Genomic DNA, 395,495 nt, shown 5'->3' on the forward strand with positions numbered 1-395,495 from the left:
TAAAAAATCAGACTACGCGTCAGCAGCAAAGTACTATGAAATGTACCTTGGCATCGGCGCCAAAAGTAAGACAGCTACCTACGACCCGTATGCCGGCAACACCCAAGGCAAAACAGGCACAAAAGCAGCCGGCGGCGATACCCACCAGCAGGCCGTGTACGGCGCAGCAGAAAGCTACCGCCAGCTAAACAACTATGCCAAAGCAGAGAACTTCTACCAGGAAGCATCCGGCTACAGTGCAGAGCAATACCCACTGGCTAAGTACCAATATGCCGTAACCCTGAGAAGCCTTGGCAAATACGAAGACGCCCAAAAAGCATTCACCGATTTTCTGAGTGCTTACAAAACAGAAGACGCTTATACCAAAGCTGCCAAAAGAGAAATTGAAAACCTTCAGTTTATCCAACAGCAGTTGCACAAAAAAGACTTGTCGCTGTACACGGTAAAAAAACAAGACACGGTAAATGTGAACACACCCGGCGCCAACTACGCACCTGTGCTCACAGGCAACAATACCATGATCTTTACTTCTACAAGAATTGAAGGCGACAATAAATCTGCCTACATCAACCACTTGTATGAAGCAACAGGAAACAGCGACGCGGCAACAGTAAGCAAGATCGACATTGCACAACCGGAGGGAACGCACCAAGGTGTTGCAGCAATTACCCCTGATGGCAAAACGATCTACCTGACAAGATGGACGATGAGCAAAGAAGGCAAGAAAACCGCTTCTTTGTATCAAACAACCAAAACAGAGGCTGGCAGCTGGAGCGAACCAACGGCACTGGAAGCCATTAATGCAGTAGGCGGCAACAACCAACAACCATTTGTAACAGCAGACGGTAAGTACCTTTTATTTTCCAGCGACCGCGCTGGCGGACAAGGTGGCTTTGACATTTGGTTTGCACCAATCGCTGACGGTAAAGTGGGCGAGCCAGTAAACATGGGGGCTGCCATCAATACGCCTGCAGACGAGCAGGCACCATACTATCACGCTGCTTCTCAAACATTCGTGTTTGCGAGCAACGGCAGAGTAGGCATGGGCGGCTTTGATTTGTACCAAACAAAAGGCAGCATTGCTGGCACTTGGGGTGCAGTTAAAAACCTTGGCTATCCTGTAAACTCAGAGAAAGACGATATTTATTTTGCCAGCAAGGGCACAACAAAAAACATGTTGTCTGATGTTGTGTTCAGCTCCGACAGGGCATCTGAATGTTGCCTTGACATGTTTAGCTTGCAAAAACAAATGCCTGCTAAAAAGATCGCCGGTAAAGTAATTGCCTGTGATGGCAACACACCACTGGCAGGTGCTAAAGTACAGGTATTGGCAGACAACAAAGTGATAGCCGATCTTTCAACAGGAGCAGATGGTAGCTATAGCTTCACTATGGATGAGTACCAACCAGTGAAAGTAAACGCGAACAGTGAAGGATATCAAAATAATTCATTAAGTGTAAATGCCCCACAAGATGAGGACTTGGACGAGTTGAATGCTCCTGCCATTTGTCTTGCAAAAATTCCTGCCGTAAATGAGCCAGTTGTCGTAGAAAATATGTATTATGCTATCAATAAGTCGGTGATACTTGACGAATCAAAACCTGCGCTTGACCAGCTTGCAGCGATGATGGCAAGCAATCCTACGGTAACAGTGGAAATCAGCGGACATACAGACAACACCGGAACTAAAGAACTTAACCAAAAACTCTCTACTGCACGTGCAAAGAACGTAGTGGATTATTTAGTGTCTAAAGGCATCGACGCAAAACGTTTGCAATACAAAGGTTATGCTGATACAATGCCTGTCGATACTAATGATACAGAAGAAGGCAGAACGAAAAACAGAAGAACAGAATTTAAAATTTTGGGCAAATAGGTGAACAAAAATTGCGGGCAGTAAAAACAAGACTTTCTAAATTAAACCAGACTATAGTGATGAAGAAGCTTATGACATTGTGTGTACTTGGCGTAGCGGCGGCGTTGAACGTAACTGCCCAGCAAAAACCTCAGTATACACAGTACATCCTAAACCAGTACATTATCAATCCGGCCTTAACGGGAATTGAAAATTATACCGATGTAAAACTGAGCCACAGGCGCCAGTGGGTTGGCGTAGACGGTGCGCCTGTTACCACCTATTTCACCATTCAGGGCCCTATCAACAAAAAAGATTACCGCACAACGGCTACTTCATTTGACGTGCCGGGCGAAAATCCAAGAGGAACCGCCTATTGGCAAAACTACACCGCTGCTGAGCCGCACCACGGCGTTGGCTTGCAGGTAGTGAATGACAAAGCAGGTCCCATCAATCGTTTTTCTGCCATGGCCACTTACGCCTACCACATAGGATTAAGTCCAAGAACAAGCCTGGCGGCGGGTTTCGCGGCAGGTGTTACCAACACAAGATTGAACACATCAATGCTTGATTTTGGCAACACACAAATAGATCCTGCAGTAGCAAACGGAGGCAACATCAACAGCATCAAACCAGATTTCAGCGCAGGTTTGTATTTGTATTCAGGAGAATATTTTGTTGGTTTGTCTGCACAGCAGATCATTCCGCAGGACCTTACTTTCTCCGACAATGTGATCAGGAAAGAAACAGGTAAATCGGTGCCGCATATTTTTGCGACAGCAGGTTACCGCTTCCTCATCGGCGAAGATTTCAACCTGATCCCGTCTATAATGGTGAAGTATGTAAAACCATCTCCAGTGCAGTTTGATGTAAATGCCAAACTGCAATACCAGGATCGTGCATGGATCGGCGCCAGCTATAGAAACGGCGATGGCTATGCGGGAATGGTGGGCATCAATGTCTCTAACTTCTTCAACGTTGGTTACTCATACGATCACACCACATCCGGCCTCAGCACAGTAAGCAAAGGCTCACACGAAATCATCATCGGCTTCCTGTTGGGCAACAAGTATGACGATAGCTGTCCGAAGAATGTGTGGTAGGAGATAGTCTGATAAGATTTTAAAAAGGCTTCGATAAACTCACGCTGACTGCACTGTCAGGCTGAGCTTGTCGAAGCCTTTTGGTTTGTCTGTATCAGAAAATAACTTGAGTTAGTATGTTGTGAATGTTTGTTTTGTAGTGTCGCTAATGCCTGGCCCGCCAACTACCCAATTGCTTGTTACAAGGACTGAATCATTGACAGAGTATACCCTAAAATGGTGCCCATCCAAACTCAATGAATCTTTTCCTACGGTGTTCCATTTTAACGTGTCGGTGAAATATTTGTAAGGGGGCACTATCCAGTAACAATGAATTAGGAAAGCCGTATCCTTGGGTTTTAAAATGAGAGTGACCAACTGCGGGTCTAACTTGCCGCCCCAATACCAGCTTTTATTTATCAGTTTGGCTGAGTCATAGCTGTGATCGTTGTTTGTGGTAGTGTTGTTAATTTCCTTGTTGCAAGCGAAAAGCAAAAGAAGCGGTAATGCTAGAATAGGTATTTTTTTCATGGGTTCGTTTTTGTTCAAAATGACTTTCTAAAGATAATTATTTTGAACAATTGCCGCGCTATTTCTGGAGACTATTACAACCAGACATCATGCTTTCTTTCATTGTTAGTGTTCCTGAGTCGATGTTGTTGGCATGTCGGTATAGGTCTCTATATCTGCCCCTTATTCTCATGTTTCCCCCATCCTCAAAATTCCCGACCAACAAAAATTGCCAAATAAACGAGCTGGCGCCGATATGCAGCTTAGCTATGCGCGTGGCGTATCTGTGCCATAGCTTTCAACCACCTTGCGAAAACGAATCTATTTGCTTACTTTGATATACCTCTAATTATAAAAGCGCAATGCGCCTCGTTACTTCCTTCTGATTCCCAAAAAGGTTATTTAATGTGTGTTTGAAATAGTGGATGAATGCTGTTCATGTATTCGACAACTATAAAACCCCTTATATGCTTAAGCAAACTATTGCATTGTTGGTAGTGGTTATTGCTGCGTGCATTTTTATTACCTGCAAGCAGGCAAACGGACATCACACAGAAAGTCATGTACTTGTTTCAAAATATGCAAGACCATTAACCAATATTCATTTTGATTATTCAGCAGAAAGAATGCAACGCGGAAAATACCTTGTCAACGGCGTACTAAGATGTTTTCATTGCCATGCCGAAGCAGATACAACAAAAGCCGGCTGGCCGCCAATGGAAGATAGACTCGGTAGCGGCCGGCTTCTTTTTAAAACCGACAGCACTCACCTCTACGCGCCCAACATTTCTCCCGATAAAGAAACCGGTGCAGGCAACTGGACAGACGACATGTTTGCAAGAGCTTTAAGAAATGGCATTGGTCATGATGGACGTGCACTTATAGCAATGCCGTGGTGGATCTATACAGATTTGTCTAATGAAGATCTCGCCTCTGTTGTGGTTTACCTGCGCTCCATTCCCGCCATAAAAAATACAATTCCACCGCGTTTGTTGTCCGTTCAGGAAGAAAAGGCATTGCAGAATGAACCACGCGATACCAACGTGAAATCAGTGCCTCAACCCGACACATCAACAGTGCTTGCCAAGGGCCGTTACCTCGTTACCATTGGTGAATGCGAAGGTTGTCATACGGCATGGTACAAACGCAACCCTGGTTTTTTTGGCGGTGGAAATGTCATAGCTAACGACGATACCGATTCTGTAATTGTAAGCGCAAATATTTCTCCGGATATAACAGGTATTGGTGCGTGGGACGATGAAACATTTATACGGATAATGAGAAAAGGAAAAGGCGGCATACTTCACCATTCTATGCCGTGGCGGGAGTTTGGCAATATCTCCGACAGTGACCTTAAAGCAATTCTGGCCGCACTGAAAACGCTAACACCGGTGGAACATCGTATAGCAAACGGACTGAAACCAACCCTTTGCCCGATATGTGGAGAAAAGCACGGCTACGGCGATCAGAATAAAAGAAAGCCACTTGTTCCAGTTGCTTTCAATGCAAATTTATATCCCCGCTATGTTGGTAGTTACGACGATCCAAAACACGACGCAACAATGATCATCTCCACAAAAGACAAAAAGCTATGGATAAGCGTTAAAGAACTTGAAGGATCTCCAGCCATGGAGCTGATCCCAATTGCCGACGATAAGTTTAAGGCAGACTCGTTTCCCTCCGCTGTAAAGTTTGTAAAAAATAACTCCGGCAAAGCCACCGCCTTAATAATGTATGATCTCACAACCGATACGCTTTTAAGAACAAATTAGAGCCCTGTTCGGGATGTTCGGCAGGACATCGCTCAGCGTGCGTATGAGACCAACAGCGGCAAAAAAACAAGCTGGCGCAGATATGCGGCATAGCCATGAGCGTTGCGTATCTGCGCCCTTATTTTAACTTGTTAAAGCTGTTCTCAACATCGCATACACTGCCTGAATAGTAGTTAAAGGACGTGTAAAATCTTCGCCGCTTTGCGTGCCCCTCGCTTTCCTATGACCTTGCTCATAAAACTTCTCCACACTTACTCGTTAATTCGCCCCCTATTCGATGATTGCCATTCAAATATTCAATTTCCTAATCTTGAAGTTATGACTGATAAAAATCAGATGCACACATTTCACATCCCTGTAATGGGTTTGGCGTTTACCATAGATAGCCCGATCAAAGTGGCTGCGCTTGGTATTTCATCGGTGGTGTCTATTGTGGACGACGAGTTGATTGAAAAAATGCGTGCTTTCTATAGCCAAAAATTCACATTGCCTTATAATGAGATCACGAAGAAAATTAGAGATTACAGGGCAAGCAGAATTACCGCGTATCTCAACATGATGGATGAGATTGTAACAAGCAAGTTCAATGCATTTAAATCGGAGATCATCAACAGCAAAGCGGAGTTGGAAAAATACATTTCCACACTGCCCAATGCTTCTGAGTTTAAAAAGAATATTCAACGCTTTATAGACGAGGGAACCGAAAGCATCAAAAACTATATCGAAGAAAATCTTTGTCCCGGCAAGATCGACGTAAACATCATGACCAAGCTGGATAAGGACAACTTTGAAAAAGATGAGCAATTGCCAATCATGTACAACGATGCACATGCAGCATTGCGCGGGTTTGCCAATAGCACACTCAATTCATCGGTAGTGCTTTCTGCAGGCATGAATCCTCGCTTGTACAGTTACATGGAAAATTTCACAGACTTCTATCCTGATGCACTCGGGCAAATAAAAAAGAAGATCATCATAAAAGTAAGCGACTACAGATCGGCAATGGTTCAGGGTAGCTTTTTAGCAAAGAAAGGAATTTGGGTTTCTGAGTTTCGCATTGAATCTGGCCTTAACTGTGGTGGGCACGCATTTGCAACAGATGGCTTTTTGATGGGGCCGGTGTTGGAGGAATTTAAAGAAAAGAAATCGCAATTGATACAAACCATGCACGAACTGATTGTAAAAGCATGGAATGATAAAAATATTACAGTTCCAGCTGCACCGTTAAGCATAAAAGTCACCGCGCAGGGCGGCGTAGGTACAGCAGAAGAACATGGTTTTTTACTGGATCATTATCAATTGGATTCTGTTGGTTGGGGATCCCCTTTTTTGTTGGTCCCTGAAGCAACTACTGTAGATGCGTCAACCAGGATGTTGTTGGCAAAAGCAAAGGAAGAAGATTTTTACCTCAGCAATATTTCTCCGTTGGGTGTTCCGTTCAACACCGTAAAAGGGACTAGTAATGATCATTGGAAACAAGTAAGGATAGATGCGCAGGTGGCAGGCAGCTCATGCCCCAAAAAACATTTGGCCCTTAGCAAAGAGTACGACAAGCAGGGTGTTTGCACCGCATCAAAAAAATACCAGGATATAAAATTAGCAGAACTGAATGCAGTGAGTGGAGATATTTCTGTGCCGGAGTACGAAGAAAGAAAGACCGCCATTACAGAAAAATCCTGTCTTTGTGTGGGCCTTGCTAATTCGGCATACATGGAAAATGACGTGCCGGTAAAAGGGCAGCAACAAGGCGTAGTCATTTGCCCCGGCCCCAACCTTGCCTATTTCGACAAAGAAGTTTCTTTAAGTGCAATGACAAAACATATTTACGGCAATGAAAATGTTTTGCCCGATGCAGACAGACCACATATGTTTTTGAAAGAGCTTAAGATGTACATTGATAATTTGAAAAAAGAAATGGCATCGTCGCTAAAGAGCACTACAGAATTGCAGATAAAAAAATGGAAGGCTTATAAAACCAATCTCGAAGCAGGGATTGCTTATTATGAAAATTTGTTTACAACTTCAATACATTTTGCAACGGCCAAGAAAAAGCTGTTAGTGCAACTCAAAGAGAGCAAGGCGCTGTTAGCAGAAATAGAAACCGGAGTTACAATACCGGTATGATGAAATAGCGAACCCCTGGAGACTCAAAGACTCAACACTAAGGCACTAAGAACACTAAGCCTCACTAAGGATAACTTCAAATTAGATCTCTCTTAGTGAAATTTAATGTTCTTAGTGCCTTAGTGGTAAAAGCTCGGGAATTGCCCTTTATTTTGCCAGCAAACATTCTCCTTCGAACTTCACTCCATTCCAACCATTCAGCATAAACTGCCTGATGTTTTGGTGATCGGTGCCATTCAAATTGTTTAAAACAGACAGGTAATGTTCTGCAAACAAGTACAGTGTATCTTCTTTGCTAAGATTATTTAATTGTGCAAATGCAAACACTTTTGCGCTGCCTTGGTTTTGCGTTGCTTCATTATGGGCATCGCCATTTTTAAAAGCAGTAGGAGTATGTTGATAATAAGATTCTATAAACTCAAGCACCTCTTTGAAGGAAACTTTATTGTCTTTTAAGTTTTTAATTAGCGTAGTTAATTGCTCTGTCATGCTGTGATGTTATGTAGTTAAATTAGTTTGCAAGCTAGGTAAATAAAAAGTCAAAATTAAAAAGTCAAAAGGTTGAACACCCTAACATTTTTTGATTTTTTAATTTTGACTTTTGCGTCTTCGACTCCACATCAGGCTCGCTTCGATAAAGTCGTCAAAAGATTTTCAAGGTTGCTCATGCTCACAGAGAATCCTTCTTTAAAGCCCATTTCAATCATCTTCTCCATACGGGCAAGAGATTCATTATAAATAGTAATACGAACTGTTGTCTTTCCGTTCTGTTCGCTAAAAGTGTAATCCCAATCAGAACCCGGTAATTCAGGATTTTCATCTTTGTCCGCAAAGGCATTAAACATTTTGAAATTGGTTTTTGGGCTAATTGAAATGTATTTCTGAATTGCCCAACGCTCTTGTCCTTCCGGGCTTACCATTGCGTAAAATCTTCTTCCGCCCACCTTGAAGTCCATAAACTTTGTTTTTGAAATAAAAGGTTTAGGTGCTACCCATTGGTCAAGGATTTCCGCTTTGGTAAATGCGTCCCATACCAGCGATTGGTCAGCGTCAAATTCTCTCGTTATAAATACCGTTTTCGCTGCTTTGTCAACGGTAAAATCAAATAGTAAGTTCATTTTTTCTTATTTTTTATGGTGAACAATACTTCATCGAGTTGTTTGAAACTTTCTTCCATAATCTTCCTGAACTGATCGAGCCAGATATCGATCTCTTTCATTTTATCGATTTTCAGTTCATAGAAGATCTCCCTGCCTTCTTGCCTTGGAGCCAGGAGGTCGCATTCGGATAGGATGCGCAAATGTTTGGATATTGACTGCCTTCTGATGTCAAAATGCTCTGCAATGGCATTGGGGGTCATTGCCTGCACAGCAAGCAGAACGAGGATCGCTCGTCGGGTGGGGTCTGCAATTGCTTGAAAAATGTCACGTCTCATGAATAAAAATAATTATGAAGCCATTCGGTTGCAAATATACGTGCAACCGATCGGCTGCGCAAATTTTTTTATTTTGCTGTCCAAAAACAGAAAAGCTTGCCTAGGCGACCTGCTAAATGTTGGTTATTTGTTCCCCTTTGATGAAGCTGTAATACAAGCATTTTAAAATCAAACCTGGAGTTGCTTCGGTATGCCAATAAATTAATCGGGCCGAAAAAACAGCTACTTGAATTAAAAAAAGTTAAGGATGTAACGTTTATGTATATGCGAAAAATTCGCTTCAAATAATTATGAGTATGATGGAATTGCGCCGGGGTGATAAAATGAAAAAAGGGTTTCAATTTCTTGAAACCCTTTTTCTTTTCGCTCCCCCTGTTGGACTTGAACCAACGACCCTCTGATTAACAGCAGTGCGGGTTTGAGAAGTTAAGTTCATATTTTCCACCTTTTTAGTAACCTTTGTTTATGTTATTAATATTTTAGAGATTTTCCTCCATTCGCTTCCGCTTAAAGAACTGTTGCGAGGTTTCATAGTGTTCCATTCTTCAGTAGTAAGGGAAGATATTTTCGTTCTAATTTGTGAAAAACTATAGGTTTTAATGTTTTGATCGATTATTTGTGCCATTGAAAAAGCTAAAGGACGTGGTAAGCCTACCATTCTTAAGGCCAAGGCTTGTTCATTATCTACTCCATAGTAGACAAGGGATGGTATAAACGAGTCATTAATGTCTTCTTGGTTACCTTTGACAATGCCCTCCAAGGCACTTAACCCCCAAGATGCTTTAAATCTAATGTCGTTCATTTTAGTGATAAATTCGTTTATTCTTTTATTTGGATCCTGCACATTAGAATAAGTTGGATGAATCTTTGATAAGGCGTCGAACTTAGCACCTTTTACCCATCCAACAAGAATATTGGCAATGTGTGCAGGTTCAAACGGAGCTTGATTTGAGTCTGACCCCATTCTGGTTTCTCTTAGTGCGGCAATGACCCTTACTTTTTCAGTTAGGTTATTGATATTGGCTGAATTAAAAAGCTCATTTGGTTCCCAACTTTTGATATTTGAAATGCTTGAACTTTTAGATTTTTCGCTCATTACAGATATTACTGATGGAACAGAAAATCCGGTTTTATCAGCGAAGGACAAGACATTCTTGCTTTTTGCATATCTAATTTCGATATGGTTATATAACTCTCTGCATATATTTATAAACTTGTCTTTCTTTTCTTTGGTGTCAAGGATGTGATATTCAAGGGTATCCTTAAATAGATCTTCAATTTGTACTGCATAGTTTTCATTTCCACTTACAGTAATTAGGTGAACGAAGTATTGTATTAAGGGGAACAAAGAATCTCCAAAGTCATTTAGCAAGTTCCCCAAGCTGAAATTAGCCCTTTGTAGTTTATCCAAGATAATATCGGCATTTGAAAACAACTCAGATAGAACACTTACTAGCTCGTAAGACGACCTATTAAGCAGGCTTCGTGCTGTGTTTATATTAGTTGGGCTTGTAAATGGCAAAATGATTTTGCCGTAATTATCTACAAGTGTTCTGCCGGCTCTTCCAGCAATATTCCAGAAGTCGTTTTCATCAATGGGGTCGTCGCCCTTGCGATATGAATCGAAGAAAACTGTAGAAACAGGAAAGTTAACGCCTTCAGCAACTGTAGTGGTTGAGCAAACATATTTGATAAGTCCCTTCCTAATCAAATATTCAACTAAAATCTTTGATTCATCTGATAATCCGGCGTGATGTACCGCAATTCTCTTGGATAATACTTTTGAAAGAACGGTTTCTCTGCCAACCTCATCGATTATATATTTGATAACCAACTCCAACTCTTCATTTGGCTCCTCATTTGGAAGGATATCATATAGCAAGTCTGCCCTAGCGTCGGCAGTACCCTTTCCTCTACAAAGAAATAATATGGTTTTGTTCTTTTCTGAGAACTGTTTAGCCGTGTATTCAAATATTCTGTTCTTTGTTTGACTAGCGGTAGAAATTAAATCATGATTATTAATGACTTCAAAACTAAACTCTCTCGTGTGACTACTATACGGAGAGGGTAATATTGTATAATCAAACATACCCTGACTAAGTCTTCCTCTACTTGGTTTTAACCCAATTATCAACTTTTCTGATGGTCGCCAATCGATTGAAATAGAGTTGCCCCCTCCAAGCCACTCGCCTAAAACTGTTGCAGAGCTACCTATAAATGGTGATAATAGCATAAACTTTGCAAAAGGACGCTCCCTTTTCAATATAGACAATAACAGTTCTAACTTCGCTCCTCGTTGGCCGTTTTGTATTGTGTGTGCTTCGTCGACAATAAAAAGAGAAACATCAGCAACTGAACTATGATTTCTTCTGATTAGCAAATCTAGCTTTTCCGGTGTAGAGACGAGGATATCTATGTTATCCTCTAATAAAGTGTTTTCACCAGGATCAATTTCGATAGCTGAAGACGTTTTTTCTACAGTCAAACCCAACCCCCCTAAATCATTCTTTAAATCGAAGAATACTTGATTTACTAATGCCCTCGATGGAACTATATATACAATCTTTGCATCTTGCTTTAAAGCCTTTGTAACTAAAATATTAAATTCTGCAAGGAGAGTTTTTCCAGCACTAGTGGGCATTTGGAGGACTGTAACATTTGATGCAACGTCAAGAAGGTTACTTCCCAAAGCGTCTCTTTGAGACGGTAGAAGGTCAATCATTCCATTGTCACTTTTTAATTTACAAAGCCTCTTCACTGTGTCATTGAAATTAGTCTTAGACCAAATTGAATTTTTCTGAATTAAAATTAGATTTTCCTTTAGTATTGTTGCAACACTCTGATATCTGGGTTCAGACACAAAGAACTTTATCGCCGCCTCAATATGAGTGCGTATTACATTTTCTAGCCTTTCTTTGTAAGAGTATCCTTCTATTAAATAAGTTGCAGTTTCAACAATCGTTTTTGAGAGATGATAAAATCCTAAAAGTTCTAAAGCCTCATTGACCTCATCTCTGATGTCTATTTTATCTAAATATTGTTTTTCGAATCTCTCTTGGCTTTTTTGAAGATCATGTATAATAGCTATTGATTCTCTTATGTCATCGAATCCATTCGACTTTCTAACGAGTAAAATAAACGCTTCTAAAGTCTTATTTAGAACTTTAATTTTCCAGTTAACATTGGCATCGAGAGTGCTCAAGTTAAAGGACGTTAAATCTAAGCGAATGCTAATTGATTTATCTGCCTTTAATGCAATGGATGAGAGAAGAAAGTAATATAAAGTTTCAGGCCTTAAATCCTTAACGCCAATTATGCTTTCGAAAGCAGATTTGTCTTCTGTTGAATTTATATTTATACTTTTTAATATGCTATATGTATTTGAAAGAAGATCGTTGATTTCAAGGTTTAATCTCTCTTCACTGTATATAGCATTGAGGAACAAGAAAGCTAAACGAATTCGTTCTTGGACATCAGTTAGGTCTAACGTAATTGCATTAAATTGTGATAACAAGACCCGATCCTCACTATCTCTTATGATAGTTTGAATACTTTCCTCAGATAATATAAGGTTTAGGAAGTCCTTCATTATGCTACTGCTAGTTCTTTCACTTTTGAATAAAATAAATCAACTGTTTCCGCGATAGTTTTTCCTGTGAATGAAATTAATGCAAATAAAACTGAATGATTACCAAATTGTGAAACATCTGTTTTCAACTTGCCATAATCATTGGTTTCATTTACACATACGTAGTCTCGTATCAAAGTGCATCCAAAATTAATGGTGTGATTATTTAAATCTTTTTCAATGCTTAAAATTGCAAGCGCCATTATCATGGCATCGTTTGAGTTAAGCCGTCTAGCATAGTCGCTTAGTTTCTGAACGATAGCTTTTTTATCGGATACTCTATTGAGTTGGGTTTTAAACATTGAATCTTCGGATCTATCTACAACTGAGGGTGGGCTTTGAGATGAAGAGGATACTTTAGCTTCGCCTAATAACAAATGAATTGTAACCCCTTCAACTCTATATCCTATCGCGTCTAACCCTCTTCCCGGTAGGTGGCTTAATTCTCTAAACGTTATATTTTTCAATGGAATAATAAACTTCTTTTCGTCTTCGATATCATGTTCAAAGTATTTTGTCATTAATAATTCGCCTAAATCACTTCTATAGATGTCATTTAAAATAGCTGGATTTGTCCCGCCATCTCTCTGCGCATCTTCTGCAATTACATTTCTAACTATTATTTTTCTTAAATCCTCTGTATTAAATCCAGTAGTCGTAAATAAAAAGGTTGACATATTGCTGATAGCTGTAACGCATTGGGTTCTTTGTGAGACATACATTTGCGCACAGTCATTAATGAATCCATCATTGACAATGATGTCTTTTCGGGTAAATTGATGCTGCATACGGTTTAGGAGCGGTTTATATCAAAAAGGGTTAAGAATTGACAATATATGAATTTACAATAAATTACGGAAAGGTAATTAAAACAACTTTATTTAAAACGATACCTGTATTTCAAAATGAGAATAGTTATAGTTTTTTCCCAGAATATAATATGTTAGGTCGTCCTGATTGGTCTGAGATACTTGGTCTACCCATACCCACATTCCGTCTTTTAAACTACCAGCTTGCCTTTTGCAACGAACTCTAAACGGGCAGTATAATTTCCTTAATTTCCCCGTGCTGTTAATAAGCAAAATGCTGTTGGAATCACAATACTTTGGAGATAATCTTTTTTTCATACGAAAGAAGAGGCTGGCTTAGTGCCAGCCCTTTTAGTGTAAAAACCAATTTGTTTCTTTTTTATCCAGCGCAGTTTTCAACTGCTCGACAAAGCTGAACGTGTTTACTGATCGGTCAAGGAATGTATCGATGTAGCTGGATTTGTTCGTTCCTGTAAATAGGTTATACAGCCGCCATAGATTGATATTACCATCTAATGATTTGCAAAACGAATTATCATTGTAATAGTCCTTTACTACAACGTTTAATTGTGTATCACTAAGTAGCAAAGGTGTAATATCGTTTTTGATAGGGTTGGGCAAATGATTGTACATTCTGCTTCTTCCTATTAGTGTGGCAAATTGATGTTCGGTCAGGCTGTAATTTGTCAAACAACGTAAGGCGTGAATATGATAGCTGGCATTGTAGTTGTCAAACAGCGTTCTTATACAGGCTTTTAATTGCCCAATGCTTTTTACCCGTAAATCGCTTTGAAAGCCATCAGTCCAAACGCAAAGATTAGTGCAAACCTTGTTTTGGAATCCAATAAACACTTTGAAGTGTTCGTCCGCACCTTTCTTGTTGTACAGATTGTCAAGACTGTAAGACTTAACACCACCGACCGTTAATGACAGTTGATTTCCATCTATTTCGTCAAATATTGTAGGTATCTCTACAACGAATGCCATCCTTTCAAAATAAAGTGTCTTTTCGTGCTCTAGGAGCTCGCTGGCTTGCTTAAACTTTGCCTCCGGAACCCTTCCTTTAATTGGGTGCGACAATCTAATGGACGGCTCTAAAAGACGCTCAGCCGGATAAATGCTTGCAGCAACTTCCATCATACTTTCGATAAAATCTGCATGGGAAATAACAGGTTCATTATCCTTTATGAAAACCGGTATGACATGATTCCTTTTGATTTCCCTCAATGAACTTTCCATTGTATTAGCCTGAATAAATGGCTTATTGGTTGATTCGACTTCAAGATATGGCTGCTCAATAATGCCCAGCTCTTCGTGATTAAATAATTGCTCCATTTGAAATGTTTTGATTTGAATAATTCGTTGTAGGAATAGGAGATGATGGTTGCAATTCTTTCTTTCGTCTTGCAAAGTGATTAAAATATGTCTGCTGGTGTTGAGGATGCAAAATGTATAGTCGTCCAAGTTCTGCGATGCTATTGCAGCAATCAATCCGGTTTGCGAAATCATCGGCATCTTGATTCGTCAAATTGACACCATAATCGCACCACTCTACAATGAGCTTACCCGTTTGCTGGCTGATTTTAAACTCTGGCTTGTCCATAAAAAGACCTGTTCTGTCTTTGGATGCGACAACGTTATGTCTAATATCAATATCCAAAACAATAGTAAACTCGTAATCCATCCCTTCTCTTGTTATTCCTTTTAGACCTACCTTCTCAGGAACTTGTTTTCCATTCTTTTCATGGAGAACATATTCCTGTTTACTGCGGATCGTTCCTATTATGTGAGCGCCACTCTGCAAAATTGCTTGCACAAAAGCGTTATGCCTTGGCGTTATTTTGCCCCAATTGGTAAATGAGTTGCCAGACATTCCGGAATGAATACTTAAGGCACCCCCAGCTCCTTCCCACTCGTGTGATATGCTGTCGATTATAATGACTTCCATACCGGCTTCCTCACACAAATGGATAGCCTCAATATATTTTTCAGGAGAATATGGTGCGCCAATGTTGACTACAGAGAATGAACCCAAATGAGAATATAGGGAAGCGGAATAGTTTTCAGTATCAATGACAGCTATTTTATTCCAATTCCCGCAAAGACCATGAGCAATTAGTAGTGCTCCCATTGTTTTGCCGCTTCCTGAGCAGCCCTGAAGACCTAGCTTCATCTTGGCTTGTTTGCGTTGAGATAATTCAAGTTTCATATTGTTAGTATTGAATGAATAAATTGAAAAAGGAGGCTTGCGCCCCCTTAATGCTTAAATAGTTGAAGTTTTACTGAATGATTTTTGTTCTGTGTTTATAGGGTTGTCATCTGGGACATAAGTGTATGAGTGAGTCAGTAGCTTAACCTCTCCTGTTTCTTTTACGGTATATTCGTAAGGTTCGCACTCTACTCTTTCTATCCGCCCAGGCATTTGCTTTCCAATAATTGTTTTGGCAACTTCTTCAGGGAATGTTGAAGGAATTTGACACTTCTTAGCTGTTGCATAGAATCGCCCTGTAATACTCGACTGTATTAATTCTATGTCACCTGTTAATTCTAATGAGACAAAGGATTTTCCTTCGGAGTTTTGACGAACGCTGTAGTTAGTGATAGTAACCATAAATAGATTTTTAAAATGATTTAATAGCCTGCCGTATCGGTTTTTGATTTATTCGGAGGTATGGGAGTGATAGGCGGCGTCGAAGTAAGAGGGGGAGCTGTCAGTCCTGAGTACTGTGTGTGTTACACATATATTGTTTTGGGTAGGAAATGCTATAGTATTAACCACAGGAAAAGACCTTCACCAACAAGTTATCCAATTAGGAAAATATCCATAGAAATGGCAGGGCTTCTATAAGCTTGAGATGAATTAAACGTAGATAGGTATTTCAGTTACGGGACAATAACCTTTTGAGGTTATTTCAATTATTAAAATAAGCATTTCCGAATATTCTTAAATGTCGAAAATGCTTATTAAGAGAAGGTTAAATGGACGGCAGAAAGATTTACTGTTTAATCATAACGCAATCCCAAGTGCCGGTATGATTTAGCACGTTTTTTAAATATATCTTTTGAACAAAATGAACTGTTAGTTTATTGCCAGCAAGAACACCCGTTGCGCTTTCTTTCGTTGTCATGTCGTTAACTGAGGCTGCAAGCGTTTCTGGAATTTCAAAGCCGTCTTTAGTTGTGTTCGCAATTTGTGTTAGAATGATGTCAGAGTTTACGATAACTTTAGATGAAGTTGAGCCTTTGCTAATTGTTATAGTTCTATTGGTGTAGTTAAAGTTTGTTGTACTGCCATCTGCCAATGTGATAGTCGATGTAGGATTACCCAAATAAGTGCCAACGAGGTTGTTCGGAGTATTTTGATCGGACGTGGCTGAGTTGTTCTTGCTACAACTACTGAATATTATAATGACAGCTATTGCCATTATTACTACTGTGTTAATGATATTTGAGTCTTTTAAAGAGATTGTTTTCATAATGATTTTTGGCTTAGATGATTGGTTTATTATTACTCTTCAAATCTGACTGCCTTAACTCCCATGCAGAATCTATTCACTCCGACATTGGTGGTTATAGTTTGTGCTGGCGAAGAGTTTTTAGGTTGAATATTTATCGGAAATAATTGGCTCTGCTCAATAACCTTTCCATCACTTGTTAAAAACTCAAAGACAATCCGATGCTTTTTCTGTTCTTGGTAATAGAATGCTGTTTTCCCAATATTGGTTACAATATATTGAGCTCTACACCCATTATTCATATAGCCTTGTTCAGACAGACTATACTCAATGTCAACAGATAGGACAATTCCGTTTTCGGTTGTTAATGAGTAAGTGTTTTTAATTGGACGAATCTTAGAAGCAGTCCCAATGGGCTTTTTCGTTTGAGATGACGGGGTGCAATGCTGGAAACTAACTGCAATTAATAATAAAAGACAAACTTGAAGTGATTTTTTCATTGTGTATTTATTGTTGTGTAACTATGTTTACTGGTATCTGAATTATTTATAGTCGTAACTCATAAACGGTGTTTTATCTACAAAGACCTTGGTAATGTAGCCCTCTGCATTATATTCATAACTAATATTATGTGTCATGCTTACTCCGCTTGGCAAGGAGGTTACTTTAAGTGTAGACAGGCATTTGCTGCTATAATATAGGTTTATAGGATATCCCCATCCAATTTTGGCGTCAAAGGAATTCGAATAGCAGAATGGGTCAACCAATTGAAAGTCCTTGTAGATTTCTTTGAATTTGTTGGGTTTCGAGCTGTACGTTACATTAATCAAACAGCCATTATTAAGCTCTACATCGTTAGAAACCTGATGATATGTTAAATAGATTACATCTCCGTCATCGTCAAGCGTCGCCACAATACGGCTCGTTACCCTGTTGTAGCTTATATAGTCTACAGTTTTCGTACTTCCATTGATTACGGCACTTGTAATATTCGTGGTGGTTAAAGGATTTGTGTATGTGCTTGTCCAAACGAGATTATGATTTGAGTCGTCATAAGCACAACTGTCTAAAGTTTGGATATTACTTGTATGCGTTCTTAAGAGTTGATGAGGGTTGCCATTTTGATCAACGTCTTTATATTTAAGTGCATATTCATCTGACCATTTACCTATAAATCCTGAAATCCTATCGTGTTCATATTGGACACTGTAATATGTTGACGAGTCAGAGAAGTTTCCAAAATAGTTGGTTGTGACTTTGGTTAAATGAAGCCTCTTCGATGAAGATTGTGTTTCATCCTTCTTACAGGAGAGTAGACAAAGTGCGCAAAGAGTGATAAGAAGCCTCCTTTTTGTGTTCATACGATTAGAGTTTAGTTTATACAAATAAAAAAGCCCGAGACCTTAGAATCTCCCGTCTTCGAGGCTCTGGAAAAGCCCACCAACGAAGAGAAACAAGGCTCAGGCATAACCTGAGCACCTGCTCTACTTCCCTCGTTGGTCTTGTTAATTTTCCAGATTTCGAAGACAAGGAATGTATAGCGTTTGCTAGTACTATCTTATATGTCGTTTGTTATTTCGCTAAAGTTGTTTTTGATGCTCGAAAGTAACGATTCTGATTGTGAATTATTGTATTTCGTCAAGACAAGAGAATGATGTTCTACTGGTAGGTTGAATTGTTTGTAATAACACACATAGATAAACGAATATTCTCGCAAATCCTTTCTGGGCCTTCGGTTTGCTGTGGTTGATTTGGAAAATTGATCAAAATTGCTTATATTCGTATACGTTATTCAGCAAGTTGTAGGAGCTCGAACATCTCTTCATAAATAAGGATATCCCTTCTTTAGTTTATCTAACGGTTTAAGTATCGTTCACGAGGTCGTCTCAATTTCAAATTCCCGTTGCGTAATGAAATGAGTTGGTAGGGTAATCAACAATCATTATAAGATATTCTAATGCGGATAAATTACTTTAAAACAATTTCTGTATTATAGGTAACTGAAAACCATTAAATATTTGGAAAATTGCTAACTTTTTCGTACCTTCGTGGACGCTAACGCGCAACCAACTGAAGCTACTGTTCGTCGTCGCAACGCGCATAAAGTAAGATAGAAACAGTAAGTATATCGTTCTTTTCGTTGTAGGGATGGATAATGATTGATTAAACTACAATTTCCTCTACAACGAACCCAATCTGAAGTAATATCTCTTCATTCTTAGATCACAAGTAAAGTGTTTTGTAAATGGATGAAATATGGAGAGATGTTACAGGTTTTGAGAAATATTACCAGATTAGCAATAAGGGTAACGTTCAAAGCCTAGATCGAATTGTTTATACCAATAAGGGTAATGCACGCCTAGTCAAAGGAAAACTACTGACTTCCCGAATCAACAACTTTGGATATTTGTCTGTAAGGCTGAGCTACAAAGGAATTACTAGAACTTTGTTTATGCACAGGCTAATAGCTCAAGAATTTATTGATAATCCTGAGAATAAGCCTTTCGTAAATCACATCGATGGTAATAAGACCAATAACTCTATCGAGAATCTTGAATGGGTTAGTCATTCAGAGAATATTAGTCATGCTTACCGGAGCGGTTTACTGAACAACAACAGGGGAGCAAACCATCATGAATCGCGTATAGTGGTATCGGTGCACACGGGGCAGGCATTTTACACGATTAAAGAAGCGGCTAATAATGCCCAGATGAATTACAACACCTTTAGGAACCTTTTGAATTCAAATGGAAACACATCTTATTTTAAAGCTTAAATATTCCAAAGATTATAAAGTTGTAAGCAAGGCGGTGAGCTCTTTCATGCCGTGCCTACAACGAATCTACATAACAGGCTATTGCTATTTGCTTACTAGTCTGTGGTTTTATCTCCTAGCTTACGGCGTAGTTCTTCCATATCCAGAGACAGTTTTATGTCGTTTACAACTGCGTATTGAGAAGTGATTCTAGTATTTGAATGACCTAGTATCTTACTTATTGTTTCTAAGCCTACGCCATTTGCTAGTGCTATAGTTGTAGCAAAAGTTCTGCGGCCTACATGGGATGTCAAGTTCTTATTAATACTGCATAATTCAGCAATTTCGTGGAGGTAGGAATTGAACTTTTGAATACTGTAGAAAGGGAAAATGGGTGTGTTAGAATCAGCGCAACTTGTATTGTACCTTGCTAATAGTTCCTGGGCTTGATTTAGTAAAGGGATAGCTGCCCTGACATTTGTTTTCCTTCTTCTTGTAATTATCCACTTTCTTCCATCAATCCCATCTGTTATGTTGTTGTGCACTAGTTTTGACATATCAACATAGGATAAACCGGTGTAGCATTGAAATAGAAATATGTCTCGAATCAATGAAAGTCTTTCTTGTTTAAATGTTTTCTGCCTAATGATTTCTAGCTCAACCTGCGTAAGATAAATCCTGTCTACGTCTTTATAAGGAGATTTAAATGCTTCAAAAGGGTTGTCATCCAACCAGCCTTTGATAACGGCTGTATTGACGATTTTCTTGAGGTTCTTCAGATACTTAGTAGCAGTGTTATGCTCATTTTTATCATGGCTCTTTAAATAGAAATCGAAGTCCATTATAAACTGATGAGTCAGATCACGTAACCGGATGTCTTTCTTTTGATATTTATATGGGATAAACGCTTTTAGTTTCTTTTGAAGTATATCATATTTTTCAAAGGTTGATCGAGCGTAATCAATATCAATTCGCGACTCAAAATCTTTGTTGTGCAATTCTACCAGTTCCAACAATGAAATATCACTAACGTCCTTTCCAAAGAAACGCTCAATTAATTTGTCAAGATTTATATCTTGCTCCTTAAGCATTTCATTGAACAACTCCATTAACCTCGCTTTGGTCTGCGAAATATAACCGTTGATTTGAACGGCATCTTCTTTCAATCCTTTTACCACTCCCTTTGTGCCATCCCATCTGCTGGGTGCTACATTGAATCCAGTTGAAATATTCTTTCGCTCCGAATTATAAGTAATGCGTAAATAGATTGGTGCTTCACCTTTTCTGTTTTGTTTAGATTTATGAATCCAGAAAAGGATTTTAATATTATTGCCTGCCATAATTGTGTGAATTGAGATTTAAGTAAATCGGGAGATGTAAATGCGAGCAAAAGCGAGATGCTTGTTTGTATTGGGTTCTAGCGGAAATATTGTCCACCTTTTCATAAAACCCTTTCCACCTTTTTGCCCACCTCTTGTGAAGATTTTAATACTATTATGGAGGTCTTGCGCATGAAAAAAGCCTACAAAATATACATTCTGTAGGCTTCTCTGCTCCCCCTGTTGGACTTGAACCAACGACCCTCTGATTAACAGTCAGATGCTCTAACCAACTGAGCTAAGGAGGAATTTCCCGTGTTGGGGTTGCAAAAATAGGGATTTCTGCATTTCAACAAATAATTCGAGAAGATTTTTTTAAAAGTTTTTTACAGCCACTTTAAGAAGCTCTTTTCTTCAAAGCCCACATATACTTTTTCATCCTCAATGCGTACTGGCCAATGCTTTAAATAATAACCTTCGCCGCTCACATTACGTCCGTTTGTAATGCAAAACTTGTAGCGATGCAGCGGGCAAATAACATTTCCTAATGCATCTATGAAGCCATCGGCCATTATACCGCTCGCATGAGGACACTTGTATGCAAAAGCAAATAATTCATCTTTATATTTCGCTACGCAAATTGTTTTACCATCCGCCTCAGTAACAGCAATATTATTTTCACCGAAATATATTTCTTCAACAGCATCAGCTATTTTGTGCCACTTGTAATTTGCCATCAGGTTTTTTATGCTAGAGATTTAACCACCGAGATAACAGAGGTTTTTTTCACAGAGGAAAGGAGGGTGTTCTATTGAAAAATAAATTTTTCTCTACTTAAAGAATGCAAAAGAAACTTTGAAACTGCCGCCGCATCAAATGAATGATAGGACTACAACCCGTCTCCTCCTTTCCTTTGTGAAAAAAACTCCTTCACTCTGTGGTTGAAAAAACTTTGATTTAATAGATCAATACAAATACTCTGTCTTATATGGATATCTTATTCGATACAGTTCCTTCACTTTTGTAAGGATCGTATTGCGCAGGCCATCAATATTTTTTCTTTCAATGGCAGACACAAACACGCAATTGCCCTGTGTTTCATTCTCCCAGCGCTCTTTCAGTTCTATTAAAAGTTGCTCCCTTACATCATCTTCCAGCCATTCGTCAAAGGTATTTTTTTCGTACTGGTCCATTTTGTTGAAAATAGTAATCACCGGTTTGTCGTAAGCCTTCAGTTCCTGCAATGTTTTATTTACCACCGCCAGTTGATCTTCGTATTGCGGATGCGAGATATCTACCACGTGCAACAATATATCTGCTTCGCGCACCTCGTCCAGTGTGCTTTTAAAGCTTTCAACGAGATGGTGCGGCAACTTGCGAATAAATCCTACAGTATCACTCAACAAAAAAGGAGTTGTTTCAAAAACCACTTTCCGCGTTGTTGTGTCAAGCGTTGCAAACAATTTATTTTCTGCAAAAACTTCACTCTTGCTTATAAGGTTCATGAGGGTAGATTTACCTACGTTGGTATAGCCTACCAATGCCACGCGGATAAATTCTCCGCGTTCTTTTCTTTGCGTGAAAGACTGCTTGTCAATTTCTGCAAGACGCTTTTTCAGCAACGTGATTTTATCTTTAACGATACGACGGTCCGTTTCAATTTCCGTTTCACCGGGACCACGGGTACCAATACCACCACCCTGGCGCTCAAGGTGACTCCACATGCCTTTCAGGCGGGGCAACAGATATTGATATTGCGCCAGTTCCACCTGCGTTTTCGCCTGCGCGGTTTTCGCACGACGGGCAAAAATGTCAAGAATAAGATCCGAACGGTCAATGGTTTTAACCTTCAGCTCTTTTTCAATATTTGTAATCTGCGAACCGGTTAATTCATCATCAAAAATGGCAAGCGTAACGCCTCTGCTGGCGATATAATCCTTTATTTCCTCCAGTTTTCCCTTGCCCACAAAAGTGCGGCTGTCGGGATGCGCCAGCTTTTGTGTAAATCGCTTAACTGCAATGGCTCCGGCCGTTTCAGCCAAAAAAGCCAATTCGTCCAGGTATTCCTGCACCTGGAACTCTGTTTGTTCTTTGTAAACCAATCCAACGAGCACGGCTCTTTCTTCTTGCTGAACAATGTTTTTCTTATCAATCACTCTTATAAAAAATTAATGGGCAAAAATAGAAAAATAAAAAGCGAACGGCGTATTTGCACCGTTCGCTTTTCAAATTATATTATAAAAATCGCATGTCGATAGTTGTCAGGCTGTACTTGTCAACTGTCAGGCTGAGCTTGTCGAAGCCCTACAAACCGCTTACAACCAAACCGATTGAGTAAGGGTTGATAGCTGGTCCCATACCATCTTTTACCGCGCTTGTGATCTGGTAGTCGAAGTGAATACCAAGGAAACCATAGCCAAGTCTTGCAGTAGCGGCGATCTTGGTTGTGTTGAAATATCTTTTAGAAGATTCTTTCTCTATGTAGTTATTAATCGTTTGTCCGTCAGAGTTTTGCAGGTTCTTTCCTTTTGTGTGTGCGTTTACAAGGAAACCAACTTTGATACCTGCAGCTGCTTTAAAGCTCTTGTTAGTATTCTCCGGGTTGCTCACGTAGCGCAATTCCAAAGGCACTTCAATATAGTTGGTAGAAAGTTTGAATTTTTTGAAGTGGTCAGATTGCGATTTATCAGGAAAAGGCAATTGTTGCGTAAGAGCAGTGATGGCAACTTCCTGTTTATTAAAGAAAATATTGCTGCTACCTACACCCAAACCGGCTCCAATGCTAAAGCGTGGGTCGGTTTTGAAAGGCATGTCGTACATGAAATACATATTGAAGTGACGGCTGAAGCCTTTTGTGTGGATACTATCCGGTGCAGCGGCCCATCCATCATAACCGAATTGCATCATAAAATGGTCGTTGGCGCGATTGCCAAGGTTTACTTTGCTCCAATCCTTTTTTGTGGAAGTCTTGGTTGTGGTCGTCGATGGTGTTCCGGTTTGCGCAGTTGCCATGTTTACAAGGGTAAAAGCCAAAGCTGCCAGTACAAATTTTTTCATATTAGTATTAAAGTAGGCAAATGTATTTTTTTTTGCGCTTGAAAGCGTTAACGCTACTTGTTAAAAAGTTTAAAAAAAGGTCTGTAACTAAAAAAGGTTCCAGTTTTTTAATCCTGAAACCTTTGTGGGCCCACCTGGGCTCGAACCAGGGACCACCTGATTATGAGTCAGGTGCTCTAACCGACTGAGCTATAGGCCCTCAGAGCGGCGCTCTAAATGAGCGGCAAAAATATAAAAAAAACCAACCCGTCCAAGAAATAGTTTGCTTTTTTAGAAATCTCCACGGGAAGGCTACCACGCAATTGTCAATTAATAATTAATAATTAAAAATTAATAAGGTTGCAGCCATTACACCGTGTGCCATGTCTTAAATCAAAGTTTTGCTGCTGTGAAACGAGGGCCGGTCAAAGTTTAGGAGTGGCGATGTATTAATTATTAATTGTTAATTATTAATTACATATAAACTTGATTAGTTTTGTATCGCTTATGACTCACGACAGGCTGCACATACGAGAATTGGTAGAAAGAATTGCCGTTCATAATGACCAGCAGGCATACAAGCAGTTTTTTTGCATGTTTCAAAGTCGTCTCCGTCAGTTTGCCTACTCTGTTATCAAATCACACGAAATCGCAGAAGAAATTACCTCAGATGTTTTTATCAAGATCTGGAACAAAAGAGTGTCCTTATTAAAGATTGACAACATCGTTCTATACTTATATGTAAGCGTCAAAAACCAGTCGCTGAACTATCTCTCTCAAAAATCAAAAGAGAATGTCTTCTTTTCAGATGAAATACTGGTGGAAATGAAAAGCATTTATTTTGATCCCGAGCAATTGATGATCACGGCAGAAATGATGCGTCGCGTGCAAATGGCCATTTCCACCCTGCCCCCAAAATGCCGCCAGATTTTTAAACTCGTTAAAGAAGATGGCCTTCGTTACAAAGAAGTAGCTGAACTTTTGGGTATTTCATTAAAAACAGTGGAAGCACAGATGTCCATTGCCCTCCGCAGAGTGGCGCAAAGTATTCACTTTGATATTAATACCTCGGTTTCTTCTTATCTGGGTAAATAGACCTCACCCCGGCCCTCTCCAAAGGAGAGGGAGTAGTCTCCGCTATTGGGACGAGGGTTACAAATATCGGGGGCCATCTCCCTCTCCTTTGGAGAGGGCCGGGGTGAGGTAAAAAAACTTCAAAACCTTTTAGGGGTAAAACATATAACCTCCTGTCCTTCTACAAAAAGGCAACACCTCCATTCATGTCACACGAAAGATTTTGGGAACTTATTGCAAAGAAGTTATCCGGCGAGGCAACGCAGGATGAGCAACATGAATTGGAGCTGCTTATGCGCAATAATCCCGAATGGCAATACGCCATGCAAAACATGCAGGATATCTGGAACCTGCAACCGAAGGAAGTGTACAACAGTGACATTGCATTTGAACATCATTTGCAGAAAATGAATGCGGCGGGAATTGAAATGGACAACTTTACGGAAGACCTGCCTGAAGAAGTTGAATCTGTACGACGCTTTTCATCAAGAAAATTATGGCTCGCGATTTCTGTGGCAGCGACGTTTGTCGTTGCAGCATTATTAATTTTCAAGCCACTCCAACGCAATTCAGATAAAAATCTCGCTTCAACAGCAGCGTCTAACCTTAGCGAAGTGTCTACCAAAATAGGATCAAAGTCAAAGCTGGTTTTACCGGACGGCACAACTGTGTGGTTAAATGCCGGCAGTAAACTTACTTACAATAAAGATTATGATGTAGAGTTGAGAGAAGTAAATCTTTCTGGCGAAGCTTTCTTTGATGTTGTAAAAAGTGCCGACAAGCCTTTTATTATTCATACAGAAAGAATTGATATCCGAGTGCTTGGCACATCTTTTAATGTAAAATCCTACCCGGGAGAACAAACAACCGAAACCAGTCTCATAAAGGGAAAAGTAGAAATTTCTATTCGTAGCAGGCCATCTGAAAAAATTATTTTACAACCTAATGAAAAATTAATTGTAAATAATCAGGACACTCTCCATAAACACAGTAACTCTGGTAAAACAACTCCCCTGGTAGCCGTAGAAAACGTCACTCGTTTGGAAGACGACAGTACCATTGTGGAAACGTCATGGGTTGACAATAAACTGGTATTCAGCGACACGGATTTTGAAGAGATCGTAAGGCAAATGCAAAGGTGGTATGGGATTTCGATAGAGCTAAAAAATGAACCCTTAAAAAGAATGCGTTTCTCCGGTACGTTCACGCATGAAACCATCACTCAGGCATTAGATGCGATGAAGATCACCACTGCATTTCATTATACCATTATTGATAACAACTCGATTGTTATAACGCCATAAATTAAACATGCTATATGAAAACACTCCAGAATTCTTCTTAAAACAATAAACATAAAAAACGGGAAATGTTGCAGCATTCCCCGGCAAAAGGCTCAGACATTTCAGCGACGAAAAAGCAAACCTCGTTGATGCGGCTTGCTATTGACTTAACCTTTCAAACGGAAAGTAATGAAAAAAAAACAACACCCAAATGTTTTTTGGGAAAATTGCGCCTACTCCAAGATTACCCGTGTTATGAAATTAACGATTGCAATAATGCTATTTGCCTGCCTGCATGTTTCTGCAGGAGGTTTTTCGCAGGAAAAAGTATCGCTCGACCTGCAGTCAGTCTCATTAAAAAAAGTGCTTAGCACCATTGAAAAAAAGAGCAGTTTCAGGTTTCTCTACAACGAAAACGTGGTGGCCAATCAGCGTGTAGTAAGCATTGTAGCAGCAAACGAAGACGTGAAATCTGTATTGCATAAAATATTCGCCAACACACACATCGACTACAAAATACTCGATAACAATCTTATAGTATTGAAAGAAGGCACAGGCGCTGAAGTGGCAGCAGATATTTCTTCTCCTAACATAAAAATAACCGGAACTGTAACCTCTGCGCAGGGCTCGCCTTTGATTGGCGTTTCTGTTGCGGTAAAAGGTAAAGGCACCGGAACGGCTACCGACGCAAACGGAAATTTTACACTTAATAATGTACTGGAAACAGATGTGCTGGTGTTCAGCTCTGTTGGTTTTGAAACACAGGAAGTTGCTGTTGCAGGGCAAGCTACTTTAAATGTAGTGATGCAACCATCTAACCGCGAACTTGACCAGGTGGTAGTGGTTGGTTATGGTACAGCAAGAAAAAGAGATCTTACCGGTGCGGTTGCCAGCATAAAGGGGGCAGATCTTGCAAGCCAACCGGTACTTACAGCAACACAGGCTTTGCAAGGTAAAGCGGCCGGTGTGCAAATCATCAGTTCGGGCGCGCCGAACTCAAACCCTGCAGTGCGCATAAGAGGTACAGGTTCCATGTTGGCAGGTGCCAATCCGCTGTATGTTGTGGATGGTGTTATTACAGATGATATTACCAACATCAATAACGCAGACATTGTGACAATGGATGTTTTGAAGGATGCATCTTCAACTGCTATTTATGGTGTGCGTGCCGCAAACGGTGTAATAATCATAACAACCAAGAAAGGGCGTGCAGGCAAAATGCAGATCAACTATGATGGAACTGTGGGCGTAAAAGAAGCTGCGCATTTAGTAAACATGGCAGGTTCAAAGCAATACACCGGTTATATTAATGAAGCCAGCAGATATTATGGAAGCACCGATGATCTTGTGGATACAACATTGTTGAACAATGGCTACAACACAGACTGGTTCGATGCTATCTTACGCCAGGCATTGCAGCAAAACAATAATTTATCCATATCTGGTGGTGGTGATAAGATCAACTATTTTTTAAGTGCGGGTTATTTAATTGATAACGGTATTATAAAGAATAACAACTTTAAGAGATTTACACTTCGTTCAAATAATGAATACAAGATCAGCAGCAATTTAAAAGTAACAACGCTAATATCTTTCAGCAATGGCATACTGGATGATGTTGATCTGTCTTCCGCTTCCGGTAATGCATACAGAGCTACACCGCTTATTCCTCCTACGGTGAACGGCAAGTATGGAAATACATCTGCCTTCCAAAACGTGGGTAACCCAGTGCTTGATATAGACAAAAACTATAACCGCGGAAACGACAGCCGCTTCCAGGGCGCAGCTACGTTGGAATATAAGATCACAAAATGGTTGACATTTAACACAAACCTCGGTGTGGATCTTGACTTTTATAAAAACACACAATACAAATACCAATATTTTGCAGACAGTACCATCTTCATTCAAAGTGGCGGTAACCAACAACAACCAGTAAGCACACTCGCTGTAACTAAGAATGATGCCAACAGATGGATATGGGACAACACGCTGACTGCATCCAGAAAATATGGCGATCACAGCTTCCGACTAATGGTAGGTACCACAGCAGAAAAATTCAACTTCAATCGTTTGTATGGCTATAGGCAAGGAGTTGCTGCGGCACAAAACCAGTGGTATCTAAATACAGGATTGGACAGCACACAAAAGAACAACGGATCGGGAGACAAATGGTCACGTAACTCTTACATCGGAAGGTTGAATTATGATTACAAAGACAAATACCTTATCACTGCTACATTGCGTGCAGATGGTAGCTCGCGTTTTCCTTCCAATAACAGATGGGGATATTTCCCTTCAGTAGGTGTGGGTTGGAACATTTCTTCAGAAGACTTTATGAAGGATCAAAAGACATTTGATTACTTAAAGCTAAGAGCAAGCTGGGGTAAAGTGGGAAATGACAATATCCCGTCAGGTGCATTTCTTAACCTTGCTACGTCTAATCTTCAATATGGATATCTTGGTAATGGTATTGCATTCCTGGAGACTGTAGATCCTAATCTTACATGGGAAAAAACAGAAGAGATTGATGTGGGTGTCGATTTTTCACTTTTGGATAGAAAACTAACTGGTACGATTGATTTGTACCATAAGAAAGTGAATGACGCGCTTATTAACATCGTTCCAAATGCTATACTTGGCGACCAAAGCAAATCGATACTTACCAATGCCGCATCAATACTGAATAAAGGTGTAGAAATAGGGTTGAACTGGGCAGATAAGGCTGGAAAAGACTGGAGCTATTTTATAAATACCAATATTTCCTTTAACCATAATGAAGTAGCTGGCCTTGGTAGTGGACAGCCTTTATCAGATGGAGATATCGCAGGTCAGGGATTTGTAACATTGTCACCAAACGGCCAACCGATTGGAAGCTACAATGTATTGCAAGTGATGGGCGTGTTCCAGAGCCAGGCAGAAATTGATGGTTACAAAAACAAAGACGGGTTAGTCATTCAGCCTAACGCGGTGCCGGGTGATTTTAAGTACCAGGACACAAACGGTGACGGAACCATTAGTGCTGCTGACCGGGTGCTGGTAGGTTCTTATCAACCTAAAATACTTTACGGCATCAATGGCGGTGTAACATATAAAAACTTCGATTTAAGCATAGGCACCTACGGAACATCGGGAGGTAAGATCTACAATGCTAAAAAAGCATTAAGAGACAACGCGAACCAGTTGGAAAATATGGAATCGGATGTTGTGACAGGCAGATGGACGGTTGACAACAAAACAAACTCCGAGCCGCGTGCCTCAATTAATCAATTACCAGCCTCCAGCTATTTTGTTGAAAAGGGTAGTTTCTTTAGAATCAATAACCTTACAATAGGATATACTTTGCCTGCTAAAAGTTTAGAAAAAATCAAGGTCACAAAACTTCGTGTATATGTTGCGGCGCAAAACCTGGCGACATTCACTAAGTACAAAGGATTTACGCCTGAATTTTCTTCTGTAACTGCTCAGGCAAGTTCATTAAAAGGCGATCCGTTGAGCTCAACAAATCAATCAAATCTTGGAATCACAAATGCGGGGGTGGATGTGAATACATATCCAACAGTACGCACATGGGTGTTTGGCCTTAACCTTGGTTTTTAACTGATCACTTTAAACTTATTGTCATGAAGACTAAAAATATTTTTCTCATTTTAATAGTAACGGTTGCCGGCATAGCCAGTATAATAGCGGGCTGTGGCAAAAACTTTTTGGAAGTGCCTGCGCAGGGTCAGCAAACGCCGGAAGAAGTTAAGAAAGATCCCAACGCGGCATCTAACCTTGTATTAGGTGCATACAATGCCCTTTACTTAGGTGGTTTTGGTAATACAACTGTGGGGCTTGAAATGAACCTAACCGTTGACGTTGCATCTGATGATGCAGATAAAGGAAGCTCTCCTTCTGACCAGCAACAAACCGCAGGTAAGATGGATAATTTTACAGTTGATGCCAATGTTTCATATCTAAATGATTTGTGGGTTGGACACTATGCGGCTATAAAACGCACAAACGATGCATTAGGTGTGTTGAATGAAGCTACTTTCGATGAAACAGTAAAGAACAGATTGACTGGCGAAGCAAGATTCTTGCGTGGCTATTTTTATTTCAATCTTGTGAGATTATTTGGCGGTGTTCCTTTAATATTAAGGTCTCCAACAATTGCAGATCAAAACAACCCTGAGTTTGTTACGAAGAAATCTGTTGATAGTGTGTATGCAGCAATCATCGCCGATTTTCAATTTGCCGTTGACCATCTTCCTTTGCGCGGAGACGCTGGTTCAACAGAGGGACGTGTAAACAAAGGCACTGCTGAAGCTTATCTTGCAAAGGTTTACCTCTATCAGAAGAATTATCAAAAAGCATATGATATCACAAAAGACATCATGACCTCCGGTAGGTTTTCATTGGTGCCATTTCCTTACTATCCACAGGTATTCAGAGAAAAGCCAGTAAACGGCGTAGGAGGAAATAACAACAGTGAATCGATGTTTGAAGTACAGGCCGCGAAGAACAACGGATGCGATGCCATCAGCAAATTATATAGCAACGGACAGGGACCAAGAGCTACGAAGGGTTGGATAAATGTGTTTGGCAACTACACATACAACGGAGACTTAGGATTTGGTTTGAACAACCCTTCTGCTGACCTCGCAAACGCCTATGAAACAGGCGACACACGCAGAGATGGAACTATCATTTTTGTACAACCAACAGGCGGTGCAAATGCCGGAACTTTCCTTTGGGATGGCTTTAGAATACCTACCCAGGACTCAGTTCAAAACCCACGCTACAATTACAAAGCGTACCACAGCCCTGTTGCAGAAACTGTAGCATGTAACGGCCCCGACGATAAAGATGACAAGCCGAAAAACATTCGCCTCATGCGCTTCGCCGATGTTTTACTGATCAACGCAGAAGCCGCCGTGCGCTTGGGCAATACTGCTGATGCACAAGTAGCACTCGATTCCATCAGGCATAGAGCTGGTTTAGCATCTGTTCCTGCAACGATCGACAATATCTGGAAAGAACGTCGTGTAGAACTTGCAATGGAGTGTGACAGATTTTTCGATGTTGTGCGCCAGGGTCGCGGAGTACAGGTGTTCGGTCCGCTTGGGTTTACGGCTAATAAAAATGAAGTGTTCCCGATCCCGCAAAATCAAATTGACTTGAGCGGTGGAAAATTGATACAAAACCAGGGTTACAACTAACAGTTTTTATTCGTGCACTTTAAAAAAGAATTATCATGAAAAGTAGAAGCATATTCAAAATATTTGTGTCACCTCTTGCAACAGTTTTGCTGTTTGCAACCATATTTTTTGCAGCCTGCACAAAGGCTGATTACGGCGATGATTTCAAACCTTCGCCACCACCGCCAATTGGCGATTATAACTCATCAAATGATGTGGCCAAAGATGCTATCATAGCCAAGTGGAGCTTTGAAGGCGTATTAAAGGACAGCATAGCAAACATTGCATCAACAAAAGACACAGCCATCGGATACGCAACGGGAAGACAGGGATTTGGACAAGCATATCAAGGCAAAGATGGTGCTTATGCGGTGTATGGAAGTCCTGGCGCAGCCATACTCGGACTGGCATCCTATTCCATTTCAATGTGGGTAAAAGCCGGTCCTACAAATACGCAGGCTCGCGGAATTCTCTCCATTAACAGACAAGATGATTTCTGGGGCAACCTCGATATCTACCAGGAAAATTATGGCGCAGATCAAACTACCATGTATTTTAAAGTGCACATGAACAACGATAATGCGCCGGTTTGGAAAGGTCAGTTTACCGAAACCAAAATTGCAAATGCAATTGGAAAATGGGTGCATGTAGCTATAACTTACGATGGTGCGACTTCTGCATACAGGATATATGCCAACAACCAGTTGCAGGTAATAAGCTCTGCCGGTAATCAGCCCACTACAACGCCAACATTGCATGGAGATGATCCGGCAACCAATCCCAATGCAGCATATGGCCCGCTTAAATTTTTGAATGCAAACAAGATGGTTATAGGAACATGGCAGTTTCAAACCAATCCATCACTTACAGATGGCGCCGGAGGCCAGTCATGGGCGGGAAGTTTCCTGGGAGCAATAGATGAATTAAGAATTTTTAACAGAGCGCTCACTGCCAAGGAAGTAACAGCATTATTCAAACTTGAGAAATTAGGCTTATAAAGATCTTGCTTTGTATAAAATCAAAGCTGGCCCTCGTTTTACACACATGAGAAAAAAGAGCTAAAGACATATTGGTTGTTTCCGGAAACAGAGACGCCAGTATGTCGAAGGCTTTGGGGTGAAAAGGTGCTAGGAATTAGGAATTAGAAATTAGGAGTGCTTGTAAGCCTAACAACTAATAACTAACAACTTGTAACCTGTGGCTATTTAATTCAAAAGACTGATTTATTCATCTTGAGTAAAGCATCCAACCTTGTCCATATTATGTCGGCTAAAGCTTATACGGGCTTGTTTATATTGTTGTGCAGCTTATTCTGTTGCTCAAAAAGCAATGATTCAACGCCTCCTCCAGAACCACCGAAGCCAGAGGTTTTTCATCTTAACAGCGTAACGGTAGATGGCCAGCATGCCAACTATAACTTTAAATGCAAGAATGTGAAAACGACGCCCACCATAATGCTTGTTTTCAGCGCTCCTGTAAATATGACCTCTGCGGCGAGCAACATTTACATTCGCGATAAAAACAATGCGACGGTTGCTCTAACATACAATAACCCAACGCCGACTGACAGTAACATTGTGGAGCTACATGTTAAAAATCCATTGCAAAATATAGCGCTCTATCAACTAACAGTTGACCCCGCTCTTACATCCCAAAAGGGAACAAAGATCGATACAACAGTCAACGTCGGCATCCTAACTGTCATAGACAGCACCGATAAATTTCCAAGAATCTCTGACAGCGCCTTACTCGATCTTGTACAAAAACAAACATTCAAATATTTCTGGGATTTTGCTCATCCGGTAAGTGGCATGGCAAGGGATAGAAATACATCCGGAGATGTGGTGACCACAGGAGGAACAGGCTTTGGCATAATGGCTACAATTGCTGCGGTCAATAGAAATTTCGTCTCAAGAACTGATGCTTTATCACAAACACAAAAAATTGTATCCTTTCTCAAAACTGCAGATCGTTTTCACGGCGCATTTCCGCACTGGCTAAACGGCGCAACGGGAAAGGTGCAGCCCTTTGGGGGCAAAGATAACGGAACAGACCTGGTAGAAACTTCCTTCTTAATGCAAGGCTTGTTAACTGCCCGGCAATATTTTAGTCAATCATCCGCTACCGAAATTCAACTACGAAAAGACATTGATAGTTTGTGGAACGCAGTAGATTGGACCTGGTTCAGGAAAGACGTGGGCAATGGCCCTGAAAATGTATTGTACTGGCACTGGAGCCCAAACTATAACTGGGATATCGGCTTAAGAGTTGCCGGCTGGAACGAAGCTTTAATGACCTATGTGCTCGCCGCTTCCTCACCTACACACAGCGTTCCAAAACTTGTATATGACAACGGCTGGGCGCAAAATGGCGGTATGAGAAATGGGAAAACATTTTTGGGATATCAATTACCGTTAGGTCCCGACTATGGCGGCCCATTATTTTTTGCCCATTATTCATTCTTAGGCATCAATCCAAACGGACTCACGGATGCTTATGCCAATTATCAAACACAAAACATCAATCACACGCTCATCAACAATAAATATTGCGTAACCAATATTACCAATCACTTTGGTTATAGTACCGAATGCTGGGGACTTACGGCCAGTGACGATGGAAAGCAAGGCTATCTTGCACACAGTCCCACCAATGACAACGGTACTATTTCGCCGACGGCAGCCGTTTCTTCACTGCCTTATGCGCCAGATCAATCCATGAGCGCGATCAGATATTTCTATTACACACTTGGCGATAAATTATGGAAAGACTACGGTTTTGTTGATGCTTTTAATTTGGAAGATGCCTGGTTCGCAGGCTCCTTTTTGGCCATAGACCAGGGCCCACAAATTGTAATGATAGAAAATTACAGAAGTGGATTGCTATGGAACTTATTCATGAGTTGCCCCGAAATAAAAACAGGAATGATATCGTTGGGTTTTCAAAGCCCACATTTATAACCAGGAATTATGAACTAGAAATTAGGAATTAGAGTGCTCTCCAACATATTATATTATGAGACAAAACAATATTTTAAAACACGCGGTTTGCCTAAGTTTTCTATTGATAGCATTTGGCTGCGCTGCTACTTTTGCGCAAAAGAAACAAAAGGAAAATACGACCGGCGTTTTTGATCCAACAAAAAGACCAAAGAATTTATCAGACTCAGCACTGCTTGATCTCGTGCAAAAACAAACGTTTCGGTATTTCTGGGACTTTGGTCATCCGGTGAGTGGCCTTGCAAGAGAACGCAGCAATCGTTCTTATGATTATGGTGATGAAGTGGTAACAACCGGCGGAAGCGGCTTTGGCATCATGTCAATCATCGTCGCCGCAAATCGCAAATGGATCACACGCGAACAAGCGGCGGAGCGAATGAACAAGATCGTAAAATTTTTGTGGAAAGCAGATGCCTATCACGGCGTGTTCCCGCACTGGCTGGATGGGGCAACAGGTAAAACAATACGTTTTGGAAGAAAAGATGACGGAGCTGATTTAGTTGAAACCTCTTTCCTTTTTGAAGGACTTTTGTGCGCACGTCAATATTTCGACAAAGACAATCAAACAGAACGTGAGATCCGCGACCGCATCAACTGGATGTGGAGCGAAATAGAATGGAACTGGTTCACCCGCGAAGGACAGGATGTGCTTTACTGGCATTGGAGCCCAAACAATGGCTGGGTAATGAATTTTCCTTTACGTGGTTTTAATGAATGCATGGTCGTTTATGTATTGGCTGCTTCTTCAGATCGTTATCCGGTAACATCCGCCGTGTATGATCGTGGATGGGCACAAAGTGATTTCTTTAAGAACGGCAAGGAATTTTACGGCATCAAGTTGCCACTTGGGTTTGATTACGGCGGCCCTTTGTTCTTTTCGCATTATTCATTTGTGGGCCTCGATCCTCGCGGATTGAAAGATAAATATGCAGACTACTGGGAGCAAAATAGAAATCACACTTTGATCAATCGCGAACACTGCGTGCGCAATCCAAATAGTTTCAAAGGTTACGGTGCTAACTGCTGGGGACTGACCGCCAGCGACACATATAATGGTTACGACGCAAGCTCGCCAACAAACGATCACGGTACCATTGCACCAACCGCAGCGCTTTCCGCATTTCCATACACACCGGAATATTCCATGCAGGCATTAAAACATTTCTATTATGACCTTGGCGACAAAATATGGAGCGAGTACGGTTTTGTAGATGCATTTAACGAAAGTGAAAGTTGGTATGCAACATCGCACCTTGCCATCGATCAAGGGCCTATCATTGTAATGATAGAAAACTACAGATCCGGCTTACTATGGAAACTGTTCATGAGCTGCCCCGAAATACAACGAGGGTTGAAGAAGCTGGGCATCGAAACCCCCGCGGTGAAATAATTTGAAAATTTGGTGATTTGAAAATTTGAAAATGCCGTAGGGGCGAATCGCATTCGCCCTGATGAAAATTCAAAATAATTTGACTACCTATTTCGAAACAACACAGAAAAACCGTGTAAATCAGTATAATCCGTGTCATCAGTGTGCCCACTGCCCTACGTCAATTCAACGTCAAAGCGTAAATCCGCGCGATCCAAATATCAATTTCAATAACTTAGCGAACTACCAAAAGACAGCACAATGAAAAAAACAGCAGCTCTAGTCACGGCGTTTTTATTTTGCACAATAAGTTTGTTTGCCCAACAAAAGCCTTTCTGGAACGACATACAGGCATTTAAAAAACAAGACAGCATAAATCCACCACCACAACAGGCCATTCTGTTAATCGGCAGCTCCTCCTTTACTAAATGGCACGACGTTCAAAATTATTTTCCCAACTACACCATCGTCAATCGCGCCTTTGGCGGCAGCACATTGCCGGATGTAATAGGCTACGTAAACGACATCGTTTTCCCGTATCATCCGAAACAAGTGGTCGTGTTTTGCGGAGACAATGACCTTGCATCTTCAGATACCATTACAGCTTCAACGGTAATTAACAGATTCAAAAACCTGTTTCAAATAATTCGTGCACAATTGCCAAATACTTCAATCGTATACGTTTCCATCAAGCCAAGCCCGAGCAGACAAAAGCTAATGCCTAAACAACAGGAAGCGAATAACGAGATTAAGAAGTTTTTGAAAAAGCAAGGAAACACAGCATTCGTTGATGTGTATCATAAAATGCTCAATACAGATGGCAGCATCATGAGCGACATTTTTTTAGAAGATCAGCTGCACATGAATGCAAAGGGTTACACCATTTGGCAGAAAGAAATACAACCGGTGTTAAAAAAATAATGAATTCGTAGAGACGGATGATAATCCGTCTCCGACATAGATAAACGATAATCCGTCTCCGAAATAGACGGATTATAATCCGTTTCTACCATAGATGAACGATAATCCGTCTCCGACATAGACGGATAACTATCCGTCTGTACACAATAAATATCACACAAGATGAAGAAACTTTTGATGATTGGTGCCTGTTCAATTGCATTGCACATTTCACAGGCTCAAACAAAAACAAATACGCAGGATGCAAAGATGAATGCATTCGTAAGCAGTCTCATGCAAAAAATGACTGTAGAAGAAAAGATTGGACAGCTAAATCTTGTAACGCCTGGTGGAACGGTTACCGGTTCCGTTGTGAGCAAAGATGTAGATAGTAAGATCCGCAATGGACAGGTAGGATCATTGTTTGGAATCACAGGTCCGGATAAAATTAGAAAGGCCCAGGAAATAGCCGTCAACAATTCAAGGCTTCACATCCCGCTCATCTTTGGTCTCGATGTTATTCACGGCCACAGAACCATTTTCCCCATTCCTCTTGGATTGTCCTGTTCCTGGAACATGGACATGATAGAAAAAAGTGCAGAAATTGCAGCCTCCGAAGCAACAGCCGACGGCCTGAGCTGGGTATATTCCCCAATGGTAGACATCGCCCGCGACCCACGCTGGGGCCGCGTATCCGAAGGCTCCGGTGAAGATACATACCTTGGTTGCCAGGTGGCAAAAGCAATGGTGAAAGGATACCAGGGCAGCAGCTATTCAGACCCTACAAAAGTGATGGCTTGCGTAAAGCACTTTGCATTATACGGAGCCGCAGAAGCCGGTCGTGACTACAACACAACCGACATGAGCCGCATCAAAATGTATGAATACTATTTACCTCCTTACAAAGCAGCAGTGGATGCAGGTGTGGGAAGCGTCATGTCATCCTTCAATGAAGTAGACGGCGTTCCTGCTACCGCAAATAAATGGTTGATGACGGATCTGTTGCGCAAGCAATGGGGCTTCAAGGGTTTTGTGGTGACTGACTACACGGCCATCAACGAGATGATAGATCACGGTTTGGGCGACTTGCAACGCGTATCTGCAGAAGCATTGAAAGCCGGCATCGATATGGACATGGTGGGAGAAGGATTTTTAACTACCCTTCAAAAATCTTTGAAAGAAGGAAAAGTAACAGTAGCGCAAATCAACGCAGCATGTAAACGGGTGTTAGAAGCAAAATACAAACTCGGCTTGTTTGATGATCCATACCGGTACTGCAATGAACAAAGATTCAACAACGCTATTCTTACAGACGCCAACCGCGCAGCTGCACGTGAGTTCGCGGCAAAATCAATGGTTTTGCTGAAAAACAACAACAACGTTTTGCCATTGCAAAAAGGAAAGACCATCGCATTGGTAGGGCCGTTGGCAGATAATAAACGCAACATGCTCGGCACCTGGAGCGTTTCCGGCGATCCTGAAAAAAGCATAACCGTTTTGCAAGGTTTAAAAAATGTTGCCGGAAGCGATGCAAACATTATTTATGCAAGAGGCTGCAATATTTCTGACGATACAGCATTTGCAAAAAAGGTAAATGCATTTGGAAAAGAAATAGAAATCGATACCCGCTCCCCTCAGCAAATGATAGACGAAGCTGTAGTGGCAGCCAGCAAAGCAGATGTGATTGTGGCAGTGCTGGGCGAAGCAGCAGACATGACCGGCGAATCATCCAGTATGTCTGACATTGGCTTACAAAAAAGCCAAAAAGCCTTGCTGGATGAATTGAAAAGAACAGGAAAGCCAATCGTAATAGTTCTATTGAATGGAAGACCGATGACATTAACATGGGAAGATCAAAATGCGGATGCAATTCTTGATGCATGGTTCTCCGGAACTGAAGCCGGTAACGCCATTGCAGATGTATTGTTCGGCAACTACAACCCTTCCGGTAAATTGACAATGAGTTTTCCAAGAAACGTTGGACAAATTCCTATTTACTACAATCACAAAAACACCGGACGTCCATACAGTGGAGTAGGCGCAGGTAAATTCAGATCGAATTATCTCGACGTATCAAATGATCCGCTGTATCCTTTTGGATTTGGATTGAGTTATACTTCGTTTACATACAGCAATGTCACTGTTAGTTCACCTACTATCAAACAAGGCCAGAAAATAACTGCTTCAGTAACAGTAACCAATAGTGGAAAATTTGATGGAACAGAAACTGTGCAGTTGTACATCCGCGACCTGGTAGGAACAGTGACAAGACCTGTTAAAGAATTGAAAGGCTACCAACAAATAACATTGAAAGCCGGCGAATCAAGAAAAGTTGACTTCACCATCAGTGTAGATGATCTTAAATTCTACAACACCGATTTAAAACGGGTTGCAGAACCCGGCGACTTCAAAGTCTTCATCGGTACCAATAGCCGCGACGTGAAAGAAGCAGACTTCAAACTCGTGCAGTAAGTGGGCACACGGATGACACGGATTGGATGGATTTACACAGATTTTTAGTAATTGAATGACTGGATAATTGAGTAGTCGAGGTTAAAGAACTTTGTCAAACATAAGAGTTCAGTTATTCAGTCATTCAGTTATTCAATTATTTAAAAAATCAGTGCAAATCTGTTAAATCAGCGTCATCTGCGTGCAAACAAAAAGATCAGTTTAAATCCCTCTAATCCGTGTCATCTGTGTGCCTATCTTTGCCCGCAAACAGCACGGCATGGCAATCAAAAACATCATCTTCGATCTCGGCGGGGTATTATTGAATCTCGATTTTGGTAAAACAGCAAAAGCCTTCCAGGACCTTGGCGTCAACAATTTCAACGATTATTTTACGCAAACCCATGCCAATCCTTTATTCAAAACATTGGAAACAGGTGATGTGCCAAGTGAAGTTTTCTACGATGAATTCAGAGCCACCACAGGATTGCGCGTAACCAACGAAGCCATTGCCGGAGCGTGGAATGCCATGTTGCTCGATTTTCCAAAAGAAAGAATTGAGCTGCTACAGGAACTAAAAAAGAAGTACAGATTATTTTTATTTAGCAATACAAATGCTATTCACTACGATTCCTTCCAGGAAACATTCGTAAAAGAGTTCGCCCATCAATTTGATTCACTTTTTGAAAAAGCATATTACTCTCACATTATTGGCCACAGAAAGCCCAACGTATCAGCATTTGAATACCTTCTCATTGATGCAGGAATTACCGCTGAAGAAAGCGTCTTTATTGATGACACACTGCCAAATGTAGAAGCAGCAAGAAAAGCAGGTATAGATGGCTGGCATTTGCAGGCTCCCGAAACAGTGGTTGAACTGGTGGAAAGATATAAACTGTAGAGACAAGGCATTGCCTTGTCTCTACTTCACTTCCTCAAAGTCAATATAATCTTCCTTGTCACCACTTGGTTTGGAATGGCGCTCATTGACAGAAAATCCGGAATGGTTTTCTGAAGCTTGATTTCCGTTCGTCTGATTGTAATACTCGTTAAAACCGCCTCCCTGGCCGTTCATTTGCTCCTGCATTGTTCTGAATTGCTTGCGCACCGTCTGGGTAGTACGTGCTACAGGAATGATGAAATCAAAAACTAGTTTATATAGTATGTATAGGCCAATTGCCCAAAATATAAATTCGATAATCATAATGTGTAAAGGTAAGATTCTCTCAAATTTCGCCTGTTAACGATTATGTAAAAGTAATGCCATAAAGGCTGAATGCCAAACGCCAAACGCTTAACGCGGGTTGCAGCAAGCGTTCAGCGTTAAGCATTAGGCGTTCAGCCTTTAGCATTTATATATTATTTGGAATTAAGACTCTCCCTCCTTACATTTGCATTCGGAAAAAGAATCAAATGAAGGGAACGGACACCGTTCCCTTCTTCTTTACAGTATGGCAAACGAAGAAAAATTAAATCCCATCACGCAGATGATGGAAGGACTGTTACAAGAGGATCCAAGCGTTTTTTTAGTGGAGGTGCGTATCAAACCAACCAATAACATAAAAGTGTTTTTGGATGCAGATGCGGGCATTTCAATAGAAAGATGTGTGTTCTTCAATCGTAAATTGTACAAACTCATTGAAGAAGCAGCGCTTTTCCCAGAAGGCGATTTTTCCCTCGAAGTATCTTCACCCGGCCTTGATGAACCTTTGAAATTGCGTCGCCAGTATCAAAAAAACATTGGCAGACAGGTGGAAGTTACTTTTAACGACGGAACAAAGCTGGAAGGTAAATTGCTGGCAGTGAATGAGAACGATCTGCTGTTGGAAGAAACCAAAGGAAAAAACAAGAAAAAAGAGCAGGTAATTCATGCTCTTGCATTTAACAACATTAAAACAACAAAAATTCAAGTAGTTTTTTAAATCGCTAATGGACTGACCATTAGGAAACTTAAATTTTCAAAGCTATGGCAAGTATAAATTTAATTGAAGCGTTCCAGGATTTTAAAGATGCAGAGAGCATTGATCGTCCTACAATGATGAAAGTCGTTGAAGATGTATTCAAGACCCTTCTTCGTAAAAAATATGGCAGCGATGAGAACTTTGACGTAATTGTAAACGCTGACAAGGGTGACCTTGAAATTGTACGCCGCAGGATGATCATGGAAGATGATGATGTGAATGATCCTAACGAAGAAGTTTCACACAGTTATGCCTTGAAAATATCTCCCGACTATGAAGTAGGTGAAGAGCTTTACGAAGAAGTGGAAATATTGGACTTCGGTCGTCGTGCTATCCTGGCCGCTAAACAAACACTTGCAAGCCGTATCGGTGATCTTAAGAAAAACGCACTGGTAAAAAAATACAACGACAGAGTAGGCGAAATTATCAGCGCAGAAGTTTATCAGGTTTGGAAAAAAGAAATCTTGCTTTTGGATGAAGATGGCAGTGAGCTAATCCTTCCAAAAAGCGAACAAATACCGCAGGATTATTTCAAAAAAGGCGAAAATATCCGCGCAGTAGTAAAAAGAGTTGACCTTAAAAATAACACTCCGGTAATCATACTTTCCCGCACCAGCCCATCATTTTTGGCTAAATTGCTGGAAATAGAAGTTCCCGAAATTTTTGATGGCCTGATTGTTATTAAGAAGATCGTACGCGAACCAGGCGAGCGTGCAAAAGTAGCTGTAGAAAGCTATGATGACAGAATTGACCCTGTAGGCGCCTGCGTTGGTATGAAAGGTAGCCGTATCCACGGTATCGTAAGAGAATTAAAGAATGAAAACATAGATGTAATCAACTGGACAAGTAACCTGCAGTTGCTGGTACAGCGTTCCTTAACGCCTGCCAAGATAACTAACATGGAAATTGACCAGGATAAAAATCAGGCAAACGTTTATTTAAAACCTGATCAGGTTTCTCTTGCAATCGGTCGTAAAGGTGTAAACATCAAGCTCGCACAGGAGTTGACAGGTTTGTCAATTGACGTGTACAGGGATAATGAAGGTGAAGTAGAAGAGTTTGATATCGACCTGAGCGAATTCTCTGATGAAATAGAAACTTGGATCATTGACGAGCTGAAACGCATAGGCTGTGATACCGCACGTAGCGTTTTAGACCTCACAGTAGATGAACTTGAAAGAAGAACTGACCTGGAAAGAGAAACTATTGAAGAAGTGAAGAAGGTTTTGGAATCAGAATTTGAAAAAGAATAATCATATGAAGATTTATTAAAACTTCTGTTTCTTTGCATTCTTAGATTCCTTCTGCATTAGTTCCGGGGAAATATTTTAATCAATATTCTACAACAAAAAAACGAACTTTACAAATTGTCAGCCAAAAAGTGCGGCAATGGACAATAAAAAATACGAATGGCAGAAACATTAACACCAAGATTGATGGCGGCGGCTAAAGAGTTTAACATCGGTAAGGATACCCTTGTGGAATTTTTGGCTGGAAAAGGATTTGACCGTGATGATTTAAAACCAACTTCCAAATTAACGGAAGATATGTATCGCTCGCTCCAGCAGGAGTTTCAGGGCGATAAAGTTGCCAAAATTAAGAGTGATCAGATTGACCTTCCCAAAGGAAATACTGATGCAAAAAGGAAGAAGGAAGAAGAAGAAATAGCATTCAAAAAAGAAGTTAAGAAAGTAGCACCAGCTACTGTTTCGCAACCTCCCGTTGCCGAACAGCCCCCAGCTGAGCAGCCAAAAATAATAGAACCAGTCGAAGCTCCCCCTGCTCCTGTAGTGGTAGAGCATCACGAACCGGCTCCTCCTGCGCCCGCACCTGCACCAGTAGTTGCTGAGCAGCAACCGGAGAAAAAAGAGCAGCCCGACGTAGTGAAGGTGAATGCTCCTGAAATTGGAGGACCTAAGGTTCTCGCAAAAATCGATCTTTCCGCAATCGATTCTTCTACACGACCTAAGAAGGTTGTTAAAAAGAAAGAAGAAGAAGAGCCAGAAGCTGAACCAGTGGTAGCAAAAGCTCAGCCTCAGGTGTCAGAACCGGAAGTTGTAAAACAACCGGAAGTAACTCCGCGAAAAGAAGAGCCGAAAGTAGAAGAAAAAGCTCCGGAAGTAAAACCTGCAAAAGAAGAAGCGAAACCTGCTCCGGTTGCAGAACCTGTTCAGGAGAAAGCTCCGGCACCTGCTCCGGTGGAAGAACAAAAACCGGTAGTTGAAGATGATGGTGGATCTGAAGCAGGACCGGTAATAGAAAACATCAAAGCCGATAAATTGGAAGGCCCTAAAGTATTAGGTAAAATTCAATTACCAATAGACAGCAATACACGTCCTAAACCTAACGATGAGAAACGTAAAAGAAAACGTATTCCTATCGATAAGAAAGGCGATCAGCCACAGCAGCGACCTCCGCATCAAGGTGGACATCCAGGTCAGCAGCATGGCGGTGGTCATCACCAGGGTGGCCAGGGTCAGGGTCAGTTCAACAGACCAAGACCTCAGTTTGGCGGGCCTAACCAACAGCAAGGTGGTCCCGGTAACAGACAAGGTGGCCAGCAAGGTGGTCAGGGCGGTGGATTCCGTGGAAACGACAGAAGAGGTCCGGGCGGTCCTGGTCAACACCCACAAAGAGGTGGTAATCAGCAAAGACCACCGATCAGAAGAGAAGATAAAGAAATAAACCAGAAAGAAATTCAGGATAAGATCCGTCAGACCCAGGCAAAACTTGCCGGTTCAAGTGGACGTGGTAAGAGCCTGAAAGCAAAATACCGTCGTGAAAAACGCCAGGAACAAGCTGAAATGTCCGGTGCAGAAAACATGCAGGATAACAAACTGCAGGTTACCGAGTTTATCAGTGTAAGTGAATTGGCAAGTTTGATGGACGTTAGCTATGCAGAAGTAATCGGAAAATGTATGGGACTTGGTATGATGGTGTCCATCAACCAGCGTCTGGATGCAGAGGTTATTGAGCTTGTAGCAAGCGAATTCGGATACGACGTAGAATTTATAGGTATTGACGATGCGGCTGAAATGGAAGAGGAAGAGGTAGTAGACTCTGCGGAGGAACTGCAACCGCGCTCTCCAATCGTTACCATCATGGGTCACGTTGACCACGGTAAAACATCTTTGCTTGACTACATCCGTAGCGCAAACGTGGTTGCCGGTGAGTCCGGTGGTATCACCCAGCACATTGGTGCATACCAGGTAGATTTGCCGAATGGTAAACAAATTACTTTCCTTGATACACCAGGTCACGAAGCGTTTACAGCGATGCGTGCCCGTGGTGCGAAAGCTACCGATATCGCGGTTATCGTAATTGCTGCGGACGATGCGGTGATGCCTCAAACAAAAGAGGCCATCAGCCACGCGCAAGCTGCAGGTGTACCGATGATCTTTGCGATCAACAAAATCGATAAAGACGGAGCCAATTCGCAAAAAATATATGAGCAACTGGCGGGCATGAACTTGCTGGTAGAATCATGGGGTGGTAAATATCAAAGCCAGGAGCTGAGTGCCAAAAAAGGTCTGAACGTAGACCAGCTGTTGGAAAAAATCCTTCTTGAAGCAGAATTGCTTGAATTGAAGGCTAATCCAAACAGGGAAGCTACAGGTACGATTATCGAGGCTACTTTGGACAAAGGCCGTGGATATGTTGCCACAGTGCTGGTACACAACGGTACCTTAAGACAAGGCGATCTTGTTGTATCAGGACAGAACTATGGTCGCGTAAAAGCAATGTTCAACGAACGTAACAAACGTGAAGACGTTGCTCCGCCTTCAACACCAGTATTGATCTTAGGTTTGAACGGTGCGCCACAAGCTGGTGAAAAATTCAAAGTGTTTGAAGACGAAAGTGAAGCAAAAGAGGTAGCAACACGCAGAGCGCAGATATTACGTGAACAAGGTATCAGAACCAAGAAACATATTACGCTGGATGAAATCGGTCGTCGTTTGGCTCTTGGTAACTTTAAAGAACTTAACCTCATCATCAAAGGTGACGTGGATGGTTCGGTAGAAGCGTTGAGTGATTCATTACAAAAACTTTCTACAGAAGAGGTTGCGGTAAGAGTGGTACACAAAGCGGTAGGTCAGATCACAGAAAGCGATGTATTGCTGGCAACAGCTTCCGATGCGATCGTGGTGGGCTTTAACGTTCGTGCATCTTCACAGGCATCCAGACTGGCAGAAAACGAAGGTGTGGAAATCAAAACATACTCTATCATCTATAACATCATCGATGAAGTTAAGAGTGCGATGGAAGGTATGCTTGAACCGAAGATCCAGGAGAAAGAGGTTGCCACCGTTGAAGTACGCGAAGTGTACAAATTTGACAAGGCCACAGTTGCGGGTTGTTTGGTTACCGATGGTAAAATCAAACGCGACAGTAAGATCCGCCTGTTCCGCGATGGTGTATTGATCTACCCAAGACAGGAAGGTGGATTTGCAGAACTCGGAAGCTTGAAACGTTACAAAGACGACGTGAAAGATGTTGCAAACAATACCGAGTGCGGTCTTACAGTTAAAGGCTTCGCTGATATCCAGGTGGGCGATACCATCGTAGCAATCGAAGTAGAAGAAGTTAAACGTACATTATAAGATCTTATACATTCAAAAGTCAAAATTTAAAAGTCAAAAAGGAAGGAACTCCGCCGGTTGTCTAAAAAGCAACACATTTTGACTTTTGAATTTTGACTTTTTTCTTTTTACAATAAACATTTGTTAAAAGAGAAAATAACAGCATTACGAAATATTTCAATAGATACTTTTGAAGTAGTTACTATATCATTGTAAGGGATAGAGTAAAACAAATACCAGATGAAAAAAGCTTTTCTTATAACAGGGCTGGCATGCATCGGAGGTTTAGGCTTCGTGCAGGCACAAAACCATAAAGTTGTTGCTGACCAAATCGTTGGGATCGTTGGTGACAAGATCGTTCTCCAATCTGACGTTACCAACTCTATACTTGACGCCAAAAGAAGAGGGCAACAATTGCCAGACAATGCAGAGTGTATTTTGATGCAGCAGATTCTTGCTCAAAAAGCAATGGTTTTGCAGGCAGAGAAAGACTCTATCGTTGTTTCTGATGAAGACATCGATGCTAAACTTGAAAACCAGATCCGTGAGTTTATCGCGCAATATGGTTCAAAAGAAGCGCTGGAGCAAATTGCAGGCAGAACCGTTTACCAGATCAAAGATGATTTCCGCCAATCATTTAAGGAGAAAGAATTAGCAAGAAAAATGCGCGATAAAATCGTAGAGTCTATCAAGATTACTCCGGTTGAAGTAAAAGCATTTTACGATAAAATTCCAAAGGACCAACTTCCATTCTACGAAACAGAAGTTGAAGTAGGTGAAATTGTAAAATATCCAAAAGCAAACCGCGACCTGGAGAAATATGCAATGGAAGAATTGAACGACTACAAGAAACAAGTAGAAAACGGACAAAAGAAGTTTGAAAATTTGGCGAGCCTCTATACAGATGATAAAGCTACAGGGGCAGGTACTTTGAATCTTAACAGGAATGAAAAAACCTGGGATCCCTCTTTCCTGAACCAGGCATTCCGTTTGAAAGACGGCCAGATATCTCCGGTTTTTAAATCAAAATTCGGTTACCATATCATTCAAATGGTAAGCAGAAACGGCGATGATGCTGTTGTTCGTCACATCCTGAAAATTCCTCAAATTACCGACGATGAATTAAATGATGCAATAAAGTTGTTGGATTCTATCCGCACCCAACTTGTAACCGGCAAGGTTGGCTTTGGTGAAGCGGTTTCCAGATATACGGACGACGAAAATGCCAAATTCACTGCGGGTATGCATTTGGGTCAGGATAACAGCACTTTCTTAACCATTGATCAGCTGGATAAAGGTGTTGTGGTGGAGCTTAAGAACCTGAAAGCAGGTGAGTACTCCAAGCCGATCGTTACTACAGATCCAACCGGTAAAAAGGTAGTAAGACTTATTTACCTGAAAACTCGCACTGAACCACACAGAGCCAATTTGAAAGACGATTACAACAAAATGGCAGACAGGGCAATCGAAGAAAAGAAAGATGATGCCATGGAAAAATGGTTCAATAGCAAATTGCCTACTTTTTACATAATGCTTGACGACCAATATAAAAATTGCCAGGAATTGCAGCCTTGGTATAAAAACGCAACCGCAGATAAATAAGTAAAAACACTTAATAAAAATAAATATTTGTGTGCCTTGAAGTTTCAAGGCACTTTTTTTTAATATTTGTAGTTATAAGAGTTTTCAAACCATTACCAAATCTTTTGTGAAAATAGAAATCCAGAAGATTTGGCAACCAACATGACCTCAACAGAGCCTAAATCGGGAGCTAACATGCTTAATGAGCTGTTTATCAGCAACCCATTGCCTATGTTCATACTGGCAAAGGACGATTTGTCTATTCTTGAGGCAAACAATGCAGCTATCTCCAGCTATGAATTCAACAGAACAGAATTACTTGAACGTTCCCTCTACGATATTGATCTGAATTTTGCCTCATTTTACCAGGAATTCAAAATTTTTACCGCTAACTCAAGCGAAAAGGTTACCCGCACACACCGCAAAAAGAATGGCCTGCTGATCGACGTCACGTTTGTTATTTCCCACATCACCTTTCATGAAAAGATATGTTTGTTGATGACGGTTACAGACAGCAAAGACATCAAGTTGGTGTATGCAGATAAGGAGGTCTGTACAACTATCAGTCGTGAGGTAAAAAAAGAATACGACTTTAGAACGCTCGCTGATAATGCCCCGAGCATCATTCAGCGTATCAATCGGGATCTCGACTACACATATATAAATAGAACGTTTGAAAAAGTTCTTAAAAAAAGTGTTAGCGATCTCATCGGGAAAAATGTGATTGATATTAACAAACACAACAGAGATTTGCCTTTGTTCCTCGAAACGGCCAACAAGGTTTTCAACGAAGGAACTACCGAAACCATCACGATCTCGATCCCCACTCCCGACCAAACCCTGCACTTTCTCACAGTTCTCGCACCGGAATACGACGAGAATGGAATAATAGAATCGATCATTGTTATCAGTAATGATATTACCGCTATAAAGATTGCCGAAAAAGAAGTACGTAAAAAAGAAGCAGAGCTGATAAGATCAAACCAACGCTTTAAGTTGGCAGCAAAGGCAACAAAGAGCGCCATTTGGGACTATGATTTTAAAACCCAGGTTTTGTATTGGGGCGATGGCTTTTATTCCCAGTTCGGCTATACCCAGGGTTATATAGAAAGCAGATTCGATTTTTGGGAGTCGCACATTCATCCGGCGGAAAAAGATAAAGTAACACAAAGCCTCGATGCATTTATAGAATTAGGCTCCAAAGAGCTTTGGAGAGAAGAATATCGTTTCAAAAGAAGCGATGGCAAATTCGTTTCAGTAGTAGATAAAGGCTATATCATTTTTGATGAAAACAAGAAAGCCATGCGAATGGTGGGCAGCATGGAAGATATAACTGAGCAGAAAAGACGTCAGAAAAAAATAATTAAAGAAGAGCTCGATAAACAAAAACTGGTGGCGCAGGCTGTAGTGGGCGCGCAGGAAAAAGAGAGAGCTGAAATTGGTAAAGAGCTGCACGACAACATTAACCAGATACTTTCCACGGCCAAACTTTTCCTTGAAGTAGCAAAGGTCAATGAACAGGAGAGAATGCTGCTGATTAAAAAAAGCGCCGACCATATTCATCACGCGATTAATGAAATAAGAAGTATTTCCAGATCGCTTGTTCCTCCAAGCATTGGTGATTTGGGCCTTTCCGAATCTATCAACGACCTTGTTTCAAACATTAAAATGTCTGGCAAGATCAATGCAATTTTTAACGCAGAAAAAGATCTTGATGCGCAGATACCGGAAAACCAGCAATTGATGCTCTTCCGCATCGTGCAGGAGCAGGTAAACAACGTGATGCGGCATGCCGAAGCAAAGAACCTTGCAGTCGTTTTCTCGAAAGAAGACAATCATTTTCAGTTGCAGATAACGGACGACGGAAAAGGTTTCAGCAAAGAAAATATTAAGAAAGGTGTTGGCTTATCAAACATTATCAGCCGCGCCGAAATTTTTAACGGAACTGTACAAATCGATTCTTCACCCGGTGAAGGGTGTACCCTTGTAGTAACTATACCTCTAAACAATTAACTACCCTATGACTAAACTGACGATTTTAATTGCAGACGACCACAAACTGATCAGGGAGACCTGGAGTTATATTCTGAACAGTGACACCCGTTTTGAAGTGGTGGCAGAATGTGGCGATGCGTTGAGCGCCGTGGAAATGGCTAAGCTGAAAAGGCCGAACATCGTTTTAATGGACATCAACATGATGCCGTTTACCGGATTTGAAGCAACAGAAAAGATCAGAAAATTATCACCCGCTTCTAAGATCATTGGCGTATCCATGCACTCGCAGCCGGCCTATGCGAAAAAGATGTTGCAGGTAGGCGCTACCGGTTACGTGACCAAAAACTCTTCAAGAGAAGAAATGTTTAAAGCCATCATAGAAGTATATAAAGGCAACAAATACATCTGCGATGAAATAAAGAATATCATTTCCCATCAAATGCTTGATGAAAAGAACGAAGAGCCGAATATCCATTCACTCACGGAGCGTGAGGTTCAGATAATAAATTTTATTAAGCAGGGAGATTCTTCGAAAGAAATTGCAGATACGCTTGACATCTCTTTAAAAACAGTTGAAGTACACAGGCATAATATTTTAAAGAAGCTGAGGCTAAAAAATACCGCTGCTTTGGTGAATTTTATCAACAATACGGGGAATTATATGAATTAAAATTCACAATCGATTGCAAAAAACGTAAGGGTTTACCCTTAGTTGAGTGTGAATAATACAATTAAACGTATGAATTTGTTTGTGAATGAGTTGCAAAAGTTAGAATAAACTAGCAATTTCACCTCGAAATCCTAATTATAATAAAAGTCCAAAGATCCAACGATTATGAAAAACGTGTCCATTATCCTTTAAAAGTCCAAATCCAAGGTCCATATCCGAAAAATCCTTTTCAGTAATCCTGTTGGAACACCCCCCAAGCCTATGAAGACTACGGGGGTTTTTTATTTTAATAGCATATCACTATACAACCGGCTGTCTATGATAGCCGGTTTTTTGTTTACTATATTTATACTGATATTTTTCACGCGCCACAAATCCGCAACAATTAAGCCAAAGTCTTGCAAATTAGTAGAGTAAACAAAATAACAGATTACTTTTTCAACCTGTCGTCACCGTTAGGGTTACCCGAAGATGTGGCTGTGCTATTTCCTCACCAATTACCTGAGGTAAAAAAAATAATTAAAATATTTTTTACCCGATACTTTAATGACAATGAACAAAGACATTTTATCGTGGGCATTAATCCGGGCAGATTTGGTGCCGGAGTGACGGGCATTAATTTCACCGCACCAAAGCAGTTGACAGAAAATTGTCACATCGCCAATTCCTTTAAAATGCAAACGGAGCTATCTGCAGAGTTTGTATATGAAGTAATAGATGCCTATGGAGGTTGTGAAGCATTTTATAAAAGATTTTATCTCGCCTCCGTTTCGCCACTTGGCTTTGTAAAAAATGGCATTAACCTCAACTACTATGATGATGTGGAACTGAAAGAAGCCATTAAACCGTTTGCAATTGACAATATGCAGAAGCAAATAAAAATGCTGCAGACAAACCGTAACAAATGCATTTGCCTTGGCGAAAAGAACTTTGCTTTTTTCAACGACTTAAATAATGAACATCATTTTTTCAAGGAAATAATAAAACTGCCGCATCCAAGATTCATCATGCAATACAAACGAAAAACAAAAACAGAGTTTATACAGAAATACCTGGATGCGCTTGCGCAACTTGGGAGTTAATTACCTTTCATTCTAAACGAAATTCTATGAGCTTCTTTAAAACTTGTTTGATCGCTGCACTCGCAATTTTTGCCATGGCATGCAACTCTTCAAAAAAATCGACAAATTATAACTACGTATACAAACCGCAATCACAAGCGCTGTTTGACACCATAGCACATTTAGACAGTGTTTTTTTCAGTGCTTATAACAGGTGCGATATCGATGTGCAGGCGGCAATGTTTAGTGACACTATCGAGTTTTACCACGACAAGGGCGGCTTGATGACAGACAAAGCACAAATTCTTTCGGATACCAAAAAGTACGTTTGCGGTAACAAGGTTAGTCGCGAACTGGTAAAAGGAAGCATAGAAGTGTATTCAATCAACAATTACGGCGTGGTAGAAATGGGCTTGCATAAATTTCACAATGGCATTGAAAACTCCACATCAGAGCCGTCTAAGTTTATTATTTTTTGGCAAAACGTTAATAACAAATGGTTGATAAAGCGTGTGGTGAGCCTGCACTAAAAATCGATCAGGTATAAGCGTTGCCACAAACTTTCTTATCTTTCCTAAAACTCTATCTACATGGCTACATTACCTCCTGAGAAAGTAAAACAGTTTTTTTTTATTGGTGTGTTGGTTGTTCTGGGCTGGATACTTTTCAGGGAATTACAGAGTTTTATTCCGGCGTTTTTGGGAGCACTCACTTTTTATGTACTGCTACGCAAATGGATGTTTCGTCTTTGTAAAAGAGGCTGGAAAAAAGGCTTGGCGGCAGCCGTATTGATGTTGTTATCTTTCCTCATCATCATGTTACCCATTTACTTCATGGTAAATATGTTGTCATCGAAAGTGATTTATTTAATACAGCACTCCGATGAAATAACCCAGTCGTTGAAAACATTTATAAATGAACTTGAGAAGAGATTAGGCTATGAAATTCTTAACGATGAGAACATTCAAAAACTAAGCGACCTGATAATGAAAGAGCTTCCGGCTCTGCTCGGCGCCACCTTCAGCACGCTTACCACTATAATAATGATGTATTTCATTCTCTACTTTATGCTGGTGAGCGGCGATAAAATGGAAAAATGGATCAACGAGTTTTTCCCGTTGAAACCCGCCAATATTCAATTGCTGCGTAAAGAGATCCATAATATGGTAGTAAGTAATGCAGTAGGGATACCTTTAATTGCCTTGCTGCAGGGTTCTGTGGCGCTAATCGGTTATTTGATCTTAGGGGTAAACGAGCCATTCCTATGGTTTGGAATCACCTGTTTTACGGCTATGATACCGGTTTTAGGAGCCGCGCTCGCCTATGTTCCCTTGTCCATAATCTTTTTTGCCAATGGGGAAACCTGGCGCGGAGTGGCATTGCTGATCTTTGGCTTTGGCTTCATTGGCACCGTGGACAATATTTTTCGTTTCTGGCTACAGCGCAAAATTGGGGACGTTCACCCCCTTATAACCGTATTTGGAGTGCTGATTGGGGTGCCGTTATTCGGGTTTATTGGGTTAATTTTTGGTCCATTGCTCATTTCAATGTTCCTTTTACTGATAAAAATTTATGGTGTAGAATTCAATTTGGTTGATTCTCAGGAGATTAAAAATTAGCTGATAAAGCTACAGATCGGTTTTTATGATTATATAAACAGTTTCTTAATATAATAATCGGGAACTTTGCGCGTTATAAAAATCCATTAGTGGAAAACCGATCAATATGCGAAAAAGTAAAAGAAACTTGACTGTGTGTGCCGGGCTAATATTGATGCTCACTGTTCCTGCTTTGATTTCAGGTAAAACACGCAAAATCCGTAAATATTCCAAGCCTGCCGTAGTCGCAGCGCCTGCAACCTATGCAGCTATTTCAAGCAGCACAATGGCGATGGCGGATCAAATATATGATTCTCTGGAACTTGCAACCTCAGGCTTGAGCGAACAGGCGTTCGAATTTGCCTGGAAAGGGTATCAAAAACTACGTGCAAAAGGAATGCTGGCGAAAGATGGCATCCTGTCTATCTGCGACTTCAGTCAGTCATCACGCAATAAAAGATTATATGTAATTGATCTGGTAGGCATGAAGTTGCTTATCAATACGTATGTTGCTCATGGCAGAAATACCGGCGGCGAATATGCAAAATCATTCTCTAATAATCCCAACAGCCATAAAAGTAGTCTTGGATTTTATGTTACAAGATCCACTTACTCTGGTTCCCATGGCTTATCTTTGAAAATAGATGGCGTTGAAAGAGGTTTTAACGACAAAGCCCTGAAAAGGAATATTGTTGTTCATGGCTCAGAATATGTGGGCACATCTTTCATCGACAGAAACCCATTTTCCGGAAGAAGCTACGGTTGTCCAGCTGTGCCGGATGATGAATCTGCAGAAGTTATTAATTCCATTAAAGACGGAAGCTGTCTTTTTATCTATTACCCCAATAAAACCTACATTTCAAAGTCTCAGCTTTTAAAAGGCTAATGCTGTTTAAAATTTGAACCATTCTTCGCAATAGTTGTTTGTTAGAAGGATTGTGATTTGGAATAGTACATTATATAAATGCGTTTGGCACAAGAACGGAATCGACACTAAAAAAGAATTGTTTTGAATTTTAACGAATTAAACCTTCATCCTGATCTGCTCGAAGGCATACAGGCCTCCGGTTACGAAAATGCTACACCTGTTCAGGCACAGGTGATCCCCCTTATTTTATCAGGTAAAGACATTATTGCATCTGCCCAAACGGGAACCGGTAAAACGGCTGCGTTTCTTTTGCCGGTGATCAACAAATTATTACAACATAGAAACGACAACCAGGTAAGTGCCTTAGTGCTTGTTCCTACAAGGGAGCTAGCCATTCAAATAGGCCAGCACCTGGAGGGGCTTTCTTATTTCACCAATATTAGTTCCATTGCTATTTACGGCGGTAACGACGGGAATAACTTTGTGGTAGAGAAACAGGCCCTGCGCATGGGAGTGGACATCGTTGTGTGTACACCCGGCCGCATGATCGCTCACTTAAACATGGGCTATGTGCCACTAAAAGGCTTGCAGTTCCTTGTTTTGGATGAAGCCGACCGTATGCTCGACATGGGCTTCCAGGAAGACATCAGGAAAATAACTTCTTTCCTTCCCGCTAAAAGACAGACCTTACTTTTTTCTGCAACAATGCCGGAAAAAATAAGAACCCTGGCAAAGCAAATCTTACAAAATCCTTCAGAGGTAAACATATCCATCTCCAAACCACCGGAGAAAATTCAACAACAGGCGTATGCTGTTTTTGAACACCAGAAACTGCCGTTGGTGAAAAGCGTTTTGCAAAGCACCACCTTCAAAAGCGCACTTGTATTTTGCAGCAGCAAGCAAAGTGTAAAAAAATTGGTGGCTGAATTAAGGCAAGGTGGACTTACCATTGGTGAAATGCACAGCGATCTTGAGCAGTCAAGCCGTGAAGACGTATTGCTGAAATTCAACAGTGGACGAATTCCCGTATTGGTAGCGACAGACATTCTTTCAAGAGGTATTGATATTGATACGATAGATCTTGTAATCAACTACGATGTGCCGCACGATGGTGAAGACTATGTGCACCGTATCGGAAGAACGGCAAGGGCAGAAGCGGAAGGTGTTGCGATCACGTTGATCAGCGAGAGAGAGCATGGCCGCTTTGCACGCATTGAAAAATTGATTGGTAAAGCAGTAGATAAATTACCTGTTCCTGAAGCACTGGGAGAAGCCCCGGTGTATAACCCTTCAATAAGAAACAGCAACGGCAGTGGCGGCGGTAAAAGAAAATTTTACAAGCCCAAGTCACAAGGCAACCGCAACAAGAAATTTGTATAACATTTTCGCGTGGTAGGGGCGAATCGTATTCGCCCTCTAACACCCCGAATGTGCACCACCCAAGTTTCGCATTCCGTTATTATCCAAAAACATTCAGCGCCATTTGCGTAAATTGCCTGTTTCAAAAACCTGCAATTGAAATCCAGCAAAGAACAATTATCAGCCGGCGACAAAAAGCTGATTGACTTCTTCAATAGAAAAGTGGAAGAATATAACGTTCCCGCTTTTATACCTGATGATCCCATTAGCATTCCGCATAAATTTTCTAAAAAACAAGACCTAGAAATAGCAGGTTTTTTCGCCGCCATCCTCGCATGGGGCAACAGAAAGACGATCATCAACTCCTGCACAAAGCTGTTCAACCTGATGGATAATGCACCTCATCAGTTTGTGACATCATTTGAAGAAACAGACCTGATTCCTTTCATCGATTTTGTGCACCGCACATTCAATGCAACAGATCTTTTTCACTCGCTCAAATTTTTACAGCATCACTATAAAGAAAACGCATCATTGGAAACCGCGTTCTCAAAATGGATGCAACCCGATGATGAGAATATAGAAAGTGCACTCAACGGGTTTCATCACTACTTTTTTGCTTTTGATGAATTTCCTGAACGCACGAGAAAACATATTGCTGCACCGTTTAAGAAGTCTGCCTGCAAAAGGCTAAACATGTATTTGCGCTGGATGGTACGAAACGATAACAAAAAAGTCGATTTTGGCATCTGGAAAAAAATAAAACCTTCGCAATTGATCTGTCCGATGGATGTACATGTTGCACGAGTGGCAAAACGGTTTAATTTGCTGGAAAGAAAACAAGTCGACTGGCAAGCAGCTGTTGAATTGACAGCCTATCTTTCGAAGCTGGATAAAAGCGACCCGGTGAAATATGATTTTGCATTATTCGGCCTGGGCGTAATTGAAAAATACTAAAGCATTAATGGACACTAACGAAAAACTCATATACAATTTACAAAATGAATTTGCGGTATCGATTCCGCCAACGGTATCGTTTGATCAAATGATTGCCATGATTGCCGTTCCGGTAAATGAGTTGATACAAAAGGATTTTCAAAGGCTAGTTGGCATCCTTTATCGATTAGATGTAAGTGAACCAAAACTTCGGTACATGCTGAAAATGCATAACGAAGAAGACGCGGGAAAAATAATAGCCACATTGATCGTAGAACGCGAATTACAAAAAATAAAAACAAGACAAGAGTTTAGAAAGAACGATGACGAGATTGATGAAGAAGAGCGGTGGTGAGACGCTGAACGCCAAACGCTTAATGCTTAACGCAAGATGCGGCATTCTGCGTTTAGTGTTAGGCGTTCAGCATTAAGCGTTATCTTTGAGAAACTACCTATCTCCCAATACTGCACAAACACTTATTCTCATGCAGTATACAATTCATCTCTGGAAACAAGCGCCGTTTTTACGCTTGCTGCTCCCTTTTATTATCGGACTTCTTTTGCAATATCATTTTGCATTTGTTTTAAACGCTTGGTTGGCAATTGCCGCGATTGCATGCCTTGTGTTTGTCGTTTTTCTATTGCTGCCGCTCAAACGAAAATTTAGTCAGTCATGGATAAGCGGCGTTGCGATAAATGCAACGTTGATTTGTTTAGGTGGCATATTGTTTTATGAAAACACCGGAACCAATGATGCATGGTGCATTAAGAATAACTATGCTTCGCAAAAATTACTGCTAACGCTGCAGGAGCCGTTGACGGAAAAAGAAAGGTCTTTCAAAGCAAAGGCAACTGTAGAGTTGATGGGAGATGACAGCACATGCAAATCTGCCACCGGCAACATCATCGTGTATTTGCAAAAAGACAGCCTAAAGCCTGCACTTACATATGGCTCGCAAATCGTTATTGACAAACCTTTACAACTTATTCGCAACTCCGGCAACCCTGCTTGTTTTGACTATGAACAATACTGCGCCTTCCAGCATATTTATTACCAGGTTTTTCTGAAACCAAGTGAATATGTAGTGTTGAAAGAAAAGAAAACAAACTTCGCGAAGCAATTTCTTTTCAATGCAAATGATGCCATTACCACCATTTTGCAAAAAAATATTACCGGCACAAAAGAGCTTGGACTTGCTGAAGCATTGTTGATTGGTTATAAAGAAGATCTTGATAAAACGTTGGTGCAATCATATTCAAACACCGGCGTAGTACATATTATCGCTATTTCCGGATTGCACCTTGGCGTCATTTATTTTCTATTGTTGCTCTTGTTGAAACCACTAAGCGACAAAAGAAAGCTCAATAGAATTTTGAAACCGGTGATAGTAATTGCATTCCTTTGGTTGTTTAGCATTATGTCAGGCGCCTCGCCATCTGTATTGCGATCTGCGGTAATGTTTACTTGCATTGTGATCGGGAACAGTATTTCCAAACAATCATCAGTCTACAATACGTTAAGCGTTTCTGCACTTTTACTGCTGTGCTATAATCCTTTCTGGTTGTGGGATGTAGGGTTTCAGCTATCCTACGCAGCGCTTTTAAGTATTGTTATTTTCATGAAGCCAGTTTACCATTGCATTTACATCACGAATAAATTGCTCGATAAAATATGGCAGGCTGCTGCCGTAACGCTTGCAGCACAAGTATTGACCACACCAATAAGTATTTATTATTTCCATCAGTTCCCTGTTTTCTTTTTGATGACAAATCTGTTGGCAGTACCTATTTCGACGATAATATTGATTGGAGAAATCGTATTGTGCTGTGTTTCCTTTATAGCGCCCGTTGCGGCTTTTGTTGGGAAAATATTAACCTCGCTTTTGTGGTTGATGAATACGATAGTTGAACGCATAGAAGCCATTCCATTTAACATGTGGGGCGGCTTGCAGATTAGCATCCTGCAAAATTTAGTACTGTATATTTTTATTGCTTCGGTTGCGTTGTGGTTGTTAGAAAAATATAAGCATTACATGTATGTTAGCTTGCTTTCTCTTTTGTTGTTCGTAAGCCTTCGCACTTACTCATTTTACAAAGCTTCAAAGCAGGAAAGAATAATCGTATACAACATTCCGCAAAGGCAGGCAATAGACATAATCAATGGCAGAAACTATCAATTCATTGGAGATAAAGAATTACGACAAGATGGCTTCCTGCAAAGCTTTCATTTAAAGCCGTCACGCATTTTACAGAGGATAAAATCTGATACTGCGAATACAGAAAACATCATTCTATGGAAAGGCAAGCGAATTGTTATTTTAAATGAATCGATGGGATATGAAAAGACAGGGGAAAAAATAAATGCCGATGTGATAATCATTTCTCATAGCCCTATGCTAAACATCTGCGACATCACAAACGTCTTTGATTTCAAGACAATAGTATTCGACGGATCAAATGCAGATTGGAAAATTTCTAAATGGAAAGAGGAGTGCAAACAACTCAATCAACAATATTTCTCAGTAAAAGACGGCGGCGCATTCATAATGGATTTTTAATTCATCGTGAAAAAATCAGTGCAAATCCGTCTAATCCGTGCCATCCGTGTGCCAAAAAACAAAAATCCCCATATTGCTATGGGGAAATGAATAGGCAATTAGTCGGACAAAGAGTTATTAACCAAGAGGCAGAACGGTTCTGCCGTAAACTTCATTTAAAACCTGGGCAACGCCAGTATAAAAAGCACTAAGGCCACAAAAAATACCTTCATAACCTGCAAAGGTTCTCATTGACGTATTTCCCGTAAAATCGCTTATGGCAAGCAAAAAGAACAGAACAGTAAGCGTAGCAAAAACAACCTGCAATGCACGGCTAAGTCTTAAGGTGCCAATAAACATAAACAATGTAAAGAGTCCCCACATCAGCAGGTAATAACCCACACCGGTGGCGCTTGATTTATACGACGCGCCAAAGGAAGTATTGGGTACCAGCCAGAGACAAACCAGCGTGAGCCAGAAAACGCCATAGGAAGTAAAGGCTGTAGCGCCAAATGTGTTGTTCTTTTTCCATTCCTGGATTCCGGCAACAATTTGCGCAAATCCGCCCATGAATATGCCCATGCCAATGATCATGGAGTTCAATTCAAAAAAGCCGGCGTTATGAATATTTAGTAAAACGGTGGTCATTCCAAAACCGAGTAGACCTAAGGGAGCGGGGTTGGCCGTATTGTCTTTTACGGCAACGATCGTTTCAGTCGACATAAATTTTTTACATATGGGTTAAAGTGAACAAATGCAATCGGTTAAATTTACTATTCTTTCAAACAAAACGATCAATCGTTAAATATTTTTTAGAAAATGTGGAGAAAGTTTTTAACCGCAATTTTTGCCACTGAGACACAGAAACACAGAGAAAGTTGATAATAAGACAATAGATTTTCCGTACTTCTGTGTCTCTGTGGCAGATTCCTCTAACGTCGCAAATCTTCGTTTTCTTTGCGCCAACTTTGCGCGCTTTGCGGTTAGAGCGAATAAGATGCTGATTGCCATGTATTTGAGCGCGATATGTCAATAAATCGCCTGTCATATTAATTTCTTGTGCTAAATTTGCGCCTCTTAATAGAAATTCCCATATCCGGTTACATTCTTTACAACCGTCAATTAGTACTATTAATATGAACAAAAAAATTCAATCAGCATTGATCTCCGTTTTTTATAAAGACGGACTGGAACCAATTGTTAAAACACTTTCCGATCTTGGCGTTACCATTTACAGCACAGGCGGAACACAACAGTTTATCGAAAAATTGGGTATCAAATGCGTACCGGTTGAAGATGTAACTTCTTATCCTTCCATTTTGGGCGGTCGTGTTAAAACGCTTCACCCGAAAGTATTTGGTGGAATCCTGGGAAGAAGAGGTAATGAACAGGATGTTCAGGAAATGAAACAATATGAAATTCCTGAGTTGGATCTCGTGATTGTTGACTTGTATCCTTTCGAGGAAACAGTTGCTTCTACAAGCGAAGAAAAACTGATCATCGAAAAAATTGATATCGGCGGTCCATCTATGATTCGTGGTGCTGCGAAAAATTTCAGCGACGTTGTGGTAGTGGCTTCTAAACAAGACTATGCTTTACTGAATCAGATCATAACAGATCAAAAAGGTGAAACTACGATCGATCAGCGTAAAGCATTTGCTGCAAAAGCATTTGAAGTGTGTGCGCATTACGATGTAGCCATCTCTAAATATTTTACTCCGGCTAACGGCAACTATTTCTTTGAATCAGTTCCGGAAGCAAAAATTATGCGTTACGGTGAAAACCCGCATCAACAAGGCGTTTTCTATGGCAAGCTGGATGAGCTCTTCAACCAAATAAACGGTAAAGAACTTTCTTACAATAACCTGGTTGATGTCGATGCTGCGGCGCAATTGATCAAAGAATTTACCGATACTACTTTCGCTATTATCAAGCATACGAATGTTTGCGGTATTGCACAAAGACCTTCTGTAAAAGACGCATGGGATGCTGCTTTGGCAGGTGATCCTGAAAGTGCGTTTGGTGGCGTGTTGGTTTGCAATGGCACTATCGACAAGGCAACTGCAGATGCCATCAATGAAATTTTCTTCGAAGTATTGATTGCTCCTGCTTTCAACGAAGATGCGATGGAAGTGTTGAAATCTAAAAAGAACAGAATTCTTTTGCAAAGCAAAGCGCCTTTGAACGTAAAGACTCAATACAAATCTTTACTGAACGGTGTATTGGTGCAGCAAACTGACGAAGGCAATTTTGAAAAATGGGAAGAAGTAGGCGGCAGATCATCTTCTGAAGCTGAAAAGAGCGATTTGACTTTCGCTAACCTTGTTTGTAAACACCTTAAGAGTAACGCTATTGCTCTGGTTAAAAACAAACAGCTGATTGGTAAAGGTTGCGGACAAACAAGCCGTGTAGATGCTTTGCGTCATGCGATTGAAAAAGCGAAACAATTTAAATTCGATTTGAAAGGTGCGGTATTGGCGAGCGATGCGTTTTTCCCATTCAATGATTGCGTGCAAATGAGCCACGAAGAAGGAATGGAAGCATTCATTCAGCCAGGCGGTTCCATTCGCGATAAAGATTCTATTGAATATTGCAAGCAACACAACCTTGCAATGGTTATGACAGGAATGAGGCATTTTAGGCATTAGTCAAATAATTGAATAACTGAATGACTGAATAACTGAATGTTTATTTTCGATTTGGGTTTATAACAATCGAACATTCAGTTATTCAGTTAATCAGTTATTCAGTCATTGCTTCCAAACTCCCAATACACCACATCCCTCATAAACACTTCATGCACTTCTTTCCATCCTTTGAAAAAAGAATCTGTCCCAAAGGCCGTGTTGTGCCAGATAGTGATCATTAAGCCATTCACTTCTTTAACGGAACGGTAATATTGCATTAACTCCTCAAACGCTTGTGTGGGAGAAAGTTTTTCTTCATACAAACAATTCGCTTCCATGTAGCAGAAAGGAAATAGCTGGAGGCTTGTCGTCTGTTCATTTTCCAGGTCGTACCAATAAAAAGAAGAAGCAATAGATGCGCGGAAACCATTGATGCTGCCATAACCCATAGAAAAATCCTTCTCAATTCCTGCAGCGATTAATCTTCTGAAAGTTGTTGGCAGCGTAAACCTTATGTAATGTTGGCGGCTGTATTTTACGGCGTCATCTGTAATGAATTCGAGCCAGCCAATTTCCTGTTTTAATAGTTTATGATGATCCCCGCTTTGCCAGGACGGATGTATGCCCACCGTTCCCTTCTTTGACTGGTATTGAATAAGGCTTTGCAGCGCTTTTTTGGATGGATTGATATTTTTATCAACCCCCGTTTGCCTGTCTGCCAAAAGGAAAAAGTAGTATGGTCTTACCTTGCAGTAAAGATGCAGCGCATCCAGCCATTCATAAGAATCGTAAGGGTCTGTTTCTTTGCGTTGCAAAACCGTCACACGTTCGTGAAATTGACTCCAGTTGCCGCGAAGGATTGATTTAAGCAAAGCGCCCGTTGTTCTTACTAAACCTTTGTGTCTGTACTTCCAGGCAATGTCAATATCGTAAGTGGGAATGTATTTGAACTTTTGCTGCCTCCATGCAATGTCCGGAAATTTTTCCTGCAATGCCTTTTTCAAATCGATCAACCAATAGTTAACCAAAGGCTGGTTCAAAAAGCCCTCCTTAAAGGCAAGTGAATTGGTATGAGCAAACCGTCCGTACTCATCCAAAGTATGCGGCAAATATTCTTCGTAGCGACTTAACAAATAAAAAGACGCAGCCAGCACATCAAAAGGATGATCGCTATCTGCCTGCCAGAAAAAAGCTTTGTGGTGATTGTTTTGTACAACAATAATTTCCTGTGCGGAAATATCGTTTTCAAACAAAAGATTAGCGGGACGGATGTAATATTCATCGCTGCCTATTCGACTATCGGAGTAATTGATTTTTGGAACTTTTTGCGAAGCGAAAAAACCGCTGTTGCTTGTAATTTGTACAGGTTCCTGCAATAATTCGCTGCTGATAAAGCTTACAATATATTCAAGGCGCGGGGTGATATTGGACGAGTACAGCAACATGTGTCGAAAATAGAAAACAGAAAGCAGATTTTAGAGTTTTTTAATAACAGAATAACTGAATAATTGAATAACTGAATGTTTCTTTTCTATTTTGCTCTACGAAAATCGGACATTCAGTTATTCAATTATTCAGTTATTCTGTTATTGGTTCTATTCTCCCTTTTTCTCATTATACTTCTTCTCCGCATCCTTCGCTTTTTCAAAATCCAGCACCACTCCGTTTATACAATAGCGTAAGCCTGTTGGAGGAGGACCGTCTTCGAACACGTGGCCAAGGTGCGATTTACATCTGCCGCACTGCACTTCTGTTCTTTCCATTCCATGCGTATTGTCCGGTGTATAAATAATGGAAGTTTTGCTGATAGGCTCATAAAAGCTTGGCCAGCCGCAACCGCTTTCAAATTTGGTATCACTTTTAAATAATGGGTTACCACATACTGCGCAATAGTAAGTACCCACTTCCTTGGATTCCTCGTATTTGCTTGTCCATGGCCTTTCTGTACCCTTTTCACGGGCAATGTAATACACGTCCGAAGGCAGGATCTTTTTCCATTCTGAATCGCTCAGGTTCACCTTTTCTTTACTCTCTCTCGAGTAAACTTCATTTTTCTTGTGTGTTGTATCCATAGTTGAGTTTTTATTATTTGCTGTTTGGGAAAAACTGCACTGCTGCATTAAAACCGCTACTAAAATTATGCTAAGCAATTTCATAGTCGTTCTTCATTTGTTTAACAAATTTACGGAATACAAGTTGCGATGGATTTCCTCCAAATTGCTTGTATTCGCGATTTAACATATTCGATAAAGTGTCATATAGTGAAAAGTAACGTTATGTCTAAAAAAACACAAGGTTTGGTAATAAATCAATTAAATGGATGACTTTTAGTAGAAATTATCTAAGCACAGCCATTCAACTTTGCACATTCGTCATTTTTGCATAGGTTTGCTCACTCATCAAGGATTACAATACATGTTCAATTTAATTTTATTCGGACCTCCCGGAAGCGGAAAAGGTACCCAATCTGAAAAGCTTATTGAGAAATTCGGACTGAAACACCTTTCTACCGGTGATCTTCTTCGTGGTGAAATTGCTGCACAAACCGTCCTTGGTTTGGAAGCAAAAAAATTAATGGATCAGGGTCAATTGGTTCCTGATGAAGTGGTTGTTGGCATGATTAGGTCCGCACTGGAAAATAATCCACAGGCAAAAGGATTTTTATTTGATGGTTTTCCCCGCACAAAGGAACAATCTATTGCTCTGGATAAGTTATTATCAGAAAAAAGCGCTGCAATTAACGTAGTGCTGGCACTTGATGTAACCGAAGAAGAATTGATCAAACGTCTTTTGAATCGCGGATTAACCAGCGGCAGAACAGATGATGTGAATGAAGAAATAATTAAGAACCGCATTGCAGAATATCACAAGAAAACATCTGCTGTTGCAGATCACTACAAACAATTTGATAAAGTAGTGCACGTAAAAGGAGAAGGAACAGTTGATGATATCTTTGGAGCATTGAGCGGAGAGATAGAAAAAAGAAATAAATAATTGTAGAGACGCATGATAATGCGTCTGCTATCGATCATAATATGCGTCTATCGATAACACGATAATGTCTATCGATAAAAGAAAAACGTCTCGCAATTTGCGGGACGTTTTTTTATATATACGCATATACACGTAGCAAAATTTGAAACATAAACAGGTACAAATACGTAACCTGTATAAAAAGCAAAGCCCCGGTGTAGACACACAGGGACTTTTGGTTAAGGCTCTGATTAGTAGCTATTTTATATTCAGTATATATTGTTGATTTGAGTCAACAAATATAAAATACATTTTCAACAATCGCAATATTATCGCATACCCTAAACCGAGTATTTTTATTTTGATAACTTATTAATCTCGGTATTTACAAAGTCCATCAACTTCTTAATATATGCAGGAGACAAATTAAACTCGAGACCTGCTGCATCATACAGCTCAGGTAATGTTTTTGTTCCGCCCAAACTTAACGCCTTTGTATAGTTGCTAAGAGCTGCTTCTTTATTTTGTTTGTACTGCATCCATAAACCTATTGCACCCAATTGTGCAATGCCATACTCGATATAGTAAAATGGGACTTCAAATAAATGCAATTGTCTTTGCCATGCATATTTTCTATACTCTTCAAGACCACTGAAATCCATTTCACTGCTGGAAAACTCGTTTAAAATTTCATACCATTTTGTTGCTCTTTCTTCCAGCGTATGTTGAGGATTAAGATAAACCCAATGCTGGAATTTATCAATAGTGGCAATCCATGGAAATATAGTGATCACTCTTTCCAGCTGATGCTCTTTAGCCCTTTGCAAGTCTTCTTTGTTGTCAAAAAAACTTTCCCATTCATCCATGCTGAACAGTTCCATAGACATACTCGCTACTTCTGCAATTTCCATTGGGTATTCCTTGAAAGCGCTTAATTCCAGTGGATGTGCGAGGAATGAATGAATAGCGTGACCGCCTTCATGCACCATCGTTGTCACATCATGCATTTGCCCGGCAGCATTCATAAAAATAAACGGCGCACCACTTTCTGCAAGCGGACAGTTATAACCACCCGGCGCTTTTCCTTTGCGGCTATCTAAGTCAAGATGCCCAATTGATTTCATTTTTTTCAGACAATCTGCAAAGAACGGATTCAAGGAGTTGAAGCAGTCAATTGATTTTTCCAGCAACTCTTCGCCGGAATTGAACGGGTGCAATGGCTCTACATTTTCAGGCTCCGCATCCACATCCCACGGACGAAGAGTGTCCAGGCCAAGTTTCGCTTTTTTTCTTTTATAAATTTCATTCACCAGCGGCAACACATGCTGCTTAACTGCTTCGTGAAACTGAAAACAATCTTCAGGTTTGTAATCAAAGCGGCCAAGCTCTACAAACTTATAATCCCGGTAGTTTTTGAAATCTGCGTTCTCAGCTACCCGTTGTCTTTTTTCAACGAGCTTTGTATACAGGTCATTCAACGCCTCTTTATCCTGCAATCTTCTTTCCTGAATTTTTCTATACACTTCTTCACGCAGGTTGCGATCGTGATTCTCGAGGAATTTGTTTGCCTGTTGTAAAGTGTATTCTTTTCCATCAACCGTAACGGTCATTTTTCCTGCAATTACGCCATATTGCTGTTGCATAACACCCAGCTCAGCCTGCAAGGGAATATTTGCTTCGCGAAACAGGTCAATACTTTTCTTAACGCTTCTCAGGTAGGTAAAATATTTCTGCTGATCGAGGTCCTTGGTGAAAGGAGAAGCGATCAGTTTGCGATTCAATTGATCTGCATACGGTTGAATTTTCGGTTGAATTTCCATCACGAAATAAGTGAAAGCTTCTTCCAGCGCTTTATTCTCTGTATCGCAGGTCATTTTAATTTGCCTCCAACACGCATCTTCACTTACGATCGCTTCCAGTTCGCTGGAATCCTTCAGCCATTGCTCAAGATCCTTTACAGAAGCAATTTCTCTCTCCTGTAGATTTTTAAAATACGGCTCAAGGCTGTTCCAATCTGTAACAACAAAATCTTTTGGTAAAAAGTGACGTTCTACTTTTTTTATATCTGCACTATAGGTCATAATCTTAAAATGTGTTTTACCGATTAGTCAAACAATAAACCAATCGGCATTATAAAATAAAAAAGCTACAAGCTTTAAAGTTAAAAAACTCCAGGCTTGCAGCTTGTTTATAATTCATTAAATTATTACTCTTCTGTCTTCTTTTTGCGAGCAGCTTTTTTAGGTTTTTCCTCACCACCTTCTGCATCATCTTTCGCTGCAGTTTTTTTCGCTGCTGCTTTTTTCGCAGGTTTTTCTTCAGCACCTTCGCCTTCTGCATCAGCAGATTTCTTTGGCTTAGCAGCTTTTTTAGGCTTTTCCTCTGTAGCATCTGCTTCAGCAGGTTCTGCTTTAGCTTTAGCTTTCTTTTCTTCCTTTACAGGCTCTTCTACTTCTTCCGCTTCTTCAGCAGGAGCCTCAGAAAGTTTTATTTCGATGTTGTTATCTTTCAGTATAGAATACCATTTGATCATTTTCTTCATATCGCTGCTATACACTCTTTCGAAGTCCATATCAGGATATACTTTCTGAAAATACGCCTTTATTGCGTTTGCATCTTTTTCAGAAGGAAGAGCGCCGCCAATGCTTTGCATAGCTGTAAACACATCCACGAGATTTACGTTTTCGCGGACAGTATATACTTCAATGCTTTCCAGGTGCGAAAAGTTATGCACGCGGCTGGAAACAAATTTTGTGCTTTTATCTTCCAAAGAACGAACGATCGCTCCGTCAGCTTTACTGCTTAATAACTCAAACAATCCCGGCAATCCGGTTACGGCCATGATTCTGTTATATTCCATAATCACATTTTTAAAAAGGGACTGCAAGATAACAGAAAAAACTAAATACGCCTTCGAAGCACACCATTATTATGAAGAAGGAAGGAAATTGGCACACAGATGACACGGATTGGACGGATTAACACGGATTTTGAACTCGGCTAGTGCCGCCGACTCGTCTTGGCAGTGTGATTTTTTTACGTCAAAGTATTAAACACCAACTTAGTCCTAAATACTTCGCTTCCTTTGCGCAACCTTAGGTTCTTTGCGGTTAAGAAAAAAATCTGTGTAAATCCGTCTAATCTGTGTCATCCGTGTGCTCACTTCTACCTGAATTGTAAAAACGTCGGCATCTTAAGCGGAAACACGTCAAAGCGCAGGTCAGACACCGTTGTAGCCTCAAAAAAGAAACTGCCTACACCCGCGGGACGAACCGGATAGTAATATGCTCCCAGTTTCAGCGTGTTGATACTCAGGTTTTCGTTCCTGATCCTTGCTCCAAGCCCCAGCCCCGTGTATACCGGGCTCTGAAAAATAGATTCTTTATTGCCGGCTAACAGCGACAATTGAGCGCTGGCGAAGAAGTTAAACTTGAAGCCATAAATTTTCAACGGACTGTAGTAAACGGTTTCAGAACGCATGTTAAGTCGCTGGTAGCCATTAAGGGTGGTCCTCTTAAACCCCCATATTCCCTGTTCCCAGTTAATGTTCAACGGTTTATAGAAATAGTTGTTGGGACAAATGAGGAAATCAAAAAACGTCATTTGCCTGATGCGTTGTTTTTTCCAGTAAAAAAGTTTGCTGTAATAATTGGCAAAAGCATGTATAACCGCATCCTCCGAAGTGGTTTTTTGCCAGAAAGATCCAATGCCGATACCGGTGTTCAACAATCCGTCACGATGGGTTCTCTGCCAGCTTTGAACGCTCACATCGCTGTACCATCTGTAGCGGCTGATCCATTTCTCGCTACCCATAGTAGCCGTAATGGTATATCCCTGCGGAATATCCTCCGTTCTGCCAAAGCCGTTGTAATACTTACCCTTAAAATATTGTTGCTTAAAAATTACAAATTGCCCAAGGTAATATTGCCGCGTGTTATAGGTTGGGTCCAGCGCCAACTCCGGTTGTTTGGGGCGATCTATAAAATAGGCGCTGTATCGCCGCACCAGTAAGGCCAGGTTTGGTTTTTTGTTCAGAGATCCGTTTTTGCGAAAAGAATTTCTAAAATTATAACCGGCCCATATATCCAGTAGCCGGTAAGAGTAGCTTCTGTACATGCTGTCCGGATAATCGTGAATATTCATGGAGTGGTTGTCTGCCAGGGTAAGACCGCCAATGAACCGCGCCGACTGCCGGTAAAGCGGTCGCGTTATGCTCACGAAATACGAGTTTTCGTATACGCCTGTGTCCAGCGGATTATTGTTATTTAGCGTTGTATAACCCACAGTAAAATTGGCGAAGGAGCGGGCGAGATTATACTTGGTATAGCGAACCTCGGAGTTAAAAGGCGGCGTGTAGGCATTGTCCCACCGGAAGCCGAGTCTAAGACCCTGTCCCGCACCAAAAAGATCATTGCTGTATACGGCGGCCGCGATGGTGTTTGGCGGGCTGAAATTAGAAAGGTCTATACCATATTCAAATACATCCTTGGTTACGATCAATACATCCGCGGTATTGTCATCGTCATCTTCGTTGATCACGTACACGCGGGCATCCTGTATAAACGGTAATGTACGTATATAGCGCTCGTTATCGGCCAGCGTATATGCATTGATTGTGTCGTTCTCCTTGAAGAAAAGCGTTTGCCGGATGACCCACTGGCGCGAATCGTAATGCAGGCTGTTGGCAACCCTGATAAGTTTATTACGGCTAGCAAAAGTCGTATCATTAATATCACGCGGTCCAAATACGGCAATTCTTTTGAAATAGATATTCTGTATTCTTTTGCCAGAAGTAGGCAAAAACTTTCGTTCACTTTTCACCATCGTGCTGTCTTCCTTCGGTTCGGGTGCGTCTACCTTTGCTATTTTACCCAGCACAGAATCCCTGTAGCGCCGGTGCATCATGGAATCCCTATATTCCCTTATTTTCTGAAAAATAGATTTTTTGGGAACCGTATCATTATCGAAAGGTGAGCTAATATGCACAGTGGCGCCTGCCCGGGTCCCCATTAACCAAAGCATTGTGATCAATACAATATGTACGCATTTCTTGTTCACCTTAGGGTATGTAATACGGTTATTGGGGAATTGGTTTGAATTTTTAAAGGAAAGTAGATTATTATTGCCTATAAGCCAAGGGTGTTGTAAAAGTTAATCTGCCTGAAGGTACAAGGGCGAAGTGTAAAGGTTCTGACATATGGTTTATAGTTTGTTAAGTTAAGAAAATTTGTATGTTTTTACTGTATAAAAATTTGTTCCAGCGGGCAAAAAGCGACAAAAAACAAGGTTACAAATTGCAAATTGCTACACTAGTGTCTAATTGAATTACATTTGCGCATCACATAAAATTCATTTGATGTAATTCTCATTGTGAAACGTTGCATTTAAACGCAAGACTTTACAAGTTGGTTGCATCATACCAAAACAATAAAAATTTAGAGATGAAATGAGCTCCGCCTGCCAACGGCGCGGGGCGAATCCCATCTGGCCAAAATAAAATAAAAAATATACAGATGAAATTGTTGGAAAACAAAGTAGTTATTGTAACTGGTGCTGCAAGAGGAATTGGTGAAGGTATCGCTTTAAAACTTGCAGAACACGGAGCAAATATTGCATTTACCTATGTGAGTGAAGGTAGCGCCCCAAAAGCCCAGGCTCTTGAAGAAAAACTTACTGCCTTAGGAGTAAAAGCCAAAGCTTACAGAAGCAATGCTGCTATTTTTAACGACTGCGAAACATTTGTTAACGATGTAGTAAAAGAATTTGGTGCCTTAGATGTGTGCGTGAACAACGCCGGTATTTCAAAAGACAATTTATTGCTGCGCCTTACTGAAGAGCAATGGGATGAAACAATGGATGTGAACCTGAAAAGCATTTACAATATGACAAAGCAGGTTATCCGCCCAATGATGAAGGCAAAAAGCGGCAGCATTATCAATATGAGCTCCATCGTGGGTGTTCGCGGAAACGCAGGCCAGTCAAGCTATTCAGCCAGCAAGGCAGGCATCATTGGATTCACAAAATCAATTGCACTTGAACTGGGAAGCCGCAACATCCGTTGCAACGCAATCGCACCAGGCTTTGTAGAAACAGACATGACGCACTACCTGAAAGACGGTGCGGGTGCTGACCAATATTTGAAAGATATTCCGTTGAACCGCTTTGGTTCTACTGAAGAAATTGCAGACGTGACTTTATTCCTTGCCAGCAAAATGAGCAGCTACGTTACAGGGCAAGTGATTAGCGTTTGCGGCGGTTTGAATATCTAATAACCGAATAACTGATAACTGAATAATTGAAGGGTAGGCTTTGGCTTACCCTTTTTTTATTGGTGACCGTTAATGGTGTTGCTGTCAGAGCCTCGGTTCGTGTCCCACGAACCGAAATAACAACCTCGGAGATTCAGTGGTTCGTGAGGACACGAACCACGACAGGAGGGCTGTTCAAAAAATTAAAAGCATCTCGCTTGTCATGCCGACGAAGGAGGGATCTGGGTCTAACATTAACGAACGCTATGCGGAGACAATCACGCAGATCCCTCCTTCGTCGGGATGACAAGCGATCTTTTCCGACAGATCACAACCTTCATTCCGTTCGAAAAAAAATCGCTTAACTACGCGACATTTAATTCTTAATTTTTATGACGCCAGTTAACACCCCCATTGTTTCTCATCAGCTCTTCAGAAATTAATCCATCCTACTTTTCGGGTTCATTTAAGTGAACAAACACCCGATCTACATGACCATAACACCTGGTTCAATTCTTAGCAAGAAAGTACTAACATTTATACAATCGCAAACAGTCATCACGCTTTGCGTTTGCGATAACAATGTTCCATATACGGCAATGTGCTATTATGTGTATCTCCCCGAGGAAAATATAATTGTCTTTAAATCCAAGCAGGAAACCACTCACATGAATGTTGCCTTGAAAAACTCTTTGATAGCTGGCGCAGTGCGGCAGGACAAATTGTTAAGCACAAACGTAGTAGGAGTGCAGCTTACAGGTATGTTGCTGGCTAGCAATAACAATAGTTTGCTGTCTGTCGCCACCCGAAAGTACTACATGAAATATCCCTTTGCCGTTGCAGTCAGCGGCAACATCTGGATGATAAGACCAGACACAATAAAATATACCGAAAATAAGATGGGAATAATGGGAAAGGAAGAGTATCGATTAATAACTGAATAACTGAATGACTGAATAACTGAGTGGTTGAAAGTCATAGAGCAAAATCGAAAATAGACACTCAGTTATTCAGTTAATCAGTTATTCAGTTATTTGCCTCCACCAGCTGCACATTTACAAACAATCTCACATCGTCGCCCACCAAAAAACCGCCGGTTTCTGTTGTAGCGTTCCATGTAAGTTGGAAGTCTTTTCTGTTGATTTTTCCGGTAATTTCAAAGCCCGCTTTTACAACACCCCATGGATCTTTGGCAACACCGCCAAACTCTACTTTCAGCTCTACAGGTTTGGAAATACCCCTGATAGTTAGGTCGCCTTTCAAAGTAAATTCATCATCGGAAACTTTGTGCAACACGCCGTTCTTAAAATCAATAGTCGGGTGTTTTTCTGTTGCAAAAAAGTCATCCGAGCGTAAGTGATTGTCTCTGTCGGGAGTGTTTGTATCAATGCTTTTTGCATCGATGCTAAAGCTCGTTTCCGCGCCGTCAAAGTCATCTCCATTTGAATGTACTTCGCCATCGAAAACTTTAAAAGTTCCTGTAACGGTAGAAATAACCAGGTGCTTCACTTTGAATTGCACTTCAGTGTGGGCAGGATCGATCTTCCATAATTTTGTGTTTGCCATAAATGTTTATTTAAAACGTTGTGATGTATTTTATTCCATTAAATTTTCATTCCGCTTCATGGCTTTCACAAGTACGTAAGTTTCAATAAAATATACGAAAAATGCCGATCGCAACCGGCATTGGGTATATGATAAAAAAGAACAACAATGTTATAACATGCAGTTAAAGGAAAAGGTTTAGCGAGGAACGCAGATTCTCATGATTTTCATGATTTGTCAAGATTTTGATCGCACACGGATGACACGGATTGGACGGATTTACACGGATTTTTGTTTTTAACCGCAAAGAGCCTTTAGATAAATATTAATCCGTTTCCCTAGAATTACTAGAAACTAATTTCGATAGAACGTTCTTTGAATTATGGATAGCAGCCAACCGGCTTTCGGATATTTGTGGAAGGAGACGGGGTGAACTTTGCAAAGACATAGGTTCTATACCTACTTGGCGTATTAGTCCCCGCCTCCATTCCTGGTTGTCAAGGCCCATTTAGAATACGCGAAGGCTTCGCAAAGGAAACAAAGGTCTTTAGACGAAGAGTTGCTGTCAATTTTGTGAGATATTAATTAAAGAGAGAAACTATAAAATCTTTTAGGTTTAATCTTGTTTCTTTGTTAAGGTTGTAGTTTGAACCCTTCGCGTCCTTTGCGCAACCTTTGTGGCCTTTGCGGTTACAGATCCGTGTAAATCCGCCTAATCCGTGTCATCCGTGTGCCTCTCTCTATGCGAGTAGTGGCAACGTATCGAAATTGTGCAACAGAATCGATGACAACGCGTCCTTATCCACGCCCAGCCAGTCCTTTAGAATGGATGCGTACAAACTTCTAAAATCGTACTGCATTGCAACGTTGTCGTTCACTGTTGCACTGTCTGGAATGATAGGACTATGGCCGATTTGGCCGCCTTTTACTTTTTTACCAAAAACAATTACCGGAGCCGCCACGCCATGGTCGGTTCCCCCGCTGGCATTTGATTTTATTCTTCTCCCAAATTCAGAAAAGGTCATACCCATCACACGATCATCAACGCCCATCAGTTTAAGGTCATCCATAAAAGCTTCTATCGATTGCGATAAATTTTCCAGCAATTGCGCGTGCTTTCCTTTTGATGTATCTGTGTTTACAGTTTGACCGGCATGCGTGTCAAAGCCGCCAATATTTACCACATACACTTTCGTTTGCAATCCGCCACTGATAAGGCGTGCGACAATTTTAAGCTGTTCGCTTAAATTATTTTTTCCCTTATCCTCGTATTTTGCAGAAAGCGTTTTTGATTTCTTTGCAGCTTGTTTTATTACACCTGCATAGGCATCCGTTTTTTCGGAAAGTTGTCGCAAATAAGAAAGCTGATCGGCAACTCTGTCGCTATTAAAATGGTCGTCATTGCCATCCTGGTGGTCTTCGAGCATTTTATAAAAACTTTCAGGATTGCTGATGGCCATGCCCATTGGATAAGAATGGCCCTGCAGAGCCGGAGAAACTACCGAGCCAATCTGAATGGCAAATGGATCGGGCATTTGCGGGTTGGGATAATGCTCCGGGTAGCCGGGATATTGCTTCTCAAGATACCGGCCGAGCCAACCCGTTGTAATGTTCTCGCTTGAATCCTCACCCGTTAGCCAAATATCTGTTGCCTTGAAATGAGAAAAGTTTGGCGCCGGATAACTCACGCCCTGCACCAAAGATATTTTGCCGTCATTGTACAAATTTTGAATGCCGGTCATCGAAGGGTGCAAACCCGTGGTATCGTTGCCGGACAAACGAAGAATCTTATTTTCCTCAATCGCTATGTTTTTTCTGGCGTTGAAGTACTGGCTGTAATAATCAACAGGAATAACCATATTCAAACCGTCATTGCCACCTGCGAGCTGGATCAATACCAAAACATTTCCTTCGGTAGATGAATTGCTGTAAGCCTGCACCAGCGGGCTCGCGGCAAATGCCCGCAGGTTGAAGCCGCCGATAAAAACCGGTGCTACGATTGAAGGAACGGTATATTTAAAAAATGTTCTTCTTTTCATTTGGTGTCGTTTTTTGGTCACAGGTTGATTTGGTTTAACAATTTTCGATGCTGCACGTCATTGCGAGGTAATGCGCAGAGGCATCAAACAAACCTTCTACACAGAAGCCACGCAACGCTTATCTTACTCACTATCACAGAAAGCATTCTTAATTCCTAATTCTTAATTCTTAATTCGGCTCTTCCTCCAGCCTAGCACAGCTGATACTCCGGCAGTTCCATCAAATATTTATAAAGTTGTTTCAGTTTGGTTTCAACTATCGTTTTGTTTTCGTCTGTTGGATTTTGAGCATAACTCGTCCAGATGTTGGTCCAGTAATGATCAGCCATGTCTTGCAAATTGGAAAGCAGGATAGAGGTTTTAATAAACTGTTGCTGGTCCGTTGGAAGATCGGCGCCCAATAAATATTGCACGGAACCTTGAATCAGCATATCAGGATTTTCCGGTGATGGCAATGATTTGGCAAAGGCAATCAAATCTATACCAACAAAATCGCTCTGTTGTTTTGTTTTGTAACCAAACAACACCATTCTATCACTAAACTGATTTCGCTTTGGCAACGTATCCGAATTCACCCAAAGCTTATAAAAAGCCGGACTTTCATAATATGCCTGCCAGCCTGCAACATTTGGCGGATCGCCAATATTTTGCTGCATGTATGCGCTGCGCAAAAGCATGAATTCAAAAGCATCGTAGCGGCTGAGATAGTTTTGCTCCGAAGGAAAGGAAACATTGTATTCCCTGCACAAACTCACAATAAACTCAACCGGACTTTTGATAATGGTTCCGCGATTTGCCATATCAAAGAAATGTTTGCTCGCGAGCAATTTTTCAAGCACAGGTTTTATTTCATAATTGTGTTTCCTGAAAACATCTGCCAATGGTGAAATAATATTCTTTTCGATAGCTGGAGTAATGTTGCTGTACACGAAAAACACATACAGTTTCCTGCAGATGAACTTTGCCACTTCCTGTTGATCAAAAATCATGTTCAACAGATCATCCAGTTCATTTTCACCATCCTTGCCGCTTCTCCCTTTAATGATGGCATTTCCGTAAAATGCAGAAAATTGTTTGTCTCCGTCATCATGCCTTTGCGGATCAAAAGCTGTATCCTGCATTAAAGGCCTGATCTTGTAACCCGTAAGCACACGGGCCGCTGCTTTTACATCACCTTCAGTATAATGCGATCCCGGTCCTTTGCCAATCGTGAAAAGTTCCTGCAGCTCCCGGCCGTAGTTTTCATCCGGCGCTTTCTTGGTATTGGAAGCGCCATTAAGGTAGCGAAGCATAGCAGGGTCAATGGTAATGGCTTTCGTCATCTCCTTAAAATTGCCCAGCGCGTATTTGCGTAGTAATAAATTATGCTGATAAATGAATTGCGGATGCCTGACCGTTGCAGTTTGCGTAGCGAAATGGTTGTGCCAGAAGAGCACCATTTTTTCATGTATGCTGCGGTTCTGCGTTATCATTTGCATCATCCACCAGCTTTTGTAAGATCGTATGCGCCTTGCTGTTAGCATGCCACTGTTGTTGGTGGCGTTTACCCAGGTTTGTCCAAGAGGCACCTGTTCATCTGTTACCTTGTCATCGTTGTAATTGTTTATCGGAGGGGCGGCATTAACCGGAACTGTGTTGAGCAGTTCTTCCACTGCTTTTTTCGCAGAATACTTTTTAAAATATTCCACTTCCGCAACGGGCGCGCCAAATTGTGTTCTGCGAAGCAAATGCCGCACAGCACTTTCATCCCATGGCTTTTTGTAGGTTTCCAATCCGCTTTCAATATCCGGAAACGAAACATCCCGCCACTCGGGGGATTCGTTTTTAGGCAAAAAACTTCTGAAAATGTCTCGTCTGGTCATGGGGGAATAACTGAATAACTGAATAACTGAATAACTGAATAACTGAGTGGTTGATATTTGAAATCACTGATCTCCACTCTCCACTCTCCACTCTCCACTCTCCACTCTCCACTCTCCACTCTCCACTCCGCTAAGAAAGATATTACCGTTGAAAGTTTAACGAAGAGCAAATTAATTTTTCGTGATGCCCGAATTAAGCATTCAGCTTGATTGGCTGTAGACTTTTTTCACCACTAAGCCACTAAGAACACGAAGCTTCACTAAGAGAGATCCTAGATCTAAAATCACACTTAGTGGAACTTCGTGTTCTTAGTGGCTTAGTGGTAAACTCCGAGATGCGAAGCTTCTCTCCCTTCCATTTTCAACTTTCAACTTTCAATTTATCGAACAAGTCCCTTTTCTCAATTTTTAAGTCCTTTCTAGAAACTACCCTCACCCATGCTGCTTTTACCTTTGCTCCTCCAATTGAAAGATTGGGTTTCGCTGTACAGTCGACTATTAAACACCACCATACATTTTTAAACACCACCCTTGAATCCTAAGGTTTTTAACGGGATCAATTATCATTTAGTTAAATAAGACAATGAAAGGAGCAAAGCATTTATCCGGCTCCACCGCAGCATACTCACTCGCAGGTATGTTGCGAATTCGGATAAAAAACAAACACTTAGTATGAAAAGAAATTTATTCACAAAATGCATAGCATTATTCGTTCTCGTGCCGCTGCTGCTCTTATGCGCTTCGCAGCTAAAGGCACAGGCTGTTATTGATGCTAGTGGCAACTTTGGCAACTACGGAGATGGTCGCTTCAATTTTGCCAGCGGCACCGTCCAGCTGGATATTTACGGCAGCTTTACCAACGATAACGGCCCGGGCGGCAACTTTTATATTGATGGAGATGTGAACGTGAAAAGCGGAGCCGTCCTCAACAACTTTAGCGGCAACCTCTACATTTATGGCGACCTCACGCTCGATGCAGGCGCCGCACAATTTTTTAACAACGGTAACATTTACGTGTATGGCAATATTGTAAACAATATGGCCATGACGCTGAATGGTGCCGGCCTTGGTACTGGAACCCTTCACCTGGCCGGTAATGCCACCGAAACATTGGCTGCCACTTCTGTACAAACAATCAGCGGAAGCCAGCCATTTGTTACTTACAATCTTGAAATAAACAACACTTCCGGCAAGTTAGCAGCTGGCGATGTGGTGCTCAACCAATCGCTGTATGTAAACAACGTAGCCACTTTTACCAAAGGTATTGTGACTACTCCGGGCGATACTTATCCGCTGGTGTTTAACACTGCTGCAAAAAGCCCAACTACGCAAGCTACGGCAAGTCATGTAGCAGGTGTGGTGCGCACTTTTGCAACTACAGGAAGCTTCACCTTCCCTGTGGGAGATGGCAAACACTATCGTAAAATGGATGCGGCCATAACAGCCAACAGCGCCGGCCTCGATGTCAAATATATCGGCGCAGATGCTGGTAACGCAGCATTTACAGCGGGCGGTACCGGCTCAGGACTGCTGCAATCTTATTACAACCAGGAACATTGGTTGGCTAACGCACTCGCTCCGGCATCTACCTCAGCATCATTTGTGCTGTATTATGGCCCGGATGCAGACGATGCTGCATACCCGGCAGTAGCACCCGCCATCACTAACATAGCGAACGTTCGCGTGGCACATAAAACTACCAGCGGATGGTGGAACGAAGGTAATACTGCAACAGGCACTACAACCGCCGGTTCTGTAACCTCCAATGCTATCACAGGCGCACAATGGGCAGCTATCGGTAACTGGAGCCCGCTCACCATTTCTACAACAAGCGGCACAATCGTCGTAAGCGCAAAAGTATTGCTGCAAGGTGCAGTGAGTGGCACAACAATGACCACTACATTGAATACACTGGGCGTAATACCTACAACCCAACCATACAACAAAGCACCGTGGAACTATGCAGGTACAGAAAGCGTAGCAACAATACCAGCAGGAGTAACAGACTGGGTATTGGTAGAGCTGCATGATAAAACAACGCCAGCTACGGTAATAGCCACAAGAGCAGCGTTTGTAAAAAGCGACGGAACAGTGGTAGATCTTGACGGCACTTCGCCGGTAAGTTTCCAGCAAGCGCCAGACAATTATTATGTAGCAATTCGCCACCGTAACCACTTGGGCATACGCACAGCAACTGCACAAGCATTGAGCAGCACAGCCACTTTGTATGACTTTACAAACAATCAGGCACAGGCTTATCAAAATGGAGCCATTACAGCTAACACTGCAATGAAAGACTTAGGCAATGGCAAGTTTGCAATGTGGGGCGCTGATGGTACAAGCAATGGAGTGGTAAGATATACTGGTCCGGGCAACGATGAATTCTTTTTAAGTACAACCACATTGGGTGGATTAACAACCACTGTGTTATATCCGGTTTATAACAATGCTGACTTCAACATGAACGGTAAAGTTAGTTATACCGGTCCGGGCAATGATGAGTTTTTCCTTTCCACAACGGTATTGGGAGGTGTATCAACTGCCATAATCAGTCAACATTTATAAATTTCGATTCAGTGCATTTGCTTTTAATTAAGGAAAAATACTAACAGAAAAATTGGTAGCCTGCCTGGCCGACCAAGGCCGGGCAGGATCACCAACAAGGTTTTTGATCGTTGGATTGGGAAAGGTCGGGGCAATGACATTGTAAAAAAACCTATCAAAAATATTTTATGAAAAAATTTTTAGTAATCACATTTAGTTTATTGATCAGTTGCCTGGGTTATAGCCAGGTAACGGGATACAGCTACACAATAAAACTGGGGCCAGCAAACAACCAGGTAAGTGTATATGCCAAGCCTGTTGGTAGTGGTGCGGTAAAATGGACCCAAATTGAAGCTGTCGTTGGGTTTAAGACTTCGGCTGGAGTCCCGGCAGGAACATGGGCAACAGGTGTTGACCTAAACAGCATGTTTGGTGTTGGGTATCAAACAGTAATTGATAATAGCGGAACCAGTATCAGTCCAGCGGGTTATAGTTATCACGCTTATAGCATTAATCTGGCAGCTGGCGCAAGCCACACAGCGGACGTTACAAACGGTACCGAATATCTGTTAGGTACAATAACATATGGTTCGTTTGGAGGTAAATCCTTTACTCCTTATCTATTGGATTTTGCGGACTTTGGTTCTACAGGTGATGGTGCTACTTACATTGGAGATGCCGTAAACCAAGGGCCAAGTGCTCTATATCCTGGTATGTTTATACCTTCTGATATTCCTGCCAATGCCGGCTTTTACGGTGCGGTGAATGGTGGATATAATAACAGCGGTTCGGTGTTGGAGGGAATAGGAGCAGGTAACTCCGCCGCAACGCCTACCATTTCGTTACTGCCTTTAAAACTGCTGTCGTTCAACGCTAAGCAAAGCAACAGCACAGGTCTGTTAGACTGGAAAGTAAGCGAGCAGCAAAACACAGCCAACTTTATAGTAGAGCGCAGCACAGATGGCACTAACTACACAGCCATAGGTACTATTGCTGCAGCAGGTAACTATGCAGATGCAAAAACATACAGCTTTACAGATAAATCTCCCGCAAGTGGCCTTAATTACTATCGCCTTAAAATGGTAGATATCGACGGCAAATACACTTACAGCCCGGTAAAAACGCTACGGTTTGACGCAATAGCAGGTGGCCTGCATATATTGCCCAACCCAGTGCAAAGCTCCTTTTACATAAAAGGTCTTCTCGAGCCGGCAAACGTACGCATACTAGACGTGAATGGAAAAGTGGTGTTGGTGCAAAGTAATGTTACGGCTACTACTGCGCTCAACGCAGGATCACTGGCTCGCGCAGCGTACCTGGTGCAGATAATCCAGGGCAACGAGAGCAAGGCTGTATTGAAATTATTAAAAGAGTAGTTGTTAGTTGACAGTTGTTAGTTGTCAGACTTCAGTTTCGAAGAATCATCATTGATGCCTAACAACTAACAACCAACAACGAACAACTCAAAAAAAGTTTAAACCGAAAAGTGAAAAACGAATGAAAAAGAACTTCCCTACCCTTTTATTGGCAATTCTGTTGCTGGTGCTTGGCTTCGGCGTGCAGGCACAGGTAATGATAGGATCTGCCGGTAAACCCAAAAACTTCAGCGTGCTGGAGCTGACGTCGCAGTACAAAAGCGGCGTTTATGGCGGCCTGCGTTTACCGCAGATGACAACGGCACAGCGCAAAGCGATCTCCGATACGCTGAGCGCAAACAATGTGGCTGCAAACGGCCTCATGGTCTACAACACCGACAACAACTGTGTTGAATACTGGAACAATGCCAAATGGGTTGGCATGTGCGACAATACATTTACCAACACACTTGATCCCCGCACACCAATATCGTCTACCGGCGGGGGCGGACCAGGTACGGTTGGCGACCCAGCCTGTACCACGACTGGCAATTATACTTTTAACGTGATCAGCGGTGGCGACTTTGCTACGGTTAACGTAACCAACGCAGCGGCAGGCACGTTTACGCTTAACTTTTCGCCCAATCCCAATGCAAGCAAGCGCATTGCGGTTATAAATGTGGTGAGCCCTTGCGGCAAAGCCTCTGTTTTTGCATATACACAAAACGGTGATGCCAGCGGTTGTGGTACCACTACCGTTCCGGCTATCGTGTCCCAAAATGGCACTAACATTTGCAGTGGTGGCGCTGCTAATTTAACCCTGAGCGGAAATCCTGCCTCAGGCACTTTCATCTGGACACTGAACGGCCAACAGGTGGGCACCGGTAACAACTATACTGCCACACAGACAGGCAACTACATTGTGTATGGCGATAAAATTGGTTGCTCTTCTTCTCAAAGCATTACCATAACGCAGAGCGGTTCGGCTGCTCCTGCTCCCGTGAACCTTGTTGTAATAGGCAACAACGGCGTAGCATGTGGCGCGGGCGGCACCGTGCAGCTGACAGCGACAGCTCCTGCAGCTGGTACCGTGGTATGGTACCATGATGGCGTAAAAACGGCTAATACCGGCATTACGGTGCAAGCGGGTAAAGGCGTTTGGACCGCAGTAGTGGACAACGGAGGTTGCGTGTCTGCACCTTCTAACGCAGCTACTGTTACAGAAGATAACAGCGGTGGTAGCATTCCTACACCAACATTAAAAATTAACGGAGCTACCAGTGGCTTTACTTTCTGCCAGGGCGGCAGCGCCTTTTTGGAAGTAGGCAACTACGACGCTCAATATACTTATACCTGGTATGCTGACAATACACAAATTGGACAGGGCACGGGTATTTCTTATAACGTGCCATCTGGCAGCAGCGTGGTAATGCGCGTACGTGCCAGCGGCACTGGTTGCGCAAAGGAAGGTTCTGTAAACCAAACCATTTCTACCACTGCGGCGCCTGCAGTTCCACAGCTGGTAGGCAATGGCGCTTTGTGCGGTGGTACAAGTGCGCTTACGGCACAAACTTCGGCTTCTTCTCCGGTATATTCATGGTACAAGGACGGCAGCCAAATAGCAGGCGCTACAGCCAGCACCTACACTGCTACTCAAATAGGCAACTATGGCGTTACTGTTACAAGCAGTGGCTGTGCCAGCCAGATGAGCGCGCTTAAAAATGTGGTACTCTCTGACTTTACTAACCTTACCTGGGTGCAAAACCCTAACCCGGCAACCTTTGGCGATAGCAAAGTGTACGAAGTATCTGCAGTAAATGGCCCTTTAACTTATAATTGGACAGTGAGCGGCGGTGCTTCTATTACAACCGGCCAGGGAACCAGTACCGTGCGGGTGCAATTCCCTGCCAGCGGCATTAGCCCTGTAACAGTAGGGGTAACGGCCAGCAATAGCTGCGGCAACGCGCTTAACAACAGCGCTTTTAGCAGTAACCAGGTGACCGTAACTCCTGCCTGCCCTACACCTACTATACAATCGCCTACTTCGGCACAAACCATTAATACGGTTACAGGCCAGCTGGTGAACCTTAGCATAACAGCTGCCAACATTAGCGCCCCTGTATATGTGTGGAAAGATGGCAGTAACAACACAGTAGGTAATGCGGCTGCCATTAATATAACAGCTGCATTTGGTACCCAAACTTATACTTGTATCGTTACCAACGGTTGTGGTGGTGCAGGTGTTAGTTCTGTCGTCTTTACAGTAATAGGCGCTGCTAACCCGGCTACACTGCCTGTAGGTACAGGCACAATAAGTGGTAAGCTATCTTTTGACATTGCCCAAAGCAATGACAATCTCAACGGTTGTGGCACATTGAGCAGCCGTGCTTCGAGTGGCACCAATTTTAACAACACGAGCCCTGTACAGGACAACCTGGCCACAGGACCATTTACAGCAAGCCAGGTGTACACCTTTACACCTAACCAAACTGTAACTAATGTGCGCTTCCAATATGTAGAAAGCCTTAGTGGTAAAATAGTACAGTCCGTTACACCAAATGGCAGCTACATAGGTAGTGTTGCCAGCGGTACGGCTTGTAAAGCAACGGTATTGTACCAAAACAGCCTGATGGCTGATGCGAAAGGATTGACCACCTCCCAGGCGCTAAAAGTTGATATTTATGCAGTGTACACTTTTAGCGGCACGGATTACGCGGTAAAACTGACTGCGAAGATTGCAGACTGTGCAGGTTGCGGCGCTTATGTAGCTGCCGGACAGTGGAAAGAATTTATGTGTTACAACCTGGGTGCTACGGAAAATGGTGACCCTTTTACACCCGTGCAATCCATACATGGTAACTATTACCAATGGGGCCGTAGTACTGTAGTGGCCGACGCTTCTACTCAATCGGGAGCCATTACTGGCTGGAATACTACCAGTGCCGTTGATGGATCATGGGCCGATGCCAGCAAAACAGGCTTTGACCCCTGCCCTACAGGTTTTAAAATGCCTACAAAAGCGCAGTGGGATGGAGTTGTGAATGCCAGCTTAAATCCTGTAACGCGTACTGGTAGCTGGTCAAAGAGCGCCACAAATTATACTACAGGAATTAAATTTGGTAATCGTTTGTTTTTACCGACTGCTGGTTCTCGGCACTACGCCAATGGAGCTCTCAACGATCGTGGCAGCAATGCTGCCTACTGGAGCAGTTCCATCAATGGCACCAACGGGTATTATATGTCCTTCGACGCTGGCAGCGCCAACACCTACAACAACAGCCGCGCCTACGGTTTTAGCGTCCGTTGTGTTGCAGAATAATACGGTTATTTATCTAATAAGACTATTAATGGTTTTAAAAATAGACGAGCGTTTATTTGTTTCTTTTAAAGAGGCTGTTGCAAAACAGTCTCTTTAACAAGTTAGGAAATAAGAAATGAAAAGAAAGCTGCAGTACCTCAATAACTGAGCGATGAGCCAGCTCAAAACCAAAAACTCAAAAAAAGTTTAAACCAAAAAAATGAAAAAAAAATGAAAAAAAACTTCCCTACCCTTTTATTGGCAATTCTATTGCTGGTGCTTGGCTTCGGCGTGCAGGCACAGGTAATGATAGGATCTGCCGGTAAACCCAAAAACTTCAGCGTGCTGGAGCTGACGTCGCAGTACAAAAGCGGCGTTTATGGCGGCCTGCGTTTACCGCAGATGACAACGGCACAGCGCAAAGCGATCTCCGATACCCTCAGCGCGAACAATGTGGCTGCCAACGGCCTCATGGTCTATAACACCGACAACAACTGTGTTGAATACTGGAACAATGCCAAATGGGTTGGCATGTGCGACAACACATTTACCATTAACCCCGACCCTAAAACGCCCATACCGCCTATCGGCGCGGATTTGCCAGGTACCGTTGGTGACCCTTCTTGTACCACGACCGGCAATTATACTTTTAGCGTAATCAGCGGTGGCGACTTTGCTACGGTTAACGTAACCAACGCAGCGGCAGGCACGTTTACGCTTCACTTTGCGGCAAATCCCAATGCAAGCATCCGCACAGCGGTTGTAAATGTGGTGAGCCCATGCGGTAACGCAGCTGTTTTTGCATATACACAAGACGGCGATGCCAGTGGTTGCGGGACCACTACCGTTCCGGCTATCGTGTCGCAGAATGGCACTAACATTTGCAGTGGTGGCGCTGCTAATTTAACCCTGAGCGGAAACCCGATTTCAGGCGCTTTCATCTGGACGCTGAACGGCCAACAGGTAGGAACCGGCAACCACTACACTGCCACACAAGGAGGCAATTATGTGGTATATGGCGATAAAATTGGCTGCTCGAATTCTCAAAGCATTACAATAACGCAGAGCGGCTCTGCTGCCCCTGCTCCAGTGAACCTGGTTGTAATAGGCAACAACGGCGTAGCATGTGGCGCAGGTGGTACAGTGCTGCTAACAGCTACAGCTCCTGCAGCTGGTACAGTAGTATGGTACCATGACGGCGTAAAAACGGCTAACACCGGCATTACGGTGCAAGCGGGTAAAGGCGTTTGGACAGCAGTGGTGGACAACGGAGGTTGCGTATCTGCACCTTCTAACGCAGCTACCGTTACAGAAGATAACAGCGGTGGAAGCATTCCTACACCAACATTAAAAATTAACGGAGCTACCAGTGGCTTTACTTTTTGCCAGGGCGGTAGCGCCTTTTTGGAAGTAGGCAACTACGATGCTCAATATACTTATACCTGGTATGCTGACAATACACAAATTGGACAGGGCACGGGTATTTCTTACAACGTGCCATCTGGCAGCAGCGTGGTAATGCGCGTACGTGCCAGTGGCAACGGTTGCGCGAAAGAAAGCTCTGTGAACCAAACCATTTCTACAGGAACTGCAGCACCTGTAGCTCCCCAGCTGGTAGGCAATGGCGCTTTGTGCGGTGGTACAAGTGCGCTTACAGCACAAACTTCGGCTTCTTCTCCTGTGTATGCATGGTACAAGGACGGCAGCCAGATAGCTGGCGCTACAACCAACAACTACACTGCTACTCAAATAGGCAACTATGGCGTTACTGTTACAAGCAGTGGCTGTACCAGCCAGATGAGTGCGCTTAAAAATGTGGTACTCTCTGACTTTACTAACCTTACCTGGGTGCAAAACCCTACCCCGGTAAACTTTGGCGATAGTAAAGTGTACGAAGTATCTGCAACGAACGGCCCGGTAACGTATAACTGGACAGTGAGCGGTGGCGCTACCATTACCACCGGTCAGGGCACCAGCAAAGTACTGGTACAGTTCCCTGCCAGCGGCGCGAGCTCTATGACGGTAGGTGTTACAGGCAGCAATGCCTGCGGTGCCGCGCTGAACAACAGCAGTTTTAGTGGCAATCCGGTGACGGTAAACAGTGCTTGCCCTACACCGATCATAACAGCGCCTTCTACAGCACAAACCATTAATGCCATTGCCGGCCAGCAGGTGAACCTAAGCATAACAGCTGCCAATACCAGTGCCCCTGTGTATGTGTGGAAAGATGGCGGTGGCGCAACCGTTGGCAGTGCAGCAGCTATTAATATCACAGCGGCATCTGGTACTAAGACATACACTTGTACCGTTACCAACGGTTGCGGTGGCGCAGGTGTTAGTTCTGTAACCTTTACAGTAATAGGTGCTACTGACCCGGCTACAATACCTGCAGGGGCTGGCACTTTTAGCGGCCAAACCTGCTTTGATGTGGCAAAAGGTAACGATGGTGGTGGCTGCGGACAACTTAGTGCCCGTGCCAGCCAAAAAACCGACTTTAGCCTTAGCACCACACAGGACCCTGCTGCCGGTGCGGTAGCAGCACCTTACACTGCCAGCCAGGTATATACTTTTACAACAAGTGGCACCGTAAGCAATGTGCGCTTCCAGTATGTAGAAAGTGTGAGTGGTAAGATAGTGCAGAGCATTACGCCCGTGGGCAACTACTCCGGAAGCATAACCAGTGGTACTGCCTGCAAGGCAACTGTCCTATATAAAAGCAGCCTGAATGCTGATGCCGCTAATCTTACAGAGGCACAAGCGCTAACTGTAGATATTTATGCCGTGTACAACAATGGCGCGCAGGATGTGGCAGTAAAGCTTACAGCCAGAATAAAAGACTGCGCATGTTGTGGCGCTTATGTAGCTGCCGGCCAGTGGAAAACGTTTATGTGCTACAACTTGGGGGCTACAGACCAAACACAGGACCCATTCAACCCACCGCCAGCGGGCAACTCCGGTGTTAATGGTGACTATTACCAGTGGGGTAGAAAAAATGCCGTGGCTACTGCTACCACCCCTTCAGGTGCCATTGCCGGCTGGAACACTACCATTGCCCCCAACGGGGCATGGACCGATGGTTCCAAAACAGTAAATGATCCGTGCCCTGCTGGGTATAGAGTGCCTACCGCCGCACAGTTCCAAGGTGTTGTAAACGCCAGTTTAAACCCTAGAACAGCGGGGGGTACCTTTAATAATAACGCGACTAATTTTGGCGCCGGAGTGCGATTTGGACAACGCTTATACTTACCGGCCGCCGGAAGCCGATTATACTCCGATGGCTCGATTTACTACCGGGCCTTAAAGGGATTCTACATGACATCAACCGAACCAAATGTATATGCTAACACGCTAGAGTTCATGGACACAGGTGCAGCCATAAGTAATAGCTACCAAAAGACCTTTGGCTTTAGCGTTAGGTGTGTTGCAGAATAATTCGATTATTTGACTATTTGGCGCTCCAGTCATGTTAAATAGATACGCAAGTAAAAAAGCAGGGTAACCGCAGGTAACCCTTTAAAAAGACAAAGCACCCCCACAACTGTTGGGGGTGCTTTGTTTATATGCAACTTGTTACCTCACCCCAACCCCTCTCCAAAGGAGAGGGGCTTGTCGCCCTCCACTTATTTTGTGGCATGGGTAAGGCCTGAGTAACCGAATAACTGAGTGGTTGAAGTTTGTAGCCGCTGGTTGAGATGTCATTTTTCAACTTTCCCCGCCTGAATGCCAGCCCGACGACCCATCCGGCGAGACTTCAGTCGGCGGGAAATTTCAATTTTCAATTGGGTCAATTTTTAGCTCTTTTTTAAATTCAAATGTCCTTTATAGCTTTTGCACTGCTTGTATCAGATCTATATTTGCATCAGCATTTAGGGATTTGTTTTTACCGCACATTTTTAAACAACACCATTGAAATTAAACTGCCAATCAACACCAAAATCAACCAAACACCAATAGGAATGAGGGCGCCTATATCCAAAAATGCCCGCTGGAAGCGTTGTTAATTTTTCATTTAACTATCTCTTTCTTAGTATTTCATAATAAGGCAGGGTATTTTGATACCATGTCAGAATCAAAGCCTCCGCCATTCCTGGCAGAGGCTTTTTTTTTAATTGAAAATGGAAAGTTGAAAGTTGAAAATGGGAACGCAGATTCTCATGATTTTGATGATCATTTAAGGTGTAGTTCAAATCATAATAAATCTTGACAATCATGAGAATCTGCGTTCTTCCTCATTTTCAATTTTCAATTTTCAACTTTCAATTTGTCAAATCGTCCTTTTTTGCAATTCAAACGGCCTTTTCATAGGGTGTCCTCCCGGCACGGCTTCTACCTTTGCCTCTCCAAATGAGGAAAACTTGATATATGAATAACAGCATCTAAACCTTAAGCATTAAACCTTATCCTTATTCCAGGACCCCTAACCTTAAACCTTAAACCATGAACCAAAAACTCAGAACACAAAACTCAAAACTCAAAACTCAAAATCCATGAAAGCCATCGCAACAACCCTGGCAACTGCACTGCTGGCAACCGCAAGCCTCAGCCAGGCACAAACCATACAGCTGGATCTTCCGCACTTTGCGGGCAAGCAATACGTGTACCAGCTTTTCCAGGGCGATAAAAAAGACACCATTATGACCGGCGCACTGGATAAAAATGGTAAAACCACACTCGTAATACCTGCCCGCTTTAAGGGCTACGTGGGCATGTCGCAATTTGCCCTTGCAGAAGGCGGCGGACTGGACATAGTAGTGAACCACGAAAACTTTACCGTGCGCTGCACAGAAGCCGCACCCAACATAGATAATATCTTCTACATCGGCTCCGCAGAAAATAATTTTCTGATGCGCCAATACCAAAAACAGCAGGCGATAATGGACAAAGCAGGCGCCATGCAAATGAGCATGCAGGCATATGGCAACACCCAAAGTTCCGTGTACAGTGTCGCAGATACTGCCATGCACCGCGTTTTCGAGAATGAGTTCAGGCAACTCAGTGGCCAGTTTTCTGCGCTACAGGCGCAAACCCTCGCCAGTCCGCTGTATGCGGCCAAGTTTCGCACCATGAACGATGTATTAATGGGCATCGGCAGCCAGCTTAAACTAAGCGAAAGCGAAAAGGCAGAACAAACGCGCATCTATATGCGCAATACACTGGATTGGGATGCCGCCTACACCAGCGGCCACTGGTCATCACTCACGAGTAGCTGGATGCAGCTACAGGCAGAAGGTATTAAAAGTGATAGTACGCTGCTGTCAGATGCACAGCACATGCTTGCACGCACACGCTCCAACCTTGTATATACTGCCCTGGCAGAACAATTTGCCGGCCTGTTCAGCAAGTATAACAAAGACAGCCTGTTTCAATGCATGCGGATACCCATCCAGAAATCTGGCAGGTTAAGTTCGCCCTCAAAAAAGCTGCAAACAATGCTCAATTCACTACAGGCAGGTAGTATGGCTCCGCCCATTATAGGGCTGATAGACAGAGCGCCGGCAGAAAAAACGCTGCTCGTATTTTACGAATCGGGTTGCGGCAATTGCGAAAATGAACTTACTCAACTAACAGGCAACTACACTTTTTTACAGGGCAAGGGCGTACGGGTCATAACCGTTTCATCAGACGTCAATAAACTTGTTTTCGACTATAACGCCGCAAAAATGCCGTGGAGCGACAAACTTTGCGACTTCAACGGCTTTGAAGGTGTCAATTTTAAAAGCTACGGCGTCATAGGCACCCCCACCATGTTTGTAATAAACAAAGAAGGCAAAATAGAAGGTCGCTATGCAAGGCTTGCCGATACGGGGCTGATGAAGTGAATAATTGAATAACTGAATAACTGAATAACTGAGTAACTGAGTAACTGAATAACTGAGTGGTTGCTATTTGATTATGCCCCTCGGCGTTCGGACTTTCAGTTATTCAGTTATTCAGTTATTGAGTTATTTGCCCTGCATTATTTCCCCAAAATCTCAACTAAATGTCAGCATACAAGTTCCGGGACGATTTGAAACAGCGAACAAAATTATTCGCTATCAGGGTGGTTAATGTTTACAGGGCTTTACCAAAAACGGCAGATGCGCAGATTATAGGGAAGCAATTGTTGAGATCCGCAACGTCGGTTGCAGCCAATTACCGCGCTGCTTGCCGGGCGCGTTCGTTTGCTGAGTATCACAGTAAATTATCCATTGTTATAGAAGAGACTGACGAATCAATGTTCTGGTTAGAAATCTTGTGTGAAACTGGTATTGTCAAGAAAGAACTATTACAATCCTTATATGCAGAAAACGAAGAAATTTTAAAATCATGTCCGTGGCCCGGAGGAACTCAAAGAAAATAACTGAATAACAGAATAACTGACTAACTGAATGGTTGAGTAATTGAGTTTTTCTATTTCGTTAAGCCTCTCCGACGTTTAACCTTCAGTTATTCAGTTATTTGCCTCAAGCAAAGCCAGCATTCAATAACCCGCTCCGACTTTCAACTTTCAGTTACTCAGTTATTCAGTTACTCAGTTTATTCAATCAGCAACTTCATAAACTCAGACGAGTCTCCATTAAAAACATTAAAATCTACGCGGTTGGCAATGCCATTGATGTGGCCGCTTTCGCTGTGTTGCCAGAAGGTCCATTCGCGGGTAATGCGCGGCTTGTCTTTTTGCAGATAATGCGCTACCCACAACGGATAATCGTCGAAATCGTTTTTGAGATATTGATTGTAAAAATCGACATTGGTATAAATGATAGGCATTACGCCGTAGTATTCGTGAATGGTATCAAGAAACTCTTTTACGCGTTGCCTTACTTTATCGCCGCTTACGCCGTAAGCCTGCTCCACATCAAGAACGGGAGGCAAGTCGCCGGTTTCCAGTTGAACCGTATTGATGAAATTTTCGGCTTGCGCTTTGCCACTTTTTGTGGCTAGGAAGAAATGATAGGCGCCTCTTATTACTTCAGCTTTTTTGGCGTCTCGCCAGTTTTGCTTGAAATAACCATCGACATTTCCCAGACCTTCAGTGGCTTTTATGAAAGTGAAGCCAATTTGTATATTGTCGACGTTCATGGCTTTTACCTCTGCCCAATCGATATCGCGCTGGTACTTGGAAACATCAATGCCGTGAATGGTGAAATTGTAAGGAATATCGATGCCAAACTCAGGATAACGTGCAAACTTGGGAACATTTCTGTTGTAAAGCCACCAGGCTAACACTCCCAATACGGCTAAGATCAGTAAGGATAGAAGGGATCTTGCGGTAACTTTCGATTTCTTGGTTTGGGCCATGAGCAAAAATAACTGAATAACTGAATAATTGAATAACTGAGTGCCAGAATAACTGAGTAACTGAGTAACTGAATAACTGAATGGTTGATAGTTGATTATGCCCTTCGACTTTCGGACTTTCGGTTACTCAGTTACTCAGTTATTCAGTTATTTGCCTCGAGGAAAGTCCGCATTCAATAAACCCCTTCGACTTTAAATCACTCAGTTATTCAGTTATTCAGTTATTCTTACCTTTGCGCCTATGGGTCAATTCAATTGGAACGACAGTTTGAACCTTTTATCCCGGATGACGCCACGACGTGCATGGAACGGCATTAAAGTTTTGAGCAGTTATTACGTAAGCAAGTGGACGAAGAAGCCAATTCAATGGGGTTATCCTGTTTCCATTTCCTTTGAACCCACCACATCCTGCAATCTTCGCTGCCCCGAATGCCCCAGCGGCCTGAGAGCTTTTACAAGACCAACAGGAATGTTGAAGAACGATTTTTTTAAGCAAACCATTGATCAGCTGTACAAAGACCTTTTTTACCTGGTGTTTTACTTCCAGGGAGAGCCTTACCTGAATCCGGATTTTCTTGAAATGGTAAAATACGCCACGAAGAAAAAGATATATACGGCAACTTCTACCAACGCGCATTACTTAACGGATGAGAACGCCAAAAGAACCGTGGAAAGCGGGCTCGACAGGCTGATCATTTCCATTGATGGCACCACGCAAGACGTGTATCAGCAATACAGAGTAGGTGGTAAATTGGAGAAGGTGATCAAAGGAGCGGAGAATATTGTGAAGTGGAAAAAGGAATTGAATAGTAAAAAGCCATTCGTGATCTTTCAGTTTTTGGTAGTAAAACCAAATGAACACCAGATAGCAGATGTTAAGGCATTGGCTGAAAAAATAGGTGTAGATGATGTGTGGCTGAAAACAGCGCAGGTGTATGATTATGAAAATGATCCGCATCAACTGATACCAACTATTGAGAAATACAGCCGCTACAAAAAAAACGAGGAAGGTGTGGTTCAGTTTAAAAACAAGCTGGAAAATCACTGCTGGCGGCTCTGGCACGCGACTGTGATAAGTTGGGATGGACTGGTGGTGCCCTGCTGTTTTGATAAAGATGCTACGCACAAACTGGGTAGCCTGAAAGATAAAAGTTTCAAAGAGGTTTGGCAAAGTGATGAATATGTAAAATTCAGGAGAGATATTCTGCAAAGCCGCAAAAACATTGATATTTGCGCGAATTGCAGTGAGGGAACGACAGTGTGGAATTGAGGAGGGTGAATGGTGAATCGTGAATCGTGAATGAGACTCGCCGCACAGGACGGAACTTCAAAATAGTGCAGTTTCTCAATCTTTCGCGAACTATTCACGTTTCACCATTCACGATTAGCAAACTTGCCTAAACTTTTTTATTTTAGTAACCGAACATTTTTGTCACTATGGGTATCGAACAAGACATATATCAAACGACTTTTAGAAGTGAGCATCAGAAATCTGCGATAAATCTGATTTATACGTACAACTGGTTCATGGAAAAAGTTAAGAAAATACTAGAGAAGGAAGACATCACTTCTCAGCAATTTAACATTTTGCGTATACTTCGCGGGCAATGCGGACCGCTTTCCACCTTGCAGATCAGGCAGCGCATGCTTGATAAAATGAGCGATACCAGCCGCATCGTTGATCGGTTAATTGCTAAAGAACTTGTTAAAAAAGTGACTTGCGAAAATGACCGCAGGCTTGTGGACGTTACCATAACCCCTAAGGGTCTTGAGTTGCTATCAGAGCTTGATAAATACCAGGATGAGATGGATGGCTTGTTCAGCCGTTTGTCTGATGAGGAAGCAAAAACCTTGAATACACTTTTAGACAAAGTGAGAGGTGGATGCAACGCGGAATAGATTATTAATCTCTTTACCCATATGATAATGAAAAGTGCCCAAAGGCTTATTATAGGATTGTTTTGTTTTTTTCAGTTCGTCCCTTTATCCAAATCGGTTGCCCAGGAAGCGAAACCTGAATTCAGAGCTGCGTGGATAGCTACTGTTGATAATATCGACTGGCCAAACAAGGGTGAATACAATACGGCAAACCAACGCCAGCAATTTATTGATTTGCTGGAAATGCATAAGCGCAATGGCTTGAACGCAGTAGTTGTGCAAATAAGACCTTCGGCTGATGCGTTCTATCCTTCCTCATTTGAGCCCTGGAGCCAATGGCTCACCGGCACGCAGGGCAAACCGCCTGTTCCTTACTACGATCCGCTACAGTTTATGATTGCAGAAACGCACAAACGCGGAATGGCTTTTCATGCATGGTGCAATCCTTACAGAGCTGAGTTTTTAATTGGCAAATCTTCTATCGCGCAAACACACATCACCAAGGTTCATCCCGAGTGGTTTCTTCCTTATGGTGATAAACGTTATTTCGATCCAGGTAATAAAGAAGTTCAAAAATTTGTAACAGAAGTGATCAGAGATGTTGTGAGCCGCTACGCCGTAGATGGCATTCATTTCGACGATTATTTTTATCCATACAGAATTGCGGGAAAAGAATTTCCTGATAATGCGAGTTATGCGAAGTACGGTAACGGCATGTCAAAAGATGACTGGCGCAGATCCAACGTTGATTCCATTATTGTGAGCTTGAACAAAGCCATTAAAGAAACGAATCCTGCCTGCGTGTTTGGCATAAGCCCGTTTGGTGTTTGGAGAAACAAAGACAAAGATCCTGAAGGCAGTGAAACAAAGGCGGGTCAAACAAACTACGACGATTTGTACGCAGATATTTTACTGTGGTTAAAAGAAGGTTGGATCGATTATGTGGCACCACAGCTGTACTGGGAAATTGGTTTTAAAGTAGCCGATTATACCGTATTGCTGGATTGGTGGAGCAAACATACTTATGGCAAACATTGCTACATAGGTCTTGGGGTTTACAGAGCCAACACCAATGCTGCATGGCGAGATAAAACGCAATTACCGCGACAAATAGAAATGCTTCGCAACACCCCAAATGTTCAGGGTATGATCTTCTTCTCCAGCAAATCTTTTGTAAACAATCCAAACGGCTGGAGCGATAGTTTGCGATTGAACTACTTTAAAGACCCCGCGCCGTTGCCCACAATGGACTGGATCAAGTAGTGAGCAATAACTGAATAACTGAATAATTGAATAACTGAGGGCTTGAAAATCAAAAAGACTCTTCGATTATGAACATTCAGTTATTCAGTTACTCAGTTATTCAGTTATTATTTTTGCATCGTTGTGTAAATATTATTGTTTCCCGAATTTTCTTTCACTTCATTTACGCGCTGTAGATTTGCGGAAAACCAAACAGGATGAGATTTTTGGCGATCGCATTGGCTTTGCTCGGCGGAATTGTTGCGCAGGCTCAAACCACAAAAGACAGCACTCAACGAATCAACTTTCATTTCCAGACAACTTACATATACCAGTACAAACCTTCTTTTCATTCTCCCTATAGCGGAACAAACAGCTTGAAAGGGGAAGAAGAAAAACAAAACTCGCTTTCAGCCACATTGTATCTCGGTGCAAGATTATGGAAAGGTGCTGCCATTTTCATAAATCCCGAAATTGTTGGTGGTAGTGGCTTAACAGGCGCAGTGGGTATGGGCGCTTCATCGAACGGTGAAACCTTTCGCGTAGGTAACCCCGAGCCAACTTTATTTTTAGGCAGGGCATTTTTACAACAAACATTTGCGCTAAAAGGCGGTTACGAAGATGTAGATGATGCAGCAAACCAGCTTCGCGGGAAGGAGCCAAAAAACTTCGTTCGCGTACTCGCAGGAAAATTCGGTCTCGGAGATATTTTTGACAATAACGATTATAGCAACGCACCAAGAACGCAGTTCCTCAACTGGGCATTCATGAATAACGGTGCCTGGGATTATGCAGCTGATGTACGCGGCTATACCTATAGTGTTTCAGCGATGTTACAATTGGGCAACTGGGCGTTTAAAGCTGGCGCTGCAGCACTTCCAACTACAGCCAATGGCGATAAATTAAATACCAATTTATCTGAAGCCATCGCACTGAATGCGCAAATTGAAAGAGCTTTCACAATTAACAACAGACCGGGAAACATTAAGTTGCTCGGGTTTCACAACAGAGCCAACATGGGTAACTACGATTCAGCTATCAAAATGGTTGAACCTGACATAACAGCAACAAGGGAATTCGGCAGAACGAAATACGGGTTTGGCGTGAACTTTAGCCAGCAGACGGGAAAATACACCGGCCTGTTTGCACGGGCAGGATGGAATAATGGTAAAAATGAAACATGGTGCTTTACAGAGATAGATCAAAATTTATCTGCCGGTATTCTTATTAACGGCGGCAAATGGAAACGCGATGATGATGAACTTGGTATTGCCACAACATTAGGTGGTTTGTCAAAAGATCACCGTGAATATCTTAAGCTAGGGGGAAATGGTTTTATACTTGGTGATGGAACCATAAATTATGCTGTTGAAAACGTTACTGAGATCTACTATAAAGTAAAACCTTTCAAACAGTATCCCATCTGGTTTTCGGGCGATTACCAGTTCGTATTGAATCCGGGCTACAACAAAGATCGCGGTCCTGTGAGTATATTGTCTGCGAGATTCCATGTGGAGTTTTAGTGAGAGATAGCACACGGATGACACGGATTAGACGGATTTACGCTGATTTTTCAAGCTGAATAACTGAGTAACTGAATAACCGAATGTTCGAAGTTGAAAAGTTTGTTTGAATATTAGCATTCAGTTATTCAGTTACTCAGTTATTCAATCATTATAGACACACTCTATGTCATCATAGAAAAAATCAACTGCTTCTATGATCAATCTTCCATACTTTCGCGCCTCCATTAGGAAAAATAATTAAACAAGAATATGAGCAACAAAGTATTATCAATCGGAGCAGAGTTTCCAGAGTTCAACAAGAAGGCAGTAGTATCAATAGAAAAAGGAAAAGAGTTTTACGATATTTCTTCTGAAGAAATTAAGAACAGCGGCAAATGGATGGTGATGTTCTGGTGGCCAAAAGATTTCACTTTTGTATGCCCTACAGAAATCGCTGAGTTCAACAAGCATTACCAGGATTTCGCAGATCGTGATGCAATCTTAATCGGTGCTTCTACAGACAGCGAGTTTGTACACGTAGCATGGAGAAGAGATCACGAAGACCTGAAAGGCTTACAGTTCCCAATGTTGGCAGATACGTCAAAATCACTTGCTGAAGAATTAGGTATCCTTGAACCAAACGAAAAGATCGCTTACCGCGCTACTTTCGTTGTAGATCCTCAAGGTATTGTACGTTGGGTTTCTATGTACGACCTGAGTGTTGGCCGTAATGTAAAAGAAGTATTACGTGTATTGGATGCTCTGCAAACAGACGAACTTTGCCCTTGTAACTGGCAAAAAGGTGAAGCTACTTTAAACGCTTAAGAAATATAAAAAAGTCCGGTCACGTCACCGGACTTTTTCCCCTCTCTCCGGTATACTTTCATACCAATTACAACGATTCTTGTTCAAAATAATTTTTTAGTTATCAGTGCAGCATTGTGCTGATGCTTTTACATTCTTAAAATCGGGAAATATGTTTGGAACTACAAATACAACAGATAATGCAGTGGCGCTTTTGAAAGACCTTGGTCTTGGCGAAGAGCATGTGAGCGACAACCTGAAATTGCTGGCATCGACTGACAGCAAGTATCTGCGCGACCTTAAAATAAATGTTACAAATGCACTGACTGCAGAAACGCTTTCAAAAAAAGAAGCTTATTTGCTGGCATTGGCAGTTGCAACCAATGAAAAAAATGCACTCCTTCAAAATGCTTTTACGGTATTTGCAAAAGCAGAAGGTGCAAACGAAAAAGAAATAGCCGAAACAATAAGCTGCACAAGTTTGCTTACTGCAAACAATGTGTACTATCGTTTCCGTCACTTTATGCACGATGAATTTTACAACAATGCACAAGCCGGTATTCGCATGAGCATTATGGCCAATCCAATCTTGGGAAAGGAATTTTTCGAATTGCTAAGCCTTGCTGTTAGTGCTTTGAACGGTTGTGAATTGTGTGTAACATCTCACGAAAAAACATTGATCGGACATGGCACTGCTAAGCAACGTATACATGATGCAGTAAGACTTTCGGCGGTTATAAAAAGCCTTGTGGTTTTAATGTAGTCCGCATAGTGAACATGAGAGAAAGCAAAAGCCGGTTGTTATGCAACCGGCTTCTTTTTTAATTATCTGATGCCATGGTTCGTGAAGACACGAACCATGGCCCTAGGTTGTATTGTAAAGCGGCTTCTTTTTTAATTATCTGCTAAGTGCAAATATTGTTTTACTGAATAGAAATTGTTTTGATCAACCGATGCGTTTTGAATGCTGGAGGCAGGCGCAATAACAACCTTTAGTTTGGTAAATGTTACAGGCGTGGTATATATTGCTCCATCCATTTTTACTAAACGAACGGCCAATGTGTACACACTTGGGTTTGTAGATGTTTGATAAATGAAATAGCGTGTTTGGTACAGACTTCCACTACCGATACCTGGAATAGGGTACCAGGTTGTTTCCTGTTCTGTTGATGGATTGTAATAAACCAATACGAGACTGGAGTCTATTTTACCTCTTGAAATATTTAAGGTATAGTTTGCGGACCCTCCTGATATGGTTTGGCTTCCGAAATTATATACTTCCACATTGGCGTTTCCCGGAGGGCCGTGTTCGCCCTTCTTACAGCTGGTAATAAATGCAGAGCACGAAAGGGCAAAAAGCAGGAAAAACTTTTCGATTTTCATAATAGAGTGTTTTTAAGTTTAATGGATCGTAAAAGAAGAGAAAAAAACACTTTCGTACAACCATTTCCGTTATATAACTCTATTATTTATTGAAAAAATACCGTTTTAGCAGAGCAGCTTGTTCGAACTTATCATGAAATGACTTCTATAAAAGCATCTTTGCGCAGGAACTCAATGTAAATGCCTGTGCCATGATCCGGCTCACTTTTAATTTCCATGTGGCCATTAATGGCTTTTATTCTGTCCTGGATACTTTGCAGACCCATTCCTGATGAGGAAGAACGTCTTTCAGCGGGCATGCCGATACCATTGTCTTCAACAGTAAGATCAAGACCCTCTTCATGAAAGCAAATCTGTACCAGCGCCTCTGTGGCCTTGGAGTGTTTAAGAATATTATGCAAAAGTTCTTGTGTAATGCGATACAACAGCAACTCAAATTCCTTGTTGAATTTTTTTACCGTGCCGACTGTCTGGAAAGAAATATTGATCGAATTGTTTCCCGCCATTCTTTCACAAAAATATTTGACTGCTTCTACCAACCCTTTTTGTAAAAGTATTTCGGGCATAATGTTGTGTGCCGTTTTACGCAATTCAACAGAGGCTTCTTTCAGCAACTTTAATCCTTCAGAAAAATTGCCTTCATTTTCCAGGTAGAGATCATTTTTTACCTGTTCGAAATTAATGGTCGATATGGCAAGCAAACCGCCAATGCCATCATGCAGTTCCTGGGCAATTCGGATGCGTTCTCTTTCCTCACCATTGATGGTTGCATTCAGCCTTGTGATCTCCATTTGCTGGTCAAAGCTGTTGATCTTTTCCTGTTGCAGTTTTTGTTTGTGCAAACTGTTCTTCCTCCACAGGAAAAACATCACCGTAAGAAATATAGCCACGATGCTCATGCATCCCAGCAAAAGATTTCTCTTATGCACTTTGTTTTTGGTTTCTTCTATAGCCAATTTTTGCTTGGCCAGCTCCTTATCTTTTTCTGAAAGACGATATCGTATTTCCAGCTGGTTAACCATGTCCAGCTTATCTTTTTTCATTACACTGTCGTGCAACTTCAGGTAAAGATCTGCGTGCTGGTATGCTTTCTCGTATTCACCTTGTGCTTTGTACGATTCGGAGAGTATTTTATGTGCATCAATAATTTCGTTTCTTATCGGGCTTCCAGTTTCTTTTGCCCGCTGCAGATTCTCGTTAACAAGTGCTATTGTTTGAGGGAATTTCTTTTGCTGGTATAAAGCTTTCGCTTTTATAAGATTAGCAATGATGAGATAAAACGCATAGGACTCTCGGTATTTGGGAATCTTATCCAGATCCGTTACCTGATTTAAATATACTAATGCCTCTGCAGGTTTGTTTTCAATAAGATAGGCTTCAGATATATTTAGCAGCGTGGAAATTTTTCGCGGCAGATTAATGACTTTATCCTGCGTAATGAGATATTGCTTGAAGTAATTGCGCGACATCTCATATTGTTTGGCTGCATAGTAATACAGCCCTTGCAGAAAGTATAGTTTTGCGACAACGTTTGTCGTGTCCTGGATGCGTTTAACCGCAATCTTTGCTTTTTCAACGTACTGATGAGCCGTATATTCCATGTGTGCAAAGTCGTAGTCCATATTCAACCAGAAGGCAGTGAGTTTGATGTATACATCTATTTCAAACTCTGGTGCATTTATATTGCCGCTTGTTATCTCGTCGTTTAAGAGATAGTAGAAATAGGCAGATGAATCTTTTTTGCCCTTTTCGTCGTAGGCTTCTGCAAGCAAAACGTGTATGTCTGCCTTAAGCTTGGGGTTTGTGAGATTGTATTTTGAATATAGCGAGAGTGCAAGATTTCCCTGGTCAATAACTTTATCAATATTGGCTCCCGAAAACCATGTGCCAATGTTTACAAGAGTGTTTACTATGCCATTGCCATAATTGATGGTTTTGCTTTTTTCCAAAGCCTCATTTAACAGAGCAAGAGATTTTTCCGGTTGGGAGTTTCTTAACTTATGGCTTTCGGCCCAAAGTTTTTTGATTGTGGCAGTGTCTGCAGAAAACTGCTCATTGCTTTTGTTCTGTCCAAAAGAGTATGAACAAAACAACGCCAGCAGCACTTGCAGGTACGTGATTAAAAGCAGTTCTCGTTTAATAAAGGGGCATCGCATAGGCCGTTTTGGTTAACAGGTTCTATCGTTTTGTGATAACAAAAAATAAAACTTTCATAAAGCAATTGCAGTTGTAATAGAGTGTCGATGGTTTGTCTGTTGTTATAACTGTGCAGCGGATAACAGGCGTCCTCAGCAGTTAATAAGCCTTCATTAAGATCAGGCAATATAGTGGTTTCTACTCAATTTATTAAAGTATCGGTCGTCAATCCTAAAATTTTTCCTGCAAAACTTTTGTTCACGGCAGCGGCCACTGTTGGTAAGATATACCGTATCAACTAGTTAGAATATAAGAGCTTCAATTAATAATGGAGAATCTTGGAAAAAAACCCAAACGCGTTTTAACTGTCAACGGCATAAAACAAAACCGGCTCCATTTTTATCGGAGCCGGTGATGATCAAATTTATTTGACAGGTAAAATTATGCGTACATCGCTTCAATTACCGGCCGGTATTTTTCCATTACCACCTTTCTTTTCAAACTCAACTTAGGAGTAAGCTCACCGGAGTTTATTGACCAATCATTTGCCAGCAACTCAAATTTTTTCACTTGCTCTACATGATTGAAAAACTTGTTATACTCGTTGATGATCTCTTTGTAAAAAGTGATTACACGAGGCTCTTTGATAATCTCTTCATTGCTGGTAAATGGAATGTTTTGCTTTTTGCACCACTCTTTTAAATTAGAGAAAGAAGGTACAATAACCGCCGACACGAATTTTCTTTCCGAGCCTATTACCATTACCTGTTCTATGTACATTGATTCTTTTAATTTATTCTCAATAGGCAATGGCGCAACGTATTTACCGCCGCTGGTTTTGAACAATTCTTTTTTGCGATCAGTTATCTTCAAAAATTTGTCGTCTACCATTGTACCAATATCGCCGGTGTGGAACCAGCCATCGGTAATTTCATCTGCAGTAAGATCGGGGCGTTTGTAGTAGCCCATCATTATGTTGTCTCCCTTCACCAGCAACTCACCATCTTCTGCAAATTTTGCCTGCACCTGGTTGATCAACGGGCCGGTGGTTCCAAATTTTCTACCCTCTTCATCGAACCTGTTTACACTTATAACAGGCGATGTTTCTGTAAGGCCATAGCCTTCCATAATAGGAATGCCGGCTGCTGTAAAAATTCTTATAAGCCGTACCTGGCAAGCCGCTCCGCCTGTTACAATGCACTGCAATTGACCGCCAAGACCTTCACGCCACTTGCTGAAGATAAGTTTGTTGGCAATGGCCAATTGCATATTGTACCACATTCCCTGGTTTTGATTGATCTCAAATTTTGTCGCAAGTTCATGCGCCCAGAAAAATAATTTCTTTTTAACGCCAGTCAGGTCAGCGCCTTTTTGCATAATGCGTTCGTATACTTTTTCCAGCAAACGCGGCACGGTGGTGAACAAGGTTGGTTTTACCTCCTGTAAATTTTCACCAATGGTATCAAGGCTTTCCGCGTAGTAAATGGAAGCGCCTTTAAACATATAAATGTAGCTAACCATTCTTTCAAAAATGTGATTGAGTGGTAAAAAGCTCAACGCTCTGAATCTATTACCCGGCGGAAAACAAGGCATGCTGCTTTGCACGTTGCTCAGGATATTTTTGTGAGAAAGCATGACTCCTTTAGGAGTTCCCGTTGTTCCTGAAGTATATATGATGGTAGCGAGATCTTCGTACCCGATAGTCTTGGCAATTTCTTTTACTTTTTCAATAGCTTCCGGGGTAGACTTTTGAAAAACTTCTTTCCAATGCGCCGCATTGGGAACATGCTCAAAACTGAAAATATGCTGAAGGCTTGGCACCTTATGTTTGATGCTGAATATTTTTGTGTAGGTTTCCTCGTCGTTAACGAAGGCCATTTTTATTTGTGCATCATTCAAAATGAATTCTAGCTCATGCACATTAATAGTAGGGTAAACGGGAACGAGCACCGCGCCGGTTTGCTGAACTGCGAGATCGAGCATGATCCACTCCGGGCGATTTTTGGCGAGAATAACTACCTTGTCGCGATTTTCGAGGCTCATGTCATTGCCACTAATGCCTAAATTGAACAAACCTCCGCTTAATTTTTCGGTAGTGTCTTTTACTTCCTGCGTACTGTATTTTTTCCATTGTCCGTTTTCCTTTGCAGCAAGCATGTCTTCAATAGGGCTTCTTTCCAAATGATACTGAACACAATCAAAAAGTCTCGTTGGATTTGTAATCATAGTCAATCGTTAAACTTAATCTACCGCTTTGTTTACAGCCTCAATTTAATCAAATCCTTCTTAATTGAAAATTGAAAGTTGAAAATTGAAAGTGGAACGCAGATTTTCATGATTGTGATGATTAATCATGATTTGAAATTTGAATACTCCTAATCCCAAGACCCAATTTAAGAATCTTATCTAATCGTAATGATCATGAAAATCTGCGTTCTACAGCATTTTCAATTTTCAACTTTCAATTACGCCTTCAGTGTTTGCAAAGCCTTCACACAAGTCTGCACTTCTTCTTCTGAATTAAGAATGCACGGAGTTAATCTTACATAACTTACCCGGTATGGAGAGGAGCTTGCAATAATCTTTTTTTCGTGCAGCTTCGCAACCACCTTGTCGGGATCTTTAAAGCCCGCTACATCAAAACAATTGATCGCTGCTGATAGTGAAGGAGAGACGGGCGTGTGGAGCGTAATATTTTTCATTTCTTTCAAATTTTTTTTCAGCAGCGTACTTAGTTCATGGCTGCGCGATTCAATTTTGTCGCGGCCAATTTGAGTATGAAATTCGAAAGCTTTCGGCAGCGCCCATCTGTGCTCAAAGGAGTGAAAACCTCCCGGTGTGCACCAATCACCAAATGGAATTTTACCTTCCGGTACCATTCCCAGCCACATGCCATATGCATAATTGGAAAATGCAGGAATTGTTGGACTAAGTTGATTCCATGTGTCTTTCTTCGCCCATAGAATGCCCGTGCCACGAGGCCCGAATATCCATTTGTGTGTACTGGCAACAAAAAAATCACAGCCAAGATCTTTCATCGTAAAGTTTTCAATGCCGGTTCCATGAACACCATCAACAGCAAAATAGATGCGCCTTCCGTGTTTCGCACTCACCGCTTTCACAGCGTCTGTCATTGCTTTGATAGGGAGTTTTACACCAGTGCAAGAATGCACCCATGTAACAGCAACCAATTTTGTTCTTGGGGTTATGGCGTTTGTAAGTGCTGTTACTATTTCATCAACACTGACTTTTGCGGCATCTTCATAAAGGGTGATCCTTCTTATCGTTGCATTGCTTTTTGAAGCTGCGAACTCTAATGATTTTTCTGTGGCGTAGTGATCATGCACTGTGGTAAGCACTTCATCATTTTCTGTTAGTCTAAATCCGTTATACAACATGGCGAGTCCCATGGTAGTGCTGTCTGTCAACGCTATTTCTTTTGGATCCACATCAAAAAATTTACCGGCAGATTCCATTATGCTATCTTCCATAGTGGGATAACTGCTTTCCCAATATCCGCATGGGTTTGCATCGAGCATTTTGCGGTGATAGTCGATCGCATCTCTAACTGGTTTTGGATGCGAGGCGAGCAACATTAGTGCCATGTGAATGTAGTCGGTCTGCAGCAGAAATTGCTGACGCACGGAGGCCCATGAATCAACTTTGAAAGGAGCATTATGTAAAGATTCGGAATGAGATATTTTGGGCAATATAGATGCGCCTGTAAGCAACAAGCCTGCATCTTTTAGAAAACTTCTGCGTTGCATATAAGAGAGATTTAGCGGTTGTGAAAGATGTGAATACAATACACAGTGAAGCATTTCCCGGCTGGAGTCGTAAAACAATCGTTAGTGGATGTCCGATACAAAAGAAAACAAATAAGATGAGTTTTGCAATCTACCTGCTTACCGTCGGAGCAACGTGTTGTTTGCCACCGAGAACACAAAGGTTTTGATGCAGCTTGGCTTCTTCTGTGTTTTCTGTGGCAAATCAAAAACGAAAAAGCGTCGGCAAGTTTCAAACTCGCCGACGCTTTTCAATTATTAAATTCTTCTTCTAAAAAGATTGATTGCTAAACCTTACACCAATTGCATAAGGTGTTTGATTGATGCCATTTTTGAAAATGCTTTTAGATGCATAAGAACCATATAGCTTGATGAAGCCTAACTGCAGTTCCGCTATGTAAGACAACTTAAATTGTTCCAGGTCGAAGTTGTTGTGGATCTTGTTTTTCCCTTGCTCGTTAATGATTTTTTGGCGAGAAGAATACAAGTAACCCATGCTAACACCGGCGCTCAATCCAAAGCTTTCCCATGCCTTTTTTCCAGGTGTAAAGTTGAAGTTCAACATTACAGGTACGGCCAGGTAATCCGTCGCCAGTTTATTCTTCGAATAGTTTTGAGCGCGATCGAGGTAGTAGCTGTAACCATTTGTAGGGTCGGTATCAAAACGAACTGGTTGTGAATAGCGGAAGTTGTAAAGTTCCAAACCGAGGCCATATTTCAAGTTAAGAATGTGCTGAACCAAATTCAAACGCTGCATGAAAAACCAGATGTTTACGTTAACAGACTTTCCGTTGCGAAGATCGAACCAATCCTTATTGCCACTTCCCGCCGGAGAAAATAGTTGTTGTACTGCCGGCGAATTGTAATTTGTTTGATCGTTCATGTTGTTGAACCCAAAGTCAAACACGAGCCAGTTGGTGCTAAGGTTAGGATTGCGTTTTTTCTTTGGAAGATTTACGTAGAAATCTTTCTTATGGTGTTTTTCCGGTTCTTGCTGCTGGTCGCCCGGCGTTTTGATGATGATCATGCCGCCTACCACGATGGTATCATTCTTAGGTTTGGTTGTGTCAGCCTGAGGACGGGTGGTATCAGATTGTGCCATGCTGATGGTAGTGATACATAAGGCGGCTAGTAGTAAATACAGTTTGTGCATATACTTGTTGTTTAAAAGAATTAATGAATTTTGGAATAATGGTTTGGGCTGTTGTTGGGTCAATCGCTTTTGCCCGTGTTATTTTGTAGCGATTGCAAAATTGCCAATCATAATGCCTGGTCTTTCCTCGGGATCAACATTTGCATTACGTTCAATCACCCGGGTAGCTTTGCGGATGAAGCCTCTTAATCCGCTTTTTCTACCAACTGATGATTCGTTATTGGCAAGATCTGCATTGTCGGTTGTTTGCTCATTGCTTTCACTTGCAAGTGTGGCGCTCGTTATGTTGGGTTTAATGTGTTCGTTTATCTTTCCTACGTTTGGATCATTCACTGCAACATCGTTTATCAAAGGCTCTACTTTGGTAGATGTCAGTTTAGGATCATCATTTATCGCAATGGACGGATTTGTAGCTGCATTGTTTTTCACCTCATTGCCATTGGTTGCAGAAGGTGTTCCTGTATGCTGGCTATCTGTGCTCACTCGGCTTTTTACTTCACTTGTTGTTGTGATACCTACCGAAGATGGGTTCTTAATGCCATCAGGATTTTCCGTTTGCTGACCTGCCGGCGCAACATTTTCTGGCTGCGTAGTTGGTTGAATTTTGGTTGACGCCGGGTTGCTTTCAACCGCACCATTCTTTTGATTGCTACCAACCGATGCGATTGGGCGTTCAACTGATTTGCCGGTAAACAAATTGCTCTTATTGAACCATAACAATCCTGCGATCACAATTACTGCCGCTGCTGCAGACCATCTTAACCATGCGAAGTAAATCACCTTTTCGGTCTTCTCATGTTTATACAAAACCTCTTTGTTTTCAAATATTATTGCTTTATCTGCTTCCAGTCTTGCTTTTTGAATAAGTTCAAAATCAACTTTGTATTGCGGATGATCTTGCACAAATTCTTCCACCAGTTTTTCTTCGGAGGTCGTTAACTCGCCATCGTGATATAGTACGAAATATTCTTCGCGGTTATCGGCGGTTATAGTTACTGCGTTCTCCCTTTTAAAAAGACCTTCTATACCAGGGAAAACAATTTTTTCTTCTGGTAGAAAAAGGGATTGTTGCAGGGCATCCAATTCTGCGTGGAGGTCCGGATTTTGTTCCACAAATACATCAACGGCGTTCCTTTCCGCAACCGACAACTCATTGTCAATGTACAGTAGAAAATATTCTTCGTAATTATGGCGGTTTATTTCCATTTTCATTTCGTTGTTTGATAAGCCTTATAAAACATTTTCAGGACTTACCAAATAGTTTTTCAATAAAATACGTGCCCGGTGCAAATATACCTTCACCTGGCTTTCGCTGAGATTGGTGATTGCACCGATTTCTTCATAGGAATATCCTTCATAATCTTTCAGCAGGACAAGGCTTCGCTGTGTTTCGTTTAGCCGGGATAAGGCTTCTTCCAGTATTCGCTTAAGGTTATTGGTTGGTTTATTGCTAATGCTAGTTGATTCGTGAAATTCGTCTTTTAGGTGTATTCTTTTCACTTTTCGCAAATGATCGATCATTTGATGATATGCGATGGTAAAAAGGTATGATTTGCTTTTTTCTGCATCAATTTCCTCCCTGTTGCGCCACAATTTTTCAAAAGCCGTCTGCACCACGTCCCGCGCATCTTCTTCATGACGAAGATTCTTCACGATAAACCGGTATACATTATCGGCATAGTTTCTAACGCATTCGTTGTAGTCCTTTTCTGTCATAAACAGCAGCTCTAACGGTAATGTTGATGTTTAATTTAATAGTTATACGCTGGGAGGTACGGGAATGTTACAAAAAATCTGAAAATTACGTGAAACGTGAAAGGTTAATCGTGAATGCGTCTCTTTGCACAGTGCGAAAGTTCAAAATGCTGCTGGTTCTCAGGCGTTCAGCGTCCCATTCACGATTGACGATTGACTATTCACGCTCTTCACGTCGATAAAAAAACCAGCCGAAGCTGGTTATATTGAGTAGGGATGAAATTAATATTTTATCTGCAAGCTGTCAGGCGATCAACAATGGACTCAAGAATGATGAATTCGCTGTCTGCCTTTTTCTCGCAGCAACTTTTCTTTCCGCCTTCTGTGCAATCGTCGGTAGTAGCCTTTTCCTTATGATTGTAGGCATAAAGGAAAACACTCGCACCAAGGATGATCAATAAAAAAGCCAGCCTGTATAATGCTGTTGCTTTCATAATCGTTAAGTTTAGAAGTATGACGAAGGTACAGAAAAAAGGTTACACTTAAATTAGAGTTTTTTTACATGGTTAAAATTTGGTGTTTCAGGCTTCAACTTCCCTATTTTTGGTGCTCCAAATTAAACATGAATCAATGAATACCAAATTCGCAGAACGCATAGGCAAAGAACTGGGCGAGATAAAAGAGGCCGGTCTTTTTAAAACAGAACGTATCATTACCAGTGAACAAGGTCCTGAAATTCAGGTAAATGGAAAAACTGTATTGAATTTTTGTGCCAATAACTATCTCGGTTTGTCTGCACATCCAAAAGTAATTGAAGCGGCACATAAAGCCATCGATTCCCATGGTTATGGCATGAGCAGTGTGCGTTTTATTTGCGGTACGCAGGATATTCATAAAGAGCTTGAACAAAAAATTGCAAAATTCTTAGGTACAGAAGATACTATTTTATATGCAGCCGCTTTTGATGCAAATGGTGGTGTGTTTGAACCACTTTTCAGCGACCAGGATGCGATCATCAGCGATGAATTGAACCATGCTTCCATCATCGACGGCGTGCGTCTTTGTAAAGCTCAACGCTACAGGTACAAGCACAACAATATGGACGATTTGGAGGAGAAACTAAAAGAAACGCAGAACCTCCGCAGTCGTATCATCGTTACCGATGGTTCCTTCAGCATGGACGGTACAATAGCACAGCTTGATAAAATTTGCGATCTGGCAGATAAATATGACGCGATCGTAATGATCGACGAATGCCACTCTTCAGGCTTTTTGGGCAAAACCGGACGTGGTACGCACGAGTACAGAAATGTGATGGGAAGAATAGACATCATCACCGGTACTTTAGGTAAGGCGCTTGGCGGTGCCAGCGGCGGCTTTACCAGCGGAAAAAAAGAAGTGATCGAAATGCTTCGTCAGCGCAGCCGTCCTTACTTGTTTTCCAATACGGTTGCGCCTTCTATTGTTGGTGCTTCCATCGCAGTATTGGATCTGTTGACAGAAACAACAGAACTCCGCGATAAACTGGAATTCAACACAAAATATTTCCGTTCGAAAATGACGGAAGCAGGATTTGATATCAAACCCGGCGATCACCCGATCGTTCCGATCATGTTGTACGACGCAGTAATTGCACAACAATTTGCAGCAAAATTGCTGGAAGAAGATATTTATGTAATTGGGTTCTTCTTCCCTGTGGTAGCAAAAGGGCAGGCGCGCATTCGTGTACAGTTAAGCGCTGCGCACGAGCAAAAACATTTGGATAAAGCGATTGCCGGTTTTACAAAAGTGGGCAAGGAGTTGGGAGTACTGAAATAATTGAATAACTGAGTAACTGAATAACTGAAACGTCCCGAAATTTTCGGGACGTTTTTTTTGCCACAGAGAACACAGAATTGTCGAACGCTGTAGAGATGCGTTGAACGCGTCTCCTCTTGCACCCAAACGTTGCTACACAAAAAATCTGCTGCCATTTAGGTACAGCATACCTGATAAAAAAAGAGACGCGTTCAACGCGTCTCTATAGTTATTCAATTATTCAGTTATTCGGTCATTATAAAGCTGCGATCATGCTGATCTCTACGTTCACGCCTTTAGGCAAACCTTTCACAGCAACTGTTTCACGTGCAGGAAAATCTTTTTCAAAATATTTGCCGTACACTTCATTTACCTGTGCAAACAAATTCATGTCGCTTAAATAGATGTTTGTTTTCACAATGCTTGCAAATGTGGTCCCGGCTTCAGTTAGAATGGCCTTCAAATTTTCCATAACCTGTGTAGCTTCACCCTGGATGTCTGTTGCTTCAACATTTCCGGTCGCCGGGTTAATAGGAATTTGTCCTGAAATAAATAACATATTACCAGCTTGTACAGCCTGGCTGTATGGCCCAATAGGTGCCGGTGCTTTATCCGTAACGATGATTTTCTTGCTCATTGATTGATTATTTGGGAGTGTGAAAATAAGAAAGAACGCAGATTTTCAAGATTTTCATGATTCGTTATGATGAAAATTTATCTGCTTAAATCATGACAATCATGAAAATCAGTGTTCCCTTCTCTCTAGTAGACCGGAATATTTCTTCTGAACAAATCTGTAATATAATTTTCCATGTTGTACAATCCTGCGGCTTGCTCAATCAGCCATTTTGCGGCAAAGATGGCGCCCTGCCCAAACGCAGCGCGGCTAATACTTTCGTGAATGATACGGATTGTTTGGTTAGGTAAACCAAAGATCACTTCATGTTTGCCAACAATGCTGCCTACACGAATGGAATTGATATGCTTTTCTTTTTCGAGTCCAAGTGTTTCGGCGATTTTCAATGCAGTGCCGGATGTTTCATTTTTTTTGCGAAAATGTTCTTCAACAATTTCAATATCCGCATGTGGTGCAATCTTTTGTAGCACTTGTGAAGCGATCAATAAAAAATTTACGCCTAGTGTGATATTTGGAGAATGCAACGTTGCCGTTTTGTTTTTTAATTTTTCCAGCAGTGCCAAATCCTTTTCTTCATACTTAGAGATTGCTGAAATGATCTTAATGCCTTGTTCAGCAGCTGCTTCGTAGTATTGAATGCCGTCGGAACTTGAAAAATCTACCAATACATCTACGGGATTTTTTCTATAGAAATCCGGACAAATGTCCTTCACAGAAAAAATTTTTCCTGCCTTGAATTCATGTCCTAGCAAGTGACTCGCATATTTGCCATGATCAGTTTCGTTTCTTCGAACGACCCAAACCAACTCAAAATGCGCATCGTTTAGAAATTCACCAGCTACTTGTTTTCCGGTTTTGCCAAAGCCAAATAGTCCGATTCTAATTTTGGTCATGAGTTTGTTTTTTAAAGGTTAGAAAATTAGACCACACGGCAGGGCTGCAACTACTCAGTTGCGAAAGGGGAGACTTGCAATATAACACCCATTTTTAAGAAAGGTAAAAGCTTGTTGGGTATATATTTAATAAAAACTAATTGTTATATTTAAATACACTCAATTCGCAAACTTTAAAGCATTGAAACAATGGGAAAAAAGATTCTTTCGGCAGGCATATATTTTTCTTTGTTAATGATTGCCTTGCTGTTTCATAACAATAACTTAATAGCGCAAAAGTCAAAACAGGAAAAAAAACAAGCGGCTATTAAAGCACTCATCGACTCGCAGAATTATGTTTTCAAGGCGCAGTCTGCAATGCCAATGTCAGGCGCCACACGTCAACTTAATTATGATTACGACCTAAAAGTGAGTAAGGATACCATTAATTCTTACCTGCCATATTATGGCCGCGCATATACAGCACCGATGGATCCAACGCAAGGCGGCATACATTTTATTTCGAAAGATTTTGAATACACCGTAACGCCGGGCAAAAAGCAAGGTTGGGATATTGTAATCAAACCAAAAGATGTGCAAGACGTGCAGATGATGAGCTTAAGCGTGTCGTCAGACGGCTATGCGACGCTACAGGTTACCAGCACCAGCAAACAGCCTATTTCGTTTAATGGAATCATAGTGGAGAGGAAAACAAAGAAGAAGAAATAGTTGAGAATTGAGAATTGAGAATTGAGAATTGAGAATTGAGAATTGAGAATTGAGAATTGACATAAGTGTAAACGTTGAAGATACGACGTTTACACTTAAACATCCAGTGCTTGATTACAACGAACTCTCAACTCTCCATTCTCAACTCTCCTAGTCTTCCTTCGCTCCCTTTTCTCCAACAAACCATTGCTCCTTGTTCTTAAAAAGAACATTGAATGTAGTGAGGGAGCCGTAGATGCGTGTGATATATTGCTGCAGATTCACTTTGTCTTCATCACTTAAAGTCTTGTGACTATTGATCTGTTGCTCCATTACGCGGACCCTGTCGCGCAGCATTACTATTTTATGAAAGAAAGCCTCAATGGAAATTTCTTTAGGTTTTAATGAAGTGTCTTTTGGTTGAAGAACCATTGTGCCTCCCGTCCATCTGTCGCCCAAAGGAACTGGCTCTGTAACGTCGCCCCACAAACGAAGAATTTTCAACAACGACTTTTCCATTTCGGAAGTGGTTTCTACCTCAGTTGTTACATTTTCCGGAAGGATCTCATCCAAATGACTATCGGTTTTATCAATCTCTTTAATGCCGTGATGAATAAATGATATTATGTAGACGGCATATTTTACACCAACAATTACACCGGGTCCATATTGTGTATGTTGTAAACGCGTACCGATACCAAGAGTTAGTTGATCCATGTTGCGGTTTTTAATTATCGTAATCCTGATCGTAATAATCGTACATATAATCCTCTTTACGCAAAAGGTTATTATGTCGAACGCCTGCTTTGTATTCCTCGCCGGCTTTTTTTATGTAGTCATAAAAATCATAATCGCTTGTAGAAGCCGTGAACAAATAGCTTGGCCTGAAAACGATCATAAACGTATCCAGTGCCGTGCTATCGAGTTTTGTAAGCCTGCGAATGACCCCTCTTGAAAAACGGTGGTCGATAAATTTTTCATGCTCCTCCCAAATCAGCCTTTTCTGGAAAAGTTTCATGCGGCGGTTCTTTTGTACGTTGAACATACCGATGATCTGGTCGAGGTCGAGGCCAACACCCAGCGCACCTGTATTGGGTGCCGTTATACTAAGACCGGGCTTTTTATAATTAAAAACCTTCGCGTAGTCGATCCTGTTTTGTATGGAATCCATTCGGTAATTGCGTGGCAAAACTCTTATCTCTTTTAAATAAGCAACAGGAATACGGATGGCCACATTAAAAGCGTTGGGATCTGCAATGGCATTCACGGCAAATTTTGCCGTTGGTTTATTTAAATAAGAAAAGTAAATGGAATCAGTTTCTGGCAGGGTAATGGAGTATTTTCCGGACGAGTCGGTAGTAGTACCGCGCCCTGATTTTGACAATACACTCACTCCCGGAATGGGAAACGTATTGGTCTCATCCATTATCGTTCCCTTGATGGTGGCGTATTGCGCATTAGCTGCAATGGTGCAAAAACAAACAACGATTAGTAGTAAATATCTGATCAGATAAAATGCTTTTATTAAGTGTGATATTACATCGAAAAAATTTTATTCGATCAATAAAATTTCATTTTAACTTTTTAATTGTAAGATAACCTCTTCTGCCACTCTTGGAAAGTGTGCATGCTCCAATGCGTGAATTTTTTGAGCCAGTGTTTCCGGCGTATCATCAGGTGTTATTTCACAGGTAGCCTGGAAAATAGTAGAGCCGTGATCGTATTGCTCATCGACATAGTGAATGGTTATACCGCTTTCTTTTTCTGCCGCTTCGATTACTGCTGCATGCACAAATTGGCCGTACATACCTTTACCACCATATTTTGGTAAAAGAGCAGGATGTATATTAATAATGTGTCCGCGGAATGCTTCCACCAGGCCGCCGGGTATTTTCCAAAGAAATCCGGCAAGTATTATAAAGGAAATGTCATGAGCTTTTAATGCATGAACATAGTTGTCTCCCCTAAAGAATTGTTCCTTTTCAATAAGTAATGTTGGGATGTTTTCTTTCTCGGCAATCTGCAAAACGCCAGCACCGGGTTTATTGCAAACAATGAGACTGATCTTTACGGAAGAATGTTCTCTGAAGTGGTCAATTATCTTTTGTGCATTAGAACCAGCTCCGGAAGCAAAAATGGCTACTTTGATCATGTGATGGTGTGACGTTTTTTATTCGAGAAGCAAAAATAGGCCGTTTGATCACATTTGCCGAAGCAACTTTTTTGGACGACAATCTTCTAGAAATCGATCAAATAAATGAAACTGCAGAGGTGTTATCATTTTCAATGGTATTGGGGCGCAACTTCCTTCAACCTTAAAAAATATGATGTGTCAACAAAGAAAATTCCCTTACCCCATTCTTTTTAAGGATGTCGATAATGTTGTTCGTTGGTTCAATAATTCATTTTTCCGCAGTGCCACTTCTCACACCGGGAAATAGCTAGTAATCAAAAGTCAACAGTTAGTACGGCCCATTTTCTCACAATCAGGGGTTATCTGAACAGAGAGGACTCTTTCAGTTTTTTTGTTTAAAATGTTCAGTACATTAAAAATTAGAGGTTCGGTTGGGTACTGTAACGCATTAAATTTGGGTATTTTTAGAATATTACAATGTAATATTTAAAAAAATATTTTAGAAAGGGAAGATGCATTTTCCCAGAAAGGGAAGAGAAATAGGCAATTATGGCAACGCCCCTATGAAACTTGACGGGAATCATAGAATAAGATGATTCAGATAAATCCCCTGTTATTCACATTTTTGTATATATTAAAAATAGTTCTAAAGCTATCTTAAATTTTTGTCGGTACATTATGCATTTTTCATGTTAATCCTCTGAAACGCAAGCCCAGAGCGGAAAAAAAAAATATCGGCTTGTTTGCGTTTTGTCAATTGACTGTCATATTTTTGCACCCGATTCCGGATATTTTTTCCACATTATCCACAGATATTTTGAGAAATATGAATTATCAAAGCAGAATAGCCAAGACTAGTATATTCAGTATCCTTTTGCTCCTTGTAATTTCTTTCCAGAATTTGAAGGCTCAAGACGGTAAGGCTTTATTTCAGGCGAATTGCGCATCATGTCACGCCGTAAATAAAGTTTTGACCGGCCCGGCATTGGCAGGTATTGAAGAGCGCGTTCCAGACAAGAAATTATTGCACGACTGGATTCGCAACAACGCGAAGGTGTTGGCTAGTGGTAACAAGTATTTTAACGACTTGAAAGCTGCTTACAACAACACTCCGATGTCAACCTTTGAAGCCCTTTCAGATGCTGATATCGATGCGATCCTGAAATATGTAAGCACGCCGGTAAAAGAAGAGGCTAAAACTACTCCAACAGGTGGCGAAGGCGAAGAAAAAGGTTCTGACAACAGTCTCCTTTTCGGTATTCTTTCTCTGATCCTTGCAGTTATTACACTGATCTTATTGCAGGTTAACTCAAACCTGAAAAAACTTTCCGACGATAAAGAAGGTGTTCCAGCTTACGAGCCGGTTCCATTCTACAGAAATAAAACTTACATCACTTTGTTTATGTTGGTTTTGTTTGTGATCGGTGGTTACTATATTATACAAGGTGCTATCGGCCTGGGACGTAACAAAAACTACCAGCCTGAGCAACCAATTTTCTACTCTCACAAAGTACACGCCGGTACCAACCAGATCAACTGTTTGTATTGCCACGGTGGTGCGCAATTGGGCAAACAGGCAAATATTCCTTCTTTGAATATTTGTATGAACTGTCACATGGCTATCAACGAGTACAGCGATAAAAGTGAAAAACTGTACCGCGAAGACGGAACAGAGGTTAACGGAACTGCGGAAATTCAAAAACTTTACAGCTATACAGGTTGGGATCCTAAGCAAAGAAAATATGCAAACGAGCCAAAACCTATCGAATGGGTTCGTATCCACAACTTACCTGACCACGTATACTTCAACCACTCTCAACACGTAGTGGCTGGTAAACAAGCTTGTCAAACATGTCACGGTGAAATTCAAAAAGAAAACGAGGTTTACCAATTCGCTGACCTGAGCATGGGCTGGTGTATCAACTGTCACCGTGAAACAAAAGTTCAATTCACAAATAACAAGTTCTACAGCATATACGAGAAGTTCCACGAACAAATGAAAGATTCTATCAAAAATAAGGATGGCGAAATGGTCGCTAACCCTCATAAATTGGATAGCATCACTGTAGAAACAATCGGTGGTACAGAATGTCAAAAATGTCACTATTAATAAATAGTGCAAGGGCTCAAAACAAATAATTAAAAGGAAATTCACTGTCTGTAATTAAAACGGCAGTAACCAATAATCTTCGATCTAATATTAGTATGGCTAACAAAAAATACTGGCAAAGTTTCGGGGAGTTACACAACTCAGAAGCACATCAAGAGAATGTTCAGAACGAATTCCGTGAGGAATTACCATTTGAAGATCTGGAAGGGAAAGGACTATTGGACGCAAAAACCCCACGCAGGGACTTTCTTAAATACCTGGGTTTTAGCACCGCTGCGGCTGCTGTAGCTGCAAGCTGCGAAACACCGGTTAAAAAAGCTATTCCTTATTTAAATAAACCTGCTGAGATCACTCCTGGTGTAGCTAACTATTATGCTACAACATTTGTGTCCGGCGGAGAAGTTATACCTGTAGTTGCGAAAGTTCGCGACGGTCGTCCTATCAAAATTGAAGGAAACGATCTTTCTTCTATCACAAAAGGCGGAACTACTCCACGTGTTCAGGCTTCTGTTTTAGATCTTTATGATACTGCACGTCTTCGCTACCCGTTACATGACGGTAAAGAAGTAAGCTCTTTGGAAGCATTTGATAAAATGGTTTCTGAAGCATTAGCAGGTTTGGGTGGAGCTCCGGTTGTATTGCTTACAAGCACAATCACTTCCCCTTCTACAAAACAAATCATCACAGAATTTTTAGCGAAATATCCGGGCGGCCGTCACGTACAATACGATTCCATTTCTTACAGTGGATTGTTGTTGGCTAACGAAGCTGCTTACGGAAAAAGAGCTTTCCCTGCTTACCAGTTGGAAAAAGCAAAAGTGGTTGTAGGTCTTGGCGCTGATTTCCTTGGTACGTGGTTGAATCCACTTGAGCAACAAAAAGGGTACACTCAGGGAAGAAAGATCAATGAAGCAAATCCTGAAATGAGCAAGCATTACCAATTTGAGAGTATGCTTAGCATGACAGGTGCAAACGCTGACGAACGCTTTACTCACCGTCCTTCTGAAACAGGTGCAATTGCCTTGTCACTTTTGAACGCCGTAAACGGTCAGGGTGTATCAGTTAGCGATGCGAAACTGAAAGCAGGTATCGAAAAAGTTGCAAAAGATCTTTTGGCAAATAAAGGCGCTGCAGTTGTAATGTGCGGTAGCAACGACGTGAACATTCAGGTTGTTGTAAACGCAATCAACGAAGCGATTGGTGCAAACGGAACAGTTTTAAACTGGGCTGCTCCTTCTCAAACACGTCAGGGTGTAGACAGCGAGTTTGCTAAATTGGTTGACGACATGAACGCTGGTAGCGTTGGTGCTTTGTTGATATGGGATGCAAACCCTGCCTACGATTACGCAGACGCAGAGAAATTCATAGCGGCTGTTAAAAAAGTAAAAGTTTCTGTTTCATTCAACGAAAAAATGGATGAAACTACTGAGTTGTGCAAATACGTTTTGCCAGCTAATAACTACCTTGAAAGCTGGGGCGATGCTGAACCTAAAGCTGGTTATATCAGCTTGATGCAGCCTACAATCTCTCCGCTTTTCAAAACACGCCAGTTACAAGATACATTGTTAACCTGGACTGGTAACAAAACTGCTTATCACGATTATTTCAATACTTTCTGGGCTGCTAAAGTGGGCGGACAGGCTGCTTACCTGAAAGCTTTGCAAGATGGTGTTATTGAGCCTGCTGCTGCTGTAAGTGGTACAGCTTACAATGGAGCAAAAGTGGCAGAAGCTACTGCTGCGATCAACAGCACTAAAAAAGGCGGTAAGATCGAATTGGTATTGTATGAGAAAGTAAGCATGGGTGATGGTAAACAAGCCAACAACCCTTGGTTACAGGAGATGCCAGACCCAATCACCAGGATCACCTGGGATAACTACGCAATCATTTCCCCTTCTTTGGGTAAAGAGTTGTTCGGCATAGATGTACTTAATGCAACTGCGTCTGATACTTACGATGTAGAAATGACTAAGCCAATGGCTACAGTTAAAGTTGGTAATAAAGAAGTTACAATCCCAACTATCATCGTTCCTGGTATCCAGGCAAACACAATTGCGATCGCAGTTGGTTACGGCAGAAGCGAGAATATTGGCAAAGCCGTTAAACACTATGACGGTAGCAAATTGGGGCAAAATGTATTTGGATTTGCTACAGTAAATAACGGCAACGTTGTTTACGCTGCAAGCGATGTAACAATTACTGACGCTAAGAAAATATACAAACTTGCTCAAACACAAACTCACGCCAGCTATGAAGGTCGTCGTGAAGTGGTGAAAGAAGTTACTTTGGAATCTTTCAAAAAGAATCCAAAGCAAATCTGGGAAGCGAGAGATAAAGAACTTGCACCGTTTGGTGGTTTGGCTGAATACGAAAAACAAGGTACAATCTATCCTCACTACGACCGTCCGGGTATCAAATGGGGTATGAGTATCGACCTGAACAGCTGTTATGGTTGTGGTGCCTGCGTAGTAGCTTGTACTGCAGAAAATAACGTAGCAGTTGTAGGTAAAAGCGAAGTGTTGAGAGCTCATGAAATGCATTGGTTGCGTATCGACCGTTATTTCAGCGGTAACGCTGCAGATGCAGATAGCATTCAAACGCTTTTCCAACCAATGCTTTGTCAACATTGCGACAACGCACCTTGCGAAAACGTATGTCCGGTAGCCGCAACTAACCACAGCAGTGAAGGTTTGAACCAAATGACTTATAACCGTTGTATCGGTACAAGATATTGTGCTAACAACTGTCCTTATAAAGTACGTCGCTTCAACTGGGCTGACTATACAGGAGCCGATAGTTTCCCTGACAACCAAAAAAATACAGGTGGTCTTGGAGACGTTGGTCACCTCGATGGTTCGGTGTTGATGATGAACGACGAGCTTACACGTATGGTATTGAATCCAGACGTAACTGTTCGTAGCCGTGGTGTGATCGAAAAATGTTCATTCTGCGTTCAGCGTTTACAGGAAGGTAAACTGAAAGCGAAAAAAGAAAATCGCACATTGACTGACAATGATGCTAAAACAGCTTGTCAACAAGCATGTGCGGCTGATGCGATCGTTTTCGGTAACGCTAACAACACGGAAAGTCAGATTTCAAAAACAAGACAAGACAACAAAAACCGTATGTTCTTTACGCTTGAGCAATTGCACGTATTACCAAACGTGAACTACCTGGCTAAAGTGCGTAACACAGATGTTGTTTTGGGTGTGAAAGCAGAGGAAGAAGAAGGACACGAAGAGCACAAAGCAGAAAAGAAAGAAGCAGCACACAGCTAGTAGAGACAAGACAAGGCAATGCCTTGTCTGTAGATGGTGCTAAGCATTTTTTAATAGAGTTATTATTCACAAAAACTTTATAAGCTAGAAGTTAACAGCTGATAGCTAAAAGCATAGAATATGGGATTATTAAGATACGAATCGCAAACAAGAAACCCGCTGGTAACAGGTCATAAGACTTATCACCAGGTAACAGAAGACATTGTTCGCCCAATTGAAGCAAAGCCGTCAAAGCTTTGGAAAATAGGGTTTACTATTTCACTCTTCTTATTATCTTTTGGTGCTTACTCCGTATATCGTGACGTTGTTTACGGTATAGGCCAGTGGAACCTTAACAAAACAGTTGGTTGGGGTTGGGACATTACCAACTTCGTGTGGTGGGTTGGTATCGGTCACGCCGGTACGTTGATCTCCGCGATCTTGCTACTTTTCCGCCAGGGCTGGAGAACAGGTGTGAACCGTGCTGCGGAAGCGATGACGATCTTCGCCGTAATGTGCGCGGGTCAGTTCCCTATCTTCCACATGGGTCGTGTTTGGAACGCATTCTTCGTATTACCTTATCCAAATACAAGAGGTCCATTGTGGGTTAACTTTAACTCACCACTTCTTTGGGACGTATTTGCGATCTCTACATATTTCACAGTTTCGTTGTTGTTCTGGTACGCCGGTCTTCTTCCGGATCTGGCAACTGTGCGTGACCGTGCAAAAGAAAAATGGAGAAAAAGAATGTATGGTGTTCTGTCTTTCGGATGGACAGGTTCTACAAAACACTGGCAACGTCACGAGTCTTTGTCTCTTGTGTTGGCTGGTTTGAGTACACCACTTGTATTGTCTGTACACACTATCGTATCTTTTGACTTCGCTACGTCAGTAATTCCAGGATGGCACACTACCATCTTCCCGCCATATTTCGTTGCGGGTGCGATCTTCTCTGGATTCGCAATGGTACAAACACTGTTGTTAATCGTACGTAAAGTATTGAGCCTCGAAGATTACATTACACTTGAGCACATCGAGGTAATGAACAAGGTTATCGTGTTAACCGGTTCTATCGTAGGTATCGCCTATATAACTGAGTTGTTCATTTCATGGTATGGTCAGAATCCTTACGAGGCTGCTGCGTTCAGAAACAGATGGGATATTACAACTCCATTAGCATGGAGCTACTACCTGATGATGAGCTGTAACGTATTGTCTCCGCAGATCTTCTGGTTCCGCAAAATGAGAAGAAACATCACTGTTACTTTCTTCATGTCAATCATCGTAAACGTAGGTATGTGGTTCGAGCGTTTTGTGATCATCGTTACCTCTATATATCGTGACTATTTACCAAGTAGCTGGAGTACATACTACAGACCTACCATTTGGGAAGTTGGTTTCTATATGGGTACGTTTGGATTGTTCTTTACGTGTTTCTTCCTGTTCTCTAAATTCTTCCCTGTAATTGCTATCGCTGAGATCAAGCACATCTTGAAGAAAAGCGGTGAAAGCTACAAAGAAGGAGTTAGCGGAATTGAGACGCAAGCACCAGAAGAATTTGCTCACGAGCAAGCACATGCACACTAAATAATTGAGAGTTGAAAGTTGAGAGTTGAGAGTTGTTTTGATAACGAAACTCAAGTGTTCATTTTCAAATTTTCAAATTTTCAAATTCAGAATATTTTAAAAGATGTCTGTAAAAAAATTTGTAGTAGGTTGTTTTGATGATGAAGCTGTACTTTTTCCCGCGGTGAAAAAAGTACGCAAGGCGGGTTACAAGCTTCATGATATATACACTCCGTTTCCAATGCACGGTTTAGACCATGCTATGGGACTGCGTGATACAAGTCTTCATACAGCCGGTTTTATATATGCTATTACAGGAACCACTACAGCGTTAGGTGGCATTAGCTGGGTGTTTACCAAAGACTGGCCTTTAAACATTGGTGGTAAACCTCACTTTGCTTTGCCGGCATGGATTCCTATCACGTTCGAGTTAACAGTATTGTTCTCTGCCGTAGGTATGGTACTTACATTCTGCTACCTCTGCCAGTTAGCTCCGTTTTTGAAAAAGCACCACTTCCACCCACGCGCTACAGACGATCAGTTTGTAATGGTGATTGAGTGCACAGAGAAAACAAATGAAGATGAAGTAAAATCTTTCCTTGCGCAGACAGGGGCAAAAGAAATAAATGTGCAGAACGCTGAAACTGGCTGGTGGCTTGGTCGCTACGACAAAGACACAATGCCGTTCCAGGTTAGAAAAGAGAAAACTGCTTTCGAATAAAAATTGTAAGAAGAATCAACTCAAATAGAACTGAGATAAAAATTGGTTTTGTCTGAAAAAAAACAATAATAGCTCACAGATGAAAAAATTATCTGTCATATTTACCTTGTTAGCTGCAGTTGTAGTTGTAATAAGCTGTAGTGATGTAAAGCGTAAGCCATCAAGAAATTATATGCCGGATATGGCATATAGCCAGGCAGTGGAAACATATTCGGACCACAGCAAACTAAACGAAGACGGCATTAATTACAATGCAAAGAACGTTAGGGGCACTGTAAGCAGAAATGAGGACGTGATCTATCAAACACCTGCCGACACTACAGGTTTGTATGCAAGCGAAGCAGTAATGGTAAACCCGTTGCCTGCACTTGATTCAACTGGTAAAGTAGAAGCGGAAAGATTGTTTTTGATCAACTGCGGTATTTGTCATGGTGCGAAACTGGATGGTAACGGCCCTTTGTATAAAGGTGGTGATGGTCCTTTCCCTGCGAAACCTGCTGCATTTTTAGGTGATGCTAACTACGAAAAGATGAGCGAAGGAACAATGTTCCACGCGATTACATACGGTAAAAATTTGATGGGTTCTTATGCATCTCAGCTTACTCCAAAGCAAAGATGGATGGTGATCCACTATATTAAAGACAAACAAGCTGAAGCAAAAGGTGGTAGCGAAGCTGCTGCTTCAACTACTGCAGCTGCGCCTAAAGCAGATTCAACTGCAAAAAAGTAACTGAAGAATTTAAATTGATTCATTGAGCATAAATTTTTGAGAATGTCGTCATTTAAAGAGCAATTCGAGATTCCCGGCAGATTTAGAAACATTTCATTCGCACTGATGGCGGTGGGCATTGTTTCTGTAATAGTTGGATTTTTTATGTACGGTTCCCATGAGCCTGCAAGGTTTTGGGCTACTATGTTACATAACAGTGTGTTTTTTCTTTTGATTACCAATGCCAGCATGTTCTTTATATGTGCTACAACTCTTGCAATGGGTAGTTGGCAGTTGGCTTTCCGCCGTGTTCCGGAAGCTATTTCAAAATGTGTAATTCCTTTGGGCATCATCGCACTTATCGTTTTGTTATGTATTGTGTTGGGTGACCAACATCATATTTATCATTGGTTGGATAAGGATCACGTTCAGCATGATACTATTCTGAAAGGGAAAGCTGGCTTCTTGAATCCAACTTTCTTTATTGTGTGGACGCTCCTTTCAATTGGTTTGTGGATAGCTCTTGGACATAAAATGAGACAATTGAGCCGTTACCTCGACGAAAATCCTCTTGCTTCTGTTGCAGAAGGTAGAAAATACGTATTCAAAAGCACCATCTGGTCTGCATTGTTTATCGTATGGTTCGCTTTGACGGTGGCTTCAGTAACTCCTTGGTTGTGGTTGATGAGCATCGATGCACATTGGTATTCAACTATGTATAGCTGGTACACATTTGCAAGTTCATTTGTATCCGGCATGTCATTGATCGCATTATTTGTGATCTTCCTTAAAAACCGCGGATATCTTGAAGTGGTTACCGAAGAGCACTTGCATGACCTTGGTAAGTTCATGTTCGCGTTCTCAATTTTCTGGACTTATTTATGGTTCTCCCAATATATGTTGATCTGGTACGCTAACATTCCTGAAGAAACAGTTTACTTCAAACCTCGCGTGCAGGGTGTATACAAAGGGATTTTCTTCCTTAACCTGATAGTGAACTTCCTGGTTCCGCTGTTATTGTTAATGAGAAGAAGTGCAAAACGTAATTACACCAGCGTTGCGATACTGGCTGTATTGATCATCTTTGGTCACTGGGTTGACTTCTACCAAATGGTATTTGTTGGACCTTTCAAAGACCATGTCGATTTGAATCTCTTTGATTTTGGTGTTGCTGCCGGCTTTGTTGGCATCATAATGTTCTCTACAGGTAGAGCTTTAGCAAAAGCACCGTTATTAGCAAAGAATGACCCATTCTTCAAAGAAAGTGTTATCCACCACACCTAATTTGAAGAATAAAATAGAGTTATTTTTGATTTTAATATTTCGAAACTTAGTATAAATTTTATTAGACCATGAGCATGTCTGCCTTTTTTATAATAGCAGTCTTGTTATTAGGATTTCTAATTGTTTTCCAAATAGCCAAGGCAAGTGAATATGTAGCTGTACTAAAGGGTGAAAAGAAAACCTTTGAACAAAATAACCGCATAAACGGCTTCCTGCTGTTGGCATTTCTTATATTGGGCCTAGTAGGTGTGTACTGGTGTAACGCTTTGCTGAAACCAAAGATTTTGGGAGAAGCAGCTTCTGATCATGGTCAGAAGATTGACCAGATGCTGTACATTACTCTGATAATTACAGGTATTGTATTTGTTCTTACACAAGTATTGCTTTTCTGGTTTGCATTTAAATATCAGTATAAAGAGAATCGTAAAGCATTCTATTTCCCACACAATAACAAATTGGAGTTGATCTGGACAGTTATTCCTGCCATCACTCTTACCATTCTTGTAGGTTTTGGTTTGTACTACTGGTTCAAGATCACTGGTGATGCACCAAAAGATTCATTGGTTGTGGAAATTACAGGTAAACAATTTGCATGGGTCTATCGCTATCCAGGCAAAGACAACACATTTGGTAAAAAATACTATAAAAATATTAACGAAGCTCAGTCTAACCAATTAGGCTTGCTTTGGGACGATCCTGCTTCCCACGATGACATCGTAACTACAGAAGCATTGTATGTTGTAAAAGGTCAGCCGGTTAAATTGGTGATCAATTCAAGAGACGTTGTACACGACGTTGGTCTTTCTCACTTCCGTATGAAAATGGATGCTGTTCCGGGAACACCAACTACAATGTGGTTCACTCCTTTGTACACTACAGAGGAAATGAAGCAAAAAACGAACAATCCTAACTTTGAATATGAGATTTCTTGTGATCAAATGTGTGGTAAAGGACACTATTCGATGAAAGGAATTATTAAGGTTGTATCACAATCGGATTTCATACTTTGGAGAGCTAAACAAAAATCAAATTATGCACAGGCTTTCCCTGAGAAAGTTCCTTCAGCTGCCACTCCGGCGCCAGCTGCGGATTCTACAAAATCAGCAAAGCCTGCAGCTGACTCAGCTGCGACAGCAAAGAAATAAACTGTAATTCAGGATTAGAGTATAATAGTTATCTATTTAAAGAATTTTGACAATGAGTAACGAAGCTATCTTGCACGGATCTGAAGTATCTACCCACGAAGCGCATCATGACGGACATGGTGAACACCATCATCATGAGACGTTTATCAGCAAATATGTTTTCAGCATGGATCACAAGATGATTGCTAAACAATTCCTTATTACAGGGATTATCTGGGCGATTCTTGGTGGTTTGATGTCTGTTCTTTTCCGTTTGCAATTAGGTTTTCCTGATGCAACTTTCCCATGGTTGGAAAACATTCTTGGTCACTGGGCTAAGGGTGGTAAAATTCAGCCTGAATTTTATTATGCTCTTGTAACAATGCACGGTACCGTATTGGTATTCTTCGTATTGACTGCAGGTTTGAGCGGTACATTTGCAAACTTCCTTATTCCTCTTCAGATAGGTGCACGCGATATGGCGTCTCCTTTCATGAATATGTTGTCATACTGGTTCTTCTTTCTTTCCAGTGTGGTAATGGTTTCATCTTTGTTTATTCAAACAGGTCCTGCAAGTGGTGGTTGGACGTCTTATCCTCCTTTGAGTGCATTGGGCGACGCATCATTGGGTTCTAAAACCGGTATGGACCTTTGGTTGATCAGTATGGCATTGTTCGTAGTGTCTTCATTATTGGGTGGTTTGAACTATATCTCTACAATATTGAACATGCGTACGAAAGGTATGAGCATGACAAGACTGCCATTGACAATTTGGGCATTGTTCTTTACTGCTGTATTGGGCGTATTGTCTTTCCCTGTATTGTTGTCTGGTTTCATCCTGTTGTTGTTTGACCGTCATGCGGGTACAAGCTTCTACTTGTCAGACATCTTCCTGGCTTCTACACAAAAAGCATTGCCTAACGAAGGTGGTAGTGCAATTCTATATCAACACTTGTTCTGGTTCCTTGGTCACCCTGAGGTGTACATCATCCTGTTGCCTGCAATGGGTATGGTATCAGAAGTAATGAGTACCAACGCACGTAAACCTATCTTTGGTTACATGGCGATGGTGGGATCTATCTTCGCGATCACTATCCTGGCGTTCCTTGTATGGGCTCACCACATGTTCGTAACCGGTTTGAATCCGTTCTTAGGTTCATTCTTCGTATTGCTTACATTGTTGATTGCGGTACCTTCGGCTATCAAAGTATTTAACTGGTTAACTACTCTTTGGAGAGGTAATATCAGGTTTACACCTGCGATGTTGTTTGCAATTGGTTTTGTGAGCTTGTTCATCTCTGGTGGTTTGACTGGTATCTGGTTAGGTAACTCATCTTTGGATATTCACTTACACGATACATACTTTGTAATTGCTCACTTCCACATCGTAATGGGCGTTGCGTCATTCTTCGGTATGTTCTGCGGTGTGTACCACTGGTTCCCTAAAATGTATGGTCGCTATTTAAACAACACTATGGGTTATATCCACTTCTGGATTACAATCGTAGGTGCTTATTTGATCTTCTGGCCAATGCACTATGAAGGTCTGGCGGGTATGCCTCGTCGTTACCTCGATTACAGTGGCTGGGCATCTTTCAATCAGTTTGGTGGGTTGAACCATTTCATTTCAATCGTATCAATGATCGTATTTGCTGTACAATTGCTGTTTGTATTTAACTTCTTCTACTCCATTTTCAAAGGAAGAAGAGTGAAATCAGAAAATCCTTGGGGTTCAAACACACTGGAATGGACAACTCCAATTCATCCAGGTCACGGTAACTGGGTTGGTGAAATTCCAGAAGTTCACCGCTGGGCTTATGATTACGGTAAAGACGGAAGAGAATTCATTTCTCAGACTGAGCCGATAAGCGCGAATGAAAGTGAACATCACTAGGATTAACTGAGTAAGGGGTATAAAAACTAGAATTTTTAGAAATTCAATCGATATGAATGCCCCGATCTAAGTCGGGGTATTTTTTATAAAGATCAAAATAAGGTATCTGATACGGTGTTTTTCCGAATGACCTTACCAACTGGAGATGAAGCGTAGAAAGATTTATTTCTGGTTCTGATAACCTAGAGCCGGATCAAATTTTTTGAATAAAAAAAGTAGAACGTAATGTCGCAGGAAACCACATCGAAAAAAGCAAGCTCTTTTACATTAGGTCAAAAACTACAGGACTATAAGGCCCTTGTAAAATTTGCTTTGACCACGATGGTTGTATTTTCTGCGGTGATAAGTTATCTGCTTGCACCCAAAGTAGTTGAATACAACTGGTGGATGATAGCTTTATTTTTTATCGGCGGTTTTTTAGTTACTGGCAGCGCCAATACCATTAACCAGGTAGTAGAAAAGGACACTGATGCAAAAATGAAACGCACTGCAAGCAGACCGATTGCTTCAGGCAGAATGTCTGAAACAGAAGGTTGGATATTTGCAGCTGTGACGGGAGTGGCCGGTTGTTTCATTTTAGGTTTTTTCTTCAACTGGTTGTCGGCAGGACTCGCGGCGTTTAGCTTGTTTTTATATGCGTTTATTTATACGCCTTTAAAAAAGGTAAATGCGATTTCTGTTTTGGTTGGTGCAGTCCCTGGCGCATTGCCTTGTTTGATAGGCTGGACTGCGGGTAATGATAGCATAGGCCTGGGCGGCTGGGCGCTTTTCAGCATTCAGTTTTTCTGGCAGTTCCCGCATTTTTGGGCAATTGCCTGGATAGCGCATAAAGACTATAGCAATGCAGGATTTAAATTGCTTCCATCTGTAGAAGGACCAACGAAATACTCGGCAATACAGGCAATCATTTATTCTTTGCTTTTAATTCCGGTAGGAGTGTTGCCCTATTTCACACATGTAAGCGGTTTTGTTAGCATGTTTATCGTACTTGCAGCCAACATATTTATGGTGGTTCAAAGTATTAGATTATATAATGAAATGGAAGTAAAAGCTGCACGAAGAGTGATGTTTAGCAGCTACATTTATCTACCGATAGTGATGTTCGCGTTGCTGGCAGATAAGATGTAAAAAAGTTGTGAGTTATAAACAGCTCTCGACTCGAAACTTGAAAAAAATATTACAATGAATATAGCGATGAATGAACAAGTGGGCGAGCAGAAAAAAAGGATACACCCTCATAAATTTACTTTATGGGTAGGCTTGGCAAGCGTTATCATGATGTTTGCTGGTCTTACGAGTGCCTACATTGTAAAAAGAAGCGCACAAAGCTGGATAACAATTGAATTTCCTAAAACGTTTTGGTATTCAACAGTTGTTATGCTTGCGAGTAGTTTGACAATGCAAATGGCTCTTCGCGACTTTAAGCAGAGAGACATGGCAAAATATAGAAGGCTATTGACTTACACCGCTCTATTAGGCGTGTTGTTTATAGTTCTTCAGTTTGTTGGATTCTCAAATTTGTGGAAGAGTGGAACAACCTTCGAAGGTTCAGGAGAAGGGCAGTTTTTGTATATCATTGCAGGATTGCATATTTTACACGTGCTTGGCGGTGTGGTAGCATTGTTGATTATGTTCCTGAAAGCATTTAGCGCAAAGAAGAAGAACTACGATGCTATTCCGGTTGAAGTGATGAGCACTTACTGGCATTTTGTAGACATATTGTGGCTTTATCTTTTCGTGTTCTTTTTAGCAGTAGCATAATACAGCATGAATTAGAAAATAGAAATCAGGAATTAGATCTGTCTTGGAAAATGGCTTTAATAAAATGAGACAGAGTTGAGATATTAATTAAGAAAAATTCAATTGTTAACTAAGCGATCATTTACTTATCAAAAGGATGATGCGCTTATAATTTTAAAACTAACATGGCACAAGCAGTACCAGCAGTACAAAAATGGTGGAATGGTGGTAAAAGTCCATTCAACGTGGAGTATGGAAAAATCATGATGTGGTATTTTTTAATGAGTGATGCTTTCACATTCGGAGCTTTCCTTATTTCTTACGGTACCATTCGTTTTGCGACCAACAGTTGGCCTGATCCTAACCACGTGTTTAATTCATTCCCTGGATTAGGTGCCGGTTATCCATTACTGTTCGTGAGTTTGATGACATTTATCTTGATCATCAGTTCTGTAACAATGGTATTGGCAGTACAAGCTGGCCAGGATATGGACAGAAAGAGAGTGGCAAAATATCTTGTATTCACTATTCTTGGTGGTCTTGCTTTCTTAAGCTGCCAGGCTTGGGAGTGGACACACTTATACCATGAAGGCGCATGGTGGGGACACAATCCTTTTCCTAACCACAATGGTTCTGTTGCTACAACAAACTTCTCAAACTTCTTCTTTACAATCACAGGTTTCCACGGTTTCCACGTATTCTCTGGTGTGATTATCAATATCATTATGTTGATCATGACATTGCAAGGAAAATTCGACCAGCGCGGTCACTACCTTATGATTGAAAAAGCTGGTTTGTACTGGCACTTTGTAGACCTTGTTTGGGTATTTGTATTCACTTGTTTTTACTTAATCTAATCATATAAAAGTCAACATAAACTTATTTTAATGGAACAACATTCAACTACCGCAGTTTATCATCACGAGGAGCATGGACACGCTGGTGGCGGCACAAAAGAAGTTATTCGTATTACGGTCTACCTTACTGTTATTACATTGGTAGAACTTGCAATTGGCTTTTATATGTATAAAGCTGCTTTACCAGAAGGGTTTTTCAGACACTTCCTTAAAGGCCTTATCTGCGCTTTGATGCTGTGGAAAGCGTTCTACATCGTTGCTTACTTTATGCACCTTAAGCATGAAATAAGAAACCTTATCATGACCATCGTAGTGCCTTTATTCCTGTTTGTTTGGTTTATCATCGCGTTCCTTGCAGATGGTAACTCTTATAAAAACCTTCGTAACAAATACGATCCGTATCACATTGAGCAGAATGACAAAAAAGCTCCTGTTGAACACGAACATGGTGCTCAAAAGGAAGGAACTATCGAATAATTATTTGAAAGTATTTATAAACAAAACCATCGCCTCTAAGCGGTGGTTTTTTTATGCAGCCAACTGAAATGTGGAATAGTTGCTAACAGACTGTAAAATCGACTCTGGACGGTCAATTATTCAATAATTCAGTTATTCAAATACTTACCTTTGTGCCGGTTTTCAAGAACACCTCCGGCTTACCGATTTTTTAATTGAAAATTTTTGTTTTGAATAAAAGCGCTTTACTTGGCCTGTGCCTCGCAATATTATTACCCGTCGTTTGTTACTTTATAGTGGATCACTTCAGTGAAAACGCCGTTCCCATGCCGCCACGCTATTATCCCGATAGTGTAATCTCCAAAGTAGAAGGGGGAAAAGAAATTACCGATACTATCTGGCACAAAGCTGCTGACGTAAAGTTGGTAAATCAGTTGGGAGATTCAGTATCGTTAAGTGATTTAAAAGGCAAGGTGATCGTTGCAGATTTTTTCTTCACGCATTGCCCAAGCATTTGTCCTACGCTTACAAAGAACATGAAGAAGCTCCAGAGTTCGTTGAAGTTGAAAGACGATACAAAGATGATCGACACGACTTTTGTGCAATTTGTTTCCTTTACCGTTGATCCGCAGAGAGACTCCGCTGAGCAATTGAAGAGATACGCTGACCGTTTTGGCGTTAACCACGATGTATGGTGGATGCTTACAGGTAACAAAAAAACAATCTACGATTTTGCCTTAAACGAATTGAAACTCGGCTTGCAGGATGGAGAAGGCGTAGATTCAAACTTCATACATTCCCAAAAAATGGTGTTGCTGGATAAGGACCGCGTGGTTCGTGGCTATTACGATGGCCTCGATAGTGCTTCCATGGAAAAACTTGCTGAAGGCATCGTATTCCTGATGCTGGAAAAAGACAAGAAAAAGAAACGCAATTTGTTTAGGAAATAGCAGAACGCGGAGCGCACAAGGCTTAACGCAGAACGCGGGGTATTGAACCCGACCATTTTCAACTTTCAACTTTCAATTTTCAATTAATTCTATGTTACAACCTCTGATTAAAAAAAATGATGGAACAGCAAAATGGCTCATTGGTATTTTGTCGTTCGTAGTATTTGCTGCAGTAGTTATTTTATCAAGAGTAAAACTTGAAGTAAATCTTGGATTTAATGTGCACATTTTCGCGGCGATAAACGCGGTGATTAATTCTATCGTTTCTGTGCTCTTGATATTGGGGTTAGTAGCCGCGAAAAGTGGTAGATACGAAAGACACAAAGGGATAATGTTTGCGGCAATTGTTTTGTCAACGCTATTTCTTGTATCGTATATTGCTCACCATTTGCTAAGTGGAGATACCAAATTTGGTGGCGTTGGCGGCATCAGATATTTCTATTTTATTATTCTGATCACACACATCTTCCTGGCCGCGGTTATCCTTCCATTCATTCTTTATACCGCTTATCGAGCTTTGGTTGCTGAATGGCCCGCGCATAGAAAAATAGCTAAGATCACATGGCCCATTTGGCTCTATGTGTCTGTGACCGGGGTAATTGTTTATTTGATGATTAGCCCTTACTATAATTAAAAAAGTAGAAGTAAAAAGTCAAAAATCTGAGAACCACATTTTTGACTTTTTACTTTGAATTTTCACTTTGATGTATGCAAAACCAGTTTAAATCTCTACAGAAAAGTTTCACCGGCTTGTTGCTCGCTGAGATAGGCTTTGCCATTGTGGTGTTATCAATTGTTTTGATTGCAAAGAAAACGATCAACCAAGATGTTCAGCTCGACCGTGCCATGCAGTTGATTGCGGTATTGTTTGCGATCGGCGACTGCTTTATCGGATTTCGTTTGTACAAGAAAAAAGTATTGGAGTTAAGAGGCAGTGATCTTTCTGCCCAGGAAAAAATGAATGGCTATAGAGGAGCTTCTATCGTATTTTGGGCATTTCTCGCGGCACCGGCTTTGTTTTGTGGTATTTGCTATGTAGTCACTGGCAACTTTGCATTCATGATGTTGTATGCTTTTTTGTTATTTGCTTTTGGCGCACAAAATCCTTTCAAAAGTAAAGTGGCGCTCTTGCTCAAGCTTGATGCAAACGATGTCGCGGAGTTGGATGGAAGCGGCGTTAGTTGAGAGTTGAGAGTTGAGAGTTGAAAATTGAGAATGCTTTCTGTTATACACGCTGGATGTTTGATATGCTCGCGGCTATCAAAAAGGAAATCATAACAAATCATGACAATCTTGAAAATCAGCGTTCCTTCTCTTACAGCTCACTCGGATCCCAGAATTTTTTCTTGAAATCTACCACACGATTGTTTTCCACTTTCACGCCTTCTTTTTCCAGTAGTTGTTGCATGCGTTCGGGAGGAGAGAAGTGATGCATACCTGTAAGATCGCCGTTTCTGTTAACCACACGATGTGCCGGTACTTTGGGCTTTATGCTGCCCGCGCCGTTCATGGCATAACCCACCAGACGTGATGATGATTTTGCGCCAAGGCTGGCGGCAATGGCTCCGTACGATGTAACGCGGCCTTTGGGTATTTGCCTTACCACATCAAATACCTGTTGAAAAAAATTATCATCCCTTTTTCCCGAAGGTTGAACGGTTGATAACTTAGTTAACGGCGATGGTTTCTTGTTGCTGGCGCTCATGACTACGTTGTTCTAAAAGTTCCTGACGTTTGGGCTCAGGCACATTTTCATAATCATACGGGCAGTGCCTGCAACCGTTGCCACAGCAATGTCCTCGTTCCAGATGGTATTTTTCGGTTAGTACTATAAAGCCTTGATCATTGTAATAAAAATCAAGACCCTCAATTAGCTTCTTCTTCATTTGCTCTTACACGTTCAAGTAATTCTTTATCAAAGTTGGATAGAGGTTGTAATGGCAATTGAAATCGAATATAATGAATACGTTTGCTTTGTGCAATATCTAGTTTTTCGTAGTGCGTTTTTATCTGTAGCTCCTCTTTTACATTTTCCTTAGCGTACACATCATCATCTTTTTCCAGCAATGTAAGACCATACATCTCAATAACCAGCAAAGTGAACCTATATAGAACGGGAGAATCGGTTTTTAAGTGTATGATACCACCCGGTTTTAACACTTGTTGATAAAGTCTTAGAAAATTTGGGTGCGTTAGCCTCTTCTTGGCTCTTGAAATACGCAATTGCGGATCGGGGAAAGTGATCCATATTTCGCTTACTTCACCGTGAGCGAAGTAGTTGTTTATCTTGTCAATATGAGTGCGTAGAAACGCCGCATTCGTATATCCCTGCTCAATGCATTTTTTTGCACCAATGTATATTCTGTTGCCCTTCAGGTCAACGCCTATAAAATTGTGATTTGGATATAATGCGGAAAGCCCAACTACGTATTCTCCCTTGCCACAGGCCAATTCCAGTGTTAAAGGATTGTCGTTTTTGAAGAACTCACTCCATTTACCTTGCATTCCCTCGGGGTATTGTAATACATTAGGGAAGGATTTTATTGCTTCGAACCGCATCAACTTTTTCTGGCCCATAAGGGCGCAAAATTAGGAAAAGTTGCCTGAATTTAGGTGTCCGGGATATCGTAATTCAGATAAGACATATTATAAACTTAAATAGGCTTAGTCTACATAGCGGCATGGTTCTGGTAACCCATTTACATTTATTGCGCGAAACCTCATTAAAAATCAATGTTATGCAACCATATATTATCATAACACTCTATTAATTGCAGCGTTCAAATATTTTTATTAATATAACGAGTTTTTTAAATGCGATGCTGTAAAAAATAAATTTAAAATTGTAACAATTATGAGCTTGACTTTTAAACAAAAACTGCAGAATCTAATCTTCCCACTGGGCTCCATTCAAAAAATTAGAAGCGGTTATTTGAAAGGCTTTAAAATCAGATTATCAGAGAATTCATTATGGTCACCTTTGATTGGGAAATGGGAACCTGCTATGCAAAAGATAATGGTAAATGTGGTAAAACCAGGTGATGTTGTTTACGACCTGGGAGCTAATAATGGTTTACATGGCCTATTAATGGCTGGTTTAGTGCTTCCCGAAGGCAAAGTATTTAATTTTGAACCTTTTGAGGGAAACATCGAAGAGATAGTTGAAAATTTTTCACTAAATAATATTGGCAATTACATAAATGTTCAGGCTGCGGTTTTTGATAAAGAAGGAACCGAAACGTTTGATATAAGTAACCACCACAAACAGGGAGCAATTGTGCGTGAAGATCAAAAAAATGGGGCAACTATCACCGTGCCGGTCACATCTCTTGATGCTTTTATAGAAAAAGGAAACCCCGGCCCTGCGTTTATTAAAATAGATATTGAAGGTGCAGAAGGACCTGCGCTGTTTGGCTTTTCTAAAAACATAGAACGTTTTAATCCTTTAATGGTCATTGAATTGCATAACCCGGAACAAGACAGATTGGTTGGAAGCTTTTTAAAACAACACGGATATACAGCTTATCGTTTTGATGCTTTCGCAAATCTTGAGTTTACGCTTGTTAAGGATTTAACGAAAGGATATCCAGCTGCTGATGGAATTTGGGGTAGCGTATTTTGTTTACCTCCCGGCAAAAATCTGAGCGATTTTAATTTCAGCAAATAATTGACAATACAATAACTCAACTTTTTCACGACAATAGTGTCTATCGTTGGTCTTGGTTGAAGAGGCGCGACCAATAAATGAATAAGCCCGGCTAGTTTGCCGGGCTTATTTGTGTAAAGACTTCTATAAGTGCTATAGATTTTTCAATCCCTTCAATTGTTGTGCATCTGCAGCCTCAATCACGCTTATCGCGTAACCGCCCCCTGGAGCGCAATATTGGCTCAGTTTTGATTTGTTCGTTACAATTACCTTGCGGATAGTATAAGCCTGCGGATTCGTCTTATAATGCGCATTTTTTGCGTCTGCATAAATGGTTGCAATGTATTTTTTGCCCGCATCGAGATAGTCGAAAGAAATGTTTGATGTACGGCCATTTTCATCACAAGTGCTTCCAATGAACCAATTGTTGCTGCCTTTTGCTTTGCGTGCAAAAGTGATGTAATCGCCCGGCTCTGCTTCCAAAACTTTGGAATCATCCCAATCAACGGCAACATCTTTAATGAATTGGAAAGCGTCCAAAAATCTGTTATAGTTTTCCGGAAGGTCTGCGGCCATTTGCAACGGACTGTACATCGTAACATACAATGCCAACTGGCGGGCAAGTGTGCTGTTTACATGCGAATGATTGGAAGAACTAAGTTTGCTAAGATCCATTTCAAAAATACCAGGCGTGTAGTCCATTGGGCCGCCCATCAGTCTTGTAAATGGAAGGATGGTGGTGTGGTCCGGATTGTTTCCTCCGAAAGATTCGTATTCCGTACCACGTGCAGATTCATTGCCAATAAGGTTTGGATAAGTTCTGCACAGGCCTGTTGGGTGAACTGCTTCGTGTGCATTCACCATGATTTTATATTTCGCTGCTTGCGTGATAGCATACAAATAATGGTTGTTGATCCACTGGCCATAGTGATGCTCTCCCCGTGGAATGATGTCGCCTACGTAGCCGCTTTTTACAGCATTGTAACCGTTTGCCACCATGAATTTATAGGCAGTATCCATAAAGCGTTCATAGTTCCTCACAGAGCTTGATGTTTCATGGTGCATGATAATTTTAATGCCTTTGCTTTCGGCATAGCGATGAAGCTCCTGCACATCAAAATCCGGATATGGGGTAACGAAATCAAAAACAAAATCTTTCGTTTTGCCGAACCAGTCTTCCCAGCCAACGTTCCAACCTTCCACCAATACAGCATCGAAACCGTGTTTTGCAGCAAAATCAATATACTCTTTTACATGTTGAGTGTTAGCGCCATGTTTGCCATTTGGTTTTGCGTTTGCAAAGTCTGTAACGCCTAGTTTTACGCTTTCCAGATCTGTATACGACCATGTGCTTTTACCGGTGATCATTTCCCACCAAACGCCAACATATTTAACCGGTTTGATCCAATCTGTACTTGCATATTTTGTAGGATCGTTAAGATTTAAAATAAGCTTCGATTCGAGAATGTCTCCAGCCTTATCACCCACAACAATTGTGCGCCATGGTGACTGACACGGTGTTTGCATGTAACCTTTGTCTCCTCTTGCATCCGGAGTCAGGAACGATTCAAGAACAAAGTTTTTGTCGTCAAGATTAAGGTTCATGGCAGAGTAATCTATCAACGCGGCCTCGTGAATATTGATGTACAGACCATCCTGGCTTTTTAGCATTAAAGGTGTTTGCACGCCGGTAGGAGAGAATGTTGTTTGCGAAGCATTGCCAGTAACGGCATCTTTCATTTTGCCACGTACTTCGGAGAGATTAGAAGTTACGGTGCTGTATTCCTGTGTATCAAAATCGCCGGGAAGCCAGAACGCTTTCGCGTCGCCACTTAGAGCAAACTGTGTTTTTTCTTCTCTGATAACAAAATAGTTCAGATTTTTCTGCAAAGGAAATTCGTAGCGGAAACCAAGACCGTCATTGAAGATTCTGAATCTAACAACGATATATCTTTCTGTGGCAGCTTGTGTTAATGTAACTGCGAGTTCGTTGTAATTATTACGAATGTTTTTTACTTCGCCCCAAACCGGTTGCCAGGTTTCATCAAACTGTTTTGTTTCGGTTTTCGTAATTGCAAAGCCACCGGTCAGATCATTTGCATTGACATTTTGTTTGCCTTCGCCTGCATTTTCAAAAGTGATCTTCTTGTCTTCTTTTAACTGCAAACCAAGTTTACTTTCCTTTACGGCGGGTTTGTTTTTGTATAGAAGTGAATAAACGGGTACTCCATTTTTTACCGTAAAATCCAATTGTAAATTCCCGTTTGGAGATTTAATGGATTGCGCTTCGATAACTGTAACAAAGCTTACAAACCATATAACTACGAACAACAGTTTTCTCATGATAGTGATTTAATAGTCCACAAAACTTAAAGAGCAAAATTAAATAAACCGTAGTAAGGTTTGAGAAATGATTGTCAGGTGAACTCATGAAGTTTTACAGGGCCTGTCGCACCATCTTCGTATATTTATCCTTCCGTTTTACAACCAATAATAATTGCTGAAAAGCTTGACATGCTGATAGATAAATTTGGAAGAAATATTAATTATTTGAGAATTGCCGTTACCGACCGCTGTAATCTACGTTGCAATTATTGCATGCCGGAAAACCAGCAGTTCGTGGAGCGTGAGCAATTATTAACCTACGAGGAGATAATACGCCTGGTATCGTTATTAAGTGAGAATGGCGTCAATAAAGTTCGCGTGACAGGTGGTGAACCTTTTGTGCGGAAAGACATTTCTTCCTTATTGAAAAGCCTGGGGGGCATTGAAAATGTAAAACAATTATCAATCACTACAAATGGCGTCCTCACTTTCTCGCACATTGCAGATCTTATGGCTGCAGGGATAAAAAACGTGAACCTCAGCCTGGATACTCTTAAACGCGATAAGTTCCAGCAATTAACACACAGGGACGACTTTCTGAAAGTACTCAACTCCTTTCATGCATTACTGGCCAATGATTTCAACGTAAAACTGAACATGGTTGTAATGCGGAGTAATGTGAATGAAATAGTGGATTTTGTTGAGCTTACAAAGGCCTTACCACTGAGCGTACGGTTCATTGAAGAAATGCCTTTTAATGGTCAGGGCCATGCATACTCAGGCATTGAATGGAACTATACAAGGATCATCTCCCACATCGAAACAAAATACAAGCTACTTAAGGAACAAGATCCTGCTAATGCGATAGCGGTCCATTATAAACCGGAAGGTCATATGGGCAGCATAGCCGTTATTCCTGCCTTTTCACGCACTTTATGCGGCTCCTGCAACAGATTAAGAATTACAGCGACAGGTGGGTTGAGAACTTGTCTGTATGGCAATGAGGTTTTGAATGTAAGGGACTTAATGCGCAATGGTGCAAGCGACACAACGCTGATAGAAGAAATTCAAAATGCCGTTTACAACAAGCCGATGGATGGTTTTACTGCAGCGGCTTCTGCAAAAATAAAAGTACCGGAAAGTATGTCGCTGATAGGAGGGTAGCGGGGCAGGAATTAGAAATTAGGAGGTAGGAATTAGTTGGGCGTAGAAGTTCAACAGGAAATTACCACTCATCAAATTCCTAATTTCTAAACTCTAATTCCTGGAATAAAAAAACCCTTCCGTTTGGGAAGGGCTACTACTTTGTAGACACAAAGCGGTCCTAAATTAAACATGAGAAAAAGCAGCTGTAGGGGGAGGACTCGAACCTCCACGGGGACGTTAGCTGTAGCACAAAGTTTTAGTGGTCAACCCCGGTCGGCCATACGCGTGGTATCGTCGGCTCTATGCTATGTTTATCCGTGCTTCCCCACCCCCGAGACAAGAGGGTATGTCTGCCAAAAATTTCATCACCCCACAATATTTACCAAAGAATACAATAGATTTGCAATTTTTAAATAAAATTCAAATATTGGAATAGTTTCTTTGATATTTTAATGAGCTGTAGGAGAAGGACTCGAACCTCCACGAGGCAATTAGTCTAGCTGAAAGCGTTGATTTGTCTTGTTTTCCTCACCCCCGAGACAAGAGGGCATGTCTGCCGAAAATTTCATCATCCCACAGTGTGTTAAAGAACTTTCTGATGCAATATTAAATAAAAACCTCGATTTGATGTATAATATTTAATAAAAAATTTGAAACTTTAGATAAAATGTAATTATATTTGTAATAATTTGATATTATTTAATAAACATGTAGAAAATGGCAACTAAATTAAATCTTGATAAACTGGATTATCAGATAATTCAGGAAATGATGGAAAATGCGGAAATATCATACGCAGATCTCGGTAAAAAGTTTTTTGTGTCCGCGGGTACTATACACGTGCGCATCAAAAAATTACAGGAAGCAGGTGTAGTTAAAGGTACAAAATTGAATGTGGATTTAAAACAGCTCGGTTATGATGTGATTGCATTCATCGGTGTGTATCTTGAAAAGAGTTCTTTGTACGACATCGTTGCGGAGGAACTTCGTAAGATTCCTCAGATCGTTCGTTTGAATTACACAACCGGCAACTATTCTATGTTTGGTGAAGTAGTATGTAAAGACATTACAGAGCTTCGACAAATTCTTCACGATGATCTTCAAAAAATAAAAGGCATAGAAAGAACAGAAACATTTATCTCTCTTGATGAAAGCTTTGGCAGAAATGTACAGGTGTATAAAACTAAATAGTTAACCACCTACAACATTTTTCTGCATGCTATATTAACACGATTGCATTGCGAAAAAAGTAAAATGGCCGACGGTATGTCGGCCATTTTGTATTTGAGAGAATGGCACACAGATGACACGGATTAGACGGATTTACACTGATCTTTTTTCGAATTTTTAAAACTACTTTTCGGCAGCTCGAGGTGAAGATTTTTAAGGGCTGTTCAAGTTATTAACAAAAGATCCGTGTAAATCCGTCTAATCCGTGTCATCTGTGTGCCATTTCCCTCACTTCACGTTCAACGCATCTCTCAAGCCATTTCCGAGTAAGTTAAATGCCAGTACCAGCAGCATAATGGCAAAGCCCGGAGCCAATGCCAGCATCGGATTGTGGGTAATAATGAAGTTGTAGTTTTCTTTTATCATCAATCCCCAGCTTGGTTGTGGAGGTTGTACACCTACACCAAGAAAACTTAAACCCGCTTCGATAACTATTGCAGAGGCGAAATTCGATGCAGCAACAACCAGAATCGGCCCCCAGATATTTGGCAAAATGTGTTTAAAAATGATGCGCATGTTTGTAAAGCCTAAAGCTCTTCCTGCTTCCACATATTCCAGTTCACGAACACTCATCACCTGTCCGCGCACCATGCGTGCCACATTGATCCACATGGTTAACCCAACCGCAATAAATACCTGCCAGAACCCTTTTCCTAAAAGCAGTGTAATGGCAAATACCAGCAAAAGTGTGGGAATGCTCCAAAGAACATTCACAAACCACATTACAATATCATCTACCCATCCACGATAGTAGCCAGCAACAGCTCCCGCAACAATACCGATAGATAGTGAAATGATAACTGCAATCAATCCAACACCGAGGCTTACCCGTATGCCAATGATCAGACGGCTCAGTATGTCGCGACCGAATTTGTCTGTACCAAGCAGGAATTTTCTCGTCACAAAATTTGATTCAATGGGTTGGGACAGATTATTTTTTGCAACAGATATATCTTCCGATACGCCCTCATCTATGTATTTTTTATACACGATACTATCTGCATGTTCTGTGTAAGAAACTACAGGAACATAGTCGACATTATCTTCTTTACCAAAGAAGAAACGATCGAAAATGTTTTTCTTTTCAATGTATCGGTGATTGTTAAGCAGAATAAAGTTTTGTTTAAAACCAGGCTTTTGACCAGCAATTTCAACCACCATCCTATTGCCATAAGGGGAACTGTCAGGCGCAATTATATATGCGAAAATGGCAATGAATACAGCTGCCGCGATAATAACCAGTCCAAAAACAGCGCCTTTGTTTTTGCGCAGTCTTTTCCATGCAATGTTTTGTAAAGAGTCGTTTGCGGACATGCATTCAAGATAGGCAAAATAATAACTGAATAATTGAATTATTGAATAATTGATAAAAGTGGCGATTTCAATTATTCAGTTATTCAATGATTCAAGCATTTACTTCACTACTCTTCCCTTCCACTCATATTTGCCGAACTTGCCCAGAAATCCTGCAATTACAGTGTACACAATATGTACGGGCTGCAGCGGAAGAAAATAGAACATCAATTTATTTAGTGAAAAGAAATTTGCCACGTGGCTTACAAATGCATATTCGATAATTGTTTTGGTGAGGATCAGCAGTATAAAATAGGATAGAAACGCAATATTGAAAACAGTGTACAAAAGCGTAAGCAGTAAAAACAAGTTTAGAAAGTAAACAAGAAACAACACTTTCGTAATGCGTTTATCATCGTATTTATCGGCCTTGCTTGCCCATCGTATCCGTTGATTAAAAAACTCCTTCCATGATGTTGCAGGTTGTGTAGAAACAATTGCTTCCTGTGATTTCAGAAAAAAGAATTTGTCAGGATAAACCGTTACGATCTTATGCATCAACAACATGTCATCGCCGCTTGCAATATTGTCTACGTTTTTAAAACCATTTACTTCGTAAAATACACGCTTTAAATAGGCGAGGTTAGCACCGTTGCACATGGAGTGGAACCTGCGATGCACGGATGCCCCAGTAATTCCTTGCAGAATTAAAAAGTCCAGTGATTGAAAAAAAGAAAGCAAGCCGGTCTTTAATATGATCTTAACCGGCGCGGCAATCAATACAGCATCTGTTTTTGCCTGATAGGCGGCAATGCTTCGCAACCAGTTTGCACCGGCAAAACAATCGGCATCAGTCGTCACAATCAGATCGCCGGAAGACTGCGAAATGGCAACTTCAATCGCCTTTTTTTTGTAAGAATTCAAGCCTGCCTCTACGTGGTCCGCAAGGTTGATGAGCCTTACATTTTGATTGGAAAAACTTCGAATAATGTTTTCAGTGTTATCTGTTGAATGATCATTTACTACAATCACCTCAAAAAGTTGTGCGGGATAATTTTGCGCAATAATAGATTGAAGGCATAAGCCGATGTTTTGCTCTTCGTTTCTCGCCGGAATGATCACTGATATTTTTATAGAAGGGATGAAGCTCTCAACATCAGCCTCGCCAAAAGAAGGCAGCATTCTCCAGCCCTTATCATAAAAGGCGATGAGAAAAGCATAGAGTATCAGTAAAGCCAGACTTGCAAAAAACAATATCATGAGACAAATGTAAGAGCAATTGGGAATTAAGAATTAGGAATTAAGAATTAAGAATTCTTCAAGTGCTACGTTGTTGATTTTGTTTTAACATCATAATATTAACAATTTTAGTCTTTACATTTCGTCGGTTGGTATCACACAAAGCATTCTTAATTCCTAATTCTTAATTGTGCAGCTGCGCTGTCAAAGCCTCCACATACTGTTCGCGCAGCAAATGATGTCCGGAATTTATAACCGTTAGTTTGCAAAGGCTGCCCATCGATTGACAAAAAGTAGTAGCGTGCCTTTGTAAAATAAGATGATCAAATTTGCCAAATACAAGCCTTACAGGTATTTGATTATCGGTGGCATATTGAATGATCTTATTGAAATCAGGTCGTGACTTTCTGAAACAGGTCCAGCGGGCATATAATTGTTCTGCCAGTTCTTTTTCTTCCAGGTAATGCCTGGCTAGTTTCAATACACTGAGATTGATGATCCTGAAGGTGTACAGAAATTTCGCCAACTGCAATATCCACGCGGGATGGTGCACTGTAAAGCGAAACAGCCTGTTTCCTAAATATGTTTGCGTAGCCAGCCAATACCAAAAGTTGTTGGTGAACCCATCCGGGGCAAGCAAAATAAGTTTCTCAATTTTCTGCGGCATGTGTTCAAACAATGACAACGCAATTCTTCCTCCCATGCTATAGCCGAGCAACGTAAACCGTGTGGTGGATATATTTTCCTGTTGTAAAATGCGGGCAATTATTTCTTCCCAATCATTTCCCCCAATACCAGCAGTGGCAGATTCATTCCAGTTCGTTTTTCCATGAAACGGCATGTCGATGCAAACAGACGTGTAGTCATTAACGAGAGCTTTGCAAAAAATGTCAAACGTGTCAGCGTCCTCATCGTACCCATGCAGGCAGATCAATAACTTTTTGCCGCTGCCACTAATGGTATAATTGATTTGTGATGATAGGTATGATACGGTTTTTGAGAGCAAGTTTTGACTTATAAGTTATGAGTTATGAGTAATGGGTGCGAAACTCAGTGCATCCGTAATAACGCAGCAACTTACTACATATTACTTGAAAAGTAGGCGACAAAACTCAAAACTCATTAGTCCCGCCTGAATGACAAGTCGGGCAGGCAAAACTCATCGCTCAATTTCTGTTTTTCCCCATTTCCCTATTACTTTGCACAATGGCAGGATTATACAGAAATAAGATCATCATTATTACCGCGCCGTCTGGTGCGGGAAAAACTTCGATCACTCATTATTTGCTTCATAAATACCCTCAGCTGGCATTTTCAATATCAGCTGCGACACGTAGTGCCCGTGGACTGGAAAAAAATGGAGTTGATTATTATTTCCTGAAACTGGAAGATTTCCAACACAAGATCCGCCAGAATGAATTTGTAGAGTGGGAAATGGTGTATGAAGGAAAATACTATGGCACACTCAAAAGCGAACTGGAGCGCATTTGGGCAAATGACCAGATCCCCATGCTGGACATAGACGTAAAAGGAGCCATTCACGTGCAGCAACAATACCCGCAAACTTCACTATCGCTTTTTATAGAACCGCCGGGAGTGGCAGAGCTAAGGCGCCGCCTCGAAAGCCGCGGAACGGAAACGGAAGAAAGCCTGCAGGCAAGAGTTAACAAGGCTTCTTATGAAATTTCGTTCAAACATCATTTTAACCATGTGATTCTGAATGACAAACTGGAAAAAGCTTGCCACGAGGCCGCCGGAATCATTGAAAAATTTCTCGAAATACGATAATATAACATGATAAAGTTTAATTTTTATTACATTCGTAATGCATGATTAACCTGTACACCTTTATCTGGATCATAGTATCAATTTTACTCACTGGTTTTTTTGTGGGTATTAATATTGCCTTTGTAAATCTTAACAGGCTTTCAGTTGAGCTTAGAAAGAAGCAAGGGAAGACTGGCGGAAAAATAATCTCGGCCTATTTTGACCATCCCGTTCAATTTATTGGCGCTACGCTTATTGGTCTTAACATTTCCCTTGTTGTATACGGCGTTTTGATTGGTGAAATGCTTGATCCCTGGTGGAACATGCTTATCATTAAAGAGCATATTCCCGGCAACTACGTCAACTTTGTAAGATTGCTTTGCGAAACGTTGGTATCAACGATAATCATCGTTCTTTTGGGAAGCTTTCTTCCTTATGCAGTATGGAGATCAAAAAATGAAATGCTGCTTTCTGGCTTCGTGTCGCGGATCGTTCAATTTTTCTACTCTTTATTGAGTCCGCTTGTAAATTTCTTCATTTACATATCTGAGTGGATATTGAAATACCTCTTCAACATACGTGTAGATGAGCGAAAAGAAGCGTTTGTGCGTGCTGACCTCGATTATTTTTTCCAGCACAATGGCGAGCAGGACATGGAATCCACGGATCTAAATACGGAGCTTTTTGAGAATGCATTATCGCTGCCCAATATTAAAGTGCGTCAATGTTTAGTGCCGCGTAAAGAAATTGAAGGCGTGGATGCCAAGTTGTCCATTGGCGAGCTGAAAAAGAAATTCATATCCACCAAACTGAGCAAACTGGTAGTTTACGAAGAGAATATTGATCACATTGTCGGTTATGTACATCAGTTGGATCTTTTTAAAAAGCCGCAAGACATCAAATCTATTTTGCACCCAATACCTGCCGTTCCACAGAGCATGAGTGTAAGCGATCTCATTAATAAGTTTACGTTGGAGCGAAAAAGTATTGCCTGGGTGGTAGATGAGTTTGGCGGTACTGCCGGTATTGTTACCATGGAGGACTTGTTGGAAGAAATATTCGGCGACATTCGCGACGAGTATGATACAGAGGAATTTGAGGAAAAGAAACTCAGCGATGAAGAATATATTTTGTCTGGCAGACTGGAACTTGACTACCTCAACGAAAAATACGGGCTTGAATTTCCTGAGAAAGAATCTGAAACGCTTTCCGGATACATTATTCAGCAGCATGAAACCATTCCAAAAGCCAAGGATAGAATTATCATAGGCAACTATGAGTTCGACGTCATGTCTGTAAGCGACACCCGCATAGAGATGGTTAAAATGAAAGTTCTAAATAGTTGAAAATTGAAAGTTGAAAGTTGAAAATGAATGACTTACTGTCGGGTTCCTCAATTTTCAACTTTCAATTTTCAACTCTCAATTAACTCATTAACATCTCATTTTCAACTTTCAACTTTCAACTCTCAATTTTCAACTACTTTTGCCCCGCTTTCTGAAAACTTATGGCACTTAACTTTTTAAATAGGAATAACAGCGGCAGCAATGCGGAAATGTCATTTATTGACCACATTGAAGCTTTACGTGGGCATCTGTTCCGCGCATTGCTTGCTGTACTCATAGGCTCCGTAATTGCGTACTGGAAAATGGATTTCTTTTTTGACCAGATCATCATGGGGCCGGCACACAAGGAATTCATTACTTATCGCTGGCTCTGCGAAACCAGTCACGCGCTGCACATGGGTAATGCCATGTGTCTGGAAGACATCAACATAAAGCTTATTAGCACAGAAATGAGCAGCCAGTTTTTGATGAGCTTCACCATTGCATTCGTAATAGGTTTTGTGTTAGCGTTTCCATACATTTTTTGGGAGTTCTGGCGCTTTGTAAAACCTGCCCTTACTGAGAAAGAAGTAAGCAAAACAAGGGGTGTGGTGTTTTGGGTATCATTGCTTTTCTTCCTGGGCATTGCTTTCGGTTATTACTTAATGGCGCCATACAGCGTAAACTTTTTCGCTGCGTATACATTGAGCCCGTTGATTCAAAATACATTCATGATCAGCGACTACATAGATAATATCGTGTCGCTTGTATTGGGCTGTGGCATTGTGTTTCAGCTACCATTGGTGGTTTACTTTCTTGCGAAAGTGGGTATCGTTACGCCGTCTTTCCTGCGCACTTACCGTAAATATGCAGTAGTGGTTATCTTGTTGATTGCGGCTGTTATTACGCCTCCGGATATCGTGAGTATGACAATTGCTTCATTGCCATTGCTGTTCCTGTACGAAGTAAGTATTTGGATAGCCGCAAGAGTAATTAAAGAAAAGAAGAAGAAAGACGCGGAAGAGTGGGGATAGAGAAAGTTGTGAGTTATAAGTCAATGAAATTTCAAATTTCAAATCTAAAATTTCGAGTTGCTTATGTCATTTAATTTATCACTTCCAATAGCAATCGGCTGCGATCACGCCGGTTATGAATACAAAGCAGCCCTTGTTAAGTGGCTGGAAGAAAAAGGTTATTCCGTTAAAAACTTCGGTACAGATTCTCCGGATTCTGTTGACTATCCTGACTTCGCGCATCCTACAGCAAGCAGTGTAGAGAAAGGCGAAACCGCGTTTGGCATCTTGCTTTGCGGCAGTGCCAACGGAGTAGCGATCACCGCAAACAAACATCAAAACATTCGAGCGGGTTTATGCTGGGAAAATGAAGTGGCGAGCCTGGTGCGTAAACACAACGATGCAAACATGATTTGCATTCCTGCAAGATTTGTAGCCCTTGATCTTGCAAAAGAAATGATCGAAACATTTATCAATACTGAATTTGAAGGCGGCAGACACGCGAACAGAGTAGGCAAGATTGCATGCGCTTAAAATAGTTTTGCGAAAAATAGAAAGCCTGATAGATTTTATACTCTATCAGGCTTTTTTGTGTTTGTTAGTTTGTGAAGTATTAGAGAATAAAGCGAAAACCAACTCCGATATTGCTTAGGAACGTGTTGTTACTGAAAGCTGTTCCAATGGAAAAATCGTGGCCCTTCAGCTTTTTATCAGAAGATTCATAAGTTGTGTTCGAGGCCGAATAACTGGCATATACCAAATTATTCAGAGACAGCTCGACGAACATTTTTTTGAAAACTTTATATGCGATACCCGGAGCAATAGAAACGCCACCTCCATTTTGCACTACCTTATAGCTATCTGCTTTGTTGATATTGTAGTCATACTTCTGGTTCGAATAAGAATAGATTGCATTTGCCTGACCAAAGAAATAGAAATCCTTAGCTAGCTTTTTATAATCTCTATAAAAGAAGCCAATATTGTATCGATTGGTTTTTTGACTACTGGTATCATAGCCTGGATTTGCAGGGGTGGCAATCTGTTTTGAAGAACTAAAGCCAAGGCTGATTCCCACGACTTTATTTTCTTTAATTGCTTTTCCAAATGATAAAGAAATACCGCCGGCGTTATAACTATTGCTTGAATAGTTGGAGCTGTTTTTATAGTCGCCAAAGTTAACGTCTCCACCCAACAGAACAGAACCCTTATTAATTTGTGCATTTGCAGTAACGGCAAAAAGAGTCACAAGACACGAGAATAGAATTTTTGTCATAGAATTCACTTTTTAAAGGTTTGCGAAAATAATTTTCATCACCATTCAATGAATGAAAAGTTTATGAATGGTGTGATGAGAATCTAAGACCACTTGAAAATATTAATTGCTGCGTTCGAGTTGTTAAGATAACGCCAATGTATAGCTGTATTGCTTTTGAAGCGGAGCGGTTGGGTTGAAAAGAGTTCTATGAAACGTATTAATACTTATGACGTGGAAATGAAAATAGGTGTTTATCCGGTTTGAGACGTATGATGAACACATGATGTAAACGACAACAAAAAGTGTGGGTTTAAGAATTTGTAAGGCGTAAAGAGTCAACAATATCTTTGGAATTGTAAATTTCTGCTACGTCTGCCAAGTTGCCGATTTTAAAAATAAAAGGTTGGGCTAATTTTTGTTCAACATACAATCTGAATTCTTTTTGATATTCAAATTCTAGTGGTTTTTCGAATAGAGTAATTTCTCTATCAACCTTGTCTTTATCATAGTAGTTAACAAAATTATGGTTGAACTTGACTTTTAATTCTTTAAGTTTTTCCTCGATGAGAAATAAAAATTGGGGGTTGTCTTTGATTAATAAGCAATGGGAGCCAAATTTCTTAATTTTCTCGTCGATCTTAAAGTCATTTGGGTTCGCCCAGCCATGAGATGAAATACAATAGAGACTAAAGATGTTTCCTACAACTGTCTCATATGCTTCTCTAACTTGTAATGATAGATAATTCCCTTTAAAGTTTAAGGATTGAATTTCAAATTGTCCTGCGGGATAGTTTTTTATTCTTTTTATGCCTTCGTAGCTGTCACCTCTTAATCCGTCATCCTCTAATTTTCTAAAATATTCTATTGAATTCATAAAAATTGTTCCATTTTGATACAAGTCCCTAATGTGCTTTTCTTGTCCAAACTTTAAAAACATTTTTATTAAGTGGGTTGTCATTACGAAAAACTTTGGTTTTACTGTGTTCGAAAATTTGCAATTACCATTCTTGAATTGGAGATGTGATGGAAACCGTGTTAAGTCTGCAAAACAAATGTGCTGCATGAAAAACGAAGTACCCAACACTGCGTTGTGGGCTGTTATTTGTTCTCGTGAATCTTATGGCATTTCAGAATAGTTTCGAGAACTTCATATAGTGCTGATGAATTTATATATCCATTATAGGGTTTGTCATAATCTGTTTCCTGGCCATGCAAAACCAGGTCTCTGTTTTCTTTAAACCTACGCCTTAAAAAATCGAGTCTTGTTTTTAAATTAATGAATACCTCTTCAAATGGTTTCGGAAGGTCGACAAGTGGGTCATTGTAATTAATGCTTTTATAATGGCTTGTCAACAGTGCCAGTCTCGTTTTTGAAATTTTAATTTCCTCTTTCCAAGGAATTTTTCTTAGAAAAGCGTCAAGAGAATTGTATTTGTCTGAATGTACATTGACATCTAGATTTTGTTTAGAAACAAGATATTGGCCTAATTGACGGGTAAGTCCTTCAATGCTTGTTAAAAGTAAAAGATTAAAAGCTTTATTGATATTTTTGTCGTAGCATTTAAAAGCCTCATCAATAGTGTTTAGGTGTGACCTATATATCTGGAAAATCTTTGGATTGTTTTTTAAAAGTTGATTGATTTGTGATTTTTTTGATGGCGTTCTTTTTCCAAGTTCTTCAACTTTCAGGTTTCCTCCCGCAATTTGCATTGCCTCATAAATTGTCAAATCTGGAATCCAGTAAACATCGGTCAAAATTACTCCATAGTATGAGTTGAGCGTCAGTAAGGTTATATCGGGTTCAAAAACGTTTCGGCTGAATGGTAAAAATGAACTTGTAATTCTTCTGCAATAATTTTCAATTTTCTTTCTATCCAATTCATTAATTAATTCTTCGGTGTAATTGACTAAATTTTCGATACACTCTTTCGCTTTAGCCTTTTTCCAATGACTAATGTTCCTATGTGAGAGGCCTGGCATTTCGACTAATTGATGAACAATAATTCCACAAACATCTATGTAGTGCTTAAGCGAAGTTTCTCTTTCCAAGCATTTTCGTTGGAAATCGTTTTGAGGGCTTTTGTCAAAAATCTCAATCTTTAGTGCGTCAAGTAATTGTCCTACTGTAAGTGAATGCTGTGTCATTTCATAGTGGCTTCACATTGGCGATATGGCGACAACGGAATTGTTAAAGTTGAATAAAAGCATTAGATTGGAAAAACCAAAGATGCGTTGCATCAACCCTTTTCGCCAACGCCTTCACCCACAACGGATTTACATTCAAACGTCCATAATAATTTCTTTAACACCATTGCCTGTGTTGTGTGTATTAATATCCGCTCTGTTATTTAAACAACAATCTACATTCCTGAATTGCTAAAGTATCGGTTGCACCTAAAGTTGAAATGACATTTTCGTTAAACTCATTTTGCAGCATTCCGGTTGCCAGATAGTTCCCATTTGTTGGGTGTTTTACTATTTTATAAGCTAGCCAACAAAGTTCAAAGTTTGAATAATTTCCATAGCCTATTGATGTCGCATATTCGAAGCCGCTGGTTGGCATGCCTGGAGGACCCTTTACTTCTTGAGCAGGATGCTTCATTATGCTTCTCACTATGTTCCTCATTACGTTATCTGAATATGGAAAACCAATTTGTGATTTGAGAATAAATTGATCTCCAGATTTTGTAACATCGTACTTTACATAGTCCGAAGTGGAAAACATTGCGGTGTCACTGGATAAAAAATCGATATAGTCGGTATTAGGAGTTATCTGATTAGCGGCTATTATCTGAAAGTTTGAATTATCACCAATAAAGCTATTGATTACCGAAGAAGATTTTATCTCAGACTTGTTTGTAAATAAACGCACATTCTGTTTACTCGAAATTTCGGTTACGTAAAGCCTCTGTGGATAGTTAACTACTACTTCGGATTGTTTTTTACAAGAAAGCGATAAAATAACAATCGCGAAAACTATATATTTCATAATCGACGGGTTGGGTTATATGCTGTAGCACACAACGTTTACGAATGACGATGTGGCAACAATAGGGTTATTAAAGTTGAATAAAAGCACCGAAACTAAACTGAAAGAACTGGATGAGTGTGATCCACCCACTTCGCCAGCGCCTTCACCCACAGCGGATTTACATTCAGGCAAGGAATCATTGTAAACGACTCGCCACCAGCTTCCATGAAAATTTCTTTACCGCCCATGGCAATCTCTTCCAATGTTTCAAGACAATCGCTAACAAAGGCAGGACAAACAACGAGCACTTTTTTAATTCCTTCTTTGGGCAGCTCTGACAGACGCACTGCAGTGTAAGGTTTTAGCCATTCGCTTCTTCCCAGTCTCGATTGAAAAGACAAACTGAATTTATCTTTTGGCAAGCCTAATTTTTCTGCCACCAACTGAGTGGTGCGCGTGCACTGGTGTTTGTAACATTGTTTGTGTGCGGGAGAATCTACATTACAGCAATCTGCCACTTGAAGGCAATGGTGACCAGTGATGTCACCTTTTAAAATGTGTCTTTCAGGCACACCGTGATAGCTGAACAAGATCTGATCATAGTCTTGCTGCAGGAAAGGCTTCATACTTTCTGCAAGGGCATTGATATAATCTTCGTTGTTATAGTAAGGCGGAATGATCGTAAGCTTGAAAGGATATTTATGTTTCGCATGAATTTCCTTTGCATACTCAACAGCGGTTTCATAACTGCTCATGGCATAATGCGGATACAAAGGAACGGCAACCACTTCTTCAATATCTGGTATTTGCTTAAGCAAGCTATCGAATGCTGCTTTAGGTGAAGGATTGCCATAACGCATGGCAATTTCAACAGGTTCGTCAACCTGTTCCTGCAATGCTTCCTGCAAATGTTTGCTAATTACGATCAGGGGTGAACCTTCTTTCGTCCAAACTGTTTGATAAGCATGAGCAGATTTTGCGGCCCTGAAAGGAACGATCATACCACGTACCAACAGTAGCCTTAGCAGGTAAGGACTGTCGATCACTCTTTCATCCATCAAAAACTCGTTCAGGTATTTCTTTACATCTTTAACCTCAGTAGAGTCCGGAGAACCCAAATTCATTAGAACAATGCCGCGTTTGGTAGTTGCCTTCATAGTTTGCAAAATTAGAATCGCTTTTTCAGTTACCTAACAATTGTAAAAAATATTATTTCGCAAATTAGGTATTAAGAACTTTAAAAATATGACGAGCAATTCATACACGGAAAACTTCAATTAGTACACGCAGGTTGCATCCTGATTAAAATCATCTTTTAAAATGACACTACAATGACACGATAATTCTACATTTCGGGCACCCTCTGTTAATTTTGTCCCAACGTTCCTCTAAAGAATAAACTGTTCATGCAGGCACAAAGCACCAAAAGTATATCGGATTTTTATGTAATTGGCATCAATTACCGCAAAACAGATGCGGCAATTCGTGGCAATTTTGCAGTTAATACCGATCAATACTCCGAAATCCTTACAAAGGCCGGCGATTTTGCACTAGACGAGTTATTTGTTCTTTCCACTTGCAACAGAACTGAAATTTATGGTTTTGCTGGATGTGCCGATCAAATGATCGCCCTGTTGTGTACCGTTACCGCTGGAGACATCAGCACTTTCAAAAATCTTGCTTACATCAAGAACGGACAAACCGCTGTTGAGCACGTCTACAGCGTGGCTGCAGGGCTTGATTCACAAATTTTGGGCGACTATGAAATTGTTGGTCAGCTAAAAAATGCCGTGAAACATGCCCGTGAGAAAGGTTTTATCGGCTCTTTCCTGGAAAGAGTAGTGAACTCGGCCCTACAGGCTTCCAAAGGCATCAAGAATCAAACACAAATTAGCGGCGGCACTGTTTCTGTATCATTCGCTGCTATCCAATACATCAAGGAATTTTATCCATCAATCCTTGGTAAAAAAATATTATTGCTCGGAACAGGCAAAATAGGCAAAAACACCTGCAAAAACCTTATCGACTACCTGGATACGCACAACATTACGCTGATTAACAGAACGCAAGAGAAAGCTGATGCTCTTGCAAAAGAATTAGGATTGGCTTCTGCGCCATTGAGCGACTTGAAAGAAAACATTGAAGCGGCAGAAATCATTTTGGTAGCAACGAATTCTCCTAAGCCAACAATATTAAAATCGCATCTTGAAAATACAGGCGATAAACTGATCATCGATCTTTCTATCCCTTACAATGTTGAAGCAACCGCCGCCGAGCTGGAAAACGTTCAACTCGTGAATGTTGATGAACTTTCGAAACTGAAAGACGAAACGCTTCAAAAAAGAGAAGCGGAAGTACCAAGAGCGAAAGAGATCATCGCAGAACACATTGAAGAACTTATGGAATGGTACGCTTTAAGAAAACATGTTCCATTCCTGAAATCTTTGAAAACAAGATTGAAATCCATTCATTCATGCAATCTATATCTGCAAGCCGCACATGGTTATATCCCTGCAGAAACGGAGGACGATAGAATTCAAAAAGTTATCAATGGAATGGCTTTGAAAATGCGCCAGCAAAACCAATACGGTTGCCAGTACCTCGAAGCGCTTAACGATTACATGGAATACAGCAAGGCCAACTAAAATATCATGCACAGAACATTACGAATCGGAACAAGGGAAAGTCAGTTAGCAGTTTGGCAAGCTACACAAGTACAACAGCTACTACAGCAAAACGGTTACACCGCAGAACTGGTTTACATAAAAAGTGAAGGCGATATTGACCTTCAAACTCCACTGTATGCCATGGGCGTGCAGGGTGTTTTTACAAGAAGCCTCGACATTGCATTGCTCAGCAACAAAATAGATATAGCGGTTCACTCCATGAAAGACGTGCCGACACAATTACCTGAAGGCATCGTGCAATCAGCCGTTTTAAAACGTGCTTCTTACAAAGATCTGTTCGTGCACAAAGGAGATTTTGACGCAAAAATTTCCGATCCCCAATCACAAGTAATCATCGCAACGAGCAGCATTCGCAGAAAGGCGCAGTGGCTGCATCGTTATCCAACTCATACAATAGAAAACCTCCGCGGAAACGTAAACACACGTTTGCAAAAAGTGGCCGACAGCAACTGGACGGGCGCTATTTTCGCAGCGGCAGGTTTGGAAAGAATTAATCTTCGCCCGGAAAATTCATTTGAACTCGACTGGATGCTTCCTGCACCAGCACAAGGTGCCATCATGGTGGTTTGCCGCAACAACGACAGAGAATCATGGGAGGCTTGCAGAAATTTCAATGACGAGGACACAGCACTGTGCGTGAAGATTGAAAGAGATTTCCTGAAAACCTTAATGGGCGGTTGCTCCACACCAATCAGCGCGTTGGCACAAATTGAAAATGGCAAAGTTGTTTTCAAAGGAAATATTGTTGCCACCGATGGAAGCGCCAAAGTAGAAGTGGAAAAACAAGCAACTGTTGACAATGCTGACCTTGGCGTAACTGCTGCCGAAGAAATCCTGAAAAAAGGCGCGGCAGACATCGTTGCAAGGCTGGGAATCAGAAGTTAGAAATTAGAAAATAGAATTCGCGTGCAAACAGTCTTGAGGCCACACAGAATGAATTCTTAATTCCTGATTCTTAATTGAAACTCACCCTATAATTATTCATTATTAATTATTAATTGCTAAATAGTAATGTTACAAAACGACCTGATCATTAGAGCACTTCGCGGAGAAAAGACAGAAAGAACACCAGTTTGGATGATGCGCCAGGCAGGACGCTATTTGCCTGAATACATGGCACTGCGTGCAAAATATGGTTTCTTCGAACGTTGCCAAACTCCTGAACTGGCCGCCGAAATAACATTGCAACCGGTAGACATCGTGGGCGTTGATGCCGCTATTTTGTTTTCAGACATTCTTGTGGTACCACAAGCAATGGGCCTGGAAGTAGAATTGATCGAAAGCAAAGGTCCTAATTTGCCTGAGCCTATTAAAACTACTGCCGATCTTAAACGTGTTCGTGTACCGGAAGTGGAAGAAACGTTGGGCTATGTGTTTGATGCGATCAAACTGATCAAACAACAATTGAATGGCCGCGTTCCCTTGATTGGTTTTGCCGGTGCGCCGTGGACCTTGCTTTGCTACATGGTGCAGGGAAAAGGCTCCAAGACTTTTGATGAGGCAAAAATGTTCTGTTATACACAACCCGGACTTGCACATCAATTGTTGCAAATGATCACCGATACAACCATCGCTTACCTGAAAGGGCAAGTGAAAGCCGGTGCAGATGTTGTACAAATATTCGACAGCTGGGGTGGTTTGTTGAGCCCTGCAGACTTTGAAAACTTCTCTCTTAAATATATTCGCCAGATTGTAGCTGCATTGAAAGACGAAGTGCCTACCATCATCTTCGCAAAAGGTGCATGGCATTCACTGGAAGGTATGGCTGCTACAGGCGCACATGGTCTTGGTATTGACTGGTGCATTACACCGCAACTTGCCAGGCAAATGGCCGGCAACAACGTAACCCTGCAGGGAAATTTCGATCCCGCTAAATTAATGTCTCCTATTCCTGTAATCGAGAAAGAAGTAAAAGAGATGCTTAAAGGCTTTGGTCCGGGCAGACATATTGCTAACCTCGGTCACGGTATTTTGCCAAACATTCCGGTGGATCACGCGAGAGCGTTTGTGGATACGGTGAAAGGGTTCACTTGGTAGAAGAAAATAACTGAATAACTGAATAATTGAATAATTGAATGTTCATGTGCGAGAAGTCTTTCTGACTTTCAAGCACTCAGTTATTCAGTTATTCAGTTATTCAATTATTCAGCAGCTCCGCCGCCGGGCATGCCTTTAGTGTTCACCTCACTAAAATCAGCTACAATGGAAATGAAATTTTTGCGAGTACTTCTGGTTTTTGCATTTAGCATTACACTAGTTACTTCAAAGGCGCAATCTCCGGCAATTCCTGTGCTGGACACGATTTTGGCAAACTATGAGTATCCGTTTGCCGTACATTATATCTCGCTCGAAATTCAAAAAGAAAGGCTGCGAATGGCATACATGGACGTGCAGCCAGATAAGGCGAACGGACACGTTGTTGTGCTTTTGCATGGAAAAAATTTCAGCGGGGCTTACTGGAGAGAAACCGCCAAAGCATTAACAGCAAAGGGCTACAGAGTGATAATGCCGGATCAGATTGGATTTGGAAAATCTTCAAAACCCCATGCCATTCAATACACTTTTCAGTTGCTGGCGCAGAACACGAAAGCTATTTTAGATACGCTTGGCATTAAAAAAGTTTGTGTGCTCGGACATTCGATGGGTGGAATGGTAGCTACAAGATTTGCATTGATGTATCCGGAAATGGTGGAGAAATTTATACTGGAAGATCCTATTGGCCTGGAAGACTGGAAGGTAAAAGTGCCTTATCAATCTGTTGAAAAATGGTATGCGAATGAGATGAAGCAGAACTACGATTCGGTGAAAAAATACCAGATGCAAAGTTATTATCATGGCACGTGGAAACCGGAATATGACGAATGGGTTATTATTCCCGCCGGCTGGACGAAGAACCCCAATTATTCAATAGTAGCGTGGAATTCCGCCCTTACTTACGATATGATCTTCACTCAACCGGTTTGCTATGAATTTCAAAACATAAAGGCACCAACATTGCTGATCATTGGCTTGCTGGATAAAACCGCTTTAGGTAAAAATCTTGTGAGCGAGGACGTTAGAAAAACACTCGGCAACTACTCCGAACTTGGCAAAATAACCCAACAAAAGATATCAAGCTCGAAGCTCGTAGAACTCGAAGGTGTAGGACATTTACCGCATATCGAAGCGTTCGAGAGGTTTATCGAGCCGTTACTGGAGTTTTTGAAATGACTGAATAACTGAGTAACTGAATAACTGAATGTTCATATTCGGGAAGTCTTTTTGACTTTCAAACGCTCAGTTATTCAGTTACTCAGTTATTCAATTATTCAGTCTCTCTTCCGTCATTTTTTTGTCAGCGATTTGGAAACTGATGCAGATCAGTCGTAATCTTGCACATCAATTTCAGCTTTGTCTAAAACTCATATATGGCCACTTCAACAACAGTAACAGGACTTGCGGAAAATCAGGTGAAGGAAACCTGGATCAACTTTATCCATCAGCTGCAGGATCACATTTGCAAAGCATTGGAAGCGGTTGATGGCAAGGCTGTTTTTGTTGAAGACAAATGGGAAAGACCTGAAGGCGGTGGCGGCAGAACCCGCGTAATCGCCAATGGTAACGTGTTTGAAAAAGGCGGCGTGAACACCTCTGTTGTTTTTGGAGAAGTAACGGACATCATGCGCAAGCAATTGAGAATTGAAGGAGAGAAATGGTTTGCCTGCGGCCTTTCTTTGGTGATCCATCCAATTAGTCCATTTGTACCTACTGTTCATTGCAATTACAGAATGTTTGAGTTGTATGACAAAGACGACAATGTAGTTGACAGATGGTTTGGTGGCGGTACCGACCTTACTCCCTACTATTTATTCGAGGAAGACGCCAAGCATTTTCACAAAACATACAAAGATGTGTGCGACGACTATGACATACATTTTTACAAGAACTTCAAAAAAGAATGTGATGATTACTTTGTGAATTATCACCGCAATAATGAAAGAAGAGGCATTGGAGGCATCTTCTACGATCATCAAAAAGCATCAGCAGAAAAGGATGTAGCCTTCTGGGTGAACTTTGGAAAGAGTTGTGGTTATGCATTTACACAGGCATACATTCCAATCGTAGAAAAAAGAAAAGATCTTCCATATACTGCAGAGCAAAAGCACTGGCAGGAAATAAGAAGAGGGCGCTATGTAGAGTTCAATCTTGTGCATGACAGAGGCACCATCTTTGGCCTTAAAACAAATGGCCGCATAGAAAGCATTTTAATGAGCCTTCCGCCAACAGTTAGATTTGAATACAACTATCAACCAGTGGCCGGAAGCGAAGAAGATAAGTTGTTGCAAGCATGCTTGCAGCCCAGAGACTGGGTGTAGGCGAGATGCGCGAAGTTTGGCTCTGCAAGGCTTGTAGCCTTGCAGCACGATTGTCTCGCCTTTGGCGATAAAATGTTGCCGGAGGCAACAGAATATAGCTGCGAGGCTAGAAGCCTCGCAGAGCAAAAAACGAAATCAGAAAATTAGACCAATATGTATTTAGTCCGCAGAAACAGAATCTTAAGAACAAACGCATCGATCAGAAATTTAGTAGCGGAAACTACTTTGACGCCGAACGATTTTATTGCGCCACTTTTTGTAGATGAGGGAGAAGGAGTAGAAGTGGAAATTGCATCAATGTCAAACTACTACAGAAGAAGCATTGATCTTACAACTAAAGAAGTAAAAGAGCTTTGGAGCCTTGGTATAAAGAGCGTGTTGTTGTTCATCAAATGTAAAGATGAATTAAAAGATAACACTGGTAAAGAAGCATGGAACCCCGATGGTTTAATGCAAAGAACGATCAAAGCAATCAAGAATGCCATTCCTGAAATGATTGTAATGACAGATGTTGCGCTTGATCCATATTCTATCTACGGCCATGACGGTATTGTTGAAAATGGCGAGATCGTAAATGACCCAACCGTTGAGGCTTTGGCAAAAATGAGTCTTAGTCATGCTCAGGCAGGCGCAGATTTTGTAGCACCAAGTGACATGATGGATGGCCGCATTGGCATTATCAGAAAAATTCTGGAACATCATGACTACACTAAAACAGGCATCATGAGTTACAGTGCAAAATATGCTTCATGTTTCTATGGTCCCTTCCGCGATGCGCTGGACAGTGCGCCGGGATTTGGTGATAAGAAAACGTACCAAATGGATTACGCCAACAGAAAAGAAGCGATCAGAGAAACAATGATCGATATTGAAGAAGGCGCCGATATTGTAATGGTAAAACCGGCGATGGCCTATCTTGATATTATTCGCGAAATCAAAAATGCAGTTGACGTTCCGGTAAGCGCTTATCATGTAAGTGGTGAATACGCAATGATCAAAGCTGCGGCAGAACGCGGCTGGTTGAATGAAGAGAAAGCCATTCTGGAAAGCTTAACTTCTATCAAAAGAGCCGGTGCCGATTTGATCGCAACGTATTTTGCGAAAGACGCGGCGAAGCTGTTGAATAAGTAGTGAGTTTTGAGTTATGAGTGAAATGTAGGTCACCATTACTGATCAATGTCAGAAAACCAATTTTTGAAAACCATTACATTGCGTCAACTGTAATATAGAATCAGCTTTTTGAGTTGTAAACCCCAACTCAAAACTCCCGCCTGATGACAAGTCGGGCAAGCATTACTCAAAACTCAAAACTTTCTTTATGTTCATCATCGAATTAACTTACAACGTTCCGCCTGCTCAAATTGACGCCGCCTTAGCGCCACATATGGCTTACCTTGAAAAGTATTATGAATCGGGTCATTTTTTTGCCTCAGGCAGAAAGGAGCCTCGCGATGGTGGCGTTATACTGGCGCTCGCTTCTTCAAGAAAAGAGATCGAGAAGATCGTAGCAGAAGATCCGTTTTATCAAAATAAAATGGCCACGTATCGCATCATCGAATTCAAGGCAACAAGGAAAACGAAAAAGTTTGCTATGATTGATGCCGATGATTACCTGCATTAATTTTCAACTTGTGCTGCGGCGCCTGTTAATTATTCTTTATTAATTATTAATTGTTTTTCGGGAAGCTCAGCTCCTGAATTACATTTGGAACTAAATACTATAACTGATGTCTTATACTCGCAGCATAGAATTATTTGAGCGTGCACAACAATCAATTCCGGGAGGTGTAAACTCACCGGTTCGTGCATTCAAAAGCGTAGGCGGCACACCGCTGTTCATTAAGAATGCAAAAGGCGCTTACCTGTACGATGAAGACGGTAATCAATACATCGACTACATCGCATCATGGGGGCCGATGATTTTGGGACACGCTTATGAACCTGTGGTAAAAGCAATACAAGAGCAAGCCGTTTTTTCAACTTCTTACGGGGCACCTACAGAACTTGAAATAAAAATGGCAGAGCTTATAAAAGCGATGGTGCCAAACGTAGATCTGATACGCATGGTAAGCAGCGGCACGGAAGCGTGCATGAGTGCGATCCGCGTTGCGAGAGGCTATACTGGAAAAAACAAGATCATAAAATTTGAAGGATGTTATCATGGCCATGCAGACAGCTTTCTTGTGAAAGCAGGAAGCGGTGTTGCTACGTTCAACATACAAACAGTTCCCGGTGTAACAGCAGGTGTAACCAATGATACACTTACTTGTGCCTACAATGACTTGCAGGCAGTTGAAAGATTAGTTGCAGAAAATAAGAATGAAGTTGCCGCCATCATCATCGAGCCGGTTGCCGGAAACATGGGGTGCATTTTGCCAGAAAAAGGATTCATTGAAGGCCTACGCAAATTGTGCGATGCAGAAAATATCGTGTTGATCTTTGATGAAGTGATGAACGGATTTCGTCTCGCTCCCGGCGGAGCGCAGGAGAAGCTAGGCATTGCCGCAGATCTTGTAACCTACGGTAAAGTAATTGGTGCCGGAATGCCAGTGGGCGCATTTGGAGGCAAGAGACAAATCATGGAAGTGGTTGCTCCTCTTGGAAATGTTTACCAGGCAGGCACTTTAAGCGGTAACCCAATTGCAATGATCGCGGGTTATACTTTGTTGAATGAATTGAATACAAATCCTTCCATTTATAAAGAGCTGGATGAAAAAACAGTCTACTTACGTGATGGCTTAAACGAAGTATTGAAAGCCTGGGGCAAGCCTTATGTGATCAATCAGTTGGGCTCCATGATCAGCATACATTTCAGCGACAAGCCTGTAACTGATTTTGCAAGTGCTGCCGCTGCAAACAATGATCTTTTCAAAAAATATTTCCATGCAATGCTTAAACGCGGCGTCTATTTACCACCTTCCGCATTTGAAAGCTGGTTCCTGAACAACGCGTTGACGAAGGAAGATTTGGATAGAACTATCCAAGCCTCAAAAGAGAGTCTTAAAGAAATAACTGAATAACTGAATGACTGAATAACTGAGTGTTCCATTTTCGATTTTGCACTACAATCGTTGAACATTCAGTTATTCAGTTATTTGTCACCTCACCTGATTCCTCACCAGCAGTGCTGTCGTAAAAGCTATAATGGCTCCAATTAAAAATGTAAATACAAAAAGCAGGAAATAAGAAAGAAACGACCCGCCGGACATTAACTGCACTTCCTTCATTTTATCGGCAATAATAATAGGAGATGCTTTGATAGCAACCAGTTTGCTCCTTTCAAATTCCATGAGACTTGCCTGGTAACGCGGATTAATTACCTCTCCATACAAGGCAAACCAAAGTGTTGACAATGGGGCGTACACAACACAAACAATAAGGCCGGTTACAAATCCCTCTTTAAAGGAAATGGTATTTCTCTGGTTTCTTTTTTGACGCGCAATAGCAAACGCTATAAAAAAATAAAACACAAAAGCCGTTATCATTCTTGTATATTGACCCTTGGCATGATCAACAGTGTTGTAACCCATCTGGTGTTCAAATAAGGTCCACACAACTGTAACGAGAAAGGCAATTAAAGCATACCTGACTGCAATGTTCTTCATGCGCAAGGTTTGATACAGAAACAGCAAACTGCTGCCTGCTGTCAATAAGTAAAGAAAAACTCCTGAAGCTTACTTCGATCCTTAGTGACCGTAAGTGCCAGCATTAACAATATTCGTGACTTTTGAGCATTAAGATCGTCGGACACAATGAACCCATATTTGTCATCATCTACCTCATCATGCAAGGTAACGCGACCACTGTATGTGCGAGAGTCGCGGCAAACAATAATACCGCTTTTCGCCGCCGCTGCTAATGCATCAAGATTAGCTTTGTTCATGTTCCCATTTCCTACGCCGGCGAAAATGATTCCATCCACTTTGGCTTTCACGAATGCGTTCACCGCCGTTGCCGGAGCATCCGCATACATATATGCAATGTCGACACGCGGCAGCTTTGTTATTTTATCAATATCCCATGGTGCTGACGTGCCGGTTAGTCTTTCTGTTTTGCGATAGTATTCTACCATTCCATCGTACACCAAACCAATCGGGCCGAAGTCGGCAGATTGGAACGTAGAGGTGCTTGTTGAATTGCTCTTTGTAACATCTCTTCCTGAGAATACCATTTCGTTCATTGAAACCAACACGCCGCGACCTGCGCTTTTAGGCGATGCTGCCACCACAACCGCATCATAGAGATTCTTCGGTCCATCCGCGCTGATGGCAGTAGCGGGCCTCATAGAACCTGTAAGCACCACAGGTTTGTCGGACTTTACAGTAAGTCTTAAGAAATAGGAAGTTTCCTCCTGTGTATCTGTGCCGTGAGTAATTACAATGGCGTCAGCTTCGTTATTTTTGAAAATTTCGTTTATCCGCTTTGCTATTTTTAACCAGATGTCAATGCTCATATCCTGGCTGCCAATGCTGGCAATCTGTTCACCAGTAACTTTTGCAACTTTGTGAATGTCGGGAACAGCGCTTAACAATTGATCAATCGGCAGTTCGCCCGCTTTGTATGCGGCCCTCGTAGAAGACGCACCCGCTCCGGCAATTGTACCTCCGGTAGCAAGGATTTTCACACGTACGTTTTGCGCCATCGATTGAATAGCCAGGGAAACAAATAATAAAAGCAATAGCATCCGGAACTTGCTCATGGTTATTTTTTTTATTGGTAACAATAACAGCTTCCCCGCCCAGAAGTTCGGGTTCGGTTAGGCTTTACCGTAAAGCAGCGATGGTAATTACAACACTTTTTCCTTTTGCATTTTCTTGATCAGCATTTCAATGAGTTCTGTTGTGCCCGCATCCAATCCTTTTTTCATATTGGCGTCAATTGTTGCAAGCCATGCCGCACTGTTGGAACCCTGAACGTAATAGTTGGTTTCGATAATTAAATGCTCTTCTATTTTACCACTTCCTGAGATGGGAACCGGCGAACCATTAAAGCCATTGTAAAAACCGCCATAGCTACCGCCAAAGCCCGTAGTGGTGGCCATTTGCTTTGTGCTTTTTACTTCTGTTGCAGTCTTTAAAGGCCGCAGCGTTATAAGGGATGTAGCGTTCAATGATTGCGCTTTTTCCCTTAAAGCGTCCCGTTCTTTTAAATCATTGTCAGAAAAATTGCTGTGTGCTGCGATGGCATCATATCCCTTGCTTTTGAATATTTCCACCACTTTGTCTTCCACCTGGTTGCGAAAAACAGGTTCGCTAATTTTTGCATACACCACCAACTTTCCGGAAGGAGCAGCGGCAAACGATGGATTTTTCCATGTCGTGGTAATATGGGACTGGTTACTGCAAGCAACAGTAAACATCAATGCGAGAAGAAGGAAATAATACAATGATCTGTGTTTCATAGTGAATAACCGGGTATTTGCAAGGGCAAAAATGCACAGGCAACCCTACCTTGGACTAACATGATAAAGGCTTAAATGTTCAAATGAAACAGACTATTTTGAAGTTATTTGCCCGTGCCCAATTGATCGAAAATGTACGAAAGTGAAGAATATTCCAGCACAAGGCGTTGTGGTTTGTGATCCGTTTCTTTCCATTTCACCAGGCGTATTTCACCGTTTTCTATTTCAATACCAGTTATATCGCCATCGCTGAAACAGCAACAGCCGCTGTTGAAGTAAGACGGAATCACCATCGTTTTGTGAAACTGCTTACCTGCATATTCCTCCTTGCGCTTCGCCAGTTCGGCCTCCAGCTTTGTAACAAGTTCAACATTGCTGTCGGACTTTGCTTTTTCAAGCGCTGTATTTATTCTTTCGATGTGATCAAGCGAGGCAAAAACGGGCTTGTGAGTGTGGCCGGAGATAAATAGAAGATTCTTTTGCTGTGCCGACCATTCATACATCATGATGTTGTGCTTGTCGACCAATTCGAAACTATCGGAAAGTGTATTTGTTTTTATCTCGAGAAAGCGCTGAACCGGCGTCCAGATGGCGGCTACAAACCATTTGCTGAAAGCGTTGCCATCACTGCGTTGATCGCCCTGGTGGCCATGTGCCATAAAAACGGAGAACACCTCATTGTTATACTCCACATTTAACAACAGACCCTCGTAAATACGCAACTGTTTGCCATATCTTTTTTTGAGAAAAAGGGATTGCGGCACTTTAAAGCTCCATTCAAGATCATGATTGCCAAATATTTTTACAAACCTGTCGTCTTTAAGAAAGTTTAATTCCAGCAAGAGGTCCTCACGGTAACTTCTTAAAACGTCTATGGGTTTATTTTCCCAAAGTTCCTCGCAGTCGCCGAGGCCAACGAGCGTGAAATTGTTTTTGAAATAGTAGTCAAGCGCTGCCACGTAATTCTTCTCGCAGGGTAGAAAATCGTCCGCCGCATCTCTGGCCCCTTTGTGCTGGTCAGACAATACGATGTACTTTCCCGAGTTTAGGTCCGCACTTAGTCTAAGACCTTTCTGTGAGCTGCCTCCCCTTATTTCTTTTAGAAGAGCATCAAGCGATTGATTGATAGCGGTTTTGTCAGGCGATGATGAAAATTTATCCGCCATCCAGGTCACCGGTTTCTTAAACAGGAACTGGCAAAATCTTCTGATTATATTGATGATAAGGTTAAACAATGCCTGAATTGATTAACTGAAAACGGGGTTAGACCTTTACATAAATTTTCTTTTTATCCAGCCAAAAACCGATTAGCCAAAAGAACAGCACTATACAAATGGCAAACAATAGGGAACCGTTGTTGGGATTGGAAAACAAAGGCTCACAGATATGCGTATAAAACCAGTTTAGCGGCGACGAGTATTCAATGCTTCCGTCTTCCTCCACACCGTTTTTTACCCTTATGATCGCATCGGTTTTAGGCAATAATTGACTTAACACATAGATAAACAAAGGGTTTTTGCCAAAAACATCAAACAGCCTGGTAGCGAACCCCTTAGCTTTTCTTACTTCTATCATGTAGATCATTATTGAAATGACCAGCGTAGCAAGACCGGTGGTTAGCAAAACATAGCTGCTTGACCATATTTTCTTATTAATGGGGAAAACGCCACCCCAACATAAACCTGCGAAAAAAAGCACACAACCGATCACAAAAAGTTTGGTTAACAGCTCATAAAACGCTGACGGAGAGTTGTTTTCCTTGGTTTTCTGCTGGATAAAATGCCCAACCAGGTAGCCGAAGATAACCTGCGTAATAGCGGGGAGGGTGCTTGCAAGTCCTTCAGGATCAAAAGCAACGCCCTCGCCGTGGTACATATGTGAACTTCCCAAAATTGCCCGGTCGAGGTGAGTGCCCCAAAAGCCCTCCAGTGAGAAAGGATCAGCTCCGTGGCCCAGCAGCAGGCACAATGCCCAGTAAATTAACAATATCATCATACCCACCACAAAAGCGCCCTTTGGCTTGCAATAATAGACAATAAGGGATGCGAAAAAATAACACAATGCAATGCGTTGCAACACATTTAATATGCGAATGTCATGCAATGATTTAGCAATGAGATGCCCGTCCTGCCAGCGCACAAAGGGATACCAGTTCATTAGCAGGCCGATAATAAATATTAAAAATGTTCGTTTGAAGACTTTCTTTAGAAAAACGGCGTCGCCAGCGGCTTGCAATTTTGGCATTACAAAGGCCATTGCGTTGCCGACAGCAAAAAGGAAAAATGGGAAAACGAGGTCTGTGGGCGTGTAACCATGCCATGGAGCGTGTTCCAGCGGTTCATAGATATGTGACCAGCTGCCAGGGTTGTTTACAAGAATCATTAGGGCCACGGTGGCACCCCTGAAAACATCTAGGGAGTAGAATCGTTGGTTCAAGTTCGCTTGGTTTGATGACGAATATATAAGATAAAATGGACAATCTTTTGACTTTTTGCTAAACGGAGAGTCTCCAAATGCGAATAACTTGCGACGGTCCATAACGAAATTATTTATTGATTAATAAGAAGTTCGCGGCCCAAGAAGTGTATTCTTTGGGTTCTAAAATCACATATATTTGCAGCCATCAGCCTGTTTACAGGCGGTTGTTCGTTTATATTAAGCTTTTGAAAATGTTCGATTAACCGTTGTTGGCGATTTAATATTTTAAACAAGACGGGCCCTTAAACAATATATTCTGTGAGAAGTATACAATATTTTATTTGTTTTAATATTAAGGCATAGAAGACAACTATTGAGAATAGTCTTCTGTGCCTTTTTAATTTTGCAAAAAGATAGGAACGGTTATTGCATATTGGAAGCTGCAAAAAATCAATCAGTTATAAAAAAGTATTGTGACTGAGGTGGCGAAGCTGTGCCCCGCCGGAGTTTCAACGGATTAGATGTTTGTTACATTTGTAGTCAAGAAGTAACCATAATGCAGAATAAAGACTGGTTTGCACTTTATACAAAACCTCGCTGGGAAAAAAAAATAGATGCCCTTTTACATCAAAAAGGATTTGAAAGTTATTGTCCCTTGAACAAAGTGAAAAAGCAATGGAGCGATAGGGTTAAAGTAGTTGAAGAGCCGTTATTTAAATCTTATGTTTTTGTAAAAATTGCACAACAGGATTTGTCTAACATAAGAGGAGTGAACGGAGTTGTAAACTTTGTATATTGGTTAGGCAAACCTGCAGTCATCAGAGAGGCAGAAATTGAGAACATCAAAAAGTTTTTGAATGAATATGAAGATGTTCAAATTGCTCCTTTAAGTATGGAAATCGGTGACCAGGTATTGGTGACGACGGGGCCACTGATGGACAAATCTGGAACTATAAAAAAAGTACTGAAAAATAGAGTTGAATTAGTAATCGAGTGCTTGGGTTATAAGTTAACCGCCAACCTGCCGAAAACAAAACTAAAAAAACTTTAAAACAACCGTATACACTACATGAGATTATCATATACAGGACTCATTGCCTTGCTGGTTATAATTCTTGCATCTTGTGGTAACCCTAAAGAACTTCGATACTTCCAGGGAGAGTTTGACACGGCTAAACTTTCTCAAGTGAATTATAAGGAGCCTGTCATTCAAGCCGGTGATATCATCAGTATCAAGGTATACAGTGATGATAATGCGGCAGCAGATCCTTACAACATGATAAGTAACGCAATGGCCTCCACTACAGCGCCAAATACATCGATGGGGTATGAGGTAGACAATGCCGGAAACATACAAATGGCCGGATTGGGGACCTTAAAAGTGAGCGATCTAACCATTCTGCAACTTCAGGGCCTGCTTGATAAGAAATTTGAAAAGCTTTTATCGCATCCTTATTACAATATAAGATTTTTGAATTTTAAAGTAACAGTTTTAGGTGATGTGGGAAGACCCGGCACCTACACATTCCCCGTGCAAAAAGTAAGCATCCTGGACGTGCTTGGCATGGCCGGCGATCTTACCATATATGGCAAACGTGATAACATATTAATTGTAAGAGAAAAGGACGGGAAAAGAGAGTTTGGAAGATTAAATTTGAAATCTCCTGATATATTTAAAAGCGACTGGTTCTACCTCCAGCAGAATGACATGGTATATGTAGATATGTTAGATAAGAAAGCCATTGCAACGGACCAAACAATGAGGTGGATAGGAATATCAACAGCTGTTATATCTACAGCAGCAGTAATAACTACGCTAATAATTACCATAAGCAACAACCAATAATTACCATCACTAAATAATCATAATTTTTTTGAATGGCTGATAATTCATTTTCTCCTGAACTAATATCTGACACCCAGCAAAACAGCTTAAATATTAAGGATTTTATCCTGAAGTATTTAAAGTACCTGCCCTGGATATTGCTCTGCGGTATAATAGGATTGGCATTTGCATACACAAAATTAAGATACACCGTACCGTTATACAGCGCAAGATCCTCCATGCTTATTCAAAATAATCAACTGGGAGGGGGTTCTGCGAGTAGCGATAGCAAACTTGGGGCGCTGTTCATGAATCCGTCTGGTGGCATGAATTTGAACAATGAAATGCTCATCCTGCAGTCTAAACCCATGCTAAAACGCGTGGTGCAAAATCTTAATCTGCAAACACAATACTATTCTGTAGGTAATGTAAAATCAAGTCTTTTATACAAAAACAATCCTATAGAACTTGTGCCGCTTGATACGGCCTATGCAAATACTTCATTTGCTCTCGACGTTCAGGTTGTAGATAATAATTCGTTTACGATTAATAATGACCCCAAAAAACATGTATTTGGTGAAATCTTTCCTTTTGGATCATTTAATTATAAAATACTAAAAACCGGCGATCTTAGTCACGTAGGAAGTGAGGTTCCCCGCTTTTTAATCACGCACAATCCCGCTTCATCTGTGGCAGACGGATATAGGGGTGCCTTAAACGTATCCCATGCCGAAGGAACGGATGTTTTGAATCTTGCTGCAACAACTGAAAACAAAGACCTCTGCGCTGACATCCTCACGAATATTATGGCTGTATATGACAGCATGAATATAGAGGACAGGAACAGAATTGCACAGATAACGCTTCAGTTTATTGATGACCGACTAGACACCATAAAGAAGGATCTTTCCGGAGTAGAGAAAAATCTCCAGGATTTCATGGAAAAGAATTCGCTGTACGATGTGGACGCGCAGGCGAGTAATTATCTTGAGAGATATGACGATTATTTCAAGCAGCAGACAGAAAGCAATGTAAAACTGAGCATTATAAACTGGTTGTCGAGTTATTTGAGCAACAAAGGTAATTACGACAAAATTGTTCCCACTACCCTTGGAATTGAAGAGCCGGCATTAGCGGAGTATATATTAACTTATAACAAGTTGCAGCTTGAAAGAGCAGCTGCTTTAAAGACTGTTCCCGAAGGAAACCCGATTATTCAGAAAATGGATGCATCCCTCGACAAAATGCGGAGGGATATGATTGAAGTTTTAAGTAACATTAAATCATCTTATAGTCTTACTGCAAAAAATCTCAAAGCAAATACAGAAAGTGCTCAAAGCGAACTGCAGTCAATGCCAAATAAAACCAGGCAGTTGCTGGAAATAAAAAGACGCCAGCAGATCATGCAGGATCTCTTCTCTTTCCTGTTGCAGAAAAAAATTGAAGTGTCTATTTCCTCTGCATCTACCATCTCCGTTTCAAGAGTAGTAGAGCCTGCTGTTGCTTCGTACACTCCTGTGTCGCCCAATAAAAGAAGCGTTTACATGATGTTTCTTTTGATCGGTCTTGCCATACCGGTTGGCATAGCAGCTATTATAGAACTATTTAACGATAAAGTAAATAGCATCACAGACGTTGAAAATTTAACGCAAACGCCAATCATTGGGGAAATTGGGCACTCAGATTCCGAAGATCTTCCTTTGGTGATGAGAAACAACTCACGAAAGTTTATTGCAGAACAATTCAGAATCATTCGTACGAATCTGCAGTTCATTTTGAATAATGTAAACAAGCCTGTTATTATCGTAACCTCCACATTTAGTGGTGAGGGTAAATCTTTTGTCAGCACAAACCTTGGCGGTGTGATGGCGCTTGCCAAAAAGAAAACACTGGTAATGGAGTTTGACATTCGCAAGCCCAAAGTAGCGAGTGGCCTTGGTATTCATGTGCGAAAAGGAATTACCAACTTTATTGTCGGCAATGTTCCTCTTGATGAATTGATCATTCCGGTGGAAGAAGTTCCGGATTTGTATCTGTTGCCGTGCGGTCCCGTGCCTCCGAACCCCGCGGAGTTATTACTATCTCCCGCTATTAAAGAACTGTTTGAATATGCGCGGAAGAATTTTGACACGATTATAGTAGATACCGCACCTGTGGGAGTGGTTAGTGATGCATTGATATTGGGCGAACTGGCCGATGGAGCCGTGTATATCATCAGACAGGGATATACTTACAAAAAGCAGATCGCATTTATCGAAGATATGTACAGGCAAAAGAAATTGCCAAGACAATCCATCATCATAAATGATATCAAGCATGTGAGAGGATATGGTGGGTATTATGGATATGGCTACGGCTACGCGTCTGGCAAGAAGAGCCACTATTTCGATGAACAAAAGAAATCTCTTTTATCCGGTCTTTTCGGAAAGAAAAAAAGAAAGAAATAGAAAATGTACTTCGCTCATTCATCCAGTTATATTGACGAAGGTTGTGAAATCGGCGAGGGAACAAAGATTTGGCATTTCTCACACCTGATGCCGGGATGCATTTTGGGAAAGAATTGCAACATAGGGCAGAACGTTGTTATTATGCCTGATGTAGTGTTAGGAAATAATGTAAAAGTCCAAAACAATGTTTCGCTATATACTGGCGTTGTTTGCGAGGACGATGTGTTTTTAGGACCGTCCTGTGTTTTCACAAATGTGATAAACCCCAGAAGCGCCATTTCAAGAAAAGATGAGTTTCAAAAAACTATAGTTCGGAAAGGCGCGTCAATAGGCGCAAACGCTACTATCATTTGTGGAGTAGAAATAGGCCGGTATGCAATGATAGGAGCAGGCGCTGTAGTTACCAAAAATGTATCTGCATTCTCTTTGGTGGTCGGTAACCCCGGCAGGCATGCGGGATGGGTAAGTAAATGCGGACATAAACTTGATTTTAATAAAGGAAATGTAGCTGTGTGTATTGAAACCGGAGAAAAATATTACCTCAGCGACAATGCAGTTTCGACTGATAAATGAATTACCATTAGTATATGAGCACTTTGTACAAAGAGTTAGAACGTGAACAACCTATGACTGAAACGAATACCGACAAGGAACACTGGGACATGATTATCCAGCCTAAGACGTCGATGCTGGATCTGCAGTTAAAAGAAGTATGGCGTTACAGGGACCTGATCATGTTGTTTGTTAAAAGAGATTTTGCTGCCCAGGTAAAACAAACCGTATTAGGCCCGGTTTGGCACCTTATACAACCGATACTTACAACTATTATATTTTTAGTTTTATTTGGTGGCATTGCAGGAATTCAAACAGAAGGCGTTCCCCAGCCAATGTTTTACATGGCAGGCATAACGCTCTGGTATTATTTTTCATTGTCGCTAACAGCTACCGCCGGCACCTTTGTAACCAACGCTCCCATCTTTGGGAAGGTTTACTTTCCGCGCCTGGTTTTGCCCGTTTCCATAGTAATTTCAAATCTGATAAAACTTGCAATACAGTTTGGGCTGCTGGTTGTTATTATGTTCTATTATGGCATCAGCGGGAAATATGTATTTCACTTCAATATTTATTTACTGCTAGCACCTGTAGTCATTTTTATACTGGCTGGACTTAGCTTAGGATTGGGAATTATCATTTCATCTCTCACTACAAAATATCGCGACTTTACGCTCTTGCTTACATTTGCAGTTCAACTTGGAATGTATGTATCTCCTATAGGATATCCTTTATCTAAGCTGGAAGGCAGCAAATACCGGATACTGTTGGAGATTAATCCTATTACTCCTTTGGTCGAAGCATTTCGATATTCACTGTTTGGTAAAGGAACGTTTACAACAGGAACGCTGCTTTACAGTTTTGCGTTCATGATGGTGTCCTTGTTCTTCGGCATTATAATGTTTAACAAAGTAGAGAAAAGTTTTATGGACACCGTATAGTACCAGGTGTTCGAATGCAGGATTGTGTAATCATTTCAAATTTTTAATTTTTCAAATTGGCATAATGAGCAATACGGTTATTAAAGTAGAAAATCTTTCCAAGCAATATAGGTTAGGACAAATTGGGACCGGTTCATTGGCGCATGACATCAACAGATGGTGGCACAAAGTAAGAGGTAACGAGGACCCTTACTTAAAGGTAGGTGAGGCGAACGACAGAGCCAGCAAGGGAGACAGCGAATATGTATGGAGCCTCCGCGATGTGAACTTTGAAATAAAGCAAGGTGATGCGGTAGGTATAATAGGCAGAAACGGGGCAGGTAAGTCTACCCTGTTAAAAATTTTAAGCAGAACAACTGCTCCAACAATTGGCAATATAAAAATCAAAGGAAGGGTAGCGAGTTTACTGGAAGTGGGTACAGGTTTTCACCCTGAGTTATCCGGAAGGGAAAATATTTTTTTGAATGGCGCCATTCTTGGAATGACCAAAGCTGAAATCAAAAAGAAGTTCGATGAAATAGTTGATTTCGCGGGCGTTGAAAGATATATTGATACACCTGTAAAAAGGTATTCATCCGGAATGTATGTAAGGCTGGCCTTTGGTGTAGCGGCCCATCTTGAACCCGAAATTTTGATCGTGGATGAGGTGCTTGCAGTTGGTGATGCGGAGTTTCAAAAGAAAGCCCTTGGCAAGATGCAAGATGTTTCAAAAGGTCAGGGAAGAACGGTTTTGTTTGTCAGCCACAACATGGGCGTTGTAACTCAATTGTGCAATTCTGCTATACTATTGAATAAAGGCTCCGTTGCTTATACAGGAACATCAGATATAGTAGTTCAAAAATATTTGAACCTTAACTTAAGCGGCGAGACTTATGAAGCTCCGGAAGAAAAAGAGTTCTATATTAAAAAGGTGCAAGTGGTGGACGAACAGGGAAAAGTTTGCAGCACATTTGGTACGAGCAACAAAATTTATTTACAGTTTACCATTGCGAAAAATATTAAGAAAGCTTCTGCGCAGCTGTCATGTACCATTCAAAACAAGACTGGCGATTACCTGACGACTTTTGTGGAAGATCTGGACAAATGGTTTAATGATGCAAACGGAACCAATGAGCACACTTTTCAGGTTTTGTATCCTGGAGACTTGTTAGTGCCTAACTATTATGCATTCAGACTTGCAATATTTTCCGGAAGAGCAGTTTATGATTTGGTTGAAATGATATGTCCTTTTTCAGTGATCGACGAAGGTTCCGCAATGGCAATGTATGAAGGTGCCGGTTATGGTTATTTCTCCACGAACCATCAGTTTAAACAAATACTATGACCGTAAAAGGGATAATTAAGCGTTTAATTGGATATAAGCCGAAGAATGTACCTGTAGATAAACTGGCAATTCTCCGTGAATCAGGGAATCTTGTGTATGGCGACAACTGCAAATTTGAAGGATTTAGTGTTGCTTCCGTTGGTTATAAAAAAGGCTATCCCAACGTTAAAATCGGCAATAACTGTTATTTGTGCTGCAACATAATGTTGCAAGACGATGCGGCGCAGGTTATCATTGGAGATGGTACATATATAGGTCCCGGAACACTTATATTTTGTAAAGAAAAAATCACTTTCGACAACGATATAATGGTATCATGGGATTGTACTTTCATAGATACCAACGCACATTCTCTGCATTCAAAAGAAAGAGCTTCAGATGTAGCAGACTCAATGAAGGGACCCTTACATAAAAACTGGGCGGTTGTAAAAAATGCACCGGTACATATTAAAAGCAAATCCTGGATCGGATTCAATTCAATCATACTTAAAGGAGTGACGCTGGAAGAGGGTACTATAATCGGAGCGGGAAGCGTAGTTTCAAAGTCCACTGAAGATTACGGGATCTATGCAGGTAATCCGGCAGTTTTAGTAAAAAAGACGGACTAGAAGTTTTAAAATCCAATAAAATACAAATAGGCTAAATGGAAACGAAATATTTTAAGCAGCTAGATGGATTTAGATTTTTATCTATCGTGGCTGTTATGTTAGCGCACTTTGCAGATTTCGAGGTAATCTACAGAATACCTTTTGGCTTTGGCGTTATGTTTTTCTTTGTTTTAAGTAGTTTTTTAATAACCAGGATTTTACTTACTTCTAAAAACATCAATGAAACCACAGGCGGAAATAATTTTTATAGCATCAAGCAGTTTTACATCAGACGCTTTTTAAGGATATTCCCCATTTATTATTTACTGATATTTGCCGCGTTCATAATTAATTGGTATCCATGCCGGGAAATCATTGTATCGTTGCTAACATATACAACTAACTTCAAAATTGCGGCAGGAGCAAAAGCTGGCGACTTTACGCATTTATGGTCATTGGCAGTGGAAGAGCAGTTTTATATATTTTTCCCATTCCTGGTATACTTTCTTAATTCGAAAAATGTTCTTAAAATCTCCATTGCATTTATTGTTTTGGGATTATTAGGTCGCATGTCGCTATATCTGTATAATAGTGAGTCGGCACCATTTTCAGCGTATAATACAATTAGTTGTCTCGATTCTTTAGGGATTGGAAGTGTATTGGCCTACTTAAGTCTTTATAAGGTTGACTTCTTGAAAAATGTAATAGGAAATAAGAAGCTTTTTTGGGGTTCGATTGTCGTGTTTTTAGGTTTCATGATTTTCTCTTACAGCATCTTTCCTGCTAAAGAAGGAACCAATTTTACCAGTGTTGTTTTTATGCGCTTTTTCTTTAATGTAATGAGCTTTTGGATATTAGGATGGGCGGCACTATTTGGGTACACCGGAGTAATGAAATTGTTCCTGGAGAATCGGATTGTTATTTATTTAGGAAGAATAAGTTACGGCATGTATCTCTATCACTTTTTTGTGCCGGGACTCCTTTATAGGCTTTTTTCTTTCCTGAAGATTAACACGGATATCTTACCTTCTGGAACCTGGACTTCTTCGATTGGAGGAATTTTATTGTATGTTATTGTTACAATAATTGTGTCTTCAATAAGCTGGTATGTTATTGAAAAACCAATGAATGGTCTGAAAAAGTATTTTGACTATAATAAAAAAGTAGTCAGTAATTACTCTAAAAAAACAATTAATATATAGAAATGGATACTGGAAAGCCCGAATTGATAATTGTTAGCCAGAATTTATTAGGAGGAGGAACAAGCTTTACAAACAATCTGCTTGCGAATTTTCCGCGGGATTTTTTTGATATTAAATGCATTTATCTCGATCCAATTAATTGGCATGGCGCTAAGGCTCTCGATATTAAAATGGGGAAAAATGATGTTGTATTTCCATACGGTTCAGAATCCAGAAGAATAAGGTCGAGGGGACTTAACAAGTTAATTTCAAACAAAGAAGGAGCAATCCTTTCAAGTCTTGAAGATGAACTCATCTGTTTGGATATGTATTCCAAACACAACAAAACTGTTTATTTCGTTTGTCACGATGCAGGATTTCTACCCATAGCTATAAAATATCAATCACTGATTAGTGTCTTCATCGCACATAACATTACTGTTTTCGAAGAACTAAAAAGAATGCTTGAAGGAAGGGAGAAGGATATTTATTTTATAGAGCATGGAGTTAAAGTGCCTTCCTTTGTTAAGGAATACTCTACAAACAGAAAGCTCAAAATCGTATTTCTTGCGAGGCATCATAAGTTTAAAGGCTTATTCGATCTTCCTGTAATTAATGATTTGCTGGTTGAAAAAGGAATTGAAGTCGAGTGGATGGTGCTTGGCGATGGACCGGAGAGACAAGAAATTATTAAAAGGACTGAGAATTATCCGAATTTTCAGTTTCAGATTCCTGTAACTGCAGATGATGTGTTAACGATACTAAAAGAACAGGATGTTTTCATTCTTCCATCAAGAGCCGATGGACTTCCTGTTGCTTTACTGGAGTCGATGAGTGCCGGATGCGTTCCGGTTATTGCAAATTTTAGCGAGGGAATAAAAAAGGTTGTGTCAGATGATATCGGATTTGTAGTACCCGTTGGAGATAACGAGGCATTTGCAGAAAAACTGGCTTTTTTGTCAAACAACAGAAGTGTGCTACAAAAACTGAGCGGCAACTGCATTCAAAAAATAAAGGAAGACTTCAACATCGAAAACCAGGCATTAAAGTACTATCAGCTATTTACACAATATAAACAGTTAAAAACAAAATCTTCGGTAACAATTAGCGATCTGTATAGAAAGGCGCAGTACAATGAAAATGTTGCCAGGGTAATAAGATTGGCAAACCGTTTTTTGGTGTCAAAAAAGAAAGATAAAAACAAGTGATTTTTAAATTGGATTCGGAAAAAATAAACGAATGAAAATAGCTTTTGTCGATAATTTACATGTAGCAGGAGGGCTTTCAAGATTTTCTTTGTTATTGTGTAAAAACCTGGTGGCGAACAATGATGTCACCATTGATTATTTTGTACATAGTGGAAATCTTCCCAGTATTCCCGAAATACATAGCATAAGCGAGAAAGTTACTGTAAAGGTTATTAAAGCAAGTATGCCAAGAACAAGCCTGCTAAACAAGGTTACAGACAAAATATTTAAAGGCAATGGCAACGATAGCATTCTGAAGGAAATAGAGAAAGAGGTAGATGAAAAATATGACATAGCCTATTTCCCTTCAGCACACATGATGAAGCGCCCCAATCTTAGAATTCCCATTGTTGGAACACTTCATGATTTTAACTGGAAGTATTTTTTTGGCAAACAAATTTTCTCCCTGTCATTTGTAAAAATGATGGACGTTGAAATTTTGAAATGGATGGAAACGCCTTACAATGTTTGCTCCGCGCAGGATGTTGTAGATGAAGCGCAAAAACTATATCCTAATGCTAAACATTTTCCAACAGTTGTTCATATTGGACCTGTCGTGGTAAATCAGGAAATTGACGACGCGAAATCTAAAGAGACATTAAAAAAGGTAGGCATAGATTTTCCATACATCATTTTCCCTGGAAATTTTTTCCCTCATAAGAATCACCTTAATCTTTTTACCGCATTTTATTTATTGCGACAAAGACCCGGATTTGAAAATTATAAATTGATACTAACCGGCAAGAACTCAGAAAGCATTCCGAAAGGAATTGCGGAATACAGAGGTGTTCAATTATTGACCTCCAATAGTCCTCAAACTTTTTATGATGTAAGAGGCATGGGTTATCAACCAAACGAAGTTTTGGATGCGCTTATAAAGAATGCCAAACTTTTGGTATCTCCATCTATTTACGAGGCAATTTGCACTCCGGCAATGGATGCCTGGAATTTCGGCACGCCTACAGCAATATCAGATATTCCGCCATTTAGAGAACATGAAAAAGCGTGGGGAATTCGCTCCGCATTTTTCGATCCGATGAACCCCGAAAAAATTGCAGATGTGCTGGAAGCATATCTAAAAGATTACGACAGGGCAATCGAAGATGGCAAAACGTCAAAGGAAAATATGAGCAAGTATAGCTGGAAACATGTTTCGAAAGGCTATATGGAAGTTTTTGAAAAAGCAATCGCAAAGAAATGAAAATATTGGTACTCGGATCCCAGGGATTTATAGGTAGTCACCTGGTGGCCTCTTTTATTGATGGTGGTCACACCGTGACCGGATGTGACCTTATAGAAGCAAGCGTAAGTAAATATCGCTATCAGAAAATGTCCATACTATCAGCGGATTTCGATACGCTATTTTCCGATGGAAAGTTTGATGTGTGTGTAAATGCATCTGGTAGTGGCAACGTTGCCTACTCAATGTCTCATCCGATTTTTGACTTCGAGGCAAATACATATGCCGTGGCAAAAGTTTTGGATACGATTAGAAAACATCAGCCTCTTTGCAAGTATGTGCACATTTCAAGCGCTGCAGTTTATGGCAACCCCAATCAGTTGCCCATTAAAGAAGATGACATTCTTTCGCCAGTATCTGCTTACGGCTATCATAAGGTAATGAGTGAGCAAATATGTAAAGAGTATTCCAATTTGTATAATATTCCGGTTGCTATCATTCGCCCGTTTTCCGTTTATGGAAAGGGCTTGAGAAAGCAATTGCTTTGGGATGTTTGCACAAAGTTGGCAGCGGCCGATGGGATTAAACTATGGGGTACAGGCAATGAATCGAGAGACTTTATTCACATAAATGACATGGTTGCGTTGATTAACATTATCATCGAAAAATGCAACTTTAAATGTAATGTTTACAATGCCGCTACCGGCACTGAAACTACAATAAGGGAGGTTGCTGACATATTTGAGAAATATTATAATGGCAGCAAGACAATAGGCTTTTCAGGCGAAGAGAAAAAGGGAGATCCTATCAACTGGCGTGCGTCTGTTGACAACGCCATCGCATTGGGATTTGCTCCAAAAATTACAATGGAGAACGCCGTTACTGATTATATATCGTGGTACCATCAATTGACCAATGAACAATAAGTCTGAAATAGTTTTTACATTTCCAGCCTGCATGGGAGGAGTGGCCAGTTTCAATTATAACATAATTAACAACAGCCATCTCATAAAAAACTTTCGTTCTAAAGTTGTGCTGATAAAGGCAAAAGAAGACAACCGCCCGTTGTTTTTGGAAACCTTCACTGCTGATGAAGTGATCACGTTTAATTACTCGCACAAGGAGAACCAGTTTTTTGTGGCAAAGCGATTAAACGAACTACTGGGATCCGCTGAAGGAGCAATAGTTACAGACAACGCTTTAACCATTGCCGCTGCGCGATTGTTCAACAATCCCAAAACAGTCTTCCATTTAATTCACGACTATTTTTATGTAAATGCGAATGTGCGTTTGAAAGACATGGTAGACGTTGCAATCGCTCATTCTTCTTTTTTTAGCGATGCGGTTTTTGCTTCCCAACCTTCTTTGTTTGCACGCAGAAGTTTCTATATTCCCTACGGCGTTGACCAGGTGGCTAACCTGCCGGAAAAAAATCATGACGTACTTAATCTTGTTTTTTTAGGAAGACTGGATAGCGGGAAGGGAGTGATGTTGTTGCATGAAATGGAAACAATTCTCCGCAAGAAAAACATTGCTGTTAACTGGACCATCATTGGGAAAGGCCCTTTAAAAAGTGACCTTATCAGGCAATGGGAAGGAAAAACAAATGTTTCGTTTCATGAGCCGGATACAAAAGATGAGATTTATAGACTTTTAAAAGAGCAGGATGCTTTCGTGTTTCCTACCATGTTCGAAGGAACGCCCGTATCTATTTTAGAATGTCTTGCAAACGGCGTGGTAACCATTACCAATGATTTACCCGGAGGTATTCGCGACATCGTTACAGAAGGCATTGGCTTTCGATGCGCATTGGGCGATGTGAATGGGTTTGTAGATAAAATAGAATTGTTGCACAACGATAGGAACCTGCTGAGGCAGATGCAAGACAATTGTCTGCAACTGGCAAAAGCAAATTATGACATTCAGAAAAACGCAGACAACTACTTTACGCTGTTCATGCAGTTTGAAAAGTATCGTCGCAAAAATATAAATTGCAGTCCCGGCATGTCATTGCTGGACAAAAAGTTTTTTCCTAACTGGCTGGTAAAAATCATTAGAAAAGTTAAGAATCGATAGTAACTGAGACCTATACATACCTGAGTAACTCTTAAAACAATTATATGAGTAAAAAGGATGTTAGGCTTTATTTCGCAGACTTTTGGCCTGGGTTTAATGTTGAAGACAATTTCTTTGTACAACTTTTGTCCCCGCACTACAACCTGATTATTGACCCTGTATCTCCTGAGTTTCTGATATATGGGGTGTATAGCAGCACATTTACCAAATTCAAAAATGCGGTCAAAATATTTTTCACTGCTGAAAATGTGAGACCGAATCTCAGCGTTTGTGATTACGCATTAACGTTCGACATTTTATCTGACAAAAGGCATTTGCGCCTTCCTTTATATTCGCTCTATACAAGCGTTTGGGGAGTGGATGCGTTGCTGAAACCAAAAAACATAGATGAAATTGTAAGTCAGAAAACGAAGTTTTGCAACATGGTGGTTTCTAACCCGCACGCAAAAGAAAGACTGGACTTTTTTAAGATACTGGGTGATCTGAAAAGAGTAGATTCTGGTGGAAACGTGTTGAATAATATTGGTTATAAACTAGGCAGAACAGTTGATGATAAATGCCAGTTTATAAATCAATACAGATTTACAATAGCTTTTGAAAATTCAAGTTATCCGGGATACACAACCGAGAAAATTGTTGAACCAATGAGGATGAACTCGATTCCTATTTATTGGGGAAACCCCAGAATAACGGAAGAGTTTAATCCAAAAAGTTTTATTAATGTGCACGACTTTTCTACGCTAAAGGAAGCGGCAGAGTATGTGATCGACATTGATAACTCCCCCGAAAAATACAAGGCACTGATTAAAGAACATTGGTTCGTTAATAATGTTGCAAACGAGTATTTGAATTACGACAGAGTTGTATCCTTTTTTCAAGATATTATTAATAAAGGCAGAGCTCAGTTAAGAAGTAGAAGTTTGGCACAATTAGCTGCAGTTTCTGAAGTGCGGTATAAAAAAACAAAAGCGAGAATTACGCGCAAATCATATTGCCATACATCTTCCTGGTAAAAATAAAGGGTGTTGGTATTTCAAAATTTTTCCCTGCTGACAAATCGATAGAAAAATAAAACGATACGGCATAAATCAGCTTATTATGAACGCCCCATTAGTTAGTGTTTTAATGACCTCATACAATCGCGAAAAGTATATAGCAGAAGCGATTGAAAGTGTTTTAGCTAGTACTTACAACAACTTTGAGTTGATAATTGTGGATGATGGATCAAAAGACTCAACAGTAGAGATCGCTAAAAAGTATGCACAGAAAGATAGTCGCGTTCTTGTTCACATAAACGAAAAGAACCTGGGAGATTATCCAAACAGGAATAAAGCAGCCTCGCATGCAAAAGGGAAATATCTCAAGTATGTAGATGCGGATGACCTTATATATCCCTGGGGACTGGAGCTGCTGGTAAGCATGATGGAGCAGTTTCCGGATGCCGGCTTTGGTTTGTGCTCGCTTGCGCAGGATGATAACAGGATATTTCCATTTCAGCTTTCTCCAAAAGAAGCGTATTTGTATCATTATACGGGGCCGGGATTATTTCACAAAGCTCCTCTTTCCTCTATAATACGAAGAGATGTGTTTTATGAAGCAGGTCAGTTTGCTCCCATACGTATGGCAGGCGATTTTGAAATGTGGCACCGCCTGTCACAGAAATATTTTGTTGTGTTAATGCCTCAGGGCATTGTTTGGTATAGAAAACACGGGGAGCAGGAAATGAATAGTTTTAAAAAATATATTCAAACTTATGAAGAAGTGAAAGTGAAATATCTCACAAGTGCGAGTTGTCCACTGGATCAAGAGATACGATCCTCCCTGGTTAGAAAACAAAACACATCGTCAATTAAAAAAATTGCTAAAAAGCTCTTAGGCAGGTAAAGATTGCCGGCATGTTAGCGCCGGAGTTAGCAGCTTTCTTAAGCTACAAAAACCAGGTATCTGCTTAGAAATATTTTACAATCGTCAACTTAAAAAATTCCGTATCGCTCGGCGATGCGGTCCTAGAACCAATGCAAACAAAAGAAAAGCTCGCGTTTAATATAAAGAAGGCGTACAACAATGTATTGAAAGGCTTAAATGTATCTTCGACTGTAGCAGGTGTTCCCAAAAGCTGCATAAAGGCGAAAGAGTGGGCCCTGAAAAACAACACTAAGTACATCACTATTTTTCCTGAGCGCCGTTCTCACGAAAATGAGCTGGTAACCGTTGACCCCACTGTCCATAAAATTTTCGCAGATGAAAAAATTCGCAAAATACGTGAATGTTTTGTATTTGAAATGCCAAACGGCCGCGTGTGGGGGAAGGACGGCATAGTAATAACACCGGATGATCTTGTTATTGAAGATGTAAGCATGGAGTTTGGCCAATACAAAGGAAAATCCGGAAGACAGTTAAGCGTATTTAACAGGTTCAAGCTTGGTGCCGTGAAAAAAATAAATGGCACTGTGGCTGTGATTGCTCATCCTGGAAGCAATAATTACCACCACTGGCTCGTTGATATGATGCCCAGGTTTCTTTTTTTAAAGAACACTGGGTACTTTGACAAAATTGATTTCTTTTTGTTTGACCATAATGATCTTCCTTTTCAAAAGTTTTGCCTGGAAAAACTCGGTATAAAAGAGTCTTCCATTATAAAACCCTCAGATAGATGGACGTTTCATATACAAGCTGACAAACTGATTATACCATCGTTTCCCGATACTTTGGGACACGTGAATAAAGAAGTGCTTGCATTATTAAGAGATTTCATTTCTCCTGATCTGCAAAAGCCACTGGATCCTAAGAAGCGCATTTTTATTAGTAGAAAAAAGGCTCTTACAAGGAAGATCGTTAATGAAAAAGAACTAAAAGAATTACTTTTTGCAAAGGGGTTTGTGGAGTATTATCCGGAAGACTATGACGTTAAAGAAGTCGCAGAATTTTTTTCAGATGCTTCCGCAATTACTGGCATACATGGTTCTGGCTTTGCTAATCTTATGTTTTGTAGCAGGGGTGCAAGCATTGTAGAATATGTTGCACCGCTTCATGTCGATCCTGTGTATTACATTATTGCAAGTACGGTTGGCGCTCAATTGGGATATTTGTTTTCCGAAGGTGAACGCCCCTCTGAAAATACTGATTTAACGAAACATAAAGTTGATGAGGATTTACTTCTTGACTTAGATAAACTAAACAGACTATTCACTCTTGTAAATATTAATTGATGATCCTCCTGCTGCTTATTAAAAATTTTTTTCGTCGACTTGAAAGAAATATGTATTGGATTCTGCTGTTAAGCAAAAGCAGGATCTCAAAAAAAGGTTTAACAGTAATGTTTCCTGTTATTGTAGAAGGCAAAGGTAAAATTGTAATTGGGGACAATGCGACATTGTCAAAGAGATCCAAATTGCTGTGCGGCCAATCAGGTAAAATCGACATAAAAGAAAATTTTTTTATAGCACCAGGTGCATGTTTAACTGTTAGTCCAAATGGCGAGTTTATTGGAGGAAGCAATATAGAGATAAGTGAAAATTCGCGGCTAATCGTATCAGGTAAATGGACCATCGGCGATAGGGTATATATTGCAAACAGTGCCAATATTTTTGCAAGGGAGCGCATAACTGATCAACCATCCCTTTCAATAGGAAGCAACACTTATATTGGTGACAACGCACTGCTAGATCTTACCGACAGCATATCTATAGGAAGTAATGTCGCTCTGGGTGCATTTTGCATTATATACACACACGATCATAAATACGAAAAGGAAAAACCGGCACCGTGGAAAGGAGCAATGAAAAAAGCCCCCATAACAATAGAAGACGGTGCCTGGATTGGATCACGCGTTACCATACTGCCGGGAGTAACAATAGGAGAGAAATCAATTATTGCAGCCGGTGCCGTGGTAACCAAGGACGTAGAACCCTACACGCTGGTTGGTGGCGTTCCCGCAAAAATAATCAAACATCTTTAACTATTAATGGAAAGGTCGGTATCTGTAATTATACCCAACTATAATTGTGAAGAGTGGGTTGAAAAAGCAATAAAAAGTTGCACGGCGCAACGACCTTTTGTCAAGGAAATTATCGTAGTTGACGATCATTCTACTGATCAAAGTTTGTCGGTGCTTAACCGTTTACAAAATGAAATTGAGGAGTTGGTAGTTGTTAAGAACATTGCCAAGGGTGGAAACAATGCGCGAAACTATGGGTTTTCACTTTCGACAGGACAATACATACAATGGCTTGATGCCGACGATACAATTTTACCAGGAAAATTTAATACGCAGATTGCTTACCTGGAAAAACATCCAAAAATTGAAATAGCTTATTCTGATTGGAAACTTGACGAGTATGACGAGAACGGAAGATTTTTACTACAGGAATTTAAAAAACTGACTTCTTATTCAAACTACCTCGAAGAACTTCTAAGGGATAACTGGTCCCCTCCCCATAGTTATCTTGTTAAACGAGCAACTGCGGAATTGATGGTAGAAAAAGATGGATGGAACCCTTCAACAAAAATTGCACAGGACAGAGAGTACTTTACAAAAGCTGCACTATCGGGCAAGGCATTTGGATATGTTGAAGGAGTGTTTTCAATATATAACAGAAGACGCCAAACGAAATCTGTTTCACGGGCTCTGAATAATAAAGAAAGAGCGGGCCACGTCATCCAATTGCTAAAGCATTTTATTGATGATGTAAATGATGCCGACTGGATTGCAAGCGCCGATAAAAAAAGATACAAATCACTTTTAATGACACAGATACTCTACTATTCCTCTGTGTACAATATATCAATAGAAGGAGCTGAGTTTAGTTTTGCAAATACTCACTGGAGGCTTATAAAAGGTTACAGATCTAAACTCAAAGTAATACTGAGGCTATTGGTAAAATGATAAATTAATATGCGACAACAGAAAAGGTTATTATATTTTCTCAGTCATCCGATTCAATATATTTCACCATTATTGACAGAGCTAGCAAAAGAAAGCGACTTACAGGTATATTATTTCTCCGATGCAAGCATAAGAGGCGGAAAAGACGCTGGGTTTGGCGTTCAGGTTAAATGGGATGTTCCTTTACTCGAAGGATATAAATCTACATTCCTTCCTAACAAGTCAAAAAAGGAAACGCTGGACAACAAATTTTGGGAGCTGATAAACCCTGCAGTAATTAAAGTTCTTAAAAGAGAAACAGGTGATGTAATTGTAGTACATGGCTGGAGCTATGCATCTGTATGGATGACCATTTTGGCTGGAAAATGGTATGGAAAAAAGATTTGGCTGAGAGCAGAGAATCCATATAACCAGGAGATAAAAAAGTCGAAACGTACTTTGTTTTTAAAGAGAATTATTTTAAAAAATATTCTTTTTAAAATGATTGACAAATGTCTCTATATAGGAAAAGAAAGCAAAAAGTTTTTTGAATACTACGGAGTACCGGAAGAAAAATTGCTCTATACGCCTTATTGTGTTAATAATGCTTTTTTTCAACTGAAACACGAAGAGTTGAAGAGCAATAGAGACAGTATAAAAACGGAGTTGAATTTGCCGCTGGATAAAAAAATAATTCTTTATAGCGGCAAGTATATTCCTAAAAAGAATCCGCTTGATCTTATTAAAGCGTATGAGAAAATTGGTAGTAGTAATGTAGCCTTGGTAATGGTTGGCGAGGGTGAGCTGAGAAAAGAAATGGAGGCGTACATTCAACAGCATAATTTGTCTGACATTTACCTGACTGGATTCATTAATCAATCAAGCATTCCAAAATACTATGAAATAGCGGATGTGTTTGTAATGTGCTCTGGCATGGAAGAAACATGGGGGTTATCTGTTAATGAAGCGATGAACTTTGCCAAGCCCGTAGTTGTCTCCGATACCTGTGGTTGCTCCGCAGATTTGGTAAAAAATGGAGAAAATGGTTTCGTGTTCAGGGAAAAAAACATTGACGACCTGGCGGCATGCATCAATAAACTTATTTCTGATGAAGCTTTTTGTATAAGCGCGGGAAACAAGTCTAAAGAGATTATTATGGATTATTCCAACAGTGCGATAGTTCGTAATCTTGTAGAGGGCTTAAACAATTCTGTTCAATAGTGTATGAATTTATTACTAGTCGGTTCTGACAAAATATTCGCAATTGAAAATATTTATGTTAAATACTTAAAGGAAAAGCATGACGTAACTTTATTTCCTGCCCAAAGTATTTTTTATGATTATTATTACCGGAAAGGCATTGTGCATAAACTTCTTTTCAAAGCAGGTCTTTCCAGTATTTACAGGAACATAGATAAATTATTAATAGAGAAAATTGAGGCAGTCAAGCCACAGGCGGTATGGGTGTTTAAAGGAATGGAAATTTCTCCCAAAACACTACAATGGATAAAAAGCAGGGGAATCAGGTTGGTAAATTACAATCCTGACAATCCTTTTATTTTTTCCGGAAGAGGGAGTGGCAATAGTAACATTACAAACAGCATCGGTTTATACGACTTACACTTTACTTACAATCATGAAATTAAAGAGCGTTTGCAAAAAGACTATAACGCCCTGGTTGAGGACCTTCCTTTTGGATTCGAAATAAACGACTCGGTGTTTAGCGAAGCACAAAACCAGGAAGAAATCAACAAAGCTTGTTTTCTTGGAAACCCAGACAAAGAAAGGGCGGCGCTCGTCAACGGGATAGCAGAGAGTGGGCTTCCTTTGGATGTATTTGGGAACGATTGGAAATCTTTTGTTAAGAGTGAAAACATAACTGTACACGAGCCGGTATATAAAGATGATCTGTGGAAAACATTAAGGAGATACAGGGTACAGTTGAATATGATGCGGGTGCACAATGAAAACTCGCACAACATGCGAACCTTTGAAATACCAGCAATCGGAGGTATACAACTCGCCCCTGATACGGTGGAACACAGGTTTTTTTTTAACGAAGGGAAGGATATTTTTTTGTACAAGTCAATTGATGATTGCATACAGAAAGTAAAGGCGTTGATTGCACTTCCGGCCTCCGAAGCAGAACAAATAAGAGTGAATGCCAGGAGAACTTCTATTGAGAATAAGTATAGTTATCGTGACAGAGCTTTACACGCAGCCGAAAAAATTAAAAGGATTTTATAATGAAGAGTTTGGTGATCGTTCATTTTCTCCCCATTGAAGGATTTCCTCCCTTGCTGAACCTGCTGCAGGTAATCACAGATAGCAGAAAAGATTTACAGGTTACTGTATTTACAAATAGCAAAAGTGATCAGCATTATACATTTGAAATTGATAATGAAAGAATCAATATCATCAGGGTTGCTGATGTAAGCACAGACAGCTCGAGGTTGAAAAGATATTATGCCTACTATAATTTCTACAGAACAACTTATAAGGCGCTGAATAAAATTAAACCCGAAAACGTTTTATGCTTCGACGCTATTTCCATCGTAGGTGCGTATTGGTATTTTAAAAAGAATCCTGGCACAAGGTCCAAACTATATATTCACTACCATGAGTATATGTCGCCGCAGGAAATTGCTGGCGCTACAAGCATGATGAAATGGGTTTTTGAAAAGGAAAAAGAACTGTTTTCCATTGCTAAGTGGATTTCGCATACAAATGAAGAAAGGCTGGGCTTTTTTGTAAAGGATAACAACCTACAGCAGGATGCCCGCTTCCATATTATGCCAAACTGGCCTTTAAAAAAATGGAGTAACTTTATCAGAACAGACAGGACCATAGATAGCCCCCTAAAAATTGTTTATGTAGGGGCGCTGAGCATGGATACATTGTATGTCAAGGAATTTGCGGAGTGGATATTGGCGCAGAAAGGAAAAGTAATTTGGGATGTTTACAGTCAGCAGCAGGCAAGCGATGTAAAAGCGTACTTCCAGGATTTGAATTCGCCATATATAAATTTTAAGGGTCATCGCAAATATGACGATTTACCACAAACATTAGAAGCCTATCACGTTGGCGTAATTCTTTACAAGGGCCATATACCAAACTACATATATAACGCACCCAACAAACTGTTCGAGTACCATGTATGTGGGCTTGATTGCTGGTTTCCAAATCAGATGAAAACTTCAATGAAATTGGCAACCAATAACACTTATCCCCGCATAACGGGAGTTGACTTTGAGCACCTGGAAGAGATTTCGAACGTTGATAGTTTAGTTTGCCGGAAGGGCCTGTCATATAAGCTCTATGAATTTTACGCAGAAAAGGCTTGTGACGAACTTATAAACTCGTTTTAATTGTGAAAAGAATTGCTGCAAGCATAGTTATTGTTGAATGAAATCATTAAGACCATATTTCTATACAATTCTTGAATTGTTGATTTTTATACTTTCCTTTTTCTTATCGGAAAGTTATACGTTGTTACTTATTGCGTTAACTGTTGTTGTTCTATTTTCTGTACTGGATAAATTAGGCAAAGGAATAGTGTTGCGCGAGCTGATTTCATTGCACGCTTGTGTTGTTTGCCTTGTTATGCCGTTAGTAGGATATACCTGGTATACTATTGAAAATCCATTGTCAAAGCTGTGGGTGATGTATATGATGGTCCCCTTCAATACGTACTTTTCATTTGCGCTGCCCGCAATCGCAGGCTTTGTAACCATGATTTCCTGGCCTTCGTCAAGATCAAATGTCACCGATGGCGAGGCTTTTTTGCATTGGTATATAAACAGGGCAAAGTCTGTTCTTAGACTAAATAACAGAACGGCCATTCAGATAATCGGAGCGGGTTTAATCTGTTCATTGGTGTTGAAATTTTTGCCGTCGGGCTTGCAGTTTATTGCATCTTTAATGTTCTTCGGATCGTTCGCAGGTTTTTTGTATGTGTACTTTGACAAGGCAATGCCCAGAAGGAAATTGATTCTTTGGTTGTTTGGACTTTATATTGTAGGGAATTCAATTATTGTGGGAATGTTTACCATTGTTGCATACATGGGCATCACAATATTTTCATTTTTGTTTATTGGAAAGAAGGTCAGCATGTTAAAGAAGATCTCCATTTTTGTATTGGCGGTTTTCATATTGTTGCTTGTTCAATCTGTAAAAAGAGATTACCGAACTCAAATCTGGCGCGGCTACGAGGGAAATAGAGCAGAGCTTTTCAGCAGTCTTATTATTGACGAGCTTGCAAGCGGGAATTCATTCTTTACCGTGGAAACGTTTTTCAAAATGTATATAAGAGGCAACCAGGGCTTCAACATTTCTCTTGTTATGAGGCGCTTTCCCAATCAAAGAGAATTTGATGGAGGAGAAAGACTATTAACGACCGTTGCAGCGTCGCTGGTACCGAGGGTTTTTTGGCCGGATAAACCCATGGCCGGAGGAAAGTTTAACATGGATTATTATGCAGGCATTAAGGTATCAGGATGGTCAACAGACGTGGGACCGCTTGGAGAAGCCTGGGGAAGTTTTGGCGAAGTGGGGGGAATTATTTTTATGTGTGTACTGGGTCTCTTCATAAGATTTGCCTATTTCCGTTTTTTCTGGATATCACGCAAAATACCATTGTTATTATTCTGGCTGCCAGCGTTATTTTATCCTGTAACATTTTCCATGGAAACAGATACATTATTGGTATTGAATACGTTGGTAAAAGGCTCGTTTTTCATATGGGTTTTGTTTAAGATGAAACCAGATTGGTTTGGCAAACCCAAACAAAAGGTTCAGTTCAGAAAACCTGTTCCGCAACTGAGATAGAACCGGGTGAAATTTTTTAATGTCTGGCTAAATAGATTATGCAAAAAATCATCGCACTTATATTATCTACCTTGCTGGTGGTTACTACCGCTTTCTCACAATCGAGAGAGGAGTTTAACGGACCGTTTGCAAGCTGGGCAAATGTTAAGACAAGATTCAAAGCCAAAGGCGACGGCGTAACTGATGATACAAGATCTCTCCAAATGGCTATAGATAGTTTATCTTGCACATCTATCGGATTTAATAAAGAGACCTCAACAGCTTACACCTGTATTTATATTCCCAGGGGGCACTATAAAGTTTCTCAAACATTAAATCTGAGAGGAAAAATAGGCGTTAATATAATTGGAGAAGATCCCGCGAACACTTTTATCGAATGGGCCGGAAATGATAAGGATACCATGTTACTTGCAAATGGGTCTGCATGCTACAAAATCGCCAGGCTAACATTTGATGCAAAAAATAAAAAAGAGATTGAAGGCATCGGCATTCACTGGTTGCAAAAATGGACCGAACCCAAGAACAGAAGTTATGCCTCTTCAAATATTGAAATTGCTGACTGCATTTTTTCTGGCAACATGGCCGTTGGCATTGGTGGCGGATACAACTGGAATGATTCCGAAGTTAAAATAAACAGGTGTTCATTTAATGCATGTAGCGTAGCAGGAATAAGAATAACGGGCTATAACGCCTTGGACTACTGGATATGGTATTGCAAGTTTTACAATTGTAATAGAGGCATTATCAACGTAAGTGGCAATTTTCATGCATACAGCTGTTATTTCAAACAATCTGCATATGCTGATGTGGAATCTGATAAAGGTTATTATACTTCGCTGCGCGGTTGTTTTTCCGACAACTCCGGCTCGCTTCAATATGACAAAGGCTCCAGCAATAATCCGTTTAAAAGAGTTTTTCAAAATAATGTCGTCGTTGCACCGCAAACTACACCTGTACAGTACGGGCACGCAGGCAAGCTCACTTTTCTTAATAATCAGTTCGATGGTGTGCTGATTAAGCAGCCTCCCACAGCAGCGACAGGCGATAAGCCATACCTGGTATATTACGCAGGTTGGTTTGGTACAAACTATAACGTGCTGTCAATAGGAAATAAATACATTTACGACCAACCCTTTGCGCTGTCGGTAAAGTATCCCAAAAAAATATATGGGTTAAACGATAGCTATGGAAAAAAGGCGTTGCCAAAAGGAAGCGATTTCGTTGCAAAAATGCCTGTAACGCCCGCTCTTACAAAAAGAAAAGTTTTTGAGGTGCCCGTAAATGCAGATGTAAAAACCATGCAGGCAGTGATTAACAATGCTGCTAAACTGCAGGGACAGCGACCTATTGTGCACTTCCCGGTGGGGCAATACCTGATTGACCAGCCACTCGTAATTCCATCTGGCAGCGACATGCAAATAATAGGTGATGGATTTATTTATGCATCCGTTATCAATGCAAAAAAGCCATTCACAGGTTCAAGCCTCATTAAAGTGAAGGGGCCATCATACATTGAGATAAAAGACATACAAATAGGAAGTGGAGTTATAAAACCACTGAACGGTATTGAGTTTGAAAACATCGATCAGCCATCTTCCAATGTGCATATAGACCAAATTTATTCATTGGCAGACACTTCTTTATTTGTGAATGGATTTAATTATACCGCTTTTGAAAAAAACAATTCCTTCTTTTCTGATGGAAATGTAATTGTTGGCGGAAGCAAACAAAAGGCAGGCACGGGAACATTACAGGTCTATTGCTTTGGAGGACAATTTAAAGGAACCTCTGTTTACAACAACGGTGTGTTTGTTGCCAAAGATTGTTGGTGGGAGGGCCCTTCAAGAGTTCCTTTGGATCTGCAAGGCGATGGCAGCATAACAATTGATGGAGCCATGATGGCACCCGCAAAGGTGGATAGCTTGCCTTCTATTAAAATTGGAAAATTTAGCGGCAAGCTTAATTTCCTGAACATGTATATACAGGGAGGAGTTTCGATTGAAGCGAATAACCCAGACTTAAACTTGCTGTTTTGGAACATAAACTTTTTTCACAAATTGAATGTGCTCAATGCCATACCAGCAAAGTTTAGCGGAAAGCTTGCTTTTGCCGGCATAAACGCACAATGTTTTGATCAAAAAAACCCACTATGTAAAGACGTGCAAACTTTAAACGACAAGTTTGTAAACGTGAGTGACGAAAACAAATATTTCAACGATCAGACGATGCAGGATCGAATGTCGATGCCCGCTGGTTATCAAAACCTGGGTGCAGGAGTTTCAAATATTTACATCGGCAGGGTTTCTTTGGATGGAAGTATGGTTGGATTAAAATTCTCTAAATAAAATTAACAGCCTGCATTTTTTTGCAGACAAAAAGTAACCACTAAAACAATAATCATAGGTCTCCAGTATTTCTTATGACAAAATTCTTAAGCGACAAACTCAGAGCCCTTTCTTTTTTTTCAATCATAATGGTAGTATACATACATGCCTTCAATGTGCAGGTAAATATGGCTACTGGGGTTGACGTGGTTCAAAGAGGATACAACTCGTTTATTCAGGACTTTATCAGTCACGGGATTGCTGATTTTTCAGTCCCCATGTTTTTTGTCATTTCCGGCTTTTTGTATTTTATGAATATAAAGACCGGAGCTGCTTCGGAGTTTATACAAAAATATAAGAAGCGGTTTGAAACAGTAGTATTACCTTATTTGATCTGGTCTGTTTTTGGAATATTGTTGTTTTTACTGCTTCAGTCAATTCCTTCGGTTAGAATTTTTTTCGCTCAAAAGGTAATGATCAAAGATTACTCTTTGTCTGACTGGATGGACAATATCTTTATTAATCCCGTACAATATCAATTCTGGTTTCTGAGAGATTTGATCGTACTTATTGCCTTGTCTCCGGTAATTTATTATGTGATTAAATACCTGAAATTATTTGGGGTTATTGTTTTCCTGGTGATTTGGTTACTGGATGCACAATTAATCATAATGAAAACTGTGTCCCTGTTCTTTTTCGGATTGGGCTCATTTTTAAGCATCCAAAAAATCGACATTGAAAAACTATCCTTGAAAAAATTCAGCATGGTAATCGTTATCGTCTGGATAGCGCTGATATGTCTCAGAACAATATTTACTTACGAAAGCTATTGGAACTATTGGCTATACGTTTTGCATGCATTTATAATGTTGCTTGGTGTTGTTACTATTTGGAGCCTGTATGATAAATTAGTGGGAGCCACTGACATTTCAAAAATGAAGCTGTATTCCTTATTTCAATACACATTTTTCATTTATGCCGCTCATGAACCGGCATTAACCATTTGTAAGAAAATATTGACGTTCGCACTTGGAAGAACGCAACCTGTTTCGCTGGCAATCTATTTCGTTGCGCCTGTGCTTGTAATAGTTACCATGATAGGATGCGGGTTCCTGTTTAAAAGAGCTGCTCCGGCAGTGTATGCCGTAATTACCGGAGGTAGGTAAGTACCCCGACCCTTTAAAATATAAAACCCGTTCCCTAAAATGTTCAGCATTTCTATTGGAAGAATAATACCCGATGGAAGCCAGGGGACAAAAGTTTGATCAATAAACTAATAACCGTATAAAGCCGTTAAAACATGTTACTAAGAAGCCTTTCCAACTTTAAAGGGAAAAACCGTCTCGTAAAAACCTTATACAAAAAGACGATTGAAACAGCAACCGATATCAGGATAAAGGGAAAATACAATTGCGAATACCTGGTACCCAACTTAAAAGAAATTATCGGCTTTAGCATTTTCGCAGATGGCGTGTATGAGCCGGAAACAATCCAGCTTATTAACAAATTGCTCCCTCAAAACGGATGCTTCCTCGATCTGGGAGCCAATATTGGCGCTATTTCCACACCAGTCTCAGCAATGCGGCCAGATGTAAAAATAGTATCAGTGGAGGCAGCTCCATGGATATACGCTTATCTCAAAAACAATATTGAAACCAATGGATTGAAAAACGTGCACATTGTGAACAAGGCACTGTTTGACAAGGACGATATCGAAATTGATTTCTATGCTCCTGAGGTTCAGTTTGGAAAAGGTTCAATGGCGCCTGTGTTCACCCAGAATGCAGTAAAGGTTCAGGCAATAAAAGTTGATACACTCGTCAGGCAATTTAATATCGACAAGGTCGACGTTATTAAGATTGACGTGGAGGGATTTGAATCCTTCGTTTTTAACGGAGCCACGGAATTACTTAATCGCCCGGTTGCTCCGGATATTATTTTCGAATTTGTAGACTGGGCAGAAAATAGCGTACCCGGTATCAAGGTGGGAGCTGCACAGGAAGTGCTGCTTAAAGCGGGGTATAAGCTTCATAGAATAGACGGCGATAAGCTGACTGAACTTAAAGAAATACAAACAGCAGGCTCTGGAAATATGCTTGCCACAAAGAAAGCAAGCGCAACTGGGAATTGACAAACGGATATAAAAGCATTATACATGAAGGTATTACATACCATTTCTTCAATGGGTTTTAAAAGCGGAGGTACAAGCTCCAGTACTTATGAGCTCATAAAAGGATTGCGAAACAAGAAGGTGGAAGTTGATATTCTATCATTTGAAGCAGAGCCCGGAGACAAGCTCGTGGGAAAAGATGATTTCTTACTGACTGTTCCTCAAACTAAAGAAAAAAGATTTCTCTATTCAAAAGAATACAAAACAGTCGTTGAAGCCGCCAATTATCAATTGTTTCATACAAATGGATTGTGGCGCTATACCAACTACATCACAGTAAAAACGGCGAGAAAGAAAAACCTTCCATATGTCATCAGCCCGCATGGAATGCTTTATCCAACGGCCCTGCAGAAGTCGCCATTACAGAAAAGACTTTTGATGCTACATTCCTTCAGGCGCGATTTGCAGAATGCAACATGTCTTCATGCAACGTGCAAAGAAGAAATGATGCACATCAGAAATCTTGGTATAAAGGCGCCTGTTGCCATCATTCCCAATTCTATCAATATCGGGGAAGTAAAAATCTACGATACGCCCAAGGAGAGGTTTGAAATTGGTTATGTTGGAAGGCTGGCACCGATTAAGAATCCAGAAGGCCTGATAAGAGCGTTTAGCAAAGTAGAGCAGGCCAATCCAAATGTTTATTTAACAATAATAGGAAGTGGCGACGCCGAATATGAAACATCCCTGAAAGAAGAAGTAAAAAAACTAGGCATTAAAAACTGCACGTTTAAAGGCTTCTTGCATGGTGATGAACTAGCAAAGGAATTTTCCAAACTTTCCATTCTCGCCTTGCCAAGCCACTCTGAAAACTTTGGGATGGTTGTGCCTGAGGCATTGATCCGCGGCATACCCGTTGTTGCTTCGACAGGCACTCCCTGGGAGGAACTAAACACAAACGATTGCGGATGGTGGGTCAGCAATGAAATAAATAGCTTTTCAAAAGCGTTGATGGAGGCGGCAAGTTTAAGTGATGAAAAAAGAAGGCTGATGGGAGAGAATGGAAAGCGACTGATAGAGGAAAATTATTCAATCGATGTGGTGTCAGAAAAAATGATACGCTTGTACGATTGGCTAATAAACAAAGGCCCAAGGCCCGACTTTGTTTTTCTTAAGTAATTTTGAAAGGAATTTTTATACGGCAGATATTATGTCTATCAAGAAAAAAGTTAACAACGCGTCTTATTCAACCACAATTGACATTGGTGCTTCCAAATTGAAGCAGTTGGTGTGGTATTTTACCAATATCTTATTTTTTAAGAATCCGCTGAATGTTATTTCATCAACAAAAACAGCGTTGCTAAAAGCATTTGGTGCACAGATTGGTACAGGCGTGCTCATTAAGCCTTCCGTTAATATCAAATATCCCTGGAGGCTTAAAATAGGCGACCATTGCTGGATAGGTGAAAATGTATGGATAGATAACCTTTCCGAAGTTGTGATGGAAACAAACGTTACGTTATCCCAGGGCGCATTGCTTTTAACAGGCAGCCACGATCATTCAAAAGAAACATTTGATTTTATATCGAGGCCCATTACCCTTGAAGAAGGCGTTTGGATTGGAGCAAACGGAGTGGTATTTGGAGGTGTTACCTGTAAATCCCACAGCATTTTGGGAATAAACTCTGTAGCCGAAAAAAACATGGAGCCTTATACCATTTACAAAGGTAATCCATCAATACCCGTATTGACGAGAGAGATTAGATAGCATTCGCACAGTGGTGCCAGGAAAATAGCTCATTGATATTGGCACCCTAAGTATCTGATCAGTAACCTGATAGTTAAAAAAATTACCTTGCATTTCCGGAAAAACCTGCCATAAATTTTGAGCAAAAGTTTCTTAGTTAACTTGGCATGATTTCTTATGGTTTATAATATGTATCACTTGTGCGTCGACTACATATTACGTTATATATTTTCGAATGTGATTAAATTTGGCATTCCGATACCCATATCTGGGCCACTATATCATGTTCTTTTGCTTACATTAACAATAATTGTTGCATCTATTTCGTATAACTATTTCGAGTCCTATTTTTTGCGTTTAAAAAAGAAGTATGCTTAAGATTCAGTCAGAGGTTAATCATAAAACTATAAAAGAGGCTCTTCGTATAAGGAAGGTGGAAGAGAAGTTTCTTGAACTGTTTTCATTGGGAAAATTGAACGGAACCGTACACACATGTGTAGGTCAGGAGTTTTCCGCAATCGCGTTTGCGGGGCAGTTAAAGAAAAAGGATTTTATTTTTTCGAATCACAGATGTCACGGACACTACATCGCATTCACCGGCGATGTAAGAGGGCTTCTCGCAGAATTGCTTGGCAAGGCCACAGGAACCTGCGGTGGTATAGGAAGCAGCCAGCACTTGTGCCATAATAACTTTTACTCAAATGGTATACAGGGTGGAATAGTTCCTGTTGCTGCCGGATATGCGCTTGGAAATAAATTGAAAGACAACGGCGCGATTGGCGTGGTGTTTATTGGCGACGGAACCCTCGGAGAAGGTGCATTGTATGAAACAATGAACATTATTTCCAAATGGGAAATTCCTTTGATGATCGTTTGTGAGAACAACTTCTATGCGCAGTCTACCCCTCAAAATGTCAATCTTGCGGGAGATATAAATGCAAGAGCCGAAGCTTTTGGCATAAAAGCTTTCAAAGGCGACACATGGGATCCTTCATTGCTGATGTCAAAAGCGCAGGAGGCGATCAACTATGTTCGCGAAGAAAGCAAACCCGCATTTTTTCTTGTAGAAACCTATAGATTAAATGCACACTCAAAAGGTGATGATGACAGGGATGAAGAAGAAGTAAATAATTACAAAGACAAGGATTTTCTGAATGTTTTCAGAAAAGAATCTCCCTCTTATTACCAGATATACAATGATGCGATAGATGTTGAGATCAATGATTTTGTAGAGCAGATCATGCGCGAACACGAGACTGATTTCAATGATTATCATGAAAACAATCAAACCGTAAGTTCCAACGAATGGCAACCTGTAGAGTCCATCAGTAAAAGACAGGTTGAGCTGTTGAACGAATTTTTTAAAGACAAGATCGCCAACGATGAAAGAACTGTTTTCATAGGAGAAGATATTCTTTCCCCCTATGGCGGTGCTTTTAAAGTGGCAAAAGATCTGTCTTTCATAAAACCGGACAGGGTTTTCTCCACTCCAATTTCGGAAGCAGCCATCAGTGGAATTTCAAACGGACTAGCACTAAATGGTTTCAAACCTTTTGCCGAAATCATGTTCGGAGATTTTATCACACTGGCTTTTGATCAGATAGTTAACCACGCGTCTAAGTTCCACCACATGTTCAACAAAAAAGTGAACTGTCCGGTCGTGATAAGAACACCAATGGGAGCAAGACGTGGTTACGGCCCTACTCACTCACAAACTTTGGATAAGTTTTTAATTGGCATTGACAACGTAAAAACGTTATCTCTCAATACGTTACTGGACCCTAAAATTGTGTACGAACAGGTGTTTAAAGAAGAGCATCCCGTGCTTGTTCTTGAAAACAAAGTGGATTATGGAAAAAAGATTGCACAGAATATTCCGGCAAACTTCAAGTGCGAGAAAAATGCAGATGAGTATCCTGTAGTACGTATCAAACCGGCAGTATCGGAACCCACGCTCACAATTGTTGCCTGGGGCGGCATGAGTGAATTTGTGATTTCCTGCCTTGAGTCCATCTTTTTAGAAACCGATCTGAAACCGGAACTGATCGTACCGATCCTGATATCAGATCTTCCGGTGGACCTGGTTTTAAGTTCCGTAGAAGAAACAGGCAGACTCGTGATTATTGAAGAAGGAAGCCAGTATGGTGGCATAGGTGGAGAGCTTCTTGCATCCCTTGCCGAAAAGAGCGAGGTTGCTTTTAAAGTAAAAAGAATTGCAGCACATCCCGTTCCTATACCTGCAGTAAAGTCGCTTGAAAATATTGTAATACCAGATAAGATCAGAATCATTAAAGAAATAAAAGAAAGCTTTATTTAATATGGCACTAGTACAGGAAATCGCTGTTCCGTTAATTGCTGTGAATGATACCACACTTACCATTGTTGAAATGAACTTCAGCAGCGGGCAACAGGTGCGTAAAGGGGATACAGTGATAACTTTTGAAACGTCTAAAACTACCTATGCGGTTGAGGCAGAAGCTGAGGGCTATATTGAATATCTCTGTGAGTTGAATAAAGATTATGAGGTTAACGATATCGTAGTAAAAATTTTTAGCTCCGTAGAAGAAGTTAAAACCACACCAACCAAGAAAGCATCAATCAATGGAAGTGCCGCCAAAAAGCAGGTTGCAGCCGCAAAGACTGAAAGGCAATGGAGCGGTGAAACTGTTTTCTCACATAAGGCCCTTGAATTAATTGAGCAAAAACAGTTGAATAAGGAAGTGTTCCACGGATATGATTTTGTAGGGAAAGACGATGTGAATATTTATTTAGGATTACCCATCGAAACCAAACAGGTTAAACAAAAAGGCCTTGCTAAGGCGCACGATAATCAGCCAAAAGTAATTGCAGTAGATACAGCAAAAGCCGCGCAGCAGAAACTTTCATCCAACAAGAAAAGAGAAATATCCTATCTCTCTGATGTGCAGGCTCCGGGTCTTACAAGTACTTTGTATACGGCCGTGGAAGTTGATAATATTTTTGTCAATCTCAATCAATCATTAAAGACATTAAAGAATTCACTCCTGCCAATTGTTATTTATGAAACAGGCAGGTTGCTGAAAAAATATCCTTCGTTAAACGGGTATTTTGCCGGAGATTCAATCGCAATATTTAACGATGTAAAAGTTGGTTTCGCCATAGACATTGAGAAAGGATTAAAGGTGCTGGGGCTTGAACAAACGAATAAGTTGACAGTGCCGGAAATTGAAGAAAGGATACTGTCGCTATCGAATGATTACATCGACGATAAACTTAAGATTGAAGATCTTTCGGACATTACATTTACCATTACAGATCTTTCGGGATTGGATGTTACATTCTTCAAGCCTTTGGTAAATATGCAGAATAGCGCCATTTTGGGAATCGGCGCGATAGACACAAAACTGCAAAGATGCACACTGGCATTGACTTTTGACCACCGCGTAACCGAAGGAAAACTTGTAGGGGAATTTCTGACAGAGCTTAAGAAACGAATTGAATCTTACAGGCCCAAAGGCATTGTGCCGAAAAATGTAACCTGCTTTAAATGTCTGAAAGATTTGGCTGAAGATACATCCGGCATTGGATTTGTAAAGTGCATAACACCCCAGGGAGAAGAAGCATACATTTGTCAAAGCTGTATAGCGGGATTTTAAATTTTTTAAACGCAACATGGATAACCTAAAACAAATTATTTCAACCTATATTAAAGTTCCTGCTGAGGCTATTGATAGTTCTACCATCATTGATAGATCGTCTGTGGCGAGCTCCATCACGCTGCATCGCATGTATGCGAAACTTGCAGATGAGGGTTTTGCAGTGGATGATTATTCTTCTATTAAAACTTTCGGAGACTTAACCGGAAAAAGCAATCACAATGGTGCAGATCTTAGTACTGTTGCTGCAAGGCAGATGACCGAAGGCTTGATTTCTAAGAATTTATCTGTTGGCATAGATATTGAAAATGTAGATGCACTGCCTGTTGCAGAGGATTTTAGAGAAGACAGTTTTTACAAACAGAATTTTTCTGAAGAGGAAATATCTTATTGCATTTTGCAGCCTGCGCCATACGCTTCTTTTGCAGGATTATTTGCGGCGAAGGAGGCACTTGTAAAAGCAAATCCGGCTTACAAAACAAAATTGTTCAATTCATTGGCCATCACACATGACCAGGCAGGAAAACCTTGCCACGATGGATTTGAATTGTCGATATCCCATACGGGCAGCAACGCAATAGCAATTGCCGTTAGGCCGCCCGCCCAAATCGAAACAATAAATCAGCCACAGGCACCCAAACAGGAAGAAAGAATTGTTGCGGTTAAACCGAATTTGACAATACTTTATTTGTTGTCCCTCGCGGCATTAGTAACCTCAGCAATTGCATTGATCATATTCTTACAAAGCAGATGATTTTAAGGGACATGAAGATCTCTATTATTACAGCAACATACAATAGCTCGGCCACCGTTGCCGACACATTGAATTGCATCCGCCAGCAGACCTATGACCAGGTTGAGCACATTATCGTTGATGGCTTGTCGAAAGACAATACGCTTGAAATTGTAAAAGGCTACCCGCACGTAACCACCGTTGTTTCAGAAAAAGACAAAGGTCTCTATGATGCAATGAATAAGGGCCTGACACTTGCAAACGGCGAGGTGATCGGCATTCTCAATTCAGATGATATTTACGTTGATAAAGACGTACTGATGAAAGTTGCAAACGTTTTTGCCAATGAGAATGTGGATGTGTGCTATGCCGACCTGCAATATGTACATCAGCACGATTTAAATAAAGTTATTCGCACATGGAAGTCGGGAAAGTTGAAAACCCGCTCCTTTTACCGCGGTTGGATGCCCCCGCATCCCACTGTTTTTGTGAGAAGAAAAGTGTACGACAAAGTGGGCAACTTTAATCTTGCTTTAAAGAGCGCCGCAGACTACGAATTGATGCTGCGCATTTTCGTAAAGAACCATTTTCAGGTGCACTATCTTCCGGAGATTATTGTAAAAATGAGAGCAGGAGGAATGAGTAATGCATCATTTTTGCACAGAATAAGAGCAAATAAGGAAGACAGGGAAGCATGGAGAATAAATGGTCTTGAGCCCAGATTTTATACTTTATACCTGAAACCGATCAGGAAAATTACCCAGTTTTTTAAACGGTAATTTATAGGCATCTTTGCGAAATCAAAAAAAGGGAACCGTATCTTAAAAATAAAAAAGCAATTAGTAATAAGTTAATTAAAAAGTATGTCAAAGAAAGTTGCATTGATTACAGGTGTTACCGGTCAGGACGGTGCATATCTTACAGAGTTGTTATTAAACAAAGGGTACGAAGTGCATGGCGTTAAACGCAGATCGTCACTGTTTAATACAGACCGTATTGACCATCTATACCAGGACCCTCATGAAAAAGGGGTAACATTAAAATTACACTACGGTGATCTCACTGATAGCACCAACCTTATTCGCATTATCCAGGAAGTGCAACCGGATGAAATATATAACCTGGCAGCAATGAGTCACGTACATGTGAGCTTTGAAACGCCTGAGTATACAGCCAATGCAGATGGTATTGGAACACTTCGCATATTGGAAGCAGTAAGGCTTTTGGGACTAACCAAAAAGACAAAAATTTACCAGGCATCTACCTCAGAATTATACGGTTTGGTACAGGAAGTTCCTCAAAGCGAAAGAACTCCTTTCTATCCACGTTCTCCATACGCGGTTGCAAAACTTTACGGATACTGGATCACAGTTAACTACCGTGAAGCATATGGTATGTATGCAGTAAACGGAATATTGTTCAACCACGAATCTCCTTTGCGTGGCGAAACTTTCGTAACAAGAAAGATTACACGTGCCACAGCTAAGATCGCATTGGGTCTGCAGGATAAAGTATACCTCGGTAACCTTGACGCACAACGCGACTGGGGACATGCAAAAGACTATGTGGAAGCAATGTGGTTGATTCTGCAACAGGAAAGTCCGGAAGACTATGTAATCGCTACAGGCGTTACCACTCCGGTTCGTGATTTCGTTCGCATGTCATTTGGTGAAGTAGGTATCGAACTGGAATTTAAAGGTGAAGGAGCAAAAGAAATTGGGGTTGTAAAATCCTGCTCAAATCCTGACTTCCAGATTGAAATAGGAAAAGAAGTAGTAGCAGTTGATCCTCGCTATTACCGTCCAACGGAAGTTGATCTATTGATTGGTGATCCAACAAAATCTCAAACACAGTTGGGCTGGAAACCGAAATATGATCTTGCTGCGCTGGTAAAAGAAATGATGGAAAGCGATGTGAATCTTTTCCGCAAAGAAAAATTGCTGCAAGAATCAGGCTTTGCAATAAAAAATCAGTACGAATAATAAATAGAAACGCATTCGGTTCTTCAAAAATGTATTTGTAAAGTGAAATGGCACGCAAACAATTTGCTGCCATTTTTACTTTTGATTTTTTACTTTTAGTTTTTTACATGGACAAATCATCGAAAATATATATAGCCGGTCACAGGGGAATGGTTGGCTCAGCAATCAAGAGAAGACTGGAAAAAGAAGGATTTACAAATATTATTGGTAAAACTTCAGCCGAGCTGGACCTTACAAACCAGCAGGCAGTTAGTGATTTTTTTGCAGCTGAAAAACCGGATTATGTGTTTTTAGCTGCAGCAAAAGTGGGAGGTGTTGTTGCGAACAATACTTATCGCGCAGAATTTCTGTACGATAACCTTATGATCCAAAGCAACGTTATCCACTCGTCTTACGTGAATGGCGTAAAGAAATTAATGTTCCTGGGATCATCTTGTATTTATCCTAAACTGGCTCCACAACCACTAAAGGAAGAATATTTGCTAACTGGTTTGCTTGAGCAAACAAACGAACCATACGCAATAGCAAAAATTGCAGGAATTAAAATGTGCGATGCTTACCGCTCACAATATGGCTGCAACTTTGTTTCTGTAATGCCTACGAACCTTTATGGTCCAAATGACAACTACGATCTCAACAATTCTCACGTTTTACCGGCGTTGATCAGAAAGTTCCATGAAGCAAAAAAGAATAGTCAGCCTACAGTAACAGTTTGGGGAACAGGTTCTCCGCTTCGCGAATTTTTACATGCAGACGATCTTGCTGATGCATGCTATTTTCTGATGCAGAATTATGATGAAGCTGGACTTATAAACATTGGCGTGGGACACGACATCACAATAAAGAACCTTGCTATTTTGGTAAAAGATATCGTAGGTTATGAAGGTGAAATAGTTCACGATCTTTCAAAACCTGACGGCACTCCGCGAAAACTGATGGATGTGAGCAAATTGCATGCATTTGGTTGGAAAGAAAAAATCGGGTTTAGAGAAGGAATAGAAAAAGTATACGAAGAGTTTAAAGCAAAACACGCATAAGGTTCTGAGTAGGGATTTTTGAGTTACAAGCAGAAAGGCGTAAATGACTACTCAAAACTCATAACTCAAAACTCATAACTCACCACCCATAACTAACCCATGTTTTCATTCTTTAAAAAGAAAATAAAAGAAGAAACAAACCTTAGTGGTTTGCAATGTGACATGCACTCTCATTTACTTCCGGGTATTGACGATGGTGCAGCCACGTTAGATAATTCCATGGGCCTTATCAAAGGGTTAAGTGAATTGGGTTATAGTAAACTAATTACAACACCACACGTATACTGGGATATTTATAAAAATACGCCCGATACAGTGAAGGCTCCATTCACCCTGGTTGAGGAAGCAATAAAACAGGAGAAAATTCCTGTAACCATTCACGTTGGCGCAGAATACTATCTGGATGATCATGTAGATGATTTGTTGCAGAATAAAGAACCGCTGCTCACACTGCATAAAAACTACATGCTGTTTGAGTTTTCGTTCGTAAATAAACCAATGAGTTGGCAAGACAAAATATTCAACCTGCAAATGAGTGATTACCAACCCGTCCTTGCCCATCCTGAACGCTATTCATACTTCAGAAGCAACATGAAAATTTTTGAGGAGATCAGGAGCACCGGGTGTTTGCTACAGGTGAACCTTTTGTCGTTGACCGGCTATTACGGAAAAACGGCACAGGAAATAGCCACCTACCTTGTCGACCACAACATGGTAAGTTTTTTGGGCACGGATATGCATCACGACAGGCATTTGGAAACACTTCGTGGGGGCGGCCCTGTTATAATGCCCGTTGTTAAGAAATTACTTGATGCAGGAGCCCTGTTGAATCCCGAATTTACTGGCTAGTAATTCTACTATCTCAAATAAAACGAATCCCGATAATCAAAAAAAGTTTTTTGATTATCGGGATTTGTTTTTTTTACCCATCCATATCTCTACAATTCTAATCGATTTAATTACAATGTAATTGACAAAATAAATCCTCTCTCCGCTGGGGATATTGGGTATTATTTAACGGTAAAACTCAAGCCCTGTTTATTAATTTTTTGTATAACGTAAAATAGTACTTGCATATCATTTTTTTTTTTCGCATATTCATATACGAAATGCATTTCTACCCGCACCAGGAAACTAAACATTAATTCTTATATCTTATCATTATCTAATATCTCAGTTTAGTTAGCAAAAGAAGAAAGTGGTTAAGCTTTCTTGTCCATCCGATTTAATCAGGCTTTTTTTTAGTAGTACAATTAAACCCCTTTTTAGTGTTCAGGCGTTTGATCCCCGAGGCTATTAGCTTTATGGGAAAAGATACCTCCACCTCCCTACCTTGGAAAATAGTACCGACTATGCCACCGACACCTAGTGCATACCCGTGAAAAATGATTGTTTTTCTTCTTAAAACACATTAAATCATTTCACTATGTCAACAATTGAATTTGATGAAATGCTTGTCAGCAACGCCGATTTTTTAAAGCCTTTTGCAATTACTTTAACCAGAGACAACGAAACAGCGCAAGATCTTTTCCAGGAAACAATGTTTAGAGCCTTAGCCAACAAGGACAAGTACAATGTTGGAACCAACATCAAGGCCTGGCTTTACACGATCATGCGAAACATTTTTATTAACAACTATCGCAGACGAACTAAACAAAACACGATTTTTGATAGCACGCCAAATGACTTTTTATTGAATTACAATCAGGTAGTAGCGGCCAACGCTGCAGAAAGTCATTTAAAGATTAAAGACATACAGGCGGCTATTCACCAATTGCCGGAAATTTTCCGCAACCCTTTCCTGTTATATTTTGACGGTTATAAATATGCAGAAATTGCGGAAATGTTGAGTGAACCATTGGGAACCATTAAAAGCAGGATTCACTTCGCCCGGAAATTACTGAAAGAGCAAATTCAGCGATTCTAGAAATCAAACGCAGTTAATAATTAGTAATTAATATTTTCCTCGCTGCAAAACGGGTCCTTCATCCATTTTGTAGCGAGGAAATGATTAATTGTGAACCAAATAACGGAAAGCTGCATCTGCCAAGCCTGCATCCCTGTTAATTATTCATTATTAATTATTAATTGCAATGGCTATTTTTGCAATAAGCGAAATGTCACAACAAGTAATTCTGGTAAACGAAAAAGATGAAATGCTGGGCACCATGGAAAAAATGGAGGCCCATCAGAAAGCATTTTTACATCGCGCATTCAGCGTATTCATTTTCAATAAGAAAGGAGAAATGCTATTGCAGCAACGTGCACTGAACAAATACCACAGTGCCGGCTTGTGGACCAATGCCTGCTGTAGTCATCCCTTTCCTGATGAAGACGTGGAAATTGCCGCGCAAAGGCGCCTGTACGAAGAAATGGGCTTCACTACGCCATTAAAAAAAGCTTTCGATTTCGTTTACAAAGCGCCATTTGATAATGGGCTCACAGAGTATGAGTTTGACCACGTATTTGTAGGTATTCATGACAACGGCATTCATGTAAATGAAAGCGAAGTCAAAGAGTATTGCTATAAAAGCGTTGAAGAAATTGCCGATTCACTAACTACACATCCCGCAAAATATACCGCGTGGTTCCACATTGCCTTCCCAATGGTCATGAATTGGTCAGAGACCAATTCAATTTGAAAATTTGAAAATGTGGTGATTTGAAAATGTGTCCTCAGGCCAATTTTCCCGTCTTTAAAGCACAAAGCATTATTGCAGAGAGATTTGAAATTGAAGAATTTTCAAATCAGCACATTTTCAAATTTTCAAATTCCTCAAATCATTTGATTTGAGGAAAGCTCATCCCAGTAATTTTCCTGTACATATCCACCGCAAACAAGTCGGTCATGCCGGCCACGAAATCTACTATCGATTGAATGTCATTGTACAACTTGGTTTCATCGCCGGTTATTACAAATTGTTTGGAGATCAATTGCAATAACTTTTGCGACTTCGAAGATTTTGGAGAAAGCACTGCATTGAAAAATTCTTTCAGCAGCGCCCCGATCACGTTATAGCCCGCAATCTCAATTTCCACGACCGAACGGTGATTGTAAATGTGTGCGTAAGAATATTCATCGATGGATTTAACCAGCGTCAATTCATTTTCAGGAAGATAGTCGATCAGCGGCTTTAAAACTTTTCCCTCAAGGAGCTCGCTTTCCCTTTCAAAGAAAATATTCGTCACACGACCGATCAGCAGGTTGATCAGTTTGGCGCGCAGAAATTGGATCTTTTGATTGTCATCATTGATCTTATTAAAAGTTTCCTCCACTTTTTCCCTGGCATCGTAGCCTGTTTCGTTATCAAAAAATGAAAGGAAAAGCTCTTTTATGGTGTCGATGGAAATAATGTGCAGACGATGCGCATCTTCAAAATCAATAATACGGTAGCAAATGTCATCCGCCGCTTCCACGAGGTAAACAAACGGGTGACGGGCAAACACACTTCCTGTGTCAGACAGCTTGGGAATGCCCAGGCTTTCCGCAATGTTTTTATACACCTCAACTTCCGAATCAAAAAAACCGGATTTTTTGGTAAATAGGTTTTGCTTGTTGAAACCGTTCAAAGAATCAGTTGGGTATTTGACGATCGACGCTAATGTGGAGTAGGTTAAACGGAAACCGCCCTCACTATTTTCGTTGAAGTTGTGCGTCAGTGTGCGCAAAGCATTCGCATTTCCTTCGAAGAACATAAAATCCCTCTTTTGATTTTCTGAGAGCCTTTCATCAAATCTTTTCTTGGCATCACCTTCCAGCTCACGAAAAAATATCCTGATCCCATCCTCACCGGAGTGCCCAAACGGAGGGTTGCCAATATCATGTGCAAGACAGCCTGCTGCTATTACCGAGGGTAACTCATATTTGTAAAACTCCTGGAAGTCTTCATTGTCCTTATGATATTTTGAAGCCAAAATATCGCCCACCGCTTTTCCTAAAGAGCGGCCAACAGAAGCGACCTCCAGGCTGTGCGTAAGGCGGTTGTGCACAAACACAGGCCCCGGCAAAGGGAAAACCTGGGTTTTGTTTTGCAAGCGACGGAAAGCAGAAGAAAAAATGATCCTGTCATAATCCCTTACAAATGAATTCCTGATCGTTTCCGGAGAAGAGCTGATCTTGTGTTCAGAGCCTGTTCTTCTGGCGCTGTACAGTTTATCCCACTGCATTCGAATGAGTTTAGTTAGTGGGGCAAATATAGGGGTTGTTAGTTGAGAGTGGAGAATTGAGAGTTGAGAGTGGAGAGTTAAAATATTAGCCGATAATCAGATTCTTAAAGTTGACAATCGAGTCTTAGACGTTAAAGAACTCTCAACTCTCCATTCTCAACTCTCCACTATTTTGACAGCATATAAATTATCTTTTTGTCCGCCTCCCCAATCACCGCCACCGAATCCTGCTCGAAATGCCGTTTAAAGGCCCTTATGGCGGCTGTAGTGTCTTTCACATCATAACCAATAAGACGAAGTCCCTGAAGGTAATTAAAGCCCTCAGGAACGATCACATTTGTAGTGTCCGCATACCATTGCCCAAAACCACGGGCGTTTAGGTCCTTCCACGGAAAAAATATGTTCGGATCGTTCTTGCGTGTGGGCGCGATGTCAGCATGACCAATGAAGTTGGCCTCGGGAATACTGTAGCGTTGTTTCAACGTATCCAAAAGCACCAGTAAGCTTTTTATTTGAATGGCTGGAAAAGAATCGTAGCCGTTATTATCCAGTTCAATACCGATCGAGCTTGAGTTTACATCCGTTAAATTTCCCCACTTACCGGCTCCTGCATGCCAGGCCCTCAGGTAATCGTTCAGCATGTGATGAATGGTGCCGTCCTTGCAAATCACATAGTGCGCACTCACCTGCGTGCGTGGTAGCGTAAATGTTTTCAAGGTTTGATCGCAGGTGTTTTGCGCTGTATGATGAATAATTACAAAGTTGGGTTTGCGCATGCTGAAGTTTGTCGTGCCCGCCCAGTAAGGGGCATTGGCTACCGAATCCACAGGTATGTTATCGGGCAAAGATTTTAACGTTTCGGCAAACTGTTTGGCCTGCTTTTTATACGATTTGTTGGTAGATGCATATGGCTTGGGAGCGCATCCGTAAACGATCATTATGCATATCACAAGAAAGAATGCCTTACTAAAAAAACGATTTGCCATTATCTCATGTTTGTGTATGCCCTAAAGTAAAACATTTTTGATCTAAAAAACTGATTGCAAACAAGTTTCACGGCATAATTGTTATAGGAGGCGTGTTGTTAGCTGATAGTTGTTTGTTGTTAGACTTTAATAACAACTATCCAAAACTGAAGCCTAACAACAAACAACTATCAACTAACAACTATTTTAAACCATCACAATGAGCATAGAAAAAAACAGACTGGCCGAACATTATAAAGGAAAAGAAACATGGTTAAAATGGGGGCCGTATTTGTCCGAAAGGCAATGGTCAACAGTTAGAGAAGACTATAGCGCCGACGGAAGCGTGTGGAAATACACTACGCACGACATGGCACGAAAATATACATATCGCTGGGGCGAGGAGGGTATTGGTGGTATATGTGATGACAAACAGCATCTCTGTTTTGCACTAACGTTGTGGAACAAAAAAGACCCGTTTATCAAAGAAATATTTTTTGGTATGGGCACAGATGGTAACCACGGCGAAGACGTAAAAGAGCTGTACTACTATCTCGACAGTACGCCCACTCACTCTTACATGAAATTTCTATACAAATATCCGCTTAATGAATTTCCGTATTCAAAGCTGCGTGCCGAAAACGAAAAACGCACACGCAAGGAGCCGGAATATGAATTGGTAGATACCGGCATTTTTGAGAACGATGAATACCTCGATGTATTTATTGAATATGCAAAGAAAGATGTAAATGACATTTGCGTAAAAATAACAGCGCATAACCGCAGCAGTAATGAAACGCAGGTAAATTTACTTCCGCAGATATGGTTCAGGAATGTGTGGCAATACAGGCAGCGAAGCACCAAGCCGGTAATGATGTCATCCAATATTGGCGGCATTCTGATAGATCATTTTCGATTGGGGAAAATGATGTTGCACGCTCCCGGCGCCAACGACTTATTGTTTTGTGAAAACGAAACAAATCCATCTCTTTTCGGAAAGGAAGTTGATCAAAATAGTTTCTACAAGGATGGCATCAACGAATACATTGTTAATGGAAATCTTAATGCAGTAAATCCCAAACAAACAGGAACGAAGGCTGCGTGTAATTATAACCTTACAATACCGGCACACGAAAGCAAAACCATTTATCTGCAATTGACAACCGGTCATGCTTTGCAAAGTGAAAAAGCGTACGATCATTTATTTGAAGTGAGGAAAGCTGAAGCAGATGAATTCTACGCAGACATTCAGCGGCCCGTTACAGACAAGGAAGAGCGTGAAATACAGCGCCAGGCATTTGCGGGAATGATGTGGAGCAAACAGTATTATTTCTTCAACATGTATTCGTGGTTGAACGGTGATCCGTCGCATCCTGCAGAAACAATCAGCCGCACGTATATCCGCAATAGTGATTGGCCACATTTGCACAATGCAAACATTATCAGCATGCCGGATAAATGGGAGTATCCCTGGTACGCCGGTTGGGATCTGGCGTTCCATTGTGTGCCCCTTGCAATGATCGACGCATCATTTGCGAAGCAGCAAATTTTATTGCTCACGCAAGAATGGTATATGCATCCCAACGGACAACTTCCCGCGTACGAGTGGAATTTTAGTGATGTAAATCCACCTGTGCAGGCATGGGCCGCGATGCGTGTGTTTGAGCTCGATGCGCGTTATGCCGGTCAGCCAGACTATGTTTTTCTCGAAGCGATCTTTCATAAACTCATGCTCAATTTTACGTGGTGGGTAAACAGAAAGGACAGCAACGGCAATAATATTTTCCAGGGCGGATTTCTTGGCCTCGATAATATCGGAACGTTTGACAGAAGCGCTGAATTACCCACTGGTGGCTATCTTGAGCAAAGTGATGGCACCGGCTGGATGGCCATGTATTGTTTGAACATGCTGCGTATTTCATCGGAGCTTTCCACCTACAATCCGGTTTACCAGGACATGGCAACCAAATTTTTTGAACACTTCTTATACATTGCGGAAGCGATGACACATATTGGCGAGAAAAACATTTGGGATGAAGAAGACAGGTTTTTCTATGACATTATCATGCAGCCGGACAATAGCACTATAAAGCTTAAAGTGCGTTCATTGATCGGCTTGATTCCTTTGTATGCGGTGGAAGTTTTTGATCATGACGTGTTATTGAAGAATCCTCAATTTGCAAGACGGGCAAGATGGTTGCTTGAAAACAGGCCGGATATTGCCAGCCTTGTTTCCCGCTGGCGCGAACCCGGTGTTGATCAAAAACATTTGCTTTCTATTTTGTTTGGTGATAAACTAAAAAGTGTGCTTAACAGATTGCTCGACGAAGCGCAGTTCCTGAGTGAATACGGCATAAGGGCACTATCAAAAGAGTACGATGAGAAACCATTTGAACTTGAATACAACGGCGTAAAATATTGTGTGCAGTATATGCCGGGAGAATCCGACATCGATATGTTTGGAGGAAATAGTAACTGGCGCGGTCCGGTTTGGTTTCCCGTAAATTATTTGCTCATAGAATCGCTGCTTAAATTTCATTATTACTATGGCGATAACTTTAAAGTGGAATTTCCAACGGGCTCCGGCAAATTGATGTCGCTTGAAGAAGTAGCCACAGAGCTCAATACAAGGCTCATTAATATTTTTAAAAAGAATGCACAGGGCCATAGAGCAGTGTATGGTCATTATGAAAAACTGCAAAATGATCCACAGTTTAATAAGTACATTTTATTCTATGAATATTTTCATGGTGATAACGGCCGCGGAGTAGGAGCCTCCCATCAAACCGGCTGGACGGGACTTGTAGCGAAAATGATTCAACCGAGGTATGAGTAATTTGAGAATGTGGGGATTTGAAAATTTGAAAATGGGGCTGATAGGTTGGTTTTTCCGTAGAGACGCATTGAATGCGTCTCTGTAAACCCCACCACAATGCAACAAAAGAGACGCGGAGATACTTACCGGTATGTTGTCTGTATTTCGGATGCGGGAGACGCGTTCAACGCGTCTCTACAGATGCACATCTAACGCGTGTTATAAACGTCAACATACTCCTTCACCACTTCATCAATTTGAAAACGCCTGGCATTTTGTAAGCCGCTTGCAACAAGCGTCTTCCGTAACTCGCCGTCGGTAATAATTTTTTCAATACCGTTCTTAATATCTTCAACATTGTACGGATCAACCAACACAGCTGCGCCTCCTGCAACCTCTTTCATTGGAGAAAGATCGCTGGTCAGCACCGGCCTTCCCGTTGCGTTGGCTTCAATGATCGGCAAGCCGAAACCTTCATAAGTAGAAGGATAAACAAGCATGTCGCATTGCCTGTATTTTTCAATAACCGTTTCATAAGAAACGCCGTGAATGATATTAACGTTAATGTTGTTGTTTTTTATGAAAGCACTTTGCCCGTCAGTTATTTTACCAATGATCTCAAGCTTGCAGTTGATACCTTTTATTGCTTCAAGAACCCTGTCAAGATTTTTGTTTTCAGTGGAACCGATGAATAATAATGAGGGTTTTGATTGGTCAAAAGTCTTTTCACTGTAAGTAAATCGCGGGTCAATAAAATTATTGATCACTTTTATTTTGTGTTGGCTGTGACCGATAAGTTTATGAAGTTCCTCTTTTGTTTTTTCTGAAATGACAGTAATGACATCTGCTTTTTTCATGGGCAGATCATACCATAGCCATCGAAAGATCCAGTACTTTAAAGAAAGTTTTGAAAATTTGGTCAGCAGTACACAATCGTGAATCGTAAGCACGTTAAGGTTCTTGTTGCTGCAGCCAAGAATGGTATAGTGAATATCGCCTGTTATATGATTTACAGAGCCCTGGTTACCACGAACGAAGGAAATGTTTTTTAAAATGTTTGGAAGGCTTGAGAAAAAAGGAGCCGTTTGATAATTTACATGAACGCCGTATTTCGGTGCATTCGCGTTGATGTTGCCTGCGATGGTTTCAAATAATTGCTCTATGCTAAAAAAATCCGGATTTTTTTTTCTTGAGAAAAAATTAACCTGCTGCATCAACTCGTTTTTAGTTTAAATATTTGGCCTTGGTGCAGCAAATATATAAAACCGTGCCGCCTTTACTTTCTTAATTTCTTGTAGATATTAATTGCAGCCAGTAAAACAACAATGAAGCCAATCATTCCTACAACTGCCCACACCCAGCTCAGTGCGCTTTTTACCACAACCAATACAACAATAGCAACCAGTAAAACAGTAGCCACCTCGTTCCACATGCGTAGTTGTTGTGAAGTGTATTTGAAAACGCCGCTCATTTCCTGTTTGAAAATAGCGTGCAAAGTAAAATGGTAAACATAAAGAACGATAACGAAACAGATCTTGATCAAAAGCCATCTGCCGCCTTCAGAAAACAAAAGCGGTCCCCAGCCTCCAAGGTGCAATACCAGCGAACCCAGGATCAGTGTAATGATTGCGGAGGGCCATGTGATACCGTACCAAAGTCTTTTCATCATCACATTGAATTGGCTGCGCAGCACGTCACGCACTTCCGGCGATTTATCACCAGCTTCGGTGTTGTAAATAAAAAGGCGAGGCATATAGAAAATGCCTGCGAACCAGGTAACAACAAAAATGATGTGAAAAGCTTTCAAGTAGGCGTATCCCATGGGAGGAGTTTTAATGATCAAAAGTTAATAGTCAAAAGTAAAAAATCAAAAGTGAAACAACAGTTGACATTTGTCACTTGCTTCACTTTTGACTTTTAACTTTTGATTTTTGGCTTGGCTTACCATCCCAATATCCACGCGAACATCAGCGGCGCTACAATGGTAGCATCACTTTCTACAATGAATTTTGGTGTATGAATATCAAGCTTGCCCCAGGTGATTTTTTCATTAGGAACAGCACCTGAGTAAGAACCATAAGAAGTTGTAGAATCAGAGATCTGGCAGAAATAGCTCCAGAAAGGAACATCGTGCCACTCAAGATCCTGGTACATCATTGGTACCACGCAAATCGGGAAATCACCTGCAATACCACCACCAATCTGGAAGAAACCAACGCCTTTACCGGCAGAGTTATTTCTGTACCAGTCAGCCAGGTAAACCATGTATTCGATGCCGCTTTTTACCGTACTTGCTTTCAGTTCGTTTTTGATCACATAGCTGGCGAAAATATTTCCCGTAGTGCTATCTTCCCAACCCGGGCAAACGATAGGAATATTTTTTTCTGCTGCTGCTACGATCCAGCTATCTTTTGGATCGATTTCATAATACTGTTTCAAATCGCCGCTCAGTACGGTTTTGTACAAAAACTCGTGCGGGAAATAACGTTCGCCTTTCGCTTCAGCATCGTTCCACTGAGCAACAAGGTGTTTTTGCAAACGGCGGAAAGCTTCTTCTTCCGGAATACAAGTATCAGTAACGCGGTTGTAATGGTTCTCCAAAAGATCCCATTCTTCCTGCGGCGTAAGATCGCGATAGTTAGGCACACGTTTGTAACTGTTGTGCGCCACCAGGTTCATTACATCTTCTTCCAGGTTGGCACCGGTACAGCTGATGATATCCACTTTTCCCTGGCGTATCATTTCTGCAAGGGAAATGCCCAATTCTGCGGTACTCATGGCACCGGCAAGGGTAATCATCATTTTACCACCTTCCAAAAGGTGTTGCTCATAACCCTTTGCTGCATCCATTAAAGCGGCTGCGTTAAAGTGGCGGTAATGGTGTTCAATAAACTGGGAAACAGGACCTTTACTCATTTCAAAAGTTTTATTTGTGTGTATAACAGGCCGCAAATTTAGGCATTTCGGGGGATGAAAAGGAGAATTTATACAAGCTTAATGCAGAATGCTTAATGCTTAATGCTGAACGCTTAACGCTGAGCGCAGAACGCATGGTTTGCTTGTGCTTTGCGTGAGCGTTAGGCGTTGGGCGTTAAGCATTAGGCACAAAAAAACGGGCCTGCTTCCAGAACCCGTTAACGATCAACAAAACCTCAGCTCGTTTAGTCTTTTTTGAATTTTTGAAAAACGGCCCATTCAGAAATATTGGTGCTTTTTAAAATCATTTCATGGTCCGCATTTTCAAGTGTTGCATAGTAGCTGGTGCCTTCGTCATTTGCAACCTCGCTAACATTAGTGATCCAGTAATCTTTATAAGTTTGTTTCAATTGTGTGGACAGAATAAGCGGCAATTCTGTGGAAAGCAAACTTCTTGTAATGCTGAACAATTTGCCGTCTGCATCATAGTATGCGCACACTGCACGACCCTCGAAAGTGAAGCAAACTTTTTCTCTTTCACCCACTTTAGACCAGGTTACGTTTGTTGCTTGCTTAAATTGTTTATTGAAATTCGCTTGTGCATTGCTGATAGGGCCAGCAAATACGCTAACTGTAATGATAAGTGCCAAAAGGCTTGCGATAAGTGTTTTCTTTTTCATAAAAAAGAGTTTAAAGTATGATTAGGTAGTTGTTTAAAATAGTGCTTGATTGGTAATGGACATTCTTAGTAAGTCTTGAATTTTTTAACCACTGAAAGACTTCCTGAAGGCGATGCCTGCAATACAACGGATTTATATTGGCTTACCATTGTAATAAAGTACGACGTCTCGTTTCCGTTGTTATATTCAATGGCGGTGCGGATAAGGAAGTCGCCATATTTTTCTTGCAGGCTTTTTGAAATCAGCAGTGGCATGTTTGCTTTGCTGATGTAACGTGCGGAGCCAATCAACTCGCCCTCTTCATTGTAGTAAGCGTTGTATTGATCGCCGTTATAACTAAACTGCGCCTGGTAAATAGTTTCTTCAAGAGCTTTCCATTGCACATTAATGGCAGTGCTGAAATCTTTTTTGAAAGAGGTAAGAATTTTTTGATTCACTTCGATTGCATAACTGAAACTGCTGAAGGAGATGAAGAGTGCAGCCAGTATTAAAAGCTTTTTCATAACAAAATTTTTAAGGTTCTAATGATTGTGTGTTGTTTGAGGAATAGGACGCAACAAATGTAAAAACGTTACAACGCCTTAAAATAAATTATTGACTGGTGGAGAATTTACTTTTTACATGAAAAGAAATTTTGTTTGCAAGATAATTTGATTGAAAATGCTTAACCGCTGAAAAGCTTGTCAGTACTGCATTTGAAAAGTTTTCTTAACTAAAAGATAAATGCTGTTAAGTGAGCGTTAAATTAAAATTGTGGTGGCAGGTGGTAAGTTTTTTTCAAAAATATTTTTTCAAAGTTGTAACCGCATTTTATGTGCGCGTTAAAAAAGTGTATCAATACCGGACACTGCGAACACTTTACTGGCAAAGGATTTGGGCGTCAGTGGAAAATTGAAAATTGAAAGTTGAAAATGTTTTTCGGCAGCTTCTTTAGAACAAGCTCGCACCTTGAATGTGCTAAAGTTTCTTTACCACTAAGTCACTAAGGCCACTAAGATTCACTAAGAGGTTCCCTTAGTGCGGCTTAGTGGCCTTAGTGTCTTAGTGGTAATGTTTGAGATGCGAAGCATCCCCATTTTCAACTCTCAACTTTCAATTTTCAACTAATCCCTACCTTTGCTGAAATTTGATTGTTACACTTTTAAATAATTACATATGCCAGGCTTTGAATTTTGGGGCGCAGAAGAGAGAAAGGAAGTGAATGATGTATTGGAAACAGGTATTCTGATGCGCTATGGCTTTGATGGTCCGCGTAAGGGTCATTGGAAAGCAAAAGAGTTGGAAACTGAAATCTGTAAAACCTTCGGTGCTTCATATGCACAACTTACAAGCAGCGGAACCTCTGCACTAACCACAGCGATGGCTGCATTGGGTATTGGCGCGGGTGACGAAGTGATTATGCCAACCTTCACATTCGTGGCAAGTTTCGAAGCTGTATTAGGCGTAGGAGCCGTTCCCGTATTGGTGGATGTGGATGATACACTTACATTAAACCCAGCAGCTGTAAAAGCAGCGATCACTCCAAAAACAAAGTGCATCATGCCGGTACATATGTGCGGCAGCATGGCGGACATGGATGCCCTATTGGCAATATGCAAAGAACATAACCTTGTGTTGCTGGAAGATGCCTGCCAAAGCATTGGTGCAAGCTATAAAGGAAAAACATTGGGGACCATTGGTAATGCAGGTACATATTCATTTGACTTTGTAAAAACCATCACTTGCGGCGAAGGCGGCGCGGTGGTTACGAACAGCGAAGATGTATATATTAAATGCGATGGTTACACAGATCACGGTCACGATCACAACGGCGTTGATCGCGGTGCAGATCTGCATCCGTTCATAGGGTTTAATTACCGCATATCAGAGCTTCATGCAGCGGTAGGTCTGGCGCAGATCCGCAAACTGGACCAATTCCTGGCAATACAAAAGAAAAATCACGCTCTGCTGAAAGGCATTTTGAGCGAGGTTCCTGAAATCAGTTTTAGAAGAATTCCTGATCCTCAGGGCGATAGCTGTACCTTCTTAAGCTGGTTCCTCCCAACTGGAGAAATTGCAAAAAGTGTTGTTGCTGAATTGAAGGCGCAGGGCATTTTGGCGGGTAATTTCTATTGGTTCGATAACAACTGGCACTACATCCGTAAATGGGATCATCTTAAAAATGTACATACGTTGAACCCTCAAACAGAGGCAATCAACACCACTTTGAAATCTTACGCAACTAAACAATTCGCCGCAAGCGATGCCATCATGAGCCGTTGCATCTCATCTGCCATCAGCCTGATGTGGACAGAAGAGCAGATCAAGGAAAAAGGCGCAAAGATCGTTGAGGTTGTAAAGTCTGTTTTACAAAAACAAGGTGCAACAGCATAGGCTAACCGTTTTTTTATATATACAAGAAGCCCGGCGAGTTCAAAACTGCCGGGCTTTTGTTTTTTTTTCTTTTTTTCAGCTATTGTGTGTTAGGATTTGTAGTAGCTTTTCTTTGCGTCGTAGATCGCATTGTCGCGATCTTGTTTCAACTCACGCACTTTTGCCTTTCTTTCTTTACGGGACAGGCTATCATCCATTTTTACAGATTTGATACGGTCTGAATAGTCATGCTTGATATCTTCAACCTGCATATCTAGCTTGGATGGTCTTGAATAACTGTTATTGTAGCCGTATCCATAAGGCGGATAACCATAGAAAGGGGCACCGTAAAAGCCATATGGGTATATTGGCGCATAACCACCAACGATTACTGTATGTGGCCTGTAATATCCTCCTCCGTGTACAACCTTTTGAGCTGAGGCCACCGAAACAAATACGAAGGATAGGATTACTATTATTAGCTTTTTCATAATGAGTACCTTTTCACAATTAGATGCGAAAAAAGGGCAAAAGTCACATGAAAAAACGCGGATAACGAAAGGATAACGAGTGTTAAAACAATTAGGAATTAGGAGTTAGAAATTAGGAGTTAGTTGGGTGCGTAGGGGCGAATTGCATTCGCCCTCTCGTACAATCAACCTGTTCCTGGTCTGTTTTCGCTATTTCCCCTCAAGTTTATTCACATAATCCAACGACCCCAACCTGAACCTCAGCGGAACGGTTGTCGCATTTTGAAACTGCAGTTCCTTTTTGCAGAAAAATCCTATGCTTTGGTAGTAGGTAGAATAGGGAATCCGGAGGGTATAAAAATTGCAAAAAGAAGCGTTGGCAGAAACGTAATAAACCGGTCGAAAACTGATTGGCTGAGGAGAAAACGGAAAATTTTCCGTTTTTTTCTCCTCATATTTAAAAATTTTAATCAGTGTAGTGTCTCCATTTGTAAAAAAATATTTCCCTCTGTAAGGCGCTGCAGTTAAAGCTTTTGTTTGTCCAAAGGCGCTGAATTGAGAGAAAGTTATGATTAATAGAAGAATTTTAAAAAATCTTTGCATTTGTTTTTTAGCTTAGTATGTAAATTTACGGCAAGATTTTTGTGGATGGCGCGCCTTTTTAAAATTTTTATTTATGTTTCTGCCGCCCCGAAAACCTATTAGGAATCATGGCACTTAGTCAAAGCTTACAACAGAAATTATTACAAAAGTTATCACCTCAGCAAATTCAGTTAATGAAGTTGTTGCAGGTTCCCACGGCCAATCTTGAACAAAGGATCAAGGAGGAGCTGGAGGAAAATCCTGCATTGGAGGAAGGGGATGACGCATTTGAGGAAACATTCACAGAGGAATCGCAGGACGAATTTTCAGATTCAGACGATGATTACGATGAACCGGAAGAGAGCTACGATAACATCGATATAAGCGAGTATGTATCAGACGGCGACGATGAAGTTGCGGATTATAAATTGCGTGATGATAATTATCCCGAAGCTGATGATAATAAAGTCGTTCCGCATAAAGTGGAAACGAGTTTTCATGACATGCTGACGGCTCAGCTGGGACTTTTAAAGCTCGATGACCGGACGGCTAGAATTGCCGAACAAATCGTAGGAAGCATAGATGATGATGGATACCTGCGCCGGGAAACCACTTCCATTATGGATGACCTCGCGTTCAGACAAAATATTGAAGCCAGCGAAGGGGAAATAGAAGAACTTATACGCAAGATTCAGCAGTTTGATCCTCCGGGTGTTGCGGCTCGAGATCTGCAGGAGTGTCTTCTTTTGCAACTCCACAGAAAATTGCGCGAGGGCAAGCCTGTACAAAAAGCGGTCGACGTGTTAACCAACTACTTCGACGAGTTTACCAAAAAGCACTACGATAAGATCCAAAAAGGGTTGGCTATCGATGATGAAGGGTTGAAGGAAGTGATCCAGCAGATCATAAAACTGAACCCCAAGCCAGGCGGAAATGTGGGCGAGGTAAACAAAGCCGAAAGTTATGTGGTGCCTGACTTTTTCATTTTGAACAACAATGGCAAACTTGAGTTGACGCTGAACTCGAAGAACGCTCCCGATCTCCGCATTAGCGAAGGCTACCGTGACATGCTGAAAGATTACGAGCGCGGCAGCAAAAAGGATAAGCGTCAAAAAGAAGCTGTTCTTTTTATAAAGCAAAAAATAGATGCGGCCAAATGGTTCATTGATGCCATCAAACAGCGCCAGCAAACGCTGATGATGACCATGCAGACCATTCTGGATTACCAATACGAATTTTTCCTGACCGGCGACGAAACAACCCTTCGTCCAATGATTCTTAAGGACATAGCAGAGCGCACAGGCCTTGATATTTCGACCATTAGCCGCGTAGCCAATAGCAAGTTTGTACAAACTGAATTTGGAACTTACAGGCTGAAGTTTTTCTTCAGTGAATCACTAAGTACTGAAAGCGGTGAAGAGGTTTCCACACGTGAGGTAAAAAAGATATTGAGCGATATGGTTTTTGGCGAAGCCAAGAAAAAACCGCTTAGTGATGAAAAACTTACTGAAATGCTTCAGGAAAAAGGTTATAACATTGCACGCAGAACGGTGGCCAAGTATAGGGAACAATTAAACATTCCGGTGGCCCGTTTGAGAAAAGAACTATAAACATGCAAGTAACTTCTGAAGGCAATATTTCCGGAAACGGTGGCGACAAGTATATGGGAAAAAATGACCAGCCTGCTTCCGTAAGATTTTTGGCGCATTTTTTCTCTTTCGTTTTTCATCCGTTGTTTATACCAACCTATGTTGCGTTTTTCCTGATCTTCGTTCATCCTTATTTTTTTGCTGGATACGATTACAAGATGAAAGTCCTGAAACTTTTGTCGGTGGTTGTAACCACAGCATTTATGCCTTCATTCACGGTGTTTTTGTTGAAACAACTAGGTTTTATTGATAGCATTTACCTGCGTTCCCAACGAGATCGCATTATACCTATTGTTATCTGCATGATCTTTTACTTCAGCATTTATTTTGTTTCCAAAAAAGACGCTGAAATACCGGTTCCTTTCACACAGTTTTTATTGGCGGTATTTATCAATTCCATCATTGCTCAAATGGCCAACATAAAATTCAAGATCAGTTTGCACGGCCTTGCAGTGGGAACTGTACTGGCATTTTTTATTTTGCTGGCACTGCATTCGGGTGCATCAATGGGGTTTTATGCGAGTATTGCCATCCTTGTCACTGGCATTGTTTGCACTTCAAGATTACTCTTACATGAACACGAACCTTTCGAAGTATATCTCGGATTATTGGGGGGAGTGCTTTCTGTGTTGGTGGCGTATTGGTTTGTGGGGTAAGAAATTGATTATTAGATTTGTATCTGTTCATTCTTTACCATTTTTTGCTAGTTTTACATTTCCTATTGTTCCAAATGCAGTGCCTTTTCGTTTAAAGAAAAGAACTCAATTGTAATGCTATCTACATCAAATATTGGAAGTTTGAAAAAGCCATCGTTGTATTCGCCAAGTTATCAATACGGTTCATCTATGGATGGGACTGTAGAAGCGCTGCAACAAAATGCTTATGCAAAAGGTCGTATAGATGGAGCCAAAGACATGCAAGTTGAACTGATAAAAAGAGGGAACGCACTTTTTCAATTGGCCTTTCAAAGAGCGTCTGAAATTACCGATCTGCTTGTTAATGCGGCTGCTGCAAATAATATTACCATTTACGATTTTCATTTGAAAGTTGAGGATTGGGACAATATCAGCTCGCTGATTATTGTAAAATTAGAAGATTACGTCGACGATAAAATTGACCTTTTTTACCGAGCCGCCAGTGAAATATCTGATCAATACAATGATGATGCTTTTCACTGGGATTACATGATTACCTATGACTCAGATGCTTTAAACACCGGAAAAATTTTTGCAGACGGATTTAAACATCTCTATGAGCACACCGCTAGACCACGCAAGACATAATAAGAAGGCATGTGAGTATTTATCTTCAGCTAATGAATTTCCAGATTGGGTTGTTACTACAGCATTCTATTGCACCATGCATTATGCACAGGCAATAATTTTTCCTCACCAGGAGAATGGTGTGATATACAAAAATCTGGATGAATATTTTGACAAAAATAAACGCGTCGGCGACACCAAACATGGTGTCACTTTGAACTTAGTTCGAAAGTTGCATTTTGCCATTTCAGAAAAGTACCGACAGTTGAAAGACGTCGCTCATACTGCACGATATAATGATTATCAGCTTCCCTCGGTTGTTGTTTCAAAAATGAGGCGACACCAAAAGGCAATTGAAGAATACTGCGAACAGATGTGCTCCGGAAATGCAAGTCAGAACAGTTCTACAGCAATCCTTTCTTCTTAATAATTCTAAAAAACCTCAGATTCAACAGCACCGATGTAAAAGTCAATCCTGTTAAAAAGCCTATCCAGATTCCCGCAGCGCCCATTTTAAAATAGAACGCCATAAGGCAGCCTGTTGGAATGCCGATTACCCAATAAGAGATGGCAACATAAATTGTTGGCACGTATACGTCTTTCAAACCGCGCAAAAGTCCTACGCCAATTGCCTGTGTAGCGTCAGATAACTGGAAGAGAGCAGCATACAACATGAGCGTGGAAGCAAGAGCAACCACTACTGCATCATCATTAAAAGCCAGCGGCAAAACTTTTCTTACGCATACATAGAAGATCGCACAAGCGCAACCATAGATCAAGCCGCTTAATAATGTGCTTTTGCCGAGGATAGAAATATGTTTCCAATCATTTCTTCCCCAGGCATTGCTCGTGCGGATAGAACCGCCTTGCGCCAGTCCAAAAGAAACCATGAATGTAAATGCCGCACAACTCAACGCAATTTGATGCGCTGCTTGCTGCACCGCTCCCAATGTGCCAATGATGATTCCCGAAACCGCGAACGCACCGGACTCCATTGCAGCTTGTAAACTACTTGGAATGCCTATGTGCAACAATTCCCTGATCGTTTGTTTGCGCAGCATCCATTGATTTTTTCTTACGGCAATATATCTGCTGAATAAAGGGTGTACAAAAACTACAATTGCAAGTGCCACGAGAATTATAATTCTAGTGATGAGCGTGCCGATGCCGGCGCCCACAAGCTCCAGTCTTGGGAAACCCCAGTTACCATAAACCAGCAACCAGTTAATGCCTATATTAATCGGCAACGAAAGTAATGACAGCACCATTGCCGTTCTGGTTTTCTCAAGACCATCAGTAAATTGTTTAATGGCCATGAACATCAACATCGGAATGATGGATGATGCCATGATTACAAGGTATGGTCGTGAAAGAACAGCCACTTCGTGATCCTGCCCAAGATGAAACAAAATATTTCTGCCAAGCACCAAAATCGCCGTGATGACAATCGATGCAATGGTGCACAGCCAGAAGCCGTTGTAGAAATAGTGCGATACCTGCTGCCCATCGCGTCTGCCATGTGCCATGGAAACTGTTTGCGATACAGACATTGTTACGCCAATGCCCAATACAAAAGGAATATTCATTACACTATTTACCAGTGCCGCCGCTGCAAGATGCTTATAACTGATAGCTCCCACCATAGCACTGTCAATAATACCAAGCGCCATTTGAGTGAGTTCACCCAAAATGATCGGTCCTGATAATTTCCATGTTCTTCCTGCTTCAGTTCGTAAATTCATAAGAGCGCGAAATTAAGAATAACTGAGTAACTGAATGACTGAATAACTGAGTGGTTCAATGTCGAAAACCACGACTGAATTTAACCCCTCAGTTATTCAATTATTCAGTTATTCGATAAAACATATACCTTTGCAACATGTTATCAAACTTACTAACCACATATAAATAAATTATGAAGCGGGCTTGTTCCCGCTTTTTTTATGTGTATACCAAATACTTTTTTATGGATGTAGAAATATTGGCCCGTATACAATTTGCTTTCACTATCGCTTTTCATTACATCTATCCCCCTATCAGCATCGGACTGGGTTTAATACTCGTCATTATGGAAGCGCTTTATCTTAAAACAGGAGATAAACGTTTTGAATTGATGACGCGTTTCTGGCTTCGCATTTTTGCGCTGGTGTTTGGAATTGGCGTAGCAACAGGTATCATCATGGAGTTTGAGTTTGGTACTAACTGGGCCACGTATTCGAAGTACGTGGGAGATATTTTTGGAAGCGCATTGGCAGCCGAAGGCATTTTTGCATTTGCATTGGAATCAGGATTTTTAGGCATTCTATTATTTGGTTGGAACCGTGTGAGCAGCGGCGTTCATTTTTTCGCAACGATCATGGTGTTCCTTGGTTCTCTGTTTTCTGCAATATGGATTGTGGTCGCAAACTCGTGGCAGCAAACGCCGGCAGGGTTTCACATAGTAGGAAATGGATTGGAGGCAAGAGCAGAGATCACAGATTTTTGGGCAATGGTATTCAATCCATCCAGCGTTGAAAGATTGATGCACGTGTGGGTTGGTGCTATTTTAGCAGGGGCATTTTTAGTGCTGAGTGTAAACGCATGGTACATCATTAAGAAAAAATATCTTGAGATAGCGATACCAGCATTTAAAATTGCATTGGTTGTGGCAACTGTGTTTTCTATATCGCAGTTATTTTTCGGTCACAAAAGCGCCGACGGCGTTTCGCGCAATCAACCTGCAAAGCTTGCTGCATTAGAGGGACATTACGATAGCTCGGCAAGGGCAGATATGTATTTGTTTGGTTGGGTAAATAACAAAACGCAGGAAACGAAAGGAATAAAAATTCCCGGTGGGTTGAGCTTTCTCGTTCACTATGATTTTAATGCGCCAGTAAAAGGTTTAAATGCTTTTAAAGAAAATGAAAGACCTACGCAGGTAAATTCCATTTTTCAATTTTATCACATCATGGTGGCGCTGGGAGTGGCCATGATTGCCCTTTCACTACTTGCATGCTGGTACTGGCGAAAAGGAACATTGTTCGATAAAAAATGGTTAATGTACATTTTTGTGTGGTCGGTCATGATGCCGCAGGTTGCCAATCAATGCGGTTGGTTCGCTGCTGAAATGGGCCGCCAGCCCTGGGTTGTATACGGTTTGTTGAGAACCAGCGATGCGCTTTCAAAAGCAGTATCTGCAAATCAGATTTTGTTTTCGCTCATCATGTTTACCGTAGTTTATACTTTGTTACTGGCGCTGTTTCTTTTCTTGTTGCACAGAAAAATTCAGCATGGCCCCGAAACAACCCACGATGAAGATGATGAAGCCAATGAAGCATTCACAAAAAGAAATAACCCTCTTATAACTCATTCATAATGGAAACATTTTTAGGCATTGATTACAACGTTTGGTGGTTCCTTGTATTTGGTGGCGTGATCAGCGGTTACGCCATACTGGATGGCTTTGATCTTGGCGCAGGTGCATTGCATTTGTTTTTAAATAAAGAAGAAAGCCGGCGCATTGCGTTAAACGCTATTGGTCCAGTGTGGGATGGAAATGAAGTGTGGCTGGTCATAGCCGGTGGCGCTTTGTTTGCAGGATTTCCTGTTGCCTACGCAGCGATCTTTTCTGCGTTCTATGTTCCGTTTATGGTGTTTTTAATGGGACTCATCTTTCGGGCCATATCAATAGAATTCCGGAGTAAAGAACCAATGCAATGGTGGAGAAAAACATGGGACATTTCATATTGCATTGCAAACATCATCATCGCATTATCACTGGGGTTGATGTTGGGAAATGTGGCACTCGGCATTCCATTAAATAAAGATCACGAGTTTGAAGGAAACTGGATGTCGTTCTTCAATCCGTTTTCTATTCTAATTGCCATTACTACATTGGCGTTGTTCATGATGCATGGAGCTATTTATTTGGCGATGAAAACGGTAAACAGGTTGTATGTAAAACTCACTTTGCTCGCAAGAGATTTTACCATCTTCTTCGTGTTAAGCTTTGCGGTTTCGACTTTGTACACACTGCTCTATATTCCACACTTAAGCGATCACTTAAGAACGCATCCGTCGTTTTTCATTCTTCCCATCATCATGACATTGGCGATTGCCAATATTCCAAGAAGCCTGAAAAATGGAAATTTCCGTTTCGCATTTTTAAGTTCCTCTATCACCATTGCCACATTGCTGATAATGGTCGCGTTTGAAGTGTTCCCCTATTTGATTTACGCGCCAAACGATCCGGCAAACAGCATCACCATTGTGAACGGGGCCTCCTCGCTTAAAACACTAAAAATTTTACTAATTATAGCCTTAATAGGTACTCCGCTGGTGTGCCTCTACACCGGCTTTGTTTTCTGGACATTCAAAGGAAAAGTGAAGCTGGATGAGATGAGCTATTGATTAGTTGAGAGTAGAAAGTGGAGAGTGGAGAGTTAGAATGTAAAATAACTCTCCACTCTCCATTCTCAATTCTCCACTCTCAACTATCTTTGCCCCGCTATGGAACTAAATACGAAAAAAGGCAATAAAGCCGTTGCAATCTGGCTTTTGATAGGAGTGGGAATGATCATCATCCAGGTGTTGCTGGGTGGAATTACAAGATTAACGGGTTCCGGATTGTCCATTACCGAGTGGAAACCTATTTTGGGTGCTATCCCGCCTACCAGTGAAGCGGCGTGGGAGCATGCTTTTGATACGTACAAGCAAATCGGTCAGTATAAATACCTCAATACTCATTTTACGCTTAGCGATTTCAAATTCATTTATTTCTGGGAATGGTTCCACCGTGAGTGGGCGCGGCTGATCGGCGTTGTGTTTGCAGTTGGTTTTGTGTACCTGATTGTCAAAGGATACCTGAATAAAAACATGGTGCGCCCAATGATTATTCTGTTTGTGTTGGGCGGATTGCAGGGAGCTATTGGTTGGATCATGGTGAGCAGCGGCTTGAATGAGGAAAATTTATACGTTAACCATATTCGTCTCGCTATACATTTTATCGCAGCGCTCGGATTACTGGTGTACACACTTTGGTTTGCTTTCCAGTTGCTGGTGCCGGAGAGCGAAAGGGTTGTAGCTCCGTCCTTAAGAAAATTCACCGGCTGGATGATCGCTATCGTGGTATTGCAATTGATCTACGGCGCGTTTATGGCAGGATTGAAAGCGGCTACGTTTGCTCCCACCTGGCCAACAATCAATGGTGAGTGGATACCATCGAATATCACCACTTTCGGCAATCGTACTTTCAGCGGATTGCAAAAATTTACAGACAATCCATTTGCGGTTCATTTTATTCACCGCACACTGGCATATGTCATTACCATCCTTGTAATCATCTGGCTCGCAAAAGCAGCAAAAATTACCACAGGAAAATTATTTAAAAGAACGCAGTGGCTGCCATTGGTAGTGGTTTTGATTCAGGTACTGTTGGGAATTCTCACCGTGTTAAATGCTGCCAATACTAAGGCGCTGCTATGGCTCGGCATTACGCACCAGTTTGTAGCAATGATTTTTTTGATCGTTTGGGTATGGGAGCTGTATTTGTTGAGAAAAACAAAAGAGAACTGAGCCTTTGGATCTGGTTTATTTTCGCATTGACTGATGGTGCGATTAAAAAGAGAGTAGAATGAAAAGAAGTTATTACCAAAATACTATAGATAAATTTTTAACAGAGGGATCAAATTCAATTTTCGGACATCTTGCTCAAAATCACCAATATGATCTTGAAGAGCTTCAAAAGAATGCATGGATCAAACAAATTGAGTATTTAAAGTCAGCACTTAAAGACATTCAAGGATGTCTTTATTTTGAATTTACAATTCCTCGAATGGGAAAGAGAGTGGACAATATTCTTATTGTAAATAATTTGATTTTTATTATTGAATTTAAAATTGGCGATAAGCGATACACCCAAGACGCTCAATATCAAACAATAGATTATTGTCTTGATTTACTAAACTTTCACGAAGGTTGCCACAACAAAACACTCATTCCGATTTTAGTTGCGACAAAAGCGGCAAGCGAAGTAAACGACATCCAAAGTGCAATGCGGTTAGAAAAATGTGTGCTTTGTAATTTAGATAACTTTGAAAGCACGTTAAAGAACATTTTAGCTACACTAAAAACAAACGAAAAAATTGATGTTTCCAATTGGGAGAGTGGGACATACAAACCCACACCGACGATTATTGAAGCAGCCCAAGCGTTGTATAAAGGACATAACGTAAAAGAGATTTCACGAAGCGATTCTGGCGCAATAAATCTATCACGAACAGCAGCTGCTATCAACAAAATCATTGAGAACTCCAAAGCTAATAATCGAAAGTCTATTTGTTTTCTAACAGGTGTTCCCGGAGCAGGGAAAACACTAGCGGGCTTAAGTATAGCAAATGAACGATTAAAAACAGATGAATCGGAACATTCGGTTTTCCTTTCAGGAAATGGTCCTTTGGTTGCAGTGCTCAGGGAAGCATTGACCCGCGATTCTGTTGCGACAGCAAAAGCAAGGGGCAAAAAATTGAAAGTTTCCGATGCAGAGAGGAAAGCAAAAACGTTTATTCAAAACATTCACCATTTCCGAGACGATAATTTAAAAACCAAGGAAGCTCCAATTGAAAAAGTAGTCGTTTTTGACGAAGCCCAAAGGGCCTGGCAAAAGAAACGAGTTTCAGAATTTATGAAAAACAAAAAGGGAATTGATGATTTTGAAATGTCTGAACCTGAGTATTTGATTAGCGTAATGAATCGACACAAAGAGTGGTGCGCAATTATTTGTTTGATCGGCGGCGGGCAAGAAATCAACACGGGTGAGGCTGGTGTTTCAGAATGGATTGACTCGTTAAAACAAAAATATCCAAACTGGAACGTTTTCTACTCAGACAAAATTCTAAGCGAAAAAAGCACATATTTAAAAGATGAAGATCTTTTGCATTGGCTTCAAGAAAAAGGAAACAAAGAGAGCGACTTACATTTGGCTGTTTCAGTTCGGTCGTTTAGAAGCGAAAACGTTGCTTTGTTAGTTAAAAATATTTTAGAAAACAAAGGTGATAAAGCACCGGAAATTTTCAATTCAATCAAAGAAAATTACCCAATTTATCTAACACGCGATTTTCTAAAGGCCAAAACGTGGCTAAAAAAATCGGCGAAAGGAACTGAGAGAATCGGTGTTATTGCGAGTTCCGGAGCAACGAGACTACAAGCAAACGGAATTTATGTAAAAAATAAAATTTCGCCAGTTGATTGGTTTCTAAATGGAAGGGATGATGTTCGTTCCTCCTACTACTTAGAAGACGTTGCGACTGAGTTTGATACTCAGGGTCTTGAAATCGATTTTACTTGTGTTGCTTGGGATATCAATCTGTATTACGAAAACGGGTGGAATTATCGAAGTTTTGTAGGGGCAAAATGGCAGAAAATAAATCAAAATTCTTCAAAGAATTATCTTTTAAATTCTTATCGTGTTTTGTTGACGCGAGCGAGACAGGGTATGGTTATATTTGTGCCCAAAGGTGACAATTCAGATTTAACAAGGCCCCAAGAATTGTACGATTCAACTTTTGAGTATTTAAAACAATGTGGGCTAACAATATTGTAGCAGGCTGCAGACAGGTTTTGCGAAAAGTGGCAGTGTTATAATGTGGGGATGATTGAAGTATTTTCCATTAATATTTCTATTGCATGAAGCTGATGAAAATTCTGACTCCCGCAAGATGAGGACCAAAGTCAGCTTTCTCATTGTTCTTTCACAAACACTTCGTATTTTAGAAACCCATTGTTACCCTACAGTATGAAGCAAGCACTTAAAGCCATATTCTATTCCTTTCCTGTGCAGTTGGTGTTATTGCACATCAAGAAGTTCCAGCTACTTTTAATATTTTGGGTGGTTTTATTTGCGGCGGTAAATGGCAGCTTCATGGCTTCATTTGGCGTTGACAGTTTGTACCTCGCACCAGAATATTTGGGAGATGTAAATGCAATGAGTGCCGCCATTGTAGGGCTCGCGGTTGGTGTGTTTATCATGGGATGGAATATTACAACTTTCATTCTGTTTAGTCGCCACTTTCGTTTTCTTGCTACAACCACAAGACCTTTTCTAAAATACTGCATCAATAACTTTATCATTCCGCTGGCTTTTTTACTTTTTTATTTGGTTAAGGCTATCGCATTTGGAATGAACCAGGAGTTGTTAACCGCATTCGACATCGTCATCCTGGCGGGAGGATTTTTATTCGGGTTTATTTTCATTATAGCACTTTCATTTCTGTATTTTTTCAGAGCCGATGTTACCATTGCCCGACATATGTTTGCTGTGCAAGACGCGCCGAAAACCGTTGCCTATGGTTATCGTCCGCATATTGTCTTGAACAGCGGTGGCAGCCGTTTGATAAAAGTGACCACCTATCTTGACACACCAACATCAGCAAGACCGGTTCGTGATGTATCGCACTATAGCAAAGAGTTTATTGAAACCGTTTTTGGAAGGCACCACTTTGCGGCGATCTTGTCGGTGTTTGCCTCATTCGTGTTCCTGATCATTATTGGATTTTTCCTCGACAATCCCGTATTTCAGTTGCCTGCAGCAGCCAGTATAACGCTTTTCTTTTCCATATTGGTTGCCGTGTCCGGCGCATTTTCTTATTTCCTGCAAAGCTGGAGCATGCCTTTCTTAATCCTGCTGGTAATTATCATCAACATCTTATACAAGTACAACGTGATTGACGCTACAAACAAAGCATATGGTCTGAACTATTCAAAAAATGTTGAAAGGGCCGCATACACCCACGAGTCTTTAGCATCGTTGTGTACAAAGGAAAAGGTTGAGCAGGACAAACAAAATATGATTGGCATCCTGAACAAATGGAAAGCAAAACAGGGAGTTGAAAAACCTTATTTGTATTTCATTTGCGTAAGTGGAGGTGGTACGAGAAGCGCCACTTTTACGTTCAACACTTTGCAAAGGCTTGACAGCTTGAGTAAGGGCGAGTTGATGAAAAAGACATTCCTGATAACAGGAGCATCAGGCGGTATGCTGGGCGCTTCTTATTTCAGAGAGTTATATGGCCAGAAACAAAGCGGGAAAGATATTCGGTTGCAGGATAAAAAATACGCGGACAACATTTCGAAAGACCTGTTGAACCCGGTATTCTCTTCGTTCATAGCAAGAGATTTGGCCTCACCGGCGCAAAAGTTTTCAGTGGGCGATTATACCTATTCAAAAGATCGCGGTTTTGCATTTGAAGAAAAACTCAATGAGAATACTGGAGGTGTGATGAACAAGCAGATGAAAGATATTAAGGACGACGAGGCAAATGCCCGGGTGCCATTGATGTTTTTCAATGCCGTTGTTACAGGTGACGGTCGCAAAATGATCATTAGCACACAACCCGTAAGCTATATGATGCAGCCGGTTCATGACACTGCAAGCCTGGGCCACATGGAGCCCGATGCAATTGATTTTAATGCATTGTTTGTAAAGCAGAATCCAATGAATCTGCGCCTGTTAACAGCGCTTCGTATGAGCGCAACGTTCCCATACGTACTGCCCAATGTTTGGTTGCCAACAACGCCTGTGGTTGATGTAATGGACGCAGGCTTTCGCGACAACTTTGGCCTGGATGGATGCACACGGTTTGTAAACGTGTTTCATGACTGGATCGCAGAAAACACTTCTGGCGTTATTCTGCTTCAGATTCGGGATAGAAAAGGCGGTGAATGGGACTATCAACCGCAGCCAAACAATGTAACGGAGATCATTACAAAGCCCGTATTGACACTGCAATACACCTGGTACAAAATGCAACAGTACAACCTGAACGATGTACTCGCACTCACAGAAAAATCATTCGGAGATCGTTTCAAAAAGATCACATTTCAATACGTTCCCGGAGAACATGAAAAAGCCGTAACGCTTAATCTTCACCTCACCAAAAGCGAAAAGCTTGGATTGTATCAAACGCTGAAAAATGAGTACAATACGCATTCCTTTAAGGTGTTTGAGGAATTGCAGAGGTAGTAACTGAATAATTGATTAACTGAATAACTGAAAGCAAAGGCTTCGACACTCAACAATATTTTGGGGTCAACAGTAGATCTTTATTCATCTTCGTTGCGTCGCACACTTGTACTGCAGTAAATTTATTCGTCAAAAAAAGACTAATCAGCGAACATCAGTCAAATCTGCGTCATCTCCGTGCTCTCAGTTATTCAGTTATTCAGTCAATTGCTTTTCCATCCAGCCCCTTCCTTCAATCATTCTCGTAACCAACATTCCCGCTACTGTATCGCCCGTGGCATTTAAAATTGTAGCAATTGGGTCAACCAATGTGCCTATGATCATAACTGCAGGGACGGCTGATGCAGGTAAACCGTATGCTGAAATGATAAGCAATTCTCCAATGTAGCCGCCATTTGGAATGCCACCTTCTACAATGCTGACGATCACACTAAGACCAAGCGCCAGGGCAACTGTATCAATGCCTGCAAAAGGCTTGTGAAACATGGCAAAGACCACTACAATTTTTGTGACCGCCGAAATGGAAGAGCCATCTTTGTGTAACGCTGCTCCAAGAGGTACTACCAGATTACCGATGTATGGAGGAATGCGCATCTTCTTTGCAGCATCAAGATTGGCGGGAATGGTAGCAATGCTGCTGCAAGTACCAATAGCAGTCGCACTGGGAACAATGTTGTTTTTCCAGTACAGTGCAACCGCTTTCGTACCTCCTGCAATAAATGCATATATGCTGAAGAAGATGATAAAGTAGAAAATACTCACTCCATGAAACAGTGCCAACGCTTTGCCATAGGTACCGAACAGCTGCGGTCCGATTGTGCCAACCTGGTAAGCGAAATATGCACCCAGACCAACCGGCGCCACTTTCATAATGATCAGCAATACATGCTTCATTACCTCCATTCCAGAGTCGATAAAATCATGAAAAGGTTTCCCTTTATCACCGGCTCTCAATATCGCAAAGCCTATCAACAAAGAGAAAATAATGAGGGCCAGCATATTTTTTCGCGAAAGCAAAATATAAAAATCGGATGTTGTGAGCAGTTGTGTTAATTCATCTCCTGCACTTTGTTTGGTTACTTCGGCTGAAAATGTGGAACCATCACCGTTTGATTGACTGAACGGAAAGAGCCACGCGATTAACACTGTGACAAACGCAGCAACTAAAAGTGTACAAACAAAAACGAAGAATGTACTGCCGAGTATTTTGCCAAACTTTTGCGAGCGGTCAATGTTCGCAATCGCCGAGACAATGCAAAAGAACACAAGTGGTACAACAGCTGTAAACAAAAGATTGATGAATATGTCGCCAATAGGTTTGATCACAGCAATTTTTTCGCCCCAGATAATGCCCGCAATGCTGCCTACAAAAATGCCTGCAAGCAACAATAAGATACCACTGTAATTTTTGAGAAACGAATTGGTGTTGTTCATTCTGTATCGCTTGTAAAAAGAGAGTTAAAAATTTACCCCGCTACTAAACGGTTGGCCTTTGAAACGTTTTACTGACAAAGTATAACATTCTGACTGATAAAGGAATACCAGCCGCCTTTTTTATATGGTCAATAATCACATGTTAATTTCACTGAGCATGATTGCTATCAGCATTATTCGGTTTGTACCATACTACCTTTGAAATAGAAATAAAAAAGGGTTGATAGAAGAAATGCACCCTTACAACGATACGCCTGCCAAAAAAATGATGCACTTGCCAAAGTGAATTTTATCGACGTTAGCTATTAATACCTTCTGCAGAAACATAAGATGGGGCCCATTCTACTTGCACAACATATGAAATAGTTTTTTGCAATTTTCTTATTCGCTTCCGCGATAGTGAACGAATTGAATGATTGTTAAAAAGAAATATCCTTTTCTGAAAAACATAACCGGATATACTCAAAAGTATTCAACAGAATCATTTAAAACCTAATTATTATGGCAGAAAAAATCCTTTCGGACGTACTCCCCATCCCAAGTAAAAGTAAAACTTCCAACCAATTAATTAAGGAACCTGAAGCTCCTGCTTTCGATGCAGTGGCACACATAAATGAACTTGCAAAAAAAGGAGCCATTGCGCTTGAAGCCTTTTTACAATTGGACCAGGCACAGGTTGATTATATTGTTGCAAAGGCATCTGTTGCGGCTATTGACAAGCACGGTACACTTGCCCTGCACGCTATTGAAGAAACAGGTCGTGGAAGTTTTGAAGATAAAGCAACGAAGAACATGTTCGCCGCTGAAAATGTAACCAACAGACTTAAGAATGTAAAAACAGCGGGCATTATAGGAGAAGATCAATTGAATGGTATCGTTGAAATTGCAGAACCTGTTGGTGTAATTTGCGGCATCACACCTGTTACTAACCCAACGTCCACAACAATATTCAAAGCCCTGATTTCGCTTAAAACACGTAATCCCATTATTTTTGGATTTCACCCTTCGGCGCAACAATGCTCTAAGGCTGCAGCGATTGTCGTTCGCGATGCGGCTGTCGCTGCAGGCGCACCTGCAAATTGTATTCAATGGATCGAGCATCCATCCATAGAAGCTACAAACGCGTTGATGAATCATCCTACCATCACGACAATACTGGCTACAGGTGGTAACGCAATGGTGCGTGCCGCTTACTCTTGCGGCAAGCCAGCGCTCGGCGTAGGTGCCGGCAATGTGCCTGCGTACATTGAAAAAACTGCGGATGTAAAACAGGCAGTGTATGACATCGTACTTTCCAAATCATTTGACTGGGGTATGGTATGCGCATCCGAACAAGCCGCAATTATCGATAAAGAAATTTATGAAGAAGCAATCGCTGCCTTCAAATATCATCACGTATATTTTGTAACGGAAAAAGAAAAAACAAAACTGGAAGAATTCATGTTTGGTGTTTCCGCAAAAGGAACAAACTGTGCAGGCGCTAAATTGAATCCTGATGTTGTTGGTAAATCGCCACAATGGATTGCCGCACAGGCGGGCTTTTCAGTGCCTGATGATATTGTTGTTATTGCAGCAGAAGTATCACAAGTTGGAATCGCTGAACCGTTGACACGCGAAAAGTTATCTCCCGTACTCGCAGTTATTAAATCATATTCAACACAAGCCGGTATTAAATTATCTGAGCAAATGGTTGAGTTCGATGGATTGGGTCACTCAGCAGCCATTCATACCAAAGATGAAAACATCGCGAGGGAGTTTGGCGAAGCAGTAAAAGCCATTCGCGTTATATGGAATTCGCCATCTACATTCGGAGGTATTGGCGATGTATACAATTCATTTATGCCTTCACTTACACTCGGCTGTGGTTCATATGGCCGCAATTCTGTTGCAGGAAATGTAGGTGCCATTAATTTAATTAACGTAAAAAGGATAGGAAGGAGGAACAACAACATGCAATGGTTTAAAGTGCCTTCAAAAATTTACTTCGAGCCCAACTCTATTCTTTATCTGAAATCAATGCCCGGCCTTGAAAAGGTGATGATCGTAACTGACGTGATGATGCTGAATCTTGGTATTGTTCAAAAAATAATCGACGTATTAAACAGACGGTCCAATAAAGTGGACGTAAGGATATTTTCGAACATAGAGCCTGACCCAAGTATAGAAACAGCAAGGGCAGGTGCTGAAACTTTGCAGGAATTCAAACCAGATAACATTATTGCGATAGGAGGTGGATCAGTAATGGACGCTGCTAAAGTAATGTGGCTGATGTACGAGCAACCTCAAATTTCTTTCGACGATGTAAAACAGAAATTCTTAGACATCCGTAAACGTGCAGTCAAGATCCCGACTTTGGGTAAAAAAGCAAAAATGATCTGCATTCCCACTACTTCCGGAACAGGTTCCGAAGTGACTCCGTTTGCGGTGATAACCGACCACTCTGTAAACAAAAAATATCCTTTGGCGGACTATGCATTTACGCCAACTGTAGCCATCATCGACTCCGAGCTTACCAAGACAGTTCCTGCGCATGTAATTGCAGACACAGGAATGGATGTGCTTACACATGCGACCGAGGCTTATGTTTCCGTCGTTGCAAACGACTATACCGATGGTCTTGCTTTACAGGCAATCAAAATGGTGTTTAAGTATCTCGAAAGAACATACGTTGATGTTAAAAACGACGACGAAGCAAGGGATAAAATGCACAACGCGTCTACCATTGCCGGGATGGCTTTTGCGAATGCTATGTTGGGCATTTCCCATAGTATGGCGCATAAAATAGGCGGCATGTTCCATACGCCACATGGACGCACCAATGCGATCTTGTTGCCTTATGTTATCCGGTACAATGGCGAAGTGCCGGGCAAACTTTCCGTTTGGCCTAAATACACAACGTACAAAGCAGATCAGAAATACTTTGAAATTTGCCAGGCGCTTGGACTACCTGCAAAAGGGCCCAAAGACGGCCCTCAGGTATATGCAAAAGCTGTTTATGATCTGGGCGTGAGATTAGGCATTAAAATGAATTTTAAAGAACAAGGTGTTGATGAAACTAAATGGCTGGCCAATTTAAACCGACTTGCATTAAATGCGTTTGAAGACCAGTGTACGCCGGCAAATCCAAGATTGCCACTTGTGAAAGACATGGAGGAAATTATGCGCAAAGCATACTACGGAGAAAAAGAATAGACGCTGATATTTCGCTTAGGCAAATGCATGTTTTGCCAGGTTAATGTCCTACGGACAATGTTGAACTTATTGTTTCCTGCTCTATTGATATTAATGCCCTACGGGCAGTTGCAGAGTTTCCCGTAGGGAAACAATATCAATAGAAATCAAATCATAGGTCCTCATTGCCCGTAGGGCATTAATATGTCAAGGATTCCGATAGCAAAAGGGGAATCGCATTTACAAATTAGACCACTTCAGGAACCAAACAGTATAATCTTCTCTCACCAGCCATTCGTGATAAATAGTAAATCCGTGCTTTTGATAAAAAGGCAGGTTTGCCGGAGTAGACGTTTCAAGAATAATGGGCAGACCTTCTTGCCCGCAATGGGCCTGTAAATCGTTTAGCAATAAACCGCCCTTTCCTTGTCCCTGGCAAGAAGGATCAACACCCAGGAACCACAGGTAGAAATGCGGCGTTTTAGGATGGTGCTTGTGTATGTATTTTTCTCTCTTCCTGATATGATGCACCCTTGAAATGCCAACCGCTTTGAATGCGAGCTTGCCCATTTGCCAGAAATCTTTAAGCGTTGTTTTGTCTGCGATAGGGTAATAGCCGAGCAAAACCGCATCGCCATCATCACTTCGCCAGGCACCATTTTTTTCGAAAGCTATTTCAAAAGAATAATCCATCAACACTCTAATGCGATCCAATCTGCGCGCATCCTGAAGTACTACTTCATTTACACTTCGATTGCTTTCGAATGCGTTCGATAAAATATTTACGAAATGCTCTTTGTCACTGGCCGAAGCGGGTTTCATGTGTATAGGGGGAATAAAAAAAGCCCTCTTCTCAAGCGAAGAAGGCTTTAAATGATTTTAAGTAGAAAATTACCAGCCTTGTTTTGCAATACCTGCTTTAATAGCAGCTAAAGCATTTGCTTCGCTAAGCATAGTAGTCAACTTGTTGCCTTTGCCGTCATTACCTTGTGCCATGTAGCCTCCACGTGCAGTTTTAGTGATAACTGCTTCTTTAATTTCTACGCCTTTTTCCTTAGTTTTTACGTTGTATGCTGTTAATTTAATGTCTGCCATGTCGTATAATTTTTGATGGTTTTTGAATCGTTAGAAAAATAAAATAATCACAATTAATTAGTTACAAGATATAAAATATTTCAACCCGCCCTTAAAATGAACTGTCAAATTATCAAGTTTGCATTTTTGGGGTTGAAAATCAATATACTATGCATCAATTTTTGCATATTTTGCATGAGATTCGATGAATTCTCTTCTTGGAGCTACTTCATCACCCATTAACATGCTGAACACGCGATCCGCTTCTGCGGCGCTTTCAATGGTAACCAATTTAAGCGTGCGGCTATCAGGATTCATCGTTGTTTCCCATAACTGCTCTGCGTTCATCTCACCCAAACCTTTATATCGCTGAATGTTTACGCTATCTTCTTTACCGCCCGCAAGTCTTTCAACCAAAGCTTTACGTTGCTCATCGTTCCACGCGTAAGCCTGGTCCTTACCTTTTTTCACAAGGTACAATGGTGGTTGTGCGATGTAAACATATCCCTGCTCAACCATTTCTTTCATGTAACGGTAAACGAAAGTAAGAATCAACGTTGCGATGTGGCTTCCATCCACGTCGGCATCCGTCATGATGATCAGCTTGTGATAACGCAGTTTTGCGAGATTCAAAGCCTTAGGATCTTCAGGCGTACCAACCGTTACACCCAATGCAGTGTACATGTTGCGGATCTCCTCATTTTCGTAGATCTTATGCTCCATAGCTTTTTCAACGTTCAGGATCTTACCACGAAGAGGCAAAATAGCCTGGAAGCTTCTGTCGCGACCTTGCTTAGCCGTACCACCAGCCGAGTCCCCTTCGACAAGGTATAACTCGCATCTTTCAGGATCTCTTTCAGAACAGTCAGCCAGTTTACCCGGCAAACCGCCACCACTCAAAACCGTTTTACGCTGTACAAGCTCACGTGCTTTTTTTGCAGCCACGCGCGCCTGGGCGGCCAATACCACTTTTTGAATTACGTTCTTTGCTTCGCGTGGATTTTCCTCAAGGTAAGCGTTCAATACGCGGGCAACGGTACTATCTACCACACCACTCACATCACTGTTACCCAATTTTGTTTTCGTTTGTCCTTCAAACTGAGGCTCGGGAACTTTCACTGAAATGATGGCGCTCAAACCTTCACGGAAGTCATCGCCTTCTACCTCAACTTTTGCCTTTTCAAACAAACCTTCTTTATCACCATAAGCCTTGAAAACACGCGTCAATGCACGGCGGAAACCAGTTACGTGTGTACCGCCTTCAATTGTATTGATGTTGTTTACATAGCTGAAAATGTGTTCTTTAAAATCATCATTGTAGCTCATCGCTACTTCCACAGCAACATTGGTTGTTTCGTCGTGACCTTCTACAAATAAGGTTTTAGCAATAAGTGGAGTACGTTTAGCGCTTTGGTCAAGCATTTCAACGAACTCTACGATACCGCCTTCGCTGTAGAATGTTTTTGTGTAAATATTTCCATCTTCATCTTTCTCTCTATTGTCAATGAGAACGATATTGATCTTACGATTCAGGTAAGCCAACTCACGCAATCTTCCTTCGAGAATGTCTTTATTATAAACACTAACGGTAAAAATGCTTGTATCTGGCCAGAAGTGAACGCGTGTACCGGTTTTATCAGATGTGCCAATTTCACGCACTGCGTATTGTGGAACGCCGATATGATATTCCTGTTCAAATATTTTTCCTTCGTTCTGAACGGTTACAAGCAGTTTGGTACTAAGTGCATTCACGCAACTTACACCCACACCGTGCAAACCGCCGGAAACTTTATAGGTATTTTTATCGAACTTACCGCCGGCGTGCAGTACTGTCATTACAAGCTCCAATGCACTGCGGCCTTCTTTTTTGTTGATGCCGGTAGGAATACCACGGCCATCATCCTGAACGCTGATAGAATTGTCCTCATGAATGGTTACAACGATATTTTTACAATACCCTGCAAGCGCCTCATCAATCGAGTTATCTACTACTTCATACACAAGGTGGTGTAAACCTTTAACGCCAATGTCTCCGATATACATCGCAGGCCTTTTACGCACTGCTTCCAAACCTTCTAAAACCTGAATACTATCTGCACCATAACCGTTGCTAGCAACCGGTATTACTTCATTTGTTTCAACGCTCATATTTATTTAATAATCGTGTCTGTGAACAATTAAAAACGCTATCTGCAAATGTACGGAAAATAAGGCCTAAAGGGCGTTTAAAACACATCAAATTCTGTTCTTTTTTAAGCAATTGTGAGAAAAATGTGGATGGCGTGAAACGTGAATCGTGAAACGTGAATCTGGCTCGCTACACAGAGGCTAATTTCAATAAAAGCACAAAGCTTAAACTTTTGGAGATCCCATTCGCGATCGACGTTTCATGTTTCACGAAACCTCTTTCACGATTGACGTTTCACGTTTCACGACAAAAAAATGACAATTCCCTTACAACAATGTTTTAACATGAATTAGGTTTACAAATTTTAACAACATATTTTTGCTTCCATTATGCATCAACCGCTTGATATTTTTACGCTCGCTCAAAAAACTCCTGTCATGCAGGAGGAAATGCATGTTTTGCATGCAAAAGAGCAGCAAATACCAGGTTCGGTGCAATATTCCATTCAACGTTATCGCAGGTTCTCACAGTGGAACGTAGATGATATGGGAATGCTCGTATATCACTACGAGAAAACAGATCCGAGGCAGAATTACCTTGAACTGCGCTTTTGCATTAGCGGCAATATGTATTGCAAGCACAAGGAAACTGAGTGCGACCAATGCAAGCTGAATGCAAGAAATTGCTCTGACAGAGACGAAACGGTAGATGTTTTCAAACTTACTTTCTCTCCCTCTCACTTGTCACAGTTCGTAAAGGGAATCAAGCAGACTAATACCGGCGACGATGTGTTGCAGTTCCGACACAAATCTTCTTTCTCCAAAACAATGACCTTGTGCAGCCGTACAAGACTTGTGCTGGAGGCTATGCTTAACCATAGCTATTCCGACAGCATGGAAAATATTTACATCAATGCGCAGTCGCAAATGTTGCTGCTGTATAGCCTTGAATGTATGATTGGTGAAAAAGAAGAGATGGTTTTCAGCTGCAAATTCCTTGCAAACGAAGCGGACCGCGAAAAAATCTCCAAAGCACGCGAAATTCTTATTCAGCATATTGGCGAGCCAATTACCATCAAGGAATTGAGTCGCAAAGTAGCCATGAATGAATGCTACCTGAAGAAAGGGTTCAAAGAAATGTACAGCACCACCATTTTCGACTTTTATCAAAGCCAGAGAATGGAGCACGCAAAATATCTGCTGTACGAAAAAGGCCTTAGCGTAACAGAAGTTTCATTGATGCTTGGCTATTCTTCTATTTCACACTTCTCCACTGCATTTAAAAAACACACTGGTTTGAAACCTTGTGAGTTGTTGCTGCATTAATAGACTAGAAAGCAACCTAATTGTAACCTGCAATGTCTTTGTGGGAAACCGTATCTGTTGAAGCAAATTAGCAAGGATTTTCTGCTAGACTTTATCGAAGCAAGTGAAATCGAATTGAGGTGTACGCAAGAAAAATTGTGTGTTCCAATCGTCGAAAGAATTTATCGAAAGATGAGAGCTGGAATTAAATTCCCAAATATTAAAGTTGATGATGATGTTATTTGTGACGGGCATCATCGATATTTGGCTTCTTTAATAGCAGACTATCCGCTAGACATTGATCCTTCATTTAAAACATCCGCGACTAAAACAGTTTTCTGGAAATCAATAACTTTTGATGAAAATGACTGGGATACACGCGCTAAAGTTAACATCCTTAATGAGCATGATGCCCTGTATAACAACATTGGAATGGACGCGCTGCTTGAAATGCTCAAATAAATTGTAGTTTTATAGCATGTTAATATTCTTGGACATAGATGGTGTAATGGTTCCCGCGAAAGGTTGGAAAGCTCCGGAGATTTTAAACGATGGCTTCCCTGCTTTTAGTAGCAAGGCTACCGATGCACTCAGAAATCTAGTTTCTGGGAATGTAACTGTCGTGCTTACAACCTCTCACAAGGCGAACTATACTATTCAGGAATGGAAAGATATTTTTAGTAAAAGAGGGATTGGTGTTTTTAACCTGAAGGCTCTTCCTGAAAACATAAACAACCTTAGCAGAAAAGAGGAAATAGTAAATTGGGTAAATTTGAATCCATTAAGTGAAGAATTTATCATTATTGATGATGATAAATCTTTAAATGAGCTGCCCGGCTTTTTAAAGGAAAATTTGATACAAACAAGTCCTTACATCGGTTTAACAGATGCACACTTGGAAAATATCCAATTGCTTTTGTCAAAGAATTACCTGCATTAAATGTTTGGGTTAAAATATATTTTTTGCGTTTTCTTCTTAATTGAAGGAAACGTTTTTCGTTTAGGCCATTAACTATTGCTTTTTGCAAATCCTTTGCTTGTAAGTTCTTCGGCCATTTTCTTGATCTTCCCAACCGTTGCTCTCCAGTAAGATTCCAGATGCTTACGAATTACTTCTGTAGGAAAATTTGTGATGTAGAGTTGTAATTCCGTGCCATCGGTTGCATTGAGTAAGATGAAATCAAGTATTGAATAGTTCTCATGTTTATCAGCAAGCAGTGAGATGGAGCTGAGGTGACTATACGTCAGTCTACTGTTTGTGTGGAATTGTAAAACAACTCCTTTATTTTCAAATTTTATGTGGTTGAAACCGCGAATAATAATTGGTTCGTTTAACACCCAGTTACACTGAACTTCGAGTTGCATGTCAGGCTCACCCAGCCACTTAGTCATTAGTTGCGGATCTGTCAGTGTTTGCCAGATAAATTTTCTGTCAGCATGGATAATAACACTGGTAGAAAAACTATCGTTCATTATACAACGAGTTTTTGAAATTGAAAATAGAAGTTGTAAAGTAGAAAAGAGAGAAAATTTTTCTGAGGAAATTTAACTGAGAACTGTAATTTTTTTCCTTCACCTTATAAAAAAGATAAAGGGGGCAAGACTACCCCCTTCTTTAACCCCTAAACCCTAAACCGTAGAAAATCTTTAATTAGTTGATATATATTGATTTATATAATTTCTCTTTTTGTTTGGGATCCGATTTTGATTCTTATCCCTTTCTGACAATATCATTTCAGAAATTGTGCCAAAAACTAAAAATTGTGGATAAGTCTGCTTAAAATACCGGATTGCCTTGTTAAAATATTAAAACCACAAAAAAGCAGAATAAGAAATTAAGAACTTGTCGCTTGTCGTCTGTACAAAATATTTCCCATCGCGGTAAATATTTCTACATAATAACAATATTAAAACGAAAAGTGTTGCACGAACTCTCAAATTTTTTTAGCGGCAAAATAGCTTGATATCTATTTCCTCTTGCTAATTAGATCGTGTAAACTTTTGAGCTTTAGTGAAAGAGCTATTCGAAATATTCCTGCGAACAACAAACATACACCAGTAGTATATACAATACTCAGGCCACCAATCACCGGCCTGGCTATTATTAAGAACGAAAACAAAACTACAACTATTCCGAGAAGCAGGATCCAGCCCCATTGCTTCACTCCGTAAGATTTTAAATCTAAAGAAGTGGCGATAGCAGAGATGCCTTTGAACATGAGCCAGAATGCTACAAACAGCGGCAGTATTGCCATTGATAATCCAGGATAACTCATCAGCAGAAAACCAAATGCAAAATCAAGAATTCCGGCAGTAAGAAACCATCCCCAGCCGTCGAGGTGTTTACGATTGGACACTGCAAAAATAATTTCCATTAAACCGGACACCAGCATGAACAAACTGAAGATCACGCTCAAGGCAAGATAACTTGCAAGAGGAGTGGAGAATACCCATAGTGCAAGCAAAATATAAAAGACTCCAAGCACTAAACTAAGCCACCAATACTTTACTGATTCACGAATTGTTTTTACCAAGGGATAGTTCATTACCGAAATTTTGATGTGGTACAAGTAGTAACAGCAATTTTTTAAAACTGTTCGGTAAAAGTCAGCTGTGATACCTGAAAGAGCGAGAAGAGGTATATATGTAGCCATCTTAATCATTAAACAATTACAAAATACCGAAAGGAGGGTATATCTTTAAAAAAGACTGTTTTCGTACTCTTATCCCCCTAAATCCAGAATAATGAAACTAGTTATCACTGCAGCTTTGTGGCTGCTTGCCGTATCGTCATTTGCCCAGGTTCAAACAAGATGGTTGGGCATACAGGGTTCATCTACTGCTGCATGTTATGGAGTATCATACACCGACTGTTGGGTAAATCTTTTAGACAATTATTATGACAGGCCCGGACGATGGGATACTAAAATTCAACAGCTGGCAAAGTTTGGCGCGACTCCGTTTACCGGCATGCCCTCCTCTTATGCGCCGCTTGCCGGAGGTCCGTTGCCTGATCCAAATGTTAATGTAACAAAAATGCTTTCCTTTCAGCCGCTGGTTTATGCAGTAATTGTAAGTTATCCTAGTAATGGCTATGATACCTATAGCGTTCAGGATGCCATGTTTTGCCTGCGCACAATTCGCGATTCGATTGTAAATTCCGGGGCAAAATGTTACATCACCACCACGCAGCCAAGAGGGAGTGCTACTTACGCAAACACTACAGTAAGAAAAAGAATGGCCGAGATCAAAGACAGTGTGCTTATGGAATTCGGCAACTATGCGATTGATTTCTGGAGTGTTTTGGTTAATCCTGCTGACAGTTCAATTTTGCCACAGTATGATTCCGGTGATCACACACATTTGAATGCCGCAGGTAATCAGGTTATTTTTAACCAGGTGATACAGAAAAATATTTTCGAAGAAGTATTGCCATTGCCTCAATTCATTTTCAGGGCAAAACAAGAAAATAATGATGTACAGGTAACCTGGAAAAACAGCAAAGACGAACGCGTGAAATTGTTCTGCGTGCAACGAAGCGACGATGGAATACATTTCTCTCCTATTTACACTTGTGGTGCCGGGCTCGATTCATACACTTATTCCGACAAACAACCCGAAGCGGGAAATAATTTCTATCGTCTCAAAGTAGAGTATACAAGTGGATACGTCGATTACTCTCCCGTGTCATTAATTGTGAACCGGTCAAATGCATTTTTGGTTTCTGAAGTACTGGATACAAATGGTGAGTTGAAATTTAAGATTCATTCCAAAGCAGATCAGCCCGTTGTTGTAACGGTCTATAACGTGGAAGGTGAAGTGATCGATAATGAAAGAAGAAATATTGCCGGAGGGCAAACCAGCATAACCTTGCGCAATTTAAATGTAGCGCATGGAATGTATTACCTGAAATGCACTGCTGTGAAAACCGGAGAAACGATCGCTTCTGCTTTTATGGTTCGATAAAAAAAGAGTTATAGAAGTCTCGTGGTTCTATAACTCTTTTAAATAAAGTCTTAGGAAAAACTATCCGATGGCTTGATTCAAATCGTCGATCAAATCATCAGCATCTTCAATACCAACGCTCAAACGGATCAGTGAATCTGAAAGTCCATTTTTCAAACGCTCCTCTCTTGGAATGGAAGCGTGTGTCATCGTAGCGGGGTGATTGATCAATGACTCAACGCCACCGAGACTTTCTGCGAGTGAAAATATTTTTGTGGAAGACAATACTTTGAAAGCTGCTTCTGCGCTTTCATCTTTTAATGTAAAGCTCAACATGCCACCAAAATCACGCATTTGTTTTTTCGCCACTGCATAACCCGGATGGTCTTCAAAGCCGCACCAGTAAACCTTTCCCACCTTGGGATGGCTGCGAAGGAAATGAGCGACTTTAGCTCCATTCTCGCAATGACGCTGCATGCGCAGGTGCAATGTTTTGATGCCGCGCAAAACAAGAAAGCAGTCCTGCGGTCCGGGAACGGCGCCGCAACTTTTTTGAATGAAATATAATTTCTCTCTCAATGAGTCATCGTTCATCATCAGGCAGCCATGAATAACGTCGCTGTGGCCTCCTAAATATTTGGTGCCTGAATGCATAACGATATCTGCACCAAGATCCAATGGGTTTTGCAAATATGGGGAAGCAAAAGTGTTGTCTACGCAAACCAAAATTTTGTTGGGCCTTGCCAGCGCCGCAATTGCTGCAATATCCGAAATGTTCATCAATGGATTCGTTGGCGTTTCCGTCCAGATGAGTTTTGTTTTATCGTTAATGAAAGGTTTGATATTGTTTGCATCCTGCATATTCACATAGTGAAACTTAATGCCGAATTTTTCGAAAATCTTTGTAAACAAACGGTAAGTTCCGCCATACATATCGCTGCCCGCAATTACTTCATCACCCGGTTCCAGTAATTTGATAACCGCATCTGTTGCAGCAACGCCACTGCTGAAGCTTAATGCATGTTTACCGTTTTCTATAGCAGCCAAAGCTTCTTCCAAAGCGGTACGGGTTGGGTTTTGTGAGCGTGCATATTCATAGCCTTTGTGTTTGCCCGGTGCTTCCTGTGCATAGGTGGACGTTTGATAAATAGGCGTCATGATTGCCCCAGTAGAAGGGTCCGGATGTGATCCCGCATGTATATATTTTGTGGCAAGTTTCATTGAATGATTATTTTTTTAGATGTCAAATGTAAAGAAATTGAAAATTGAAAGTTGAAAATTGAAAATGATGAGGCGCAAAGAATGCCCAGACCTGACAGGATTTTTAAAACCTGTCAGGTCTTGCCCCTCAAAGCATCTTGCTTGCCACCAAGTAATAGAAGTCATTGTTCCCGCCTTCTGTAGATCCCTTTGCTTTCACAGGTTTATTTAAAACATTTTCATTCAGGATTTTTTTCGCAACCAATTTCTCTTTTGCATGCATAATATAATCCTGTACTTGCTTTTGCTCCATCCATTTTTTTTGAGGTGGCTCAAAGCCCACTTTATCCTTTCTCCAAACGATCGATGAGGGCAATGAGTCTTGCATCGTTTGTCGCAAAATGTTTTTTGTAAAACCGTTGTTGATCTTGAGTTCCGCAGGTAACGAGAAAATGAATTCAACTAACTCGTGAGATAAAAAAGGCAACCTAACTTCGCGGCTGTGGGCCATGGAATTGCGATCTGCATAGCGAAGTAACTCTTGCAAACCGAATTGCATGGTGTTGAAATACAGCATGTCGTTCAATTTGGTAACGATAGGTTTGTACATCGTTTCTCTGTCAAGAAATGCTTCAACAAAATCTCTTTTTATATCGCGATTGTTGAGCAGCGACGATATTGATTTCTTTTGAAGTTGCGATGCCGCCTGAGCAGGAAGCAACGCCGCGACATAGTTTTTCAATCCCCAGTCAAAAGAAACATTATTTTGTACAAGCATTTTCTTTTGCTGCTGAAACACATGAAACTTGCTGGTAAGAAGCTCCTGCAAAAACCAATGAATGTATTTGCTGTAACCCGCGAGCGTTTCATCTGCTCCTTGTCCATCGAGTAGCACCGTTACGTCATTTTGTTTTGCCAGTTCAAAAACTTTAAACTGCGCGTAAATGCTTGACGAACCAAAAGGCTCTTCCTGGTGGTAACAGAGCTTTTCAAAATCATTTATAAATCCTTCGGCGGTAGGCGTGGTTGTAAAACTTTTGAGATTGAATTTCTCCCTTACATCGGCAATATATTTCGATTCGTCTTTCTCGAAATTTGGGAAGATGGCTGAAAAACATGAGAGATCAGCACCTTCAGATATTTTTTTAATAGTCGCAACAACAGAGGAACTATCCAATCCTCCACTCAATGAGGTGCCAACGGAAACATCGCTGCGCAATCTTCTTTTTATGGAAGTAGTAAACAGTTGAGCGAGTTGCTCGATAGCATTCTCGGCAGAGATGTCGATTTTCTTTTCTTTATCAATATCCCAATATCGGACTATCGACAGATCATTTTCGTAAAGAGAAAAAATAAGATAAGAAGCATGCGGCAGCTGGAAGATGCCACTGTAAAAGGTTTCCATGTTGTCGACAGGATTTTGCACCCAGCCCAAACTGATATAATTGAGCAACATGGAGTTGCTCATTTCTTTTTCAATACCCACAGCCCACAAGGCTTTCATTTCTGATGCAAAGAGAAAATTATTGCTCTGATCAAAGTGGTAGAAGAACGGTTTTTCCCCAAACCTATCCCTTGCGGCAAACAATTTTTTTTCGACATTGTCCCAGATGGCAAAAGCAAACATGCCATCAAATTGTTGCAGGCATTTTTCCTTCCAGCAATCATAGGCCGCCAGGATCACTTCTGTATCGGAATGCGAAACAAATGAGTAGCCCTGCTTTTGAAGAGTTTCTTTTATTTCTATGTAATTATAGATTTCTCCATTGTAAACAATTGTGTAGCGATTGAGATAATGCATTGGCTGCGCACCGGCTTCTGAAAGATCGATAATGCAAAGACGTCGATGGCCGAAGCCAACCGTTTTATCCTCATTAATCCAAAGCCTTTCCTTTTCCGGCCCGCGATGCTGCAGCGCATTTGTCATTTGCAACAAATGCTGCTCAGCAATAAAAGATGTATTTGTTGTAACAATACCGGCAATGCCACACATGGAGGGAGATGTTTAGTTACGAATATACAATAACTGAATAACTGAATGACTGAATAACTGAATGTTTAGAGTTTAGGATGCCTGTTACACTGAAGCTCTCGGTTATTCAGTCATTCAGTTATTCAGTCATTTGACTAATGTCTTTGCGTAGCTCACAAGTTGAGGAAAAAATGCATCGTAGCATTCCTGCAAATAAGGAATATTGTCGTTGAAGATTTGGAAAGCAGTATCGCTTTCTTCCAGATATCGGGAGCGCCTTACAATGCCTCCGAAACTTCTTTCCATTCCATATTTCGTGCGGTAGTTATACAACCAGTTGTTTGATTGCATGTAAGGAAACATCATTTTGAATGGCCCGGGCAATTGATCGATGTAGCGATCTAAGGTTGCATATACAGATTGGCTGAAATCGAACAACGATGCATCGCTGAAAATACTTTTATCATTTGCGAGAAAATAATCAAAAGAGACATCCACGAAAGCTGCGCTGTACAAGCGATAAGCCGGTTTGTAAACGGTCATTGCCCTTTTCGTGGCTTCATGCGTATCTGTAAATTCGTCAATGTTTCGGTGTATCTGTATGCCGTTTTGAATGCCCTCCGGATAGTCAAGTTTTTTCTTTCCTTTCACAAAATCACTGATCATATTGCCCACTAATATTTCAGGTTCATTGAAAGACAAATATGCGTGTGCAAGGAAATTCATTTGTTAATAGAAGAACTATTTTTTGTTTTATCTAATCCGAAATCTCAAATCTATTGTTGGAAGCTGCGCGACGAGGTCAACTTAAGAGCCCCAAGAAAAATCATACCAAATCATGACAATCATGAAAATCAATGTTCTTTCTCTCATTTCTTCCCTACAAAATTCACAATAATAACTACCAGCTCTTGATTCACGGGTAGCTCTGGTTTTTTGTAAGTAGCAATATTTTCAGACATTACCGAACTGCTGTTTTTCAAAATATGATTCATGCCTTGTATGATGTGCAGCTCTGCTTTCGGCTGGCATTCTTTTAATGCAGTTGCTTCCGCTGCATCAACCTGTATATCTGTAGAACCCTGTAATATTAGCACGGGCACAGTAAGTTTTGCGATTTCCGTACATGGCGTGTATTTCATCCACGATGCCATGTATGGTTGAATGCTTTTTCTGAGAAGGGCATGCATTGGGCCGGGAATGCTATCCAGCGGCTGATTATTCCTGATGCGGTTAAACATAGAATCGGCCACGGGAGCCATGAACGGCGCTTGCTTTTGCAATTGGCCAACAACTATTTTATCAATGCTTTTCGCCGGGCCGGAAATGGAAATATATCCGGCCACCTTCGTTTTTTCCGCAGCGAGCATTGCGATCAGCGAACCTTCACTGTGCCCCGCCATATACACTTTGGTGATGCGCGGATCTGTTTCGATAAATTTTTTCCATTCCACTGCGTCGCTTACGTAGTCTTCAAAAAGAATGCTATCTTCTTGTTTCAACGCCTTGGCACTTGCCGAGATGCCACGTTTATCAATAAGCAACGTAGCAATTTTTTGTTTCGCAAGTGCCTCTGCCAGCAGTCTGTAGCTATTTGCGCTTACGCCCATTGCGTTGTTGCCGTTTCTGTCGGTTGGTCCCGAACCGGGCAATAAAATAACAAGCGGAAATTTCATAACACCCTGCGGGGCAATTAATGAGCCGCTTAGCTCGCCAGTGGGAGTTTTAAGTATATTATGTTCTTCAATTGATTGAGCAAATGATAGGATAGTTGTTGCAAGTAGCAAGAATAAGGTCAGGAATTTCTTATGCATTTTCCAGGCTAATTTTGTTCAAGGTAATTAATTCTTCCGAAAAAAAATTACCTTGTACACCCGTTCTAACCCGGCATCATTTACACCTTCTATTGTTCATTTTAGTACTTTGCACACACAATGATGTTCGATTCTACCAATGAGAGTTTTCAGATGGCCGTAAAGTTTGTAAATCATACAAACAAGCATATTTTTCTGACAGGAAAAGCAGGAACCGGCAAAACAACTTTCTTAAAATACATTAAGGAAAACACCTTTAAAAAGATGGCGGTTGTTGCGCCTACTGGAGTTGCGGCGATCAATGCAGGCGGGGTAACCATGCACTCTTTTTTTCAGCTGCCTTTTGTTCCTTTTTTACCAACGCAACATGTTGGATGGAATGATTTGAACAGCGGCACTACCAATGCACATACATTGCTTCGAAACGTTCGGTTTAATTATGATCGTCGCGAACTGATCAAAGAGCTTGAGCTATTGGTGATTGATGAAGTCAGCATGGTGCGTGCAGATATGCTGGATGCGGTGGATGCAATTTTAAGACATTTCAGGAAACGACTCCTGGAACCATTTGGTGGGGTTCAGATATTGTACATCGGAGATTTGTATCAGTTGCCACCAGTTGTGAGAAATGAGGAGTGGGATATATTGAAACAGCACTACAAAAGTCCTTTCTTTTTTGATGCACAGGTGATGCAGCAAACATCAACCTTATATATCGAGCTGAATAAGATTTACAGGCAAAGCGACCTGCTGTTTATCAACATTTTGAATAACATTCGAAACAATGTTGCGACGGCTGCAGATCTTGATACGCTTCATCAATTTTACAAACCGGGCTACAGGCCGGCGAAGGAAGAGAATTTTATTACGCTCACTTCACACAATGCGCAGTCGGATTCCATCAATTACAGTGAGCTGGAAAAGCTGCCCGGGAAATCACAATCCTTCGATGCAAAGATTAGTGGCGATTTTGGAGAGAAAGCTTTTCCGGCAGAGAAAACATTGAATGTGAAAGTTGGTGCCCAGATCATGTTTATTAAAAACGATAAGGGCGAGACAAGGAAATTTTACAATGGAAAAATAGGAACGATAAAGGCGTTCAAAGAGGATAAAATTGTTATTGAATTTCCTAATGATGAAGGCGAACTCGAAGTAGAAAGAGAGCAGTGGAAGAATGTAAAGTTTGTTTACAATAAAGAGAAAGATACTGTTGACGAAGAAGAGCTTGGCGTGTTTGAGCAGTTTCCCATTCGCCTTGCATGGGCCATCACGATACACAAAAGCCAGGGCCTGACTTTCAACAAAGCGATCATAGATGCGGGCGCATCCTTCGCACCCGGCCAGGTGTATGTAGCACTGAGCCGCCTTACAAACCTCGAAGGGCTTGTTTTGTTTTCACGCATTCAACCGCATGCCATCAGTACAGATGTGAGAGTGATTGGTTTTGCACAAACCGCACCCAAGGCAGAGGACTTAAAAGATTATCTCGAAGAAGCGCAGAAAGTTTTCATTGCAAAATCGCTGCTTATTTCTTTTGACTGGGAAAAGATCGTGTCGCAATTAGAGAATCTTTGCGAGGAAAATGCGGACCGTCAAATTCCAGAGAAAGAAGACGCCATAAAGCTTTCGGAACAACTCCTTCAAAACGCATGGAAGCAAAAAGAAACAGCTCAAAAATTTTTGTTTCAACTTGAACGACTGGTTGAAACCGCAGAGACTGATAACTATGTGCAATTGAATGCAAGGATGGAAGCAGCTGCAAACTATTTTAAAAATGCACTGAAAGAAGAATTGATCGACCCGATGCAAAAACATATTGACGTAGTGCGTGTGAAAAAGCGCACCGGAAAATATGTAGGCATCTTGAAAAATATACAACTAGTTTTTTTAAGAAAGCAGCAACAGGTTGAACAATCGTTCCAGGTAACATCGGGTTTGGCGAAAGGGATGCAACCGGATGCTTTGCTGGCAATTGTAGAAGAGCAAAGGAAAAATGTTGTGACCATTGCCCCGCAAACAGAAGAAGAGAAGATTGTTACGGCAAAACCAAAGAAAGGCGACACCTACAAGATTACACTTGAAATGTATAAGCATGGCAAGTCAGTGGCTGAAATATCGAAGGAGCGCGGCTTTGCATTTGGCACAATAGAAAGTCACCTTACGTCATTTCTTCGAACGGGTGAAGTAAAAATTGAGGATCTTGTGCCCCCGCATAAGCTTCCTCGCATTTTGTCGGTAATAAAAGATGCAGGCGACAACTTATCATTAACGCCGATAAAACAGAAGCTTGGAGAGGACTATTCTTTCGGAGAAATTAGAGCAGCGATTACTTATTACACATCTTTGGCCGAAAGCGAAGATGTTAACCATGAATAATAAATACCATGGCAAAGACTTTTCTAAAAGCAGAATGGCGCAAACTGGCAATGGCAAATTATGTTATTGATCCGGATTTGCTCGCCTCTTATTTGCCGCATAAAACAGAACTTGATCTGTGGAACGGCAAGTGTTATGTAAGTCTTGTTGGATTTATGTTTCTCAACACAAAGCTGAAAGGACTGCCCATCCCGTTTCATACGAATTTTGAAGAAGTCAACCTGCGATTTTATGTGCGCCACAAGGCTGCAGACGGCTGGAAAAGAGGAGTTGTTTTTGTGAAGGAAATTGTGCCACGTCCTGCGCTAACATTTGTTGCCAATACCGTTTACAATGAAAACTACGAAACCATGCGAATGGATCACAGTTGTCAAGTGACAGGTGATGAATTATCGGTAGAGTATAAATGGAAAAAAGAGAAATGGAACTCATTCCGGATAACGGCCGAGAATCAGCTGATCACCATTGGTGAAGGAAGTGACGAAGAATTTATAACAGAACATTATTGGGGCTATACAAAACTCGGCGAACATAAAACTTCAGAGTATGAAGTAACACATCCGCGTTGGCAGGTTTATCCGGTAAAGGAATACAACATCGATGTTGATTTTGAAAACGTGTACGGAAAGGAATTTGGGTTCTTAAAAGATGAAAAGCCTGAAAGTGTATTTCTTGCTGAAGGCTCAGTGATAGAGGTAAAGGCGGGAAATAATGTGGAGATGATTGTGATTGAAAGTTAGCAGTTTACCACTAAGGCACTAAGGTCACAAAGCCTCACTAAGAATTTTGCCACAGAGGGACAGAGGACACACAGGAAAGGAATTGAAAAAACTCTTCAAGAAGCTTATAAACCTCGGTGCCTTCTGTGTCTCTGTGGCAATAATCTCAGCCTCGCAGTGGCACTGCCTTCTTCCTCGTGAAGTAGTTCCATATCCACACAATGGTAAAAGTTGGAATAAAATCAAGGCCCGGAAATGCCTCTTCTACAAAATTGAACAGGCCTCCAAATGCACCCTTCCATCCTCCGAAACTTCTATAAAAAATATAGGCAGAAATAGGCGCCCAGATAATATCGATCAATTCTCCCGCACCGGGAAGCAAGTAAGACGCACAACCAATAAGATCCATGAGGATACAGAAAATCAAAGACGGATTTTTAGGATTGCTTATTGCCAGTTTACTCATGTTCAAAAATTAGTTTAAATATTTACCACATCCTTTAAAAACTTTGCCACTGGTTTGTACTTCAACAGTATGATCGAAAACTTCTCCGCTGGCGCTGTTAATACAAGGTTGATTAATAATGACCACCTTAATAGAGCCCGCATCCACTGTGGCCTTGTAAATGGTGGTGTCACCGTTTTTTACTGCCTCTGGAACCGGTGTGTTTAATGCGGTTACATTTTCTTCCAAAGTCGTGAACCAGATCGCTTTTTGCAGATCTATATCCATTTCCCATGTCGGCTGATCGCCGGACGCTACAAAGTCAATTCCTTCCTTTCTTTTCTTTTCATATTTATCTGTAGATGATGTAGTTGTTGCAGAAGTTGCCTCGTCGTTTTTTTTATCATTATTGCCATTGCAAGAACAAGCCGCGAATGACAAGGTACATAAAACACCGTATGTAAAAATCCTTTTAGTCATGGAATAAAGTTACCTCTTTTAGTGTTTAAAAAATGTTTAAGCGGATAGTTACAATATGGAGGTTTTATTCACTTGAAATGGCAGATGATTGCATTGTTTACACATCGCACAAACGATTGTTAAAGATTATTATCGTACGTTTTCATTATTTTGCACAAAAGAACGATTGTATGGCATATCCCTATCAGGTAACAAGTTTAGACCAGTATAACACAGCTTACAAAAAAAGTGTAGACGATCCGGAAGCTTTTTGGGGCGATGTTGCGTCCAACTTTTTGTGGCGCAAGCGCTGGGACAAAGTACTGGACTGGAACTTTACTGAACCAAATATAAAATGGTTCCTCAACGGTAAACTGAACATTACTGAAAACTGCCTCGACCGCCACCTCGGCAGCCTGGGCAATAAACCTGCTATTATTTGGGAGCCAAATGATCCCGAAGAACACCATCGCGTACTCACTTACAGAGAGCTCCACAATAAAGTTTTACAGTTTGGTAACGTACTAAAAAACAACGGCGTTAAAAAAGGCGATCGTGTTTGTATTTACATGGGCATGGTGCCGGAACTTGCCGTGGCAGTGCTGGCATGTGCAAGAATTGGCGCTATCCACTCTGTAGTTTTTGGAGGATTTAGTGCACAGAGTATTGCCGATCGTTTGCAGGATGCGCAGGCAGAATTTGTTATCACCTGCGACGGCGCTTATCGCGGCAACAAAGAAATTGCGCTTAAGAGCGTGATAGACGATGCGTTGATTCAATGCAAATTTGTAAAAAGAGTGATCGTACTAACGCGTACCCGTACCCCGGTAAGTATGATCAAAGGAAGAGACGTTTGGTGGGAAGATGAAATAAAAAAAGTAGAAACACAAGGCAATCCATACTGCGAAGCAGAAGAAATGGACGCGGAAGATCCGTTGTTCATCTTATATACTTCCGGTTCTACCGGAAAGCCCAAAGGTGTGGTGCACAGCACAGCCGGTTATATGGTGTACACGGCGTATAGCTTTGTAAACGTGTTTCAATATCAACCCGGCGATATTCATTTCTGTACAGCAGATATCGGCTGGATCACGGGGCACAGCTACATTGTTTACGGACCCTTGGCGGCGGGGGCCACAACGCTTATATATGAAGGTATCCCAACGTTTCCGGATGCAGGTCGCTTCTGGAGCATCGTTGATAAATACAAGGTAAACGTATTGTACACTGCGCCAACAGCCATCAGGTCATTGATGGGCTTTGGTTTGGGCCCGGTGCAAAATCATGATCTTTCGTCATTGAAAGTTTTAGGAACAGTGGGTGAGCCAATCAATGAGGAAGCATGGCATTGGTACGATGAGCATATCGGCAAGAAAAAATGCCCGATCGTGGACACATGGTGGCAAACAGAAACCGGTGGTGTGCTGATATCAAACCTTGCAGGAGTAACACCTTCAAAACCTTCGTTTGCAACGTTGCCTCTGCCCGGTGTTCAACCAATTTTGGTGGATGAAAGAGGAGAAGAAGTGAAAGGAAATGGAGTGAGTGGAAATCTTTGCATCAAGTTTCCATGGCCATCCATTTTGCGAACTACTTATGGCGACCACGAAAGATGCAGGCAAAATTATTTCGCTACCTACAACAACCTGTACTTCACCGGCGACGGTTGTCTACGCGATGAAAACGGTAACTACCGCATTACAGGTCGTGTAGATGACGTATTAAACGTGAGCGGCCACCGCATTGGAACCGCGGAAGTAGAAAACGCCATCAACATGCACGCAGGTGTGGTGGAAAGTGCTATTGTTGGTTATCCGCACGATATTAAAGGACAAGGTATTTACGCCTATGTTATTTACCAGGGTACACATGGTGATGAAGAACTGGCGAGAAAAGATATCACGCAAACTGTATCGCGCATCATTGGTCCAATTGCAAAACCGGATAAGATCCAGTTTGTAAGCGGTTTGCCAAAAACAAGAAGCGGAAAAATTATGCGCCGCATTCTCAGAAAAATTGCTGAAGGCGAAATGGAAAATCTCGGCGACACAAGCACATTGCTTGATCCGGGAGTGGTGAATGAGATAAAGGCGGGCAAGATTTAATAACTGAATAACTGAATCATTGAATAATTGATTGGTTGCAGAATCAGTCGCTCTCCGAAGCTTTTAGCTTCGGAGTTTTATTTTGTTGCCTTGGGCAACATCTGTTATCGCCGAAGGCGATAGAAAAATAAAGAACCAGGAATTGCAATTCGCTTTTCAATACATTTGCTTAACTGCATTTGAATAATCGTGCTTACCCATTAGGTACAACCTTATACTTTCCTCAGATAATTATTTTAAAATTTCAAAACAAAAAATTATGAGGAAACGTTTCTTTCTATCATTAGCGTGCGCTGCTTTTTTTATTGGTTCTGGTTGTAAACCTGATGCCATTAAACCCGCAAACCCACCGCAGGCGCAAAACGTAAACATTAGCGGTACTGTTGCGATTACAAATAGCCTTACTGCTGACTACACTTATTACAGTTCCGACGGAGCTGCTGAGAGTGGTACTACCTACCAATGGTACAGGGCTGCTGATACTTCGGGTGCGGGTATTGCTTCGATTGTTGGTGCTACATCTAAAACATACATAGTGCAAATTGCTGATGCCGGCTATTACTTAAAGGTAATGGTTACGCCCGGTGCAGCTACTGGCCTTACACCAGGTATTGCAGCATCTTCGGTCTATACTAAGCAGGTTCCGGGGCTAACTCCTGTTGCGCAGAATGTAAGTATTAGTGGTACGGTTGCATACACCAATACTCTAACAGCTAGTTACGCTTACTATACTCCTACCGGCGCTACTGAAAGCGGCACTACTTATCAGTGGTACAGGGCTGCAGATACAGCTGGCACAAGTAAAATGGCTATCAGCGGTGCTACTGCCAAAACTTATGATATAACGGTTGCAGACATGAGCTATTACCTTATGGTATCAGTTACGCCCGGCGCGGCTACTGGCCCTACTCCTGGCATTGCTGCTAATTCAGCTTACACTGCACAGGTCCCTAGTACTTTTACATTTAATGGTCTTACTTATGGAATTATTAAAAGCCCCACTACTGGCAGGATATGGCTTGATCGCAATCTTGGTGCCACACGGGTGGCGCAATCATCTACAGATTACCTGGCTTACGGAGATTTGTATCAGTGGGGACGTCCTGCGGATGGCCATGAAAAAATAAACTGGACCAGCTCTACAACAGGTACACCCGTAAATGGAACTACCACAACTCTTGCGACTAGCGATATTCCCGGAAATGCATTATTTATCATTTCTTACGACTCTCCATTCGATTGGAGAAGTGACGGCAACAGTAACAGATGGAATGTTAACCCTCAGATACAGTGTCCCCCTGGATTCCAGGTGCCTACGTACGATCAGTGGAATCAGGAAGCAGATATTAAAGATGCTGCTACGGCGTTTAGCCTACTTAAATTGCCTGCTGCGGGCCTCCGTAATAACGGCGATGGATTTAGTAGTACCGGTACCGCTGGTGCTTACTGGGGCTCTACTGCCTTTGTCTCGAACGGGAGCTCAAGCTACAGGTATTTCGCAAGCCCCAGCGCTTTCAGTAGTGTCAACAATTACCGCGTCTTCGGGTTTTCGGTACGGTGTATTGCGCAATAGATTCGATTCAACCACGCTCCGAAGCTTTTGGCTTCGGAGTTTTATTTTGTTGTCTTTGGCAACATCTGTTATCATCGAGGGCGATCAAATATTGATGCAAGGCTATAAGCTTGCATAGCTAAATACAACCTGCACCTAATATTCAATTATTCAGTGAATCAATTATTCAATGAATTAAAAAAATAAACCCCCGAGAACTTCTCGAGGGTTTTATTTTTTAAGACGACAGTTGTTAAAAGCCTTAATGCTGAATCGTCACTTTAGTTCCCACGGGGATAATATCGTATAACTCTTCAATGTCTTCGCGCTTTAATGAAATACAGCCGTTGGTCCAGTTTTGATAATAATCAACAGCCATATCATCGCGGTTCCAGGTGCCATGAATGCCAATGCCATTGCCAAGTTTAGCATCTTTAGGAACAAGGCCCTGTGCCTTGCGCTGATTAAATTTATCTATATCAACCTGAGTCGGATAATTTAGTAACATCATTTTGTCCCACTTTTCGTGCGGACGTTTCGAAGCAATTTTGTATTCACCTTCTGGTGTTTTTCTGTCACCCATCACCATTTTATCATCCTGCGATTTGCTTCCAAATACTGCCGGATAAGTGGCGAACCAGCCTTCATCATCATACACACTTAATTCGTAGTCGGTTTTCTTGATAACTATGTAGGGAGTTCCGGATATGTTGTTATGAAAAAAGCGTCTTTTCATAACTCTATGCTCAAGACCTTTAAAAGCGAATAAACCGCTTGCCGCAATCAGAAGGGTAAAAATTAGTGTTCTCTTTTTCATAACTTTTATTGACCTTTTAACAGGAGTAAAGTTTAGCGGGTCCGCATTTTAATTTCTGCTGCTACAACCCAAACGTTTATCCGGGAGATTTATTTTTTGTGTGGAAAACTTTAACTAATTGAAAATTGAAAGTTGAAAGTTGAAAATGGGATATGGGCGAATGTCATTTTCCCTCCAACACCCCAATTATTCAGTTAATCAGTTATTCAATTATTTGCGTCTATCTTTAAGACAGAATTTTTTTTCAAAACTTTAAAATATCCGGCTTCGCTGCTCGTCTACCTTAATTACATGACGGATGCAGCAACGATATCAACCACCGCTATGGCGGAAAGAAAACGTAATATAACCGATACGATCAATGCTTATAGCAAGCGGTTGATGGGTTTTATACGCAAACGTGTTGATAATGAAGCTGATGCCGAGGATATCCTGCAGGATGTTTTTTACCAGTTCGTCGGAAATACACAGCCGATTGAGCAGCTTACCGCATGGTTCTTTACAGTTACCCGGAACAAGATCACCGACAAAAAACGCAAAAAGAAGCCCGATTCAGTAGAAGATATTTACACTTCTGAGGATGGTGAAACCATTGCCGAGTGGACGGAACTTTTTTCCGAAGGAAACGAAAATCCTGAAACCGCTTACCTGCGCTCTCTTTTTTGGGAAGCATTGGACAGTGCCTTGAAGGAACTACCAAAAGAACAAAGAGATGTTTTTATCTTAAATGAACTGGAAGGCGTTCCCTTTAAAGAGATCGCCGAACAAACAGGAGAAACAGTAAACACGCTCATCTCCCGCAAACGATATGCAGTATTGCATTTACGGGACAGACTGGGCACTTTGAAAGACGAATTATTAAACTCGTGAAACGTGAATGGTGAAACGTGAAATGGGTGGTCGAAAAATAAATATTCACGATTAACGATTGACCATTCACGATTACAATCACGAAAACAAAAAATTAGAAAATATGAAACGCGGATTTTTCTTTAAAAAATTTATCATGATGCTGTTGTTTGGCACCGCCGCTGTGTTGCTCTTCAGTTTCATTGTAATGAGCTTGTGGAACGGAATTCTTCCTTCAGTGATACACGTATCAGCCATTACATTTCCACAGGCAATAGGAATACTTGTATTGAGTAAAATTTTGTTCAGCGGATTTAAAGGCGGTCCTCGTCGTGGCGGCCCATGGGGCGGCGGACCCGGTGCCTGGAAAGAAGGCATGCGCGACAAATGGCAAAAAATGACGCCAGAAGAACAGGAGAAATTCAAACAAAAAATGCGCGAACGCTGCGGTTCCTGGAGAAGGGGTTTTAATGAACAACAACCGGCAGCAAACACAAGTGCTGCAAACGTAAACACCGGCGAAGGCGGCACAGAATAAACCAACTACTCTTTATCCAAACTATAACTTATGGAAGTTCTTGTATTCAAAACAAACATTCGACGTAGGCGAAATGTGGAATCGATAGTAAAACACATTTCAAAGCTTGGAGGCATTATCAGATGGAATGTGGATCTGCATGATAAAGACAAGATCCTGCGCATTGAATCTGATAACCTCTCTCCAAGACATGTTGAAAACACACTGCAACACGTAGGATATTATTGTGAGGAATTGCAGGACTAAACAACCACCATTAAACACTTAAAAAAGCATTTATTATGTCAAAGAAATTAAGCTACTTCCTTGTAAACTGGCCGACATTATTGATCGAATTGGCCGACAATATTTCAAGATCCATTACCTGGTTCTTCAAGACCCTCTCCAAAGCGTAAATGGCTTGTAATCAATTGTCAATAAAAATTGTAGAGAAATAGGTTCAATATTCTCATCCCCGTATTTTACCATTCAATATTTGTAAAACGCCACGAAGACCGGAAAAAACAAATTACCTTCGCGCTTCATTTTCGCCTCAGTATAAAAACAAGTTCCTGCATTTATTTGCTCCTGCCATATGGTTTTGCTGATTGCGAACCAAAGTTTTACAAAAGAATATGAAGCGTTCACAGGAAATTTTCATGGCTATTTGCACAGGCCTTATTGTTGCAAACATTTACTATAGTCAACCTCTCATACCCTTAATAGCAAAGGAATTTGGTATTGCGGAAGCGCAAGCAGGGCAAATCACGTTTCTTAATCAGTTAGGTTATGCACTCGGCATCCTGTTCTTTGTGCCTGTCGGAGACTTGATAGAGCGCAAAAAATTGATCATGGCAGTTACAGTGATTTGTGTCGCAAGTCTTGCCGCCACTACATTTGCCAATCAATTCTGGCTGCTCGGCATTGCGTCTGTTTTTGTAGGTGTAACAAGTGTTGTTCCGCAAATGATCATCCCCATGGCTGCGGCACTCGCTTCTCCCGAAAAAAGAGGGAAAGTAATTGGCAATGTTATGAGTGGGTTGTTGATCGGCATTCTTCTTTCAAGAACATTGAGCGGTGTTGTAGGTGCGCATTTTGGCTGGAGAGGCATGTATGGGTTGGCAACAATCATCACACTGGTGCAATTGCCTTTAATGTATTTCTTCTTACCACAAAGTCAACCCGCATTCAAAGGCACTTATGGCAAGCTGATGAAGTCGTTATTTGAAATGTTCAAATACAACGAGCTCCGGGAAGCAACGATATTGAGCGGCGCTGCATTTGCGTGCTTCGGTATGTTCTGGACAGGAATGGTGCTGTGGCTGAGTAGTCCTGCATTTGGATTGAATAGTGATACGATCGGTTTATTTGGATTAGCGGGCGCACTGGGCGCATTATTCGCTCCGCTTGCAGGAAGAAGTGCCGACAAGCGTCATCCCAGGAAAGCGATAGGTTTGGGCGTTATTGTACTGGCGCTTTCTTTTGTAATTTTTTATATTTTCAGATACTCCATCATCGGCATCTGCTTCGGCATCATCACGCTCGATTTCGCCATGCAAGCCATTCACGTCAGCAATCAAACAAGAGTATACGCCATCCTTCCAGAGGCACGGAACCGTCTCAATACTATTTACATGACAGGCGCTTTCATAGGCACCGCATCAGGCTCTGCGCTCGCATTGATCGTTTGGAAACACGGCAGCTGGCCTGGCATATGCCTTACAGGCGTTGTAGTAATGGCGCTTGCGATGGCGCTGTTTATAGCAACAAAGAAAAGATATGTGGAGGTGGCCGCTTAGTAAGCACACAGATGACGCTGATTTAGCTGATGTTCGCTGATGTTTTGTGCTTTGCACCGCGCAGCTCTCCGAAGCTTCCAGCTTCGGAGTTGTATTCTATCGCCTTTGGCGATAACAATGTTGCCAAAGGCAACAGAATAGTGCTGCAAGACTAGAAGTCTTGCAGAGCTTTAATCAGTGCAAATCAGTTAAATCAGCGTCATCTGCGTGCTCACTCTAAAACAAGGTGTTGCCACCCTCAAACTGAGGTTTAATCAACTTCAGTCCGCATGCTTCATTTATTTTATCAACAAGATAAACTGTAAGTTCGGGAGACGTTGCTTCGTCATGCATGTGCATGAAAAAATACAACTCTTCAATTCCGCTATCCAGCCAGTATTTCATGCGCTCGACCCATTCGTCGCAACGAGTGTAATCTGTTGAATGCAAACTGTTTCCTACATAACGGATAAATGCTTTGGGCACCGTTAAATGCATGTGGCAGCAATCTCTTCGACCCGCTGTATCTGTAATGATTGCGCCCATATTTAATTCGCGTAGTTTATCAAAAAGTTCTTTTGCATGTTGCGGGAGGAACCAATCAGGATGACGCACCTCCACAAAAAACTGAAGGTCAGTGGGCAGTTTAGAGAGAAAATTAAAAAGCTCTTCTTTTCTGTTGGGGGTAAATTTATCACTCACCTGGAAAAATATCGGGCCAAGGTGATCACCAAAGGCAAGCACGCCTTCAAGGAATTTATCCATCAAAGGTTGTTTATCATCCAGCTTTCCAAAGTGACTGATGCTCTTACTCACCTTCGGACAAAATTTAAAATCGCGGCCCTTTGCTTTGTCATCCCACTTTTCAATGGTTGACGGCCCGTATACCTGGTAATGTGTTGCATTCAATTCAATGCAATTGTAATGCTTCACATAATGCTCCAGAAAGTTAGCTTCTTTCGTTCCTTTCGGATAAATTTTCCCCACCCATTCTTTTCTTCCCCACTTCGCACAACCCAGGTAAACCAATGGGTTTTTATGCTTCTTTCCTTTAAGAACAAGTTTATTATCAGCGGGTTCGTTAGGCAAACTAAAGTCAACTTCCTTCAATTCATTATCGGGTACACGGCCGAATTCCATATGATCAGTTTTTATAGTGAATAAATAAAATTAAGGCATAGTCTGCATTACAGGAAAAATGGCAGAATAATTGTGTTGTGATCAGGCGTTTCAATACCAACGGCATTTATACACACCGCTATAACCTTTACACAGCCGGAATTTTAATTGTATTCTATTTTAATTCAATCATTAATGAAAAACATTTTTACTATTGTTCTGTGTGTATTTATCTCGCTACAACTAACTGCACAAGTCAACTATACTGCAAACGATCCACAGGGGTCGCCGGCATACACAAACTTTTATCTTTTCGGAAGCAACATGGGTTACTACGGAACATCGTGGGATGACGGAACGATTGCTGACATCGCCGCGGGCAATGCGGCAAAAGGCGTGAAAGGAGCGGGCGTAAAAACTGTTCGTCCATCTTTGTATGAGGACTTTCTGCAAACGTGGGGCTACAACATAAGGGTCAATCAATTCAATCATTACGCATCGCTCGGAATGCAGGATTTGACAGTATTTCTGGGCACTCCTGTTTCAACAGCGCACAAAGACAACAACACTTATGGAGGTTGTTCTACGCCTTCATTGTTGTTTGCGAATATGTATGAGCCCATTTGGGACAATGGTGAAAATGGTACGCCAGTAAATGACAACAACTACTTCGCATTGTATGTGTACAAAACAGTAAGCACTTACAAGAATCAAACAAAGTTTTGGGAAATCATCAACGAACCTGATCAGGATGGTGGCGCAAACGGTTGGAAAGCTGCAGGCACCGCAGGAAACTGGTTTGAGAACACGCCAAAGCCTTGTGAATTGTTGAACATGCGTGCGCCAGTTTACCACTACATACGCTTATTGCGAATTGCTTACGAAGTCATTAAAACAGTTGACCCTACTGCGTATGTGGCACCGGGTGGACTTGGTTATTCAAGCTTTCTTGACGTATTGCTGCGCAACACAGACAACCCAACTGATGGAAGTGTCACAGCAGCCTATCCTAACAAGGGCGGCGCTTACTTTGATTGCTTGAGCTTTCACAGCTATCCCATTTACGACCTTGCTTACTGGGATGGCGTAACTGGAACTGTAAAATACAGAAGACATTCCGATGCCTGCGCAGATTCATACATCGGAGCGAAAAAGAAATTTGATGATGTGTTTGCAAAATATGGTTACAATGGCACAACCTATCCGAAGAAAACAATCATTTGCACGGAAAGCAATATTCCCGGAAACTCCACCACCACTTACTTTGGTGGCATTGCGGTACAACGCAACTACATCATCAAGGCAATGGTGGAATCGCAAATGAATGGCATCAGTCAAATGTATGTTTATGGAATAGGCAACAACGGCGATTACGCCACCGCAACGAATGGTTACGACGTAATGGGATTGTATCAAAAACTTGCAGGCATCGGACCGTTAACGAATGGTGGAGTTTACAACCAGCAATATACAGATGAAGGCATCGCGTACAAAACAACATCCGACATCATGTACGGCTACAAGTATGATGCTACGAAAACGGCATCATTGAGTCTTCCTTCGGCTGTTAACGGAGGTGCTTTTAAAAATGGATCAGGGAAATATTTGTATGTGTTGTGGGCGCGAACAACCATCGATTCGTCAGAAGTGGCAAACGCTACATATAGTTTCCCTTTAGGTTCTGTAGGAAGTACTGTCAGCAGAAAAGAATGGAACTATACTTCAACCAACAATGAATCTGCCGTTGCGTCAACAAACATTCCGCTCACTGCGGCACCTTCCTTCTTTACTGATTTGACTGCATTGCCCCTCATACCCGGCGACACCAATAAAGCTGTGCAGCCTGAAAATTTTTTCGGATGGGGCGTTTATCCAAATCCGGCACGGAGCAATTTTACAATAAGCGTTAATCTTAAACAAAGGCAGGAGCTTACTGCGGATATTTATAGTGCCACGGGAGCATTGGTGCAAACTATAATTCAGCCCGCATATTATACAACCGGCGATCATACATTCAATATAACTGTAGCCTCGCACTTAGCCGCCGGTAGTTATTTTGTACGGCTAAGAGTAAATGGCAAACCGTATCTTAAACAAGTAGTAATAGTAAAATAAATAACACACCTGTACATAGAAACCTGGTAGCTGGCAACGATACGTTTGCCAGCTATTTTTTTGTTTATACAAATTGAACAATCACAAACAAAGACGTTGCAGAAATAAACAACCACAATAGAACGCCCATCAATAAAGGCTTTGCACCTACATGCTTTAAAGCATCTTTCGTTAGAGAAGTCCCGATAAGAAACAGCGTAAGCACCAAACATCTCTTTGCAAATTCTGAAATATAGAGTGCTGGTTTTTGAAGCAGAGGAAACATGCTGCTGATGATCATTGCTAATACAAATAACAAAATGAACCACGGAATATTGATCTTCGCTTTTTTGTTTTTAAAAAGTAATCCTGCGCAAATTGAAACCGGAATGATCCAAAGAGCCCGTTCAAGTTTTACGGCAGTCGCAATTTGCAAAGCCTCTTGCCCGTAAGTATGTGCTGCGCCAACAACTGAGCTTGTATCGTGAATGGCAATTGCAGACCACAATCCAAACTGCTGCTGACTCAGGTTAAAATAGTGACCGATAACAGGAAAGATGAAAAGCGCAATCGCGTTGAGAATGAAGATGGTTCCTAGTGAAACAGACATTTCATTTTCATTTGCCTTGATCACAGGTGACACTGCTGCGATGGCGCTTCCTCCGCAGATGGCCGTGCCAGCCGCGATAAGCAAAGATGTTTTACGCTGAATAGAAAAATACCTGCCCAGCAATAAACCAACAATAAGCGTAATGAAAATAGAAGCAACTGTAAAAAGGAATCCCTGCCTGCCTGCTTCGAGCGCTTCGTGAATGTTCATGCCAAAGCCAAGGCCCACCACGGATATTTGCAGAAATAGTTTTATTGCTTTATGCGTATATTTTTCAAAGGGATTGCCGGTGAACTGCACCAATAGAAAACCTGCAAGCAATGCCTCTAGTCCGTTCACAAATGGCAAAAGACAAATAGCGGCTGCTAATATGAAAACTGTTTTCTTCCCAATCCTGTCCGTACTAAAAATGCTTTCCATAACCTTGATTTGTGAAAGCAAATTTGAACAGAATAGAGAAGTAGTGTAAATCGCAAATAATTATGCACTATAACTTCTGGTTATAATGCTGCGCTGCAAATCGCATAAAAGTGCTGGCAAGGCCGCTGGGCTTGCCCTGCAGATGTACAAAGTAGAAAGAACGTGTAATGTCAAAATTCTCAATATCAATGATCTTGAATTCGCCATTGGCAGCATCATTCGCAATAGCGCTTATGGAAATGAAGCTGATGCAATTGGAATGTTTCAGGAAAGATTTGATGCTTTCTGTACTGCCAAGATACATGGCGACATGAAGTTGCGATAGTTTGATTTTATGTTTTTGCAAAGCGTGCTCCACAACCTCCAATGTACCTGAACCACGTTCCCGTAAAACCAAAGGAGTGGTTTGTAATTCAGCAAGTGTGAGCACATCTTTTTTCGCCAACTTGCTTTTAGTATGTACAACAGCCACCAATTCATCTTTCAGGAACTGCGTGTACTTAAGCTGTTTGTTTTGTGTGCGCCCTTCAACAATGCCGAGCTCTATTTTTTTATCGAGCAATGCGGCTTCTATTTTCTCGGTGTTGTTGTTAACCAGGCTCAGCTTGATTTCAGGAAATGATTGATAGAATTTCGCAAGCACCTGCGGCAACACATATTGTCCAATCGTAGTACTGGCACCCAGTTCCAGCCTTCCTGAGAATTTCTTCTTGATAACGTTTAAATCAAAATCTATCTGTTTGTAAACATCAATAATTTGCTCAGAGTAATTCAAGAGAATTTTTCCGGCAGCGGTCAGGCTTATTTTGTTTCCCTTTCTTTCAAACAGGCGTATGTCAAACTCTGATTCAAGTTCATGAATGTTTTTACTGACCGCCGGTTGCGTGATAAACAATTCCGCTGCGGCTTTGGTAAAACTCAAATGAGAAGCTACTGCATGAAAAACCCTTAATCTGAAATCTTGCATGTTTACGATTGTATGCTCAAAAATACTAAACAGAAGTGATCCACCATGTATTACCAAACGGGTCCTTTACACCGCAGGTTCTTCCGTATGATTGATCTTCGGGAGCTCGAAGAGTGGTGGCATTAAAACTGATTGCCTTTTCATAAGTAGCATCTGCATCGTCTACATATACAAACATATTGGCGTTTTGTGTAGGGTATTCATCTGAGCATTCACCAAACATAATGGTGCTACCGCCGATATTTATTTCAGCGTGCATAATGGTAGAGCCATCTTCGCGAAGCCTTTCAAATGTTTTTTCCGCTTCAAAAACATGCTTGGTAAACTCAATGAATCTATGCGCATGTTTTAAAATGAGATAAGGCATTACCGTTTGGTGTCCTTTGGGAATATTCATAACTGTAATTTTTTGTGTAAACAAAACTAGGAATGGAGGGCTGCAGGAAATTGTACAAACACGACATTCTATTGTTTCCATTCTGTTCCTTCAGCTTCGCCAAAAAAATAGCGGCTTGGGTGATGGCCGGAAAATTCTTTAAAATCGCGAATAAAATGTGACTGGTCATAGTAGCCTGCATTGTATGCAATTTGCGTAAGCGACAAACCCCGCTTGCCATAATAGTTTAAGACGTTTTCAAAACGCGCAATGCGCGAAAAAAGTTTGGGACTGAAGCCTGAAAATTGTTTGAATTTTCTTTCAAATTGCCTCTCCGAAAGAAAACAGCCCTTCGCGAGTTGCTGCACATTTGTCAATCCTTTTTGGGCAATGATTTCATTGATGCAATAAAAAATAGCTGGCGATGAAATGTTGCTTTGCTTTACCCTGGCTTCAAGAAAGAGTGATAAGATGCTTGCTCTTTGCAAATTGTCTTTTGCGTTCATCATGTTTTCGCACAAGTCGGAGTCTTTGATAACAGTCAGATCCTGCCAATCAACAAATGAGTTATTTATTTCAGCGGTATCGAAACCGAAAAGTTTTGGAATTGCAAACGGATAGAGAAACGCACCGAAAATGCCAAAGTTTTCACTGATCGAAAAACGTCTGAAGATTTGCGACTGTCCTTGTATGCCAATGATGAAAGACTTTTCGGTATCACCCTGTTTTGTTATTTCTTCAAAACGCCCTTTGTAATGAAAGACCAATTCCGGACAACCATTGGCCATCGTTCTATGTGTGTAGGGAACATCCTCGCATGCTTCTCCCTCCAGTGCCCAGAAAAATCGCACATATGGTGCTAGCAATGGCGAAGAAGGAAAAGTTTGATAATACATGCTTCAACTTTGGGTAGAGAAGGTACGCTTTTTTCAAGATGATTTTACACTTGTGCCAAACGAATACTTTTAGCCACAGAGCCACAGAAAAACAGAGAAAGTTGGATTCTGAGAATAACGCAATAGATTTCTGTACTTCTGTGTCTCTGTGGCAATTCTTCTTTAGTGAGGCTTAGTGCCCTAAGTGTCTTAGTGGTAAAGTCTGAGATGCAAAGCATCTCTTCGATAAGAATGTCGCAAACGCCCCAGCATTTGTCAGATTTACCCTCGGTATTGTTTTTTAAGCGATTTAGTTTTGAGAAACAAAACCAATCATATGCGACAAGAACTTTTAAACTGGTTAGATGAAACCACAGAAGGCATGTTGGAAGCAATTCAACAATTCTCTCAACAGCAATTTAACCAGGTGCCATTTGAAGGAAGCTGGACCGGAGGACAAGTCGCTGAGCATATCTACAGAGCGGAGAAAGGTTGCGTTAAAATTTGGAGCGGCCCTGTAACAACAACGTTGCGTGCACCGGATGCAAATGTTGAAATGATTAAAACTACTTTTCTTGATTACTCGATAAAATTGAAGTCGCCCGAATTCATCATTCCTTCAAATGGACCTCATGATAAGGATACGGCATACAATGCATGGAAAACCAATCGCGAAGCAATGCGTAAGGTAGCGGAGACAATGGATCTTGAAGTTACCTATACTGGGTTTTCTTTACCCGGCATGGGCGAAATAACAGGTGAAGAGTGGATAACATTTGTGTATTGCCATTCTACAAGACATATAAGGCAGATGCGTCTTATTTATGAAAAGCTGGCGGGGATTACTGTTTCGCAATAGTTATTGTGGTAATGAGTTGATTATCCTTTGACCTCATGACCGATTTCCCAATGAAGCCCAAATGGATCTGCAATTCGACCCAGTCGCCAACCGTGCGATTCGCCAACAGGAAATATTTCGGTGGCTCCTGCCGAGATCGCGTTTGCGAAAACGGTATCTGGATCGCTTACCGTTAAGATCATTCTTACCGTGTTGCCCCCAAGAGGGTGTAAGGCTTTAATGTTGTGGTGGTCGTTTAAGTCTCCGCTGATCCAAAACTCAGCACCGTTGACAGACAGTTTTACCACAAGTCCATCCGGTGTTTCCAGCCGGTAAGTTTCTACCGCATTGAAAGCGTTCTTATAAAAAGCAACAGCCTTAACAGCGTTTGAAACCGACAACCACGGAGCAATAGATGTTTGTATATCTGCCATGATGAAGAAATTTAAATCACGGTTGAGCAATGGATTTCAATATATACTTTACAAAATCCTCCACTCCTCCAAACAGAATTTGACCACCAATGCACAAGAGAATGAACGAAAAGATTTTCATAATTACTTTTCGCATTTGCAGAGAAAGCCTGTTCATGACCATATCTGCGGAACCGTAACAAATGTAAATGGTAAAAGCTATAAGTATGACTGCTGTAACAGCACCGGCGAATTGTAAAAGGCTGTTTGCGCTGTTGCCTCTATGTACCAGCGACTCTGCACTTATAGTGAGTGCAACTGAAATAGTGCCCGGCCCCACGGTAAATGGAAATGTGAAAGGATAGAACTGTTTGTTTTTATAAACATCATTCGTTTGAACGTTGGTCAGTTGCATCTTTTTATCGCTATCATTAATGTCATCATCCTGCTGAAGGGAGCGCCAGCCCATTGCCAGAATTACCAGGCCACCACACATTTTAATAATTGGAACCGTGATGCCAAACAATTTCAACAAATAAATGCCGGCCATTAAAATAATGACGAGCATGATGCTCGTATTAAGAGCCACGTGTTTTGCCAATGACCTTCGTTCCTTGCTGGTAGCGCGGGAAGTAAGATTGTAAAACAGCACGCCTGAACCAATAGGATTGATCACGTGGAAAAGTGCCACGTATGTAAGTGGAATGATCTCTGCAAAAAACGTCAGTTGATCGATAAAGGTTTGCGACATAATATTAAAATAGTAAAAAGAAATGAGCTGCGAGCATTTGGCGGAATTATTTTAGGGTATAAACGTAGAGCCGCTTGAAAAAGCGGCTCTGTGTGGAAACAAATCGTAGGGATAATTTATTAAGTCGTTGCGATTTTCTTTTTCGAATTGCTTGCTTTGGTAGTTGTTGCGCCACGCAACTCATACGGTCTATTGAACGCTTCCTGTTTGAGTTTGAACTTTTGTGAAAGTACTCGAACGGTATCTTTTGATAACCCCTTTTTGTAGTTGAGCATGTCAGAAACCAAACCTTCGCTCACATTCAACAATTCGGCTAACCCGATCGCTTTCATTTTGTGACCTTTCATTAATGATTTTAGAAGCTCTATGGGATCCAAATCGTCGAATGTGTTATGTTCTTCATCATATTTTTCAATCAGCAAGGTTAAAAGCTCAATTTCATCTTGAACCGCTTTACTTTTCTTTCCGCTATCCATCAATGTTTCCAGAATGCCACAATATTTGTTGTATTGTGTATCTGTTTTTATGACTTTGTATAATAATGTCTGCATGTTAATTTCTTTTAAAACTTTCAATTGTAAACTGTTTCCTGCAAATGCAGAGCCTGGTATAATCTTTATGCGACCCTATCCATTTTATATATATGATAACTTCTTTTTCGCCGAAATGATATTTACAGATCATTCTGTAATTGTTGCCAGAAATATCAAATACAACTCTGTTTGTTCCATTGCCTAGCAAGTCAGCAGAGCCGAAGGTGTCCTTAATGTCTTCTGGTATTGCCCAATCTGCCTGTTTAATGATCGATAACCAATGCCTGAATGAATTCCTACTCGCGACATTTTGTTCAGCAAAATCTTCAATTGATTTTTTCTTTATGAGCCTTACTTTCATTTGCCTTTGTAAATGTAGTTAAAAGTTCACAAAAAGTGAACTTTTTTGTTTGTTAAATTGTGGGGAAAGTAGAGCCTGAGTTAGAACAGGGAAAATGGTAGAGCATTTTTATACTACCGGTCTGATAATTTTATTTGAGGAGAAAGCTGTTACCAAAACTGCCACCACCTTTTTGTTTTGGGCGTTTCGGCAATCTCTTCGTTTTCATTTTTAACAGATGCATCGGTCAAAATATTTCTTGCAGCTAGAAATAGGCTGTGATATTCTGCTTCTGACAAAGCATCGACGAGGTACTGTTGTTCATCGATTAAAGTGAATTTATTTGTAGCAATCTCATTAATCCGTCCGAATGGTAGTTCAACCCAGTCGTCCTCCTTTCTAATTACTAGCACGTCTGCCACTGGTAAAAATTGATCCCCGTTTGGATACAAGACAATCATTTTCTCTTTTTTGTCCGTCTTTTTATTGGTAACAACCAGGTAAGAGGGAATTGCATATTTTTCTCTATCAAAGAATTGTGTTTGGCAGATAAGCTTAACTAAACCATGGTAATAACTTTCTTTGGAGCTGGAGTCAAGCTGGCTGTGAATTTTAGGGCCAATTGAGTACATCATGTAGCAACACCCAATTGAGAGGTCATTTCCTGTCATGCCAATTTTTTCAATAAAAATGTCAATCCCTAGTAGCTTTATTTCGTCAATCCACTTTTGACTATAATCTTTTGTCAGTATTTCTATATCAATTGGCTCGTCTCTATCTTCTGGCAAAATCAAGGCACCTGTGTATTTAGAGAGCGTTTCTGTAATATTTAATGCTAGTTCAAAATCGGCTTCACTCGCGACAACATTCAGTCCGATAGAGTATTCCTGATTTTCATAGCGCAAAGTGACACCTCGCGTGGATCGATAAGGAATGAAAAATTTGCAGCCACCATCTGCGACTAAATCCTGTAGTATTTCTGGTTGATCAATTTCAACATTTTTGTTGATTAATTCAATAAGCAAATCATTATAGGAAATCCTTTTGTTTGTGGTAATAGTGAAATAGAAGCTCATCGGGTCTGGTTTAAGTTGATAAAATTAAAGGTTAGGTACCTATTCGGATGATTGCTTTTAAATCTTGCAAACCTGGAAGTGTTGGAGAATATTTTTGCTACTTATGCTTATTTAGATTCTCAGTTATCTAAAAGTGGCCTCGACAGGAATCGAACCTGTATCTGGAGCTTCGGAAACTCTTATACTATCCATTGTACTACGAGGCCGTAAATCAAACAACTTTGAGATTGTGCAGAATTTGAACCGTGTTTGCTGGAATTTGCGACTACTTAAACAACACACCTACCTTACTCGCAAATATTTTTACCGCAATGGCGAGCAATATTACACCAAAAAATTTTCTGATCGCTAACAAACCTGCAGGGCCAATCAATTTGCCAATAAAATCGAGCGATTTCATCACTATATAAATAATAACAAGATTTATTAAAATGGCGACCAATATGGTAGGAACAGAGTAATTGGAACGTAGGGAGATAATGGTAGTAAGTGTACCCGACCCGGCGATCAACGGAAACGCAATGGGAACAACGGCCCCCGAGCGGATATCTCCTTCACTTTTAAAAAACTCAATGCCCAGGATCATTTCCAGGCCGAGAATGAAGATTACGATAGAACCCGCTACAGCAAAGGAATTCACATCCAATCCCAATACGCCAAGAAAGCTTTCGCCCAGGAAAAGAAAAAGGATCATCAGCGCACCGGAAACTAATGTAGCCAGCAGCTCTTTCAAGCCACCCATTTTTCGCTTAAGCGAGATCAGTAAAGGAATTGAGCCTACAATATCGATAATCGCAAAAAGGGTAAAGCTAACCGTGAGCAGTTCATTAAGTTGTATCCCCATAGGTGTGTTTATATGTGGTAAAAATAGCGTTTGTTACCCGCAAAATCCAAGACCTCGCCCCAGCTCTCTCCAAAGGAGAGGGGGGAAGTGGTCGATGTATTAAGATTTATCTATAAATGTTAGCGTGGACAGGTCGATTTTCTAAAGTCTTTCACAAACTTTGAGACCGCTCCCTCTCCTTTGGAGAGGGCTGGGGTGAGGTCTTGGCAATAGTTGAATTTTTTGCAATTTTGTTTTTAACACGGTGTGGAAAACGGTTTCCCAAATCATAGAATTCACGTTATACTTTTGACCTGTTCTTTGCAACTGACCATTTGGTTACCGATTAAAAATCCGGTATGAAAAAGGAACCGTGTGTAAATCACGGGCTGTCCCGCAACTGTGAGCAGGTTGGTTCACATGCTAATCTGTAAGTCAGGATACTTTCCAGGTGGTTGTCAAAAACAATGCTTTCGTGGATTGAAGCAGCGTCAGCTCTAGCCTTTTGCAATGCAAAGGGTCGCCTAGCCGTCTCCCCTCCACAAGGCAACACTTCCACTTTTAAAAAATATTTATATGGCTGAAAATGAAATCCTTCTCCAGGAGAACAAGGACCGCTTTGTTATCCTGCCGATCAACTATCCCAAAGTGTGGGAAATGTACAAAACGCATGAGGCGAGTTTTTGGACTGCGGAAGAAATTGACCTTAGCGCCGATCTTAAGGACTGGGACAAGCTGAACGATGGTGAACGTCATTTCATTTCGCATGTACTGGCATTTTTCGCTGCCAGCGATGGTATTGTGAACGAGAACCTGGCCGTAAACTTCATGAGTGAAGTGCAATTGCCGGAAGCAAGATGTTTCTACGGCTTCCAGATCATGATGGAAAATATCCACAGCGAAACATACGCTTTGCTGATCGATACTTACATTAAAGATCCAGTTGAGAAGAATAAAATGTTCCACGCCATCGACACCATCGATGCGGTGAAAAAGAAAGCAGAATGGGCTTTGCGCTGGATAGAAAAAGGATCTTTTGCAGAAAGACTGGTGGCATTTGCAGCAGTGGAAGGCATTTTCTTCAGTGGCAGCTTCTGTTCCATTTTCTGGTTAAAGAAAAGAGGTTTGATGCCGGGCCTTACATTCAGCAATGAATTGATCAGCCGTGATGAAGGTTTGCACTGTGAGTTTGCATGTTTGCTGTACAGCATGTTGAACAATAAATTGTCGAAAGACGAAGTGTATGCGATCATTGGCGATGCAGTAGAAATTGAAAAAGAATTCATTACAGAAGCGTTGCCTGTTGCATTGATCGGCATGAACGCAAAATTGATGACGCAATACATCGAGTTTGTTGCAGACAGATGGTTATCTGAATTAGGATATCCAAAAATGTTCAACGCAGCCAATCCTTTCGATTTCATGGAAATGATCGGTATGCAGGGTAAAACAAACTTCTTTGAAAAACGCGTTGGCGATTACCAGAAAGCAGGAGTGACAGCGGCGAAAGATTCGCAGGTGTTTTCTACTGATGAAGACTTTTAGGCGAATTAATAATTAATAATTAAAAATTAATATCGACTTCGCCGATAGTTTCATGCCTCTAACGATTTCAGTTTCCATATCCATAACCTATGATGTAAGCCAATATGCTCGTGGAGCACCTATTAATTTTTAATTATTAATTATTAATTCGCCCCACAGGTTTTTTGAACAATAAAATACTCAACCCATGTTTGTAATTAAAAGAGACGGAAGAAAAGAGTCAGTAAAGTTTGACAAGATTACGGCACGCATAGAAAAACTGGGCTATGGTTTGAATCCATTGGTTGACCCGATCAGCGTTGCAAAGAAAGTAGTGGAAGGCATTTACGACAACGTTACGACCACAGAGTTGGACAATCTTGCAGCAGAAACAGCGGCATCGCTTACCACTATTCACCCGGATTATGCATTGCTTGCATCTCGTATTGCCATCAGCAATTTGCATAAGAACACTATAAAAAGCTTCAGCAAAACCATGCAGCAATTGCATGAGTATAAAGAAGGTGATCGCTACACCCCGTTGATCAGTGATGATGTGTGGGCAGTGATCAAAGAAAATGCACATCTCCTCGACAGCACCATTATTTACGACCGCGATTTTGCGTTCGATTATTTTGGTTTTAAAACCATGGAAAAAAGCTACCTGCTTCGCATTCATGGTAAAGTGGTGGAAAGACCACAACACATGTTTATGCGCGTGTCTGTAGGTATTCACAAAAATGACATCGAGAATGTTATAAAAACATACAACCTGATGAGTGAACGCTGGTTCATTCATGCAACGCCTACATTGTTCAATGCAGGAACTGTGAAACCACAAATGAGCAGCTGTTTCCTTTTAACAATGAAAGATGATAGCATCGACGGTATTTATGAAACACTTCGTCAAACGGCGAAGATCTCTCAAAGTGCCGGCGGTATTGGTTTGAGCATTCACAACATTCGCGCTACAGGTGCATACATCAGCGGCACAAACGGAACCAGCAATGGTATCGTGCCAATGCTGCGCGTATTCAACGACACTGCACGTTACGTAGACCAGGGTGGTGGAAAACGTAAAGGTGCGTTTGCTATTTACCTTGAGCCTTGGCACGCTGATGTGTTCGACTTTCTTGACCTGAGAAAAAATCACGGTAAAGAAGAAATGCGTGCAAGAGATTTGTTCTACGCCTTGTGGATCTGCGATCTTTTCATGAAACGTGTGGAAGACAATGCTGACTGGAGTTTGTTCAGTCCGGATGAAGCGCCAGGCTTGCACGAGTGCTACGGCGAAGAGTTTGAAGCATTGTATGAGCGTTATGAAAAAGAAGGAAGAGCGAGAAAAACGATCAAAGCGCAAGATCTTTGGTTTGCCATTATAGATGCGCAAATTGAGACTGGTAACCCTTACATGTTGTACAAAGATGCAGCCAACAAAAAGAGCAATCAGAAGAACGTTGGTACCATCAAGAGCAGCAACTTGTGTACAGAGATCATGGAGTACACTGCTCCGGATGAAGTAGCGGTTTGTAACCTTGCTTCTGTGGCGTTGCCAAAATTCGTGACTGACGGCGTGTTTGATCACAACAAACTATACGAAGTGGTTTACCAAATGACGATCAACCTTAACAAGATCATCGATGGCAACTACTATCCTGTAGAAGAAGCGAAGAACAGCAACATGCGTCATCGCCCGATTGGTATTGGAGTGCAAGGCTTGGCGGATGCATTCATCTTAATGCGCTATCCATTCGAGAGCGATGCTGCAAAACAATTGAACAAAGAAATTTTCGAAACACTATATTTTGCTGGTTTAACTGCTAGCAATGATTTGGCGAGAGAGCATGGAGCTTACGAAACATATGAAGGTTCACCTGCATCACAAGGCATCTTGCAATACGACATGTGGGACGTAACTCCTTCTGATCGCTGGAACTGGACAGCATTGAAAGCGAAGATCAAAGAACATGGCATCAGAAACTCCTTGTTGCTGGCGCCAATGCCTACGGCTTCTACTTCACAAATTCTTGGTAACAACGAATGTTTCGAACCATACACTTCTAACATTTATTTGAGAAGAGTATTGAGCGGCGAGTTCATTATTGTAAACAAACATTTGCTGAACGACCTTGTGAAACTTGGTTTGTGGAACGGTGAAATGAAAAACAAAATTCTTGCTGCTAACGGTTCTATTCAAAATATCAAAGAAATTCCTGCAGACATTAAAGAACTGTACAAAACAGTTTGGGAAATCAAGCAGCGTAATTTGATTGATATGGCGGCAGACAGAGGTGCATACATTTGCCAGTCACAGTCTTTGAACTTGTTTGTTGAGCAGGCGAACACTGCGAAACTTACGAGCATGCACTTCTACGCATGGAAAAAAGGCTTGAAAACAGGTATGTATTATTTGCGAACACAAGCTGCTGCTGAGGCTGTGAAATTCACAGTAGAAAAACAAGGTGGCACCAATATGGATCCTGTTGTAAACGGTACCGAAACATTTGCTGAAGGTGCAGTGTGTACAATGGAAGAAGGTTGCGTTAGTTGCAGCGCGTAGAGACGCATGATAATGCGTCTCCTGTAGCAAACACGGCGTGTTTGCAAACATCAGAAATTGTAACATCGAAATATAAGAGACGCGTTCAACGCGTCTGTACAACAAAAAACCGCAGAAAACCCTACGTTCCTCTGCGGTTTTTTTATGTGACAAAGAATTTAAAAATCCACACAATGAACACCTGCAAACACGAGCCGAAAAAATGCCCGCGATGTAACGGAGGTTTTGAATGTAAAGTAGGAGATGTGGCAAATTGCCAATGCAACGGCATATCGTTTAACGAAGAACAGAAGAAGTTTATAGGAGAAAAATACCGCGATTGCCTGTGTAGAAATTGTTTACTGGAACTTAGCAAACAAATGGGATTTTTTAAGGAGAAGTTTGATGTAACGAGCAATAGGTAGTTGAGAATTGAGAGCGGAGAGTTGAGAGTGGTTAGCCTGTGTCCGCAATCTCGCTGACTAAACTAATAACTTTCAACTCTCAATTCTCAACTCTCCACTAAAGCCCCACCATCAAGCCAGCCATTAAATTGAACTTACGGGTGTTGTAACCGTAAATATCAAAGTACGATTGATTGGTGATATTTCTGAAATCGCCAAACACTTTCACAAAACGCTTGCCGCCGCTGAATGGAATTTTGTACTCTGCATAAGCATCAAGGTTGTAATAGCTTGCGAGGTTAACAATTTCCGCAGCGTATGTATTCGGATTGAAATAAATGTCCTGCCTTTTATCCTGCCACCTTACACCGGCACTTACAAAAAATGCTTCAGTAATTTGATAACCAACATGTCCGTTGACTGCATTCTTAGGACGACGTTGTAAGTTAAAATAGCTCGTGTCTTTACCGTTGGTAGTATGCGTAGTCAACTTGCCATCAACATAAGTGTAATTTGCTGTTATACTCAATTTAGAAGTTGGGCGAACAGTAAGTTCCAACTCTGCACCTTGATCCTTTTGTTTATCGCCATTCATGTATTGTCCGTACGGAGGAGTAAACGTAGATTGGAAAATGATCACATCTTTAATAGTTCTGTTAAAGTACAAAGCGCGAGCGTTGATCATATTGTTTGCGCTCACAAATTGCAAACCAGTTTCCAAAGAAACAGACTTCTCAGGATTGAGCGACTTGTTGCCATACTCAGAAACAAGATTGTAAATGCTTGGCGCACGGAAGCCAGAAGAAAGATTGGCAAATACTTTCCACTCTTTCGTTATCCAGTATGATGGGTTGAATGAGTAAGAGAAATTAGACCCTGCAATAGAGTGATGCGTATATCTTCCACCTACTTCAGCATTAAAGCCGCCAAGGTTTTTGAACAACAGGGCAGCATAGCCGCTGTACATATCAATTTTAGAGCTGTCGCCACCGAGTTTGCTGTAAGTCGTTTCGCTGCTGGCATCTTGCCTGCGGCCATCAACACCGGCAAGGAGACCGATATGCTCCTGTAAATTCAAGTTAATAAAGGCTTCCGCAAAATAGTTGTTGCCTTTATAATTGCCGAAACTTGGATCGTAATCATTTGTGCCAACAGGATTGTTTGCTGGATCATCAAGTTTGCGCTCAATGTGATTTTCGTTCACATTTACTGTAATACTTCCTTTATTAAAGGTATAAATAGTGGAAAGCCCAAATTGCAGATTCTTGTTGGTGATAGTGCTGTTTTTATCATCCATAAATGCACCGTCATCAATAGCTGCATGGTATTGATCAAACGAACCCAGCCATCTTATTTTGAAACGTCCCGCGTCTGCACCCAAACTAAGGCTCACATTATTTTGATTAATACCATCGTTATCAAAACTTTGATTACCTGTTTTGTCGTTAGCAGAAGAAAAACCATCTGATTGCAAATGATTGTATTGCGCGTTATAATTGAACCATTTGATTTTACCACTCACACCTGCATTTCCTTTAAATGTTCCGTAAGTACCGCCTGCAACGGTTCCATTGATGCCAACAGGTTTGTTGCTTACTTGTTTTCTCGTGATGATGTTGATAACCCCAGCAACGGCATCTGAGCCGTACAGTACGGACTGTGTGCCTTTCAAAATTTCCACTCTTTCAATTTGATCTATTGAAAAGTGGTTCAAATCGAATTCACCTGAAATACCCGATGGATCGTTCACAGGCATGCCATCTACCAATATCAGTGTGTTAGCGGCATTGGCGCCCTGCATATAAACGGTTTGATTACTGCCCGGTGAATTTTGCGAACCATTGATCAATAGGCCGGCTTGTTCGTTTAATACTTGTGTAAGTGAGCGGCCCGTGTTTTTTTCTAACTCCTGGCGGCCGATAACAGTTAGTACTTTTCCGGTTGCACTTTGTTTTTGTGCAAATTTGTTGGCGGTAACCACTACCTCATCTAACGACTTTTGTTTAACGGAGTCTGTTTGTGCGAATGCACCATAGCAGGATAATAATGTGAAGCCTGCAATTAGTTGTTTCATGCTCAATGTTGCTTTTAAAAAACGGTTAACAATGAGCCTTCGGTAAATAAAATGACTAAGTAGAAATATAAATTGCCTTTGGGTGTTGGCATTTACATTCCATGCTTTTCACCCGAAAGCTTTGAATGAACACGTATGTGGCAGGTCTTCTGGCTCGCGTTTCACTGAAATCCTTCCCGTGTTAACAGTGGTTTTATTTTCAGTAATGTGAACTTTTTCACTTTCGCTTACAGCTACGGGGATAGCGCCGGAATTACACCGGACTTCCCTTTTAATGACGGTTGTCGTCAACCATATACAGGACGAAGGTAATAAGTTTTGAGTAAGAACGCGGGGAGAACGCAGATTTTCATGATTGTCATGATTTATCAAGATTTTTTATTTGAGATTAAAAATTTGATATTAGCCCGGTTCGACATTTTCGGGGAAGCTGGTGCCTCAAAATTTTAAATCATAATAAATCATGACAATCATGAAAATCTGCGTTCCTTTCTCATCTAATGCCGAAGGCAATCCCCGCATAGAAATTCGCCGTTGGCGCTGCGTTGTAGTACCTCCCACCGGTAGCATTGATGTCGTTTCCGAGGCTGTATTTCTGGTTCAATAAATTATCGCCGCCGGCAAATAAGTCGATGGTAAGATGTTTGCCCAAATTGTTTTTATAACCAAGCTTTGCTCCAAGCAAATGATATTCATTCGCTTGATCTGTATTCGCATCATTCAGATAAATGGAACTGCTGTAGAAGTAAGTAGCATGTAAATATAAATGTGGTTTGAATGAAAGATCAACGCCCGCAGCTGCTGTATTTGGCGCTATGCCCGGCATTTGATTGCCTGAGTAATTTGCGTCCAGTTGCTTAAACTCGTTATATCGGAAGTGGAAATAAGTATAACTCGCCCAAACAGTAGCACCCGAAACAAAATTGTTTTTATTATCAGTGATCACGTAAGAAACATTTGCTTCAACACCTTTTTGTTTTGTAGAACCGGCATTGGTATAGTAGTCTGCACCGCTCGCATCTCGACGTTGCACAATCGCATTTTTCAAATTAAAATCAAATACGTTTACATCCCATACCAGTCTGTTTTGCAATAAATTTCCCCTGGCGCCAAGCTCATAGTTCCAGTCGTGCTCGGCTTGTAAATTAGTGTTGATAATGGTTGTAGCCGGTAGCAGCTCTTGTGTTGCCGGTGGTGAAAAGCCTTTTGACACCACGCCGTACACTGACACTTTGCCGAACTTTTTCAATAAAGAAAAACGTGGAGCCCATTCATTGTTGAACTTGCTATCGTAGGTAAAATTCGGCACCACAGAAGTACGTGTAAAATTGATCTGCGTTTTATTAATGCTCACCCCTGCAGTGGCAACCCAGCCGCCACTAAAGATCGCTTCTGCTTGCGCAAATGCGTTCCATTGGCTGTTGTTAATTTCGTCGCTTGTCTGCAAAGAGTCGGGGTTGCTATTTTTATTGTTGTAAACATTGTCTGTAAAATATCCCTGCTGGCCTTCCGCACCCGCAACGATGTTCAGTTTTGTTTGTTGCAGTTGTGCGTTGTAACCAAACACCGTTCGTCCACCAAAATGTGGTTCCAGTCTTTTCTCATAATTGCGAATGGCACTGTTTTTAAAATTGGTAACCGTACCATATACACAGGTACTGTTGTAAAAATTATCAGTGAAACGATATTGCTGATTGAAACCTGCCCAAAACATTTTTTGATAGATGGCCGCATTGATCGCTTCAGCACTTGGAAAACCACCACTGGAAGGCCTCGCAGCTTTTGGATTTGCGTTGTATTGAGCTTTGGTTAAACCACCCGGTGTCTCATAAAACAAATCGCCGTAAAGCACGTGCGTAGACAATTCATATTTGGGAGAAACAATACTTTTCGTTTCCCATGAAAGCGTTGTTCTGCGCATCGCACTTTGATCGCGATAGCCATTGCTGTTTTGATAATTATAGCTGATGTTGTTTTTAAAACGTTCGTCGCCAAATGTGATGCCCGCATGAACGTTATTCGTTCCAAAACTTCCACCAGAATATTGCAACTGAAGTTCGTTTGGTTGCAAAGGATCAAAACCATTTGCCAGCACCACACCGCCGGTGCCAGCTCCATACAAGCTGCTTCCCGGGCCCTTTAAAATTTCCAGCGAAGAAAAATTGGCAGGCGAAAATTGGTTTAGATAAGTGTTGCCCCCGGGATCGGTAAAAGGTATACCGTTCCAGTAGACTTTTACATTTCTTACTCCAAAAGGCGCTCTTAAAGAACTGCCGCGAATATTCAATCGATAACTACCCGGAGAACGTTCTTCCATTCTAATACCCGGCTCGCTGTTGACTGCCGATAAAATGGAAACATTGCTAAAACGGTCAAGCTGCGCTTCACGAACAGTAGAAACTGCCGCGCCAATGTCTTTAATATTACGGTTATGCTCGTATGCTTTTATAACAACTTCCTGGAGTTTTGCCGTGTCGGTAACTGATTGGGAGAATGAATAGTTGCAGGTTGCAACTATCGCTATCGAAAGAAAGAATTTCTTAATAAACGGTGCCATTCTTTGGGCTTTGGTAAGTTTTAAGTACGATCTGTTTCCACTAAAACATAAAATTGGCCGAAAAAGTATATAAAAAACTATTCCTCAACGAAAAATCTTTATTTTGAAAACTAATTTATAAGGAATTGAAATTTATTATACTCAAAAAATAAATTTCAATTCCTTATAATGCCGATGGATCAAACAAATAGAACAATGAGACGAAGTCGAAATTGGTCTATATTGTTTGACCAATCGGTATTAGGTTAGAACTCTCTGAATGCTTGCTTTATTGATAGTGGAATAATGTTTAGTTGCGGGGATATTTAATAAAAGATTGATTATAAACTTAAAAGATTTCAACAGTGAAATTGAACCAATCCTGTTTTCTATTACTATTGTTAACGGGTCTGTTTTTGAACAACACATCTTTTGCCCAAAAGAAATGGAACCTGATGGAATGTGTGGAATATGCATGGCAGCATAACCTCACCGTGAAAACTGCGGACGTGCAAGAAATGTATTCAGAAGCCACTTTGAAGCAGGCGAAATTGTCAAGAATCCCGAACGCGAACTTTAGCACAGCTACCGGCTACAACCTCGGTAGAAACATCAATCCTTCAACCAATACATATATTGACTTGAATAACCTTTCGCAGAGTTTTGGTTTAAATCTTGATGCGACTATTTTTAACTGGAACCGCATAAAGAATAATATTCTTGCACAGGAACTGGAAAACAAAGCCTCACTTGCAGACGTAGACAAAGCAAAAAATGACGTCGCTCTGAATGTGGCGACAGCCTATTTGCAGGCATTGTTGGCTATCGAACAAGTCAGAATTGTTAGAGTGCAGGTACAGCAGGACAGCGCACAATTATATACAGTAAGAAAAAGAGTAGATGCTGGGGCGGTTCCTGAGTTGGACGCATTGCAACTGGAATCTCAACTGGCTCTTGATAGTTCAAATTTGATCACTGCAAAATCGACAGCAGAGTTGAATTTGATCCAGCTAAAGTCATTGATGAATCTTGACTTCGCGACGCCGTTTGAGATTGACGTTCCTCCTGTTGAAATTATTCCGGTTGAACCTATAGCCTCGCTGCAACCGGAGGATGTGTATAATCTGGCACTTACAAATCAACCTGCTCAAAAAGCTAATCAACTGAGATTAGATTCCAAACAGGCTGCTTCTAAATCCAGCAAGGCTAATTTATATCCAACCATTTCTGCATTTGGCAATTTCAATACAAGGTTTTCAAATCCAGCCACGATGATAACCGGAGCGAAACTCAATGGCTATGGCACAAATGGCGATTATGTTGTAATAGACCCTGCTAATCCCGCCAGCGCTCAGCCCGTGTATTCACCGGATTACACAGTTTTGCAAGAAAACAGAACTTTTGCGCAATATTGGGATGGCTGGGGAACGCAGTTTACTGGCAACTTTGGTCAAAACCTTGGTATTAACATTGCAGTTCCCATCTTCAGCGGCTATACTGCACGCACAAACTACGAAAGATCTAAAATAGACATCAAGAATCAGCAAGTTGTGATCGAGCAGGCAGATCAAAAATTGAAACAAGATATCTACACTGCTTACACCAATGCTGTTGCTGCCTTGCAAAAATTCAACTCGAGTAAAGTAAGCGTGGACGTTTCACAAAAAACATATGACTACGCACAAAAAAGACATGAAATCGGCTTACTCAATACCTATGATTTAATTACCAGCCAAAACAATCTTGCCCGCGCAAAACTCGACCTCGCCAACGCACAATACGATTATGTTTTTAAAATGAAAGTATTGGAGTTTTATAAAGGCATGGGCCTTCGATTGCAATAACCCTAAACGAACTATTCTATCTCTAATTGAAAAGAACACTTTATGAACAAGAAATTGCTTTGGATAATTATATCGGTAGTATTACTTGTTGTCTTATTGGTAGTATTACAAAAGGCAGGCGCATTTGGAAAAGATGAAGGAGTAAAAGTGACAGCAGAAAAAGCTGCGAAAAGAACCATTATCGAAACCGTAAATGCAAGCGGAAAAGTATATCCCGAAATTGAAGTAAAGATAAGTCCCGATATTTCCGGCGAGATCATCGAACTTACTGTGGCCGAAGGCGACAGCGTAAGCAAAGGTGAAGTGCTTGCAAAAATATATCCCGACATTTATGTTACGCAACGTGACCAGGCCGCAGCTGTTGTAAACCAGCAACGTGCCACTGTAAACAATAGCCAGGAACAATTAAACGGCTTGAAAGCTTCAATGGATCAAACACAAAAAGCGTATGATCGCCAGAAGCAATTGCTGAATGAAAAAGTAATTTCTCAGTCAGAATTTGAGCAAGCTGAAAGCGCCTACCTTTCTGCCAAGGCAAATTACAGTGCTGCCGTGCAAGGAATAAAAAGCAACCAGGCTGCCACGATCAGTGCACAGGCAAATCTTGACAAAGCCGCGAAAGACCTTAGTCGTACAACAATCCTTTCTCCAATGAGCGGTATCGTTTCCTTGATGAGTGTGAAAAAAGGTGAGCGTGTTGTAGGTAGCTCTATGATGGCCGGTACCGAAATGATGCGCATTGCAGACATGAGCAAGATTGAAGTGCGCGTTGACGTAAGTGAAAACGATATTCCGAAAGTAAAACTCGGCGACTCTGCTTTGGTGGAAGTAGATGCATATAATAATCGCAAATTCAAAGGAATTGTAACGCAGATTGCCAGCAGCAATACCACAGCAGCTACGGCTTCCTCCTCCACTTCAACATCAAACGATGTTACCAACTATAAAGTGTACATAAGATTGTTACCCGCTTCATACAATGACATCGTTGGAAAAGGTGGCTCGTCGCCCTTTCGTCCCGGTATGAGCGCAAGCGCAGATATACAGACAAAGCGAAATGAAAACGTACTATCTGTTCCTATCAATGCGGTAACTACAAGAGAGAAAGGCTCTGACAATGCAATTGATAAATCGAAGAACTCTGTAGACGCCAACAATAACAATAATAATAACAATACCAGAAACGCTGTTGGCTCACCTGAAGAAGAAAAAAAATCAAATGCGGACGATCTTGAAGAAGTAGTGTACATCTTGCAGGCAGATAAAACCGTGAAGAAAGCAGTTGTGAAAACAGATATCCAGGATGTGAACTATATTCAAATAGTAAGCGGTATTAAAGATGGCGATGAAGTTATTTCTGGTCCATATTCCTTAATAAGCAAAACGCTGAAAGACGGCACTAAAGTGCAGGTTGTGGATAAGGATAAGTTGTTTGATCAAAAGAAAAAATAGCAGAGACGCATAACAATGCGTCTTCTTTGCGTGTTATTAAATGTTTGCGAGACGAGTTGCTGAATGTATATCATCAATTTGTTTCGCAAACGATTTTTACGAATCTTTGAAGCTTAGTGTTTTAAAATTGTTCTGCCATGAAATTTGGAATAATAGGAGCCGGAAGTTGGGCAACTGCTTTGGTTAAAATTCTTACTGATAATAAAATTCCCGTGAATTGGTGGGTGCGCAAGGAAGACATTGCGGAACATCTCGCAAAGCGTCACCATAATCCAACCCATTTATCATCTGTTTATTTTGATACCACGCTGCTTAATCTTAGTGTAGATATCAACGCAACAATTGCCGCGAGTGATTGTGTTGTAATAGGCGTTCCGTCTGCATACCTGCTGGATGTGCTTGGAACAGTTCATCCCACTGCATTTGAGGAAAAGAAGATCATCTCTGCAGTAAAAGGAATATTACCCGGCATCAACATATTGCTGAACGAATATTTGAAGCAACAATTCAACGTGTCTTCTTCCAACTACTTCACTGTTATGGGCCCTTGCCACGCAGAAGAAGTGGCGTCGGAAAAACTTTCTTATCTCACCTTCTCCGGCAATAAAGAGGAAGAAGTTGCAGAGATCGCAAAATATTTTCGCACTTACTACATCAACACTGCTACCAATAACGATTTGACGGGTGTTCAATACGCTGCGGTTTTAAAAAACATTTATGCATTGGGTTCCGGTATTGCACACGGTCTTGAATACGGCGACAACTTCTTAAGCGTGTTAATTTCAAACGCCGCTGATGAAATGGCCGGCTTTCTGCAAAAGGTAGGCATCCGCAATATTGAGGTAGGTATGCACGACGGCGAAAATCCTATTTCACATAAAAAAGTCGCCAACTACGCTACCTCTGTGTATTTGGGAGATCTGCTGGTAACCTGCTATTCATTGCATAGCCGTAACAGAACCTTTGGTAACATGATCGGCAAAGGCTATTCTGTTATTTCCGCACAACTTGAAATGAACATGGTTGCCGAAGGCTACAATGCCAGCAAATGTATTTACTACATCAACAAAGAAGTGGGCGCAGAAATGCCCATCGCAGAAACAGTCTACAAAATTCTTTGGGAGCAACTGCCCGCGAGAAAGGGCTTCAGGTTTATAGAAGAGAAACTTTTGTAAAGTGGAGAGTTGAGAATTGAGAGTTGAGAGTTGTTTGATATTACAGCTCTGCGAAGCTTCTAGCTTCGCAGATGTATTCTATCGCCTCCGGCGATGTTTGGAATAATTGCCAAAGGCAATGGAATAAAGCTGCAAGGCTACAAGCCTTGCAGAGCAGATCGCAAAACATCCAACGACATTTAACTCTCAACTCTCAACTCTCCACTCTCCATTCTCAACTATTTCGCTCCCGCAGCTGCCATCACCGCAGGCTTAATATTCTGATTTACTCTAAACAAATTATTCGGATCATACTTTGCTTTTACCATGGCGAGTTTGTCATAGTTGTCCTTGTAAGTGGCCCTGATTCTGTCTTGTCCCTCATCCATCATAAAATTGATATACGCTCCGCCTGCTGAATATGGGTGAAGCGCTTCCCAATAGTCCTTGGTCCATTTGGTTACGAGCTCCCTGTTTGCCGGATCAGGGTCAACACCCACAATTACTTGTGCCCAGGTGGCATCACGATAGCTCCATGCAGTTTCATCATTTTTAATTCTGCCTGCTGCGCCGTTCACCGGATACATGTGCATGGTGGACCACATTGTTGGCATTTCGCTGCCATATTTAATGTGCTCGTCAATAGCCTTGTCACTTAATTCATTCATATAGTCTGCACGCCAGTACCACTGGTAGCCCGGTACGTACAAAGCGTCAAACATGCTCTGCAAAGCTGGATGTGGAATAGGCCCCACAAAATCCAATGCAATATTTCCAAGACTGCGAATAGGCTCAAATACTTTCTCTGCTTTATCCAGCGGTCCGGAATAGGCCCACACAATGCCGCACATTTTTTTGTTGTGCAAATGTTCAGGGAATGGAGGGCCGGGAGGAACAGTAAGGAAAGCAAAGAAACCATTAAGCTCATCAGGAGCCGTTGTAATAAAATCACGATACCATTTCATTATGCGTTTGCTTTCGCTGAGTTCCCAAAGCATGGGCCCTGCATATAAAGTGTCTACATTGTGGAGCCTGAACAGGAATGAAGTAACTACACCAAAATTGCCACCGCCACCACGAAGCGCCCAAAACAAATCCTCATTACTTTTCTCGCTTGCCGTAACGCAAGAGCCATCTGCGAGCACGACATCGGCTTCCAATAAGTTGTCAATTGATAATCCGCATTTCCTGGTGAGGTGTCCCAGGCCGCCGCCGAGCGTTAACCCACCAACACCAGTAGTTGAAATGATACCACTTGGTGTCGCAAGTCCAAATGCATGCGTCGCGTGATCAACATCTGCCCATGTGCTACCGCCGCCTACACGCACTGTTTTTGCAACAGGATCAACATGCGCATAGCGAATGCCTGAAAGGGCAATCACCAATCCATCATCACAAACACCTAATCCACCACCATTGTGGCCTCCGCCACGCACGGCGAGTAAAATTTTGTTTTCTCTTGCATAATTTACGCAGGCAATCACATCCGCCACGTCATTGCATTTTGCAATGGCAGCAGGTTTTTTGTCGATCATTCCATTGTAGACTTTACGGGCAAGGTTGTAGTTCGCATCGGTGGGTTCAATAAGTTCACCGCGCAGCGTTCCTCTTAGCTGCTGAAAATTATTTTCCTGAGCCATAAATTCCTCCTTTTATTGATGTTTAAAAATGAATAAGGATAAAAGGATTCCGTAAATAAATTGTTTTTAGGGGTAGAAAATCGATGAGATGGCGGGGTAATTTCCGAAGATTTTAGGTTATTTCCAGAAGACTAAAATTACAACAATTCCGGACAATTTATACCTGAATCGGATAGCTTGGATGGTGAGGAATTAGGAGTTAGAAGTTAGGAATTAGAAGTTATGAATTGGGAGTTATGAATTGGGGGGACTTATCTTGCCCCGTTTCTATTCATTTGCGACCTCGTGCAAAAAAATCCGCGTAAATCTGCCAAATCAGCGTCATCTGTGTGCCTTGTCTTTCATCACACCACGAACAAATCTGCCGCAATACCATCTGCAAACAGTTTTCCTTCATGGGTTAGGCGGATGAAGTTATCGTGGAAAACTGCTTTGCCAGAATCCACAAATTTTTGAATTCCCGCGGTTATATCGTTCGCAGATTTTTCGCCAAAATGATTTTTCAGCATTGTGACATCAATCCCTTCACTTGTGCGCAAAGCCGTCATGATATACTCGTTCAATTGCTGAGTGGGTGTAAGCGTTTCCCCTTCAAAGAAGTTATCTCCTTCCGCAATTTTTTTAATATACAAAGGATTGTTGGCAATGTTCCACTGGCGCGAAACACCGTCAAAAGAATGCGCAGACGGACCAACGCCAAGATATTTTTCACCGCGCCAATAAGAAGAATTGTGCTGGCTCCGGAAACCTTTTTTTGCAAAATTGGAAATTTCATAGTGCTCGAAACCTGCATTGGAGAGCCATTTCATCAAATCAAGAAACTGTTGCGACTGCAAATCCTGGTTAACATCCTGCAGTTTCTTTTGCGCGATCATTTTCTCGAGCGCTGTTTTCGGCTCCACCGTCAGCGCATAGCAGGAGAGATGTGGAATGTTCAAATCAATGGCAGTTTGCACATTCTGTTGCCATTTTTCATTTGTAAGCGTTGGTGTTCCGTAAATAAGGTCGATTGTGATATTGTGGATCCCGGCTTCCTGTGCCAGCAAAATGGATTGCTTTGCCTGGGTTGCATTGTGGGCCCTATTCATCCATTGAAGGTCCTCTTCAAAAAAAGATTGTATGCCAATGCTCAGTCTGTTTATTCCTGCATTTTTCCAGACCTGTAAGTTTTCAGCATTGATATCATCCGGATTTGTTTCCAGCGTTATTTCAATGTTGTCATTAACAGAAAAGTTTTCATACAGCGCCACAAATATCCTGTTCAACTCGTCTGCAGACAAAAGGCTTGGCGTGCCGCCGCCAAAATAGATCGTGTTTATTTTTTCGTCTGCGAGATATTCTTTGCGTAATACTATTTCCTTTACAATGGCATCAACAAATGCCGGTTTCAGTTGCAGCGATGTAGAGAAATGAAAATTACAATAGTGGCAGGCTTTCTTACAAAAAGGAATGTGAATATAAATGCCTGCCATGCGAAAAAATTTTTGAATATTACAGTTTAATTGGAAAGTTGTTAGTTGATAGTTATTAGTTGTTGGGCTTTCTGTGCAAAAGTTCGCATAAAAACATGCAGCGATATTGCGGCGTGTTATGCGCAAGCGCCTAACAACTATCAACCAACAACTAACAACTCAAATGAATGGCAAAGGTACAAGGTTATATTAACATCATTCTGCTGGCTGTTTGCGTAATGGCATGTTGCACCGTACAGGCGCAATATGTGCTGCGCGTTGTGCCCGTAGATAGGGATGAAAATATGATCAAATCGCTGCATCTGCAGGAAAGCTTTGCCAGCCGCCAGCTTTGCGTGGATTATGTAAATCAGCTTCCACAAAAACTACAGGAGAAAGGCTATACCGCAGCCTCTGTGGATAGTTTGCATTTGGATTCAACATTTGCCACCATTCATTTATTTCTCGGCGAGCACTATCAACTAGCATATGTCGATATTACTTCTGTTGATGCCAAAATGATGGACCAGATCGGATGGAACTCAAAACTGTATTTCAATAAGCCTTTAAACATTACGCAACTTCAGCAACTCGAGCAAAGAATACTTGACTATTTCGAGAACAACGGTCACCCGTTTGCCAAAGTGCAACTCGATAGCGTGGGATATGAAGAGAATAAGTTTTATGCAAGTCTTAAAGTGGACAAAGGTCCGTTATACAAAATCGACAGCATTCGGGTATATGGCACTGTGAAAATATCGAGCAATTTCCTGCAACGTTATTTAGGTATTCCAAACGGTAGTCCGTACTCGAAATCTACACTTCAAAAGATCAGTACAAGACTGCGCGAGTTGCCATTCTTACAGGAAGAAAAAGCCTGGGATATGACAATGGTAAGCGCCGGCGCGGTGGTTAATCTTTATTTGAAACCTAAAAGGGCAAGCCAGATAAATGTATTGGTCGGCCTGCTGCCGTCAAGCGATCAGAATGATAACAAAATGCTTGTGACGGGAGAGGCCAACATCAACTTACGCAACGCTTTGGGGTCGGGTGAAACAATAGGTTTGAACTGGCAGCAATTGCAGATAAAGTCGCCCAGACTTAATCTTGCCTATCAGCAGCCATTCATATTTAAAAGCCCATTTGGGCTAAACCTGGGGTTTGATCTGTTGAAAAAAGACTCGTCATATATCAACATTAATTTTGTGTTGGGCGTTCAGTATGCATTATCCGCATCGCAAACCGGAAGGGTATTTTTCCAAAGCTTCAGAACAAACCTGCTGGACCTGGACACCAACGCCATCAAAGAAAGTAAAACACTGCCCGACGAGATCGACGAAACCATCAACAATCTCGGGATTGACTACGAGTTGTTCAGAACCAACTATCGCTACAATCCACGAAAAGGAAACGAACTGCATATTTTGCTAACTGCCGGCACAAGAACCATCCGGAAGAACAACAGCATTGTAAAACTCAGTAGTCCAGATTTTTCCTATGGGTCATTATATGATACCGTTAAATTAAATACCTATCAATTTAAGATCAAGGTAGATGCGGCGCATTTTTTTCCAATTCAGCGCAGTTCAACATTAAAGTTAGGCGCAAATGTTGGCTGGCTGCAAAGCCCGTCCATTTATCGGAATGAATTGTTCCAGATTGGTGGCTATAAATTGCTGCGCGGCTTTGATGAAGAAAGCATCTACGCCTCCCAGTACACCGTTGGAACGGTGGAGTACAGGTTCCTGATTGGCCAAAACTCTTACCTGTTCTCATTTGTAGATGGCGCCTGGGTAGCCAACAAAAGTCTTTACGCAAACACTACCAACACTTTCATTGGCGCTGGCCTTGGCCTTGCCTTTGAAACCACCGCCGGACTTTTCAACATTTCCTTCGCCGCCGGCAAACGCAACGATGTGAAGTTTAATGCAAGGCAGTCGAAGATACATTTGGGTTATGTAACGTATTTCTAGAATGAATTAATAATTAATAATTAAAAATTAATAAGGCTGCGTTTTGATTGAATATAACGCCGCTAGCTTTTTAAAATAAAGAGTCGTGTCCTTCGTTTAGAATACGGCGTCTATTAATTCTTAATTATTAATTATTAATTACACCCTCCTCCTTATTTTTGTAAACAACCAATCAGTTTTTGTGAAATATTTTTTACTACTGTTTTTTGTCCTGTGTTCGTTTATCCAAAAAGCTGCTGCCCAAACTGGAAGTGATTCTGCGGTATCGCAGGCGCCCCCTCCGCAGGAGCAAGTTCAGGCTGTTGATACAACCAAGCCCGTTGTAAAAAAAGCGCCAAAGCCGGCAGTTAAGAAGCCGGTTTTAGATTCTACGAAGAAGGCAGAACTGCTTGTAAAAAAAGATTCCACCCGACCAATAAAAGATTCAATTGCACCGATTGTCAACACTGCTCCGGAAGACAAGGACACGGTTTATTTCAATTATGGCGGCGTGCTGACGCAAAACAGGTATTATAATTTTGCTGGAAATCCCGTTTTGCCAAGGATCCAGATAAAAAAACACGATCATAAGGAAGATGAATTTTACCTGCTGTTACTGATCATTCTTTTCTTTGCGCTGGTAAGAGTCGTTTTTGCAAGATACATGCAGAATTTATTTACGGTGATGTTCAGGGCCTCCCTAAAGCAGAAACAGATAAGGGAGCAATTGTCGCAAACACCATTGCCGTCATTGCTGTTAAATATCTTTTTTGTGCTGGTTGCAGGTAGCTTTGCAACTTTTCTGCTGAGATACTACAATGAGTTCACAGAAGTGAATTTCTGGTTACTTGTTTTTTACACCTCAGTGGTAATCAGCCTCGTCTATTTGCTGAAGTTCGTTGTGCTGAAGTTTACAGGGTGGGTATTTAACTTGAAGGCTGCCGCAAATACCTATATCTTTATCGTGTTCCTCATTAATAAACTGCTCGCACTTTTCCTGCTGCCCCTCGTCATATTAATAGCTTTTCAAAGCGCCGAAGCAGATATTTGGGTCACAATTTCATATATCCTCATCGTTAGTGCGTTGGTTTATAGATACCTAGCGTCTTTCGGCCCAATTAGAAGTGAAATAAAAGTGAAACAGATTCACTTTTTTCTTTACCTTTGCGCATTCGAGATAGCACCTCTTTTGCTGATTTACAAGGTGTTGTTGAATTTTTTTGAAAAAACAGTATAATTTTAGCTAAACCATAGCATGCGTCATATGGTAAAAAACGGTGGCAAGGCAGCTACATCTGCGAAAACTGTTCAGAAGATTTTAATCACCCAACCCAGGCCGGAAACTGAGAAGTCTCCTTATTTCGAATTGGAAAGGAAATTTAATGTTGAGTTAGACTTCGTGCCATTTATTGTGCTAGAAGGCATTCCGGCAAAAGATTTCCGCAAGCAGAAAATTGACATTGCAGCATATACGGGGGTGATCTTTACCAGCCGTAACGCAATTGATCATTTTTTCAGGATCTGCGAAGAAATGAAGGTGAACGTATCTCAGGACACAAAATACTTCTGTATAACTGAGGCTGTGGCTTTGTATTTGCAAAAATTTATATTGTACCGTAAAAGAAAAGTTTTTTATGGTGCAGATGGTACAAATAAAAGCCTGTTTGATGTTATAAACAAGCATAAGGAAAACGAGAAGTTTTTGTATCCATGTTCCGAGAACCAGCAGGATAATGAAATTGTGGGTTGGTTGAAAGCTAATAAGTGCGAGTTTGCTACACCATTTATGTACAGAACCATTAGCAGCGATGTTAAGGAAGTTTTGACGAAAACTGAGTACGATATCATTTGCTTTTTCACTCCAAGTGGCGTAAAAAGTTTATTTGACAACGTACCAAAATACAAGCAGAACGGCACTAAAATTGGTGCATTTGGAAGCAATACTTACAAAGCAATTGAAGAGGCAGGATTGGAGCTTACTATTAAAGCGCCACAACCACAAGCTCCTTCAATGGTAGCAGCACTGGATATGTATTTGAGATCCATCAAAGCAGAAAAATAAAGTCTTCTGATAAAAGAAACTGAAAGGCAATCGTGATACGGTTGCCTTTTTTTTGTTTTGTTGGGCATGAAATGTGAGGCAGTGTGCGAAGTACGAAAGTCTTTAGTGCGAAACACGACCTGTTCAAGTGCAAAATAAAACCACTAAGACTCTAAGGAAAACTAAGCATCACTAAGAAAAGCTGAACATTCGAACATCCCTTAGTGAAGCTTAGTGCTCTCAGTGCCTTAGTGGTAAAAATTCAGGTATAGCACCTCAACGACATCGTACATCGTACATCACACATCATCCTTACATTTGTCCCATGAGCAAGCCCAATCATTTAGCTACCGAAACAAGTCCTTATTTATTGCAACACGCCTACAACCCGGTGGAGTGGTTTCCATGGAGCGAAGAGGCGTTGAAAAAAGCAAAAGATGAAAGCAAGCCCATACTTGTCAGCATTGGTTACTCTGCTTGTCACTGGTGCCATGTAATGGAAAAAGAGAGTTTCGAAAATGAAGAGACAGCTGCTATTATGAACGAATATTTCGTCAACATTAAAATCGACCGCGAAGAACGGCCAGACATAGACCAGGTGTACATGGATGCAGTACAGGCAATGACCGGCAGCGGTGGCTGGCCGCTCAATGTTTTTCTAACCCCTGATGGAAAACCCTTTTATGGAGGTACTTATTATCCACCGCAACAACTTTACAACAGACCTTCATGGACAGACGTATTGCATGGTGTAGCGAATGCATGGCACAACAAGCATGAAGAAGTACTGCAGCAGGCCAACAATCTTACAGGCTACATAGAACAATCCAACACTTTTGGCCACGATAATGCAGAGCAAAACTTCACACACGAGAAAGCTGCAACCATCTTCACTAACCTAATGAAACAAGCCGATACCCTCGAAGGCGGCTTTGGCAAAGCACCCAAGTTTCCCCAGACGTTCAGCATTCAATATTTGCTGAAATACTACCATTTCTACAAAAATGAAGAGGCTTTAAAACACGCGTTGCTGAGCCTCGACAAAATGATCTACGGTGGCATCTACGATCAGCTGGGTGGCGGCTTTGCGCGATATTCCACAGATGCAGAATGGCTGGCACCGCATTTCGAAAAAATGCTTTATGATAATGCCTTGCTTTTAATCACAATGGCAGATGCATATCAGCTTACCAAAAATGATCTGTATAAAGAAACCATTGACCATACGATGGCGTTTATAACACGCGAACTCTTATCTCCGGAAAATGGCTTCTACGCAGCGCTTGATGCTGACAGTGAGGGTGAGGAGGGGAAGTTTTATGTGTGGTCAAAAAAAGAAGTAGAGGAAGTTTTAGGTGCAGATGCTGAGCTGTTTTGCAAGTTTTATGATATAACGGAAACGGGTAACTGGGAACACACAAATATTCTGCGAGTGAAAATATCTGTAGATGATTTTTCCCAAAAGCATAAAATTGACCTTCCCGTTTTAAAGGAAAAATTGAAGGAGGGGAGAGAAAAACTTTTAAAGGCCAGAGAAAAAAGAGTAAGACCGGGACTGGATGATAAAATATTATTGAACTGGAATGCGTTAATGAATACGGCCTGTTGTAAAATATATGCAGCAACGGGAAGAGAGGAGTATAGGGAACTCGCCCTAAAGAATGTTAACTTTTTGTTAGCGGCTTTTTTACAAGGTGAAAATTTATTCCACACCTACAAGAATGGCCACGCCAAGATCTCTGCGTTTTTAGATGATTATGCTTACCTGATACAGGCTTTAATCAATCTGCAGGAGATCACGGGAGACGTATCATATCTGATGAAGGCAAAGGAATTGACAGAGCATGTCCTGGATAATTTCAGTGAAGCAGAAACCGGGCTATTTTATTTTACTGGTAGCCAGCAAAAAGATATTATAGTTAGAAAAAAAGAAATATATGATGGTGCGCTTCCGTCCGGTAATGCTGTGATGATTTCAAACCTTTATTACCTCGCGGTTGTTTTTGACGTGCAATTGTGGCATGAAAGATGCAATAAGGCGTTGGGTTCATTAGTCAAAATGTGTGAAAACTACCCAACCTCCTTTGGTGTTTGGTGTGATTTAATATTGGAAGTAATCCGGGGCACAAGAGAAATAGTGGTGACAGGTGAGGTTGTAGATGAAGTTAGGAAGGAAATTTTGGCTAATTTTATCCCATACAAAGTCTTTCAATCTGCCTCCCAGGAAAATAACTTATTCCCACTATTATCTGGAAAATCGGTTACTAGCCAACCTTTGATATTTCATTGTAAAAATTATTCCTGCAGTGAACCAGTGAACAACGTAGATTTACTGTTAAAGCAATTGTAAAAATTCCTTGGCTTTTTTTGGGCCTTGAAACAATAAAATAATAGTAGTTGTCGTTTCTTACTTTCTGCATGAAAGTTTTTTGAAAAAAAAATAAACTTTTAAAAGAGATGTTGACAAAATATTATTTTTGCCCAATACCCTTTAATGTTATGAAAATGAAGAACCTTACCACTGTAATGGCACTTGCGGCAGTGTCTATGCTGGCGAGTTGCGGGAAAGCTGGAAAGTCAAAAGGCGGGTTGCCTAATGATGGTCAGTTACATGGCGTAGCCCCAGGCAGTAAGTATATAATGCCAAAACCACCAGGAATGGTTTACATCCCACCGGGAACTTTTCACATGGGACCTAGTGATGAGGATGTTAACTATGCCTACACTGCGCGCAACAAACAAATTTCAATCAATGGCTTCTGGATGGATGCCACTGAGATTACCAATAATGAGTACCGCCAGTTTACCAACTGGGTAAGGGATTCTACTGCTGCAAAACTTATGGGTTTTGTAAAGCAGGATAAGAATGACGGTACAGAACACATTGATTGGGTAAAAGCAAAAACTATCAAATGGAACGACAAGGCAACGATTGAAAAAATCGACCAAATGATCGTTTCTCCGGAAAACCGCATTTTCGGTAAAAAAGAGATTGATGCTGCGAAGTTGATCTTCCACTCAGAAACTTTTGATACCAAAGAAGCCGCACGCCGCGAAAATGCCGGTGTACCACGCTCTAAATTCATCGTTAAAAAAGATATCAGAATTTATCCTGATACATTGGTTTGGATAAGAGACTTCTCTTATTCTTACAACGAACCAATGACAAAACGTTACTACTCTCACCCTGCATTTGGTAACTATCCTGTTGTAGGTGTTAGCTGGGTTCAGGCAACTGCATTTTGCGAATGGCGCACAATGTATTTGAACGGATTCCTTACATCTAAAGGCAGAGTTGGCGAATCTGACTTCAGACTTCCAACAGAAGCTGAGTGGGAATACGCTGCAAGAGGTGGCCGCTCACAATCTATGTATCCTTGGGGTAACTATTACCTGAGAAACAAAAAAGGTTGTTTGCTGGCAAACTTTAAACCTGGTCGTGGTAACTATCCTGAAGATGGTGGTTTCTACACAGTACGTGCAGATGCTTACTGGCCTAACGACTTCGGTTTGTACAACATGGCAGGTAACGTATCAGAGTGGACCTCTTCTTTATATTATGAAGGCGGCTACAACTTCCAGCACGATATGAACCCGGATATCCGTTACAACGCTAAGGATTCAGATCCTCCACGTATGAAACGTAAAGTAATCCGCGGTGGTAGCTGGAAAGATGTTGGTTTCTTCCTCCAAACCGGTACACGTACATATGAGTACCAGGATACAACTAAATCTTACATTGGTTTCCGTTGCTTGATTGACCTTCCACCATTACAAGGTCGTAAATAAATAAAAAGTAGTACTTACAAAATTTTCGTAACAAAGTCACGTTATTTTAAAAAACAATATTCCTTAAACCCATTTTAGAATTAAACCTTAAAAATTAAAATATTATGGCGGGAGCATCAAAATCAACAGAAAGAATCGTTAACGTAATTGTGTGCGTGGGTGCAGCAGTTGTAATCTTCGGAGCTTGGGCGAAAATCCTGCACAAGCCAATCGCTGACTTCATGTTGACAGTTGGTCTATTAACAGAAGCTTTGATCTTTATCGTGTACGCTTTCTTACCGCCTCCAGGTGGTGAAATGGCTGCCATCGCAGAAGCTTTGCCTAAAATGGCTGGCGGCGCTGGTTCTGGTAACCCTGCTTTGCAAGGTTTGGACAAAATGATGCAAGAAGCTGACATCACTCCTGCTAACCTGAAAAAATTGGGCGAAAGCTTCAACAAATTGGGTACTACAGTAAATCAAATTAAAGACGCTAGCGATGTAGTTACTGCTACAAGCGACTACGCTGTAAAAACTAAAGAAGCTTCTGCTGCTTTGGGTAGCATGAAAGATGCTTACTTGAAATCTGCTGCTACAATGCAGTCTTTCAACGAAGCTTCTGAGTCTACAAAACAGTTCCACGGTCAAGTACAGGTTTTGACTAAAAACTTGTCTTCTCTGAATACTATTTACGAATTAGAATTGCAAGATACCAACAACCACCTGAAAGCAATGAACGCTTTCTACAACAACTTGTCCCAGGCTTCTCAGGCTATGTCTGGTAGCGTAGCTGATGCTAAGAAAACTCAAGAGCAAATTTCATTGCTTGCGAAAAACCTTGGCAACCTGAACCAGGTTTATGGTAACATGTTAAGCGCAATGCAAGGCAGATAATTAAAACAATCTCCCTTATATCATTAACATTAGTTTGTATTTAAACAGGATTACTAATTTCTAAAATCATTATCCATGGCTTTACCTAAAGAGCCCAGGCAGAAGATGATCAACATGATGTATTTGGTGCTTACAGCATTGCTGGCACTGAACGTATCAGCGGAGATCCTGAATGCCTTCAGAACCGTAAATAACAGTATCAGTACCGCGAACGGCGTTATTGACGCAAAAAATAAAACAGTTTACGAATCATTCGATGCTTTAGCAAAGGATCCGCAAACTGAAGCAAATGCTAAAAAGTGGCAGCCTCTTGCTCAGGAAGCGCAAAAGTTGTCTGCTGACATGAACACCTATCTTGATGGCCTGAAACTGACATTAAAACAAGAATCTGGCTTGCATCAGGTAGACGGTGTTGAAGAGTTCAAAGAGGACAATATTGATGCTCCTTCAAGATTATTCGATACAAAAGGAGAAGGTCCTAAACTTCAACAAAAGTTGACTGAATTCAAGACGAATTTGTTGAATGTGCTTGATCCAAGCAAATTCCCTGGTGAAACAGCTTTGCAAAAAGAAATCACTGAAGAAAAAGAAAGACTTACTAAGACATTACCATTGGATTTGGCTATTCCTGCCTCTCATTCAGGTAATTCAAGTAACAACTGGACTCAGGCTTACTTCCACATGACGCCAACAATCGCGGCATTGACAATCCTGAGCAAATTCCAGAATGATGTTAAGAATTCTGAATCACAAGTTGCTGACTATTGCTTAAGCAAAGTTGGTTCTGTGAAGGTTATTTTTAACAAATTTGACGCAATTGTTGGAACAAATTCAACCTACCTGATGCCAGGACAAGAGCTTGAAATATCTGCTGGTATCGGTGCTTACAGCGACGCTGTAAAACCAACCGTTACAATTAATGGCGCAGTTGTTCCATTAAATAGTGATGGTCGCGCAATATTTAAAAAGCAAGTGAGTGGAGTAGGTGAGCAGTCTGTAGCTGTGCATGTTAATTACACTAAACCAGATGGCACTCAGGGCGTTTCTGACAGGGTTATTAAATACACAGTTGGTCAACCTTCAGGTGCATCAGTGTTCCTTGAAAAAATGAACGTAATGTACATTGGTGTTGAAAACCCTCTGATGGTATCTGCAGGTTCTGCAGGTAAAGAAAAAATGAGTGTTTCTTTCACTGGTGGTTCTATCACTTCTGCCGGTGGTGACAGATATGTTGCTAAACCAACACAAGCTGGCCCTGCTGAAGTAAGAGTAACTGTTGAAGGTAAAACCTCTACTTTCCCAATGCGTTGTAAAATCCTTCCTGACCCAACTGCAATGGTTGGTACAAACAAAGGCGGTTCAATTTCATCCGCATTGTTCAAAGCTCAGGGTGGTATGTTTGCCCGCTTGCTGGAATCAGAGTTCGACGTAAAATTTGAAGTACTTAGCTATAAATTAGGTGCAAACGGTGGTGCATTCGGTACCTATCAGGAAGCAGCAAACGAAGGTCCACGCTGGACTGGTAAAGCCTCTGATATCGTAACTCGTGCAACTCCTGGTAGCTCAATATTTTTTGATCAGATTCGTGTGAAAGGTCCCGATGGTAAAGTAAGGGAACTTCCTGGAATCTTCTTTAACTTGAAATAATAGAAAAGACGATTATGAAGAAATCCATCATCCGGTTGAGTTTGTTAGCTGTTGTGTTTGCACTGGCAACTAATATTGCCGATGCGCAACAAACGAAGCCTAAATCGCGTGCCAAGACAACGCGTGGTAAAGCTTCAACTACAAAAAGCAAAAAGCCAACTACAACCAGTAAGAATAATAATCAAACGGCTATTAATACAGCTCCGCCTAAAGATACAACTGCACCTCTTCCAGAGGCGCAGCTAGATCTGCCTGTGGTTCGTAAATCACTGCGTAACGATAACGCAGTTGAGCGCAACCTTGTAAAAGACAGAACGCCTTTGGCATATGAGCATATCCGTGAGGATGATGCGGTTTATCGCCAGAGAGTTTGGAGAGAACTGGACGTTCACGAAAAAATGAACCTTCCGTTCGTTTACAAAGCAGACGACGACAACGGTAACCAACGTTTCATCAATATTTTGCTGGCTAGCATTAAAAGTGGTGATATCACTGCATTCAGCGCTATCGATGATCGCTTTACCACTCCAATCACCATTAAAGAGATCACAGAGCAGCTTGTGGGTAAACCTAAAGTTGTACAGATCCCTGACTGGAACAAAGATCCTGATGGTTCAAAAGGTATCACTAAAGATTCTGTGATCGTAGAACAATTCGATCCTGAAGCAGTTGAAAAATACTGGGTAAAAGAAGAAGTGGTATTCGATAAAGAGTCATCTCGTCTTTACACAAGAATCCTGGGTATCGCTCCTTTGAAAACTATCAAAAACACTGATGGTTCTTTCAGAGACGTAACACCGATATTCTGGGTTTACTATCCTGACTTACGTCCGATGTTGGCTAAGTACGAAGCTTACAACGGTAAAAACTATGGTGCAAGAATGAGCTGGGAAGAGCTTTTCGAAAGCCGTATGTTTGCAAGCAGAATTATTAAATCTACAATCGATAACCCGATGGATCAGTACATCAGCGGTTATGTAAAAGATGACATCCTGCGTTTGCTGGAAGGCGAAAACATTAAAGAGAAAATCTTTAACTACGAGCAGGACCTGTGGTCATACTAAAAAAAGATAAATAACCAATTATAAAAAAATACCCACTTGTGGGTATTTTTTTTTGCATTCCATTTGGTATTTTTACAACGGTTTTTCATAGGATATTGGATTTTAAAAACGGGGCTGGATTTTTATCCTGGCCCCTTTTTATTTTAATGGCGGCATGCGCGATTTTCGTACAGACAAGGCAATGCGAATTTCGTACAGACAAGGCAATGCCTTGTCTCTACAATATGACACGCTGTATTTTGGCTTTTAATTTGCCAACGTTTTAAACTAAATACAATTCCAACGGTCAATTAAATCAAATTGCTTAACGAGCAACTTAATCTATGGCAATTATTCTGCACGACAATGAATTGCTGTTACAATTCCATAATCCTGAAACCCGGGAAAAGGCATTTGCGGCAATAATTAAAAAATATCAGGAAAAACTCTATTGGCACATCAGAAGGATGGTAGTGGAACATGAAGACGCCAATGATGTTTTGCAAAACGTTTTTATCAGAATCTGGAAAGGGCTCGACAATTTCCGTGAAGATTCGCAGCTTTATACTTGGTTATACAGAATTGCAACCAATGAATGTCTTTCGTTCATCGAGTTGCAAAAGAAAAAGGCGACCGTGTCATTTGAGGATGTGGAATCAAGCCTGAGCAACCGCATTAAAGCCGATAAGAATTTTGACGCTAATAAACTGGAATGGAAATTACAGCTAGCTATCCAGCAACTTCCTGAAAAACAAAGAGTTGTATTCAATCTGCGTTATTATGATGAAATGCCTTATGAAGAAATGAGCAGGGTTCTGGAGACGTCTGAAGGTGCTTTAAAGGCTTCTTATCACCACGCAGTGAAAAAAATTGAAGATTATATCCTGAACCATTAAACCTATGCAGAAAAAATTTATCTTATAAACAGTTATGACACGTGACAGGTACATATTGAACGAATTATTTGAGATTAGCCCCGTTGTTACAAACATTTCCCACCAGATGCCCTACGAGGTGCCGGCCGGATATTTTGACAAACTGCCGGAGATTATCATGGAAATGATTGCCAATGAGCAATATGAGTCTGTTTCTGGCGAATTGCAGTCCTTGTCGCCATTGCTTAGCGGAATTTCCAGGACCACTCCTTACGAAGTAAGCCAGGACTACTTCAATGATCTTTCAACCAATGTTTTAGCAGGTGCAAATGCAATAGATTTTGTCAACAATGAATTGGAAAATCTTCCGTCATTCTTGGAAGATCTTAAGCATAAACAAACATATAGTACGCCGGAAGGGTATTTTGAAGCATTGCCCGGAGCGATTTTCAAGGAATTGAAAATTGAACAGGTGGCTACGCAGCAAGAAGCAAAAGTTGTAAAAGGAAATTTTTCCAATAATATTTTCAAATATGCGGCTGCTGCTGCAATAATTGGTTTTGTGTTTATTGCCGGCTGGTTGTTTTTGGGAAATAAACAAGTGGCACCGGGCAATACAGGTATCGCAGCGATTGAAACAGAGGTGAAGGCCGTTAGTGACAGTGACTTGAACAACTTTGTGGAAAAGAACACACTTGGCGGAAGCCTGGCGCTTTACACAGACAGCACACAATTGGCTGATGATGATGTGAAGTATATGCTGGCAGACGTTTCTGATGCAGATTTACAACAATATTTATACGAACAGACAGGTACTAAGGTTATTACAAACTAAGCATAACAAATCTTTCAAAAGAAAAATTATCTTAGCACAATTAACGACGATGAAAAAAATTTTACTATTACTAACTTTTTCCTTTTTGATAACAATCCTTCATGCTCAGGATAAACAACCCCGTCCCGGCAGTAAGATTGAAGCGATGAAAATCGCCTACATAACCAATAAAATAAACCTGAGCACTGAAGAAGCACAAAAGTTCTGGCCGATTTATAACAAATATGCGGCAGAGATCAGAGAAGTGTATTTGCAAAACAGGGGAGGAGATGAAGTGGCACTGGAAGAAAAAATTGTTGAGGTAAGAAAAAAATATAGATCACAATTTCAAACCGTGTTGTCTGACGAAAGAGTGAACCAGTTTTTTAAAGCGGATAAAGAATTTAATGCTATGGCGCAACGTGAGATCATGGAACGGAGGCAACAGAAAAAGCAACAAAATTAAAATCGATAACTTTTTGGGTGTTTCATAGATTAATGAAAAGCAGAGGTCGGCGCGTGTAGTGCCGACTTTTTTGTGGGGAAGAACGACCGGTGGCCGGTGGCCAGCAGCCTGTAACCGTTGCTTTTTGTGCGGCTTTGCCTATCGGCATTTGAACTTCTTAAAGTGCGGATTGATCAACTTTTACGCCGGCGTGTTGCACACAAACACTGGCCACCGGAATCTGGCCACCGGCCACTATTCCCTAACAACTCTCAATTCTCCACTCTCCACTCTCCACTCAATTCGTAATCCTTATATTATCCATACTCTTCTTGAAAGATTTGGGCATGAACATGTTGTTTATTGGGTTGGCCCCAAACTTATTAAAATTGTAAATAAAGCTTAGCATGAAATAACGCTGCAATACATTCGTACGTGTATCCTGGATGTAGTTTTGCGTGGTGGTCCTGGTAATGCTTTGGTTTTGCTTAAGAATATCCATTACAGAGAGTTTGATCACACCATTTTTCTTTTTGAAAAGCTGCTTGCCGATGTTCGCGTTCCACATAGGCACGTTCTGGTTGAATCCATCGGAACGACCGGTATTCACGAAATAGTCGAAATCACTGCCCAGCATAATCCCATGCGGAAATGTGTACGTGATATCAGCCGAATAGGTTTGCGACCAATAGTTTGAGTTCAGGTCCTTCTGAACGGAATAAGACACATTGTTATAAGTAACATTCAGGTTTATCCCAACATCCAGCTTGTCTTTGTAGTTGTAATTGAATCCGGCACCCTGTGTTGCGATCCAGGTATTCAAAATGTTCCTTTCGCTGTATAGGAGGCTTATATCGCGGTTGTAAACGAGAATCGATGTCAGGTTGACCATCGCGCCTTTGAGCTTCTTTACGGGCAAGCCAAACGTAACAAATCCCATCGTGTTATATGCACCATCAACGTTCACCGGTTTAATGAGCTGAACGGAATTGGCAACGGAGTCGATGCTGCTGCTTATTTTGTTGGAAGTATTGCTCACATTCACGCTTACCGCCATGTACTTCGCAGTGGCAAGATTGAACGTGTTATAAGTCACGTTCAAATTATTGTTGAACTCCTGCTTCAAATTGGGATTCCCTGTGCGTATCTGCAAAGGATTGCTCAGGTCCGGAACATTTTGCAATTGCGAAATAGTTGGCGCATTTGTCCTGCCTCGATAATTCACACGAAGATTTCTGCCCTTGCCATAGTTGTAGTTAAAACTTGCCGTAGGGAAAAAGTTTACAAAATGTTGCGCGGTGATAGAATCTTTTTGCGTGTTATAAGAATGGCTCTTACTCTGTTGTGTCGCAAATTGTACTCCGCCGCCAACTTGTAAATTGTATTTCTTTTTTTGCAAACGGAAATTCGCCCCTACACGGTTTGCGATATAGCCATTTTCAAAATAGTTTGTCAGCAATGAATTCAGGATATCATATTCATGCGTCGACGAATCGTAGTTGTAAGTCTTTTTATCGGAAGTGCTTTGATTGTTGGTATAAGCGTAATTGAGTTCAATGATCTTGTTATTGCCGATAGGTTCAGTGTAAGAGCCACTTAGCACGTTGTTGTGACCATCCGTTTTTTGAGTGGTTTGCTGGTTTACATCACGCTTGCCTTTAAAGGTAGAATCAGGATTAAAGAAAAGATAAGGTGACTGGTTTAGGCCATTGCCATCGCTGTTGTTGATGGAGTTGTTCCAACCGAGGGTCAATGTTCTTCCCGGCTTATTTAGCTTGCGGCGATACAGCAGGTTATTGTTAATGTTATAACCTTCGCGATCGGTTGAGTTGTAGTTTCTACCGATCAAAGCAAGATAGCCTTCATTAAATTTTGGACTTTGGGAAATAGTGTACAAACTATCATCGCTATGACCGCTTGAGTTTTGAATGGTAAAACTTGGCGTGTATAGAATTGAATTCAGCGAGTCGATCTGGTACTCAATCCTAAAGTTGAACCGGTGATTTTGGTTGCGGTTTACCGAGCTCAAATTGTCTGTTTGGTTCGCAACGGAGTCATTAGGGAAAAATGACTGCGTGTAGGAATGCTGATCCACCACATTATCTGTATGGGCGAAAAAATAGCTTCCGTTCGCTTCCACTTTTTTGCTCCATGTATCGCGATAATTGACACCGCCCGACCATGACGTAATGTTTCCTCCCGTCGCATTGCCAAGCCCGAAAGCTCCGCCTCCATTCACAGCAGTTCCTGTTCTTGTAGTGGCTACCATTTGGGAACCGGCTCCGCCAAAGCCTCCGCCACCACCAAATCCACCGCCTCCACTGTTGCCTCCGGCAGCAGCCGCCATTCCGCCAAAACCACCCATTGAGGAGATGACATCGTTAAGCGAAAAGCCCTGCTTGTTTACGTTGTTTCCTGCGCCAATAATGGAGATTTGTCTTGGTCCGTAGAAACTATTTGCACTTAGAGATTCATCATACCTGCCGTCTGTTCCAATACCGGCATTTATTTTTCCAAACAATCCTTTCTTGCGATCCTTCTTCAGTTTGATGTTGATTGTTTTTTGGCGGCTGCCATCATCAATCTTTGTAAACTTCGCCTGGTCGCTCATGTCGTCATACACCTGCACACTTTCCACCATATCAGCCGTGAGGTTTTTCGTTGCAATTTTTGGATCACTGCCGAAAAATTCTTTTCCGTCTACATACACTTTTTGTATTTGCTCGCCTTGGGCTTTTATGTTGCCATCTTTGTCTACCTGCATGCCCGGCAGTTTCTTTATAAGATCCTCTACAGTAGCGTAAGGTTTTGTTTTGAAGGAAGAAGCGTTGAATTCAACAGTGTCATTTTTTATAATGATGGGAGGTCGTTCCACCACTACTTCTTTTAAGAGATCAACGCGTTTGGTCATGTACACAAAACCCAGATCAATCACTTGTTGAGCGGTGGTAACTGAAAATGATTTTGTATAATTATTATAGCCTTGAAATGAAATAATCAAACGGTATTTGCCCGCATGCAGATCCGTTATTTCAAAATTGCCTTTTGCATCGGCAACGGAATAGTCTACTGAGGTGGAGTCAAGAGCTGTTAGTACAGATACGGTCGCATCTGCCATTGACTGTTTGTAAACGGTGTCAACAATTTTTCCCTTAATGGTTCCTGTTATTCTTTTTTGTGAAAAAGCAGTTACGGTAATAGAGATGAGGAACAACAGGATTAAATATCTTTTCATAGATGTCTTAAAACTAATGCTTTAAAATTCTATGCAAAGATAAATGGTAAAAGTGGTGGTAATAGCGTGTGAGTGGGAGACCAAGATATTTACCACTAAGTCACTAAGGCCACTAAGTTTCACTAAGAGAGGTCTAAATTTAAAACAACCCTTAGTGAGGCTTAGTGGCCTTAGTGGTGAATTGTGAACTTTACAACTGTACAGCAGCCGCTTCATCTACAAACCAATGCAATTCTCCATTCACCGGTTTAATTTCCTGCGATGGATACATATCTGGATTGTAAGCGCCTTCCAGTACTTGTTTTAATGCATTCGCCTTATTTGCGCCTGTAGTTAAAAACGCAATCTTTGCGGCCTTATTTGTAATCGATTTTGTAATGGTAATGCGGAACATATCCTGTGCTTTCAGGAAAAACGCCACGCACCATTTTTCTATTTCGTGAACAACAGGAGTTCCCGGAAACAGAGACAGTGTATGTCCGTCATCTCCCATGCCGAGCAACACAAGATCGAAACTGGTTGCCGTCTTGTCGAAATAGCGATGCAAAATTGTTTCATATTCCGCAGCAGATTCTTCCGGAGAAATATCGGTTCGCATCACATGAATTTGATCTACAGGAACAGAAACATGGTCTAGTAAAGTGTCATACGCCATCTTTGCGTTGTTGCGGCTGTCTTCAAACGGTACAGCTCTTTCATCTCCCCAGAAAATATGCAACTTGCTCCAGTCAATCTTTTCTTTGTAAGGCGATGCTGCAAGAATGGTATGCAATTTATAAGGAGTAGAACCTCCCGATAAAGCAATGGTAAATCTGTCTTGCTTTTTTAATGTATCAACAATATAATCTGTGATCCATGCCGCTGCTGCATTGCTGAGAGCGTCGGCGTTGGGGAACTTATGTAAGTGCATAACAGGAATTAGGAATTAGAAATTAGGAATTAGAATTGATCAAGAGTTAGGAATTAGAGATTAGCTGAGTATACCTAAACTAATTTCTAATTCCTAACTCCTAATTCCTACTCTTTGTGCGGCGCAGGCAAAGTCACCCAGTTTCTTCCGTCGCGGGCGATCAACGCTTCTGCGTCTTCAGGTCCCCATGAACCTGGAGCGTAGTTAGGGAAGTCAACAGGTTGTCTTGCAGCCCATGTATCCTGAATAGGTTTGATAATTTCCCATGAAGCCTGCACCTGGTCAGAGCGCATGAACAAAGTAGCGTTGCCTTCCATTACATCCAGCAACAAAGTTTCATATGCTTCTGGTTCGTGCTCTTCGTATGCATCTTTGTAACTGAAGATCATGTCAACAGGTTTCAACGTCATATCCTGGCCAGGACGTTTTGCCTGGAAACGTAGACGGATATCCATGTCCGGAGCGATGCTGATTGTTAGGCGGTTTGGCCTCCATGTATCGGCAGATTCTGCAGGGAATGCATAATTAGGTGCGGGACGGAACTGAACCGTAACGATGGTTGTTTTTTCATGCATGCGTTTGCCCGTGCGTACATAGAACGGAACACCCTGCCAGCGCCAGTTATCAATGTAGAATTTAACTGCGGCAAAAGTGTCTGTTTTGGAATTCGGATCAACGCTTTTTTCCTGTGCGTAGCCAGGAACTTTGTCACCTTGCATCCAGCCGTCACCGTATTGTCCGCGAACGGCATAACGATGAACATCTTCAGTGCTTATTTTTCTGATAGCATTCAATACATCCACTTTTTTATTGCGGATCTCATCTGCTTCAAAATTCACAGGCGCTTCCATTGCTACCATGCAAAGTATTTGCAGGATGTGGTTTTGCACCATGTCTCTCAACGCGCCCGCTCTTTCATAGTAATCACCACGGCCCTCAACGCCTACTGTTTCAGACGCTGTGATCTGCACGTGATCGATATAGTTTCTGTTCCAGATTGGTTCGAACAATGCATTCGCAAAACGCATCGCCAGAATATTCTGAACAGTTTCTTTTCCTAAATAGTGGTCAATGCGGTAGATCTGTTTTTCATCGAACATGCTTGCAAGCAGCTTGTTCAATTCAAGCGCACTTTCAAGATCATGACCGAACGGTTTTTCGACTACTACTCTTGTGCATTTTGTATCAGCACAGATATTTAACGGCCCAAGTTTGCTCACGATGCCAGGCACCAGTTGCGGCGCCACAGCGAGGTAGAAAATTACATTCGGATGCTCGCCGAATTCTTTTTCTTTTTGTTTTACGATGTCAGCAATTTTTTGATACTCCGCATCTTGCTCGGCATCCATTTGCAGGTAGCTAACGTATTGAGAGAAATCCTGCCATTTGCCGGCACCGGTTTCCCCTTCTTTTCTTCTGCTGAATTGCTGAACACCGTTCAGTAAATGTTTGCGGTAATCTTCGTTGTTATAAGGACGACGACCAATACCTACGATCGAAAATTTTGTAGGCATCCATTCGTCAATGAAAAGATTATATAAAGCAGGTGATAATTTTCTGAAATTTAAGTCGCCACTTCCTCCAAATATGAATATGAGTGAAGATGCCGGACGTTTATGATTTTGCATAATTAGTTTTTGTTCTTGGTTAATAACTGAAGTCAAAAGTTAAAATTCAAAAGTCAAAATCTTGAAGCCGTAACCGAGGCTCTTTTTACTTTTTATTTTTGCCTTTTTACTTATTTGCCCCACTCAGTGTGGAACTTACCCGGCTCATCTATACGCTCGTATGTATGTGCGCCGAAGTAGTCGCGTTGCGCCTGCAACAGGTTTGTTGGTAATCTGTCTGAAGTGTAAGCATCAATGTAGCTCAACACAGTCATTAAACCACTTGCTGCATAACCATTCAATGCTGCTTTGGAAACAACATTGCGAAGGTTGGCAAGTTTACCTGTCAGCAAATCGGCGATTTCTTTATCCAGCAAAATGTTTGAAATTTTTTCGTTGCGGCTGTAAACGCTTGCAAATACTTCCAATAAAGAAGAACGGATGATACAGCCACCGCGCCATACACGCACCACTTCTTTCATTGGAATTTCCATTTTCCAATCGTTAGAAGCTTTGGTCAGCAATTCAAGGCCCTGTGCATAGCTGATCAACATTCCAATGAACATTGCATCGTGCAGTTGTTTGATGAATTCTTCCTTTCCCGGAAATGCCTTTTCAGAAGGTTTGTACAAAGCAGACGCTTGTACACGCTCTTCTTTCAAAGCAGAAATGTTACGCATGGTAACCGCCATATCGATAGAAGGAATTGGAACGCCAATTTCCATTGCATCTTGCGAGGTCCATTTACCGGTACCTTTTGCGCCAGCTTTATCAAGAATCATGTCCACCAAACGGTTGTCGGTCTTATCATCTTTTTGCAGGAAAATATCAGCGGTAATTTCTATGAGGAATGACTGCAAATCACCGGCGTTCCAGTCAGCGAACACTTTGTGCATTTCGTCATTTGTAAGGCCAAGACCTTTGTGCAGCATTTCGTAAATTTCAGTGGTCAGCTGCATGATGGAGTATTCGATACCGTTGTGCACCATTTTCACGTAGTGGCCGGCAGCGTCTCTGCCGAGGTGCGCTACACAAGGAACACCGTTCACTTTAGCAGCAACTGCTTCCAGCATAGGTTTTACAACAGGATAAGCAACAGGATCACCGCCCGGCATAATGCTTGGGCCGGTTCTCGCACCTTGCTCACCACCCGAAACACCCATTCCGATGAAATGGATCTTTTTATCTTCCAGGTATTTTACGCGGCGCAGAGTGTCAGTGTAATGAGAGTTTCCTCCGTCAATAATGATATCACCCGGCTGAACAAGCGGTAAAAGGTCTTCAATAACGTCATCTACTGGTTTGCCGGCAGGAACCAGCATCATAATCTTTCGCGGAATTTCAAGTAAATCGATCATTTCCTTTAGTGTACCAACGCCCTTCACGGTTGTGCCCGGGGTGGCCGAAGATTCCAATGCAGATGTTTTTTGACTGTCTTTATCAAAGCCTATCACTTTGAACTTGTTGTCTGCCATATTGAGCAGGAAATTTCTGCCCATTACACCCAGACCAATCATGCCGAAGTTAAATTGAGGAGTACTCATGGTTTGTTTTATAAGTGTGTAAGAGTTTGCAATTTAAGCAATTTGAGAAAGTGGGAAGGAGAAAATGTTATCCTGATCATAGTTTGTGGAGGCGGAGAAGGGGAGTGATGAAACGGGAAACGTGAATGGAAAGTCTCTGCTGGCGCTAATTTGATGACAGTATAAGAGGCTTCGCAATCGTTTACGTGAATGATAGGGAATCTTGTTTACTTATAAGGCTTGACAAAATAAGCGATGGTTGCTTGTCATCCCGAGGAACGAGGGATCTAGGACCTGCACAAACAGTATCCAAGCGGGAGACCCAGATCCCTCGTTCCTCGGGATGACAAGCAACTAACACTTCCAGTTATAAACACCCTGTAATCAGAAATCCTTTAAAAAAGATGTTGGATATTAATCGGAGTAGGCTGAAAATCAACTCATTCACAATTCACTGCTAAGTAGTCACGAACCTTTTCTAATCCTGAAGCGTTGATAACGAGAATGGTAACATTTTTTTAATATTTGACGACATATTCAATGTCAATTCTATATTAAGAAATTGTTACCAACTGAATTTGTGAATATAGCCTGATCAATAACTTTATTTTTGCGCAAATTTTATTATCATATATGGGCCTCAACTCAGTAATGAAAATTTTTATGCCGAAGGACAAAGTGTTTTACTCTTTGTTTGAAGAAGTGGCAGTGACAGTAGCACAAATGGGAAAATTGTTAAAGACGATCGTAGCCGAGCCGGATTTTGACAAAAGGGCCGCCTATATTTCCCGTATGGAAGACATGGAGCACATCAATGATGACTTCACGCACAAAATTTTCACCGAACTCGGAAGAAACTTTATCACTCCGTTTGACAGGGAAGATATCCACTATCTTGCCAGCTCACTGGATGATATTGCTGACTATATTTTCTCCGCTGCAAAAAAGATCAATTTTTACAAAGTAAATCCTAACGATCCCGGCATTCAAAAAATGGCCGATCTTATCGATCAGGGTGCCGAGCATATTAAAAATGCCGTACACGAACTGCGCGACATGAAAAACATGCGCCAGATCACTGATGCACTTGTAAAAGTAAACAGCATCGAAAACCAGGCTGATGACATTTACGACTTAAGCATCGATCGCCTTTTCGAAACAGAACCAGACGCTAAAGAGGTTATTAAGAAAAGAGAAATTTACCAGGTATTGGAAACAGTAACTGATAAATGCGAAGACGCTGCAAACGTTATCGAATCAATCATTATTAAATACGCTTAATCCCGATTGAAGTTTTCGAACTTCTAATTTTAAGTTTGACCCATGACATTTTTAGTCGTCATTATAATCCTGGCACTGGTATTTGATTACATAAACGGTTTTCATGATGCTGCCAACTCTATTGCCACGATCGTTTCTACTAAAGTTTTAACCCCTTTCCAGGCTGTATTGTGGGCCGCGTTCTTTAACTTCCTGGCCTTCTTTGTATCAAAATACATTATTGGAGAGTTTAAAATAGGTAATACCATCGCAAACTCTGTGCATGCAGACTTCATTAACCTCGAAGTAATATTTGCCGGTCTTGTGGCAGCTATTATCTGGAACCTGCTTACATGGTGGTTTGGTATTCCATCGAGTTCTTCACACACTTTGCTGGGCGGTTTTATGGGAGCGGCTGTAGCACATGCGAAAGCATTGCAGGTAAATGGGGTAGATGTGATCAACTATGTAAAAGTGATCCCTATTTTCATGTTCATCTTCTTTGCACCATTAATAGGTATGATCATAGCGTTTATAATAACAGTGATCATCGTAAATATTTGCAGAAAAGTTGCACCACACAAAGCCGAAAAATGGTTCAAGCGCCTTCAGCTTGTTTCATCTGCATTGCTAAGCCTTGCACACGGCGGCAACGATGCCCAGAAAGTAATGGGTATCATTGGTGCAGCCATCATTTTCTACGATAAAACACAAGGCATAAACCTGACTTTTAATGAATTTGTAAATCACTATATGTGGGTTCCACTGGCAAGCTTTACGGCGATCGCTCTTGGAACAATGAGTGGTGGTTGGAAGATCATTAAAACGATGGGAACACGTATCACCAAAGTGAATTCATTGGAAGGTGTAAGTGCCGAAACTGCAGGTGCCATTACGCTGTACGTAACCGAACACCTGGGTATTCCTGTAAGTACCACACACACCATCACCGGTGCGATCATCGGGGTGGGTGCCACTAAACGTTTATCTGCCGTGCGATGGGGCGTTACCATCAACCTGCTCTGGGCCTGGATATTAACCATCCCCGTGAGTGCGATCATTGCCGCGATAGTCTACTACATAACATCGATATTTGTCTAAATAAAAGAACCCTGGTGAAAGCCGGGGTTTTTTATTAACTGAATAATTGAATAACTGAATAACTGAATAACTGAGTGTTCGAATTCTGAGAACCAGAATCGATAATAAGCACTCAATTATTCAGTTATTCCGCTCTGCAAGGCTTGCAGCCTTGCAGCACTATTCTATCGTCTTTGACGATAACAGTATTGCCAGAGGCAATAAAATACAACTGCAAGGCTACAAGCCCTGCAGAGCGGATTGCCAGAGTTTATTCAGTTTATTCAGTTATTCAACCCGAAGGCGTACTTTGCATCCAGAAGAAAAGGACAATGCAAAAGAGTTTAGTCATCAAGGGAAGTCAAGCCCAGACAAGCAAGGCCCAACAGGCTTTCAATGGCCTGATCAGAAAAATTGAAAGGCTCCAGCATGCCATACAGCTCAATACCCAGCTTTTAGATGAGAAGCTAATGTATTACAACAGTGAAATGTTGAAACAGGAAAGAGAGTTGCTCGAAGCGAAAAAGGAAATAGTAAAAGAATTGTATAAGGCATTTATAAGCAAAACATACAAGGGAAGAGAAAGGACGTTATTGAAAAGCATTATCACCAGCCACCTGGAAGATATAATGGAAGAAGGGGAGTTGGAAGATGAGTTGCAACAGATATTCAGGGGAGTGAAAAAAATGGACTACCAGGAAATGAAGGCGAAAGATTTTGAAATGGAGAAGGAAAAGCTGGAACAGATTTTTAGTATGTATGGTTTTGATGTAAACACTGAAGCTTTTAAGTCTGCTAAATCGAAAGATGATCTGCTGAAAGAATCGTTCAAAATGATGGAGGAATTTGAAAGAAAAGCTGAGGAAAGAAAAAACGAAAAAAAGGCGGGCAAAAAAACTAAAAAACAACTTGCAAGGGAACTGAACGACCAACAAAAAGAGGAACTGCGCGGTAAAAATATTGGTCGTGTTTACAAACAGCTGGCAAAAATATTTCATCCGGATCTGGAACCCGATCCTGCTAAAAAAACAGAGAAGGAAGAACTGATGAAACAGTTGACCATCGCCTATGAAAGCAAGGATCTTCACACATTGCTAAGACTGGAATTGGAATATATTCATAAAGAAGAAAACAATACGGCAAACCTTTCTGAAGAAAAGCTGAAAATTTATAACGAAGTATTGAGAGAGCAAGTTGCAGAGCTGGAAAGTGAATTGCATATGCTGCCAATGCATCCTCAATATTCAGCACTGCATGCATTTGTAGACTTGTCCCAAAACATAGCAAGTCTCAATTTGGTGCACGAAAAACTTTTACGTGACAGCATGCTTCGCAAAATGAAAAAAGCCGTTGAAAAACTGAGAGGAACTACCAGCGAAGCTGCGGAGCAGATACAAAAACTCTTGAAACAATTTGAGGGGCGTGAGGAAGTTGAATAACTGAGTAACTGAATAACTGAGTGTTCGAATATCGAAGTCCATCTTCGACTTTAAACATTCAGTTATTCAGTTACTCAGTTATTCAGTTATTTTTTCTTGTTGGAAAACAAGTAGCCCACGCGAATCTGCTGGCAACTATATTTATCTGAAAAAGTCATGTAGTTTTCGGTTAACCTTCCAACGACCCCGTTGTACACTAAAGAAAGTTCTATCCGGCTATTCAATACACATCCAATGCGACCAATTATTGGCATTGAAGTGCTTCTAAAATCCTGGGTGTACTTCTCAGTTGCAGGAGCAGACTCTCCATATTTTACATAGTAACTAACTTCGGGATATTTGGAAAAATTGAGTCCTCCACCCAGACCAATGAAGAATTTGAATGATTCGGAATTGTACAAATTGGTCAACACAGACAGACTTATGCCGACCGTATTCCGTTTCAATTCATAATTATCTATCCATGTATTGGTTCTTTTATTGGAGCCGTGGAGCCTGTCCATGTAAAAAGAAAGCTCACCCCTTAACATTACTCTGCCTATGGCGGGTTTTATGAATTGATCAATACCTACGCTGAAAGCGGGGGTTAAGGAGCTTGAAAATTTTATCGCTGCCAAATAATCCAATCCTGTGAATTTGAAAGAAGATCTGTTTACACCTGCCTCAATGAAGAAGCGGTTTTTTTTATAATGGTTAGCTTTTTCAAACGTAACCTCATTTCCGCCATTAATCGTTTCCGCTATTTTAGTCAGTTCCCTTTGAGAATATTTGCTTCTTCCGGCAAGAGCATAAAGTTTATCTGTAGCCGCATTGTTCTGAATGGCATATTGAATCAATTGTCCCTGGAAGATATTCTCTTCTTTAACTCTTGCGCCCTCCTCATTATCAATACTGACACGGTAAATTAATTCCTGAGGTGCGGGGTCATCCTTGCCTTTAATATAAAAACGGAGCTTTAGTTTGTCTTTATAACTGTATAGTTGCACATACTTTCCAGCTGTCAATAGTCGGAGGAACACAGTGTCTGTCCTTTTGCTCGAGTCCACCCCGTTAGAAAGCCGCGAGAATTCTGATTCGTCCATACTAATACTGCATACCCACCTTGAATAGTACTCGTAGCCCTCAATTTCAAAGTACTGAACGTCGTGGATTCTGTAGGTCTGGAAATCGTTGTCCTCTAAATTCTTTTTGAATCTTATATCAACAGGATTTCTATCCTGCTCAACATAATCAACGTATCCGCGAAGGGTATCGGAGGAGTTTGTAACAATGAATGCTTTTTCAAATTTTTTTTGGGCAATGCCGGAAAGAGAAAGCAGGAGGATGCCTGCAAATAGAATAGGCTTCATGTGGGGCAAAGTAGGGTTTAAGGTCTCGAAATGATAGGGTTAAATTTTTCCGGATAAATGTAGGGAATATTTATTTAATGCCAAACGCTTAACGCTTAACGCAGGGTGCTGCGGCGTTAGGCGTTAAGCATTAGGCATTAGGCATTACTCTTTTCCAATAATTCACGGTTATTAATAATTTTTCCTCATTTTTGTTATACCCAACTATCCATTAAACATTGTTAACCGGGCATTTTTTATGCCTTTTTCTTAAAATTATCAAATGAAATGAGCCATAAGCATCATGCTTGTTCAAACCAATGATTGTTTTGGCGAATTCCATCTGGCAAAAAATTTAAAAGATTATCAGATGAAAGGAATTATCCTGGCCGGCGGTTCCGGCACAAGATTGCACCCGATCACTTACGCGATTAGCAAGCAAATAATGCCGGTATATGACAAGCCGATGATCTACTATCCGCTTTCTACTTTAATGTTGGCCGGCATAAGCGAAATACTGATCATTTCTACTCCCCACGATTTACCAATGTTTAAAAGACTTTTTGGCGACGGCAGCAGCTGGGGGTTAAAGCTTTCCTATGCAGAACAGGCGATTCCAAACGGACTGGCACAGGCTTTTGTAATAGGAGAGGAATTTATTGGCAAAGATTCTGTGGCACTGGTTTTGGGCGACAATATATTCTACGGAAGCGGTCTTGGCAAAATGCTGGCCAACAACACAACCCCCGATGGAGGCATAGTGTACGCTTACCAGGTGAGCGATCCTGAAAGATACGGTGTGGTTGAGTTTGACGCAGCCATGAACGCAATTTCGATCGAGGAAAAGCCAAAAGCACCAAAGAGCAGCTATGCTGTTCCCGGCTTATATTTTTATGACAACAGTGTGGTAGAAATTGCAAAGACCCTTGAACCAAGTCCACGTGGAGAATACGAGATTACCGATGTAAACAAAGAGTATCTGCGCAGAAAAAAACTGAAAGTTTCCATACTTGATCGCGGTACCGCCTGGTTGGATACCGGTACATTCGATTCGCTGATGCAGGCTTCGCAATTTGTGCAGGTAATTGAGCAACGACAAGGCATTAAAATAGCCTGTATCGAAGAGATCGCTTACCGCAAGGGATTTATCTCAAAAGAAAAATTGATAGAATTGGCTACACCCTTATTAAAAAGCGGTTACGGACAATATTTGATGCAACTGGTTGCTTCTTAAAAACCTATCTTTGATACACCAACATTAGTAATCGAAAACACAAAGTTTAGCCCAAAAAATAATTATCTGCAACATGAAAAAAATATTAGTCACCGGAGGCGTAGGGTATATTGGTTCGCATACATTGGTTGATTTGATAGAAAACGGATACGATGTAATATCGGTTGACAATAATTCACGCTCCAACCCCAGAATTTTGGAAGGCGTGGAAAAAATAACCGGTAAAAAAGTAAAGAACTACAAAGTTGATCTTTGCAATTACGACGACACTTATGCAATTTTCCAGGAGAACGATGACATTGTAGGTATCATACATTTTGCAGCATACAAAGCAGTGGGAGAATCAGTGGAGCAGCCGCTCATGTATTTTGAAAACAACATGGTATCCCTCATCAATCTCCTGAAGTGCGTAAAAGAATTTGAAATACCATATTTCGTTTTCTCTTCTTCCTGCACTGTTTACGGAAACCCGGATGTAATACCGGTTACAGAGAGCACACCATTAAAACAGGCTGAATCTCCTTACGGCCTGACAAAGCAAATGGGTGAGCAGATCATTACAGAATTTTCAAAAGCCAATCCTACCCAATGTATTTTGTTAAGATACTTTAACCCGGTAGGTGCGCATCCTTCCATATTAATAGGCGAATTGCCAATAGGCAGACCAGCCAATCTTGTACCGGCCATTACACAAACAGCCATTGGTAAATTGCCGCAAATGAAGGTTTTTGGTGATGATTATCCAACAAGAGACGGGTCTTGCCTGCGTGACTACATTCACGTGAGTGATATTGCACACGCACACACACTGGCAGTACAATTTTTGATCGATTCTAAAACAACCAAACGCTGTGAAATTTTTAATCTTGGCAGTGGTAATGGGGTTACTGTACTGGAGGCCATTAAATCGTTCGAGAAAGTAAGTGGCGTAAAATTAAACTACGCAATCGGTCCCCGCAGGGCAGGAGACGTAGTAGCAATTTACGCGAACAATTCATATGCTGTAAAACAGCTGGGCTGGGACTTAAAATACAAACTAGACGACATGATGGACACGGCATGGAAATGGGAAGTGAAACTGAAAGAAGACGAGAAGTTGTATAAAGTGCAGAATTCGGAGCTGAACTAACAAGGAACGAAGATTGTTATGATCTTCATGATTTATTATGATTTTATAATGGAGTTGACCTTTATATAAAATCATAATAAATCGTGACAATCTTGAAATCTGCCTGCCCGAAAGAATTTCATTCAGGCGGGCGTTCTACTTCATACTTAAAATCATCGTTTATGCTTAAAGACATTCAGGTAACCGGAAAAAAAGACACACGTAGCGGCTTTGGCGATGGCATCGCAGAAGTTGCCCGCAAAAACAGTAATGTAGTGGCTTTAACAGCGGATCTTGCCGGGTCGCTTAAGCTAAACCAATTTATTAAGGAATTTCCTGAAAGATTCTTCCAGTGCGGTATTGCAGAGGCCAACATGATTGGCATTGGCGCCGGTTTAACCATTGGAGGCAAAATTCCTTATACCACCACATTCGCAAATTTCTCCACCGGACGCGTGTATGATCAGATACGCCAGTCGGTGGCATACTCGAACAAGAACGTAAAAATTTGCGCATCACATGCCGGTCTTACATTGGGGGAAGATGGAGCAACGCACCAGATACTCGAAGACATAGGCATGATGAAAATGCTGCCCGGCATGACAGTGATTGTTCCTTGCGACTACAGCCAGACAAAGGCCGCGACGATAGCCATTGCAGATTATGTAGGCCCCGTTTATCTCCGCTTCGGCAGACCCGTTTGGCCAATTTTCACCAACGAATCAGATTTCGTTTTGGGCAAAGCGCAAATATTTTCTGAAGGAACAGATGTGAGCATTTTCGCCTGCGGTCACCTGGTTTGGAAGGCGATTGAAGCTGGAAAAATTTTGCAGGAAAAAGGTGTAAGCGTGGAAGTGATCAACATACACACGATCAAGCCGATTGATGAAGAAGCCATTGTTAATTCCATAAAGAAAACCAAATGCGCTGTAACAGCGGAAGAACATAATATTTTCGGAGGCCTTGGTGATAGCGTTGCGCATGTGGCTTCAAAGAATTTCCCTATTCCGATTGAGTATGTTGGAACCAAAGATACTTTCGGAGAAAGCGGCACACCAGAACAACTTCTCGCAAAGTATGGCCTTGATACTCCGGACATTGTAGCCGCCGCAGAGAGAGTGATCAAGAGGAAGTAAAATACTGATAGGAATTCAATCTTATATAAATAACCCGCAAAAATATACTTGCGGGTTATTTGCATTTGATACATTTACAGAGGAGTTGTTGATTGATAGTTTTTAGTTGTTAGATAGGCCTTGTTATTCTACTTGCCGTTCGATATCGGCTTCCACAACATCAAATACTTGCCGCATTTTTTTAATTATTTGATGTGCTATTATGAAAACGGTTACAAGGGTCTTGCTCGCTGTTTGCTTGTTGATATTCTTCGCATTTTCCACTTCATTTGCCGCCAATGGTAAAGATGTTGGGGTTCCCTACATTAAAAATTTTACAAAGGAAATTTATCGGTCTGGCAATCAAAACTGGTCCGTTGCCAAGGACAGAAATGGCATAATGTATTATGGCAATAATAATGGCCTGCTCACATTTGATGGCGATAGCTGGAAACTGTACCAACTGCCAAATAAACTCATTGTAAGAGGTGTTGCTGCTGATGATAGCGGAAAAGTATATACAGGAGGCTTTGGTGAATTGGGTTATTGGATGTATGACAAGAAAGGCCTGTTTACTTACACATCGTTGTTGAAATTGGTTCCGGACGGTTTGATGAATAAAGATGAGATATGGAAGATTTATGTAGATGGTAGCCGCGTTCTTTTTCAATCTTTTGCACGCATCTACATTTACGAAAACAATAAGATAACCACGGTAAGTGTGAGCAATAGTTTATTGGTTTTGTTGAAAGCCAACGATCGTTTTTTTGTGAATGTTTCTTCTAAAGGTTTGTTTGAACTAAAGAACGCCACGCTCGAGTTTGTTGAAGGCAGCCAACTGCTGGGCGCTTCAGGTGTGCTTACCATTCTTCCTTTTAAAAACAATAGTTTACTTATAGGAACCCCAAAGGATGGGTTGTTTGTTTATGATGGCAAGCAATTGTTTTCCTGGAAAAATGAAGCAAATGAGCTATTGAAAAAAAACACTTTGAACAATGGCTTGCATCTGCAAAATGGCAACTATGTTTTCGGCACCATTCTCAATGGTGTTTTTGTTTTAAACGAAAATGGCGAAATAGTTCAACACATTAATAAAGAGAAAGGCCTGCAAGATAACACCGTGCTTAGCTTACTTGAAGATGGAAGTGCGGGACTGTGGCTGGGCCTTGACAATGGCATAGCCCTGGTTGAACTCAATTCCCCGCTTTCGTATTACTTCGACAAAAGCGGAACTTTCGGAACCATTTACAGCAGCGTTGTTTACAAGGACAATATTTATCTCGCTACCAATCACGGCTTATTTACCAGCAGCTGGAACAGTAACGGGAGTGCCCGGCAATTAAATTTTAAATTGATCGACAATTCTCAGGGACAAATATGGCAGCTTGCTTTAATTGATGAACAGTTGTTGTGTTGCCACAATGAAAGGACATACAGAGTCGAAGGAAATTCGCTGATAAAAATATCAGATTATGGGGGAGGCTGGGTTATTAAAAAGTTGAATAAATATCCAGACTATCTTATACAAGGCACATACGTTGGATTATTGCTGTATAAAAAAGATAAAACCGGTCAGTGGATTTTTTCAAACAAAATAGAAGGGTTCAACGAGGCGTCCCGTTACGTGGAAGAAGATAATAAAGGGCAGCTTTGGGTAGGGCATACCTATAACGGACTTTATAAACTTACATTGACGGATGATTTGACGAAAGTTGCTTCCATAAAAAGTTATGGTGAAAAAAATGGATTGCCACGTGGTTTGAAAACAGCGGTTTTTAAACTGGATAATCAGCTGGTATTTTGCTCGGAAAATGGCGTCCACACTTATGATGCGCTTGGCGATAAGTTTGTAAAATATGATGAGTTAAATAGACGACTCGGTTCGTTTTTTACACTGAACAACATAGTAAGAGCCGATGAACAGCATTATTGGTTCACAAATCACGGAAGGATAGCGTTTGCAAATATTTCTCAGCCCGGCAAGGTCGAAATTGATTCGAATAGTTTCAATGTATTGCAAGGCAAAATGGTCGACAATTATGAAAACATAAATAAGATAAGTAACAACCTCTATCTCATAAGTATTGATGGCGGGTTTGCAATCTATAATACCGGCGCAGAAAGAAACGGATCATTAAAGCTTCAATCGGTGTTGGTAAGAACGGTAAAGGATATTACCGACACAGTGAGTCTCTTGGCAGAAAATAACAACGCAACGTCCTCCATTGCCATTCCGCACGATAGAAATAATATTTCCATACAATATGTGTTGCCCTGCTATCAGCAATCGAAAATTGAATACAGTTATTTTTTAGAGGGCTATTCAAAACAATGGTCAGAATGGACGACACAGACAACTAAAGAGTTTACTAATCTTCCTCACGGGAAGTTCCGGTTTTTAGTGAAAGCAAGGGTAAACAATGGAAAACAGGAAACAATGCCCACCGCGTATGAGTTTATAATTTTACCGCCCTGGTATGCTTCGGTAACAGCCCGTGTTCTCTATTTTTTATTAGTCATTTTGGCGATTCCATTAGTTGCACGGGCTTACAAAAAACATTGGGAGAAACAGAAGGAAAAAATTTTGGAAAGACTTGAAAAAGAAAAGTCTGAGTTCTTATTGAAAGAAACACTTCTTAACGAACAACGCATTAGCCAAATAAGGACGCAACAATTGGTAGCCGATCTGGCAAATAAAAACAGGGAGCTTGCCAACTCCACGATGAACATAATTTCAAAAAATGAAGTGCTTCAAAAGATCAACGATGAAATTGTAGAGTTGAAAGATAAGGATGGAAAAAAACTTTCGTCAAGTCAATTGAAGAAAATACAGAATGTAATAAACGATGGGATGAATGATGAACGAGACTGGAATTTGTTCGAAAGCAGCTTTAATGAAGCGCATGAAAATTTCTTTAAAAAATTGAAGGAAAAGCATCCTGAACTATCTCCAAACGATTTAAAACTTTGCGGCTATTTGCGCATGAATATGAGTAGCAAAGAACTTGTTTCTATTTTCAATATAACAATAAGAGCGGTTGAAATCAGGCGATACAGGCTTCGCAAAAAGCTGAATTTGGAGCATGACAAGAACCTGATTGAGTATTTATTGGAGATATAACACTACAACATTTCCTCTCATTCATAAAAAAATAGATACAACATTTTGAGAGTATTCACATTGCTTTCATTTGTAAATGTTTGATTGTAATTGTTTCACAACAGATGTTCCCTCTTTTCTAATCAAATCTTAAAAGTGTGTAGAGATGTTGAGGTGCTTTTTTTGGTTAGGCTGGCCATTGCTGACAAATTGCGGCGTTTAAAATTTTTTAACAAAAATCAAAAATGCCACTATGAAGAAACTACTCGCAATTCTTTTCGCAGTATGCTTCTGCTTCATGCAGGTAAAGGCACAGCAGGTTGTAACCGGCAGGGTTACAAACAGTGCCACCGGCGGAGCGCTCCCTTCTGTAAGCGTACTCATTAAAGGAACATCCTCTGGAACACAAGCAAATGAAAATGGCGAATTCAGCATCAAGGCTGGTGAAAATGCCATATTAATATTTAACTCTATTGGTTATGAAAGCCAGGAAATTGTTGTAAAAGGACAGAGTGTAATCAACGTAAAATTGAAAACAGCTTCGAAGGATTTAAATGAAGTGGTGGTTGTAGGTTATGGAACGCAAAAGAAAGCAGACATTACTGGATCAATTACACAGGTGAAGGGAGAGGAGCTTGTTAAAAGTCCTACAACTTCTCCCATGGCTGCTTTGCAAGGCAAGGTAGCTGGTGTTCAAGTCGTAAACAATGGAGCTCCGGGTTCAGCACCAACTGTAAGAATACGTGGTGTAGGTTCATTTCAAACAGCAGCGCCTACTTCAGGCAACGAAAATAGAACTGGCGGAGTAACTACTTATGGCCAACCCCTATATGTGGTAGACGGAATGTTGTTCGATGATATTAGTTTCTTGAACAATAGTGACGTGGCAGAAATGTCATTGTTGAAAGATGCATCTGCATCTGCCATTTATGGTGTTAGGGCTGCAAATGGTGTGGTAGTGATAACAACAAAAAAAGGTGCTCTTAACAGACCTGCAACTTTTACATTTGATACATACCTAGGATTTCAGAAGCCGGTAAATGTAATAAAAATGGCTAATTCTCAGGAATATGCCACTATGATGAAAGAAATGGGTTCTACCAATGGGTTGTCAATATTGAGAAATTCTATAGATAAATACGGTGGTGACACAACAAGCCTCACACCTGCAACAAATACTGATTGGTTTGATCAATTACTAAGATCAACAGCAATGGTTCAAAGCTATAATTTGGGTGTAAACGGAGGAACCAGTAACGCTGCTTATGACTTTGGTGGAACATATTTGAAACAGGATGGTATACTGAATGTGAACAATAACTATCAGCGCATTAACATGCGTGGTAAAGTTGATTTTAAAGTGACAGACTTTTTAAAAATGGGCTTTAATTTCATTTTATCAAATACAGATCAGTGGATACCTAACAATAATGCCATGCAAAGCGCATTTGTAAATCCATCTATCTATCCGGTTTATGACCCCAACAATCCTAGCCAACCGTATCCACAACCATTTGCATCTCCTACTCAGATAGGATTGTCAACTTATTTTGGTAATCCAATGGCAGAGCTAGTTTACAAGAGCAATACAAGAGAAAAAATAACAAGAATAGTTCCAAATATTTATGCTGATGTAAACCTTCTCCCAAAAAGTAAGCTTGTATTTAGAACAGCTTTCAATCAGGATCTTTCTTTTGGAGATTTAAGAAAATATACACCACAGTTTATGGTAGGACCTGGCCAGCAGCAGCCATCCTCTACCTTAAGAAAAGAAACCAATAATTATCAAAACTATGTTTGGGATAACACGCTAACATTTAAAAATAGTTACGACAAGCACAACTATTCGGTAATGTTGGGAAACTCATACAGAAACGAAACATATCGTTATGTAATGGCTCAAGCCAATAATGTACCTGGCGATAAAGAAGAGTATTTATATGTACATAATGGTAACAGCGATACACGCATTAATGATGATTGGGGTCACAAAAGAAGAGGCTTATCATACTTTGGAAGACTTACATACGATTACGATGGCAGGTATCTATTAACTGCAACTTTCCGTGCCGACGGAACTTCGAAGTACCAGGATAAATGGGGATACTTCCCATCAATAGGTTTAGGCTGGGTGGCAACAAAAGAAAAATTTATGGAATCTCAGAAGGTATTTGACTTCCTTAAAATAAGAGGTAGTTGGGGTCAGTTAGGAAACGATAAAGTACCTGCAAATGACGGAATGGCCTCTGTCATGTATGGGCAGTCAAACTCTGGAGTTTTTGGAAATGGAATTATTCCTGGTTATACAGTTAACAGCACATTCAGCTATTTAGGTTGGGAAGTTGTTTCTGAAACTGACCTGGGATTTGAATCCCGATTCTTAAATAACAGATTATCTTTCGAATTTGATTACTTCCACCGGATGACCAACAATGCCGTTTTCCCCAATGAGGTTCCAAACATTGGAGGAACAATCCTATGGAATAACGGAAAGATTTTGAATGAAGGATATGAATTCAGCCTGGGCTGGAGCGATGCAATAAACAAAGAATTCAGATACTTTGTGAATGGCAACCTTGCTACTTTAAAAAACAAAGTAGTAAAAATGCAGGCACCTATTTATACTGGAAGTTCAGAATTTCCACAAATATCAAGGGTGGGAGAATCGGTTGAGTCATTCTATGGGTACCAACAGGCAGGTGTATATCAAAACACTAAAGAAATAGCTGATGATCCAATTGCAGTTGCTAACGGATTAACGCCTGGTGATTTTAAATATGTAGACCAAAATAAAGATGGCAAAATTAACAGTGATGACCGCATTGTAATGGGGGCTTACTTGCCAAAGCTTACCTATGGCTTCAACTTGGGATTTAGCTACAAAGCCTTTGATTTTTCTGCCAGCTTCCAGGGGGTATCTGGCAACAAAATAGCTAATCTTAAAAGAGCGGTAAGAAGATGGCAGTCAACCACTAACTACGACGAGGCACAAGTGAAAAATCGCTGGCACGGAGAAGGCACAAGTAATTTGTATCCTTCGGCAGAGGGGTCGGTTAATCCTTGGAACGTAAGTAACTTTAGCACATTTAATATTGAAAGCGGCTCTTATTTCCGTATTCAAAATATTCAACTCGGATATACATTTGATAACAGAACAATCAAAAGCTTGAAAAGAGGAAGCGCACGTGTTTATGCAACAGCAGAAAGACCCGCAACTTTCTTCAAGGCAAATGCATTCACTCCTGAAATTGCCAACGGCGTAGACCAATATGTATATCCTGTGTCTGCACTGTATACGTTCGGAATCAAACTTACCTACTAGTAAAATTTAATTAAAGCGTTTAATGCATTTTATTTTAACGCTTGTACGGAAATTAAAATAATTGACATGCAAAAGATTATTTATAAAATAAATATGGCTTTGGTGGTTGGAGTAATTTTGCTTACAACCAGTTGCAATAAGTATATCGATATTTCTCCTGAGGTGATTTTACCTGCTGATCAAGCTGATTACACAGACTCGACTCAAATGTATATGCCAGTATCCGGTCTGTATGGAATCGCAAATAATAAATTTTCTTTCTGGGCAGCGCAAGGGCTTATTGCTGTGAGAGGAGATGATATGACTAAAGGGGGCTCAGAAAATGATCAGGTGGAATTTCGTTACTGCAATGAATTCCAATATGATAAAATAAAAACATTCTGGGCACTAAATGCGACCTGGCAGGGCTTGTATAAAGTTGTCTATGTGGCTGATGACGCTTTGCTGGCATTAAAAGAATATGCAAAATATATTAGCACGGCAACAGAGATTAAGAAGAATAATTCTTACGCAGCTGAAGTAAGATTTATAAGAGCATATGCTCTTTTCCGTATTTCAAACTTTTGGGGAGATGTGCCGTTGATATTAAACACTCAGGACCTTACTCCTAAAAAGGCATCGCTTGCTGACATCAGAAAGTTTATACTTGCGGAGATGGATACTTGTATCGCAAATCTGCCCGATATGAGACCTAACGAAAGAACCGATGCTGCTGGTGCAGTTACAAAGTATTCTGCTTTAGCGCTAAAAGCAAAGGTTCAATTGTATATGCAAGATTATGAAGGCGTAGCATCTTCAACTGACCAAATTATTAATAGTGGTAAGTTTGAATTGTATAACGACTTCTATCAGCTATTCAAAATTCCCGGTAAACTTTCGAACGAATCTCTGTATGAGTTACAGTTTACAGACTTTGGCACGAGTAGTGGTAATATGATCGAAAGTGACGCCTGGTTTGGTTTTCAAGGGCCTTCAGGCAATCCTGATCCAATTTCAGGCTGGGGTTTTATGTCACCTACGCAAAATGTTCGGAGCTTTTTTGCTGGTAGAGGTGAAACTGTAAGAGCAAATACCACTTTCTTATTGACGGGACAAACCACTCCTTCTGGTGATGCTATTGCCGCCGCCGCTGCCGGCATGCCTACTTGCTACAATGGGAAAGCTTACACTCCTTCAAGCCAAATGACGGCAGGTAGAACTAACTATGGTGCCAATAATAACATACGTGTTTTAAGATACGCTGATGTATTATTGATGAATGCCGAAGCCAAAATTAGAACAGGGGGAAATGGTGATGAGTCACTAAATGTCGTTAGAAGGAGGGCAATGCTGGCCGATAAGACAGGAGCTACATTACAAGACGTATTAGATGAAAGAAGAGCTGAATTGGCAAATGAATGGGGCGAACGCTTCTTTGATCTTATAAGAACAAATCAGGCACAAACAGTTTTGCCAGGTTTTGTGAAAGGTCAAAGCGAATTTTATCCCATTCCTCAAAGACAGATTGACTTAAATCCGAATTTAAAATAGCAACGCGAAACAAACTTAAACAAGCACTCTTAAACTTATTTTTAGAGTGCTTGTTTACTAATTACAACTTTTTAAGCGATCAAATAAAATGGCTAAAAGAGTATTACTTGCTTGTATGTTGTTTGCGGCTTTGTCATGCATCGCTCAGAAAAAGCAAAGCCAGGCTTTTGACCCAACAAAGCGACCAAAGAATCTTTCAGATACGGCACTTCTCGAACTTGTACAAAAACAAACATTTAAATACTTCTGGGACTTTGGGCATCCGGTAAGCGGGCTGGCACGCGAGCGCAGCAATACCTCGTTTGATTATGGTGATGAAGTAGTGACAACAGGCGGCAGCGGCTTTGGCATCATGTCCATTATAGTAGCTGCAGAACGTGGCTGGATAACACGTGAGCAAGCAGCGGAGCGCATGAGTAAAATCGTAAAATTCTTATGGAAAGCAGATGCTTTTCATGGTGCCTTTCCACATTGGATGAATGGCGAAAGCGGCAAAGTAATTCGCTTTGGAAGAAAAGATGATGGAGCAGATCTTGTAGAGACTTCATTTCTTTTTGAAGGCTTGCTGTGTGCGAGACAATACTTCAGTAAAGACAATAAAACGGAGCATGAAATACGCGATCGAATAAACTGGATGTGGGGAGAAATTGAATGGAACTGGTTCTCGCGTGATGGGCAGGACGTTTTATACTGGCACTGGAGCCCTAACAATGGTTGGGTAATGAACTTTCCTTTGCGTGGCTTTAATGAGTGTCTAATCACTTATGTTCTGGCAGCTTCTTCAGATAATCATCCTGTGGGGGCCAATGTATATCACAGAGGATGGGCGCAAAGCGATTTCTTTAAAAACGGTAAAGAGTTTTACGGCATCAAACTGCCATTGGGATTTGATTACGGCGGACCATTGTTTTTCTCTCACTATTCTTTCGTAGGACTCGATCCCCATGGCCTGAAAGACCAGTATGCAGATTATTGGGAACAAAACAGAAACCATACTTTAATCAATCGGGAACATTGCATACGTAATCCAAATCATTTCAAGGGTTATGGTCCTGGTTGCTGGGGCTTAACGGCTAGTGACACCTATAACGGTTACAATGCGCATTCACCTACAAATGATTTTGGAACCATTACGCCCACTGCTGCATTGTCTGCATTTCCCTACACGCCGGAGTATTCCATGCAGGCGCTCAAACATTTTTACAATGATCTTGGAGATAAAATATGGGGCGAATATGGATTTGTAGACGCGTTTAACGAAACACAAAACTGGTATGCAGATTCTTACCTGGCCATAGATCAGGGCCCCATTATAGTAATGATTGAAAATTATCGAACCGGCTTATTGTGGAAGTTGTTTATGAGTTGTCCTGAGGTAAAAAATGGCCTGAAGAAATTGGGGTTTGAAAGCCCTTCGCTAGCGAAGTAGGGTTGCCACAGAAGCACAGAGAAACAGAAAATATGTTTTTGTAGTGAGTGATTACGAAAATGAAAGACTCAGAAATACAGTAGAGTAAAAAGGAATTGATAAAAAGCAGCGCAAAAAAAGCAAAAATATTTTTCTGTTCTTCTGTTCCTCTGTGGCAATTAAAAAGAATTCCGAACATATGAACTACGATTACACAAGCCAGGAGAAGTATCCACTTCAGGAAGAGACAGGAGCCGTTATTGGAGATGGTGTGACAATACACAAGATTTTAGGACCTGGCTTTTTGGAAATAGTTTATAAAGACGCTTTTGAATATGAGTTTAAAACGCAGAATGTTTTTTTGAAAGAGAAAAGGAGTATCAGATCAGATATAAAGGCATTTTACTAAAGCATAAGTTTTACGCAGATTTTGTGGTGTGTAATGATGCCATTTTAGAGATAAAGGCAAAAGAAGGAGGAATCGCAGAACAGGACTATGCACAAGCGTTAAATTATTTAAAATGCTCCGGTTGTAAAATTGCTTTGATCTTAAATTTTGCGAGGCAAAAACTGGAAATCAAAAGAGTGATTTATTAAAGGACAGCCACTGAAGCACAAAGGAACTGAAAAAGAAAAATATTCTCTGTTCTTCTGTTCCTCTGTGGCAATAAAATAATAATTATGAACAAGCGAATTATTCTGCTATTTGTTCTTTGCGTGTTGAGCGTAACGCTATTCGCCCAAAGAAAAACTTATTGTAATCCAATCAACATAGATTATGGCTATTGTCCCATTCCCAACTTTACCACATGGGGCAAGCATCGTGCAACGGCAGACCCTGTAATCGTTAACTACAAAGGCGATTATTATTTGTTCTCTACAAATCAATGGGGATATTGGTGGAGCAGTGATATGCTGAACTGGAACTTTGTGTTCAGACATTTTCTTACAAAAGAACTAACTGACAAGTATCCTAATTTATATGATGACTTATGTGCTCCGGCAGTTGGAATAAAAGGTGATACCATGTTTGTATTCGGATCCACTTACACAAGCGAATTTCCGATCTGGACAAGCACAGATCCCAAAAACAATAAATGGGAGAAGGCGGTGGATCATTTCGAAATCGGCGGCTGGGACCCTGCATTTTTTACCGACGATGATGGCAAGCTGTACATGTACAATGGAAGCAGCAATGTGTACCCGATGTACGGAGTTGAACTTGATAGAAAAACATTTAACCCCATCGGCACGCGTAAAGAAACTTTGTTGACCAATGGCGAACGTTATGGTTGGCATCGCTTTGGCGAGTATATGGACAATACATTTCTCAAGGGATTTATGGAAGGTTCGTGGATGACAAAACATAACAACAAGTACTACCTGCAATGGGGCGGGCCAGGAACGGAATTCAGTCATTATGCAGATGGTGTGGCAGTAAGCGATCACCCGCTGGGGCCATTCACACACGCATCACTGCCGATGAGTTATAAGCCCGGCGGCTTTGCACGCGGTGCAGGGCATGGAGCAACCTTTCAGGATAAATGGGATAACTATTGGCACGTGTCAACAATGGTGGTTGGCGTGAAAAATAATTTTGAAAGACGCATCGGAATATGGCCGGCCGGCTTTGATAACGACGACGTAATGTACTGCAACACCGCATGGGGAGATTATCCGCATTACATACCCTCCGGCAAAGCCGATCATTTGCAAAGCCAGTTTACAGGTTGGATGTTGTTGAACTATGACAAGCCTGTGCAGGTCTCATCAACACTTGGAGGCTTCCATGCAAACAATGCGGTTGATGAAAATATCAAAACGTATTGGAGTGCACAAACAGCAAACAAAGGCGAATGGATACAAACAGCTCTTGGCGAAGTTAGTACCGTTAATGCTGTGCAAATAAACTATGCTGACCAGGATGCTGAATTTTTAGGAAAGCAACAAGGCACTTATCATCAATACAAATTGTATTACTCAACAGATGGCAAGACATGGAAAGTGCTGGTGGATAAAAGCAATAACAAAACCGATGTGCCGCATGAATATGTGCAACTCGATAATCCTGTTAAGGCGCGCTATATAAAACTGGAGAACATACATATGCCTACTGGCAAGTTTGCCATATCCGGATTGCGGGTGTTTGGTTTGGGCAATGGTGCAAAACCTGATGCTGTAAAACAATTCATTGTGTTGCGCACAGAAGATGATAAACGCAGCGCATGGATAAGATGGCAACCGGTTGATAATGCCTATGCCTATAACATTTATGTGGGAACGGCGCCCGATAAGTTATACAACTGCATTATGGTGCACAACGCAAATGATTATTTCTATAAAGCAATGGACAAAGAAATGCCTTATTATTTCGCGATAGAAGCCATTAATGAAAATGGTGTTTCTCAACTAACAAAAGCAAAAGCTGAATAAAAATCGCCGCAGAACCGCAGAGGAAATTTTTAGACTCAGGGCTTCGTAGCACAAACAATAAAATACTATGGGTAAAAGAACAGTTGCATTCCTTGTGGCAGCTGCTTTGGCAACTTCTTCGTTTGCACAAACAAAGGGAACCGTTGCTAAAACAGCAGTTACAGGCCAATCGAAAATGGATGTATTTGTAAGCAATCTCATGAAGCAAATGACGCTTGATGAAAAGATCGGTCAGTTAAATCTTGTAACTCCCGGTGGCGCTGTAACAGGGGCTGTGGTGAGCAGTGATGTTGATAATAAGATTAAAAGCGGACAGGTGGGAGGAATGTTCGGTATTACCGGCGCCGACAAAATTCGCAAGGCACAGGAAATTGCAGTCAATAATTCCCGATTGAAAATCCCAATGATTTTTGGGCTGGATGTAATACACGGCCATAAAACCATCTTTCCTATTCCATTGGGTCTTTCATGCTCATGGGATATGCCGATGATACAACAAAGCGCACAAATAGCAGCAAAAGAAGCGACAGCCGACGGCCTCGCGTGGGTGTTTTCACCAATGGTTGATATTTGCCGCGATCCACGCTGGGGAAGAATTGCAGAGTGTTCCGGAGAAGATCCTTACCTCGGTTCACAGATTGCGACAGCTATGGTAAAAGGTTACCAGGGCGATGATCTTTCTAAGAACAATACAGTGATGGCTTGCGTAAAACACTATGCTCTATATGGCGCAGCAGAAGCGGGTCGCGATTATAACACAACCGATATGAGCCGTGTACAAATGTTCCAAAACTACTTTCCTCCATACAAAGCCGCCGTGGATGCAGGAGTGGGTAGTGTAATGAGTGCCTTTAATGAAGTTGACGCAGTCCCTTCTACCGTTAACAAATGGCTGCTTACAGATGTATTGCGCGATCAGTGGAAATTCAAAGGAATGGTAGTTACAGACTATACTTCTATTAATGAAATGATAGATCACGGCATGGGTAACCTGCAGCAAGTATCTGCAAAGGCATTGAATGCAGGCGTTGACATGGATATGGTGGGCGAAGGTTTCCTGACTACACTTAAAAAATCTTTAAGTGAAGGCAAAGTATCACTCAAACAAATTGATGCTGCCTGTAAAAGAATTTTAGAAGCAAAATATAAATTGGGGCTGTTTGACGATCCATATCGTTATTGTGACGCTAACCGGGCCGGCGATATTTTTAATGCGTCTAACAGAGCATCGGCGCGTGATTTTGCAACACGGTCGGCAGTCTTGTTAAAGAATGCAAACCAGACTTTACCATTAAAAAAATCTGGAACTATAGCACTAGTAGGGCCTCTTGCAGATAGCCACATGAATATGCTTGGAACATGGAGCGTTTCGGGCGACTTTGTAAACACTGTAACGGTGTTGCAGGGATTGCAAAATGTTGGTGGCAGCAATATAAAGATCATTCATGCAAAAGGAGCGAATATTTCTGATGATACAGCGTTCGCAAAAAAGGTGAACGCCTTTATGAATGAGATAGACATTGATAAACGTTCGCCGCAGGAAATGATTGACGAAGCCATAAACGCTGCAAACAAATCTGATGTAGTCGTAGCGGTATTAGGCGAGTCCGCAAACATGTCTGGAGAATCTTCCAGCTTGTCTAATATTGATTTGCAGCCAAGCCAGAAAAAATTGCTTGATGCACTGAAAAAAACAGGCAAGCCAGTAGTGCTGGTGCTTATGAATGGAAGGCCAATGACAATAGAAGAAGAAACGAAAAAGGCAGATGCCATTCTGGATGTTTGGTTCAGCGGAACCGAAGCCGGTAATGCAATTGCTGATCTTTTATTTGGAGACAAAGTTCCATCGGGAAAATTGACAGCATCATTTCCTGTAAATGTTGGTCAGATCCCTGTTTATTACAATCATAAAAATACCGGACGTCCATATGTAAAAGGCGGTCCCACAAAGTTCAAATCCAACTATCTTGATATTCCAAATGAACCGTTGTTTGAATTCGGTTATGGACTAAGCTATTCAACTTTCTCGTACAGTTCTGTAAAACTATCTGCCGGCACCATGACGAAAGCCGGAACCATTAAGGCATCTGTAACCCTCACCAACACTGGTAACTATGATGGTGAAGAAGTGGTGCAGCTGTATATAAGAGATATCGTTGGGTCTGTAACAAGACCGTTAAAAGAGTTAAAAGGTTTTCAAAAAGTATTTTTAAAAAAGGGTGAAAGCAAAGAAATTTCCTTTACGATCACTGCTGATATGCTGGCATTCTACGACTCGAATTTGAAATATGCGTCGGAGCCAGGTGACTTTAAAGTGTTTATTGGTGGAAGCTCTGCAACAATGAATGAAGCAGGTTTTGAGTTGAGATAAACCGTCTGGGTGTGCAATGAAAAAAAATATAAAATGAAAAAACTACTATCAATACTTCTCACTTGCGCCATTACGGTTTCCGGTGTGGCACAAACAACCAACGCAAAAATGGATGGGTTCATCAAACAGCTGTTAAGCAAGATGACGTTGGATGAAAAAATAGGACAGCTCAATCTGCAAGGTGGTTGGGATGATGCCAACGAGAGCAGTAAGGCCGCTTATATGCAGAAAGTAAAGAGTGGGGAAATAGGCGGTTCGTTTAACATTCCTAATCCTGAAAAGAATGCAAGAGCACTGCAGGACATCGCGATGCAAAGTCGTTTAAAAATTCCCGTGCTCGTTGGTGGAGATGTGGTACAGGGCTACAAAACTATTTTCCCCATTCCTTTAGCAGAAACAATGAGTTGGGATATAGAAGGAATGCAGCGTTCAACGGCCATCACAGCCAATGAAGCAAGTTCACAGGGCATAGCATGGACGTTTGCGCCAATGATAGATATCAGTCGTGATCCACGATGGGGAAGAGTTTCAGAAGGCGTCGGAGAAGATCCCTATCTGGGAAGTTTGATTGCCGCAGCAAGAGTTAAAGGTTTCCAGGGAACTGATTATCTGAAAAATCAAAACATGATGGCGTGCATGAAACACTTTGCCATGTACGGTGCACCAGAAGCCGGAAAAGACTATACAGGCATGGATATGAGCAAGCGCATCATGTATGATGTCTACCTGAAAACCTATAAGGCTGCCGTAGATGCTGGTGTCGGTTCTGTTATGTCTTCCTTTAATGATGTGCAAGGTGTGCCATCCTCCGGCAATAAATGGCTGCTCACCGATTTGTTACGCAAGCAGTGGGGCTTTAAAGGAATGGTCATTTCAGACTATACATCCATAGAAGAAATGAAGAATCATGGCGTTGCTGCAACAGACGCTGAAGCTGCGGCGCTAAGCATGAATGCAGGAATGGACATGGACATGATCAGTGAATTTTTTCAGAAGAATTTAAAACAATTGGTGCAGTCTGGAAAAGTGAATGAAAAGGAACTAGATCGTGCCGCATACAATGTACTTGCGGCGAAGTATAAGTTAGGCCTATTTGAAAACCCTTACCGCTACTCCGATACGCAACGTGCGGCAAAAGATATTTTGTCAGAAGAACATTTGCAACATGCATTGAAAATAGCGCAGGAGTCAATTGTTTTACTGAAGAACAATAATCATCTTTTACCATTGAAACAAACAGGAACTGTGGCATTGATAGGGCCATTTGCAAAAACAGAAGATGTTCAAAACATAGGTGCAACAAACGCATCCCGATCGCCGAATATTTACGAAGAACTTACCAGCCAACTAAAAGGCAAAGCAACCGTGCTGTACGCAAAAGGTGCAAATATTTCTGAGAATGACATGTTGATGGAAAGAATCTATCAGCAGAAAGATGTGCGCAGCGCTGAAGCATTAAAAGAAGAAGCTATTAACATTGCAAAGCAGGCAGATGTGATCATTGCTGTAATGGGTGAGCATGGAGGCATGACGGGTGAAGCAGCAAGCATGGCGGATATTCAGCTACAGGAGAATCAACGTGACTTATTGATGGAGCTGAAGAAGTTAAACAAGCCAATTGTGTTGGTCGTGAAAAACGGTCGTCCTTTAATTATTGATTGGGAAAATGAAAATATGGATGCAATTATCGATTGCTGGTATTTAGGCACCAAGGAAGCAGAAGCAGTGGTAAACACGTTGCTCGGAAAATTCAATCCCTCAGGAAAACTTACCATGACCTTTCCGCGAAATGCAGGACAAATTCCTGTTTACTATGCACACAATAATTCGAGCCGTCCTGAGCAGGATGGAAATAAATACACTTCCAAATACCTCGATGTTTCCAGCACACCACTGTTTCCTTTTGGTTACGGATTGAGTTATACTTCGTTCGAATATTCTGCCATAACATTATCCGCTACAACTTTAGACAGCAAAGGAAAAATAACAGCCAGTGTTACTGTTAAAAACAACGGCACATACGATGGAGACGAAATCGTTCAATTGTATATTCAGGATGTTGTTGGTAGTATTAAACGACCGGTAAAAGAATTGAAAGGATTTAAGAAGATATCACTTAAAACAGGAGCGTCACAAACCGTCACGTTTACGATTACCGAAGAAATGCTTCGTTTTTATAATAACGAATTGCAGTTTAAATCAGAACCGGGAAAATTCAATGTGTTCATCGGCACCGATTCGAATACTAAAAATGTTGCTGAATTTGAATTGAAGTGATTTTTTCGTAGAGACAAGGCATCGCCTTGTCTCTGTTCCACCCAAATTCAGATACATACAAAGACAAGGCAATGCCTTGTCTCTACCCGTTAAAATGCTGCCACACAATTTCCGCCTTTGATTTTCCTACCTCGGCGATTAATTCTTCTTTCGTAAGCGTTTTAATTTTGTTGACAGAACGGAATGTCTTCAATAATCTATCAGCAGTGGATTTGCCGATGCCTTCAATGGTTTCCAATTCATTCTTAAATGTGCCTTTGCTTCTTTTGTTTCTGTGAAACGTAATACCAAAACGGTGCACCTCATCACGAATGCGACGAATCAGTTTCAGGCTTTCGCTATTGTAAGGTAGTTTGAGAGATTCACTGTCTCCCGGAAAAAATAGTTCCTCTTCATTTTTTGCCAATCCTACAAGTGTCATTCGGCCGATCAGACCAAGTTCTTCAATGGCTTGCATAGCATAACCCAGCTGCCCTTTACCGCCGTCGATGATGACAAGCTGAGGCAAGTCTTGGTTTTCATCCAGCAAGCGTTTATATCGTCTGTAAACAACTTCTTTCATCGTAGCGAAGTCGTTAATGCCTTCAACCGTTTTCACATTAAAGTGGCGATAATCTTTTTTACTTGGAATGCCATCTTTAAAACAAACCATCGCAGACACCGGATAACTTCCCTGGAAGTTCGAGTTATCAAAACATTCAATATGCACCGGCGCCTCCGTAAGCGAAAGATCTTCCTGCAGTTGATATAGCACCTGCTTCTTTTCAAAATCCGATTTCCCTTCCAGTTGAAGAATTTTCTTTTTCTTCAATTCTTCTTTAAAATAGTTCACGTTCTTTTCGGAAAGCTCCAGCAGTTTCTTTTTATCTCCGCCTTTAGGCACAATTATTTCAACAGTGTCATCAGGATATTCAATTTCAAAGGGAACAATAATTTCATGTGCCATGCTATTGAACGTAGAACGAAGTTGTGCAATGGCAAACTGCAACACCTCCTGTTCTGGTTCTTCCAAATGCGTTTCCAGTTGAATAGTGTTGGTTTGAACCACTGTGCCATTTTGTATCATCAGGTAGTTTACATAGGCAAGATCACCGTCTTTCAAAATGCTGAAAACATCCATGGTGCCAAGGTGCCTGCTCACAATCACAGACTTCGCCTGGTAGCTTTCAAGATGCTCAATTTTTTTGCGCATCATTTCTGCTTTCTCAAAAGCCATGTTTTCCGCATGCGTCTTCATTTGCTGCCTGAATTGCTGCAGAATAGGACCAAGATTTCCTTTAAGAATATTTTCGATCTGCAGCAGTCCTGCATTGTAATCCTCCAGCGATTGCAAGCCTTCGCACGGCCCTTTGCAATTGCCTAAATGATATTCCAGGCACACTTTGAATTTGCCGCGTTTAATATTTGTGTCTGTAAGATTGAGTTTGCATGTACGCAGTGGAATATTTTGCTTGATGAATTCAATCAACTCACGCACTTTGCCAACAGAAGTAAATGGACCGAGATATTTTGAGCCATCATTTAATTTTCTTCTTGTGAGAAATATTCTTGAAAACGGCTCTCTTTTAATAACAATGAAAGGATAGCTTTTATCATCCTTCAGGTTGATATTGTATTTCGGCTGGAACTGTTTGATCAGCGAGTTTTCGAGCAGGAAGGCATCCTGCTCAGAATCAACAATGGTAAACTCAATCTTTGCGATGCGCTGAACAAGCTCGTGTGTTTTATAGTTGACAAAGGTTTTGGAAAAATAAGAGCTTACGCGTTTGCGAAGACTTTTTGCCTTGCCAACATATACCAGTTCATCTTTATTGTCGAAGTATTTGTAAATACCCGGATTGGTGGGAATTGTATGTGCTATCTGCTGAAACTCGCTCGCTGTCATAATATATCAAATGCTATGCAAATATCGTTTTTTTACCACTAAGGCACTCAGGACACAAGGTTCACTAAGGGTTTTTTTAACCACAGAGGCAACGAAGATTTTTTTCACAGAGGAAAGGAGATTTGTTGAACATTCTCCTACTTCCTACGCCCTCGTAAGCAGCTATCATTATCAACGCGTCGCCTCTTTTTCCTTTGTGAAAAAAACTCCTTAACTCCGTGGTAAGAAACTTAGTGAGGCTTTGTGTCCTGAGTGCCTAAGTGGTAAACTCAGAAGCGAAGCTTCTACTCTCCGCTCCACGAAACCTTCACAATCTTTGTAACCTCAACTCCATTCTTAGGTTGGGTGGTTGTTATGATCTGGCAGTTCTTATCGGCGCGCCAGAATAGTTTTTGTGAAAAAGAAGTATCTCCTTTTTCAAAGAATTTTTCAAGGTAGATGGTGCGAACTTTATCGCTTTGAACAGGGTCCGGTTTTATCAAAACGTCAAGGCGCTGTATTTCCAGAGAAGGGTTTTTTGTAGTGTAGGTAAACGTAACACTGGGAATGGACTGATCTGCAAAGGCAGTTTCTTTATAGTCTTTCTTTATGCCGGCATCGCTTATATCTGGCGTATAAAACTCAGCTGCGATCTTACTAAACTCTTCTTGTTTGATAGAAGACGGAACTGAATCTTTTCCAACAATGGATGTTTTCATAATGGGCAATTGCATTGAATCTACCATATGCACCTGGCTTTTGATATAGTCAGCCACCGGAAAAAAATCAACATTAGGATTTGCAGTATCGATCGCAGTTCCCTGGTTAGCCCCAGTCTTCGTAGTTTGATTGTTATTGCACGCAGCCAGCAGGATCAGGAAAATAGAATATTGTAAATACTTCATGGGAGTAAAAATAACTGAATAACCGAATAATTGAATAACTGAGTGGCCGATAGTTTTAATGCAAAATCGAAACTGAACTACTCAGTCATTCAGTTATTCAGTTATTCAGTTATTATTTCAGTGTCTTTATTATTCCAAACTTAATACTGTACTCCATCAGGTACTCATGAATTGGATATCTGTCTGAATAAGTAGATTTTAACTGATAGCGGAATTGTGGCCCCAGTTGGAATTTCAGACCGTTGGCACCAGTGTAGGAAACATATGTTTCAAGATTTGCGGCGTAGTTGAAACGACGCACCAGCGAATGTTCTTTTACGTAGTTATTGTAATCGTTGGAAAGTAAATAAGTGCTATGGGCCATTACATAGAATGGCTGGAACGTACCGGCAGCATTCAGTTGCAGGCGATGATCACCAATAATCTTCACATCAATTCCCACAGGCATAGACAGTTGGAAATATCTGTTCTGCAAAATTTCCTGGGAATAACCGTTCATGTTTCTAATGGAAGTAAACGCCCTGATGGTGTCATTAATATTTCCCGGTGTGGTTAAAGCAATGGTTGCTTTTTCACGTGAATAGGTGTATGCACTCACGTTGTAACCGTTCATATTCAACTGCAATCCAGCTTTAATTGAAATGTTTTTTGTAACAGGAAACAGCAATGCAGAACCCGCTTCCAAACCAATGGTGGGTGAGTGGTTCACAAATTTGTTTACGTCAAGATGGTTGGATGCCAATGGCAAATCCTGACTGGACGTGGACTTTGAGGTCGGGTCTTCCAGTTTTCTGAAGCTGATGGTTGGTGAAAAATAGTATTGCAATTGCAAATGCTTCTGCTCCTCAATTTTAGGAATCTTCACACTTGCATATGAAACAGGTATTGTAATAGCGGTTGAAGATTTCTTAGGCTCTGCAACAGCAATAATTGGTTTCGCAGCAACTGCAGGTGCCGCCGGTTTGTTACTGGCTACCGGTTTAACAGTGGTGGCGTTCATCACTACGTTTGCATCAGTATTGTCATTGATAAATACTTTGCCCACTTCATTTTCAGGAATTGCTACATACTTGGCAGCAATGGCATTTAACGGCGGCAAGTCACTGAACCTTGTGCTGAAAGAAGAAGTGATGCGTTGCGCGATCGGCAATTTATCCGCAATCACTTTTGGCAAAAAAGAATTTGCTACATAATTGTAACCATTCAACCACTTGTATATATTGATATTATTGGAATAAATGGGCTGGTTAAAAATGTGGACAGTGCTTTTGTTCTGTGTAAGGTTCAGGCCAGCCCTTATTTGTTGTAAGAAGTCATTTGCGGCAATTTCGTCGTTTTTAATAATAGAACCAGACAGTTCATTTTTATCAGATTGGACACGCAAAATCTGATCGCCCGTAAACAGGAACAATAAGAACAGTGCCGCCACGATCAGTCCGCTTTTCGTTGGGTGAAGAGTTTTATTGATTTTCTTCCACACCATCTCCGACGGGTATAATCTGTGTTGGTCAGCCTTGCTTTTTAAAAACTGCTCAAATTCGTCTGTATAAAAGTCTCTGTCCATTTCTACAAGCAATTTGGGGTACAAATCAAAACTGCTTTATTTGGCAAAAAGTGCCAGCAGCCTTGTTTTTTGTTTTGGTTTTTGTATAATGCTCTTTTTAACGAGAACGTCTTCCAGCATCTGCCGCGCACGTGTATATTGCGAGCGGCTCGTACTTTCTTCTATATCCAGCATATCAGCAATTTCTTTATGGGTATAGCCCTCAACAGCGTACAGATTCAGCACCGTTCGATAACCGATCGGCAGCAGCCTGATGCATTCAACCACTTGCTTGGCCTGGATCACAGAAGGAATATTTTCTTCACGTATTTCAATACCACTAGCGTAGGTAATATCTACGCTATCGTTGAATTTTTTATTTTTCTTTAAATGATTAATACAGGTGTGTACAACAATGCGCCTTATCCAACCTTCAAAAGCGCCCTGGTTCCTGAATGTGTGCATTTGCGAAAACACCTTTATAAAGCCTTCCTGAAGCATGTCTTCTGCGTCTTCCCGGTTGTGGCCATACCGGTAACAAACCGCAAGCATCTTGGGGCTATACCTGTTGTATAACTCCTTTTGCGCAGAAGCATTGTTTTGTAAACAGCCTTGGAAAATTGCATCTTCAGTCATGGTGTATATTGCTCTTCTAATATAGACATTTTTTTTCAAACATAATATGGGGGGAACTAAGCTTTTTGGAAGGGAATTTTGTTAACGGGGAGTTGTTAGTGGTTGGCTCTTAGTTGTTAGGCTTTATATGCCCTCAGGCAGTTCTGACAACTAACAACCGGCAACTAACAACTTTCCAAGTATCGAAACCATACAATAATCGTATCAAAACCGGACACCGGAATAAGCTGTGAGGCTGTTAACTGTCTATTTACCAGACGATTGTAACAGGGCATATTTTTGGCCATGTATATATCCTGTTTCATTGTAACCATATTCTCAAAAAATCGTCCTACAACTTAAATCAGAAGAATTTTATGCTTAAAAACTATTTTAAACTGGCATGGCGAAATCTGGTTAAAAGTAAAGTGTACTCGCTAATTAATGTGCTGGGCCTGGCCACCGGAATGGCGGTTGCCATGCTGATCGCACTATGGATATGGGATGAACTAACGTTTGACCAATATCATTCCAACCACAAGGAGCTTGCCCAGATAATGACCACGTATATCGATAACGACGGTAAAATGGCAACCGGGCCGGCAGTTTGCCTGCCAATAGGTAATGAATTACGAACCAAGTACGGTAGCGACTTCAAAAATATTTCCATGGCATCCTGGAACTTCGATCACATACTGGTGGTGGGAGATAAAAAGATCACTTCGAGAGGAATGTGGGTTGAAGGAAGTTTTCCCAATATGTTTTCATTGAGGTTATTGAAAGGAAATATAAATGCCTTGGAAGATCCTTCCACGATTCTGCTCAGTGCTTCCACCGCAACGACGCTTTTTGGAGATGCCGATCCGATCAACAAAATGCTGCGACTTGACAACAAGGATAATTATAAAGTGGCCGGCGTCTTCGAAGATTTTCCGCGCAATACAAGTTTAAATGATGTAAAGCTTTTTCTGCCGTGGAAAAAATATATAACAACAGAAGATTGGATAAAGCGTGCAAACACACAATGGAACAACCACTCATGGCAGGTGTATGTGCAGGTGGCGAATAAAATTGACATGGACAAGGAGACACAAAAGATCAAGAACATTGTGATGGACCATAAAGTGGCAGCTACCGACGGCAGAGAGCAGGCTGTGCTATTTCCCATGGACAAATGGAGGCTGTACAGCGAATTTAAAGATGGCAAAGCTGCCGGAGGTAAAATACAGTTTATCTGGTTGTTTGCAGTGATTGGTGTTTTTGTGTTGCTGCTGGCTTGTATCAATTTCATGAATCTTTCCACAGCAAGAAGCGAGAAAAGAGCAAAAGAAGTGGGCATTCGCAAAACGGTAGGTTCTGTTCGCGGACAGCTGATAGGCCAGTTTTTGGCAGAGTCGGTTTTGGTTGCCTTTGTGTCGCTGTTATTTTCACTTATTCTCGCTGCAGTGCTAATGCCGCTATTCAACAGGCTTGCAGAAAAAAGTATTTTTTTGCCCTTGGGCAATCCCATCTTTTGGTTACTGATAATTCTGTTCACCTTAATTACCGGATTGGTTTCCGGAAGCTATCCTGCATTTTATCTTTCCAAATTTGAGCCCATCAAAGTATTGAAAGGAACATTCCGTGTGGGAAGGTTTGCATCATTGCCACGCAAGGTGCTGGTAGTTGTGCAATTCACTTTCTCCATAGCATTGATCATTGGAACCATCATTATTTTCAAACAGATTCAATACGCAAAGAACAGGCCTGTAAACTACAGGAGCGAAGGCCTTATCACCATCAATATGTCCACCCCCGATTTGTATGGCCACTACGACGCTATACGCAGCGATCTGCTGGCTACCAATGTTGTGGACAACATGGCTGAATCATCAAGCCCCACAACGGATGTATGGTCGAATCAGATAGGGTTCAACTGGCAGGGAAAGGATCCTAACACATTGCCGGCTTTTGGCACCATTGCCGTAACCGAAGATTTTGGAAATACCATTGGCTGGAAAGTCAAGGAAGGCCGCGATTTTTCTAAAGAATTTGCTACCGATAGTTTGGCTATGGTACTAAATGAAGCCGCTGTAAAACTGGTAGATATGAAACGCGACATTGTGGGAGAAACAATAAAATTCAACGACAAAAATTATACGGTGATAGGCGTGGTAAAAGATATGATCATGGAATCGCCTTACACGCCGGTAAAACCAACCGTATTCTTTTTTGATCGCAACTGGGCAAACGTGATTACAATCGCCATAAAACAAACGGTGCCCGTTCGTGATGCGCTGAATAAAATTGAAGCTGTGTTCAAGAAATACAACCCCTCTTCACCGTTCGCTTATAAATTTAATGACGAGGAATACACGAAAAAATTCGCTGACGAACAGCGCATAGGAAAACTCGCAGTATTCTTTACCATACTGGCCATCTTCATTTCATGCCTTGGTCTGTTTGGCCTCGCTTCGTTTGTGGCAGAACAACGTAAAAAGGAAATTGGCGTGCGCAAAGTGCTCGGCGCATCAGTATTTAATTTGTGGCAATTGTTGTCCAAAGAATTTGCATTGCTCGTCGTGATTTCCTGTGTCATTGCAATTCCGTTGGCATGGTATTATTTAAACAGCTGGTTACAACGTTTTGACTACAGAACCAACATTCCATTCTGGATCATTGTTGCTTCAGGAACTGGCGCGTTGGCCATAACCCTTATCACTGTCAGCTTCCAGGCAATTAAAGCTGCAATTGCAAATCCGGTGAAGAGTTTGAGAACGGAGTAGAGAGTAATTAATAATTAATAATTAAGAATTAATAGGTGTAGCAGCGAAATAGAAAATAAGTTGCTCGATGCTTAAATAATAAAACAGGGCAGCATTCTTGAGTGAATGCTGCCCTGTTAATTATTAATTATTAATTATTAATTAAAATATCTCCCGTCATTTCCTTTGGAATTTCCAATCCCATAAACTTAAGCATCGTAGGCGCAATATCTCCCAGTTTACCTGGTTTAACAGTGCCTTTCCAGTCGTTGGAAATAATGAACAATGGAACAGGGTTCAGCGTATGTGCTGTGTTTGGAGAACCATCAGCATTGATCAGGTAATCAGAGTTGCCATGATCTGCCGTAAGGAAAACAACATAGTCACTTTTCAGCGCAGCGGTTACAACTTTTTCCACGCATTTGTCAACAGTTTCCACTGCTTTGATCGCAGCTTCCCATACACCCGTATGGCCCACCATGTCGGCGTTTGCAAAATTCAATACGATAAAGTCAGCAGATTTTTTTTCGATTTCAGGAACCAATGCATCCGTAAGATCATTCGCACTCATCTCCGGCTGCAGGTCGTAAGTAGCTACTTTAGGAGATGGCTTCATGATACGGGTTTCTCCTTCAAAAGGAACCTCGCGGCCACCGCTAAAGAAGAACGTAACGTGCGGATATTTCTCAGTTTCGGCTATACGAATTTGTTTCAATCCGTTTTGCGCAATCACATCACCGATCGTATTATTCAGGTTATCGTTTTCGAAAACAACATTTACGTTTTTGAAGGTCTTGTCGTATTCCGTCATTGTTGTGTAGTGCAGGTTCAAATGTTTCATGCCCTGTTCCGGGATATCCATTTGCGTTAGTACCTCTGTAATTTCGCGGCAACGGTCCGTACGGAAGTTGAAGCAAATTACCACGTCGTCGTTTTTAATGGTAGCCAAAGGCTGCTGAGCAGAATCAAGAACAACTGTTGGTTTGATAAACTCATCTGTAATATTATGAGCATACGCATTTTCAACAGCTGCGATTGCGTCAGTCGCTTTTTCGCCAACGCCGTTCACCAGCGCATCGTAAGCAAGTTTTACTCTTTCCCAGCGTTTGTCGCGGTCCATGGCATAATAACGGCCACTAACACTTGCAATTTTACCGGTAGAAGTATTCAGGTGCTCCTGAAGCTCTGTGATGAAACCCAATCCGCTTTTTGGATCGGTATCACGGCCATCAGTAAACGCATGTATGAAAACATTTGTTAAACCTTCCGTTTGGCACATCGTAGTCAGCGCTTTCAGGTGATTGATGTGTGAATGCACACCACCATCACTTACAAGGCCAATGAGGTGGAGCGGCTTGTTATTTTGTTTCGCAAACTTGATGGCGCTTAGCAGCATCTCGTTTTTATAAAACTCTCCGCCGCGGATAGCCAGGTTAATGCGCTGAAGTTCCTGGTTTACAATGCGTCCCGCACCAAGGTTAAGGTGACCTACCTCACTGTTGCCCATTTGGCCATCGGGCAAACCCACCAGCTCGCCGCACGTAGTTAAGGTAGTGTTCGGGTATTTAGTATATAAAGAAGAGACAAAGGGCGTTTTTGCATGCTGAATCGCATCGCTGGAAGGAACCTGTCCCAGTCCCCAGCCGTCCATAATGATTAGAATTGCTCGTTTTTTTTCCATAAATGTTGAAGCTGTTTTATAAATATTTTTCTGAAATCCGTTGACAATGGTTGACCATAAACAATTACACCACGACTATTTCATATAAAATAATACAGGGTAGTTACTTGCCGGGCCATAAAATTTGCAAAACAATCGTGGCTTTCTTAAATGAAACCGCGTAAAAATGCGTTATCAATCGAAAGGGCGGATAAAGTTATTGCATAAACATTAAATTGGCATGTTTTTGGGAGATTTTAGAAAACCGCGAAAAACTAAACCTGCTGACTGTAAAATTGAAACTCAATATTGTTTATGAAACTTTCTATTATTGGACTGTTGCTGACTGTTTTTTTGGTGGTAAACCGAGATCCCAAGCCCGAAGTGGCAGAAATGGACTCCATTGTTACCGCCCTTAAATACGGCGACGCAGGTATGCTCTCACGGTTTTTCGACTCCAGAATTGACATTGAATTGCCAGATAAAAGTGATAATTTTAGTAGGGTACAGGCACAAATGATCCTCAAAGATTTTTTTACAAATAACGTCGTACAGGATTTTGAGATCAAACACAAAGGCGAAAAAAGCGGCTCTCAATATTGCATCGGTATCTTAATGACCAAAAGCGGCAAATACCGGACAACCTTATTCATGAAACAAAAAGGTGATAAACAACTTCTACAGGAAATAAGTTTCCAGTTTACAGAATAAACAATTTATCCCTTGAAGCTGATGGGGTCATGAGATTTTAATCCATGGCCCTTTTTAGTGCAATTAATAATTAATAATTAAAAATTAAGAGGGCGACATTTGTTATGAAATGCCGATTTTTTGTTTCAAAAAAGGGAGCTTGCTACAGACATGTAATGCAACACCTATTAATTATTAATTATTAATTGCCTCTCCTACCTTTGCTCCATGTTAACTACCGAACAGCAATTACAACATCTCATAGACGAGGCTTTAAAAGAAGATATTGGCGATGGTGATCATTCCACACTCAGTTGCATTCCTGCCAACGTAAAGGGTCATGCGGTTTTGAAGATCAAAGAAGATGGCATACTGGCCGGAATGAAAGTGGCAGAAGCCGTTTTTAATCACATGCAGCCCGGCATTGAGTTCACTGCATTTAAAAAGGATGGTGATGCAATGACCAACGGCGAAACGGCTTTTGAAGTTGAGGCCAATGTGCAAACCATTTTGCAATGTGAACGTGTGGTGCTTAACTGCATGCAGCGCATGAGCGGTATTGCAACGCTTACCCACCAATACGTAGAAAAACTGAAGGGCTATAAAACAAAAGTGCTGGACACCCGCAAAACAACACCCAACTTCAGGGTGCTTGAGAAAGAAGCCGTGGCAATTGGCGGCGGCGTAAACCATAGAATGGGTCTGTATGACATGATCATGCTGAAGGATAATCACATCGATTACTGCGGCGGACTTGAAAAGGCGATTGAAAAAGCTCACGCATATGTACAGGAGAAATTCCCCCAGCTAAAAATAGAAGTGGAAACCCGCTCGCTCGATGACGTAAAAAGAGTTGTGGCCTTTGCAAAAGGCAAAGTATTCAGAATAATGCTCGACAATTTTACTCCCGCACAGATTGTGGAAGCAATGAAAATAATCGACGGTCAATTCGAAACTGAAGCCAGCGGGGGCATTAATTTAGATACCATTACAAGCTATGCTGAAACCGGCGTAGACTATGTAAGTGTAGGCGGATTGATTCACCAGGCGAGAAGCCTGGACTTGAGTTTGAAGGCAAAGCTGGCGTGAGCGTGAATGGTCAATGGTGAATCGTGAATTAGGTTACGAGAGTGTTTTTGTTCACGTTTCACCATTCACGATTCACGAGATGCAAAACCGGTAATCGATTAAAAGTGGACAGAGCGCACTGTTTCGCAGGTTCCATTCACAATTCACCTTTCACGATTCACGTTTCCCGATTTTTTTTACTTTTGACCCATCATGAACAAGAAGAAACCCAACAGTAAAGACGGCATTGTTTACTCCACAGATCCCGGTTTTTCTTTTGAAGAAGAGAATGAAGTAGTTGAAACACTGGCGCCTGAAAAACAATTATTGAAAATAAAACTCGATACAAAACAACGTGCCGGTAAAGCGGTAACGCTGGTGGAAGGCTTCGTTGGAAAAGAAGAGGACCTCGAAACACTTGGCAAGCAATTAAAAAACTTTTGCGGAACCGGCGGCTCGGTGAAAGATGGCCTTGTGATCATCCAGGGAGATCAGAGGGATAAAGTGCTGCAGTGGCTGCAGAAAAATAAGTTTACAAAGGCCAAAAAAATATAAAGCGCATCATTTTTGTTTGAATAGAATCTTGCTCTCCCCGTCCGAACGGATTCATCCGGGCGGGCTTTGGAGAGGGTGGGCGAGGTCTTAAACTAAAACGCACATGTTCAACTTCTTTCTTGCCTTGATGAAATTTTTAACCATTACAAGTGGGATCATTTCTGTAATAAGTTTTTTCCTTTTCTCCCAGGCAAGAATGAAAGAGAACGAAGAGCAGGAGCAGCTCTATAAAAAAGTTCATTTTACCGCACTCATACTTTTTTGCGTTGCCGGCCTGGTACTTCTTAATATGCTAGCGTCGACTGAAACGCATTAGGTCTGCTTAACGCTCAATGCCTAATGCTTAACGCTTAACGCTTAACGCGGAGAGCTCGTGTTAGGCGTTAAGCGTTCGGCGTTCGGCAGCACCACATCAATTCCGGTTGATATCCTTTATCGCACGGTAGTTTTCGACGATATCGTTTTCTAAAAGGCGAAAAATTTATAACTTGCGTCAAGTCATGTTTTTTTCTGTTTTTTTTCGCTAAGGAAACTATGTTAAGAGAGCTAATCAAAAAAGGTATGTTATCACTGTTGCTGTTGTGCTTTGGCATGATGAGCTTCACGATGCCTGCCAATCACTTTCTGACTGGCTTTTCCAGTAATACAAGCTTTCCTGAAGGGAGCAGGCCCAATATTTCATTTCAGACATTTATCTGCAATGAAATAGTTGACATGATCAATCCGTCGCACGCCGATGAGAATGATTTTCCGGTAAGACAATTAAACTTCACTTACCTCGCTGAACATTCGCAAAAGCAGGCTGCGCGGCCACTTCAACAATACATTATTCCGTTTGTAAAAGTTGTTCCGCCTACAGTCGTTACGGAAACAAAAAAAGTTTACAAACCAGCCGATAGCAAGAAAATACTATCTGACTACTATAATTTTCTCCATCTCTTCGCCTTGTTTTAAACACTTGCTATTCGTGTGAATCGTTCTGTTCACACATATTTTACATTTTATAGTGACCATCCTTTCTTCCGCATTGTTGCCATAGAAAAATTCCATAGTTGCTGTCAGAGAGATCGCATGGGGATAATGGTATTGTATTGTCATACACCCACATCACCAATTGCAATTTCTCCATATAGACACAGATAGCGGCTGGAATTACAGGCGACAATGCGCGGGATTTTATTTCATAAATTCTAACCGAATAGCAATGTACAAGAGCCTTTTATCAATAATCGTAATAGTAGTAGCAGTAACAGCATGTCAAACCAAGGCATCTGAAATCAATGATAACAGCAAGGAAGTTTCCGCTTTTCCTTTAGTTGAGCTTACACAAAAAGACACCGTTTTGCAGAGCAATTATGTGGCGGCCATCAATGCCAGGCAAAATGTAGAAATACGCGCCAAAGTATCCGGCTACCTTGAAAAAATATTTGTAGATGAAGGAAAAGAAGTAAAACAGGGGGAGTTGCTATTTCAGTTGAACGCGAAAGAATTTCAGATAGGACTGGAAAAAGCAAGAGCCGCTGTTGCCAGTGCAAGAGCCGATGCAAAAGCAGTGGAGCTTGAGAAAGCGAGAGTTAAATTACTGGTTGATAAAAAGATCATATCTGCCAGCGAATATGAATTGGCAGATGCAAAACTTAAAGCAGCGGAAGCAAGAGTCCGTGAGGCTCAATCAGTAGAAGAAGAAGTCCTTACCAAATTGTCATACACTCAAATACGTGCACCATTCAGTGGCATCATCGACAGAATTCCATTGAAACTCGGAAGCCTTGTTGGCGAAGGTGCTTTGCTAACAACAGTTTCAGACATCAGTGGCATGCACGTGTACTTTAATATTTCTGAAAACGAATACCTGCAACTCGTTCAATCAAAAGCCTTCAAAAAAGACAGCAGTGCGTTTAATGGAGATGTGAATTTGATTTTAGCAGACGGTTCTGTTTATCCGCACACCGGAAAAATCAAAGCATCTGAAGGCGAATTTGATCAGGGAACAGGCGCCATTGCCTTCAGGGCAAGTTTTCCTAATCCTGAAAAGATACTCAAACATGGCGCTACCGGCAAAGTACAGATCACAAAACACGTGTCGGATGTGTTGCTCGTTCCACAAAAATCAGTATTCGAGATACAAGACAAAAACTACGTTTTCGTTGTTGATAAAAACCAGGTGGCACATATGAAAAACTTCGTGCCCGCTGCAAGATTGGGTGATTGCTATGTTGTACAATCCGGCCTTAACACAAGCGACAGAATTGTTTTTGAAGGAGCCCAGAATATCAGAGACGGAGAACGCATTGCGATAGCCCATTAACCTATAATGTGATTTGTGTGTGATGTACGATGTACGGTGTACGACATTCTTTAGAGTGGTGCACTATAACGCATTTCGTACATCGTACCCCGCACATCGTACACTGTTCTCTATTGGCTAACAACTATCAACAAACAACTATTAACTTCTCATGGTAGAAACTTTTATAAAACGACCGATCTTATCATTGGTCATATCCTTATTGATTGTATTGCTGGGTGTGCTGGCGCTCTTTACGTTGCCGGTCACTCAGTTTCCCGATATCGTTCCACCTTCTGTTGTAGTAACAGCAAAGTACACCGGGGCAAACGCTGAAGTATGTACCAACGCCGTTACAACGCCTTTGGAAAGAGCGATCAACGGCGTGCCGGGCATGACGTATATGTCTTCGGTATCCAGTAACAATGGTATTACGCTGATCACTGTTTTTTTTAAAGTAGGAACAGATCCCGATCAGGCGGCGGTAAACGTGCAAAACCGTGTAACGACGGTGCTTGACGAACTGCCGGAAGAAGTGATTAAAGCCGGCGTAACAACAGAAAAAGAGGTGAACAGTATGTTGCTGTACCTCAACATTGTCAGCAAAGATTCAAGCGCTGATGAAGAATTTATTTACAACTTCGCCGACATCAACGTGCTTCAAGAGCTGAAACGTATTGATGGCGTTGGTTTCGCCGAGATCATGGGTGCACGTGAATACTCCATGCGTGTATGGTTGAAACCCGATAGAATGCTGGCATACAATGTATCTGCAGATGAGATTGTGAATGCATTAAGAGCACAAAACATAGAAGCTGCACCCGGAAAAACGGGAGAGAGTTCTGGTAAACAAGCACAGAATGTACAATACGTTTTGCGCTATACTGGAAAATTTTTCGAACCGAAACAATATGAAGAAGTTGCCATCAAAGCGAAGGACGATGGAACAATACTGAAGCTGAAAGACATTGCGGAGGTTGAATTTGGAACGTTGAGTTACGGAATGGTGTCGAAGACAAACGGCCAACCATCTGCATCCATTATGATCAAGCAGAGACCCGGTTCCAATGCGAGTGATGTAATTGCCAACATCAAATCGAAGATGGAGGAATTGAAACAAACCAGTTTTCCGCCGGGCATGGAATTCAACTATGCTTACGACGTATCGCGCTTTTTGGATGCAAGTATTCACGAAGTATTACGCACATTGGTGGAGGCTTTCTTGTTGGTGTTTGTTGTAGTGTTCATCTTTTTGCAAGATTTCAGATCAACGCTTATTCCTGCACTGGCCGTGCCTGTAGCGCTTATCGGTACATTGGCATTCATGCAAATGCTTGGCTTCTCTATCAACCTGCTTACATTGTTTGCATTGGTATTAGCCATTGGTATTGTGGTAGACAACGCGATTGTGGTCGTCGAGGCAGTGCACGTAAAAATGACGGAAGAACATTTAACGCCATTGGCAGCAACCATCAAAGCAATGAAAGAAATTTCAGGAGCCATCCTTGCCATCACATTGGTGATGTCTGCGGTGTTTGTTCCGGTTGCGTTTTTGTCCGGGCCAGTTGGTGTGTTTTACCGGCAGTTCTCATTGACACTTGCCATCGCCATTGTGATATCGGGTATCAACGCGTTAACACTCACGCCGGCACTTTGTGCCTTGATGCTTAAGCATGACACGAAGCCAAAGAAAAATAATTTGCTCAATAAATTTTTCCATGGCTTCAACAAGAACTATTTAAAAACAGAAAGAAAATACAAATCTCTTGTTACAAGAATTGCGGGAAGACAAGTCATCACAATGGCTTTGTTGATTGGCTTCTGCGTGGCAACATGGGGTGTGAATGCAATTTTGCCTTCGGGCTTTATTCCCACGGAAGATCAGGGAATGATCTACGTGAACGTTACAACGCCGCCTGGCTCTACGGTTGAGCGTACTGAGAAGGTGCTGGATGCAATCGAAGAGATCACAATGAAAGAAAGTGTGGTGGAAAACATCAGTAGTCTTTCCGGTTATAGTTTGGTGAATGAAGTGGCCGGTGCATCCTATGGCATGGCAATGATCAACCTTAAGCCTTGGGATAAAAGAAAAGAATCTGTGCAGGATTTGATTGAAAGATTGGAAAAGAAAACGAAGAATATTAAAGATGCGAACATCGAATTCTTTCCTCCGCCAACGGTTCCCGGTTTTGGTAATGCGAGTGGTTTTGAACTGCGTTTGCTCGACAAAAATCGCGGAGGAAGTTTGAACAATACTGCCAAAGTAACCAACGATTTCATTGCTTCTCTAAAAAAGGAAAAAGCAATTGGATCGGCATTTACAAGCTTTGACGTGAATTTTCCGCAATACCTGATACATGTAGATTACGACATGGCGGGCAAGAAAGGAGTAACGGTGGATAACGCCATGAGCTCGTTGCAAACCTTGCTCGGAAGTTATTACGCCACCAACTTCATTCGCTTTGGACAAATGTATAAGGTGATGGTGCAAACAGGTCCCGGCTATCGTACAAAGCCCGAAGACATTTTGAACTTGTATGTAAAAAATGATCGTGGTGAAATGGTGCCTTACTCAACATTCATCAGGCTTGAACGCGTGTATGGTCCTGAGCAATTGACACGATACAACATGTACACGTCTGCCATGATCAACGGTGATGCCGCGAGAGGATTTAGCAGTGGCGATGCGATCACAGCCATTGAAAAAACAGCAAAGGAAAAATTGCCAAAAGGCTATAGCATAGAATGGAGCGGTATGACGCGTGAACAAATACTTTCAGGCAACCAGGCTGTGGCGGTATTTATGCTGTGTTTAATATTTGTGTATCTGTTGCTCGCAGCGCAATACGAGAGCTTCATGTTGCCGATGCCTGTCATTCTTTCTTTGCCGACAGGTATTTTCGGAGCCTTCCTTTTCTTGAAATTGGCTGGACTTGAAAACAACATTTACGCGCAAGTTGCACTGGTCATGCTGATTGGTTTGCTTGGTAAGAATGCAATCCTGATTGTTGAGTTTGCCATACAACGGCGCAAGCAGGGATTGACCATTATGGCCGCTGCACGCGAAGGTGCGGTCTCCCGTTTACGTCCTATCCTCATGACATCATTCGCATTCATTGCCGGATTGATTCCATTGTGTTTAGCAAACGGTGCAGGTGCAATGGGCAATAAATCGATTGGTATGGCATCTGTTGGTGGAATGCTGATGGGAACTGTGTTTGGCGTAATACTCATTCCGGGCCTGTATATCATTTTTGCAAAACTATCTGAATTGAGCAGTCGCAAGAAAATGAGCCAGCGCCAGTTTGTTTCACGCAAAACCATAAAAGACAACAGAAAAGTTGTGGAAGCCTAAGCATGAGTTGTTAGTTGTAGGTTGTTAGGCTTGAAAGTGGAACAATCTTTTCTAACAACTAACAACTATCAACCAACAACTACAATGATTCAAATAATTCATAGCCCTTTGCTTTAGTAAAGGGATGAAAAATAAAGAGGTAATGAAAAAAAGCAAGAACATACATTTTTATATAGTCGCACTCGGATTTGTCATTTTCGTTGTGTCGTGCGCACCATCGCGCAACACAGGCGTACCAGATAAAGTAGAAGTTTCCGATACATTGTTTCACACAACAGATAGCACAAGCATTGCAACAATAAAATGGAAAGATTTCTTCAAAGATCAATACCTGCAACGTATTATTGACAGCACTTTGAAGAACAACCAGGATATCTTAATTGCCGCGCAAAGAGTAGAAGTTGCAAGGGCAAATTTAATGATGGCGAAGGCTGCTTTTCAACCGACGGTAAATGGGGTGGTAAGCGCTGCAGCAGATCGGTATGGCGATTACACAATGAACGGCGTGGGAAATTTTGATACGAACTTATCGCCAAACATTTCCAACGATCAGAAAATTCCAACGCCTGTAACACCTGACTACTTTATCGGTTTTAGAAGTACCTGGGAAATTGATTTGTGGGGCAAGCTGAAAAATAAGAAGAAAGCTGCATTGGCAAGATTTGCCGCCTCTGAAAAAGGCAGACAAATGCTGAGTACTTTTCTCGTTGCAGAGATAAGCTCCTTATACTACCAGCTTTTGGCATTAGATAATGAGCTGAAAATTATCGAAAGGAATACCAAACTGCAAGAGTCTGCTTTGGATGTGGTGAAAATTCAAAAAGAAGGCGGGCGTGCTACAGAACTCGCTGTTAAACAGTTTCAGGCACAAGTGTATAACACGAAAAGTTATGAGTATGCCATCAAGCAGGAAATTGGAGTAGTAGAAAATCAGATCAGTTATTTGATGGGCGGTTACCCAAAACATATCGAACGCGATACAATTATTACTGGCCAGGAGTTTCCGGAACAGTTGCTCACAGGTGTTCCGTCTTCCATGTTGTTGCGCAGACCAGACATCCGCGAAGCAGAGCTGCAGCTCATCGCCGCGAAGGCCGATGTAGATGCAGCAAGAGCCGCATTCCTGCCGTCACTTACAATAAATCCATATTTGGGATTAAACAGCTTTGGAGCGGGTTTGCTCTTCAACGGCGGTTCGTTTGTGTATGGAATTCTGGGAGGTTTGACGACGCCCGTTTTTAATCAGCGTCAGCTAAAAGCCAACCACATCATCAGCGTCGCGGCAAATAAAGAAGTGTACTACAGCTATCACAAGACAGTTACCAATGCAACACGTGAAGTGCTCACAACATTGAACAATATCGATAATGGAAAAAAGATGTTGTCGCTGAAACAACAGGAAGCACAAGAGCTAACAGACGCCGTGTCGTCTGCGCAGGATTTGTATGTGGCAGGTTACGCTACTTACCTTGAAATCATCACTGCGCAGAAAAGCGTGCTGGAAGCGGAGTTGCAAAAGAACGAGATCAGAAAGAATTTATACCTGTCATCGATTGGTTTGTATAGAATGCTAGGTGGCGGTTGGTAGAGACGCGTTGAACGCGTCTCTCTTGCACCCCAAGTATGCACAAACATAAAGAAGGCATGTTCGCGCTTTTTGGAAACATTACGCGGGTGTTACAGAGACGCATTCAATGCGTCTCTGTAAGCAGCCTCGGTTCGTGTCTTCACGAACCGAAATGCACATCGTGATTGTTCGGTAGTTCGTGGGGACACGAACCACGGCTAAGGGCGCGACACTGGGAATAATTTGGAATTTGGATTTATGGGATTGGAGGATGATTGAGTTTTCTGTGATACCCGTTTCGTTAGAAAAAAAATAGTTGAAAAGATGAGATTTGTCTTTGCCATGAAAATTCAGTCATCCACTAGTCCGATGAATCCGAATTCTTATCAATGCTTAATGCGCCGCTGGGGCATTTTTTCACCTGATCAATAATGCGCTCCGTAGTGGCGCCGTCCATGTTGATCCACGGCCTGTTCTTAGGATTAAATACTTGTATCAATCCTTTCCAGCAAATGGTAGAATGTTGGCAAAGATGAGCCTGCCAAAGGATTGTTACATCACCATTGCTATATTTTCTTATTTCGTCTGACATGAGAAAGTAATTGAAAAAAAATGACTGAATAATTGAAAATTAACCTTGTTAAAGTTACTCAATTATTCAGTCATTATATTATCCGATCAACCTTCAGTTATTCAGTTAATCAGTTACTCAATTACTGTCCTTGCGCTAAGCTATACGCTTTCTTATCTCCCCACATATTCAACAATTCTAGAGAGCAGATCTTAAAGTTTCCGCTAAGGCTTACATATAAACCAATAACATCCTGTTGATTCAACGCACTGCCATCAAGGCTTTCGAAACGTGCATTGTACTGATTCACAAGGTTGGTGAATTTAGAACCTGTAGGCCAAACCTGTGTACCACGATTGCTGATGCTTACCAAGCTAAATTTCACACCTGCATGGCGAAGACATTTTTGTGCGATCACTTCAGGTTGCTCTTCGCTCTCAATAAACATATCAACGCCCACGATTTTTTCCGCAGCAGTTTCTTCGGTGATCAACATCGGATTTTTTTCCAGGTTGAAAACTGTTGGAGTAACCGGCTTGTTGGGAAGAATTTCTTTTGCACCGTGCTGAGGTTGTTTTCCAAAGTTTGCAATAATAGCATCCGCAAACTGCGTGGTGTTTGCAGAAGGTGTGCTTTTATCGCCAAAATCGCCGGTATGAGTACCGCTTTCCAAAGTATACAACAATGCATTTTCAATGATTGCCGCATTTTCCATCAATCCGAGGTGGCGCAACATAGCGATACCGCTCAACAAAAGAGCCGTTGGGTTGGCAATATTTTTACCGGCAATATCAGGAGCGGTTCCGTGAACAGCTTCGAAAATACAAATGTGGTCGCCGATATTTCCCGAAGGAGCAAAACCTAAACCGCCCACAAGACCAGCACAAAGGTCAGAAACGATATCGCCCTGCAAGTTGGTCAACACCACTGTATCAAAAAGATCAGGGCGGGTAACCAACTTCATACAAAGGTCATCCACAATCACATCATCAGCTTTCAGGTGCGGATATTCCTTTGCCACTTCGTAGAAGCACTCAAGGAACAAGCCGTCGGTGATTTTCATGATGTTTGACTTGTGGCCGCAGGTAATTCTTTTAGCATTTTTCTTGCTGGCCATTTCGAAGGCATATTTGATCACCTGCAAGCTACCCGGACGGGTAATGAAACGGCGGCTCAACGCAACATCCTGTGTAAGCATGTGCTCCACACCGCCATAAGTATCTTCAATGTTTTCGCGAACAATTGTTACATCGATGGGAATGCCTGCTTTACTGAAAACAGTATCCACGCCATGTAAAGTTTGAAACACACGTTTGTTAGCATAAGTGTTCCATGTTTTGCGTGCGGTAACGTTCACGCTTTTTACCCCTTTACCTTTTGGGGTTTCCATCGGGCCCTTAAAAAGAATACCCAGTTTCTCGATGGTATCTTTGGCTTCAGGAGTCATACCGTTGCTGAATCCTTTGTCAAACACCCATTTTCCCATGTCAACAAATTCATACTCAAGGGGAACCTTTCCGGCAACGAAAATTTTTAGTACGGCATCCATGATCTCTGGACCGATACCATCACCTTTTGCAACAGCAATATTCATAATTGAATTTTTAGTCTAATGTTTAAAAGAATCTTCTCAGGGCGAGCAACAGATGTCAATAAAAAATGGAGACGCAAAGATAATTTTTAGTTTAAGAAAGAAATGCAGATTATTATCTTTTTTAGGGTGGATAATGACTTTTAATCAATATCATAATAAACCATGATAATCTTGAAGATCTGCGGCTGTACCCATAATTAGGTAACAAAAAATTAAAACCTTAGGTTATTTTCATTATTTTTATCAAAAACCTGGTCAATGGTTAGCAAGATATCAGAAGGTATAGAAATAAGTGTAGAGACCTTTTATCAGCCGGACTACTCAAACCCAATGTCCGCTGAGTTTATGTTTGCTTACCGCATCAGCATTGAAAACCACAATAATTTCCCCGTTCAGTTACAGCGCCGCCACTGGCATATTTTCGACAGCAATGGCCAATACCGTGAAGTAGAAGGCGAGGGCGTTGTTGGTGTACAACCTACACTTAATCCCGGCGAACGCTATCAATATGTAAGCGGTTGCAATCTTCGCACCGAAATGGGCAAAATGTACGGAACCTACTCCATGCTCAACCTGAGCAATAAAAGGGCTTTTGACGTGAACATTCCCGCGTTTGAAATGATCGTTCCGTTTAAGCACAACTAAGTATTAGAAATTAGAAGTTAGGAGTTAGGAATTAGAAAGCGTAGTCGCAGCGAGGACTTCAGTTATTCAATTATTCAGTTATTCAGCTTATAAAAAAAAGAGGCGATGTTATTAGCATCGCCTCTTTTTTTATCTCGAAACAAATTTATCTCACACCGTGCATCATCTTTTTCAACACTGGTGTAAGTGCAAATAACAATGCAGAAGCCACACCGCAAAGCACTACGAATACCATGAAGAATTGGAATAAGTTGTGAATTTCAAAGCCTGCGAAAACAGGATTGGTCACATTGATTTTTGCTGTTTCCAGAAACTTTAATTGCTCAGGAGTTGCCGTTACAGTTTTGTCCAAAATGCCTTGCAGATTGATGCCTGCTTCGTTTGCTTTTTTAAACTGCTCACCGGTTGCAGGCAGGATAGAACCCAATGTTCCCGCCAACGCATAACCAGATGCATTTGACAAAAAGAACACGCCAAACAACAAAGAAGCGAAACGTTTTGGAGCCAATTTGCCCACCAGAGAAAGGCCAATTGGGGAAAGGCAAAGCTCACCGAAAGTTTGGATCAGATACAGCAGGATCAGCCATTTTACAGCCAATAAACCTGAGTTGCCAAGATCTTTTACATTGTGTGCTATAATAAAGTAGCTAAGTGCAATTAAGAACAAGCCAATAGCTTGTTTGAAGGGAGAAATAGGTTCTTTGCCGCTTGCTCTCAATTTATCCCAAAGGAGACTGAAAGGAACCGCAAAAGCAACAACGAAAATTCCGTTGAAGATTTGAACCATTGATGGAGGCATTTGCCATCCAAGGAAATTTCTGTCTGTTTGGTTATCCGCTATGAACGTTAGCGATGAACCCGCTTGCTCAAAAGCCGCCCAAAAGAAGATGATAAAGAAGGAAACGATGTAAATAACAAGGATTCTGTCCCTTTCAACTTTCGTCAGTGATTTATCCGTCAGGATCAATCCTGCGAGTGAAATACCACTACCATAGATAATTGAGTAGATTACGTTTTGTCCTGCAACTTTATTGAAAAGAAACGCCAGAATCGCAAAGGCAATTACCGCGCCACCCAACGCTTTCCCCGTGAAATGCGCGTTTTGAGCCTCTCCTTCAGCAAAATCCGCAGCAGTATTGTGTTTTGGCAAACCACCGATAGGACGTCCTTCCGGAGTTCTTACGTATTTATCTTTTAAGAAGAAGAAAGAAATAGTACCAGTCAGCATGGCAAGAGAAGCCGCTAAGAAACCCCATTTGAACGCATGGATATCACGAACGCCGGCTTTGTCGACAACGTCGCCTAAAACAGGGCAAATAAACTGGCCAAGGAATGCACCTACGTTGATACCCATGTAGAAAATGGTAAAAGCGGTGTCCAGCTTGTTTTTTTCCTGCGCAGGATACAGGCTTCCTACCATCGAAGAAATGTTTGGTTTGAAAAAGCCGTTACCAAGGATGATTACGCCCAAACCGATGTACAATAATGTTTTTGCAAATTCCAGGTTGCCGCCGAAAACGCTGGCACTGGTAAACAGGAACATCTGTCCGATTGCCATTAAAGTACCACCAAGAATGATACAATATCTGTTACCAAGAAATCTGTCGGAAATAAAACCTCCGAGCATCGGAGTTAAATAACACAATCCCAGGAAGCCCCCGTAAATCAATGATGAAGTCTCTTTGCTCATCATCAGTGAGTTCACGATAAATAGAGTAAGGAGAGTACGCATTCCGTAAAAGTTGAATCGCTCCCACATCTCCGTCGAAAATAACACCCAGAGCCCTTTTGGATGTTTTTTGCTGGTCGTGCTAGCCGGGCTAGCGGTTGCTACTGCTGTATCCATACGGCGAAATTTCTGTTCTCAGTTTAATTTAGGTTGATAAAGTGCCCAAAATACTGATTAATTGTAACATGTAATCAAACGCGACCTTTATCAGGCAGCATTTTATCAAAATAAAGTTGCCTCGTTTATATATTTTCTACTTTTGCTCCGTTTTTCAGCCTCATATTTACTTAAAATATAATAGCTCAACTCAATGAACATTCTTCTTTTAGGCTCAGGCGGCAGGGAACATGCGCTGGCGTGGAAACTTTCTCAAAGCAGTAAATGCTCAAAATTGTTTATAGCGCCGGGAAATGCCGGTACAGCACAATGCGGTACCAACGTGGCCATTTCCGCAACAGATTTTGATGCCATTAAAAAGTTTTGCGACGGTAATAATGTGGAAATGATAGTGGTAGGGCCGGAAGACCCATTGGTAAAGGGCGTGTACGATTATTTTAAAACAAATAGTTCCTCTATATCTGTAATTGGCCCTTCTCATGAAGGTGCAAAGCTTGAAGGCAGTAAGGCTTACGCGAAAGCTTTCATGAAGAGACACAATATTCCAACCGCAGCCTACGCTGAGTTTGACGCTAATAATTACCAGGATGGCGTTACTTATCTTAAAAATCACTCCTTGCCTATAGTGCTGAAGGCAGACGGTTTGGCCGCTGGAAAGGGCGTTCTTATTTGTCAATCGCATGAAGAAGCGCTGACAGAATTTGAGCAAATGATCCAGCAAAGCAAATTTGGCGATGCCAGCAAAAAGGTAGTGGTAGAAGCATTTTTGGACGGAATCGAGTTGAGCATGTTTGCTTTAACTGATGGCAAAAGCTATGTGTTACTGCCTGAAGCAAAGGACTACAAAAGAATTGGCGAAGGCGATACCGGTTTAAATACCGGTGGTATGGGCGCGGTAAGCCCGGTCCCGTTTGCCGATGCTACTTTCATGAAAAAAGTAACCGATACCATCATAAAACCCACTATTGACGGGCTTTACAAAGATAACATCACTTACAAAGGGTTCGTGTTTTTCGGCTTGATTAAAGTTGGAAACGAGCCTTTCGTAATTGAATACAACTGCCGCATGGGCGATCCCGAAACGGAAGTGGTGATGCCAAGACTTAAAAATGACCTGGTAGATCTTTTTATTGCTACACAAAATGGCACGCTGAACAGTATTAAAATCGACCATGACAGCCGCGTTGCCTGCACCGTGGTGGCTGTAAGCGGTGGCTATCCCGGCGATTACAAAAAAGGTTTTGAAATAAAAGGTTTGGGTGGCAAAACTGTTTCTGGCGACACCATGGTATTCCATGCCGGTACTGCTGCGCAAAATGATAAGGTGGTAACTGCAGGTGGCCGCGTTCTCTGCGCCACTTCTTATGGCGATTCTGTAAGCGACGCCATCAACAAATCAAAGCAAACCCTTGCCGATATTGAGTTTGACGGAATGTATTTCAGGAAGGATATAGGCTACGAGTTTATGTAATCGTACGTAGAGACAAGGCACTGCCTTGTCTGGCGAATTTGAAATTCGTAATATGCAAGAGACAAGGCATTGCCTTGTCTCTACAAATAAATTAAACATGACCAACAAAGCAGTGCATTACAGCGATTACCTGCAACTAGACAAAATCCTGAATGCACAAGAACTAGAAAGCGACAAACTGAGTTTGCACGCGCATGATGAAATGCTCTTCATCATGATCCACCAGGCATACGAGCTATGGTTCAAACAAGTGCTTTTTGAAATTGATTCTGCCATAGCCATCATGCATCAGCCCATGAACGATAATTCGCCCGAATTGCAAACCATCGTTCACCGTTTCAACCGCTGCGTAACCATCCTAAAAGTACTGGTACATCAGATCGACATCATGGAGACCATGACACCGATGGATTTTCTTGATTTCAGAGACATGCTGCGGCCTGCGTCCGGCTTCCAAAGCTGGCAGTTCAAAACGATAGAAGCTAAGCTGGGACTGAAGTTTGAGCATCGCCACGGGCAGGAATATTATACCGCACAATTAAGACCACAGCAAGTTGAAATAATCAAAGCTGCAGAGCACGAGAAATCATTGCTGGAGCTTGTAAACAGCTGGCTCGAAAGAATGCCTTTCTTCGAAGAACCGGAAAACTGGGAAAACTTTAAAGGACTTGAAGGTAAAAACGGAACGCATACCTATTGGGCAACTTACAGAGAATGCTATCGTCAGAGTTTATCAGAGGCGGAATTTGGCAACCTTGCTTACTTCGACGATATTTTTCTTCAGAGCGATACACTAAAAACTGAGAACGGATCGTTATCCGCAAAAGCGAATCGCGCAGCACTTTTTATCATGCTATATCGCGGCTATCCTATTTTGCAATTGCCTTTTCAACTATTGAACAGCTTACTTGAAATAGATGAGCAATTAAGCATTTGGCGATACAGGCATATGAGCATGGTGCAAAGAATTATTGGAACAAGGTTGGGAACCGGAGGCAGTTCCGGTAGAGATTACCTGAAAGCCGCGCTGGACAAGCATTATATTTTCAAGGAAATTGCACGACTCACCAGCTTTTTAATCGAGAGAAGAAAACTTCCGGAATTAAGTCCGGAGATGGAAAAGCGACTTGGATTTATAAAGTAACTATGGCTGCAGACTGCTTTTTGATAGTGGATTTCAAGATTGTGCTTTATTTGAAAATTTGAAAATATGAGAATTTGAAAATGCTTTCTGTGCAACTTCTGGGTCTAAACTGACTCTCGAAATATCCGGGAGTAAATAACAAGTTCAAAAAGGGCGCACCGAAAGCATTTTCAAATTTTCAAATCCTCAAATTTTCAAATTGAAAATGTTATGCACCCTTATATATTCATTTTTCTTATCTTGCTAAAGAATCATGGTGAAATCGCAAACCGCTTTGCTTTTAAAATAAAAAATGATTAGAAGCAAAGCGGTTTTGCTTTGCCAATCGAATTATTTGCATCAAATTTGCATGCGTTATTCTTTTCAAAATTCTGACTCTTAAAACATGGGCCTTTTTAATTTTTTTACACAGGAAATTGCAATAGATCTGGGTACTGCAAATACCCTTATCATACACAACGATGAAGTAGTAGTAAACGAACCTTCAATTGTTGCGCTGGACAGGAATAACCCTAAGAACGTTCTCGCGGTAGGCAAAAGGGCCCTGATGATGCACGAAAAAACGCATGAAAGCATCCGCACTATTCGTCCGTTGAAAGATGGTGTAATTGCTGACTTCAACGCGGCAGAATTAATGCTTCGTGAAATGATCAAGATGGTTTATCCAAAGAAACCGATCTTTTCACCAAGCTGGAGAATGATGATCTGCATCCCTTCAAGCATTACAGAGGTTGAGAAACGTGCGGTGCGTGACAGTGCTGAACAAGCGGGCGCAAAAGAAGTGTATTTGCTGCATGAGCCAATGGCTGCTGCTCTCGGTATCGGTATCGATGTGGAAGAGCCGGTTGGTAACATGATCATTGACATAGGCGGTGGTACCACGGGTATTACCGTAATCGCTTTGGCCGGTATCGTTTGTGACCAAAGTATCCGTATCGCCGGTGACGAATTTACTGCGGACATTATGGAAGCGCTTCGCCGCTACCATAGCTTGCTGATTGGTGAGCGTACTGCCGAGCAGATCAAAATTCAGATCGGTGCCGCGATGAAAGATCTTGAAAATCCGCCAGATGATTTGCCTGTTAATGGTCGTGACCTTGTAACAGGTATTCCAAAACAAATTATGGTAAGCTACCAGGAAATTGCGGAAGCGCTTGATAAATCCATTTTCAAAATTGAAGAAGCGATTCTGAAAGCACTTGAAACCACGCCTCCTGAGCTGGCTTCGGATATTTATCGCCGTGGTCTGTACCTGACAGGCGGTGGTGCCTTGTTGCGCGGTCTTGATAAAAGACTTGCTCAAAAAATTAAATTACCTGTACACATTGCAGATGATCCGTTAAAGAGTGTGGTTCGCGGTACAGGTATTGCTTTGAAACATTATGATCGTTACCCATTTGTAATGAGATAATAGCTAGGAATTAGAAATTAGGAGTTAGGAATTAGAAATTTCGTAAGCCTGCTTCTAATATCTAATTCCTAATTTCTAAATCCTAATTTCCTGCTCTCATATGCGTAATATTTTTCTGTTCATTAGGAGGTACTCCAACTTTTTACTGTTCCTGGTGCTACAGATAATTGCATTATCCTTTCTTTTTCGTTTCAACAAGTATCATGAAGCCGTTTTCAACGGTTTTTCAAGCGAAGTCACAGGCAGGGTTAGCCAGAAATACAATAGCGTAGAATACTATTTCCAGCTAAAGAAAACCAATGATGCGCTCGTTCATGAAAACCTTGAATTGCGCAAGATGCTCAAGGACAACTATGAAAGCTACGACACCACAAAGAAGGTAGTCGTAGATTCCATAAAAGTCGACAGCATTCTTAAATACCAGAAGTATCAATATTACGAAGCCAAAGTGGTGGGTAGTTTTATAACCACACAAACCAATTATTTCATGCTGCACAGAGGCGCCAAGCAAGGTGTTCATGCAGATATGGGCGTAATAGGGCCACAAGGAATTGTGGGTCGCGTGGTAAACGTGAGCGACAACTTCTCCACAGTAATGAGCGTACTGAACCGTCAGTTTAAAGTAGACGCCAAATTGAAAAAGAGCGGCGACCGAGGTCGCGTAGAGTGGGATGGTGCCAGCCCGCAATATATTTTCCTGAAGAACATTCCTAAAAGCGCCCCTATAGCGAAAGGCGATTCAGTGCTGACGAGTGATCTGTCATCCATTTTCCCTCCGAACATTATGATTGGAACCGTGGCGGAAATTGTAAATGACCCAAGCAGCAACTTTTATACATTAAAATTAAAAACAGCTACCAACTTTTCCAGCGTCCAATACGTCAATGTAGTGGAGAATTTACAGCTGGATGAACGTAAAGCTTTGGAAGAGGCAGCACAAAAAAATCAATGAGTATAACGCTTAAAAATATCATCAGGTTTGTCCTGTTTATACTGGTTCAGGTATTTGTACTGCACAAAGTGCCACCTTTACATGAATACGTTGTGCCTTACGTTTACTTTCTTTACGTTTTGTGGCTGCCTTTCAAAACGTCGAGAGCAGCATTGATGTTTGTTGCATTTTTGTTCGGCTTAACACTTGATTACTTTCTGAAATGCCCTGGTCTTCATGCAGCAGCCTGTGTTTTGATCGCTTATATAAGACCGTTTCTTATTAATATTTTGATTTCCCAGGAAGGGGCAGACACCAACTATTCGTCTCCTTCCATAACAAGTATGGGCTGGGCCCCATATGCAACGTATGTGGTTATTTTAACGCTGATCCACAATATCTACCTGGTATTGCTGGAGTGGTTGCAGTTTGGGAACTTCCTTTATTTCCTGGGAAAAATTCTGGCCACCACCGCAATGAGCCTGTTGTTAATCATTATAGCAGAATTGCTTTTTAACCGGAAAGAAAAGTTCAGGACGAATACGGTGTAATTGAAAATTGAAAGTTGAAAGGTGAAAATTGGGGTTCGCAAGTTTTGATTTTTGCCTTTTTACTTTTGCCTTCCTCTGGTTCGAAAAATAATAACTGCACTAAGGTTATAACAGACCAAACCTTCATTTACCTTTGTTATATGTCCGTGTTTAACCAGTCCAGAAGTACAATAATCCGCTTAATTTTCTTAGGTATATTTATCATCATCATTGCTCAGTTGATGAACTTGCAATTGTTTTCAGGCAAGTACAAGCAACTCGCATTTAACAATGCCGTCTTTGCAAAAGTGGTGTATCCAAGCCGTGGAATTATTTACGATCGAAAAGGAAAAGCAATCCTCAACAATACAATCATGTTTGACCTGGTAGTTACTCCCAACCAGGTAAAGAACGTAGATACTTCGCTGCTTTGCGCGCTTTTGCAAATAGACACTACAGAGTTTAACCGGCGAATGGCGGAGGCCAAATTTAAAAATGGTCGCTATCGCCCTTCGGTGTTCAGGGACCTTTTGCCGGCAGACATGTATGCGAAACTTGACGAAAACATGTGGAAGTTTCCCGGCTTCGACTTAGTGGAAAGGCCGGTGCGCGTTTATCCTTTCAACACGGGTGCGCAAATTCTCGGTTATATTGCTGAGGCAGACTCCTCGATCATTAAGCGTTCCAACGGATTTTACAGACTTGGTGACTATGTGGGCAGAAACGGCCTTGAACAGTATTATGAAAATACTTTGATGGGAAGACGCGGTGTGCAATACATGATCAAAGACAACAAGAATCGATTGGTGGGCAGATATGAAAATGGTATTTACGACACTGCTGCCATCGCCGGAAAAAATTTACGCACTTACATAGATGTAGAGGTTCAGCAGCTTGCAGAAAAGCTGATGAAAAATAAGATTGGCGCCATTGTAGCAATTGAACCGAAAACGGGTGGCATCATTTCAATGGTTTCTGGTCCTGATTTTGACCCCAACTTATTGACCGGGCCTGACAAAAGAGCCAACACCAACAGGCTCCTGCTGGATGCAAGTTCGCCTTTATACAACAGAGCTATCAAGGGCCAGTATCCGCCGGGATCAACATACAAGCCGCTTGAAGCGCTTATTGGACTTGACGAAGGCGTAATTACTCCGAGAAGTGGTATCGCATGTACGGGTGCTTATTACGGTTGTAACAGACCGGTAAAATGTACAGAACACTGGGCCGGGCACGCAGCGAACTTACGATTGGCGATTGCGCACTCATGCAACTCATTTTTCTCAAACGCTTTCAGATTGATCGTTGATAATCCTCAGTACCATAATTCACGCGTCGGTTTGACGAAATGGAAAAATTATGCAAATGCGTTTGGATATGGCCACAGAACTGGTGTTGACCTTCCAAGTGAAGATGGCGGAAACATTCCTGATACAACCCAATACGATAAAGAGTATAGAGGTTCATGGAATTCCTGCACAATGGTAACAATAGGAATTGGCCAGGACAAGATGTTGACAACACCATTGCAGATCGCGAACGCCATTTGCATTGTTGCGAATAAAGGATATTACTACACGCCGCACTTCGTGAAAACATATGATGGTGAAACGCAGGAAGACACAACGCTGAACAAGTATCGCAGTAAACACGAGGTGTTGACACACATTTCCGATAGTGCATACAACACGGTAATTGGCGGAATGAACGACGTAACCATTGTTGGTACTGCAGCACGCATTCCTAAGATACCGGGCATTGACATTTGTGCAAAAACAGGTACAGCAGAAAACTATAAGGTGCTGGATGGCAAGAGAACGAAACTGAAGGACCACTCGGTATTCGTTTGCTTCGCACCAAGAGACAATCCAAAAATTGCGGTGGCTGTAATCGTTGAAAATGGTGGCTTTGGTGCCACGTGGGCCGGTCCCATGGCGTACCTGGTGGTTGAAAAATATCTCAACGACAGTTTGCGTGCAGACAGAGTGGTGGAAGCCGAACGCATTTCCAACGCGAATCTTTTGCCGTCATGGTTGCCAAGAGAACAGTACAAGCTGGACTCCGTTCGCGCATATTATCGCTTTCAGCTTACAAAAGACAGCAGTGTGATTCGCAAATACCTAAAGGGCGGCTACAAACCTCCGGTTGTTGATACTGTGATAAAAAAAGCACCAGCTAAACCACAACCTAAAAAAGACAACGCTTTGCCGGTAACACAAGTAAATCCTATGATAGATCCAGAGAAAACAAATCATCCAAAATCCATAAACCGCCGCAATGAATCAGCATAATCCCGAAATATCAAAAGGTGTAGATTGGTTGCTGGTATGGTTGTTCATCATACTTTCCGGCATTGGCATCATGAGTATTTTCGCGGCTACTTTTCGTGAAGGAGATAACGTGTTGCAGGGTTTTCTTTCATTAAAAACAGACTATAGCAGGCAGACATTATACTTTGGTATCGCAAGCGTTCTCGCGGTTTTTATTCTGCTAACAGACAGTAAATTTTTTACGGCCACGGCGAACCTGTGGTATGCAGCGGGCATGTTTTTATTGTTGCTTGTATTTCCATTTCATACAAATATTAAGGGAACGGAATCAATCATCAGAATTGGTGGCGCATTTCAGTTGCAGCCAGCCGAGCTATGTAAAGTATTTGTGAACCTTGCCTTGGCAAAATACTTGTCACGTGTAGAAACGGATTTCTCTAAGACTCAGTCACAATTGATTGCCGCAGCCATTGCGCTCGTACCGGGATTTATTTCTATTGCACAACATGAAACCGGTTTGGCACTTGTGTACTTTTCGTTTTTCCTTGTAATGTTCCGTGAAGGTTTGCCAGCGGGCATTTTGATCATTGGGTTCTCCGCCGCGGTATTGGTAGTGGCAACGTTACTCATGGAGCCGAACACACTTGCGATTATTTTAACGGTCATCGCGCTGCTATGCATATACATCATGCGAAAACAGATCAAACGCAAAAGAAGATTGCTGTTTCTGATCATTGGTATTTGGGTGGTGTGTGTGGGCGTACAACGCTTTGCCGTGCCATTTATGTTTGATCATGTTTTTAAACCGTACCAGGTAAAACGTATCTATGATACAATAGGTAAAGAGTACGTGCCGAAAAACGCAGCAGATATTGCAGACCTGGAGGCAAACGGCGCAAAGAAAAAAGATGATGGAGATTATAACGTTAGGCAAAGTAAAATCGCCATTGGTAGTGGTGGATTAATTGGTAAAGGTTTATTGAAAGGAACACAAACGAGATACGACTTCGTTCCCGAGCAGCGAACGGATTTTATTTTCTGTACCATTGGCGAGGGCTTTGGGTTCCTGGGAAGCTTCGGACTACTCGGATTGTACTTTTTGTTGCTGATGCGAATCGTAACCATTGCAGAACGACAGCGAAGTGTTTTTAGCCGCGCCTATGCATACGGCGTGGCCTCCGTAATATTCTTCCACATTGCCATTAACATATGCATGACCATTGGGCTTGCACCTGTAATTGGTATTCCATTACCCTTCATTAGCTATGGAGGAACATCATTGCTTACCTTTACAATTTTATTGTTCATTCTCATACGTCTTGATGCCGACAGGCAGATGGTTTTGCGTTAGTGGAGAGTTGAGAATGGAGAGTTGAGAGTTAATTGAAAATTGAAAATTGTAGGGGCGAATTGCATTCGCCCTCCTAATTCCTAATTAATGAAAGTAATACCACTATCAGAGGGGAGTTTTTCCATAGATAAAACAAAGCTTTTTGTACCGTTTGATACGGAAAGCGATGATCTGCAAAAGCGTGCTGTAGGGAGTTTGCTCGTTGAAGTACAACCGTTCGTTGTCATTACATCAGAAGATGTATTGTTGCTCGATGCAGGCTTGGGTTTTGAAAAAGACGGCAAACTGCAATTGCATCAGAACCTTGCAAATGCCGGCATCAATCCGGGCGACGTTACGAAAGTATTAATGTCGCATTTACACAAAGATCATGCTGGCGGCATCAGCCGTGAAATTGACAACGGGAATGCGAGAGAATTAAGTTTTCCCAACGCCACCTACTATATTCAAAAGAAAGAATTCGAATACGCATTTGAAAAAGGTTCGCCTTCTTATTTAACCGAAGACTTCGACTGCTTAAAACAGGCATCCAATGTTAAGTGGCTCGATGGCGATGGAGTGATCGACAGCTATATCAAATACCAGGTAACGGGGGCGCATTGCCCATATCACCAGGCATTCTGGATAGTAGACGGGGGAGAAACCGTGTTCTTTGGAGCAGACGTAGCGCCGCAACTTCAGCAAATGAAAAGCAAGTTTGTAGCCAAATACGATTTCGACGGAAAGCTCTGTATGGAACTTCGGCAAAAATGGTGGCAACAAGGCAACGACGAAGGCTGGACGTTTTTGTTTTACCACGACGTGAAAACGCCCGTGTACAGCAACAAATAAATTCTGTAGAGACAAGGCACTGCCTTGTCTTTTGTAATTTTGAAATTCGTTATATACAGGAGACAAGGCAGTGCCTTGTCTGTACTAAAATCCCTTCACATTCGCCTTCATCACAGAATCTTTTTGCGCGGCAGATAATTTGTAATTGTAGTTGTAAAGCGCACTTTCCCAGTCGCCGTAAGATGGATTAGGCAGGACAATAAATCGTTTGCCGAATTCCCCTGCGCTTATCGCCGTATTTGCGCTGCGTTCATCCAGGTTTTTCTTGTCAAACAAGGCACTGAAATCGCCAAGATTATCGCCGAGGAGAAGAATAATTTCATGTGATTGCAAAAGCGTTTGCCTTCTCGATTCTTTGCTGGAACTGCTTCCCGGCTGGCGCATTACCAGATGCGCATCATCTGCAAATGGGAAACCAAATTTCTGAAGGTTCTTTAAAGTGCCCGCTCTTTCCTTTTCATCACGATTGGTGATATAAAAAACCTCTACATTTTGCGAAGCGGCATATTTAAAAAAGCCAAGCGCACCGGCAAGTGTATCTGCCTGTCCCAAAGAAGTCCACTCGCTCCATGTTGCAGCATCATAGTCCTTGCCACTTAAGGATTGCTTAGCGGCATAAGGGCTGTTGTCCAAAAACGTTTCGTCGATATCCGTAACCACTGCTTTCGGCTTTCCTGCAGCTTGTAAAGATTGGTCAAGTCTAAGCTGTGCAATATTATAAGCCTGAAAACAAAGCGCCTTATATTCTGCAGCTTTTTGCTGATAAACCGAGGCCCATAATTTGCCGTCGATGACTATTGAGGAAGAAGTTGTAGACTGTGTATGTTTTGATGGTGAACAGGCAGCACCAAATGCAGCCAATATGAACAGGTATTTTCGCATATCCCTACAATTTGACGACAAAGGTATTTTTAATTTAAACAACAATGCGCCGGGCAGTCTCGCTAATCAGTTTAAAGAAATACCCTTTTTTAACATTAGTATTCGAATAGCTGGTATAATTTCATTTAGCTCAACAAACGCTGATTTTTATTCAAATGAAAAAAATGTTATTTATGAAGAAAGTTTTTTGCGTCATCGGAGCAGCAATAACGCTGTATTCTTGCGGAGGAAATAATGCTCCGGGTCAGCAAACAGAAACTGCAAACGCTGGTAAGGACTCGGTAACGCCGGATAAGCCACAAATTATTGGACGTTGGACAGAGCCCATACCAGGCATGGAAAAGGAAACACAGGGATTTGAACTCTTGCCCGACAGTTCTGCAAAATCAATCAACAGTGCTACTCTTTTGTATACCAAATGGTGGCTAAAACCGGATACGCTGACACTGGTTTCCAAAAGCATCGGCAACCGCACCGAGGGCATAGACACAACGAGCTATCTAATTGTGGCACACACGCAGGATAGTTTGATCCTTAAAGACAAGGAACTCATTCTACGATATAAAAAGAATTAGGGTTGCCCGCTGATCGGGGGACAAGCCTATCATTAAATCAGAACAGCTGCATCGAAAGATGCCTGTTCTGATTGGCTCGTCTATAAAAATCCACTAAAAAGTTTCTTTTCTACCGTCTTCATTTTCAAATTTCCACATCCTCAAATTTTCAAATTATTTTGTTTTTCCCCCACAAGTTTTATCTTGTTACAGCGTCTAATAATTAAATCGGCCATTGATTGGAGGAAATTCTACTTATACAGGGCTTGCAGCAAAAAGAGGAAAAATCATTCGAAGAACTCGTAAATAATTATAAAAACAAGCTTTATAATACAGTTTTGGGCCTTGTACAGAATGAAATGGATGCGGAAGATATAACCCAGGAAGTATTTATACAGGCCTACGAAAGCATCCAAAGCTTTAAGGGTGATTCTAAATTAAGCACGTGGCTTTACCGGATCGCTATATCTAAAGCGCTGGATTTCATCAGGAAAAAGAACAGGAAGAAAAGATCGGCCGTGATTTTCAGGTTCCTCGATTCGGAAAAAAAGGAGGCGGAAGAACCTGCAACCTTTCATCATCCGGGGGTAGTCTTAGAACAACGGGAAAATGCCGCAATGCTTTTCAAAGCTATTAACGAACTACCGGAAAAACAACGGATCGCGTTCACGTTGCATAAACTGGAAGCGCTGAGCTACCAGCAGATTGCAGCCGTTCTGGACACGTCTCTTTCTTCGGTGGAGTCGCTGATGCACAGGGCGAAAACGAACCTGAGAGATAGTTTGTCGGAATATTATACAAATATGATTAGTGAAAAATAGCTTTTTAACATTAAATTGCTACAGATGAAAAAGGAAGATATTCAACATAAGGTAGAGGAAGTAATGCAAAGCCTGGACGGCGTCCAAAGTGCCGAGGCAAATCCATTCCTGTACTCTAAAGTGATGAACAGGTTGCAAAACAAAAACGTGTCGACCAGAAAGTTTTTGAGACTTTCATGGGAACTGGCTTTCGCAATGATTTTGTTTACAGGATTGAACATTGCTGCATTCTTTTATTTCAAGCAGGATGACAGCCAAAATGATGACAATGGTTCCATTACATCATTGGCGAATGAATACACAATAAACTCCAATAACTATAACTACAACTAAAGGTCCTACAACGATGAGTACACTATCAAAACCTGGTTTTTTAAAATGGTTGGTTATTGTTTTATTGCTTATCAACGCCGCCACCCTGGCCTACCTTTACATAGGAGATAAAAAGAAACCTGCGCCTCCTAAAAGAGGAAGGGATTTTATTGAAAAAGAACTTGAACTTAACGCTCAACAAAAAATACAACACGATTCGTTACACAAAATATTTTCAGATAAACAGCAGGCGATATTTTCACGTATAAAAGTGCTGAAAGATTCTCTGTATTTCACGTCTAATGCAAATAACGATTCAGTGCTGGTTAATCAATATACTCAACAAATTGGTGCGGAGTTGGCAACGCTTGAAAAAGAAAGTTTTTATCACTTCAAAAAAGTGCGCGGTATTTGTACACCTCAGCAGCAGATTAAACTAGATACAATTATAAGCCGCATGAACAATATGCAGCGCGGTCCGAGAAAACAATAATTAATTAAGTGTTTTTCATAAAGAGCCATCTTTAAGGTGGCCGTATAATGCCCTTTTCAAAAAATCCTTTACACGTTTTTTCATTTTTAAAACTTAACAAGAAAACTATGAAATGTAAAATCCTTTCACTGGCATTGGTGTTTACAGTATTAATAGCTGGTGCCGCAGTTGCACAAAATGGTGGAGGACAACGCACGCCTCCCACAACTGAACAAAGGTTGAAACGCTGGAATGACAACGTATTCAGCAAGTTGGATTTAAAAAACGATCAGCAGACCCAGGTGGACAAAATCTTTACAGAGTATTTTGCAAAGCAAGACTCTTTGCGTAACGCAGGAGGAGAGAGACCTTCAAGAGAAGTGATGCAAAAAATGGGTGCGGAAAGAGATGACAAAGTGAAAACGGTTTTGTCTGCAGACCAGTTTAAGAAATACCAGGATCTGGTGCAGGAGCAAATGCAGCAGATGCGCCAGCGTGGCGGTGGCCAGGGCGGCGGCAATCCACAACAGTAAAAATTTGGACGGGTTCTTTATAAGAGGTGTCAATAAAATTGGCACCTCTTTTTTTGTGCGCGGCACGAAAGTTTTGGCGAATAAGAACGTCTAAACTGTGAGACAAGTAATTGAATAACTGAGTAACTGAATAACTGAGTGGTTGAATTGTAAATGTCTTTCCCCATATAGGCCATTCAGTTATTCAGTTACTCAGTTATTCAGTTCTTAAGACAAGAAATTATGAAACGAATCTTATTATTGGTTTTCGCTGTATTCGCTGCAATTGTCACAAATGCCCAAAGCTTTACTGTGAAAGGGAAAATTGTAGAAGATACTGCTAAGAAAGCTGTCCCCAACGCGAACGTAGAACTCACCCAGGGCACTGCCGTAAAACGTGGTGCTGTTACCGACAACAAAGGATCATTTTTAATTCAGAATGTAGAACCAGGAAAATATATTCTGAAAATATCCCGTATCAACTACAAGAACTTTCAAAAAAATATTGAGGTCACAAATGCTGATATCGACTTCGGTGATATCACTGTATTGCGTGAAGCGAAATCATTATCAGAAGTTGTTGTAACAGCGAAAACACCGCCATCACAACAAAAGAATGATACAACAGAATTTAACTCGAAAGCTTTCAAAGTGAATCCTGATGCGACTGCGGAAGATCTCATCCAAAAAATGCCAACCATCACTGTGCAAAACGGACAAGTGCAGGCACAAGGAGAAAATGTACAAAAAGTATTAGTGGATGGTAAACCATTCTTTGGTGACGATGCGACTTCTGCATTGAGAAATCTTCCTGCGGAGATCATCGACAAAATTCAAGTGTATGATCAAAAAAGTGACCAGGCACAGTTTACAGGATTCGACGATGGGAATCAATATAAGACATTGAATATTGTTACAAAATCAAATCGCCGTGCAGGGCAGTTTGGTAAAGTGTTTGGTGGGTATGGAACAGACAATCACTACACGGCAGGCGGCAACATTAATATTTTCAATGGCGATAGTCGTATATCGATCATTGGCCAGTCAAACAATATCAATCAACAGAACTTCAGCACAGAGGACCTGCTAGGTGTAACCGGTGGTAGCGGCCGCGGTGGTGGCGGGTTTGGCGGTGGCCGTGGTGGCGGAAGAGGCGCAGGAGGAAGCAATAACAATATCGGCAACTTCCAGGTGGGCCAACAAAGTGGTATTTCCAAAACAAATGCATTTGGTATCAACTACACAGACAACTGGGGCAAAAAAATAAATGTTAGCGGAAGTTATTTCTTCAACAGAAGCGACAATGATCTCGTTCAAAATACAGACAGGACAAACCTTTTGAAAGATAGCGGCAGGACGCATTACCTCGAAGACCTGGCGAGTAAAACCATGAACGTGAATCACCGCTTCAACTTTTTGTTTGAATACAAAATAGACTCGTTTAACTCATTGCAAATTCGTCCGCGCTTGAGCTACCAGATAAACGATGGAAGTTCTATTACGAATGGAAACACAAATACAGTTCCTGATGGGTTGCCAATAAACAGATCCACCAATATTGCAAACTCTGATTTGAACGGATATAATTTCAGCAATAACATTTTGTTCCGTCATAGTTTCAAAAAGAAAGGAAGAACATTTTCTTTGAACATCAACAACGGATTTACAAAGAATGATGGCAACGGAAAATTGTTGGCAGAAACAGATTACTACGATGCATTTGGCGCACCGTCTGACACAACATTAACCAATCAGATTTCTAAATCTAATTCAGATGGCTGGACGATGGCCGTGAACGGAACTTACACCGAGCCGATTGGAAAGAACAGCCAGTTAATGGCAAGTTATCAGTGGACGGACCAGCAAAGTAAATCGGATAAAGAAACGTATCTGTATAATGCCAATCAGAAAGAATATTCTCAATTAGATACCACGCAAACAAACAAGTTCAAAAGCGATTACATCACGCAACAGGCGGGTCTCGGATATAATTATCAAAAACAGAAAATCAACCTGATGGTGCGCGGTGCGTTCCAATGGGCAGACCTGAACAACGATCAGTTTTTCCCAAAGCCATTCTCTTTGCAAAAAGGCTTCAACAGCATTTTGCCAATGGCATTGTTTCAATACAGAATATCGCAACACGAGAATTTAAGGATTAACTACCGCACCAACACAAACAATCCTTCTATTGCTCAATTGCAGGATGTGCTGGATAAAACAAATCCTTTGCAATTATCAACCGGTAATCCAAATCTGAAACAAACGTATCAGCAAACGTTGAACATTCGCTATAACAAGTCGAATACACAGAAGGGAACGTCCATGTTTGCATTCATCAACGGATCGTTCAGTGATAACTACATTACGAACAATACTATCACTGCTGTTAAAGATTCTGTTTTACTTACAGGCGATACGCTGCATAAAGGTTCACAATTCATATACCCTGTAAACATCAATGGATACTGGAATTCAAGAGCATTTGTTACGTTTGGTTTTCCTGTTGGTTTCCTGAAATCAAATCTTAACCTGAACGCAACTGCCGGTTATACAAATGCTCCGGGCTTGGTAAACTCACAGGAGAATACAGCAAAAACACAGAACTATTCTGTTGGGATAGTATTGGCTAGTAACATTAGTGAAAAGGTGGACTTCACCATTTCATCGAGTTCAAGTTATAACATAACTAAAAACACTGCCCAATCCTATGCAAACAACAACTACTTTAGTCAGGCCACAAGCCTACGTTTCAACTGGATCTTTGGTAAAAATTTCGTTTACAATACAGACGTCACTCACACATACTACAACGGGATATCTGGTAACCCCAACTATTTCCTATGGAACATGGCAGTGGGTAAAAAATTCCTGAAAGACAATCGCGGAGATCTGCGTCTGAGTGTGTATGACATATTGAAGCAAAATCAAAGCATCACGCGAACTGTTGATCCTTCCTATTACCAGGACGTGAAAACAAATGTGTTGCAACGTTACTTTATGCTAACGTTCACTTACACATTGCGCAACTTTAAAACAAAAGGAACAACCATTCCTGAAAATCAATACAACGAACAAAGACCACCTTCGATGCGTGTGGGACCACCTCCGGGAGGTGCCGGACCGCCGCCAGGTGACGGAGGTGGGCCTCCAATGTTTTAATCGCAAAGCCGGACTTAAAGGGTCCGGCTTTTTTTTAACCACAGAGGAAAGGAGTTTCTTTCACAGAGAAAAAGGAGATTGGTGAGGCTCTCCTTTTTTCCCATTACTCCTCGGATGGTTCATTTATTTTTGAAGCTACCCCTCCGTTCCCTCGGTGAAAAAAACTCCTTTCCTCTGTGGTTAAAAGCAAGTTCAGCGCAGAATATTGGTGGCCTTGCATAGCCGGTGGCTTCATAGTAAATTTAGAGTATGACTTCTTTGTTCCTTCGCAATTTATTCTTCACCATATTGCAGCCGGGAGTTGTTGCCGGGCTTGTGCCGTACTTTATTATCCGTGACAAAATAAGTGAGATACTTTCTTTGCCATTCGCATGGTTTCATTTTTTAGGCATACTCATTTTTGCCATTGGATTATTTATAACCCTTCATTGCATCACCCGTTTCGCAATTGATGGGAAAGGTACTTTATCCCCTGCAGATCCTACGAAAAAGCTAGTAATAAGGGGTTTGTACAAATACACGAGAAACCCGATGTATGTAGGTGTAATGCTGATATTAATTGGCGAAGCGATCTTCTTTGCATCGTTTCGACTATTGATGTATTCTGGGATTGTTTTTTCTGCGTTTACTCTTTTCGTTATCTACTTCGAAGAGCCGCGATTAAAGAGAGATTTTGGAGAAGAGTATGCGGAGTATAGGAAGAGAGTGAGGAGATGGATTTAGCAGGAATTAGAAATTGGGAGTTAGGAATTAGAGAATGTTCTTGTCGCAAATATTTACCACTAAGACACTAAGGGCACTAAGTTTCACTAAGAGAGTCTGAAAAATTAAAACAACCCTTAGTGAGGCTTAGTGCCCTTAGTGCCTTAATGGTGAAATTAGGTTGAGCAACGCGGAACCTCTAATTAATAGTTGATCACTTGTTCTACCATCACCTGTGGCATTTGCCTGAACTCATATTGCTGATTGCGCAATTGCGGTTCGAAGCCTGCTTCGCGAATGGCAGCCTGTATGCTTTTGCTTGTAAAACGGTGAGGGGCACCGGCTGCACTCACTACGTTCTCTTCGATCATGATACTTCCCCAGTCGTTAGCGCCAGCCTGTAAGCAAATTTGCGCCACTTCTTTACCCACCGTCAACCAGCTTGCCTGAATGTTCTTAACGTTCGGCAACATGATGCGGCTAAGCGCAATCATGCGAATATATTCTTCCGGAGTAGTAAGGTTGTGTACACCACGAATGCGAGTCAGCAATGTGTCTACATCCTGAAACGTCCACGGAATGAAAGCGATGAAACCTTTTGCGTCCGCAGGTTTGCGGGACTGTACTTCGCGGATTTTCACCAGGTGCTCAAAACGTTCAGTTAATGTTTCCACGTGGCCAAACATCATTGTTGCAGTAGTGGTAAGTCCTATTTTGTGGGCTTCATGCATAATGTCGAGCCATTCCTGTGAACCACATTTTCCTTTGGAAATTAGTCTTCGAACACGGTCAACAAGTATCTCTGCGCCCGGTCCCGGCATCGAGTCCATACCCGCCTCTTTCAAAGCGATCAAGGCTTCACGATGGCTAACTTTTGATACTTTACAAATGTGCGCCACTTCGGGCGGCCCCAGTGTGTGCAGTTTAAGATTTGGATATAGCTGTTTCAATTGTTTGAACAGGGCAACATAATATTCCAAACCCAGTTCCGGGTGGTGACCACCTTGCAAAAGCAATTGCTCACCGCCGTATTTAAAAGTTTCGTCTATTTTACGTTTGTACGTTTCGATGTCTGTGATGTAAGCATCTGCATGGCCTGGGATGCGGTAGAAGTTACAGAATTTACAGTTCGCCACACACACATTTGTCGTGTTCATGTTGCGGTCAATGATCCAGGTAACTTTGCCATGAGGCACTTGCTTTTCCCTCAAAGTATTCGCAATGTGCATTAAGTCTGTCAACGGTGCGTTCTCAAACAGAAATACACCTTCTTCCACGCTTAAAAATTCAAAATTCAGCGCTTTCGCATATAGTTCGGATAACTGCATTGTTTGGTGATTGAACACCAAAGTTAATTTGAAAATGTGGCAATTTGAAAATTTGAAAATTGGGTTTCTCGGGTAATGTCCTGATAACTATTTAAACAGCCTGCGAGATGAGAATAATTTGACTGCTGCACATAATGAATTTTCAAATTATCACATCTTCAAATTTTCAAATTAATTAACAGTTCATTTTAAAACTAATTTTGATAACTTACAATTAATACGAGATATTCACGTTGTAGTTAACAAAAAGATCACATTGTGAGCGTATTAGCTTACTGATTGCCTGCAAGAGATTAATATATGATTTTTATTAACAATGTTATGTGTTAATCAAGCCATTTGGATATTGACCTTTAAACAAATAGATCGGAAATTTGCATCGTAAATACAATAAATCAGACATCATGAAGCAATTACAATCGAAACTTTCACTGATACTAAATTGGATTTTCAAGAAAAGACCCGTATTGATTCCGGTTCCAGTGCAAAATCGCAAACTTAAATAGTCAGATATTTACACGCAATACAGCATACTTTAATCATTACATTTAGTAAACGAGCAGTCAGGATTCAGCAGTCCTGACTGTTTTTTTATAGGCTGGTTATAATAAATTAATTTTCAAAACGTCCCTGAAACATATTGAAATCTGCAATACTTTGCTTTACTTTTGCAGATTAACCTTTTCGGTCCTGAGAGTGTGCAGAAACTAAATTTCCGGCTATGAACACTCCTCGCCGATTTTAATAGTTACTATGGCGCTACCGCATCTTATTAAATACGTTTATACCAATGGTACTGATGAAGTGATCAGGAGGGGTAAGAAGATTCATGCTATCGGATATGTGGAGCTGATAGAATATGATGAGTTGCTGGGCTCTGTAGTTTTTAGGGTTAAAGACGACAGTTACAGCACTTATTATAAAGTCCATATTCAGAAGTTTAAGGACCCCAAAACACTTTCTCTTCGTTGCACCTGTCCTTACAATTTGGGAGATATTTGTCGGCACGAAGCTGCTGCGCTGATTCAGTTGCAGGAGCTGCTGGATAGGAACATGCTGAAAATGGAAGAAGTGGTGTATGACCAGCGACACACGGTAGTGAAAATGAAAACGATCGATCTTAAAACGATTCGTTTGCTTTGCTCACCGCAAACGCTTACAGATGCTGAACAATATTTGCGTACAAATAAAGCTTCCATTGAACAAGCAAAAGATGAACTGGTAAAAGCAAAAGTGGACCTTGATGGCAAAGTATACAATGTTGTTATTCGCAAAAATGAAGAACGCAACTTTGATACCAGCAGCGACTATGTAGATGAAGCACATCCTTTATCTCTCCCCAAAGTGATAGTTTTCCTGCAATTGCTCAACGCTCACGGTCCTTATTATTTTGATACCATTCGCAATTGGGATAAAGAAAAAAACAAATTACTCGAAGCATACGGTTATTCACTCAGTGACGATCTCAAAGGCAAATTTGAGTTTAGCTACAAGGAAGGAAAACCTTTCCTTCGTGTGCTGGATATAAGCATTAAACGCATTAATCCGCTAACAACTGCTGTTAAACCGAAACCTGTTGAAGTAGTCGCAGAGCAGGAGGCAGAGGAGGAAGTAACTGTATTGACTGCTTCTCAAAGAATCGGCGTTGTTTTCAATTTTAATCACGAGTCATACCCAGGCTTTTTAGTAGAAGCTGTGCAGGGCGAAGCAAATGAAGAGCGACAGGCATTCCTGGGAAAAATAGAAAAGCTCGATCTCTCTAAGTTTATCAACGTGGATGTATTAAGCGACGATGATAAACAACTCGTTCCTGCGCTTCGCAAAATGCAGGAATCCGAGATCACAAAATATCTCAACAGAAATTCTCCTTTCAGCGGTATTTGGGAAAACATTGTTCATCACGAAACAGACGAACTACCTGAAGAAACAAAGAGCCTGATGGTAGAATATCTTCACCCAAAACTCAGGAAACTTTTCGGAGAAATTTCCGGCAATCCGTTTACATTTTATCTTAATAGCCACAAAGCTTTCCGCACAGACAATCTTAAAACAATTGGTATCGTTGCAGAACCGATTGTACCTTATTTCAAGGTTGCGACCAATAAGAAGAACCAATACGAAGTAAGTTGTTGGGTAAACCTTAGCGGACAAGAGTTGAGTCTTGCGGACAATCAGCTTTCAGGAAATATTCTTTTCTTCTATCAGGAGAATTTATACCTCTGGAGAGACGCAGAAGACATCAGCAGGATTGAACCCTTCTTCAAAAAAGGAAGCATTACCATTCCAAAAAGTGAATGGCCGGAGAAGCTCCGCTCGATGATTATTCCGCTGACGAAGAATTATCATGTAGAGTTTGAAAATACTTTGGTTACAGCCATAAAAGACGGCGAACCTGAGAAAAGAGTAATGCTGGTGGAAAAAGGCGATTACCTTGTTTTCCAACCTGTATTCTCATACAAAGGGTTTGAAGTAAAAGCAGGCGATAAAGACGAATTGATTGTCCCTGATGGAGAACGTGTATTGATCGTTCATCGTGATAAGCCGACAGAGCAACAATTTATCAGTAAAATTGAAGCACTTCATTCCAACTTTATAAAACCAGAAGGCACACACAATCTTGTATTGAAAGGTGCAGATGTATTGCGCAACAACTGGTTCTTCCTTTTTGTGGATGCTATGCGTGATATGAAGGTGCCAGTGTATGGATTTGATGCGTTGAAAAATTTCCGCTTTAATACAGCGAAACCGCAAACGAAAATTTACATCAGCAGCAATACAGATTGGTTCGATGCGAAAGTGGACATCATTTTCGGAGATCAGAAAGTAACCATTTCTGAAGTGAAGAAGGCGCTGGCAAACAAACAACAATTCGTTCAGCTGAACGACGGAACGCTCGGAATTTTGCCTGAAGAATGGATTAAGAAATATTCATTGCTTTTCCGCGTGGGTGAGGGAAAACAAAACGAATTGAAGCTTTCAAAATATCACGCCGGTGTTATCGACGAGTTGTATGCGGAAAGAAATGAGGAAGAATTGTTCGTACAACTTGAAGAAAAATATGAACGCTTGCGTGGCTTCAAAAGTATTAACGAAGTAGAGCCACCGGCGCATCTTCAAAAGATATTGCGTCCGTACCAGGCATTCGGTTTCCAATGGTTGAACTATTTAACAGAAGTGAATTGGGGCGGTATTTTGGCGGATGACATGGGTCTTGGTAAAACCATCCAGGCATTGTCTTATCTGCAGCATTTTAACGACGAGCACGGCCCTTTAATTGCCCTTGTCGTTTGCCCGACAACACTAATGTTCAACTGGGAAAACGAGATCAGGAAATTTACACCAACGCTTACAAGTTATATCCATCATGGCGGCGACAGAACACGAGACAAAGAAACGTTGAAGAAAAGCAATGTGATCATAACCACATATGGCACATTGAGAAGCGATATTAAAATGCTCGCTGAAATCAACTTCGACTACGTTGTGCTGGATGAATCGCAGGCGATTAAAAACCCTGCAAGTAAAGTAACAAAAGCAGCTTGCGTATTGAAAGCGAAACACCGCCTGTGTATGAGCGGTACGCCTTTGCAAAACAATACATTCGACATATTTGCACAAATGAACTTCCTGAACCCGGGCATGCTCGGAAGCATGGAATTTTTCCGCCAGGAATTTGCCATTCCTATTGACAAGTTTGGTGAAGCCGATAGAAAGGATCACTTGCGCAAACTACTTTTCCCATTCATTTTAAGAAGAACAAAAGAGCAGGTGGCGAAAGACCTTCCGGAAAAAGTGGAAACGATTTTGTTCTGCGAAATGGAAGAAGAGCAACGCAGCATTTACGATGCATACAGGAATGATTTCCGTGATAAGATTTTGGGAACCATCGAATCGCAGGGTATTCAAAAATCGCAACTTACCATCTTGCAGGGCTTGATGAAGTTGCGCCAGATCTGTGATTCGCCGGCTATTTTGAATGAAGAAGAAAAATTCCCGAATGTCTCTATCAAGCTGGATGAGCTGACAAGAGAGATCACGGAAAACATCAGCGATCACAAAGCATTGGTGTTCTCGCAATTCCTTGGCATGCTTGGTTTGATACGTGAGAAATTAAAAGAACAAGGCGTTAAGTTTGAATACTTCGATGGTAGTACTTCTGCCATAGAAAGAGAAAGAGCCATTCAGAACTTCCAAAAGAATGATGAATGTCGCGTGTTCCTGATTTCACTAAAAGCCGGTGGTGTCGGTTTGAACTTGACTGCAGCGGACTACGTGTACATTGTTGATCCATGGTGGAACCCTGCCGTTGAACAACAGGCGATTGACCGTACACACCGTATCGGGCAAACAAAAAGCATTTTCGCTTATCGCATGATTTGTAAGGACACGATTGAAGATAAAATTTTGCAACTGCAGGACCGCAAGCGTTCGCTCGCGAAAGACCTCATCTCCGATGATGAAGGCTTCGTGAAGAATTTGACGAAAGCAGATGTGGAATACTTGTTCTCTTAATAATAACTGAGTAACTGAATGACTGAATAACTGAATGTTTGCATTCAATTTTGCACTTCGATTATCGGCCTCTCAGTTATTCAGTTAATCAGTTATTCAGTTTATGTTCTCTCCTCAAAGAACCATCCAACTCACAACAGACGGCTCGCACACCGTAGCCATTCCTTCACTTGATATTACTTATCATTCAAGGCACGGCGCGATCAATGAATCTTTGCATGTGTTTATTGAGGCTGGATTGAACTATTGGTTGCAACAGCGTGACACAAACCATGTTCGCATTTTTGAAATGGGATTTGGTACGGGTTTGAATGCGTTGCTGACTTATATTGAAGCTGCAAAAAACAATCTCAACATTCACTATTCATCTATAGAGCAGTTTCCTTTGGAAAAAGAAATTGTTGCTTCATTAAATTATTGCGACACATTGCAGCGCCCTGATCTCGCAGCTCTTTTTACAACTATGCATACTGCCGCCTGGAACGAAGATGTGCAGTTTTCCCCTTTTTTTACTTTACATAAAATACAAACCTCGTTATTAGAGCTACAGCCCCAAGAAAAATGCGATCTCGTTTATTACGATGCATTTGCTCCCAATGCGCAGCCGGAATTATGGACGGTGGATGTCTTCAAAAAATTATTTGATGCCATGAGCGAAAATGGTGCGCTGGTTACTTATTGTTCTAAAGGCGATGTTAGAAGAGCGCTGATAGCAGCGGGTTTCAATGTTTTCAAAATTCCAGGTCCACCTTATAAAAGAGAAATGCTGCGCGCTGTAAAATGATGGCACACGGATGACACGGATTAGACTGATTTACGCTGATTTTTTAATCTTCAACAGGCGTCATCGGATGCGACTCGTTGTACAATAAAATAATTTGCTCAATGTCTTTATATCCGAACTCACCCCTTTTGACTCTACCTAATAAATCGGCATCATCCTCTAAGAGATAGGCTATTTGTTTTTTGAAACTTTGTTTGGTGAACTCAGCCTTGTATCCATCTTTTTTAAAAGCGTACAAATCGCGGTTGTTGATCTTGGCATGAAACAGCTGGATGGAGCCGTTTATAATGAGAGGGATCAATGAATACAGATGATTTTCTTCAAACTGAAAAACCTGGAAGTTTTCCATGTAAAGACTGTCAGCTTCAAAACAATTATAGTATCGGCTGTTCAACGTTTTGCCCTTGTCTTTGTCAAGGTTTTTTTTGTAGATAAATTCAGCGCTGTTTTTGGTAATCTTATGGGTAAAATAAAAATAGCCGACGAGTGTGTCGTCTCCAATCATTCTGCCGTATATGTAAGCTGTGTCTTTTGTTGAGGGTTGAGCGTTGCTTTGAGGAGTAAAGAACAAAAATGTTAATACAAAAAGAACCAGAAACTTCTTCATTTTTAAGGGTTGGGTTACTTCGGACAAAATAGAAATTAGATGCGGAATTCCAAAATCACATTTACAGAAAAACCCCTATTGCCTCCGCAAAAAATATTTCACTTCTTTATGCAATTCTCCTGATGAATGCATCAGTGAAATATTAATAACCCAAACCAGATTTGCCATGCTAAAGAAAGCCCTCTTTATTCCAGTAATTATTTTATTTGTTGCGTGTCATTCTTCTAAAAAGGCATCAATTGCAAGTGTCAAAACCGAGCAGACGGCAGCAACTCCCGAAAATCCCGATGCAGACGGCTCATCCTACGAAAAAGCAATTGTGATACAAGAGACATCCGAAACAAAAGGCGTTAGTGCTGAGTATGCCTGGTTAAAGAAACAGTATCCCGGCTACAAAATGCAATCACAAACATTAAGCACTAATAACAAAAAGCCCTACGATATTTTAAACATTTTGACTTCCGATGGAGAAAAGAAAGCAGTGTACTTCGATATCTCCAATTTCTTCGGAAAGTTCTAAATCGGCCAATAACGTAAAGAGGTTGAACAAGCGTTCAACCTTTTCTCTTTTATCGAGCTTGAAATCAATTTGAGTGTATATAGTTTTAAAAATCCGTGTAAATCCGTCTAATCCGTGTCATCCGTGTGCCAATCTCTCTACTTCAGCAACTCATACGCCAACCAGCTAACCACATACGCCAGTCCTGTCATGTAAACAAGTTGTATGACAGGCCATTTCCAGCTTCGCGTTTCCCGCTTTACCACGGCAAGCGTACTCATACATTGCATTGCGAGTAAATAGAAGATCATGAGCGACACACCTGCTGCAACAGTATACACCGGTGAGCCATCAGTTTTTCGCGCAGCGGCCATTTTTTGACGAAGCAATAAACCGTCATCTTCATCACCTACGCTGTACAACGTTGCCATTGTACCAACAAAAACCTCGCGTGCGGCAAACGATGTAATTAAAGCTATACCTATTTTCCAGTCATATCCTAGTGGAGTAATAACGGGTTCTAATTTTTTACCTAAAATACCGGCATAGGAATTTTCAAGTAAAGCGGTTTTTCTTTGCTTCTCAAGAATAGGTGCGTCCGAAGGATTTGCCTGCTTCATTTCGGCATACTTCTGCTCCACATTGTGCATACGTTGAGACGGTCCGTAAGAGCTCAGCGCCCAAAGTATAAGGCTGATCACCATAATCACTTTACCTGCATCTGTCACGAATATTTTAGCCTTGTTTACCATCGTAACGATCACGTTTTTCCAACGTGGCGCACGGTAAACAGGTAGCTCAAGTATGAAGAAACTTTTCTCCTGTATTTTGATGAACCACTTGGCAACGTAACTAACAATGAGTGCCATTACAACACCGAGCAAATAAAGTCCCATCATTACCAAACCCTGCACACTGATAATGCCCCAGATCTTTTTCGCGGGGATAACCAACGCGATCAAAATCGTGAACACCGGAAGCCTTGCACTACAGCTCATCAACGGCGTGATGAGAATCGTAAGCAAACGCTCTTTTTTGTTTTCGATGTTCCTTGCGCTCATGATGGCAGGAACGGCACATGCAAAACCACTGATCATTGGCATCACGCTTTTTCCGTTCAAACCCACTTTTCGCATGAGCTTGTCTGTTAGGAAGCTGATGCGGGCCATGTATCCGGTATCTTCCAAAATGGTGATCAAGCCAAACAAGATCATGATTTGTGGAACGAAAACCAGAATACCACTTAGCCCCGCCACAATTCCGTTGATGAAAAGATCGCTCCACCACGCCTCCGGAAGTATTTTGCTGAACCAGCCTCCCAATTCGCCGAAGCTCCACTCAATCGCATCCATCGGAAACTGTGCCAGCCAGAAAACGCTTTGGAACAACAGGAACAGTACACTCAACAAGATCAAATAACCCCATCGCCTGTGCAGTAAAATTTTATCCAGCTTTTCGGTGAACAAGGTTTTTTGCAAAGGATCAGGCTCAGAGACATTTACCGTCATTATTTGCTTAATGCGGTGGTAGCGCTGCATAATTTCATCTGCCTGTGTTTTGGTGGGATTGAATTTATGTTTTGCTTCAATGCTTTCTACAAGTTCCTGTTTGTCATTGTCCAGCGTAAAGTTTTCGTGATTGATCAGGTAGTGAATAGACTGGTAGTCACTTAGCGAAGGAAAATGAACCTGTATATTTTCAATTGCATCTGCGGCCAGTTCTCTATTTGGAATAAAGTCCCTTGCAGGTGCTTTGTATAATTGTTGTGCGGTTTGAAACAGCGCTTTTTTAAGTTGTGGAATTCCTTTGTTTTTGCGCGGGTTCACGGGAATGATCGGAACACCCAGCTCTCTCTCAAGTCCCTCTACATCCACATTGATGCCTTTTTTCTGCGCAAGGTCCAGCATACTCAATGCCACTACCACAGGAAACTTAAGATCAATGATTTGTGAAACAAAAAGGAGATTTCTTTTAAGATTGCTTGCATCTGCCAGAAGAATGAGCATGTCAGGTTTAACTTCCTCATCCTGCTCGAGCAGTACTTTATAGGTAACCCATTCGTCCGCCCGCTTTGGGTAGAGGCTATAGGTGCCGGGCAGGTCAATGATGTTAGCTACAGTGCCCGGTGCTATTTCACAGCTCCCGGATTTCTTGTCAACCGTAACACCAGGAAAGTTTCCAACCTTTTGATTCAGCCCTGTCAATGTATTAAAGAGTGAGGTTTTCCCACTATTCGGATTACCAACCAGGGCTATATTAACGTTTCTGTTTTGCAATGCTATACCTATAAGCCTGCAAATTTACAGGTGAAAAAGTTACTGATTGTTACGAAATCGGGAAGAGAGTGGGAAGAAAGAACGCAGATTGTCATGATTTTCATGATTTTTCATGATTTTTTCTGGGAATGAGAGGTTCGGAGGGTAGGTATGTTGTACTCGCTTTGTTTGTTCGCTGTAATGACGTTGGCGCTTACATTCGCGGCTGCCAAACCTGACAAGTCTTGCAATCACCAAGGCTTCCCCGTAACGAAATCATCACAAATCATGACAATCATGAAAATCTGCGTTCTCTCTAACGTTCTTTATCTAATTTTATATACAAATCCAATTACATGCATTGGACAGACTACTTCACTCACCTATACCATGTTGGTTTTCGCTATTTCCAGGTAGCGGGTTTGGGTTTCATTATTTTTTATTTTCTTTTCAGAAGAAAAATGAGTTACAAAAAGATCCAGTTGAAGTTTCCCAAAAACAACGATTACTGGAGGGAAATTTTATTTTCTGCAATCACCATCTGCATCTTTGGCGGCGTTAGTGTGTTGTTGCTAAAAAGCCCAATCACACCTTACACTACACTTTACAAAAACATCGACGATCATGGCTGGTTCTATTTCTTTGCCATTTTCCCGGTGATGTTTATTATGCACGATACCTATTTTTACTGGATGCACAGGGCCATGCATCACAGGAAGGTGTTCAAATTGTTTCACCTGGTGCATCATCGTTCTACCAATCCTTCACCGTGGGCCGCATATGCATTCCATCCGCTGGAAGCTGTTGTGGAAGCGGGCATTTTCCCAATATTTTTGTTTACGCTCCCCATGCACAGGCTGCATTTTTTTCTGTTCTTTTTCATGTCCATCATTTACAATGTATATGGGCATTTGGGGTTTGAGTTGTACCCCAAAAGCTTCAGCAAGAGCCGCGTTGGCAAATGGATCAATACCTCGGTGAGCCATAATCAGCATCATCAATATTTTAAAGGCAATTATGGTTTATACTTTCTTTTCTGGGACAGAATAATGGGCACGCTGCGCAAAGATTATGACGAACAATTTGCCGAAGTAAAAGGCAGAAAAACGGTACAAACAATGATTTCTCCGGTTCCCCGGGAATCGATCGAGGCAACTGCCTGAAAAACATTGCCTGAAGTGTATAAATTCGTTCATGAACTGCGCCGTTGAAATGACGGACTATCAACCCTTTCGCTTACATTTGCGGTTACGCAAACATTAAAATTGTTGTGAAGCAAAACGAGATAGAAAGCCAGTTACAACCGAATAACCCTAACCCGATTACAATCAAAGCATTGTTTAAAAAACAGGCAGATATTCTCGGCGCATGTGTTCTAATTCCTACTTACAATAATGCCCATACTTTGGGGCAGGTTATTTCCGATGTACTTGAATATACTGATCACGTTATAGTGGTCGATGATGGTTCTACGGACGATACCAAAAGTATACTTCAATCATTTACGCAAATAAAAGTGATCAGTTACTCGCCAAACAAAGGCAAGGGCTGGGCCTTGAGACAAGGCTTGAAATATGCAACGGAAAGCGGCTACAGGTATGCCGTAACAATTGATTCCGACGGACAACATTTTGCAAAAGATCTTCCTGTGTTTCTCGATAAAATTGAAGCAGAGCCAGATGCGCTTTTGATTGGTGCACGCAACATGGACCAGGAAAGTGTGCCGGGCAAAAGCAGCTTTGGCAACCGGTTTTCGAGCTTTTGGTTTAGGGTGGAAACAGGCATCAAAGGGCCGGACACACAGTCTGGTTACAGGCTGTACCCGTTGAAGCCCCTAGGCAAAATGCATTTCTTCACACGTAAGTATGAGTTTGAAATAGAAGTGTTGGTTCGTGCCGCATGGAAAGGTGTAAAGATAGACTGGGTGCCGGTTTCCGTGTATTATGCTCCAAAGGAAGAGCGTGTGTCTCACTTCAGGCCGTTTAAGGATTTCTTTCGCATAAGTGTTCTGAATACTGTTCTTGTGCTGATTACTTTCCTTTACATCAAGCCCCGTGATTTTGTGAAAGGGATATTTGATTCGCAAAAAAGAAAACAGGTTTGGAACGATTACTTTTTGGTGCCCGGAGAAAGTGATGAAATAAAAGCAATGTCAATTGCCTTTGGTGTATTCATGGGGATTGTTCCTATTTGGGGCTTTCAACTGGCTGTTGCCATTTTTCTTGCGATACTTTTTAAATTGAATAAACCGCTGGTAATTGTTGCGGCGAACATCAGTATTCCGCCAATGATTCCGCTGATCATTTTTACAAGTATAAAAACAGGCGCATTGTGGATGGGAAAAAATGCAGTAGATATTTCATTTACAAAAAGCATTTCATTGCTTACAATACAGCAAAGCCTGAAGCAATATATTGTTGGAAGTGTAACGCTGGCAGTAGTTGCAGGAGTGTTTTTTGGAGTGCTGTCTTATGCTTTACTGAAAATTAAAACCTTGAAAGCTTCCAAACAGCATGGTTAAAAAAACACACGAATGTCGCTTGTCATCCCGAGGAACGAGGGATCTGGGTATTTGCTCAGGCAGGCGGCTAGTGCCAGGCTTAGATCCCTCGTTCCTCGGGATGACAAGTGGTCTTTTCCTACTATTGCAAACTGTACCTCAAACTCAATTTGACCTTCGATTCTAATAACTACTATGGAGACTTTTTTCTTAGCCATATACAAATTTTTTGAAAAACGCAGAGCAGTGCTATTTGCATTGTTGATCGCCTGTTTTGGTTTTATGGCATGGTTCGCATTCAAAGTAAAATTTGAAGAAGACATTACCGCTATTTTACCTAAAGACGAGAAAACCCAAAAGCTCAACGAGGTTTTTCAAAACTCCCGTTTCATGGACCGGCTGGTGATAACGGTTTCGCTCGCTGATACCGCCAAAGAGGCCCAGCCTGACAGTCTTGTTGCCTATACGGAACGATTCATAGAAAGGGTAAATGCAGACCTGCAACCTTATGTAAAAAAGATAGACGACAAAGTAAATGATGAACTGGTGATGCAAATGTTTGACAACATTTTGAATCACTTGCCGGTTTATCTTACCGACAAGGACTATGAATCGCTTGATACACTGACCACGAAGGATGCAGTAAAAAAGAATCTTGAACAAAACATAAAAATACTCTCGTCTCCGGCAGGATTTGCTTTGAAGAAAGTGATTGCTGCTGATCCTTCTGGCATTTCTTTTTTGGGCTTAAAGAAATTACAGCAACTGCAGTACGACGATACATTTGAACTGTACGATAGTTACATCATGACGAAAGATAAAAAGCATTTGTTGTTTTTTATCACACCATCAAACCCGCCAAGCAACACGGGTAAGAACGCGTTATTGTTGAATGGTTTGGATAAGACAACCGATTCACTTGCTGCAGAATTTAAAACAGTTGGTTCTTCTTATTTTGGTGCAACGGCTGTTTCAGTGGGCAACGCACAGCAAATACGCAAAGACAATTTATTTACACAAGGCATCACTGTTGTTTTCCTGGTGGTGTTTATAGCATGGTATTTCAAAAAGAAACGTGCACCGTTCTTAATGATGTTGCCCGTTGCGTTTGGAGCGTTGTTTGCTTTGATGTGTTTTTATTTTTTGAGAGGACACATTTCAGTGATCGCCTTAGGTACGGGTTCCGTGGTATTGGGTGTTGCGATTAATTACTCCATGCACGTTTTCAACCATTACCGGCACGCAGACAATATCCGTGAAGTGATCAAGGATCTTGCATTGCCGATGACGGTTGGTAGTGTAACTACTATTGGCGACTTCTTCATCCTGCAGTTTGTAAAATCGGAATTGCTAAAAGATCTTGGGTTGTTTGCTGCATTCAGTTTGATCGGTGCTGCACTTTGCTCGCTTATATTTTTACCTCATTTAATTGCAAGCAGGAAAGAAGACAATGCGCATCACCATGAAGCACCGACATGGTTAGATAAGTTTGCTTCTTACAATTTCAGATTCGGCAGGAAGTTTATTTTGCTGATCGTTATTCTTACTGCAGGCTTCCTATACACAAGTCGCTATGTGAAGTTTGAAACGGACATGAGCCACATGAATTACATGCAGGAAAAGTTGCAGAAGGCAGAGGCGCAGTTAAATGCGATCAATGCACATGCGCTGCAATCTGTGTACGTTGTGTCCACCGGAAAAAATCTGGATGAAGCATTATCAAAAAATGAAGAGGCTGTAAAAGAACTCGACAATTTAAAACATGAAGGTGTCATCAGCAGGTATGCAGGTGTTTCTTCTGTAATTATTTCTGATGCCCTGCAGAAACAAAGGATTGCAAAATGGAACGCTTACTGGACGCCGGATAAGAAACAACACTTGTTGGCATCACTACAACAGGAAGGAGCTTCGTTGGGGTACAAATCAACTGCGTTCGATAATTTCAATAGCAACCTGCTGAATAAAACTTTTGTTCCCGCGGATGAGAAGGAATTGGATGAAGTACGCAAAAACTTTCTTTCGGACTATGTGATCGAGTTGCCTGAAAAAACAATGGTGGTGAATCTTGTGAAAACCGACAATGAGCACAAGAAAGATATCTACAAGGCATTCGACAATAAGAAAGATATAACCGCGATCGATAAGCAATACCTCACCAGCAAGCTTGTTGAAAATGTTCGACTTGATTTCAACAGCATCGCATGGATGTCGTCCATACTTGTTTTTTCCATGTTGCTTATTACTTACGGTCGCATAGAACTGGCACTGATCACATTCATTCCAATGGTGATAACATGGGTTTGGATACTAGGTATAATGGGGCTTTTCGGCATTCATTTCAACATCATCAATATTATTATTTCCACACTGATCTTTGGTTTGGGGGATGATTACAGCATCTTTATAATGGACGGTTTACTGCAGGAATATAAGACCGGCAAAAAGGTACTGGCCTCTTACAAGTCATCCATTTTCTTGTCTGCCATTACAACCATTGTTGGTTTGGGAGTGTTGATCTTTGCAAAACATCCGGCGTTAAGATCAATCGCATTAATCGCTATCATCGGTATTTTATGCGTGGTAGTTATTTCGCAGATATTGATACCTTATCTGTTTAATCTGCTTATTAAAAAGAGAACATCCCAAGGGTTATTCCCATGGACAGCGTCTGGTATATTCAAAACAGGTTTTGCGTTTGTATATTTTATTTTCGGTTGCCTGTTGCTTACTACCATTGGATTTGTTTTAATGAAGCTGAACATCTTTGGTAAGAAGCGTTCGAAGACTATGTACCATCATGTGATCCGTCGCTTTTCGTGGTCGATTATGTATATCATGGGCAACGTGAAAAAGAAGATCATCAATCCACTTAAGGAAGATTTTAGTAAGCCTACCGTTGTTATCACCAACCACCAGTCATCACTGGATATATTGCCAATGATGATGCTGAGTCCCCGCATTATACTGGCAACCAACAAGCGTGTGTATCATTCAAAATTTTTCGGTGCCGCTATTCGAATGGCCGGTTATCATCCAATTTCTGAAGGTGCGGAAGTAAGCGTTGAGCAGTTGGAAGAAACAATCAAAAATGGGTACTCCATTGTAATATTCCCTGAAGGAACACGTTCTGTTGACGGCAATTTGAAACGCTTTCACAAAGGCGCATTCTTCCTGGCTGAGAAATTGCAGCTCGATATTTTGCCAATCCTTATGCATGGAACAGGCTATACGCTGAGCCGTAATGATATCTTTTTGAAAGATGGAACGGTGACGTTGAAATATTTGCCACGTATTACGCCCGATGACAAAAGCTGGGGGGAAAATTATACGACCCGCACAAAGAAAATAAGCAGCTATTTCAAAACGGAATATGAGAGCTTGCGCCAGCAAACAGAAACGCCGGCATATTTTAGAAAACAGCTGATTAACAACTATATTTACAAAGGGCCGGTGCTGGAATGGTACATGCGCATTAAAACCAGGATGGAGAACAATTACGAGTTGTTCAACAACCTGGTGCCGAAGTCGGGAAAAGTGCTCGATGCAGGTTGTGGCTATGGCTTTATGTCCTACATGCTGCATTTTGCAAGCAGGGATCGTGTGATAACCGGAATTGATTATGATGAGGAAAAGATAGAAACAGCTAATCATTGTTTCAGCAAAAATGAAAACATCAATTTTGTATACACAGATGTTTTGAAATTTGAGTTTGAAAACTATGATGCCATCATTTTAAGCGATATGTTGCACTACCTGCAGCCAGACGAACAGAAGACTATTATCGAGAGATGCATTCATCATTTAAATGAAAATGGCATCATCATAATAAGAGATGGAAATAAAGATCTGGAGGAAAGACATAAAGGAACAAAACTGACGGAACTGTTTTCTACAAAATTGATTGGCTTTAATAAAACATCCGGCAACGGGTTGTCATTTTTATCGGGCAAAACAATTCACACAATTGCAGAAGCAAATGGCATGAGTTGCGAAGAGCTTGATAACACAAAGCTGACATCGAATGTGGTGTTTGTGATGAAGAGAAAATTAATAATTAATAATTAATAATTAACGGGGTGATATGCTTGACAAAAACTACAACTGCGAATCTATTGCAAGGTTAGAGAGGTGCATGCGATAATGAATGCAACTCTATTAATTGTTAATTATTAATTATTAATTGAGTGAAGCTCTGGAAAAATTAAATTAAGAATGTACGACGTTATCATCATAGGAAGTGGAATGGGTGGACTTACTTGCGGCGCTTTGCTGAGCAAGGAGGGATTCAATGTGTGCGTACTTGAAAAGAATAAACAATTTGGCGGTTGCCTGCAAACATTTGTTCGCGAACGGGTGATTTTTGATTCCGGCGTGCATTATGTCGGGGGCTTGGGTAAGGGTCAAAACCTTTACCAGATATTTAAGTACCTCGGAATAATGGACAAGCTGAAGTTGGAAAAACTCGACGAGGATGCATTTGATTACATCGTTTTTGAAAACGACGATAACAGGTATCCTTTGGCGCAGGGCTATGAGAATTTTGTACAACAACTGCTGAAATTTTTTCCGGAAGAAGAAATGGCGATTCGTAAGTATTGCGATAAGATGCAAGAGGTGTGCAGGAAATTTCCTTTGTACAATCTGAGTTTTGATGAAAATTTTGAGAAGGGCGAAGTGATGCAGATTGGAACGAAGCAATTTATTGAATCGCTAACGGACAACGTACGGCTGCAGGAAGTGCTTGCCGGCAACAATGTGTTGTATGCGGGGCTTCCGGATAAATCGCCTTTCTACGTTCATGCACTAGTGCTGAACAGCTATATTGAAGGTTCATGGAAGTTTGTTGATGGGGGTTCGCAAATAGGCAAATACCTTGTGCAGGTGATACGCGAAAATGGCGGCGACATAAAAAGAAATTGCAACGTAACCGAAATAGTTGAAATGAATGGGGTGGCAGATCATGTTGTACTGGACAATGGTGAAAAGCTTTTTGCAAAGAATTTTATATCAAACATTCATCCGTACAACACCTTGAAGATGTTGAAAACGGAATTGATCAGACATGCATACAGAAGCAGAATAGGGTCGTTGGAAAATACTATTTCCTGCTTCATAATTAATATTGTTTGTAAGAAGAACTGCTTCAAATCTTTTAAGCACAATATCTACTTTAATAAAGAAGGTGCCGTATGGGATAGCTGGCAATACACGGAAGATGAGTGGCCAAAAAACTATGGTATCTTTGCTTCATCCTCATCAAAAAATCGCGACTATGTTGAGGGCCTCACGCTATTTACTTACATGCGGTATGATGACGTGAAAAAATGGGAAGACACATTCAATACTGTTTCCAAAGAAGATGATCGCGGCGCGGAATATGAAGCATTCAAGAAAAGAAAAGCAGAAAAACTGATAGATGAAGCAGAGAAAAAGATTCCGGGTTTGAGAGACTGCATTCAATCATATTACACATCAACGCCGCTTACATACAGGGATTATATTGGTGGTGACGATGGTTCTCTGTATGGCATTGTGAGGGATTTTAAAGAGCCGCTGAAAACATTTATTTCACCAAAAACGAAATTGCCCAACTTGTTTTTTACCGGCCAGAATATTTCCATGCATGGAATACTAGGCGTTACCATTAGTGCGCTGGCATCGTGCTCATCTCTGGTAAACATGCATGAGGTGTTGGAAAGGATCAGAAAAAGTTGATAGCAAATAAATAAAAAATCAAAATTCAAAAGTCAAAAATTTTGATGCAGCATGGTCCTGAGATTTTGACTTTTGAATTTTTACTTTTGATTTCAAATGAAGATAATAAAGAAGATATTCAAGATATTCGCTTACACGCTACTCGTCCTGGTCATTTTGCTACTCGCAGGATTTACTTACCTCGTGATCGTAGCGAAAGAACCGAACCCTAAAATAAGTGACGCAAAGGTAGAGGCACTGCAACGTACAGAAAAAGATGGTTTGTATTACATCGGTAACAACTGGTTTCGTAAAAGCAAAAGTGGATTGTATGAGATGTATGTGGAAGGAGAACCTTTTGAGCGTGGTGTGATCAATGGCAAACTGTCAAAGGAATTAATACAAAGGCAAGAAGATGTTTTTGTGAGCCAGATAAGGAAAATGATTCCCTCTACTTTCTATTTGCATTTTCTCAAATACTTCATCGGTTGGTTCAACCGTGATCTTGCAAAGAATGTAACGGAAGAATACAAAGAAGAAATTTATGGTGAGTCGCTGACGGCTTCAACGGAGTATGATTATATAGGCACGAACTATCAGCGCATTTTGAACTATCACGCGGCACATGACATAGGGCACGCGTTGCAAAGCATGGCACTGGTAGGTTGCACATCGTTTGGAACCTGGGGTGCTGCGTCTGCTGACAGCACCATGATCATAGGAAGAAACTTTGACTTTTACATGGGCGATCAATTTGCAGAAGACAAGATCGTTTCATTTACAAATCCATCTCAGGGCCATAAGTTTATGACGGTGACCTGGGGCGGCTTTATTGGTGCAGTTTCCGGCATGAATGACCAGGGGCTTACTGTAACGATCAATGCAGACAAAACAGCAATACCCGCAGGCTCTGCTACGCCGGTTTCCCTGGTGGCAAGAGAAATTTTGCAGTACGCAAAAAACATTGAGGAAGCATATGCCATTGCATCGAAAAGGAAAATGTTTGTATCGGAAGCCTTCCTTGTTGGCTCCGCTTCGGATAACAAAGCGGTGATCATTGAAAAAACTCCGGAGCAGTTGGCAATGTATGATCCAAAGAAAAACTACATTCTTTGTGCCAATCATTTTCAAAGTGATTTGTTGGGACAAACGAAAGAGAATAAGGAGCAGATGGAGAAAAGCGCATCTGTTTATCGCTACGAAAGATTGACAGAACTGATGCAAAATAATGGCCCCAATACGGTTCAAAAAACCGTCAATATTCTGCGTGATCAAAAGGGCTTGCATGGCGCAAATATTGGAATGGGAAATGAAAAGGCGATCAATCAACTGATTGCACATCACTCCATTGTTTTCGAGCCTCAGAAAAGATTGGTCTGGGTTTCTACTTCGCCCTGGCAGTTGGGACAGTTTGTGTGTTATGATTTGAACAAAGTATTTGCGATGCATGGTATGAAAGAAAATCATGAAATAGTTGATAGCGCATTAACCGTGCCTGCGGATAGTTTTATATCGACCAGCGCATTCAAAGATTTTGTTTTGTACAGAAGTTATAAGCAACGCGTTGCAGATAAAGAAAGTATTAACATCGACAGCCTTACTGCAAGCAATCCCGAATATTATCATACTTATGTAATTGCCGGAGATTATTTGTTCAAACAAAAAAACTTTGCAAAAGCAAAAGAAGAATACACAATCGCATTAACAAAAGTGATTGCAACGAAACAGGAAGAAGAACATATTCGCAGACAGATCGCGAAATGCGAGGAAGAATTGGCACACAGATGACGCAGATTGGAATGATTTTTACTGATTTTTTTTCGTTGAGAATCATTGAAAATCTTGTATTGTGTTTTTAGTTGGGTGAATATTTTTTTAAGATCAGTGAAAATCAGTCTAATCAGTGTCATCTGCGTGCTATCAAAAAATAAAGCCATGATCCACGGCGTAGGCATCGACATAATAGAAGTAGACCGTGTTACTGAAAAGATCAGTAAGGAGAACGGTTTTCGTGAACTGGTGTTCTCGCAGGGAGAGATTACGTATTGCGAAAGCAAGGCGCATAAGTTTGAACACTACGCCGCAAGATTTGCTGCAAAAGAAGCTTTTCTAAAAGCTATTGGCACTGGCTGGTTTGGCAATGTTGCTTTCAATGAGATAGAAGTGGTAAACGATGAGCTGGGTAAGCCAACCATTCAATTGCTCGGCAACACAAAAACTTTTTTAGAGAACAAAAACATTAGCCGCATATCGGTATCCATGTCGCATTTGAAAAGTGTGGCATCTGCGGTAGTAATCATCGAATAAATATGTACTCAACAGAAACAGCTTTCGCATCAACGGAATCTATCGATAAAATGCAGTTGGGAAAATTGCAGGAAATATTGGCCTATGTTAATCAGCACTCTGCTTTTTACAAAGAGTTATTTGCGAAGCATCATATAAATGTGCAAAGGATAGATGCTCTTGAAAAATTGCAGCTGCTTCCTGTAACGGAAAAAGAAGATGTGCAACAACGCAATTGGGCTTTTCTTTGTGTTGATAAATCAAAAATCGTTGAGTATACCGCAACTTCAGGAACACTTGGAAAGCCTGTAACGATCGCACTTACAGAGAACGATTTGGAGAGGCTGGCTTACAATGAATATGCTTCTTTTTTGTGCGCCGATGGTTCCGAAAGTGATGTGTACCAATTAATGCTTACACTCGACAGGCAGTTCATGGCGGGCATGGCATACTATAGCGGCATTCGCAAAATGAATGCAGGCATGATACGCGTAGGCCCCGGTGTGCCTGCAATGCAGTGGGACATTATTCAGCGCTTACAGCCAACAGCATTGGTTGCAGTTCCTTCGTTCATTGTAAGATTGATTGAGTTTGCAAATGAAAATGGCATTGATGTAAATAAGTCATCGGTAAAAAAAGCGATTTGCATTGGCGAGAATTTGCGCAACGGCGATTTCTCTCTAAATACATTGGGCAGAAAAATCACAGACAATTGGAACATTCAACTATACTCCACTTATGCCAGCACCGAAATGCAGACAGCATTCACCGAATGCAAGGCTGGCAAGGGAGGTCACCACAATCCAGAATTGGTGATCATAGAATTGCTGGATGAAAACAATCAACCCGTTGCAGATGGAGAACCAGGTGAGGTAACCATTACGACTTTGGGTGTAGAAGCAATGCCGTTGATCCGCTACAAAACGGGAGATATTTGTCGGTATGAAAAAGCGCCTTGTTCCTGCGGAAGAAATACCTTGCGTTTGTCGCCGGTTATTGGTCGTAAAAAGCAAATGATCAAGTTTAAGGGAACTACTTTGTATCCGCCGGTATTGTTCGATATTCTTGCATCTATCGACGAAATAAAGGATTATGTAACAGAAGTTTCTACCAACGCCATCGGCATGGATGAACTGCTGGTCCACATTTTACCAGCCAATTATTCAGAAGAAAACGATAGAAAGATACGTTCGCTTTTACAAGCCAAGCTGCGCGTCATCCCATCCATCAAATACGCTTCTGCCCAGGAAATCCAGCGCATGCAGTTTGTAGAAGGGGGGAGGAAGATGGTGCGGTTCATCGACAGGCGGTAGTCGGAATTTGAAAATATGGGAATTTGAAAATTTGAAAATTCATTCTGTGCGACTTTGCTCACTATATATTGGCTTTCCAATTGTTACAATTGAATTAACATTATGAAGCCAAATTCATTTCCGGAAAACTGCGCCGTCAGAATTTTCAAATTTTCAAATTTTCAAATTTTGCTTCCACAGCTCGTTGAAAGTTTTTGAGGAAAAGTCCAAATCCGCACGCTCTGTCGTCCAGCCTTTGAAGACTTTATTTACCATCCAGTTTTTCATTTTTTTGTTGCCCATGTTCATCATGCTGCGGTGAAGGCTGGCTTGTTTCCACATTTTCCACGCTACTCTTTCGCCCCATGAGGCATCGCCTTCTTCAACAGACTCATACCTGTTTTCAAGCAGCAATTCGTGAAGATTGATTTTAACGGCACACACTTCCGTGCAGTTGCCGCAAAGAGAAGACGCATAGCTCAAATGTTTCCACTCGTCCATTTCTTTTAAGTGCGGAGTAATAACAGAACCAATCGGCCCGCTGTAAGTGGTTTCGTAGCTATGGCCACCAATGTTTTTATAAACGGGGCAAGCGTTGAGGCAGGCGCCGCAACGAATGCAGTAAAGGCTTTCGCGTGTTTTAGGATTAGCCAGAAGATTGGTGCGGCCGTTGTCAAGCAAGATCACATACATCTCTTCAGGGCCATCCGTTTCGCCTTCCTGGCGCGGACCTGAAACAATTGTATTGTAGGAAGTGACTTTTTGTCCCGTACCAAAAGTTGCCAGCAACGGCCAGAAAAGACCAAGATCCGCCATTGAAGGAATTACTTTTTCTATACCCACAATCACAATATGTGTTTTCGGCCATCCACAGCTTAATCTTCCGTTCCCTTCGTTTTCGGTGATGGCAATGCCGCCAATATCGCTGATGATGAAATTTGCGCCTGTAACACCTATTTCTGCCTGCACATATTTTTCACGAAGTTTTGCCCTCGCCACAAGTGTGAGTTCTTCCGGAGTAAGTTTAGGATCGGTGCCGAGCTTTTCTGCAAAGAGTTTGGCCACATCTTCCTTGCTTTTGTGCATCGCCGGAGTTACAATGTGGTAAGGCGTTTCGCCATCCAATTGTTGTATGTATTCACCAAGATCGGTCTCTACACTTTCAATATTTTTTTCGTGAAGAAATTCATTCAGCTTAATTTCTTCCGTTACCATGCTTTTGCTTTTCACAATTGTCTTGCAATTTTTGGCAAGACATATCTGGTAAATTTCGTCAAGCGCCTGTTGTGTATTTTCTGCCCAAATTACTTTGCCGCCACGTTTGGTCAGGTTTGCCTCAAACTCCTCCAGTTGCTGATCAAGCGTTTCAATGGCGCGCCACTTCACGTTTTTGGCTCGCTCTCTCGCGGTATTTACGTCAGAGAATTGTTGTTTGCCGACAGGCACAACGGAATTATATTTTCCAATATTAAAATTGATCTTTCTTCTGTGATCAAGATCGGCAGCTTTGATGGTACTTTTGGCTATAAACGAGGACGCATGTTCTGACATGGGACAAAAATAATGATGAATGATGAATGATGATCGTCAATGGTGAATCGTCAATCGTGAATGGGAGCCGATAATTATAGATTCCTCACAGAGGACATCCATTCACGATTCACGGTTGACGATTCACGAATTTGCTTCACTCAGGGCATACAGCCCCTTAAACAACAGGTCAGGATCGGCGGTCAGTTGCGTTTTCAAATGAGGAACGAAGTATTGTGCATTACCTCCTGTAAGCACTACATTGAAATTAGTGTATTTTTCGGCATAAGCTTCTGCAATGCCATCTATTTCTTTGGCCATACCCAGCTGCACACCACTCAAAATATTTGTGGTTGTATCATATCCTATCAATGGAAAGTTCCAATTCTCCTTTACCAATGGAAGTTTTGCAGTAAAAGTTTGCAGGCTTTTAAAACGCATATCCATGCCCGGAGAAATGCTTCCGCCAATGAACTCATGGTATTTGTTCACGTAGTTGTAAGTAATGCATGTGCCAAGTGCTATCACAAGATTGTGTTTGCCTGGAAAAAGATTAACCGCTGCAGCCACCAATGCGAGCCTGTCTGCACCAATGGTTTCAGGCTTTGCAACAGGCGTTGTAAAATTTAGTTTTGTAAGATGCGAGAGTTTATGGAAAGAAGTTTTTGCTGCGAGAATTTTTTCTATCGCTTCATCATGATTGATCACGGATGAAAGTATTGTTTTTTGAGGTTGCAGTTTTTCCAGCAACATTGCTATTTCTTCACCGTCTGCTCTTTCAAGATTATTAACCTCTTTCAACTGATCATTTTCGAAAACAGCATATTTCAAACGTGTATTTCCAAAATCAAAACAAATAGTAGTTACCACAGCTAGGTTTTTTGTGCGCCAAAAGTAGGGAAGAATTGGCACGCAGATGACGCTGATTGGACTGATTTTCACAGATTGGCTTTTTAGCCGCAAAGCAAACGAAGGATGCGCAAAGGAAACGAAGGTGCTTTTCGAACGTCAACGACCACGCAAGCTGGCTTCAAAAAACAAAGGGAGTGAAGATATCTTTCTGTCTTCGTTCCCTTTGCGCCGTTGCGGCCAGCTATCTATTTTGCTGGCAACTTCTTTGTGTATTCTAAGACTCATAAACTGCCAAAAAATGTTTTTAGGCGGCTTGTAAATA

General features: G+C 41.2%; 316 protein-coding genes, 3 tRNA genes, 1 pseudogene and 2 riboswitches. Of the genes and pseudogenes, 203 read left to right on the plus strand and 117 right to left on the minus strand.

The genetic code is table 11. From position 1 onward, the window contains the following. Nucleotides 1-1,876, plus strand: a 1,876-nt coding sequence (locus KTO63_RS11085) for an OmpA family protein (protein ID WP_217791354.1), incomplete at its 5' end; no start/stop codon positions are given. Nucleotides 1,877-1,935: 59 nt separating this feature from the next. Beyond that, nucleotides 1,936-2,958, plus strand: coding sequence for a PorP/SprF family type IX secretion system membrane protein (locus tag KTO63_RS11090; RefSeq protein WP_217791355.1), 1,023 nt, complete (start codon nucleotides 1,936-1,938; stop codon nucleotides 2,956-2,958). Nucleotides 2,959-3,069: 111 nt separating this feature from the next. On the opposite strand, the gene KTO63_RS11095 is transcribed toward KTO63_RS11090, so the two are convergent. Then, nucleotides 3,070-3,468: a hypothetical protein gene (locus tag KTO63_RS11095; protein WP_217791356.1), complete on the minus strand. Its 399-nt coding sequence runs from the start codon at nucleotides 3,466-3,468 to the stop codon at nucleotides 3,070-3,072. A 446-nt stretch (nucleotides 3,469-3,914) separates the two neighbouring features. Between KTO63_RS11095 and KTO63_RS11100 the strand changes: the two genes are divergently transcribed. Together KTO63_RS11100 and KTO63_RS11105 are read left to right on the plus strand one after the other, a co-directional pair. Continuing rightward, the gene (locus tag KTO63_RS11100) at nucleotides 3,915-5,219 is read left to right on the plus strand and encodes a c-type cytochrome (protein ID WP_217791357.1); all 1,305 of its coding nucleotides are present in this window, start codon (nucleotides 3,915-3,917) and stop codon (nucleotides 5,217-5,219) included. A 318-nt stretch (nucleotides 5,220-5,537) separates the two neighbouring features. Then, a complete protein-coding gene (locus KTO63_RS11105) occupies nucleotides 5,538-7,343 on the plus strand; it encodes a hypothetical protein (RefSeq protein WP_217791358.1) in 1,806 nt (601 codons plus the stop codon). A 147-nt stretch (nucleotides 7,344-7,490) separates the two neighbouring features. On the opposite strand, the gene KTO63_RS11110 is transcribed toward KTO63_RS11105, so the two are convergent. From KTO63_RS11110 to KTO63_RS11160, 11 genes are all read right to left on the minus strand, one after another. Then, nucleotides 7,491-7,832 (minus strand): HopJ type III effector protein, encoded by a 342-nt coding sequence (locus KTO63_RS11110; RefSeq protein ID WP_217791359.1) that lies wholly within the window; start codon nucleotides 7,830-7,832, stop codon nucleotides 7,491-7,493. A gap of 131 nt (nucleotides 7,833-7,963) precedes the next feature. Further along, nucleotides 7,964-8,461: an SRPBCC family protein gene (locus tag KTO63_RS11115; protein WP_217791360.1), complete on the minus strand. Its 498-nt coding sequence runs from the start codon at nucleotides 8,459-8,461 to the stop codon at nucleotides 7,964-7,966. Beyond that, nucleotides 8,458-8,778 (minus strand): ArsR/SmtB family transcription factor, encoded by a 321-nt coding sequence (locus KTO63_RS11120; RefSeq protein ID WP_217791361.1) that lies wholly within the window; start codon nucleotides 8,776-8,778, stop codon nucleotides 8,458-8,460. Before KTO63_RS11120 ends, KTO63_RS11115 begins: the two co-directional genes overlap by 4 nt. 463 nt (nucleotides 8,779-9,241) lie before the next feature. Next, nucleotides 9,242-12,367: a DEAD/DEAH box helicase gene (locus KTO63_RS11125; protein ID WP_217791362.1), complete on the minus strand. Its 3,126-nt coding sequence runs from the start codon at nucleotides 12,365-12,367 to the stop codon at nucleotides 9,242-9,244. Further along, nucleotides 12,367-13,194, minus strand: a complete 828-nt coding sequence (locus KTO63_RS11130; protein ID WP_217791363.1) for a hypothetical protein — start codon at nucleotides 13,192-13,194, stop codon at nucleotides 12,367-12,369. The genes KTO63_RS11125 and KTO63_RS11130 overlap by 1 nt, the downstream gene beginning before the upstream one ends. Nucleotides 13,195-13,566: 372 nt before the next feature. After that, nucleotides 13,567-14,550, minus strand: coding sequence for a DUF3871 family protein (locus KTO63_RS11135; RefSeq protein WP_217791364.1), 984 nt, complete (start codon nucleotides 14,548-14,550; stop codon nucleotides 13,567-13,569). Next, a complete protein-coding gene (locus KTO63_RS11140) occupies nucleotides 14,534-15,424 on the minus strand; it encodes an AAA family ATPase (RefSeq protein WP_217791365.1) in 891 nt (296 codons plus the stop codon). The genes KTO63_RS11135 and KTO63_RS11140 overlap by 17 nt, the downstream gene beginning before the upstream one ends. A gap of 54 nt (nucleotides 15,425-15,478) precedes the next feature. Beyond that, nucleotides 15,479-15,826, minus strand: coding sequence for a hypothetical protein (locus tag KTO63_RS11145; RefSeq protein WP_217791366.1), 348 nt, complete (start codon nucleotides 15,824-15,826; stop codon nucleotides 15,479-15,481). A 385-nt stretch (nucleotides 15,827-16,211) separates the two neighbouring features. Continuing rightward, nucleotides 16,212-16,691: a hypothetical protein gene (locus KTO63_RS11150; protein WP_217791367.1), complete on the minus strand. Its 480-nt coding sequence runs from the start codon at nucleotides 16,689-16,691 to the stop codon at nucleotides 16,212-16,214. A 32-nt stretch (nucleotides 16,692-16,723) separates the two neighbouring features. Then, a complete protein-coding gene (locus KTO63_RS11155; protein ID WP_217791368.1) occupies nucleotides 16,724-17,170 on the minus strand; it encodes a hypothetical protein in 447 nt (148 codons plus the stop codon). A 42-nt stretch (nucleotides 17,171-17,212) separates the two neighbouring features. Continuing rightward, nucleotides 17,213-18,031, minus strand: a complete 819-nt coding sequence (locus KTO63_RS11160; RefSeq protein ID WP_217791369.1) for a hypothetical protein — start codon at nucleotides 18,029-18,031, stop codon at nucleotides 17,213-17,215. Nucleotides 18,032-18,915: 884 nt separating this feature from the next. Here KTO63_RS11160 and KTO63_RS11165 point away from each other — a divergent pair. Further along, entirely contained in the window at nucleotides 18,916-19,446 is a 531-nt protein-coding gene (locus KTO63_RS11165; RefSeq protein WP_217791370.1) for an NUMOD4 motif-containing HNH endonuclease, read from the plus strand. A 95-nt stretch (nucleotides 19,447-19,541) separates the two neighbouring features. On the opposite strand, the gene KTO63_RS11170 is transcribed toward KTO63_RS11165, so the two are convergent. From KTO63_RS11170 to KTO63_RS11195, 6 genes are all read right to left on the minus strand, one after another. Then, nucleotides 19,542-20,765, minus strand: a complete 1,224-nt coding sequence (locus KTO63_RS11170) for a site-specific integrase (protein WP_217791371.1) — start codon at nucleotides 20,763-20,765, stop codon at nucleotides 19,542-19,544. A gap of 213 nt (nucleotides 20,766-20,978) precedes the next feature. Next, nucleotides 20,979-21,052: transfer RNA gene (locus KTO63_RS11175), tRNA-Asn, on the minus strand. Between the two features lie 78 nt (nucleotides 21,053-21,130). Then, nucleotides 21,131-21,481 carry a Rieske (2Fe-2S) protein gene (locus KTO63_RS11180; RefSeq protein ID WP_217791372.1) on the minus strand — a complete coding sequence of 117 codons (351 nt, stop codon included), beginning with the start codon at nucleotides 21,479-21,481 and terminating at the stop codon, nucleotides 21,131-21,133. Between the two features lie 228 nt (nucleotides 21,482-21,709). After that, the gene (gene hflX / locus KTO63_RS11185; RefSeq protein WP_217791373.1) at nucleotides 21,710-22,900 is read right to left on the minus strand and encodes a GTPase HflX; all 1,191 of its coding nucleotides are present in this window, start codon (nucleotides 22,898-22,900) and stop codon (nucleotides 21,710-21,712) included. 148 nt (nucleotides 22,901-23,048) lie between these two features. Then, on the minus strand, nucleotides 23,049-23,801 hold the full coding sequence (locus KTO63_RS11190) for an outer membrane beta-barrel protein (RefSeq protein WP_217791374.1): 753 nt from the start codon (nucleotides 23,799-23,801) through the stop codon (nucleotides 23,049-23,051). A 125-nt stretch (nucleotides 23,802-23,926) separates the two neighbouring features. Then, nucleotides 23,927-24,000, minus strand: a tRNA-Ile gene (locus KTO63_RS11195). A gap of 266 nt (nucleotides 24,001-24,266) precedes the next feature. Between KTO63_RS11195 and KTO63_RS11200 the strand changes: the two genes are divergently transcribed. The 10 genes from KTO63_RS11200 to KTO63_RS11245 all read left to right on the plus strand — a co-directional run bounded on the left by KTO63_RS11200 (nucleotide 24,267) and on the right by KTO63_RS11245 (nucleotide 39,940). Beyond that, nucleotides 24,267-24,875: an RNA polymerase sigma-70 factor gene (locus KTO63_RS11200; RefSeq protein ID WP_232373134.1), complete on the plus strand. Its 609-nt coding sequence runs from the start codon at nucleotides 24,267-24,269 to the stop codon at nucleotides 24,873-24,875. Between the two features lie 185 nt (nucleotides 24,876-25,060). Beyond that, nucleotides 25,061-26,158: a FecR family protein gene (locus KTO63_RS11205; RefSeq protein ID WP_217791375.1), complete on the plus strand. Its 1,098-nt coding sequence runs from the start codon at nucleotides 25,061-25,063 to the stop codon at nucleotides 26,156-26,158. 168 nt (nucleotides 26,159-26,326) lie between these two features. Further along, a complete protein-coding gene (locus KTO63_RS11210; RefSeq protein WP_217791376.1) occupies nucleotides 26,327-29,737 on the plus strand; it encodes a TonB-dependent receptor in 3,411 nt (1,136 codons plus the stop codon). Nucleotides 29,738-29,760: 23 nt separating this feature from the next. Continuing rightward, nucleotides 29,761-31,341, plus strand: coding sequence for a RagB/SusD family nutrient uptake outer membrane protein (locus KTO63_RS11215; protein ID WP_217791378.1), 1,581 nt, complete (start codon nucleotides 29,761-29,763; stop codon nucleotides 31,339-31,341). 35 nt (nucleotides 31,342-31,376) lie between these two features. Further along, the gene (locus KTO63_RS11220) at nucleotides 31,377-32,318 is read left to right on the plus strand and encodes a LamG domain-containing protein (protein WP_217791379.1); all 942 of its coding nucleotides are present in this window, start codon (nucleotides 31,377-31,379) and stop codon (nucleotides 32,316-32,318) included. A gap of 264 nt (nucleotides 32,319-32,582) precedes the next feature. Continuing rightward, nucleotides 32,583-34,280 (plus strand): glucoamylase family protein, encoded by a 1,698-nt coding sequence (locus KTO63_RS11225; protein ID WP_217791380.1) that lies wholly within the window; start codon nucleotides 32,583-32,585, stop codon nucleotides 34,278-34,280. Nucleotides 34,281-34,335: 55 nt separating this feature from the next. Then, nucleotides 34,336-35,709, plus strand: a complete 1,374-nt coding sequence (locus KTO63_RS11230) for a glucoamylase family protein (RefSeq protein WP_217791381.1) — start codon at nucleotides 34,336-34,338, stop codon at nucleotides 35,707-35,709. A 240-nt stretch (nucleotides 35,710-35,949) separates the two neighbouring features. Next, nucleotides 35,950-36,609, plus strand: coding sequence for a GDSL-type esterase/lipase family protein (locus KTO63_RS11235; RefSeq protein ID WP_217791382.1), 660 nt, complete (start codon nucleotides 35,950-35,952; stop codon nucleotides 36,607-36,609). Nucleotides 36,610-36,771: 162 nt separating this feature from the next. Continuing rightward, the gene (gene bglX, locus KTO63_RS11240) at nucleotides 36,772-39,060 is read left to right on the plus strand and encodes a beta-glucosidase BglX (protein ID WP_232373135.1); all 2,289 of its coding nucleotides are present in this window, start codon (nucleotides 36,772-36,774) and stop codon (nucleotides 39,058-39,060) included. Nucleotides 39,061-39,319: 259 nt separating this feature from the next. Beyond that, nucleotides 39,320-39,940, plus strand: a complete 621-nt coding sequence (locus KTO63_RS11245) for an HAD family hydrolase (RefSeq protein WP_217791384.1) — start codon at nucleotides 39,320-39,322, stop codon at nucleotides 39,938-39,940. A 21-nt stretch (nucleotides 39,941-39,961) separates the two neighbouring features. Here KTO63_RS11245 and KTO63_RS11250 read toward each other — a convergent pair whose 3' ends face one another. Then, entirely contained in the window at nucleotides 39,962-40,243 is a 282-nt protein-coding gene (locus tag KTO63_RS11250; protein WP_217791385.1) for a DUF4834 family protein, read from the minus strand. Nucleotides 40,244-40,490: 247 nt separating this feature from the next. Between KTO63_RS11250 and KTO63_RS11255 the strand changes: the two genes are divergently transcribed. From KTO63_RS11255 to KTO63_RS11320, 14 genes are all read left to right on the plus strand, one after another. Next, nucleotides 40,491-40,961 carry an LSm family protein gene (locus KTO63_RS11255; protein WP_217791387.1) on the plus strand — a complete coding sequence of 157 codons (471 nt, stop codon included), beginning with the start codon at nucleotides 40,491-40,493 and terminating at the stop codon, nucleotides 40,959-40,961. A gap of 44 nt (nucleotides 40,962-41,005) precedes the next feature. Then, nucleotides 41,006-42,253: a transcription termination factor NusA gene (gene nusA / locus KTO63_RS11260; RefSeq protein WP_217791388.1), complete on the plus strand. Its 1,248-nt coding sequence runs from the start codon at nucleotides 41,006-41,008 to the stop codon at nucleotides 42,251-42,253. A gap of 156 nt (nucleotides 42,254-42,409) precedes the next feature. Next, nucleotides 42,410-45,601, plus strand: a complete 3,192-nt coding sequence (infB, locus tag KTO63_RS11265) for a translation initiation factor IF-2 (protein WP_232373136.1) — start codon at nucleotides 42,410-42,412, stop codon at nucleotides 45,599-45,601. Nucleotides 45,602-45,820: 219 nt separating this feature from the next. Further along, nucleotides 45,821-47,182 (plus strand): peptidylprolyl isomerase, encoded by a 1,362-nt coding sequence (locus KTO63_RS11270; protein WP_217791389.1) that lies wholly within the window; start codon nucleotides 45,821-45,823, stop codon nucleotides 47,180-47,182. A gap of 174 nt (nucleotides 47,183-47,356) precedes the next feature. Further along, nucleotides 47,357-49,174, plus strand: a complete 1,818-nt coding sequence (locus tag KTO63_RS11275) for a sensor histidine kinase (protein WP_217791390.1) — start codon at nucleotides 47,357-47,359, stop codon at nucleotides 49,172-49,174. 7 nt (nucleotides 49,175-49,181) lie between these two features. Next, nucleotides 49,182-49,826 carry a response regulator transcription factor gene (locus tag KTO63_RS11280; protein WP_217791391.1) on the plus strand — a complete coding sequence of 215 codons (645 nt, stop codon included), beginning with the start codon at nucleotides 49,182-49,184 and terminating at the stop codon, nucleotides 49,824-49,826. 398 nt (nucleotides 49,827-50,224) lie between these two features. Further along, a complete protein-coding gene (locus KTO63_RS11285; protein WP_232373137.1) occupies nucleotides 50,225-50,908 on the plus strand; it encodes a uracil-DNA glycosylase family protein in 684 nt (227 codons plus the stop codon). 26 nt (nucleotides 50,909-50,934) lie between these two features. Continuing rightward, complete coding sequence (locus KTO63_RS11290; protein ID WP_217791393.1) at nucleotides 50,935-51,417, plus strand: nuclear transport factor 2 family protein; 483 nt, start codon at nucleotides 50,935-50,937, stop codon at nucleotides 51,415-51,417. 60 nt (nucleotides 51,418-51,477) lie between these two features. Next, on the plus strand, nucleotides 51,478-52,506 hold the full coding sequence (locus tag KTO63_RS11295; RefSeq protein WP_217791394.1) for an AI-2E family transporter: 1,029 nt from the start codon (nucleotides 51,478-51,480) through the stop codon (nucleotides 52,504-52,506). Nucleotides 52,507-52,612: 106 nt separating this feature from the next. After that, nucleotides 52,613-53,371 carry a murein L,D-transpeptidase catalytic domain family protein gene (locus KTO63_RS11300; RefSeq protein WP_232373138.1) on the plus strand — a complete coding sequence of 253 codons (759 nt, stop codon included), beginning with the start codon at nucleotides 52,613-52,615 and terminating at the stop codon, nucleotides 53,369-53,371. 123 nt (nucleotides 53,372-53,494) lie between these two features. Further along, nucleotides 53,495-54,733 (plus strand): DEAD/DEAH box helicase, encoded by a 1,239-nt coding sequence (locus KTO63_RS11305; RefSeq protein WP_217791395.1) that lies wholly within the window; start codon nucleotides 53,495-53,497, stop codon nucleotides 54,731-54,733. Between the two features lie 135 nt (nucleotides 54,734-54,868). Further along, nucleotides 54,869-55,669, plus strand: coding sequence for a TIGR02757 family protein (locus tag KTO63_RS11310; protein ID WP_232373139.1), 801 nt, complete (start codon nucleotides 54,869-54,871; stop codon nucleotides 55,667-55,669). 7 nt (nucleotides 55,670-55,676) lie between these two features. After that, nucleotides 55,677-56,003, plus strand: coding sequence for a hypothetical protein (locus KTO63_RS11315; RefSeq protein WP_217791396.1), 327 nt, complete (start codon nucleotides 55,677-55,679; stop codon nucleotides 56,001-56,003). Nucleotides 56,004-56,133: 130 nt separating this feature from the next. Next, nucleotides 56,134-58,206, plus strand: a complete 2,073-nt coding sequence (locus KTO63_RS11320; RefSeq protein WP_217791397.1) for a ComEC/Rec2 family competence protein — start codon at nucleotides 56,134-56,136, stop codon at nucleotides 58,204-58,206. A 117-nt stretch (nucleotides 58,207-58,323) separates the two neighbouring features. On the opposite strand, the gene KTO63_RS11325 is transcribed toward KTO63_RS11320, so the two are convergent. Continuing rightward, complete coding sequence (locus KTO63_RS11325) at nucleotides 58,324-58,908, minus strand: acetate uptake transporter (protein ID WP_217791398.1); 585 nt, start codon at nucleotides 58,906-58,908, stop codon at nucleotides 58,324-58,326. 413 nt (nucleotides 58,909-59,321) lie between these two features. Between KTO63_RS11325 and purH the strand changes: the two genes are divergently transcribed. Next, nucleotides 59,322-60,833 carry a bifunctional phosphoribosylaminoimidazolecarboxamide formyltransferase/IMP cyclohydrolase gene (purH, locus tag KTO63_RS11330; RefSeq protein WP_217791399.1) on the plus strand — a complete coding sequence of 504 codons (1,512 nt, stop codon included), beginning with the start codon at nucleotides 59,322-59,324 and terminating at the stop codon, nucleotides 60,831-60,833. 98 nt (nucleotides 60,834-60,931) lie between these two features. On the opposite strand, the gene KTO63_RS11335 is transcribed toward purH, so the two are convergent. Both KTO63_RS11335 and msrB read right to left on the minus strand, forming a co-directional pair. Continuing rightward, a complete protein-coding gene (locus KTO63_RS11335) occupies nucleotides 60,932-62,257 on the minus strand; it encodes a polysaccharide deacetylase family protein (RefSeq protein WP_217791400.1) in 1,326 nt (441 codons plus the stop codon). Nucleotides 62,258-62,407: 150 nt separating this feature from the next. Next, complete coding sequence (gene msrB / locus KTO63_RS11340) at nucleotides 62,408-62,884, minus strand: peptide-methionine (R)-S-oxide reductase MsrB (protein ID WP_317195758.1); 477 nt, start codon at nucleotides 62,882-62,884, stop codon at nucleotides 62,408-62,410. A 343-nt stretch (nucleotides 62,885-63,227) separates the two neighbouring features. Here msrB and KTO63_RS11345 point away from each other — a divergent pair, with 343 nt between their 5' ends. After that, nucleotides 63,228-63,806 carry an adenylate kinase gene (locus KTO63_RS11345; protein WP_217791402.1) on the plus strand — a complete coding sequence of 193 codons (579 nt, stop codon included), beginning with the start codon at nucleotides 63,228-63,230 and terminating at the stop codon, nucleotides 63,804-63,806. Nucleotides 63,807-64,141: 335 nt separating this feature from the next. On the opposite strand, the gene KTO63_RS11350 is transcribed toward KTO63_RS11345, so the two are convergent. From KTO63_RS11350 to KTO63_RS11360, 3 genes are all read right to left on the minus strand, one after another. Beyond that, nucleotides 64,142-65,866: a M3 family oligoendopeptidase gene (locus KTO63_RS11350; protein ID WP_217791403.1), complete on the minus strand. Its 1,725-nt coding sequence runs from the start codon at nucleotides 65,864-65,866 to the stop codon at nucleotides 64,142-64,144. Nucleotides 65,867-65,991: 125 nt separating this feature from the next. Next, nucleotides 65,992-66,645 carry a DUF5606 family protein gene (locus KTO63_RS11355; RefSeq protein ID WP_217791404.1) on the minus strand — a complete coding sequence of 218 codons (654 nt, stop codon included), beginning with the start codon at nucleotides 66,643-66,645 and terminating at the stop codon, nucleotides 65,992-65,994. Nucleotides 66,646-66,950: 305 nt separating this feature from the next. After that, nucleotides 66,951-68,843 (minus strand): BamA/TamA family outer membrane protein, encoded by a 1,893-nt coding sequence (locus KTO63_RS11360; protein WP_217791405.1) that lies wholly within the window; start codon nucleotides 68,841-68,843, stop codon nucleotides 66,951-66,953. A gap of 455 nt (nucleotides 68,844-69,298) precedes the next feature. On the opposite strand from KTO63_RS11360, the gene fabG reads away from it, so the two are divergent. Both fabG and KTO63_RS11370 read left to right on the plus strand, forming a co-directional pair. After that, nucleotides 69,299-70,054 (plus strand): 3-oxoacyl-[acyl-carrier-protein] reductase, encoded by a 756-nt coding sequence (fabG, locus tag KTO63_RS11365; RefSeq protein ID WP_217791406.1) that lies wholly within the window; start codon nucleotides 69,299-69,301, stop codon nucleotides 70,052-70,054. Between the two features lie 470 nt (nucleotides 70,055-70,524). After that, on the plus strand, nucleotides 70,525-70,977 hold the full coding sequence (locus KTO63_RS11370; RefSeq protein ID WP_217791407.1) for a hypothetical protein: 453 nt from the start codon (nucleotides 70,525-70,527) through the stop codon (nucleotides 70,975-70,977). Between the two features lie 82 nt (nucleotides 70,978-71,059). Here KTO63_RS11370 and KTO63_RS11375 read toward each other — a convergent pair whose 3' ends face one another. The 3 genes from KTO63_RS11375 to KTO63_RS11385 form a co-directional block, all read right to left on the minus strand. Further along, the gene (locus tag KTO63_RS11375; protein WP_217791408.1) at nucleotides 71,060-71,599 is read right to left on the minus strand and encodes a YceI family protein; all 540 of its coding nucleotides are present in this window, start codon (nucleotides 71,597-71,599) and stop codon (nucleotides 71,060-71,062) included. Between the two features lie 719 nt (nucleotides 71,600-72,318). Then, on the minus strand, nucleotides 72,319-73,617 hold the full coding sequence (locus KTO63_RS11380) for a DUF1501 domain-containing protein (protein WP_217791409.1): 1,299 nt from the start codon (nucleotides 73,615-73,617) through the stop codon (nucleotides 72,319-72,321). Between the two features lie 191 nt (nucleotides 73,618-73,808). Beyond that, the gene (locus KTO63_RS11385) at nucleotides 73,809-75,479 is read right to left on the minus strand and encodes a DUF1800 domain-containing protein (protein WP_217791410.1); all 1,671 of its coding nucleotides are present in this window, start codon (nucleotides 75,477-75,479) and stop codon (nucleotides 73,809-73,811) included. Between the two features lie 672 nt (nucleotides 75,480-76,151). On the opposite strand from KTO63_RS11385, the gene KTO63_RS11390 reads away from it, so the two are divergent. From KTO63_RS11390 to KTO63_RS11415, 6 genes are all read left to right on the plus strand, one after another. After that, a complete protein-coding gene (locus KTO63_RS11390) occupies nucleotides 76,152-78,044 on the plus strand; it encodes a hypothetical protein (RefSeq protein WP_217791411.1) in 1,893 nt (630 codons plus the stop codon). Nucleotides 78,045-78,211: 167 nt separating this feature from the next. After that, nucleotides 78,212-79,399, plus strand: coding sequence for a T9SS type A sorting domain-containing protein (locus KTO63_RS11395; RefSeq protein ID WP_217791412.1), 1,188 nt, complete (start codon nucleotides 78,212-78,214; stop codon nucleotides 79,397-79,399). A gap of 121 nt (nucleotides 79,400-79,520) precedes the next feature. Next, nucleotides 79,521-82,697, plus strand: a complete 3,177-nt coding sequence (locus tag KTO63_RS11400; protein WP_217791413.1) for a fibrobacter succinogenes major paralogous domain-containing protein — start codon at nucleotides 79,521-79,523, stop codon at nucleotides 82,695-82,697. Nucleotides 82,698-82,907: 210 nt separating this feature from the next. Then, nucleotides 82,908-86,108: a fibrobacter succinogenes major paralogous domain-containing protein gene (locus KTO63_RS11405; RefSeq protein ID WP_217791414.1), complete on the plus strand. Its 3,201-nt coding sequence runs from the start codon at nucleotides 82,908-82,910 to the stop codon at nucleotides 86,106-86,108. 1,055 nt (nucleotides 86,109-87,163) lie between these two features. Further along, a complete protein-coding gene (locus tag KTO63_RS11410) occupies nucleotides 87,164-88,495 on the plus strand; it encodes a peroxiredoxin family protein (RefSeq protein WP_217791415.1) in 1,332 nt (443 codons plus the stop codon). 161 nt (nucleotides 88,496-88,656) lie between these two features. Beyond that, nucleotides 88,657-89,016: a four helix bundle protein gene (locus KTO63_RS11415; RefSeq protein WP_217791416.1), complete on the plus strand. Its 360-nt coding sequence runs from the start codon at nucleotides 88,657-88,659 to the stop codon at nucleotides 89,014-89,016. A 176-nt stretch (nucleotides 89,017-89,192) separates the two neighbouring features. Here KTO63_RS11415 and KTO63_RS11420 read toward each other — a convergent pair whose 3' ends face one another. Beyond that, nucleotides 89,193-89,957 carry a glycoside hydrolase family 25 protein gene (locus tag KTO63_RS11420; RefSeq protein WP_217791417.1) on the minus strand — a complete coding sequence of 255 codons (765 nt, stop codon included), beginning with the start codon at nucleotides 89,955-89,957 and terminating at the stop codon, nucleotides 89,193-89,195. A 241-nt stretch (nucleotides 89,958-90,198) separates the two neighbouring features. Between KTO63_RS11420 and KTO63_RS11425 the strand changes: the two genes are divergently transcribed. From KTO63_RS11425 to KTO63_RS11450, 6 genes are all read left to right on the plus strand, one after another. Then, nucleotides 90,199-91,227: a radical SAM/SPASM domain-containing protein gene (locus KTO63_RS11425; protein ID WP_217791418.1), complete on the plus strand. Its 1,029-nt coding sequence runs from the start codon at nucleotides 90,199-90,201 to the stop codon at nucleotides 91,225-91,227. A 167-nt stretch (nucleotides 91,228-91,394) separates the two neighbouring features. Next, nucleotides 91,395-91,856, plus strand: coding sequence for a MarR family winged helix-turn-helix transcriptional regulator (locus tag KTO63_RS11430; RefSeq protein WP_217791419.1), 462 nt, complete (start codon nucleotides 91,395-91,397; stop codon nucleotides 91,854-91,856). 27 nt (nucleotides 91,857-91,883) lie between these two features. Further along, the gene (locus KTO63_RS11435) at nucleotides 91,884-93,098 is read left to right on the plus strand and encodes a glycoside hydrolase family 10 protein (protein WP_217791420.1); all 1,215 of its coding nucleotides are present in this window, start codon (nucleotides 91,884-91,886) and stop codon (nucleotides 93,096-93,098) included. 197 nt (nucleotides 93,099-93,295) lie between these two features. Further along, on the plus strand, nucleotides 93,296-94,600 hold the full coding sequence (locus KTO63_RS11440) for a carbohydrate porin (protein WP_217791421.1): 1,305 nt from the start codon (nucleotides 93,296-93,298) through the stop codon (nucleotides 94,598-94,600). A gap of 252 nt (nucleotides 94,601-94,852) precedes the next feature. Beyond that, nucleotides 94,853-95,407, plus strand: coding sequence for a peroxiredoxin (locus tag KTO63_RS11445; protein WP_217791422.1), 555 nt, complete (start codon nucleotides 94,853-94,855; stop codon nucleotides 95,405-95,407). A 151-nt stretch (nucleotides 95,408-95,558) separates the two neighbouring features. Further along, the gene (locus KTO63_RS11450; RefSeq protein ID WP_217791423.1) at nucleotides 95,559-96,149 is read left to right on the plus strand and encodes a carboxymuconolactone decarboxylase family protein; all 591 of its coding nucleotides are present in this window, start codon (nucleotides 95,559-95,561) and stop codon (nucleotides 96,147-96,149) included. Between the two features lie 131 nt (nucleotides 96,150-96,280). Here KTO63_RS11450 and KTO63_RS11455 read toward each other — a convergent pair whose 3' ends face one another. The 8 genes from KTO63_RS11455 to KTO63_RS11490 form a co-directional block, all read right to left on the minus strand. Further along, on the minus strand, nucleotides 96,281-96,769 hold the full coding sequence (locus KTO63_RS11455) for a hypothetical protein (protein ID WP_217791424.1): 489 nt from the start codon (nucleotides 96,767-96,769) through the stop codon (nucleotides 96,281-96,283). Nucleotides 96,770-96,900: 131 nt separating this feature from the next. Further along, nucleotides 96,901-98,925, minus strand: coding sequence for a tetratricopeptide repeat-containing sensor histidine kinase (locus KTO63_RS11460; protein WP_217791425.1), 2,025 nt, complete (start codon nucleotides 98,923-98,925; stop codon nucleotides 96,901-96,903). Between the two features lie 421 nt (nucleotides 98,926-99,346). After that, a complete protein-coding gene (locus tag KTO63_RS11465) occupies nucleotides 99,347-101,131 on the minus strand; it encodes an AMP-dependent synthetase/ligase (RefSeq protein WP_232373140.1) in 1,785 nt (594 codons plus the stop codon). A gap of 239 nt (nucleotides 101,132-101,370) precedes the next feature. Continuing rightward, complete coding sequence (locus KTO63_RS11470) at nucleotides 101,371-102,672, minus strand: aminotransferase class V-fold PLP-dependent enzyme (protein ID WP_217791426.1); 1,302 nt, start codon at nucleotides 102,670-102,672, stop codon at nucleotides 101,371-101,373. Between the two features lie 289 nt (nucleotides 102,673-102,961). Further along, nucleotides 102,962-103,843: an outer membrane beta-barrel protein gene (locus KTO63_RS11475; RefSeq protein WP_217791427.1), complete on the minus strand. Its 882-nt coding sequence runs from the start codon at nucleotides 103,841-103,843 to the stop codon at nucleotides 102,962-102,964. Between the two features lie 78 nt (nucleotides 103,844-103,921). After that, the gene (locus KTO63_RS11480) at nucleotides 103,922-105,055 is read right to left on the minus strand and encodes an anti-sigma factor family protein (RefSeq protein WP_217791428.1); all 1,134 of its coding nucleotides are present in this window, start codon (nucleotides 105,053-105,055) and stop codon (nucleotides 103,922-103,924) included. Between the two features lie 18 nt (nucleotides 105,056-105,073). Beyond that, nucleotides 105,074-105,559, minus strand: coding sequence for an RNA polymerase sigma factor (locus KTO63_RS11485; protein WP_217791429.1), 486 nt, complete (start codon nucleotides 105,557-105,559; stop codon nucleotides 105,074-105,076). 269 nt (nucleotides 105,560-105,828) lie between these two features. Then, the gene (locus tag KTO63_RS11490; RefSeq protein ID WP_217791430.1) at nucleotides 105,829-106,032 is read right to left on the minus strand and encodes a hypothetical protein; all 204 of its coding nucleotides are present in this window, start codon (nucleotides 106,030-106,032) and stop codon (nucleotides 105,829-105,831) included. A gap of 136 nt (nucleotides 106,033-106,168) precedes the next feature. Here KTO63_RS11490 and kbl point away from each other — a divergent pair, with 136 nt between their 5' ends. Next, entirely contained in the window at nucleotides 106,169-107,356 is a 1,188-nt protein-coding gene (gene kbl / locus KTO63_RS11495; RefSeq protein WP_217791431.1) for a glycine C-acetyltransferase, read from the plus strand. Between the two features lie 235 nt (nucleotides 107,357-107,591). Here kbl and KTO63_RS11500 read toward each other — a convergent pair whose 3' ends face one another. After that, nucleotides 107,592-107,972 carry a RidA family protein gene (locus KTO63_RS11500; RefSeq protein WP_217791432.1) on the minus strand — a complete coding sequence of 127 codons (381 nt, stop codon included), beginning with the start codon at nucleotides 107,970-107,972 and terminating at the stop codon, nucleotides 107,592-107,594. Between the two features lie 125 nt (nucleotides 107,973-108,097). Beyond that, nucleotides 108,098-108,865, minus strand: coding sequence for a 4-hydroxy-tetrahydrodipicolinate reductase (locus KTO63_RS11505; protein WP_217791433.1), 768 nt, complete (start codon nucleotides 108,863-108,865; stop codon nucleotides 108,098-108,100). Nucleotides 108,866-109,054: 189 nt separating this feature from the next. On the opposite strand from KTO63_RS11505, the gene KTO63_RS11510 reads away from it, so the two are divergent. Further along, on the plus strand, nucleotides 109,055-109,573 hold the full coding sequence (locus KTO63_RS11510; protein ID WP_217791434.1) for a DUF4251 domain-containing protein: 519 nt from the start codon (nucleotides 109,055-109,057) through the stop codon (nucleotides 109,571-109,573). Between the two features lie 150 nt (nucleotides 109,574-109,723). Here KTO63_RS11510 and KTO63_RS11515 read toward each other — a convergent pair whose 3' ends face one another. From KTO63_RS11515 to purN, 3 genes are read right to left on the minus strand one after another with little or no spacing between them, the layout of a single operon-like run. Next, complete coding sequence (locus KTO63_RS11515; protein ID WP_217791435.1) at nucleotides 109,724-110,269, minus strand: hypothetical protein; 546 nt, start codon at nucleotides 110,267-110,269, stop codon at nucleotides 109,724-109,726. A 10-nt stretch (nucleotides 110,270-110,279) separates the two neighbouring features. After that, nucleotides 110,280-111,089 carry a carboxypeptidase-like regulatory domain-containing protein gene (locus tag KTO63_RS11520; protein WP_317195765.1) on the minus strand — a complete coding sequence of 270 codons (810 nt, stop codon included), beginning with the start codon at nucleotides 111,087-111,089 and terminating at the stop codon, nucleotides 110,280-110,282. A gap of 39 nt (nucleotides 111,090-111,128) precedes the next feature. After that, nucleotides 111,129-111,704: a phosphoribosylglycinamide formyltransferase gene (gene purN / locus KTO63_RS11525; RefSeq protein WP_217791437.1), complete on the minus strand. Its 576-nt coding sequence runs from the start codon at nucleotides 111,702-111,704 to the stop codon at nucleotides 111,129-111,131. Nucleotides 111,705-112,587: 883 nt separating this feature from the next. Here purN and KTO63_RS11530 point away from each other — a divergent pair. From KTO63_RS11530 to KTO63_RS11600, 15 genes are all read left to right on the plus strand, one after another. Continuing rightward, nucleotides 112,588-113,796, plus strand: a complete 1,209-nt coding sequence (locus KTO63_RS11530; RefSeq protein WP_232373141.1) for a c-type cytochrome — start codon at nucleotides 112,588-112,590, stop codon at nucleotides 113,794-113,796. A gap of 95 nt (nucleotides 113,797-113,891) precedes the next feature. Next, complete coding sequence (locus KTO63_RS11535; RefSeq protein ID WP_217791439.1) at nucleotides 113,892-117,074, plus strand: TAT-variant-translocated molybdopterin oxidoreductase; 3,183 nt, start codon at nucleotides 113,892-113,894, stop codon at nucleotides 117,072-117,074. Between the two features lie 120 nt (nucleotides 117,075-117,194). Beyond that, entirely contained in the window at nucleotides 117,195-118,640 is a 1,446-nt protein-coding gene (gene nrfD, locus KTO63_RS11540) for an NrfD/PsrC family molybdoenzyme membrane anchor subunit (protein ID WP_217791440.1), read from the plus strand. 103 nt (nucleotides 118,641-118,743) lie between these two features. Beyond that, entirely contained in the window at nucleotides 118,744-119,340 is a 597-nt protein-coding gene (locus KTO63_RS11545; RefSeq protein WP_217791441.1) for a DUF3341 domain-containing protein, read from the plus strand. A gap of 79 nt (nucleotides 119,341-119,419) precedes the next feature. Beyond that, nucleotides 119,420-120,070: a c-type cytochrome gene (locus tag KTO63_RS11550; RefSeq protein ID WP_217791442.1), complete on the plus strand. Its 651-nt coding sequence runs from the start codon at nucleotides 119,420-119,422 to the stop codon at nucleotides 120,068-120,070. A gap of 42 nt (nucleotides 120,071-120,112) precedes the next feature. Then, complete coding sequence (locus KTO63_RS11555; protein ID WP_217791443.1) at nucleotides 120,113-121,333, plus strand: quinol:cytochrome C oxidoreductase; 1,221 nt, start codon at nucleotides 120,113-120,115, stop codon at nucleotides 121,331-121,333. A gap of 68 nt (nucleotides 121,334-121,401) precedes the next feature. After that, entirely contained in the window at nucleotides 121,402-122,478 is a 1,077-nt protein-coding gene (locus KTO63_RS11560; protein ID WP_232373142.1) for a cytochrome c oxidase subunit II, read from the plus strand. 52 nt (nucleotides 122,479-122,530) lie between these two features. Continuing rightward, entirely contained in the window at nucleotides 122,531-124,351 is a 1,821-nt protein-coding gene (locus KTO63_RS11565) for a cytochrome c oxidase subunit I (RefSeq protein ID WP_217791445.1), read from the plus strand. Nucleotides 124,352-124,576: 225 nt separating this feature from the next. Continuing rightward, entirely contained in the window at nucleotides 124,577-125,479 is a 903-nt protein-coding gene (gene cyoE, locus KTO63_RS11570; protein WP_217791446.1) for a heme o synthase, read from the plus strand. 54 nt (nucleotides 125,480-125,533) lie between these two features. Next, on the plus strand, nucleotides 125,534-126,112 hold the full coding sequence (locus KTO63_RS11575; protein ID WP_232373143.1) for a cytochrome c oxidase subunit 3: 579 nt from the start codon (nucleotides 125,534-125,536) through the stop codon (nucleotides 126,110-126,112). Between the two features lie 164 nt (nucleotides 126,113-126,276). Continuing rightward, on the plus strand, nucleotides 126,277-126,948 hold the full coding sequence (locus KTO63_RS11580; protein ID WP_217791447.1) for a cytochrome c oxidase subunit 3: 672 nt from the start codon (nucleotides 126,277-126,279) through the stop codon (nucleotides 126,946-126,948). A 30-nt stretch (nucleotides 126,949-126,978) separates the two neighbouring features. Beyond that, nucleotides 126,979-127,425, plus strand: a complete 447-nt coding sequence (locus tag KTO63_RS11585) for a cytochrome C oxidase subunit IV family protein (protein ID WP_217791448.1) — start codon at nucleotides 126,979-126,981, stop codon at nucleotides 127,423-127,425. Between the two features lie 305 nt (nucleotides 127,426-127,730). Next, nucleotides 127,731-128,354, plus strand: a complete 624-nt coding sequence (locus tag KTO63_RS11590; RefSeq protein WP_232373144.1) for an SCO family protein — start codon at nucleotides 127,731-127,733, stop codon at nucleotides 128,352-128,354. Nucleotides 128,355-128,445: 91 nt separating this feature from the next. Beyond that, entirely contained in the window at nucleotides 128,446-128,988 is a 543-nt protein-coding gene (locus KTO63_RS11595) for a DUF420 domain-containing protein (RefSeq protein ID WP_217791450.1), read from the plus strand. A gap of 74 nt (nucleotides 128,989-129,062) precedes the next feature. Further along, nucleotides 129,063-129,539: a hypothetical protein gene (locus tag KTO63_RS11600; protein WP_217791451.1), complete on the plus strand. Its 477-nt coding sequence runs from the start codon at nucleotides 129,063-129,065 to the stop codon at nucleotides 129,537-129,539. 130 nt (nucleotides 129,540-129,669) lie between these two features. Here the strand turns inward: KTO63_RS11600 and KTO63_RS11605 are convergent, their stop codons facing one another. From KTO63_RS11605 to trmB, 3 genes are read right to left on the minus strand one after another with little or no spacing between them, the layout of a single operon-like run. After that, nucleotides 129,670-130,059 carry an MGMT family protein gene (locus tag KTO63_RS11605; RefSeq protein ID WP_217791452.1) on the minus strand — a complete coding sequence of 130 codons (390 nt, stop codon included), beginning with the start codon at nucleotides 130,057-130,059 and terminating at the stop codon, nucleotides 129,670-129,672. Next, nucleotides 130,022-130,240, minus strand: a complete 219-nt coding sequence (locus KTO63_RS11610) for a DUF5522 domain-containing protein (protein WP_217791454.1) — start codon at nucleotides 130,238-130,240, stop codon at nucleotides 130,022-130,024. The genes KTO63_RS11605 and KTO63_RS11610 overlap by 38 nt, the downstream gene beginning before the upstream one ends. After that, nucleotides 130,221-130,931: a tRNA (guanosine(46)-N7)-methyltransferase TrmB gene (gene trmB, locus KTO63_RS11615; protein WP_217791455.1), complete on the minus strand. Its 711-nt coding sequence runs from the start codon at nucleotides 130,929-130,931 to the stop codon at nucleotides 130,221-130,223. The genes KTO63_RS11610 and trmB overlap by 20 nt, the downstream gene beginning before the upstream one ends. A 277-nt stretch (nucleotides 130,932-131,208) precedes the next feature. On the opposite strand from trmB, the gene KTO63_RS11620 reads away from it, so the two are divergent. After that, nucleotides 131,209-132,021, plus strand: a complete 813-nt coding sequence (locus KTO63_RS11620; RefSeq protein WP_217791456.1) for an FkbM family methyltransferase — start codon at nucleotides 131,209-131,211, stop codon at nucleotides 132,019-132,021. 132 nt (nucleotides 132,022-132,153) lie between these two features. Here the strand turns inward: KTO63_RS11620 and KTO63_RS11625 are convergent, their stop codons facing one another. Further along, entirely contained in the window at nucleotides 132,154-134,343 is a 2,190-nt protein-coding gene (locus KTO63_RS11625; RefSeq protein WP_217791457.1) for a glycoside hydrolase family 97 protein, read from the minus strand. Nucleotides 134,344-134,514: 171 nt separating this feature from the next. Between KTO63_RS11625 and moaA the strand changes: the two genes are divergently transcribed. Both moaA and KTO63_RS11635 read left to right on the plus strand, forming a co-directional pair. After that, nucleotides 134,515-135,489, plus strand: coding sequence for a GTP 3',8-cyclase MoaA (gene moaA, locus KTO63_RS11630; protein WP_217791458.1), 975 nt, complete (start codon nucleotides 134,515-134,517; stop codon nucleotides 135,487-135,489). Between the two features lie 699 nt (nucleotides 135,490-136,188). After that, on the plus strand, nucleotides 136,189-136,662 hold the full coding sequence (locus KTO63_RS11635; protein ID WP_217791459.1) for an Lrp/AsnC ligand binding domain-containing protein: 474 nt from the start codon (nucleotides 136,189-136,191) through the stop codon (nucleotides 136,660-136,662). A 267-nt stretch (nucleotides 136,663-136,929) separates the two neighbouring features. Here the strand turns inward: KTO63_RS11635 and KTO63_RS11640 are convergent, their stop codons facing one another. The 3 genes from KTO63_RS11640 to KTO63_RS11650 form a co-directional block, all read right to left on the minus strand. After that, entirely contained in the window at nucleotides 136,930-138,015 is a 1,086-nt protein-coding gene (locus KTO63_RS11640) for an ABC transporter permease (RefSeq protein WP_217791460.1), read from the minus strand. A gap of 99 nt (nucleotides 138,016-138,114) precedes the next feature. Then, nucleotides 138,115-139,254 (minus strand): glycosyltransferase, encoded by a 1,140-nt coding sequence (locus KTO63_RS11645; protein WP_217791461.1) that lies wholly within the window; start codon nucleotides 139,252-139,254, stop codon nucleotides 138,115-138,117. Nucleotides 139,255-139,417: 163 nt separating this feature from the next. Further along, the gene (locus KTO63_RS11650) at nucleotides 139,418-140,239 is read right to left on the minus strand and encodes an alpha/beta fold hydrolase (RefSeq protein ID WP_217791462.1); all 822 of its coding nucleotides are present in this window, start codon (nucleotides 140,237-140,239) and stop codon (nucleotides 139,418-139,420) included. 200 nt (nucleotides 140,240-140,439) lie between these two features. On the opposite strand from KTO63_RS11650, the gene gmk reads away from it, so the two are divergent. From gmk to rpiB, 4 genes are all read left to right on the plus strand, one after another. Next, nucleotides 140,440-141,021, plus strand: a complete 582-nt coding sequence (gmk, locus tag KTO63_RS11655; protein ID WP_217791463.1) for a guanylate kinase — start codon at nucleotides 140,440-140,442, stop codon at nucleotides 141,019-141,021. Between the two features lie 41 nt (nucleotides 141,022-141,062). Continuing rightward, on the plus strand, nucleotides 141,063-142,346 hold the full coding sequence (locus KTO63_RS11660; RefSeq protein WP_217791464.1) for a hemolysin family protein: 1,284 nt from the start codon (nucleotides 141,063-141,065) through the stop codon (nucleotides 142,344-142,346). Between the two features lie 161 nt (nucleotides 142,347-142,507). Further along, nucleotides 142,508-143,359: a twin-arginine translocase subunit TatC gene (tatC, locus tag KTO63_RS11665; RefSeq protein ID WP_217791465.1), complete on the plus strand. Its 852-nt coding sequence runs from the start codon at nucleotides 142,508-142,510 to the stop codon at nucleotides 143,357-143,359. A gap of 63 nt (nucleotides 143,360-143,422) precedes the next feature. Further along, on the plus strand, nucleotides 143,423-143,872 hold the full coding sequence (rpiB, locus tag KTO63_RS11670; protein ID WP_217791466.1) for a ribose 5-phosphate isomerase B: 450 nt from the start codon (nucleotides 143,423-143,425) through the stop codon (nucleotides 143,870-143,872). 79 nt (nucleotides 143,873-143,951) lie between these two features. Here the strand turns inward: rpiB and KTO63_RS11675 are convergent, their stop codons facing one another. From KTO63_RS11675 to hemH, 5 genes are all read right to left on the minus strand, one after another. Continuing rightward, nucleotides 143,952-144,611 carry a hypothetical protein gene (locus KTO63_RS11675; protein WP_217791467.1) on the minus strand — a complete coding sequence of 220 codons (660 nt, stop codon included), beginning with the start codon at nucleotides 144,609-144,611 and terminating at the stop codon, nucleotides 143,952-143,954. Nucleotides 144,612-144,903: 292 nt separating this feature from the next. Further along, nucleotides 144,904-145,551 (minus strand): hypothetical protein, encoded by a 648-nt coding sequence (locus KTO63_RS11680; protein ID WP_217791468.1) that lies wholly within the window; start codon nucleotides 145,549-145,551, stop codon nucleotides 144,904-144,906. A 140-nt stretch (nucleotides 145,552-145,691) separates the two neighbouring features. After that, nucleotides 145,692-146,738: a hypothetical protein gene (locus KTO63_RS11685; RefSeq protein WP_217791469.1), complete on the minus strand. Its 1,047-nt coding sequence runs from the start codon at nucleotides 146,736-146,738 to the stop codon at nucleotides 145,692-145,694. Nucleotides 146,739-146,937: 199 nt separating this feature from the next. Continuing rightward, a complete protein-coding gene (locus KTO63_RS11690; RefSeq protein WP_217791470.1) occupies nucleotides 146,938-147,582 on the minus strand; it encodes a hypothetical protein in 645 nt (214 codons plus the stop codon). Between the two features lie 95 nt (nucleotides 147,583-147,677). Continuing rightward, nucleotides 147,678-148,721 carry a ferrochelatase gene (gene hemH, locus KTO63_RS11695; protein ID WP_217791471.1) on the minus strand — a complete coding sequence of 348 codons (1,044 nt, stop codon included), beginning with the start codon at nucleotides 148,719-148,721 and terminating at the stop codon, nucleotides 147,678-147,680. A gap of 249 nt (nucleotides 148,722-148,970) precedes the next feature. Here hemH and hemA point away from each other — a divergent pair, with 249 nt between their 5' ends. From hemA to hemL, 8 genes are all read left to right on the plus strand, one after another. Continuing rightward, nucleotides 148,971-150,209 carry a glutamyl-tRNA reductase gene (hemA, locus tag KTO63_RS11700; RefSeq protein WP_217791472.1) on the plus strand — a complete coding sequence of 413 codons (1,239 nt, stop codon included), beginning with the start codon at nucleotides 148,971-148,973 and terminating at the stop codon, nucleotides 150,207-150,209. Nucleotides 150,210-150,215: 6 nt separating this feature from the next. Further along, nucleotides 150,216-151,136, plus strand: coding sequence for a hydroxymethylbilane synthase (gene hemC / locus KTO63_RS11705; protein WP_217791473.1), 921 nt, complete (start codon nucleotides 150,216-150,218; stop codon nucleotides 151,134-151,136). 126 nt (nucleotides 151,137-151,262) lie between these two features. Next, entirely contained in the window at nucleotides 151,263-152,288 is a 1,026-nt protein-coding gene (gene hemE / locus KTO63_RS11710) for a uroporphyrinogen decarboxylase (protein WP_217791474.1), read from the plus strand. A gap of 165 nt (nucleotides 152,289-152,453) precedes the next feature. Further along, the gene (locus KTO63_RS11715; protein WP_217791475.1) at nucleotides 152,454-153,461 is read left to right on the plus strand and encodes an alpha/beta fold hydrolase; all 1,008 of its coding nucleotides are present in this window, start codon (nucleotides 152,454-152,456) and stop codon (nucleotides 153,459-153,461) included. 197 nt (nucleotides 153,462-153,658) lie between these two features. Continuing rightward, nucleotides 153,659-154,606, plus strand: coding sequence for an oxygen-dependent coproporphyrinogen oxidase (hemF, locus tag KTO63_RS11720; RefSeq protein ID WP_217791476.1), 948 nt, complete (start codon nucleotides 153,659-153,661; stop codon nucleotides 154,604-154,606). Between the two features lie 153 nt (nucleotides 154,607-154,759). Continuing rightward, nucleotides 154,760-155,737: a porphobilinogen synthase gene (gene hemB / locus KTO63_RS11725; protein ID WP_217791477.1), complete on the plus strand. Its 978-nt coding sequence runs from the start codon at nucleotides 154,760-154,762 to the stop codon at nucleotides 155,735-155,737. A gap of 187 nt (nucleotides 155,738-155,924) precedes the next feature. After that, entirely contained in the window at nucleotides 155,925-156,227 is a 303-nt protein-coding gene (locus KTO63_RS11730) for a YciI family protein (protein WP_217791478.1), read from the plus strand. A 106-nt stretch (nucleotides 156,228-156,333) separates the two neighbouring features. After that, on the plus strand, nucleotides 156,334-157,626 hold the full coding sequence (gene hemL, locus KTO63_RS11735) for a glutamate-1-semialdehyde 2,1-aminomutase (RefSeq protein ID WP_217791479.1): 1,293 nt from the start codon (nucleotides 156,334-156,336) through the stop codon (nucleotides 157,624-157,626). 78 nt (nucleotides 157,627-157,704) lie between these two features. On the opposite strand, the gene KTO63_RS11740 is transcribed toward hemL, so the two are convergent. The 5 genes from KTO63_RS11740 to KTO63_RS11760 form a co-directional block, all read right to left on the minus strand. Beyond that, nucleotides 157,705-158,211, minus strand: a complete 507-nt coding sequence (locus KTO63_RS11740; RefSeq protein ID WP_217791480.1) for a DUF4199 domain-containing protein — start codon at nucleotides 158,209-158,211, stop codon at nucleotides 157,705-157,707. Nucleotides 158,212-158,252: 41 nt separating this feature from the next. Continuing rightward, complete coding sequence (locus tag KTO63_RS11745) at nucleotides 158,253-159,305, minus strand: type II asparaginase (RefSeq protein WP_217791481.1); 1,053 nt, start codon at nucleotides 159,303-159,305, stop codon at nucleotides 158,253-158,255. 87 nt (nucleotides 159,306-159,392) lie between these two features. Then, nucleotides 159,393-160,007, minus strand: coding sequence for a hypothetical protein (locus tag KTO63_RS11750; protein WP_217791482.1), 615 nt, complete (start codon nucleotides 160,005-160,007; stop codon nucleotides 159,393-159,395). Between the two features lie 104 nt (nucleotides 160,008-160,111). Beyond that, nucleotides 160,112-161,173, minus strand: a complete 1,062-nt coding sequence (locus KTO63_RS11755) for a metallophosphoesterase family protein (protein ID WP_232373145.1) — start codon at nucleotides 161,171-161,173, stop codon at nucleotides 160,112-160,114. 97 nt (nucleotides 161,174-161,270) lie between these two features. Beyond that, nucleotides 161,271-162,443, minus strand: coding sequence for an acyltransferase family protein (locus KTO63_RS11760; RefSeq protein WP_217791483.1), 1,173 nt, complete (start codon nucleotides 162,441-162,443; stop codon nucleotides 161,271-161,273). A 538-nt stretch (nucleotides 162,444-162,981) separates the two neighbouring features. Here KTO63_RS11760 and nusG point away from each other — a divergent pair. The 35 genes from nusG (at nucleotide 162,982) to idi (ending at nucleotide 201,686) form a co-directional block, all read left to right on the plus strand. After that, nucleotides 162,982-163,476, plus strand: a complete 495-nt coding sequence (gene nusG / locus KTO63_RS11765; protein WP_232373146.1) for a transcription termination/antitermination protein NusG — start codon at nucleotides 162,982-162,984, stop codon at nucleotides 163,474-163,476. An 18-nt stretch (nucleotides 163,477-163,494) separates the two neighbouring features. Further along, on the plus strand, nucleotides 163,495-164,271 hold the full coding sequence (locus tag KTO63_RS11770) for a polysaccharide biosynthesis/export family protein (protein WP_217791484.1): 777 nt from the start codon (nucleotides 163,495-163,497) through the stop codon (nucleotides 164,269-164,271). Nucleotides 164,272-164,303: 32 nt separating this feature from the next. Beyond that, complete coding sequence (locus KTO63_RS11775; protein ID WP_217791485.1) at nucleotides 164,304-166,697, plus strand: GumC family protein; 2,394 nt, start codon at nucleotides 164,304-164,306, stop codon at nucleotides 166,695-166,697. 3 nt (nucleotides 166,698-166,700) lie between these two features. Next, a complete protein-coding gene (locus KTO63_RS11780) occupies nucleotides 166,701-167,270 on the plus strand; it encodes an acyltransferase (RefSeq protein ID WP_217791487.1) in 570 nt (189 codons plus the stop codon). Between the two features lie 14 nt (nucleotides 167,271-167,284). Further along, complete coding sequence (locus KTO63_RS11785) at nucleotides 167,285-168,190, plus strand: ABC transporter permease (RefSeq protein ID WP_232373147.1); 906 nt, start codon at nucleotides 167,285-167,287, stop codon at nucleotides 168,188-168,190. Between the two features lie 64 nt (nucleotides 168,191-168,254). After that, entirely contained in the window at nucleotides 168,255-169,514 is a 1,260-nt protein-coding gene (locus KTO63_RS11790; RefSeq protein ID WP_217791488.1) for an ABC transporter ATP-binding protein, read from the plus strand. Then, entirely contained in the window at nucleotides 169,511-170,122 is a 612-nt protein-coding gene (locus KTO63_RS11795) for an acyltransferase (protein ID WP_217791490.1), read from the plus strand. The genes KTO63_RS11790 and KTO63_RS11795 overlap by 4 nt, the downstream gene beginning before the upstream one ends. 35 nt (nucleotides 170,123-170,157) lie before the next feature. After that, on the plus strand, nucleotides 170,158-171,303 hold the full coding sequence (locus KTO63_RS11800) for an acyltransferase family protein (protein ID WP_217791491.1): 1,146 nt from the start codon (nucleotides 170,158-170,160) through the stop codon (nucleotides 171,301-171,303). A gap of 2 nt (nucleotides 171,304-171,305) precedes the next feature. Then, the gene (locus KTO63_RS11805) at nucleotides 171,306-172,490 is read left to right on the plus strand and encodes a glycosyltransferase family 4 protein (RefSeq protein ID WP_217791492.1); all 1,185 of its coding nucleotides are present in this window, start codon (nucleotides 171,306-171,308) and stop codon (nucleotides 172,488-172,490) included. A gap of 31 nt (nucleotides 172,491-172,521) precedes the next feature. Beyond that, a complete protein-coding gene (locus tag KTO63_RS11810) occupies nucleotides 172,522-173,730 on the plus strand; it encodes a glycosyltransferase (RefSeq protein WP_217791493.1) in 1,209 nt (402 codons plus the stop codon). After that, a complete protein-coding gene (locus tag KTO63_RS11815; RefSeq protein WP_217791494.1) occupies nucleotides 173,727-174,635 on the plus strand; it encodes an NAD-dependent epimerase/dehydratase family protein in 909 nt (302 codons plus the stop codon). Before KTO63_RS11810 ends, KTO63_RS11815 begins: the two co-directional genes overlap by 4 nt. Then, nucleotides 174,625-175,785, plus strand: coding sequence for a glycosyltransferase family 4 protein (locus KTO63_RS11820; protein WP_217791495.1), 1,161 nt, complete (start codon nucleotides 174,625-174,627; stop codon nucleotides 175,783-175,785). The genes KTO63_RS11815 and KTO63_RS11820 overlap by 11 nt, the downstream gene beginning before the upstream one ends. A 44-nt stretch (nucleotides 175,786-175,829) precedes the next feature. Further along, complete coding sequence (locus KTO63_RS11825; protein ID WP_217791496.1) at nucleotides 175,830-176,798, plus strand: glycosyltransferase family 10 domain-containing protein; 969 nt, start codon at nucleotides 175,830-175,832, stop codon at nucleotides 176,796-176,798. A gap of 85 nt (nucleotides 176,799-176,883) precedes the next feature. Further along, nucleotides 176,884-177,669 carry a glycosyltransferase family 2 protein gene (locus KTO63_RS11830; RefSeq protein WP_217791497.1) on the plus strand — a complete coding sequence of 262 codons (786 nt, stop codon included), beginning with the start codon at nucleotides 176,884-176,886 and terminating at the stop codon, nucleotides 177,667-177,669. 131 nt (nucleotides 177,670-177,800) lie between these two features. After that, nucleotides 177,801-178,994, plus strand: a complete 1,194-nt coding sequence (locus KTO63_RS11835; protein ID WP_217791498.1) for a glycosyltransferase family 61 protein — start codon at nucleotides 177,801-177,803, stop codon at nucleotides 178,992-178,994. 107 nt (nucleotides 178,995-179,101) lie between these two features. Beyond that, nucleotides 179,102-179,743 (plus strand): acyltransferase, encoded by a 642-nt coding sequence (locus KTO63_RS26280; RefSeq protein ID WP_232373148.1) that lies wholly within the window; start codon nucleotides 179,102-179,104, stop codon nucleotides 179,741-179,743. Between the two features lie 6 nt (nucleotides 179,744-179,749). Beyond that, the gene (locus KTO63_RS11845) at nucleotides 179,750-180,670 is read left to right on the plus strand and encodes a glycosyltransferase family 2 protein (protein ID WP_217791499.1); all 921 of its coding nucleotides are present in this window, start codon (nucleotides 179,750-179,752) and stop codon (nucleotides 180,668-180,670) included. Nucleotides 180,671-180,679: 9 nt separating this feature from the next. After that, the gene (locus KTO63_RS11850) at nucleotides 180,680-181,870 is read left to right on the plus strand and encodes a glycosyltransferase family 4 protein (RefSeq protein WP_217791500.1); all 1,191 of its coding nucleotides are present in this window, start codon (nucleotides 180,680-180,682) and stop codon (nucleotides 181,868-181,870) included. Between the two features lie 3 nt (nucleotides 181,871-181,873). Next, nucleotides 181,874-182,896, plus strand: coding sequence for a CgeB family protein (locus KTO63_RS11855; RefSeq protein WP_217791501.1), 1,023 nt, complete (start codon nucleotides 181,874-181,876; stop codon nucleotides 182,894-182,896). Next, complete coding sequence (locus KTO63_RS11860; RefSeq protein WP_217791502.1) at nucleotides 182,896-184,017, plus strand: glycosyltransferase family protein; 1,122 nt, start codon at nucleotides 182,896-182,898, stop codon at nucleotides 184,015-184,017. The genes KTO63_RS11855 and KTO63_RS11860 overlap by 1 nt, the downstream gene beginning before the upstream one ends. 37 nt (nucleotides 184,018-184,054) lie before the next feature. Continuing rightward, the gene (locus KTO63_RS11865; protein WP_217791503.1) at nucleotides 184,055-185,476 is read left to right on the plus strand and encodes a hypothetical protein; all 1,422 of its coding nucleotides are present in this window, start codon (nucleotides 184,055-184,057) and stop codon (nucleotides 185,474-185,476) included. A 38-nt stretch (nucleotides 185,477-185,514) separates the two neighbouring features. Next, entirely contained in the window at nucleotides 185,515-187,821 is a 2,307-nt protein-coding gene (locus KTO63_RS11870) for a glycosyl hydrolase family 28-related protein (protein ID WP_217791504.1), read from the plus strand. A 74-nt stretch (nucleotides 187,822-187,895) separates the two neighbouring features. Then, complete coding sequence (locus KTO63_RS11875; protein WP_262901972.1) at nucleotides 187,896-188,966, plus strand: acyltransferase family protein; 1,071 nt, start codon at nucleotides 187,896-187,898, stop codon at nucleotides 188,964-188,966. 134 nt (nucleotides 188,967-189,100) lie between these two features. Beyond that, the gene (locus tag KTO63_RS11880) at nucleotides 189,101-189,931 is read left to right on the plus strand and encodes an FkbM family methyltransferase (protein WP_217791506.1); all 831 of its coding nucleotides are present in this window, start codon (nucleotides 189,101-189,103) and stop codon (nucleotides 189,929-189,931) included. Between the two features lie 24 nt (nucleotides 189,932-189,955). Continuing rightward, nucleotides 189,956-191,089 (plus strand): glycosyltransferase, encoded by a 1,134-nt coding sequence (locus KTO63_RS11885; RefSeq protein ID WP_217791507.1) that lies wholly within the window; start codon nucleotides 189,956-189,958, stop codon nucleotides 191,087-191,089. 31 nt (nucleotides 191,090-191,120) lie between these two features. Continuing rightward, entirely contained in the window at nucleotides 191,121-191,678 is a 558-nt protein-coding gene (locus KTO63_RS11890; protein WP_217791508.1) for a WcaF family extracellular polysaccharide biosynthesis acetyltransferase, read from the plus strand. Nucleotides 191,679-192,027: 349 nt separating this feature from the next. Then, nucleotides 192,028-193,974 (plus strand): dehydrogenase E1 component subunit alpha/beta, encoded by a 1,947-nt coding sequence (locus tag KTO63_RS11895; RefSeq protein WP_217791509.1) that lies wholly within the window; start codon nucleotides 192,028-192,030, stop codon nucleotides 193,972-193,974. Nucleotide 193,975: 1 nt separating this feature from the next. Next, entirely contained in the window at nucleotides 193,976-195,292 is a 1,317-nt protein-coding gene (locus tag KTO63_RS11900) for a 2-oxo acid dehydrogenase subunit E2 (protein WP_217791510.1), read from the plus strand. 16 nt (nucleotides 195,293-195,308) lie between these two features. Then, nucleotides 195,309-196,046: a holo-ACP synthase gene (locus tag KTO63_RS11905; protein ID WP_217791511.1), complete on the plus strand. Its 738-nt coding sequence runs from the start codon at nucleotides 195,309-195,311 to the stop codon at nucleotides 196,044-196,046. Nucleotides 196,047-196,057: 11 nt separating this feature from the next. Beyond that, nucleotides 196,058-196,804, plus strand: a complete 747-nt coding sequence (locus KTO63_RS11910; protein ID WP_217791512.1) for a glycosyltransferase family 2 protein — start codon at nucleotides 196,058-196,060, stop codon at nucleotides 196,802-196,804. An 84-nt stretch (nucleotides 196,805-196,888) separates the two neighbouring features. Continuing rightward, the gene (gene gmd / locus KTO63_RS11915) at nucleotides 196,889-198,007 is read left to right on the plus strand and encodes a GDP-mannose 4,6-dehydratase (protein WP_217791513.1); all 1,119 of its coding nucleotides are present in this window, start codon (nucleotides 196,889-196,891) and stop codon (nucleotides 198,005-198,007) included. A gap of 47 nt (nucleotides 198,008-198,054) precedes the next feature. Next, the gene (gene fcl, locus KTO63_RS11920) at nucleotides 198,055-199,044 is read left to right on the plus strand and encodes a GDP-L-fucose synthase (protein ID WP_449580022.1); all 990 of its coding nucleotides are present in this window, start codon (nucleotides 198,055-198,057) and stop codon (nucleotides 199,042-199,044) included. 99 nt (nucleotides 199,045-199,143) lie between these two features. After that, the gene (locus KTO63_RS11925) at nucleotides 199,144-199,893 is read left to right on the plus strand and encodes a tyrosine-protein phosphatase (RefSeq protein ID WP_217791514.1); all 750 of its coding nucleotides are present in this window, start codon (nucleotides 199,144-199,146) and stop codon (nucleotides 199,891-199,893) included. 577 nt (nucleotides 199,894-200,470) lie between these two features. Then, the gene (locus tag KTO63_RS11930; protein WP_217791515.1) at nucleotides 200,471-200,971 is read left to right on the plus strand and encodes an RNA polymerase sigma factor; all 501 of its coding nucleotides are present in this window, start codon (nucleotides 200,471-200,473) and stop codon (nucleotides 200,969-200,971) included. A gap of 166 nt (nucleotides 200,972-201,137) precedes the next feature. Beyond that, a complete protein-coding gene (gene idi, locus KTO63_RS11935) occupies nucleotides 201,138-201,686 on the plus strand; it encodes an isopentenyl-diphosphate Delta-isomerase (protein ID WP_232373149.1) in 549 nt (182 codons plus the stop codon). A gap of 139 nt (nucleotides 201,687-201,825) precedes the next feature. Here the strand turns inward: idi and KTO63_RS11940 are convergent, their stop codons facing one another. Beyond that, nucleotides 201,826-203,211 (minus strand): deoxyguanosinetriphosphate triphosphohydrolase, encoded by a 1,386-nt coding sequence (locus tag KTO63_RS11940; RefSeq protein WP_217791516.1) that lies wholly within the window; start codon nucleotides 203,209-203,211, stop codon nucleotides 201,826-201,828. A gap of 167 nt (nucleotides 203,212-203,378) precedes the next feature. Continuing rightward, the gene (locus KTO63_RS11945; RefSeq protein ID WP_217791517.1) at nucleotides 203,379-204,197 is read right to left on the minus strand and encodes an N-acetylmuramoyl-L-alanine amidase; all 819 of its coding nucleotides are present in this window, start codon (nucleotides 204,195-204,197) and stop codon (nucleotides 203,379-203,381) included. Nucleotides 204,198-204,396: 199 nt separating this feature from the next. Here KTO63_RS11945 and KTO63_RS11950 point away from each other — a divergent pair, with 199 nt between their 5' ends. Next, on the plus strand, nucleotides 204,397-207,012 hold the full coding sequence (locus KTO63_RS11950; RefSeq protein ID WP_217791518.1) for an MGH1-like glycoside hydrolase domain-containing protein: 2,616 nt from the start codon (nucleotides 204,397-204,399) through the stop codon (nucleotides 207,010-207,012). A 188-nt stretch (nucleotides 207,013-207,200) separates the two neighbouring features. On the opposite strand, the gene KTO63_RS11955 is transcribed toward KTO63_RS11950, so the two are convergent. From KTO63_RS11955 to KTO63_RS11975, 5 genes are all read right to left on the minus strand, one after another. Further along, a complete protein-coding gene (locus KTO63_RS11955; RefSeq protein WP_217791519.1) occupies nucleotides 207,201-208,205 on the minus strand; it encodes a glycosyltransferase family 4 protein in 1,005 nt (334 codons plus the stop codon). A gap of 62 nt (nucleotides 208,206-208,267) precedes the next feature. Continuing rightward, nucleotides 208,268-208,813, minus strand: a complete 546-nt coding sequence (locus tag KTO63_RS11960) for a CopD family protein (protein ID WP_217791520.1) — start codon at nucleotides 208,811-208,813, stop codon at nucleotides 208,268-208,270. A 119-nt stretch (nucleotides 208,814-208,932) separates the two neighbouring features. Next, complete coding sequence (locus tag KTO63_RS11965) at nucleotides 208,933-209,907, minus strand: deoxyhypusine synthase family protein (RefSeq protein WP_217791521.1); 975 nt, start codon at nucleotides 209,905-209,907, stop codon at nucleotides 208,933-208,935. A gap of 245 nt (nucleotides 209,908-210,152) precedes the next feature. Then, the gene (locus KTO63_RS11970; protein WP_217791522.1) at nucleotides 210,153-210,587 is read right to left on the minus strand and encodes a hypothetical protein; all 435 of its coding nucleotides are present in this window, start codon (nucleotides 210,585-210,587) and stop codon (nucleotides 210,153-210,155) included. Between the two features lie 65 nt (nucleotides 210,588-210,652). Then, complete coding sequence (locus tag KTO63_RS11975) at nucleotides 210,653-211,090, minus strand: hypothetical protein (RefSeq protein ID WP_217791523.1); 438 nt, start codon at nucleotides 211,088-211,090, stop codon at nucleotides 210,653-210,655. Nucleotides 211,091-211,742: 652 nt separating this feature from the next. Here KTO63_RS11975 and KTO63_RS11980 point away from each other — a divergent pair. Next, on the plus strand, nucleotides 211,743-212,960 hold the full coding sequence (locus tag KTO63_RS11980) for a DegT/DnrJ/EryC1/StrS family aminotransferase (protein ID WP_217791524.1): 1,218 nt from the start codon (nucleotides 211,743-211,745) through the stop codon (nucleotides 212,958-212,960). Between the two features lie 89 nt (nucleotides 212,961-213,049). Here the strand turns inward: KTO63_RS11980 and KTO63_RS11985 are convergent, their stop codons facing one another. Continuing rightward, the gene (locus KTO63_RS11985) at nucleotides 213,050-213,430 is read right to left on the minus strand and encodes a hypothetical protein (protein WP_217791525.1); all 381 of its coding nucleotides are present in this window, start codon (nucleotides 213,428-213,430) and stop codon (nucleotides 213,050-213,052) included. A gap of 689 nt (nucleotides 213,431-214,119) precedes the next feature. Between KTO63_RS11985 and rpoN the strand changes: the two genes are divergently transcribed. From rpoN to KTO63_RS12005, 4 genes are all read left to right on the plus strand, one after another. Continuing rightward, nucleotides 214,120-215,601 (plus strand): RNA polymerase factor sigma-54, encoded by a 1,482-nt coding sequence (rpoN, locus tag KTO63_RS11990; protein ID WP_217791526.1) that lies wholly within the window; start codon nucleotides 214,120-214,122, stop codon nucleotides 215,599-215,601. Nucleotides 215,602-215,603: 2 nt separating this feature from the next. Further along, nucleotides 215,604-216,296 (plus strand): hypothetical protein, encoded by a 693-nt coding sequence (locus tag KTO63_RS11995; protein ID WP_217791527.1) that lies wholly within the window; start codon nucleotides 215,604-215,606, stop codon nucleotides 216,294-216,296. A gap of 114 nt (nucleotides 216,297-216,410) precedes the next feature. Further along, the gene (locus tag KTO63_RS12000; RefSeq protein ID WP_217791529.1) at nucleotides 216,411-216,923 is read left to right on the plus strand and encodes a hypothetical protein; all 513 of its coding nucleotides are present in this window, start codon (nucleotides 216,411-216,413) and stop codon (nucleotides 216,921-216,923) included. Continuing rightward, a complete protein-coding gene (locus tag KTO63_RS12005) occupies nucleotides 216,892-217,329 on the plus strand; it encodes a hypothetical protein (protein ID WP_217791530.1) in 438 nt (145 codons plus the stop codon). The genes KTO63_RS12000 and KTO63_RS12005 overlap by 32 nt, the downstream gene beginning before the upstream one ends. On the opposite strand, the gene KTO63_RS12010 is transcribed toward KTO63_RS12005, so the two are convergent. Further along, nucleotides 217,307-218,644, minus strand: coding sequence for an MATE family efflux transporter (locus KTO63_RS12010; RefSeq protein WP_217791531.1), 1,338 nt, complete (start codon nucleotides 218,642-218,644; stop codon nucleotides 217,307-217,309). The two genes, KTO63_RS12005 and KTO63_RS12010, sit on opposite strands and share 23 nt — an antisense overlap. A gap of 224 nt (nucleotides 218,645-218,868) precedes the next feature. On the opposite strand from KTO63_RS12010, the gene KTO63_RS12015 reads away from it, so the two are divergent. The 5 genes from KTO63_RS12015 to KTO63_RS12035 all read left to right on the plus strand — a co-directional run bounded on the left by KTO63_RS12015 (nucleotide 218,869) and on the right by KTO63_RS12035 (nucleotide 226,899). After that, complete coding sequence (locus tag KTO63_RS12015; protein ID WP_217791532.1) at nucleotides 218,869-220,257, plus strand: cytochrome ubiquinol oxidase subunit I; 1,389 nt, start codon at nucleotides 218,869-218,871, stop codon at nucleotides 220,255-220,257. Next, the gene (gene cydB / locus KTO63_RS12020) at nucleotides 220,257-221,291 is read left to right on the plus strand and encodes a cytochrome d ubiquinol oxidase subunit II (protein WP_217791533.1); all 1,035 of its coding nucleotides are present in this window, start codon (nucleotides 220,257-220,259) and stop codon (nucleotides 221,289-221,291) included. The genes KTO63_RS12015 and cydB overlap by 1 nt, the downstream gene beginning before the upstream one ends. 99 nt (nucleotides 221,292-221,390) lie before the next feature. Beyond that, entirely contained in the window at nucleotides 221,391-222,455 is a 1,065-nt protein-coding gene (locus tag KTO63_RS12025; RefSeq protein ID WP_217791534.1) for a COX15/CtaA family protein, read from the plus strand. Nucleotides 222,456-222,513: 58 nt separating this feature from the next. Beyond that, nucleotides 222,514-224,481: a DUF2075 domain-containing protein gene (locus KTO63_RS12030; RefSeq protein ID WP_217791535.1), complete on the plus strand. Its 1,968-nt coding sequence runs from the start codon at nucleotides 222,514-222,516 to the stop codon at nucleotides 224,479-224,481. A gap of 192 nt (nucleotides 224,482-224,673) precedes the next feature. Next, on the plus strand, nucleotides 224,674-226,899 hold the full coding sequence (locus tag KTO63_RS12035) for a patatin-like phospholipase family protein (RefSeq protein WP_217791537.1): 2,226 nt from the start codon (nucleotides 224,674-224,676) through the stop codon (nucleotides 226,897-226,899). Between the two features lie 195 nt (nucleotides 226,900-227,094). On the opposite strand, the gene KTO63_RS12040 is transcribed toward KTO63_RS12035, so the two are convergent. Continuing rightward, nucleotides 227,095-228,333 carry a dicarboxylate/amino acid:cation symporter gene (locus KTO63_RS12040; protein ID WP_217791538.1) on the minus strand — a complete coding sequence of 413 codons (1,239 nt, stop codon included), beginning with the start codon at nucleotides 228,331-228,333 and terminating at the stop codon, nucleotides 227,095-227,097. A 501-nt stretch (nucleotides 228,334-228,834) separates the two neighbouring features. Between KTO63_RS12040 and adhE the strand changes: the two genes are divergently transcribed. Then, the gene (adhE, locus tag KTO63_RS12045) at nucleotides 228,835-231,525 is read left to right on the plus strand and encodes a bifunctional acetaldehyde-CoA/alcohol dehydrogenase (protein WP_217791539.1); all 2,691 of its coding nucleotides are present in this window, start codon (nucleotides 228,835-228,837) and stop codon (nucleotides 231,523-231,525) included. A gap of 219 nt (nucleotides 231,526-231,744) precedes the next feature. On the opposite strand, the gene KTO63_RS12050 is transcribed toward adhE, so the two are convergent. The 3 genes from KTO63_RS12050 to gyrB form a co-directional block, all read right to left on the minus strand. Continuing rightward, entirely contained in the window at nucleotides 231,745-232,326 is a 582-nt protein-coding gene (locus KTO63_RS12050; protein ID WP_217791540.1) for a GNAT family N-acetyltransferase, read from the minus strand. 69 nt (nucleotides 232,327-232,395) lie between these two features. Beyond that, a complete protein-coding gene (locus tag KTO63_RS12055) occupies nucleotides 232,396-232,599 on the minus strand; it encodes a hypothetical protein (protein WP_217791541.1) in 204 nt (67 codons plus the stop codon). Between the two features lie 147 nt (nucleotides 232,600-232,746). Beyond that, nucleotides 232,747-234,726 carry a DNA topoisomerase (ATP-hydrolyzing) subunit B gene (gene gyrB, locus KTO63_RS12060; RefSeq protein WP_217791542.1) on the minus strand — a complete coding sequence of 660 codons (1,980 nt, stop codon included), beginning with the start codon at nucleotides 234,724-234,726 and terminating at the stop codon, nucleotides 232,747-232,749. A 369-nt stretch (nucleotides 234,727-235,095) separates the two neighbouring features. Between gyrB and KTO63_RS12065 the strand changes: the two genes are divergently transcribed. From KTO63_RS12065 to KTO63_RS12075, 3 genes are read left to right on the plus strand one after another with little or no spacing between them, the layout of a single operon-like run. After that, nucleotides 235,096-236,031 carry a helix-turn-helix domain-containing protein gene (locus tag KTO63_RS12065; protein ID WP_217791543.1) on the plus strand — a complete coding sequence of 312 codons (936 nt, stop codon included), beginning with the start codon at nucleotides 235,096-235,098 and terminating at the stop codon, nucleotides 236,029-236,031. Nucleotides 236,032-236,088: 57 nt separating this feature from the next. Beyond that, a complete protein-coding gene (locus KTO63_RS12070; RefSeq protein ID WP_217791544.1) occupies nucleotides 236,089-236,472 on the plus strand; it encodes a hypothetical protein in 384 nt (127 codons plus the stop codon). Nucleotides 236,473-236,488: 16 nt separating this feature from the next. After that, the gene (locus KTO63_RS12075) at nucleotides 236,489-236,950 is read left to right on the plus strand and encodes an HAD domain-containing protein (RefSeq protein WP_217791545.1); all 462 of its coding nucleotides are present in this window, start codon (nucleotides 236,489-236,491) and stop codon (nucleotides 236,948-236,950) included. A gap of 68 nt (nucleotides 236,951-237,018) precedes the next feature. On the opposite strand, the gene KTO63_RS12080 is transcribed toward KTO63_RS12075, so the two are convergent. Then, nucleotides 237,019-237,483 (minus strand): SRPBCC family protein, encoded by a 465-nt coding sequence (locus tag KTO63_RS12080; RefSeq protein WP_217791546.1) that lies wholly within the window; start codon nucleotides 237,481-237,483, stop codon nucleotides 237,019-237,021. Nucleotides 237,484-237,977: 494 nt separating this feature from the next. Next, a complete protein-coding gene (locus tag KTO63_RS12085; RefSeq protein WP_217791547.1) occupies nucleotides 237,978-238,556 on the minus strand; it encodes an HdeD family acid-resistance protein in 579 nt (192 codons plus the stop codon). A gap of 199 nt (nucleotides 238,557-238,755) precedes the next feature. Between KTO63_RS12085 and KTO63_RS12090 the strand changes: the two genes are divergently transcribed. Further along, nucleotides 238,756-239,976, plus strand: a complete 1,221-nt coding sequence (locus KTO63_RS12090) for an SGNH/GDSL hydrolase family protein (protein ID WP_217791548.1) — start codon at nucleotides 238,756-238,758, stop codon at nucleotides 239,974-239,976. A 60-nt stretch (nucleotides 239,977-240,036) separates the two neighbouring features. Here the strand turns inward: KTO63_RS12090 and KTO63_RS12095 are convergent, their stop codons facing one another. From KTO63_RS12095 to KTO63_RS12110, 4 genes are all read right to left on the minus strand, one after another. After that, entirely contained in the window at nucleotides 240,037-241,176 is a 1,140-nt protein-coding gene (locus KTO63_RS12095) for a cystathionine gamma-synthase (RefSeq protein WP_217791549.1), read from the minus strand. Nucleotides 241,177-241,303: 127 nt separating this feature from the next. Then, a complete protein-coding gene (asnB, locus tag KTO63_RS12100) occupies nucleotides 241,304-243,148 on the minus strand; it encodes an asparagine synthase (glutamine-hydrolyzing) (protein ID WP_217791550.1) in 1,845 nt (614 codons plus the stop codon). A 126-nt stretch (nucleotides 243,149-243,274) separates the two neighbouring features. Beyond that, nucleotides 243,275-243,853 carry an acyl carrier protein phosphodiesterase gene (locus KTO63_RS12105; protein WP_217791551.1) on the minus strand — a complete coding sequence of 193 codons (579 nt, stop codon included), beginning with the start codon at nucleotides 243,851-243,853 and terminating at the stop codon, nucleotides 243,275-243,277. A 143-nt stretch (nucleotides 243,854-243,996) separates the two neighbouring features. Beyond that, nucleotides 243,997-244,941: an alpha/beta hydrolase gene (locus KTO63_RS12110; protein WP_217791552.1), complete on the minus strand. Its 945-nt coding sequence runs from the start codon at nucleotides 244,939-244,941 to the stop codon at nucleotides 243,997-243,999. 153 nt (nucleotides 244,942-245,094) lie between these two features. Here KTO63_RS12110 and KTO63_RS12115 point away from each other — a divergent pair, with 153 nt between their 5' ends. After that, nucleotides 245,095-247,317 (plus strand): helix-turn-helix domain-containing protein, encoded by a 2,223-nt coding sequence (locus tag KTO63_RS12115; protein ID WP_232373150.1) that lies wholly within the window; start codon nucleotides 245,095-245,097, stop codon nucleotides 247,315-247,317. Between the two features lie 8 nt (nucleotides 247,318-247,325). Continuing rightward, nucleotides 247,326-248,057, plus strand: coding sequence for a YqjF family protein (locus tag KTO63_RS12120; RefSeq protein WP_217791554.1), 732 nt, complete (start codon nucleotides 247,326-247,328; stop codon nucleotides 248,055-248,057). A 145-nt stretch (nucleotides 248,058-248,202) separates the two neighbouring features. Here KTO63_RS12120 and KTO63_RS12125 read toward each other — a convergent pair whose 3' ends face one another. Together KTO63_RS12125 and KTO63_RS12130 are read right to left on the minus strand one after the other, a co-directional pair. Then, entirely contained in the window at nucleotides 248,203-248,502 is a 300-nt protein-coding gene (locus tag KTO63_RS12125; RefSeq protein WP_217791555.1) for a hypothetical protein, read from the minus strand. Between the two features lie 9 nt (nucleotides 248,503-248,511). Then, on the minus strand, nucleotides 248,512-248,961 hold the full coding sequence (locus tag KTO63_RS12130) for a hypothetical protein (RefSeq protein WP_217791556.1): 450 nt from the start codon (nucleotides 248,959-248,961) through the stop codon (nucleotides 248,512-248,514). A gap of 170 nt (nucleotides 248,962-249,131) precedes the next feature. Between KTO63_RS12130 and acs the strand changes: the two genes are divergently transcribed. Both acs and KTO63_RS12140 read left to right on the plus strand, forming a co-directional pair. After that, nucleotides 249,132-251,045, plus strand: coding sequence for an acetate--CoA ligase (acs, locus tag KTO63_RS12135; protein ID WP_217791557.1), 1,914 nt, complete (start codon nucleotides 249,132-249,134; stop codon nucleotides 251,043-251,045). A 259-nt stretch (nucleotides 251,046-251,304) separates the two neighbouring features. Further along, complete coding sequence (locus tag KTO63_RS12140) at nucleotides 251,305-252,618, plus strand: fibrobacter succinogenes major paralogous domain-containing protein (protein ID WP_217791558.1); 1,314 nt, start codon at nucleotides 251,305-251,307, stop codon at nucleotides 252,616-252,618. Nucleotides 252,619-252,859: 241 nt separating this feature from the next. Here KTO63_RS12140 and KTO63_RS12145 read toward each other — a convergent pair whose 3' ends face one another. Continuing rightward, a complete protein-coding gene (locus KTO63_RS12145) occupies nucleotides 252,860-253,414 on the minus strand; it encodes a L,D-transpeptidase family protein (RefSeq protein ID WP_217791559.1) in 555 nt (184 codons plus the stop codon). Nucleotides 253,415-253,705: 291 nt separating this feature from the next. Between KTO63_RS12145 and KTO63_RS12150 the strand changes: the two genes are divergently transcribed. The 4 genes from KTO63_RS12150 to KTO63_RS12165 all read left to right on the plus strand — a co-directional run bounded on the left by KTO63_RS12150 (nucleotide 253,706) and on the right by KTO63_RS12165 (nucleotide 256,579). After that, nucleotides 253,706-254,284 carry an RNA polymerase sigma factor gene (locus tag KTO63_RS12150; RefSeq protein ID WP_217791560.1) on the plus strand — a complete coding sequence of 193 codons (579 nt, stop codon included), beginning with the start codon at nucleotides 253,706-253,708 and terminating at the stop codon, nucleotides 254,282-254,284. Nucleotides 254,285-254,387: 103 nt separating this feature from the next. Beyond that, the gene (locus KTO63_RS12155) at nucleotides 254,388-254,801 is read left to right on the plus strand and encodes a DUF3106 domain-containing protein (RefSeq protein WP_217791561.1); all 414 of its coding nucleotides are present in this window, start codon (nucleotides 254,388-254,390) and stop codon (nucleotides 254,799-254,801) included. A 30-nt stretch (nucleotides 254,802-254,831) separates the two neighbouring features. Further along, nucleotides 254,832-255,047, plus strand: coding sequence for a hypothetical protein (locus KTO63_RS12160; RefSeq protein ID WP_217791562.1), 216 nt, complete (start codon nucleotides 254,832-254,834; stop codon nucleotides 255,045-255,047). Between the two features lie 368 nt (nucleotides 255,048-255,415). Further along, on the plus strand, nucleotides 255,416-256,579 hold the full coding sequence (locus KTO63_RS12165) for an MFS transporter (RefSeq protein WP_217791563.1): 1,164 nt from the start codon (nucleotides 255,416-255,418) through the stop codon (nucleotides 256,577-256,579). A gap of 216 nt (nucleotides 256,580-256,795) precedes the next feature. On the opposite strand, the gene KTO63_RS12170 is transcribed toward KTO63_RS12165, so the two are convergent. Continuing rightward, complete coding sequence (locus KTO63_RS12170; RefSeq protein WP_217791564.1) at nucleotides 256,796-257,698, minus strand: DUF72 domain-containing protein; 903 nt, start codon at nucleotides 257,696-257,698, stop codon at nucleotides 256,796-256,798. Between the two features lie 174 nt (nucleotides 257,699-257,872). Between KTO63_RS12170 and KTO63_RS12175 the strand changes: the two genes are divergently transcribed. Beyond that, nucleotides 257,873-259,792 (plus strand): T9SS type A sorting domain-containing protein, encoded by a 1,920-nt coding sequence (locus KTO63_RS12175; RefSeq protein ID WP_217791565.1) that lies wholly within the window; start codon nucleotides 257,873-257,875, stop codon nucleotides 259,790-259,792. 64 nt (nucleotides 259,793-259,856) lie between these two features. On the opposite strand, the gene KTO63_RS12180 is transcribed toward KTO63_RS12175, so the two are convergent. The 4 genes from KTO63_RS12180 to KTO63_RS12195 form a co-directional block, all read right to left on the minus strand. Continuing rightward, nucleotides 259,857-260,801: a YeiH family protein gene (locus KTO63_RS12180; RefSeq protein WP_217791566.1), complete on the minus strand. Its 945-nt coding sequence runs from the start codon at nucleotides 260,799-260,801 to the stop codon at nucleotides 259,857-259,859. A 67-nt stretch (nucleotides 260,802-260,868) separates the two neighbouring features. After that, nucleotides 260,869-261,768, minus strand: a complete 900-nt coding sequence (locus tag KTO63_RS12185; RefSeq protein WP_217791567.1) for a selenium metabolism-associated LysR family transcriptional regulator — start codon at nucleotides 261,766-261,768, stop codon at nucleotides 260,869-260,871. Nucleotides 261,769-261,793: 25 nt separating this feature from the next. Then, nucleotides 261,794-262,165: a VOC family protein gene (locus KTO63_RS12190; RefSeq protein WP_217791568.1), complete on the minus strand. Its 372-nt coding sequence runs from the start codon at nucleotides 262,163-262,165 to the stop codon at nucleotides 261,794-261,796. A gap of 68 nt (nucleotides 262,166-262,233) precedes the next feature. Continuing rightward, a complete protein-coding gene (locus KTO63_RS12195; protein WP_217791569.1) occupies nucleotides 262,234-263,040 on the minus strand; it encodes a helix-turn-helix domain-containing protein in 807 nt (268 codons plus the stop codon). A 316-nt stretch (nucleotides 263,041-263,356) separates the two neighbouring features. Between KTO63_RS12195 and KTO63_RS12200 the strand changes: the two genes are divergently transcribed. Then, entirely contained in the window at nucleotides 263,357-263,878 is a 522-nt protein-coding gene (locus tag KTO63_RS12200) for a DinB family protein (protein WP_217791570.1), read from the plus strand. Between the two features lie 20 nt (nucleotides 263,879-263,898). Here KTO63_RS12200 and KTO63_RS12205 read toward each other — a convergent pair whose 3' ends face one another. The 7 genes from KTO63_RS12205 to KTO63_RS12235 form a co-directional block, all read right to left on the minus strand. Beyond that, nucleotides 263,899-264,291, minus strand: coding sequence for a VOC family protein (locus tag KTO63_RS12205; protein WP_217791571.1), 393 nt, complete (start codon nucleotides 264,289-264,291; stop codon nucleotides 263,899-263,901). Nucleotides 264,292-264,307: 16 nt separating this feature from the next. Continuing rightward, nucleotides 264,308-265,021 (minus strand): MarC family protein, encoded by a 714-nt coding sequence (locus tag KTO63_RS12210; RefSeq protein ID WP_217791572.1) that lies wholly within the window; start codon nucleotides 265,019-265,021, stop codon nucleotides 264,308-264,310. 119 nt (nucleotides 265,022-265,140) lie between these two features. After that, complete coding sequence (locus KTO63_RS12215) at nucleotides 265,141-265,572, minus strand: helix-turn-helix domain-containing protein (RefSeq protein WP_217791573.1); 432 nt, start codon at nucleotides 265,570-265,572, stop codon at nucleotides 265,141-265,143. A gap of 1 nt (nucleotide 265,573) precedes the next feature. Beyond that, nucleotides 265,574-265,915, minus strand: coding sequence for a type II toxin-antitoxin system HigB family toxin (locus KTO63_RS12220; RefSeq protein ID WP_217791574.1), 342 nt, complete (start codon nucleotides 265,913-265,915; stop codon nucleotides 265,574-265,576). A gap of 149 nt (nucleotides 265,916-266,064) precedes the next feature. Beyond that, complete coding sequence (locus KTO63_RS12225; protein ID WP_217791575.1) at nucleotides 266,065-266,970, minus strand: hypothetical protein; 906 nt, start codon at nucleotides 266,968-266,970, stop codon at nucleotides 266,065-266,067. 134 nt (nucleotides 266,971-267,104) lie between these two features. Further along, nucleotides 267,105-267,176, minus strand: a tRNA-Arg gene (locus KTO63_RS12230). Between the two features lie 59 nt (nucleotides 267,177-267,235). Next, the gene (locus tag KTO63_RS12235; protein ID WP_217791576.1) at nucleotides 267,236-267,814 is read right to left on the minus strand and encodes a MarC family protein; all 579 of its coding nucleotides are present in this window, start codon (nucleotides 267,812-267,814) and stop codon (nucleotides 267,236-267,238) included. Nucleotides 267,815-268,112: 298 nt separating this feature from the next. Beyond that, a riboswitch (cobalamin riboswitch) is annotated at nucleotides 268,113-268,259 on the plus strand. Nucleotides 268,260-268,369: 110 nt separating this feature from the next. Here KTO63_RS12235 and KTO63_RS12240 point away from each other — a divergent pair. From KTO63_RS12240 to KTO63_RS12250, 3 genes are all read left to right on the plus strand, one after another. Then, nucleotides 268,370-269,338: a ribonucleoside-diphosphate reductase small subunit gene (locus tag KTO63_RS12240; protein WP_217791577.1), complete on the plus strand. Its 969-nt coding sequence runs from the start codon at nucleotides 268,370-268,372 to the stop codon at nucleotides 269,336-269,338. Nucleotides 269,339-269,525: 187 nt separating this feature from the next. Then, the gene (locus tag KTO63_RS12245; protein ID WP_217791578.1) at nucleotides 269,526-271,877 is read left to right on the plus strand and encodes a ribonucleoside-diphosphate reductase subunit alpha; all 2,352 of its coding nucleotides are present in this window, start codon (nucleotides 269,526-269,528) and stop codon (nucleotides 271,875-271,877) included. Nucleotides 271,878-272,050: 173 nt separating this feature from the next. Next, complete coding sequence (locus KTO63_RS12250; protein ID WP_217791579.1) at nucleotides 272,051-272,281, plus strand: cysteine-rich CWC family protein; 231 nt, start codon at nucleotides 272,051-272,053, stop codon at nucleotides 272,279-272,281. A gap of 97 nt (nucleotides 272,282-272,378) precedes the next feature. Here KTO63_RS12250 and KTO63_RS12255 read toward each other — a convergent pair whose 3' ends face one another. Together KTO63_RS12255 and KTO63_RS12260 are read right to left on the minus strand one after the other, a co-directional pair. Next, nucleotides 272,379-274,334 carry a TonB-dependent receptor plug domain-containing protein gene (locus KTO63_RS12255; protein WP_217791580.1) on the minus strand — a complete coding sequence of 652 codons (1,956 nt, stop codon included), beginning with the start codon at nucleotides 274,332-274,334 and terminating at the stop codon, nucleotides 272,379-272,381. 122 nt (nucleotides 274,335-274,456) lie between these two features. Continuing rightward, a riboswitch (cobalamin riboswitch) is annotated at nucleotides 274,457-274,645 on the minus strand. Between the two features lie 182 nt (nucleotides 274,646-274,827). After that, nucleotides 274,828-276,891: a TonB-dependent receptor gene (locus KTO63_RS12260; RefSeq protein ID WP_217791581.1), complete on the minus strand. Its 2,064-nt coding sequence runs from the start codon at nucleotides 276,889-276,891 to the stop codon at nucleotides 274,828-274,830. Between the two features lie 395 nt (nucleotides 276,892-277,286). Here KTO63_RS12260 and KTO63_RS12265 point away from each other — a divergent pair, with 395 nt between their 5' ends. The 3 genes from KTO63_RS12265 (at nucleotide 277,287) to KTO63_RS12275 (ending at nucleotide 281,341) form a co-directional block, all read left to right on the plus strand. Further along, a complete protein-coding gene (locus KTO63_RS12265) occupies nucleotides 277,287-278,714 on the plus strand; it encodes a TolC family protein (RefSeq protein WP_217791582.1) in 1,428 nt (475 codons plus the stop codon). A 42-nt stretch (nucleotides 278,715-278,756) separates the two neighbouring features. Further along, the gene (locus tag KTO63_RS12270) at nucleotides 278,757-280,166 is read left to right on the plus strand and encodes an efflux RND transporter periplasmic adaptor subunit (protein WP_217791583.1); all 1,410 of its coding nucleotides are present in this window, start codon (nucleotides 278,757-278,759) and stop codon (nucleotides 280,164-280,166) included. A gap of 137 nt (nucleotides 280,167-280,303) precedes the next feature. Further along, nucleotides 280,304-281,341, plus strand: a complete 1,038-nt coding sequence (locus KTO63_RS12275) for an NAD(P)H-dependent glycerol-3-phosphate dehydrogenase (RefSeq protein ID WP_217791584.1) — start codon at nucleotides 280,304-280,306, stop codon at nucleotides 281,339-281,341. Between the two features lie 218 nt (nucleotides 281,342-281,559). On the opposite strand, the gene KTO63_RS12280 is transcribed toward KTO63_RS12275, so the two are convergent. Then, on the minus strand, nucleotides 281,560-282,960 hold the full coding sequence (locus KTO63_RS12280; protein ID WP_217791585.1) for an FAD-binding oxidoreductase: 1,401 nt from the start codon (nucleotides 282,958-282,960) through the stop codon (nucleotides 281,560-281,562). Between the two features lie 344 nt (nucleotides 282,961-283,304). Further along, a complete protein-coding gene (gene hemW, locus KTO63_RS12285; RefSeq protein WP_217791586.1) occupies nucleotides 283,305-284,432 on the minus strand; it encodes a radical SAM family heme chaperone HemW in 1,128 nt (375 codons plus the stop codon). Nucleotides 284,433-284,599: 167 nt separating this feature from the next. Between hemW and KTO63_RS12290 the strand changes: the two genes are divergently transcribed. The 11 genes from KTO63_RS12290 (at nucleotide 284,600) to KTO63_RS12340 (ending at nucleotide 297,910) form a co-directional block, all read left to right on the plus strand. After that, a complete protein-coding gene (locus KTO63_RS12290) occupies nucleotides 284,600-286,384 on the plus strand; it encodes a BamA/TamA family outer membrane protein (protein ID WP_217791587.1) in 1,785 nt (594 codons plus the stop codon). A 181-nt stretch (nucleotides 286,385-286,565) separates the two neighbouring features. After that, nucleotides 286,566-287,600 (plus strand): DUF4271 domain-containing protein, encoded by a 1,035-nt coding sequence (locus KTO63_RS12295; protein WP_217791588.1) that lies wholly within the window; start codon nucleotides 286,566-286,568, stop codon nucleotides 287,598-287,600. Between the two features lie 27 nt (nucleotides 287,601-287,627). Continuing rightward, nucleotides 287,628-288,425 (plus strand): uroporphyrinogen-III synthase, encoded by a 798-nt coding sequence (locus KTO63_RS12300; protein ID WP_217791589.1) that lies wholly within the window; start codon nucleotides 287,628-287,630, stop codon nucleotides 288,423-288,425. Between the two features lie 304 nt (nucleotides 288,426-288,729). Then, nucleotides 288,730-290,754: a thioredoxin domain-containing protein gene (locus KTO63_RS12305; protein ID WP_217791590.1), complete on the plus strand. Its 2,025-nt coding sequence runs from the start codon at nucleotides 288,730-288,732 to the stop codon at nucleotides 290,752-290,754. Nucleotides 290,755-290,903: 149 nt separating this feature from the next. Then, on the plus strand, nucleotides 290,904-292,193 hold the full coding sequence (gene porK / locus KTO63_RS12310; protein ID WP_217791591.1) for a T9SS ring complex lipoprotein PorK/GldK: 1,290 nt from the start codon (nucleotides 290,904-290,906) through the stop codon (nucleotides 292,191-292,193). A gap of 104 nt (nucleotides 292,194-292,297) precedes the next feature. Next, nucleotides 292,298-293,065: a type IX secretion system motor protein PorL/GldL gene (gene porL / locus KTO63_RS12315; protein ID WP_217791592.1), complete on the plus strand. Its 768-nt coding sequence runs from the start codon at nucleotides 292,298-292,300 to the stop codon at nucleotides 293,063-293,065. A gap of 75 nt (nucleotides 293,066-293,140) precedes the next feature. Next, nucleotides 293,141-294,712 (plus strand): type IX secretion system motor protein PorM/GldM, encoded by a 1,572-nt coding sequence (porM, locus tag KTO63_RS12320; RefSeq protein WP_217791593.1) that lies wholly within the window; start codon nucleotides 293,141-293,143, stop codon nucleotides 294,710-294,712. 14 nt (nucleotides 294,713-294,726) lie between these two features. After that, entirely contained in the window at nucleotides 294,727-295,776 is a 1,050-nt protein-coding gene (gene porN, locus KTO63_RS12325; RefSeq protein WP_217791594.1) for a type IX secretion system ring subunit PorN/GldN, read from the plus strand. A gap of 323 nt (nucleotides 295,777-296,099) precedes the next feature. Continuing rightward, nucleotides 296,100-296,651 carry an RNA polymerase sigma factor gene (locus KTO63_RS12330; protein ID WP_217791595.1) on the plus strand — a complete coding sequence of 184 codons (552 nt, stop codon included), beginning with the start codon at nucleotides 296,100-296,102 and terminating at the stop codon, nucleotides 296,649-296,651. Nucleotides 296,652-296,685: 34 nt separating this feature from the next. Further along, nucleotides 296,686-297,465 (plus strand): hypothetical protein, encoded by a 780-nt coding sequence (locus KTO63_RS12335; RefSeq protein ID WP_217791596.1) that lies wholly within the window; start codon nucleotides 296,686-296,688, stop codon nucleotides 297,463-297,465. Nucleotides 297,466-297,514: 49 nt separating this feature from the next. Further along, nucleotides 297,515-297,910, plus strand: a complete 396-nt coding sequence (locus KTO63_RS12340; RefSeq protein WP_217791597.1) for a hypothetical protein — start codon at nucleotides 297,515-297,517, stop codon at nucleotides 297,908-297,910. 277 nt (nucleotides 297,911-298,187) lie between these two features. Here KTO63_RS12340 and KTO63_RS12345 read toward each other — a convergent pair whose 3' ends face one another. The 4 genes from KTO63_RS12345 to gndA form a co-directional block, all read right to left on the minus strand. After that, nucleotides 298,188-301,124, minus strand: a complete 2,937-nt coding sequence (locus tag KTO63_RS12345; protein ID WP_217791598.1) for an outer membrane beta-barrel protein — start codon at nucleotides 301,122-301,124, stop codon at nucleotides 298,188-298,190. Between the two features lie 190 nt (nucleotides 301,125-301,314). Beyond that, nucleotides 301,315-302,034: a 6-phosphogluconolactonase gene (pgl, locus tag KTO63_RS12350; RefSeq protein WP_217791599.1), complete on the minus strand. Its 720-nt coding sequence runs from the start codon at nucleotides 302,032-302,034 to the stop codon at nucleotides 301,315-301,317. Between the two features lie 107 nt (nucleotides 302,035-302,141). Further along, a complete protein-coding gene (gene zwf / locus KTO63_RS12355) occupies nucleotides 302,142-303,662 on the minus strand; it encodes a glucose-6-phosphate dehydrogenase (protein WP_217791600.1) in 1,521 nt (506 codons plus the stop codon). A gap of 110 nt (nucleotides 303,663-303,772) precedes the next feature. Continuing rightward, a complete protein-coding gene (gndA, locus tag KTO63_RS12360; protein WP_217791601.1) occupies nucleotides 303,773-305,185 on the minus strand; it encodes an NADP-dependent phosphogluconate dehydrogenase in 1,413 nt (470 codons plus the stop codon). Between the two features lie 630 nt (nucleotides 305,186-305,815). Between gndA and KTO63_RS12365 the strand changes: the two genes are divergently transcribed. The 3 genes from KTO63_RS12365 to KTO63_RS12375 all read left to right on the plus strand — a co-directional run bounded on the left by KTO63_RS12365 (nucleotide 305,816) and on the right by KTO63_RS12375 (nucleotide 308,943). Beyond that, nucleotides 305,816-306,445 carry a DUF47 domain-containing protein gene (locus tag KTO63_RS12365; RefSeq protein ID WP_232373151.1) on the plus strand — a complete coding sequence of 210 codons (630 nt, stop codon included), beginning with the start codon at nucleotides 305,816-305,818 and terminating at the stop codon, nucleotides 306,443-306,445. Between the two features lie 42 nt (nucleotides 306,446-306,487). Continuing rightward, on the plus strand, nucleotides 306,488-307,525 hold the full coding sequence (locus KTO63_RS12370) for an inorganic phosphate transporter (protein WP_217791603.1): 1,038 nt from the start codon (nucleotides 306,488-306,490) through the stop codon (nucleotides 307,523-307,525). A gap of 311 nt (nucleotides 307,526-307,836) precedes the next feature. Further along, on the plus strand, nucleotides 307,837-308,943 hold the full coding sequence (locus KTO63_RS12375; RefSeq protein ID WP_217791604.1) for a hypothetical protein: 1,107 nt from the start codon (nucleotides 307,837-307,839) through the stop codon (nucleotides 308,941-308,943). A gap of 86 nt (nucleotides 308,944-309,029) precedes the next feature. On the opposite strand, the gene KTO63_RS12380 is transcribed toward KTO63_RS12375, so the two are convergent. Further along, nucleotides 309,030-310,292 carry an outer membrane beta-barrel protein gene (locus KTO63_RS12380; protein ID WP_217791605.1) on the minus strand — a complete coding sequence of 421 codons (1,263 nt, stop codon included), beginning with the start codon at nucleotides 310,290-310,292 and terminating at the stop codon, nucleotides 309,030-309,032. A gap of 349 nt (nucleotides 310,293-310,641) precedes the next feature. Between KTO63_RS12380 and rfbA the strand changes: the two genes are divergently transcribed. From rfbA to bglX (KTO63_RS12440), 11 genes and pseudogenes are all read left to right on the plus strand, one after another. Then, nucleotides 310,642-311,505, plus strand: coding sequence for a glucose-1-phosphate thymidylyltransferase RfbA (rfbA, locus tag KTO63_RS12385; RefSeq protein WP_217791606.1), 864 nt, complete (start codon nucleotides 310,642-310,644; stop codon nucleotides 311,503-311,505). A gap of 73 nt (nucleotides 311,506-311,578) precedes the next feature. Further along, on the plus strand, nucleotides 311,579-312,634 hold the full coding sequence (galE, locus tag KTO63_RS12390; protein WP_217791607.1) for a UDP-glucose 4-epimerase GalE: 1,056 nt from the start codon (nucleotides 311,579-311,581) through the stop codon (nucleotides 312,632-312,634). Nucleotides 312,635-312,795: 161 nt separating this feature from the next. Further along, complete coding sequence (locus tag KTO63_RS12395) at nucleotides 312,796-313,749, plus strand: transketolase family protein (protein WP_217791608.1); 954 nt, start codon at nucleotides 312,796-312,798, stop codon at nucleotides 313,747-313,749. 202 nt (nucleotides 313,750-313,951) lie between these two features. Continuing rightward, nucleotides 313,952-316,849 carry a ligand-binding sensor domain-containing protein gene (locus KTO63_RS12400; protein ID WP_217791609.1) on the plus strand — a complete coding sequence of 966 codons (2,898 nt, stop codon included), beginning with the start codon at nucleotides 313,952-313,954 and terminating at the stop codon, nucleotides 316,847-316,849. 232 nt (nucleotides 316,850-317,081) lie between these two features. Further along, nucleotides 317,082-320,150, plus strand: a complete 3,069-nt coding sequence (locus tag KTO63_RS12405) for a SusC/RagA family TonB-linked outer membrane protein (RefSeq protein ID WP_217791610.1) — start codon at nucleotides 317,082-317,084, stop codon at nucleotides 320,148-320,150. Between the two features lie 66 nt (nucleotides 320,151-320,216). Next, a complete protein-coding gene (locus tag KTO63_RS12410; protein ID WP_217791611.1) occupies nucleotides 320,217-321,680 on the plus strand; it encodes a RagB/SusD family nutrient uptake outer membrane protein in 1,464 nt (487 codons plus the stop codon). 88 nt (nucleotides 321,681-321,768) lie between these two features. Next, a complete protein-coding gene (locus tag KTO63_RS12415) occupies nucleotides 321,769-323,109 on the plus strand; it encodes a glucoamylase family protein (RefSeq protein ID WP_232373152.1) in 1,341 nt (446 codons plus the stop codon). Nucleotides 323,110-323,287: 178 nt separating this feature from the next. Next, a pseudogene (locus KTO63_RS26455) lies at nucleotides 323,288-323,685 on the plus strand (GxxExxY protein). An 84-nt stretch (nucleotides 323,686-323,769) separates the two neighbouring features. Further along, complete coding sequence (locus tag KTO63_RS12430; RefSeq protein ID WP_217791613.1) at nucleotides 323,770-325,521, plus strand: discoidin domain-containing protein; 1,752 nt, start codon at nucleotides 323,770-323,772, stop codon at nucleotides 325,519-325,521. 67 nt (nucleotides 325,522-325,588) lie between these two features. Next, nucleotides 325,589-327,892, plus strand: coding sequence for a beta-glucosidase BglX (bglX, locus tag KTO63_RS12435; RefSeq protein ID WP_217791614.1), 2,304 nt, complete (start codon nucleotides 325,589-325,591; stop codon nucleotides 327,890-327,892). 33 nt (nucleotides 327,893-327,925) lie between these two features. After that, nucleotides 327,926-330,169, plus strand: a complete 2,244-nt coding sequence (gene bglX, locus KTO63_RS12440; protein WP_217791615.1) for a beta-glucosidase BglX — start codon at nucleotides 327,926-327,928, stop codon at nucleotides 330,167-330,169. An 82-nt stretch (nucleotides 330,170-330,251) separates the two neighbouring features. Here bglX (KTO63_RS12440) and uvrC read toward each other — a convergent pair whose 3' ends face one another. From uvrC to KTO63_RS12460, 4 genes are all read right to left on the minus strand, one after another. Continuing rightward, the gene (gene uvrC, locus KTO63_RS12445) at nucleotides 330,252-332,054 is read right to left on the minus strand and encodes an excinuclease ABC subunit UvrC (RefSeq protein ID WP_217791616.1); all 1,803 of its coding nucleotides are present in this window, start codon (nucleotides 332,052-332,054) and stop codon (nucleotides 330,252-330,254) included. A gap of 284 nt (nucleotides 332,055-332,338) precedes the next feature. Then, nucleotides 332,339-332,938 carry a hypothetical protein gene (locus KTO63_RS12450; RefSeq protein ID WP_217791617.1) on the minus strand — a complete coding sequence of 200 codons (600 nt, stop codon included), beginning with the start codon at nucleotides 332,936-332,938 and terminating at the stop codon, nucleotides 332,339-332,341. A gap of 112 nt (nucleotides 332,939-333,050) precedes the next feature. Then, nucleotides 333,051-334,502, minus strand: coding sequence for a hypothetical protein (locus tag KTO63_RS12455; RefSeq protein WP_217791618.1), 1,452 nt, complete (start codon nucleotides 334,500-334,502; stop codon nucleotides 333,051-333,053). Nucleotides 334,503-334,538: 36 nt separating this feature from the next. Beyond that, complete coding sequence (locus KTO63_RS12460) at nucleotides 334,539-335,117, minus strand: RNA polymerase sigma factor (protein WP_217791619.1); 579 nt, start codon at nucleotides 335,115-335,117, stop codon at nucleotides 334,539-334,541. Nucleotides 335,118-335,473: 356 nt separating this feature from the next. Between KTO63_RS12460 and KTO63_RS12465 the strand changes: the two genes are divergently transcribed. Further along, the gene (locus tag KTO63_RS12465) at nucleotides 335,474-337,861 is read left to right on the plus strand and encodes an ABC transporter permease (protein ID WP_217791620.1); all 2,388 of its coding nucleotides are present in this window, start codon (nucleotides 335,474-335,476) and stop codon (nucleotides 337,859-337,861) included. Nucleotides 337,862-337,991: 130 nt separating this feature from the next. Here KTO63_RS12465 and gpmI read toward each other — a convergent pair whose 3' ends face one another. After that, a complete protein-coding gene (gene gpmI, locus KTO63_RS12470; RefSeq protein WP_217791621.1) occupies nucleotides 337,992-339,521 on the minus strand; it encodes a 2,3-bisphosphoglycerate-independent phosphoglycerate mutase in 1,530 nt (509 codons plus the stop codon). Nucleotides 339,522-339,815: 294 nt separating this feature from the next. On the opposite strand from gpmI, the gene KTO63_RS12475 reads away from it, so the two are divergent. From KTO63_RS12475 to KTO63_RS12490, 4 genes are all read left to right on the plus strand, one after another. Next, complete coding sequence (locus KTO63_RS12475) at nucleotides 339,816-340,211, plus strand: DUF4783 domain-containing protein (RefSeq protein WP_217791622.1); 396 nt, start codon at nucleotides 339,816-339,818, stop codon at nucleotides 340,209-340,211. A gap of 207 nt (nucleotides 340,212-340,418) precedes the next feature. Beyond that, a complete protein-coding gene (gene nadC / locus KTO63_RS12480) occupies nucleotides 340,419-341,279 on the plus strand; it encodes a carboxylating nicotinate-nucleotide diphosphorylase (protein ID WP_217791623.1) in 861 nt (286 codons plus the stop codon). Nucleotides 341,280-341,471: 192 nt separating this feature from the next. Further along, nucleotides 341,472-341,813 (plus strand): translation initiation factor, encoded by a 342-nt coding sequence (locus tag KTO63_RS12485; RefSeq protein ID WP_217791624.1) that lies wholly within the window; start codon nucleotides 341,472-341,474, stop codon nucleotides 341,811-341,813. Between the two features lie 561 nt (nucleotides 341,814-342,374). After that, a complete protein-coding gene (locus tag KTO63_RS12490) occupies nucleotides 342,375-342,767 on the plus strand; it encodes a hypothetical protein (protein ID WP_217791625.1) in 393 nt (130 codons plus the stop codon). A 40-nt stretch (nucleotides 342,768-342,807) separates the two neighbouring features. On the opposite strand, the gene KTO63_RS12495 is transcribed toward KTO63_RS12490, so the two are convergent. Next, nucleotides 342,808-342,978, minus strand: a complete 171-nt coding sequence (locus KTO63_RS12495) for a hypothetical protein (RefSeq protein ID WP_217791626.1) — start codon at nucleotides 342,976-342,978, stop codon at nucleotides 342,808-342,810. Between the two features lie 39 nt (nucleotides 342,979-343,017). Here KTO63_RS12495 and KTO63_RS12500 point away from each other — a divergent pair, with 39 nt between their 5' ends. From KTO63_RS12500 to KTO63_RS12510, 3 genes are all read left to right on the plus strand, one after another. After that, the gene (locus KTO63_RS12500; protein WP_217791627.1) at nucleotides 343,018-344,121 is read left to right on the plus strand and encodes an efflux RND transporter periplasmic adaptor subunit; all 1,104 of its coding nucleotides are present in this window, start codon (nucleotides 343,018-343,020) and stop codon (nucleotides 344,119-344,121) included. Nucleotides 344,122-344,272: 151 nt separating this feature from the next. Continuing rightward, the gene (locus KTO63_RS12505) at nucleotides 344,273-347,455 is read left to right on the plus strand and encodes an efflux RND transporter permease subunit (RefSeq protein ID WP_217791628.1); all 3,183 of its coding nucleotides are present in this window, start codon (nucleotides 344,273-344,275) and stop codon (nucleotides 347,453-347,455) included. 142 nt (nucleotides 347,456-347,597) lie between these two features. Continuing rightward, the gene (locus KTO63_RS12510; protein ID WP_217791629.1) at nucleotides 347,598-349,043 is read left to right on the plus strand and encodes a TolC family protein; all 1,446 of its coding nucleotides are present in this window, start codon (nucleotides 347,598-347,600) and stop codon (nucleotides 349,041-349,043) included. Nucleotides 349,044-349,383: 340 nt separating this feature from the next. On the opposite strand, the gene KTO63_RS12515 is transcribed toward KTO63_RS12510, so the two are convergent. Together KTO63_RS12515 and KTO63_RS12520 are read right to left on the minus strand one after the other, a co-directional pair. Beyond that, nucleotides 349,384-349,614, minus strand: a complete 231-nt coding sequence (locus tag KTO63_RS12515; protein ID WP_217791630.1) for a (4Fe-4S)-binding protein — start codon at nucleotides 349,612-349,614, stop codon at nucleotides 349,384-349,386. Between the two features lie 121 nt (nucleotides 349,615-349,735). Further along, nucleotides 349,736-351,187 carry an isocitrate/isopropylmalate family dehydrogenase gene (locus tag KTO63_RS12520; protein WP_217791631.1) on the minus strand — a complete coding sequence of 484 codons (1,452 nt, stop codon included), beginning with the start codon at nucleotides 351,185-351,187 and terminating at the stop codon, nucleotides 349,736-349,738. Nucleotides 351,188-351,445: 258 nt separating this feature from the next. On the opposite strand from KTO63_RS12520, the gene apaG reads away from it, so the two are divergent. After that, complete coding sequence (gene apaG / locus KTO63_RS12525) at nucleotides 351,446-351,832, plus strand: Co2+/Mg2+ efflux protein ApaG (protein ID WP_217791632.1); 387 nt, start codon at nucleotides 351,446-351,448, stop codon at nucleotides 351,830-351,832. A gap of 145 nt (nucleotides 351,833-351,977) precedes the next feature. Here apaG and KTO63_RS12530 read toward each other — a convergent pair whose 3' ends face one another. Beyond that, entirely contained in the window at nucleotides 351,978-353,678 is a 1,701-nt protein-coding gene (locus KTO63_RS12530) for a peptide MFS transporter (RefSeq protein ID WP_217791633.1), read from the minus strand. Between the two features lie 193 nt (nucleotides 353,679-353,871). On the opposite strand from KTO63_RS12530, the gene purD reads away from it, so the two are divergent. The 8 genes from purD to KTO63_RS12570 all read left to right on the plus strand — a co-directional run bounded on the left by purD (nucleotide 353,872) and on the right by KTO63_RS12570 (nucleotide 363,617). Beyond that, a complete protein-coding gene (gene purD / locus KTO63_RS12535) occupies nucleotides 353,872-355,149 on the plus strand; it encodes a phosphoribosylamine--glycine ligase (protein ID WP_217791634.1) in 1,278 nt (425 codons plus the stop codon). 97 nt (nucleotides 355,150-355,246) lie between these two features. Then, entirely contained in the window at nucleotides 355,247-356,293 is a 1,047-nt protein-coding gene (locus tag KTO63_RS12540) for a tryptophan 2,3-dioxygenase (protein WP_217791635.1), read from the plus strand. Nucleotides 356,294-356,678: 385 nt separating this feature from the next. Further along, nucleotides 356,679-357,704 (plus strand): rod shape-determining protein, encoded by a 1,026-nt coding sequence (locus tag KTO63_RS12545; RefSeq protein WP_217791636.1) that lies wholly within the window; start codon nucleotides 356,679-356,681, stop codon nucleotides 357,702-357,704. Between the two features lie 100 nt (nucleotides 357,705-357,804). Beyond that, nucleotides 357,805-358,656 (plus strand): rod shape-determining protein MreC, encoded by an 852-nt coding sequence (gene mreC / locus KTO63_RS12550; protein ID WP_217791637.1) that lies wholly within the window; start codon nucleotides 357,805-357,807, stop codon nucleotides 358,654-358,656. Next, the gene (locus KTO63_RS12555) at nucleotides 358,653-359,186 is read left to right on the plus strand and encodes a rod shape-determining protein MreD (protein WP_217791638.1); all 534 of its coding nucleotides are present in this window, start codon (nucleotides 358,653-358,655) and stop codon (nucleotides 359,184-359,186) included. The genes mreC and KTO63_RS12555 overlap by 4 nt, the downstream gene beginning before the upstream one ends. Before the next feature lie 140 nt (nucleotides 359,187-359,326). Then, nucleotides 359,327-361,456, plus strand: coding sequence for a penicillin-binding protein 2 (gene mrdA, locus KTO63_RS12560; protein WP_217791639.1), 2,130 nt, complete (start codon nucleotides 359,327-359,329; stop codon nucleotides 361,454-361,456). After that, nucleotides 361,443-362,786, plus strand: a complete 1,344-nt coding sequence (gene rodA / locus KTO63_RS12565) for a rod shape-determining protein RodA (RefSeq protein WP_217791640.1) — start codon at nucleotides 361,443-361,445, stop codon at nucleotides 362,784-362,786. The genes mrdA and rodA overlap by 14 nt, the downstream gene beginning before the upstream one ends. A gap of 87 nt (nucleotides 362,787-362,873) precedes the next feature. Then, entirely contained in the window at nucleotides 362,874-363,617 is a 744-nt protein-coding gene (locus tag KTO63_RS12570) for an MBL fold metallo-hydrolase (RefSeq protein WP_217791641.1), read from the plus strand. Nucleotides 363,618-363,701: 84 nt separating this feature from the next. On the opposite strand, the gene KTO63_RS12575 is transcribed toward KTO63_RS12570, so the two are convergent. Further along, nucleotides 363,702-364,499 (minus strand): 5'-nucleotidase, lipoprotein e(P4) family, encoded by a 798-nt coding sequence (locus KTO63_RS12575; protein ID WP_217791642.1) that lies wholly within the window; start codon nucleotides 364,497-364,499, stop codon nucleotides 363,702-363,704. A 173-nt stretch (nucleotides 364,500-364,672) separates the two neighbouring features. Here KTO63_RS12575 and KTO63_RS12580 point away from each other — a divergent pair, with 173 nt between their 5' ends. The 7 genes from KTO63_RS12580 to KTO63_RS12610 all read left to right on the plus strand — a co-directional run bounded on the left by KTO63_RS12580 (nucleotide 364,673) and on the right by KTO63_RS12610 (nucleotide 371,055). Then, complete coding sequence (locus KTO63_RS12580; RefSeq protein ID WP_217791643.1) at nucleotides 364,673-365,074, plus strand: lipocalin-like domain-containing protein; 402 nt, start codon at nucleotides 364,673-364,675, stop codon at nucleotides 365,072-365,074. Nucleotides 365,075-365,292: 218 nt separating this feature from the next. Further along, nucleotides 365,293-365,874 (plus strand): RNA polymerase sigma factor, encoded by a 582-nt coding sequence (locus KTO63_RS12585; RefSeq protein WP_217791644.1) that lies wholly within the window; start codon nucleotides 365,293-365,295, stop codon nucleotides 365,872-365,874. A 24-nt stretch (nucleotides 365,875-365,898) separates the two neighbouring features. Continuing rightward, nucleotides 365,899-366,207, plus strand: coding sequence for a hypothetical protein (locus KTO63_RS12590; RefSeq protein WP_217791645.1), 309 nt, complete (start codon nucleotides 365,899-365,901; stop codon nucleotides 366,205-366,207). 13 nt (nucleotides 366,208-366,220) lie between these two features. After that, nucleotides 366,221-366,679, plus strand: a complete 459-nt coding sequence (locus tag KTO63_RS12595) for a hypothetical protein (protein WP_217791646.1) — start codon at nucleotides 366,221-366,223, stop codon at nucleotides 366,677-366,679. A 107-nt stretch (nucleotides 366,680-366,786) separates the two neighbouring features. Beyond that, nucleotides 366,787-367,191, plus strand: a complete 405-nt coding sequence (locus KTO63_RS12600; protein WP_217791647.1) for a hypothetical protein — start codon at nucleotides 366,787-366,789, stop codon at nucleotides 367,189-367,191. 222 nt (nucleotides 367,192-367,413) lie between these two features. Beyond that, nucleotides 367,414-370,332 (plus strand): TonB-dependent receptor, encoded by a 2,919-nt coding sequence (locus KTO63_RS12605; RefSeq protein ID WP_217791648.1) that lies wholly within the window; start codon nucleotides 367,414-367,416, stop codon nucleotides 370,330-370,332. Nucleotides 370,333-370,581: 249 nt separating this feature from the next. After that, on the plus strand, nucleotides 370,582-371,055 hold the full coding sequence (locus KTO63_RS12610) for a methyltransferase family protein (RefSeq protein ID WP_217791649.1): 474 nt from the start codon (nucleotides 370,582-370,584) through the stop codon (nucleotides 371,053-371,055). Between the two features lie 182 nt (nucleotides 371,056-371,237). Here the strand turns inward: KTO63_RS12610 and mqnC are convergent, their stop codons facing one another. Continuing rightward, nucleotides 371,238-372,362 (minus strand): cyclic dehypoxanthinyl futalosine synthase, encoded by a 1,125-nt coding sequence (mqnC, locus tag KTO63_RS12615; RefSeq protein WP_217791650.1) that lies wholly within the window; start codon nucleotides 372,360-372,362, stop codon nucleotides 371,238-371,240. A gap of 753 nt (nucleotides 372,363-373,115) precedes the next feature. Between mqnC and KTO63_RS12620 the strand changes: the two genes are divergently transcribed. Both KTO63_RS12620 and mnmD read left to right on the plus strand, forming a co-directional pair. Further along, entirely contained in the window at nucleotides 373,116-376,874 is a 3,759-nt protein-coding gene (locus tag KTO63_RS12620; protein ID WP_217791651.1) for a DEAD/DEAH box helicase, read from the plus strand. A gap of 103 nt (nucleotides 376,875-376,977) precedes the next feature. After that, the gene (mnmD, locus tag KTO63_RS12625; RefSeq protein ID WP_217791652.1) at nucleotides 376,978-377,658 is read left to right on the plus strand and encodes a tRNA (5-methylaminomethyl-2-thiouridine)(34)-methyltransferase MnmD; all 681 of its coding nucleotides are present in this window, start codon (nucleotides 376,978-376,980) and stop codon (nucleotides 377,656-377,658) included. 43 nt (nucleotides 377,659-377,701) lie between these two features. Here the strand turns inward: mnmD and KTO63_RS12630 are convergent, their stop codons facing one another. After that, on the minus strand, nucleotides 377,702-378,265 hold the full coding sequence (locus KTO63_RS12630; protein WP_217791653.1) for a hypothetical protein: 564 nt from the start codon (nucleotides 378,263-378,265) through the stop codon (nucleotides 377,702-377,704). A 166-nt stretch (nucleotides 378,266-378,431) separates the two neighbouring features. On the opposite strand from KTO63_RS12630, the gene KTO63_RS12635 reads away from it, so the two are divergent. Further along, a complete protein-coding gene (locus KTO63_RS12635) occupies nucleotides 378,432-378,785 on the plus strand; it encodes a hypothetical protein (protein ID WP_217791654.1) in 354 nt (117 codons plus the stop codon). A gap of 137 nt (nucleotides 378,786-378,922) precedes the next feature. On the opposite strand, the gene feoB is transcribed toward KTO63_RS12635, so the two are convergent. Then, nucleotides 378,923-381,040: a ferrous iron transport protein B gene (gene feoB / locus KTO63_RS12640; protein ID WP_217791655.1), complete on the minus strand. Its 2,118-nt coding sequence runs from the start codon at nucleotides 381,038-381,040 to the stop codon at nucleotides 378,923-378,925. A 335-nt stretch (nucleotides 381,041-381,375) separates the two neighbouring features. Between feoB and KTO63_RS12645 the strand changes: the two genes are divergently transcribed. From KTO63_RS12645 to KTO63_RS12675, 7 genes are all read left to right on the plus strand, one after another. Further along, nucleotides 381,376-382,182 carry a sterol desaturase family protein gene (locus tag KTO63_RS12645; protein WP_217791656.1) on the plus strand — a complete coding sequence of 269 codons (807 nt, stop codon included), beginning with the start codon at nucleotides 381,376-381,378 and terminating at the stop codon, nucleotides 382,180-382,182. Nucleotides 382,183-382,289: 107 nt separating this feature from the next. Continuing rightward, nucleotides 382,290-383,540, plus strand: coding sequence for a DUF2062 domain-containing protein (locus KTO63_RS12650; protein ID WP_317195763.1), 1,251 nt, complete (start codon nucleotides 382,290-382,292; stop codon nucleotides 383,538-383,540). Nucleotides 383,541-383,714: 174 nt separating this feature from the next. After that, complete coding sequence (locus KTO63_RS12655) at nucleotides 383,715-387,584, plus strand: trifunctional MMPL family transporter/lysophospholipid acyltransferase/class I SAM-dependent methyltransferase (protein WP_217791657.1); 3,870 nt, start codon at nucleotides 383,715-383,717, stop codon at nucleotides 387,582-387,584. Between the two features lie 147 nt (nucleotides 387,585-387,731). After that, on the plus strand, nucleotides 387,732-389,234 hold the full coding sequence (locus KTO63_RS12660) for a phytoene desaturase family protein (protein ID WP_217791658.1): 1,503 nt from the start codon (nucleotides 387,732-387,734) through the stop codon (nucleotides 389,232-389,234). Between the two features lie 96 nt (nucleotides 389,235-389,330). Next, nucleotides 389,331-391,001, plus strand: a complete 1,671-nt coding sequence (locus KTO63_RS12665) for a C45 family autoproteolytic acyltransferase/hydolase (RefSeq protein ID WP_217791659.1) — start codon at nucleotides 389,331-389,333, stop codon at nucleotides 390,999-391,001. Between the two features lie 147 nt (nucleotides 391,002-391,148). Further along, nucleotides 391,149-391,520 carry a holo-ACP synthase gene (acpS, locus tag KTO63_RS12670; protein WP_217791660.1) on the plus strand — a complete coding sequence of 124 codons (372 nt, stop codon included), beginning with the start codon at nucleotides 391,149-391,151 and terminating at the stop codon, nucleotides 391,518-391,520. Between the two features lie 2 nt (nucleotides 391,521-391,522). Beyond that, on the plus strand, nucleotides 391,523-392,812 hold the full coding sequence (locus KTO63_RS12675) for a phenylacetate--CoA ligase family protein (protein WP_217791661.1): 1,290 nt from the start codon (nucleotides 391,523-391,525) through the stop codon (nucleotides 392,810-392,812). Nucleotides 392,813-392,965: 153 nt separating this feature from the next. On the opposite strand, the gene KTO63_RS12680 is transcribed toward KTO63_RS12675, so the two are convergent. Both KTO63_RS12680 and KTO63_RS12685 read right to left on the minus strand, forming a co-directional pair. Continuing rightward, a complete protein-coding gene (locus KTO63_RS12680; protein WP_217791662.1) occupies nucleotides 392,966-394,342 on the minus strand; it encodes a LutB/LldF family L-lactate oxidation iron-sulfur protein in 1,377 nt (458 codons plus the stop codon). Nucleotides 394,343-394,465: 123 nt separating this feature from the next. Further along, a complete protein-coding gene (locus KTO63_RS12685; protein WP_317195764.1) occupies nucleotides 394,466-395,263 on the minus strand; it encodes a type III pantothenate kinase in 798 nt (265 codons plus the stop codon). Nucleotides 395,264-395,495 lie beyond the last annotated feature (232 nt).

Origin of the sequence: Pinibacter aurantiacus (assembly GCF_019130065.1) — a bacterium.
Classification (GTDB): Bacteria; Bacteroidota; Bacteroidia; order Chitinophagales; family Chitinophagaceae; genus Pinibacter; species Pinibacter aurantiacus.

Excerpts from the sequence above, each read along its gene's own strand:
- KTO63_RS11090 (WP_217791355.1), top strand. The coding sequence starts at position 1,936 with ATGAAGAAGCTTATGACATTGTGTGTACTTGGCGTAGCGGCGGCGTTG.
- KTO63_RS11095 (WP_217791356.1), bottom strand. The coding sequence starts at position 3,468 with ATGAAAAAAATACCTATTCTAGCATTACCGCTTCTTTTGCTTTTCGCT.
- KTO63_RS11100 (WP_217791357.1), top strand. The coding sequence starts at position 3,915 with ATGCTTAAGCAAACTATTGCATTGTTGGTAGTGGTTATTGCTGCGTGC.
- KTO63_RS11105 (WP_217791358.1), top strand. The coding sequence starts at position 5,538 with ATGACTGATAAAAATCAGATGCACACATTTCACATCCCTGTAATGGGT.
- KTO63_RS11110 (WP_217791359.1), bottom strand. The coding sequence starts at position 7,832 with ATGACAGAGCAATTAACTACGCTAATTAAAAACTTAAAAGACAATAAA.
- KTO63_RS11115 (WP_217791360.1), bottom strand. The coding sequence starts at position 8,461 with ATGAACTTACTATTTGATTTTACCGTTGACAAAGCAGCGAAAACGGTA.
- KTO63_RS11120 (WP_217791361.1), bottom strand. The coding sequence starts at position 8,778 with ATGAGACGTGACATTTTTCAAGCAATTGCAGACCCCACCCGACGAGCG.
- KTO63_RS11125 (WP_217791362.1), bottom strand. The coding sequence starts at position 12,367 with ATGAAGGACTTCCTAAACCTTATATTATCTGAGGAAAGTATTCAAACT.
- KTO63_RS11130 (WP_217791363.1), bottom strand. The coding sequence starts at position 13,194 with ATGCAGCATCAATTTACCCGAAAAGACATCATTGTCAATGATGGATTC.
- KTO63_RS11135 (WP_217791364.1), bottom strand. The coding sequence starts at position 14,550 with ATGGAGCAATTATTTAATCACGAAGAGCTGGGCATTATTGAGCAGCCA.
- KTO63_RS11140 (WP_217791365.1), bottom strand. The coding sequence starts at position 15,424 with ATGAAACTTGAATTATCTCAACGCAAACAAGCCAAGATGAAGCTAGGT.
- KTO63_RS11145 (WP_217791366.1), bottom strand. The coding sequence starts at position 15,826 with ATGGTTACTATCACTAACTACAGCGTTCGTCAAAACTCCGAAGGAAAA.
- KTO63_RS11150 (WP_217791367.1), bottom strand. The coding sequence starts at position 16,691 with ATGAAAACAATCTCTTTAAAAGACTCAAATATCATTAACACAGTAGTA.
- KTO63_RS11155 (WP_217791368.1), bottom strand. The coding sequence starts at position 17,170 with ATGAAAAAATCACTTCAAGTTTGTCTTTTATTATTAATTGCAGTTAGT.
- KTO63_RS11160 (WP_217791369.1), bottom strand. The coding sequence starts at position 18,031 with ATGAACACAAAAAGGAGGCTTCTTATCACTCTTTGCGCACTTTGTCTA.
- KTO63_RS11165 (WP_217791370.1), top strand. The coding sequence starts at position 18,916 with ATGGATGAAATATGGAGAGATGTTACAGGTTTTGAGAAATATTACCAG.
- KTO63_RS11170 (WP_217791371.1), bottom strand. The coding sequence starts at position 20,765 with ATGGCAGGCAATAATATTAAAATCCTTTTCTGGATTCATAAATCTAAA.
- KTO63_RS11180 (WP_217791372.1), bottom strand. The coding sequence starts at position 21,481 with ATGGCAAATTACAAGTGGCACAAAATAGCTGATGCTGTTGAAGAAATA.
- KTO63_RS11190 (WP_217791374.1), bottom strand. The coding sequence starts at position 23,801 with ATGAAAAAATTTGTACTGGCAGCTTTGGCTTTTACCCTTGTAAACATG.
- KTO63_RS11205 (WP_217791375.1), top strand. The coding sequence starts at position 25,061 with ATGTCACACGAAAGATTTTGGGAACTTATTGCAAAGAAGTTATCCGGC.
- KTO63_RS11210 (WP_217791376.1), top strand. The coding sequence starts at position 26,327 with ATGAAAAAAAAACAACACCCAAATGTTTTTTGGGAAAATTGCGCCTAC.
- KTO63_RS11215 (WP_217791378.1), top strand. The coding sequence starts at position 29,761 with ATGAAGACTAAAAATATTTTTCTCATTTTAATAGTAACGGTTGCCGGC.
- KTO63_RS11220 (WP_217791379.1), top strand. The coding sequence starts at position 31,377 with ATGAAAAGTAGAAGCATATTCAAAATATTTGTGTCACCTCTTGCAACA.
- KTO63_RS11225 (WP_217791380.1), top strand. The coding sequence starts at position 32,583 with ATGTCGGCTAAAGCTTATACGGGCTTGTTTATATTGTTGTGCAGCTTA.
- KTO63_RS11230 (WP_217791381.1), top strand. The coding sequence starts at position 34,336 with ATGAGACAAAACAATATTTTAAAACACGCGGTTTGCCTAAGTTTTCTA.
- KTO63_RS11235 (WP_217791382.1), top strand. The coding sequence starts at position 35,950 with ATGAAAAAAACAGCAGCTCTAGTCACGGCGTTTTTATTTTGCACAATA.
- bglX (WP_232373135.1), top strand. The coding sequence starts at position 36,772 with ATGAAGAAACTTTTGATGATTGGTGCCTGTTCAATTGCATTGCACATT.
- KTO63_RS11245 (WP_217791384.1), top strand. The coding sequence starts at position 39,320 with ATGGCAATCAAAAACATCATCTTCGATCTCGGCGGGGTATTATTGAAT.
- KTO63_RS11250 (WP_217791385.1), bottom strand. The coding sequence starts at position 40,243 with ATGATTATCGAATTTATATTTTGGGCAATTGGCCTATACATACTATAT.
- KTO63_RS11255 (WP_217791387.1), top strand. The coding sequence starts at position 40,491 with ATGGCAAACGAAGAAAAATTAAATCCCATCACGCAGATGATGGAAGGA.
- nusA (WP_217791388.1), top strand. The coding sequence starts at position 41,006 with ATGGCAAGTATAAATTTAATTGAAGCGTTCCAGGATTTTAAAGATGCA.
- infB (WP_232373136.1), top strand. The coding sequence starts at position 42,410 with ATGGCAGAAACATTAACACCAAGATTGATGGCGGCGGCTAAAGAGTTT.
- KTO63_RS11270 (WP_217791389.1), top strand. The coding sequence starts at position 45,821 with ATGAAAAAAGCTTTTCTTATAACAGGGCTGGCATGCATCGGAGGTTTA.
- KTO63_RS11275 (WP_217791390.1), top strand. The coding sequence starts at position 47,357 with ATGCTTAATGAGCTGTTTATCAGCAACCCATTGCCTATGTTCATACTG.
- KTO63_RS11280 (WP_217791391.1), top strand. The coding sequence starts at position 49,182 with ATGACTAAACTGACGATTTTAATTGCAGACGACCACAAACTGATCAGG.
- KTO63_RS11290 (WP_217791393.1), top strand. The coding sequence starts at position 50,935 with ATGAGCTTCTTTAAAACTTGTTTGATCGCTGCACTCGCAATTTTTGCC.
- KTO63_RS11295 (WP_217791394.1), top strand. The coding sequence starts at position 51,478 with ATGGCTACATTACCTCCTGAGAAAGTAAAACAGTTTTTTTTTATTGGT.
- KTO63_RS11300 (WP_232373138.1), top strand. The coding sequence starts at position 52,613 with ATGCGAAAAAGTAAAAGAAACTTGACTGTGTGTGCCGGGCTAATATTG.
- KTO63_RS11315 (WP_217791396.1), top strand. The coding sequence starts at position 55,677 with ATGGACACTAACGAAAAACTCATATACAATTTACAAAATGAATTTGCG.
- KTO63_RS11320 (WP_217791397.1), top strand. The coding sequence starts at position 56,134 with ATGCAGTATACAATTCATCTCTGGAAACAAGCGCCGTTTTTACGCTTG.
- KTO63_RS11325 (WP_217791398.1), bottom strand. The coding sequence starts at position 58,908 with ATGTCGACTGAAACGATCGTTGCCGTAAAAGACAATACGGCCAACCCC.
- purH (WP_217791399.1), top strand. The coding sequence starts at position 59,322 with ATGAACAAAAAAATTCAATCAGCATTGATCTCCGTTTTTTATAAAGAC.
- KTO63_RS11335 (WP_217791400.1), bottom strand. The coding sequence starts at position 62,257 with ATGTTGCTGTACTCGTCCAATATCACCCCGCGCCTTGAATATATTGTA.
- msrB (WP_317195758.1), bottom strand. The coding sequence starts at position 62,884 with ATGGATACAACACACAAGAAAAATGAAGTTTACTCGAGAGAGAGTAAA.
- KTO63_RS11345 (WP_217791402.1), top strand. The coding sequence starts at position 63,228 with ATGTTCAATTTAATTTTATTCGGACCTCCCGGAAGCGGAAAAGGTACC.
- KTO63_RS11350 (WP_217791403.1), bottom strand. The coding sequence starts at position 65,866 with ATGACCTATAGTGCAGATATAAAAAAAGTAGAACGTCACTTTTTACCA.
- KTO63_RS11355 (WP_217791404.1), bottom strand. The coding sequence starts at position 66,645 with ATGGAATATAACAGAATCATGGCCGTAACCGGATTGCCGGGATTGTTT.
- fabG (WP_217791406.1), top strand. The coding sequence starts at position 69,299 with ATGAAATTGTTGGAAAACAAAGTAGTTATTGTAACTGGTGCTGCAAGA.
- KTO63_RS11370 (WP_217791407.1), top strand. The coding sequence starts at position 70,525 with ATGACCATAACACCTGGTTCAATTCTTAGCAAGAAAGTACTAACATTT.
- KTO63_RS11375 (WP_217791408.1), bottom strand. The coding sequence starts at position 71,599 with ATGGCAAACACAAAATTATGGAAGATCGATCCTGCCCACACTGAAGTG.
- KTO63_RS11380 (WP_217791409.1), bottom strand. The coding sequence starts at position 73,617 with ATGAAAAGAAGAACATTTTTTAAATATACCGTTCCTTCAATCGTAGCA.
- KTO63_RS11385 (WP_217791410.1), bottom strand. The coding sequence starts at position 75,479 with ATGACCAGACGAGACATTTTCAGAAGTTTTTTGCCTAAAAACGAATCC.
- KTO63_RS11390 (WP_217791411.1), top strand. The coding sequence starts at position 76,152 with ATGAAAAGAAATTTATTCACAAAATGCATAGCATTATTCGTTCTCGTG.
- KTO63_RS11395 (WP_217791412.1), top strand. The coding sequence starts at position 78,212 with ATGAAAAAATTTTTAGTAATCACATTTAGTTTATTGATCAGTTGCCTG.
- KTO63_RS11400 (WP_217791413.1), top strand. The coding sequence starts at position 79,521 with ATGAAAAAGAACTTCCCTACCCTTTTATTGGCAATTCTGTTGCTGGTG.
- KTO63_RS11405 (WP_217791414.1), top strand. The coding sequence starts at position 82,908 with ATGAAAAAAAACTTCCCTACCCTTTTATTGGCAATTCTATTGCTGGTG.
- KTO63_RS11410 (WP_217791415.1), top strand. The coding sequence starts at position 87,164 with ATGAAAGCCATCGCAACAACCCTGGCAACTGCACTGCTGGCAACCGCA.
- KTO63_RS11415 (WP_217791416.1), top strand. The coding sequence starts at position 88,657 with ATGTCAGCATACAAGTTCCGGGACGATTTGAAACAGCGAACAAAATTA.
- KTO63_RS11420 (WP_217791417.1), bottom strand. The coding sequence starts at position 89,957 with ATGGCCCAAACCAAGAAATCGAAAGTTACCGCAAGATCCCTTCTATCC.
- KTO63_RS11425 (WP_217791418.1), top strand. The coding sequence starts at position 90,199 with ATGGGTCAATTCAATTGGAACGACAGTTTGAACCTTTTATCCCGGATG.
- KTO63_RS11430 (WP_217791419.1), top strand. The coding sequence starts at position 91,395 with ATGGGTATCGAACAAGACATATATCAAACGACTTTTAGAAGTGAGCAT.
- KTO63_RS11435 (WP_217791420.1), top strand. The coding sequence starts at position 91,884 with ATGAAAAGTGCCCAAAGGCTTATTATAGGATTGTTTTGTTTTTTTCAG.
- KTO63_RS11440 (WP_217791421.1), top strand. The coding sequence starts at position 93,296 with ATGAGATTTTTGGCGATCGCATTGGCTTTGCTCGGCGGAATTGTTGCG.
- KTO63_RS11445 (WP_217791422.1), top strand. The coding sequence starts at position 94,853 with ATGAGCAACAAAGTATTATCAATCGGAGCAGAGTTTCCAGAGTTCAAC.
- KTO63_RS11450 (WP_217791423.1), top strand. The coding sequence starts at position 95,559 with ATGTTTGGAACTACAAATACAACAGATAATGCAGTGGCGCTTTTGAAA.
- KTO63_RS11455 (WP_217791424.1), bottom strand. The coding sequence starts at position 96,769 with ATGAAAATCGAAAAGTTTTTCCTGCTTTTTGCCCTTTCGTGCTCTGCA.
- KTO63_RS11460 (WP_217791425.1), bottom strand. The coding sequence starts at position 98,925 with ATGCGATGCCCCTTTATTAAACGAGAACTGCTTTTAATCACGTACCTG.
- KTO63_RS11465 (WP_232373140.1), bottom strand. The coding sequence starts at position 101,131 with ATGATTACAAATCCAACGAGACTTTTTGATTGTGTTCAGTATCATTTG.
- KTO63_RS11470 (WP_217791426.1), bottom strand. The coding sequence starts at position 102,672 with ATGCAACGCAGAAGTTTTCTAAAAGATGCAGGCTTGTTGCTTACAGGC.
- KTO63_RS11475 (WP_217791427.1), bottom strand. The coding sequence starts at position 103,843 with ATGCACAAACTGTATTTACTACTAGCCGCCTTATGTATCACTACCATC.
- KTO63_RS11480 (WP_217791428.1), bottom strand. The coding sequence starts at position 105,055 with ATGAAAATGGAAATAAACCGCCATAATTACGAAGAATATTTTCTACTG.
- KTO63_RS11485 (WP_217791429.1), bottom strand. The coding sequence starts at position 105,559 with ATGACAGAAAAGGACTACAACGAATGCGTTAGAAACTATGCCGATAAT.
- KTO63_RS11490 (WP_217791430.1), bottom strand. The coding sequence starts at position 106,032 with ATGAAAGCAACAGCATTATACAGGCTGGCTTTTTTATTGATCATCCTT.
- kbl (WP_217791431.1), top strand. The coding sequence starts at position 106,169 with ATGAATACCAAATTCGCAGAACGCATAGGCAAAGAACTGGGCGAGATA.
- KTO63_RS11500 (WP_217791432.1), bottom strand. The coding sequence starts at position 107,972 with ATGAGCAAGAAAATCATCGTTACGGATAAAGCACCGGCACCTATTGGG.
- KTO63_RS11505 (WP_217791433.1), bottom strand. The coding sequence starts at position 108,865 with ATGACCAAAATTAGAATCGGACTATTTGGCTTTGGCAAAACCGGAAAA.
- KTO63_RS11510 (WP_217791434.1), top strand. The coding sequence starts at position 109,055 with ATGGGAAAAAAGATTCTTTCGGCAGGCATATATTTTTCTTTGTTAATG.
- KTO63_RS11515 (WP_217791435.1), bottom strand. The coding sequence starts at position 110,269 with ATGGATCAACTAACTCTTGGTATCGGTACGCGTTTACAACATACACAA.
- purN (WP_217791437.1), bottom strand. The coding sequence starts at position 111,704 with ATGATCAAAGTAGCCATTTTTGCTTCCGGAGCTGGTTCTAATGCACAA.
- KTO63_RS11535 (WP_217791439.1), top strand. The coding sequence starts at position 113,892 with ATGGCTAACAAAAAATACTGGCAAAGTTTCGGGGAGTTACACAACTCA.
- nrfD (WP_217791440.1), top strand. The coding sequence starts at position 117,195 with ATGGGATTATTAAGATACGAATCGCAAACAAGAAACCCGCTGGTAACA.
- KTO63_RS11545 (WP_217791441.1), top strand. The coding sequence starts at position 118,744 with ATGTCTGTAAAAAAATTTGTAGTAGGTTGTTTTGATGATGAAGCTGTA.
- KTO63_RS11550 (WP_217791442.1), top strand. The coding sequence starts at position 119,420 with ATGAAAAAATTATCTGTCATATTTACCTTGTTAGCTGCAGTTGTAGTT.
- KTO63_RS11555 (WP_217791443.1), top strand. The coding sequence starts at position 120,113 with ATGTCGTCATTTAAAGAGCAATTCGAGATTCCCGGCAGATTTAGAAAC.
- KTO63_RS11560 (WP_232373142.1), top strand. The coding sequence starts at position 121,402 with ATGAGCATGTCTGCCTTTTTTATAATAGCAGTCTTGTTATTAGGATTT.
- KTO63_RS11565 (WP_217791445.1), top strand. The coding sequence starts at position 122,531 with ATGAGTAACGAAGCTATCTTGCACGGATCTGAAGTATCTACCCACGAA.
- cyoE (WP_217791446.1), top strand. The coding sequence starts at position 124,577 with ATGTCGCAGGAAACCACATCGAAAAAAGCAAGCTCTTTTACATTAGGT.
- KTO63_RS11575 (WP_232373143.1), top strand. The coding sequence starts at position 125,534 with ATGAATATAGCGATGAATGAACAAGTGGGCGAGCAGAAAAAAAGGATA.
- KTO63_RS11580 (WP_217791447.1), top strand. The coding sequence starts at position 126,277 with ATGGCACAAGCAGTACCAGCAGTACAAAAATGGTGGAATGGTGGTAAA.
- KTO63_RS11585 (WP_217791448.1), top strand. The coding sequence starts at position 126,979 with ATGGAACAACATTCAACTACCGCAGTTTATCATCACGAGGAGCATGGA.
- KTO63_RS11590 (WP_232373144.1), top strand. The coding sequence starts at position 127,731 with ATGCCGCCACGCTATTATCCCGATAGTGTAATCTCCAAAGTAGAAGGG.
- KTO63_RS11595 (WP_217791450.1), top strand. The coding sequence starts at position 128,446 with ATGTTACAACCTCTGATTAAAAAAAATGATGGAACAGCAAAATGGCTC.
- KTO63_RS11600 (WP_217791451.1), top strand. The coding sequence starts at position 129,063 with ATGCAAAACCAGTTTAAATCTCTACAGAAAAGTTTCACCGGCTTGTTG.
- KTO63_RS11605 (WP_217791452.1), bottom strand. The coding sequence starts at position 130,059 with ATGAGCGCCAGCAACAAGAAACCATCGCCGTTAACTAAGTTATCAACC.
- KTO63_RS11610 (WP_217791454.1), bottom strand. The coding sequence starts at position 130,240 with ATGAAGAAGAAGCTAATTGAGGGTCTTGATTTTTATTACAATGATCAA.
- trmB (WP_217791455.1), bottom strand. The coding sequence starts at position 130,931 with ATGGGCCAGAAAAAGTTGATGCGGTTCGAAGCAATAAAATCCTTCCCT.
- KTO63_RS11620 (WP_217791456.1), top strand. The coding sequence starts at position 131,209 with ATGAGCTTGACTTTTAAACAAAAACTGCAGAATCTAATCTTCCCACTG.
- KTO63_RS11625 (WP_217791457.1), bottom strand. The coding sequence starts at position 134,343 with ATGAGAAAACTGTTGTTCGTAGTTATATGGTTTGTAAGCTTTGTTACA.
- moaA (WP_217791458.1), top strand. The coding sequence starts at position 134,515 with ATGCTGATAGATAAATTTGGAAGAAATATTAATTATTTGAGAATTGCC.
- KTO63_RS11635 (WP_217791459.1), top strand. The coding sequence starts at position 136,189 with ATGGCAACTAAATTAAATCTTGATAAACTGGATTATCAGATAATTCAG.
- KTO63_RS11640 (WP_217791460.1), bottom strand. The coding sequence starts at position 138,015 with ATGTCCGCAAACGACTCTTTACAAAACATTGCATGGAAAAGACTGCGC.
- KTO63_RS11645 (WP_217791461.1), bottom strand. The coding sequence starts at position 139,254 with ATGATATTGTTTTTTGCAAGTCTGGCTTTACTGATACTCTATGCTTTT.
- gmk (WP_217791463.1), top strand. The coding sequence starts at position 140,440 with ATGGCAGGATTATACAGAAATAAGATCATCATTATTACCGCGCCGTCT.
- KTO63_RS11660 (WP_217791464.1), top strand. The coding sequence starts at position 141,063 with ATGATTAACCTGTACACCTTTATCTGGATCATAGTATCAATTTTACTC.
- tatC (WP_217791465.1), top strand. The coding sequence starts at position 142,508 with ATGGCACTTAACTTTTTAAATAGGAATAACAGCGGCAGCAATGCGGAA.
- rpiB (WP_217791466.1), top strand. The coding sequence starts at position 143,423 with ATGTCATTTAATTTATCACTTCCAATAGCAATCGGCTGCGATCACGCC.
- KTO63_RS11675 (WP_217791467.1), bottom strand. The coding sequence starts at position 144,611 with ATGACAAAAATTCTATTCTCGTGTCTTGTGACTCTTTTTGCCGTTACT.
- KTO63_RS11680 (WP_217791468.1), bottom strand. The coding sequence starts at position 145,551 with ATGACAACCCACTTAATAAAAATGTTTTTAAAGTTTGGACAAGAAAAG.
- KTO63_RS11685 (WP_217791469.1), bottom strand. The coding sequence starts at position 146,738 with ATGACACAGCATTCACTTACAGTAGGACAATTACTTGACGCACTAAAG.
- KTO63_RS11690 (WP_217791470.1), bottom strand. The coding sequence starts at position 147,582 with ATGAAATATATAGTTTTCGCGATTGTTATTTTATCGCTTTCTTGTAAA.
- hemH (WP_217791471.1), bottom strand. The coding sequence starts at position 148,721 with ATGAAGGCAACTACCAAACGCGGCATTGTTCTAATGAATTTGGGTTCT.
- hemA (WP_217791472.1), top strand. The coding sequence starts at position 148,971 with ATGCAGGCACAAAGCACCAAAAGTATATCGGATTTTTATGTAATTGGC.
- hemC (WP_217791473.1), top strand. The coding sequence starts at position 150,216 with ATGCACAGAACATTACGAATCGGAACAAGGGAAAGTCAGTTAGCAGTT.
- hemE (WP_217791474.1), top strand. The coding sequence starts at position 151,263 with ATGTTACAAAACGACCTGATCATTAGAGCACTTCGCGGAGAAAAGACA.
- KTO63_RS11715 (WP_217791475.1), top strand. The coding sequence starts at position 152,454 with ATGGAAATGAAATTTTTGCGAGTACTTCTGGTTTTTGCATTTAGCATT.
- hemF (WP_217791476.1), top strand. The coding sequence starts at position 153,659 with ATGGCCACTTCAACAACAGTAACAGGACTTGCGGAAAATCAGGTGAAG.
- hemB (WP_217791477.1), top strand. The coding sequence starts at position 154,760 with ATGTATTTAGTCCGCAGAAACAGAATCTTAAGAACAAACGCATCGATC.
- KTO63_RS11730 (WP_217791478.1), top strand. The coding sequence starts at position 155,925 with ATGTTCATCATCGAATTAACTTACAACGTTCCGCCTGCTCAAATTGAC.
- hemL (WP_217791479.1), top strand. The coding sequence starts at position 156,334 with ATGTCTTATACTCGCAGCATAGAATTATTTGAGCGTGCACAACAATCA.
- KTO63_RS11740 (WP_217791480.1), bottom strand. The coding sequence starts at position 158,211 with ATGAAGAACATTGCAGTCAGGTATGCTTTAATTGCCTTTCTCGTTACA.
- KTO63_RS11745 (WP_217791481.1), bottom strand. The coding sequence starts at position 159,305 with ATGAGCAAGTTCCGGATGCTATTGCTTTTATTATTTGTTTCCCTGGCT.
- KTO63_RS11750 (WP_217791482.1), bottom strand. The coding sequence starts at position 160,007 with ATGAAACACAGATCATTGTATTATTTCCTTCTTCTCGCATTGATGTTT.
- KTO63_RS11755 (WP_232373145.1), bottom strand. The coding sequence starts at position 161,173 with ATGGCGGATAAATTTTCATCATCGCCTGACAAAACCGCTATCAATCAA.
- nusG (WP_232373146.1), top strand. The coding sequence starts at position 162,982 with ATGCAGAATAAAGACTGGTTTGCACTTTATACAAAACCTCGCTGGGAA.
- KTO63_RS11770 (WP_217791484.1), top strand. The coding sequence starts at position 163,495 with ATGAGATTATCATATACAGGACTCATTGCCTTGCTGGTTATAATTCTT.
- KTO63_RS11775 (WP_217791485.1), top strand. The coding sequence starts at position 164,304 with ATGGCTGATAATTCATTTTCTCCTGAACTAATATCTGACACCCAGCAA.
- KTO63_RS11780 (WP_217791487.1), top strand. The coding sequence starts at position 166,701 with ATGTACTTCGCTCATTCATCCAGTTATATTGACGAAGGTTGTGAAATC.
- KTO63_RS11785 (WP_232373147.1), top strand. The coding sequence starts at position 167,285 with ATGAGCACTTTGTACAAAGAGTTAGAACGTGAACAACCTATGACTGAA.
- KTO63_RS11790 (WP_217791488.1), top strand. The coding sequence starts at position 168,255 with ATGAGCAATACGGTTATTAAAGTAGAAAATCTTTCCAAGCAATATAGG.
- KTO63_RS11795 (WP_217791490.1), top strand. The coding sequence starts at position 169,511 with ATGACCGTAAAAGGGATAATTAAGCGTTTAATTGGATATAAGCCGAAG.
- KTO63_RS11800 (WP_217791491.1), top strand. The coding sequence starts at position 170,158 with ATGGAAACGAAATATTTTAAGCAGCTAGATGGATTTAGATTTTTATCT.
- KTO63_RS11805 (WP_217791492.1), top strand. The coding sequence starts at position 171,306 with ATGGATACTGGAAAGCCCGAATTGATAATTGTTAGCCAGAATTTATTA.
- KTO63_RS11810 (WP_217791493.1), top strand. The coding sequence starts at position 172,522 with ATGAAAATAGCTTTTGTCGATAATTTACATGTAGCAGGAGGGCTTTCA.
- KTO63_RS11815 (WP_217791494.1), top strand. The coding sequence starts at position 173,727 with ATGAAAATATTGGTACTCGGATCCCAGGGATTTATAGGTAGTCACCTG.
- KTO63_RS11820 (WP_217791495.1), top strand. The coding sequence starts at position 174,625 with ATGAACAATAAGTCTGAAATAGTTTTTACATTTCCAGCCTGCATGGGA.
- KTO63_RS11825 (WP_217791496.1), top strand. The coding sequence starts at position 175,830 with ATGAGTAAAAAGGATGTTAGGCTTTATTTCGCAGACTTTTGGCCTGGG.
- KTO63_RS11830 (WP_217791497.1), top strand. The coding sequence starts at position 176,884 with ATGAACGCCCCATTAGTTAGTGTTTTAATGACCTCATACAATCGCGAA.
- KTO63_RS11835 (WP_217791498.1), top strand. The coding sequence starts at position 177,801 with ATGCAAACAAAAGAAAAGCTCGCGTTTAATATAAAGAAGGCGTACAAC.
- KTO63_RS26280 (WP_232373148.1), top strand. The coding sequence starts at position 179,102 with ATGTTTCCTGTTATTGTAGAAGGCAAAGGTAAAATTGTAATTGGGGAC.
- KTO63_RS11845 (WP_217791499.1), top strand. The coding sequence starts at position 179,750 with ATGGAAAGGTCGGTATCTGTAATTATACCCAACTATAATTGTGAAGAG.
- KTO63_RS11850 (WP_217791500.1), top strand. The coding sequence starts at position 180,680 with ATGCGACAACAGAAAAGGTTATTATATTTTCTCAGTCATCCGATTCAA.
- KTO63_RS11855 (WP_217791501.1), top strand. The coding sequence starts at position 181,874 with ATGAATTTATTACTAGTCGGTTCTGACAAAATATTCGCAATTGAAAAT.
- KTO63_RS11860 (WP_217791502.1), top strand. The coding sequence starts at position 182,896 with ATGAAGAGTTTGGTGATCGTTCATTTTCTCCCCATTGAAGGATTTCCT.
- KTO63_RS11865 (WP_217791503.1), top strand. The coding sequence starts at position 184,055 with ATGAAATCATTAAGACCATATTTCTATACAATTCTTGAATTGTTGATT.
- KTO63_RS11870 (WP_217791504.1), top strand. The coding sequence starts at position 185,515 with ATGCAAAAAATCATCGCACTTATATTATCTACCTTGCTGGTGGTTACT.
- KTO63_RS11875 (WP_262901972.1), top strand. The coding sequence starts at position 187,896 with ATGACAAAATTCTTAAGCGACAAACTCAGAGCCCTTTCTTTTTTTTCA.
- KTO63_RS11880 (WP_217791506.1), top strand. The coding sequence starts at position 189,101 with ATGTTACTAAGAAGCCTTTCCAACTTTAAAGGGAAAAACCGTCTCGTA.
- KTO63_RS11885 (WP_217791507.1), top strand. The coding sequence starts at position 189,956 with ATGAAGGTATTACATACCATTTCTTCAATGGGTTTTAAAAGCGGAGGT.
- KTO63_RS11890 (WP_217791508.1), top strand. The coding sequence starts at position 191,121 with ATGTCTATCAAGAAAAAAGTTAACAACGCGTCTTATTCAACCACAATT.
- KTO63_RS11895 (WP_217791509.1), top strand. The coding sequence starts at position 192,028 with ATGCTTAAGATTCAGTCAGAGGTTAATCATAAAACTATAAAAGAGGCT.
- KTO63_RS11900 (WP_217791510.1), top strand. The coding sequence starts at position 193,976 with ATGGCACTAGTACAGGAAATCGCTGTTCCGTTAATTGCTGTGAATGAT.
- KTO63_RS11905 (WP_217791511.1), top strand. The coding sequence starts at position 195,309 with ATGGATAACCTAAAACAAATTATTTCAACCTATATTAAAGTTCCTGCT.
- KTO63_RS11910 (WP_217791512.1), top strand. The coding sequence starts at position 196,058 with ATGAAGATCTCTATTATTACAGCAACATACAATAGCTCGGCCACCGTT.
- gmd (WP_217791513.1), top strand. The coding sequence starts at position 196,889 with ATGTCAAAGAAAGTTGCATTGATTACAGGTGTTACCGGTCAGGACGGT.
- fcl (WP_449580022.1), top strand. The coding sequence starts at position 198,055 with ATGGCACGCAAACAATTTGCTGCCATTTTTACTTTTGATTTTTTACTT.
- KTO63_RS11925 (WP_217791514.1), top strand. The coding sequence starts at position 199,144 with ATGTTTTCATTCTTTAAAAAGAAAATAAAAGAAGAAACAAACCTTAGT.
- KTO63_RS11930 (WP_217791515.1), top strand. The coding sequence starts at position 200,471 with ATGTCAACAATTGAATTTGATGAAATGCTTGTCAGCAACGCCGATTTT.
- idi (WP_232373149.1), top strand. The coding sequence starts at position 201,138 with ATGGCTATTTTTGCAATAAGCGAAATGTCACAACAAGTAATTCTGGTA.
- KTO63_RS11940 (WP_217791516.1), bottom strand. The coding sequence starts at position 203,211 with ATGCAGTGGGATAAACTGTACAGCGCCAGAAGAACAGGCTCTGAACAC.
- KTO63_RS11945 (WP_217791517.1), bottom strand. The coding sequence starts at position 204,197 with ATGGCAAATCGTTTTTTTAGTAAGGCATTCTTTCTTGTGATATGCATA.
- KTO63_RS11950 (WP_217791518.1), top strand. The coding sequence starts at position 204,397 with ATGAGCATAGAAAAAAACAGACTGGCCGAACATTATAAAGGAAAAGAA.
- KTO63_RS11955 (WP_217791519.1), bottom strand. The coding sequence starts at position 208,205 with ATGCAGCAGGTTAATTTTTTCTCAAGAAAAAAAAATCCGGATTTTTTT.
- KTO63_RS11960 (WP_217791520.1), bottom strand. The coding sequence starts at position 208,813 with ATGGGATACGCCTACTTGAAAGCTTTTCACATCATTTTTGTTGTTACC.
- KTO63_RS11965 (WP_217791521.1), bottom strand. The coding sequence starts at position 209,907 with ATGAGTAAAGGTCCTGTTTCCCAGTTTATTGAACACCATTACCGCCAC.
- KTO63_RS11970 (WP_217791522.1), bottom strand. The coding sequence starts at position 210,587 with ATGAAAAAGAAAACACTTATCGCAAGCCTTTTGGCACTTATCATTACA.
- KTO63_RS11975 (WP_217791523.1), bottom strand. The coding sequence starts at position 211,090 with ATGAAAAAGCTTTTAATACTGGCTGCACTCTTCATCTCCTTCAGCAGT.
- KTO63_RS11980 (WP_217791524.1), top strand. The coding sequence starts at position 211,743 with ATGCCAGGCTTTGAATTTTGGGGCGCAGAAGAGAGAAAGGAAGTGAAT.
- KTO63_RS11985 (WP_217791525.1), bottom strand. The coding sequence starts at position 213,430 with ATGAAAAAGCTAATAATAGTAATCCTATCCTTCGTATTTGTTTCGGTG.
- rpoN (WP_217791526.1), top strand. The coding sequence starts at position 214,120 with ATGGCACTTAGTCAAAGCTTACAACAGAAATTATTACAAAAGTTATCA.
- KTO63_RS11995 (WP_217791527.1), top strand. The coding sequence starts at position 215,604 with ATGCAAGTAACTTCTGAAGGCAATATTTCCGGAAACGGTGGCGACAAG.
- KTO63_RS12000 (WP_217791529.1), top strand. The coding sequence starts at position 216,411 with ATGCTATCTACATCAAATATTGGAAGTTTGAAAAAGCCATCGTTGTAT.
- KTO63_RS12005 (WP_217791530.1), top strand. The coding sequence starts at position 216,892 with ATGAGCACACCGCTAGACCACGCAAGACATAATAAGAAGGCATGTGAG.
- KTO63_RS12010 (WP_217791531.1), bottom strand. The coding sequence starts at position 218,644 with ATGAATTTACGAACTGAAGCAGGAAGAACATGGAAATTATCAGGACCG.
- KTO63_RS12015 (WP_217791532.1), top strand. The coding sequence starts at position 218,869 with ATGGATGTAGAAATATTGGCCCGTATACAATTTGCTTTCACTATCGCT.
- cydB (WP_217791533.1), top strand. The coding sequence starts at position 220,257 with ATGGAAACATTTTTAGGCATTGATTACAACGTTTGGTGGTTCCTTGTA.
- KTO63_RS12025 (WP_217791534.1), top strand. The coding sequence starts at position 221,391 with ATGGAACTAAATACGAAAAAAGGCAATAAAGCCGTTGCAATCTGGCTT.
- KTO63_RS12030 (WP_217791535.1), top strand. The coding sequence starts at position 222,514 with ATGAAAAGAAGTTATTACCAAAATACTATAGATAAATTTTTAACAGAG.
- KTO63_RS12035 (WP_217791537.1), top strand. The coding sequence starts at position 224,674 with ATGAAGCAAGCACTTAAAGCCATATTCTATTCCTTTCCTGTGCAGTTG.
- KTO63_RS12040 (WP_217791538.1), bottom strand. The coding sequence starts at position 228,333 with ATGAACAACACCAATTCGTTTCTCAAAAATTACAGTGGTATCTTATTG.
- adhE (WP_217791539.1), top strand. The coding sequence starts at position 228,835 with ATGGCAGAAAAAATCCTTTCGGACGTACTCCCCATCCCAAGTAAAAGT.
- KTO63_RS12050 (WP_217791540.1), bottom strand. The coding sequence starts at position 232,326 with ATGAAACCCGCTTCGGCCAGTGACAAAGAGCATTTCGTAAATATTTTA.
- KTO63_RS12055 (WP_217791541.1), bottom strand. The coding sequence starts at position 232,599 with ATGGCAGACATTAAATTAACAGCATACAACGTAAAAACTAAGGAAAAA.
- gyrB (WP_217791542.1), bottom strand. The coding sequence starts at position 234,726 with ATGAGCGTTGAAACAAATGAAGTAATACCGGTTGCTAGCAACGGTTAT.
- KTO63_RS12065 (WP_217791543.1), top strand. The coding sequence starts at position 235,096 with ATGCATCAACCGCTTGATATTTTTACGCTCGCTCAAAAAACTCCTGTC.
- KTO63_RS12075 (WP_217791545.1), top strand. The coding sequence starts at position 236,489 with ATGTTAATATTCTTGGACATAGATGGTGTAATGGTTCCCGCGAAAGGT.
- KTO63_RS12080 (WP_217791546.1), bottom strand. The coding sequence starts at position 237,483 with ATGAACGATAGTTTTTCTACCAGTGTTATTATCCATGCTGACAGAAAA.
- KTO63_RS12085 (WP_217791547.1), bottom strand. The coding sequence starts at position 238,556 with ATGAACTATCCCTTGGTAAAAACAATTCGTGAATCAGTAAAGTATTGG.
- KTO63_RS12090 (WP_217791548.1), top strand. The coding sequence starts at position 238,756 with ATGAAACTAGTTATCACTGCAGCTTTGTGGCTGCTTGCCGTATCGTCA.
- KTO63_RS12095 (WP_217791549.1), bottom strand. The coding sequence starts at position 241,176 with ATGAAACTTGCCACAAAATATATACATGCGGGATCACATCCGGACCCT.
- asnB (WP_217791550.1), bottom strand. The coding sequence starts at position 243,148 with ATGTGTGGCATTGCCGGTATTGTTACAACAAATACATCTTTTATTGCT.
- KTO63_RS12105 (WP_217791551.1), bottom strand. The coding sequence starts at position 243,853 with ATGAATTTCCTTGCACACGCATATTTGTCTTTCAATGAACCTGAAATA.
- KTO63_RS12110 (WP_217791552.1), bottom strand. The coding sequence starts at position 244,941 with ATGCATAAGAAATTCCTGACCTTATTCTTGCTACTTGCAACAACTATC.
- KTO63_RS12115 (WP_232373150.1), top strand. The coding sequence starts at position 245,095 with ATGGCCGTAAAGTTTGTAAATCATACAAACAAGCATATTTTTCTGACA.
- KTO63_RS12120 (WP_217791554.1), top strand. The coding sequence starts at position 247,326 with ATGGCAAAGACTTTTCTAAAAGCAGAATGGCGCAAACTGGCAATGGCA.
- KTO63_RS12125 (WP_217791555.1), bottom strand. The coding sequence starts at position 248,502 with ATGAGTAAACTGGCAATAAGCAATCCTAAAAATCCGTCTTTGATTTTC.
- KTO63_RS12130 (WP_217791556.1), bottom strand. The coding sequence starts at position 248,961 with ATGACTAAAAGGATTTTTACATACGGTGTTTTATGTACCTTGTCATTC.
- acs (WP_217791557.1), top strand. The coding sequence starts at position 249,132 with ATGGCATATCCCTATCAGGTAACAAGTTTAGACCAGTATAACACAGCT.
- KTO63_RS12140 (WP_217791558.1), top strand. The coding sequence starts at position 251,305 with ATGAGGAAACGTTTCTTTCTATCATTAGCGTGCGCTGCTTTTTTTATT.
- KTO63_RS12145 (WP_217791559.1), bottom strand. The coding sequence starts at position 253,414 with ATGAAAAAGAGAACACTAATTTTTACCCTTCTGATTGCGGCAAGCGGT.
- KTO63_RS12150 (WP_217791560.1), top strand. The coding sequence starts at position 253,706 with ATGACGGATGCAGCAACGATATCAACCACCGCTATGGCGGAAAGAAAA.
- KTO63_RS12155 (WP_217791561.1), top strand. The coding sequence starts at position 254,388 with ATGAAACGCGGATTTTTCTTTAAAAAATTTATCATGATGCTGTTGTTT.
- KTO63_RS12160 (WP_217791562.1), top strand. The coding sequence starts at position 254,832 with ATGGAAGTTCTTGTATTCAAAACAAACATTCGACGTAGGCGAAATGTG.
- KTO63_RS12165 (WP_217791563.1), top strand. The coding sequence starts at position 255,416 with ATGAAGCGTTCACAGGAAATTTTCATGGCTATTTGCACAGGCCTTATT.
- KTO63_RS12170 (WP_217791564.1), bottom strand. The coding sequence starts at position 257,698 with ATGGAATTCGGCCGTGTACCCGATAATGAATTGAAGGAAGTTGACTTT.
- KTO63_RS12175 (WP_217791565.1), top strand. The coding sequence starts at position 257,873 with ATGAAAAACATTTTTACTATTGTTCTGTGTGTATTTATCTCGCTACAA.
- KTO63_RS12180 (WP_217791566.1), bottom strand. The coding sequence starts at position 260,801 with ATGGAAAGCATTTTTAGTACGGACAGGATTGGGAAGAAAACAGTTTTC.
- KTO63_RS12185 (WP_217791567.1), bottom strand. The coding sequence starts at position 261,768 with ATGCAAGATTTCAGATTAAGGGTTTTTCATGCAGTAGCTTCTCATTTG.
- KTO63_RS12190 (WP_217791568.1), bottom strand. The coding sequence starts at position 262,165 with ATGAATATTCCCAAAGGACACCAAACGGTAATGCCTTATCTCATTTTA.
- KTO63_RS12195 (WP_217791569.1), bottom strand. The coding sequence starts at position 263,040 with ATGTATTATCAAACTTTTCCTTCTTCGCCATTGCTAGCACCATATGTG.
- KTO63_RS12200 (WP_217791570.1), top strand. The coding sequence starts at position 263,357 with ATGCGACAAGAACTTTTAAACTGGTTAGATGAAACCACAGAAGGCATG.
- KTO63_RS12205 (WP_217791571.1), bottom strand. The coding sequence starts at position 264,291 with ATGGCAGATATACAAACATCTATTGCTCCGTGGTTGTCGGTTTCAAAC.
- KTO63_RS12210 (WP_217791572.1), bottom strand. The coding sequence starts at position 265,021 with ATGTCGCAAACCTTTATCGATCAACTGACGTTTTTTGCAGAGATCATT.
- KTO63_RS12215 (WP_217791573.1), bottom strand. The coding sequence starts at position 265,572 with ATGCAGACATTATTATACAAAGTCATAAAAACAGATACACAATACAAC.
- KTO63_RS12220 (WP_217791574.1), bottom strand. The coding sequence starts at position 265,915 with ATGAAAGTAAGGCTCATAAAGAAAAAATCAATTGAAGATTTTGCTGAA.
- KTO63_RS12225 (WP_217791575.1), bottom strand. The coding sequence starts at position 266,970 with ATGAGCTTCTATTTCACTATTACCACAAACAAAAGGATTTCCTATAAT.
- KTO63_RS12235 (WP_217791576.1), bottom strand. The coding sequence starts at position 267,814 with ATGGGGATACAACTTAATGAACTGCTCACGGTTAGCTTTACCCTTTTT.
- KTO63_RS12240 (WP_217791577.1), top strand. The coding sequence starts at position 268,370 with ATGGCTGAAAATGAAATCCTTCTCCAGGAGAACAAGGACCGCTTTGTT.
- KTO63_RS12245 (WP_217791578.1), top strand. The coding sequence starts at position 269,526 with ATGTTTGTAATTAAAAGAGACGGAAGAAAAGAGTCAGTAAAGTTTGAC.
- KTO63_RS12250 (WP_217791579.1), top strand. The coding sequence starts at position 272,051 with ATGAACACCTGCAAACACGAGCCGAAAAAATGCCCGCGATGTAACGGA.
- KTO63_RS12255 (WP_217791580.1), bottom strand. The coding sequence starts at position 274,334 with ATGAAACAACTAATTGCAGGCTTCACATTATTATCCTGCTATGGTGCA.
- KTO63_RS12260 (WP_217791581.1), bottom strand. The coding sequence starts at position 276,891 with ATGGCACCGTTTATTAAGAAATTCTTTCTTTCGATAGCGATAGTTGCA.
- KTO63_RS12270 (WP_217791583.1), top strand. The coding sequence starts at position 278,757 with ATGAACAAGAAATTGCTTTGGATAATTATATCGGTAGTATTACTTGTT.
- KTO63_RS12275 (WP_217791584.1), top strand. The coding sequence starts at position 280,304 with ATGAAATTTGGAATAATAGGAGCCGGAAGTTGGGCAACTGCTTTGGTT.
- KTO63_RS12280 (WP_217791585.1), bottom strand. The coding sequence starts at position 282,960 with ATGGCTCAGGAAAATAATTTTCAGCAGCTAAGAGGAACGCTGCGCGGT.
- hemW (WP_217791586.1), bottom strand. The coding sequence starts at position 284,432 with ATGGCAGGCATTTATATTCACATTCCTTTTTGTAAGAAAGCCTGCCAC.
- KTO63_RS12290 (WP_217791587.1), top strand. The coding sequence starts at position 284,600 with ATGGCAAAGGTACAAGGTTATATTAACATCATTCTGCTGGCTGTTTGC.
- KTO63_RS12300 (WP_217791589.1), top strand. The coding sequence starts at position 287,628 with ATGGTAAAAAACGGTGGCAAGGCAGCTACATCTGCGAAAACTGTTCAG.
- KTO63_RS12305 (WP_217791590.1), top strand. The coding sequence starts at position 288,730 with ATGAGCAAGCCCAATCATTTAGCTACCGAAACAAGTCCTTATTTATTG.
- porK (WP_217791591.1), top strand. The coding sequence starts at position 290,904 with ATGAAAATGAAGAACCTTACCACTGTAATGGCACTTGCGGCAGTGTCT.
- porL (WP_217791592.1), top strand. The coding sequence starts at position 292,298 with ATGGCGGGAGCATCAAAATCAACAGAAAGAATCGTTAACGTAATTGTG.
- porM (WP_217791593.1), top strand. The coding sequence starts at position 293,141 with ATGGCTTTACCTAAAGAGCCCAGGCAGAAGATGATCAACATGATGTAT.
- porN (WP_217791594.1), top strand. The coding sequence starts at position 294,727 with ATGAAGAAATCCATCATCCGGTTGAGTTTGTTAGCTGTTGTGTTTGCA.
- KTO63_RS12330 (WP_217791595.1), top strand. The coding sequence starts at position 296,100 with ATGGCAATTATTCTGCACGACAATGAATTGCTGTTACAATTCCATAAT.
- KTO63_RS12335 (WP_217791596.1), top strand. The coding sequence starts at position 296,686 with ATGACACGTGACAGGTACATATTGAACGAATTATTTGAGATTAGCCCC.
- KTO63_RS12340 (WP_217791597.1), top strand. The coding sequence starts at position 297,515 with ATGAAAAAAATTTTACTATTACTAACTTTTTCCTTTTTGATAACAATC.
- KTO63_RS12345 (WP_217791598.1), bottom strand. The coding sequence starts at position 301,124 with ATGAAAAGATATTTAATCCTGTTGTTCCTCATCTCTATTACCGTAACT.
- pgl (WP_217791599.1), bottom strand. The coding sequence starts at position 302,034 with ATGCACTTACATAAGTTCCCCAACGCCGACGCTCTCAGCAATGCAGCA.
- zwf (WP_217791600.1), bottom strand. The coding sequence starts at position 303,662 with ATGCAAAATCATAAACGTCCGGCATCTTCACTCATATTCATATTTGGA.
- gndA (WP_217791601.1), bottom strand. The coding sequence starts at position 305,185 with ATGAGTACTCCTCAATTTAACTTCGGCATGATTGGTCTGGGTGTAATG.
- KTO63_RS12365 (WP_232373151.1), top strand. The coding sequence starts at position 305,816 with ATGAAAATTTTTATGCCGAAGGACAAAGTGTTTTACTCTTTGTTTGAA.
- KTO63_RS12370 (WP_217791603.1), top strand. The coding sequence starts at position 306,488 with ATGACATTTTTAGTCGTCATTATAATCCTGGCACTGGTATTTGATTAC.
- KTO63_RS12375 (WP_217791604.1), top strand. The coding sequence starts at position 307,837 with ATGCAAAAGAGTTTAGTCATCAAGGGAAGTCAAGCCCAGACAAGCAAG.
- KTO63_RS12380 (WP_217791605.1), bottom strand. The coding sequence starts at position 310,292 with ATGAAGCCTATTCTATTTGCAGGCATCCTCCTGCTTTCTCTTTCCGGC.
- rfbA (WP_217791606.1), top strand. The coding sequence starts at position 310,642 with ATGAAAGGAATTATCCTGGCCGGCGGTTCCGGCACAAGATTGCACCCG.
- galE (WP_217791607.1), top strand. The coding sequence starts at position 311,579 with ATGAAAAAAATATTAGTCACCGGAGGCGTAGGGTATATTGGTTCGCAT.
- KTO63_RS12395 (WP_217791608.1), top strand. The coding sequence starts at position 312,796 with ATGCTTAAAGACATTCAGGTAACCGGAAAAAAAGACACACGTAGCGGC.
- KTO63_RS12400 (WP_217791609.1), top strand. The coding sequence starts at position 313,952 with ATGAAAACGGTTACAAGGGTCTTGCTCGCTGTTTGCTTGTTGATATTC.
- KTO63_RS12405 (WP_217791610.1), top strand. The coding sequence starts at position 317,082 with ATGAAGAAACTACTCGCAATTCTTTTCGCAGTATGCTTCTGCTTCATG.
- KTO63_RS12410 (WP_217791611.1), top strand. The coding sequence starts at position 320,217 with ATGCAAAAGATTATTTATAAAATAAATATGGCTTTGGTGGTTGGAGTA.
- KTO63_RS12415 (WP_232373152.1), top strand. The coding sequence starts at position 321,769 with ATGGCTAAAAGAGTATTACTTGCTTGTATGTTGTTTGCGGCTTTGTCA.
- KTO63_RS12430 (WP_217791613.1), top strand. The coding sequence starts at position 323,770 with ATGAACAAGCGAATTATTCTGCTATTTGTTCTTTGCGTGTTGAGCGTA.
- bglX (WP_217791614.1), top strand. The coding sequence starts at position 325,589 with ATGGGTAAAAGAACAGTTGCATTCCTTGTGGCAGCTGCTTTGGCAACT.
- bglX (WP_217791615.1), top strand. The coding sequence starts at position 327,926 with ATGAAAAAACTACTATCAATACTTCTCACTTGCGCCATTACGGTTTCC.
- uvrC (WP_217791616.1), bottom strand. The coding sequence starts at position 332,054 with ATGACAGCGAGCGAGTTTCAGCAGATAGCACATACAATTCCCACCAAT.
- KTO63_RS12450 (WP_217791617.1), bottom strand. The coding sequence starts at position 332,938 with ATGAAGTATTTACAATATTCTATTTTCCTGATCCTGCTGGCTGCGTGC.
- KTO63_RS12455 (WP_217791618.1), bottom strand. The coding sequence starts at position 334,502 with ATGGACAGAGACTTTTATACAGACGAATTTGAGCAGTTTTTAAAAAGC.
- KTO63_RS12460 (WP_217791619.1), bottom strand. The coding sequence starts at position 335,117 with ATGACTGAAGATGCAATTTTCCAAGGCTGTTTACAAAACAATGCTTCT.
- KTO63_RS12465 (WP_217791620.1), top strand. The coding sequence starts at position 335,474 with ATGCTTAAAAACTATTTTAAACTGGCATGGCGAAATCTGGTTAAAAGT.
- gpmI (WP_217791621.1), bottom strand. The coding sequence starts at position 339,521 with ATGGAAAAAAAACGAGCAATTCTAATCATTATGGACGGCTGGGGACTG.
- KTO63_RS12475 (WP_217791622.1), top strand. The coding sequence starts at position 339,816 with ATGAAACTTTCTATTATTGGACTGTTGCTGACTGTTTTTTTGGTGGTA.
- nadC (WP_217791623.1), top strand. The coding sequence starts at position 340,419 with ATGTTAACTACCGAACAGCAATTACAACATCTCATAGACGAGGCTTTA.
- KTO63_RS12485 (WP_217791624.1), top strand. The coding sequence starts at position 341,472 with ATGAACAAGAAGAAACCCAACAGTAAAGACGGCATTGTTTACTCCACA.
- KTO63_RS12490 (WP_217791625.1), top strand. The coding sequence starts at position 342,375 with ATGTTATCACTGTTGCTGTTGTGCTTTGGCATGATGAGCTTCACGATG.
- KTO63_RS12500 (WP_217791627.1), top strand. The coding sequence starts at position 343,018 with ATGTACAAGAGCCTTTTATCAATAATCGTAATAGTAGTAGCAGTAACA.
- KTO63_RS12505 (WP_217791628.1), top strand. The coding sequence starts at position 344,273 with ATGGTAGAAACTTTTATAAAACGACCGATCTTATCATTGGTCATATCC.
- KTO63_RS12510 (WP_217791629.1), top strand. The coding sequence starts at position 347,598 with ATGAAAAAAAGCAAGAACATACATTTTTATATAGTCGCACTCGGATTT.
- KTO63_RS12515 (WP_217791630.1), bottom strand. The coding sequence starts at position 349,614 with ATGTCAGACGAAATAAGAAAATATAGCAATGGTGATGTAACAATCCTT.
- KTO63_RS12520 (WP_217791631.1), bottom strand. The coding sequence starts at position 351,187 with ATGAATATTGCTGTTGCAAAAGGTGATGGTATCGGTCCAGAGATCATG.
- apaG (WP_217791632.1), top strand. The coding sequence starts at position 351,446 with ATGGTTAGCAAGATATCAGAAGGTATAGAAATAAGTGTAGAGACCTTT.
- KTO63_RS12530 (WP_217791633.1), bottom strand. The coding sequence starts at position 353,678 with ATGGATACAGCAGTAGCAACCGCTAGCCCGGCTAGCACGACCAGCAAA.
- purD (WP_217791634.1), top strand. The coding sequence starts at position 353,872 with ATGAACATTCTTCTTTTAGGCTCAGGCGGCAGGGAACATGCGCTGGCG.
- KTO63_RS12540 (WP_217791635.1), top strand. The coding sequence starts at position 355,247 with ATGACCAACAAAGCAGTGCATTACAGCGATTACCTGCAACTAGACAAA.
- KTO63_RS12545 (WP_217791636.1), top strand. The coding sequence starts at position 356,679 with ATGGGCCTTTTTAATTTTTTTACACAGGAAATTGCAATAGATCTGGGT.
- mreC (WP_217791637.1), top strand. The coding sequence starts at position 357,805 with ATGCGTAATATTTTTCTGTTCATTAGGAGGTACTCCAACTTTTTACTG.
- KTO63_RS12555 (WP_217791638.1), top strand. The coding sequence starts at position 358,653 with ATGAGTATAACGCTTAAAAATATCATCAGGTTTGTCCTGTTTATACTG.
- mrdA (WP_217791639.1), top strand. The coding sequence starts at position 359,327 with ATGTCCGTGTTTAACCAGTCCAGAAGTACAATAATCCGCTTAATTTTC.
- rodA (WP_217791640.1), top strand. The coding sequence starts at position 361,443 with ATGAATCAGCATAATCCCGAAATATCAAAAGGTGTAGATTGGTTGCTG.
- KTO63_RS12570 (WP_217791641.1), top strand. The coding sequence starts at position 362,874 with ATGAAAGTAATACCACTATCAGAGGGGAGTTTTTCCATAGATAAAACA.
- KTO63_RS12575 (WP_217791642.1), bottom strand. The coding sequence starts at position 364,499 with ATGCGAAAATACCTGTTCATATTGGCTGCATTTGGTGCTGCCTGTTCA.
- KTO63_RS12580 (WP_217791643.1), top strand. The coding sequence starts at position 364,673 with ATGAAGAAAGTTTTTTGCGTCATCGGAGCAGCAATAACGCTGTATTCT.
- KTO63_RS12590 (WP_217791645.1), top strand. The coding sequence starts at position 365,899 with ATGAAAAAGGAAGATATTCAACATAAGGTAGAGGAAGTAATGCAAAGC.
- KTO63_RS12595 (WP_217791646.1), top strand. The coding sequence starts at position 366,221 with ATGAGTACACTATCAAAACCTGGTTTTTTAAAATGGTTGGTTATTGTT.
- KTO63_RS12600 (WP_217791647.1), top strand. The coding sequence starts at position 366,787 with ATGAAATGTAAAATCCTTTCACTGGCATTGGTGTTTACAGTATTAATA.
- KTO63_RS12605 (WP_217791648.1), top strand. The coding sequence starts at position 367,414 with ATGAAACGAATCTTATTATTGGTTTTCGCTGTATTCGCTGCAATTGTC.
- KTO63_RS12610 (WP_217791649.1), top strand. The coding sequence starts at position 370,582 with ATGACTTCTTTGTTCCTTCGCAATTTATTCTTCACCATATTGCAGCCG.
- mqnC (WP_217791650.1), bottom strand. The coding sequence starts at position 372,362 with ATGCAGTTATCCGAACTATATGCGAAAGCGCTGAATTTTGAATTTTTA.
- KTO63_RS12620 (WP_217791651.1), top strand. The coding sequence starts at position 373,116 with ATGGCGCTACCGCATCTTATTAAATACGTTTATACCAATGGTACTGAT.
- mnmD (WP_217791652.1), top strand. The coding sequence starts at position 376,978 with ATGTTCTCTCCTCAAAGAACCATCCAACTCACAACAGACGGCTCGCAC.
- KTO63_RS12630 (WP_217791653.1), bottom strand. The coding sequence starts at position 378,265 with ATGAAGAAGTTTCTGGTTCTTTTTGTATTAACATTTTTGTTCTTTACT.
- KTO63_RS12635 (WP_217791654.1), top strand. The coding sequence starts at position 378,432 with ATGCTAAAGAAAGCCCTCTTTATTCCAGTAATTATTTTATTTGTTGCG.
- KTO63_RS12645 (WP_217791656.1), top strand. The coding sequence starts at position 381,376 with ATGCATTGGACAGACTACTTCACTCACCTATACCATGTTGGTTTTCGC.
- KTO63_RS12655 (WP_217791657.1), top strand. The coding sequence starts at position 383,715 with ATGGAGACTTTTTTCTTAGCCATATACAAATTTTTTGAAAAACGCAGA.
- KTO63_RS12660 (WP_217791658.1), top strand. The coding sequence starts at position 387,732 with ATGTACGACGTTATCATCATAGGAAGTGGAATGGGTGGACTTACTTGC.
- KTO63_RS12665 (WP_217791659.1), top strand. The coding sequence starts at position 389,331 with ATGAAGATAATAAAGAAGATATTCAAGATATTCGCTTACACGCTACTC.
- acpS (WP_217791660.1), top strand. The coding sequence starts at position 391,149 with ATGATCCACGGCGTAGGCATCGACATAATAGAAGTAGACCGTGTTACT.
- KTO63_RS12675 (WP_217791661.1), top strand. The coding sequence starts at position 391,523 with ATGTACTCAACAGAAACAGCTTTCGCATCAACGGAATCTATCGATAAA.
- KTO63_RS12680 (WP_217791662.1), bottom strand. The coding sequence starts at position 394,342 with ATGTCAGAACATGCGTCCTCGTTTATAGCCAAAAGTACCATCAAAGCT.